463 protein-coding genes, 2 tRNA genes and 2 pseudogenes (2 of these 467 running past the window's edge) are annotated in these 456,221 nt (G+C 55.1%); 232 read left to right on the forward strand and 235 right to left on the reverse strand.

Translation table 11 applies throughout. From position 1 onward, the window contains the following. Positions 1-199: the 3' end of an Lrp/AsnC family transcriptional regulator gene (locus tag G523_RS0103335; protein ID WP_022693610.1), read on the forward strand. Its footprint begins 269 nt before the window's first position; 199 of the gene's 468 nt are visible here — the last part of the coding sequence; its start codon lies beyond the left edge, outside the window; it ends in the stop codon at positions 197-199. 39 nt (positions 200-238) lie between these two features. Here G523_RS0103335 and G523_RS0103340 read toward each other — a convergent pair. Continuing rightward, positions 239-328 (reverse strand) — tRNA-Ser (locus G523_RS0103340). A gap of 142 nt (positions 329-470) precedes the next feature. On the opposite strand from G523_RS0103340, the gene msrA reads away from it, so the two are divergent. Next, on the forward strand, positions 471-1,118 hold the full coding sequence (gene msrA / locus G523_RS0103345; protein ID WP_022693611.1) for a peptide-methionine (S)-S-oxide reductase MsrA: 648 nt from the start codon (positions 471-473) through the stop codon (positions 1,116-1,118). A gap of 6 nt (positions 1,119-1,124) precedes the next feature. Here the strand turns inward: msrA and G523_RS0103350 are convergent, their stop codons facing one another. Next, positions 1,125-2,216 (reverse strand): hypothetical protein, encoded by a 1,092-nt coding sequence (locus G523_RS0103350; protein WP_022693612.1) that lies wholly within the window; start codon positions 2,214-2,216, stop codon positions 1,125-1,127. Positions 2,217-2,363: 147 nt separating this feature from the next. Here G523_RS0103350 and G523_RS17755 point away from each other — a divergent pair, with 147 nt between their 5' ends. Then, a complete protein-coding gene (locus G523_RS17755; protein WP_022693613.1) occupies positions 2,364-2,927 on the forward strand; it encodes a carboxymuconolactone decarboxylase family protein in 564 nt (187 codons plus the stop codon). A 140-nt stretch (positions 2,928-3,067) separates the two neighbouring features. Further along, positions 3,068-3,229 (forward strand): hypothetical protein, encoded by a 162-nt coding sequence (locus G523_RS20815; protein WP_022693614.1) that lies wholly within the window; start codon positions 3,068-3,070, stop codon positions 3,227-3,229. A gap of 142 nt (positions 3,230-3,371) precedes the next feature. Here the strand turns inward: G523_RS20815 and G523_RS0103365 are convergent, their stop codons facing one another. Further along, positions 3,372-3,776 (reverse strand): hypothetical protein, encoded by a 405-nt coding sequence (locus G523_RS0103365; RefSeq protein ID WP_022693615.1) that lies wholly within the window; start codon positions 3,774-3,776, stop codon positions 3,372-3,374. Between the two features lie 279 nt (positions 3,777-4,055). Between G523_RS0103365 and G523_RS0103370 the strand changes: the two genes are divergently transcribed. Next, entirely contained in the window at positions 4,056-5,132 is a 1,077-nt protein-coding gene (locus G523_RS0103370; protein WP_022693616.1) for a pepsin/retropepsin-like aspartic protease family protein, read from the forward strand. 138 nt (positions 5,133-5,270) lie between these two features. Beyond that, positions 5,271-6,428, forward strand: coding sequence for an MFS transporter (locus tag G523_RS0103375; RefSeq protein ID WP_022693617.1), 1,158 nt, complete (start codon positions 5,271-5,273; stop codon positions 6,426-6,428). Between the two features lie 48 nt (positions 6,429-6,476). On the opposite strand, the gene G523_RS0103380 is transcribed toward G523_RS0103375, so the two are convergent. From G523_RS0103380 to lepA, 6 genes are all read right to left on the reverse strand, one after another. Further along, entirely contained in the window at positions 6,477-6,650 is a 174-nt protein-coding gene (locus tag G523_RS0103380; RefSeq protein WP_155802575.1) for a hypothetical protein, read from the reverse strand. 124 nt (positions 6,651-6,774) lie between these two features. Continuing rightward, complete coding sequence (locus G523_RS0103385) at positions 6,775-7,833, reverse strand: hypothetical protein (protein WP_022693619.1); 1,059 nt, start codon at positions 7,831-7,833, stop codon at positions 6,775-6,777. 286 nt (positions 7,834-8,119) lie between these two features. Further along, the gene (locus tag G523_RS17760) at positions 8,120-9,121 is read right to left on the reverse strand and encodes a hypothetical protein (RefSeq protein ID WP_033232290.1); all 1,002 of its coding nucleotides are present in this window, start codon (positions 9,119-9,121) and stop codon (positions 8,120-8,122) included. Between the two features lie 199 nt (positions 9,122-9,320). Next, the gene (locus G523_RS0103400; RefSeq protein ID WP_022693622.1) at positions 9,321-9,608 is read right to left on the reverse strand and encodes a GIY-YIG nuclease family protein; all 288 of its coding nucleotides are present in this window, start codon (positions 9,606-9,608) and stop codon (positions 9,321-9,323) included. A gap of 235 nt (positions 9,609-9,843) precedes the next feature. Continuing rightward, positions 9,844-10,737, reverse strand: a complete 894-nt coding sequence (locus G523_RS0103405; RefSeq protein WP_155802576.1) for a hypothetical protein — start codon at positions 10,735-10,737, stop codon at positions 9,844-9,846. 3 nt (positions 10,738-10,740) lie between these two features. Continuing rightward, complete coding sequence (gene lepA, locus G523_RS0103410; RefSeq protein WP_022693624.1) at positions 10,741-12,546, reverse strand: translation elongation factor 4; 1,806 nt, start codon at positions 12,544-12,546, stop codon at positions 10,741-10,743. A 135-nt stretch (positions 12,547-12,681) separates the two neighbouring features. On the opposite strand from lepA, the gene G523_RS0103415 reads away from it, so the two are divergent. Beyond that, positions 12,682-13,542 (forward strand): hypothetical protein, encoded by an 861-nt coding sequence (locus tag G523_RS0103415; protein ID WP_022693625.1) that lies wholly within the window; start codon positions 12,682-12,684, stop codon positions 13,540-13,542. Here G523_RS0103415 and G523_RS0103420 read toward each other — a convergent pair. From G523_RS0103420 to pheS, 6 genes are all read right to left on the reverse strand, one after another. Next, complete coding sequence (locus G523_RS0103420) at positions 13,539-14,153, reverse strand: LysE family translocator (protein WP_022693626.1); 615 nt, start codon at positions 14,151-14,153, stop codon at positions 13,539-13,541. The genes G523_RS0103415 and G523_RS0103420 overlap by 4 nt on opposite strands. Before the next feature lie 17 nt (positions 14,154-14,170). Further along, positions 14,171-15,007, reverse strand: coding sequence for an ion transporter (locus G523_RS17765; RefSeq protein WP_022693627.1), 837 nt, complete (start codon positions 15,005-15,007; stop codon positions 14,171-14,173). A 67-nt stretch (positions 15,008-15,074) separates the two neighbouring features. Then, on the reverse strand, positions 15,075-17,468 hold the full coding sequence (gene pheT / locus G523_RS0103430) for a phenylalanine--tRNA ligase subunit beta (protein WP_022693628.1): 2,394 nt from the start codon (positions 17,466-17,468) through the stop codon (positions 15,075-15,077). Beyond that, entirely contained in the window at positions 17,465-18,112 is a 648-nt protein-coding gene (locus tag G523_RS0103435; RefSeq protein WP_022693629.1) for a hypothetical protein, read from the reverse strand. The genes pheT and G523_RS0103435 overlap by 4 nt, the downstream gene beginning before the upstream one ends. Before the next feature lie 9 nt (positions 18,113-18,121). Further along, the gene (locus G523_RS17770) at positions 18,122-18,571 is read right to left on the reverse strand and encodes an ASCH domain-containing protein (protein WP_022693630.1); all 450 of its coding nucleotides are present in this window, start codon (positions 18,569-18,571) and stop codon (positions 18,122-18,124) included. Next, positions 18,568-19,641, reverse strand: coding sequence for a phenylalanine--tRNA ligase subunit alpha (gene pheS, locus G523_RS0103445; protein WP_022693631.1), 1,074 nt, complete (start codon positions 19,639-19,641; stop codon positions 18,568-18,570). Before pheS ends, G523_RS17770 begins: the two co-directional genes overlap by 4 nt. A 132-nt stretch (positions 19,642-19,773) precedes the next feature. Between pheS and G523_RS20065 the strand changes: the two genes are divergently transcribed. After that, positions 19,774-20,289 (forward strand): hypothetical protein, encoded by a 516-nt coding sequence (locus G523_RS20065; RefSeq protein WP_199285719.1) that lies wholly within the window; start codon positions 19,774-19,776, stop codon positions 20,287-20,289. An 83-nt stretch (positions 20,290-20,372) separates the two neighbouring features. Here the strand turns inward: G523_RS20065 and rplT are convergent, their stop codons facing one another. The 5 genes and pseudogenes from rplT to G523_RS17780 form a co-directional block, all read right to left on the reverse strand. After that, positions 20,373-20,738 carry a 50S ribosomal protein L20 gene (gene rplT, locus G523_RS0103455; protein WP_022693633.1) on the reverse strand — a complete coding sequence of 122 codons (366 nt, stop codon included), beginning with the start codon at positions 20,736-20,738 and terminating at the stop codon, positions 20,373-20,375. Between the two features lie 27 nt (positions 20,739-20,765). After that, positions 20,766-20,969 carry a 50S ribosomal protein L35 gene (gene rpmI / locus G523_RS0103460; protein ID WP_027441417.1) on the reverse strand — a complete coding sequence of 68 codons (204 nt, stop codon included), beginning with the start codon at positions 20,967-20,969 and terminating at the stop codon, positions 20,766-20,768. A 132-nt stretch (positions 20,970-21,101) separates the two neighbouring features. After that, positions 21,102-21,833: pseudogene (locus G523_RS0103465) on the reverse strand (acyl-homoserine-lactone synthase); the annotation flags it as partial. Positions 21,834-22,099: 266 nt separating this feature from the next. Beyond that, positions 22,100-22,864, reverse strand: coding sequence for an SDR family NAD(P)-dependent oxidoreductase (locus tag G523_RS0103475; protein WP_022693637.1), 765 nt, complete (start codon positions 22,862-22,864; stop codon positions 22,100-22,102). Between the two features lie 113 nt (positions 22,865-22,977). Continuing rightward, positions 22,978-23,154, reverse strand: coding sequence for a YdcH family protein (locus G523_RS17780; RefSeq protein WP_022693638.1), 177 nt, complete (start codon positions 23,152-23,154; stop codon positions 22,978-22,980). Between the two features lie 178 nt (positions 23,155-23,332). Here G523_RS17780 and G523_RS0103485 point away from each other — a divergent pair, with 178 nt between their 5' ends. Then, positions 23,333-23,554 carry a YdcH family protein gene (locus G523_RS0103485; protein WP_027441420.1) on the forward strand — a complete coding sequence of 74 codons (222 nt, stop codon included), beginning with the start codon at positions 23,333-23,335 and terminating at the stop codon, positions 23,552-23,554. Positions 23,555-23,796: 242 nt separating this feature from the next. Beyond that, positions 23,797-25,524 carry a coiled-coil domain-containing protein gene (locus tag G523_RS0103490; RefSeq protein WP_022693640.1) on the forward strand — a complete coding sequence of 576 codons (1,728 nt, stop codon included), beginning with the start codon at positions 23,797-23,799 and terminating at the stop codon, positions 25,522-25,524. Between the two features lie 14 nt (positions 25,525-25,538). Here G523_RS0103490 and G523_RS0103495 read toward each other — a convergent pair whose 3' ends face one another. The 7 genes from G523_RS0103495 to G523_RS0103525 form a co-directional block, all read right to left on the reverse strand. Beyond that, positions 25,539-26,810 carry an aromatic amino acid lyase gene (locus G523_RS0103495; protein ID WP_162141021.1) on the reverse strand — a complete coding sequence of 424 codons (1,272 nt, stop codon included), beginning with the start codon at positions 26,808-26,810 and terminating at the stop codon, positions 25,539-25,541. Between the two features lie 55 nt (positions 26,811-26,865). After that, a complete protein-coding gene (locus tag G523_RS0103500) occupies positions 26,866-28,218 on the reverse strand; it encodes a hypothetical protein (protein ID WP_022693642.1) in 1,353 nt (450 codons plus the stop codon). 88 nt (positions 28,219-28,306) lie between these two features. After that, positions 28,307-28,381, reverse strand: a tRNA-Gly gene (locus G523_RS0103505). A gap of 88 nt (positions 28,382-28,469) precedes the next feature. After that, complete coding sequence (gene holA / locus G523_RS0103510) at positions 28,470-29,525, reverse strand: DNA polymerase III subunit delta (protein WP_162141022.1); 1,056 nt, start codon at positions 29,523-29,525, stop codon at positions 28,470-28,472. 1 nt (position 29,526) lies between these two features. Continuing rightward, complete coding sequence (locus tag G523_RS17785) at positions 29,527-30,030, reverse strand: hypothetical protein (protein WP_022693644.1); 504 nt, start codon at positions 30,028-30,030, stop codon at positions 29,527-29,529. Continuing rightward, positions 30,030-32,621, reverse strand: coding sequence for a leucine--tRNA ligase (gene leuS, locus G523_RS0103520; protein WP_022693645.1), 2,592 nt, complete (start codon positions 32,619-32,621; stop codon positions 30,030-30,032). The genes G523_RS17785 and leuS overlap by 1 nt, the downstream gene beginning before the upstream one ends. 34 nt (positions 32,622-32,655) lie before the next feature. Next, complete coding sequence (locus tag G523_RS0103525) at positions 32,656-33,081, reverse strand: DUF3576 domain-containing protein (protein WP_022693646.1); 426 nt, start codon at positions 33,079-33,081, stop codon at positions 32,656-32,658. Positions 33,082-33,191: 110 nt separating this feature from the next. Here G523_RS0103525 and G523_RS0103530 point away from each other — a divergent pair, with 110 nt between their 5' ends. Together G523_RS0103530 and G523_RS20070 are read left to right on the forward strand one after the other, a co-directional pair. After that, on the forward strand, positions 33,192-34,373 hold the full coding sequence (locus G523_RS0103530) for a porin (RefSeq protein WP_022693647.1): 1,182 nt from the start codon (positions 33,192-33,194) through the stop codon (positions 34,371-34,373). A 73-nt stretch (positions 34,374-34,446) separates the two neighbouring features. Further along, positions 34,447-34,872 carry an NtrZ family periplasmic regulatory protein gene (locus G523_RS20070; protein ID WP_022693648.1) on the forward strand — a complete coding sequence of 142 codons (426 nt, stop codon included), beginning with the start codon at positions 34,447-34,449 and terminating at the stop codon, positions 34,870-34,872. 9 nt (positions 34,873-34,881) lie between these two features. Here the strand turns inward: G523_RS20070 and G523_RS0103540 are convergent, their stop codons facing one another. From G523_RS0103540 to rpsO, 4 genes are all read right to left on the reverse strand, one after another. Then, entirely contained in the window at positions 34,882-35,631 is a 750-nt protein-coding gene (locus G523_RS0103540) for a nucleoside/nucleotide kinase family protein (RefSeq protein WP_022693649.1), read from the reverse strand. After that, entirely contained in the window at positions 35,612-36,541 is a 930-nt protein-coding gene (locus G523_RS20075) for a CAP domain-containing protein (RefSeq protein WP_022693650.1), read from the reverse strand. Before G523_RS20075 ends, G523_RS0103540 begins: the two co-directional genes overlap by 20 nt. A 24-nt stretch (positions 36,542-36,565) precedes the next feature. After that, positions 36,566-38,689, reverse strand: a complete 2,124-nt coding sequence (gene pnp, locus G523_RS0103550) for a polyribonucleotide nucleotidyltransferase (RefSeq protein WP_022693651.1) — start codon at positions 38,687-38,689, stop codon at positions 36,566-36,568. 70 nt (positions 38,690-38,759) lie between these two features. Next, positions 38,760-39,029: a 30S ribosomal protein S15 gene (gene rpsO, locus G523_RS0103555; RefSeq protein WP_022693652.1), complete on the reverse strand. Its 270-nt coding sequence runs from the start codon at positions 39,027-39,029 to the stop codon at positions 38,760-38,762. Between the two features lie 293 nt (positions 39,030-39,322). Here rpsO and G523_RS20080 point away from each other — a divergent pair, with 293 nt between their 5' ends. Both G523_RS20080 and G523_RS20820 read left to right on the forward strand, forming a co-directional pair. After that, positions 39,323-41,113 carry an ATP-binding protein gene (locus G523_RS20080; protein ID WP_022693653.1) on the forward strand — a complete coding sequence of 597 codons (1,791 nt, stop codon included), beginning with the start codon at positions 39,323-39,325 and terminating at the stop codon, positions 41,111-41,113. A 274-nt stretch (positions 41,114-41,387) separates the two neighbouring features. Beyond that, entirely contained in the window at positions 41,388-41,558 is a 171-nt protein-coding gene (locus G523_RS20820) for a hypothetical protein (RefSeq protein WP_022693654.1), read from the forward strand. 109 nt (positions 41,559-41,667) lie between these two features. On the opposite strand, the gene truB is transcribed toward G523_RS20820, so the two are convergent. The 11 genes from truB to G523_RS0103620 form a co-directional block, all read right to left on the reverse strand. Next, a complete protein-coding gene (gene truB, locus G523_RS0103570) occupies positions 41,668-42,621 on the reverse strand; it encodes a tRNA pseudouridine(55) synthase TruB (RefSeq protein WP_022693655.1) in 954 nt (317 codons plus the stop codon). Between the two features lie 114 nt (positions 42,622-42,735). Then, entirely contained in the window at positions 42,736-43,125 is a 390-nt protein-coding gene (locus G523_RS0103575) for a PAN/Apple domain-containing protein (protein WP_022693656.1), read from the reverse strand. 12 nt (positions 43,126-43,137) lie between these two features. Next, the gene (locus G523_RS0103580; protein ID WP_022693657.1) at positions 43,138-44,190 is read right to left on the reverse strand and encodes a glycerophosphodiester phosphodiesterase family protein; all 1,053 of its coding nucleotides are present in this window, start codon (positions 44,188-44,190) and stop codon (positions 43,138-43,140) included. A 1-nt stretch (position 44,191) separates the two neighbouring features. Further along, positions 44,192-44,605 carry a 30S ribosome-binding factor RbfA gene (rbfA, locus tag G523_RS0103585; RefSeq protein WP_022693658.1) on the reverse strand — a complete coding sequence of 138 codons (414 nt, stop codon included), beginning with the start codon at positions 44,603-44,605 and terminating at the stop codon, positions 44,192-44,194. A 45-nt stretch (positions 44,606-44,650) separates the two neighbouring features. Next, positions 44,651-45,325: an SOS response-associated peptidase gene (locus G523_RS0103590; protein WP_022693659.1), complete on the reverse strand. Its 675-nt coding sequence runs from the start codon at positions 45,323-45,325 to the stop codon at positions 44,651-44,653. 54 nt (positions 45,326-45,379) lie between these two features. Continuing rightward, on the reverse strand, positions 45,380-45,991 hold the full coding sequence (locus G523_RS0103595; RefSeq protein WP_022693660.1) for a YcxB family protein: 612 nt from the start codon (positions 45,989-45,991) through the stop codon (positions 45,380-45,382). A 72-nt stretch (positions 45,992-46,063) separates the two neighbouring features. Continuing rightward, the gene (gene infB, locus G523_RS0103600) at positions 46,064-48,673 is read right to left on the reverse strand and encodes a translation initiation factor IF-2 (RefSeq protein ID WP_022693661.1); all 2,610 of its coding nucleotides are present in this window, start codon (positions 48,671-48,673) and stop codon (positions 46,064-46,066) included. A gap of 58 nt (positions 48,674-48,731) precedes the next feature. Further along, entirely contained in the window at positions 48,732-49,427 is a 696-nt protein-coding gene (locus G523_RS17805) for an RNA-binding protein (RefSeq protein ID WP_022693662.1), read from the reverse strand. Further along, on the reverse strand, positions 49,405-51,183 hold the full coding sequence (gene nusA / locus G523_RS0103610; protein ID WP_022693663.1) for a transcription termination factor NusA: 1,779 nt from the start codon (positions 51,181-51,183) through the stop codon (positions 49,405-49,407). Before nusA ends, G523_RS17805 begins: the two co-directional genes overlap by 23 nt. After that, the gene (rimP, locus tag G523_RS0103615; RefSeq protein ID WP_022693664.1) at positions 51,180-51,761 is read right to left on the reverse strand and encodes a ribosome maturation factor RimP; all 582 of its coding nucleotides are present in this window, start codon (positions 51,759-51,761) and stop codon (positions 51,180-51,182) included. The genes nusA and rimP overlap by 4 nt, the downstream gene beginning before the upstream one ends. A gap of 214 nt (positions 51,762-51,975) precedes the next feature. Then, entirely contained in the window at positions 51,976-52,320 is a 345-nt protein-coding gene (locus G523_RS0103620) for an endonuclease domain-containing protein (protein ID WP_022693665.1), read from the reverse strand. Between the two features lie 188 nt (positions 52,321-52,508). Between G523_RS0103620 and G523_RS0103625 the strand changes: the two genes are divergently transcribed. The 3 genes from G523_RS0103625 to G523_RS0103635 all read left to right on the forward strand — a co-directional run bounded on the left by G523_RS0103625 (position 52,509) and on the right by G523_RS0103635 (position 55,689). Next, entirely contained in the window at positions 52,509-53,276 is a 768-nt protein-coding gene (locus G523_RS0103625; protein WP_022693666.1) for a Bax inhibitor-1/YccA family protein, read from the forward strand. 134 nt (positions 53,277-53,410) lie between these two features. Next, on the forward strand, positions 53,411-53,971 hold the full coding sequence (locus G523_RS0103630; protein WP_022693667.1) for a LemA family protein: 561 nt from the start codon (positions 53,411-53,413) through the stop codon (positions 53,969-53,971). A gap of 5 nt (positions 53,972-53,976) precedes the next feature. Next, positions 53,977-55,689, forward strand: coding sequence for a DUF2207 domain-containing protein (locus G523_RS0103635; RefSeq protein ID WP_022693668.1), 1,713 nt, complete (start codon positions 53,977-53,979; stop codon positions 55,687-55,689). Between the two features lie 70 nt (positions 55,690-55,759). Here the strand turns inward: G523_RS0103635 and G523_RS0103640 are convergent, their stop codons facing one another. Beyond that, the gene (locus G523_RS0103640; RefSeq protein ID WP_022693669.1) at positions 55,760-57,133 is read right to left on the reverse strand and encodes a leucyl aminopeptidase family protein; all 1,374 of its coding nucleotides are present in this window, start codon (positions 57,131-57,133) and stop codon (positions 55,760-55,762) included. Between the two features lie 151 nt (positions 57,134-57,284). Between G523_RS0103640 and G523_RS0103645 the strand changes: the two genes are divergently transcribed. After that, positions 57,285-58,100, forward strand: coding sequence for a tetratricopeptide repeat protein (locus G523_RS0103645; RefSeq protein ID WP_022693670.1), 816 nt, complete (start codon positions 57,285-57,287; stop codon positions 58,098-58,100). 3 nt (positions 58,101-58,103) lie between these two features. Here G523_RS0103645 and G523_RS0103650 read toward each other — a convergent pair whose 3' ends face one another. The 10 genes from G523_RS0103650 to G523_RS20595 all read right to left on the reverse strand — a co-directional run bounded on the left by G523_RS0103650 (position 58,104) and on the right by G523_RS20595 (position 67,751). Beyond that, on the reverse strand, positions 58,104-58,526 hold the full coding sequence (locus tag G523_RS0103650) for a hypothetical protein (protein ID WP_022693671.1): 423 nt from the start codon (positions 58,524-58,526) through the stop codon (positions 58,104-58,106). A gap of 129 nt (positions 58,527-58,655) precedes the next feature. Beyond that, positions 58,656-59,630 (reverse strand): type II secretion system F family protein, encoded by a 975-nt coding sequence (locus G523_RS0103655; protein ID WP_022693672.1) that lies wholly within the window; start codon positions 59,628-59,630, stop codon positions 58,656-58,658. A 12-nt stretch (positions 59,631-59,642) separates the two neighbouring features. Beyond that, a complete protein-coding gene (locus G523_RS0103660) occupies positions 59,643-60,659 on the reverse strand; it encodes a type II secretion system F family protein (protein ID WP_022693673.1) in 1,017 nt (338 codons plus the stop codon). A 2-nt stretch (positions 60,660-60,661) separates the two neighbouring features. Further along, the gene (locus G523_RS0103665) at positions 60,662-62,149 is read right to left on the reverse strand and encodes a CpaF family protein (RefSeq protein ID WP_022693674.1); all 1,488 of its coding nucleotides are present in this window, start codon (positions 62,147-62,149) and stop codon (positions 60,662-60,664) included. A gap of 9 nt (positions 62,150-62,158) precedes the next feature. After that, a complete protein-coding gene (locus G523_RS0103670; protein ID WP_022693675.1) occupies positions 62,159-63,598 on the reverse strand; it encodes an AAA family ATPase in 1,440 nt (479 codons plus the stop codon). Between the two features lie 21 nt (positions 63,599-63,619). Continuing rightward, the gene (locus G523_RS17810; protein WP_022693676.1) at positions 63,620-64,306 is read right to left on the reverse strand and encodes a CpaD family pilus assembly protein; all 687 of its coding nucleotides are present in this window, start codon (positions 64,304-64,306) and stop codon (positions 63,620-63,622) included. Between the two features lie 14 nt (positions 64,307-64,320). Beyond that, entirely contained in the window at positions 64,321-65,964 is a 1,644-nt protein-coding gene (locus tag G523_RS0103680) for a type II and III secretion system protein family protein (RefSeq protein WP_022693677.1), read from the reverse strand. Then, on the reverse strand, positions 65,961-66,800 hold the full coding sequence (cpaB, locus tag G523_RS0103685) for a Flp pilus assembly protein CpaB (RefSeq protein ID WP_022693678.1): 840 nt from the start codon (positions 66,798-66,800) through the stop codon (positions 65,961-65,963). Before cpaB ends, G523_RS0103680 begins: the two co-directional genes overlap by 4 nt. A gap of 67 nt (positions 66,801-66,867) precedes the next feature. Continuing rightward, positions 66,868-67,395, reverse strand: a complete 528-nt coding sequence (locus G523_RS17815) for an A24 family peptidase (protein ID WP_022693679.1) — start codon at positions 67,393-67,395, stop codon at positions 66,868-66,870. A gap of 194 nt (positions 67,396-67,589) precedes the next feature. Beyond that, positions 67,590-67,751: a Flp family type IVb pilin gene (locus G523_RS20595; protein WP_022693680.1), complete on the reverse strand. Its 162-nt coding sequence runs from the start codon at positions 67,749-67,751 to the stop codon at positions 67,590-67,592. A 249-nt stretch (positions 67,752-68,000) separates the two neighbouring features. On the opposite strand from G523_RS20595, the gene G523_RS0103700 reads away from it, so the two are divergent. The 3 genes from G523_RS0103700 (at position 68,001) to G523_RS0103710 (ending at position 69,680) form a co-directional block, all read left to right on the forward strand. Continuing rightward, complete coding sequence (locus G523_RS0103700; protein WP_022693681.1) at positions 68,001-68,468, forward strand: pilus assembly protein N-terminal domain-containing protein; 468 nt, start codon at positions 68,001-68,003, stop codon at positions 68,466-68,468. Positions 68,469-68,618: 150 nt separating this feature from the next. Continuing rightward, on the forward strand, positions 68,619-69,131 hold the full coding sequence (locus tag G523_RS0103705; protein WP_022693682.1) for a TadE/TadG family type IV pilus assembly protein: 513 nt from the start codon (positions 68,619-68,621) through the stop codon (positions 69,129-69,131). Between the two features lie 3 nt (positions 69,132-69,134). Then, entirely contained in the window at positions 69,135-69,680 is a 546-nt protein-coding gene (locus G523_RS0103710; protein ID WP_022693683.1) for a TadE/TadG family type IV pilus assembly protein, read from the forward strand. Between the two features lie 3 nt (positions 69,681-69,683). On the opposite strand, the gene G523_RS17820 is transcribed toward G523_RS0103710, so the two are convergent. From G523_RS17820 to dnaK, 9 genes are all read right to left on the reverse strand, one after another. Further along, complete coding sequence (locus tag G523_RS17820) at positions 69,684-71,195, reverse strand: MFS transporter (protein ID WP_022693684.1); 1,512 nt, start codon at positions 71,193-71,195, stop codon at positions 69,684-69,686. A gap of 85 nt (positions 71,196-71,280) precedes the next feature. Next, positions 71,281-72,057 carry a tyrosine-protein phosphatase gene (locus G523_RS0103720; RefSeq protein ID WP_022693685.1) on the reverse strand — a complete coding sequence of 259 codons (777 nt, stop codon included), beginning with the start codon at positions 72,055-72,057 and terminating at the stop codon, positions 71,281-71,283. A gap of 24 nt (positions 72,058-72,081) precedes the next feature. Beyond that, positions 72,082-73,542: an amidase family protein gene (locus tag G523_RS20085; protein WP_022693686.1), complete on the reverse strand. Its 1,461-nt coding sequence runs from the start codon at positions 73,540-73,542 to the stop codon at positions 72,082-72,084. Next, entirely contained in the window at positions 73,539-74,357 is an 819-nt protein-coding gene (gene dapB, locus G523_RS0103730; protein ID WP_022693687.1) for a 4-hydroxy-tetrahydrodipicolinate reductase, read from the reverse strand. The genes G523_RS20085 and dapB overlap by 4 nt, the downstream gene beginning before the upstream one ends. 46 nt (positions 74,358-74,403) lie before the next feature. Continuing rightward, a complete protein-coding gene (locus G523_RS0103735; protein WP_022693688.1) occupies positions 74,404-74,898 on the reverse strand; it encodes a tellurite resistance TerB family protein in 495 nt (164 codons plus the stop codon). A gap of 120 nt (positions 74,899-75,018) precedes the next feature. After that, positions 75,019-75,963, reverse strand: coding sequence for an MBL fold metallo-hydrolase (locus G523_RS0103740; protein ID WP_027441427.1), 945 nt, complete (start codon positions 75,961-75,963; stop codon positions 75,019-75,021). Between the two features lie 136 nt (positions 75,964-76,099). Continuing rightward, positions 76,100-77,239 (reverse strand): molecular chaperone DnaJ, encoded by a 1,140-nt coding sequence (gene dnaJ, locus G523_RS0103745; protein ID WP_022693689.1) that lies wholly within the window; start codon positions 77,237-77,239, stop codon positions 76,100-76,102. Between the two features lie 29 nt (positions 77,240-77,268). After that, positions 77,269-77,616 (reverse strand): hypothetical protein, encoded by a 348-nt coding sequence (locus G523_RS0103750; RefSeq protein ID WP_022693690.1) that lies wholly within the window; start codon positions 77,614-77,616, stop codon positions 77,269-77,271. Positions 77,617-77,649: 33 nt separating this feature from the next. Beyond that, complete coding sequence (gene dnaK / locus G523_RS0103755; protein ID WP_022693691.1) at positions 77,650-79,566, reverse strand: molecular chaperone DnaK; 1,917 nt, start codon at positions 79,564-79,566, stop codon at positions 77,650-77,652. A 243-nt stretch (positions 79,567-79,809) separates the two neighbouring features. Between dnaK and G523_RS0103760 the strand changes: the two genes are divergently transcribed. The 3 genes from G523_RS0103760 (at position 79,810) to G523_RS20090 (ending at position 81,387) form a co-directional block, all read left to right on the forward strand. Further along, complete coding sequence (locus G523_RS0103760) at positions 79,810-80,415, forward strand: alpha-ketoglutarate-dependent dioxygenase AlkB (protein ID WP_022693692.1); 606 nt, start codon at positions 79,810-79,812, stop codon at positions 80,413-80,415. An 84-nt stretch (positions 80,416-80,499) separates the two neighbouring features. Then, positions 80,500-80,712: a DUF2061 domain-containing protein gene (locus G523_RS17830; protein WP_022693693.1), complete on the forward strand. Its 213-nt coding sequence runs from the start codon at positions 80,500-80,502 to the stop codon at positions 80,710-80,712. Positions 80,713-80,766: 54 nt separating this feature from the next. Beyond that, the gene (locus G523_RS20090; RefSeq protein ID WP_022693694.1) at positions 80,767-81,387 is read left to right on the forward strand and encodes a VanZ family protein; all 621 of its coding nucleotides are present in this window, start codon (positions 80,767-80,769) and stop codon (positions 81,385-81,387) included. On the opposite strand, the gene G523_RS0103775 is transcribed toward G523_RS20090, so the two are convergent. From G523_RS0103775 to hrcA, 5 genes are all read right to left on the reverse strand, one after another. Further along, positions 81,384-82,190: a DODA-type extradiol aromatic ring-opening family dioxygenase gene (locus G523_RS0103775; protein WP_022693695.1), complete on the reverse strand. Its 807-nt coding sequence runs from the start codon at positions 82,188-82,190 to the stop codon at positions 81,384-81,386. The genes G523_RS20090 and G523_RS0103775 overlap by 4 nt on opposite strands. Positions 82,191-82,268: 78 nt before the next feature. Beyond that, positions 82,269-83,621 (reverse strand): Na+/H+ antiporter NhaC family protein, encoded by a 1,353-nt coding sequence (locus tag G523_RS0103780; protein WP_022693696.1) that lies wholly within the window; start codon positions 83,619-83,621, stop codon positions 82,269-82,271. A 106-nt stretch (positions 83,622-83,727) separates the two neighbouring features. Then, positions 83,728-84,117: a VOC family protein gene (locus G523_RS0103785; protein WP_022693697.1), complete on the reverse strand. Its 390-nt coding sequence runs from the start codon at positions 84,115-84,117 to the stop codon at positions 83,728-83,730. 126 nt (positions 84,118-84,243) lie between these two features. Then, positions 84,244-84,849 (reverse strand): nucleotide exchange factor GrpE, encoded by a 606-nt coding sequence (locus G523_RS0103790; RefSeq protein WP_022693698.1) that lies wholly within the window; start codon positions 84,847-84,849, stop codon positions 84,244-84,246. Beyond that, positions 84,850-85,917, reverse strand: coding sequence for a heat-inducible transcriptional repressor HrcA (hrcA, locus tag G523_RS0103795; RefSeq protein WP_022693699.1), 1,068 nt, complete (start codon positions 85,915-85,917; stop codon positions 84,850-84,852). Between the two features lie 146 nt (positions 85,918-86,063). Here hrcA and rph point away from each other — a divergent pair, with 146 nt between their 5' ends. Then, on the forward strand, positions 86,064-86,777 hold the full coding sequence (gene rph, locus G523_RS0103800; RefSeq protein ID WP_022693700.1) for a ribonuclease PH: 714 nt from the start codon (positions 86,064-86,066) through the stop codon (positions 86,775-86,777). 74 nt (positions 86,778-86,851) lie between these two features. Here the strand turns inward: rph and G523_RS0103805 are convergent, their stop codons facing one another. Further along, positions 86,852-89,371, reverse strand: coding sequence for a TonB-dependent receptor (locus G523_RS0103805; RefSeq protein ID WP_022693701.1), 2,520 nt, complete (start codon positions 89,369-89,371; stop codon positions 86,852-86,854). Positions 89,372-89,556: 185 nt separating this feature from the next. On the opposite strand from G523_RS0103805, the gene G523_RS0103810 reads away from it, so the two are divergent. Further along, the gene (locus G523_RS0103810) at positions 89,557-91,113 is read left to right on the forward strand and encodes a tetratricopeptide repeat-containing sulfotransferase family protein (protein ID WP_027441428.1); all 1,557 of its coding nucleotides are present in this window, start codon (positions 89,557-89,559) and stop codon (positions 91,111-91,113) included. A gap of 3 nt (positions 91,114-91,116) precedes the next feature. Here the strand turns inward: G523_RS0103810 and G523_RS0103815 are convergent, their stop codons facing one another. The 3 genes from G523_RS0103815 to G523_RS0103825 form a co-directional block, all read right to left on the reverse strand. Continuing rightward, positions 91,117-91,614 carry an asparaginase domain-containing protein gene (locus G523_RS0103815; protein ID WP_022693703.1) on the reverse strand — a complete coding sequence of 166 codons (498 nt, stop codon included), beginning with the start codon at positions 91,612-91,614 and terminating at the stop codon, positions 91,117-91,119. A gap of 121 nt (positions 91,615-91,735) precedes the next feature. Continuing rightward, positions 91,736-91,975, reverse strand: a complete 240-nt coding sequence (locus tag G523_RS0103820; protein ID WP_022693704.1) for a helix-turn-helix domain-containing protein — start codon at positions 91,973-91,975, stop codon at positions 91,736-91,738. Between the two features lie 6 nt (positions 91,976-91,981). After that, positions 91,982-92,452, reverse strand: coding sequence for a DUF2975 domain-containing protein (locus tag G523_RS0103825; RefSeq protein WP_162141023.1), 471 nt, complete (start codon positions 92,450-92,452; stop codon positions 91,982-91,984). Positions 92,453-92,866: 414 nt separating this feature from the next. Between G523_RS0103825 and rdgB the strand changes: the two genes are divergently transcribed. Further along, the gene (gene rdgB, locus G523_RS0103830; RefSeq protein ID WP_022693706.1) at positions 92,867-93,469 is read left to right on the forward strand and encodes an RdgB/HAM1 family non-canonical purine NTP pyrophosphatase; all 603 of its coding nucleotides are present in this window, start codon (positions 92,867-92,869) and stop codon (positions 93,467-93,469) included. Continuing rightward, on the forward strand, positions 93,469-94,632 hold the full coding sequence (gene hemW / locus G523_RS0103835; RefSeq protein WP_022693707.1) for a radical SAM family heme chaperone HemW: 1,164 nt from the start codon (positions 93,469-93,471) through the stop codon (positions 94,630-94,632). Before rdgB ends, hemW begins: the two co-directional genes overlap by 1 nt. A 2-nt stretch (positions 94,633-94,634) precedes the next feature. Here the strand turns inward: hemW and G523_RS0103840 are convergent, their stop codons facing one another. Beyond that, positions 94,635-95,942 (reverse strand): penicillin-binding protein activator, encoded by a 1,308-nt coding sequence (locus G523_RS0103840; protein ID WP_027441430.1) that lies wholly within the window; start codon positions 95,940-95,942, stop codon positions 94,635-94,637. Between the two features lie 67 nt (positions 95,943-96,009). Between G523_RS0103840 and rsmI the strand changes: the two genes are divergently transcribed. The 7 genes from rsmI (at position 96,010) to gshB (ending at position 101,134) form a co-directional block, all read left to right on the forward strand. Continuing rightward, positions 96,010-96,891, forward strand: coding sequence for a 16S rRNA (cytidine(1402)-2'-O)-methyltransferase (gene rsmI, locus G523_RS0103845; protein WP_233347256.1), 882 nt, complete (start codon positions 96,010-96,012; stop codon positions 96,889-96,891). Continuing rightward, positions 96,891-97,274 (forward strand): YraN family protein, encoded by a 384-nt coding sequence (locus G523_RS0103850; RefSeq protein ID WP_022693710.1) that lies wholly within the window; start codon positions 96,891-96,893, stop codon positions 97,272-97,274. The genes rsmI and G523_RS0103850 overlap by 1 nt, the downstream gene beginning before the upstream one ends. A gap of 43 nt (positions 97,275-97,317) precedes the next feature. Next, positions 97,318-97,977: a BON domain-containing protein gene (locus G523_RS17840; RefSeq protein WP_022693711.1), complete on the forward strand. Its 660-nt coding sequence runs from the start codon at positions 97,318-97,320 to the stop codon at positions 97,975-97,977. A gap of 97 nt (positions 97,978-98,074) precedes the next feature. Continuing rightward, a complete protein-coding gene (locus G523_RS0103860; protein WP_022693712.1) occupies positions 98,075-98,371 on the forward strand; it encodes a hypothetical protein in 297 nt (98 codons plus the stop codon). A gap of 251 nt (positions 98,372-98,622) precedes the next feature. After that, on the forward strand, positions 98,623-99,030 hold the full coding sequence (locus tag G523_RS0103865) for a hypothetical protein (RefSeq protein WP_022693713.1): 408 nt from the start codon (positions 98,623-98,625) through the stop codon (positions 99,028-99,030). A gap of 12 nt (positions 99,031-99,042) precedes the next feature. Then, complete coding sequence (locus G523_RS0103870; protein ID WP_022693714.1) at positions 99,043-100,080, forward strand: endonuclease/exonuclease/phosphatase family protein; 1,038 nt, start codon at positions 99,043-99,045, stop codon at positions 100,078-100,080. A gap of 100 nt (positions 100,081-100,180) precedes the next feature. Then, complete coding sequence (gene gshB / locus G523_RS0103875; RefSeq protein WP_027441432.1) at positions 100,181-101,134, forward strand: glutathione synthase; 954 nt, start codon at positions 100,181-100,183, stop codon at positions 101,132-101,134. On the opposite strand, the gene G523_RS0103880 is transcribed toward gshB, so the two are convergent. Beyond that, on the reverse strand, positions 101,119-102,558 hold the full coding sequence (locus tag G523_RS0103880; RefSeq protein ID WP_022693716.1) for a pilus assembly protein TadG-related protein: 1,440 nt from the start codon (positions 102,556-102,558) through the stop codon (positions 101,119-101,121). The genes gshB and G523_RS0103880 overlap by 16 nt on opposite strands. Further along, positions 102,555-102,968 carry a TadE/TadG family type IV pilus assembly protein gene (locus G523_RS0103885; protein ID WP_022693717.1) on the reverse strand — a complete coding sequence of 138 codons (414 nt, stop codon included), beginning with the start codon at positions 102,966-102,968 and terminating at the stop codon, positions 102,555-102,557. The genes G523_RS0103880 and G523_RS0103885 overlap by 4 nt, the downstream gene beginning before the upstream one ends. 422 nt (positions 102,969-103,390) lie before the next feature. On the opposite strand from G523_RS0103885, the pseudogene G523_RS17845 reads away from it, so the two are divergent. Together G523_RS17845 and G523_RS0103895 are read left to right on the forward strand one after the other, a co-directional pair. Beyond that, a pseudogene (locus G523_RS17845) lies at positions 103,391-104,302 on the forward strand (YifB family Mg chelatase-like AAA ATPase); the annotation flags it as partial. Between the two features lie 128 nt (positions 104,303-104,430). Beyond that, entirely contained in the window at positions 104,431-104,652 is a 222-nt protein-coding gene (locus tag G523_RS0103895) for a hypothetical protein (protein ID WP_022693719.1), read from the forward strand. 389 nt (positions 104,653-105,041) lie between these two features. Here G523_RS0103895 and G523_RS0103900 read toward each other — a convergent pair whose 3' ends face one another. Both G523_RS0103900 and G523_RS17850 read right to left on the reverse strand, forming a co-directional pair. Next, a complete protein-coding gene (locus G523_RS0103900) occupies positions 105,042-105,344 on the reverse strand; it encodes a hypothetical protein (RefSeq protein ID WP_022693720.1) in 303 nt (100 codons plus the stop codon). A 131-nt stretch (positions 105,345-105,475) separates the two neighbouring features. After that, positions 105,476-105,754, reverse strand: a complete 279-nt coding sequence (locus tag G523_RS17850) for a DUF6471 domain-containing protein (RefSeq protein ID WP_022693721.1) — start codon at positions 105,752-105,754, stop codon at positions 105,476-105,478. Positions 105,755-105,847: 93 nt separating this feature from the next. On the opposite strand from G523_RS17850, the gene G523_RS0103910 reads away from it, so the two are divergent. Then, positions 105,848-106,798 carry an IS1595 family transposase gene (locus G523_RS0103910; protein WP_027441433.1) on the forward strand — a complete coding sequence of 317 codons (951 nt, stop codon included), beginning with the start codon at positions 105,848-105,850 and terminating at the stop codon, positions 106,796-106,798. A 36-nt stretch (positions 106,799-106,834) separates the two neighbouring features. Here the strand turns inward: G523_RS0103910 and G523_RS0103915 are convergent, their stop codons facing one another. After that, the gene (locus tag G523_RS0103915; protein ID WP_155802578.1) at positions 106,835-107,146 is read right to left on the reverse strand and encodes a hypothetical protein; all 312 of its coding nucleotides are present in this window, start codon (positions 107,144-107,146) and stop codon (positions 106,835-106,837) included. Between the two features lie 341 nt (positions 107,147-107,487). Between G523_RS0103915 and G523_RS0103920 the strand changes: the two genes are divergently transcribed. Beyond that, positions 107,488-108,378 (forward strand): hypothetical protein, encoded by an 891-nt coding sequence (locus G523_RS0103920; protein ID WP_022693724.1) that lies wholly within the window; start codon positions 107,488-107,490, stop codon positions 108,376-108,378. Here the strand turns inward: G523_RS0103920 and G523_RS0103925 are convergent. After that, positions 108,375-108,836 carry a hypothetical protein gene (locus tag G523_RS0103925; protein WP_022693725.1) on the reverse strand — a complete coding sequence of 154 codons (462 nt, stop codon included), beginning with the start codon at positions 108,834-108,836 and terminating at the stop codon, positions 108,375-108,377. The two genes, G523_RS0103920 and G523_RS0103925, sit on opposite strands and share 4 nt — an antisense overlap. A 62-nt stretch (positions 108,837-108,898) precedes the next feature. Between G523_RS0103925 and G523_RS17855 the strand changes: the two genes are divergently transcribed. Genes G523_RS17855 through G523_RS17865 form a run of 3 tightly spaced genes read left to right on the forward strand, consistent with a single transcriptional unit; the run spans position 108,899 to position 112,491 of the window. Beyond that, positions 108,899-109,528, forward strand: a complete 630-nt coding sequence (locus G523_RS17855) for an ATP-binding protein (protein ID WP_022693726.1) — start codon at positions 108,899-108,901, stop codon at positions 109,526-109,528. A 54-nt stretch (positions 109,529-109,582) separates the two neighbouring features. Continuing rightward, on the forward strand, positions 109,583-111,052 hold the full coding sequence (locus G523_RS17860) for a response regulator (RefSeq protein ID WP_022693727.1): 1,470 nt from the start codon (positions 109,583-109,585) through the stop codon (positions 111,050-111,052). Continuing rightward, positions 111,049-112,491, forward strand: a complete 1,443-nt coding sequence (locus G523_RS17865; RefSeq protein WP_022693728.1) for an AmpG family muropeptide MFS transporter — start codon at positions 111,049-111,051, stop codon at positions 112,489-112,491. The genes G523_RS17860 and G523_RS17865 overlap by 4 nt, the downstream gene beginning before the upstream one ends. Before the next feature lie 52 nt (positions 112,492-112,543). On the opposite strand, the gene G523_RS0103945 is transcribed toward G523_RS17865, so the two are convergent. Further along, a complete protein-coding gene (locus G523_RS0103945) occupies positions 112,544-114,841 on the reverse strand; it encodes an NADP-dependent malic enzyme (RefSeq protein ID WP_022693729.1) in 2,298 nt (765 codons plus the stop codon). 146 nt (positions 114,842-114,987) lie between these two features. Between G523_RS0103945 and mutS the strand changes: the two genes are divergently transcribed. From mutS to G523_RS17905, 20 genes are all read left to right on the forward strand, one after another. Further along, on the forward strand, positions 114,988-117,672 hold the full coding sequence (gene mutS, locus G523_RS0103950; protein ID WP_022693730.1) for a DNA mismatch repair protein MutS: 2,685 nt from the start codon (positions 114,988-114,990) through the stop codon (positions 117,670-117,672). A gap of 49 nt (positions 117,673-117,721) precedes the next feature. Beyond that, a complete protein-coding gene (locus G523_RS0103955) occupies positions 117,722-120,577 on the forward strand; it encodes a [protein-PII] uridylyltransferase (protein ID WP_022693731.1) in 2,856 nt (951 codons plus the stop codon). A 32-nt stretch (positions 120,578-120,609) separates the two neighbouring features. Further along, a complete protein-coding gene (gene murJ, locus G523_RS0103960; protein ID WP_022693732.1) occupies positions 120,610-122,178 on the forward strand; it encodes a murein biosynthesis integral membrane protein MurJ in 1,569 nt (522 codons plus the stop codon). A 10-nt stretch (positions 122,179-122,188) separates the two neighbouring features. Then, the gene (gene trpS / locus G523_RS0103965) at positions 122,189-123,223 is read left to right on the forward strand and encodes a tryptophan--tRNA ligase (RefSeq protein ID WP_022693733.1); all 1,035 of its coding nucleotides are present in this window, start codon (positions 122,189-122,191) and stop codon (positions 123,221-123,223) included. A 51-nt stretch (positions 123,224-123,274) separates the two neighbouring features. Continuing rightward, on the forward strand, positions 123,275-123,742 hold the full coding sequence (locus G523_RS17870; protein ID WP_022693734.1) for a copper chaperone PCu(A)C: 468 nt from the start codon (positions 123,275-123,277) through the stop codon (positions 123,740-123,742). Positions 123,743-123,854: 112 nt separating this feature from the next. After that, positions 123,855-124,760 (forward strand): hypothetical protein, encoded by a 906-nt coding sequence (locus G523_RS0103975; protein ID WP_022693735.1) that lies wholly within the window; start codon positions 123,855-123,857, stop codon positions 124,758-124,760. Positions 124,761-124,807: 47 nt separating this feature from the next. Further along, positions 124,808-125,383: a NifU family protein gene (locus tag G523_RS0103980; RefSeq protein WP_022693736.1), complete on the forward strand. Its 576-nt coding sequence runs from the start codon at positions 124,808-124,810 to the stop codon at positions 125,381-125,383. A 14-nt stretch (positions 125,384-125,397) separates the two neighbouring features. Continuing rightward, complete coding sequence (locus G523_RS0103985) at positions 125,398-126,000, forward strand: malonic semialdehyde reductase (RefSeq protein WP_022693737.1); 603 nt, start codon at positions 125,398-125,400, stop codon at positions 125,998-126,000. 6 nt (positions 126,001-126,006) lie between these two features. Beyond that, positions 126,007-126,660: a tRNA (adenosine(37)-N6)-threonylcarbamoyltransferase complex dimerization subunit type 1 TsaB gene (tsaB, locus tag G523_RS20095; RefSeq protein ID WP_022693738.1), complete on the forward strand. Its 654-nt coding sequence runs from the start codon at positions 126,007-126,009 to the stop codon at positions 126,658-126,660. Further along, a complete protein-coding gene (locus G523_RS20100; RefSeq protein ID WP_022693739.1) occupies positions 126,629-127,102 on the forward strand; it encodes a GNAT family N-acetyltransferase in 474 nt (157 codons plus the stop codon). Before tsaB ends, G523_RS20100 begins: the two co-directional genes overlap by 32 nt. A 63-nt stretch (positions 127,103-127,165) precedes the next feature. Continuing rightward, positions 127,166-127,585 carry a Fur family transcriptional regulator gene (locus G523_RS0104000; protein WP_022693740.1) on the forward strand — a complete coding sequence of 140 codons (420 nt, stop codon included), beginning with the start codon at positions 127,166-127,168 and terminating at the stop codon, positions 127,583-127,585. Between the two features lie 14 nt (positions 127,586-127,599). After that, complete coding sequence (miaB, locus tag G523_RS0104005) at positions 127,600-128,961, forward strand: tRNA (N6-isopentenyl adenosine(37)-C2)-methylthiotransferase MiaB (protein ID WP_022693741.1); 1,362 nt, start codon at positions 127,600-127,602, stop codon at positions 128,959-128,961. A 2-nt stretch (positions 128,962-128,963) separates the two neighbouring features. Then, positions 128,964-129,965 carry a PhoH family protein gene (locus tag G523_RS17885; protein ID WP_407674747.1) on the forward strand — a complete coding sequence of 334 codons (1,002 nt, stop codon included), beginning with the start codon at positions 128,964-128,966 and terminating at the stop codon, positions 129,963-129,965. Beyond that, on the forward strand, positions 129,955-130,437 hold the full coding sequence (gene ybeY, locus G523_RS0104015) for an rRNA maturation RNase YbeY (protein WP_022693743.1): 483 nt from the start codon (positions 129,955-129,957) through the stop codon (positions 130,435-130,437). The genes G523_RS17885 and ybeY overlap by 11 nt, the downstream gene beginning before the upstream one ends. Before the next feature lie 13 nt (positions 130,438-130,450). Next, complete coding sequence (locus G523_RS17890) at positions 130,451-131,338, forward strand: hemolysin family protein (protein ID WP_022693744.1); 888 nt, start codon at positions 130,451-130,453, stop codon at positions 131,336-131,338. A 23-nt stretch (positions 131,339-131,361) separates the two neighbouring features. Beyond that, the gene (gene lnt, locus G523_RS17895) at positions 131,362-133,032 is read left to right on the forward strand and encodes an apolipoprotein N-acyltransferase (protein ID WP_022693745.1); all 1,671 of its coding nucleotides are present in this window, start codon (positions 131,362-131,364) and stop codon (positions 133,030-133,032) included. Positions 133,033-133,122: 90 nt separating this feature from the next. Then, positions 133,123-133,575: a helix-turn-helix domain-containing protein gene (locus G523_RS17900; protein WP_022693746.1), complete on the forward strand. Its 453-nt coding sequence runs from the start codon at positions 133,123-133,125 to the stop codon at positions 133,573-133,575. A gap of 86 nt (positions 133,576-133,661) precedes the next feature. Continuing rightward, on the forward strand, positions 133,662-134,834 hold the full coding sequence (metK, locus tag G523_RS0104035; protein ID WP_022693747.1) for a methionine adenosyltransferase: 1,173 nt from the start codon (positions 133,662-133,664) through the stop codon (positions 134,832-134,834). A gap of 16 nt (positions 134,835-134,850) precedes the next feature. Next, on the forward strand, positions 134,851-135,543 hold the full coding sequence (gene trmB, locus G523_RS0104040; RefSeq protein WP_022693748.1) for a tRNA (guanosine(46)-N7)-methyltransferase TrmB: 693 nt from the start codon (positions 134,851-134,853) through the stop codon (positions 135,541-135,543). 36 nt (positions 135,544-135,579) lie between these two features. Further along, positions 135,580-136,005, forward strand: a complete 426-nt coding sequence (locus G523_RS17905) for a hypothetical protein (RefSeq protein ID WP_022693749.1) — start codon at positions 135,580-135,582, stop codon at positions 136,003-136,005. A gap of 3 nt (positions 136,006-136,008) precedes the next feature. On the opposite strand, the gene G523_RS0104050 is transcribed toward G523_RS17905, so the two are convergent. Next, positions 136,009-136,791 carry a 3-hydroxybutyrate dehydrogenase gene (locus G523_RS0104050; protein WP_022693750.1) on the reverse strand — a complete coding sequence of 261 codons (783 nt, stop codon included), beginning with the start codon at positions 136,789-136,791 and terminating at the stop codon, positions 136,009-136,011. Between the two features lie 86 nt (positions 136,792-136,877). Here G523_RS0104050 and G523_RS0104055 point away from each other — a divergent pair, with 86 nt between their 5' ends. The 6 genes from G523_RS0104055 to G523_RS0104080 all read left to right on the forward strand — a co-directional run bounded on the left by G523_RS0104055 (position 136,878) and on the right by G523_RS0104080 (position 141,120). Then, positions 136,878-137,312 (forward strand): DUF350 domain-containing protein, encoded by a 435-nt coding sequence (locus tag G523_RS0104055; protein WP_022693751.1) that lies wholly within the window; start codon positions 136,878-136,880, stop codon positions 137,310-137,312. A gap of 11 nt (positions 137,313-137,323) precedes the next feature. Next, positions 137,324-138,151 carry a S1 family peptidase gene (locus G523_RS0104060; protein WP_022693752.1) on the forward strand — a complete coding sequence of 276 codons (828 nt, stop codon included), beginning with the start codon at positions 137,324-137,326 and terminating at the stop codon, positions 138,149-138,151. Between the two features lies 1 nt (position 138,152). Further along, positions 138,153-139,043, forward strand: a complete 891-nt coding sequence (gene pyrF / locus G523_RS0104065; RefSeq protein ID WP_022693753.1) for an orotidine-5'-phosphate decarboxylase — start codon at positions 138,153-138,155, stop codon at positions 139,041-139,043. A gap of 36 nt (positions 139,044-139,079) precedes the next feature. Continuing rightward, a complete protein-coding gene (locus tag G523_RS0104070) occupies positions 139,080-139,610 on the forward strand; it encodes a TerB family tellurite resistance protein (protein WP_022693754.1) in 531 nt (176 codons plus the stop codon). 139 nt (positions 139,611-139,749) lie between these two features. Then, entirely contained in the window at positions 139,750-140,229 is a 480-nt protein-coding gene (locus G523_RS0104075) for a hypothetical protein (protein WP_022693755.1), read from the forward strand. 72 nt (positions 140,230-140,301) lie between these two features. Continuing rightward, entirely contained in the window at positions 140,302-141,120 is an 819-nt protein-coding gene (locus tag G523_RS0104080; RefSeq protein WP_022693756.1) for a sulfotransferase domain-containing protein, read from the forward strand. Here G523_RS0104080 and G523_RS0104085 read toward each other — a convergent pair. Genes G523_RS0104085 through G523_RS0104105 form a run of 5 tightly spaced genes read right to left on the reverse strand, consistent with a single transcriptional unit; the run spans position 141,117 to position 143,854 of the window. Further along, complete coding sequence (locus G523_RS0104085; RefSeq protein WP_022693757.1) at positions 141,117-141,401, reverse strand: YciI family protein; 285 nt, start codon at positions 141,399-141,401, stop codon at positions 141,117-141,119. The genes G523_RS0104080 and G523_RS0104085 overlap by 4 nt on opposite strands. Then, complete coding sequence (locus G523_RS0104090; protein ID WP_027441436.1) at positions 141,401-141,865, reverse strand: VOC family protein; 465 nt, start codon at positions 141,863-141,865, stop codon at positions 141,401-141,403. The genes G523_RS0104085 and G523_RS0104090 overlap by 1 nt, the downstream gene beginning before the upstream one ends. 2 nt (positions 141,866-141,867) lie before the next feature. Further along, entirely contained in the window at positions 141,868-142,362 is a 495-nt protein-coding gene (locus G523_RS0104095) for a hypothetical protein (RefSeq protein WP_022693759.1), read from the reverse strand. Positions 142,363-142,388: 26 nt separating this feature from the next. Continuing rightward, a complete protein-coding gene (locus tag G523_RS0104100) occupies positions 142,389-143,315 on the reverse strand; it encodes a methylated-DNA--[protein]-cysteine S-methyltransferase (RefSeq protein WP_233347257.1) in 927 nt (308 codons plus the stop codon). Positions 143,316-143,350: 35 nt separating this feature from the next. Beyond that, a complete protein-coding gene (locus G523_RS0104105) occupies positions 143,351-143,854 on the reverse strand; it encodes a DUF2244 domain-containing protein (protein ID WP_022693761.1) in 504 nt (167 codons plus the stop codon). 126 nt (positions 143,855-143,980) lie between these two features. Here G523_RS0104105 and nth point away from each other — a divergent pair, with 126 nt between their 5' ends. Further along, a complete protein-coding gene (gene nth / locus G523_RS0104110; RefSeq protein ID WP_022693762.1) occupies positions 143,981-144,664 on the forward strand; it encodes an endonuclease III in 684 nt (227 codons plus the stop codon). On the opposite strand, the gene G523_RS0104115 is transcribed toward nth, so the two are convergent. The 3 genes from G523_RS0104115 to G523_RS0104125 are packed head-to-tail and all read right to left on the reverse strand — an operon-like array spanning position 144,661 to position 148,691. Next, on the reverse strand, positions 144,661-147,240 hold the full coding sequence (locus G523_RS0104115) for an HWE histidine kinase domain-containing protein (protein ID WP_022693763.1): 2,580 nt from the start codon (positions 147,238-147,240) through the stop codon (positions 144,661-144,663). The genes nth and G523_RS0104115 overlap by 4 nt on opposite strands. After that, the gene (locus G523_RS0104120) at positions 147,233-147,799 is read right to left on the reverse strand and encodes a heme oxygenase-like domain-containing protein (protein ID WP_022693764.1); all 567 of its coding nucleotides are present in this window, start codon (positions 147,797-147,799) and stop codon (positions 147,233-147,235) included. Before G523_RS0104120 ends, G523_RS0104115 begins: the two co-directional genes overlap by 8 nt. 19 nt (positions 147,800-147,818) lie before the next feature. After that, positions 147,819-148,691: a hypothetical protein gene (locus G523_RS0104125; RefSeq protein ID WP_027441438.1), complete on the reverse strand. Its 873-nt coding sequence runs from the start codon at positions 148,689-148,691 to the stop codon at positions 147,819-147,821. A 74-nt stretch (positions 148,692-148,765) separates the two neighbouring features. On the opposite strand from G523_RS0104125, the gene G523_RS0104130 reads away from it, so the two are divergent. After that, positions 148,766-149,761, forward strand: coding sequence for an adenosine kinase (locus G523_RS0104130; RefSeq protein WP_022693766.1), 996 nt, complete (start codon positions 148,766-148,768; stop codon positions 149,759-149,761). Here G523_RS0104130 and G523_RS0104135 read toward each other — a convergent pair. Next, complete coding sequence (locus tag G523_RS0104135; protein ID WP_022693767.1) at positions 149,758-150,360, reverse strand: 2-hydroxychromene-2-carboxylate isomerase; 603 nt, start codon at positions 150,358-150,360, stop codon at positions 149,758-149,760. The two genes, G523_RS0104130 and G523_RS0104135, sit on opposite strands and share 4 nt — an antisense overlap. A gap of 123 nt (positions 150,361-150,483) precedes the next feature. Between G523_RS0104135 and G523_RS0104140 the strand changes: the two genes are divergently transcribed. Next, positions 150,484-150,942, forward strand: a complete 459-nt coding sequence (locus G523_RS0104140) for a MarR family winged helix-turn-helix transcriptional regulator (RefSeq protein WP_022693768.1) — start codon at positions 150,484-150,486, stop codon at positions 150,940-150,942. A gap of 365 nt (positions 150,943-151,307) precedes the next feature. Beyond that, complete coding sequence (locus tag G523_RS0104145; RefSeq protein ID WP_022693769.1) at positions 151,308-152,474, forward strand: PepSY-associated TM helix domain-containing protein; 1,167 nt, start codon at positions 151,308-151,310, stop codon at positions 152,472-152,474. Here the strand turns inward: G523_RS0104145 and hslU are convergent, their stop codons facing one another. The 4 genes from hslU to G523_RS20105 all read right to left on the reverse strand — a co-directional run bounded on the left by hslU (position 152,475) and on the right by G523_RS20105 (position 157,760). Then, on the reverse strand, positions 152,475-153,779 hold the full coding sequence (hslU, locus tag G523_RS0104150) for an ATP-dependent protease ATPase subunit HslU (protein ID WP_022693770.1): 1,305 nt from the start codon (positions 153,777-153,779) through the stop codon (positions 152,475-152,477). Positions 153,780-153,902: 123 nt separating this feature from the next. Then, positions 153,903-154,997 (reverse strand): hypothetical protein, encoded by a 1,095-nt coding sequence (locus tag G523_RS0104155; RefSeq protein ID WP_022693771.1) that lies wholly within the window; start codon positions 154,995-154,997, stop codon positions 153,903-153,905. 1 nt (position 154,998) lies between these two features. Continuing rightward, complete coding sequence (gene hslV, locus G523_RS0104160) at positions 154,999-155,559, reverse strand: ATP-dependent protease subunit HslV (RefSeq protein WP_027441440.1); 561 nt, start codon at positions 155,557-155,559, stop codon at positions 154,999-155,001. Positions 155,560-155,636: 77 nt separating this feature from the next. Then, positions 155,637-157,760: a putative bifunctional diguanylate cyclase/phosphodiesterase gene (locus G523_RS20105; protein ID WP_022693773.1), complete on the reverse strand. Its 2,124-nt coding sequence runs from the start codon at positions 157,758-157,760 to the stop codon at positions 155,637-155,639. Between the two features lie 135 nt (positions 157,761-157,895). Here G523_RS20105 and hisB point away from each other — a divergent pair, with 135 nt between their 5' ends. Genes hisB through G523_RS0104190 form a run of 5 tightly spaced genes read left to right on the forward strand, consistent with a single transcriptional unit; the run spans position 157,896 to position 161,008 of the window. Further along, the gene (gene hisB, locus G523_RS0104170; protein WP_027441441.1) at positions 157,896-158,486 is read left to right on the forward strand and encodes an imidazoleglycerol-phosphate dehydratase HisB; all 591 of its coding nucleotides are present in this window, start codon (positions 157,896-157,898) and stop codon (positions 158,484-158,486) included. 26 nt (positions 158,487-158,512) lie between these two features. After that, positions 158,513-159,154: an imidazole glycerol phosphate synthase subunit HisH gene (gene hisH, locus G523_RS0104175; RefSeq protein WP_022693775.1), complete on the forward strand. Its 642-nt coding sequence runs from the start codon at positions 158,513-158,515 to the stop codon at positions 159,152-159,154. Continuing rightward, complete coding sequence (gene hisA, locus G523_RS0104180) at positions 159,151-159,882, forward strand: 1-(5-phosphoribosyl)-5-[(5-phosphoribosylamino)methylideneamino]imidazole-4-carboxamide isomerase (RefSeq protein ID WP_027441442.1); 732 nt, start codon at positions 159,151-159,153, stop codon at positions 159,880-159,882. Before hisH ends, hisA begins: the two co-directional genes overlap by 4 nt. After that, complete coding sequence (hisF, locus tag G523_RS0104185; RefSeq protein ID WP_022693777.1) at positions 159,876-160,643, forward strand: imidazole glycerol phosphate synthase subunit HisF; 768 nt, start codon at positions 159,876-159,878, stop codon at positions 160,641-160,643. Before hisA ends, hisF begins: the two co-directional genes overlap by 7 nt. A 2-nt stretch (positions 160,644-160,645) precedes the next feature. Beyond that, entirely contained in the window at positions 160,646-161,008 is a 363-nt protein-coding gene (locus tag G523_RS0104190; RefSeq protein ID WP_022693778.1) for a phosphoribosyl-ATP diphosphatase, read from the forward strand. Here the strand turns inward: G523_RS0104190 and G523_RS20110 are convergent. The 8 genes from G523_RS20110 to G523_RS0104230 all read right to left on the reverse strand — a co-directional run bounded on the left by G523_RS20110 (position 161,005) and on the right by G523_RS0104230 (position 167,197). Further along, positions 161,005-161,613 carry a Smr/MutS family protein gene (locus tag G523_RS20110; protein WP_022693779.1) on the reverse strand — a complete coding sequence of 203 codons (609 nt, stop codon included), beginning with the start codon at positions 161,611-161,613 and terminating at the stop codon, positions 161,005-161,007. The genes G523_RS0104190 and G523_RS20110 overlap by 4 nt on opposite strands. Further along, entirely contained in the window at positions 161,610-162,839 is a 1,230-nt protein-coding gene (gene mltA, locus G523_RS17920) for a murein transglycosylase A (RefSeq protein WP_051134744.1), read from the reverse strand. Before mltA ends, G523_RS20110 begins: the two co-directional genes overlap by 4 nt. Further along, on the reverse strand, positions 162,809-163,396 hold the full coding sequence (locus G523_RS0104205; RefSeq protein ID WP_027441444.1) for a Tim44/TimA family putative adaptor protein: 588 nt from the start codon (positions 163,394-163,396) through the stop codon (positions 162,809-162,811). Before G523_RS0104205 ends, mltA begins: the two co-directional genes overlap by 31 nt. Positions 163,397-163,533: 137 nt before the next feature. Next, positions 163,534-164,253, reverse strand: a complete 720-nt coding sequence (gene dnaQ, locus G523_RS0104210; RefSeq protein ID WP_027441445.1) for a DNA polymerase III subunit epsilon — start codon at positions 164,251-164,253, stop codon at positions 163,534-163,536. Between the two features lie 2 nt (positions 164,254-164,255). After that, entirely contained in the window at positions 164,256-164,858 is a 603-nt protein-coding gene (gene coaE / locus G523_RS0104215) for a dephospho-CoA kinase (protein WP_022693782.1), read from the reverse strand. Positions 164,859-164,918: 60 nt separating this feature from the next. Further along, a complete protein-coding gene (locus G523_RS17925; protein WP_022693783.1) occupies positions 164,919-165,758 on the reverse strand; it encodes a shikimate dehydrogenase family protein in 840 nt (279 codons plus the stop codon). Next, positions 165,755-166,351 carry a Maf family nucleotide pyrophosphatase gene (locus G523_RS0104225; protein ID WP_022693784.1) on the reverse strand — a complete coding sequence of 199 codons (597 nt, stop codon included), beginning with the start codon at positions 166,349-166,351 and terminating at the stop codon, positions 165,755-165,757. The genes G523_RS17925 and G523_RS0104225 overlap by 4 nt, the downstream gene beginning before the upstream one ends. Before the next feature lie 3 nt (positions 166,352-166,354). Continuing rightward, positions 166,355-167,197 (reverse strand): pyruvate, water dikinase regulatory protein, encoded by an 843-nt coding sequence (locus tag G523_RS0104230; protein WP_022693785.1) that lies wholly within the window; start codon positions 167,195-167,197, stop codon positions 166,355-166,357. A 325-nt stretch (positions 167,198-167,522) separates the two neighbouring features. On the opposite strand from G523_RS0104230, the gene hemE reads away from it, so the two are divergent. The 8 genes from hemE (at position 167,523) to G523_RS0104270 (ending at position 176,037) form a co-directional block, all read left to right on the forward strand. Continuing rightward, positions 167,523-168,569 (forward strand): uroporphyrinogen decarboxylase, encoded by a 1,047-nt coding sequence (gene hemE, locus G523_RS0104235; RefSeq protein ID WP_022693786.1) that lies wholly within the window; start codon positions 167,523-167,525, stop codon positions 168,567-168,569. A 9-nt stretch (positions 168,570-168,578) separates the two neighbouring features. Continuing rightward, positions 168,579-169,007: a CopD family protein gene (locus G523_RS0104240; RefSeq protein ID WP_022693787.1), complete on the forward strand. Its 429-nt coding sequence runs from the start codon at positions 168,579-168,581 to the stop codon at positions 169,005-169,007. A 123-nt stretch (positions 169,008-169,130) separates the two neighbouring features. Next, complete coding sequence (rho, locus tag G523_RS0104245; RefSeq protein WP_022693788.1) at positions 169,131-170,417, forward strand: transcription termination factor Rho; 1,287 nt, start codon at positions 169,131-169,133, stop codon at positions 170,415-170,417. Between the two features lie 48 nt (positions 170,418-170,465). After that, on the forward strand, positions 170,466-171,803 hold the full coding sequence (mnmE, locus tag G523_RS0104250) for a tRNA uridine-5-carboxymethylaminomethyl(34) synthesis GTPase MnmE (RefSeq protein ID WP_022693789.1): 1,338 nt from the start codon (positions 170,466-170,468) through the stop codon (positions 171,801-171,803). A 21-nt stretch (positions 171,804-171,824) separates the two neighbouring features. After that, positions 171,825-173,729: a tRNA uridine-5-carboxymethylaminomethyl(34) synthesis enzyme MnmG gene (gene mnmG, locus G523_RS0104255; protein ID WP_022693790.1), complete on the forward strand. Its 1,905-nt coding sequence runs from the start codon at positions 171,825-171,827 to the stop codon at positions 173,727-173,729. Then, positions 173,729-174,346, forward strand: coding sequence for a 16S rRNA (guanine(527)-N(7))-methyltransferase RsmG (gene rsmG / locus G523_RS0104260; RefSeq protein WP_022693791.1), 618 nt, complete (start codon positions 173,729-173,731; stop codon positions 174,344-174,346). Before mnmG ends, rsmG begins: the two co-directional genes overlap by 1 nt. Continuing rightward, entirely contained in the window at positions 174,339-175,145 is an 807-nt protein-coding gene (locus tag G523_RS0104265; RefSeq protein WP_022693792.1) for a ParA family protein, read from the forward strand. Before rsmG ends, G523_RS0104265 begins: the two co-directional genes overlap by 8 nt. Before the next feature lies 1 nt (position 175,146). Then, a complete protein-coding gene (locus G523_RS0104270; protein ID WP_027441447.1) occupies positions 175,147-176,037 on the forward strand; it encodes a ParB/RepB/Spo0J family partition protein in 891 nt (296 codons plus the stop codon). 11 nt (positions 176,038-176,048) lie between these two features. Here G523_RS0104270 and G523_RS0104275 read toward each other — a convergent pair whose 3' ends face one another. Further along, the gene (locus G523_RS0104275) at positions 176,049-176,612 is read right to left on the reverse strand and encodes a GNAT family N-acetyltransferase (protein ID WP_022693794.1); all 564 of its coding nucleotides are present in this window, start codon (positions 176,610-176,612) and stop codon (positions 176,049-176,051) included. 2 nt (positions 176,613-176,614) lie between these two features. Beyond that, positions 176,615-181,486, reverse strand: a complete 4,872-nt coding sequence (locus tag G523_RS17930) for an NAD-glutamate dehydrogenase (protein WP_022693795.1) — start codon at positions 181,484-181,486, stop codon at positions 176,615-176,617. A 544-nt stretch (positions 181,487-182,030) separates the two neighbouring features. On the opposite strand from G523_RS17930, the gene G523_RS0104290 reads away from it, so the two are divergent. Beyond that, positions 182,031-183,539 (forward strand): helicase HerA-like domain-containing protein, encoded by a 1,509-nt coding sequence (locus G523_RS0104290; protein ID WP_022693797.1) that lies wholly within the window; start codon positions 182,031-182,033, stop codon positions 183,537-183,539. Here the strand turns inward: G523_RS0104290 and G523_RS0104295 are convergent. Both G523_RS0104295 and G523_RS0104300 read right to left on the reverse strand, forming a co-directional pair. After that, complete coding sequence (locus tag G523_RS0104295; RefSeq protein WP_022693798.1) at positions 183,493-184,380, reverse strand: YihY/virulence factor BrkB family protein; 888 nt, start codon at positions 184,378-184,380, stop codon at positions 183,493-183,495. The two genes, G523_RS0104290 and G523_RS0104295, sit on opposite strands and share 47 nt — an antisense overlap. A gap of 174 nt (positions 184,381-184,554) precedes the next feature. Then, the gene (locus G523_RS0104300; protein ID WP_022693799.1) at positions 184,555-185,292 is read right to left on the reverse strand and encodes a vWA domain-containing protein; all 738 of its coding nucleotides are present in this window, start codon (positions 185,290-185,292) and stop codon (positions 184,555-184,557) included. Between the two features lie 166 nt (positions 185,293-185,458). Between G523_RS0104300 and G523_RS0104305 the strand changes: the two genes are divergently transcribed. The 6 genes from G523_RS0104305 to mnmD all read left to right on the forward strand — a co-directional run bounded on the left by G523_RS0104305 (position 185,459) and on the right by mnmD (position 191,366). Continuing rightward, positions 185,459-186,685, forward strand: a complete 1,227-nt coding sequence (locus tag G523_RS0104305; RefSeq protein ID WP_022693800.1) for an argininosuccinate synthase — start codon at positions 185,459-185,461, stop codon at positions 186,683-186,685. Between the two features lie 8 nt (positions 186,686-186,693). Then, positions 186,694-187,308 (forward strand): trimeric intracellular cation channel family protein, encoded by a 615-nt coding sequence (locus G523_RS0104310; protein WP_022693801.1) that lies wholly within the window; start codon positions 186,694-186,696, stop codon positions 187,306-187,308. A 166-nt stretch (positions 187,309-187,474) separates the two neighbouring features. Beyond that, the gene (gene ppa, locus G523_RS0104315) at positions 187,475-188,008 is read left to right on the forward strand and encodes an inorganic diphosphatase (protein ID WP_022693802.1); all 534 of its coding nucleotides are present in this window, start codon (positions 187,475-187,477) and stop codon (positions 188,006-188,008) included. A gap of 23 nt (positions 188,009-188,031) precedes the next feature. Further along, the gene (locus tag G523_RS0104320) at positions 188,032-188,688 is read left to right on the forward strand and encodes a LysE family translocator (RefSeq protein ID WP_022693803.1); all 657 of its coding nucleotides are present in this window, start codon (positions 188,032-188,034) and stop codon (positions 188,686-188,688) included. Positions 188,689-188,827: 139 nt separating this feature from the next. After that, on the forward strand, positions 188,828-189,433 hold the full coding sequence (locus G523_RS0104325; protein ID WP_022693804.1) for a TetR/AcrR family transcriptional regulator: 606 nt from the start codon (positions 188,828-188,830) through the stop codon (positions 189,431-189,433). A 43-nt stretch (positions 189,434-189,476) separates the two neighbouring features. Continuing rightward, positions 189,477-191,366 carry a tRNA (5-methylaminomethyl-2-thiouridine)(34)-methyltransferase MnmD gene (gene mnmD, locus G523_RS0104330; protein WP_022693805.1) on the forward strand — a complete coding sequence of 630 codons (1,890 nt, stop codon included), beginning with the start codon at positions 189,477-189,479 and terminating at the stop codon, positions 191,364-191,366. Here mnmD and G523_RS0104335 read toward each other — a convergent pair. Genes G523_RS0104335 through G523_RS21130 form a run of 6 tightly spaced genes read right to left on the reverse strand, consistent with a single transcriptional unit; the run spans position 191,363 to position 193,390 of the window. Next, positions 191,363-191,602 carry a hypothetical protein gene (locus G523_RS0104335; protein WP_155802580.1) on the reverse strand — a complete coding sequence of 80 codons (240 nt, stop codon included), beginning with the start codon at positions 191,600-191,602 and terminating at the stop codon, positions 191,363-191,365. The genes mnmD and G523_RS0104335 overlap by 4 nt on opposite strands. 36 nt (positions 191,603-191,638) lie before the next feature. Further along, positions 191,639-192,124: an envelope stress response membrane protein PspC gene (gene pspC / locus G523_RS17935; RefSeq protein WP_022693807.1), complete on the reverse strand. Its 486-nt coding sequence runs from the start codon at positions 192,122-192,124 to the stop codon at positions 191,639-191,641. After that, positions 192,124-192,384, reverse strand: coding sequence for an envelope stress response membrane protein PspB (pspB, locus tag G523_RS0104345; protein ID WP_022693808.1), 261 nt, complete (start codon positions 192,382-192,384; stop codon positions 192,124-192,126). Before pspB ends, pspC begins: the two co-directional genes overlap by 1 nt. Then, a complete protein-coding gene (locus G523_RS21265; RefSeq protein ID WP_022693809.1) occupies positions 192,377-192,508 on the reverse strand; it encodes a hypothetical protein in 132 nt (43 codons plus the stop codon). Before G523_RS21265 ends, pspB begins: the two co-directional genes overlap by 8 nt. Before the next feature lie 5 nt (positions 192,509-192,513). Beyond that, positions 192,514-193,215 (reverse strand): phage shock protein PspA, encoded by a 702-nt coding sequence (gene pspA, locus G523_RS0104355; protein ID WP_022693810.1) that lies wholly within the window; start codon positions 193,213-193,215, stop codon positions 192,514-192,516. Between the two features lie 25 nt (positions 193,216-193,240). After that, positions 193,241-193,390, reverse strand: coding sequence for a hypothetical protein (locus G523_RS21130; protein ID WP_022693811.1), 150 nt, complete (start codon positions 193,388-193,390; stop codon positions 193,241-193,243). A gap of 201 nt (positions 193,391-193,591) precedes the next feature. On the opposite strand from G523_RS21130, the gene pspF reads away from it, so the two are divergent. Together pspF and G523_RS0104370 are read left to right on the forward strand one after the other, a co-directional pair. Further along, positions 193,592-194,677, forward strand: coding sequence for a phage shock protein operon transcriptional activator (pspF, locus tag G523_RS0104365; RefSeq protein ID WP_022693812.1), 1,086 nt, complete (start codon positions 193,592-193,594; stop codon positions 194,675-194,677). A gap of 84 nt (positions 194,678-194,761) precedes the next feature. Next, positions 194,762-195,538, forward strand: coding sequence for a WecB/TagA/CpsF family glycosyltransferase (locus G523_RS0104370; protein ID WP_027441450.1), 777 nt, complete (start codon positions 194,762-194,764; stop codon positions 195,536-195,538). A 48-nt stretch (positions 195,539-195,586) separates the two neighbouring features. Here the strand turns inward: G523_RS0104370 and G523_RS0104375 are convergent, their stop codons facing one another. The 3 genes from G523_RS0104375 to hrpB form a co-directional block, all read right to left on the reverse strand. Then, on the reverse strand, positions 195,587-195,919 hold the full coding sequence (locus G523_RS0104375; RefSeq protein WP_022693814.1) for a DUF2853 family protein: 333 nt from the start codon (positions 195,917-195,919) through the stop codon (positions 195,587-195,589). Between the two features lie 96 nt (positions 195,920-196,015). Then, the gene (locus tag G523_RS0104380; RefSeq protein WP_022693815.1) at positions 196,016-197,059 is read right to left on the reverse strand and encodes an aldo/keto reductase; all 1,044 of its coding nucleotides are present in this window, start codon (positions 197,057-197,059) and stop codon (positions 196,016-196,018) included. Positions 197,060-197,112: 53 nt separating this feature from the next. Further along, complete coding sequence (gene hrpB / locus G523_RS0104385) at positions 197,113-199,566, reverse strand: ATP-dependent helicase HrpB (protein WP_022693816.1); 2,454 nt, start codon at positions 199,564-199,566, stop codon at positions 197,113-197,115. A gap of 119 nt (positions 199,567-199,685) precedes the next feature. On the opposite strand from hrpB, the gene G523_RS0104390 reads away from it, so the two are divergent. Further along, complete coding sequence (locus G523_RS0104390; protein ID WP_022693817.1) at positions 199,686-200,000, forward strand: hypothetical protein; 315 nt, start codon at positions 199,686-199,688, stop codon at positions 199,998-200,000. On the opposite strand, the gene G523_RS0104395 is transcribed toward G523_RS0104390, so the two are convergent. Further along, entirely contained in the window at positions 199,969-200,889 is a 921-nt protein-coding gene (locus G523_RS0104395) for a hydrogen peroxide-inducible genes activator (protein WP_022693818.1), read from the reverse strand. The genes G523_RS0104390 and G523_RS0104395 overlap by 32 nt on opposite strands. A 307-nt stretch (positions 200,890-201,196) precedes the next feature. Between G523_RS0104395 and ahpC the strand changes: the two genes are divergently transcribed. The 4 genes from ahpC (at position 201,197) to G523_RS0104415 (ending at position 205,845) form a co-directional block, all read left to right on the forward strand. Further along, positions 201,197-201,760, forward strand: a complete 564-nt coding sequence (gene ahpC, locus G523_RS0104400; protein ID WP_022693819.1) for an alkyl hydroperoxide reductase subunit C — start codon at positions 201,197-201,199, stop codon at positions 201,758-201,760. 176 nt (positions 201,761-201,936) lie between these two features. Then, positions 201,937-203,532, forward strand: coding sequence for an alkyl hydroperoxide reductase subunit F (gene ahpF, locus G523_RS0104405; protein ID WP_022693820.1), 1,596 nt, complete (start codon positions 201,937-201,939; stop codon positions 203,530-203,532). Positions 203,533-203,588: 56 nt separating this feature from the next. Further along, positions 203,589-204,188 (forward strand): GNAT family N-acetyltransferase, encoded by a 600-nt coding sequence (locus tag G523_RS0104410; RefSeq protein WP_022693821.1) that lies wholly within the window; start codon positions 203,589-203,591, stop codon positions 204,186-204,188. Positions 204,189-204,435: 247 nt separating this feature from the next. Continuing rightward, on the forward strand, positions 204,436-205,845 hold the full coding sequence (locus G523_RS0104415) for a hypothetical protein (RefSeq protein ID WP_022693822.1): 1,410 nt from the start codon (positions 204,436-204,438) through the stop codon (positions 205,843-205,845). 117 nt (positions 205,846-205,962) lie between these two features. On the opposite strand, the gene G523_RS0104420 is transcribed toward G523_RS0104415, so the two are convergent. Continuing rightward, positions 205,963-206,250 carry a hypothetical protein gene (locus G523_RS0104420; protein ID WP_022693823.1) on the reverse strand — a complete coding sequence of 96 codons (288 nt, stop codon included), beginning with the start codon at positions 206,248-206,250 and terminating at the stop codon, positions 205,963-205,965. Between G523_RS0104420 and G523_RS0104425 the strand changes: the two genes are divergently transcribed. Beyond that, positions 206,249-207,172 carry a DMT family transporter gene (locus G523_RS0104425; protein ID WP_022693824.1) on the forward strand — a complete coding sequence of 308 codons (924 nt, stop codon included), beginning with the start codon at positions 206,249-206,251 and terminating at the stop codon, positions 207,170-207,172. The two genes, G523_RS0104420 and G523_RS0104425, sit on opposite strands and share 2 nt — an antisense overlap. Here G523_RS0104425 and G523_RS0104430 read toward each other — a convergent pair. Next, positions 207,109-207,729: a TetR/AcrR family transcriptional regulator gene (locus G523_RS0104430; protein ID WP_022693825.1), complete on the reverse strand. Its 621-nt coding sequence runs from the start codon at positions 207,727-207,729 to the stop codon at positions 207,109-207,111. The two genes, G523_RS0104425 and G523_RS0104430, sit on opposite strands and share 64 nt — an antisense overlap. A gap of 233 nt (positions 207,730-207,962) precedes the next feature. Between G523_RS0104430 and G523_RS0104435 the strand changes: the two genes are divergently transcribed. Continuing rightward, positions 207,963-208,733, forward strand: coding sequence for a DUF2189 domain-containing protein (locus G523_RS0104435; RefSeq protein ID WP_033232687.1), 771 nt, complete (start codon positions 207,963-207,965; stop codon positions 208,731-208,733). Here G523_RS0104435 and G523_RS20600 read toward each other — a convergent pair. Then, entirely contained in the window at positions 208,700-209,134 is a 435-nt protein-coding gene (locus G523_RS20600; protein ID WP_081648697.1) for a YkvA family protein, read from the reverse strand. The two genes, G523_RS0104435 and G523_RS20600, sit on opposite strands and share 34 nt — an antisense overlap. 53 nt (positions 209,135-209,187) lie before the next feature. On the opposite strand from G523_RS20600, the gene G523_RS0104445 reads away from it, so the two are divergent. Further along, positions 209,188-209,967 carry an SDR family NAD(P)-dependent oxidoreductase gene (locus tag G523_RS0104445; protein ID WP_022693828.1) on the forward strand — a complete coding sequence of 260 codons (780 nt, stop codon included), beginning with the start codon at positions 209,188-209,190 and terminating at the stop codon, positions 209,965-209,967. Positions 209,968-210,046: 79 nt separating this feature from the next. On the opposite strand, the gene G523_RS0104450 is transcribed toward G523_RS0104445, so the two are convergent. Then, positions 210,047-210,562 carry a CC0125/CC1285 family lipoprotein gene (locus G523_RS0104450; RefSeq protein WP_022693829.1) on the reverse strand — a complete coding sequence of 172 codons (516 nt, stop codon included), beginning with the start codon at positions 210,560-210,562 and terminating at the stop codon, positions 210,047-210,049. 150 nt (positions 210,563-210,712) lie between these two features. Further along, positions 210,713-212,134 carry an aldehyde dehydrogenase family protein gene (locus tag G523_RS0104460; protein WP_022693830.1) on the reverse strand — a complete coding sequence of 474 codons (1,422 nt, stop codon included), beginning with the start codon at positions 212,132-212,134 and terminating at the stop codon, positions 210,713-210,715. 508 nt (positions 212,135-212,642) lie between these two features. Between G523_RS0104460 and G523_RS0104465 the strand changes: the two genes are divergently transcribed. The 3 genes from G523_RS0104465 to G523_RS0104475 all read left to right on the forward strand — a co-directional run bounded on the left by G523_RS0104465 (position 212,643) and on the right by G523_RS0104475 (position 215,445). Next, the gene (locus tag G523_RS0104465) at positions 212,643-213,854 is read left to right on the forward strand and encodes an RtcB family protein (protein ID WP_022693831.1); all 1,212 of its coding nucleotides are present in this window, start codon (positions 212,643-212,645) and stop codon (positions 213,852-213,854) included. 203 nt (positions 213,855-214,057) lie between these two features. Then, on the forward strand, positions 214,058-214,621 hold the full coding sequence (locus tag G523_RS0104470) for a carboxymuconolactone decarboxylase family protein (RefSeq protein ID WP_022693832.1): 564 nt from the start codon (positions 214,058-214,060) through the stop codon (positions 214,619-214,621). After that, positions 214,618-215,445: an SDR family NAD(P)-dependent oxidoreductase gene (locus G523_RS0104475; protein ID WP_022693833.1), complete on the forward strand. Its 828-nt coding sequence runs from the start codon at positions 214,618-214,620 to the stop codon at positions 215,443-215,445. Before G523_RS0104470 ends, G523_RS0104475 begins: the two co-directional genes overlap by 4 nt. Positions 215,446-215,495: 50 nt before the next feature. On the opposite strand, the gene G523_RS17940 is transcribed toward G523_RS0104475, so the two are convergent. Then, positions 215,496-216,398, reverse strand: coding sequence for a DUF3108 domain-containing protein (locus tag G523_RS17940; RefSeq protein WP_022693834.1), 903 nt, complete (start codon positions 216,396-216,398; stop codon positions 215,496-215,498). Between the two features lie 237 nt (positions 216,399-216,635). On the opposite strand from G523_RS17940, the gene rpmB reads away from it, so the two are divergent. Further along, entirely contained in the window at positions 216,636-216,929 is a 294-nt protein-coding gene (gene rpmB, locus G523_RS0104485; RefSeq protein ID WP_022693835.1) for a 50S ribosomal protein L28, read from the forward strand. Between the two features lie 94 nt (positions 216,930-217,023). Further along, a complete protein-coding gene (locus G523_RS0104490) occupies positions 217,024-218,676 on the forward strand; it encodes an amidohydrolase (protein ID WP_022693836.1) in 1,653 nt (550 codons plus the stop codon). Between the two features lie 12 nt (positions 218,677-218,688). Here G523_RS0104490 and G523_RS0104495 read toward each other — a convergent pair whose 3' ends face one another. Together G523_RS0104495 and cobT are read right to left on the reverse strand one after the other, a co-directional pair. Further along, positions 218,689-219,783, reverse strand: a complete 1,095-nt coding sequence (locus tag G523_RS0104495; protein ID WP_162141024.1) for an esterase-like activity of phytase family protein — start codon at positions 219,781-219,783, stop codon at positions 218,689-218,691. After that, positions 219,755-221,695 (reverse strand): cobaltochelatase subunit CobT, encoded by a 1,941-nt coding sequence (gene cobT / locus G523_RS0104500; protein WP_022693838.1) that lies wholly within the window; start codon positions 221,693-221,695, stop codon positions 219,755-219,757. The genes G523_RS0104495 and cobT overlap by 29 nt, the downstream gene beginning before the upstream one ends. Before the next feature lie 130 nt (positions 221,696-221,825). Between cobT and G523_RS0104505 the strand changes: the two genes are divergently transcribed. Beyond that, positions 221,826-222,881, forward strand: coding sequence for an acyltransferase family protein (locus G523_RS0104505; RefSeq protein ID WP_022693839.1), 1,056 nt, complete (start codon positions 221,826-221,828; stop codon positions 222,879-222,881). Here the strand turns inward: G523_RS0104505 and G523_RS0104510 are convergent. From G523_RS0104510 to G523_RS0104520, 3 genes are all read right to left on the reverse strand, one after another. Then, on the reverse strand, positions 222,878-223,702 hold the full coding sequence (locus tag G523_RS0104510) for an enoyl-CoA hydratase-related protein (protein WP_022693840.1): 825 nt from the start codon (positions 223,700-223,702) through the stop codon (positions 222,878-222,880). The two genes, G523_RS0104505 and G523_RS0104510, sit on opposite strands and share 4 nt — an antisense overlap. Before the next feature lie 133 nt (positions 223,703-223,835). Continuing rightward, a complete protein-coding gene (cobS, locus tag G523_RS0104515; RefSeq protein WP_022693841.1) occupies positions 223,836-224,819 on the reverse strand; it encodes a cobaltochelatase subunit CobS in 984 nt (327 codons plus the stop codon). A gap of 120 nt (positions 224,820-224,939) precedes the next feature. Next, complete coding sequence (locus G523_RS0104520) at positions 224,940-225,569, reverse strand: J domain-containing protein (protein ID WP_022693842.1); 630 nt, start codon at positions 225,567-225,569, stop codon at positions 224,940-224,942. Positions 225,570-225,607: 38 nt separating this feature from the next. Here G523_RS0104520 and G523_RS0104525 point away from each other — a divergent pair, with 38 nt between their 5' ends. Continuing rightward, on the forward strand, positions 225,608-225,871 hold the full coding sequence (locus tag G523_RS0104525; protein ID WP_022693843.1) for a BolA family protein: 264 nt from the start codon (positions 225,608-225,610) through the stop codon (positions 225,869-225,871). A gap of 3 nt (positions 225,872-225,874) precedes the next feature. On the opposite strand, the gene G523_RS0104530 is transcribed toward G523_RS0104525, so the two are convergent. The 4 genes from G523_RS0104530 to G523_RS0104545 all read right to left on the reverse strand — a co-directional run bounded on the left by G523_RS0104530 (position 225,875) and on the right by G523_RS0104545 (position 230,215). Beyond that, entirely contained in the window at positions 225,875-227,134 is a 1,260-nt protein-coding gene (locus G523_RS0104530) for a dipeptidase (protein WP_051134745.1), read from the reverse strand. 131 nt (positions 227,135-227,265) lie between these two features. Further along, positions 227,266-228,525, reverse strand: a complete 1,260-nt coding sequence (locus G523_RS0104535; protein WP_022693845.1) for an HlyC/CorC family transporter — start codon at positions 228,523-228,525, stop codon at positions 227,266-227,268. After that, complete coding sequence (aroB, locus tag G523_RS0104540; RefSeq protein ID WP_022693846.1) at positions 228,525-229,643, reverse strand: 3-dehydroquinate synthase; 1,119 nt, start codon at positions 229,641-229,643, stop codon at positions 228,525-228,527. Before aroB ends, G523_RS0104535 begins: the two co-directional genes overlap by 1 nt. Continuing rightward, positions 229,643-230,215: a shikimate kinase gene (locus G523_RS0104545; RefSeq protein WP_022693847.1), complete on the reverse strand. Its 573-nt coding sequence runs from the start codon at positions 230,213-230,215 to the stop codon at positions 229,643-229,645. The genes aroB and G523_RS0104545 overlap by 1 nt, the downstream gene beginning before the upstream one ends. 83 nt (positions 230,216-230,298) lie before the next feature. On the opposite strand from G523_RS0104545, the gene G523_RS21270 reads away from it, so the two are divergent. From G523_RS21270 to G523_RS0104565, 4 genes are all read left to right on the forward strand, one after another. Then, positions 230,299-230,433: a hypothetical protein gene (locus G523_RS21270; RefSeq protein WP_022693848.1), complete on the forward strand. Its 135-nt coding sequence runs from the start codon at positions 230,299-230,301 to the stop codon at positions 230,431-230,433. Further along, a complete protein-coding gene (locus tag G523_RS0104555; RefSeq protein ID WP_022693849.1) occupies positions 230,426-232,135 on the forward strand; it encodes a hypothetical protein in 1,710 nt (569 codons plus the stop codon). The genes G523_RS21270 and G523_RS0104555 overlap by 8 nt, the downstream gene beginning before the upstream one ends. 1 nt (position 232,136) lies before the next feature. Then, complete coding sequence (locus tag G523_RS0104560) at positions 232,137-233,069, forward strand: site-specific tyrosine recombinase XerD (RefSeq protein WP_233347260.1); 933 nt, start codon at positions 232,137-232,139, stop codon at positions 233,067-233,069. 114 nt (positions 233,070-233,183) lie between these two features. Beyond that, positions 233,184-234,239, forward strand: a complete 1,056-nt coding sequence (locus tag G523_RS0104565; protein ID WP_022693851.1) for an HpcH/HpaI aldolase/citrate lyase family protein — start codon at positions 233,184-233,186, stop codon at positions 234,237-234,239. Positions 234,240-234,273: 34 nt separating this feature from the next. On the opposite strand, the gene G523_RS20115 is transcribed toward G523_RS0104565, so the two are convergent. Next, positions 234,274-235,194, reverse strand: coding sequence for a helix-turn-helix domain-containing protein (locus G523_RS20115; RefSeq protein WP_162141025.1), 921 nt, complete (start codon positions 235,192-235,194; stop codon positions 234,274-234,276). Between G523_RS20115 and G523_RS0104575 the strand changes: the two genes are divergently transcribed. From G523_RS0104575 to G523_RS0104585, 3 genes are all read left to right on the forward strand, one after another. Then, positions 235,172-236,206 carry a LamG domain-containing protein gene (locus G523_RS0104575; protein WP_022693853.1) on the forward strand — a complete coding sequence of 345 codons (1,035 nt, stop codon included), beginning with the start codon at positions 235,172-235,174 and terminating at the stop codon, positions 236,204-236,206. The two genes, G523_RS20115 and G523_RS0104575, sit on opposite strands and share 23 nt — an antisense overlap. Positions 236,207-236,277: 71 nt before the next feature. After that, positions 236,278-237,135 (forward strand): acyl-CoA thioesterase, encoded by an 858-nt coding sequence (locus G523_RS0104580; RefSeq protein WP_022693854.1) that lies wholly within the window; start codon positions 236,278-236,280, stop codon positions 237,133-237,135. Positions 237,136-237,318: 183 nt separating this feature from the next. Further along, positions 237,319-238,167: a hypothetical protein gene (locus tag G523_RS0104585; protein ID WP_155802582.1), complete on the forward strand. Its 849-nt coding sequence runs from the start codon at positions 237,319-237,321 to the stop codon at positions 238,165-238,167. A 68-nt stretch (positions 238,168-238,235) separates the two neighbouring features. On the opposite strand, the gene G523_RS0104590 is transcribed toward G523_RS0104585, so the two are convergent. From G523_RS0104590 to G523_RS0104600, 3 genes are all read right to left on the reverse strand, one after another. Then, positions 238,236-238,604 carry a bleomycin resistance protein gene (locus G523_RS0104590; protein WP_022693856.1) on the reverse strand — a complete coding sequence of 123 codons (369 nt, stop codon included), beginning with the start codon at positions 238,602-238,604 and terminating at the stop codon, positions 238,236-238,238. Between the two features lie 5 nt (positions 238,605-238,609). Further along, a complete protein-coding gene (gene rlmN, locus G523_RS0104595; RefSeq protein ID WP_022693857.1) occupies positions 238,610-239,797 on the reverse strand; it encodes a 23S rRNA (adenine(2503)-C(2))-methyltransferase RlmN in 1,188 nt (395 codons plus the stop codon). Between the two features lie 83 nt (positions 239,798-239,880). Next, a complete protein-coding gene (locus G523_RS0104600; RefSeq protein WP_022693858.1) occupies positions 239,881-240,369 on the reverse strand; it encodes an invasion associated locus B family protein in 489 nt (162 codons plus the stop codon). A 159-nt stretch (positions 240,370-240,528) separates the two neighbouring features. Here G523_RS0104600 and G523_RS0104605 point away from each other — a divergent pair, with 159 nt between their 5' ends. The 3 genes from G523_RS0104605 to G523_RS0104615 all read left to right on the forward strand — a co-directional run bounded on the left by G523_RS0104605 (position 240,529) and on the right by G523_RS0104615 (position 242,277). Then, positions 240,529-241,116 (forward strand): sigma-70 family RNA polymerase sigma factor, encoded by a 588-nt coding sequence (locus G523_RS0104605; RefSeq protein ID WP_022693859.1) that lies wholly within the window; start codon positions 240,529-240,531, stop codon positions 241,114-241,116. A gap of 73 nt (positions 241,117-241,189) precedes the next feature. Next, on the forward strand, positions 241,190-241,852 hold the full coding sequence (locus G523_RS20120; RefSeq protein WP_051134746.1) for a cupin domain-containing protein: 663 nt from the start codon (positions 241,190-241,192) through the stop codon (positions 241,850-241,852). A gap of 35 nt (positions 241,853-241,887) precedes the next feature. Beyond that, the gene (locus tag G523_RS0104615) at positions 241,888-242,277 is read left to right on the forward strand and encodes a VOC family protein (RefSeq protein WP_022693860.1); all 390 of its coding nucleotides are present in this window, start codon (positions 241,888-241,890) and stop codon (positions 242,275-242,277) included. A 3-nt stretch (positions 242,278-242,280) separates the two neighbouring features. Here the strand turns inward: G523_RS0104615 and G523_RS0104620 are convergent, their stop codons facing one another. Together G523_RS0104620 and G523_RS0104625 are read right to left on the reverse strand one after the other, a co-directional pair. Beyond that, the gene (locus tag G523_RS0104620) at positions 242,281-242,802 is read right to left on the reverse strand and encodes an RNA methyltransferase (protein WP_022693861.1); all 522 of its coding nucleotides are present in this window, start codon (positions 242,800-242,802) and stop codon (positions 242,281-242,283) included. 2 nt (positions 242,803-242,804) lie between these two features. After that, entirely contained in the window at positions 242,805-243,674 is an 870-nt protein-coding gene (locus G523_RS0104625) for an isoaspartyl peptidase/L-asparaginase family protein (RefSeq protein WP_022693862.1), read from the reverse strand. 113 nt (positions 243,675-243,787) lie between these two features. Here G523_RS0104625 and G523_RS0104630 point away from each other — a divergent pair, with 113 nt between their 5' ends. The 3 genes from G523_RS0104630 (at position 243,788) to G523_RS17960 (ending at position 246,426) form a co-directional block, all read left to right on the forward strand. Then, positions 243,788-244,780, forward strand: coding sequence for an NADPH:quinone oxidoreductase family protein (locus tag G523_RS0104630; protein WP_022693863.1), 993 nt, complete (start codon positions 243,788-243,790; stop codon positions 244,778-244,780). A gap of 88 nt (positions 244,781-244,868) precedes the next feature. Continuing rightward, entirely contained in the window at positions 244,869-245,717 is an 849-nt protein-coding gene (locus G523_RS17955) for an SDR family NAD(P)-dependent oxidoreductase (protein WP_022693864.1), read from the forward strand. A gap of 58 nt (positions 245,718-245,775) precedes the next feature. Next, positions 245,776-246,426, forward strand: a complete 651-nt coding sequence (locus G523_RS17960) for a YceI family protein (RefSeq protein ID WP_022693865.1) — start codon at positions 245,776-245,778, stop codon at positions 246,424-246,426. Here the strand turns inward: G523_RS17960 and G523_RS0104645 are convergent. After that, complete coding sequence (locus tag G523_RS0104645) at positions 246,423-247,055, reverse strand: hypothetical protein (protein ID WP_022693866.1); 633 nt, start codon at positions 247,053-247,055, stop codon at positions 246,423-246,425. The genes G523_RS17960 and G523_RS0104645 overlap by 4 nt on opposite strands. 237 nt (positions 247,056-247,292) lie before the next feature. Between G523_RS0104645 and ffh the strand changes: the two genes are divergently transcribed. From ffh to G523_RS0104715, 14 genes are all read left to right on the forward strand, one after another. Further along, a complete protein-coding gene (gene ffh, locus G523_RS0104650; protein ID WP_022693867.1) occupies positions 247,293-248,804 on the forward strand; it encodes a signal recognition particle protein in 1,512 nt (503 codons plus the stop codon). Then, the gene (locus tag G523_RS0104655; protein ID WP_022693868.1) at positions 248,801-249,007 is read left to right on the forward strand and encodes a hypothetical protein; all 207 of its coding nucleotides are present in this window, start codon (positions 248,801-248,803) and stop codon (positions 249,005-249,007) included. Before ffh ends, G523_RS0104655 begins: the two co-directional genes overlap by 4 nt. Then, positions 249,004-249,594 (forward strand): DUF7010 family protein, encoded by a 591-nt coding sequence (locus G523_RS0104660; protein WP_022693869.1) that lies wholly within the window; start codon positions 249,004-249,006, stop codon positions 249,592-249,594. Before G523_RS0104655 ends, G523_RS0104660 begins: the two co-directional genes overlap by 4 nt. After that, positions 249,591-249,887, forward strand: coding sequence for a chorismate mutase (locus tag G523_RS0104665; protein ID WP_022693870.1), 297 nt, complete (start codon positions 249,591-249,593; stop codon positions 249,885-249,887). Before G523_RS0104660 ends, G523_RS0104665 begins: the two co-directional genes overlap by 4 nt. A gap of 74 nt (positions 249,888-249,961) precedes the next feature. Beyond that, a complete protein-coding gene (rpsP, locus tag G523_RS21325) occupies positions 249,962-250,381 on the forward strand; it encodes a 30S ribosomal protein S16 (protein WP_022693871.1) in 420 nt (139 codons plus the stop codon). A 134-nt stretch (positions 250,382-250,515) separates the two neighbouring features. Beyond that, positions 250,516-251,682 (forward strand): beta/gamma crystallin-related protein, encoded by a 1,167-nt coding sequence (locus G523_RS20125; RefSeq protein WP_022693872.1) that lies wholly within the window; start codon positions 250,516-250,518, stop codon positions 251,680-251,682. A gap of 98 nt (positions 251,683-251,780) precedes the next feature. Beyond that, entirely contained in the window at positions 251,781-252,500 is a 720-nt protein-coding gene (locus G523_RS21095; RefSeq protein ID WP_233347261.1) for a beta/gamma crystallin-related protein, read from the forward strand. Positions 252,501-252,641: 141 nt separating this feature from the next. Further along, positions 252,642-254,558: a beta/gamma crystallin-related protein gene (locus G523_RS20135; protein WP_022693874.1), complete on the forward strand. Its 1,917-nt coding sequence runs from the start codon at positions 252,642-252,644 to the stop codon at positions 254,556-254,558. A gap of 88 nt (positions 254,559-254,646) precedes the next feature. After that, the gene (gene rimM / locus G523_RS0104690; RefSeq protein ID WP_022693875.1) at positions 254,647-255,201 is read left to right on the forward strand and encodes a ribosome maturation factor RimM; all 555 of its coding nucleotides are present in this window, start codon (positions 254,647-254,649) and stop codon (positions 255,199-255,201) included. A 14-nt stretch (positions 255,202-255,215) separates the two neighbouring features. Then, positions 255,216-255,773 (forward strand): GNAT family N-acetyltransferase, encoded by a 558-nt coding sequence (locus tag G523_RS17995; RefSeq protein WP_022693876.1) that lies wholly within the window; start codon positions 255,216-255,218, stop codon positions 255,771-255,773. Positions 255,774-255,861: 88 nt separating this feature from the next. Then, complete coding sequence (locus tag G523_RS18000) at positions 255,862-257,373, forward strand: acetyl-CoA acetyltransferase (protein WP_022693877.1); 1,512 nt, start codon at positions 255,862-255,864, stop codon at positions 257,371-257,373. A gap of 123 nt (positions 257,374-257,496) precedes the next feature. Next, positions 257,497-258,417, forward strand: a complete 921-nt coding sequence (cysK, locus tag G523_RS0104705) for a cysteine synthase A (protein WP_022693878.1) — start codon at positions 257,497-257,499, stop codon at positions 258,415-258,417. Between the two features lie 107 nt (positions 258,418-258,524). Beyond that, entirely contained in the window at positions 258,525-259,505 is a 981-nt protein-coding gene (locus tag G523_RS0104710; RefSeq protein ID WP_022693879.1) for a hypothetical protein, read from the forward strand. Between the two features lie 52 nt (positions 259,506-259,557). Further along, a complete protein-coding gene (locus tag G523_RS0104715) occupies positions 259,558-260,559 on the forward strand; it encodes an LLM class flavin-dependent oxidoreductase (protein ID WP_022693880.1) in 1,002 nt (333 codons plus the stop codon). Between the two features lie 20 nt (positions 260,560-260,579). Here the strand turns inward: G523_RS0104715 and G523_RS0104720 are convergent, their stop codons facing one another. The 3 genes from G523_RS0104720 to G523_RS0104730 form a co-directional block, all read right to left on the reverse strand. Further along, positions 260,580-261,458, reverse strand: a complete 879-nt coding sequence (locus G523_RS0104720; protein ID WP_022693881.1) for a dienelactone hydrolase family protein — start codon at positions 261,456-261,458, stop codon at positions 260,580-260,582. 84 nt (positions 261,459-261,542) lie between these two features. Continuing rightward, complete coding sequence (locus G523_RS0104725; RefSeq protein WP_022693882.1) at positions 261,543-262,217, reverse strand: O-methyltransferase; 675 nt, start codon at positions 262,215-262,217, stop codon at positions 261,543-261,545. 9 nt (positions 262,218-262,226) lie between these two features. Next, entirely contained in the window at positions 262,227-262,988 is a 762-nt protein-coding gene (locus tag G523_RS0104730) for a sulfite exporter TauE/SafE family protein (RefSeq protein WP_022693883.1), read from the reverse strand. Between the two features lie 203 nt (positions 262,989-263,191). On the opposite strand from G523_RS0104730, the gene G523_RS0104735 reads away from it, so the two are divergent. From G523_RS0104735 to G523_RS0104745, 3 genes are read left to right on the forward strand one after another with little or no spacing between them, the layout of a single operon-like run. After that, positions 263,192-263,653 carry a (2Fe-2S)-binding protein gene (locus tag G523_RS0104735; protein WP_022693884.1) on the forward strand — a complete coding sequence of 154 codons (462 nt, stop codon included), beginning with the start codon at positions 263,192-263,194 and terminating at the stop codon, positions 263,651-263,653. A 3-nt stretch (positions 263,654-263,656) separates the two neighbouring features. Then, entirely contained in the window at positions 263,657-265,894 is a 2,238-nt protein-coding gene (locus tag G523_RS0104740; RefSeq protein WP_022693885.1) for a xanthine dehydrogenase family protein molybdopterin-binding subunit, read from the forward strand. Between the two features lie 12 nt (positions 265,895-265,906). Further along, complete coding sequence (locus G523_RS0104745; protein ID WP_022693886.1) at positions 265,907-266,227, forward strand: hypothetical protein; 321 nt, start codon at positions 265,907-265,909, stop codon at positions 266,225-266,227. Positions 266,228-266,240: 13 nt separating this feature from the next. On the opposite strand, the gene G523_RS0104750 is transcribed toward G523_RS0104745, so the two are convergent. The 6 genes from G523_RS0104750 to G523_RS0104775 all read right to left on the reverse strand — a co-directional run bounded on the left by G523_RS0104750 (position 266,241) and on the right by G523_RS0104775 (position 273,901). Next, positions 266,241-266,876: a response regulator gene (locus tag G523_RS0104750; protein ID WP_022693887.1), complete on the reverse strand. Its 636-nt coding sequence runs from the start codon at positions 266,874-266,876 to the stop codon at positions 266,241-266,243. Continuing rightward, positions 266,873-268,750: a two-component sensor histidine kinase gene (locus tag G523_RS18005; protein WP_022693888.1), complete on the reverse strand. Its 1,878-nt coding sequence runs from the start codon at positions 268,748-268,750 to the stop codon at positions 266,873-266,875. Before G523_RS18005 ends, G523_RS0104750 begins: the two co-directional genes overlap by 4 nt. A 299-nt stretch (positions 268,751-269,049) precedes the next feature. Further along, positions 269,050-269,757, reverse strand: coding sequence for an HAD family acid phosphatase (locus G523_RS20140; RefSeq protein WP_022693889.1), 708 nt, complete (start codon positions 269,755-269,757; stop codon positions 269,050-269,052). Positions 269,758-269,844: 87 nt separating this feature from the next. Further along, positions 269,845-270,333 (reverse strand): VOC family protein, encoded by a 489-nt coding sequence (locus G523_RS0104765; protein ID WP_022693890.1) that lies wholly within the window; start codon positions 270,331-270,333, stop codon positions 269,845-269,847. A 107-nt stretch (positions 270,334-270,440) separates the two neighbouring features. Beyond that, positions 270,441-272,813, reverse strand: a complete 2,373-nt coding sequence (locus tag G523_RS0104770) for a 1-deoxy-D-xylulose-5-phosphate synthase N-terminal domain-containing protein (RefSeq protein ID WP_022693891.1) — start codon at positions 272,811-272,813, stop codon at positions 270,441-270,443. A gap of 170 nt (positions 272,814-272,983) precedes the next feature. Beyond that, the gene (locus G523_RS0104775) at positions 272,984-273,901 is read right to left on the reverse strand and encodes an FIG domain-containing protein (RefSeq protein WP_022693892.1); all 918 of its coding nucleotides are present in this window, start codon (positions 273,899-273,901) and stop codon (positions 272,984-272,986) included. 179 nt (positions 273,902-274,080) lie between these two features. On the opposite strand from G523_RS0104775, the gene G523_RS21330 reads away from it, so the two are divergent. Next, positions 274,081-274,314 carry an Ada metal-binding domain-containing protein gene (locus G523_RS21330; RefSeq protein WP_081648788.1) on the forward strand — a complete coding sequence of 78 codons (234 nt, stop codon included), beginning with the start codon at positions 274,081-274,083 and terminating at the stop codon, positions 274,312-274,314. Between the two features lie 151 nt (positions 274,315-274,465). Here G523_RS21330 and G523_RS0104780 read toward each other — a convergent pair whose 3' ends face one another. Further along, on the reverse strand, positions 274,466-275,098 hold the full coding sequence (locus G523_RS0104780) for a class I SAM-dependent methyltransferase (protein ID WP_022693893.1): 633 nt from the start codon (positions 275,096-275,098) through the stop codon (positions 274,466-274,468). A gap of 100 nt (positions 275,099-275,198) precedes the next feature. On the opposite strand from G523_RS0104780, the gene G523_RS0104785 reads away from it, so the two are divergent. Then, positions 275,199-276,083 carry a LysR family transcriptional regulator gene (locus G523_RS0104785; protein ID WP_022693894.1) on the forward strand — a complete coding sequence of 295 codons (885 nt, stop codon included), beginning with the start codon at positions 275,199-275,201 and terminating at the stop codon, positions 276,081-276,083. Here G523_RS0104785 and G523_RS0104790 read toward each other — a convergent pair. Continuing rightward, on the reverse strand, positions 276,076-277,869 hold the full coding sequence (locus G523_RS0104790) for an acyl-CoA dehydrogenase (RefSeq protein WP_022693895.1): 1,794 nt from the start codon (positions 277,867-277,869) through the stop codon (positions 276,076-276,078). The genes G523_RS0104785 and G523_RS0104790 overlap by 8 nt on opposite strands. Before the next feature lie 305 nt (positions 277,870-278,174). Between G523_RS0104790 and G523_RS0104795 the strand changes: the two genes are divergently transcribed. After that, positions 278,175-278,813, forward strand: coding sequence for an RpiB/LacA/LacB family sugar-phosphate isomerase (locus tag G523_RS0104795; RefSeq protein WP_022693896.1), 639 nt, complete (start codon positions 278,175-278,177; stop codon positions 278,811-278,813). A 75-nt stretch (positions 278,814-278,888) separates the two neighbouring features. Here the strand turns inward: G523_RS0104795 and rpiB are convergent, their stop codons facing one another. From rpiB to G523_RS18020, 9 genes are all read right to left on the reverse strand, one after another. Beyond that, entirely contained in the window at positions 278,889-279,329 is a 441-nt protein-coding gene (gene rpiB, locus G523_RS0104800; RefSeq protein WP_169447704.1) for a ribose 5-phosphate isomerase B, read from the reverse strand. Positions 279,330-279,407: 78 nt separating this feature from the next. Next, positions 279,408-280,331 (reverse strand): alpha/beta hydrolase fold domain-containing protein, encoded by a 924-nt coding sequence (locus G523_RS20145; RefSeq protein ID WP_051134747.1) that lies wholly within the window; start codon positions 280,329-280,331, stop codon positions 279,408-279,410. Positions 280,332-280,343: 12 nt separating this feature from the next. Beyond that, a complete protein-coding gene (locus G523_RS0104810; RefSeq protein ID WP_022693899.1) occupies positions 280,344-282,527 on the reverse strand; it encodes a TonB-dependent receptor in 2,184 nt (727 codons plus the stop codon). Between the two features lie 104 nt (positions 282,528-282,631). After that, positions 282,632-283,015 carry a helix-turn-helix domain-containing protein gene (locus tag G523_RS0104815; protein WP_022693900.1) on the reverse strand — a complete coding sequence of 128 codons (384 nt, stop codon included), beginning with the start codon at positions 283,013-283,015 and terminating at the stop codon, positions 282,632-282,634. A 150-nt stretch (positions 283,016-283,165) separates the two neighbouring features. Next, a complete protein-coding gene (locus G523_RS0104820; protein WP_022693901.1) occupies positions 283,166-284,218 on the reverse strand; it encodes a phytase in 1,053 nt (350 codons plus the stop codon). A gap of 79 nt (positions 284,219-284,297) precedes the next feature. Continuing rightward, positions 284,298-287,132, reverse strand: coding sequence for a TonB-dependent receptor (locus G523_RS0104825; protein ID WP_022693902.1), 2,835 nt, complete (start codon positions 287,130-287,132; stop codon positions 284,298-284,300). A 147-nt stretch (positions 287,133-287,279) separates the two neighbouring features. Next, positions 287,280-288,836 carry a glutamine-hydrolyzing GMP synthase gene (gene guaA / locus G523_RS0104830; protein WP_022693903.1) on the reverse strand — a complete coding sequence of 519 codons (1,557 nt, stop codon included), beginning with the start codon at positions 288,834-288,836 and terminating at the stop codon, positions 287,280-287,282. A gap of 89 nt (positions 288,837-288,925) precedes the next feature. Beyond that, positions 288,926-289,789: an NAD(P)-dependent oxidoreductase gene (locus G523_RS0104835; RefSeq protein WP_022693904.1), complete on the reverse strand. Its 864-nt coding sequence runs from the start codon at positions 289,787-289,789 to the stop codon at positions 288,926-288,928. 9 nt (positions 289,790-289,798) lie between these two features. Continuing rightward, positions 289,799-290,449, reverse strand: a complete 651-nt coding sequence (locus tag G523_RS18020) for an FMN-dependent NADH-azoreductase (RefSeq protein WP_022693905.1) — start codon at positions 290,447-290,449, stop codon at positions 289,799-289,801. Positions 290,450-290,550: 101 nt separating this feature from the next. Here G523_RS18020 and G523_RS0104845 point away from each other — a divergent pair, with 101 nt between their 5' ends. Continuing rightward, positions 290,551-291,441 (forward strand): LysR family transcriptional regulator, encoded by an 891-nt coding sequence (locus tag G523_RS0104845; protein WP_022693906.1) that lies wholly within the window; start codon positions 290,551-290,553, stop codon positions 291,439-291,441. Here the strand turns inward: G523_RS0104845 and G523_RS0104850 are convergent, their stop codons facing one another. Next, positions 291,442-291,921: a hypothetical protein gene (locus G523_RS0104850; RefSeq protein ID WP_022693907.1), complete on the reverse strand. Its 480-nt coding sequence runs from the start codon at positions 291,919-291,921 to the stop codon at positions 291,442-291,444. A 186-nt stretch (positions 291,922-292,107) separates the two neighbouring features. On the opposite strand from G523_RS0104850, the gene G523_RS0104855 reads away from it, so the two are divergent. Then, the gene (locus tag G523_RS0104855; RefSeq protein WP_155802583.1) at positions 292,108-292,779 is read left to right on the forward strand and encodes a hypothetical protein; all 672 of its coding nucleotides are present in this window, start codon (positions 292,108-292,110) and stop codon (positions 292,777-292,779) included. Between the two features lie 12 nt (positions 292,780-292,791). On the opposite strand, the gene G523_RS0104860 is transcribed toward G523_RS0104855, so the two are convergent. Then, positions 292,792-294,099 carry an RsmB/NOP family class I SAM-dependent RNA methyltransferase gene (locus G523_RS0104860; protein WP_022693909.1) on the reverse strand — a complete coding sequence of 436 codons (1,308 nt, stop codon included), beginning with the start codon at positions 294,097-294,099 and terminating at the stop codon, positions 292,792-292,794. Positions 294,100-294,343: 244 nt separating this feature from the next. Between G523_RS0104860 and G523_RS0104865 the strand changes: the two genes are divergently transcribed. After that, on the forward strand, positions 294,344-294,574 hold the full coding sequence (locus G523_RS0104865; protein ID WP_155802584.1) for a hypothetical protein: 231 nt from the start codon (positions 294,344-294,346) through the stop codon (positions 294,572-294,574). Between the two features lies 1 nt (position 294,575). On the opposite strand, the gene G523_RS18025 is transcribed toward G523_RS0104865, so the two are convergent. Beyond that, positions 294,576-295,145 carry an RNA polymerase sigma factor gene (locus tag G523_RS18025; RefSeq protein WP_022693911.1) on the reverse strand — a complete coding sequence of 190 codons (570 nt, stop codon included), beginning with the start codon at positions 295,143-295,145 and terminating at the stop codon, positions 294,576-294,578. Positions 295,146-295,378: 233 nt separating this feature from the next. Here G523_RS18025 and G523_RS0104875 point away from each other — a divergent pair, with 233 nt between their 5' ends. Together G523_RS0104875 and G523_RS0104880 are read left to right on the forward strand one after the other, a co-directional pair. Then, positions 295,379-297,133 (forward strand): YadA-like family protein, encoded by a 1,755-nt coding sequence (locus G523_RS0104875; RefSeq protein ID WP_022693912.1) that lies wholly within the window; start codon positions 295,379-295,381, stop codon positions 297,131-297,133. A 136-nt stretch (positions 297,134-297,269) separates the two neighbouring features. Continuing rightward, complete coding sequence (locus G523_RS0104880) at positions 297,270-297,719, forward strand: hypothetical protein (RefSeq protein ID WP_155802585.1); 450 nt, start codon at positions 297,270-297,272, stop codon at positions 297,717-297,719. A 63-nt stretch (positions 297,720-297,782) separates the two neighbouring features. Here the strand turns inward: G523_RS0104880 and G523_RS0104885 are convergent, their stop codons facing one another. Next, entirely contained in the window at positions 297,783-298,952 is a 1,170-nt protein-coding gene (locus tag G523_RS0104885; protein ID WP_027441464.1) for a saccharopine dehydrogenase family protein, read from the reverse strand. A 155-nt stretch (positions 298,953-299,107) separates the two neighbouring features. Between G523_RS0104885 and G523_RS20150 the strand changes: the two genes are divergently transcribed. Then, positions 299,108-299,716 carry a GNAT family N-acetyltransferase gene (locus tag G523_RS20150; protein WP_022693915.1) on the forward strand — a complete coding sequence of 203 codons (609 nt, stop codon included), beginning with the start codon at positions 299,108-299,110 and terminating at the stop codon, positions 299,714-299,716. Positions 299,717-299,785: 69 nt separating this feature from the next. Next, entirely contained in the window at positions 299,786-300,679 is an 894-nt protein-coding gene (locus tag G523_RS18035) for a TauD/TfdA dioxygenase family protein (RefSeq protein WP_022693916.1), read from the forward strand. A gap of 1 nt (position 300,680) precedes the next feature. Here G523_RS18035 and guaB read toward each other — a convergent pair whose 3' ends face one another. Next, a complete protein-coding gene (gene guaB / locus G523_RS0104900; protein ID WP_022693917.1) occupies positions 300,681-302,153 on the reverse strand; it encodes an IMP dehydrogenase in 1,473 nt (490 codons plus the stop codon). A 232-nt stretch (positions 302,154-302,385) separates the two neighbouring features. On the opposite strand from guaB, the gene G523_RS0104905 reads away from it, so the two are divergent. Further along, positions 302,386-303,462 carry a DUF2855 family protein gene (locus G523_RS0104905; protein ID WP_022693918.1) on the forward strand — a complete coding sequence of 359 codons (1,077 nt, stop codon included), beginning with the start codon at positions 302,386-302,388 and terminating at the stop codon, positions 303,460-303,462. 22 nt (positions 303,463-303,484) lie between these two features. On the opposite strand, the gene G523_RS0104910 is transcribed toward G523_RS0104905, so the two are convergent. The 3 genes from G523_RS0104910 to G523_RS0104920 form a co-directional block, all read right to left on the reverse strand. Beyond that, positions 303,485-303,796, reverse strand: coding sequence for a hypothetical protein (locus G523_RS0104910; protein WP_022693919.1), 312 nt, complete (start codon positions 303,794-303,796; stop codon positions 303,485-303,487). 19 nt (positions 303,797-303,815) lie between these two features. Then, complete coding sequence (locus G523_RS0104915) at positions 303,816-304,139, reverse strand: DUF2834 domain-containing protein (protein WP_022693920.1); 324 nt, start codon at positions 304,137-304,139, stop codon at positions 303,816-303,818. A gap of 71 nt (positions 304,140-304,210) precedes the next feature. Next, positions 304,211-306,409: a prolyl oligopeptidase family serine peptidase gene (locus G523_RS0104920; RefSeq protein WP_022693921.1), complete on the reverse strand. Its 2,199-nt coding sequence runs from the start codon at positions 306,407-306,409 to the stop codon at positions 304,211-304,213. A gap of 201 nt (positions 306,410-306,610) precedes the next feature. Here G523_RS0104920 and G523_RS0104925 point away from each other — a divergent pair, with 201 nt between their 5' ends. Continuing rightward, entirely contained in the window at positions 306,611-307,117 is a 507-nt protein-coding gene (locus G523_RS0104925; protein WP_022693922.1) for an arsenate reductase ArsC, read from the forward strand. Positions 307,118-307,123: 6 nt separating this feature from the next. Here G523_RS0104925 and arsB read toward each other — a convergent pair whose 3' ends face one another. Continuing rightward, on the reverse strand, positions 307,124-308,146 hold the full coding sequence (gene arsB / locus G523_RS0104930) for an ACR3 family arsenite efflux transporter (protein ID WP_022693923.1): 1,023 nt from the start codon (positions 308,144-308,146) through the stop codon (positions 307,124-307,126). A gap of 180 nt (positions 308,147-308,326) precedes the next feature. Here arsB and dapF point away from each other — a divergent pair, with 180 nt between their 5' ends. From dapF to G523_RS0104950, 4 genes are read left to right on the forward strand one after another with little or no spacing between them, the layout of a single operon-like run. After that, positions 308,327-309,151, forward strand: coding sequence for a diaminopimelate epimerase (gene dapF, locus G523_RS0104935; protein ID WP_022693924.1), 825 nt, complete (start codon positions 308,327-308,329; stop codon positions 309,149-309,151). A gap of 51 nt (positions 309,152-309,202) precedes the next feature. After that, positions 309,203-310,483 (forward strand): tRNA (N(6)-L-threonylcarbamoyladenosine(37)-C(2))-methylthiotransferase MtaB, encoded by a 1,281-nt coding sequence (mtaB, locus tag G523_RS0104940; protein WP_022693925.1) that lies wholly within the window; start codon positions 309,203-309,205, stop codon positions 310,481-310,483. After that, positions 310,480-311,754 carry a signal recognition particle-docking protein FtsY gene (gene ftsY / locus G523_RS0104945; protein WP_027441465.1) on the forward strand — a complete coding sequence of 425 codons (1,275 nt, stop codon included), beginning with the start codon at positions 310,480-310,482 and terminating at the stop codon, positions 311,752-311,754. Before mtaB ends, ftsY begins: the two co-directional genes overlap by 4 nt. Beyond that, positions 311,751-312,611 carry a DMT family transporter gene (locus G523_RS0104950; protein ID WP_022693926.1) on the forward strand — a complete coding sequence of 287 codons (861 nt, stop codon included), beginning with the start codon at positions 311,751-311,753 and terminating at the stop codon, positions 312,609-312,611. Before ftsY ends, G523_RS0104950 begins: the two co-directional genes overlap by 4 nt. Here the strand turns inward: G523_RS0104950 and G523_RS0104955 are convergent. Continuing rightward, positions 312,608-313,192 (reverse strand): flavodoxin family protein, encoded by a 585-nt coding sequence (locus G523_RS0104955; RefSeq protein WP_022693927.1) that lies wholly within the window; start codon positions 313,190-313,192, stop codon positions 312,608-312,610. The genes G523_RS0104950 and G523_RS0104955 overlap by 4 nt on opposite strands. A gap of 109 nt (positions 313,193-313,301) precedes the next feature. Between G523_RS0104955 and G523_RS0104960 the strand changes: the two genes are divergently transcribed. The 5 genes from G523_RS0104960 (at position 313,302) to G523_RS0104980 (ending at position 317,129) form a co-directional block, all read left to right on the forward strand. Beyond that, on the forward strand, positions 313,302-313,700 hold the full coding sequence (locus tag G523_RS0104960) for a winged helix-turn-helix transcriptional regulator (RefSeq protein WP_022693928.1): 399 nt from the start codon (positions 313,302-313,304) through the stop codon (positions 313,698-313,700). 52 nt (positions 313,701-313,752) lie between these two features. Next, on the forward strand, positions 313,753-315,225 hold the full coding sequence (locus G523_RS0104965; RefSeq protein ID WP_022693929.1) for a lipopolysaccharide biosynthesis protein: 1,473 nt from the start codon (positions 313,753-313,755) through the stop codon (positions 315,223-315,225). Positions 315,226-315,343: 118 nt separating this feature from the next. Beyond that, positions 315,344-315,784, forward strand: coding sequence for a hypothetical protein (locus tag G523_RS0104970; RefSeq protein WP_155802587.1), 441 nt, complete (start codon positions 315,344-315,346; stop codon positions 315,782-315,784). Between the two features lie 3 nt (positions 315,785-315,787). Beyond that, a complete protein-coding gene (locus G523_RS0104975) occupies positions 315,788-316,336 on the forward strand; it encodes a hypothetical protein (protein ID WP_022693931.1) in 549 nt (182 codons plus the stop codon). Between the two features lie 61 nt (positions 316,337-316,397). After that, positions 316,398-317,129: an inner membrane-spanning protein YciB gene (locus tag G523_RS0104980; protein ID WP_022693932.1), complete on the forward strand. Its 732-nt coding sequence runs from the start codon at positions 316,398-316,400 to the stop codon at positions 317,127-317,129. Positions 317,130-317,132: 3 nt separating this feature from the next. Here G523_RS0104980 and G523_RS0104985 read toward each other — a convergent pair whose 3' ends face one another. After that, positions 317,133-317,672: an NUDIX hydrolase gene (locus tag G523_RS0104985; RefSeq protein WP_027441466.1), complete on the reverse strand. Its 540-nt coding sequence runs from the start codon at positions 317,670-317,672 to the stop codon at positions 317,133-317,135. 151 nt (positions 317,673-317,823) lie between these two features. On the opposite strand from G523_RS0104985, the gene G523_RS0104990 reads away from it, so the two are divergent. Further along, entirely contained in the window at positions 317,824-318,390 is a 567-nt protein-coding gene (locus tag G523_RS0104990) for a MarR family winged helix-turn-helix transcriptional regulator (RefSeq protein WP_022693934.1), read from the forward strand. A gap of 10 nt (positions 318,391-318,400) precedes the next feature. Here G523_RS0104990 and ccmD read toward each other — a convergent pair whose 3' ends face one another. Genes ccmD through ccmA form a run of 4 tightly spaced genes read right to left on the reverse strand, consistent with a single transcriptional unit; the run spans position 318,401 to position 320,598 of the window. After that, positions 318,401-318,574, reverse strand: a complete 174-nt coding sequence (gene ccmD / locus G523_RS20615; protein WP_022693935.1) for a heme exporter protein CcmD — start codon at positions 318,572-318,574, stop codon at positions 318,401-318,403. Further along, positions 318,571-319,299 carry a heme ABC transporter permease CcmC gene (gene ccmC, locus G523_RS0105000; RefSeq protein ID WP_022693936.1) on the reverse strand — a complete coding sequence of 243 codons (729 nt, stop codon included), beginning with the start codon at positions 319,297-319,299 and terminating at the stop codon, positions 318,571-318,573. The genes ccmD and ccmC overlap by 4 nt, the downstream gene beginning before the upstream one ends. A gap of 10 nt (positions 319,300-319,309) precedes the next feature. Further along, positions 319,310-319,966, reverse strand: a complete 657-nt coding sequence (gene ccmB / locus G523_RS0105005; RefSeq protein WP_022693937.1) for a heme exporter protein CcmB — start codon at positions 319,964-319,966, stop codon at positions 319,310-319,312. Continuing rightward, entirely contained in the window at positions 319,963-320,598 is a 636-nt protein-coding gene (ccmA, locus tag G523_RS0105010; RefSeq protein WP_324603001.1) for a heme ABC exporter ATP-binding protein CcmA, read from the reverse strand. Before ccmA ends, ccmB begins: the two co-directional genes overlap by 4 nt. A 116-nt stretch (positions 320,599-320,714) precedes the next feature. On the opposite strand from ccmA, the gene acnA reads away from it, so the two are divergent. Together acnA and G523_RS0105020 are read left to right on the forward strand one after the other, a co-directional pair. Then, entirely contained in the window at positions 320,715-323,399 is a 2,685-nt protein-coding gene (acnA, locus tag G523_RS0105015; protein ID WP_022693939.1) for an aconitate hydratase AcnA, read from the forward strand. Between the two features lie 180 nt (positions 323,400-323,579). Further along, positions 323,580-324,257: a DUF1223 domain-containing protein gene (locus tag G523_RS0105020; protein ID WP_033232315.1), complete on the forward strand. Its 678-nt coding sequence runs from the start codon at positions 323,580-323,582 to the stop codon at positions 324,255-324,257. Here G523_RS0105020 and G523_RS0105025 read toward each other — a convergent pair. Genes G523_RS0105025 through G523_RS18040 form a run of 3 tightly spaced genes read right to left on the reverse strand, consistent with a single transcriptional unit; the run spans position 324,254 to position 328,436 of the window. After that, positions 324,254-325,180: a DUF4340 domain-containing protein gene (locus G523_RS0105025; protein ID WP_022693941.1), complete on the reverse strand. Its 927-nt coding sequence runs from the start codon at positions 325,178-325,180 to the stop codon at positions 324,254-324,256. The two genes, G523_RS0105020 and G523_RS0105025, sit on opposite strands and share 4 nt — an antisense overlap. Further along, complete coding sequence (locus tag G523_RS0105030) at positions 325,177-327,711, reverse strand: Gldg family protein (RefSeq protein WP_022693942.1); 2,535 nt, start codon at positions 327,709-327,711, stop codon at positions 325,177-325,179. Before G523_RS0105030 ends, G523_RS0105025 begins: the two co-directional genes overlap by 4 nt. Then, on the reverse strand, positions 327,708-328,436 hold the full coding sequence (locus tag G523_RS18040; protein WP_022693943.1) for an ABC transporter ATP-binding protein: 729 nt from the start codon (positions 328,434-328,436) through the stop codon (positions 327,708-327,710). Before G523_RS18040 ends, G523_RS0105030 begins: the two co-directional genes overlap by 4 nt. Before the next feature lie 323 nt (positions 328,437-328,759). Here G523_RS18040 and G523_RS18045 point away from each other — a divergent pair, with 323 nt between their 5' ends. Beyond that, positions 328,760-329,098 carry a DUF2794 domain-containing protein gene (locus G523_RS18045; RefSeq protein WP_022693944.1) on the forward strand — a complete coding sequence of 113 codons (339 nt, stop codon included), beginning with the start codon at positions 328,760-328,762 and terminating at the stop codon, positions 329,096-329,098. 6 nt (positions 329,099-329,104) lie between these two features. On the opposite strand, the gene G523_RS0105050 is transcribed toward G523_RS18045, so the two are convergent. Both G523_RS0105050 and flgK read right to left on the reverse strand, forming a co-directional pair. Continuing rightward, entirely contained in the window at positions 329,105-330,028 is a 924-nt protein-coding gene (locus G523_RS0105050) for a flagellin (protein ID WP_022693945.1), read from the reverse strand. Between the two features lie 13 nt (positions 330,029-330,041). After that, positions 330,042-332,156, reverse strand: coding sequence for a flagellar hook-associated protein FlgK (gene flgK, locus G523_RS0105055; protein ID WP_022693946.1), 2,115 nt, complete (start codon positions 332,154-332,156; stop codon positions 330,042-330,044). 85 nt (positions 332,157-332,241) lie between these two features. Between flgK and G523_RS21370 the strand changes: the two genes are divergently transcribed. From G523_RS21370 to G523_RS18050, 13 genes are all read left to right on the forward strand, one after another. Continuing rightward, positions 332,242-332,433 (forward strand): hypothetical protein, encoded by a 192-nt coding sequence (locus tag G523_RS21370; protein WP_155802588.1) that lies wholly within the window; start codon positions 332,242-332,244, stop codon positions 332,431-332,433. 84 nt (positions 332,434-332,517) lie between these two features. Continuing rightward, the gene (locus G523_RS0105060) at positions 332,518-333,972 is read left to right on the forward strand and encodes a flagellar hook-length control protein FliK (protein ID WP_022693947.1); all 1,455 of its coding nucleotides are present in this window, start codon (positions 332,518-332,520) and stop codon (positions 333,970-333,972) included. Between the two features lie 12 nt (positions 333,973-333,984). After that, positions 333,985-334,644 carry a flagellar hook assembly protein FlgD gene (locus G523_RS0105065; protein WP_022693948.1) on the forward strand — a complete coding sequence of 220 codons (660 nt, stop codon included), beginning with the start codon at positions 333,985-333,987 and terminating at the stop codon, positions 334,642-334,644. A 118-nt stretch (positions 334,645-334,762) separates the two neighbouring features. Then, a complete protein-coding gene (locus G523_RS0105070) occupies positions 334,763-336,145 on the forward strand; it encodes a flagellar hook protein FlgE (protein ID WP_022693949.1) in 1,383 nt (460 codons plus the stop codon). 200 nt (positions 336,146-336,345) lie between these two features. Continuing rightward, on the forward strand, positions 336,346-336,621 hold the full coding sequence (gene sciP, locus G523_RS0105075; protein ID WP_022693950.1) for a CtrA inhibitor SciP: 276 nt from the start codon (positions 336,346-336,348) through the stop codon (positions 336,619-336,621). 102 nt (positions 336,622-336,723) lie between these two features. Further along, positions 336,724-338,406, forward strand: a complete 1,683-nt coding sequence (gene fliF / locus G523_RS0105080; protein WP_022693951.1) for a flagellar basal-body MS-ring/collar protein FliF — start codon at positions 336,724-336,726, stop codon at positions 338,404-338,406. Between the two features lie 107 nt (positions 338,407-338,513). Continuing rightward, complete coding sequence (gene fliG / locus G523_RS0105085; RefSeq protein ID WP_033232726.1) at positions 338,514-339,500, forward strand: flagellar motor switch protein FliG; 987 nt, start codon at positions 338,514-338,516, stop codon at positions 339,498-339,500. Further along, positions 339,484-340,122, forward strand: coding sequence for a FliH/SctL family protein (locus G523_RS0105090; protein WP_155802589.1), 639 nt, complete (start codon positions 339,484-339,486; stop codon positions 340,120-340,122). Before fliG ends, G523_RS0105090 begins: the two co-directional genes overlap by 17 nt. Positions 340,123-340,138: 16 nt before the next feature. Then, a complete protein-coding gene (fliN, locus tag G523_RS0105095; RefSeq protein ID WP_022693954.1) occupies positions 340,139-340,480 on the forward strand; it encodes a flagellar motor switch protein FliN in 342 nt (113 codons plus the stop codon). 55 nt (positions 340,481-340,535) lie between these two features. Further along, positions 340,536-341,918 (forward strand): sigma-54-dependent transcriptional regulator FlbD, encoded by a 1,383-nt coding sequence (flbD, locus tag G523_RS0105100; RefSeq protein ID WP_022693955.1) that lies wholly within the window; start codon positions 340,536-340,538, stop codon positions 341,916-341,918. Between the two features lie 24 nt (positions 341,919-341,942). Continuing rightward, positions 341,943-344,087: a flagellar biosynthesis protein FlhA gene (gene flhA, locus G523_RS0105105; RefSeq protein ID WP_022693956.1), complete on the forward strand. Its 2,145-nt coding sequence runs from the start codon at positions 341,943-341,945 to the stop codon at positions 344,085-344,087. Positions 344,088-344,101: 14 nt separating this feature from the next. Next, on the forward strand, positions 344,102-345,097 hold the full coding sequence (locus tag G523_RS0105110) for a flagellar biosynthesis protein FlhF (protein ID WP_022693957.1): 996 nt from the start codon (positions 344,102-344,104) through the stop codon (positions 345,095-345,097). Then, positions 345,097-345,945: a nucleotide-binding protein gene (locus G523_RS18050; RefSeq protein ID WP_022693958.1), complete on the forward strand. Its 849-nt coding sequence runs from the start codon at positions 345,097-345,099 to the stop codon at positions 345,943-345,945. The genes G523_RS0105110 and G523_RS18050 overlap by 1 nt, the downstream gene beginning before the upstream one ends. A gap of 15 nt (positions 345,946-345,960) precedes the next feature. Here the strand turns inward: G523_RS18050 and G523_RS0105120 are convergent, their stop codons facing one another. Next, positions 345,961-347,334: a hypothetical protein gene (locus G523_RS0105120; protein ID WP_022693959.1), complete on the reverse strand. Its 1,374-nt coding sequence runs from the start codon at positions 347,332-347,334 to the stop codon at positions 345,961-345,963. A gap of 161 nt (positions 347,335-347,495) precedes the next feature. On the opposite strand from G523_RS0105120, the gene G523_RS18055 reads away from it, so the two are divergent. Then, positions 347,496-348,653, forward strand: coding sequence for a serine hydrolase domain-containing protein (locus G523_RS18055; protein ID WP_022693960.1), 1,158 nt, complete (start codon positions 347,496-347,498; stop codon positions 348,651-348,653). Positions 348,654-348,679: 26 nt separating this feature from the next. Here the strand turns inward: G523_RS18055 and motA are convergent, their stop codons facing one another. Further along, on the reverse strand, positions 348,680-349,549 hold the full coding sequence (gene motA, locus G523_RS0105130; protein ID WP_022693961.1) for a flagellar motor stator protein MotA: 870 nt from the start codon (positions 349,547-349,549) through the stop codon (positions 348,680-348,682). A 163-nt stretch (positions 349,550-349,712) separates the two neighbouring features. Between motA and G523_RS18060 the strand changes: the two genes are divergently transcribed. Continuing rightward, positions 349,713-351,014, forward strand: a complete 1,302-nt coding sequence (locus G523_RS18060) for an MFS transporter (protein WP_022693962.1) — start codon at positions 349,713-349,715, stop codon at positions 351,012-351,014. Here G523_RS18060 and G523_RS0105140 read toward each other — a convergent pair. Then, positions 351,011-352,306, reverse strand: coding sequence for a lytic murein transglycosylase (locus tag G523_RS0105140; RefSeq protein ID WP_022693963.1), 1,296 nt, complete (start codon positions 352,304-352,306; stop codon positions 351,011-351,013). The genes G523_RS18060 and G523_RS0105140 overlap by 4 nt on opposite strands. Before the next feature lie 161 nt (positions 352,307-352,467). Here G523_RS0105140 and ykgO point away from each other — a divergent pair, with 161 nt between their 5' ends. From ykgO to G523_RS0105160, 4 genes are all read left to right on the forward strand, one after another. Beyond that, complete coding sequence (gene ykgO / locus G523_RS20620; RefSeq protein WP_081648711.1) at positions 352,468-352,593, forward strand: type B 50S ribosomal protein L36; 126 nt, start codon at positions 352,468-352,470, stop codon at positions 352,591-352,593. 248 nt (positions 352,594-352,841) lie between these two features. After that, complete coding sequence (locus G523_RS18065) at positions 352,842-353,375, forward strand: tetratricopeptide repeat protein (protein WP_022693965.1); 534 nt, start codon at positions 352,842-352,844, stop codon at positions 353,373-353,375. Between the two features lie 4 nt (positions 353,376-353,379). Continuing rightward, complete coding sequence (locus G523_RS18070; protein WP_022693966.1) at positions 353,380-354,360, forward strand: alpha/beta fold hydrolase; 981 nt, start codon at positions 353,380-353,382, stop codon at positions 354,358-354,360. Between the two features lie 3 nt (positions 354,361-354,363). After that, positions 354,364-354,639 (forward strand): DUF2312 domain-containing protein, encoded by a 276-nt coding sequence (locus G523_RS0105160; protein WP_022693967.1) that lies wholly within the window; start codon positions 354,364-354,366, stop codon positions 354,637-354,639. Between the two features lie 67 nt (positions 354,640-354,706). Here G523_RS0105160 and G523_RS0105165 read toward each other — a convergent pair whose 3' ends face one another. Then, positions 354,707-355,024, reverse strand: coding sequence for a hypothetical protein (locus G523_RS0105165; protein ID WP_022693968.1), 318 nt, complete (start codon positions 355,022-355,024; stop codon positions 354,707-354,709). 219 nt (positions 355,025-355,243) lie between these two features. Between G523_RS0105165 and G523_RS0105170 the strand changes: the two genes are divergently transcribed. From G523_RS0105170 to G523_RS0105185, 4 genes are all read left to right on the forward strand, one after another. Beyond that, on the forward strand, positions 355,244-355,777 hold the full coding sequence (locus tag G523_RS0105170; protein ID WP_022693969.1) for a hypothetical protein: 534 nt from the start codon (positions 355,244-355,246) through the stop codon (positions 355,775-355,777). 81 nt (positions 355,778-355,858) lie between these two features. Then, entirely contained in the window at positions 355,859-356,728 is an 870-nt protein-coding gene (locus G523_RS0105175) for an SDR family oxidoreductase (RefSeq protein ID WP_022693970.1), read from the forward strand. Positions 356,729-356,804: 76 nt separating this feature from the next. After that, complete coding sequence (locus tag G523_RS0105180; RefSeq protein ID WP_022693971.1) at positions 356,805-357,269, forward strand: hypothetical protein; 465 nt, start codon at positions 356,805-356,807, stop codon at positions 357,267-357,269. 64 nt (positions 357,270-357,333) lie between these two features. Continuing rightward, positions 357,334-358,635 (forward strand): hypothetical protein, encoded by a 1,302-nt coding sequence (locus G523_RS0105185; protein WP_155802591.1) that lies wholly within the window; start codon positions 357,334-357,336, stop codon positions 358,633-358,635. On the opposite strand, the gene G523_RS0105190 is transcribed toward G523_RS0105185, so the two are convergent. Beyond that, positions 358,632-359,981, reverse strand: coding sequence for an ABC1 kinase family protein (locus G523_RS0105190; protein WP_033232739.1), 1,350 nt, complete (start codon positions 359,979-359,981; stop codon positions 358,632-358,634). The two genes, G523_RS0105185 and G523_RS0105190, sit on opposite strands and share 4 nt — an antisense overlap. Before the next feature lie 90 nt (positions 359,982-360,071). On the opposite strand from G523_RS0105190, the gene G523_RS0105195 reads away from it, so the two are divergent. Next, positions 360,072-360,734: a peptidoglycan DD-metalloendopeptidase family protein gene (locus tag G523_RS0105195; protein ID WP_022693974.1), complete on the forward strand. Its 663-nt coding sequence runs from the start codon at positions 360,072-360,074 to the stop codon at positions 360,732-360,734. 56 nt (positions 360,735-360,790) lie between these two features. Here G523_RS0105195 and G523_RS0105200 read toward each other — a convergent pair whose 3' ends face one another. Further along, the gene (locus G523_RS0105200) at positions 360,791-361,114 is read right to left on the reverse strand and encodes a UrcA family protein (protein ID WP_022693975.1); all 324 of its coding nucleotides are present in this window, start codon (positions 361,112-361,114) and stop codon (positions 360,791-360,793) included. 357 nt (positions 361,115-361,471) lie between these two features. Between G523_RS0105200 and G523_RS0105205 the strand changes: the two genes are divergently transcribed. Next, positions 361,472-362,956 carry a sigma-54-dependent transcriptional regulator gene (locus G523_RS0105205; protein ID WP_022693976.1) on the forward strand — a complete coding sequence of 495 codons (1,485 nt, stop codon included), beginning with the start codon at positions 361,472-361,474 and terminating at the stop codon, positions 362,954-362,956. Between the two features lie 4 nt (positions 362,957-362,960). Here G523_RS0105205 and G523_RS18075 read toward each other — a convergent pair whose 3' ends face one another. Continuing rightward, the gene (locus tag G523_RS18075) at positions 362,961-363,452 is read right to left on the reverse strand and encodes a hypothetical protein (protein WP_155802592.1); all 492 of its coding nucleotides are present in this window, start codon (positions 363,450-363,452) and stop codon (positions 362,961-362,963) included. Positions 363,453-363,541: 89 nt separating this feature from the next. After that, entirely contained in the window at positions 363,542-363,826 is a 285-nt protein-coding gene (locus G523_RS0105215; protein ID WP_022693978.1) for a hypothetical protein, read from the reverse strand. A gap of 105 nt (positions 363,827-363,931) precedes the next feature. Between G523_RS0105215 and G523_RS0105220 the strand changes: the two genes are divergently transcribed. The 6 genes from G523_RS0105220 (at position 363,932) to G523_RS0105245 (ending at position 369,315) form a co-directional block, all read left to right on the forward strand. Further along, entirely contained in the window at positions 363,932-364,504 is a 573-nt protein-coding gene (locus G523_RS0105220) for a hypothetical protein (RefSeq protein WP_022693979.1), read from the forward strand. A gap of 17 nt (positions 364,505-364,521) precedes the next feature. Continuing rightward, on the forward strand, positions 364,522-365,055 hold the full coding sequence (gene thpR, locus G523_RS0105225) for an RNA 2',3'-cyclic phosphodiesterase (protein ID WP_022693980.1): 534 nt from the start codon (positions 364,522-364,524) through the stop codon (positions 365,053-365,055). A gap of 104 nt (positions 365,056-365,159) precedes the next feature. After that, the gene (locus tag G523_RS0105230) at positions 365,160-366,137 is read left to right on the forward strand and encodes an alpha/beta fold hydrolase (protein ID WP_022693981.1); all 978 of its coding nucleotides are present in this window, start codon (positions 365,160-365,162) and stop codon (positions 366,135-366,137) included. A gap of 106 nt (positions 366,138-366,243) precedes the next feature. After that, a complete protein-coding gene (locus G523_RS0105235; protein WP_022693982.1) occupies positions 366,244-366,540 on the forward strand; it encodes an aa3-type cytochrome c oxidase subunit IV in 297 nt (98 codons plus the stop codon). 389 nt (positions 366,541-366,929) lie between these two features. Next, complete coding sequence (locus G523_RS0105240; RefSeq protein WP_022693983.1) at positions 366,930-367,889, forward strand: ABC transporter ATP-binding protein; 960 nt, start codon at positions 366,930-366,932, stop codon at positions 367,887-367,889. Continuing rightward, on the forward strand, positions 367,882-369,315 hold the full coding sequence (locus G523_RS0105245; RefSeq protein ID WP_022693984.1) for an ABC transporter permease: 1,434 nt from the start codon (positions 367,882-367,884) through the stop codon (positions 369,313-369,315). Before G523_RS0105240 ends, G523_RS0105245 begins: the two co-directional genes overlap by 8 nt. A gap of 93 nt (positions 369,316-369,408) precedes the next feature. Here G523_RS0105245 and rpsU read toward each other — a convergent pair whose 3' ends face one another. Next, on the reverse strand, positions 369,409-369,657 hold the full coding sequence (gene rpsU, locus G523_RS0105250) for a 30S ribosomal protein S21 (RefSeq protein ID WP_027441472.1): 249 nt from the start codon (positions 369,655-369,657) through the stop codon (positions 369,409-369,411). Between the two features lie 78 nt (positions 369,658-369,735). Between rpsU and G523_RS18080 the strand changes: the two genes are divergently transcribed. Beyond that, positions 369,736-370,356, forward strand: coding sequence for a COQ9 family protein (locus tag G523_RS18080; protein WP_022693985.1), 621 nt, complete (start codon positions 369,736-369,738; stop codon positions 370,354-370,356). A gap of 3 nt (positions 370,357-370,359) precedes the next feature. Here the strand turns inward: G523_RS18080 and G523_RS0105260 are convergent, their stop codons facing one another. Genes G523_RS0105260 through G523_RS0105280 form a run of 5 tightly spaced genes read right to left on the reverse strand, consistent with a single transcriptional unit; the run spans position 370,360 to position 374,291 of the window. Then, positions 370,360-371,352 (reverse strand): DUF2125 domain-containing protein, encoded by a 993-nt coding sequence (locus tag G523_RS0105260; RefSeq protein ID WP_022693986.1) that lies wholly within the window; start codon positions 371,350-371,352, stop codon positions 370,360-370,362. Continuing rightward, the gene (locus tag G523_RS0105265; RefSeq protein ID WP_081648712.1) at positions 371,349-372,149 is read right to left on the reverse strand and encodes a lysophospholipid acyltransferase family protein; all 801 of its coding nucleotides are present in this window, start codon (positions 372,147-372,149) and stop codon (positions 371,349-371,351) included. The genes G523_RS0105260 and G523_RS0105265 overlap by 4 nt, the downstream gene beginning before the upstream one ends. Further along, positions 372,104-372,679, reverse strand: a complete 576-nt coding sequence (locus tag G523_RS18085) for a YdcF family protein (protein WP_022693988.1) — start codon at positions 372,677-372,679, stop codon at positions 372,104-372,106. Before G523_RS18085 ends, G523_RS0105265 begins: the two co-directional genes overlap by 46 nt. A gap of 15 nt (positions 372,680-372,694) precedes the next feature. Next, the gene (locus G523_RS0105275) at positions 372,695-373,567 is read right to left on the reverse strand and encodes a cell division protein FtsX (RefSeq protein ID WP_022693989.1); all 873 of its coding nucleotides are present in this window, start codon (positions 373,565-373,567) and stop codon (positions 372,695-372,697) included. Then, a complete protein-coding gene (locus tag G523_RS0105280; RefSeq protein WP_022693990.1) occupies positions 373,560-374,291 on the reverse strand; it encodes a cell division ATP-binding protein FtsE in 732 nt (243 codons plus the stop codon). Before G523_RS0105280 ends, G523_RS0105275 begins: the two co-directional genes overlap by 8 nt. A gap of 81 nt (positions 374,292-374,372) precedes the next feature. On the opposite strand from G523_RS0105280, the gene G523_RS0105285 reads away from it, so the two are divergent. Next, on the forward strand, positions 374,373-375,275 hold the full coding sequence (locus G523_RS0105285; RefSeq protein WP_022693991.1) for an MJ0042-type zinc finger domain-containing protein: 903 nt from the start codon (positions 374,373-374,375) through the stop codon (positions 375,273-375,275). Between the two features lie 8 nt (positions 375,276-375,283). After that, a complete protein-coding gene (locus G523_RS0105290) occupies positions 375,284-375,817 on the forward strand; it encodes a phosphoribosyltransferase (protein ID WP_022693992.1) in 534 nt (177 codons plus the stop codon). A 3-nt stretch (positions 375,818-375,820) separates the two neighbouring features. On the opposite strand, the gene G523_RS0105295 is transcribed toward G523_RS0105290, so the two are convergent. Genes G523_RS0105295 through argH form a run of 4 tightly spaced genes read right to left on the reverse strand, consistent with a single transcriptional unit; the run spans position 375,821 to position 381,474 of the window. Beyond that, positions 375,821-378,511: a DUF4175 domain-containing protein gene (locus tag G523_RS0105295; protein ID WP_022693993.1), complete on the reverse strand. Its 2,691-nt coding sequence runs from the start codon at positions 378,509-378,511 to the stop codon at positions 375,821-375,823. Continuing rightward, positions 378,496-379,761 (reverse strand): diaminopimelate decarboxylase, encoded by a 1,266-nt coding sequence (gene lysA / locus G523_RS0105300; RefSeq protein ID WP_022693994.1) that lies wholly within the window; start codon positions 379,759-379,761, stop codon positions 378,496-378,498. The genes G523_RS0105295 and lysA overlap by 16 nt, the downstream gene beginning before the upstream one ends. Before the next feature lie 10 nt (positions 379,762-379,771). Next, the gene (gene lptM, locus G523_RS20155) at positions 379,772-380,080 is read right to left on the reverse strand and encodes an LPS translocon maturation chaperone LptM (RefSeq protein WP_022693995.1); all 309 of its coding nucleotides are present in this window, start codon (positions 380,078-380,080) and stop codon (positions 379,772-379,774) included. Next, positions 380,077-381,474, reverse strand: coding sequence for an argininosuccinate lyase (argH, locus tag G523_RS0105310; RefSeq protein WP_022693996.1), 1,398 nt, complete (start codon positions 381,472-381,474; stop codon positions 380,077-380,079). The genes lptM and argH overlap by 4 nt, the downstream gene beginning before the upstream one ends. A gap of 38 nt (positions 381,475-381,512) precedes the next feature. Between argH and G523_RS18095 the strand changes: the two genes are divergently transcribed. Next, positions 381,513-382,097: a TlpA family protein disulfide reductase gene (locus G523_RS18095; RefSeq protein ID WP_162141028.1), complete on the forward strand. Its 585-nt coding sequence runs from the start codon at positions 381,513-381,515 to the stop codon at positions 382,095-382,097. Here the strand turns inward: G523_RS18095 and G523_RS0105320 are convergent, their stop codons facing one another. Next, the gene (locus tag G523_RS0105320; RefSeq protein ID WP_022693998.1) at positions 382,098-383,807 is read right to left on the reverse strand and encodes a hypothetical protein; all 1,710 of its coding nucleotides are present in this window, start codon (positions 383,805-383,807) and stop codon (positions 382,098-382,100) included. It lies immediately after the preceding gene. A gap of 141 nt (positions 383,808-383,948) precedes the next feature. On the opposite strand from G523_RS0105320, the gene G523_RS0105325 reads away from it, so the two are divergent. From G523_RS0105325 to G523_RS0105340, 4 genes are all read left to right on the forward strand, one after another. Further along, a complete protein-coding gene (locus G523_RS0105325) occupies positions 383,949-384,638 on the forward strand; it encodes a response regulator transcription factor (RefSeq protein ID WP_022693999.1) in 690 nt (229 codons plus the stop codon). Between the two features lie 31 nt (positions 384,639-384,669). Then, the gene (locus G523_RS0105330; protein ID WP_022694000.1) at positions 384,670-386,244 is read left to right on the forward strand and encodes a stimulus-sensing domain-containing protein; all 1,575 of its coding nucleotides are present in this window, start codon (positions 384,670-384,672) and stop codon (positions 386,242-386,244) included. Between the two features lie 158 nt (positions 386,245-386,402). Then, positions 386,403-386,807, forward strand: a complete 405-nt coding sequence (locus tag G523_RS0105335) for a PTS sugar transporter subunit IIA (RefSeq protein ID WP_022694001.1) — start codon at positions 386,403-386,405, stop codon at positions 386,805-386,807. Between the two features lie 8 nt (positions 386,808-386,815). Further along, positions 386,816-387,088 carry an HPr family phosphocarrier protein gene (locus G523_RS0105340; RefSeq protein WP_022694002.1) on the forward strand — a complete coding sequence of 91 codons (273 nt, stop codon included), beginning with the start codon at positions 386,816-386,818 and terminating at the stop codon, positions 387,086-387,088. A 9-nt stretch (positions 387,089-387,097) separates the two neighbouring features. Here G523_RS0105340 and G523_RS0105345 read toward each other — a convergent pair whose 3' ends face one another. Then, a complete protein-coding gene (locus G523_RS0105345) occupies positions 387,098-387,661 on the reverse strand; it encodes a hypothetical protein (protein WP_022694003.1) in 564 nt (187 codons plus the stop codon). 185 nt (positions 387,662-387,846) lie between these two features. Here G523_RS0105345 and ahcY point away from each other — a divergent pair, with 185 nt between their 5' ends. Beyond that, positions 387,847-389,241, forward strand: coding sequence for an adenosylhomocysteinase (gene ahcY, locus G523_RS0105350; RefSeq protein WP_022694004.1), 1,395 nt, complete (start codon positions 387,847-387,849; stop codon positions 389,239-389,241). Positions 389,242-389,296: 55 nt separating this feature from the next. Here ahcY and G523_RS0105355 read toward each other — a convergent pair whose 3' ends face one another. Further along, positions 389,297-390,712 carry a pyridoxal phosphate-dependent decarboxylase family protein gene (locus G523_RS0105355; RefSeq protein WP_022694005.1) on the reverse strand — a complete coding sequence of 472 codons (1,416 nt, stop codon included), beginning with the start codon at positions 390,710-390,712 and terminating at the stop codon, positions 389,297-389,299. A 140-nt stretch (positions 390,713-390,852) separates the two neighbouring features. Here G523_RS0105355 and G523_RS0105360 point away from each other — a divergent pair, with 140 nt between their 5' ends. Beyond that, a complete protein-coding gene (locus G523_RS0105360; RefSeq protein ID WP_022694006.1) occupies positions 390,853-391,440 on the forward strand; it encodes an NUDIX domain-containing protein in 588 nt (195 codons plus the stop codon). Between the two features lie 6 nt (positions 391,441-391,446). On the opposite strand, the gene G523_RS0105365 is transcribed toward G523_RS0105360, so the two are convergent. Both G523_RS0105365 and G523_RS0105370 read right to left on the reverse strand, forming a co-directional pair. Beyond that, the gene (locus tag G523_RS0105365) at positions 391,447-391,914 is read right to left on the reverse strand and encodes a GyrI-like domain-containing protein (RefSeq protein WP_022694007.1); all 468 of its coding nucleotides are present in this window, start codon (positions 391,912-391,914) and stop codon (positions 391,447-391,449) included. A 65-nt stretch (positions 391,915-391,979) separates the two neighbouring features. Beyond that, complete coding sequence (locus G523_RS0105370) at positions 391,980-392,747, reverse strand: hypothetical protein (RefSeq protein WP_022694008.1); 768 nt, start codon at positions 392,745-392,747, stop codon at positions 391,980-391,982. Between the two features lie 264 nt (positions 392,748-393,011). Here G523_RS0105370 and trmD point away from each other — a divergent pair, with 264 nt between their 5' ends. The 3 genes from trmD to mscL all read left to right on the forward strand — a co-directional run bounded on the left by trmD (position 393,012) and on the right by mscL (position 394,878). Next, positions 393,012-393,713, forward strand: a complete 702-nt coding sequence (trmD, locus tag G523_RS0105375; protein ID WP_022694009.1) for a tRNA (guanosine(37)-N1)-methyltransferase TrmD — start codon at positions 393,012-393,014, stop codon at positions 393,711-393,713. Positions 393,714-393,745: 32 nt separating this feature from the next. Next, entirely contained in the window at positions 393,746-394,291 is a 546-nt protein-coding gene (rplS, locus tag G523_RS21335; RefSeq protein WP_022694010.1) for a 50S ribosomal protein L19, read from the forward strand. Positions 394,292-394,455: 164 nt separating this feature from the next. After that, entirely contained in the window at positions 394,456-394,878 is a 423-nt protein-coding gene (gene mscL, locus G523_RS0105385; RefSeq protein ID WP_022694011.1) for a large-conductance mechanosensitive channel protein MscL, read from the forward strand. Positions 394,879-394,952: 74 nt separating this feature from the next. On the opposite strand, the gene G523_RS0105390 is transcribed toward mscL, so the two are convergent. Continuing rightward, a complete protein-coding gene (locus G523_RS0105390; RefSeq protein ID WP_022694012.1) occupies positions 394,953-395,726 on the reverse strand; it encodes a methyltransferase domain-containing protein in 774 nt (257 codons plus the stop codon). Between the two features lie 88 nt (positions 395,727-395,814). Next, positions 395,815-396,582, reverse strand: a complete 768-nt coding sequence (locus tag G523_RS0105395) for a methyltransferase domain-containing protein (protein ID WP_022694013.1) — start codon at positions 396,580-396,582, stop codon at positions 395,815-395,817. 213 nt (positions 396,583-396,795) lie between these two features. Between G523_RS0105395 and G523_RS18100 the strand changes: the two genes are divergently transcribed. After that, complete coding sequence (locus G523_RS18100; RefSeq protein ID WP_051134751.1) at positions 396,796-399,210, forward strand: zinc-dependent metalloprotease; 2,415 nt, start codon at positions 396,796-396,798, stop codon at positions 399,208-399,210. 3 nt (positions 399,211-399,213) lie between these two features. Here G523_RS18100 and G523_RS0105405 read toward each other — a convergent pair whose 3' ends face one another. Beyond that, positions 399,214-400,065, reverse strand: a complete 852-nt coding sequence (locus G523_RS0105405; RefSeq protein WP_022694014.1) for an inositol monophosphatase family protein — start codon at positions 400,063-400,065, stop codon at positions 399,214-399,216. A gap of 32 nt (positions 400,066-400,097) precedes the next feature. Then, positions 400,098-400,490, reverse strand: coding sequence for a helix-turn-helix domain-containing protein (locus G523_RS0105410; RefSeq protein ID WP_022694015.1), 393 nt, complete (start codon positions 400,488-400,490; stop codon positions 400,098-400,100). Between the two features lie 423 nt (positions 400,491-400,913). On the opposite strand from G523_RS0105410, the gene G523_RS0105425 reads away from it, so the two are divergent. Then, a complete protein-coding gene (locus G523_RS0105425; protein WP_155802593.1) occupies positions 400,914-401,327 on the forward strand; it encodes a hypothetical protein in 414 nt (137 codons plus the stop codon). Here G523_RS0105425 and G523_RS18105 read toward each other — a convergent pair. Further along, entirely contained in the window at positions 401,324-402,226 is a 903-nt protein-coding gene (locus G523_RS18105; protein WP_022694019.1) for an N-formylglutamate amidohydrolase, read from the reverse strand. The genes G523_RS0105425 and G523_RS18105 overlap by 4 nt on opposite strands. A 111-nt stretch (positions 402,227-402,337) precedes the next feature. Here G523_RS18105 and cpdR point away from each other — a divergent pair, with 111 nt between their 5' ends. Next, positions 402,338-402,697 carry a cell cycle two-component system response regulator CpdR gene (gene cpdR, locus G523_RS0105435; protein WP_022694020.1) on the forward strand — a complete coding sequence of 120 codons (360 nt, stop codon included), beginning with the start codon at positions 402,338-402,340 and terminating at the stop codon, positions 402,695-402,697. Between the two features lie 28 nt (positions 402,698-402,725). Here cpdR and G523_RS0105440 read toward each other — a convergent pair whose 3' ends face one another. Together G523_RS0105440 and G523_RS0105445 are read right to left on the reverse strand one after the other, a co-directional pair. After that, on the reverse strand, positions 402,726-403,631 hold the full coding sequence (locus G523_RS0105440; RefSeq protein ID WP_022694021.1) for a mechanosensitive ion channel family protein: 906 nt from the start codon (positions 403,629-403,631) through the stop codon (positions 402,726-402,728). Positions 403,632-403,681: 50 nt separating this feature from the next. Further along, on the reverse strand, positions 403,682-404,059 hold the full coding sequence (locus G523_RS0105445) for a VOC family protein (protein ID WP_022694022.1): 378 nt from the start codon (positions 404,057-404,059) through the stop codon (positions 403,682-403,684). A gap of 168 nt (positions 404,060-404,227) precedes the next feature. On the opposite strand from G523_RS0105445, the gene G523_RS20835 reads away from it, so the two are divergent. After that, complete coding sequence (locus G523_RS20835) at positions 404,228-404,392, forward strand: hypothetical protein (protein ID WP_022694023.1); 165 nt, start codon at positions 404,228-404,230, stop codon at positions 404,390-404,392. Here G523_RS20835 and G523_RS0105455 read toward each other — a convergent pair. Continuing rightward, positions 404,389-404,745, reverse strand: a complete 357-nt coding sequence (locus tag G523_RS0105455) for a YrdB family protein (protein WP_022694024.1) — start codon at positions 404,743-404,745, stop codon at positions 404,389-404,391. The two genes, G523_RS20835 and G523_RS0105455, sit on opposite strands and share 4 nt — an antisense overlap. Before the next feature lie 72 nt (positions 404,746-404,817). Beyond that, positions 404,818-405,924 (reverse strand): S-(hydroxymethyl)glutathione dehydrogenase/class III alcohol dehydrogenase, encoded by a 1,107-nt coding sequence (locus G523_RS0105460; protein ID WP_022694025.1) that lies wholly within the window; start codon positions 405,922-405,924, stop codon positions 404,818-404,820. 97 nt (positions 405,925-406,021) lie between these two features. Here G523_RS0105460 and G523_RS0105465 point away from each other — a divergent pair, with 97 nt between their 5' ends. Then, positions 406,022-406,921, forward strand: coding sequence for a LysR family transcriptional regulator (locus tag G523_RS0105465; protein WP_022694026.1), 900 nt, complete (start codon positions 406,022-406,024; stop codon positions 406,919-406,921). A 13-nt stretch (positions 406,922-406,934) separates the two neighbouring features. Further along, positions 406,935-407,780, forward strand: a complete 846-nt coding sequence (gene fghA, locus G523_RS0105470) for an S-formylglutathione hydrolase (protein WP_022694027.1) — start codon at positions 406,935-406,937, stop codon at positions 407,778-407,780. Here the strand turns inward: fghA and G523_RS20160 are convergent, their stop codons facing one another. Further along, entirely contained in the window at positions 407,781-408,713 is a 933-nt protein-coding gene (locus tag G523_RS20160; protein WP_022694028.1) for an alpha/beta hydrolase, read from the reverse strand. A gap of 110 nt (positions 408,714-408,823) precedes the next feature. Here G523_RS20160 and G523_RS0105480 point away from each other — a divergent pair, with 110 nt between their 5' ends. Further along, entirely contained in the window at positions 408,824-410,044 is a 1,221-nt protein-coding gene (locus G523_RS0105480) for a CaiB/BaiF CoA transferase family protein (RefSeq protein ID WP_022694029.1), read from the forward strand. Between the two features lie 86 nt (positions 410,045-410,130). Then, complete coding sequence (locus G523_RS20165) at positions 410,131-411,654, forward strand: bifunctional helix-turn-helix transcriptional regulator/GNAT family N-acetyltransferase (RefSeq protein WP_022694030.1); 1,524 nt, start codon at positions 410,131-410,133, stop codon at positions 411,652-411,654. A gap of 7 nt (positions 411,655-411,661) precedes the next feature. Here the strand turns inward: G523_RS20165 and G523_RS20170 are convergent, their stop codons facing one another. From G523_RS20170 to gloB, 7 genes are all read right to left on the reverse strand, one after another. After that, positions 411,662-412,810 carry an alpha/beta hydrolase family protein gene (locus G523_RS20170; protein WP_051134752.1) on the reverse strand — a complete coding sequence of 383 codons (1,149 nt, stop codon included), beginning with the start codon at positions 412,808-412,810 and terminating at the stop codon, positions 411,662-411,664. Between the two features lie 70 nt (positions 412,811-412,880). Next, a complete protein-coding gene (locus tag G523_RS0105495) occupies positions 412,881-413,327 on the reverse strand; it encodes a GNAT family N-acetyltransferase (RefSeq protein ID WP_022694032.1) in 447 nt (148 codons plus the stop codon). A 74-nt stretch (positions 413,328-413,401) separates the two neighbouring features. After that, positions 413,402-414,763: a mechanosensitive ion channel family protein gene (locus G523_RS18125; RefSeq protein WP_022694033.1), complete on the reverse strand. Its 1,362-nt coding sequence runs from the start codon at positions 414,761-414,763 to the stop codon at positions 413,402-413,404. Positions 414,764-414,856: 93 nt separating this feature from the next. Beyond that, positions 414,857-417,298: a PAS domain-containing sensor histidine kinase gene (locus tag G523_RS0105505; RefSeq protein ID WP_022694034.1), complete on the reverse strand. Its 2,442-nt coding sequence runs from the start codon at positions 417,296-417,298 to the stop codon at positions 414,857-414,859. Positions 417,299-417,401: 103 nt separating this feature from the next. Beyond that, positions 417,402-419,978, reverse strand: a complete 2,577-nt coding sequence (locus tag G523_RS20175) for an ATP-binding protein (RefSeq protein ID WP_022694035.1) — start codon at positions 419,976-419,978, stop codon at positions 417,402-417,404. Positions 419,979-420,084: 106 nt separating this feature from the next. Next, positions 420,085-420,531, reverse strand: a complete 447-nt coding sequence (locus tag G523_RS0105515; protein ID WP_022694036.1) for a cupin domain-containing protein — start codon at positions 420,529-420,531, stop codon at positions 420,085-420,087. Position 420,532: 1 nt separating this feature from the next. Then, positions 420,533-421,300: a hydroxyacylglutathione hydrolase gene (gene gloB, locus G523_RS0105520; RefSeq protein ID WP_022694037.1), complete on the reverse strand. Its 768-nt coding sequence runs from the start codon at positions 421,298-421,300 to the stop codon at positions 420,533-420,535. A gap of 67 nt (positions 421,301-421,367) precedes the next feature. Here gloB and G523_RS18135 point away from each other — a divergent pair, with 67 nt between their 5' ends. Both G523_RS18135 and G523_RS0105530 read left to right on the forward strand, forming a co-directional pair. Continuing rightward, positions 421,368-422,159 (forward strand): class I SAM-dependent methyltransferase, encoded by a 792-nt coding sequence (locus tag G523_RS18135; RefSeq protein ID WP_022694038.1) that lies wholly within the window; start codon positions 421,368-421,370, stop codon positions 422,157-422,159. After that, positions 422,156-422,500 carry a P-II family nitrogen regulator gene (locus tag G523_RS0105530; RefSeq protein ID WP_022694039.1) on the forward strand — a complete coding sequence of 115 codons (345 nt, stop codon included), beginning with the start codon at positions 422,156-422,158 and terminating at the stop codon, positions 422,498-422,500. Before G523_RS18135 ends, G523_RS0105530 begins: the two co-directional genes overlap by 4 nt. A gap of 154 nt (positions 422,501-422,654) precedes the next feature. Here the strand turns inward: G523_RS0105530 and G523_RS21100 are convergent, their stop codons facing one another. Next, positions 422,655-423,884, reverse strand: a complete 1,230-nt coding sequence (locus G523_RS21100) for a hypothetical protein (RefSeq protein WP_022694040.1) — start codon at positions 423,882-423,884, stop codon at positions 422,655-422,657. Between the two features lie 96 nt (positions 423,885-423,980). Then, positions 423,981-424,196, reverse strand: coding sequence for a DUF1674 domain-containing protein (locus G523_RS0105540; RefSeq protein WP_022694041.1), 216 nt, complete (start codon positions 424,194-424,196; stop codon positions 423,981-423,983). 137 nt (positions 424,197-424,333) lie between these two features. Between G523_RS0105540 and G523_RS0105545 the strand changes: the two genes are divergently transcribed. The 5 genes from G523_RS0105545 to G523_RS0105565 all read left to right on the forward strand — a co-directional run bounded on the left by G523_RS0105545 (position 424,334) and on the right by G523_RS0105565 (position 429,509). Continuing rightward, complete coding sequence (locus tag G523_RS0105545; protein ID WP_162141029.1) at positions 424,334-425,152, forward strand: M48 family metalloprotease; 819 nt, start codon at positions 424,334-424,336, stop codon at positions 425,150-425,152. Positions 425,153-425,183: 31 nt separating this feature from the next. Next, positions 425,184-426,473 (forward strand): RsmB/NOP family class I SAM-dependent RNA methyltransferase, encoded by a 1,290-nt coding sequence (locus G523_RS0105550; protein ID WP_022694043.1) that lies wholly within the window; start codon positions 425,184-425,186, stop codon positions 426,471-426,473. Between the two features lie 121 nt (positions 426,474-426,594). Next, positions 426,595-427,080 carry an outer membrane lipoprotein gene (locus tag G523_RS18145; RefSeq protein ID WP_022694044.1) on the forward strand — a complete coding sequence of 162 codons (486 nt, stop codon included), beginning with the start codon at positions 426,595-426,597 and terminating at the stop codon, positions 427,078-427,080. 63 nt (positions 427,081-427,143) lie between these two features. Further along, positions 427,144-427,806 (forward strand): ribulose-phosphate 3-epimerase, encoded by a 663-nt coding sequence (gene rpe / locus G523_RS0105560; protein ID WP_022694045.1) that lies wholly within the window; start codon positions 427,144-427,146, stop codon positions 427,804-427,806. A 5-nt stretch (positions 427,807-427,811) separates the two neighbouring features. Then, on the forward strand, positions 427,812-429,509 hold the full coding sequence (locus tag G523_RS0105565; protein WP_022694046.1) for a heparinase II/III family protein: 1,698 nt from the start codon (positions 427,812-427,814) through the stop codon (positions 429,507-429,509). 18 nt (positions 429,510-429,527) lie between these two features. Here the strand turns inward: G523_RS0105565 and G523_RS18150 are convergent, their stop codons facing one another. After that, positions 429,528-429,983: a hypothetical protein gene (locus G523_RS18150; RefSeq protein WP_022694047.1), complete on the reverse strand. Its 456-nt coding sequence runs from the start codon at positions 429,981-429,983 to the stop codon at positions 429,528-429,530. A gap of 201 nt (positions 429,984-430,184) precedes the next feature. Here G523_RS18150 and purH point away from each other — a divergent pair, with 201 nt between their 5' ends. Continuing rightward, complete coding sequence (purH, locus tag G523_RS0105575; protein ID WP_022694048.1) at positions 430,185-431,771, forward strand: bifunctional phosphoribosylaminoimidazolecarboxamide formyltransferase/IMP cyclohydrolase; 1,587 nt, start codon at positions 430,185-430,187, stop codon at positions 431,769-431,771. A gap of 88 nt (positions 431,772-431,859) precedes the next feature. On the opposite strand, the gene G523_RS0105580 is transcribed toward purH, so the two are convergent. Next, entirely contained in the window at positions 431,860-432,519 is a 660-nt protein-coding gene (locus G523_RS0105580) for a winged helix-turn-helix domain-containing protein (RefSeq protein WP_022694049.1), read from the reverse strand. Between the two features lie 282 nt (positions 432,520-432,801). On the opposite strand from G523_RS0105580, the gene G523_RS0105585 reads away from it, so the two are divergent. Beyond that, positions 432,802-434,874, forward strand: coding sequence for a hypothetical protein (locus tag G523_RS0105585; RefSeq protein WP_155802594.1), 2,073 nt, complete (start codon positions 432,802-432,804; stop codon positions 434,872-434,874). A gap of 67 nt (positions 434,875-434,941) precedes the next feature. Here the strand turns inward: G523_RS0105585 and G523_RS20845 are convergent, their stop codons facing one another. The 6 genes from G523_RS20845 to G523_RS0105615 all read right to left on the reverse strand — a co-directional run bounded on the left by G523_RS20845 (position 434,942) and on the right by G523_RS0105615 (position 441,744). Then, positions 434,942-435,862: a prephenate/arogenate dehydrogenase family protein gene (locus G523_RS20845; RefSeq protein WP_022694051.1), complete on the reverse strand. Its 921-nt coding sequence runs from the start codon at positions 435,860-435,862 to the stop codon at positions 434,942-434,944. Then, entirely contained in the window at positions 435,863-436,942 is a 1,080-nt protein-coding gene (gene hisC, locus G523_RS20850) for a histidinol-phosphate transaminase (RefSeq protein ID WP_022694052.1), read from the reverse strand. Positions 436,943-437,039: 97 nt separating this feature from the next. Next, the gene (locus tag G523_RS0105600) at positions 437,040-437,849 is read right to left on the reverse strand and encodes a hypothetical protein (protein WP_022694053.1); all 810 of its coding nucleotides are present in this window, start codon (positions 437,847-437,849) and stop codon (positions 437,040-437,042) included. A gap of 184 nt (positions 437,850-438,033) precedes the next feature. Beyond that, positions 438,034-438,912 (reverse strand): 3-hydroxybutyryl-CoA dehydrogenase, encoded by an 879-nt coding sequence (locus G523_RS0105605; protein ID WP_022694054.1) that lies wholly within the window; start codon positions 438,910-438,912, stop codon positions 438,034-438,036. A gap of 161 nt (positions 438,913-439,073) precedes the next feature. After that, positions 439,074-440,042: a hypothetical protein gene (locus G523_RS0105610; protein WP_022694055.1), complete on the reverse strand. Its 969-nt coding sequence runs from the start codon at positions 440,040-440,042 to the stop codon at positions 439,074-439,076. After that, on the reverse strand, positions 440,032-441,744 hold the full coding sequence (locus G523_RS0105615; RefSeq protein ID WP_022694056.1) for a molecular chaperone HscC: 1,713 nt from the start codon (positions 441,742-441,744) through the stop codon (positions 440,032-440,034). Before G523_RS0105615 ends, G523_RS0105610 begins: the two co-directional genes overlap by 11 nt. A gap of 345 nt (positions 441,745-442,089) precedes the next feature. On the opposite strand from G523_RS0105615, the gene G523_RS18155 reads away from it, so the two are divergent. The 3 genes from G523_RS18155 to G523_RS18160 all read left to right on the forward strand — a co-directional run bounded on the left by G523_RS18155 (position 442,090) and on the right by G523_RS18160 (position 444,385). Beyond that, on the forward strand, positions 442,090-443,034 hold the full coding sequence (locus G523_RS18155) for an SPFH domain-containing protein (protein WP_022694057.1): 945 nt from the start codon (positions 442,090-442,092) through the stop codon (positions 443,032-443,034). Further along, complete coding sequence (locus G523_RS0105625) at positions 443,034-443,504, forward strand: NfeD family protein (protein ID WP_022694058.1); 471 nt, start codon at positions 443,034-443,036, stop codon at positions 443,502-443,504. Before G523_RS18155 ends, G523_RS0105625 begins: the two co-directional genes overlap by 1 nt. Positions 443,505-443,605: 101 nt before the next feature. After that, entirely contained in the window at positions 443,606-444,385 is a 780-nt protein-coding gene (locus G523_RS18160; protein WP_022694059.1) for a DUF4272 domain-containing protein, read from the forward strand. Here the strand turns inward: G523_RS18160 and G523_RS0105635 are convergent. Continuing rightward, positions 444,352-445,107: a TMEM175 family protein gene (locus G523_RS0105635; RefSeq protein WP_022694060.1), complete on the reverse strand. Its 756-nt coding sequence runs from the start codon at positions 445,105-445,107 to the stop codon at positions 444,352-444,354. The genes G523_RS18160 and G523_RS0105635 overlap by 34 nt on opposite strands. Positions 445,108-445,221: 114 nt before the next feature. On the opposite strand from G523_RS0105635, the gene G523_RS0105640 reads away from it, so the two are divergent. Next, positions 445,222-447,393 carry an FdhF/YdeP family oxidoreductase gene (locus G523_RS0105640; protein ID WP_022694061.1) on the forward strand — a complete coding sequence of 724 codons (2,172 nt, stop codon included), beginning with the start codon at positions 445,222-445,224 and terminating at the stop codon, positions 447,391-447,393. On the opposite strand, the gene G523_RS0105645 is transcribed toward G523_RS0105640, so the two are convergent. Next, on the reverse strand, positions 447,390-448,622 hold the full coding sequence (locus G523_RS0105645; RefSeq protein WP_022694062.1) for an aminotransferase class V-fold PLP-dependent enzyme: 1,233 nt from the start codon (positions 448,620-448,622) through the stop codon (positions 447,390-447,392). The genes G523_RS0105640 and G523_RS0105645 overlap by 4 nt on opposite strands. A gap of 148 nt (positions 448,623-448,770) precedes the next feature. Between G523_RS0105645 and G523_RS0105650 the strand changes: the two genes are divergently transcribed. Further along, complete coding sequence (locus G523_RS0105650) at positions 448,771-449,622, forward strand: alpha/beta hydrolase (protein ID WP_456107075.1); 852 nt, start codon at positions 448,771-448,773, stop codon at positions 449,620-449,622. On the opposite strand, the gene G523_RS0105655 is transcribed toward G523_RS0105650, so the two are convergent. The 3 genes from G523_RS0105655 to G523_RS0105665 all read right to left on the reverse strand — a co-directional run bounded on the left by G523_RS0105655 (position 449,619) and on the right by G523_RS0105665 (position 453,348). Further along, positions 449,619-450,383: a thioesterase family protein gene (locus G523_RS0105655; protein WP_022694064.1), complete on the reverse strand. Its 765-nt coding sequence runs from the start codon at positions 450,381-450,383 to the stop codon at positions 449,619-449,621. The genes G523_RS0105650 and G523_RS0105655 overlap by 4 nt on opposite strands. Positions 450,384-450,534: 151 nt before the next feature. Further along, positions 450,535-452,709: a catalase/peroxidase HPI gene (gene katG / locus G523_RS0105660; protein WP_022694065.1), complete on the reverse strand. Its 2,175-nt coding sequence runs from the start codon at positions 452,707-452,709 to the stop codon at positions 450,535-450,537. Between the two features lie 141 nt (positions 452,710-452,850). After that, positions 452,851-453,348, reverse strand: coding sequence for a winged helix-turn-helix transcriptional regulator (locus G523_RS0105665; protein WP_022694066.1), 498 nt, complete (start codon positions 453,346-453,348; stop codon positions 452,851-452,853). 103 nt (positions 453,349-453,451) lie between these two features. Between G523_RS0105665 and G523_RS0105670 the strand changes: the two genes are divergently transcribed. Together G523_RS0105670 and G523_RS0105675 are read left to right on the forward strand one after the other, a co-directional pair. After that, a complete protein-coding gene (locus G523_RS0105670; protein ID WP_022694067.1) occupies positions 453,452-454,189 on the forward strand; it encodes an SDR family oxidoreductase in 738 nt (245 codons plus the stop codon). 9 nt (positions 454,190-454,198) lie between these two features. Further along, positions 454,199-454,801 (forward strand): 2-hydroxychromene-2-carboxylate isomerase, encoded by a 603-nt coding sequence (locus G523_RS0105675; RefSeq protein ID WP_022694068.1) that lies wholly within the window; start codon positions 454,199-454,201, stop codon positions 454,799-454,801. Between the two features lie 15 nt (positions 454,802-454,816). On the opposite strand, the gene G523_RS0105680 is transcribed toward G523_RS0105675, so the two are convergent. The 3 genes in view from G523_RS0105680 to G523_RS0105690 are tightly spaced (at most 10 nt apart) and all read right to left on the reverse strand, a layout consistent with a single transcriptional unit that may run on beyond the window. Next, positions 454,817-455,308 carry an anthrone oxygenase family protein gene (locus tag G523_RS0105680; RefSeq protein ID WP_022694069.1) on the reverse strand — a complete coding sequence of 164 codons (492 nt, stop codon included), beginning with the start codon at positions 455,306-455,308 and terminating at the stop codon, positions 454,817-454,819. A 10-nt stretch (positions 455,309-455,318) separates the two neighbouring features. Beyond that, complete coding sequence (locus G523_RS18165) at positions 455,319-455,720, reverse strand: DUF4345 domain-containing protein (protein WP_022694070.1); 402 nt, start codon at positions 455,718-455,720, stop codon at positions 455,319-455,321. After that, positions 455,717-456,221 carry the 3' portion of an NAD(P)H-binding protein gene (locus G523_RS0105690; RefSeq protein ID WP_022694071.1) on the reverse strand. It continues 353 nt past the right edge of the window, so 505 of the gene's 858 nt are visible here — the last part of the coding sequence; its start codon lies off the right edge, out of view; it ends in the stop codon at positions 455,717-455,719. The genes G523_RS18165 and G523_RS0105690 overlap by 4 nt, the downstream gene beginning before the upstream one ends.

Genomic DNA, 456,221 nt, shown 5'->3' on the forward strand with positions numbered 1-456,221 from the left:
ACCGGAAATCATGGAATGCTATTCAGTGACAGGCGCGCATGATTATTCGTTGAAGGTACGGGTCGAGAGCGTGGCCGATTTTGAAAAGCTCCTGATGGAACAAATCCTCGCTCATAAGAGTGTGGCATCAGCGACGTCACAGATTGCGCTTCGCCAGCACAAATACTCTACAGAACTGCCAATCAGGGCGAATGACTGATTAGTTTCGCTGGGTTCAGATATCAGAGAAAAAACTCTCTGGCGGTGAGACAGGGATTCGAACCCTGGAGACAGTTTCCCGCCTACACGCGTTCCAGGCGTGCGCCTTCGACCACTCGGCCACCTCACCGGTCAGAGGTAAGCGCCGGAATATAGTCGGCAATTTCGCAGGCGCAAGTGTTGTTTTGCTTAAAACAACGTGATTTCGCACACCCCTGTTTTTTCGGCCCGAAAGCCCCTATTTTACGGGTCAGCAATTTAGGTGAAACTCCATGTTCCTTTCCAAGCGTCCGACAACGCTGCCAACGCGCGACGAAGCCCTGCAGGGCCGCGCAGAGCCGCTGCCGACAGCCGACAAACACTTCGTCACGGGCGAGCCGATCAAAGGCCCGTATCCTGACGGATTTGAAACCGCTATTTTTGCTCTGGGCTGCTATTGGGGCGCTGAGCGCCGCTTCTGGCAGACACCCGGCGTCTGGGTCACAGCCGTAGGCAATGCGGGCGGCTTTACCGAAAACCCGACCTATGAAGAGGTCTGCTCCGGCAAGACTGGCCACGCCGAAAGCGTGCTGGTTGTCTATAATCCCGATATCATAGGCTATGATGTTCTGCTGAAAGTATTCTGGGAAGCTCACGACCCGACACAAGGCATGCGTCAGGGCAATGATCAGGGGACACAATACCGATCTGCCATTTTCACGACCAATGACGAACAGGCCGAGATCGCTAAGGCGTCACGTGATGCCTATCAAAAAGGTCTCGACGAGGCCGGATACGGTAAAATTACCACGACAATCGAACCGTTGGATGAATTCTACTTCGCAGAAGAATACCACCAGCAATATCTGGCGAAAAACCCGAACGGTTATTGCGGCATTGGCGGCACAGGCGTGTCCTGCCCGGTCGGCCTCAACGTATAGAGCGCCTTAAGCGTTCCAGCGAATGGAGAAGCGCCGGCGGCTCTCAAGGATCTGCTCGGCGCGCTTCATGGCTGCAACGCCCATTTCAGCCTGTGCGCGGCCCTCACCGGCCTGACTCGCGTTCACGCCATCACGAATATGCGCCATGGCTTCCTGCAGTTTGGCAGATTCAAACTTCTGTTCGCACTGATAGCACATGGCCCGGCCAAGATCGATTTTTGCGCGCGCCCAGTGCATCAGATTGTCTTCCGGACTGAGCTTGGAAAGAGCGGTCGCAAGACGGGCAACCGACTTATCGAGCCAGTCGGTATCTTTAAACTGTTCACCCAGATGCAGCGCGCCTGCCGTGTAATCACTTTCAATCTCTGCAAGCGCCTGCCCGGTCAGGACGCTGTCGGCGAGGAGAATTTTTTCCATCGCTTCAACAATTGGCGTCAGACGGTCTGCACGAAAATCTGCCGGACGGCCAAGCGACGGACGCAGACGACGACCGGCAACATAAGCAATCGCGCGCATTTCGCTTTCGGCCCATTCAGACGGTTTACCGGTCATGGTGAGCGTAAAGAATCCCTTTGGATTGCCGCCCGCCAGCATGTCGCGTGTGCAGAAGCAGATACGCTGCAGCTTTTCTTTCACATCAGCGGAGCCCCAGACGATGAGGTCCGCGCCGGATGTCGCAAAAATCTGCTCGAGGTTTTGGAAGTCTGCACGCGTGAGGGCGAAATCGGACGCTTCAATCTCAGTCGCAGAATAGCCAAGGTAAAAGGGCGACCCGAAATTGAACTCCGGCAGATAATGCTCCAGCGCATTGGTAACAGCGTGGCGCGTCGCACGGCCATTGGCGCCGCGAAAACGCACCATCATGATTTTATTGCCCGGCGTCGTATCTGCCGCCATCGCACGGGCCGCCGATACCTGATTGAGATGCTTCGATGTGATCAGAAGGCCGCGCACAATCAGCACAAGAACAACAAGGCCCAGCAAGACCAGAGCGACAGCGCCCATTGCCGCGAAGAGATCGCGGTCTGGCAGCGAGGCAGCAAATTCTGAGATTGCTGTACCAAACGCGCCTGAAGCTGAATTCACTGACTGAGCCATGGATTAATCCATCCAAAAATATCTAATGTGCTGGCGAGGCCCTGATTTGGCCCGTTATCATTTGGGTTGCAAGCCCATTTCACTCGACGCGCGAACAGAAACGCCTTTTCATGTCGCAATCAGAGTTTTCACAAAGCGGAATCTACCATGTCAGTTTTCCCATCCCTGCCAGACCGGGCAACACTGGAGCATCTTTTCTCTGCCTTTCCAGCTGGCGCGCAATCGCTGATGAAGCTTCATGACGACCTGCTTCGCACGGATGGCCCTTTGACGGTTGGGCAGAGAGAACTCATCGCCGCCTATGTCTCATCTCTCAATGGCTGCGAGTACTGTTTCGGTGCGCACCGGACAATGGCGCTCGCCTTTGGTGTGGATGCCGATCTCATCGATGCACTGATCCAGGATTTCGACGCGGCTCCGCTCGAACCGCTCATGCGGGCCATTCTGAGTTATGCGCGCAAAGTCACTGTGAGAGACTCGGTGCTGCCCTCGGATATCCGCGCCATCACTGAGGCAGGCGGCACAGAAGAAATGGCGAATCAGGCGCTCATGGTGACTGCATTATATAACTTCATGAATCGGCTGGTGGATGGCGCAGGTCTTTCCGCAAAACTCTCTTACACCGCGCCCACACACGCCGATCTGGAGAGAAGACGTAGCGGCACGTATACTGGTTGGGGAATCGATGCCGGTTTCATCGGCGAAGATTGATGAACACTGATAGATTATTAGTCAAAGCGGTCTTTTCAAACCGAATGAGCATGCTAGCTTTGCCAAACATGATCTCGGAAAAGAGACTGTTTCAAGTGCTCGCCTAGTAGCACATCTTTCGGGTAGAAGAGTGGTGTACAGTGTTTAACAATGAGAACAATGACGCGATCGCGTCATCTGAACTGAGCAATTCAGGTCTCAAAGAGCGCGCAATTTTCATTGCAAAGACAGGCTTTCTGGTGATGACAGGTTTTCTGGCCATCCAGATTTTCATGAAGGCCGTCTATTTCGCGCATCTTTAAGCAGATCAATTCTGCAGGTTGAAAGCGGGCGGGTTTTCCAAAATTTCAAAACAAATATGCGCGCGGCGCAGAGGCCAGCGCGCATTGTTTTTGGCTGATACAAATATAAGCCCGGCACATAAGCGTCGGGCTTTTTTTGATGCTATTGGTCGCTGAGAACCGCTGAACAAAGAATGTCCAGCTTCTCAGTCGCGCCGCCAGACAGGCGATAATGGATCGTTTCCAGACACTCACGCACGGATGATTGCGTGGTGTATTCAGAGATGGTCTTCCCTATTACAGATTTCACTTTATCGCGCTGTGTGATCAGGCTGTGCGGCGTAATCGCGCCGGTGTTTTCTGGAATCGTAATGCCCGCAACATTAATCTTTCGCTCTTCCAGAGCAGATTCGAGGGCACAGCTCATATTGCGCGTTTCGGCGTGGAGTTCACCGAAAATATCCCGCTCAACGCGGTGGATACTATTCTGCACAAGAGCGATTGCATTCTCGTGTTGCTTCAACAGACCAAATGCCTCTTCAAGCGATGCGGTACGGGCTACGGTCATAGCGACTTCCTTTCCAGTTACGCTAACAGCCAGTCTGGCCTTGTGTTCCTTAATGAAAACACTAACGCCAGCATATCGTTCCGAATTCGACTGAAAGAGGGCAATATGTGTGCAGTTCAATGACCCAAGGTGACGATTTTGTGCATCGCAGCATTTTTGCGCAGATCACGAAATTGTTTCACCATTTGGCAAGCGAATCTGTGATCTGGCCTCTTTACCGGTCTGGCAATCTGATAAACTCTAAAGTCAGTACCTGCCCGTTCTGACCGGAAACTCTGAATGATTGCCCGCCTTTTATGCCTGCTCGCTTGTCTGACAGCCCCGCTGGTTTCAGCAGAAGACCGCATTCTGAACACCGAAATGTGCGGCACATACTTCTTTATTAAAGTCGTTCTCGATCGCGATGACGGCCGCAGCGAAGAAGAGCGCACTCTGCGGATGCTGTATGACACTGGGGCATCCTCCAACTTTGTAGACCAGGCGGCCCTGGCGCGCGCGTCAGGAGTTCACGTCGCCACAGGCGAGATGGCCCGTATTCACGAAGCAGATGCAGGAGATATCCACTTCAACTTTATTCGCGCCCGCGTGCGTGATCTCAGCCATCTGACAACCTCACTCGGCTATCCGATAGATGGCATTTTCTCCCATGACGTGTTCGAGGATTTCACCATTGTCCTCGATTATCAGGCAGAGGCCATCACGTTGACACAACTCGACCTTCCCCGTCCGGATGGCGAGTGGATCTTCAACACACGCCGCGGTGACGAGCGCCCCTGGCTGGACATGCGCTTTAATGGCCGCCGACAGCGCGTACTGGTCGATACAGGCTCGGGCACCACACTCGCCATGAACCGGCTCGGCCGATATGAGACCATGACCGAGCCGGTCAATAGCGGGTATGCGGCGCGTTTTGACCGGATGGAGCCACGCCGTGCCGCACGCCTCGACGGAAATGTCACTTTAGGGGACATCACCTTCAGACAGCCCATGCTTACCGAAACACCGTCCAACCAACTCTTCGGTGGCGCGCTCCTCAGCCAATTCCGGATCAGCTATGACCCAAGCGAAGAGCGCATGATGTTCGAACCCTACGAAGACGGCCCGATCACAACGCCGCCCTATCGGTCGATCGGTGTTGCCTTTGCCCCACAAGAAAGCCTGTTAGAGGTAGTCGCACGTCTGACCGATGCAGCACCCGACCTGATTGAGGGCGATCTTATTACCCATATCGACGGCGCATCTGTCGGGACACACGGATGTCGTCCGAGAACCGACACCAGCCCGCGCGAGATCACCCGCCTGCGCGACGGCGTCAGCGAAACGCTGACCGTGCCGATTATAGATCTCGTGCCATAAAGGTTTGAGGCTTTCCGTTTACGGAAACGGCGTTATGCTACTCTCATAAACTGGGAGACAATCATTTCTGGCACTGAAGACGAGCCGTCCGCCGAAGCAGCGGACGCGCCAAAGCCGCTATCGGAAACCGGCCTTTTAATGTTCGCGCTCGCTTCGGCGGCTGTGACAGCGAACGCGTATTATATCCACCCGATCATCGCGACGGTCGCAGATCATTTCGGCATTTCCGATGCCATGATTGGCATGGTGCCCAGCTTCAACCAGTTGGCGCTGGCAGTCGGCGTCTTTTTGCTTCTTCCGCTGGGTGACCGGTTTTCCAATCGCACGCTGATCCTGATCTTCGTCGCCTTTCAGGTTCTAAGCCTGCTCGCTATGGCCGTCTCCAGTGAGTACTGGATGTTCCTGACGGCCTCGACCGTGCTGGGCTTTTTCACCATCGCGCCCTATCTCCTGCCCGCCTATGTTTCCAAGCGCGTGGCAGCAAACCGGCTGGGACACTCCAACGCCATTCTGACCGCCGGGATTATGTTCGGCATTCTGATCGCCCGGGCTGGCGCAGGCGTGATTGCCGAATGGCTGAACTGGCGCGTCGTCTACTTCATCGCCGCCGGTTTCATGCTGGCCGTCACATTGCTGCTTCTGGCCATTATGGAGAACCGCGCGGAAGAAAAGAGCGAAGCTTCGCATCTGCCCTATCCAAAGCTTCTGGCGTCCATTTTTCCGATCATTCGCAAAAACCCCGATATCCTGATTGCGGGCTCTATTCAGGGGTTGGGCTTTGGTATTTTCCTCGCCATCTGGATGGGGATTGGCCTGCACCTCACCAGCCCTGAAATGGGCTATGGCACAGACACAGTCGGCTATCTCGCCATTCTGACGATCTCCAATCTGATGCTCACACCGTATCTTGGCAGGCTGGCAGACCGGATGGGCGCACGCCGGGCGCGGTTCTATTTCTCCATCCTCTACGTGTTCGGCATGTCTCTTTTCAGCCTCACCGGGCACTCGCTCTGGCTGATGATCATACCGATCTTCCTGACCAACACATTCGGACCGGTCATGGACATCACCAACCGGATGACCTTTCTCACTGCGCCGCCAGCAGAACGCACACGCCTGATGACAGTCTATATCATTTTCATGTTTGTCGGCGGCGGCATAGCCAGCTGGGCCGGCACAGCCGTTTATGATTTTGCAGGCTGGTTCGGCACATCCATGCTGGCACTTGGCATGGCTCTGGTTCTGTTTGCGCTGACCTTTATCGGCTGGCGCTGGAAGGGCGATGGCGCCCAATAGAAAAGGCGACCGAAGCCGCCTTTTCCTGCCCGTATAACTTGTCGTTATTTAAGCTGAGACTACACCGCGATACAGCGTTTGCTGGGTGCCGGATTTACGGCAACGCACCATGCGATCTGTGGGCACGAAGGTTACACCACGATAAATTCGCGGCGACTTATCCTGTTTGCCCGTCTTCTTGTCAGCGATGACGTCAAATCCACGATAAATAATCTTCTGCATAATGCCCTCCATCTGCATGCTGCACCCCGCGCGCAGCCTTTCTTCTCCCTATTCCTGAATGCAAGTTACACTACATGTGTAACTTTGTCAAATGTATTAAGTATACGCCTTTGGTCGGGCATGCTTACCAGCGGGTCTCGACGAGCGGCACAATGCTTTCCAGCTCCGCCTTCGGCACGAAGTGAATGTCGCCGCCATTGTGGAGCGTATGGAGCACAACATCATCCAGGCGTTCCGCACCGTCCTGCTTCACACGGCGCAGGCTGAGATGCTCGTCGGTTGCACCTTCGTCGGCTATTTCCAGAAGGTCGGATCCGTTCGACATATAAATGCTGGCAATTCGGCCCTGCTTTGCGGCCTCTGAGAGGTCATCGGAATTCATCGGCGTAAGCTGCTGGTCATCTGGCAGGGCGCTTGTCTCGCCAAACACGCTCGTCAGATCGAGACCCGCGATACCATTGCCCGCCTGATGCTGGACGACATTCCAGTCTTCGCGCGGGCTAAGCTTGGCAAAATGGCCGACCGTGCCGCGTTCGCCAACGATATGAACATTCTGAGACTGGGCCGGAATGACATGCTGTAGCGCCGACCAGACATCGCGGTAATAGGCTTCTTCTGTCCGGTCTTCTTCTTCGCTCTTGTCAGTGCCCAGCGAGTGAAATTTGGACTGGCCCGCACCGCCGCGCGATGCCGAGTGAAAGAAGACATCATCCATAATCTCGCGGCGCTCGATCACCTCTTCAAATTCGGGCGCGTTCAGACGCTCTGAAAGATCGTGCAGGTTCTGGCCATCATGGAAGAAGAGGCCCGGCGCTTCGCGGTTAATCTCGACAATCCAGCCCTGCGCCTTGTTATCAATGTCGGCAATCAGCGGCGATACAAATGCCGCGTCCGGACCGGCAATCATTGCTTTCGGGCGGGCATTCAGGTCAGCGGTACGCAACGTATCGTCTTTCTGGAATGCGGCCTTACCAAGCCCCAGAAAGTCAGACAGTTCCAGCCCTTCAAGCCAGGCTTCAATTCGGTCAGTCCGGCCCTCAAATTCAGCGAGCTGTTGCTGAAGATTCTTCTTCAGAATGCGCCATTTTTCACCGTTGGCTTCAATTGCCGGGCGCGGCACATAGAGGCTCACAACGTCTTTATCGAATTCGGTGCTCAGCTTTTTAATGTCCGCAAGGGCCATGTCAGTCTATCTCCCAGTCTTGTGTTTCAGTTGAACAGAAACAACGGACTGGACCGGCGGCATGTTCCGAAACTGTTCGGAAACGCGCAGATACCTGCACCAGCGCCGTCGCTTGTGCGGGCAACACACGAGCAACGCGAAGGCGGGCTTGTCAGATATGCTCGGGTGCGTCGTTCGCTATGCTCACCACCCTGCGCCTGCGCCGTCGCCTGTGGAGGAGAAACCACGAGCAACGCGAAGGCGCAGCACCGCCGAGACGAAGTCGAGGCACAGGTGCGAGCAGAAACTAAAGAGACCTCACTCTAGGCGGATCAGGCGGATCAACGCAGGACAAGTCCGGCAGGCCCGCATAAGGATCCGGCCTGATGCCATAGCCGATCTCTTCCAGCTTTGCGGCAGCCATATAGTGGATGAAGTTCACATCGCGCCGCTCCACCTCATCATGGGCAGACGCCCATAGGTCTTCAGGCGGGCAGAAGTGAGCGAGCGGTTCGAAATATAGGGGATTAGTAAGCCCTTCTCCCTCAGGGAGAAGGGTTTGGGATGAGGGTGAAACCCGGGCGTTTTCCATCCCCTCACCCCCAGCCCCTCTCCCCAATGGGAGAGGGGGACGCAAAGCCCGCGCGGCGAGTGACATCGCCATTCTATCCACGCGCGTGAGCACAGATGACAGCCGATTAAACCGCGCCAGCAGATGGCCCGCATCCACCAGCCGCAGACTATCTGGCAGGAAGGTGTAGCTCCGCGCGCAAGACCGGCCACGCCCCTTGCCCTCAATCACCGGCGTCAGAACAGAAAAGCTGTTGAGCCGTGGCAGGTCTCGCAGCTGATCGCGCAGCGTCTCATCCTGCTTCTGGACGAGTGATTTTTCTGCTGGTTTCGCACGCGTGCGCGGCACTGACGCCGTCACGCGGCCAAGCGCAATCAACTCGCCCGCAAGAAACAGAATGAAACAGCGCAGCACATATTCCAGTCGCTTCACATGTTCCATCATGGCGGTGTGATAGCGGTGCTGGATCATTTTGGTTTGTTCTCGTGATCCTCCGGGATCACATAGAACGCGCTCAGGGCTGCTTGCCCCTTCACTATAACCTACGTTCTGGGTGTTTTCTGTTTGACCACCCGCTTCTCCCCTGACGAGGTCCGGGGCTTCGCGATGGGTCGCGCTCTGGGCTGGTTCTTCAAAATGGTCTTCCGCCAGAGACGCCGCGCGGCAGATATACGCCTTCAGCCGCTGCGCAATATCGCACGGCCCGTAAGACTGAATTTCGGTAGCGGTCTCTGACATGCTGTCAGGATAACGTCAGGCAGAGCGAGTTGGATTAAAAATGTCATTCCGGCCCGTGCGGCGCTACGACGGGAAACATCCGCCTTATCTCCGCAGACACCAGCGCAGGCTGGTGTCCACACCAGAGCGTCGGATGCGCGCACTTTGGCGATTCTCAGGCTTGGATCCCAACCTCCGTTGGGATCGCCGGATTGCGTAGCTACATATTCAGTTGAAGATACAGGTCATTCCAATGCGGATTTGTCTCCTCAATCAGCCTGATCTTCCAATCCCGCTTCCAAGCCTTGATCTGATACTCTCTCGTTTTAGCCGCCTCACGTGTGGTGTGTAATTCATACCAAACAAGACGCGTCACATTATACTTTCTCGTAAATGCCGCACCTCGCCCGTCCTTGTGGCTCCAAACACGAAAAGCGATGTCGTCAGTACTCCCGCAATAGAGCGTACCATTCTTCTTGCTTGCCAGAAGATAAACGTAAAAGGCCACAACCCATCTTTAGATTGAGATGTTTGAACTCACAACGCCGTGTGCGTTTAAGGGCACCCTCTCAACACCGCAGGTTCCAGCGGCGGCTGGAACCCATGCCTGAGTGATAAAGACGTGCACCTGGCCAGCGCTCAGACTTGGATCCCAACCTCCGTTGGGATCGTCGGAGAGGTCGGCCCCTCGAATATAAAGTACAGGCGCCTTTATACGTCCGACTTGCCCCGGCGAAAACGCTTCAACCGATGTAATTGTTGATCACTTCCGACAGAAGCACATCAAGTTCGCGCCTAACGTCTACTTGAATTCTATTCGGCAATGATATCTTCTTTTTTATATGTTCATGCAGAAAATTATCCGAAATGTGCCTCATTGACTTCTGCAAATGATCCATCGAGCCCTTGAAAGACTTTCCGCCGTGTTGTGCTGCTAATTGGCCGAATGACGACTGTCCAAAAACTGGAGGAAGATGGTCCATTATTGCTCGCACCAACATTCCGACAGAAAAATAGTTTTGGTTCTGAAAGGCACCATTCAGTTCTTCACAAAGTCTAATCAGCTTACTCAAATCCCATTGAGGTGAATGCACTTCACGAAGTTGTTCAATCCTCTCGACGCTAACATAGACATTGTCTGCGTCAGTGGTGCTAAGTGCCTTAGCAATAGCGTGAGGCTGGCGCGCCAATAGCTCTGCGCTATTAGAAACAAGCTTGCTTATTTTCATGACGCAGTTGAGAGAAGGGCCACCCATCATCCCGCCGACGTCTTCATTATACGCTGCGACTATTCTGCTCCTGAACAAATTAATGTCCTGTCGCTCCGAGGACAACAATGCAATCGTCGTCGTAAATAGGGCTTCGAAATCAGACGCATCTTCCGACTTTAAAAAGAGACCTGAAAAGGAACCTCCTTCCACAAACTTTGTTTGAAGGGCCGCGAATCTTTCAGACAGCTCAAAAAGCTCATCTGCGATAGCAGCTCCGGACATGACGTCGGCTAACCACATTTCTACGACAGGTTTTTTGCGCTCTCCGAACTTTCCAGTTGAAAGCCGATATTGAACCTCCTGCACACCCATTCGCGAAAGAGTTTTGCGAAACTCTCGTCGTTTATGTGGGTCATCGAGTTCCAATACCTAATCCCCGTCCATCCGAAGCGCCGCAACAAACGCTTCCTGTGGGATTTCCACCTTACCGAACTGGCGCATGCGCTGTTTACCGGCTTTCTGCTTGTCCAGAAGCTTACGCTTACGGGTCGCATCACCGCCATAACACTTCGCCGTCACGTCTTTGCGGACCGCAGAGATGGTTTCTCGGGCAATGACCTTCGCGCCAATCGCCGCCTGAATCGGAATTTTGAACTGCTGGCGCGGAATAAGCTCTTTCAGGCGTTCGCACATCTGACGGCCACGGCCTTCAGCGCGGTCACGGTGAACCAGCATGGCAAGCGCGTCGACCGGCTCGTCATTCACCAGAATGTTCATTTTCACGAGGTTCTCAGCGCGGTGTTCGACAATTTCATAGTCGAAGCTCGCATAGCCGCGTGAGATGGATTTCAGGCGATCATAAAAGTCGAACACCACTTCATTGAGCGGGAGTTCGTATTTGATCATAGCGCGCCCGCCCACATAGGTGAGCTCTGTCTGAATACCGCGGCGGTCCTGACACAGTTTCAGGATAGCGCCCAGATACTCATCCGGCGTGTAAATGGTCGCGTTGATCCATGGTTCGCGCACTTCCTTGATCTTCGTCACCTCCGGCATGTCTGCCGGGTTGTGAAGCTCATAATCGGTGCCGTCCGTCATGGTCAGCTCATAGACCACGCTTGGCGCTGTCGCGATAAGATCGAGGTCAAACTCGCGGGAGAGACGTTCCTGAATGATCTCAAGGTGTAGAAGACCGAGGAAGCCACACCGGAAGCCCATGCCGAGCGCGGCTGAGGTTTCCATTTCCCATGTGAAGGAAGCATCGTTCAGGCGAAGCTTGCCCATCGCGGCGCGCAAATCGTCAAAGTCGCCAGCATCCACAGGGAAGAGACCACAGAAGACCACGGGCTGAACGTCTTTATAGCCTTTCAGCGCGGTCGTTGTCGGGTTTTTCTCGGTGGTGATCGTGTCACCAATCGCGCAGTCGGCCACCTCTTTGATCGAGGCGATCATGAAGCCGACTTCGCCCGGGCCGAGCTCGTCTACGTAGGTTGGCTTAGGCGCAAACACGCCGACATTATCAAGCTCGTATGTTGCGCCGGTGCGCATCATTTTGACTTTTTGCTTCTTCTTCATCACGCCATCAATGATGCGCACGATGACCACGACGCCGAGATACGGGTCGTAATAGGCATCAACGAGAGACGCTTTGAGCGGCTTGTCACGATCGCCCTCATGCGGGGCAGGCAGGCGTGTGACGATGGCTTCAAGCACATCTTCAATGCCGATACCGGTTTTTGCAGAAATCTGGACCGCATCAGAGGCATCAATGCCGATCACGTCTTCGATCTGTTCGGAGACGCGCTCGATATCGGCAGCGGGCAGGTCGATCTTGTTGAGGACGGGAACGATCTCATGGTCCTGATCAATCGCCTGATAAACGTTCGCCAGCGTCTGCGCTTCCACGCCCTGAGACGCATCAACCACCAGAAGCGAGCCTTCGCATGCCGCAAGACAGCGTGAGACTTCATAGGCGAAGTCGACATGGCCCGGCGTGTCCATCAGGTTCAGAACGTAATCCTCGCCATCCTTGGCGGTATAGTTCAGGCGAACCGTCTGCGCTTTAATGGTAATGCCACGCTCGCGCTCGATATCCATGGAGTCGAGCACCTGCTCTTTCATCTCACGGTCTGTGAGGCCGCCACACTTCTGAATGAGGCGATCGGCCAGGGTAGATTTACCGTGGTCAATGTGAGCGATGATGGAAAAATTACGGATGTGGGATTTGTCTGTCATTTGAGCGATCTACCACTGGCGAACACAACCGCCAAGCGGCTATACCTGCGAATACGAAAATACAATCTTGAAGATTGTCATACACGGCCAAAATTCAATGTTATGACAGCTTCAGATGACTTCAGGATGGGACATATGACAAAGCTATTCCGACGCGCCGCTCTGGCCAGTGCTTTCGGCCTTACTTTTATGGCTTTGCCAGCCTTTGCGCAGGATGATGCCGACGCGCATGCCGCTGAAGACGTGATGCATGAAGCTGAAGCGCATGAAGAAGCCCCTGTCCCGGAGGCCGAGACGGCTGAAGACGAGATTTCAGTCGCGGGTCAGGCAGAACTGACCGCCCTCATCTTTGAACATATGTCACGCGGCGTGCTGGCCATGGATGGTGACCGCGACACAGCAGAGCTGCGCCGTGATGTCTCTGTCTGGCTCAATCGTCTGGCAGGCAAGCTTGAAGGCGATGTGAGCGGCGTTCTGCGCAGTGAGGCCGCGCTGGCGACGGCGATTGCGCGCGATGCTGAGGCCCGCGCTGAAATGCGCAGCGAACTCGCGGCAACGCTCTCAGAAGCTCTGGAAGACCTCGCGGCGGTTCGCGCCGAAGGTGTGCCGGATGAAATGGCGCTGCGCCTTGAAGAGGTTGAAGACCTTCTGGATGCTCTGGAAGAAGCCTCAGCTGATACCGTTCAGATGCGTGAGCTGATCATTGATCTGCATTTCGAAGACCCGCTGGAAGAAGATGTGCGCCTTGCGCTGGTTGAACGTCTGATCGCGTTCCAGACCGCGCATGGCGTTGTGCTCGACTTTGATGGCACAGACCTCTCGCAGAATATCCATCTGGAAGGCGAGGCACCGGTTACGCTCTCCACGCTGGAGCTGCGCACAGCGCTCAATTCCATCTATGATGAAAATATGGACGTGCTGACGCCGGAAGGTGAAGAGGCAGAACCTATGGTCGATGTGCCGACACCGACATTCATCGGCATCACGCTGAACTAATGCACTGACAGATCGGCCAGTAACAGGCCGATCACCGTCAGCACGAGCAAGCCTGCCATAACGAGGCTGAAAATCCGAAAGCGCAGCGGGGTCGACAGAAACCGCTGTATCCCCACGCCGAACAAAACCCAGCCATGTGAGCTCAGCATGCCTGCGGCGAGGATCACCAGCGAGATGATCAGCGGCGGATACCAGAACGGCTCCTGTTCGGGCAGCTGCCCCGCGAACGAAATTGCCATGATCCACGCTTTCGGGTTCACCCACTGAAAGGCTGCCGCCTGAAAAAAGCCCCAGGGCTTGGAGGTTTTCACCTCATGCGGCGGCTCGAACTTCGATGTGCCGATTTTCCATGACAGCCATAACAGGATCGCTGCACCGACCCAGCGGAGCACCTCACGCAGAAGCGGGAATTGGGCGAACACGCTGCCAAGGCCAAGGCAGATGGTGAACACCATGAACGCGAAGCCAATATTCACGCCCATAGAGTGCGGCAGCGTACGCACCAGCCCGTGACGCGCGCCCGAATTGGCAAGCAACGTATTGTTCGGGCCCGGCGTCCAGACCAGCGTGGATGCCAGCAGGAACATGCCCAGCAGGAATTCGGTTGTCATGTGTCAGAAGCTTTCAGTCAGGCCGGCGTATTGTCATCGTCATCTTCAAGACCAGTGAGCTTTTCGCGAGCCTTTTCTTCGGCGCGCTTCTCACTTTCCTCGCGAATGACGTCTGAAAAAGCACTGGCGAACACGCCTGCAGGCAGCGCGACGAGGCCTATACCCGCCAGGGCGATACACGAGGCAGCGACACGGCCGAGCGGCGTAATCGGGTAGACATCGCCATAGCCGACGGTCGTCAGCGTCGCGATGGCCCACCAGATCGCCCGTGGAATAGATCCGAACGCCTCAGGCTGGATCTTGCCCTCAATCAGATAGAGCGCGACAGCCGACACATAGACGAGCACCAGCGCCAGAAACAAGCTGGTGAGCAGCTGGCTTCCAGCCTTGCGCAAGGCATCGCCAAGCAGGTTGAAGGCGGGAATAAAGCGGGCGAGTTTAAACAGGCGGAACAGGCGGAAGGCTTTCAGAACCGCCAATACCTGCGGGTTCACCTTGTCGGCCGCGAAAATCATCAGAAGCAGCTCTGGCAGAAAAGCCGCGAGGTCTGCCACCGCATAAAGCGTCGAGGCGTATTTCAGCCGCCCCATCAGCCCGCGATATTCAGGGTTTTCACCGGCCACCCACAGGCGCAGCCCATATTCTATAGCGAATATAACGACGATAGTGACATTCAGAATGCGCAGAAATGACTGGGTCTGGCCTTCAATATCCGGCTCGGTTTCCAGAGCCAGAAGCACAAGGCTGGTCAGCACCAGCACCACGAGGATGCGGTTAATCGTGGAAAGCTTTTCCTTCCCACTACTGCCTTTTTCCATCGCCCTGTAGAGACGCGCCCGCACTGCGTTCACCATCTGCCCTACCTCCGTGAAAAGAGGTTAGAGCAGATTGATCCCGTTTGTCAGTCCCCAAATGCGGGGCCTAACCGCGCAGCGTGCCGCCAAGCTTTTCGATGTTTGCGATGATCTTTTTGGAGATCGCATCGATTTCAGCGTCTGTGAGCGTTTTCTCGCCCGGCTGGATGGTCACTTCCAGCGCGATGGACTTATGCCCCTCTTCAACGCCTTTGCCGACATAGACGTCGAAGACGTTCACGCCCGTGATCATCTTCTTATCAGCGCCTTGCGCGCCCTTGATGAGATCACCGGCAGCAACTTCGTCTTTCACGACGAATGCAAAGTCGCGGCGGATTGGGGTGAGGGCCTGCTTTTCAAGGACAGGCTTGGTTTTCACGCCGACCTTTTTAGGCAGAGGCAGCGCGTCTACATTCACCTCAAAGCCGACCATATTGCTGTCCACGCCAAGCGCTTTCAGAGCACGCGGGTGAAGCTCACCGAACTCGGCGACGACGTTCTTCGGCCCGAGACGCAGCGTTGCAGAGCGGCCCGGGTGCCAGTGATCCGACACAGGCTCCATAACCATCAGCTTGCTCGCATCATGACCGAGCGCATCGATCAGCGCCATTACGTCAGCTTTTGCCGCGTAAATGTCATAAGGCTCGGCCTTTCCGACCCAGTTACGAACCGTTTCAGGACGCGCGATTGCAGAGATATAGCGGCGCTGGTCTTTCGGGCCGTCACCCAGATAGACAGGACCAGCTTCAAACAGGCGGATATCGCGCTGGCTGAAGTCTGCGTTTTTCTGCGCGGCTTTGATCAGGTTCGGCAGAATGCTTGGACGCATGCAATCAAGCTCGGACGCGACAGGGTTGTCGACAACCATCTCTTTCGCCCCTCCGCCAAAGGCAGTGGCTTCGGCTTTAGAAACAAAGCTCCATGTCACGGCCTCGAAGAAACCACGTGCAGCCATTACGCGGCGACCTGTACGCATACGGCGTTGAGGCTCTGTTAGCACCTGACGCACACCGCCTTCCGGCTGCGGCATGGATGTGAGTGGAAGCGCGTCATAGCCTTTAATACGGATGATTTCCTCAACCATATCAGCAGACTGTTCCAGATCACGGCGCCAGCTTGGCGGCGCCACATACCAGGCTTCACCCGCATCTTCGATGTCGCCGCCAAGGTCTTTAATGATCTGGCGGATTTCAGCGGTTTTAAGCTCAACGCCCGTGAGGCGCTTCACATCATTCAGATAGAACTGAACCGGCTTTTGCGGTTTCGGGTTTGCGCCCGCAATGGTCACGTCAGATGCTTCGCCGCCGCATGTCTCCAGAATGAGCATGGTTGCAAGCTCAAGACCTTCAAGACAGCTTTGCGTATCAACACCGCGTTCGAAACGGTAGCGCGCATCAGAGATAATGCCCGTCGCGCGGCCTGTGCGTGCTGTACGGAGCGGGTCGAACCATGCGGACTCAATGAACACATCAACGGTCTCATCTGAGACGCCAGTAGACGCGCCGCCCATAACGCCGCCAAAGCCCACTACACCGCTATCGTCAGCAATCACGCATATGTCTTCGGTGGCTGTATATTCCTTGCCATCGAGGGCGAGGAAGGTTTCGCCTTCGCGGCCGAGACGTGCCGTCAAACCGCCCTGAAGCTTGGCAACGTCATAGACATGCAGCGGGCGGCATCGATCGAGCGAGATGTAGTTCGTCACATCGACGAGCATGTTCTTCGGCAAGATGCCAACCGCTTTCAGGCGCGCCTGCATCCAATCCGGTGATGGACCATTCTTCACGCCTTTGATCACGCGGCCTGCGAATACAGGGCAGGCTTCGGGCGCTTCGGTTGTCACCGTTACCGGACAAGGGTGCGTGCCGTTTACCGGCTTCACCTGCATCGGCGCAAACTTGCCGAGACCGGTTGCGGCCAGATCACGCGCAATACCCAGAACGCCCAACCAGTCCGGACGGTTAGGCGTCACTTCGAAATCAATGACTGGATCGTCAAGCTCAAGCGCTTCAGCCAGCGGCATGCCAACCTTCACCTTGCCCTGAAGGTCCATAATGCCTTCATTGGCCTCACCCACGCCAAGCTCTTTGGCAGAACACATCATGCCATAGCTTTCTACACCGCGGATTTTGCGAGGCTTTTTATCAAGAGAGAAATCAACGCCCGGAATATACGCGCCGAGCGGTGCGTAAACCGCAAACATGCCCTGACGCACATTTGGCGCGCCGCAGACAATCTGCTTCTCGCCATCAACCGTGTCGACCGTGCAGACATTCAGCTTGTCCGCATCAGGGTGTTTCTCGAAAGATTTGATCTGCGCCACGGTAAATGTCGACAGCGCCTCAGCCGGGTTCTCAACGCTTTCGACCTCAAGGCCGGCGCGCGTCATCGCCGCAAGGATCTCGTCCGTGCTGGCTTTAGTGTGAAGATGGTCCTGGAGCCAGGAAACAGTGAACTTCATGATTGAGACTCTTCGGTCGATGGTGAAATGGGTGTGTGTGGTACGATCTGGTCAACGATGTCTGGCAGAGCTTCGCAGCTGTTTACCTCAATCGGGCGGAGTGCGTGGCCTGCGCTGGTAGAGACCCAGCAATCATCCAGAATGGAACAATAGCAGACGAAAACCTCGGCCGGCTGGCGCGTTCCGTCCAGAAAGCTTTGTACCGCGCTCAGAAAATCACGCTCAAGGCCCTCAGCGCCCGGCCATTCCGCGCCAATGGTGCGAACACTATCGCCCTGACGGATGACACGGCCGCGCAGTGCCTGATTGGAATAGGCCGGTAGTCCGTATGTTTCTTCCAGACTGTCCGTGATGAAATAGCGGACCATCTCATCAAATGAGCGAGTGTCTTCGCGGCCCGGAATACGGATCAGATAATCTTCGATCAGCGCGGGGCCGACGCCCGCGTTCTGCACGTCGAATTCATAAAGCGCGCCGCCAGCAGGCGTAGAGGTATTGTGCTGAAGCTGCAGGATCGGCCAGACGTCGGCCTTCTCCTGAGAGCGCATGACACGCGCCTGATCCCACGCAATGAACACCGCCGCAATCGACGATATCACCGCACAAATGGCGATCAGCATTTCAGCCTTATTACCCTTGCCCATTGCCGCCACCTAAACCGTTTCGCCCGCGCGTTCGCGGCGGAGATGATCTGCAGCGCCAGCGGCAAAGTCATCATCCAGAATAGAGAGAACACGGAAGGTCTCAAACACGACCTCCATATCCTCGGCGAATGTACCCTCACGGGTGAAGTAGTCTTTGTGGGCGTCCTGCCAGTATTTGAGCGACAGATCGCCCTCGCCTTCCAGCGCGGCCATTTCCTGCGTCATCTCATTATAGCGCAGATGCGTCACGGTTTCTGTTTCAAGCACGGCAACAGGGCGGTCCGCCCCGTCGACCAGAACGCCGCGTTCGCCCGGATGGCTCCACTCATTGTGGACCCTGGCAGAGCACGTACCGGTTTTGACACCCGCCACAATCAATGCAGCGAGCCTGTCTGCCAGTTCAGGGCTATCCCCGAACGGCCAACGCGGCAGCGTCTCGATATTCTGGCTTGCTCTCAAGAAAGCCCTCCGGAGAGGCTCGGCAGGAGCCATGGGGTGAAGCCATAATGTGAGAGCCAGCGCACATCGCTTTCAAAATACGGGCGCAGGTCCGGCATGCCATATTTCAGCATCGCCAGACGGTCGACGCCCATACCAAAGGCGAAGCCCTGATATTCGTTCGGGTCGAGGCCGCAATTGCGCAGCACATTCGGGTGCACCATGCCGGAGCCAAGCACCTCAAGCCAGTCTTCGCCCTGACCAACCTTCACCGTACCGCCTGAGCGGTCGCATTTCACGTCCATCTCAGCGGATGGCTCTGTGAACGGGAAGAAGTGCGGGCGGAAACGGGTTTCAACTTCGTCGACCTCGAAGAAGGCGCGCGCAAAGTCGGTGAGGCAGCCTTTGAGGTGACCCATATGGCTGACCTTATCAATGACGAGACCTTCGACCTGGTGGAACATTGGTGTGTGGGTCGCATCCCAGTCATTACGGTAGACGCGACCCGGAATGATCACACGGATTGGCGGCTCCTGGCTCATCATCGTGCGGATCTGAACCGGCGATGTGTGCGTGCGCAGAACTTTGCGCTCGCCTTCTGCGTCCGGTGTCATAAAGAATGTGTCGTGATCTTCGCGCGCTGGGTGGCCAATCGGGAAGTTCAGCGCCGTGAAGTTATGAAAGTCATCTTCGATGTCCGGGCCTTCAGCCACAGCAAAGCCCATTGCGCCGAAGATTTCCTCGATTTCTTCAAACACCTGCATGACGGGGTGAAGCGTACCGGTGCGGTAAGGACGCGGCGGCAGGGTGAGATCAGCTTTCTCGCTGGCGAGGCGCGCATCGAGCTCGGCATCTTCGAGCGTCGTCTTGCGGGCATCAATCGCGTCACCGAGACGATTTTTCAGCGCGTTGAGCTTCGGCCCCATCTCTTTACGCTCTTCCGGGTCCATGCCGCCGAGCGTTTTCATAAGGCCGGAAACGCGGCCCTTTTTGCCAAGCTCTGCAACGCGAATGCCGTCCAGCGCGGCCAGATCGCCTGCGCCATTGATGGCTGTGAGAACTTCGGCTTCAATGTTTTCAATGTCGGACATGTGACTTCGAGACTTTCAACGCGATGATTTTAGTTTGGGCCTATTTACCAATCTAACAGTATAAAGCTAGCCAGAGCTTTTCTTCACTCAGCTTCTTTGTAAATCTGTTCGATATCAGACAGGAGTTTCGGTGTGATAGCGACGAGAGAAAGTTGGAAGTCCGAGCCATTCACACCGAATGGAAGTCTTCCATATATGGAAACTTTCTCGATCGATGAATTTGAGAAAATATCGACAGGCGTCATTCCAGTACAAATGGAAGACAAGTGGTTCATATTCATGGAAGGCACTCGCTTATTCTTTCATCGAAGCTGGACAGGTCAGGCCGTCTATTGTGTGACCTTCATTCGTCACGGTGACTCCGTAAGCGTCGAAAGTGCTATGATTTCCGATGCTATCAAACAGCCTGTCGACCTTAATTATCACTCAAAATTGCTCCATTGGCTGATTGGCGTTCTTTTACTTGATCAACCTCTAAAGTTTCCCGTGCCATCGAAAATTTCTACCAAGCAAGTTTCGGCGTATCAGCACCATATTGCCGGAACAGGGTTTGAAGCAGATAAACCTGAGGAGGTGTCGTCTGGCACAGGCGGACTTAAACAAAGCGGACCCAAAAAGCTGAAACGTTGGTGGAAATTCTGGAACTAACCAATGGAAGTTCGCCAATACGAAAACGACCGCTGCTGAAAGGCAACGGTCGCTTTGTTGGAACAGTCCTGTGCGCGGTCTGATTAAGCAGCCAGCGCAGCCTTGGCCTGTTCCATTACAGCTTTAAACGCAGCAGGTTCGTTGATCGCGAGATCAGAAAGAACCTTACGGTCCATGTCGATGCCAGCCTTGTGAACACCGTCGATGAAACGAGAGTATGTCATCGTGTCGTCGAGTTCACGAACAGCAGCGTTCAGACGCTGGATCCAGAGAGAGCGGAAAGTACGCTTCTTCTGCTTACGGCCAACATATGCGTACTGACCAGCCTTCTGGACGGCAGCATTTGCTGTGCGGAAAGTGTTTTTACGGCGGCCATAATAGCCTTTTGCCGCTTTGATAATTTTCTTGTGCCGAGCGTGCGCGGGCACCTTGTTACGGGAGCGTGCCATGTGTCTAAATCCTTCTCAGCTTACGCGTTATTTCGTGCCGTATGGCAGCCAGCTCTTCACACGAGCCTCGTCTGCTTTTGCAGCAACAGATGTGCCGCGGTTCTGGCGGATATATTTCGCGTTGTGGCTGATCAGGCGGTGACGCTTACCAGCAACACCATGCTTGAGCTTGCCCGTAGCAGTGATCTTGAACCGCTTTGCAGCGGCCTTTTTGGTTTTCATCTTCGGCATTTTCATCTCCTTGCGCAAAGCGCATCTGATAGTTTCTCCGTGAGGCAATGCCTGGCGCCTCTTTGGAGCAAACAGCGCTTATACGCAAAAAGAGGGGAAATTCAAGTCCGGAATCGGCCCTGTTTCCCGCTTTTACGAGGCCTGGCGGTCTGCCGCATCTTCCCGAACCGGAATGAGGGTTTTGGTGAAGGCCTCAATCGCAGAGATGGAGGCATCCACATTGCCGGTTTCTTTTACCGAATTCAGCTCGTTGACGAGCATATCGGCCGCAGTACGCATACGGTCAAGTTCGATCTGGTTCATCGGTTGCTCCTTACGCATCGCAGCTGCGCGACGCTTCTTCTCGAGTTCGGTCAGCGGAAGTGGTGGTTCGATTTCGAACAGAACCTGTTCGTAAATCCCCATCTTGTTTCGGGTATCGATCAGCACGTGCGGGCCCGCCTCGATCATCACGGCGACAGCATCACCATCGCCATCATCAAAGTGCTGTGGATCGCCCAGATATTCGACGGGCCAGACCTTCGCCATACGGTCGACAAAGACCGTATCCATCAGACAGGTGAAGTCAGTAATGCCGCGATCGACGGCGAATTCCATAATCCCGCACAGCAGCGTTTTCTGTGCATCAGCGATCACACCCTCATGACGACGGCGCGCATGTGGCGCAATCATCCAGCGGGTGAGGTCCCAGATCGCTTCATCACGCGGCGGCTCACCGTTGATATACTCGGTCAGCTTATCGCCCATAAGGTATGGCGTATCTGTCGGATTGAGGCGAAAAGTCGCCAGAATCTTCCCATGCCGGTCAAGGTTCATGAGATAGACCGCATGTTCGTTATCGAACTCGTCCGTCTCACGACCATCTGCAGAGGTGAGATTGGTCCAGCCACGTTGTTTTACATAAAACTAGTGGCGCATGCGGAACATCTCATCGAGCTGCTTGGCATAGAGGTGTTGGTTTCTGATTGTTACGACGTGTATCACGTGCGACCCCCATCATTTCCTGTAGGGATAGAACGACACAAAACGAGAACATCTGAAATGATGGAAATCCACCAATTGGACCATCAATCGATCAAAAAAGTTCAATTTTAAGAGTGATCAAGCTAGCTTTTACAGCTTCAACGCGCCTAGCTGGACGGCATGGTTCCGTTCAACACACTGCGCCCGCCATCAAGTTCAAGCGCGTGTCCATTCACGTAGGCGCCTTCCGAAGACGCCAGATAATAAGCCGCTTCGGCAATCTCCGAAGCACGCGCGGCACGCTTCAGCGGGGTACGCTCTTTCAGCCAGCTCTCGGTTTCCTCACTGTGAGGACGAACGGCAACAATCGCGTTAGAGCGGATTTTGCAAGGTGCATACTCCAGTGCCAGAGCCTTCATGACTGAAAGCACAGAGCCCTGCGTCACCGTGTTGAGCGCACTGCCCGGATTACCTGCGATCGCCGCACGGCTGAGAAGTTGTATGAAAGACTTTTTATAAGGCACGCGCTCTGCATTATCTTCGTGCGCGCGAAGCTCAGCCACCATTTCACGGCCGAACACCTGTCCGGCCATCAGCGCCGTTGTCGTGGTTTGCTTGAGTTCCTGTGTCACCCGCTCAAGGGTGAGGTCATCCATATCAATCGGATCAGACAATGGCGGAATATTGAGAACAACATCAACGCCGTCAAACTGTTCGAGCATACCCGACAGGGCGTTTTTCAGCCCGAGCCGGGTAGACTGGTTTTCAGAGAGATAGCTGGCCAGATCTCCAAGATCATCCTTAGCGCGAGCCAATGCCTTTTGGTCGTCCTCCACAATCATGACGGACCAACCGGATTCAGCAAACTTACGCGCACAGCTTGCGCCAACGCCTTTTCCAAGGCCCAGAATAACAATTGCCGGCGCGCGCATCTCTATGCCTTCCGTTTCCAGCTGAGTTCAATCGGCATTCCATGCCACGCTCAGGCGGTCAAGCCAAAGCAGGCCGCCTGACGGTTATGGTCTCTGCCGGACCCGGAGTATTTTTAACTGTTGAGATCACCTCGAAGAGACTGGATCTCTTCCTTCAGTTTCAGCTTCTCTCGTTTCATGCGCGACATTTTGAGAGAGTCAGAGGAAGGTCTTTTCGACTCTTCCTGCAGTGCATCGTCAATCTTCTTATGACGGGTGGAAAGTTCCTGCAGATGATTTTCTAAACTCATCGCTTCGAGCCTCCTTTGCTGAGCAATACATCAAAGCATGAAGTCACAAACTCGTCACGTATTGACTCTCCGAAAAAGTGCATCTGCGAGACGTTTTTTCGCGCGTCGGTAAATGTTTCACTTTTATCCACAGCCAAAATTTGTTAATGGAACGGCCTCTTTCTTAAAGGTTACGGCCATGGACGGCACACATTTCGATTTTGATGAGACAACGCGTCAGTTGCAGGCGCGCCTTGATCAGCTCGAAGCCGAGCACCGCCTGCTTGATGAACAGGTCACGGCGCAGCAACTGGCTGGCGCGGACATGATCACTCTTCAGCGCCTGAAGCGCGAAAAGCTGCGCCTGAAAGACGAGATTTCCCGTGTACGGGGCCTGATCCGCCCGGATATCATCGCCTGATCGAAGGCCGCTAAGCGCCGAACATAGCCATAACCGTACCAAACGCCCGCAAAAGCAGTGCTTTTGCACACTCTGCCATATTCTCGACATGCTGCCCGTTTTTACAGAAGCGGTCTGTTTCATTTGATGTTTCGGGCGGCTGACCATTCTGAGAGCAGAAGCTGACCTGCTCACAGGGCTAATGACCACAAACTGGCACACAGAATGCACAGCCGGAGCTGTATTCAAAACCGGGTGAAAAAATGAGCCACTCTAACTACACACCGCGCCAATCTCTGGGCTTTCGAAGCGCCGTTATTGCGAGCCTTGTGCTGTCGGTCGTCTCATTTCTGACAACCTGGAGCGGCCTTCGCGCGGCTGACCCGATCCAGCAGCTCATGACATCAGGCGGTAGCCTTGAAGGCATTTCCTGGTGGGACCGGGCTGAAAGCCTTGCCATCACGCTCGGCCTCGCTTTCGGCATTCAGGCTCTGATGCTGGCGCTTGCATGGATTGCGAGCCGCCTGCTCATGGTCGAGGACCGTAAACGCTGGGGCCTGATTTCCGCGATCCTCGTCGGCTATCTCGCCGCGACAACCATTTCTGTCACCTTCTCTTATATTGACCTGTTCGACCGTATGTTCAGCGCCCAGAAGTCTGACTGGTCTGCCGAAACCATTCGCGAGCGCGGTGATGTGATCGTCGAAGAGCTTATCGAAGCGCTGGAAGATGAAGTGCGCGATGCCCGCGGAGATTTCTCTACACAGCAGGCCGAATTTCAGGCCCAGATTAACGTACTCGCCTCTGCGTCGAACGAGCAGCGCCAGTCCATTCTTACAGAACTGGACGAGCGCCGCACCGAACTTGCAGATTATCGCCGTCAGGTCGGCAACGCGCAGGCTGAAGCCCGCAGCGCCGCGGTAAGCCGTCAGGCACGTGCCGCAGAACTCGAAACAACGGTCGCAGACTTTGAACGTCAGGTGCGCCAGCTCACGCCGGAACAGGATGAATGGGAAGCAGAAACCGCACGGCTTCTGGCCCAGTCTCAGGCGCTGTCTGATCAGAAACTGCTGGAAGAGCGCGGCGCGCAGGAAAGCGGCCAGGTCGGTCGTGGCCCGCGCTGGCGTGAACTCGATCGCCAGCACGATATTGTGCGCGCGAACCTCGAAGTCGCGCAAAACCGCCTGAGCTCCGTCACGCGGGAACTCGATAATGCAGAAGAGGCGCTTCTCTCCAGCCGTCAGCAGCTCGCTATCGTACAGAGCGGCGGCGATGCACAGGATGTCGAAAACGCGCTGAATGCCGGAAATGACGTTCGCATCGGTTTCCTTGAAGCAGAGATTTCTGCGCTCACAGCACAATCGGATGCACTGGAAATTCCGCAGATCGATTTCTCGTCAGAAGAGATCAGCGAAGATGAAGTCGATCAGATCCTGACCGCCTGCACGACTATCAAATCAGAGCTGATCGCAGCGCAGGCGACGTCATTTGATGAAGACACGCTTGCTGACTTTGATCCGTCCAGTATCGACTGCACATCCGGCGGCGCGTTCGAGGCGGCTCGTACACTATCAGAGCTGCAGTCCAGCCTGCGCATGGTTGAAGAAAATTGCCGCGCGACCTCTTCAGAGGCCTATGCCGGTGCACGCGGTTCAGAGCTTCTTCAGTATATCCGCAATGAGTGCGTCAACAGCTCAGCGCTGCGTGCCAGCGTGAAGTCTAACTTCATGGAAGATCTGCGCCGCGTGGCCCGTACGCGTGATCCGGAAGCGGCCCCGATCGCATATTCCTTCGTTGCGCTTCAGGACCGTGAGCCGCAGGCTATTTTCGCTCTGACACTCGCGCTTGCAGCTGACCTGCTCATCCTTCTGGTGAGCCTGTTTGGCAATGCCGGTCACCATCATGTCTACGGCTCTGGTGCTGGCAATGGCGCGGCACCGCCAAGCCGTCAGATCGGCCGCCGCGAACCTGCCCTCTTCGAAGACGAATAGGGCAAGCCTTTTAACTAGGTCGCAATCAGGGCCTCAGGCATTCCGGAAACCAGCGACTCCAGATCTGTTTGCGCTGCAATCAAATCAATGCTCTCCGGCGTTTTGAAATAGGATAAAACCGCGAATTCCAGACATAAAATGTCAGTTAAAACCTCCAGAGCGTCCAGAAGATTTTCATTTATTAAGACGCCGCGCGTCCAGAAGTCCTCAACGCCATAAGACGTGGCACCACCCGACGAAAACACGCGTGCACCGAACCTCGACCGCAAACCCTCAAGTTTGGCAGTCATGAGCTTAGGCCATTGAATCAAACCAAGCGGCGCACTCAGCGTACTCGCATCAAGCGGAACACCTGAGACCTTTCCACTAAGAAAAAACTCTGTACGGCGGACAATGTGCCATCCGAGCATTAAGAGGCCGTCCAATACTGCCCCACCCGCCAAAGCAACACTGGGCACGACAAACGACCCGCTTGACGAAATCCGGTACGCACCGTTTTTTGACTTACGGATTTGGGGGTTGCCGCTCGGCTTAAACAGATAATAGCCGATCTCTTTCGCAAATTGCCCCGACGTTGAGAGAAAGCCGTCCATGATTTGAGGCGTCGACCGTATAGACACATAGGGTTGCGGCTGTTGCTCAGTTGGCAGGCGCGCGTTCTTAGTAACAAATTCCACCGCCCTGATGGTTTGAGACCGGCTATCGCAGTGAGGAAAATCAAACATGTTTTGATCGACACTCACCTGCGTGAACAGCTTCTGCGTACTTGCGAGAAACATTCTCCAAAACCTGTTCAACTGCGCAACGACGTAAGCCGAAGTTCCAAGATGAACGAATGCACCATTGATTAGCGCCATACCCTCACCGGGCTTCAACTGATACCCCGTAGTTGAAAGAATTTGCGACACCCAGTGGGATGCTGGTATCACGTCACCGGACGAATAACTGCTGTTTCGCGGCACGTTGATCGTGACGCTGTTATCTTCAAACACGTCGTACAGGACCTGAAATGCTTCAGGCGAAACCAGCGAGTCACCTGCAGCGACACTGTAACATTTCGCGAGCGTTACATACTTCCCCACCTCATCCGGAAATGATTTGTCATAAGGAAGACAGTGGTTTCGGACGATCTTGCCCGAAAGGTCCGCCGCTTCGTCAAGTGACAAATGAACATTGTCACGATGACCGGGCTGCGTGTTCACGCCATAAATGTTCGACAGCTGTCCTTCACTCAAAGATCGCTGAAACCATTCATACGCCTGAGCGGTGTTTTCAACAGCGCTCAAGACGCGCTGAGGCATTTCTCTATGCTCACAAGCCGCGATGAATTCATTGAGAACGCTACTGACGTCGGAATGATGCATACAGAGCACCCGCAATAATAAGAACTGAAAGGATGTTGAACGTGACGTTCACGTCTAACCACTGGAATAATTCCACAACGCCAGGAATCATTCTCTGGCTTTTATCTCCCAGAAACATGAAAAGGTCGATCAACAGACCGACAACCTGCGTCGCACCAAGCAGAAACAACCAGAATTGCAGTATTTTTCTATCCGTACGTTGAATCTCGTACGTTTTCCTTTCTAGGCGGGATTCTACGATCCTGTCCCGTCGCTGCAACACACCGAGCAATTTTTCCGTACCAAACACGTCGGACAAGGACGCAAAATAGCGCCGCCTCGCGCTCTGAAGAGAAATCTCGACATCACTCATCTCATTGAACACGTATTCAATGAAGTTTTCCATCTTGTGGTATTTGACGATGATACCTGAGACCGCAGACCGTTTTTGGGTTGCCGAAAGCTCACGGTATATCCGGTTCTGACCCTCGTTCAGGATATCAAAAATGCAATAGAACATCTGCGCGATAGAGCAAGCCGACAGGAAATCCTGAAACAAGCTTGATCGTTCCACGACGCTGGTCCCGACATAAAACCTGACGCCATCATCGTCGGCTTTGCCATGAGTCTCTATCTCATCGAGTCGTAACAGCTCACGGATCGCTTCGGCTTTGGTATTAATATCACTGAGCGAATAGACGCGGTGGGCCCAAAAAAAAGGAGATACGTCATCATCCCATTCAGGAAATGGGTGATGATTGAGATCATTGAACACCAGATAATTGCGTGGGGGCCGAACGAAGCTATCCTGATTACGCTTTCGATCTGAAAAATCCATCAGCGCCTTCAGAACGGGAGCGAGAATGGCATTATTGACAGGCGACACAAATGCTTCTGCGAAATCCGACAGAAAGCGCTCAAAATCTGGTGCTCTCCATGATACCGGCACGCACGAGAGATCTAGCGACCCCGTAAGGCTCGCAACCGCCAAAGTGTTGTCATAAAACTCGACATTCGCGGAAACTGACATGGATTGTATGAGGTTTTGTAGTTCGGGTTCGCGCGTATCCAGGAACCGGTGTTTTACGAATTCTGTGTAGTTCGAAGAAAAGCAAACGGTTGCGAGCGCCTTGCTAAACCATGGCCTGATATCCTGAGAGAGATCCTTGAGGCCGCTTTTTCCAATAGGATTTTCACAGGAAACAACAGCAACACTCTCTACGAAATCCGTGCTGTCTATTGCCGCAAATGCGCTGACCAAGGCCGCTGACGTTTTCTCACGCCGTAGAGCTACAACTTCCGACTCGAGATTCAAAAGTGTCCGAAACGGAATCGAGAGCGCAAAATCCATCAAATACCCCGAACAATGCCAAACCTCGACAACCAAACAGGTTTCTCAAGCTCTGAAAAGAACAAAGCGGATGACTTTTTCGGAGAAATGGAGCGGGCGATGAGATTCGAACTCACGACATCAACCTTGGCAAGGTTGCGCTCTACCCCTGAGCTACGCCCGCTCACAATGGGTAGTCCGGCAGCGCCGGAAGCGGTGATAAAGCGCATCTCTGCTTCGGATGCAAGAGGAAAATTGCTAAAAAATGCACTTCATGCTCGACGACGTCCGGCATGGCTCGCAACCTGCGCCACATCTAGCAGAAGCTTGCCCACCAGAGCCTCTTGCGGACTGCCTGCTGTACGACATTGCGCGTCTGCCTGCGCGACCAGAGTCATGAGGGTGAGGATGCGATCTGGCGGCCATTTCTGCATGCGACGCTCGAATGCAGGCCATTGGCGATCAAACACGCGCGGGCTGAGCCGCTCGCCGATTTTTGGCCCGTGAATGCCCTCGCCAGACACTTCATGCGCACGGTTAAGCCGCTTGAGCTGGTTCATCAGCCCGATCAGAACCGGAATGGCGCCAGAGCCTTCTTTGAGCTGATCGCCCATGAGACCGGCCAGATCACTGAGCTTCCCATCAAGGGCCAGATCAACAAGATCAAAGCCGGTCGACTGATCTTCCAGAATGATAAGGTCGCGAATGTCCTGCTCAGTCAGCGGACGATCCAGATCAACGGCATAGAGGGCGAGTTTTTCAATCTCGCCTGGTGCGAGTGACTGATCTTCAAGAAGTGTCCGTAAAAGCAGGATCTCGGCATCCGGCTCCAGGCGTAGCCCGCTGGCGGAGAGCTGATCTCGCACCCAGTTTTCAAAGTCCCGTTCGGAACGTTCGAAAATCTGAAGCGCCATCGCTGACTTATGGTCTTCGAAGGTTTTTCGTAGTTTAGACCGCGGCGTCAGATCGCCTGCCACAATCAGAAGCTTGCCATTTGGCGGCTCTGACATGTTTTCGATTTCTGTCAGGGCGTCGAGAAAAGGCCGCGCCTCTGTTTCGCGCGCAATGCTGACTTGCAGCAGGCTCGCGCCACCGAAAAGGCTTTCAGAACAGAGCGCATCCAGGATGCCGCCAGGGTCCTGTTTCGCTTCTTCTGGTGACATGCGTCGCCGGTCGAGCGCAGGCTGGGCACCTTTGATCCAGTGCTTTGCGAGGTCTTCGGAGAGTTCTGAAACAGGCGCGCCAGTTTTACCGAACACCAGTGCCGCAAACACACCGGATGTCGGGTCAGAACAGAAGCTTTCTGCCTGACGCCCCGTCTTCTTCACTTTAGTTGCTGCCCGCCGGCTGGCGATAAGCGCTTTCATCTTGCGCGTGGAGCTGAAGCTGTTCTGCGATCAGATTAGCAGCTTCCATAGCAGCGCGTGCGGACATATCGCGGCGAACCGCAATGTCGTCATATGCAAGATCGCCCGGCGCTGAACTAACCGAGCTGTTCACAACACCAGACAGAATACCACGCGGCGTTTCGAGACGATACTGAGCCTCTCCCTGAACATTCACGCGCGCAGACTGACCGGCAGCCAGAATGGCAAAATCATTCACATCTTCTTCGTACGCGATGGACAGAGCGCCGCTTTCAACGCCCGGAAGCCCCGGGCGCAGAAGCATGAGCAGCTCGCGGCGCAGAATATGCCCCGCATAGCCATCAATCTGAGCAATCTGGATAGAGCCCTGCGCGACATCAGACTGGGTGGAATAGACCGGCGAGAACCCGCAAGCCGAAAGGCCAAGAGCAGACGCTGCTAGGAAAAGGCTGGTCAGTTTTTTCATTATCCCACCACAATGTTTACGATGCGTCCCGGTACTACAATCACTTTTCGTACCGTTTTGCCAGATGTATGGGCCGTTACCTGCTCATTCGAGAGGGCAATTGCCTCAATGTCATCCTTGGATGCATCAGCCGCTACCTGAATTTCAGCGCGCTTCTTACCATTTACCTGAACAGGCATGGAAATTGTGTCATCCTTGAGGAGGCTGTCCTCAACAACCGGCCATGTGCCCGCAGAGACGAGACCTGTGCCGCCAATACGCGCCCAGCATTCTTCTGCAAGGTGCGGCATGAACGGCACAAGCGCATGAGCGAGGAATCCGGCCGCTTCGACGCGCGCAGCCAGAACTGCAGGTGTCCCCTCAAGGCTTTCAGCCTTGCGAAGCGCGTTCACCCATTCATGCACGGTCGCAATCGCAGAGTTAAAGCGGAAGCTTTCGATCGCGTCTTCAATCGCCTGAAGTGCACGGTGCGATGCCTTACGGATTTCAGTCGCAGCGTCGTCCATGTCTGGCAGAGCGACGCCATAAGCAGGCGCGCCTTCCGGAAGTTCGTCAACAACGGCCCAGACCTTCTGAGCAAAGCGCCAGGAGCCTTCGACACCGGACTGCGTCCATTCAACGTCTCGTTCTGGCGGCGAGTCAGACAGAACGAACCAGCGGGCAACGTCTGCGCCGAAATCAGAAATGATCTCGGTCGGGTCGACGGTGTTCTTCTTCGACTTGGACATTTTCTCAATCGGACCAACCGCAACAGGCTTGCCTGTCGTGATTTCGATGAGCGCATTGTCCTTCTGCTCGATCTCTTCGGGCGAGAGCCATTTGTCGTCAGCAGACTTATACGTCTCGTGCGTCACCATGCCTTGCGTGAAGAGCGCCGCAAATGGTTCGCCGCTTTGCAGAGGTACCAGATCGCAGTCACGCATCGCACGCATGAAGAAGCGCGAATAAAGGAGGTGGAGCACCGCGTGCTCTACACCGCCGATATACTGGTCGACCGGCAGCCAGTAGGCCGCGAGATCAGCATCAACCGGCTTATCGTCGGATGGCGCTGCGAAACGCGCAAAATACCATGAAGAGTCGGCAAATGTATCGAGTGTGTCCGTCTCACGAAGCGCTTCACCGCCGCAGACTGGACAGTTTGTGTGCTTCCATGTCGGGTGACGTTCCAGCGGGTTACCCGGCACATCGAATGTCACATCGTCCGGCAGGCGCACAGGAAGCTGATCGTCCGGCACAGGGTTTGTGCCACACTTTTCACACTTCACAACAGGGATAGGGCAACCCCAATAGCGCTGTCGGGAAACACCCCAGTCGCGCAGACGGTAGGTAGTTGCGCCTTCGCCGAGCTTCAGCTCTTCCAGCTTTTCGATCGCCGCGTTGATCGCGTCTTTCGTGGAAAGGCCGTTCAGGAAGTCGGAATTATAAATCGTGCCAGGGCCGGTATAGGCCTCAGTGTCGATAGCATGGGTTTCAGCGTCCGCATCTGGCGGCAGAACCACCGGATTGACCGGAAGACCGTATTTGCGCGCAAAATCGAGGTCGCGTTGGTCGCCCGCAGGTGAACCGAATACCGCGCCAGAGCCGTAAGCCGACAGAACGAAGTTTGCTGCGAATACCGGAATTTCCCAGTCAGGGTCGAACGGGTGACGCACCTTGATACCCAGATCAATACCGAGCTTAGGCGCTTTCTCGATCGCCTCTTCAGACGTACCGAGCTTCGCACACTCTTTCTGGAAGGCTGCAATTTCTGGATTATCAGCTGCCAGCGCCTTGGTGATCGCATGATCTGGCGCAATCGCAAGGAAGCTTGCGCCGTAGAGCGTATCCGGACGGGTGGTGAAGACTTCAATCGCTTCGCCATGCGTCGCAGCCGCATCGCCGACGATTGGCCAGCGAATGGTCGCGCCGCGTGACTTGCCGATCCAGTTTGCCTGCATCAGGCGCACTTTTTCAGGCCAGTTCTCCAGCTTGAGAACTTCGTCCAGCAGATCGTCTGCGTATTCGGTGATCTTGAAGAACCACTGTTCCAGCTCGCGGGTTTCAACTTCCGCGCCAGACCGCCAGCCCTTGCCGTCGACAACCTGCTCGTTCGCCAGAACCGTCATATCGACAGGGTCCCAGTTCACTTTGGAAGTTTTGCGATAGACCAGCCCCTTCTGCATCATCGCGATGAAAATACGCTGCTGCTGGGCATAGTATTCAGGGTCACAGGTCGCGAACTCGCGCGACCAGTCGAGCGACAGCCCCAGCAGTTCAAACTGCTGTTTCATCGCTGCGATATTGTCATAGGTCCAACCTTTAGGATGGACACCTCGCTGCATGGCAGCGTTCTCAGCCGGCATACCAAACGCATCCCACCCCATCGGGTGAAGCACGTTGAACCCTTTCAGCATTTTATAGCGGGCTACAACATCGCCCATGGCGTAGTTGCGCACATGCCCCATGTGGAGACGCCCCGAAGGATACGGAAACATCTCAAGCACAAAGGACTTTGGCCGGTCATCCGGCTCGCCTGCTTCAAAAATACGGGCTTCAGACCACGCAGCGCGCCATTTGGGCTCCGTGGTCCGATGATTATAGCGAGACGCCATGAGGCGCCCTCCTTCCGGATCTGAGTTTTAAAACTTAGCTGAAATCGCCGACGCGCAGTTCACGTGCGCGAGTCAGGATCGCATTTTCGAGCTGAATTTCTGTGTCCGGGCTGACCGCTGCGTCTTCCCATCCAGTTGCGCCGCGAACCTGACGGAACGCAGACACGTTCACACCGTCAGCGCGAAGGCGTGTATCAAGGATATAAACAGTCAGCTTGAAACGCTCATCAGGCGTTTCCGGTGTAGAATACCAGTCAGTGATGATCACGCCGCCCTGTGGGTCAGCGCTTGCCAGCGGCATGAAATCAACCGTGTCGAGCGTTGCACGCCAGAGAAATGCGTTTACACCAACGATAGTCGCCTGCGTATCTGCCTCTGACTCACGGCTGGAGGAGCTACATCCGGCAACCGTCAGTGCGCATGCCCCAAGAACAGCTGCTAAAGCTCTAAATTTACTCATGATCACTCCCGGCATTCACGCCAAACTGTGTCTTCAAAACGTTTTCCGCTTCGGTGTATAGCATGCACATCGTAAGCTGAAAGTCCCGATCAGCAATCAACAGGTCGAAAATGCGTATCTTCTTTTTAATGTTCCTCGCAGGTATGCCGCTGGCAAGCGCCGCTATCGCAGAAACTGAGTATGATTTCGACACGGATCTGACCCTTGTGGCGTCCATTCTTTCGGACGAAAGCGAGGGTGTTGAAACCGAAGGTCTGATGGGAGAATTGTCCTTTGGCGGCTCTGCCAGTCAGGTTCTGGAGAACGGGGTAGAGGTCAGCGGAAACTTTGCCTTTCGCCTGCAGTCAGATCACCCCAACCGCGCAGGCTTTTCGGGGCACATAATAGAGTGCCCGCCCGCATTTGCAGGCTGCCCGAGCCTTAACGGACAAGGCATTCGCGGCGCGTTTTCTCGCATTTCTACACTTTCTTTTACCGACGAAGCCGGGCCGCGCGGCAGCCTTGAGCGGGCCTATATTGAGATTGATGGCGGCTGGGGCGCGCTGGGCATTGGCATTGATGAGGGCGTGGGCGCTCGCTTTTACGAAGGCGGCCCGACCGTCTTCACGCTTGCGCGCGATCATGACCCGATCCTCGACCCGACCGGTATAAACGGTGTGCGCGTTCGCAATGATATCTCCTCCATCGGGGCGAAGGTCAGCTATGTCACCCCGCGCATTCTGGGTCTGCGCGCTGGTCTCTCTTATACGCCGGATGCAGGCACACGCGGGCTGGACCTCGATACAGACAGACGCGCACCCGGCGTAATCGAGCCAGAACTTGATGATGTCATCGAAGTGGGGCTTCAATTTTCTCGTCTGCTCCGTAGCGCAGACCTTCGCGTTCGCAGCTCGCTGACCTGGTCACAAGCCAATAGCGCCTCTTCTTTTTATAGCGATACATCGACCACCAGCTTCGGGCTGGAATTTGAACGCCGCGATGTTTTCCGCGTCGGCTTCAGCCTTTTATCCTCGGACAATGGCGGTTTTGGCGACTATTCGGCCCTCAGCGCGGGTGGTGAATGGTATGTCGATGGCTGGGCGATTGGCGTAAACGGGGTACACGCCGAAGACGACACAATCGGCTTTACCTCGCAATCAGTGACTGTTGGCGCCTCTCACGAGATCAACGACATGATCGATTTCACCATCGGCTATCGTGATAGCGAAACGGACTTCGACCTCGTTAACTTTTCTGCACAGAATTCAGCCACTCACAGCGGAGTGTTGCTCGAAGTCCGCATTCAAAAATAATTCAAGATTCATATGCTAGGCTGACCTTTCAATTAACCTGAAAGTCGGCATAAATATCATTATGAAAACGCATATGCTCATCTGTGCAGGGATTACCCTGATATTCTGTGGCTCCGCCGCAGCTCAGAACGCGTCTGCAATTTCACCTGACGAGTCCAGCTATCTGACACCGAACAGCTGGACACGTAATTTCACCCTGTCCGACACGACACCTAGCCCGAGCGATCCGGTCCCGAGCGTTACGCTTCAGGAGCGGTCTCAGGATTTCCAGATTATCGGAACCAGCCGCTGGGCCATGAACCTCAACGTCACCACACGTTCGGAAGATTCTCCGCTACCACGCGAAGAATACCGTGCGGGCGCGACCTATCAGTTCACGCCGCGCTTCAGCTTTGGTGGTTCTGTGAGCGTTGGTGCTGACGAGCTGGACGATGTGTCCCGCTGGCAGGAACAGGAAGTTGAAGCAGGCGTTCGTCTCGAAACGACCTTCCGCTTTTAGGCTTTCCCTTTAATTCGTATCATCCGGATAGCGTGAGAAATCGTCTGACTTAACGATTCCGTGGTCCTCAAGCCAGTTGCGAACCGGCGCGAGCATACGCATGACGGCATGGCGGGTCGGGCGCGATGTTGTAAAGGCTGGCAGCCCCTCGTCGGCGATCACCAGATCCGCAATGTATTTATGAGGGCCGGTCACGCGGTGATGGGTCGGGCGCACAAAATTCAGGTACTGGGAAATCACGCGGTCGACGCTACGGCCCCGCCCGCCCTGATCTTCGGGCGCGGTATCACGCAGAATACGGCGCGCAAGACGCAGATCATCGGGCGTATCGACATAGACTTTCAGGTCGAAAAGCTCGGCAATCGCCGGGTCAGACAGCACGTGGATGCCTTCAACAATCGTAACGCGCTTCGGAACGACAGTTTCAAATTCGCCTTTTTTGCGGTCATGCGCAGCAAAGTCATACACCGGCTGGTCGATGGTTTCGCCACGTTTCAAAGCTGCGATATCGCGATACATCATTGCCATGTCTTTGGAGCGGACATCATCAAAGTTGATGGTCGCTTCGACTTCTGCTGCCGGCATGCCGACAATGCCATTCTCTTCGCGGGTTTTGTAGTAATTGTCCTCACCCAGCACTACGCACAGCTCTTCACCCAGTACGCAGGCGATGGCTTCAGAAAGTGTGGATTTACCGGAACCCGATCCGCCGGAGACAGCGATCAGGCAAACAGTCTGTTCAGGGGGCGTGTGTGGCAAGGTCTGACACCGGTCCGTTCAGCATGAGAAAATGTGAGCGGCTTGCCTGCACGAGAACGACAAGACGGACAAGCCCTTCGCCATCAACTTCTGGCACTATGACGCGGTTTGTACGTCCGCGCGCGAGCATCTCGCCATTTTTACGCTCGAGAATCCAGCCACCCACCGGACGTCCGTTGAGTTCAGTCGGCAGGTCAAATGTCAGGCCCGGAAAAATGCGCGACGGCCAGTTCTCATCAAGATAACCTTCGGCCGAGAGAAACACCTGCACGCCGACATAGGTATTGCCATGGCGAACAATCGCAGCGCCGGCATGGGAGTAATCAGCATTGATCATCACATCGAAGTGGCGCGGGCTGAGCTCTAACTGCTCCTGCAACAGGCCCGGATTATAGGTCTCGGGCCAGCCATCGCGGTACCAGGCAAGGTTCTCACCGGCATAGCCGAAAATCTCATTCCGGCGCAGGCGGCGCAGACGGTCATCATTGCGGAGACCTTCCAGAGACTGGTGAGAGAAATAGTCCCGCCGCAACATATCAATGCCATGCAGACGCGCGACTTCAGCAGCGCCCGGATGCCAGACAACCGGCGGAAGGCCCTGCGCTACGCGAACTTCATTGAGGCGGTGAAACATGACCAGCACATCACCATCCAGCATCTGCATTTCGGGTGCATTCTCGCCAAGACAGCGGGCCGCATATTGCAAATAGGAGGAGACATCGGTCGGGAGGGTCTGCGTATGCGCACAGCGCTCTGCAGCCGTCGTATAGGAAATGTCCACCGGAGCAGGCACCAATTCATCAGCCCCTAAGGACCGGTTAGGCATCTGCTCCAGCAGGATAAAAACGCACAGGAATGTTACGCAGAAATTCAGGGCTCCTGAGAGACTATCCCATCGAGAACCAGGCATTCAGAAGCCCCTGTTACACTGCGATCACTCTTCGGAATCAGAGGCTTTCTCTTTACCGGTTTCCTGATCAACGACCTTCATAGACAGGCGTACTTTGCCACGATCGTCGAAGCCAAGCAACTTGACCCATACAGTATCACCTTCAGAAACAACGTCCTTCGGGTGTTTTACGCGCTCTTCAGCCATCTGGCTGACATGCACGAGACCGTCTTTAGGGCCAAAGAAGTTCACGAAAGCACCGAAGTCTTTGACGGCAACAACCTTGCCTTCATAAACTTCGCCGACTTCCGGTTCAGCAACGATAGAGTGGATCCACTTGCGAGCCGCATCGATGGACGCCTTATCGAGCGCAGACAGGGTAACCTTGCCGTCGTCTTCGATATTGACCTTCGCACCTGTGGTCTCAACGATCTCACGGATGACCTTGCCGCCAGAACCGATAACTTCACGGATCTTGTCGGAAGGAATCTGCATGCTTTCCATTTGTGGCGCGTTTGCAGACAGCTCACCGCGGCTTTCGCCGAGCGCTTTGTTCATCTCGCCAAGGATGTGCATGCGACCGCCGCTCGCCTGAGCGAGAGCCGTTTTCATGATGTCCTCAGTGATACCAGCGATTTTGATGTCCATCTGCAGAGAGGTGATACCTTCAGATGTACCCGCCACTTTGAAGTCCATGTCGCCGAGGTGATCTTCGTCGCCCAGGATGTCAGACAGAACAGCAACGCCGTCTTCGTCTTTGATCAGACCCATAGCGATACCGGAAACCGGACGCTTGATCGGAACACCAGCATCCATAAGCGCCAGAGATGTACCGCAAACAGTCGCCATGGAAGACGAACCGTTAGACTCGGTGATCTCGGAAACAACGCGCAGAACGTAAGGGAATTCGTCCTTCGTAGGCAGAACTGCCTTCGTTGCACGCCATGCCAGCTTACCGTGACCGATTTCACGACGACCCGCACCGCCCATACGACCTGTCTCGCCGACAGAATATGGTGGGAAGTTGTAGTGCAGCATGAACGATTCTTTGTAGAGACCGTCCAGACCGTCAATCATCTGCTCGTCGTCAGCTGTACCGAGTGTCGCCACACAGATCGCCTGAGTTTCACCGCGGGTGAACAAGGCAGAACCGTGAGTACGTGGCAGAATGCCAACTTCGGAAACAATCGGGCGAACCTGATCAAGCGCACGGCCGTCAATACGAACGCCGGTCTTGATGATGTCGCCGCGAACGACTTTCGCTTCAGCTTTCTTGAACACGTCTTTGAAGACGAGAGCATCCATGCCCTCTTTCTCTTCAGTCGCAACCAGAGCTTCAGCCGCTTTCGCGCGCGCTTCGCCTACAGCTGCCTGACGCTCAGCCTTGTCCTTGATCTTGTAAGCAGCAGACAGGTCTGCGCCAACGAGGTCCTGAACCTGCTTGAGTTCTGCAGAGCGATCTTCCGGCTCATAGTCCCAAGGCTCTTTCGCAGCGCGTTCGCCAAGGTCGATGATCAGGTCGATAACTTCCTGGATCGCTTTGTGGCCAGCCATTACAGCGCCCAGCATAACGTCTTCGGAAAGTTCTTTCGCTTCGGACTCAACCATCATGACCGCGTCCTGAGTACCCGCAACGCAGAGGTCGAGGTCGCTCTCAGGAAGCGCCTGAATAGTCGGGTTGATGATGTACTCACCATCTTTATAGCCAACGCGGCAACCGCCGATCGGGCCCATGAACGGTACACCTGAAATGGTGAGCGCCGCAGATGCAGCAACCATAGCAACCATGTCAGGATCGTTTTCACCGTCATAAGACAGTGCAGTCAGAACGACTTGAACTTCGTTTTTGAAGCCATCAACGAAAAGCGGACGGATCGGACGGTCAATGAGACGTGATGTCAGCGTTTCTTTTTCGGTCGGGCGACCTTCGCGCTTGAAGAAACCGCCTGGAATGCGGCCAGCAGCGTAGTATTTTTCCTGGTAGTTTACGGTCAGCGGGAAAAAGTCCTGACCTGGTTTAGCCTCTTTCTGGGCTACGACAGTCGCGAGAACCGTTGTCTCGCCATAGGTTGCCAGCACGGCACCGTCGGCCTGACGCGCTACGCGTCCAGTCTCCAGCACAAGCGGACGACCCGCCCATTCTGTCGACACTACATGTTTATCGAACATATATCTCTCTTTTCATACAAAAACCCGCCAGTAGCCGGATTGCCGCTGGCGGGTATTTTCTCGGTTTGCCTTAGCGGCGGAGACCGAGCTCTCCAATGAGCGCCTGATAACGCTCTTCATCACGGGACTTTACATAGTCCAGCAGCTTCCGGCGTGTTGCGACCATTTTCAGGAGGCCACGACGGGAGTGATTGTCTTTTTTGTTGTCTTTGAAGTGCTCTGTGAGGTTTGAAATGCGCTCTGTGAGGATCGCAACCTGTACTTCAGGTGAACCTGTGTCACCTTCTGAACGAGCAAATTTCTTGACCAGCTCTTGTTTCTTTTCAGCCGTAATCGACATCGCAATACTTTCTTTCTTCGCCCGCTTTGGGGAGGGCGTGTGTTATAGCCAGATTGGCATTGGAAACAGGTCGCTTGCCTCAGTTCAGCGCATGCCGAGATGTCGTCCAGCAAGGCTAAGTGCGACACAGGTCGACCCGTGGCGCGCTTATGACAGAAAATGCCCTGAAAGGAAAGACCTGTCGGGCCGTGGCGCGCGCCCCTGCGCATTACCTTCGAATTATTTTGTGCGGTTAATCTGCGGTTAAGGTCTTCATAACGTCCGTTAACCGATACGGGCGTAGCTTTCACGCCATGCTCAAGATTTCGCGCCGCGCCCTACGCTTCTATTTTATCGGTATCGCGCTGATCGCTCTGATGACGACAGCCGGTCATATGCTGATCACCCGCGTTGTGGGTGATCAGCAAGCCTATGCGTCCGTCATCAACCTGTCGGGTCGCCAGCGTATGCTCTCCCAGCGGATCGCACTCAATGCGCAAGGTTTGCTGCTGACGAATATGCAACGCGACTATGATGCGTTGAGCCAGTCTCTCGATGAATTCGAATCCGCGCACACAGCTCTGATGACCGGGTCACCTCATCCGCGCCTCACATGGAATGCACCGGTTAACGCCTCTACAGAGGTTATCTATCGCGGCGAAACCAATCTTGATGAGCAGGTGCAGACGTATATCCGTCAGGGACGTATGATGCTGACGGACGAGACACGCACGCAAAGTGTGGCCGATGCGCTTCGTGACCAAAGCGCGGGCGAGCTGATCAACGGCCTTGAGCTTGCCGTTAGAGAATACCAGAGAGAAGCGGAAATCGCCAGCGACCGCGCCATTCAGATTGGCACTGTCCTCTGGGTCGCGACCCTCATCATGCTCATCATAGAATGGGTGTTTATCTTCAAGCCGCAGAATGACAGGCTATATCGCCTGATCAGAATGCTCGTAAAGCAAAAGCGCCGTATTGGTCGGGCTCGAGAGCGGTTTTTGCTCGCGGCAACATCCGTGCGCTTCGGCATCTGGGACAGACCAGACACGTCTGAAACCCGAATAGTGTTCACAGAATCATTCCTGCGCGCGATGAGCATTCGAAATGCTTCCGATATCAAGCAATGCTGTGATGGATTTCTGGATCTCGTCCACCCGGACCACAAAGAAGACACTCGCAATCGCCTGTTCTCGGACGCGGCTTACCGGGAAAAGGATGCGACAATGGTGCATCTTCTTCGGATTGCGCCTGACGAATATCGATGGTTTCAGACCAAGCTCCGCAATCTGGACTATGACAAGAACGGCATTCCGCGCCGCCAGGTCGCTTTCGTATTAGATATCCACCGCCAAAAACTGGCCGAACAGATCAAGAGCGAATTCGTCTCGACAATGAACCACGAGCTGCGCACCCCGCTCACCTCGATAAAAGGCTCACTTCAGCTCTTATCGTCTGGCAAGCTAATGGAGCTGAACCCGTCAGCGGGTCATCTGGTCGGCATGGCGATGACGAACACAGAGCGGCTGTCCGCGCTGGTTGAGGGTATTCTCGATCTTGAGCGCCTTGATGCGGGCCGTATGCCTGCTTCGCCGGAAACTCTGCCGCTGAAAGAGGTGCTTGGCCAATGCGTCGAGAATGCCGAAGGCTATGCCAGCGCCCACGGCATTGAGATCGTCAGAGGCTGCTGCACGGGTGCAGAAGCACTTATACATGTCGACCCGGCACATCTGGCCCGCGTCATGGACAATCTTTTATCAAACGCCATCAAGTTTTCCGGTGACTCCAAACAGATCACCGTCTCCTGCAAAGCCAACGAAGATCACGTGTCCTTCTCTGTAGCCGATCAGGGTATCGGTATTGATCCGGATTTTCGTCAGCGCATGTTTGATCGCTTTACCCAATTCGATGGCAGCTCCACCCGTAGTCATCAGGGCTCCGGCCTTGGTCTGGCGATTGTTCGGGAACTGGTGACGCTTATGAATGGGGAGGTGAGCTGCACATCTGTTCTGAGCGAAGGCTCTTCGTTCACAGTCACCCTGCCCCGCGCGCACACCGTCACAAATACACAGATGATCGATCTGCCTTCGCAGATAACGGCAGCCTGAACCGTACCGCATATGGCGGATAAAGGGCAGCTAACAGCGCAATTCCCGCACGAAAATGCTGTGACATTATCTGAAAAAAGTTTTGCATCCTGACGCCCTCGCACCGGTCGAGGGCATTTTTTGTTTTAGAAATCAGAGCTAAGGCGCGAGATTCAGGGGTTTCTGAATTATTAGAATAAGAATGTTGACAAACTTACACACCTTGCATATATTTATCTCAATAAAGGAACACAAACGGCGCCTCCCCAGACGCCGAAACAGAAAGGAGCTTATTATGAAAAAGCTTGTTTATCGTGGTTACGAAGTTCGCGCTGCTAACGACAATGCAGCTCCGAAAAAAGACGCAAAACTCTTTTATCGCGGCGCGCCAGTCGCTGCAAAAGCAAACGCGTCTGAACGTAAGAACACCGCACGCCTCATCTATCGCGGCAGTGCCGCTGCATAATTAGATAATTAGAGGCGAACCTGGACTGCCCCCCAATCTTTCCAGGTTTTCTGAAGGGCTGCCCGCCCCCAATTTCCCGGCAGCCCTTTTTTCTTGCCTGAAGTTTGGGTCAGATCTGGAAAACGCGGAACGGCTTGAAAAAGCCCGCGCGGATTTCACCGAGCGCCAGCGCCGTACCGTCAGCCATAGCGAGCGCGACCCGATCATCAGAGTCTTCACCCTGCAATTCGGCCCGTAGCGTCTGGAACTTGCTCATTTCATGCGGCAGCAGGCGGAACTCATTGCCATTGCGCAGCTTCATCTCTCCCTCAGAAGAAATCTCGATCGCCGGAATGTCGTCCAGCGCAGCCTCGATAGGCACGAGAAGGCGCCTGCGAGTTTCAAGGTCGCTGACGGCTTCGAGAAGTTCTGGCGAATTACCTTCAGAGATTTCAAAATTGCCGACGCGCGTACGTTTCAGCGCGGAGACATGCCCTTCAAGGTCAAGCTTTGCTGCAAGGTCACGTACGAGCGAGCGAATATAGAAGCCTTTGCCGCAGGTGACATGAATAATTGCCTTATCACGGGTTGAGGCCTCATCAAGGCGCGCTTCATAGAGGGTCACCTGACGTGATTGCAGCTCAACCTCTTCACCGTCGCGCGCGAGATCATAGGCGCGCTCGCCATTCACCTTGATGGCGGAGAATTTTGGCGGGACTTGCTCGATATCACCGACAAAGGTTTCGAGCGCAGCAGAAATCTCTTCCATGTTGGCGCGCGCGTCTGATTGCGCGACCACATCGCCTTCACGGTCCTGCGTGGTCGTGGATGAGCCCCATGCAATCGTGAACGTGTAGTCCTTATCCGCATCCATGGCGTAGGCAGACGTTTTGGTTGCTTCACCGAACGCAATCGGAAGCACGCCGTCAGCCAGCGGGTCGAGCGTGCCACCATGACCGGCTTTCTGGGCATTGAACAATCGCTTTACGAGGCCAACGGCCTGCGTGGATGTCATCTCCACCGGCTTGTTGAAATTGAGCCAGCCATGGACCGGATCGCCCTTACGGTTCTTCTTGCGTGCCAAAACACATACCTCTCAGATCATCGCCGGATCGGACGGCGTATGATCGCTGCAGACCTGAACAGGAACGGGATGTTCCAATTTAGAATTTGATGATTGGGGCGTCTCTCTAGCCCGTCAGTTATGGGGCGTAAACCCGAAATCCGGCGCTTCTTTTATATAGAGGTGGCTGTGGCTATCGACCATTCGGCCATCATATCCCGATAGCATGCGGCAGACAGGGGCCTCTCCGAACAGCTGCGGCTCTGTATAGGTGAAGGCCACGCAGCCGAGAAACACTTCGCAGGCAATGGCGCAGTCCAGAGGCGTCTCAACCGCCCATTCCTCATTGCCATCCCGCAGCACCGTGACCTCCTCCAGATCGGATACATTCACGCCGGCATTCCAGCTGAAATTCTCGATCCGGCGCGCAGGCTGATAGTCTTCACCATCAGGCGAGACAGATTGCGCCATGGCCGGCAGAGCGCAGAGAGCACTAAGGCAGAAAAGAGCGATCCGAAATGTCATCAGAAACGATCTTTAGTCTGATGCCCATTCATCTGCAACGGCGCGGCCTGTATCCGGAAAATCGGTGAAGAAGCCTGTTACGCCCGCATCAAGAATGGCGCGGATTTCATCTTCAATGGTTTCAAAACCGGGCGCGATATCATCATCGCGGAACGTCCATGCGTGAACTTCAAGACCAAGCTCGCGGGCGCGTTGCGCATAGCCGGTTGGCTCTTGCGTCCGATAATCGAGAACCAGAGTTTTGAACGGGCCAACGCCATCAGCGTATTCGGCGATATCTTCCAACTCATAGCTCGGTGCGCCATCCAGCGCATAACCTTCAGGATAAACCAGCTGAACAAGCGGAATGTTATCGAAAGCGCGCCTGTCATTCAGGTCGCGCAGGATACCGTCCTCGAAAGACTGCACGTAGATGGGCAGGTCGCAGTTATAATCTTTCAGCGCAGCAAACAGCGTAGTTTCTAACGCTCCGGCCATATTGAGGCCGCGCGCCGCATGGTGTTCAGGCCATTTTGTTTCCGGATAGACGCCGAACGCCGCATAGCTTCCCTGATTAATGTCTGCGCTATCGTATGGGCGGCAACTACGCATGGCGAGCGCCAGAACGCTGTCAAACCGCGGTATTGGCAGAATATCATTATGCGTATGGTCGCGGCCCGGACGAACCTGCCGGGCGCGCAGCGTGCTCAGCTCTTCATAGGTAAAATCCCAGACAAACCAGTCGGTAAGCTCTGTCCCGTCCGGGCCAGTAACTGTGGTCTGGCGATCTGCAAATTCAGGATGGTCGGCAATATCTGTCGAGTCCGACAGCCACGGGTCATGGCGCGCGACCAGAACGCCGTCAGAGGTCATGACGAGATCGGGTTCGATAAAGTCAGCGCCCATATCAATAGCGAGCTGATAAGCGTCCAGCGTATGCTCCGGCAGATAGCCGCTCGCCCCGCGATGGGCGATCACCGTGATATCGCTGCGATCAACAACCGTTTCAGCGACTGGCGAAGGTATTGCCGAGCAAGACGCCAGAACACCGGCCAGCCCAGCGGAAACGATTGAAAGATTACGCATTTTATTCTTCTTCGCCGTCTTCGAAGCCTTCGCGTTCGGCAACTTTGTTGAGCAGTTTGTCCATCGCAGATGCTTCGTCATAGCTTTCGTCGGCGAGGAAGCGCAGCTGCGGCGTAAATTTCATATCGATATTCCGGCCGAGCTTGCCACGAATGAAGGCTGATGCGCGGTTCAGCGCGTCAGCAACCGCTTTAGCGTCATTGCTGCCAACGAGCGGCGAACAGAAAACCGTCGCGTGCTTCAGGTCTGGCGAAGTACGCACTTCGCCTACCGTGACGGATACGCCCTGAAGCGCGGGATCACGAAACTCCTCGCGCGCGAGAATATCAACAAGCGCGTGGCGCACAAGTTCTCCAGCACGGAGCTGGCGCTGGGATGGCCCCATCGGGCCGGTAGATTTGTGTTTCTTATTCATGGCGGCCTCTCTATCAGAGAAATGAGGCAATGTGCAGACAGAAGATCACACTTCTTCGATGAGCTCCGGTCCCTGATTGCGGACGTTTCCAACTTTCGGATCGACCACCCAGGCATGCATCTCATCAGTCGGGTATGGCTCGAACAGATCGTCCATCTTCCGGTAATCGCCATCAATCCAGCGCGCATAATTATCCGGATGAATAATCACCGGCATGCGCGTGTGAATACCCGCCATCAGATCATTCGGCTGGGTTGTCAGAATGGTGAAAGTATTCAGCTCGGAACCATCGATATGCGCGCAATCCCAGAGGCCTGCAAAACAGAACCAGCGCCGGTTACGTAGCCCGATCGCAAAAGGGATTTTGGAATTACCCTGACGCGACCATTCATAAAACCCGCTTACCGGAATCAGACAGCGCTTATGGCGGAATGCGCCTCGATAACTCGCCGCTTCATGAGCGGTTTCCACGCGAGCATTGAAGGTCGAAAACTTCTTCTCAGACAGTGGCTTATTCCACCAGCTCGGCACCAGCCCCCAGAGGGAAGGAAACATTTCCATCTCGTGCGTATCAAGGTTTCGACGCACGACCGGGCTGATCGTCATTGGCGCAATATTGTATTTTGCTTCTGGTGGTTCGACGTTCTCAGGCGGAATGATGCCAAGGCTGTCGCGATATTCTTCCCAGCTCACACCATGTCTGAAAAATCTGCCGCACATAGACTCGCCTCCTATCAGGGCGCGAGTGTAGCGGGGATCGGAAGAAAGAACAGATCAGGCAGTCATATCCGTGGCGTCGCCGGACGCGCGGTCACGATATTCCTGAAGCACAGCGATCGCAGTTTTACGATCTTTACGCTGCTCAAACCAATTCGTCGGAATGAGCACGTCGTCGCCATCCACCACGTGAACACGAATGAAATTGCTGTCGGCGGTGATGTCGCTAATGCCATCCCACACGATACGGGTGCGGATATGGCCTCGCGTCCAGAAAATACCGGCCTCATCGACTTCAACATCGGTGTGTTTGCCGACCTCGGATGTGCGCCCATAGCTATGGCGATACGACCAGCGCATGAAAATGAGATACCAGGTGATACCGGCCATGGCCGCAACAAGGCTGGCGCTGAGAAGTGTCCAGTAAGGATCAACGCCTGCACGCTCCAGTGAGGCAGATACAATAGTCGACATGCCGGCCGCAATCGCTGGTGCGGTGACACCGGCATAATAGACCGATGTCGGCCCGACACGTCCGGAACGAACCCGGCGCGCAAGTTTCTTCATCTGTTTTTGGGAAACGGTCCCGCCAATCCGCAGAGTTGGCAGTTCAGATGCATCCAAAGAATTGGCATCTGCAAGATTGGACTGAAGCAGTGTTGCGGTCATACCATACAGGTTAACCGCAACACCTGTTTCTGTAGTAATTCAAAAGCGTGAAATTTCACGCTTCTGCAAATTTTATACGTTCACTTCGAGTTCGCGCTCGATCATTTCGACCTGGAAGCACTCGATAAGGTCGCCAACGCGCATGTCTTCATAACGCTCGAACGCCATACCGCACTCAATGCCTTCTTTGACTTCAGGCACTTCGTCTTTGAAGCGCTTGAGCGTAGAGAGCATGCCTTCGTGGATGACCACATCGTCACGCAGAAGTCGCACACCGCAACCACGTTTCACAACGCCTTCGGTTACGCGGCAACCAGCAACCTTGCCGACCTTGGAAATGTTGAACACTTCGAGGATCTGAGCATAGCCGATGAATGTTTCGCGTTTTTCCGGAGCAAGCATACCAGAAAGCGTGTCGCGGACATCGTTGATCAGGTCGTAGATCACTGAGTAATAGCGAATTTCAACGCCTTCTTTCTCAGCAAGCTCACGCGCCTGTTTGTTCGCACGCGTGTTGAACGCGATGATCGGCGCACCTGAAGACTGAGCCAGAAGTACGTCGCTTTCGGAAATACCGCCCACAGCGCCATAGATGACACGTGCGCGAACTTCTTCGTTCGACATTTTCTCGACGGCCTGCGTGATCGCCTCAACAGAGCCCTGCACATCGCCTTTAACAACGAGCGGCGCTTCCTGAGTTTCAGCCGAACCGTCTTTGAGGCGGCTGAGCATCTGCTCAAGGGAGGCTTTCGCTGTAGACGTACCGCGAGCCTGTTTCTTCATGCGGATACGGTAGTCGGTAATTTCACGAGCACGCGCTTCGGAATCGACCACAACAAACGGATCGCCCGGATCCGGCGCACCGTCGAGGCCAAGCACCTCAGCAGGCACAGTCGGACCAGCCGTCTTCAGCTGTTGGCCGCGTTCGTTGGTAAGTGCACGGACTTTACCCCACTGAGAGCCGGCAACAACAATGTCACCACGCTTCAGAGTACCGCGCTTGACGAGAACAGTTGCGACAGGACCACGGCCCTTATCGAGCTGGCTCTCTACAACGACGCCGTCAGCGTCACGGTCAGGGTTCGCCTGAAGCTCAAGGATTTCCGCCTGAAGCGTGATCGCCTCAGTCAGCTCGTCCAGACCCATTTTCTCTTTCGCAGAGACTTCGATTGCCTGAACTTCACCGCCCATAGCTTCGACCTGAATGTCGTATTGAAGAAGCTCTGTCAGCACCTTGTTCGCATCGGCATCCGGCTTGTCGATCTTGTTGACCGCAATGATAATCGGCACGCCAGCAGCTTTTGCGTGGCTGATCGCCTCTTTCGTTTGCGGCATCACGCCATCGTCGGCTGCAACAACGATAATACAGATGTCTGTAATATCGGCGCCGCGTGCACGCATAGCAGAGAACGCCGCGTGACCCGGAGTATCTAGGAAGGTGATCTTGTCGCCGGATTTCAGCTGAACCTGGTAGGCACCGATGTGCTGCGTAATGCCGCCGGCCTCACCAGACACAACGTCAGTTGAACGCAGCGCATCGAGCAGAGACGTCTTACCATGGTCTACGTGGCCCATAATGGTCACGACCGGTGGACGGCCTTTCAGATCAACTTCATCATCGTCCGGTCCTTCAAGACCGATCTCAACATCCGCTTCAGATACACGTTTCACAGTGTGGCCGAACTCTTCAACGATGAGTTCTGCCGTATCAGCGTCAAGCACGTCATTCGCGCGCATCATCTCGCCCTGCTTCATCATGTATTTCACGACGTCCGCAACCCGCTCTTTCATACGGTTTGCGAGGTCTGAAAGCGTGATGGTTTCAGGTACGATAACTTCACGAGTTGATTTCTCGGACTTGTCGCTGCCGCCCATACGACGTTCGCGTTCGCGTTCACGCGCACGGCGAACAGACGCGAGTGAACGTTGACGATCCTCGTCACCATCGAGCGCAGCTGCGATCGTCAGCTTACCCTGACGGCGCTTAGGCTCGCCGCGTGTCTGACGGGCAGGCTTGGCCGGCTCGATTTTCGGCTTCTTGCTCTTAACACGACCACCAAGTTCGCCGAGTGCACCAGCACCAGAAACTTCCTTCGGCGGTTCAGGACGACGAGGGCCTTCTCTCGGCGCACGTGCCTCGACAGGCTCTTCAGCTTTTGCCGGTGGCTTCTTGGTCTTGTTGGCTTTGGCTTCCTGCGCAGCAATAGCAGCGGCTTCTTCAGCCTGTTTGCGTGCTTCTTCCTCAGCCTTCTTACGGGCTTCCGCTTCTTCACGCTCCTGCTCTTCGCGCTGGAGACGATCCTGCTCTTCTTTCAGGCGGCGTTGCGCATCCTGTTTCGCAGCATCTTCAGCCTGACGCTTCTGCACGTCTTCTTCGCGCTTTTTCAGCGCGGCCTGACGTGCACGCAGCTCGGCTTCGGTAATACCAAGTTTCTTGGCAAGCTCGGCAGCTTTCGACGGACCAGCGGATTTGGCCTTTGCCGTTGAGCTTGCATCAGCACCAGATTTCGTTGCCTTGGTCGGAGCCGCAGAAATACGCTTCTTCTTTTTCTGCACGACGACCTGCTTGGAACGTCCGTGTGAGAAGCTCTGCTTGACTACGCCCGTGTCTTTCCCACGCCCGAGGGAAAGCTGCTTACGGCTACCATCTGAATCTGACTTTGTTTTATCTGTATCGCTCATCGACCACCAAATCTAAAATACATTCTCGCTTCGCACCGGGGACCAGCACGAAATCTCTCTACTCGACCGCCCCAGAATACCATACGTCGCCAGAGATCTGGCGAAACTCGTACAGCCTACGATAGTCACTTGTCCACATGTCTGCGAACCGACCGGTTTTCAGCAGACCATGTATCACATTGTCACGGCCTAAGGCCATGCCCAATTCCGAAGAAGACAGCCCTGAGGCGACGCGCACCTTTTCCCATAAGCCTGCAGCGAGGCCCATGATCTTGCGTCGGCCATCTGATGCGCCATCTGACGCCTCCAGAAGCCAGCCCGGAGCTCGCGCTTCGAGCGCGCCGCGGACCTGATCAAATCCTAAGATAAGTGCGCCCGAGCGTTTTGCCAGCCCCAGAGTGGACTGACAGCGCTGCAAGAGCTGGTTTTCGACCTGATCGATCAGATCTTCAGGCAGCTTTACCTGACGCTTGAAGCCGCGCGCAAAGCCGCCTTTGGAGCCGACGAGCTCTTTAAGCGCATCGCGGTCGCAACGTACCCAGACACCACGGCCCGGCAGTTTTCCAGCAATATCCAGCACGACCTCGCCATCCGGCGACAGCACGAAGCGGATCATGCGCGACGCAGGAAGTTTTTCCCGTGTCGCGAGGCACATGCGGAAGGGTGACCCGGCTTTCTTTGCCGGGCCAGCATCCATAAGGTCCTGATTATCGTCTACGCCAGGATCGGACTCATTGAGGATCTGCGTCTTCATCGGCGCCCTCCTCACCGCTCTCTTCTGAGAAGTCAGACTCATCAAGGTCTGCCAGCTCTTCCAGAGCGTCATTGCCGATATCATCAAGCGCCATGAGTGCGCGCTCTTCTTCGGTCAGTCCAAATTCGTTCACAGCGCCTTCTTCAGCTTCGTCTTCATCAACGAACTGTGCTTCCAGCTCTGCAAGTTGTTCATCGTCGATCCAGCCAACCTGATGACGCGCACGCATCACGAACAGCTCAGCTTCGTCAGCAGACATGTCGCCTTTAGGCAGAAGACCCGCCTGGAAGACAGGCTTGCCATCCGGGCCCGGCTCACGCCAGCCAGTCAGATCGTCCGGCACGAGGCCCGCAACGTCTTCAACTGTCTTGATGTCGTTCTCGCCAAAGATCACAGCCAGTTGCAGTGATACGCCGTCCATTTCGAGAACCGCATCATCAACGCCAAGCTCGAGACGTTTTGCATTCAGCTCTTCGTTCTGACGCTCGAGGAACTCGCGGGCACGTGTCTGAAGCTCTTCAGCGATCTCGTCGTTAAAGCCTTCAATGCTCGCCAGATCGTCATGCTCGACAAAGGCAATCTCTTCGACAGACTCAAAGCCTTCTGTTGCCAGAAGCTGCGCCAGTGTCTCGTCCGCATCGAGCGCTTTCATGAAGAGCGCTGTACGTTCCTGGAACTCACGCTGGTAACGCTCGGAGTCCTGAGTTTCTGTCATCAGGTCAATCTGCCAGCCTGAAAGCTGTGTCGCCAGACGCACATTCTGACCACGACGGCCAATCGCGAGCGGGAATTGCGCATCCGCAACAACCACTTCGACGCGCTGCTCGTCCTCGTCCAGAACAACCTTGGTGACTTCCGCAGGCTGAAGCGCGTTGACGATGAATGTCGCCGGATCTTCAGACCATGGGATAATGTCGATCTTCTCGCCGCCCAGTTCGCCTACAACAGCCTGCACGCGCGCGCCGCGCATACCCACACACGCACCGACAGGATCGATAGAGGAGTCGTTGGACCAGACACCGATCTTCGCACGTGAACCCGGGTCACGGGCACAGGATTTGATTTCGATCACGCCTTCGTAAACTTCAGGTACTTCCTGCGCGAACAGGGCAACCATGAAGTCAGGGTGCGCGCGAGACAGGAAGATTTGCGGACCTTTAACCTCGCGGCTCACCTTATACAGGTAAGCGCGAACACGGTCGCCATTCTGATAGTTCTCACGCGGGATAGAGTCGCCGCGGCGGATAATGCCTTCTGCGCGACCAAGGTCGACAATGATGTGACCATGCTCGACGCGCTTAACGATGCCGTTAATGACTTCACCGACGCGGTCTTTATATTCGTCATACTGACGGTCGCGCTCAGCGTCGCGGACCTTCTGCATAATAACCTGTTTCGCAGTCTGCGCACCGACACGACCGAACTCGAACGGAGGAAGCTCTTCTCGAATCTCGCCACCGATTTCGATTTCCGGATCGATTTCGCGCGCCTGATCGAGCGTCAGCTGCTGGACTTCATCTTCCAACTCTTCGTCGGCAACAACCGTCTGAACACGCCAGAGTTTCTGCTCACCCGTTTTCGGGTCGATCTTCGCACGAATGTCGTGCTCCTGACCGTAACGCGAGCGGGCAGCTTTCTGGATCGCCTCTTCCATCGCCTCAATGACGATCATGCGGTCGATATTTTTCTCAGCTGCAACTGCGTTAGCAATCTGCAGGATTTCAAGCCGGTTCGCTGAAACGCCGATAGCGCTCATGACTGGTTTTCCTCTTCCGTATCGGGCGCGTCGCCCTCTTCTTCAATTTCGTCGAAGCTGCCGTCTTCCACATCCGTCAGCTCGCCCTGAGCCTGAGCAAGATCGATCAGCTCGTCTGTAAGCACGAGGCTCGCTTTGCTCATGTCGGCAACGTTTGCTTCCAGCTCGGTATCATCATCGAGCTGAAGCTTCACAACGCCGTCAGCCTCTTCCGTGATCACGCCCTGAAAACGGCGACGACCATCGATTGGCATGGAAAGTTCAACTTTTGCCAGATGACCTGCCCAGCGCGCAAAATCCTTCGCGCGCGTCAGAGGGCGATCAATGCCCGGTGTTGAGACTTCAAGGTGGTATTTATTGTCAATGAAGTCATGCACGTCGAGCGCGGGAGAAATGGCGCGTGAGAACTTTGCGCAGTCTTCAACGTCCGTTCCGCCATTGGTTTTCTCGACCATGATCTGCAGCGTAGGCGTACGCCCGCCCATCATACGAATGCGCACCACCTCAAGCCCCAGAGCCTCAGCTTCAGGTTCGATGGATTTCAGAATGCGCTCTTCAATGCCTTTGATGGTAATCAAGATTGACTGACTTTCAGGAACGAAAAACGGCGACCCGGTTTTCCCCGAGCCGCCGCCAACTATTTAGCGATTTGAAGCTCTTATAACGCTTAACGATGATCTTGTCGAGCATTTGTGTGAGGCGGCGTAAAACGCCTCTGTTTTCCATGCAAAAGTAATGTCGATGCACAGATAAGCCCTTCTCCCTGTTAGGGAGAAGGGTTTGGGATGAGGGTTAATCCAAATCCTGTAGCGCTGAAGTCACTAGCTGGTGAAGGTGTTCTGGATGAAACGCTTGATCATTGGGGATGCGCAAAATTCGCCACCCTCGTTCCTTCAAATCCGCTTCACGTGTCTCATCTTTCGCTTTATCGGCGGGCAAGCTGCGAATACCCCCGTCAAGCTCGATTGCCAGCCGAACAGACGTTATGGCGAAATCGACGATAAAGTCTCCAATCGGATGCTGGCGGCGCACCGGATATCCAATCTTTCTAAAATGCCGGAGCTTCTGCCAGGCAGCATCCTCTGCCGAGGTTGAAGCCTTTCGCAGTTTTCGCGCCCTTTTCGTCGGTTCACTCATCCCCTCACCCTAAATCCCTCTCCCAAAGGGGCGAGGGACTTTGCAGACCAGAGCTTTACGCCGTAAGACCAACACTCAAGGTCGGTTATTCGACGTGTCGCATGCCGGTTTTTCTTGCAAAACGATATGCTGGCTTCCATATTATCGGCAATCCGCAATAGTGCGGGCTGACCTAATAAGGTGGAATTATGAACGATTTCAATTTCGCTCGTGCAGGCCAGATGCCCGCCGGCACAATGGACGCGTCGGTTGATGTAGGCCTGCGCAAGTTCATGCTTGGCGTGTTCAACAAAATGGGACTGGGCCTCGCATGGACGGCTATTCTCGCTTTTGTTGTTGCGAACACTTCACTGATCAACATGTTCTTCGCGACGAACGCTGCTGGTGACATCACAGGCCTTTCGATCCTGTATTACATCGTAGCTTTCGGCCCGATCGCCATTCTCTTTGGCTCGGCTTTCGTCATGAAGAACCCGTCTCCGGTTGGCGCAAGCGTCATCTACTGGTCGGTCGTTTCTCTGATCGGTACTGGCATGGGCCTTCTTGTCTGGGTGTACGCAGGTATTCCAGACGGCATGGCGACTATGGCTAAAGCCTTCCTGACAACTGCGATTGCATTCGGCGGCATGTCTCTCTGGGGCTACACAACGAAGCGTGACCTCACGCCAATTGGTAACTTCCTGATGATGGCCGTGTTTGGCCTGATCGCAGCGATGATCATCAACATGTTCATCGCAAGCTCTATGATGAGCTTCTTCATCTCAATTGGTGGTGTGCTGATCTTTGCTGGTCTGACCGCGTTCGACACGCAGCGCCTCAAATTCCAGTATTACGAACTGGGCGGCAATGAGCGCGCAATGTCAGTTGCAACGACTTACGGTGCACTGAGCCTCTACATCAACTTCATCAACATGTTCCAGTTCATTCTGGCGCTGATGAGTGGTGGCGACGACTAAACTCAGGGCAAAAGCCTGAAACATCAAACCCCGGCTACGGCCGGGGTTTTTTGTTGCGCGCAAGACACTGCTTGTCGGCACGCCTCACTCCGCGTTAGATTCAAATCCGGTATGGGGCGAGAACGGGACGAAACATGATTTCCTACATTTTTATTGGCCTGGCGGCGCTTTGCGTGACGATCACCGTCATCATCTACAACACGCTGACGGCCAAAAAGCTGATGGTCGACAATGGCTGGTCTGACATTGATGTTCAGCTGAAACGCCGCGCCGATCTCATCCCGAACCTTGTCGAGGTGGTGAAAGGCTATGCCGAGCATGAACGCGGCACGCTGGAAGAGATTATCGAGACACGCAACCGTGTCCTCACCGCTCCGGACGAACCAACCGCAGAACGTCAGGCCGGCGAGAGCGAGATCAGTCAGGGACTGACTCGCCTGTTTGCGCTGGCGGAGGCCTATCCGGACCTGAAAGCCAATGAACAGTTCCTCTCTCTACAAAAAGAGCTTTCTAAAACCGAGGACGAGATTTCCTATGCCCGTCGATTCTTCAACGGTGCAGTGCGTGACTATAACACGGCGCGCGAAAGCTTCCCGTCCAACATTTTCGCAGGCATTTTCAACTTCGGCCCACGTGAGTTCTTCGAGATCGAAGAGGTCGACCGCCTGAACCCGAATATCTCTCTGAACGGATAAGCCCTATGGTCCGCGCCTTTCTGATCAGCCTTACCGCGCTGTTTTTCACGCTTCCGGGCTTCGCGCAGGAACGGATCCACGATTTTGACGTAGATATCGAAGTCCGTACAGATGGCGATTTTGTTGTCTCCGAAAGCATTGCGGTTACTGCGATGGGCCAGTCCATCCAGCGCGGTATCTTCCGCGCCCTGCCGCGCTATTTCGGCGATGAGGAAAATCACCGGTTCGAGTATCGCTATGATGTCATGTCGGTCACGCGAAACGGCCGGGAAGAGCCCTACGAAACTTACAGCGAAGACAATGCCTATTACATCCGCATAGGCGATCCGGATGTTTATCTGCCGCGCGGTGTGACGCATACTTACGAAATTCGTTATCTCGTCAGAAATCAAGTCCGCTATAATGAAAGCTTTGACGAGCTATACTGGAACGTCACCGGCTCTTACTGGGATTTCCCGATTGATAAGGCGAGCGTGACCGCACGCTTTCCGGACGGGGTAAGCTTTCAGGATGTCAGCCTTTATACAGGTCGGCTTGGATCGACACAGAGCGATGCCCGCGCAGAAATTCTGGACAACACGGTTGAGGCGCGCATTACCCGCGCTCTGCGTCGTCAGGAAGGCTTCACCATATCGGTATCCTTCGACAAAGGCCTGATCGATCCGCCATCGGCGGCAGACAAGTTTGACCTCTGGCAGCAGCTCTGGCTTGGCCTCGTGCTTCTGGCCGCGTCTCTTTTCGGGGTGGTCTTTTTCTATTATCAATCCTGGCAGCGTGTCGGACGAGATGCGTCCCGCCTGCCGGTCTTCCCGCATTACCACCCGCCAAAAGGCATTTCTCCCGCCGCCGCACACTACGTTTATCACCGCAGCTTTAAGGGCAATAAAGCCTTCACCGCGAGCCTGATGGACCTGGGCGGAAAAGGCTATCTGGAGATCGATTCCGACAAAAAAGAAGTGACGTTCACGCGCAAGGATGCAGACGCTGAAGGTCCTCTGCCAGACATAGCGCCTTACCAGCGCGGGCTTCTCAATAAGCTGATGGGCACGTCTGGCAGCAAGACCATTGGCAAGGAATATGACTCCGGTTTTGCGACCGCGTATCAGGACTTCAAAACCACCGTGTCAAAGGATTACGGCAATCCGTATTTCAAATGGAACACCGGTTATGTGCTGTTTTCCATGGTGGCCAGCCTTGTCGCGATTGGCATCGCGCTCGCGGTCACGATCAATTGGACCATCTGGCATGCAGTAGCAATTGCCGGCCTGATTATCGTCAATCTGGTCTTCATGTATCTCATGCCCGCCCAGACAAGAAAGGGTGAGAAAGCACGTTCTGAAATCGCCGGTCTGAAGCTCTATATGGAGAAGGCTGAAAAGGCGCAGATGAACTCTGTCGACCCGCATGGCGACCGTCTGCCGCCCATGTCCAAAGCCCGCTATGAAGAGCTATTGCCCTATGCCATCGCGCTTGATGTCGAAAAGCCATGGACGAAATACTTTGAAGACGTACTGCCGGAAGAAGCCCGGAATTATAATCCAGGTTGGTATACCGGCCACATGATGGGTCACTCACTCCATTCCATGAACCGGGCCATGGAAAGCTCGATCAGTTCAGGCGTCGCAACTGCATCCGTTCAACCATCCTCCAGCTCTGGCGGTGGTGGTGGCGGGTTTTCCGGCGGCGGCGGCGGTGGTGGCGGCGGAGGCGGCTGGTAAGCCATTCGCTCCCGTTCGTCTTTGATGACGAACTCGGGACGAACTCAAGGCCGCCACAGCCACCCAAAGATCAGCTATAGCGCGTCTTCAAAACCTCGAACATGGCGCGAAGGCCTTGCGCCGCAGCGCCTTCCGGATTGCCGAACTTAGCGTGACGCCATGCCCAGACATCCCAATGCACCCAGCTTGGCGCATCCACGAATTTCTTCAGGAACAGGCCAGCTGTGATGGAGCCGCCCATCGGGCCTTTGGCAGAGTTCTGGCAGTCGGCAATATCGCTTGATAGCATGCTCTCATACGGCATCCAGAGCGGCATACGCCATGCAGGGTCTGCCACCGCTGAGGAGGCATCAGCAATGCTGGCAGCCAGCGCATCATCATCTGTGTAGAATGGTGCAACTTCAGGGCCCATCGCGACGCGCGCAGCGCCTGTGAGCGTTGCAAAGTCGATCAGCAGGTCAGGTTCGCCCTCTTCCTGCGCACGGGTGAGCGCATCGGCCAGAACGAGGCGACCTTCCGCGTCAGTATTGTCGATCTCTACGGTCAGACCTTTACGTGAATCCAGCACGTCGCCCGGACGGAAGGCGCCGGCACCAATCGCGTTTTCAGCAGCCGGAATACAGAGCTTCAGATTGACCGGCAGGCCGTGCGCCATAACCAGACGCGCAAGTGCAATCGCATGCGCAGAGCCGCCCATATCTTTTTTCATGAGGCGCATATAGCCGCCGGTTTTCAGATCGAGACCGCCGGTATCAAACGTGATGCCCTTACCAACGATTGCCAGCTTCGGCTTGGACGCATCACCCCATGTCAGCTCCATAAAACGCGGCTCATCATCGGCGGCGCGGCCGACCGCATGGATCATCGGATAATTCTGCTCCAGAAGCTCGTCACCGACCACAGATTTAAGCTCGGCGCCAAACTCTTCTGCAAGGCTCGCGATCTCGGCCTGAAGAATAGACGGCGACAGATCCTGCGCCGGTGTGTTCACCAGATTACGAAGCAGCTCGATGCTGTCTGCAAATTTCACGGCTGAATCCAGTTCACCGGCATCCGGAATGACCAGCACGGGCGCGTCAGCCGAACGGGCTTTGTAGCGATCGAATTTATACGCGCCATCTGCCCAGCCGACATGAAGCACGGATTTTTCAAGACCATCAGCGATGAAGTCGAACCGGTATGTGCCACCTTTCAGAGCCGAAGAAAGCGCCGCCACACCCAGAGGCGCCTTACCATCGCCCATGCCGAAGGCGATGCGGGAGAGATTGCCGGTCATATCAGGCAGGCGAACCAGACTGCCCGCTGCAGCCTTAAACCCTTCAGCGTTCAGAACCGCGCGCGCATATTCAGACTGCGCCGACAGATAATCTTCCAGAATGTCACTCGTCACGAGATCGACAGGGATCGGGGCGGCGTGTGAGGTGGTGAAGTAAGCTGTCGGCATAAATGGCTCCCTTGATTCTCACTCAATCTAAGGGGCGCCGCGCCCTCTTCCAATCCGTGAGGCCGGGAAAGAGCGCAGAAATCAACAGGTCTTAACCAATCCTTGACGCAAATCGTCGATTTTTACGGAATTAGATTCCCTGGAGTCCGCTATGTTTGCCGTAAAGAACTCACGTGCAGTCCTCTCTCTTCTCTGCGCCACCGCACTTGCCGCCTGTGCGCACGGTCCGACCGACGAAGAGCTCGCCTATCGCGAGTCCGTTGCCAATGAGAGCCTTCTGCCGGCAACAGCCGAAGAGCGTGACGCCATCCGCAATCAGGACCCGATCACTCAAGCGACATTCTGGGGCATGGAGTTTGAGCGCAGCCCTGGCGATATGGAAGCGGCTGTTGAATTTGTCGGCGCGCTTCGCGCTATTGGCAGCGAACAGCGCGCGCAGGAAGTCGCCTCTCAGGCGCTCGCTATGGCGCCGAACAATGCAGAGCTTCTGTCTCATCTGGGTAAATCGCTTCTGACCAGCGGCGATGCCAACGGCTCGGTGAACATTCTGCGCCGCGCTATGGTTGCCGCGCCGGATGATCTCTCCATTCCGGTCGCGTTAGGCGTTGCCTATGACCAGACAGGCCGCCACCGTGAAGCACAAAACACCTATCGCCGCGTTCTGGAACGTGATCCGAATTCGGCTGCTGCTTTGTCTAACCTGGGGCTGTCACTCGCGCTGACAGGCAATCCCGAAGAAGCTGAAATCTATCTGCGCCGCGCGGTTGTTCAGCCGGAGGCCGGTGCGCGCGAACGCCAGAATTTGGCACTTGTTCTGAGTATTCAGGGTAAATTCGATGAGGCCCGCGATGTCGGTGCTGCAGATTTGCCGGACGAACTGGTCGACGCCAATATCGATTATTTCCGCGCCATGCTCACACCGCGCCAACGCAACTATTCTACACTTCGCGGCACGACGGACGAATAAGCTCTAAATGACGCTTTCAGGCAGTCTGCGGTCTTTTCGAAAGAAGCGACCGACAGGCGGAATCGTGATCGCCAGCACAACCATCGGAATAATGACATAAGTCACGAACGGTCCGCGAATTGTCGGATCTGAAAACGGGATTTGCAGGTCGTAATACATGTTACGGATCAGCCAGTTAAAGCTGGTATATGGCGCAAGCGCCGCAAAAGAGGCCACCATGGAAATCAGGCTCGCCATCGCAACGCGCTCAAACCTTGAACAGGCGTAAAGCGCTGCAGAAACGGTAAGTGCGGTCAGACCAATCATGAAGGTACGATCCCCCAGCCAGAGGCTATGACTGTAGGCAGCCGCCTGCAGAAAGATAGCCATCACGCCGGTCGCGAAAATCCCGTACACAGCACGAAGGTGGGAAGTGAATTTTTCCAAGTATGCGCCCTTCCAGCAATTTGCATTGCAGACCGTTGCTGAAAATAAAGGAAAAACGCGGACAAACCTTTATAGCACAGGTTCAAATTTTAACCGGCGTCTTTACCAAAACAGTAAGGGCGTAGAGCCCTACTGCTCCATTTCGGTGAATTTGATGTAGGCGGGGCCGAGGATTACAAGGAAGAGCACCGGCAGGAAGAAAACGATCATCGGAACCGTCAGCTTGGCTGGAAGCGCCGCCGCTTTCTTTTCTGCTTCAGCGATACGCAGATCGCGGTTTTCTTTCGCCATGACTCGCAGGGACGAACCGAGCGGCGTACCGTAGCGTTCAGCCTGAGCGAGCGCCATACACACGGCTTTCACCCCCGGATGGTTCGTCCGTTTGGCAAGGTTGTCATAGGCCTCACGGCGATCAGCCAGATAGGAAAGCTCTGCGTTCGTCAGCTTCAGCTCTTCGGCAAGCTCGGTCGATGCCGCACCGATTTCACCACCCACACGGTCAAACGCCATCTCAATGGACATACCCGCTTCCACGCAGATCAGCATCATATCGAGCGCATCCGGAAAGGCGCGCATAATGGAAGCCTGACGCTTCTTGGCAAGATTGGAAAGGTAAAGGTTTGGCGCGTAGAAGCCCGCAGCAGCCGCAAACACGACAATCGCGATACGCATTTGCGGCGCGGCCTGAACCATACCGAGCACAAACACATAGAAGAAAGCTGCACCGGCAAATGCAAATGGCAGCGCAAAGCGGAAGAAGTAGAAGGTTGCGAGCGGACCACCGCCACGCAGACCCGCCTGAACCATTTTATCCTTAACGTTCGGGTCTTCGAGAAGCTTTTGAAGGTCCAGCTTGTCCACTGTATCCTTCATGAAGCCCGAGCCCTGATTCTGCTTCAGACCTTTTTGTTCGAGCTGCGCACGGCTCTGACGTCTTAACTGTTCGCGTCGGTTCGTAACTGCCTGCAAACGTGTTTCCAACTTGTCACTCTGAAAGGCAGGCAGGGCAATCGTCAGGATCGTGGCAAAACATGCAACGGCTGCGAACACCGCGGCCAGCATGCCCGGGTCTGTGACGTATTCTGCAATGTCGGTCAGTTCCATAACGCCGGCCTTTTAGAAGTCGAAGTTGATCATGCGCTTCATGACGTAAATGCCGAGCCCCATCAGGCCAACGCCGATCAGAAGGATCAGGTTACCCATAGGCTTCAGGAACAATTCCATCATGTAAGCTGGTGTTGTAATGTAGACGAGTACCATCACGGCAATCGGAAGACAGCCAATGATCATCGCGGAGGCTTTCGCCTCGGATGAGAGGGCCTTAATCTTCTCACGCAGCATTTTACGCGAGCGGATTACTACGGAGAGGTTGTTCAGCGCTTCCGACAAGTTACCACCCGTCTGCGCCTGAATGCCCAGAACGATGTTAAAGAAGTTGACTTCCTGCAGCGGGACGCGGCGGTAAAACTTATCGAGCGCCTGAGAGATAGACTGACCCATGGAGAGGCCATCTGTGATCTGTTTGAATTCAGACCGCAGCGGCTCAGGACTTTCTACGGCAATAATGCGCAGACACTCATTGAGCGGCAGACCGGATTTCACACCACGAACGATGATATCAAGCGCGTCAGCAAACTGGTTGGTGATCTTCTTGTGGCGACCGGCGATCATGAAGCCGAGCACCCAGCGCGGCAGACCAAGAAAGCCTGCAAAACCGAACAGCGCGGCGATCAGAACACGCGCGCCTTCACCCAGAAATGTCGTGGTGACGCTGGCAGGTGCGAGAATGAAACCGAGTGCACCCAGACCTACTCCGACACCCAGAGAACCGAGATAGAATGTCGTCGCATTCATATCGAGGCCAGCCTGTTTCAGGCGGGAACCAATATCCTGCGGAACGAGAGATTTCTTTTTCTTCTGCTCGCCTTCACGCAGGTTTTTGAGCATGTCCTGCGTCTGGCGACGACGCGCGGCGAGAGGGTCATTGGCTTTGCCATCCACACGGCCGGTCGACGCAATCGCTTTCGCGCGTTTGCTTGCCTTGCCGGAATCCTGTCCGCCGGAGAAGGCAAAGCCGACGCCTGCAATGGCGAAAAAGGCGAGCGCCGCGATGATGATGGTTTGTGTATCCATGATCAGCTGCCCTCAAGCGCATCAAGTGCGTCTGCCAGTTCGCGCTCCATGTTGTAATAACGCGCACGATCCCAGAAGCGTGGGCGACCAACACCAAGACCACGGTGAGCCCCTTTGATCTTGCCGTCAGCATCTTCGCCATCAACTTCGAACTTCATGATGTCCTGAGTCACGATAACCTCGCCCTCAAGGCCCATGACTTCAGTGATGGAGATGATTTTACGTGAACCGTCGCGCAGACGGGACGCCTGAACCACAACGTCAATCGAACCGACAATCATCTCACGAATGGTTTTCGCAGGCAGCGAGAAGCCACCCATCGTAATCATGGATTCCACACGAGACAGCGCCTCACGCGGGGTGTTGGCGTGGAGCGTACCCATTGAACCGTCGTGACCTGTGTTCATGGCTTGCAGGAGGTCAAACGCCTCCGGGCCACGCACCTCGCCCACAATGATGCGGTCAGGACGCATACGCAGACAGTTCTTTACCAGATCGCGCATGGTAACAGCGCCTGTACCTTCAAGGTTTGGCGGACGTGTCTCGAGACGCACCACGTGCGGCTGCTGAAGCTGAAGCTCGGCCGCGTCCTCACAGGTGATTACGCGCTCGCCCGGCTCGATAAACGCCGTGAGTGAGTTGAGAAGCGTCGTCTTACCAGAACCGGTACCGCCCGAGATCAGGACGTTACAGCGGCAAGCGCCGATAATACGCAGGATTTCAGCACCAGCTTCAGAGACCGACCCGAAATTAACCAGGTTCTCGAGCTTGAGCTTGTCCTTCTTGAACTTACGAATGGTGAGCGTAGGGCCATCCAGCGCCAGTGGCGGGGCGATAACGTTCACACGCGAGCCGTCCAGAAGACGCGCGTCACAAATCGGGGAGCTTTCGTCGACGCGGCGGCCGACCTGGGAAACGATACGCTGACAGATATTCATCAGCTGGGCGTTATCGCGGAAGCGGATATTTGTGCGCTCGATACGGCCGTCGACCTCGATATAGGTCGTGCCGGCACCGTTCACCATAATATCGGCAATATCATCACGCGCGAGCAGAGGCTCGAGCGGACCATAACCCAGAACATCGTTACAAATGTCTTCGAGCAGGCTTTCCTGCTCGGCAATCGACATAACGACATTCTTGATAGAAATGATCTCGACGACGATGTCACGAATTTCTTCGCGCGCGCTGTCTGCATCCAGCTGGGCGAGCTGCGCGAGATCGATTGTGTCGATCAGCGCGTTAAACACCATGGTTTTGACGCGGTAATACTCGTCAGAGCGGTCATCAATCTTGGCGACCGCTTCTTTGGTTTTTTTAGGCTTTTGCTTCGGTTCGGGCTTTGGCGCTGCTTTAGTCTCGACGCGCTGTTTGGCACGCGGCGGCTCAGGCGCCTTGGCAACCGGCTTCACCTTTTCAGGTGGCGGAGGTGCGACTGGCGCCGCAGCCGGTTTTGCCTTTGTTGGTCCGTCAGTGCGTTTCCCGAACATTCAGTCCGCCTATTTTCCAAGCTTGATGAGTTTTTTGAGCAGGCTGACCTGCTGTTCCACGACCGTACGGCCAGTGAGAAGACCCGCCAGATGGTCGATGCCAACAGACGATTTCGATGTCGGGTCCGTCTCGGAGATCATCTGACCGTTATTGGACGCCTGACCGAACAGGTTAGGCTCAAACGGCAGAACGAGGCTTGGCTCGACACCAATCGCAGCGGCAAAATCCTTCACCGGAATTTCCGGACGCTTCGGTACGCCAACCATGTTGAGAACAACTTTTGGCGGCGCATCATTGCTGCGTGCGTTTTTCAGGAAGTCGACAATGTTCTTACCATTGCGCAGCGATGCGAGGTCCGGCTGGCAGACCACGACAACGTCATCTGCGTTCGTCATGGTCGAACGGCTCCAGTCAGACCAGATATGTGGCATGTCGAGCACGACGAACGGCACATTGCGGCGAACGCGGTCGATCACCTCATCATATGCCTCTTCGTCGAAATCGAAGTCCGAATTGAGAGAAGACGGCGCGGTGAAGAGAGAAAGTCGCTCTGTCGCTTTTGTCAGCAGGCGGTCGAGAACCGTGTCATCGACGCGGTCAGGGTCGCCAAGCGCATCGACAATCGTCTGATTGCCTTCCTGGTTGAAGTCGAGCGCTGTCGTGCCCCAAGAAAGATCGAGGTCAACAAGTGACGTGTTGATCTGGATGTTCTCTGAAATCGACCATGCAAGATTGTGTGCGATGGTAGAAGAGCCAACGCCGCCTTTTGCGCCGACAACCGCAACCGAGCGGCCCATGAACGGACGCTCCGGATCGACATACAGCGCAGAAATCGACTGGATCAGCTGTGTTGGCTGGAATGGCGGGACGAGATATTCGCTCACGCCGCGCGCAACAAGCTGGCGATAAAGCTGAACATCATTCATCGCGCCGATTACGAGCACGCGAATATTCGGATCGCAAAGCTCTGCAAGCGCATCGATCTGGGCCAGCATCTCACGGGCTGGAAGGCTGGATTCTACGATCAGAAGGTCAGGCGTAGACTGTTCCTGATAGACCTGAATTGCGCGCGCGAGGCCGCCGTCTTCAACTTCGAGATGGACTTTCGCAAGGCGGCGGTCACGAGAGGCTGCATCAATCGTTTTGGCAGTACCGGCACGTTCGCAGAAGGCATGGATCGAGATGCGGGGAACTGTGATGTTCCCAGTCAGGCCTTCATCAGTAAATGTAGATGGCCCGGTGTCGACAGAAACTGTCGCGCGATACTCGTCGTCATCAGACGCTGGCGCCGGAGACGCAGAAGCAGGCTCAAAGCCCATATCGTCGCCACCGAAGTCATCGCCGAAGTCGGAGCTTCCACCATAGCTCTTATCCGGGACGAAGCTGTCATCAGCGCCGAAATCATCGTCAAAGTCAAAATCGTCGATAAGATTGCTTTTGTTAGACATCAACCGATCCTCACCTAAACCCTATTCCACAGCCGTGCTGACAGCGCCGCTTTCGCTATCAGACCGCTCTGTTGCCGTGCTCTGGCCAGCACGATAAAGATCCAGCACCTCAATCCGGCGCAGCGTATCTGCCGGATCGGACCGGCGCGCACCGAGAAGGTCTGCCGGATCAGAAACCATTGCCGCGAGATTTGCCCGCATAGAGCAGCCAAATGACGGGTGCGGATCATTCGAACTCGTCGCCGCAAGGTTCAGCGTTGCAAGTGAAGGACAATCCGGCGCAATCGCACGGTACGCGGTGAACGCGAGCACCATTGGCGCTTCCGGAGACCCGTTGGAATTGTAGTCGCTGCGCTCAATGTCGCGGATATTGTACTCAGCCGCGAGATTCAGCATCTGGTTCACGCTCGCCTCATAGCTTGATGCATGCGGGCTGCCCTGCGGCACGGATACGACCAGCGGGCCATGACGGCGACCGCGGCGCGCATATTCAGACAGGAAATAGCGAACATCGCCCTGACGGTATTGCGGAATGCCATGCTGGCCGGAATAGGCCTGAAGCTCGAGCACTTCAGTGTCCTCGACCACTTCAATATCATGGTTATAGCGGCCGTTCGTGCCGGAAACCGTAACGATCGGGTCATACGTCGCACATCCAGCGAGTGCGGAGAGGGCGGCAGCGCCGATGAGATAATGTGAAAATCGCATCTTTATGTCTCCAATCACTCGATGATGAACCCGACCGGCGCGTCGAAGTTTTCACCTTCAACAGAAGCGCCAGGGACGGAGTAAACGTCGTTAAGTCGGCCAAGGAAGAAGCCCGCAGCCGGACCAGCCGTTGAATAACCTTCATCAGGCGTACGCAAGCGGTTCGGATCAGTCGGGTCGACCAGATAAGGCGTCACGATCACGACCAGTTCGGTCTCGTCATTCTGGAAGTCGCGCGAACGGAAGAGCGCGCCGAGAACCGGAATGTTGTTAATGCCAGGAAGCGAGTCCATGGACTGCTTGGTTTCTTCCTGAATGAGGCCCGCAATCACGGTTGAGCCACCGGATGGAAGCTCGACAGTTGTTTCCGCGCGGCGAACGCTAAGCGCTGGAATGTTGATCGTCTGGACTGTTGTGACATTGCCGTTCGCATCCGTACCGGCGACAGATTGCGGCGCAAACGCACCTTCCTGTGTCAGCTCAGAAACTTCTGTAGAAATGCGAAGCGAAATACGGCCCTCGGAGAGGACAACCGGTGTGAAGGCGAGGCCAACACCGAACGGTTTGAATTCGAGCTGTACGTTACCTGTTTCGTCCTGACCAACCGGAACCGGATACTCACCACCCGCAAGGAAGCGTGCAGATTCGCCGGAAATCGCAGTCAGGTTCGGCTCTGCCAGCGTACGCACGAGGCCAATACGCTCAAGCGCCTGAATGTTTGCACCAATAGAGTTCTGCAGAACTTCGGAGCCACGCGGGCCAACAAAATTTGCAAGGCTACCCGCCATCGCTAGACCGCCAAGCGCGCGACCGGCCACGTTAAACGCGTTGCTGGTAGAGGTAGACGAACCACCGGTGAAATAGCCGTCATAGACAGTATCGCCGATCGGGTTGCCTGCCGTATCAAGAATGAGATTGCCACTGCTATCGCGCAGCCATGTCTGAACCGGATCAACATAGTCGCCATAATTGTGCGTGCTGTTGAGGTTCACACCGATCTGGCGGGTCAGCGTGCGCTGCATCTCGACAATGCGGACCTGCAGCATAACCTGATCATTGGCGTCGATGTTAAGAAGGTTGATGACCTGGCCGCCGGTGTCACCAGACGACATCATCATGCCGCCCTCACCGCCTGCAGCCGCTGCACCGCCCGCTGGCGACTGAACGATAAAGTTCTGCGCAAGCTCAACAGCGCGCTGCGCCTCAGACAGGCTTGATACGCGGCCGGTCAGAATGATCGCGCCATTAGAGGCTTCAGCGGTGATCGCAGCGTTCGGAAGCAGTCGCGCATAAAGGTCAGCAAGACCGGAGAGGTCCTGCTCGACGCGGATTTGCAGGTCCAGAAGCTGGTTACCGTGAATATCAAAGAAGAAGGCGTTCGTTTCGCCTGTACTCACGCCGCGGAAAATCACACGCTGCGGTGTGCGCACCACTGCGTCAGCAATATCCGGATTTGTGATGATGACATCAGCGGCAGGGATGGACAGTTCCACAACAGACGATTTGTTCATCGGCAGGAGGAGATCACGCGTTACCGGATTAGCACCAGACTGCGAGATGTTTACCTGAACGACGTTTTGTGCCGCAGCGGGCGGCACAAGTGGAAGGCTGATGGCGATGAGGCCCGCGAGTGCAGGCCAGATAGACTTCCCGATCATTGAGAGCCCCCGATATTCATGTGCTCGGTATTGCCGCTTCGGTATATTCGGACACTGCCGGAGGCGTCCTCTGCGGCTTCGATATTACTGGTCGCGACCACGGTCTGGCCTGATCGCTGTGCTTCAGCGACACCGCGAAGGGTGAGCGAGATATCGCCCATACGGGTTGCCAGCATGAGGACCTCGGCGTGGCGCGGTTCAAGTTCGAGCGTTGCCGTCGTGCCGACCACAACGCTTTCATCTTCGGTTTCAGCAAAGTTCTGGTCGATCGCGAGGACGCGTACGTTCTGAAGAACAGTCTGCGTGGATGGGCGCTCTATAAGAATATCGCCTTCGGCGACCTCAATGTCGTAAGTCAGAATGACATCAACACGGTCATTCGGAAGAATAAAGCCACCGGCAGCTGTCTCGACCGAAATCTCAACAGCAACAGCGCGCATACCATCATTCAGGATCGCAGCCATAAAACCATTTTCACCCGGCCGAACGATTTTGCGCTCGATCATCGGCTCACCGGAGTAAATCGGTGTGCGCACTATAGAGCCTGCTAGCTCTGTAATTGCATCCGGCGACATTTCAGCGACGAAATATGTGTCGTTTAGGTGTGCTTCCGGCCAGTCCTGCCAGGTCAGATCGTTAGGTGCGATACGATGACCGAGTGGCATGTCACGTGATGCGATCAGGATTTGTGTCAGCGGAATTTGTGGCTCAGGCTCTGCCAGCTGTTCGACAACCTGCACAATCTGAGGCGGAGCTTCCTGCTGTCCCATCCCACGAACGAGCATTGCAGCGACGAGCGCAGCGCCGCCTGCCACAACCAAAATCAGAATTCGCATTAAGGACACAGAGACCACTCCTTACGGGCAATTTCCCGAAAACTTCACCAAAAAGAACACAATGCAGCTAAAGCATGGTTAACGAATTGAGCGCCGAGGCACTGAAAATTTGAAACAGAACCGGGCTGGCCGGGATTGCCCAGACGCCGCCGAATGCAATAGCTACGGCATATGGAATGCCAGGACCTTCGACGACGGACCGCTGCAGAAAGCCTGGAACCGCGTGAGACGGTACAAAACGGCGCGACATAAGAATCAGAATTGCAAGCAGACCGCCCGTGAGCGCGAGCCCATAGACAAAGGCCATAGCACCAGCCGGTCCGACCCAGACCATCACTGCGGGGATGAGTTTCGCGTCACCCCCACCGAACACACCGATCGAAAACAGGCCAAAGCAGATGAGGAGAGCAATAAAACCGGCAAGTATATGCCAGCCAATTGTTACCAGAGGCACGCCGAGAATTAACGATCCCACCGGAAAAAGAACTGCAAAAGCAATTGAGAGCCAGTTTGGAATGGTCATGTTCGCTACATCGTGCAGCGCACCAAAGATAAGTCCCGCAAGAAAAAGCGCGATTAATACCGAAGCCAACATGTCCTATCCCTGTCGTTTCAAAGAATAAGGTGACAAGAATTACTGAATGAATTGTTGAGGCTTTCATTCGAGTTCGCTGCGCCTCTTAGCCATGTTCAGTTTGGGCGGAATTGCGCGCAGCAAAAAACCGCCGGGCGAGATGCCCGACGGTTTCCTGTAAACCTGCGATACTCGCAAATTTGACTGGTTGGCTATTAAGCCATTTCAGCAGCAACTGTGCTGAATGTTGTACCAGCGTTTGTACCGAGAGCGGTAACGCCAGAAATAACAGCAACAGCGATGAGCGCAGCGATCAGGCCATACTCAATTGCAGTTGCACCAGATTTGTCTTTAAGAAAACGTACGATGTTTTTCATTTCTATCTCCCACATAGGCAAGGATGGCCCGTCAACGTGTTCGTCCCCGGGTCGAAAATCAGACTATGCGATTGAGATGAAAACCAAGTTCACCAGACCAGAAAGTTTAGAGGGGTCCGTTAAGCTTTTGGTTTACCATAAAAACGAGATGCCGAATGACCGCCTTTGCGATGCATCCCACTCATTCTGTTAGTATTCGGTCAATGCTCTCCGTTTATTCTCGCACGCGTGTAATGGGAGCAGTGCGTTATGAAGCACATTCTGATGACGATTTTACTCGGTGTTGCAGCGCCTCTGGCAATTGCAGGTGAAGGCGGCCCTGTTCAGCAGGTTATCGAAGCACCCCGACAGGAAGTCGGGCCGGTTATCGTTCAGCTTGAAGAATCCATTCCCCTGATCATGTCAGACAATATCGCTGGCATCTCCATCGGCACATCCCGCATTGCAGACGTGATCGTCCACGACCAGAACACACTGTTTGTCACAGGCAAGGCGTATGGTTCGACCAGCCTGCATGTCATCGATACGCTTGGTAATGTCGTTGTCGACACCACCATCCATGTTGTTGATGCCTCCCCGACACGCCTTCGCGTGAACCGCGCGGGTAGCGATTTCTCCATGGATTGCACCCCGAATTGTCAGGCCGCGCCAAACATTGGCGACAACGCTGATTACTATCAGTCGATCATCTCTCAGGCGCGCGACTCAAGTCAGTAATTTCGGGCTTTCCCGTAAATTTCATCAATCGACGAAACCCGGCGCAAAACAAGTTTTGCTAGGCTGAACGCTCAACGCCAGGAGGACGTTCAGTTGCGCGTAAGCGGGATACTTTCAAAGACAGGATCTAAAAGACTGGCGAATAGCACATTGCTACGCCGGTTTGCAGGTGATCGCTCAGGCGCGAACGCAGTCGAGTTCGCGCTCGTCGCCGCGCCATTCTTCGTGCTTCTCATCGGTCTGTTTGAAATCTGCATGATCTTCATCGCCATGACGACACTTGAGCATGGCGCAGCCGAAGCCGCGCGCCGCATCCGTACAGGTGAACTTCAACAATCCGGCGCAAGCGCGGACTCGTTCAAAGCACTCGTCTGCGACTCCACGTTTGGCATTCTCGATTGTGACGACCGCCTGAAAGTGGACGTGCGCGTGTTTGATGATTTCGGCGCAGCGCAAGGCAATGACCCGCTTCAGGATGGCGACGTGAATGACGATGATCTTCAGTTCGACGCCGGTCAGGGCAATGACATCGTGCTCGCCCGCGTCTTCTATGAATGGCAGATCATCACGCCGGTCATCGGCGCGCCTTTATCCAACATGGATGGTGACCGCCGCCTGCTTCAGGCCAGCGTCGCCTTCCGCAATGAGCCGTTCGGAGACTAGCCCATGAAAACGACCGGTTTCCTTTCCCGTCTGCGTAATTTCTGCCGCAATCGCGATGGTGTATCCGCTGTCGAGTTCGCGCTTATCCTGCCTGTCTTTGCGACGCTCTATTTCGGATCCATCGAGGTTTCATTCCTGATGGCCGTCGATCGCAAGGTGACGCATACAGCAAGTGCGCTTGGCGATCTGACTGCACGCGGTACAGTTCTCACACGCACAGAGGTGAACGATATCTTCGCCGCCTCACGTGCCCTCTTCCAGCCATATGACGGCACACAAGCACAAATGCGTGTGACCAGCATTCAGCGCATTAATGGCAAGAATGAAGTCATCTGGTCAGAAGCACAAAACATGACGGCTTATGCGCCAGGAACGAATGTCGATGTACCGAACAATCTTCTGCAGAACGGCGACAGCATCGTTATGGCCGAAGTGGCCTATAATTATAACTCGACACTCGGTTACTTCCTGCCATCGGCGCAGAACCTGAACGAGACGTTCTATCTGCGTCCGCGCCGTACGGATGTCGTCGAACTGGACGACGACTAGGCCTTAATCGTTCTGCTGGCCCTTCTTGTATTTCACGGTCAGCATGACGACGATACCAAACAGGAAAAGCACGCTGATCGTCGCCATGCCAATGCGCTGGGAATTAAACATGCGTGTAAAGGTTTCCACCAGAAGCGGGCCGAGCCAGACGGTGATCGTTCCCGCAATCGCGTAAAGTCCGAAAAATTCCCCGATCATCTTCTTCGGCGCCATAGCGACCAGCATGGAGCGCGAGGACGAGATACAGGCTGTTGCGAACACAGCAAGGAAACCGGCAACGCCAAGATATGCCCAGTCATGCAGATGTGAATATACTGGCCAGTCAACGATCTGACGGGACTCCATCAGGCCAAAGAAGATTGACTCTTCCGTAATGGAAATAAGACCGACCAGAATGATCACCAACGCGACGAGCTCGATCAGAAGGGCCTTTTTGACGCCAAGCAGACGATCCATCATGCCCCCCAAGAAGCCACCAAACGTGCCGAAAATGGATAACCAGATCGCATAACCGACCAGCTCCTGAAAATTCCAGTGCAGAGCACCGGCGACATAAACGGCGCCAAGCGCCAGAAGTGCTGCCATACCGTCTGCATAGATCATGCGGGCAATTAGAAACTTCATCGTCTCTTTGTAATGGCTTGCCCGTTTCAGCGTCTGAAACAGTCCCGCAAGGCCTTCTTTGGCGGCCTTTGACCAGCTCGCGCCCTTAGTGCCAGCATCTGGTGACCAGAGGAAAAACGGCATGACAAAGACGACAAGCCAGACTGCTGCCAGCGGGCCTGCAATACGGAACTGGTGCTGTTCAGACACATCAAAGCCGAAGATTGGCGCAGAAAACGGCCAGCCGAACTCACCCGGCATAGCGATCAGGAATACGATAAGCATCATGGCAATCGTGCCACCCAGATTGCCAAGCGCCAGACCATTGCCAGACACATTCGGAAGCAGCTCCGGACGCGCTGCGTCCTTCAGCATCGCGTTATGGGTGACCTCTGAATAGGTATAGCTGACGGCAGCCACGATCAGCGCCAGACCAACCGCCCAGTATGGCAGACCGGCCTCACCTGGCATTGTCCACCACAGGCTGAAGGACATGAGCGCCAATAGGCCCAGAAACACCATCATGATCGGCTTGCGACGCCCGCCCCGATCCAGCGTTGCGCCAAGAATAGGCGCTGTAATCGCCGCGGCAAATCCCGCCCATTTGGTAACGCCTGCCACAAAGGCCTGACCATATGCACTGGCCGCTTCGCCGGTCTGCGAGGTATCAAGACCGGCAAATTCACCGCGTGCAACGGCATCGGCCGCGACAATACCCGCAAGATAGGGTGCGAAAATGTAAATAATGACGAGAAGATAATAAGGATTGCGGGCAAACTCGAAGATGACCCAGCCCAGCGCAGGCTTATCCCAGACACCACCGCGATCTTCCGGCGCGACCGAACTTGGCAAATCGCCATCCACGGCAGCCGCCATTGCAGGGCGGACGCCCTCCTCTTTCATCTCGGTCATGTCTTCTCCCTCGGTAGCGGTTTTCCGCTTTTCGACAAGGAGACTACAAATTGTAAGGGATGACCAGAACTATATCGCTGTCCGATCAGGCCTCTATGTATTTGCGGCGGATCGTATCTGCCCGTTCTTCATTCACACCCAGAACTTCGGTCATGTAATTGCGCGGCGAGCCATGCGCATCGCTCATCACTTCCAGCGCATTCTCAAGGTAGACATTGCGCACCCCCATGAATGGCCGGAACACATCCGTTTCGTGATTGGTTCCAAGCATTTTGTTGAAGCGCTCGCTGGCCAGAGGCAGAAATTTCTCAATATCGACGGCGCGATTGGTGAGGTCATAATCCTCAAACATGTCGCGCTCGTTTACGCCGAACAGAATGTGGGTGAGCGCGCAGATAATGCCGGTCCGGTCCTTACCGGCTGCGCAATGAACCACTGACGCGCCATCAGCTTTTTCAATCCCGTCAAACCATTGTCGGAAGAGCTCGATATGATGATCCTTGAACGGCGCCTCACGATAATAGTTCGTCATATAGGTTTCGATGGAATCAGGCGTCACATTCTCCTGCGTAAGCGCAGCAACATGGGCCGGTGTTTCCTGACGTCCGCCTTCAGATGCAATCTGGATAACATGTTCAGCTGGCCATTTATTTGGCTGGCGGTCCCGCTCGTCCGGGCGTCGGAGATCTACGTGAAACCCCACATTCAGCCCGTTCAGAAAGGCAAGATCGTCATCAGTTGCTTCATTATAATGGCCTGAGCGAAACAGCAGACCGGAACGCACACGCCCTGTCGGGGTGTCATACCCGCCAAAGTCACGAAAATTGCGAACACCTTCGAGCGGCTTTACACGGTCCTGCATGATCTCTCCCCTGATCTGTCGTTTCTAATAGACACCTAGATCAGTCGTGGGCCTTCGGTAACCCCCAAGAAGACCTTCAATTGCTTCGGCGATGTCCAGAAGACGCGCATCAGAGTTTTGCGGGCCAATAATCTGAATGCCGACAGGCAGTCCTGACGGTGTGCGACCTGCCGGAATCGAAACAGCCGGAAGGTGGAGCGCCGACGCGAGCGAAATCCAGTTCAGATGCGTCGCATAAGGATGCGACTTCCCATCAAAAGTGATGAAGCGCTCCAGAACCGTGCCCCGGGTATTGTGCGGAATAGCAGGCGTTGCTGAAATCGGCATGATGAGCGCGTCATAGGTTTTAAAGAAATCGCGCAAGATACGCTTCAGTGCTGCACGGCGACCATCAATCTGCATCCACTCATGATGGGACAGCGTGGCTTTGACCGCCCAGTTGCCATCTGTGAAGGGCGATTTCTCATACTTCTGGAGGCGTTTCAGGATCGGGCGAAGCAGCTTCAGGCCCACCGAACGAAGTTGAGGCATATCCATCGCGACAACCGGAATGAGCAGCCCAAGGTAAACATCCATCAGCTCTTTAGGGTCCACGTCAGGCTTCACGCGCACAACTTCGGCCTCAGAGGCTTCAAGCTCGCGGACCGCGCTGGAAATCACCTCCTGCACCGCAGTCGATAGCGGCCATTCTTCCTGCTCAGCCCAGACGGCGAGGCGCTTGTTTTCAAGCGATAGCGCAAATCCGCTCTGCGTGGCAGTGGCCCCTGCCTGAATAACAGAGCGCATAATTTTCAGGTCGCGTACCGTGCGCGCCATCGGCCCGACGACATTGAGGTCCACCTCACCTGCATATTCAGGCGAAGGCGGCACATGGCCATGCTGGGACACGAGGCCGAATGTCGGCTTTAATGCGCAAACACCGGTAAAGTGAGACGGGATGCGCAACGATCCGCCAATGTCAGAACCAATCTCGATAGGGGTGATACCAGCAGCCAGCGCGGCAGCAGATCCGCCAGATGACCCGCCTGGTGTTACATCCAGATTGTAGGGATTGTTCGTCTGCCCAAAGAGCCGGTTAAACGACTGCCACTCGCCGGCAAGATACGGCACGTTCGTCTTGCCCCAGATCAGGCCGCCAGACGCTTTGACCCGCATAACGACATTTGCGTCTTCAACAGGGCGTGCTCGGTTTGCAAATTCGGGTGCACCGGCGGTCGCCGGCATGTTATCGACATCAAACGTGTCTTTGATCGTCATCGGCAGGCCGTGCAGAGGGCCCAGAATTTTGCCGTCCGCACGCATCCGGTCCAGAGCATTGGCGTGCTGACGCGCGCGTTCCAGATCGGTCTTGATGACAGCGTTGATGGTTTTGTTAACGCGATTGAACTGATCAACATGCAGATTAAGGAGCTCGACGCTCGTAATCGTACCGAGGTTCAGCGCCTCCATCTGGCGCCATGCCGGCTGGAAGCAGATATCACTCACAGGCCGAGAACATCTTTCATGGAATACCAGCCTGCCGGTTGGTCCGCGCCCCATTTAGCAGCTTTCAGTGCGCCGCGGGCAAAGACATTCCGGTTCAGCGCAGAGTGGGCCAGCGTAAGCGTTTCTTCTTCAGAGCCGAAGCTTACTTCATGCTCGCCAATCACGCCGCCCGAACGGCGCACAGAAAAGCCGATCCTCCCTACAGGACGCTCGCCAGTAATGCCGTCATAAGGCGCAAGGCGCACATCTTTCAGATCAACATCGCGGCCATCAGCAGCCGCTTCGCCGAGCAGAAGCGCAGTTCCGGACGGCGCATCAACCTTGTGACGGTGATGGGTTTCGAGAATTTCAATATCCCAGTCTTCACCGAGAGATTTCGCCGCGCGCTCGACAAGCGCTGCGAGCATATTCACGCCAAGCGAATAATTCCCCGAATAGATGATAGCGTAGCGATCAGAATACCCCTGTAAGGCGGTAATTTCCTCATCCGACATGCCGGTTGTGCCAACGACGACACAACGGACACAAGTGCCCTTAAGCGCTTCCATCGCGGCAAGTGTCGCTTTCGGGCGGGTGAAATCGATAAAACAGCTGGCATCGCCTGCGGCCGCATTCACGTCAGTTGTCAACGCAACGCCGGTTTTGCCCTTGCCCAGAAGCTCACCAATATCCACACCAAGATCGTGGAATGCAGGCGCTTCGGTCGCACCAACCAGCTTCAGAGACGGATCATCAATCGTAAGCGTAGAAAGCGCGCGGCCCATGCGGCCAGCGGCGCCAGATACAGCGATATGTACAGGGGCAATTTCAGACATGGCGCTATAGAAGCCCAGCCTCAGCGCAAGTCAATCAGACGTTTGATCAAAACAGCTTCGTCTCGAAGGCACGCTTCAGTGAGCCGAACAAACCGTACTGGCTCGCCCACGCTTTGATTTCAGCAGATTCTTTCTTGCGCAGGCGTTCTTGCTCTTCGGAAAAGCTCTCAAGGTCAGCCGTTACCGAGCGGATATCAATGCTCGCCAGATGTTTGGTCTGGAAGCGCTCGATGAGGTCACGTTCAGCGTCGGAAAAGTCGTTATCCTGCTGGAAGATAACATTCGACATATCAATCAGGCGGGCACGGTCCTGCGGATCGGTAATGTCCGGCCAGACGCTCGATAGCTCGACCGGCTGATCGACTTCACTGTGGAGCAGAGTGCGATCTTCAACGCTCAGGCCCTGATGATTGTCGATGATTTCATGGAGTGTGGATTTCTCATCCGGATGCAGCTCGTGATCAGCCCATGCCAGCGCGATCAGGCCCCGATAAAGTGCCAGCTTGCTCGTGTTTTGGTTCTGAATAGCAGTATCAGCCACGGTCCCACTCCTGATGTCTGGTCAGGATTTTAGGCTGAGAAACTTAATGTCCGGAGAATCGGACTGATGGAAATGACCGGATCGGCAGTCCCATCAGCCCTAAATTCAAGCCTTCAGGGCTTAGTCTTCTACGAAGACAAAGCCATCATCGCTCGTTTCAATGTGGCCAATGCCCGGGAACGGGAAGTGATAGGCGAAAATGGTTTCACCGGTCTCGGCCAGCTCTGCGAGCAGCGCCTCACGGCTTTCACGCGCAACCGGTTCGTTCATATCAAACGCAATCGTCCACCCCGGGTGGCCAACGGACAGCACGAAATGGTGCATGGAATCGCCAACATAGAGTAGCGTTTCGTCACCGGACGCAATGCGGAAACCGGAATGGCCCGGTGTGTGGCCATGCGTATCGAGCGAGGTAATGCCCGGCAGAATGTCTACTGTGCCTGCCTCGAAGGTTTCAACCATCGGAGACACCGCCGCAACAATTGCCGCCTGTTCTTCATTCGTCTGCATGAAGTTCCACTCTTCGACAGACATACGAACTGTCGCGTTCGGGAAGGCTGGCTCCCCCTCTGAGGTGATCAGACCGCCGACATGGTCAAAGTGCGAGTGAGAGATGAAAATATCTGTGATATCAGCTGGATCGACGCCGGACTCAGAAAGCGACGTCATCAGACCGCCAGCTGGCGGACCACCAGTACCCGTGTCAAACAGGATTGTGCCATCAAGCAGCATTGGATGGAGAGAGAGACTAAGCGTATCGCTTTCAAGGCCAGCATCATCGAGCGCTTCAACCACATCTTCCAGAGGCTGCGCGCCGAATGGCGACTGATCGACCGGCATTGTGAACTGACCGTCTGTCAGCGCGAGCGCATTGATCTCGCCAATATCAAACGCGAGCACGTCCTCTGGCATGACCTCCGGCGCTTCTGCGTCTGCCGCTGCTGGCTCGGCAGCAGGTTCAGCTGCAACAACGGCTTCCGGCGCAGCTGGCGCCGTCTCTTCGCCTGCACACGCCACAACGGAAAGTGCCAGCGCGCTGACAGATAGTTTGGAGAGAAGGTTCATCTGATGCCCCCTTAGGCTTTGAACGACGTAGAAATCTAGTCAGACAAACGCCTCAACGCCAAGCGGGTTCATTTGAATTTTTCGCGAATGCAAAACGAAAGGGCAGCGCAAAACGGCTGCCCTCCTGGCTGACATTCTAACGGGCTTCGTCAGCGTCCGTAAGATCGTCCCAGAACCGTTTGACCTTGCCGAGGAAGCCATTGCTCTCAGGGTTACAGTCTTCACCGGATTCATCGCAGAACTCGCGCATGAGTTCTTTCTGACGCGATGTCAGCTTTTGCGGTGTTTCCACGAACAGCTCGACGTAGAGGTCACCGCGCGGGCCACCACGTAGTGAAGTCATGCCCTTACCGCGCAGGCGCATACGGCGGCCTGTCTGGGCGCCTTCCGGGATGGTGATGCGTGTCCGGCCACCCTCCACGGTCGGGATTTCAATATCGCCGCCAAGCGCCGCAGTGACCATTGTCACCGGTGCGCGGCAATAAAGGTTCGGTCCGTCACGTTCGAAGATTTCATGGTCAAGCACTTCTACAAAGATGTAGAGATCGCCCGGCACGAGGCCCGGTCCACCCGGATCACCCTCGCCGGAGAGGCGGATACGCTGACCGCTTTCAATTCCGGCTGGAATGTTGATGGAAAGCGTCCGCTCTGTCTGAACATAACCCTGGCCTGCACATTGGCGGCACGGATCTTTAATCACTGTGCCACGGCCTGCACATTTCGGGCAGCCACGTTCCATTGTGAAAAAGCCTTGCTGCACACGGACGCGGCCACGTCCATGACAGGTCGTGCAGGTTTCAGGCTGTGTACCCGGCTCTGCGCCTTGGCCGTCACAACGGTCACACGCTTCCTTGCCCGGCAACGTAATTTCCATATCTCGGCCGTTAAAGGCATCTTCCAATAAAATTTCAAGATCGTAGCGTAGGTCCTGCCCACGCGCCTGAGCACGTCCGCCGCCGCGGCTACCGCCGAAGAATTCAGAGAAAATATCACCGAAAATGTCGCCCGGATCGACACCCTGACCAAACGGGTTGCCACCGCCGCCGCCCTGTTCAAAGGCAGCTTTACCATAACGGTCATAGGCTGCGCGCTTATCGCCATCAGACAAGATGGAATAAGCTTCGCCCGCCTCCTTGAACTTCGCTTCAGCTTCAGGATCATCCGGATTGCGGTCCGGGTGATATTTCATGGCCAGCTTGCGATAGGCGCTCTTGATCTGCTTTTCGTCGGCATCCTTGGCTACGCCGAGAATGTCATAATAACTCCGGTCAGACATTGGTCATTCCCTGATGGAAACGAGGCCGATCAGTCGGTACGGCTCGTATCGTAATAAGTCTCACATCCCTCGACGACCGTACGAAATTGCGTGTCGCCGGAGTCGCGCGCTTCTGTCAGCGCTGCGATGTAGAGTTCGAGTTGATTCTCGAAATAAATCTCATTTGCCGCGATACCCTGCGTCTGAAACCAGTCCGAAGCCTGAACATATTTCGCGTGCTGCGAAATCATCATGCCGGGCCAGCCGCGCGCGAGATCGAGGGCCGCCGAACACAGGGCGGCATCATCTGCGTCCAGCGATCGCTGAGCCATCGCTGGCTGGAAAAATGACAAGGCCAGCACCGGAACAATGAAGGTCATATGTTTCAGGCTGGCCATGTCGTTTTCCTATTTAGCGTCAGCTAAGGCAGGTTAGGCAGACTTCTTGTCGTCGCCGACATCTTCGAAGTCAGCGTCGATGACATCGTCATCTGCCGCATCGCTTGCTGCGTCTGCAGCCGCTGCCGCTTCACCCTCAGACTGTTGCTGAGCGTAAATCGCTTCACCGAGCTTCATGCTTGCCTGCATCAGCGCCTGAGTTTTAGCCTGGATGTCTTCCAGATCTTCGCTCTCAGCAGCTTTCGTCAGGTCGGCCATAGCGGCTTCGATGTCGCTCTTAATAGACGCGTCTACCTTATCGCCATGCTCAGCGAGCTGCTTCTCGGTAGAGTGGACCATCGCTTCAGCGTTGTTTTTCGCTTCGACGAGTTCACGACGTTGCTTGTCCGCGTCAGCGTTTGCTTCCGCGTCCTTCATCATCTGGTTGATCTCGTCGTCAGAGAGGCCGCCATTCGCCTGAATGGTGATCTTCTGCTCTTTGTTGGTCGCTTTGTCCTTCGCAGACACGTTCACGATGCCGTTGGCGTCAATGTCGAACGTAACCTCGATCTGTGGCATACCGCGCGGTGCTGGCGGGATACCTTCAAGGTTGAACTGGCCGAGCATTTTGTTGTCGGCAGCCATTTCACGCTCCCCCTGGAAGACGCGGATCGTCACAGCTGGCTGGTTGTCGTCGGCTGTAGAGAAGACCTGAGACTTCTTCGTCGGGATTGTCGTGTTACGGTCGATCAGACGTGTGAAGACACCGCCGAGTGTTTCGATACCGAGAGACAGAGGTGTAACGTCGAGAAGAACAACGTCTTTCACATCGCCCTGCAGAACGCCCGCCTGAATTGCCGCACCAAGCGCAACAACTTCGTCCGGGTTCACACCTTTGTGCGGCTCGCGACCGAAGAATTTCTTCACCGCTTCCTGAACCGCAGGCATACGCGTCATACCGCCAACGAGAACCACATCGTCGATTTCGCCAGCAGATTTGCCTGCGTCCGCAAGCGCTTTCTTACATGGCTCGATCGTGCGCTTCACGAGGTCTTCAACCAGGCTCTCAAACTTCGCGCGGGAGAGTTTGATGTTGAGGTGCTTAGGACCTGTTGCGTCAGCCGTGATGAACGGAAGGTTCACTTCATACTGAGACGCAGAAGACAGCTCTTTTTTGGCTTTCTCAGCTTCGTCTTTCAGACGCTGGAGCGCCATTTTGTCAGCTTTCAGGTCGATGCCGTTCTCTTTTTTGAACTCATCAGCCAGATAGTCGACGATACGAATGTCGAAGTCTTCACCGCCAAGGAAGGTGTCGCCGTTTGTAGACAGAACTTCAAACACGCCGTCACCGATCTCGAGGATGGATACGTCGAATGTACCACCACCAAGGTCATAAACTGCAATCGTTTTGTTTTCAGACGCTTTGTCGAGGCCGTAAGCCAGCGCAGCGGCTGTCGGCTCGTTGATGATGCGCAGAACTTCAAGACCGGCAATTTTACCAGCGTCTTTCGTCGCCTGACGCTGAGCGTCATTAAAGTAAGCAGGAACCGTGATCACGGCCTGCGTAACTTTCTCACCGAGATAAGCTTCTGCTGTCTCTTTCATCTTTGTCAGAATGAAAGACGACACTTCCTGCGGGGAGTAGTCTTTGTCGCGACCTTTAACCCATGCGTCGCCGCTTGGGCCTTTTGTGATCTCGTAAGGAACGAGCTTTTTGTCTTTCTCAACAGTCGGATCGCCGTATGCACGACCGATCAGACGTTTGATCGCAAAGAAGGTCTGCTCAGGGTTGGTGACGGCCTGGCGCCGTGCAGGCATGCCGATCAGACGTTCACCACCTTCAGCGAAAGCAACAACGGATGGCGTTGTGCGTGCACCTTCAGCGTTTTCGATTACCTTGGCATCCTTGCCGTCCATAACGGCGACACAGGAGTTTGTCGTACCAAGGTCGATACCAATAATTTTTCCCATTATACAATCCTCTGGTTAGCCGTCATCCGGCCTGTTGGATGGCCTGCAAGCAGCGCCTAAGCCCGATGACTCTACGGATACGTGAAGAGCGAACTCCTCAGGCTTCTGGCTGGATATGGGAAAAGATTCGAAAGGCTCAAGGCGTCAATGCATTTTGACCTCGCGAAATTGTGAAATTTCCGAGTGACGGCTCGGTAGAGCGCTCTATCTTTATGAATAGCGATAAAAATCAGCGGAAAATCCATGGAAATCCGGCCAAACGGAACACAATTTTTTTCACAACACGTGAGCACAGAGGATCAGAATCTGCTGCTGGAAGACATCCGTGCCCGGATTCCTGAAGCCCCGCTTTACACACCTACAATGCCTCGTACGGGAAAATCCATGTCTGTGCGCATGACAAATTTCGGCGCTGCAGGCTGGATGAGTGACACCAAAGGCTATCGCTATCAGCCCACCCACCCTGAAACCGGCAGTCCATGGCCGGATATTCCGCAAAGCATTCTTGATATCTGGACAGGCTTGTTACCCGATGCCCCCCTGCCAGATGTTTGCCTCTGCAATTATTATCCGGCGGACGCCAAAATGGGTCTGCATCAGGACAGAGACGAACAGGACCTGACAATTCCGGTCCTGTCTATCTCTCTGGGAGACACCGCCCTCTTCCGCCTTGGCCAGACAACGCGCGGCGGCAAAACACAGTCCTTCAAGCTACGCTCCGGCGATGTGATGATCCTTCGAGGGTCAGATCGCCTCGCCTATCATGGCATAGACCGGATTTACCCCGGCACCTCGTCGCTTCTTAAGCAGGGCGGGCGGATCAATCTCACACTAAGAAAAGCTTTATAGCTGGTATCGCAATTATCACTTTGAGAATTATTCTCAACTAACCCACATTCAGTTCGTTGCTTTACCATGCATGGACGAACCAGAATGTTGAAAACAATTACTTATGGCCTGATGCACTTGATCGTTGCCATCGCCGTTGCCTTTGCATTGACCCGCAACTGGCATGCAGCCTTAGCCATCGGCCTGATCGAACCTTTCGTGCAGACCTTTGCTTACACCGTGCATGAAAAACTCTGGTCGCGCGCAAAAGACCGGCGTGAAACGCATTCCAATCATCATCTGATCCCTACGCCTTGATCGCGCCTCAAATCCCATTCAGATATCCATACGAACGCGCACGGCAGGATGTCTTTGAGGCTTTATTTCTACATTTTTCTCACAGGTTTGATCGCAGCATCACTGATTATGTTCGCAATTGCTGTTGCGTGGCGCGTCCTTCCTCAACATCGCGACCGCGCAGAGCCTTACCTGCGCAGGCTCGCCTGGGCCGGATTGGTTGTAACGTTATGTATGGTGATCTTTGTCACCCATTTTCCAATGCCCGACGATTTTGGAGCGTATTGTGAAGCGCATTGGCGGGCTAGGCCAAACTTAGACCCGTTATTCAGTTGGCACGAGCTAATTTGGCACGTCGAACGTCGTGGCAAGATTGATCTTATACCCATCATAACCTCCGGCACGGCGGTCCAATTCGGGCTCAACCTTTTCATGCTGGCCCCATGCTCATTTTTCCTGCGTGCAGGCTGGCGTCATGGACTATGGACTGCGCTGGCGATCGGCTTTGGGACATCACTTGCGATCGAAACGAGCCAGCTCACAGGCGTTTTCGGGATCATGCCATGCGCCTATCGCACCTTCGCAACCGAAGACCTTTGGGCGAACACACTCAGCGCTGTGATGGGATGGTTTGCGTTCCATCACATTGTCTCCCCACTTTTGAAGCGAGAAAACAAAGAGGACGCGGCCAGCTAGCCGAAGCGATAACCGGACACGGCTTTGCCGAGCACGATGTCAGAATATATCTGCTCACCTTGGTCGCCCGTCGCAGCGCCTGCGGCAATCATCATAGGCAAAAGGTGTTCAGAAGTCGGGTGAACTGCGCGCGCTGTTGGCACTTTCAGCCATTGCGCCAGCTTGTCATTACGACCGTCCGTATCGGTTGCTGCATCTGTCAGCCACTCATCGAATGCAACTGAAGCCGGGTTTGTCACCAGCGGCTGGTGATAGAGCTGACGCAGATTGTGATAACTGAGGCCTGAGCCGATGATCTGAACGCCCTCATCACGAAGCTTTGCCAGCGCCTGACCGTAACGGATCTGCTCTGCCGCATTATCCGTGTTCAGCATGGAAAGCTGTAGGATCGGCATGTCAGCATCCGGATAGATCAGCTTGAACGGCACGAACACGCCATGGTCGAGGCCGCGCTCTGTCTCTTCAGCTACGCGGTATCCGGCATCGTTTAAGAGTTCTTTTGTACGGGCTGCCAGCCAGCCTGACGTCTTCGCAGGCCATGTCAGCTCATATGTCTGCGGCGGAAAGCCGTAATAATCAAAATAGAGCTCTGGCGCTTCGGTTGTGATCATTGTCGGCACATCTGTCAGCCAGTGCGCTGAGATGATCAGAACAGCCTTTGGCGGCTCTGGCAGGTCTTCCGGCAGCTTCTTCAGGAAGTCTGCCATACGGTCCCAGGTGTCCACAGGCGTGCCCGGAAACGGGTCCATAAAGAAACACGGACCACCGCCATGCGGGATAAAATATGTTGGCATACGGGTCATGTTGTATCTCCGTTTCGTTACGTGAGATCAGAAATGACCTCTCACGCACCAGGACGCAAGTACACACCTTTTGGTAACCTATACCGCAGCCAGACCCGCCACAAGATAGAGCACACACGCTATGCCTGCTGTCGTCAGTGCATACGGCAACTGAGTTCGCACGTGTGACAGGTGTTCAGAGCCGGAGGCGACACTCGCAATCAACGACGTATCCGAAATCGGAGAGCAGTGATCGCCAAATACGCCGCCGCCGAGTACGGCGGCGAGCGCCAGTGATGGCGGAATGCCAAGCGCGGCGGCCAGCGGCATGGCGATTGGCACCAGAATGCCATAGGTGCCCCAGCTCGTGCCCGTCATGAAACTGGTGAGCGCCGCGGCGATGAACATCACCACAGGCACGGTGAATGCCGGAATGGATTCAGCTGCAATCGACGCTATATAGGCGCCTGTTCCAAGCTCCCGTAGGGAGCCGCCAAGCGCAATCGAGAACCAGAGTACAGCGACCATCGGCACCATTTCGCCGACGCCCTTAAAGGCTTTCTCCTGAAGCTCTGAGCCGGAATAAACCTTGTTGAAGAAGAGCAGGCCTGCGGCAACGATGATCGCAAGGCAGATCGCCCAGAGGATAGAACGCGCGCCATCGCCATCGGTGATATTACCATTGCCGGTCCACGCCATGAAGCCAAGCGCCGCGCCAACCATTATCACCAGAGGCAGCCACATATAGAGTGCCTTTGTCGGCTCAGGCCCCGCCTCGGTAATGGCACTTACCTTCTGGTCTGCGGTTTTCATCGGTCCGAAAACCTTGCCCGAAATCGCGGTGAAATAGACGCCGATCAGGGTCAGAATTGCATAGAAATTCCACGGGATAGAGCCGAGCACCACATCAAGCGGGCGGTCGAACCCGTAATCGGCGACAAGGCTCAACGCATACGCGCCCCAGCCATTGAGAAGGATAATCACGCTCACCGGCGCAGAGGTGGAGTCGATAATATAAGCAAGCCGCTCACGCGAGAGCTTATGCGCATCATAGAGCGGTCGGCCGAGCACGCCGGAAGAGAGCAGGCTTACATTTGTCTCAATGAACACGACCGTACCCGTCGCGGCGACAGCGAGTTCTGCCTTGCGGCGACTACCAGCGACACCCGAGCGGATCAGCATATGCGCCATGGCAGAGACGCCGCCGGAATCCCTCATATAAGCGATCAATGCGCCAATCAGCAGACAGAAGACCAGAATGTGCGCATTATAGCTGGAGGCGAAGACCTCCATATTCCGGTCTGCAACACCCAGAAGCCCCATGCCCGGGTTAAATGCCGCAATCAGGGTTTCAGACAGAAACAAAGCGGTCAGCAGCGCCGCATACACATTGCGCCAGACAACGGCGACGATAATCGCCGCAACCGGTGGAATGATTGTCAGAATGTCCATGCGCCTGCCCCGCTTCGATACCGGCTGAATCTGTGACAGAAACAGATGGAAAGCCAGACCTGCGATTAAAAATCACTATTTGGTCAGCGCGGTGAGACGAAACCGGTCACATGTCGCCAGCACTCTGCAGCCGCCAGGCCGGAAAGCCTCGGTTTTGCCCCGCATGAAACAGACAAAGTTCATTGCCGGACGGGTCTTTAAACCGCGCTTCTCGCCAGCCCCAGACTTCATCGCGCGGCGCATTCAGAAATTCGACGCGCCGGGCGCACAAAGCTTTATAGCGTGCATCCACATCATCGCATTCGAAATAGATCACCACGCCCGGCGGCATGGCGTGATCTGCCACGTGTAGAGAGAGCGTCGAGCTACCAGACGGAAGCTCAAAACGGGCATAGCGTCCTTGCGAATACACAATCGGCTTGAGGCCGATCTGCCCGTAAAACTGATAGGCGGTTTCAAAGTCCGTGACCGGTAAAGTCACCTGATTGAGGTCCATGTCTCATCCTTTCATGACGAAAGGAGAGGTTATGGAATCTCAAGCGCAGTTGAGATCAAGCCAGAAAGCGCAAAAAAGCCGGACGCATGGCCCGGCTCTTTCAAAATTAAAGATTTCAGAAGAGGATCAGCCCGCGCTAACGGCCACCATAGCGGCGCGAAGCGTGCGGTTACCAATCTTCCAACCTGTCTGGAACGTCGCGGCGACTTTGCCTGATGGATGCTCGGACGGCATCTGGCTGACGGCCTGATGCAGGTTCGGGTCAAAATCAGAGCCCGGTTCTGCGTGGATCGCCGTAACGCCGTGACGGGCAAACGTCGCGTGCAGCTCTTTCTGGATCGCTTCTACACCAACGAGCAGGTTTTTACCCGCATCGGAAAGGCCATCACGTTCGCCTTCAGGCAGCGCATCAAGCGCGCGCGCGAAGTTGTCAGACACAGGCAGAAGATCGCCAGCGAATTTCTCAACGGCATAAACGCGTGTGTCAGCTACCTGACGCTCGGCACGCTTACGAATGTTGTCCATCTCGGCATGTGCGCGCAGCACCTGATCTTTCAGCTTCGCGTTCTCGTCGGCCAGCATCTGGAAGCGTTGCTCCATAGAGATTTCGTCGTCAGCCTGCTTGCCGTCCATCTCGTTAGCCGCCGCTTCCATAGCGTCAGCCATTTCCTGTGCAGCTTCGCTCAGCTCCACATCGTCCTGGATTTCTGATGGGTCTCTGCCGTCACTCATTTACTGTCCATCCCGTTTTTGGCGGCCATCCAGTATCTGGCCTACCACTTTGGCTGTATAGTTTACCATAGGTATCACCCGGGCATAATTCAGACTCGTTGGTCCGATCACGCCCAGAGCGCCTACAACTTTTCGGTCGCTGTTCATATAGGAAGAGACGATCATGCTGGAACCCGAAAGTGAAAAGAGAGAGTTCTCAGAGCCGATAAAAATGCGCGCTCCGGCAGCATCTCTAGTAGAATCAAGCACTTCCAGCATGCTTTTTTTCCGTTCCAGCTCATCGAAAAGATGGCCGATCCGGTCAAGATCTTCCTTTGCGCTGGCCGTTTCAAGCAGATTTGCACGCCCGCGCACGATCAAAGACCGTCCGCGATCCGGTTCTTCACCAGACCATTCAACAACGCCAAGGCGGATAAGATTGGCCGCCGCGGCATCGAGCTGAGCGCGTTTTTCGCTGAGTTCGCGTTCAATCTCCATGCGCGCTTCTGACAGGCGACGCCCGCGCATCCGCGCCGTGAGATAGTTCGACGCTTCCATCAGCGTGGTTGGGCCGATCTCCGGTCCGAAATCAATGATGCGGTTTTCAACATCGCCGCCATCAGAGACGAGAATACATAGCGCGCGCGCCGGCCCGAGCGGAATAAACTCTACCTGACGGACCGGATCATCGCTCTTCGGAGATGACACCAGACTCGCTCCGCCTGTCAGGCCGGACAAAACCTCGGACGCTTCATTCAGAAGCTCATCCATATCCCTGCTGACGGCAGCAAGACGCGATTCGATCTGGTCGCGATCGTCCTCACCCACTTCACCGACTTCCAGAAGGCTATCGACAAAAAAGCGAAGGCCCGCATGGCTCGGCCTGCGACCGGCACTGATATGGGGCGCGTCAAGAAGCCCGAGCGAGACAAGGTCCGCCATCACATTGCGAATAGACGCAGGCGACAGGTCCACACCGCGCTTGGAAATCGTGCGCGAGCCAACCGGCTCGCCTGTTTCAAGGTAAGCCTCTACAATCGTCTTAAATATTTCCCGCGATCTACGGTCGAGCGCTTGCAGGCTGGTCATAACTGAAGGGTCCGAGCGTTTGAGGTCTTTCGCGCCTCAAGATTTGAGGTCATTGCCAGAAAATACAAGTCTTTCCTGCAGGCCATGATAGACGAACCGTCCGGTGATGATTAGACCGGCACCCAATTTCATCTGGAGATAATATCATGCGCCCATCCGGACGGCAGGCAGACCAGCTTCGAACCATTTCACTCGAAACCAATGTGAACGCGTATGCGGAAGGCTCATGCCTTGCCAAATTCGGCAATACGCATGTGCTCTGCACAGCAAGCTGGGAGCCACGGGTTCCAGGCTGGATGAAGGGCAAAGGCGAAGGTTGGGTCACGGGCGAGTATGGCATGCTGCCACGCGCGACACACACACGCGGACGCCGTGAAGCTGCCGCTGGCAAACAGTCCGGCCGTACGCAGGAAATCCAGCGTCTGATCGGTCGTTCGCTTCGCGCAATCACAGACCTGAAGGCGCTTGGCGAAAACCAGATCACCATTGACTGCGACGTCATTCAGGCAGACGGCGGCACACGTACAGCCTCTATCACCGGCGGTTATGTGGCGCTGGCTCTGGCGTGCAAATACCTCGTCAAAGAAGGCGTGATCGACAGCTTCCCGCTGACAGCGCAGGCAGCAGCCATTTCTTGCGGCGTCTATAAAGACGTACCGGTTCTGGACCTTGATTATCCGGAAGATTCAGAAGGCGAAGTCGATGCGAACTTCGTGATGACCTCTGACGGCAACATCATCGAAATTCAGGGCACAGGCGAGGAGCGTAGCTTCACGCCGAACGAATTCGCTGAGCTGATGCGTCTGGCGCAAAAAGGCTGCGGCGAACTTTTCGAGGCGCAGCGCGCCGCGATTGGGTAGCACGTTCCAGCATTGGACAACAAAAAAAACGCCGCCTCGAAGGGCGGCGTTTCTATTCAGGCCGTATGAGCGACTTATTCGCCGATGAAGTAACGGAAGCGTACGCCAACCGTACGCGGCGCGCCGATGGTTGCGTATGGATTACGAACCGTAACCGGGTCACCATTGATGTCAGAAGCGACCTGCGCTGACAGCGGCGTGCCAACATAGCCGGTGATCACATACTCATCGAACAGGTTTTTCACGTAGAGAGACGCATCCCAGTTATCTGCCGCATAAGTGACGGATGCATTGGCCAAGCCAACGTCTGGAACCGTCAGAGATGAACCACGCCCGCCCGTACGAGTGAGAATGTCCCCCTGCCAGTTGTACCCACCGCGAACCGTAACTTCATTGCCGCTGGCAAGCGGCATGACGTATTCACCGAAAATTGCGAACTGGTTTTCAGGAGAGCCCGGCAGACGATCGCCAGCCTGACCATCTTCAAACGCAGTACCAAACCCCGGAGGCGTAATCGTGCGAATGAGGAATGGCACATCTTCTGTCAGCTCCGTTGCAGCGTGAGAGAATGAACCGCGCAGGCTGAACTGGTCGTTAACCTGCCATGACCCCTGAAGTTCAAGACCTTTGGACTCTGCGCCCGCAGCGTTGACCGTGATCGGAATATTCGCGTTTACCGTCGCAGAAGATACCTGTGGATCCGTCCACTCAACGAAGAAGATCGCACCGTTCAGGATCAAATCGCCATCGAGCCATGCGGTCTTTGCACCAATCTCATAGCTCGTTGTCTGGTCAGGACCATATGCGCGCTCGTCAAACTGAGCGACATCACCCGGGTTCGGGCCATATTGCTGACCTGGCGCCAACGCACATGCGCCCTGCGTAGCGTTTGGATCGTAAGCCGCACACGTGCCAAGTCCGTTGGAATTACCAATGCGATACCCCTCAGCCACTGTGAAGTAACCCAGAATATCGTCAGTGAATTGGTAAGACGTATTGAACTTGTAGAGGAAGCCATCATCAGATTGACCGAGTGTCGGGTCAAACGAGTTCGCGCGAATCTGGTCGAGAGTCTGTTCATTGAACGTCTGGTCAAACAACGGGAAATCAACCGCGCTGAATTCTTTCAGCTCATAATCATAATATCGACCACCGATGGTAACAGACCAACGGTCTGTAATGTCATAGCCGATTTCACCGAAGAAGGCGGACTCTGTAAGCTCAATAAGACTCTGTGAGAAGTACTCAAGGTCATTCGGATGATCTTCCAGGAAGGTGAAGCCCAGTGTGTTGATAGCATATGTATCGTAGTTCGGCGTGTATTCAGCGGAGAATGCTGCGCTTTCCGAGTTAGAATAAAATGCACCGACGATCCAGTTGAACGGTCCGTCTGTAGTTGAGACGAGGCGAAGTTCCTGAGTGAAGGTATCTGTCTCACCAACTTCGTGTGTCATAGAACCGAACGCAGGGAACAACTCGTAAGAATACTCCAGAGTAATCAGAAGATTGTTCTGGTCGCGGTTACCATCATCAGCGAACTCTGAATAACCCGTCGCAGATGTCAGCTCTGCAAACCCGAGGTCAGCCGTGAATTCAAGCGCGAGAAGCTCGTTTGTGATAGAGTTTGGCTCAAGAATACGGCTCGCACTTTCGAACTCACCTGCAGAGAAAAGCTGCTGAGTACCGTTATAGTTCGGGTAGGTCGTCATGCCATGAGAGATGCGGCGGCCACCAACGTCAACGTCCTGGAAATAGTATGTCAGCGTACCATCGAGCCAGTCCGTTGGTGTCCAGCGCGCGGCGATACGACCTGAAATCGCATCCTCTGAGTCGACATCTTCCATGCTCGTCAGATTCGCTGCAACATCAGCCGGGTTACCAAAATCAGGATCAGGGTTGGAAACACCGAGCGTCTGGACCAGGAATGGCTGGTCTACGAAACCAGAATCGCGCAAAACATCGACAGAGCCACGGATCGCAAATGTGTCAGAGATCGTCTGGTTAAACGTAATGCCAACGTCCTGAGACATGGAAGACGCTTCAGAGTACTGATAAAGATCAGCGCGCATCTCAAAAGTGTTTTCGCCAATTTGCGGGCGAACCGGAATATAGCGGATTGCACCAGCAAGCGTGCCCGCACCATACAGTGTGCCCTGTGGACCAAGCAGAACCTCGACCCGTTCCATGTCATTCAGTTTCAGGTCGATGAAAAGCGGAACTTCACCGAGATAGGTTGCAACAGTGCCGCCACCGCTATTATCGCCATCGCCCGAGTTGATCGGGTCAGCGTTGATACCGCGCACAATGATCGGGTTACCCTGACGACCGCCACGGTCGACAATGTTTATCCCCGGTACCGATGCGATCAGGTCTGCAAGCTCTTCAATGCCCTGCTCTTCGATCTGCTCAGCACCAATAGCTGCGATATTAAGAGGTACTGTCTGTACAGTGCCCTCGCGGCGAGTTGCCGTCACAAGAACTGTATCCTGACGTGAAACTGCGTCTTCCGCACCCGGAGCATCCTGCGCAATCGCAGGCATTGCGAGCGAAGCGACCGCGAGCGCACTCGACGTCATAAGAAGTGAAAGTTTCATCTTTTATTCCTTGATTGAACGCTACAAACCAACCAGAATTGTCTGGAAAAAAGCTATTCAGTATGGAAGCCCCTTGCGGACAACTCTCCCAAAATTAGTCCTTTACTGTGGACATTTGCATCTTATTGGCGACGTCGAAAGCAAAAAATAGGCATTTCACCCACCATGAACGAAAAGACTATTCTGTGTTAAAAATAGCACGCCAACTTTTGGCGGAGAAAAAATACAAGGAAGCTCACGCGCTCTGTATTCGGTCTCTGCAGAACAATCCGTCAGACGGAGAAGCCTATTTCCTTCTCGGGCAGCTCACTGCAGATCATAACAATTTTGCAAAAGCACTCGATATCTACGGACGCGCGCGCACTTCTGGTTATAGTGAGGCGGAGACATGTGCCCAGATTTCCCGCTGCCTGATCGCGCTTAATCGCCGCGATGAAGCAGTCAGCATGGTGAGACATGCAATCAGCGCGGGCCCAGTCGATGCGCTGACACTGGACACGATCGGTGTTGTCCTGAGTCGGGCTGGCCTGCACGATGAAGCTGTCGCGTTTTATCAGAAAGCCTGCGCCAGAAATCCGAACATCGCCGATTATCAATACAATCTCGGAGCGGCGTTGCAATTTGTGGGACGCTTCAAAGAAGCTGGCGACGCCTTTCAAGCCTGTCTTGCGCTCGCACCTCGCAATACCCGTGCACGAGTTGCCTTGGTGTCAATAACCACCCAATCAGAGCAGGATAATTCACTGCGCGAACTTAAAGCCGACTGGGATCAGCGAGCTGTATCTGACACTGATGCCAAATTGCAGCTTGCGCATGCGATCGCTAAAACCCAAGAGGATATGGGCGATCAACAGGAAGCCATGACATGGCTGGCGCAGGGCAAGGCCATTAAATTGGCAACGCTGAAACCGCGTGAAGATGAAGACCGCGCTTGCTTTGACGCAGCCAGACACCTCGCAGCTACACTGAATATTTCACCCAACGATACAGCAAATGGTCCAATATTTATCGTCGGGATGCCCAGAACGGGCACGACACTCGTCGACCGGATTGTGTCTTCACATTCGTCCGTAACCTCCGGAGGCGAACTCGGTGATTTCTCAATCGCGCTGAAACGCCAGGCTGCCACAAAAAGCCCGCTGGTTCTGGATGAGGAAACGCTGCGCGCCACTGAAACGCTGGATATGAAAGCGCTCGGTCAGCGCTATCTGAAATCTGTTGAAGCCACGCTGCAACTAACCGGGCGCTTCACGGATAAAATGCCACTCAATTTCTTTTACGTACCTGCTATTCTATCCGCCATTCCAAATGCACGTGTAATCTGTGTGCGGAGAAATCCTGCAGACACTGTGCTCAGCAATTACAGACAACTATTCGCGACAGCATTTTCCTTCTACACCTACGCCTACGACCTGAAACTTGCCGCACGCTATGTGGTAGAGTTCAATAAGCTTATGGACGCTTTTTCCGAGCGCATACCCGAAAAAGCCTTCACATCGGTGCATTACGAACAGCTCGTTACTCACACTGAAGAGGAGGTGCGCAGGCTTCTCGCGTTTTGCGATCTGCCGTTTGAAGAGGCCTGCATGCGATTCCATGAGAGCAAGGCCGCCGTTGCGACAGCGAGTGCCACTCAGGTTCGCAAGCCCGTCTACACAAGTTCAGTCGGTCGTTGGCAGAAATGTGAAGACGCTATGCAGCCCGCTCTGGAAATACTGCGCGACGCAAATCTGGAGTTCTGATCCCTAAACATCAAACCGGCCCGATTTGGCGTCCTTCGAAACCTCATCAGCCGTGAAGATGCGGCCATTCATAACCGCGTACACGCCAACCGGCAGAGCCTGGGCTGCAACCACTGCACCGCCCACATTAAAACCAGCATCCGACTTTCCGAGCGCGAACGGGCGAAGCGCACCTGTCAGCACAACCGTCTTGTCGCCAGTCTTTCCATCAAGAAACCGAGCTGTTTCACCCATCGTACTGGTGCCGTGCGTGATGACGATATGCGTTTCAGGTACAATCTTCACGGCACTTAGAATGTGCGCGCGGTGGTCTTCTGTCATATCAGCGCTATCAAGGCTCATAATGGGCTGCACACGCGGAAAATGCGTTTTCCCGACCCGCAACAGTTCCGGCACATTGGTCACGTTCTCAGTGTTGAGAACCAGACTCTCGGTGAAGGTGTCATGATCCTTATCGAGCGTTCCGCCTGTGGTGAGGATAACGAGTTTTTCCATAGACATAGCGTGGTGCCGTCCTGCCAGGTGTCAGACATAAAAAGAACGCGGGAACAGGTTTTCCGCGCGTCGCTTGATTGAAGAAATATCAGAAATGGTCATGTCCGGACAGAGTCCGGGCGTGAATTCACTCGGCCGCGGCTTGCTGGCCGTCCTCATCCTCTTCATCATCAAACACAAGAAGATCTGCCGGCTGACAGTGCAGCTCGCGGCAAAGCGCTTCCAGCGTTGAGAACCGGACGGCTTTCGCCTTACCGGTTTTGAGAATAGACAGGTTGGCGAGTGTCACACCGACCCTATCACTGAGCTCCGTCAGTGACATGCGGCGGTCCAGAAGGACGCGATCTAGGGTAACGCGAATCGGCATATATTATCAGATTGTCATTTTTTCTTCTTCGCGCAAGCGCGTGCCTTCGGCAAACACCTGGCTCAGGACCATAAGAGTGATCACCGCGACCCATGCGGCGAGGTTAACAGAGAAGTTCACTGATGTATTCACCAGGAACATTTTAGCTGCAAAACCAATGGCGTGGCGACAAAGTTCCATTCCCGCGACAATCAGCGCAAGCCGTGTAAGTCGGCGCGCGTTTTCCGGGACGAATGGATCGCCATCAATAAGAGTTTTGAGAATACGCTTGAGCTGGCCGGCCATAAGAATGAATCCGACCAGGATAACGATGAGACTTGCAAAGCCGATCAGATAGGTCGGCGTATCAACGGAGATATTGCCTTCAAGCACAGGCAATTGCAGTGCGCCGCCGGAGAGATCAGTGGCCATTGCGATCACAAGAACCGTGACGCAGATACCCAGAACCAGCCAGCCAAGGCTGGTGATAACGCTCATCAGCACATGCAGTGCCGAAGCGATTGATCCTTTTCCTAAAGCCTTCAGCGGCATTGTGTCGTCAGCTCCAGTTGTTCGTTGCAAGGGTGGAGGCCATATGCTCACCACCCTGCCTAAACCGCAACTACTATACGCTCAAGGGCGAAAGTGCGGTGAGGTAACCGGTTAGTACTACCATGGGCGCGCCAAAATAAACCAGCCCGATCATGAGACCCGTTACGCCGGATTTGAGAGTACGCATTTTAAAAAAGTCCTTCTTGCTCTAGTTAGAAAGCCGTTCAACGAACCGTGACACTATGTCGGGAGGAAAGTGGCTCGCCTCGACTTGTCCATAAACAATAATGATTTATCGAAAAACAATCAAGCATAAATTTATCGAAAAACATAAAATCGACGTGATGAAGGTGTGATCTGATGACCAGAAAGCTTGCTCCCGGCAACCTGATTGCCGCCACCCACAACTCCGGAAAAGTCAAAGAATTGAAGGCACTATTTGAGCCTTTGGGGTTCCAGGTACGCTCTGCGATCGAACTTGATCTTGCAGAGCCGGAAGAGACCGAAAAAACTTTTACGGGCAATGCCGCTTTGAAGGCTTTGGCAGCCGCAAGGACCACTGGCGAGCCTGCTTTGTCAGATGATTCAGGCCTTGAAGTGTTCGCTCTGGATGGTCAGCCAGGCATTTATTCAGCGCGCTGGGCCGGTGAGCCGCGCAGCTTTGAAAATGCCATGAAGAAAGTTCAGACCGCTCTGGTAGAAAAGAATGCCGACGATTATTCGGCGCGATTCGTCTGCGCCCTCGCCATTGGCTGGCCGGATGGCCATACCGAAATCTTTGAAGGCGAAGTTCGTGGCCATCTGGAATTCCCAGCCCGCGGCGATAAAGGCTTTGGCTATGATCCTATTTTCGTCGCTGAGGGCGAAACCATCACATTCGGCGAAATGGATCCTGACCGGAAACATGCCATGAGTCACCGCGCCGATGCTTTTGTGAAGCTGAAGGCTGCGCTGGAGATTTAATGTCGGGCTCGCCGCGCCTTCCTGATGAGCTGTTCGGCATATACGTCCACTGGCCGTATTGCGCGAAGATTTGTCCTTATTGCGATTTCAACGTCTATGCGGCGAAATCGCGGGACACTTCAGCTCTGGAAGCAGCGATCCTGAAAGATATTGAAGGATATGCGGCCGGCCTGACGGGCCGCACACTCACATCTTTATACTTTGGCGGTGGTACGCCCTCTTTGTGTGCCCCGTCATTTCTATCCGAGGTGATAGAAACGTCCGCCGTTCAATTTGAGCCGGATGGCGATATCGAGATCACTCTGGAAGCCAATCCTGAAGACATCACGCCCGAACGCCTGAAAGCGTGGAAGGCCGCAGGCGTAAACCGGCTTTCACTCGGCGTGCAGGCTTTGAATGACGATGCGCTTCGCTTTCTTGGGCGCAATCACACCAGCGACGAAGCCCGCAAGGCGATTGATGCAGCGCTAAATGTTTTTCCGAACACATCGATTGATCTGATTTATGCGCGGCCGGGCCAGAGCATTCATGCTTGGCTGGAGGAGCTCGATAGCGCGCTTTCAAAGGGCACGCCGCATTTGTCACTCTATGAACTGACAATCAAAGAGAAGACCGCGTTTGCCAAACAGGTCGAGCGCGAGCAATTCATACCTCTGGGCGAAGATGAGCAGGCGGACCTTTATATAGAGACGCTGAAGCTAACTGCTAAGCGGGGCCTGCCCGCGTATGAAGTCTCCAACCATGCGCGTTCTGAAGACTATTGCTCGCGACATAACCTCACCTATTGGCTGAACGGCGAATGGCTTGGCATCGGCCCCGGCGCAGAAGGTAAGCTGGAATTACCGGACGGGCGCACGACGACAATCGCTGAACAACGCGTTCCGGATTATATCAGCGCCGTCGAAGAGCGAGGCACCGGCTCGGCTGAGACTTTCTCCCTCACTGGCATTGAAGCGGCTGAAGAAGCGGTCATTCTGGGCCTGCGTTCAAAGCGAGGTGTGGATCGCGCCAGTGTCGAGGCCCGCCTTGGCGCACCGCTCAACGCCCGCAAGCTTGAGAGCTTCACAGAAAACGGCCAGCTCCTTGAAGAAGCTGGCCGCATATCATTGACCGAAAAAGGCTGGTTGCTGGCTGATTATATTGCCGGCGAAATCCTGCCCTGAGCCTAGCTGCCGCCGACCACAAAACTGTCTGGCGCGTCTTCGACCAGCACCGGACCGCTCGGGCGGATCGACATGATAGACAGACCGCGCTCGATTGTACCGTCTTCACGAAAACGGAAGAGACCATTCACACCGCGAAAGCCGTCAGCTTCGAGAAGTTCATCTTCTGAAACGCGGCCATCGGTGAGGAAAGATATAGAGAGCGCCGCAGCATCATAACCAAGGCTGGCAAGCGAGGCAGGTTCGCTATTGTAAACGCCCTGAAACGCATTGCTGAAATATTCAGTGTCCTGCGGATCAGGCATCGCGAAGATGGCGTTCTCCAGAACCGGCTCACGCCAGATTTGCGGATCGTTCCAGATGGATGTACCGATATACTGAAGCTGGCGCAGATTTACTTCATAGTATGGAAGCAGCGGAGCGACTGCGCGAAGCTGAACGCCATTATCCGGGATCATCACTGCAACGCGCTCAGTCCGGTTCATAAGTGAACTATTGATACGCCCAGCAAGACGGCGCGCCTCATCCACCGGCGCCTGATTGTCTGGTGCGTAGAATTCGGACGCGATGACAATGCCGCCGCGACGGGCTGCTTCAAAACGCAGAGCCGTTTCCACGCGGCGCGAATAGGTAGACGCTGGCCCCATAAAGGCAAACTTGCGAATGCCCTGAGCCATTGTGTGATCCACAATGCGCGCGACTTCTTCTTCCGGCGGGAAGCTCATCAAATAAGCGCCGCCACCCGCCGCAGACCGGTCATTCGAAAAGGCAATGATTGGAATGTCTACGGCTCGCGCCGTTGTCGCAACCGACTGAACACTCGTCGCAAACAGCGGACCGATAATGACGTCAGCGCCTTCATTGATCACTTCAGTGGCTGCAGCAGCAGACTGGCGCGCATCACCGGCAGTGTCCTTCGGAATAATCAGAATGTCTGTGCCAGCCTGATCGAACAGAGCCATCTCGATAGCGGCAAGAAGACCTGAGGCTTGCGAACGCACGCCCGCGCGCGAGTGAGAGAAAGGCAGAAGTACGCCAACACGGCGGATCTGGCGGCCTTCCATGAATTCAGGTGTGAGGAAGAGGCGCGCATCCGGACCGGTTTCTTCAGGCTCTTCCGGCAGAACCTCTTCAGGCTCAGGCAGCTCATCGGTTGGCGGAGGCGGCGGCTCAGGCTCTGTACGCGGCTCACCTGTAGAGATCGGTACAGGCGGGCGCGCAGGTGCAGTTGCACAGGATGCCGCAAGCAATCCCGCCAGAAGCAGGCTTGGCACCACAGAAAACTGCCTTAAAGCTAGAACCGGTTTCATCGTCTACTCTCCCAGGTCCCCGAAGATCGGACCGTCATACCTTATGGACGCTATCGAGGTAATGCCCGTGACACAACTTATTCGCTCAGTCGATTTGTCATCGGCTTTGTATGTGGTGGCAACACCAATTGGCAATCTCCGGGACATAACTTTACGCGCGCTCGATACGCTTACCGCCGTGGATGTGATTTACGCAGAAGACACCCGGCAGACACGGCGCCTGCTGGATGCCTATGGAATTAAAACTACCCTACGCACCTACCATGACCATAATGGGGCGCAGATGCGGCCTGTTATCATTGAGGCGCTGGAAAAAGGCGAACGCCTCGCCCTTGTTTCGGATGCGGGCACGCCGCTCATTTCAGACCCGGGCTTTAAACTGGTCCGCGATGTGCGCGAGGCAGGCTTTGATGTCATCCCCATTCCAGGCCCGTCCGCTTTAACCGCAGCCCTGAGCGCGGGTGGCCTACCCACCGACACCTTCACCTTTGCAGGCTTTCTGCCGGTGAAAACCGGTCAGCGCCTTGAGCGCCTCAAATCCTTTGCGGACCAGAAAACGACTTTGGTTCTCTATGAAAGCGGCAACCGGCTCGATGACACGGTTGCGGCAATCATCGAGGTGTTTGGCGCCGAAACCGAACTCGTTATGGCACGCGAGCTGACCAAAATGTTCGAAACCATAATTCATTCAGAGGCTGGTGCCTTTCTCAGTCAGCTCCAGGAAGACGGCCCGCCTAAAGGTGAGATCGTCCTGATGGTATCACTCACCGGTGAAGGGCAGGTGGAGGTCAGCGAAGAGGATATCGACGCTTATCTGATCGACCGTATGGCCAATCTTGGTGCTAAGGGCGCTGCCGCCGAAGCGTCAAAAAAGTTTGATCGTCCCAAGCGCGAACTTTACGCTCGCGCCGTATCCCTTCAGCACAAAGCGCGCGGTGACAACGGGTAATGGCGCAGAATAAGCGGCAGAAAGCAGAAGCTGCAGGCCGCTGGGCCGAACGCTATGCCTGTCTCATGCTCACGCTAAAGGGCTATAAAATCCTCGCAACACGGCAAAAGCTAGCAACCGGAGAGCTCGACATTGTCTGCCGAAAAGGCGGTCTTGTCGTCATTATCGAAGTGAAGAAGCGCGCCCGCCTCGATGATGCAAAAGAGGCCGTATCCATGCAAAACTGGGTCAGAATTGGCCGAGCCGCAGACCTCTGGCTGTCGCGCCATGGCGATCTTTACAATGCAGACCGGCGCTATGATCTGTTCGCAATCGCGCCCAGTTTAACCTTTTGCCACATTCGCGACGCATGGAGACCCGATTTTCCCCTAACTCATGGTTAAGAGACAATGAGTAAGTTGGAGTAGATTACTCAGGGAGACACACATGTCCGTTCGCGCCTTACTACTGGTTGCCTGCATACTGCCGCTCAGCGGATGTGTTGCCGGTGTTGTTGGCGCAGCTGGTGCCGTCGGGGTCGCAGCCGTTCAGGATCGCACGCTCGGTCAGAGCCTTGATGACGCAAACGCATCAAATGAATTGAAAGCCCGGCTGCTGGCCGCTGGCCCACGTCGCTATAACGAAGTCGATGTTGAAGTCGCCGGACGCGTGGCACTTCTGACAGGCCGCGTTGAAACCATAGAAGACCGCATGGAAGTCGAGCGCATCGCCTGGACCGTCGGTCTGATCGAAGATGTGGCTAATGAGATTCAGGTCCGTGAAGCCGGTGGCGTCCGCCAGAACCTCAATGATGAATGGATTACGGCTCGCGTCCGCACGCGCCTTTTCACCGATCAGGAAGTCAAAAGCGTCAACATCAATATCGAGACCTATGACGGCGTCGTTTATCTGATGGGCATTGCGCGGTCTTCTGACGAACTGCGCCAGATTGCAGAGCATGCAAGCGTTGTGAACGGCGTGCGTGAAGTGGTGTCTTATATCCAGATTCGCGAGCCGAATTCTGCCAGCCCGAACCGGGAGCAGAATTCCGGAAACAATGATCGATATGATCCGGACTCAGGGTTACTTGGAGGCCCGTCCAGCTAGGACCGTCCCGCCCGCTCAAGCAAACTTGCCAGCCTCAACCAGTAAAAGTACGCTGCGTTGAAAACGTGGCACTTTATGGCGGCGTTCGGGGGCGGGTATGATCATATTCATTTGTTTTCTGATGGCGTCTGTATCCGCAATCCTCGCCTATTGGATCGCTGGCCCGATCTGGATACGTGAACACGGCATCCGCGTTCAGGCCGGCGCCATCGATATCCGCCTGAGCGGCGAGATCGTGCTGATCGGTGCTGCGGCGCTTTTGTTGTATCTGATCGATTTCGTTTCAGATAAATCCAGCATCGCCGATCTGTTCAGTGAATATGGCCCGCTGCTCTGGCGAGTGTCGCCGTCGTCAGCGGAATCGTCATTCTCTACGGCATTTATACCGCCCTGACGGCGCCTGCTGGTAAAAAACGCCCGCTATTCTTCACCTATCTGGTCTATAACGCCTATTCGATCATCTTCTTTGTTGGAGGTCTTCTACTCGCGCTGATCATCGTCCAGCAGACGTATCGAGACGGTCAGAGCTTCGAAACCCGCGGCGCCGAAATCCTGTCATTCTTCGCACAGAACCCGAATTCTCCACGCGCACTTGAACTATCCTTTATCGATCTTCAAATCCTGCTTGGAAGGGTGGAGCTCTATATGGTGCCTGCCTTCATCTTCATGGCCGGTATTTTCGTGATCAATATCGTCATCCGCTACACCCCGATTTATGGCGTCTTCCGCGAAAGCGCCCGAAACATCACGCACGCGACCACGGCAGTTGGCGTGTTGACGGTGCTCGGCGTAGCAGGCTGGGTTTATGTTGACCAGTATGCCCGTCTGATCGATGATTTTCTCGCGCAGATGTATGTCATGCGAGAAGGCGTATTACCCGAAGACCCTGATTTTCTGGAACGCTATGGTACGATCTACCTTACGCTGGACGATCAAAAATCCATTCTGGGGTATATTGGCAGGCTCGCGAATGAATGGGGTGGACTTGCCGCTATACTTGGCGTCATGCAGTGGGTTGGACGCAAGATGATCAGCAAGAAATCGAAAACTTAAAGGACAGCGCGTATGAAAATGATGATATACGGCGTGCTGATCGTTCTTCTGCTGATCGTGCTTTATCTCGCGGTCGCGATTGGCAGCACCTACTTCAACCGCTCGATCAAGACGGTGTTCCGTAAATCCGATACTGCGCCTCAAACTCTGGCCTCGGCTGAACTCACCGTCATGACCTGGAATCTCGGCTATGCGGGGCTTGGCGAGGAATCCGACTTTAAAGCAGACGGCGGCGACATGCTTTTGCCGCCATCAGTGTCTGTAGTTGAGAAAAACCTTGCCGGCATTCAGGCAACGCTGACTGCCAATCCGGTAGATGTCTATCTGCTTCAGGAGACCGCAGCAGCCGGGCTTTTGACACGTGGCGTTGATGTACGCGCTGCTGTGGCAGACACGCTTTCGGACTGGACGATGTTTTTCTCCTCCGATATCGGCTCGCGCATGTTGCCAGAGCCTTTGCGTCTGGAACATGGGCCGTCCATGTTCACACGCCTCACCGATCAGCAACCAGAACTGGTACGCCTGCCGAGTGAACCTGAACCTATTATGGGCTTCATTCCGCGCCATTATCACATGCAGGTTTCTGAAGTTGAGGTCGCAGGCACGCCGTGGGCGGTCATCAATCTGCATCTGGCAGCCTTCGATGAGGGCGGGGACACACGAAACGAACAGCTACGCGCTGTGATCGACTTCGCCGAGCAGCTCCATGCAGAAGGCAAAAGCATCGTCATCGGCGGTGACTGGAATATGCGCCTGACGCAGACAGACTTCCCGTCCACATCGACTGAAGACGCACTATTCTGGATTCATGACTTCCCGCAGGAAGAACTTCCCGAAAGCTGGCATCTCGCCTTTGATGCGAACGTTCCGACCGTGCGCACAAATGAACGCCCGTTTCAGCCGGATGAGAACTACCGCACGATTATTGACGGCCTGCTCCTATCGCCCGACGTAGAACTGGTCGATGTTCGCGGTATTGATCTGGCATTTGAATATACAGACCATCAGCCCGCCGTTTATCGACTGCGTCGGCGCACCAATAGTGAATAACAAAACACCTGACAGATAAACTCACCATGAAGTGAGGCGTCTACTCTGGTGAAATGCCAGAGAAATACATATGTCTGTCGGCAGTTATGGAGACGCACCTATGAGCCTCAGAATTGCCATTCAGATGGACCCGATGGAAACCGTGGATATCAATGCAGATACCACTTTTGCCATGGCTGAGGCCGCAGAAAGCAGAGGCTATCAGGTCTGGACCTATCATCCGAACGACCTCTCCTGTCTGGACGGTCGCCTCTATGCAAAGGCACGCCGCACCAAGGTCCAGCGCGTTCCCGGCACGCCGGCTCTGTTTGAAGACTATGAACGCCTCGATCTGGAAGACGACGTCGATGTGGTTCTCATGCGTCAGGACCCGCCTTTCGATATGGCCTACATTACGGCGGCCCATCTTCTTGAGCTTCTCAAAGGCAAGACGCTCGTCCTGAACGACCCTGAATGGGTCCGCTCATCGCCTGAAAAACTCTTCCCGCTTCTGTTCCCGGGCCTGCTGCCGGAAACGCTGATCACCCGTAATCCGGACGAGATCGCAGCCTTCCGCGAAAAGCATGGCGATGTGATTATGAAGCCGCTTTACGGCAATGGAGGCGCGGGCGTTTTCAAAGTGAATGCGAAAGATTCCAATTATGGCTCCCTTCTGGAAATGTTCACCGAACGCAACCGCGAACCTTTCATCGTTCAGGCCTTCCTGAAGGACGTTTCAAAAGGTGATAAGCGCGTCATTCTGATTGATGGCGAACCGGCGGGCGCAATCAACCGCGTCCCAAAAGAAGGTGAAGCGCGGTCCAATCTGCACGTTGGCGGCACGGCGCATCCGGTGGACCTCACTGAAACCGATCTTGAAATTTGTCGCCGCATCGGACCGGCCCTCAAAGAGCGCGGACTTGTGCTCGTCGGCATCGATGTCATTGGAGATAAGCTAACCGAGATCAACGTTACCTCCCCGACAGGTGTTCAGGAGATGAAGCGGTTTACTGGCATTGATGCCGCGCAGCTCTTCTGGGATGCGGTGGATCGCAGACTTCAGTCGACCAGATAAGGCAGACGGCAGCTGGCATCGGTCACACGCAGGTCAGCTTCGCCAACATATATGCCGAGCTCTTCCAGAATATCGTTCACCAGAATGACCAGTGGGCGATAAAGAAGCGGCGTGCGGTTCAGATTGACGCCCAGTCCAGAGGATACTGTCTTCGTAGTACCAGCTTCGATTTCAGCTGCGGAAAACTCCACCTCGACAGTGTCGCCACCTGACAGATCGATCGTAATATCCCGGAGGTTTAACGGATTGAGAGTCAGAGTGGTTGGCGACGATTCCGCCTCTACGGTTACGGTTTGAACACTTCTTCGTGCATCACATTGAACGTCAGTTATACGTGCTGAGGCCGATCCAAGTTGCAATGACGTGTTGAGAAGATTCAGCCCGCTTCCAATATCCAGCTCGATATCAATCTGGCTGGACTCCATCTCGTCAAAACCGTCAGCGCCATGGTCCCAGTGAAGAAAACGGCCCGGATCACCAATATCAACACGCGCAGCAACGAAATCACCCAGAACCTCAAGGTCCGCTTCAGCCTGACTATCTCCGTTCGCGAGCGCCGCGGAAGCAAACAGCAATTCACCTGCTGAAATCATGAAGGCGCGTGTGGACGGAAGCTCTCCAATATCCAGTCCACCAGAACGGCCCAGATCCAGGATCTCGCTCAGCAAAAGGGTTCGTCTTGCCGCGCGCCCTGGTGGCTGAAGATTGAACGGGAGCGTTCCCGACAAATCAGAATACCGGATGGCAGATGTCACATCGCCCAGAGTTATCTCCGCTCCGAGAACCTCATTATATGTGAGCGCATCGAGATCCAGGTCGGTATTTATGATCTCCAGCGCCTGAAAAATATCGAGTTCGATATCCAGAAGCTGCTCATAATCGGCAACCGTAATCCGGCCATTATATCCGACTAGTGAATCCAGAAGCGCCGCAGGCAGACCGCCCTCAAGACGCAGAAGACGTGACCCCATCCAGAGTGATGCGCTACGCCTGAGCGTGGCCGTTGAATGAACCTGCAATGAGTTATCGTTCTGTACGAGCCCGCCCATAATGCGTTCTTCGATCGGGAAGGTGATTTCTACCCGAACGGCATTCCAGTTCACTTCGGATTCTTCAAACCTCTGATTGTGAGGAATTGTTTCGTCCTCGCGATAAATGCCAGTGACGAGACGCGCCTCAACACCCTCATCATCAAATCCCTGAAGATCGAGATGCGCCTGCAGCGCCGACACTTGTGGATTGGCGCTTTCAGACAACCTGAGCGCGGCCACGTCCGACGCAGACTGGTATTTTCGCTTATCCAGATAGGCGAGTCCAAGATTGGCCCCTACCGCAACAAGAACGCAGATAGCGCCCAGAAAGAGCGCTGTCAGGATGAGGGATGTTCCCCTGGTATCTCGCGAATACTCCCGGAATGACCTCATGTGGTCCGTTCCGAGATACTCTGGCGCACAGTGAATGTGTTCGCAGGCATAGGTATCAAGCCGCTAAACAGCTCTACCGGATGACCTGTGATATCGTAATTGATTTCAACAACCGTCGTTTCCGTGTCAGCATCATATGTTACATCGACAGCGACCTGATTGTTATCGATGAGGACATACTCTCTGCGAGCAACGGCCAGGTGCTCGGCGGCGAGCTCCTGCTTCTCGGAAGCAGAAAACCCGCCGATCGTCGCGCGCGTCACGTCCGCGCCGAGCTGCTGAAGACTTATCGCAGTTAGAAAGACCATGCCGTAACCGACAATTGCCGCGAGTATGAACATCAACACCGGGGCCACTAAGGCAAATTCAACCGCAGATGCCCCTTTTTTGTCATAAATGAAATGTCTCATAAAAAGTCACTTATAAAATAGCTCGATAATTACGCGCTAATGACTGAAAACATGACATAGGGCCGTAGCCAAACCGTTAACAAAACAGCCCGGATTTTTTGGATTTATCCACAGCTGATAACTTTTAGTTATTGTAATTATTTGTAATAGAAATGCCGAAATTTCATTTCTGCCAAGAATGCCGCTGATTTTATTCGTTTATTTTTGAACGCGTTCAAAAAAAGGTCAGTTTTATCTGACACTTGGCTTGTGTATTTCCGAGTCGCAACGTGGGACTAATCGTTAACAGCTTTGACGCGACAGCTTGTTCTGTTTCGGAACTAATTTGTTAATGGAAAATCCATTCGCGTTAACGATTCACTTTTGTTCTTGTATTGTTCGCGCATTCCTGTCTATCTTCAGTTGCAAGACAGGAGATCAGAATGGTCAGCCGGATTACTACTTTTGCATTTGATGGAATCGAAGCGCGACCAGTGGATGTTCAGGTGCAGCTCCTCGGAGGGCAGCCTCACTTCTCCATTGTAGGCCTTCCAGACAAGACGGTTGCCGAAAGCCGTGAACGCGTGCGCGCGGCATTTTCTTCTATCGGTCTCGCCCTTCCTCCCAAAAGAATTATTGTAAATCTGGCTCCAGCGGACCTTCCAAAGGAAGGAAGTCATTATGATCTGGCTATCGCTTTAGCTCTTTTAGTCTCCATCAACGCCGTTCCATCTGATGCCCTGGAGCGTATGGCTGCGATCGGCGAGCTGTCCCTGGACGGGCATTTGCAGCCGACCTATGGCGCGCTTCCAGCCGCAATCGGCGCTGAGGCTATGGGGCTTTCTTTGATATGTCCGGAGCTTTCCGGCGCAGAGGCGGCCTGGGGCGGCGGAAATGTGATCGCAATTGAAAGCCTTATGGCCTTCATCAATCACTGCGCAGGGCGCCTTCAGCTAAAACCACCCGAAGCCGGAAACACGAAAGCGCTGCCACCTCCGCCCGACCTTCGCGATGTGAAAGGTCAGGAAGGCGCAAAGCGCGCGCTGGAGATCGCGGCAGCAGGAGGGCACAATCTGGTTTTCTGCGGTCCGCCGGGATCGGGCAAGTCCATGCTTGCAACGCGCCTGCCGGGCTTATTGCCGGATCTCTCCCCGAAAGAGCTGTTAGAGATCAGCCAGATCCAATCCATCGCGGGCCTTTTAGAGCGCGGCGAGCTGTCCCGTCGCAGGCCGTATCGCGCACCGCACCATTCTGCCTCAATGGCCGCATTAGTCGGCGGCGGCGCCCGCGCGCGCCCGGGAGAGGTGTCTCTTGCGCACCACGGCGTTCTGTTTCTTGATGAATTGCCGGAATTTCCCGGCATTATGGAGCAAACTCACCAAATTTGGTGATTAGGCCAAAGCCGGTCAATTCTAAATAATTTCAACGGTATCATTAACCATCTGCTCAAATCCTGAAACCTCCAGCAATAGGAGGTAAAGAATTGAAACCAACAGATGCAATTGAAGCCCGCGTCGAAGCTCTGGAATGTCTGCTGACGATCCTGCTAACCAGACAGGCTATGATTGATGGAATTCCATCAACAGAGGCCGCACTGCTATTCAAAGCGGCCTACAGTGTCGCGGAAAAGAAGAGATCAGATAATGCCCTTCACGGTCTCGATAGGATGTTCGAGATCGTTATGAACTTCATCAAGGGCGACTAGCAGGAAACAGACCTAGCCAAACGTCAAAGACGAGCCAGCAAGCCACTGGCAAGGCCAGAACAGCCACTATGGCTAATATCCAGCGAAGGTCTTTCCATGACCATTGTGGAGTATAATCGGGCGCATCATTCCAGCCCATTATACTTTCGGCTTTCCATCGAACGGAGAATTCCATTTCAGCCTGCGATCTAAGTAATCAACCATAGATGGCGTGAGGAATTCAGTTTGTCCCATTGGTACAATCACGTACCCATTTGGAGATGTAATTTCTATGAAGGGCGTAAAGTCACAGACACCACTTTGACAAACAAATCCTTGTTTGGCGGCCTCGGCCATATACTGGCCTAGTGTGGGGTGACCGCCAAAGGGAAATGCCATTCAATCTAACCTTATGCAGCGGAAGCCATTTCTACCGCTAATTCAGGCAGCTTGAATCTGTCAATGGGGTGATCATTCTCAAGGCTCATCCACAAGTCGAAATATTCTTGTGGTGCAGCATCGATACCGCTTAAAGGGGTATCGTCTTGGCGACCATGACTTTTCTCAAGTTCCAACATCACGACGCACTCAAAGCGTTTCTTCAGGGTGTCGAAGTCGTTCGCTTGAACGCATATGTCGCGCTCAATAGCTTGCGCAACAAACACGTCACCTTCTTTAAAGGTCAGAACACGAAGTCCAAGTTGTGTTTGCATTATGCTCTCCCGTTTCACAGCGTGCGCTGATGCGCACAATTTCCACGAGTGTCAACTCATCCTGTGGAAATTATATTAACGAGAGAAGCACGTAAATGTTTCTTATGGCAAGCAAGAGTCACACTTTTGGTTTAAGATTCTTCACCTGAGTCAAGCATGGAGTCTGCCAATAAATCCAAACATTGCAGCATAAACGCAGCTGAAAATGTCCCGCGTGCTATTTTGTTTTCAAGGCCACGAGCCGTTATGTCAATTCCCGCGTCATTTAGCTTTTCGGAAAGCGTCGCATATTCTGTTCCAATGGCGTCGCGAAGCATTGCTTTCGCTTTCTCCTGATACTTAGCCTCAAGCTGTACCCGTTCCGCCTGACGCTCCTTACGGATTGGCGGCGCGCTTTTCGTCAGTGTCATGCTCACCTCTAAAAATCATCATTTATGGTGATATAACACTTGACCGGCCTATCTCAAAGCCTCATATTTAAATCACCAAAAACGGTGATTATGATGGCTCAACACTTTCTTCTCTCTCCAGCGGCTAAAACGCTCTCACTCGTTCAGGTTCTTCGTATGTCAGAAGAGGCCGCCCGTGAGGCGTTCCGTAAAGTTCGCTGGCCTGAGACAAATGGCGAGCCAGTTTGCCCTGCATGTGGTTGTGTCGATCACTACGACCTTAAAACCCGTAAAGTCTGGAAGTGCAAAGCCTGCTCTAAGCAGTTCTCTGAAACATCTGGCACAGTCTTCCATAGCCGCAAACTACAAATCCGCGATATTCTGGGCGCTATCGCAGTCTTTATAAATGGCGCTAAGGGCTACAGCGCTCTCCAGCTTTCCCGTGATCTTTGCGTCGATTACAAAACGGCTTTCGTGCTTCTGCATAAAGTCCGTGAAGCGATAGCTCAAGCCCGTGACGCTGGCGCTCTTAAGGGTGACGTAGAAATTGATGGCGCATATTTCGGCGGCTACGTTAAGCCTGCGAATAAACGTGAAGATCGCAAGGACCGTCGCAAGAAGATCAACCAGTCTGGCAAGCGTCAGGTTGTTATTGCGATCCGTGAACGTGGTGGCCGTACACTCACATTCGTTCGTAAGTCGGAAGCAGAGGGCGTTGCTCTGGCGTCGCAAACGATTGCGAAAGGCTCAACTGTACACGCTGATGAAGCTGCTCACTGGGACAAGCTCGCTGCTCGCTTTCCTACTAAGCGTATCAATCACCAGATTGCGTACAGCATGGAAGGCGCTTGCACGAACCAAGCGGAAAGCTTCTTCTCCCGCCTCCGTCGCGCCGAGATCGGCACGCATCACCATGTATCTGGCGATTACCTCGGCCTGTACGCGGAAGAAATGGCTTGGCGTGAAGACGCTCGCCGCAATTCAAACGGTGATCAGTACGCTATGGCTCTCAGTGCTGTCGGCATAGCTGGCAAGTCAGAGCGCATGTGTGGATACTGGCAATAAGAAAAGAGGCGAACGCCGTTCGCCTCTTTGTGATTACTAAATCAGATAAGAGCGCAAATGATCGCGCCCACGATCGGTGATGGCCAAGCCATCAGGAATGGACTTCAAGAACCCCTTCCTGATGAGGCTTGATGGGCCATTCCGGTGGCAATTAATGTTGCGAACACGTTGCTCCCACATCAATTCCATTGGCCTTGTTTGCGAGGGTTCGTAGTCCCGCGTTGTCAATCGAATCTGATTTGGGATTACATCAATCAATTCTCGATAAGTCGCCGCGCCATGTGGCAGTTCATCCAGAATTCGAAGAGTAGTTTGCGCAAGTTCGCGCTCGGTCGTAACCGTTTTCATACTTTCCCCTTGCATTAAGGGGGCAGAGGTGATTCTATCACCCCTGCCGGTTTATAGGTTGATCTAAAAGCCCGCATTAAGGCCGCGTCTCGTATCAGGAGCGCGGTCTTCGTCGTTTTAAGCTCGTCACGTGCTGCGCAGCATCACAACGCTAGAGCTAATCCGGTATCGTCATAACTACTCCTTTCTGCCTGAGGCGAATCTTGCCTCGAAAGTATCATTGCGAGGCATTGAGCAATGAGTCAAGCGCTTCTTGCTTGCATTTTGAGCAACTGAAGAAGTAAGTGTTGCATTTTTTGATAAACGGACATAAGAAGAACAAGCCTTTCCGGAGATTCTTTATGTCAAATTCACTTGAGGCCGAAAAATCCACTCGGCAATCCAGCCCAAGATTTCCGTTCATTTCGCTTGCAAAGGCAATCGAGAGACTCGAAGAGCTGCGACAAGCTGCAAATTTCGGCTATGCGCCGGTTGCTGAAGTTCGCAAGGTATGGGGATATGCACCTAAAAGTAGCGGCGGCGATCAAACTCATGCGGCGCTTCGCTATTACGGATTGATCGAAGAAACGGGCACTGGCGCTGCCCGAAGGGTTAAAATTTCCGACTTGGGGGCAAAATACCTCAGGGATGAACGTCCAGACGTCCAAGAAGAGTTGCGGCGGCAGATGGTTCAAATGCCAACGGCCATGAAAAAGCTCTGGGAATTGTGGAAGAAAGACATTCCTAGTGATGCTATTGCGCGCAGTATCTTGAAGAACGATCTTGGATACTCGGATACCGCAGCTAACCAAATATTATCTGTTTATCGTGACAATTTGGTGTATTTCTCGTCCCCATCTTCTGCTAAACTTCATCCTCAAAAGCAACCCATTGAGGAGCAACCCAATGACTTTAATGAACCGTTTACGCTTGACGTCAAGGTGGGGGATTGGGTCCAATACGCACCGGGTGGCGTTCTCCAGTTTGATAAGCCAAAAAAAGTCAGCTGGGTTGGTGACGGTTACTGCCGAGTGGAGGGCAGTATGACGGGACTTCCTCTTGCCGACATCGAGTCGGCCAAGCAATCTGTTAATGAGCTAAATGAGGAGCCAAAATCAGAAGATCCACCTTGGGAGGTTCTTCTGAGCGGCAAGCGCTTGCAGATTACAGCAGATGTAGACCGAAAAAGCCTGCAAAAACTCAAGCAAGTTCTTAACAAGTACGAAGAGATTTTGGACCTGATGGGAGATTAATCCGCCACTCGCCACAGCTTATAAGGCCCGTTAGCGTCGTGATTTGTGGTCTGGCCGCACCCTTCAATCAGGCCTTGATTGACGCAAGTCTTTATACAGGCACCGATACGCTTCCTTATTGTATTGAGCGTTGCTTCATCGGCAGACAGGCCACGATCCTTTACCCACAGTTCGGTAATCTGGCGCGAGGTCATAGGCTCTGGCGACTCCCTCAGAGTGTTCAGCACAAAGCGTTTCACTGAACCCTTCTCGGCCCTGTGCTTGGTCACGTACTGCTTTATTTGGTACGTGTCCGCGTTTGGATCAAAGAGCCGGATAGCAGCGTCGAGGTGGTCTATATCGCACGTGAGTTTCTTGATCTCCGCTTTGTATTTTTCGCGAAGGTCCATAAGCTCTTTGTGTTTGGCGACTAGGCCAGATACCGTGTTAGGGCGTTCGTATTTAGTATCATTTTGCATGGGGCGATTATCACCAAAAACGGTGATAAATCAATCACCAAATTTGGTGAGTTTGCTCCATAATGCCGGAATTTCCAACACAGGTTCTGGAGGCGCTACGCCAACCACTCGAAACCGGCGATGCGGTGATTTCCCGCGCCAACCGTCACGTCAGATACCCGGCCCGCTTCCAGTTGATCGGCGCGATGAATCCGTGCCGGTGCGGCGGCGGTCCGGCAGAAGGCAATTGCCGTAAAAAGCCGAAATGCCTGCAGGATTATCAGGGGCGGTTATCAGGCCCCTTCCTCGACAGGATTGATCTCTTCTGTGACGTTCCACCTGTTACCGTCGCCGATCTTAATCTGCCACCACCTGTAGAGGGCACTAAAGAAGTAGCAGCCCGTGTTCTAAAAGCACGCCGCATTCAGGCTGAACGGTTTGCAGACATGGAGCATGACACCCGCGCGGTAAATGCCGACCTCTCCTCAAAGCAGATTGAAGAGGTTTGTGTTCTGGATGATGCCAGCCGGAAACTTCTAACCGATGCAGCTGAGCGGTTCTCCCTGTCCGCCCGCGCGTATCACCGCGTTCTGAAACTTGCCCGCACGATTACTGATCTTGATGGCGAACGAAATATTGCCCGCCATCATCTGGCTGAGGCACTGACCTATAGATGGCGTGATCCTGCTGTTTCGTCGCTTTTAACGGCGTAATCATATCTCTGTGCGAGAACCTGTTTCGGGATATCCGATCGGGACAAGAGAGATATGAGCGAAGCTGAAACGCAACCAATCGAGCAGCGCTTTCTGGCATCAGTCAGCCACGAAATCAGAACGCCTCTGAACGGTATTCTGGGCATGGCCTCTCTTCTGGCCGAGACCGAGCTCACGCCTGCGCAAGCTGATTATGTCTCTGCCATTCGCCGAAGCGGCGCGCGTCTGCTCGATCTCCTCAATAATGTGCTCGACTATGCGCGCATGGATGCAGCGGGCGTTGAGCTTGAAACAGCTGAAACCGATATTCGCGGTCTGGCGCAGGATGTGGTGGAGCTTCTCAGCCCGCGCGCGCACGAAAAGGGCATTGATGTCTGCGTCCGCGGGGCAGGCGATCTTCCTGAGAAGGTGGTTCTGGATGATGGCCGTGTCCGGCAGATCCTGTTCAACATTGTCGGCAACGCGATCAAATTTACCGAAAAGGGCGGCGTACTCGTTGATCTTTCAACGCTGAAAGACAAAGAACTCTGCATCGATATCATTGATTCTGGTCCCGGCCTGACCGATGAAGCGCAGGCGCGCCTGTTCAATGCGTTCGAACAGGCAGAAGCTGGCCATCGCGGCATTGATGGCGGCGTGGGCCTTGGTCTCACCATTGTGAACCACCTGGTCGAAGCCATGAATGGCAGCGTGACGATTACCAGCGCGCCGGGCATTGGCGCCCGTTTCAGAATTCTTCTGCCGCTCAACATTGCTGCCGAGGCCAGACCGGCCGAACGCGCAGGCCAGCCAAAGCGCATCGGCCTTGCAGGCATGTCCACGCCGCTAATGCTGTCTCTTGCTTCGATGGCGGATGCCGCGGGCCACACCATTCTTACCGAAGCAGACGGCAACGAGGTTGATATCTGGCTGGCTGATGCCCGCCTTCCACCAAGTGAACTGAAACGCCTCGGAAACTCGGCACCTGTCATTGCCCTGATCCGCCCGGAAGACCGCGATCACATTGAAAACCTTCGCGCCAATGGATGCGCGGGGTATCTGATGCGTCCGGTGCGTGAGACTTCGCTTATGGAACGCCTCGCGGTTTCAGGCAGCGCCGCAGAGCAAGAGGCCACCGAACAAACAAGCCAGTTCGAGACAGGCCGGATCCTGATCGCTGACGACAATGCGGTGAACGCGCTTCTGGCGACGCGAGTTCTTGAAAAAGCAGGCCATGCCTGTACGACGGCCGCCACCGGCGCCGAAGCGCTCGAAGCGGTCCAGTTCTCTCATTTTGATGTCATTCTCATGGACCTTCGTATGCCCGTCATGGACGGTTATGAAGCAATGAGACAAATCAGAGCCCTGCCCGGCGCTGAAAAAAATAACACTCCGATCATTGCGATTTCTGCTGAAATCAATCCAGATGTTGAAAAAGCCGCGAAAGCCGCGGGTGCAGATGCCGTCGCGGCCAAACCGCTCGACGCCCATACGCTCCGCTCGATCGTGGACCGCTGGACTGACAGGCAGAAGGCGCAGACATGAGCGATTCCATCACACGCAAGCAAAGCTTTCGCGAGAATATTCGCATCTATATGAAGCCGAAAATGCTGGCCATGCTTGCACTCGGGTTTGCCTCTGGATTGCCATTGATGATGGTGTTCCAGAAGTTATCTTTCTGGCTTCGTGAGGTCGGCATTGACCGGTCTACCATTACATTCATGTACTGGATCACCATTGCCTACACGCTGAAATGGCTCTGGTCTCCTGTTGTTGACCGGATCACACTTCCGGTTATCGGCAAGGCGATGGGCCAACGTCGCTCATGGATGATTGTCGCCATTGCAGGCACGATTGTTGGCCTGATGACGATTGGCCAGTCCAACCCTGTCGATGCCCTCTGGGTGACATTGGTGGGCGCGACTATTCTGGCCTATTCCGGCGCCACGCTTGATATCGCGATTGATGCCTGGCGTATCGAAATAGGCGAAACCTCCGAGCAGGGCCACCTGGCCGCCGTGTATCAGCTCGGATACCGGTTTGCGATCATGTTTTCAGGCGCAGGTCTGGCGATTGCGGAATACTATCCATGGTCCGTCTCCTTTGCTGTGATGGCAGGCGCCATGGCGGTTTCAGGCATGATCGTGATCTTTTTCATTGCAGAACCACATCATGCGGCCCGCATTAAACGTGAAGCCAAAGCGCTGCACCGTGCCGTTGCAGATGCGATTGTCGAACCATTCAGCCAACTGGTTAAACGCCTTGGCTGGTGGATTTTGCCCGTCGCAGCTCTCGTAGCCCTCTATCGTCTGCCAGACTTCACCATGGGCGTCATGGCCAGCCCGCTTTATGCCGATCTTGGCTATTCAAAGGTCGTTGTTGGCGGGTTTCAGAGCGGTGTCGGACCTTGGCTCCTCATCGCAGGCGCATTCCTCGGTGGATTCTCTGTAGCGGCATTCGGAACAATGCGAACACTGCTCATTGGCGCGCCGCTGACATTCATCACGACCGCCGCTTACGCGGGCCTTGCAAGCCTTGGCGCGCCGGACATGGCCGATGTTATCCGTGAAGCCAATAATGGTGAGCTGATAGGTGTTACACCGCCGCCAAATATCTATCTGATACTGGCGATCGGAGCGGATAACATTGCGGGCGGCTTTGTTGGAACGGCCTTCATTGCCTATCTGTCAAACCTCACAGATCCGAAGAATGCGGCAACCCAGTATGCGTGTCTCAGCTCGCTTTATGCTTTTTTCTGTAAATTTATTGCAGGGTTTTCCGGCACGATTTCGGAAGCCATCGGATATGCGGGCGTCTTCCTGTTATCAGCAGCTTATGCCATTCCGGCCGCAGCACTGATCATCTTCATTCTCTGGCGCGGTACGATTGCCGCGAAAGGCGAGCAGTCCTTTGATGAGAACACAGTGGATGATGATCCCGAAGCACTCGCGACCGAACCGGCTTCCAAACCCGCCGCTACATAAGAAAAAAGCCCGGCCATAAAGCCGGGCTTTCTTTTATCTGTGAGGTAAACGCTTACTGGGCTTTCAGCGCCGCGTGAGCGTCTTTCTCGTTCACATCATAGGCAGAAATCGTCGCCATGTTCACAATGTCGGAGACGGTAGCGCCGAGCGAACAGATCTGAATAGACTCTTTCAGGCCCATGAGCATCGGACCAAGAACCGTCGCGCCGCCAATACTGCCGAGCAGGGACGTTGCGATGCTGGCCGAGTGAATAGCTGGCATAACAAGCACGTTTGCAGGGCCCGTCAGGCGCATGAACGGATAAGAACGCTTCGCCATAGGGTTCAGCGCAACACCGGCTTGCATTTCGCCTTCATATTCGAAGTCGATGTCGTCGCGTGCATCAAGCAGAGCCACAGCTTCACGGACTTTCTCAGCGCGTTCGCCGAGCGGGCTGCCGAATGTGGAGTAAGAGAGGAACGCGACACGCGGCGTCGCACCAAGACGACGTGCTGCGTGCGCTGCTTCTACAGCAATGTCAGCAAGCTGCTGCGCATCCGGAAGTTCGACAATGTTTGTGTCGGCGATGAAGAGCGTCTGACCTTTGCTGACAACCACTGACATACCCATCACCGGATCATGTTCGACTTTGTCGATCACCAGACGCACATCTGACAGAGCTGACTCATAGCTACGGGTCACACCCGTCACCATGCCGTCTGCATCACCAAGCGCGACCATACATGAGCCGAATACGTTACGATCATTGTTGACGAGACGTTGAACGTCACGCTGCAGATAGCCTTTACGCTTCAGGCGCTCATACAGGTAATCGAAATAGTCCGGGTTACGGTCAGAAAGCGCCGCATTGACGATTTCGAGCGCGTCTTCCGGAACACCAACCTGTTTCATAGTGCGGCGAACACGTTCTTCGCGACCGATAAGGATCGCCTTACCGAGTTCCTGATTTTCAAAGCTGAAGGCCGCACGAATAACCGCTGGCTCTTCACCCTCTGCGAACACGATACGCTTTGGTTCTTCTGTACGAACCGCGCCCTGAATGCGCTGCAGGAAGGATGCTGTCGGGTCCAGGCGACGCGCAAGCTCTTCCTTGTAAGCGTCCATGTCTTCAATATTCTTGCGCGCAACGCCTGTATCCATCGCAGCCTGTGCAACGAATGGCGGAATGTAAGAGATAAGACGCGGGTCAAACGGAACCGGAATAATGTATTCAGGGCCGAATGTCGGGCGCGCACCGTGATAGGCCGCAGCAACCTCGTCAGGCACATCTTCACGTGCAAGCTGAGCAAGCGCGCGCGCGCAAGCGACTTTCATTTCCTCATTGATCGTGCGAGCACGCACATCGAGCGCGCCGCGGAAGATGTAAGGGAAACCGAGCACGTTATTGACCTGGTTGGGATAGTCCGAACGACCGGTCGCAACAATCGCGTCGCCGCGCACTTCGCGAATTTCTTCCGGGCGGATTTCCGGATCAGGGTTCGCCATAGCGAAGATGATCGGGTTTGCCGCCATGGACTTGATCATGTCTTTGTTGACCGCACCCTTAACAGAGAGACCCAGGAGACAATCGGCGCCTTCCATGGCTTCAGTCAGTGTGCGCTTGTCAGTCTCAACCGCAAAGCCGGACTTGAACTGGTCCATGCCTTCCTGACGGCCCTTGTAGATCACGCCGTTACGGTCGCACATCAGAATGTTCTCAGCCTTCACGCCAAGATGGCGTATAAGACCTGCGCAGGACAGGCCCGCCGCGCCTGCACCCGAAATCGCGACCTTGACGTCTTCAAGTTTGCGGCCTGTGATCTCACACGCATTGATCAGACCGGCTGCGGCGATAATCGCTGTACCGTGCTGGTCATCGTGGAAAACGGGAATGTCGAGCTCTTCGCGAAGACGGGACTCAATGATGAAACATTCCGGGGACGCGATGTCCTCCAGATTGATGCCACCAAATGTCGGGCCGATATTGCGGACCGTTGTGATAAACTCTTCGATCTCTTTCGTCGTCACTTCCACGTCGATGGAGTCAACGTCAGCAAAGCGCTTGAAGAGAACCGACTTACCTTCCATCACCGGCTTGGAGGCCATCGGGCCAAGATCACCCAGACCGAGGATAGCCGTACCGTTGGAAATCACGGCGACCATATTGCCTTTGGCGGTGTAATCATATGCGAGGTCTTCATCTTCTGCGATCGCCAGAACCGGCACCGCAACACCCGGCGAATACGCAAGCGAAAGATCGCGCTGTGTGGCCATTGGTTTCGTCGCGATGACGGACAATTTTCCTGGCACCGGGTATTTGTGAAACGCTAAGGCTTCTTCGTCGGTGAAGGACGGACGTTGATTACTCATTTGAATGGCGTTCCCTGCTCGCACTATATTATGAATTGTGTGTAGAACTCTGCGTAGGCGGTAACAACTCCCTACTTTGGTATTTCAGGCCTACACGTTCAGATTTTTTGACTTGATGCGCGAATTTTCTCATGTGACGTCAGATCATGTCCAACGCCGTAACGCCTTTCATGGCGCAATACCTCGAAATCAAATCCCGAAACCCGGATACAATGCTGTTTTTTCGGATGGGGGACTTTTACGAACTCTTCTTCGAAGACGCAGAGCTTGCGGCTGACGTGCTGGACATTACGCTGACCAAACGTGGCCAGCACAATGGCGATCCGATCCCGATGGCGGGTGTTCCTCATCACTCTGCAGAACCCTATCTTGCCCGTCTGATCCGCGCCGGACATCGCGTTGCTATTTGCGAACAGACAGAAACACCTGCTGAAGCAAAAAAGCGCGGCTCAAAAGCCGTCGTGAACCGGGACATTGTACGAATAGTCACCCCGGGCACACTGACAGAAGACACGCTGCTCGAAGCGCGCTCAGGAAACTTCCTGGCAGCGATTTGCGCTGACGAAACGCTGGGAACCTGCGGCGTCGCGCTGTGCGATATTTCCACCGGCCAGTTCATTCTGTTCAAAGTCTCGACGGCTGAGCTCATTGCGCGCCTTTCCGGCTATCGCCCGAACGAACTTGTCATGAGCGAGGCGCTTAAATATTCGCCTGAAATGACCGCCGCGCTTGAAGCCGCGCCAGTGCCGGTCACAACGTTCCAGACCCGCTCGGCAAGCGCCAAAGGCGGGGCTGAAGCTCTGAAAGAAGCCTTTAACCTGTCTTCAGTTGATGGGCTTGGCCAGTTTGAAGACCTGCATTTGTCTGCTGCGGGGCTTCTCCTTGGTTATATCGAGCTGACACAGGCTGGCCTTCCACCTGAGCTTGACTATCCCGTGCTCGCGAGCGGCGATGTCCATCTCATGCTGGACGAGACAACACGCCATGCGCTGGAAATCGACCGCACCCAGACCGGCGCGCGAAAAGGCTCGCTTCTTCATACAATTGACCGCACGCTGTCAGCAGGCGGCGCACGTCTTCTGGCGGATCAGGTCTCGCGGCCACTCACCGCACACACCGCCATTGAAGCGCGCCTTGATGGCATTCAGCTGCTTCTGGAAAATAGTGAACTTCGTGAAGATCTGCGCGAAGAGATGAAAGGCCTGCCCGATCTGGAGCGGGCACGTTCACGCCTGCGTCTTGGCCGCGCGACACCCGTTGATCTGAAATCCATTCGCATCGGCCTTGAAACCTCAGCGCGCGTGCTTTCTCTTCTCGAAGAGACCGACCTGTCTGCAGCACCAATCATCGCCAGTGCGGCAAGCGACCTCGCCGGGACGCTGGCTTCGGGCCTGACGGTGCTTGGCGCGCAGATTTCCTCCATTCTTGTCGATGATCCTCCGGCTATAATGTCTGATGGCGGGTTTGTGCGATCTGGCGCGAATGAAGACCTCGACCGACTGCGTACGCTGCGCGATGACAGCCGTAAAATCATTGCTGGGCTTGAAGCAAAATATCAGCAGGACACTGGCATTTCGGCCATCCGTATCAAGTTCAATGCAATGCTGGGCTATTTCCTCGAAGTCCCGGCAAAACATGTCGAACCTTTTGAGGCGCTGGAAAATGCCAGCCTATTCCACCGTCGCCAGGGCCTGGCCAACGCCACGCGCTATTCGACCGAAGAACTGGCTAATATCGCCCGAGAGATCGATAGCGCCACCACCGATGCCAAAGCGCTGGAACTTAAGCTGTTTGCTGAGCTTGTGAACGCCGTGCTTAAACAATCTGACGCAATCCGTCAGGCCGCCATCGCATTGTCGCAACTGGATGTTTCAGCCGCGGGCGCTGAATGGGCGGATGAGTTTTCTGCCTGCCGACCACAGATTTTTGACGATAAACGCCTTCATGTAACGGATGGCCGCCACCCTGTTGTTGAAGCGGCGCTCCGCAAAACCGGAAACGGATTTGTCTCAAACTCGCTCAATCTCGGAAACGGCGCAGACAAAGACACACGCCTTCAGATCATCACCGGCCCGAACATGGCCGGTAAATCAACCTTTCTTCGCCAGACCGCTCTTCTGGTCATTCTGGCCCAGGCCGGCTGGTATGTGCCTGCCCGCGAAATGCAGATCGGCATTGTTGATCGCGTCTTTTCCCGCGTTGGCGCGTCTGATGATCTCGCCCGCGGCAAGTCGACCTTCATGGTGGAAATGCTGGAAACTGCGAGCATCCTCAATCAGGCCAGTGACCGTGCACTGGTCATTCTGGACGAGGTCGGCCGTGGCACGTCTACTTATGACGGCCTCGCCATCGCGTGGTCCTGTGTGGAGTATCTTCACGATACTGTTCGTTGCAGAGGCCTGTTCGCGACCCATTATCACGAGCTGACAAAGCTCGCGACACGCCTGCCATTTGCCGGAAACCTGTCGCTGCGCGCCCGCGAATGGCGCGGCGATCTCATTTTTCTGCATGAAGTTCAGGATGGGCCGGCAGACAAGTCTTATGGCGTTCAGGTTGCCCGCCTTGCTGGCCTGCCAAAGCTTGCGGTTCAGCGTGCTAAACAGGTACTCGATCAGTTGGAAACGGTTCAGGAACGCGGCGTTCCGTCCGATGACCTTCCGCTTTTTAGCTTCTCCGAGGAAGGTCCCGCAGCCATAGCGGACACACCGTCCGACGAAAATGCGCCCGAGAGTGACGCCATGAACGCGCTCGCCGAAATCGATCCGGACGAGATGAGCCCGAAAGAGGCGCTCGATGCTCTATATCATTTGAAGGGTCTTATGCGGCAGTAATCTTCTAAAGCGCTGGCAAAACACCCTGAAATCGCGATAGAAGCACCTCATGCCGACACTTCCTCTCAGTAAGACCGAAATTGCAAACCAGTCCAAGCCTTTCGGAGGCGCGCCAAAACCCTGGCGGATCGACTCGGTCATCGAAACACGCAAGCTCAAAGTCCAGCTGGAAGCTGCCGCGCTCGATCATCTGCCGCAGGATAAAGAACTGCGTGACCGCGCGATGGACCTTCTGCACGGCGCATTGTTCCGCGGACGCATGATTGCTCAGGAACGCCTGAATGCCGGTATTGATGGCCTTGACGTGGCGCGCATGCTGGCCGCCGTTCAGAATGAAGTGATCGCCACGCTCTACTGGTTTACCACCACAATTGTTTACGGCGACTCCAACCGCACAGAAGGCGAAAAGCTCGCTGTGCTGGCCGTTGGCGGTTATGGCCGCAACGTGCTTGCGCCATCATCTGACATCGACCTCCTCTTCCTGCGAAATTACAAGCAGACGCCATGGGCTGAGAGCGTCATCGAGTACATGCTTTACATGATGTGGGATATGGGCCTGAAAGTCGGCAATGCCTTCCGCAATGTAGATGAATGCATCCGTCTCGCCAAAGAAGACCTCAACACAGAAACCGCCCTTCTTGACGCCCGCTATATTTGCGGCGACGAGCAGATTTATGAGAATCTGCGCAAGCGTTATCATGATGATCTGATCAAAGGCCGTGCAAGCCAATTCATTGCTGCCAAACTGGATGAGCGCGATAAACGCCACAAAAAGCAAGGTGATAGCCGTTACGTCGTGGAGCCAAATGTCAAAGAAGGCAAAGGCGGACTGCGTGATCTGCAAACCCTGTTCTGGCTGGTACGCCATGCCTATGGCGGTTCAACACTGGAAGACATTCTGGCCCAGCGCGAGGTCTTCACCGAAGACGAAGCCCAGGCTTTCCGCGATGCCGGTCGTTTCCTGTGGACCGTGCGCTGCCACATCCACTATCTGACAGGCCGTCCGGAAGAACGCCTCAGTTTTGACCTTCAGCCTGAAATTGCCTCACGCATGGGGTTTGAAGACGAAGGTGAGCGCATGGGCGTCGAGCGCTTCATGAAGCGTTATTTCCTTGAGGCAAAAACAGTTGGGTCCCTTACCCGCATTCTGTGTGCGCGCCTTGAAGCCGACCAGCAAAAAGCAAAACCGAACCTTTTGCACTTCCTGCCCTTCACACAAGGGCCGAAAATCTCCGAAGACGGGTTCGTCATGGATGCCGGTCGCCTCAACGTCGAGGACGAAACCTTTTTCCAGCAAAAACCGGTCGAAATGCTTCGCCTTTTCAAGCTGGCCGAGGACAATAATGTCGACATTCACCCGCGTGCGCTGTCGGCTGTTACGCGTTCGCTTGAATGCTTTAACGAAACACACCGGACCGATCCTGAGGCGGCTCAGCTTTTCATCGACCTGCTGATTAATACGTCAGACCCTGGCCCGATCATGCGAATGATGAACGAAGCCGATGTTCTGGGCACTATGGTACCGGAATTTGGCGATATCGTCGCGCAAACCCAGTTCAATATGTATCACCACTTCACCGTGGACGAGCATACACTGCGCGCCATTGATGCGCTGGCAGAAATGGAACGCGGCGACGATAAAGGCCTCTTCCCGCTCGGTCATGAACTCTTCCCGCTCCTGAAACATAAGCGCGCGCTTTACCTCGCCATGTTGCTGCATGACACAGGCAAAGGCCTTGGAGACCAGCAGGTTGAAGGCGAAAAGACAGCTATGGCGGCCTCCAAACGTCTTGGCGTGGGTGAATCCGAGTGTGAGCTGATTGGCTGGCTGGTACGCAACCACCTTGAAATGAGCGATTGCGCGCAGAAACGTGATATTTCTGACCCGCGAACCGTGACTCAGTTTGCAGAGCGTGTTGGCTCTCTTGAACGCCTGCGTCTTCTGCTCATTCTGACGGTTGCCGATATTCGCGCGGTTGGCCCTGATGTCTGGAATGGCTGGAAAGGCCAGCTCCTCAAGGAACTTTACGAACTAACGGAAGCTGCACTCGGTCAGGACGATGTGGAAGAGACCCATGTCGTATCCGATCTCAACGCACGAGCGGAAAAGGCGCGCAAAGCACTCATTTCCCGCAAGGGCGAGCTACCAGAGCTCATGTCCCAGATGGAAGCTGGCTACTGGACCAGCCAGATACCGGACGAACTCGACTGGCAGCATGACCTTCTAACAAATGCGGGTGCTGAAACCATTGTGGAGTGCAAAGTCACACCGCAAACATCCAGCGTGGAGCTGATGGTCGCGACAACCGACCGGACCGGTCTGTTTTCTGATATTGTCGGCGCACTTGTAAACGAAGAAGCCCACATTGCTGCGGCGCAGATTTACACTGGCAGTGAGGGCGGCGTGCTCGACCTCTTTGTCCTGCAGGATGAAGATGGGCGCATGTTCGGCCTTGGCGAAAGCCCACGTCTGAAACGGTTGCAGAAGAAAGTTATGGACGCGGTCCTCAAGGGTGTCAGCGATGTCCGTGAGCGCAAATCCATAAATGCCCGCCGCGAAGCCGCCTTTGTCGTTGAACCGGACGTCATTTTCGACAACTCCGGCTCCGCCGAATACACAATTATCGAAGTCACCGGCAAAGAACGTGCGGCACTTCTGTACGATCTGGCACGGACGCTGGCGAATAAAGAGCTGAAGCTCCATTCTGCCCACGCAGGGGCTTATGGCGAACGTATTCACGACACGTTTTATGTGCAGACTGCCGCAGGCGATAAGCTGACCGAACAAACACTGGTCGACGCGCTCGCAACGGATCTTCTGGATGTACTCGGCGCAGACGAACAGAACGCGCCGCGCACACCGGCACATACACTGGCGCAGGCTCGTTCAGCAGACAGTTTCTGATACAGCCATTAGCTTGGCTCACGGGGGATTATTTGAGTCTGGTTCGTAACACGCTCGTACAATCGAGCCTGACACTGGTGAGCCGTGCGCTCGGCTTCACGCGGGACGTGCTTCTTGCCGCCAGAATTGGTGCGGGTCCAATCGGTGATGCGTGGACAACCGCGTTGATGTTCCCGAACCTGTTCCGCCGTATTTTTGCTGAAGGCGCGTTTGCGTCAGCTTTTGTTCCATCCTATTCGCGCACACTTGAGGCTGAAGGGCCGGAGGCTGCTGCCAAAGTGGCTGAAGAGGCGATGCGCGTACTTTTCGCGATTACCGCAGCACTTACCATTCTGGCCCAGTTCGCAATGCCGTGGCTCCTGCTTCTGGTGCATGGCGGACAGGCAGACGATACTGAGAATTTCAATCTGGCGATCCTCTTAACGCGCATCACCATGCCGTATCTGACCTGCATGTCGATTGCGGCGCTTCTCTCAGGCGTTCTGAACTCAAGCGGCCGGTTTTTCCTTTCGGCCTTTGTACCCACACTTTTGAATATCTGCCTTATCGGCGCAGCTTTTGTCAGCACGTCTCCGGATGTGACGGCGAAAGCGGCAGCGGTGGCGACCCTGCTCGCCGGTATCCTGCAAATGCTGCTCCTCTATTGGGGTGTACGCCGCCAGAATGTGCGCCTGTCTATGATTGGCCTTCCGCGCATTACGCCCGGCGTCAAAAAGGTCATGGCACTGGCCCTGCCCGGGACGATTGCGGCGAGCGGCACACAGATCAACATTATCGTCAGCCAGTCTCTGGCGAGCTTTGAGGTCGGCGCGAAGACATGGCTTTACTACGCTGACCGTCTCTACCAGCTGCCTCTTGGTTTGGTGGGTGTAGCTGTCGGCGTTGCGATCCTGCCGCGCCTGTCACGTGCTGCCCGTTCCGAAGACACAAAAACGAGCCGCGCGACAATGGATGAAGGCATTGGTCTTGCGCTCGCGCTCACGCTCCCCGCTGCAGCAGCGCTCGGCGTTGCTCCGGGCTTCCTGATTGAAGGCTTCTTTACACGCGGCGCCTTCCTGACCTCAGATGCCAATAATGCAGGCCTCGCGCTTATGCATTATGCCTGGGGCGTTCCGGCGTTTGTTCTGATCAAAGTGCTAGCCCCTGCCTATTTCGCGCACGAAGATACCAAAACGCCGATGGCATTCGCGCTCTGGTCAGTCGTGATTAACACCGTGCTGGGCGCTGGCCTTTTCTTCTGGCTGCAATCAAACGGCGCTTATGGTTTCCCGGGCCTTGCAATCGCCACCAGTGTTGCAGCCTGGATCAATGTGATCTTCCTGTTCAGCGGACTGATCAAGCGCAGCTGGTACACGCCCGGCCCGCGTCTGGTATCGCGCCTCGTGCGCGCCCTGCTGGCAACAATGATGATGGCTGTCGTGCTCGTTGCCGTGCTTCATTATCGCGCGCTGATCGAAACGCACATTTACGATAGCAAACTCGTCGTCACCATGATCTTCATTCTGTTTGGCATGATGACTTACGCAATTTCAGCAATAATCACAGGCGCAGTTCGTATCTCTGACCTAAAAGGGCTGGTGCGACGCCGCGCTGTCGAGTAGATGACCCGCCATGACTGATACCACATCGACATATTCCGGACCGGAGCTCGTATTCTCCGGCGTTCAGCCAACAGGTAATCTCCACCTCGGAAACTACCTTGGTGCATTGGTGAAGTTCGTCCGTCTGCAGGAAACACATAACTGCGTTTTCAGCGTGGTCGATCTTCATGCCATGACGATCCCGCAGGAACCGGGCGCACTGAAAGCCAACACACGTCAGATCGCAGCCGCTTTTCTTGCGGCAGGCGTTGACCCTGACAAAGCTGTTATTTTCGCTCAATCCGCCGTTCCGGCACATGTCGAGCTTTGCTGGTATTTCAACTGTGTCGCCCGTATGGGCTGGCTGGAACGCATGACGCAGTTCAAGGAAAAAGCCGGCAAGGACAAGGAACGCGCCAGTGTAGGCCTGTTCGACTATCCGGTTCTGCAAGCCGCTGACATTCTGGCCTATAAGGCAACCCACGTGCCTGTAGGCGAAGACCAGAAACAGCACCTTGAATTGTCACGCGACATCGCCGACCGGTTTAACCGCGAATACGACGTGCCGGATTTCTTCCCGCAGCCAGAACCCCTCATTCAAGGGCCGGGCGCGCGCATTATGAGCCTGAAAGACGGCACAAAGAAAATGTCGAAGTCCGATCCATCCGATCTATCACGCATCAACCTTACCGATGATGCAGACACGATGGCGCGCAAGATCAAGAAAGCAAAGACAGACCCTGAACCTCTGCCGGATACGGTTGATGGCCTGAAGGGTCGCCCTGAAGCAGAAAACCTGGTTGGCATTTATGCGGCGCTGGCAAATTGCACTTCAGAGGATGTGATCAACCAGTTTGGTGGTCAGGGGTTTGGTGCCTTTAAGCCTGCTCTGGCTGAAGTGGTGGTCGAAGGTCTCTCGCCGGTCACAAAATCCTTTAATGAGTGGCTGGCTGATCCGACTGCGATCGATGCCGTACTCGCGGCGGGCGCAGAAAAGGCGTCAGCGATTGCGCAACCGGTTATGGAAGAGGTCCGCGACATTATAGGCTTATGGAAAAAAGGCTGATTCACGTTATGAAGGCGGAAAGTCACCGCCTTCATAAAAGGATCTCCTCCCATGCTCCGCAAAGTATTCCTCGCGACAGCCATTCTTGGCCTTTCAGCATGCGGCAACTCAACACCGTCCGAAACCACGCAGGAAGCGACCGGCCCGGCATTCGTTGTAACTGACGCATTTGTCCGCGCACCTGCCGGAGGACGCAATGTCACCGGCGCTTACCTCACGGTGACATCAAACTCATCTGAGGACGCGGAGATTGTAGCGGCATCGGCAGACCGTGCGGGCACAGCGGAACTTCACACCCATCTAATGGATGAAGGCGTCATGCGCATGCGTCCGGTCGAAGCCGTCGCGCTGCCAGCTGGCGGAACGGCAGAATTTGCGCCGCTGCACGATCACATCATGCTGTTCGACGTAGAAGAGGGCCTCACTGAGGGCGACACCGTCACGCTCACACTGGAAATCCAGTATGGCGACTCGGTTGAATTCGTTTCAACTGAAGCTGAAGTACGCCTGCGCAACTAGCGCCCGCGCTCAACGTCGCAAGAATAGCAGCCTCCGGCCTTGCGCCCGCCGCGCGAGAAATTCATTCTGCACCTCAATGTCTCGAGACGGGCGAAAAAGGCTGGGAAGCAGCATGTTTGGATGGTTGCGCCATTGGAAACCGATAGGCGGCGGGATGATCATCATCGCGCTATTTGGCTCCTATCCGGCAACCATGGTGCTCTCTCACACATTGCCGGACCAGATAGCTTCCAATGGCCGCGCCGAAGTCTGGGCCGATCAACAGGTTGGTGCCGCCATCGAGCTCATCCAGACGGAGTTCGAGGTCAGGCACTGGTCCGACGCGCTTCCCGAATGGCATCCGCAAAATCAATTGATCGCGGTTCCGGCGTTTCAGGACGGGTTGAGAGAAACGCTGGCGCTGTTTGCAGATCTTCGCGCCAACACCTCACGGGCGGGCAGCACACGCAATGAAGATCTGTCAATCGCCGCCACGTTGATCCTGAATGCGACAGGCGAGGGCTCGGAAGACCAGCTATCTGCCGCCGTGCAGGCATTGCGCCGGTTTGATGGTCTTATCGCACGCTCGGTTCTCGACAATGACGCTACGGCAAACCTCATGCGAGCCGAGGCTGCCCTCTATGCGGACATTCTATCGGAAAGCGTTTCGGACCTTCGCCGTTCCATTCAATCTGATGACCATAAAATCTTCAATCGGGCGCGAACGGACCGCTATTACCGCAGTGTGGGCAAGATTTACGCCGTCGGGACGCTGCTGAATGCGGTGCAATCTCATGACATTGTCCAACCCGGTTTCCGCCATGCCCATGAAAAAGCCCGAGACGCGTTAACGCGCGCCTTTACGCCGCGTCCGCTCATTGTCTCAAATCCGGAACCTGGCGACTTTTCTCTGGGCGGAAATGATATGATCACGCTCGCCTATCTGATGGAAGATGCCATCTTCGCACTGCGCGAGCTGGAAGCGGTTCTGGAAGAAAATCACCTTGCCAGCGCAACAGATATCCGTGACAGGAGTTGATTTGGAGCCAATAGACCTCCATTTCATGGCTCGATAAGGAGTCTCAAATGTTCATTCAGACTGAAGCCACCCCGAATCCGGACACGCTGAAATTTCTACCGGGAAAAACCGTGCTGGAAGACGGCGTGCGTGACTTCGCAAATGCTGAGGAAGGTGAGGTCTCACCGCTCGCGACACGCCTGTTCGACGTTCAGGGCGTCGCGCGCGTCTTTCTTGGCGCAGATTTTGTGTCGGTCACCAAGACCGCCGAATCCGACTGGCGCCATGTGAAAACCATGACACTCGCCGCGATCATGGACCATTTCATGTCCGGCATGCCCGTAATCGATGAAGCAGCCGACCAGGCCGCCGTCAGCGAAGAGATCGTCTATGAAGGCGACACGGCAGAGATTGTGGAGGAAATCAAACAACTGATCGAAACACGTGTTCGCCCTGCTGTTGCTCAGGATGGCGGTGACATCGTGTTTGATCGTTTCGATCCGGACACCGGTGTTGTAACCCTTCACATGCGTGGCGCATGCGCCGGCTGCCCGTCATCTACAATGACCCTCAAACAGGGCATTGAGAATATGATGCGCCACTATGTTCCGGAAGTAACTGCCGTCGAGCAGACCCTCGGTTAAATAGGAAATCCTACATGTCGTCTCAACTCCCTGCGGAAAGTCTGGATCAGATCTTCCGCGACGCTCGCACACATAATGACTGGACCGACAAAGACGTCGAAGAAGCACTGATCCGTGGCACATACGATCTTATGAAGTTCGGCCCGACCAGTGCAAATTGCTGTCCGGCACGTTTTGTCTTCATCCGTTCCGAAGAAGCCAAGCAGCGCCTCGCTCCTTTCATGAGCGAAGGTAACCGCGAGAAAACGCTGAAAGCGCCATGGACCGTGATCATCGCGCACGATCTGAACTTCCCAGAGAAGATTCCAGAGCTTTTCCCGCACAATCCGGGCGCAAAGGACTGGTTCAAAGACCCGCAAAACCGCGCTGAAACGGCGTTCCGCAATGGCACGCTGCAAGGCGCCTACTTCATGCTCGCGGCTCGCTCTATGGGTCTTGATTGCGGACCAATGTCCGGCTTCGATCGCAGCGGCGTTGATAAAGAATTCTTCCAGTCCAATCCGGAAACGGAACAATGGACGGCGAACTTCATCTGTAGTCTTGGCTATGGCAATGAAGATGCACTCTTCCCGCGCTCTCCGCGTCTGGCGTTTGAAGACGCCTGTCAGATTCTCTGACCCTCAATGAGCCTTAGCCTCGGCATACATACGGCTGGTCCGTTCTGCGGCGTAGCACTTCTCGATGACGACACGCTTCTGGCGTTCCGCGAAGAAAAGATGCGCCGCGGCCATGATCAGTTTCTGCCGGGGCTGGTTCAATCGGTTCTTGATGAAACCGGAATTGTCATGGGCGCGATTGACCGGTTTTCGGTTTGCGTCGGCCCAGGCAGCTTTACCGGCATTCGCATCGGTGTTGCCTTTGCGCGCGGTCTCGCGCTCGCAAATGGAACACAGACCTTCGGCATTACGAGCCTTGAAGCCTTGGTGAGCAAACCTCCGGACCGGCCGGTTCTGGCGCTTATCCCCGCCAAACTAAGACCTCCGGATCAGACCTTCTGGGCCCAACGCCTCCAGGGAACAGAGCGTTCCGAACCGTTCGAACTGAGCGCAAACGATCTTACGGACTATGTCAGTTCAGATATTTCGGTTGTCTGCACACCGGATGCTGTCAACACCATTCGGAACTTTTTGCCGGACCCGTCTCTGGATGTACGCGAGATTACGGCTAAAGGTGTTCCGTGCTGGGCTAACTTTATCCGTCCTGATGACATCCGCGCACCAAGCCCGCTTTATGTAAGAGATCCGGATGCCATTCCCGCCAAGTCTCCGCTTCTCTGAACTTAAAACGCTATCTGCGGCAGAGCTATCGAAGCTCGCAAACCTGCAGACCGAGAGTCTGGACGAAGCATGGTCGAGCGAAACTCTGACCTCAATGATACAATCCCAGTCGGCATTCGGGCTCTGCGTGTTTGATGGCGAAAACTGCGTCGGTTTTGCGGTCTATCTGCCCTGCGTTGATGATTGCGAACTTCTATCTATTGCGACAGCGCTCGCTCTACGCGGCAAAGGGCTGGCAAAACATATGCTCGATGAAGGCGAAAAGACCGCGCGCGCAGCAGGCTTTGACCGAATTCTTCTTGAAGTCGCCGACGACAATCTGGCTGCGCACGCTCTATATGAGCAGCACGGCTTTTCAGAAGATGGCCGTCGCAAAGGCTATTATACCCGCGTGGATACACCGGCCCGAGACGCAATTCTCATGTCAAAGCCTATCAAATAGGTCAGGATACTGGACCTCGCGCACCAATATGGTCATAAGAGATTTACTATCAGGAAGGTGACTATGAGCAGGATCGAAAAACTCTGCCAGGAAAACGGGCTCAGACTTACAGAACAGCGCCGCGTTATTGCGCGCATTCTGTCAGAAGCTGATGACCACCCCGATGCGGAGGAACTTCACCGCCGCGCTGCCGGCGTGGACCGGAACATCTCGCTTGCCACTGTCTACCGTACTGTGAAGCTGTTTGAAGAAGCTGGCATAATTGAGCGCCATGACTTCCGCGACGGCCGTTCGCGCTTCGAAGAAGCCACTGATGATCACCATGACCATTTGATCGATGTACGCACCGGCGACGTGATCGAATTCGTCAATGAAGAGATTGAGCGGCTGCAAGTTGAGATCGCACGTAAACTGGGGTACAAGCTCGTCGACCACCGTCTGGAACTTTACGGAGTTCCGCTGGACGACTCCGAAAAATCCTGACTGAACGAGCGAAAATGAACGCGGCGACCAAACGCCTCTTTATCAAAACCTATGGCTGCCAGATGAACGTCTATGATTCCGAACGGATGAAAGACGTGCTTGCACCATTGGGCTATGTGACCACCGAAACAGCAGACGATGCCGATCTGGTGCTTCTGAACACGTGTCACATCCGTGAAAAGGCAACCGAAAAGGTTTTCTCCGAACTTGGCCAGCTAAAGCGCCTGAAGCAGAAGTCTGGCGGCAAAATGCTGCTAGGCGTGACAGGCTGCGTCGCTCAGGCTGAGGGCGAAGAGATTATGCGTCGCCAGCCTGCTGTCGATCTCGTGCTCGGCCCGCAAGCCTATCACAAGCTCCCAGAAATGATTGCGCGGGTTCACCGCGCAGCAAACGAGCGTCTTGAGACCGACTTTGACGTCGAAGAAAAGTTCGATGCGCTACCGCTGGATCGACAGGTCGACGGACCATCAGCGTTCCTCTCTGTTCAGGAAGGTTGCGATAAATTCTGTACATTCTGCGTTGTGCCATACACACGCGGCGCGGAATTTTCACGCAATGTCGACGCAATCGTCGCCGAGGCACGTGCGCTCGTGCACAAAGGTGTGCGCGAAATCAATCTGCTTGGCCAGAATGTCAACGCGTATCACGGCGATGCGCCTGTCCTCGAGGGCGGCGACAGCTGGACACTCGGAAAGCTCATCCGACATCTTGCCAAAATTGACGGGCTGGATCGTATCCGTTTCACCACGTCTCACCCGCGCGATATGGATGATGACCTGATCGAAGCGTTTGGCGACACAGAAAAGCTGATGCCTTACCTGCATCTTCCAATTCAGGCTGGCTCTGATGCCATTTTGAAAGCGATGAACCGCGGCCATACGGCTGAGCGCTATGTCGAGATCATTGATCGTCTGCGGGAAATCCGCCCTGATATGGCGATTACGTCCGACTTCATCGTGGGCTTCCCGGGTGAGCGAGACGAAGATTTCGAAGACACGATGAAACTGGTTGAGCGCATTGATTATGCGGCGGCCTATTCCTTCAAATATTCGCGCCGTCCGGGCACGCCAGCCGCTGACATGTTCAGCCAGGTGCCGGAAGAGGTGAAAGACGAACGTCTGCAGCGCCTTCAGGCTCTGCTTCGCGAGCAACAGACACGGTTCAACCAGTCCCAGATTGGTAAAACGCTTCCGGTTCTCGTCACAGGCAAAGCCCGCAATGAGGGTCAGATGGCAGGACGTACGCCTTATCTTCAGGCCACACACTTTGAATGTTCTGAAGACCTGACCGGCCAGATTGTGAATGTGACCATGGATGCAGCAACGCTGAACTCTGTTGGCGGACATCTGGCATCCAAAGTGGAGCCAGTCGCTTGAGCCTGCCTCCGCGCTCGCCCGCATCTCCGATAAGTCGGATTTTCGCGGTCTCAGACACAGAAACCCTGCAAACGCTTTGCGGACCACACCACCGTAATCTGGAACGGCTTGAACAGCGTCTGGAAGACTATCAGCTTCGCGCGGAAAGTCAGGGCGGTGGCGTAATGCTGTTTGGCCTCGCTGAAGGCGTCTCCATCGCTGAATTTGCGCTGGGCGCATACCTTCAGAAAGTTACATCCGGCACAGCACCGGGCGAGCTGGAATTTGATGGCGCGATCAATGGCGCGCTTTCCCGCCTGATGCAGTCGGCTGGCCCGATCAAAGGTCTGAAGGTAAAAGTGCAGGCGCAAACCGCCGGCCAGACAGCCTATCTCTCTGCCCTGCAGAATGAAGAGGCTGGTCTCGTGTTCGGCGTTGGCCCTGCTGGTACAGGTAAGACCTTCCTTGCCGTGGCTATTGGTGCAGCTGAACTGGCAACTGGTCGACGCGACCGCCTGATCGTCGCGCGCCCTGCTGTCGAAGCAGGTGAAAAGCTTGGCTTCCTTCCTGGTGATCTGGAAGACAAAGTCGACCCTTACATGCTGCCGATCTGGGATTCACTGCGTGAGCTTTTCGGGCAGGAACAACTCGACCGTCGCCGCCTTCGCGGTGAAATCGAAGTCGCACCACTCGCCTTCATGCGTGGTCGTACGCTCAAAAACGCGTTTGTCATTATCGACGAAGCGCAGAACGCGACCATTCCGCAGATGAAAATGGTGCTGACCCGCCTTGGCCGTAATTCACGCATGGTGGTAACAGGCGATCCATCTCAAGTCGACCTGCCAAGCAAGCAGCCATCCGGTCTTCGCCACGCGCTGAATATTCTCAAAGGCGTGGATGGCGTGCGTCAGATGTATCTGTCGCGCAGCGATGTCGTACGTCACGACCTCGTTTCACGCATTGTTGATGCCTATGATAAGGCCGAGAAACAGTCACCTCCGGACGAGCAGGCAAATGACCGCTGATCTTCCGGAGATCGATCTGCGCATCGACGCAGACAACTGGTTATCCGACGGCGATGAAGCCCGGCTTCTTTCACTTGCACAATTCGCTATGGCAGCCGCCGCAAAGCACACACGTGGCGGGCGCGTTGACCTTCTGCTGACCGATGACAACGCCATGCAGGTTCTAAACCGTGACTGGCGCCAAAAGGACAAACCGACTGATGTTTTGTCCTTCCCGTCTGACGATGACGCATTTGAAGGCGGATTTTTAGGTGACATCGCCCTTGGATACGGGGTGGTGCATGCCGATATGGACAAACTCGAACGCCCATTTGACGCGCATTACAGTCATCTTCTTATTCATGGATATCTCCACTTGCTGGGATTTGATCATGAAACCGAAGACGATGCTGCAGAAATGGAACCGCTCGAAACCAAAATTCTTGCAGAGCTGGGTTATCCTGACCCATACTGCCTGAACACCGAAACTTGAGGATATCGTCCAAGTGGACACGTCAGAACCATCGCCCAGTCAGGGTTTGATTTCTAAACTCGCTACGGCCCTGTCTCGAAACTCCGCGCCAGCGCATGAGGTTGCCACCTCATCCGAGACGACTTCTACGCCATCCCCTGCTGAAATCCGCCTGCGCCTCGCTGAATTCGAGCGTATGCGCATTGATGACGTTATGATCCCGCGCGCAGAGATTGTTGCCGTGGAAGAGCAGACGACTTTACCGGATCTCGTCCGCTTATTTGCTGACACCACGCACTCCCGTCTGCCGGTTTATCGCGAAACGCTGGATGACCCGATAGGTCTTGTTCACATCAAGGACCTTGTTTCTGTTCTGGCGGACCAGTCAGACGGTGAGGAAACAGATGCCTTGCGCCCGCTGACCGGTCTGCGCCGTGAAATTCTCTATGTTCCACCGAGCATGCGTCTTCGTGACCTGCTGGTGAAAATGCAGTCCACCCGCATTCACCTTGCTCTCGTTGTAGATGAATACGGTGGCACCGATGGTCTCGTGTCTCTTGAAGATCTCGTTGAACAGATTGTTGGCGAGATTGAAGACGAGCACGATGATGACGCGCCGCTGATCACAGCAAAAGGCCGCGGTATCTTCGAAGCAGATGCCCGCGCCGAAATCGACGACTTCCTGGAAGATTCCGGTTTCGATATGTCTCTGTCTGAATACGAAGACGAAATCGACACGCTGGGCGGTGTTGTGTTCGCGATCGCAGGCCGAGTGCCTCAGCGCGGTGAGATCATTCGCCACCCGAATGGGGTGGATTTGGAAATCATCGATGCAGACACGCGCAGAATTCGTCGTATCCGTGTGCGTTGCCCTGTTGATACCGCGCCCAAATCGGGCAATTCAATCGGTTACGATATCTAACGCCACGCGCCGGAGACCAGCTTTTGGACCGCTCTGAATCCTTTTCTGTTGGAACACTCCACGCGGCAATTGCAGGTCTCTCTCCCCTAAAAGCTTTCATGCTCTCGCTCGTCTGCGGGATTCTGACTGTTTTTGCGTTTGCGCCGTTTTATTTCTGGCCCGTTTTCATTCTGGTGATCAGCCTGCTGATCTGGCTGGTTGATGGCGCTCGTTCACGCGAGAAGTGGGGTAAGGCCGTCTTCATGCGCGGTTGGGCGTACGGCATCGGCTTTACGCTCGCCAGCATGCACTGGACCGCTCAGCCTTTTCTAGTGAACCCTGAGCAGCATCTGGCCTTTATCTGGATGCCGCTGATACTGCTTCCAGCTGGCTTGGGGCTTTTCTTCGGTCTTGGAACACTTTTGGCAGGTCGGTTCTGGAGCCGCACACCAGCGCGCGTCTTTGCGTTTGCGACAGCGCTTGCCTTCACTGAACTTCTTCGCGGAACTGTGTTTGGCGGTTTTCCGTGGAACTGGTCCGGCATGATCTGGGAGCCGGGCTCACCCGTCTCTCAAATGGCGTCATTGTTTGGTCTCTGGGGCCTGTCTGCCCTCACCTTCCTGCTGGCTGCCGCACCTGCTGCCATGGCCGACTATCGCCGAGAAGGAAGTGATTTTAATCGCATTCTCCCACTCATGGTCAGCGCGGTCATTTTCGCGTCCGGTTGGGCGTGGGGGACCGGACGGATTATGGCCATGCCACCCACCGAGGGCGCAGCCGTGCGAATCGTCGACGTCGAAGTCAGACAGGACGATAAATATCCGACCGACCCTGAAGGGCGACCAGTAGTCACACAACAACTTCGCGATCAGGCCGCAACAAATATTCTGCGCGCCTACCTCATCGGAACCGGCGACGACTTTCAGGATGAACCACGTCTGGTTGTATGGCCGGAAGCTGCCCTGCCACTTCCATTGCTTCAGGACCCGAATGCGCTGGATGCTGTTGCGCTGAGGCTCGGCGAAAGATCACTCATTGCAGGAACAGCCCGCGTCGATCGCTATGCCGAACCGCAACCGGAATGGTACAACAGCCTCGCCATCATAGACGCCCGAAGCCGGATGCGCGGTGCAAATGCTATCTACGACAAGAACCGTCTGGTACCATTCGGTGAACTTTCAGCAGCCGACATCATACCCTTCGGACATTCGATCAGCGGAATTCTACCCGGCGCACTTCAGCAAATGGCGACCGCCGGTTTCACACCCGGACCGGAAGGTAGCCCTCTGGAGCTGAATGACGGTCGCAGCTTCCTCCCTCTGATCTGTTACGAAGCCCTGTTTCCGGGACTGGTTCAACGGACATTGGGCGAGGCAGATTTTCTCGTGAATATATCGATCGACAGCTGGTTTGGTACGGGTATTGGCCCTGAGCAGCACTATTCTCAGGCACGCTACCGTGCAATCGAGACCGGGCGTCCACTCGTTCGTGCAGCAAACCTTGGGTATTCAGGGGTAGTTGACGTATACGGAAGGGAAGTGCAGTCGAATATTAGCGCTAACATGGTTGAAGACCTCCCAGTAAAGGTCATCGACACTATAGTTCCCGACTATACGATTAAAACCCTTTTCAATCAGTGGTCATCGTACTGGACTTGGTTAATGCTGGTTTTGATGAACATGGTCACGTTCTTTTATTACAGAATCAGCGCTTGACAGGGCATGTTAGGCGTAACAAAGAAGTGTGCATACAAAGTGTGATAAAGAAAAAAACAACCCCAATAACTGAGCGAAAATAAAAACATAATGAGCGAAAATAAGCTTCCAAATCTGATCGACAAACATGTCGGTCGTCGTATCCGGTGGCGTCGGCGCGAGCTGAAGCTGAGCCAGGAACGTCTTGGCGAGATGCTGGGACTCACATTTCAACAAGTCCAGAAGTACGAGAAGGGTGTAAACCGTATCTCCGCTGGTCGTCTATTTGACGTGTCTAAGGTTCTCGAAGTCACCATCAATTATTTTTATCAGGGCGTAGATGAAGTCGGTGACCTGGCTGCACTTGGCGTCGCCGAAGACGGTGACGAAGGGGATCTGGCTGGCATGATCGACGCAAACGCGATCGACCTTGTGACTGCATATCAGTCCATTCCTGATCCACGTCTTCGCAAATCCCTGCTCGACGCAGTTAAAGCAGCAGCTGAATCTTTCAGTCGTAATGCAACGTTCCGCGCCGAAGACGAGAACGAAAAATCCGATTAACCACGGGTAGACGTTCGGGCTATAAACAAATAAAGAACGCCCCGTGTTGCGGGGCGTTTTTTGTTATCTGCTGATGGAGACTTTGGGTGATCCGAAAATCTTACAATTTCACAAGTGAAAGTGTTTCTGAGGGACACCCGGACAAAGTCTGCGACCGGATCTCGGACTCTATTGTCGACTTGTTCATTGGTCGCTTTCCTGAAGCGCGCGTAGCGTGTGAAACGCTGACGACTACAAATCTGATCGTGCTGGCTGGCGAAATGCGCATGCCGGAAGATCTGATGCCATCTCTGGAAGAGATGGAGCACACGGCCCGTCAGGCAGTGAAAGATATCGGCTACCACCAGAAAGGCTTCCACTGGCGCACGGCCGAGCTGATCAACCGTCTGCACGGCCAGTCCAATGACATCGCGATGGGCGTTGACGAAGGCACTGACAAGGAAGAAGGCGCGGGCGACCAGGGCATTATGTTTGGTTATGCGACAAATGAGACGCCAGAGCTGATGCCTGCGCCGATCATCTATTCCCACCAGATCCTGAAGCGTATGGCAGAGCTCCGTAAATCAGGTGAGCAGCCTGAATTCGAGCCGGACGCAAAATCTCAGGTGACGCTGCGCTATGAAAATGGCCGCCCGGTCGGCGTCGAAAGCGTTGTTGTCTCCACACAGCACAAATACGGTTTCACGCCGGACGATATCCGCGAACTGGTTCGCCCGATCGTGACAGAAGTTCTGCCTGAGGGTTGGTTCCCACCGGAAGAAGAATTCTACGTGAACCCGACCGGTAACTTCGTCATTGGTGGTCCGGATGGTGACGCAGGCCTGACAGGCCGCAAAATCATCGTCGACACCTACGGCGGCGCAGCCCCACACGGCGGCGGTGCGTTCTCCGGTAAGGACCCGACCAAAGTTGACCGTTCAGCAGCTTACGCCTGCCGTTACCTCGCAAAGAACGTGGTCGCTGCCGGTCTTGCTGACCGTTGCACCATTCAGGTCTCTTACGCGATCGGCGTTGCAAAACCTCTGTCGGTTTATGTGAACTGCGATGGCACAGAGAAAGTCGATCCAGAAAAAATCGAAAACGCACTGCGTGATCTGATGGATTTGTCCCCTAAGGGTATCCGTACCCACCTGCAGCTCAACCGTCCGATCTATGCGCGCACGGCAGCTTACGGTCACTTCGGTCGCACGCCTGAAGCAGATGGCGGCTTCTCCTGGGAGAAAACCGACATTGCTGACCAGTTGAAGGGCCTCCTTTAGAGGTTAGACCCGACAGATGACACAGGACGACCGTCCTCTGCGAGAGATCAGAACATTCGGGCGCCGCGATGGGCGCCCGCTCTCAAAGAAGCAAAAGCATCTTTATCAGACGCTGTTTCCCGAGATTGAAGTTCCAAAAGAAGGCCCGCTCACCAGCGAAGGCCTTTTTGGTGACGCGCGCCCGCTCTGGCTGGAAATCGGCTTTGGCGGCGCCGAACATCTCATCCGCCGGGGCCGTCTGAACCCTGATGTCGGTCTCATTGGCGCCGAACCGTTTCACGACGGCGTCGCAAAAGCGCTCACCGGCATTGCCGACAATGATCTTAAAAACATCCGTCTGCATGACGATGACGTCCGCCTTGTCCTGCCAAATTTCGGTGAAGCGGCATTCGAGCGGTGCTTTATCCTGTTCCCAGACCCATGGCCGAAGCGTCGCCAACAAAAACGCCGTCTAATTCAGCCAACCTTTCTGGACGAACTTGCCTATGCTCTGAAGCCGGGCGCCCAGGTGCGGTTTGCCACCGACGTTATGAGCTATGCCGATGAAGCGCTCTGGCGTTTCCTTCAACATGGGGCATTCGAATGGCATGCCGAACGCGCTGATGACTGGCGTAACCAGCCGGAAGACCATGAACCAACACGCTATCAGCTGAAAAAGCTGGGCGATTGCGAACCGGTCTGGCTCGAGTTCACCCGCCGCGAAAATTAAGGCATAGCTGGACCTGAAAAGGTCGGGGGCTTAGCCGTGCTGGATAATCTTCGAAACATTCTGACAAGTTTTGCCGCTTTGTTATGTGGCTTTGCTGTTGGCGGCACATGGATCGGCGTCGTGGTCGTGCCCAATGAATCCTTCGACCATATGGATCACACGCGGGCGGACCGGAGTGTCCGCGAAACACTGGTTGCCGCTTCTACACCGATAGCCATCATGCTGCTGGCTGCATCCGTTCTTGCTGTGCTGGGCGGCGCTTTAGGTGCAGGCATTGTCGCTGCTGTCTCAGCATTTGGCTATTTCACCAACCGCTGGACGCTTGCGCCTCGCAAACCGCGATCAGCCCCGCCGGGAGCCCGCCAGCGCAAAAAGACACAGCGCGTCGTTGCCGTCGCGCTGTCTCTCATATTCGGATTGGGATCCATCGCGGCCGGTGTCATGGCCGCGCTACAAATCTGAACGTTACTGGGCGACCCAGCCGCCATCCATTTGCATCATTGTGCCATTGATCTGGTCTGCCGCTGGCGAGCAGAGGAAGTAGGCCATTTCGGCAACCTGCTCAGAGGTTACAAACTCTTTGGTCGGCTGCGCCGCGAGAAGCACATTCTCTTTGACCTCCTGCTCGGAAATACCGCGCGCTTTGGCCGTGTCTGCGATCTGGTTCTCTACCAGCGGCGTGTAGACATAACCCGGGCAGATTGCGTTACAGCGAACGCCTTTCGTTGCGCCCTCAAGCGCGATCACCTTCGTGAGACCCGCAATGCCATGTTTCGCCGCGACATAGGCAGACTTGAAAGGCGACGCGACGAGCGCGTGTGCCGAAGCCGTGTTAATGATGCGGCCCCAGCCTTTTTCTTTCATGTAAGGCAGGGTCAGGCGGGTCGTGTGAAAGCTGGATGTCAGGTTCAGACCGATGATCAGATCCCATTTTTCGACCGGAAACTCCTCGATCGGCGCGACGTGCTGAACGCCCGCATTGTTTACCAGAATATCGACACCGCCAAACGCCTCATTGGCTTCGGAGATCATCGCTTCAATCTGGTCAAGTTTGGTCAGGTCCGCACCCGAATACAAAGCCTTAATGCCGTACTCGTTTTCTAGTGATTGGCGAAAGTCTTCGATCTCTTTCGCGTCTCCGAACCCGTTGACTACGACATTTGCTCCGGCTTGTGCGAATCTGGTCGCAATTGCCTGGCCAATTCCGCTCGTCGAGCCTGTAATCAGAGCGGTTTTTGCTTGAAGCATGGCGCAATCTCCTAAATTGTTGCTACAACCAATCTGAACGTGACAGTCCACCGGTTGGTTCACGTGTATCTTCTAAGGGGAGTCAAATGGACGCGGCAATCCAGTCCTTCGCTCACGGTTTTGATAACTTTCTGATCAGCACGCTCACTGCGGGCGCAATGTTACTCGTGAGCTGCGTAATTTATGTTCTGCTTACCCCGATGAAAGAGCTCGAACTTCTGCGTAATGGCAATGCGTCAGCTGGTCTCGGCCTTGCTGGTGTAATCATCGGTCTGGCTATCCCAATTGCCTCCGCTCTCGCAACAAGTGTTTCGCTTTTTGACCTGTTAATCTGGGGTGTCGTCGCACTTTTGATTCAACTTCTGGCGTTCCGCTTTGTTGACCTGATCCTGAAAGACCTCCCGCAGCGAATCCAGAATGATGAAGCCGGTGCGGCGATCCTTCTGATTGCCGTCAAAATCTCCTCAGCCATGATCATTGGCGCAGCGCTCTGGGTGCCTGCTCCAACACCGCTTGGATAAGGTCATTTCTGGTGAAGCTGCCTGACTGGTTCATATATACAGTAGCCCTGGCCGCCGTGCTCTACACGCTCTTCGCTAACTCGGAGAGCAATGACGCACCGCCAGCGGTGCCTGAAGACATCCAGCTTCCTGATGTCACGCTCCCACTGCCCTCCATTTTCGATGAAGAAGTGCTGGTCGAGCTGGAAGAAACCGACAGTCCGAGCATTGGCACGGCCTTTTCCGTAGGCCGCGCGGGCATGTGGCTGACGGCGCGCCATGTTGTTGATGGCTGTTCGGATCTCGCCGTGCAGGTCGGCAGTAGCCGTATTGTACCGGTCACCCGGTATGAAACCGCTGCAAGCGCCGACCTCGCCCTCCTCTACACGGAAGGCGGACCGGAACCGACTGTACTCGATCTTGAAGAGGAACTCCGTGTTGGCCAGCAAGGCTATCATATTGGCTATCCGCAGGGGCGTGCCGGTGAAGTCAGCTCCCGCCTTCTCTCAAGATCGGTTCTGCGCACGACAGGCCGCTATCAGTCATCTGAACCTGTTATCGCCTGGGCTGAATCAGGGCGCACCAGAAACCTGATCGGTACACTGGGCGGAATGAGCGGCGGCCCGCTCTTCAATGAAAATGGCGAGGTGATTGGCGTCACAGTGGCCGAGAGCCCGCGCCGTGGCCGGATTTACACCGCCGCGCCGACCTCTTTGCAGGCTTTCCTGAACACCCAGGCAGATTTAATGCTGGACGGGGAGCAGACACGCAGCCTCAGCCCCGATAACTATGGCGGCGAAGGCGACCGTCTGCGTCGCAATCTGACCATTGTTAAAGTCCTTTGCAGAGCCAGAGATTGATATGACCCGACCATTTGCTGACAGGCTGATTGAGAAAACTCGTGAGTTTGGCCCTCTCTGTGTCGGCATTGATCCTCACCCGCATATGTTTCCGAAACTATTCGGCAATCCGAGCGCAGGCAGTATCGCCGTCTGGGCGGACGGCATTATCGAAGCGGCCGCTGGCAAAGTGGCCTGCATCAAACCGCAAGCGGCCTTCTTTGAAATCTGGGGCAGCCCGGGCGTGGCCGCGATGGAGCATATCTGTAAGACAGCGCGCAATGCGGGCCTTCTTGTGATCATGGATGCCAAACGCGGAGATATCGGCTCGACCGCGCAGGGCTATGCCACTGCCTATCTGGGTGAGAATGCGTCATGTGCGTGCGATGCACTTACCGTGAACCCGTATATGGGCCTTGAGACGCTCGACCCGTTCGTCAATACGGCTGCAGAAAACGGCCGAGGCATTGCCGTGCTCACGCGTACATCCAATCCAGGCGCCGCAGACATTCAGGAAAAGTTCGTTGATGGCGAACCGGTCTTCATGCGTATGGCCAAAGCCTTCCATGAAAAGGGCCAGAAGCTGAAGGGCAACTCGACAGACTGGTCAGGCATGATGCTGGTGGCCGGCGCAACCGCTCCGGAAGAAGCGCGGCAAATCCGTGACGCTGCGCCTGACAATCTGTTACTCGTTCCGGGCTATGGCGCACAGGGCGCTGGCGCTGCCGAAGCCGTCGCAGGTTTTGTGCCTGTAAACGGCACGCTTGAAGGCGGCGTTGTGAACGCCTCGCGCTCAGTTACCTTCCCCGAGGCGGCCCAAAAGGCCGGTACCGTCGAGGAATGGCAGCACGCGATTTCCGAAGCGATTAAATTTGCGCAAGATGATCTGTTAAAAGCTACCCAGAATTGCTAAACAGTTTCCTTTCCTGATTGGGGGAGGGAAACTCACATGCATATTCTTCTTGCCGTGCTTGGCGGACTTAGCGCGCTCGGTGTTCTGCTCTGGCGGATTCAGTCGGGCATGCATGCAGCCCGTGAAATCAAGGACTTTGCAGAAGGTGCGATCAACCTTCCCCGAAAGCTCGCCTTTCGCAGAAAATCCGGCAAATCAGGCTCCCGTCTCGTTGAGGACCCGCGCGAAGCCGCGACGATCCTGATGCTGGAAGTTGCGCGCGCCGGCGGAGACGTGACGCGCACTCAGAAAGACGTGATTGAGCGCCTTGTGTCAGATAATTTCGGCTTTTCTGCCAGTGACGCAGAGGAAGTTATCGTTCAGGCGGCGTGGGTCAGCGAAAAAGAAGCCCGGACCGATGCCCTGCTGCGCCGTATGGCACGGGTTGTGTCTAACACAGTGTCCCGCCAGGAACTTATTGAGCTGAAGGATATGATGGCTGAGGTGAGCGCAGCGGACGGTGGACCGAGCCAGAACCAGCTCGATACCATCACGGAATATCAAACTCTCGTTGGACTGACCCGCTAGGCCTTAATGTCTGCTTTTCCTTTCGAAGCGCCTGTCCTACATTGGAAGGATTAGAGGCCGGATCGAAGCTGGATATGATGAAGCACACAGTCACTTCATATTTGAAGTATTCTGCATCACAAGACTGGTGCGACGTCTGATGCAGGTCTGGTTCGCCATTATCGCCATCGTTGCGTTTGCCTTCCTCATCGCCCGCGCTATGCGCGAAAAGGCTGAGAAACAACGCATTGAATCCTCTCATGAGAGCGAAGTGACCCATCACATTACAGAGCCCCTAATGGGCATTCTCGGCTTTATGATGGCAATAATCTGGGCCGATGGCGAACCTGATAACACGCAGATTGATGCGACATTCGCCATGCTGAAAAGCCGGTTCCGCCTTGATGATGACGAAGCGCCACAAGCCATGGGCGCAGCATCCGGCTTGCTACATTCGGCCAAAGATAAAGATGCCCTGCTCCGTGATCTGGGCCGCCTGATCCGTCGGAACTATTCTGACCGTGAAATTATCGATTTTGACGAAGTGCTGGTTGAGCTGACCGAGGTGAAAAGCGAACCAACGCGTGCCCAGTTGCGCATTCTACAGGTGTTCCGCACTCAGACAGGTGTGACCGTTTAGTCGGGCCTTCCCTAAAGTGACGCCATGTTCTAATCGAAGGCATCCGATCTTAGAGCAAGCAAGCGTAATTTCATGTCTGATCCCTATAATTCCCGCGTCTGGAAAGATAACTGGCTGAACGGATCAGTCTTCCGTCATGGTCGCCTGCAAGGGTGTCTGGTGACGTCGAAAAATTCCGGAACGCACTGGATCAAATACATGCTGAGCGTTGCGCTGGCCGAAACGTATGGCGTGGAACCTCCGCCATACTTCTCAGAAGCTGCGACCCAGCCCTATATCGGTAATCCGAAGAACGTATCACCGTTCAAAGAGCTGCCGGCACTCGCTTTCGCCCACACGATTCCACACGCGCTGATGGATCAGAAATGGTCACACAGCCTGTTCAACCTGCCGCCATATGTTCTGCAGGTCCGTCACCCGATGCAAATTCTCGCTTCCCACTTCACCAAGTGGAATTACGAGCTGCAAACCGACTGGCTGACCTATCTGAAGGGCGATCCGTCAGGTGAAATGTATCGCTGCGATCTGTTCTGGCTTGCGCGCTTCTGGAACCGCTGGGGCGATCTGAAACAGCGCTTCCCGGAAAAGATTTTACGCGTGCGTTATGAAGAGGTTCAGGCCGATACGCGCGGCCGCCTGCAAGCGATCTCCGACCATTGGAAGATCAACCTCACACCGGCGTCTATAGACATGGCAATTGAAGCAGGCACGAAAGAGGCGATGGCTAAAAAGGTCGACCCAAGCGCAGAAAAGAACGTGCTTCAGAAGCGCAAAGACGATCTGAACGAGCTCTTCACCGGCGAAGCGCTCGCTATCTATCAGGATATTGTTGGCGAATATTTCCGCCATGACCTTGGATATGACCTTCTGGCCATTCCGCAGAAAAGCTAGTTCGAAATGACCAGCTTGAACGGGCGGATATCCACTGTCTGGAAGAGGCCGGCCTTCACATAAGGGTCTTCAGCCTGAAACGCTTTCAGCGCCTCTTCGCTTTCCGCCTCAATCAGAAACACCGAACCGATAAAGCTCTCACCGTCATCAGCCAGCAGCGGGCCCGCCATGCGGACGGTCTCGCCAGCGGCTTTGGCCCACTCAAGGTGAGCGGCGCGGTTTTCGAGTCGGAGATCCAGCGCGTCCGGCTTATCGAGCGCGATCACATGAAACAGTGCCATTACCAGCTCCCGATATTCTCTGCGCTTGCCCAGGGCTCTTTAGGCGCCTGCGGTTTGCCCTTCTGGAGAAGTTCAACGGAGATACCATCCGGAGAGCGGACAAACGCCATATAACCATCGCGCGGTGGGCGGTTGATCGTTACGCCCATAGCGGACAGGCGCTCTACGACTTCGTAAACATCACCGACCTGATAGGCCAGATGCCCGAAATTTCGGCCGCCTGAATACTCTTCAGGGTCCCAGTTATGGGTCAGCTCGACCATTGGAATACCCTCTTTGAGCGGCGTACCAGAGGCATCGAATTTCGCGCGGTCCAGGTCTTCAGGTGCAGCCAGAAACACCAGCGTGAAGCGACCTGCCTCATTATCGACCCGGCGGACTTCCTTCAGTCCGAGCCCCTCACAGAAGAATTTCAGCGTTTCATCCAGATTGGTCACGCGAACCATGGTGTGAAGATACTCAATGCTCATTGTTCGGAAACTCCCCAGGAATTCAATGTTGCGGGATCGGGCGCTTTTTCCTGCGCCCATTCCACGTCAAAATTTGCCGGACGGCCTTTATGATAACGGTGCGCATAAATACCTGCGACCAGCACAAGCGACGCCATCGTCGTTACCGCCAGATAGAAGGAATGGATCAGCGTTCCTTCGGCGAACACATCGTTCGCGCCGTTAAAGTAATAAAGCTTCACCCAGATTGAACTGAACAGCCAGACGGCCAGCGGCATGACAATGGTCGCCGTCAGACAGGCGAGCCAGCGATAAATCGAGACACGCAAAACGCTGGTGCGGATATGCGCTTTTTCGAAAGGCTCATAAGGTTCGTCCGCAGGAAACTCGCCGCGCTGACGGGCGGCGTCATACACAATGCGCGCCTCTTTCTTGATGCCGGTAAAGCTCCACGCGATGAACGCAGCCCAGACGGCATAAAAGCCGATGATGCCAAGGATAATCCAGGTCAATAAACGCTACTCCTGATCGGGCTCGGTCAGGAAAGCGCTTCTGCCTCCCGATAACCGGCTTCCATCGCCAACATGGCGCGTTTTCGTCTTACGCCCCAATGATAATTATGTAACCGACCATCAGAAGCCAAGGCCCGGTGACAGGGAATAAACCAGGAAATCGGATTTGCGCCCACGGCCGTGCCGGTTGCGCGGGCTGCGCCTCCCCTGCCTGCAGTGCGTGCAACCTCGCCATAAGTACGTGTCTCACCTACCGGAATTTCAAGCAAAGCCCGCCAGATTTGCCTTCGGAATGGCGTACCATATAACGCCAGCGGCACACGCGCGCCCGGTGCAAAAATGCGATCTGAGAATTCAGTCGCCTTCATATCGTCCCGGCGAATGTCTGCCTTCGGATAGCGGGACGCCAGATCAGCAAACGCGGCCTCTTCCGGCCTGCCGACATGCTCACCTGCCCGGCCGGCTGTTTCTGGTTGGTCATCTATGAAGCCAAGGCCGCTCAATCCGCGATCTGAGAACAGTAAAACGCCAGTCCCGAACGGTGTCGGCCCCTTGCCGATTGTCAGCGTTACATCGCGGCCTCCAGAGCCCGCCTCACCCGGGGTCAGAGCCTCATGCGCGATGAATAGATCATGCAGGCGTGATGGGCCGGACGCTTCAACCTCATAACTTGCTTCCAGAACGCTCGCGCCCTGCCTGAGCAGATCTCCCGCTTCCGCATGTGCGAGGGACGCCATGTACTGTTTCGGAGAAATGCCGGCCCAGCGCGTAAACTCTTTCTGGAAATGCGCCGGAGACAAACCAAACTGCGTGGCAATTTCATCAAGGCCCGGTCGCGCCTTCCAGTTTTCACCCAGATAAACGAGCGCATCAGCCATGCGGTTATAGGCTTTGCAGCGGTCATCCAGGGAAAGAACGGTATCTATCGTCATGAGATCAATGTGACGCCGCAAAGTGTTCTGCGCCACCTGAATCTTGTGGTCGGGCTTTACTCCACCTCACCGGCATAACGATGTGTCCGCGCGCGCTGAATCGCATCCCGCATCGCCTCGACCAGAGATTTTCGCTCATCAACCGTCAAAAACCGGCCGATGACATAGGCCTGCCGCTGATAGGACAAGGTTACCCAGCTATTTACCGTCACCGGCTCTTTCAGCTCAACACGGGCAAACGCTGTGGGCAGCTCGATATGGGTTTCAACGCCTTTCGGATTGCGATGATCGACCCGAAGCGTCTCCGGCGAAATTCGCACGCGCGTCCACTGGGTCTGGTCTTTAAAGCAGACTTTAAAGGCCAGCCAGACAGCAAGGATATCGAGACCCAGAAAACCAATAATCGGAAACGCGCCACGCGATAAAAAGCCAATCATCGAGAACACGTTAATGGCAATGATCACGCCCATAATCACCCAGAAGCCCGAGCGTGACAAAGACGCGTTCGGCTTCATCAGCGCATCGAAATAGAGCTCTTTATTCAAATCAGCGTCAGTCATGGGCCTGTGAGGTTCTGCGACTTGTCTCTCTTTCACAGGCAAACTAATCAGTTCCTGTGAAATGAAAATGGCGCGGGTGATATTTCCTGCATTCCAAGGGGCTGACATAAACCGTCAGATCGTCAGATGGCCGAGAAAAAGAAAAGAAAATCAGCGCCAAGGCGTTTTCCGAAGGCGAAGGCCGAAGAGCTCTTTCGTATTCTGGCAGAAGACCGCCCAGACCCGCGTACAGAGCTGAACTTTGTGAATCCCTATACGCTGGTTGTCGCTGTCGCCCTGTCTGCGCAAGCCACCGATGTCGGCGTGAACAAAGCTACGAAGAAGCTTTTTGAAATCGCCGATACACCGGAAAAAATGCTGGCGCTCGGCGAAGAAGGTGTTGCTGATCATATCAAAACGATCGGCCTCTGGCGAAATAAAGCCAAGAACGTCATCGCCTTGTCAGACATGCTCATCAAGGATTTCAGCGGCGAAGTCCCTCGGACGCGCGAAGAGCTGGTGAAGCTGCCCGGAGTAGGACGTAAAACAGCGAATGTCGTTCTGAACGAGGCTTTCGGCCAGCCAACGATCGCTGTTGATACGCACATTTTCCGCGTGTCCAACCGCACCGGCCTCGCGCCCGGTAAAAACCCTGATCAGGTTGAAGAACAGCTGGAGAAAGTGGTGCCGGCTGAATACAAGCTCGGCGCGCACCACTGGCTCATTCTACATGGGCGCTATTGCTGCCTCGCTCGCACGCCGAAGTGCTGGCTTTGCCCGATCATTGATCTTTGCAAATACAAGCCGAAAACACCCGGCCCGCGCGATTAGCTCTCAGACATTTCAGCAATCGCCTTCTGAACCGCTTTCTGATCGTAAGGCTTCTGGATGAAGGTCACACGCTCAAACTGATCGGCCAGAGCTTGCGATTCTCCATATCCGGTGGCGAACACAAACGGGATTCCAGACGCCTTCACCTTGTGTGCAATTGGCTCGCTCGTTTCAGAACCGAGATTCACATCCAGAATCGCAAACGAGAAATCGTACTTCTCAATAAGCTGAAGAGCTTCTGATACAGATGACGCAATCTCTACACTGTCCGCACCAAGCGCCATCAGCATATCTTCGGCATCCAGCGCAATAATCATATTGTCTTCAACGACAAGAGCCGGTCCGCTAAGGCTTGCGCTAGCCGGTTTCGCGTCTTCTTTTGCTTCAATAGCAGCTTCAGTAGCAGTGACCTCGCGCTCGGCAAATTCCACAACCTCGGCCGGAATACGCATATTCGCTTCAAGGCCGTTCACTTCAAACCGGACGTTGGCTTCGCCTTTCAGCTCGAACGGAATGGAGCGCTCAATCACTGTGCTACCAAAGCCCGACCGGGTAGGCGCCTGAACAGCCGGACCGCCCGTTTCCTTCCAATTGAAGATGAGATCGCCATTGTCCGCTTTTTGGCCAGATAGCATCAGTACGCCCGTGTCATTCGACAGACAGCCATACTTTACCGAGTTCGTGGTCAATTCGTGGATAACGAGAGCCAGAGTTGAGAACGCAAAAGGTGTCAGCAGAACTTCTGGGCAATCGCATTGCACGCGGCCACTTTCGAGGCCGATATATGCCTCAAGCTCTGTATTCACCAGCTCGCGAAGCGGGGTTGAATCCCAGTTCTTATTTGTTAGCTGATCATGAGCCCGCGCAAGCGCATGAATCCGGCCGCCAATGATTTCCGTGAACTCCGAAATCGAGCCCGCCGACTGTTTGGATTGAGATACAAGGCTTCGAATCAGGTTCAGAATATTGCGAACACGGTGATTGAGCTCTGCAATGAGAAGCTCCTGGCGCTCCTGAGATCGAACACGCTCTCGGCTGGCCGCGTCTGAAATGCGAAGCACAACCTCCAGAAGCGTTACACGCAGAGCCTCTGCACCCGCGATCTCGCCCGCTGTCCAATCGGCTGATTTGCCAGAAACAATCTCTTTCCACGCCGCAAAGCTACCACGTGGCGTCAGGCGCACGCCGTTCGGACCCACATCCACCGGTTTTTCAGGATTGCCGGCCCATCGAACTTCCTGAACCAGCTCGCGGCGGAAGAACACGATATAATCGCGCGGCGTTCGAGACACAGGCAGCACGAGCATACCCGCAGCTTTGTCCTGAAACTGTATTGCGTCGGGATAGTCATCAGCGATGCAGTTCGTCGCGATAATCTGGCTGCTCGGATGGACATTCAGATGCCGCGCCAGGCCAGTGAACTGGTCTTTCGAAGGCGTGTGGCCAATATTGAGAAACTCGCCATCAACCCACAGGGCCGCACCATCACTTTTAATCAGGGCGCGCATAGCATCCGAGATAACCTCGAAATTCTGAGCAAGCGACTGGCCTTCGGCCAGCTGGCTCATCAGCTGATCGTGGAGAATGCGTGCACGGACCGCCTCTTCGCGTTCAATATCGTTTTCGATCCGCTCGAGCACGAAGGAGAACATCTGCGCGAACAATTCCGCCGCCGACCGGATTCCATAATTCAGAATACGCGGCTCATAATGGTGGCATGCGAACATGCCCCAGAGCTTTCCACGGATGACGATACTGATCGACATGGACGCCTTCACGCCCATATTCCGCAGATATTCGAGGTGGATCGGCGACACGGCGCGCGACGCAGACAAAGACAGGTCCAGAGGTCCGGCATTGTTTGACTGCTGAAGGATCGGAGAGACTTTGTCGTCTACGTCCGAAATAATGCGCAGAAGGTTCCTCTTATAGAGGACGCGCGCCTGTTTCGGGATATCACTCGCCGGATAACGTAGCCCCAGAAACGGATCGAGACCGGCACGTGCGGTCTCGGCAATCACTTCGCCTGAATCATCCGGCCGGAATTTATACACCATGACACGATCAAAACCGGTGAGCGACCTGACGAACCGAGATGCCTGCTGACATACCGCGTCGACAGAGTTTTCATTTTTCAAACGGCCAATTATCGGACGAACGACACTACCCTGATCGGTATTCCGGTTCAGGTCAGACTTCTGGCATTCCATAACGATTTCAGCGCCAGACCGGTGGATGGCGACATCAAATTTTTCGTCACTATCGGGCAATAGTGCGATATCAAATGCACGTTCGACAGCATCTTCATCCCACATGAGTTGCATGCGCGATCTCAGATCGTGAATAGCTTGTTCACTGAAGAATTCTGTCAGTGAGCGACCGAAGATGCTGGCCGGCTCAAGACCCAGAAAGTCTTTGGTGTTCTGGGACGCTCGGGTGATCAGCCAGTCAGATGTGACGGCGATCAGACAGGCAAAGCTCTGAACATGGCCAAGCAAATGAATCGGCTCGCGATCACAGTTCGTCAGGTCCAGGCTACCGTCATTATAGCCAGGAATCTGGGTATCTTTAGTCATTCTTTCCCGTAGTCCCCGCTATCAGTTCGGCCGACAACCCGAAAAGCAAAAACGTTTCTGCGGCAGATTTTATAGACGCAAGATTTTCCTGCCTCAAATAGCCCGCGGTTAAACTTGGTAAAATATTTTTCCAAATGTTTTTCAGGTGCGAAGACTCAAGATAGCGGTAGCATCCGTCTTCAGGCAGATCGCGAGAAGTACGCATTTTTTTCCGGATGAACTGAGATCCGAAGTGAGATCCTGACACCACATATGTCACCCCGAGAGGGTCTGTCGGGATATGAGTTTCCAGAGACACCAAAAGCGGCTGTGCGTTTAACGCTTCAAGGTCTTGTAGAATTTCACTTTCCAGATGCCGAAAATCGAGCCCGTAAACGTTCGGCTCGGCGTGGACAGATTTCATTGTCGAGAGTGAAAGCAGATGGGATCGGAGGAATCCGGTGTAACCTGCTCGTGTTGTCAGATCGAAAAGCTCAAATGCAGCTTCAGTATTGGCATGATGGCCATCTAGTTCAGATCGCAGCGCGTCGCGCAGCGATATAGTCTTACTTGTCGTCAAATATTCTGTCCGCACACAATCAACGCACCCTTTTGCACAGAGCACGGCATAATATAACGCCCAACTCGTCTGATTGTTCCGGATAAAGATACGGTTCAATCAATTCGAGCTCCATGAGCAGAAGATGCCCGTCGTTTCCACGGATCATATCCACCCGGGCATAAAGTGGCATCTCATCGAGCACTGCCAGAACCGAGTTCGCGGCAGCAAGATCGTCAGCAGATGGCACAATGGGTTCTTCGTATCCACCATAGGCTGACTGGATGCGATAGTCGCCGGTTTTAGCCCGTTTGATCAAAGCATGAGAAAGTTCACCGTCAATCATGATGAAACTAAATTCGCCTTCCTGCTGAATGGACGACATGAAAGGCTGTATCATGGCGGGATACGCATAATCTGAGAGCGGATCATCGCGGTTAATCAGAATTTGTCCGCCTGCCCCCGCGCCGACCTGTCGTTTAACCACAATTCGTTGAGAGTTAAGGGTGTCAAAAGCAGCCTCCAACTCATGCGCGGTCGGGCAATCAGCCCATATGGTCGGAATGCAGGCGATTCCCTTGTCCTCGAGCTCTCGCAGATAGGTTTTCCGGCTATTCCAGCGCACCAGAAATGATGGATTGAAAACCGGCACGCCAAGCGCCTCAATCTCCTCGAGCCGCGCCAGAAAAGCCTCACGCTTATCGGTATAATCCCATGTCGCACCGATGAGCGCAGCATCAAACTGCGCCCAGTCCACATCGGCCCTGTCCCACTGCACAACGACCAGCTCATGGCCTGCCGCCACCAGTGGCTCCGACAGGCAGGCAAACTGCAAATCATGTTCGTAAGCATCACTGCGACGGTTCGGGTTTTCCGGGAGTACCGAATACGCAGAAAGATATGCGATTTTCATGGTTTCTTGAGTCATTCCAGCCTAAGCTGCCCGTTAACGTTAATATTTTACGATTTTTAGGGCAGGCTCTCAGTATGAGTGGTGATTTGGATGTGGTTGGTGTTGGCAATGCCATCGTCGACGTTATCGCATCAGTTCCAGACGGATTTCTCACAATCCACGACATCCGCAAAGGTGGAATGACGCTTATCGATCAAATGCGCGCTACCGAACTGGCGCGCGCGTTTGGTGATAAAGGCCGCTTCGTTCCAGGCGGATCGGGTGCGAACACAATTGCTGGCATTACCAGCCTTGGCGGCCATACAGGTTATATCGGCAAGGTCGCAGAAGATGCGCTTGGCAAATTCTTCCGCAAGGAAATGAACCGCGTTCAGATCGAATTTCCGACAGCATCTCTTGTAAACGGACCGGCTACAGCGCGCTGCATGATCGCTGTGACACCGGACGGTGAACGCTCCATGAGCACTTTCCTGGGTGCGTCTACTGAATTCACGCCTGAAGACGTCGATGCCGAACTGATCAAACGCGGCAAAATCCTCTATCTGGAAGGCTATCTCTTCGACAAGGAAGAAGCAAAAGCGGCATTCGTCCACGCCGCAGAAATCGCGAAAGCCGCAAAACGCCGTGTTGCCCTGACGCTATCTGACAGCTTCTGCGTGGATCGCCACCGCTCGAGCTTCCGTCATCTGATCAAGGGCCATGTCGATCTCGTCTTCGCAAATGAAGCAGAGTTGCTCTCGCTTTATGAAACGACAGACTTCGACGCCGCCGTTCAGATGCTTCGCGCTGACGCTTATGCTGGCGCAATCACGCGGTCGTCCAAAGGGTCTGTTGTCGTGACACCTGACGAGATCATCACCATGCCAGCAGAGCCTGTGAAAAAAGTCGTCGATGCCACCGGCGCCGGCGATCAATACGCCGCCGGCTTCCTTTTCGGCTATGCGCGAAACCGTCGTATCCGTGACTGCGCCAAGCTTGGTCATATTGCAGCGGCCGAAGTGATTTCACATTACGGCCCACGTCCGGAAACCAGCTATCGTCAACTGGCTGTAAAAGCCGGTCTTCTTTAACGGATCCAGCTTTTTTCGGTCAGGGCATCTTCTACAAAGTCGATCCTGTCCTGACCGAAATACATTTCATTTCCGACGACAAATGATGGCGCGCCGAAAATGCCGTGCTCCAGAGCCATTTTGGTAAATTCGGAAATGATCTCTGCGTTTTCTGTAGCATCTGCGCGCGCCATAAACTGATCGGTGCAGAATTCTTCACCCGTCAGCACGTCGCGGAGCACCGCTTCATCGGCGAGATTCTTCGGCTCACCCCAGCTATGATGAAACATCGCTTTCATGAAAGGGATCAAAGCGCCATCCTCCAGCAAACTTGCCGTAATGTTCAGGGCTTTGCGTGAATCAAACGGAAAATGCGGATTGAACGTGAATGGCAGATCAAACCGTTTTGCATGACGAACTGTGTCGACGAAAAAATAGTTACGTTTTGCCTCAACCACACCCGGCGGGCGGTTGCCTGTGGCCTTCATCACGGCGCCCAGAAACATTGGTCGCCAGATGATTTCGCAACCGGTGCGCGCCTGTAGATCAAGGACCCGATGAAATCCGAAATAAGACATCGGACTTACATAATCGAAGTAAAACTCTACCTGGCCAGCCATATGAATCTCCTAAATTGTATATACAATATATGAACTAAGAATTCAGATATCTACCCCAAACAGCGCTCAATTTGCCGTGAAATACGACTCCATTTACATGACATATCATATTATGGAGTGACCATGACGCTTCCCAAAAGGTTCCGCGATACGATTCTGGCCGCACAACGCAGCGGTCATCGCGTGTTTGCGGACATGTTGAGACCGTTAGGCCTGACGCCAGCCTGGGCAGAGGTTCTAGCAACGCTTGAGGAGAATCGAGCTTTATCTATCAGAGAGCTCAGCCACTTTCTGATCTGTGAGGCAGATCACCCCTCCCGCCTGATCAAACGCATGGAAGAAAAAGGGCTCATCACCCGCACGCCAGATCCAAATGATAGAAGAGCGGTCAAACTGGCACTTACAGAATCTGGTCAGGTCGCAGCATACAAGGTCGCCCAGATCGAAGCGGGTTTTAATGAATGGATTGAGCAGCGCCTCAATGCTGACAACGTCAGCACAACCATCCTTACGCTCGAGCGTCTGATGAAGGGCACCCCTGAGGCCAGAAGCCTGCAAAACCGCTACGCCGACAAACAATGACGCTCCCCCTGTTGACAATCATTCTCATCTAATTCATTGGCCTTTATTGAGAATAATTATCAGTTGCATTGGAAATGTTATGTGCTGCTCTTCTTCGCGCATTCCGAACGCGCGTAGCCAGCCCGTCCATCCGTACTGCGGTCATTTGGTCGCAGATCGTATACGACGGAATGCTAAAGCCATAACGTTTATATGGTTATAAGGATCAGCTTGCAGCTATCTCAACACGTCAAAGTCGGCCCTGATATGCATGTCATGTCATATAGTTTCACCGGATCTATAGCGCATTTCAGGCGGACTGAGGCCTCAGGCAACCAACAGACGCCCATTCGCGCCGTTTAATCTGTAAAAAGGGTGAAATCCCCATGTCATTTCGTCGGATCATTTTCTGGAGCCACCTTGCAACCGGCTGCGTTGCAGGCCTGTTCGTACTTCTCATGTCGGTCACCGGCATTCTTCTGATGTATGAACACCACCTGCCGCTCGCTATTCTGGACGGCGTCGAGGTCGCAGCGCCAGAGGGTGCATCTCGCATGACTGTGGATGAGCTGGTGCAGACAGAAGCGGTTCAGGAAGCTGGTACTAATCGGGTGTCTCTGGCGTTTGACAACCGCGAAAACGCGCCCGTAATTCTTCAGGCGGGGCGCTCAGATGCCATTCTGTTAAATCCGTTCACGGGCACACCAATCGAGAACCCGGCGCTTGCAACGGAAGACTTCATGCACACGATGATGGGCATCCACCGCTGGCTTGGCGCAGAAGGTGAAGCCCGGTCTACAGCGCGCGCAGTCACCGGTGCGGCGAACCTCGCCTTTCTGTTTCTGGTGATTTCAGGCCTGTACCTATGGTTCCCAAAAGCGATGCGCTGGACCTTCTTCAAGTTGAACCTGTTCTTCCGCGGATCTTATCCGAATGCGAAAGCCCGCGACTATAACTGGCACCATGTCTTCGGCTTCTGGGCGCTTATTCCACTCTTCTTTATCGTCATCTCTGGTGTCATGATTTCATACCCGTGGGCATCCCAGCTAATCTACGCAGCATGGGGCGAAGACATGCCTCAACGCGGCGGACCACCTCCGTCAGGCGGAAACGGGCCGGACGCTGCGGAAACAGAGGAAACGGTGATAGAACTGATGAGCCTTCAGGCTGCAGTCGACGCCGCAATCGCAGAATATGACGGAGACTGGAAGCGTATGTCGATTTCGCTGCCATCAGAGCCGGATGCAAAAACAGTCAGCCTGACGCGTGATTTTGGAAACCGCATCACGCCTCAACAACGCACAAACCTGACCTTTGACCGCAGCGCGGGCGAGATTACGCAAGTTCGCGAGTATGCGGAAAACTCACCAGCCATGAAGACCCGTATGTTTCTGCGCTTTATTCATACAGGCGAGCGTTATGGCGTGATCGGGTCTACAATTGCTGGCATCGCATCCCTGGCCGCCTGCTTCCTTGTCTGGACGGGTTTGGCTCTGTCGTGGCGCCGACTGGTGCTTCCTGCATGGCGACGCCGTAAGGCAAAACAAGCCTGATCAGAGAATGTATTTTGAAAGGTCGGCGTCCTGAGCAAGGTCGCCGACTTTTGTTTTTACGTCCTCCGCCGTCAGGCGAATTGTCTCGCCTGAGCGGTCTGGCGCCGTGAAGGAAATCTCGTCCAGCAGGCGCTCCATCACCGTTTGAAGACGACGCGCGCCAATATTCTCCACGCTCTCATTCACGCGCACAGCGAGATCTGCGAGCTCATCAATGGCATCTTCGGAAAACTCGAGCGTGACGCCTTCGGCTTCCATCAGAGCTGTATACTGCTTGATGAGGCTGGCTTCCGGTTCTGTCAGAATACGGCGAAAATCGTCGCGGGTGAGGGCTTTCAGCTCAACTCGAATTGGAAGACGCCCCTGAAGCTCTGGCAGAAGATCGCTTGGCTTGGCCACGTGGAACGCGCCTGACGCGATGAACAGAATATGGTCGGTTTTTACAGCGCCGCGCTTCGTTGTGACGGTTGTGCCTTCGATAAGCGGGAGAAGGTCACGCTGCACGCCTTCGCGAGAGACATCGGCGCCGCGGCGATCACCACCGGAAGCAACCTTGTCGATCTCATCCAGAAAGACGATGCCATCCTGCTCAACAGAGCGAACAGCCTCACGGATAATGCTTTCCTCGTCGAGAAGCTTATCGCTTTCCTCATTCAGAAGAGGCTCATAGGCATCCCTAACCTTCATGCGGACCTGTTTGGTGCGACCGCCCATCGCCTTGCCGAATATGTCACCAAGATTGATCATACCCATTGAGCCACCACCGCCGGGGATATCCATCATATCCATAGGCGAAGAGGTATCGGCTATATCGATATCGACTTCGCGATCATCAAGATCGCCGTCTTTCAGCTTCTTGCGGAAGGTTTCGCGGGTGGACTGGCCTGCGTTTTCACCGACAAGCGCGCTCAGCACCCGTTCTTCGGCAGCAATCTCAGCGCGTACACGTACGTCCTGACGTTTGCGTTCCCGAGTTATGCCAATTGCAGCTTCCACGAGATCGCGAATGATCTGTTCAACATCGCGGCCGACATAGCCAACCTCAGTGAACTTCGTCGCTTCGACTTTCAGAAATGGCGCATTAGCGAGTTTCGCAAGCCGGCGAGAGATTTCTGTTTTACCGACACCGGTGGGCCCGATCATGAGAATGTTCTTCGGCGTAATTTCTTCTGCTAGTGGTGAACCGACCTGTTTACGTCTCCACCGGTTACGCAGCGCAATCGCGACTGCCCGTTTCGCGTCAGCCTGACCGACAATATACCGGTCGAGTTCAGATACGATTTCGCGGGGAGAAAACTCGGTCATAAATGCAAAGGCTCCGGATAGTTCTGGCAAAACGCGCCACTGGTCTCACTAGGAGTTAGGAAGAGAGCTGGAATCTCCAAGAAAAAATCCCAGCCCGTCTTCGGATTCTAATTTTCGAAAGCCTCAGACTTCTTTCGGAAAGATACGCCCGAGCAGCCCTGTCGATGGCACCCAGGCCAAAAGAATCTTCCGTGCGGTCTTCCAGCCTGCGCCGAGCAGAACAACGATCGCACCGATGAGAAGGAAAGGCGCAGCAAACTTCATCAGAATGGAGTCGCCGAATGCCTGAAAGAGATTCCAGATCGCCCATCCGAAAGTTACAAGGCCAGAGATAATGAGCGCGCGGCGGTTCAGAGCCAGCGAAAGAATGGTCAACACAGCAAGGACAGAGACGAGTGCGACATGGACCATGGCGCTTCCATCTGGCACGGAGCCCTCAACAATACCCCGAATGCCATAGACAAGCTGCGGAGCCGCAGCCACGTGCAGCCAGAAAGCATTATCAGACAGGCGGGAAGAGCGGTGAGGGTCGCGCGCATCGAAGAAGATGGCCAGCAAGAGCGAGACGACGCCCATAGCCACCAATGTTTCATAGCCCGGCATCAGAATGAACGCGATGAGCGACAGCGTGATCATCATCAGGAATTGGGAGAAGGGCAGGCGGAAGCGGATGTAATACGCAAGCGCCGCACCCGTCGCGACCAGAATGCCGAGAATGGCAGATGTACGCGACTGCGTTGCCAGATCTTCAAAGAAACTATCGCTCGGCTCGCTTCCCGTGAAGACAGATGACGCAATCTCGCCGCCATGCTCCTGAAACACGTTCCAGACGAGCAGGAAGTAAGCAGCAACGCCAACACAAACCGACCAGATAATCGCGAGAACAATGCTCGGCAGGAGCAATTTTCGGCGGGCGCAGAAATATTCAGAAAGCCCCCAGGCAATTGCTGCCAGCAGCCCGAAGATCACCGGTGCAAAATGTTCAAAACGAACAGTGCCGGATGTAAAAATGGAGATTGAAAGGCCGGCACCCAAGCCGACAAACAGAATGACGAGACCAATAGAGAGGAAAACGTCATTCAGATTGGAAAGAAAGCGTAACGGCTCGGATTCGGCCTCTTCACCTTCTTTTCGTGTAAACATCGCTTCAAGCCGGGCGGCCTGATCGGCAGAAATAACATCGGCTTCAATTGCCGCCTTCAGCTTGTCGCGATCCATATCATGTCTCCGATGGCAGAGATTCCAGTGTGAAGCTGGAATTTGTGTAGACACAGATATCTGCCGCGATCTCCATCGCTTTACGGGCAATCACTTCCGCGTCTGGTTCATATTCATAGAGTGCGCGCGCTGCGGAGACGGCGTAATTGCCGCCAGAGCCAATCGCCAGCACGTTATGCTCCGGTTCGATGACGTCGCCCTGTCCGGAAATGAGGAGAGTGACATCCTTGTCAGCCACGATCAGCATGGCTTCGAGTTTTTGAAGATATTTCTCGGTACGCCATTCCTTGGCGAGCTCGACAGCTGCGCGTTGAAGCTGATCCGGATAGCGTTCGAGCTTGCCCTGAAGGCGTTCGAACAACGTGAAGGCATCCGCCGTCGCGCCTGCAAATCCAGTCAGCACCTTGCCTTCGATAAGCTGGCGCACCTTCTTCGCATTGCCCTTCATAACTGTCTGGCCAAGGGAAACCTGACCATCACCGATAAGGGCGATTTTACCGTTCTTGCGCACAGCCAGAATTGTGGTTGCACGCCATTTATTGTCCTGGTGGGTATCATTCATCATGCTGGCAATGTGGCGAAGCTATCGCCAAAACGCAAGCAAAATTTCCGTTTATCGATAAATCTGATATTTCGAGGCTAAGCTGCACCGTCCAGAGAGGTAAGGAAATCCTCAGCCAGCGTCTCGCCAAAAGGACGCCAGTTTTCAAGGAACTTCATAAATTCATCCGGCGGAATCGGCTTCGCATAGAGATAGCCTTGCGCCAGTGTACAGCCGCGGCGACGCAGGAAGTCGCTCTGGGACGGTGTCTCAACGCCTTCAGCCACAGTTTCAAGACCCATGGTCTCGGCCATGGCCAGAATCATCTCGACGACAGCTGGCGCCTGAGAATCAGAATGGAGCGCACTGACGAACTGCTGGTCGATCTTGAACACGTCGAATGGCAGCTTGGTCAGTGTCACGAGGTTGGAGTGACCCGCACCGAAATCGTCAATCGCAAGACGAACGCCCATAGCACGGAGTGGGCGCATGATTTCTGATACACGATCCGTATCGGCAACGGCCATCGTCTCAGTAATCTCAAGCTCGAGACGACCAGGCGGCAGGCCAGCGTCGCGAATAGAAGACAGAACCTTCTCAGAGAAGTTAGCCTCTTCAAACTGAAGCGGGGAAACGTTCACCGCGACTTTACAGTCATGACCGGCTTTCATCCAGCGCGTGGCCTGCACACAAGCCTGCTTCAGAACGGACTCGCCAATACGGGAGATCAGGCCAAGCTGCTCGGCCATCGGAATAAAAATGCCTGGGGAAATGATATCACCATCTTCACGCTGCCAGCGCACAAGCGCCTCGGCACCGGAGATCTGACCGGTTTTGAAGTCCACCTTCGCCTGAAAGTAAGGAATGAACTCGTCTCGCTCGATACCGCGACGCAGATCAGCCTCAAGGTGAAGGCGGTCCATCGCGATTTTATTGAGCTTGGTAGAGTAAAAACGGGCTTTAGAGCGACCTGCACGGCGCGCTTCCTTCAAAGCAAGATCAGCATTTTTAACGAGGTCTTCGCCTTTCACACCATGGATTGGCGCAAGCGCGATACCACCAGACAGGCCGAGCGTGATCGCCTGACCGCCAATTTCAAGCGGCTGGCGCATGCTGGAAATCACCATCTGCATGAGACGGGTAATGTCTGACTTGGCGTCAATATTCGGAACAACGACTGCGAACTCGTCACCGCTGAGCCGCGCAACCATCGAGGGTTGCTGCTGCGCATCGGTAAGACGAACAGCCTTATCCGCCGCGACTAAAGCCTTGCGGATGCGCATGCCAATCAAAGATAGCGCTTCGTCACCTTTTTGCGGACCAAGTGTTTCATTCACCCAGCGAAAGCGATCCACATTCAGTATAATGACAGCCGTAAAGCAATCATCTGTACGGTCCTGAAGGGACTTGTTCAGAACACGCAGGAAGCGTTCGCGGTTAGGAAGGTCCGTCACGGAATCTACAAAAGCGAGCTTCTGAATATGGCGCATGGTGTTTTCCATGCGCTGCATCATCTTGTTGAAGGACTCGCCCAGAAGATCGAATTCGTTACCAGCTTTCAGATCAACGCGAGATGACAGATGACCCGCATTAATGCCCGACGTGAAATCGATAAGACGATAGAGCGGGTCGGTAACTTTGTGTACGAGCATCAGAACCAATGGAATGCACAGCGCGCAAATAAGGGCGCCAGTTGCAAGGCTCCACATCAAAGTACGCAGCCACGTATTTGGCAGTGCCGAGAACGGATACTCGATCGCGAAATAACCAACAAGCATCCCGTTTGAGAAAACAGGCTGGGCCAGAACGATTCCATTTTGACTCTGAAGAACGGTCCGTTCGTCTGAAAGTTTGGTCAGCGCAAGCGCTTCCATGATCACACGATGAGAGCTCTCTTCCTCGGTCACATCAAAAGAAATTTCGCCATTAACATCGATCACTCGCAGAGCGGAAACTGTTTCGGAAACCCGAACGAGCTCAGTGATACGTTCCTCATTCTCAACGGTCGGGCGCGGCAACATAGCCGGCATAACCGGGTTCCAAGTATTCGCACTCGCCTCAATGTTCGATGTAGCTTTGGCCGCACGTGTGAAATGATCCAGCGCGAGATTGGACAGTGCAAAGCCCAATGACGCAAGCACAACAAGCCCGATCGCGAATCCAATCAGACTCGTTCGCAGACCGTACTTTACGCTTCCGTTTGGCGTTTCCTGCCTAGCCATTTGCTCCTCAAAGCATTATGGGCAGACCTGAAATCAGGCTCCCATGAGACCTCTGTTAAGAGAATTTGTTTAGAAATCGGTGAATAAGCCCCTAAATCTTCGTAGAAACCGACAAAAAAGTCGGCAGGGAATGTGATCATGCGCACTGCAGAAGTTTATCGCGAAACAAAAGAGACCCAGATCCGCGTCAGTGTAACACTGGACGGTAAAGGAAAGTCTGAGATCCATACCGGAATCGGCTTTTTCGATCATATGCTGGAAGCTTTTTCCAAGCACAGCGCTATCGACCTGAAAGTCGAAGCCAAGGGCGATCTTCACATCGACATGCACCACACTGTTGAAGACACCGGCATTGTGATGGGTCAGGCCATCGCAAAAGCGCTCGGTGATTTCAAAGGCATCAACCGCTTCGGCCACGCTTATGTACCAATGGATGAAACGCTCAGCCGCGCGGCGATCGATATGTGCAACCGCCCGTATCTGATCTGGAATGTAAATTTTACCCGCGACAAGATTGGCGATTTCGACACCGAATTGTTCAAAGAATGGTTTCAGGCCTTCGCAATGAATTCCGGTGGTTGTGTCCACATCGAGAATCTCTACGGCGAGAACTGTCACCATATTGCCGAATCTTGCTTTAAAGCGCTTGCTCGCTCGCTTCGTCAGGCAATTTCCTACGATCCGGTATTTGCAGGTGAAGCTGTCTCTACTAAAGGGTCTCTCTAGAAACGAGACAGACCCAGTAAGGCTCTATGCAAACCGTAGCTCTGATTGACTATGGCGCAGGGAATATTCCATCTGCGCAACGCGCGCTCGAAGTTGCCGTCGAGCGCTCGGGCCTGTCCTGCGGACTGATTGTTACCGACAGTCCCGAAAAAATCGCCGCCGCTGACCGCGTCGTTATTCCAGGCGTCGGACACTTTAAAGACTGCCGCGAAGCCATGTTCGGTGTTTCAGGTCTGGTCGAGGCACTCGAAGACAGCATCCATAAAAAGGGCCGTCCGGTGCTTGGGATCTGTGTTGGCATGCAGCTTATGGCTGATCTTGGCCTTGAAGACGGTGAAACACCGGGCTTTGGCTGGATTCCGGGAAAAGTTGAACACATCCCGACAGATCCTGGTCTTCCTATTCCGCATATGGGCTGGAACGAGCTGGTCGTTCGAACCGCACACCCGGTTCTGGAAGGCATTCAGACGGGCAACCACGCCTATTTCGTCCACTCTTTTCACATGCACTGCGCAAATCCGTCCGATCTTCAGGTCGAAGTCGATTATGGCGGTCACATCACAGCAGCCATTGGGCGTGACAACGTTTTCGGTACTCAGTTCCACCCGGAACTCAGTCAGGAGACCGGCCTTCGCCTGCTCACCAACTGGATCAAATGGAACCCATGACCGCTTTTACTCTCTATCCGGCGATTGATCTGAAAGACGGCCAGTGCGTGCGTCTCATTCAAGGCGACATGGAACAGGCGACTGTGTTCAACAACACACCCGCTGATCAGGCCAAACGCTTTGAAGATATGGGTTTTGAATATCTCCATGTCGTCGATCTGAATGGCGCCTTTGCGGGTGAGAGCAAAAACCGTCAATCGGTTCAGGAGATTCTCTCAACGGTGAACATGCCCGTGCAGCTTGGGGGTGGCATTCGTACGCGCGAGCATGTCGAAAACTGGCTGGATGCTGGCATATCACGCCTGATTCTCGGCACGATTGCTGCGCGCGACCCTGATTTCGTCAAAGAGTGCGCCGCGGCTTACCCGGGCAAGATTGCGGTCGGTATCGATGCGCGCGACGGCTTTGTTGCTGTTGAAGGCTGGGCAGAGGTCTCAACTCTGCAGGCTGTCGAACTCGCCAAAGCATTCGCAGACTCCGGCGTTGCAGCCATCATCGTAACGGATATTGGCCGTGATGGGCTGAAAACAGGCGTGAATGCTGATCTGACAGCAAGTCTTGCTGACGCTGTTTCGATTCCTGTCATTGCGTCAGGCGGCGTAAAAGCCGTTGAAGATATTACCAATTTGCGTGCGTCCAGCGCGCCGATCTCCGGCTCTATTCTGGGCCGAGCGCTTTATGATGGCGATATTGATCCTGTCAAAGCTCTGGAGGCTGCACGGTGCTAAAAACCCGGATTATTCCCTGCCTCGATGTGAAAGACGGACGCACTGTTAAAGGCGTGAACTTTGTCGATCTACGCGATGCGGGTGATCCGGTTGCTCTGGCCAAAGCCTATTCAGAGCAGGGCGCTGACGAGATTTGCTTTCTGGATATCTCAGCATCCGAAGAAGGTCGCGGCACGATGCTGGATGTCGTCAACAAAACGGCCCGCAATTGTTTTACACCGCTCACAGTCGGCGGCGGTGTGCGTTCACCTGACAATGTGATCGCGCTTCTTCGCGCGGGTGCTGATAAAGTCGGTATCAACTCGGCAGCTGTTGCAGATCCGGACCTGATTGCCCGTTGCGCGGCGCGTGTTGGCCGCCAATGTGTGGTTGTCGCCATTGATGCGCGCCGGACAGGTGATGGCAAATGGGAAGTCTTCACCCATGGCGGCAAGCGCGGCACAGGTATCGATGCCGTAGAATATGCCGAGCTCGTATGCGCCAAAGGGGCAGGGGAAATCCTCCTCACCTCCATGGATAAAGACGGCACAAAATCCGGCTATGACATTGAACTGACCAGGCTGGTTGCATCCCGCGTGACAATTCCTGTCATTGCGTCTGGTGGTGCAGGGACTATTCCTCACCTGATCGAAGGTATTCAGGAAACAGGCGCGACCGCCGTGCTTGCGGCATCCATCTTCCACTTTGGCGAGATTGCCATCGAGGATGCCAAGCGAGAAATGCAGGCTGCTGGCATTCCAATGCGGATAGAGGAGAACTGATCATGAGTGACGCACCTCTCGGCTATGCCGGTTTCTTCGGAAAAGTCCTTCAGGAAGTGGCTGCCACAATCGATGAACGCGCCAAATCTGCGGACGTGGGCACAAGCTACACGGCCAAACTGCTCTCTAAAGGTCCTGAGCGCACGGCGAAGAAACTGGGTGAAGAGGCAGTCGAGCTTGTTATTGCGCTGACCTCTCAGGAAAAAGAAGAAGTGGCCGGCGAGTCTGCCGATCTTCTCTATCACTTCCTAGTCGCACTCCGCTCTCGCGGTATCAGTCTGGAAGAAGTCGCAAATGTGCTAGCTGAACGTCAGGGCATTTCAGGACTTGTTGAAAAAGCCAGCCGGGATGGTGACGGCATCTAAAGCCGTCTCAGAAATACGTAAAACGCGCCATCGCCGCCATGCTTCTGGTTGGCGCGCGCATATCCACCAATATGCATGCGAAAATCAGGTTCACCGATCCATTCCAGGAAACGCGAGCGTAAAATCCCGCGACCGCCGCGACCCTTACCGGTAATCACCAGCACAGACCGCTCACCCGTATTACGGTGCGAGACGATAAAGCGAAGCAGGTTTGAGCGCGCGCTTGCCTGCGTTTCACCATGCAAATCAAGGCTCGGACCGATATCAAACTTACCGCGCTGAATACGCTTTTCTCCGCCACGATCCGCGACGCTCGCACGCGGGGATGGCGGCGTAGGCTTCAATTGCTTTGTCAGGCGCTCATGAATGCGCGGGCCGGTATGCTCAGACAGAAGCTTTTCCAGATCCTCGCGTGAGGCTTTCGCTCTTTCATAAGATTTCGGCGCGTGATGGGTTTCACGTGAAACAGCCGGCGACGGCATTTTCGCGTCTTCTTCTGGTTTCACGTCCGGTTCCGGATGGCGACCATCCAGGCGACGGATAGATTTCGTCACTCTTTGCCACATCCGCTCTTCGCGCGGGCTCAGAGGACGTTTCCGGCTCATTCCGCGTCTCGCTCAACCGGTTGCGGCAGCATAATGAAGAACTCACCCGGCTGGTTCATAGAACCCGCAAGCGCGCCCGCCTCATCACCCGACCCGAAGAAAATATCGCCTCGGCGTACACCCTGAATGGCGCCGCCTGTATCCTGCGCAATCAGCACAAGGTTTTGGACATCGCCCTCACGACCTGGCTCAGTAGGAATAGGCGCGCGTACAAGAAAGGGCACACCCATAGGGTGATGATTGAGATCAACGGCCATACTGCCCATTGGCGTCAGCGGAATAGCTGCAGCGCCCGGCGGGCCCTCATTCGGGTTGGAGATATCTGACAGTCCAAACCAGACATAGCGCGGATTCACATTCATGGCTTCCTGTGCGCGTTCCACGCCGACGCGCTCCATCCAGTCGCGAATGCCTTCCATACCCACTTCGGAGCGCGCAATCTCGCCGGTCCGAATGAGGTGGTTGGCAAGCGAGCCGAACGGCCGGTGATTGTGCGCGGAAAAACCTGCGCGTTTTAACGTGCCATCGGGAAATCGGAGGCGTCCGGACCCTTGAATTTGCAGAAAGAACACATCGGTCGGATGCGCATAGGCGAGGGCGTTTTCATTGCGGCTCTGAATATCTTCGCGCGCATAATAGAGATTAAGCGTCTGGCCATCGACACGTCCCCAGACACGGCGCCCCTGAAGCGACGGGTCGAATTGACCGAGATCAACCTGAATCAGATCATCTGGTCTGCCGGGAATGGGCTGGGTCAACTCTCCGCGCGGACGTGTGCTAACGTCGATTTCAGGCTCGTAATAACCGGTCAGGCGGTTGGTCTCTTCCTCGGTTTCAATCGCGTAGACAAAGAAATAATCTTCAAAGAAGCGGTGGAGTTCACCGACTTCGATATATCGCGGCAGTATTTCGCAGGCTGGAAGCCAGTCACCCACCGTTCCGCCATAGCTAGCCCGCTCGGACAATGCCTCTTCAGGATCACGGGACGCTAGCCGTTCGCAGTGCGCAGTCAGGGCAGAAACTGACGGCTCTACTGGGGTGGTTCGCCAGTCTGGCACATCGGAAAAGGCAATTTGCGACAAATCAAACGCCTGAGGAGACACATCCTCAGGCGGCGGAGTTACCTCAACGGTTTCACAAACGGGGCATTCCGGTGCGGGCTGCTCGCACGAGGCAAGCAGGGCCACAACGCAGATCAGGCCGCCGAGACGTCTGCGAGTCGCCAATTCGGATCCCTGCTTTTCGTGTCGCGTTCAAAAGTCCAGATTTCGCGCGTCGACATGATGCGTTCTTCGGTTGCGAGTTCTGCAGAGAACAGAACGCTGACCTCGGCAACCGAGCCATTCAACTCACCGCCTTCGATCTGAGCATCACGGATACGCTCGAAATCAGGGGCTGCTTCGCCGGATGTCTCACGCGCCTCTATCGCCGCTTCGTAATCACCATAGACATCATCTGTGAGAAGCGAGCGGAGCGTTGCGCGATCACCCGCTTCAAACGCTTTCACGATCATCTCGTAAGCAGATTTCGCACCCGCCAGGAATTCACGCTGGTTGAAGGACGGGTCTACGCGAGCGATTTTCTCAAGACCGGATGCCTCTTCGAAATCGTCTTCCTCTTCATCGTTTGAATCTGAGTGTACGAGCACAGGCTGCGGACGTTCGCCATTTGCCTGACGGCGAAATTCTGGCGGAGGCGCACCCTTTTGTTTCCCCATGACGGAGAACAACCGCGCAAGCACGAACACCGCAACAGCTGCAAGGATCAGAATTTCCATACTCATCGTGTTATATATCCAGTCCCGATATCTATTCTTTCAAACCATATATGGTGGTTTGGCGTTTTCCCCAATCAATGTAGCAATGTCGCGGGCGCTTACAATGCGAACCCGGGCGTTCTTGCAGCATTATCGGGCCGATATCAGCCCTGATCAGCTTCAGCCGCATCCCAGGTCGACTGGAGCCAGCGTGATTTAGCGCCAAATTCGGAAATGTACGCGAAATGGGCTGCCCGTTCTTCCTCAGTGATAAGGGAAGGAAGCGGATTAGGTCGTTGCTTTGCGGGTTTTCTACGGCCACCAAATTCATCATCGCCGTCATTTGCATCAAAAGAAAAAGTCCGGTGTCGGCCGCCATTCAGTTCCAGATACACTTCGGCGAGAAGTTGGGAGTCGAGCAAAGCGCCGTGAAAGGTCCGCGCGTCGGAATTGATGTTGAAGCGTTTACACAGCGCATCAAGCGAAACCGGAGACCCTGGAAACTTTGTACGCGCCATAGCGGCGGAATCGAGCCAGCGATCATACGGGATCGGGTCATAACCGCAACGCTTCAGCTCCATATTCAGGAAGCCATGGTCGAACTTTGCGTTGTGCGCGACGATGCGGGCGTCCCCGAAAAAGGCAAGCAGCTTGTCGACAATTTCCGGATCTTCAAATCGCGGCTTACCTTCCAGCATATCGTCGGTAATACCCGTGATTTCGATCGTTTCCTTCGATACCGAACGACCCGGATCGACATAGGCCTGAAATATCTCGCCTGTCGGCATGAAATTGACGACCTCGACCGCACCGATCTCGATGATACGGTCACCCTGATCATGAAAAAGGCCAGTGGTTTCAACGTCGAACATGATTTCACGCATGATCATTTACTCCCGTGTTTGCGGCGGATTGCAGATAGTAAGGATCGTACTTGCTCGTGCGCATAGTCGATATCAATCACGGTATTGATGATGAAATCGGCCCGGGCGCGCTTTTCCGCATCCGGTGTCTGCTTAGCAAGTATAGCTTCGAGTATGCCCTCGGTCATACCGTCTCTCGCCATAACGCGTTCGCGTTGAATGTCGGCCGGAGCGGTGACAACCACCACATAATCAACGCGCTCATTACCGCCAGTCTCAAACAAAAGCGGAATATCAAGCACAGCAATGTCTGCGCCGCTTTCTTCCGCGTGTTTGCAAAATTCCTGCTGGGTTTCGCCTACAAGCGGATGAACGATGGATTCCAGTTTTTTCAGAAGATCTGCATCATCAATCACGATCTCACGGAGAGCGGCACGATTTACGCGACCATCTTCAATGGCGTGAGGAAATTCCACAGCTATCGCTTCAACAGCGCTTCCACCTGGCTCGTAAATCTGGTGAACGGCGGCATCAGCATCATATACGGGCACACCTTCATCGCGAAAAAGCTGCGCAGTTGCGCTTTTCCCCATGCCAATTGACCCGGTCAGTCCGAGATAAATCATACCTCACGCCCTTTCTGAGCCGACTATGAGACAATTTTTGTAAATGCGTCCAGCTGGTGACTAATCCAGCTGCAGAGTTTCCTGTGTACCAGTCCATTCGCGGCAGGCTTTAAGCGCTGCGATCCGGTCGGGATTGATATCGAACCAGAGTTTGAATGCATCAGCGGCCTGGCCTACCAGCATTGGTAACCCGTCGAGAACACGCCATCCGGCCTGTCTGGCATTTTCAAGCGTTGCTTCGACAGCCGCGCCATAGCTGATATCAACAAACGCCGCCCCTTCATTCTTCGGCAGGTCCAGTGACCCGCCCGAATGACCAAGACTGATCGTATTTATGACAAGCTGGCTTTCAGCGGCAAAGTCAGAAAGTGCCTCAAGCGGAAAAACGCGCGCGCGGGTCAGTTTCAGGTCTTCGGCCATTTCTACGGCCCGCTCGATAGTGCGGTTCAGAATAATCAACCGGTATCCACGTTCGTTGAGACCAGCAGCGACAGCACGCGCTGCGCCGCCAGCGCCAATTAGCACCGCTTCTTCGGTTTCAGTCGGTCCAAATTGATCAAGTGACCACAAAAACCCAGTAATATCAGTATTGTGCGCCTTCCAAAGCGCTTTCCCTGACACGCTATCATTTCGCGTCAGTGTGTTAGCAGCTCCAATTTTGCGCGCATTGGACGAAACTTCCGCAGCGCAAGCCAGAGCTTCGGTCTTGTAGGGTAGGGTAATGTTCAGACCGGAAAAGCCGGATCGTGCGAGCCCGCGCAAATCATCGATGGGGGAATCAGCCGACATTTCGAGCGCTACATAGCGCGCATCGAGCTCCAGCTGATCATACCAGAACTGGTGAAGCTTCGGAGAGATGGAGTGCTTTACAGGATTTCCGACAACACCAAAAAGTTTCATCGTGCAATCACGCTACGTTCGCGCAGATAATCGAGGACCTGCAGAAGCGGCAGGCCCAGAATAGAGAAATAATCGCCCTCAATCGACGAAAACAGCTGCACACCAAGGCCTTCAAGCTGGTAGGCGCCGACGCTTTCGAACGCCGCATCACCGATCTGATCGAGATAAGAGTTGATGAACTCATCCGAAAGCCTGCGCATGGTGAGTTTCGGGCGCGCAATATAGCGCCAGACCGCTTCGCCATTCTCGGAAATAACGGCTGCACACTCCAGATGATGGGTTTTGCCGGAAAATTCTTTCAGGCGTTCAAATGCTTCTTCCCGAGATTTCGGCTTATCAAAGCCGCGGCCTTCAAGCGACAGCATCTGATCGGCGCCAAGAACAAGGCCGCCGGTCTGCGATGAAACTTTTTCAGATTTCATCTGCGCGAGGTAATCAGCCTGATCCATCGGCGAAAGGCCTTCAGCGCGCATGGATTCCTTGAACGCGTCTTCATCGACGCGTGACGTCTGCACGCGGAATTTTACGCCCGCATTTTGAAGAATAGTCGCCCGGATTTTACTTCCGGAGGCAAGAATAATTTCGTCGGACATAATTTAGCTTTCGCGGCGCAGAAGATTGAGGATCGCTGCGGCCGTTTCTTCAACAGAGCGGCGTGACACGTCAATGGTTTTCCATTTCTGGCGCAGGAAGAGCCGGTTTGCTTCTGTCGCTTCGTGTTTTACCGCATCATCGTCAGCGTAACTAGTTGTCGATTCCTCATTGAGCGAAAGAAGACGCTGCTGGCGGATCTGAACCAATCGCTCCGGAGAGATCTTCAAGCCAATCACCATTGGCATCTTACCGTCTAACTCTAAGAGCTGGCGCGGCGGCGGAATTCCGGGAACGAGCGGAACGTTCGCCGCCTTAATCCCGCGGTTTGCCAGATACACGCAGGTTGGCGTTTTAGACGTCCGGCTAATGCCTACCAGAATAACGTCAGCATTTTTCAAACCGTCCGGACCAGCGCCATCATCATGCGCGAGCGTATAATTGATCGCTTCCATGCGCTCGAAATACTCATCATTCAGCGCATATTGAGCAGCCGTTTTATCAGACGTTCTGAGGCCAAGATGCCGGCTCAGCATATTCACGGACGCGTCCAGAACTGGTAGAGTTGGATGTCCCTGAGAGCGGCAGTGATTTTCCAGCTTCGTACGGAGCGATTCATCTGTAATCGTGAACCAGACAACGCCCGGTGCACCGTCAATTTCTTTTAAGACGCGATCGAGCTGCTTTTCAGACCGGACGAGATAATAATTGTGCTCGAGCGGCATGATGTTTTCAAACTGTGCGCAAGCCGCACGCATCACCGCGTTCAGAGTCTCACCGGTCGAGTCCGACACCAGGTGAACGTTGAAATAGATATGTAGCTTCGATTTCAGATCACTCTGCGACACGATTTACCCCTGAAACTCCACAGCCCCTGTGGAAAATATGTGGAACGAATCTTTTCCCATATTTAGTCCACAGCACAATTCACAGGCTGGCTTTTTCCTCGATTTTGTTCGCTTTTTATCCGACATCTGTGGATGAATTTGTCGATGCGACGTCTTGAAGCCTGTTACAAACGGCAAATTTCATTTTCTAAAAGGATTGCGGTCTGTGGATGAACTGTGATTAGCCGGATGAAAACCGCCGGACATGTGGAAAGTTAATAGATTGTTAACCAACCACACTGGTTAAGAAATAGTAAATAATTGAGTCTTATATAAGGATTGGGTAATGGCTGGTGCGGAAAACTCCCTTTTCATTAAAACCTTGAAGGGCGAAAGATCGCATAGGCCTCCGGTATGGTTGATGAGACAGGCGGGCCGATATCTGCCTGAGTACCGGGAGATACGTGCAACTGCGAAAGACTTTCTGGATTTTTGCTACACGCCATCTCTGTCAGTGGAAGCAACTCTGCAACCTTTGAGACGCTATCCGTTCGACGCAGCCATTCTTTTCGCAGATATTTTGCTCGTCCTTGACGCAATGGACCGTGGTTTGCGTTTTGAGGCGGGTGAGGGGCCGATTCTGAACCCTCTTGATAGGGCGAGTGATCTGGAAGCTGTTTCGCTCTCTAAGGTCATGCAGCGCGTTTCTCCGGTTATGGAGACAGTCGAGCGTCTGAAGGCGGCACTACCGGAGGGATTCCCGCTCATCGGGTTTGCCGGTTCACCCTGGACAGTGGCTGTTTACGCAATCGAGGGCCGCGGCGGCACAGACAAGAAAAATCCTAAGCTCTGGGCGTATACACGACCGGATGATCTGAAGGCAGTTCTGGACTATCTCGTTGTTGTTACAACAGAATATCTGAAAACTCAGGTCGAGGCAGGCGCGGATGCGCTGATGCTGTTCGATAGTTGGGCTGAAAATCTTCCAGATCATGTCTTTGACTGGCTGGTCATTGAGCCAACCCGAAAGCTCGTCGAAAACCTGCGTAGTGCCGGTGTGACCGTACCAATTATCGGTTTCCCACGTGGTGCAGGCGCGAAACTCGCTGATTATGTCGCTCAGACCGGTGTAAATGCCGTCGGCCTTGATACCGGTCAGGTCCCGAGCTTCGTAAATACTTCACTACCGAAGGGTTTTCCTGTCCAGGGACACCTTGATCCGTTGTCTGTGATCGCCGGTGGAAAACAAATGCTTGATCGGGCTGATCAGATCATAGAAGCTTATCGCGCTGATGGACGTCCTCACGTGTTTAATCTCGGTCATGGTATTACGCCAGATGCGAAGCCGGAACACGTAGAAACGCTCATGAAGCATATTCAGGCGATGGGATAAGACAGATCAATGCTGTACGATTGGGTCAGAGCGTTTCACATTATTTTTGCGATCGCCTGGATGGCGGGGCTGTTAATGTTGCCGCGCTTGATGGTCTATCGTCTGGAAGCGACGCCGGGCGGTGAAACCGATCTGACGATGCAGAAGGCGATTTCCCGCCTGAAAGCCATCATTCTGACCCCGTCTATGATTATTGTCTGGGTGCTTGGCCTCACAATGGCATTTATGCAGGGCCAGATTATTCTGACATTCGGCTGGTTTCATCTGAAACTTCTCACGGTCGTAGGTATTTCTGCCATGCATGGGGTGTTTATTGGTATGAATAAAAAAATCGGCACCGAAAAAGCGCCTAAGCCGAAAACACTTAGAATGATCAATGAAGTACCGTTTGTTCTGATGATTTTTGCAGTCATTGCAGTCGTCGTTCAGCCATTCTGATCTTGACGTTTTGCCGGTTTGATGTCTTTTACTCACAAGCCTCATTCGTAGGCGTGTAATAATCTTCACCTTATATCCCCGACATTGCTGGCGCATTTGCGCTGCAACTTTTGGCGTGAGTCCATGACAGAACAAATTGCTGAACAGCAACGGGTCGCTCTTCGCGATCTAAAACTCAAAAATCCGACAGAACTTCTCGAAGTCGCTGAAAAGCTCGAGATCGAGAATGCGTCGTCCCTGCGTACGCAGGAGCTCCTTTTTGCTATCCTGAAAGAATATGCCGATAACGGTACCGAGATTGTCGGCGCCGGCGTTATGGAAGTTCTTTCAGACGGCTTCGGTTTTCTCCGGTCGCCGGAATCCAACTATCTTCCAGGGCCTGACGATATCTATGTCAGCCCGCAACTGATTAAGAAATTTGGTCTACGTACGGGTGATACGGTTGAAGGTGAAATCCGATCACCACGTGATGGCGAACGTTATTTTGCGCTCGTTAAAGCGACTACGATCAACTTCGAAGATTTTGAAAAAGCAAAACACAAAATCCACTTTGACAATCTGACGCCGCTTTATCCTGAAGAGCGTCTGGTTATGTCGCCTAATGATCCGACGAGAAAGGATCGTTCTGGCCGTGTGATCGATATTGTTGCGCCAATCGGTAAAGGTCAGCGCGCGTTGATCGTTGCGCCGCCGCGTACCGGTAAAACAGTTCTTCTTCAGAATATCGCGGCGAGCATCGAAGCGAACCATCCTGAATGTTATCTCATTGTACTTCTTATCGACGAACGTCCGGAAGAAGTTACGGACATGAAACGCTCTGTGAAGGGTGAAGTTGTGTCTTCTACATTCGACGAACCAGCACAGCGCCACGTTCAGGTCGCTGAGATGGTGATCGAGAAAGCAAAGCGTCTGGCAGAACATGGCCGCGACGTTGTTATTCTGCTCGATTCGATCACGCGTCTTGGTCGTGCGTACAACACGACTGTTCCTTCCTCCGGTAAGGTCCTGACAGGTGGTGTTGATGCAAACGCGCTTCAGCGTCCAAAGCGCTTCTTCGGTGCCGCACGTAATCTGGAGCAGGGTGGATCTCTGACCATCATCGCGACAGCTCTGATCGAAACCGGCTCCCGTATGGACGAGGTCATCTTCGAGGAATTCAAAGGTACAGGTAACTCCGAGGTTGTTCTCGACCGTAAGGTTGCCGATAAGCGCGTCTTCCCTGCGATCGATATTCTCAAGTCCGGTACGCGTAAGGAAGAGCTTATTACGCCGAAAGAACACCTCACCAAGGTTTATGTTCTGCGCCGTATCCTCAACCCAATGGGTACCGCAGACGCGATCGACTTCCTGCTCGATAAACTTCGTCAGACGAAAGATAATGACGAGTTCTTCTCAAGCATGAATAACTAAACGCCCGTCAGGGATTGTTTCACGTGAAACAATGATCAGGTTAGAGCGATGACACATCAGGAAACTGACACCATCATCGCTCTATCATCCGGCCAAGGCCGCTCCGGAATCGCAGTCGTTCGTATATCCGGTCCCAAGTCCGATAAAATTCTCAAACAGCTTACGCACTTCAGATTACCGCCGCCGCGCAAAGCTGCGACGCGCTGGCTTCATGATTCTGATGGTGTTCGTTTCGATGAAGCGCTCGTTTTGAGGTTTTCAGCACCCAATAGCTTTACCGGCGAGGACTGCGCCGAGATTCACTGTCATGGCAGTCCTGCAATTGTCGAAGCCATTCTGATAGAAGCGACGCGACTGAAAAAGGTTCGGCTTGCCGAGCGAGGGGAGTTTTCCCGCCGTGCGTTTGAGAATGGTAAGCTCGATCTTTTACAGGCTGAGGGCATCGCCGATCTGATTGATGCGAATAGCATCGCGCAAATGAAACAGGCAGCGCGGTTTGTTGGCGGCGACGCGTCCGAACGTATTGAGACTTGGCGGAAAATTATTCTCGAGGCGTCTGCGTATCTGGCGGCATCTATCGACTTTTCGGATGAAGGCGATGTGGGTGAAGAGGCTCATGCGCCTGTGGTTGGCTTGATCGATGAGTTGATTTCGGAATTCAACGCTGCGCTGACAGATGCTAAGTCCGCGTCTCGAATTCGCGATGGTCTTCGTATAGCAATTCTTGGAAAGCCGAACGCCGGAAAATCTACACTGATAAATGCGCTCGCAAAGCGCGATGCGGCAATTGTCTCTGATATTCCGGGTACAACGCGGGACGTTCTAGAGACGCATATTGTTCTCAACGGTGTTCCCGTAACAGTCGCCGATACCGCGGGCCTTCGTCTAACTGAAGATCCGATCGAAGCGGAGGGTGTGAAACGGGCACGCCGATGGGCTGAAGACGCCGACATCCGGATATTTCTGACGCGCGCTGATGATGACATCGGAGATCGCCCGACTGAGCTCGGACCAAATGATATCTGGGTAATAAGTCAGGCCGACCGCGCTGACGGTGATCTTTTCCCAAATGAAGTTGATCTGTCATTGGCGGTAGCGACGGGGCAGGGGATGGACACTTTGGAGTCCACACTTCTCCAGAAAGTTGTCGGGCTCACAAGCTCCGACGAAGCCCCGACGGTTGTTCGGTTGAGGCATATTGAGAGCCTCAACGAAAGCCTTGACGCTCTGCAGCGAGCAAAAACACTTCTTATGGAAATTGGGGATGTTGATCTCGCCGCTTTTGAGTTATCAATCGCGAGAACTTCACTCGATCAGATCCTGGGCCATGTAGATGTTGAAGACATTCTTGGCGAAGTGTTCTCCGGATTTTGCGTCGGGAAATAGTGTTTCACGTGAAACATATTAATGGGAGACAGGCTCGTGACCGAGTTTGATGTCATTATTGTTGGTGGCGGGCATGCCGGAACGGAAGCTGCAGCGGCGTCTGCACGAATGGGTGCGCGCACGGCATTGGTAACCTATAAGGCCGATAAGATCGGAGAGATGTCCTGTAATCCGGCGATTGGCGGGTTGGGTAAGGGGCACCTCGTTCGCGAGGTTGATGCGCTTGATGGTATCATGGCGCGTGTAGCTGATCAGGCAGGCATTCAATATCGTCTCCTAAATCGCTCTAAGGGGCCAGCTGTGCAGGGGCCGCGATCACAAGCCGATCGGAAGCTTTATCGTGAAGCCATGCAGCGCGAGATCGAAAGCACCGAGAACCTCACAGTGATAGAAGATGGCGTGGATGACCTGATCGTAGAAGATGGACACGTAGCTGGCGTGATCTGCGCGTCGGGCCAGAAAGTTCATTCCAAAGCCGTCGTTCTGACAACAGGTACATTCCTGCGTGGTTTGATCCATCGCGGTGATGAACGCATTCCGGCGGGGCGAGTCGGTGAAGCTCCGAGCATAGAGCTCTCTAGGCGTCTTTTGGCGCTGGAGCTGCCGCTTGGTCGCCTGAAAACAGGAACGCCAGCGCGTCTCGATGGGAAAACCATTGATTGGGATAAGCTAGAAATGCAGAACGCCGACGAAGATCCGGTCGCATTTTCTTTCCTGACCGAGAAGGTCGAGGTGCCTCAGATCGCGTGTGGTATCACTTGGACCAATGGCGAGACCCATAAAGTCATTCAGGAAAACCTCTCTAAGTCGGCGGTGTATTCCGGCGCGATTGAGGGGCGGGGACCGCGATATTGCCCGAGCATTGAAGACAAGGTCCATAAGTTTGCAGACCGTGACCGCCATCAGGTTTTCCTTGAACCTGAAGGTCTCGACGATGACACAGTGTATCCGAACGGCATTTCTTCTTCTTTGCCGGCTGATGTTCAGGATGCGTTTATTCGCACTATTCCCGGCCTTGAGAATGTTCGGATCATCCAGCCTGGTTATGCCATTGAATATGATTATGTCGACCCGCGCGCACTCACACGAACTCTCGAGGTGAAAGCGCTTCCAGGTCTTTATCTGGCAGGTCAGATTAATGGCACCACCGGCTATGAAGAAGCAGCAGCTCAGGGACTAATCGCTGGGCTCAACGCCGCACGTCAATCGGCCGATCAGGGCGCAGAGCCAATCGTATTCGATAGAGCTGAGGCGTATATTGGTGTTATGATCGATGATCTTACAACACGCGGCGTTACCGAGCCCTATCGTATGTTCACATCGCGCGCGGAATACCGTCTGCATCTTCGTGCCGACAATGCGGATCAACGATTGACTAAACGAGGCCGTGAGATCGGCTGCGTGAAGGATAAGCGCTGGGATGCCTTCAGCGCAAAACGCGCGAAACTTGATAAAGCGCAGGATATGCTGTCATCTCTCGCGCTCACACCGAACGAGGCTCAAGCTATTGGCATTGAGATCAAGCTGGATGGACGCCGGCGCACGGCATTCGAGCTTCTGACCTACCAAGGCGTGACGCTGGATATGCTCTCAGCGAAATGGCCGGAGCTCAACTCTATTGAACCCAAGATACTCGAGCAGGCTGAGATTGAAGCTCGCTATGCGAGTTATTTGGAACGGCAGGCGTCGGATATTGCGTCTCTGCGCAAGGATGAGAAACGAAGCATTCCAACTAATATCGTATATGAGGAGGTTGGTTCTCTGTCGAATGAGATCCGTGAGAAGCTTAACCATATCCGACCGGAAACGATCGCCCAGGCTCAACGCATTGAAGGCATGACGCCAAGCGCCATTCTCGCCATTCTCAGTCATATGCGAAAGCGTGACAAAGCGGCTGACGTCGCTCAGCAGGCGTCGGGTAGCTGATGACTTACGAAAAGTTTTTGGATCGTATCGGCTTCGATGTTTCACGTGAAACATTCGAAAAGCTCTGCCGATACCACGACCTGCTTCTGCTCTGGAGCAAGACACACAATCTGATTGGACCGAGAGAGCGCAGCGAGTTATGGGATCGGCACTTCGTCGATTGTATTCAGGTCTGGCCGTTGGTTCGTGAAGGACGGGTCATCCTCGACATCGGAACCGGCGCGGGATTGCCTGGAATTGTAATGGCCTGCTGCGCAGACCCAGAAGTGCATGAAATCGTCCTGGTGGAGTCTTTATCGAAACGATGCGCCTTTCTCAGAACCGTTGTTCGTGAACTAGATTTGCCCGCGACCATTGAGAATTCTCGCGTTGAAGATGTTTCACGTGAAACAGTCAATTTCGTGACCGCACGCGCTGTGACCGATCTGACCGGATTGATCCAATATTCCGAGAAATGGCTTAAAAACTCGGCAGTAGGGGTGTTTCTCAAGGGGAAAAACTGGAAAACCGAATTGACCGAAGCCCAGTCTTATTGGACTTTTAAATCTGACGTTACGCCGAGCGTGAGCGATTCCGACGGCGTTATTTTTTCTGTATCGGAGGTACGCCGTGTCTAAATCCCGCATCTTGGCTGTTGTTAACCAGAAGGGTGGAGTTGGTAAGACGACGACTTCGATCAACCTTGGTACTGCTCTGGCAGCAGTTGGCCGCAAGGTCCTGATTGTCGATTTTGATGCGCAGGGCAATGCGTCTACCGGTCTTGGTGTCGGTGTGCGTGACCGTAAAATCACGTCGTATGACGTAGTTGTCGACAAGGTTCCTCTGGAAGACGCCGCTGTAAAAACGCTGGTTCCCGGCCTTGAACTGGTACCAGGCGACGAAAATCTCGCCGGTGTTGAAACAGCGCTTGCACACGACCCGAAACGATCTTTCCGTTTGCGTGATGCGCTTCGTAGCTATCGTGAACGGGCAGGGGCTGACGGCTATGACATTATTCTGATTGATTGCCCGCCATCCCTCTCATCACTGACGATCAATGCAATGACAGCAAGCGACTCCCTGCTCGTGCCACTGCAGTGCGAATTTTATGCGATGGAAGGCCTGTCGCAATTGCTGCGCACCGTTCAGATCGTGAAGAGTGGCCTTAATCCAGATCTCGACATTCAGGGCATCATCCTGACCATGTTCGATAAGCGAAACAAACTTTCTGGCGAAGTCGAACAGGAAGCACGTGAAAAGCTCGGCGGTAAGGTCTATATCTACGACACAGTTATTCCGCGTAACGTGAAACTCTCGGAAGCGCCAGGCTATGGTAAGCCGGCACTTCTTTATGATTATAAGTGTTCCGGCAGTGAGGCATATATCCGTCTTGCGTCTGAATTACTTCACCGTGAACGAGCATTGGTGGCAGCCTGAAATGAGCGAAGAGCGCAAAAATAGTCGACTTGGCAAGGGGTTATCGGCTCTTATTGGTGAATACGACACCTTTGAAGCACCTGAAGGCGCGTCCGATTCTGTCAAAGAAATTCAAATGTTGCGCATGGCACAGGTTCGCGCGAACCCGCAGCAGCCACGTAAGAAATTCGACGAAAGAAAGCTTGCAGAACTGACGGCATCTGTGAAAGCGCATGGCGTTCTCACGCCTATTCTTGTACGCGAAGTCGATCACGCCGATTACAAATTCCAGATCATCGCGGGCGAGCGTCGTTTTCGTGCGTCCAAAGCGGCTGAACTTGAAGAGATTCCGGCGCGCATTCTGAAAACGAACGATCTCCAACTACTGGAGATTGGTCTGATCGAGAACGTTCAGCGTGAAGACCTCAACGCGATGGAAGAAGCTGAAGGTTATCAGGCTTTGATGTCGCGTTTCGGTAAAACTCAAGAAACTGTAGCAGAATCAGTCGGTAAGAGCCGGGCGCATGTCGCGAATATGCTTCGTCTTCTGAATCTGCCAGAATCTGTGCGCGATCACTTGCGGGCAGGGGATATTACTGCAGGTCACGCACGTGCGGCGCTTGCATCCGATGACCCTGATGCTGTTGTCGAACAGGTTATGGCCAGAAAATTGTCTGTCCGTGAGACTGAAGCGCTTGTTCGCAAGATGGCCGCCGGCGATCTGAACGGTAAGGGCGGCGCAAAAGCCATCGAAGAAAAAGATGTCGATACCGAAGCGTTGGAAGCTGATCTGTCACGTGCTCTTGGATTAGTCGTCGATATCAAAGCCAAAGCGAATGGCGGTGAGATCAAGATCAAATATCGCGATCTGGAACAGCTCGACGATATCTGCCGCCGCCTCAGCCGAAATTAATTTTCTGAAAATCAAGCGCTTAGCTTGGATTTAGCTTCGGCCTGTAGAGGGAGCGTCATCATAACCTCTTCGTCACGGGCCGCGCCGACATCAATTTCATGAGTGCCGCACGCGCGGAAGCCGCGGCTCTCATAAACTTTGATTGCACGCTTATTATTTGACGACACGCCGAGGCAGATTTCATCGGCGCCGCGTTCTTTAGCGCGCTCGATTGCCCAGCTGAGAAGAATGCCGCCCACACCCACACCCTGGCGTGCACCGCGAACATAAAGGCGGTGCAGTTGGAGGCGGGTAGGGTCAGGTTCCGCTAGTGGCAGGGTGGCCGGACCGATTTTAGCATAACCGACGAGTGTGTTTCCCGCTGCGGCGATACGATAATCGAAATCAGGAACCTGAAGATCCCTGCGGACCTTTTCGACCGAGAAATAGCGATCCATGTAAAGATCGAGATCAGAGCGCTTGAACTGGCTTCCAAAATGTTCGGCAAAAGTCTGGCGGCCCAAGTCGGCAATGCGTTCCGCATCATCAACCGTGCCATCCCGAAACCGAAGATTTATGTTAAGCGCCTGAACCACTACTAAGCCTTCACTTCTGTTTCTTCTATAAAGCTACGCATTGCGTTCTGATAGAGAACAAGTTTCGCGAATGTCCATGCACCAGACTGATCGAGTTCAGCAAGGTTAATCTGAAGTCTATCATGAATATCTGTATGCATAGAAACAAATTCATCAACTCTGTTTTTCGCGGAGTCAAAACTGCTCCAATCCGAAAGCTCTGAATTTGCTGAAATACGCTCAGCGAGTACTATTTGCTGGCTCAAAAGAGATTCAACAAGGCCGCGAACCGCCAGTCGATCCCAGTGTTGATCCAGATCAAGATTTAAAGCGGTATGCCTTAATCTATCGTAACCGAAGGCTGTGCCGATCGCGTTGAACAGCGTAGCCATTTGCTTCACATCACGTTTAGTTCGGTGCGCCAGGTCAACGATGTCTGTGGCCGTCGTCATCGATAGCACCGTGGCTACCTTGTCTGCGACCTCACTTGGCGCGCCGAGATCGCGATACTCAGCATCTCTGCTGTTGAGAAGATCACATTCGTAAGGCGAAAGTGTGTCTTTGCCCGCGGTAATGAGCTCTGTGACGCCGTCTTTATACGTGTTTACGAGCGTTTCGATTTTGCCATCCAGTGATCGGGTTCGTGCAAGCCAGAATACAAGGCGTCGCATTGCGTTGATCAGATCAACGCGCAGACGGATCTGAACATCGGTCGGCACCAGATTATCAAGCTGGTCGATGCGCTTAAGCAGCGGTTTCAATGAAAAGATTGCCAGAGCGGCTGTAAAGGCGCGAACAATCTCTTCGGTTTCCACGCCCGCGCGTTCTTTCACCCGATGGACGAATGTAATACCGCCAAGATTGATGACGTCATTGGCGAGCTGGGTCGCGATAATTTCGCGCTTCAGCCTGTGATCCTGCATCGCATCATCAAACTCTCGAAGCGGATCCGGAAAGTAATTACGGAATTGCTCGGTCAGATATGGATCATCAGGAACATTACTTGCCACGAGTTCGTCGAAGAGCGTGATTTTGGCGTAAGCCAGAAGAACCGAGAGTTCAGGACGTGTGAGACCCTGATGTGTTTCATGGAGTGCGCGGACATCTTCTGGCTTTGGAAGGCCTTCAACAGAGCGGTTCAAGAGGCCGGCGGACTCAAGTCGCTCCATCATGCGTTCATGGGAATCAAGATCGTCTGCTGCCGAAGCCAGCGCTACACTTAGTGCACCTGTCTGATCATAGTTATGCACCAGAACCTTTTGAGCCACCTCGTCCGTCATTGATGCAAGAAGATCGTTGCGGTCCTCAGATTTAAGTGCGCCGGAATCGATGGCGTTTCGCAGAAGGATTTTGATGTTCACTTCGTGGTCGGAGCTATCGACGCCGGCCGAGTTATCAACCGCGTCGGTGTTGATACGTCCACCATTGCGGGCAAATTCGATGCGGCCAGCCTGTGTCACGCCAAGGTTAGCGCCTTCACCGACAACGCGGACGTTAAGTTCGTCAGCGCTGACGCGAATGGCATCATTGGCGCGGTCGCCAACCTGTAAATCCGTCTCCGACTGGCTTTTGACGTAAGTTCCGATACCGCCGAACCAGAGGAGATCAGCCTCAGCCTTCAGAATAGCGGTGATCAGTTCATTCGGTGTCATGATGTCTTTGTCAGACCCGATGAACTCTTTGATCTGCGGTGTCAGCTCGATACGTTTGGCAGACCGTGAGAAAACACCACCGCCTTCGGAAATGATGGAGGCGTCATAATCCTCCCAGCTGGACCGCGGCAGTTCGAAGATACGTTTGCGTTCTTCCCAGTTGCGTTCCGTGTCTTCCGGGTTCGGGTCCAGGAAGATATGCATGTGATTAAATGCGGCTTTAAGCTGGATAGTCTTCGACAGCAGCATGCCATTGCCGAACACGTCTCCCGACATATCGCCAACACCGATGACTGAAAATTCCTCGGACTGAATATCCATATCAAGTTCACGGAAGTGGCGCTGTACAGCAACCCAGGCGCCGCGTGCAGTGATGCCCATTTTCTTGTGGTCATACCCAGCAGAGCCACCCGATGCAAAGGCATCGCCCAGCCAGAAGTCGTATGACTCACTTATTTCATTCGCAATATCAGAGAATGTTGCCGTGCCTTTGTCGGCCGCCACAACCAGATATGGATCAGGTTCATCCCAGATCACGGTGTTCTTCGGTTGCTGCACATCGCCATCTACTAGATTGTCTGTGAGCGAGAGAAGCGAGCGGATAAACGTCTTATAAGAGCGAATTCCCTCATTCATGAAGGCTTCCCGGCCACCGTCTTTCGGGAGCTGTTTCGGGTAGAAACCACCTTTTGAACCAACAGGTACAATAACCGAGTTTTTGACCTGCTGAGCCTTCACCAGACCTAATACTTCAGTTCTGAAGTCATCGCGTCTATCCGACCAGCGAAGTCCGCCGCGCGCGACCGCGCCAAAGCGCAAATGGACGCCTTCAACATGTGGCGCGCACATGAAAATCTCTCGGAACGGCTTTGGCTCCGGGATGTGCTCCAGTTCGCGGCTCGCAATTTTGATCGCGATATAGCTGTGCGGCTGATTGTTCTCATCAAGCTGATAGAAGGATGTACGTTTCACTGCGCTGACGAGTTCTGTCAGGCGCTGCAGGACGCGATCTTCATCAAGGCTCTGAACGTCTTCAAGTTCAGTACCAATTTGTTGAATGATTTCAGAGAGTTTTTCGCCTCGTTCGTCCATGGAAAGCTCCAGAGACGGAGAAAACTTCACTTTAAAAGCTTCTAGCAGAAGCGATGCGATTTTCGGGTTATTGGCCAGCGCATTGATCTGTGTGGATTGCGCCAGATCCATGCCGGTTTGTTTGCGATAGCGGCAGAGGGTGCGGAAAAGAGCGGCTACACGCCAGCTCGCCCCGATTGCCAGAACCAGCCGGTTGAAGCCGTCATTTTCTGTCTGGCTGGTCCAGACCGCTTCAAACGCAGCCTCGAAGTGATCTTTCACATCATCAAGGGCGATAGGGCAGCCATCAGCCGCGCGCATTTTGAAATCATGAACCCAGAAGACGTCATCATCTTCGGAGCCCAGCTCGACCGGATAGCCGATCTCCGTGATCACATAGAGGCCCATATTTTCGAAGACCGGCACGCAGGCTGAGAGCTGAACCGGATTGGTGCGTGTATAAATCTTGGTCCGCAGAACATTCTCTGCGTCATCGAGATCGCGGGATACGCGGCTGGTGACAACATAATCTTCGTTTAGCGAGGCAATGTATTCTAGGTCATCCATCGCCTCTGAAGGCGTGAAAGCTTCTTTATAGCCGGCAGGAAAGGCACCCGCGATGGATTGGAAGTCGAGCTTTTTCGGAATGCGGTGGCGCTGGGATCGCGCAAGCGTGCGCAATTCGTCATTCCAGCTTTGCGCAAGCCGTGTGATTTCAGCGTGAAGCTTGTCGAGATCAGGCTCTTTATGACCCTGATTGAGATCCATCAGGAAGTGAATGCGCGCGAGGGGGGCCTCACCATATTGCGGATAGAAAGCCGTTTGCTTTGCGTCGAATGCGCGCTCGATTGCGCGGCCGATCTTGCGGCGCAGTTCTGAATGAAAGGCTTCTTTCGGAATATAAACGAGCGCTGACATATAGCGGTCAAAGCGGTCTTTCCGAATGAAGATGCGTGTTTCCATACGGTTCTGCAGTTGCAGAATGGAATTGGCATGTTCCAGCAGCTCTTCATCAGAAATCTGAAAAAGCTCGTCGCGAGGATAAGTCTCGAGGATGTGACGCAGCGCATTTGAATCATGGCTGTTTGGTCGCTTGCCGGCAGCGATCAGGACGCGGCGGACCTTTTCACGGATCAGCGGTACGTCCTTGGTCATGGAGTTGTAGGCATCCGCGGTGAAGAGGCCGACAAAACGGATTTCGCCAACAACCTGACCTTTATCGTCATACTGTTTTACGCCGATATAGTCGGCGCGAACACGGCGGTGGACGCGTGACTTGAGCGTTGCTTTTGCGATGATCAGGGGATCGGCTTCGTTCAGGAAGTCTGAGATCTGGTTGGTGACAATGGTCGGTTCGCTGCCACGTTTCAGAATATAGCGCGTTTCATCGCGCAGAATGCCGAGGCTGGAGCCCGGAATGATCTCCGGCTCTTCAGCGGCCAGGGTTCCGTCTTCGTTTCGTGCGAATGTATAACGGCGGCTTCCAAGGAAGGTAAAATGGTCATTGGCGAGCCAGCGAAGGAAATCTTCGGCTTCTTTTGTGCGCTGGCTGTTCATATGGGCGTTCATGCCCACCGTGCCTGCGGCGTCTCTCATGCGGGTTTGCATGGTTGCAAAATCAGCAACGCAGCTTCGCACTTCGCCGAGTGTTTTCTGGATTTCTTTGACAAGCTTATCGGCAGAGTCCGCGTCGATCTCTTCCATATAGATCTGGATGTAGGAATCGCGTGTTTCACCCGGCGACAATACACGTTTGCCATTGCTATCGCGGCCATGCTCCAGAATAGGGTGGATCACCATATCGGCGTGCAAATTGGCATCGCGGCAGGCGCCCAGAATGGACCCGACGAGGAAAGGCATATCCTCGCCAATCACTTCCAGAACTGTGAAACAGTCATCGCGATTATCGGTTGGATCTATGAGCCGGGTACGGACAAGGCTGGTTTTGTCTTTGCGGGTTTCCCCCCAGAGCCAGAAATCTTTCAGAAGGGTCGCAAGCAAGTCGGGAGAAATGCGTGCGAGCAGGTCGCCGTCCAGAGCAGAATGGCTCTGCGTCAGAAATTGAGTGATCAAGGGTTCTGATGTTGGCGTCGGGCCTCCCCAGTCCAGGCCATTTGCTTGATCCACCAGCTCAGCAAGGGAAATGTTTGTCGATTTGGATTGCGCAATCATTATTACGGGCTTCTACGAAAAAGAATTTCAAAACAGACCCATTATGTAGGCAGAGTCTGCTTAATTTCTTGGAAATTTTTGTGAAGACTTTGTGAGGTGCGGACCCGTCAGACGGGGACGTGTCTGACGGGTCCTTTGGACCTCAATCCGCAGGCTGGGTGGGGGACGCACGCGGAGGCCCATTCTGTATTCTGTAACATGTCTGTCACAGACGCAAAGCCCTATATGGAATTCAAATTAAGGTTTGCCAAGTGAATTTAGCAGGCTCTCACGATCAATCTGAGTAAGCGTGTGATTTTACTGGGGAAAACAACTTTAGTTTGAGCCGACTATTTGGATTATGCTGTTTGCTTCCCTCTCTAAGCGAGTATTTACAGTCAATTTCTCTCAAATTGAAATATTTGATGCTGGCGAAACCGGTGTGATGACAAATGTCAGCGTCTAAACTTGTTTATATTAAGGCAATCAAAGGTGTGTGACGTATAAGCCGATTTGCAATCCACGCAGCTCAGGCTAACACTTCGCAATCCGGAGGAGGGCAGGTATGAGCGATTCAATCTTCATTGGTGGTGGTGGTGAAACGCAGGACGAACCGCAGACGCTTCTTTTAAACCGAGCCAATCGCCACGGACTGATTGCGGGCGCGACCGGCACGGGCAAAACGGTAACCCTGCAAATTCTGGCACAAGGCTTCTCCGATGCGGGTGTTCCTGTGTTCTGCGCCGATGTGAAGGGCGATCTTTCCGGCATCTCCCAAGCAGGCAGCGAGACACATAAGCTGCATGAAGCGCTCCGTAAGCGAGCGGGCACGATCGGCCTTGAGCCTTATGACTATTACAGCGCGCCGACTGTGTTCTGGGACGTGTATGGCGAGCAGGGCCATCCGGTTCGCACAACGATCTCTGAGATGGGGCCTGTTCTGCTGTCCCGCCTGATGGAACTCAATGAAACACAGGAAGGCGTTCTGACGATCGCGTTTGAATACGCGGACAATAACAATCTCCTGCTGCTTGATCTGAAAGACCTGCGCAAACTGCTGATCCACCTCTCCGAAATACGTGCTGAGATTGGCCGCGAGTACGGTAATGTCTCGCCAGCCAGTATTGGTGCAATCCAGCGACGTCTTCTGGTTCTGGAGCGAGAAGGTGCCGACAAGTTTTTCGGCGAGCCGGCGCTGAAACTGTCAGATCTTTTGCGTACCGATCTGAATGGCAAAGGCTATGTGAACCTTCTGGACTCGACAAAGCTGATCAACAGCCCGCGTCTTTATTGCACTTTCCTGCTCTGGCTCCTGTCAGAGCTGTTTGAAGAGCTTCCGGAAGTTGGCGATCCTGACAAACCAAAGCTCGTTTTCTTCTTCGATGAAGCGCATTTGCTGTTCGATAGCGCCCCGAAAGCGTTGCTCAGTAAGATCGAACAGGTGGTGAAGCTGATCCGTTCTAAGGGCGTTGGCGTCTTCTTCGTCACACAGAATCCGCGGGATATCCCTGACAGCGTTCTCGCCCAGCTGGGTAACCGCGTGCAGCACGCCTTGCGCGCCTACACGCCCGCTGAACGCAAGGCCGTGAAAGCTGCCGCTGAAAGCTTCCGCGAAAATGATCAGTTCGACACCGAAGAGGTCATTACCGATCTGGGCGTAGGCGAGGCGCTTGTATCCACGCTGGATCGAAAAGGCGTTCCCAGCGTGGTCGCACGGACGCTTATTCGTCCACCATCATCGCGACTAGGCCCTGCGACTGACGCCGAACGTGAGGCTGTAAAATCAGCCAGCCCTGTCGGCGCCCAGTATGACGAGGCTATCGACCGCGAGTCGGCTTACGAAATCCTGCTCGAGCGTGAAGAAGAGGCAGCCGAGGCTGCTGAACGTGAAGCCGAACGCCTCGAAAAAGAAAAAGAGCGCGAGCGCAAAGAGAAAGAACGATCTTCGTCGCGACGTCGCCGTTCTACACGCCAGTCTCCGGGTGAGGCTGCATTGAAATCAGGGCTTCGAACTCTTGCGAACGAAGTTACGCGTTATCTGGTTCGAGGGATTCTTGGCGGTCGACGCAGGTAGGTCCAGCTTGTCTGCAGTGTAAAACAGCATTGATCTGCGCACCCAGTAACAGACACGCCGCGCAGGCATAGAACCATAACAGCACATTGATCAGAAAGCCCGGTGACCCGTACCATTCGCGGTTTACCGGGTTGATCTGAAAATATAGCGACAAGCCTATGGTCACGACAGAGATCATGGCTGCCGCGATGCTTGCACCCAGCCACCCGTGAATTGGTAAATTTTGACGCCCGATCAGACCCGACGCATAAACACCGTTCAAAAATCCGATAAGCACCACCGTTACAAGCAGCCAGAGCAGAGGCGTCACTAGCCAGCCAGACTGGATAATCCCTGTCAGCGTAATCACGACATAACTGATCACTGCGACGAGGAATGATGCAATAAAGACGAAGAACAGGACGGGGATAACAAACGCAATCGACCGCCAGGCGATCGCGAACACGCCGATCACGGCATCCGCGCGCGAGATTTCCCGAAAGCTGAACATCATGGAGCGAAGGGCTGCGCCCGCGCTCAGCATCACCAGAAACAAATGAAACGCCGCAAGCCATGCGGACTCCGCGCCCGATAGCTCAAGCCGGTGATTCACCTCGTCATAAATCAGCTCGACAAAGTCATGCGGCAGGAAGGTCGAAAACTGCAACACCATGTCTTTTGCAGAATAGGTGCTACCCGCAAATGTGCTCACCCAGACGAGCAGGGCAACGAACGGGAACACCGACAGGATTGAATAGAAAGAGAGAGCTGCCGCGCGCGTCGGAATGTCATTTTCGCCAAAGGCGACCACAACATCTTCGGCAAACGAGCCGTGATAAACCTCTTTCAGACGATCCAGCATAATCAAATTCCGTGTCCCCGCCTGAACATGCGGTGCACCTTGTCATTTGTCATCTGCAAACTGGTCAGGTGGAGAGGGTTTCATCCTTGCTGAAACAGAAACGGGCGAAGCCTTAAAGGCTCCGCCCGTTTCCCGACGTCGCGTCCCAGTTCGGGCCGGACCACTTTCAGCCCGTCACTGCGTCCCCCGACGCTGAATGACGTCGTCTTCCTGCGCTAGCGCGCGGTCTTCTTCATCGAATTCCACGCCGTCTGAGCGCCCTTGCGCGTAAGCGCGATTATGTTGAGCGAGATTTTCCATGGTCGCGCCCAGCCGTTCACTTGAAACGGCCATCTGGTTGGTGCGGGCAACACCTGCGGCATCGGCGTCTCCGAAGCTTGCAAACTCCGCTCCCAGAAACACAACGGCCCAGCCGCGCTTCTCAACTCGGTCCAGCACTTCGCGAATATTGTCTCGGCTGAACTCGCGGCTGGCATTCTCGTGGCCGTCCGTCATGATGACGATCACGGCTTTGTCCGGATTATCCTCTTCGGCGAGGGCGACCATCCGGCCAATGGCATCAAACAAGGGTGTCATGCCGCGCGGTTGCACTTCGTCAGATGTGATTGTCTGCCAGTCCTCACCTGTCACGTTACGCCGGAGCGTTTCGAACTGGAGGCCGTCCTGTGCATCGAATACAGAGAAGGTGATGTCATTAGCGACATCCGGTCCGTCATCCGGTGTAATGACGCTATCAACATAGGCATTCACCGAGCCGAGCGCCTCGTCCCAGATGGAGTTCATCGAGCCCGTCCGGTCGAGCAGAATGTAGGAGTTGAGTTGAACACTCTCATCTGAAGCGGGTGAGGCATGCACCTGCGCTGCTGTACTGACGGCTAAAGTCGCGCCAAAAAGGTATTTCAGGATGTTCATTCGGCCCTCCATGCCGCTTAGACTGCGGTGGCGAACACGTTCAGCGAAAAATAAGGCGCTAAATGGCCGCTAAAGGGGCAATTTACTTGCGTGATTGTGGCCGATGGATATTGTGCGCGCAAAATTTTGGCGTGATCGCCATAATCCAACTTAGAAGTAGGAAATAATGTCTAACCGCACCGTCCCGAAAAAAGTCGTCCTCGCCTATTCCGGTGGTCTCGATACGTCGATCATTCTGAAATGGCTTCAGACAGAGTTCGGTTGTGAGGTCGTAACCTTCACAGCAGACCTTGGTCAGGGTGAAGAGCTCGGTCCGGCACGAGACAAAGCCCAGCTTCTCGGCATTAAGGACGAGAACATCTATATCGAAGATGTGCGCGAAGAGTTTGTTCGCGATTTCGTCTTCCCGATGTTCCGCGCGAACGCTGTTTATGAAGGCACATATCTGCTGGGAACATCTATTGCGCGCCCGCTGATCACGAAGCGTCTTGTTGAGATCGCAGAAGAAACGGGCGCTGACGCAATTGCACACGGCGCGACTGGTAAAGGTAATGACCAGGTTCGTTTCGAGCTTTCGGCTTACGCGCTGAACCCGGATATTCGCGTTGTTGCACCATGGCGTGAATGGGCTTTCAAAAGCCGTGAAGCGCTTCTGGAATTTGCTGAACAGCACCAGATTCCGATTGCGAAAGACAAGCGCGGCGAAGCGCCGTTCTCAGTTGATGCGAACCTGCTTCACTCGTCTTCTGAAGGTAAAGTTCTGGAAGATCCGTGGGAAGCAGCGCCTGAATACGTCCACCAGCGATCTCTGTCGCCAATGGATGCGCCTGACGAACCGACTGAAATTGTCATCGGGTTTGAAAAAGGCGACGCAATAACGCTCAACGGCAAAGAGCTGTCGCCAGCTGAAATGCTGACTGCGCTGAACAAGCTCGGCCATGATAATGGCATTGGCCGCATCGATCTCGTTGAGAATCGTTTCGTGGGCATGAAATCCCGCGGCGTGTACGAGACTCCGGGTGGCACAATTCTGCTGCAGGCACACCGTGCTATGGAATCCATCACGCTCGACCGCAATGCAGGCCATTTGAAAGACGAGCTGATGCCGCGCTATGCAGAGCTCATCTATAATGGTTTCTGGTTCGCGCCGGAACGTGAAATGCTTCAGGCCCTGATCGACAAGAGCCAGGAAAAAGTGGCCGGTGAAGTCCGCCTCGTTCTCTATAAGGGCAATGTCATCGTGTCTGGTCGTCGCTCACCATACTCTCTGTACGACGATCTGCTCGTTACATTCGAAGACGATGGAGGCGCATACGACCAGAAAGACGCTGAGGGCTTTATCCGCCTGAACGCGCTTCGTCTGCGTACACTTGCAGCGCGCAACCGTCGCTAGGCAGCACAATGGATGTGTCTCCTGATCTGATCCTCACCTTTGCGGACCGGATCGGCGTATTTGTATTCGCTGTCTCAGGAGGCATAGCCGCGGTCCGTAAGGATATGGACCTTTTCGGTGTTATCACGCTCGCATTTCTGCCCGCTGTCGGGGGTGGAACCCTGCGTGATCTCATCCTCGACGCGCCGGTATTCTGGCTTGAAGATACGCTGTCGCTCTGGCTTGCTATGGCAGGCGGACTGGCAGCGTTTTTCTTTGCCAATGCGCTGGAAGGCTTCAAGCCGCTCAGATGGGCGGATGCTGTGGGTCTCGCACTATTTGCGGTAACGGGCGCGGCTAAAGCCGCCGACCTTGGCCATGATTATCTGATCATTCTGATTATGGGTGTGATGACGGCATCTGCTGGTGGTCTCATTCGTGATGTCGTGGCAAACCGTGATCCTCTGCTTCTGAAGGAAGACATCTACGCGACAGCAGGGCTTCTCGGGGCAATGGTGTTTGCTGCGCTGATCTACTTCAATGTGAATGAGAGCATTGCATTTGCCGCTGGATTTGCGGCGGCATTCACGCTTCGCGCACTCGCCATCATTTTCAAATTATCTTTGCCGAAGCCGCGGCTTTAAGTCCGGTGTATCGGAGGCGTTAACCAGCTAGGGTGCATCAACTGGCGCAGAATTTAGACAAAGCCTGAATAAACTTCCCTCTACGCCTTTTGTTGCGCTTGCGCACGACCTGCTGCGCGGCTAGAGGGAAGCCATATAGACAAGACGCGTAAAAGAGGGACGCATTATGGATCTTTCCAAGATTTCCAGCGGGGAAAACCCACCAAAAGACGTAAACGTGGTGATTGAGGTTCCGCTGGGTGGTGAGCCGATCAAATACGAGATCGACAAGGATTCCGGCGCGATGTTCGTCGATCGCTATCTCTACACCTCTATGCGTTACCCGTGTAACTACGGTTTCGTACCACACACGCTGAGCCTCGACGGCGATCCGATCGACGTCATGTGCTATGGCAGCCGCGCTCTGGTTCCAGGTTCCGTTCTGCGCGTGCGCCCGATTGGCGTTCTTCTGATGGAAGACGATGGCGGTCCAGACGAGAAAATTCTTGCAGTTCCACACGCAAAACTGACCCGTCTCTATGACAAGGTTCACGAAAAAGAAGATCTGCCAGATGTCATTCTCGAGCGCATCACGCACTTCTTCGAGCACTATAAAGACCTTGAGCCAAACAAATGGGTGAAGGTTGATTGCTGGGACGGCCGTGAGAAAGCTGAAGAGCTGATCGCGCAATCCATCGCGCGTTACGCGGAAACCAAATAAGCTCTGATACCTGAGGGGCTGACATGGAATTCGGCCTCTGGGCATCCATGATTGTATTGTTTGCGGCCGGCGGGTTAACACCTGGTCCGGCCGTAATGCTTGTTATCGCAGCGTCGCTTCGTTACGGCTTCTGGCTATCTCTGGTGAGCGGGCTCGGTATTTGCGCTGCGAATGTCGTATGGATTACGCTCGCAGCCTCTGGTGCCGGTGCGCTGGCTGAACAATTTCCAAACGGATTTTTTGTTCTAAAGCTTGTCGGGCTGGGCTTTGTGCTCTGGCTTGCCTGGTCGACGGCAACGCAACCCGTCGATACAAACTTCGAAGATGAAGTAACTGATGTGTTCAAGCCGAAGGGCCAGAACTTCATCAAAACGGGCCGCATCACCGGCCTGTTCCTGCGTGGCTTTGGGCTACAGCTAGCCAATCCGAATGCATTGGTCTTTTTCGGCGGTCTGCTGCCGGCATTTTTCAATGTTGATGCCCCGATCATTCCGCAAGTAATTATTATGGTTCTGACGGTCACAGCGACCGAGCTGTTTGGCCTGAGCATTTACGGCAGCGGCGCACGTCTGCTTTCACATAAATTCTCTGAACCGAAGTTCGCGCGCGTATTCTATGTGTGCGCCGCCACTCTGATGGCGGGTTCTGTCGTCTGGGCGCTGGTCAGTCCATATCTATAACTGCCTTGAATGAGTGCAATTTTGCCACGCCAATCCCCTGAAACGAGAATCAACTGCTGAACAGACTCAGTTAAGCGGCTGTTTGTATGATACATTGTGCAGAATGGCTTGGGGCAGGCCATACGGGGCAGGGCGCAATATGAAATCTGATGGACCTACAGAAACGACTTCCGTTCGGCGCGAAGGGCCGAAGCGTAGCGAAGCCTCTCGTCAGGCCATCTTGTCTGCTGCGCGTGAAGAGTTGATTGAGCATGGCTGGCGCGCTTTCAGCCCTGACCGGCTGTCACGCCGGGCCAAAGCCTCCAAGCAAACAGTATATCGCTGGTGGCCGTCCGTGGCCGCCATCGCAATCGATGCCGCAATCAGCATGATTGACGAGCCGGTTATCAAACCTGATGAGCCCGTTGATGTGCAGCTCGCGGCATTCATCGAGCCCTTCTCCGAGCTTGCCCGTGTTGGTGACGGCGCTCACCTTCTGCGTAGCGCGCTGCTGGCAGCATCTGATGACCCGGCCGCCGGTGAGATTTTCAGGACCTGGTTCAACAATACCATTCGTAAGCCGATGAAGAATGTGCTGGCGCAAGCTGCATCCAAAGGTCGTATCCGCAGGGATTATGACCCTGATGCTGTGTGTGAGACATTGTTTGGCGCAGTATGGCACCGGTTGATCCTTATGCGTGGGCCGTTACCGCACGTTCTTGCTATGAAATCGGCTCAGGCCGTTCTTGCGTCGCTTCGTCCTTAAACCTCATCTCCCGGTTTTCAGAATTCTCTGATAAAGGGGCGGCATGACACGCCTGCCTTCACGCCCGAATCTTGACTGGAAAGACGACGGAACCCCCGTCGCGACTGCATTCGATGACGTATATTTCTCGCGCAGTGACGGGCTGGAAGAAACTCGCGCGGTTTTCTTTCGCGCTTGCGGGTTACCAGATCGGTGGCGAGACGAAAAAAGCTTCACTATTGCAGAATTAGGCTTTGGAACCGGCCTGAACTTTCTTGCACTGGTCGATTTATGGCTCGGATCTGAGCGGCGAAGCGATGGCTGGCTCGACTTTCTGACGGTTGAGAAGCATCCGATGGCGGCTGAAGATGCGCGCAGATCACTGGCGCGTTGGCCGGAACTCAAGATCTACGCTGATCAGCTGCTTGCGAGCTGGCCTGAACAGACTATCGGCCTGCAGCGCATCGTATTTCCGCAATGGCGCATCAGCCTCAGCATTTTTATTGGCGATGCCGCTGACTGGTTCAACTTGGTTGATTTCAAGGCGGACGCCTGGTTTCTGGACGGGTTTGCCCCTGCCAAGAATGAAGCCATGTGGTCTGAAGACATTCTCAAGGGTCTCGGCGACCATGCAAAACCTGGTTGCCTCGTTGGCACTTATACGGTGGCGGGCCATGTGAGACGTGGATTGGCCGCCGCAGGTTTTGAGGTGTCTAAACAGCCGGGATTTGGCCGGAAGCGCGAACGCCTCGAGGCGATCTATCCGGACAACGCTCCGTGCGATCCCCAGCCGGATATATTCTTGCGGCATGTGCCGAAACGCGAGATTGAACGCGTCATTGTCATGGGTGCGGGAATTGGCGGCGCCTCGGTCGCGCGCCAGTTTGCAGAGGCCGGTTTATCGGTAACGGTCATCGACAGAGCTGAGGGACCTGCCTCCGGCGCCAGCGGTAATCCATATGGTCTTGTGATGCCGCGCCTTGATGCGGCAGACACGCCGCAGGCCCGCTTTCTCATTCAGAGTTATCTCTATGCGCTATCCTTTTATGCGCAATATGCGCCGGACTTTGCGCACGAAGTCAGTGTTACGCAGGTGCCTCAGAGCGACGCGGAAATTAAACGCTTTTCAAAGCTTGCAGAAGATCCGCCGCTGAATGACGGACGCCTGTCATTCAGTGATGAAGAACCTGTATCGCTGATCCATCATGGCGCTGCATTGGTGGAGCCAGCAAAGCTGGTGGCTGCATTGCTTGATCATCCCAGTATTGATTGTCGCTGGAATCAGTCTGTTGAAACGCTCGAGGCGATCTGTGGCAAATCTGACGAAAAGACGTTGATTGTCATTTCGGCGGGACACCTGATTTCTGGTCTGTTGCCGGAAATGGCTGAATGGATTGCCGGAAAAACCGGGCAGGTGGAGCTCGCTGAATCTGTATCTGAAGACAAAGAAGCACTGGCAATTGCATCCGGCAGCTATGCGCTAAGGAAAGGTGGCGATCTGCTATTCGGCGCGACGTTTGAGGGCTTTGAGGGTGATGCGCCAGCAGTAACTGGTGAGGCACGCACTCATAATATCGAAGCGCTTGGCTCGCTTGCGCCTGATTGGGCTGGCACTCTTGTCGAGGCACAGCTCGTCTCGCGCGCATCGGTTCGGGCGACAACGCCGGACCGTTTTCCAATTGCGGGGTGCTGGTTTGACCGGTCTGAAACGCTCTTAAATCTTGCGCCGCTTCAGCATGGCGCACCCGTTAAGGGGGGAGCTGTTTCTGATGGTGACGTGTATGTGATCGCAGGGCTCGGTGCCCGCGGCTTCACATTTGCGCCCCTTCTGGCGGACCTGATTGTATCTCAGGCGCTGGGGCGGCCGCTTCCTCTCGCCCGGTCAGAGCAGGAGATTGTCTCTCCTGTTCGTTTCCTGGTCCGGGCGATCCGGAAGGGGCAGATAACTGACTAGCCGCGTGTTGCGAGCGACCAGTCGAATGCGAACGCTGGGCAATCAGCACCCGGGCAATCGAGCCCGTCAATCTGGACTACGAAGCCGCGGTCTATATGTGTGCCCATTGTTACGTCCAGTCCGGCAGCCTGAACATGGAAACGTCCTGAGAGTACGGCTGCGGCGGTGAGAACGATGGCGGCGCCCATTACGAACATGCCCGTCATTGTTCCGTTTGATGATCTTCCCGTAAACATTGTTTGCCCCTTCGATACAAACGGTGGTGAGTTAGGTTACTGACCTTTTTCGAGGTCACGGAACTGGCGGCGAAGACGCCACTCGTCCGAGGTAACTGCGCGCTCCATGGATTGAAGGCGATCTTCGAGATCCATGAATTTGTAGCGCAGGTTGGAGAATGTGATCGTTGGTCGATCCGAAACGCCGCGCCAGAATGTTTCTTCATCCGGGCTGAGTGATGGTGCATTCCTTGGTGGTGTCGGCAGGATAACCCACATCACCATATAGGCGATGATGATCAGCGGTCCTGCGAACAGGAAAAAGGAAAGGACAGTGGCGATACGGACCAGGGATGGTTCCCAGCCGAACCGGTCAGCAATGCCGCCACAGACACCGCCAATGACCTTGTCACGAACAGACCGGTAGAGGCGTTTCGGGTTAGGTGACCCGTTGTAGTCGTAAGGCTCATCACGTTCCGGACCACGGTGGAAAGTGTTTCTCCACTTTCCATAGTCGTCATCATGTCGTCTGCGATGTGGCATTAGTTCTTCCTGTAAATGTCATCGCGGAGATTGTCGGAGCGGTTGTTAGTCCGCTCCACTTCACCGTCGATAATGGCTTCGAGGCTTTCAATGCGGCGCTCCATGGCGCGCGCTGATCGCCAGAGATCTTCAAGCATTCGCTCATCGTCCGGTTGGAGCGTCTTCTGCTTCCGCCAGATCGTGATGTAATGAAACAGCACGGCCGGGAAACCTATGAAGAGCATGCCGACGATGGCGATTGCGATAAATTCCTCAGGCATTGAGTTCGCCCTTTTCGGTGGTTACTGCAGTCCGCTCACGGCGGTCCTTCAGATAGTTAGCGATGAGACCAGGTGCTGTCAGCACTGTCATGATCCCGGTGAGGACAAGAAACGGCATTGCCATAATGATTACTCCTCAGAGTCTTTTTTAGTTGTCTCAGGCGTCGCAGTTGTCTGAACACCTTTACGGCGTTTCAGCTCAGCGAGCTCTTTTTCGACTTCGTCAGATTGTGCGAGGTCGGCGAATTCCTGCTCGAGCGAAGGCTCATAGCCTTTGATCGTGTCAGCATAGGCTTCCATCTCGTCGACTTTACGCTCTACGGCAGAGTAACGTGCCAGCGCGTCATCAACGCGGGAGTCATATGTGCGCGAACGGGCGCGGATGCGATGTTCGGCAGCTTCACGACGCATCATAAGTGCGCGATGTTTGGCTTTAGCTTCATCAAGCTTGGCCTGAAGCTTTTCGAGATCGGAAGAGCGCTTTGCGAAAGCTTCCTCTGCAGCAGCAAGGCCTTCCTTGCGCGCAGCAATCTCTGAAGCAGCTTTCTGTTTCGCTTGCAGCGCGCCACGAGCCAGATCTTCACGACCTTTATCAATAGCGAGTTCTGCTTTGGCTTCCCATTCAGCGGCAACCGTTTCGAAATGCGCGATTTCGCGTTCCATTTCTTTCTTGTCTGCCATAGCGCGGGCAGCACCAGTACGAACCTCGATCAGCGTGTCTTCCATTTCCTGGATCATCAGACGCGCGATTTTTTCAGGATCTTCCGCCTTGTCGAGCATGGCGTTGATGTTTGAGTTTACGATGTCTCCGAAGCGGGAAAACAGTCCCATAGTCGGTCTCCTTGATAAATTACGTTTAGAAGAGAATGCGTGCGACGATCACACCGGCGATAAAGAAGCCCCAGCTTTCCATCGGACGACGTGACAACCAGCCTGTGAAACGGCTGAAGCGATCTTGCAGCGTGTCATCCCGTCGGGATTGGCTGTTTGCTTCATAGTCTCTCATGTCTCTCTTCCTTTTCTTGCGGCCCCCTTAGCCGCTGAGCTGTCCTACAATTTGCAAAGGGCGTGCCAGTTTTGAATTAATGTTATAGACCACTGTTTTTATTATATAAAAAATTTCTCTAGTACGTTTCGTTATACAAATTTAGTAATATCGACGAAATAAAATTAGCTATTTAGCGAATAATTATGGTAGTTTTGACGAATGATTGAGCCTGTTTCACCAATTGGCGAAAGCCCTGAATGGTTGGAGGCGCTGGAAAAAGCGTCATTCATTGCCCCGCTGGACCGATCAATCCTGATTATCGGGGAGCGAGGTACGGGTAAGGAGCTGATTGGCGAGCGCGTTCACTTCCTGTCGAAGCGCTGGAACGGACCGTTTATTAAAGTGAACTGTGCTGCGCTTTCTGATGAGTTGCTGGATTCAGAACTGTTCGGGCATGAGCAGGGCGCGTTTACAGGGGCCAGTTCCAGAAGGATTGGCCGGTTCGAACAGGCTGATGGCGGCACGATCTTTCTGGATGAGATCGCCACGGCATCTGATCGTGTGCAGGAAAAGCTGTTGCGCGTCGTCGAGTATGGCGAGTTTCAACGCCTTGGCGGCGAGCATGTGCTCAAATGCGATGTCAGAGTGACTGCAGCGACGAATATCGACCTTCCAGCGGCGGTGGAGGCCGGTAAGTTTCGCGCCGACCTTCTCGACCGCCTTGCCTTTGATGTGATCACCTTGCCCCCTTTACGGGTCCGGATAGAGGACATCTCGCTTCTCGCTGACCATTTCGGCAGCCAGATGGCTCGCGAAATGGGGCTTCCGTTTACGGGCTTTTCTCCATCTGCAATTTTGCAGCTGGAAGCGCATGATTGGCCGGGCAATGTGAGGGAGCTTAAAAATGTCGCCGAGCGGATCACGCACCGTTCGCTCCATATGGATCCTGAAAGCTATATCGAGTTTTCAGAAGATGCGATTGACCCGTTTTCATCGCCCTTTCGCCCACAAGCCAGGCAAGCGTCTGCCAAACCGGTTCAATCAGGCCCGGTTCAAGACCTGCGTCTCGATGTTCCGCCCGTGGAGGACGGCCTCGATTTTGAAACCGAGATCCGGCTATATGAAGTGCGTCTGGTAGAGGCTGCGCTAAAGGCGAGTGAGGGACACCAGGGTAAAGCTGCCGACTATCTTGGGCTCACCTATCACCAGTTCCGCGGCCTTCTTCGTAAGCATGGCATGGACAATAAGAAGAAGCGCGGCGAGGTGGATGAACCTCAGGAACGTCAGCCTATTCGGGGCATGTAATGCGGAGGAAAACTCTCCGAATTTTATGTAAATTCTCCGACTACCCGAAACGCTAATTTCCTTGTTTTCTGCCATGACGTCAGTATGGAACTAACTTCTGCAACTGCCGCTGATTTTGCTGTCGACCCTGAACGGATAGAGTTTATGGGTCTTATCTTCGATCCCTTGGATACCGAAGGCACGGTAAACGAGATTGTGCGCCGCGCGGATCGCGGTTGCGACTTCACTTATCTGGTCACACCGAATGTCGATCATATGGTTCGCCTCGATGCGGAGCCTGATCTTCGTCCGCTCTATACAGACGCAGGCATGCTGGTGTGTGATAGCCGCATCCTTGAGCTGTTCGCCAAGTTTGAAAGTAAGGAGCTTCCTGCTGCGCCGGGCGCAGACATTGTTGAAGCGCTGATCCGTGATCACATTAATTCCGATGAGAAGATCGTTGTGATTGGCGGCGATGAAGGGATTATTGAATCGCTGGCGCGAGACTATGGCATCGCAAATGTTGCCTGGCACAATCCGCCTATGGGTCTTCGCAATAAGTCGGATGAAGTCCGCAAGGCCGCAGAGTTTCTTGCCAGCGAAAACGAACGTTTCGCCTTTCTGTGTGTCGGGTCCCCGCAACAGGAGATGGTCGCCCGTGAGGCGCTGCGTCTTGGTCGCGGTAAAGGTGTGGCCCTGTGTTGTGGCGCAAGCCTTGAGTTCCTGGCAGGCCGGGTCGAGCGTGCGCCGCTCTGGATGCGCAATGCGCGTCTTGAATGGCTTCATCGCCTGCTGAGCGAGCCGAAGCGCATGTGGAAGCGCTATCTCGTTGACGGGCCGCGTATCTTTGCGATCTGGCGAAAACATAAATCAGAACAATAAAAAACCCCCGCGTTGGCAGGGGTTTTCTTTGATCAATGCTATGCAAGCCTAGCCAGCGAGCATGTCGATTTTGCCGTATTTCTCAGCGAGAATGTAGTAGAATGTGACGCGGGACTTATTGCCCTTCTCGTCCTTCATCACTGTGCAGACTTCCTGAATTGCAGCGTCCAGATCAGCGTCAGAGTCAGTCAGTTCAAACTTCTTCTTCAGCCACTTTTCGCGCACACGTTCCAGCTCGGACGGATCAGAGCAGGAAACCAGAGACGAGTCGCGGTTGCGAAGTGCAATACCGAGATGGTTTACAATCTTCTGCAGTGCAGTTTCGTTATATGCTTTCGCATACTTTTTCACGTTGTCTACGTAAGGTGCAATATCGGCCATTTGGATCACTCCCCGTCTAGCCCGTACCAAGTTGAGCGATTGCCCAATCACCACCTTATCCAGCATTAGAAAGTCGGCAAGTAGGTAGGCTGCGATTTATGGACACGGATTTGGCTGGCGCGCGTGCAGTTCGTTCACGCTGTTTTCCAGATCGTCAGTCCATTCAAGATCAAACGCATCAATACACGTCTTCAATTGTTCCATTGTCGTGGCGCCGATAATCGTTGAGGCCATGAAAAGCCTTGTGTCGCAGAACCGTATCGCCAGCTGGCCCGGATCAATGCCCTTCTCTGCCGCCAGATCGACGTAGGAATTGATCGCGTCTTCTGCGTGCGGCTTCTCATAACGGCTAAGACGTTGGAACAAGGCTTTGCGTGAGCCTTCAGGCAAAGCGCCGTTACGATATTTGCCAGTCAGATAACCCTGCCCTAATGGCGAGTATGACAGGAGCCCGACATCCTCATGCATGCAGACTTCTTCAAGCCCCTCTTCAAAGGTGCGGTTCACCAGATTATAGGCGTTCTGGATGGATTGAACGCGTGGCAGGCCGCGCTTTTCGCTTTCGGCAATAAAGCGCATCACGCCGAATGGTGTCTCGTTCGATAGACCTATATGGCGGATATTGCCCTTCTTCACGTGGGCATCGAGCGCTTCGAGAATGTCTTCAAATGGCTCGTATGAAATATTGTAGTGCTTGGCTTTCAGTTTGCCGCCGAAAATCGGCGCGACACGGTCAGGCCAATGAAGTTGATAGAGATCAATATAATCGGTCTGTAGACGCTTAAGGCTCTTCTCAACGGCTTCGTCGATTTGCGCCTTGTTGATACGGCACATGTCTACGTCGTCGCGATACCAGGTGTTTTCAGACCGGCCGACAATTTTGGTAGCGAGAATGACTTTGTCGCGATTGCCGCGCGCTTTCATCCAGCTCCCGACAATGCGCTCTGTCGAGCCTTGCGTTTCCGGTTTTGGCGGAATGGCATAAAGCTCGGCTGTATCGAAGAAATTCACGCCGCGCTCGACAGCGTAATCCATTTGCTCGTGACCTTCGGCCTCAGTATTCTGTTCGCCATAAGTCATTGTTCCGAGGCAGCACGCGCTGACCATCAGGTCTGTACGACCAAGTTTGCGTTTTTCCATTTTTGTCTCCCAATCCGGACAGGCTGACGTGGTCCGAGCGCAGACTCAAGCCGTTATTTTCGGTTGCGCGGCGGTGGTGGTGTGGCGCTTGCCGGATCTTCCGGCCAGTTATGCTTCGGATATCTGCCTTTCATATCCTTACGCATGTCGGAATAGCTGCCAGACCAGAAGCCCGGCAAATCCTTTGTGATGGCGACAGGTCGCTGTGCCGGAGACAGAAGGCTCAAAGTCATCGGCACGCGCCCGTCACAAATCGTTGGATGCGTTTTAAGGCCATAAAGGTCCTGAACCCGAACCGAGACGAGCGGCGCTTTCTCATCCGCGTAATCAATAGCAACGTTGCGACCTGACGGCGCCTGCCATTTGGCGGGTAGCGCTGTTTGCAGCGCCTGGCGGAGTTCCCAATCGATTGTGTCATCCAGATAGCGTCGAAGCGAGCCCGCCTCGATACCTTTCAGGCCATGCGTTTCAATATGTGGCACCAGCCAGTCCGACGCCGACGATATAAGCTCTGCTTCTAACGCCTCGGGCGTGCCTCCAGTCTTCGGGGCTTTCTCGGGAAATGCGGAATAGAAGAAGCCCAGTCTGGAAACGTGATCCTTGATGGTGTCATATCCGGGAAGTGAGGAGAGGCCATTCTCTTCCACCGCCCTGAGCAACGCCTCTGCGATCGTCGTATTATCCGGTTGGGACAGTGGCGTTTCGGACATTACGATTTCGCCAAGCGTTTTCTGGCGCCGTGCCTTCACCTTGCCGGACTTCGGATCAAACTCGGCAAAGTCGCGCTCGGCTTCGGTGAGAACGCTGCGCACCAACCGCTCATCGAGCGCGCCCGCTAGACGGACTATGCTTTCACTTCCGCTTTGGCCGCCCGTTTCGCAGACGACAATCCATTCACTTCCTTCAAGCGTGAAGTTATCCGGAAGTTTGACGCCCCCTCCTCCCGCAAGCTGGTAGCGTTTCGGATCGCTTTTGCGACGCCTGGCAATCCGGTCCGGCCAGGCTTTCGCGATAATGTCTGCGGCATTTCCGGATGGGATGGCTTTGACGCCTGCCCAGCGCTTTGCCTGTTCTTTTAGAGAGTTGGCGCGTTTGGAACTATCTCGCTGAAAAGACGAGACCCTCGAAGACAAATCATCAGATCGCCCGCCTGCGCCCTGTTCTGAAAGCATGGCGGCGACCTGGGCGGCGAGCGCTTTTTCTCCGTCGCCTTCTGCTGCCAGAATGACCGAAGACAGACGCGGATGAAGCGGCATTCCGGAGGCTTTCTGGCCCTTCGGTGTCAGCCTGTTCGGGTCATCTGCGTCGATGAACTCCAGCCGCTTCAGCATATCGAGGGCCGCCGCAAAATGCCCGCGCGGTGGATAGTCCAGAAGGTTGAGGTCATAAAGGTTGTGGTCGCCCCACTCGATCAGACGCAATAATGCTGAGCTGAGATCGGCATTGAGGAGTTCCGGCGTGGGTGCCTTTGGCAGACCGCGATTTTCTTCTTCGTGCCACAGCCTGTAGCACACACCCGCCTCGGTCCGGCCGGCGCGTCCGCGTCGCTGGTCAACATTCGCGATGGAGGCTTTCACCGTGGAGAGCATCGCGCCGAGGCTATTGGGTGAATAGACCGGTACACGGGCAAATCCGCTATCAACAACCACCCTCACCCCCTCAATGGTGAGCGAGCTCTCTGCGATATCAGTCGAGAGAACGACTTTGCGCTTGCCGCTGGGGGGCGGCTTGATGGCGTCATCCTGCTCTTTGGGAGGTAGCGCGCCATAAAGCCGGCAGATCATGATGTCGTCTGAAAGGCCACCAAGACGCTCAGCCGTCCGGTTGATCTCCGCAGCGCCCGGAAGGAATGCGAGAATTGATCCTGTTTCAGCAGCCAGCGCTTTGCGAATGGCCTTAGCCATCTGGTCTTCCAGCCTGTCCTGCGTACGCCCGAGATATTTCGTTTCAACCGGATAAGCCCTGCCCTCGGACTGGACGACTGGTGCCTTCAAAACGCTAGCGACCTTTTCAGTGTCGAGCGTCGCGGACATGACGACGATCCGCAAATCCTCGTTCAGATAGTCCTGACTTTGTTGCGTGAGGGCGAGGCCGATATCTGCGTCCAGAGAGCGTTCGTGAAATTCGTCGAACAGAACAGCGCCATAGTTACTGAGTTCAGCATCGCGTGTGACGAGATTGGTGAACACACCCTCGGTGACGACTTCAATCTTTGTCTTTGGTCCAACTCTCGTATCGAGGCGTGATCGCACACCAACCGTTTCACCGACCCGTTCTCCAAGCATGTTGGCCATACGCTCGGCGGCGCGCCGCGCGGCGATCCTGCGTGGCTCAAGCATAATGATTTTCCTGTTGCCGAGCCAGTCAGAGCCAAGAAGATGTAGTGGAACTTTTGTCGTTTTACCGGCGCCTGGCGGCGCAGCGAGTACGAGCCGGTTGCCGGTTTTCAGCGCAGCGGAAATATCATCCAGCACATCATCAATGGGAAGTTGGAATGCGTCCGCCACGGCCAGTCTTTCGGTTCAAACAGGCTAAAACCGCTAGCTTTCTTTGATGCGGGCTTCAAGGGCTGAACCGATCAGCGCGTTGAAGCGTAAACAGACGTAACGGTTAAAGGATGCCTCAAATGACGCTGCTGAGAATTGCGATTGCCGGCCTTGGTATTGCCCTCGCCCTGATGTGTGTCTGGGCGGGTACAAACGGCCATTTCCTTAATGAGTTTGGCATTGTCGGTGGTCTGGCATGGGGCAAGGTCAGCCTTGCGGACCTCTATATCGGTTTTGCGCTTCTTGCCGTGCCTATCGCACTGACGGAAAAAGTAAAACTGTCAGCGCCAATTATTATTGCCTTGTTCCTATTAGGAAATATTGTCGGCGCGTTTTGGCTCGCCTGGCGTTTGCCTAAGCTGGTCAGGCTGCTGAAGCAGGATAAGCCGGCGTAAACAGAGAGCGGATTTCTTCCGCAACAATGCGCGCATCGGATTCTCGCGAAGACCCTGCGCGCCATGCCACACCGATGGATCGGCCGATCGCTGGCGGCGAGAATGGACGGATGTTGACATCAAGCCCATTTCCAATGCCGGCATCGGCGGCAATCTTTGGAATAAGTGATACGCCCAGCCCACCATCTACCATCTGGATGAGTGTATGCAGGCTGGTAGCGCTCACCTCCCCGCCATCGCGTACAGTTGGCATCTGACAGACAGATAGCGCGTGGTCACGCAGGCAGTGGCCGTCTTCCAGAAGCAGTACATCATGGGGCGCGAGGTCTTCGGGCTGCAGCGCGCCGTCTTTTCCGAGCGGATGCCCCTTTGGAGCAGCCAGCAGGAATTCATCATCAAAAACAGGAATGGAATCGATGCCCGTGGCATCATATGGCAGCGCGATCAACGCGGCATCGAGACGTCGTGCGCGCAGATCATCCAGCAAACGTGCGGTTTGTTCTTCGCGCAGATAGAGTGTCAGATGATCAAACTTGGATTTCAGATGCTTCATCACGCGCGGTAGCATGAAGGGCGCGATTGTCGGGATCGCGCCAAGGCGGAACGTACCATAAAGCGGCTCGCCTGCCCCTTTGGCCGCAATCACAAGATCTTCGGCGTCTGAAAGAAGACTACGCGCCCGATCTACGACTTCTGCGCCGGTGGCGGTCAGTGTCGCGCCGCGCGCTTCGCGCTCGACGAGCTGTACCCCCAGAATACCCTCAAGCTCGCGGATCGCCGTTGAGAGCGTTGGCTGGGTGACATGCATGCTTTCGGCGGCACGTGAGAAGGAGCGCTCTCTTGCGAGCGCATCAAGAAACTGGAGCTGTCTGAGTGATGGAAGAATCATAGAAAAAATTTATGGCATCTGGAGAAATAATCAAGAATGCTGCATTGCCGCGAAGTGGAATGTATTTCAATAATTTTTGAATAGTCGGATATTTCCAATATTTGGCGATATGCAGAATATCCTTTCGCTGCGCCGCGATATACCGAGAATAATTCCAGACTATCCCGAGTTTATTACTCAGGCGCTGCCTCTACGGCATCTGCGATAAAGACAACCTATCGCAAGTATAAATATTATAAATTTGTGTGATGCAGCAAGCTCGACCATATAGCATTCTGTATCCAGCCAACCGAGAAAGGATCACTTCATGGCTCTCATCAACACAGAGATTAAACCATTCAACGCGACAGCATTCAAAGAAGGTCAGTTCGTCGACATTTCAGACGCTGACGTGCGTGGCAAATGGGCGATCTTCTTCTTCTACCCAGCTGACTTCACATTCGTATGCCCAACCGAGCTCGAAGACCTCGCAAACCTTTATGGCGAATTCCAGAACCTCGGCGTCGAGATCTTCTCTGTTTCTACAGACACACACTTCTCGCACAAAGCATGGCACGACACATCGCCAGCGATCGGCAAAATCAACTACTACATGGTTGGTGACCAGTCCGGCACAATCACAAACAACTTCGACGTAATGCGCCCACGCGTTGGCCTTGCTGACCGTGCGACATTCCTCGTCGATCCGGATGGCATCATACAGTTCATGGAAATCACATCTGAAGGTGTTGGCCGTAACGCTGCTGAGCTTCTGCGTAAGACAAAAGCTGCTCAGTACGTTCGCAACAACCCAGGCGAAGTTTGCCCAGCTAAGTGGGAAGAAGGCGAAACAACGCTTGCTCCTTCACTGGACCTCGTCGGCAAAATCTAAGCCGTCGATACCAATGGCGCTGGCACAACGTCCCCCCACCCCTTCCCGGTGTGCCAGTTGCCATTGGCCTGACATCAGGCCCCTCATCGCAGGGGCCTGATCTTCGGCCAATGGCCTGAGACTTTCTTTAGGATGGCCTTTTCGGTCGTCCCCGACCCATCACATGGAGACCCATCATGCTTGATGCTGGAATGAAGACGCAGCTGAAAACCTATCTGGAAAACCTGCGTACCCCGATTGAACTGATCGCTTATGCGGATGCGCAGCCAAAATCTTCCGAGATGAAAGGCCTGCTCGCAGATATCGCGGAAGCTTCAGATAAAGTAACGCTGACCGATGGCACGCCGTCCGCTGACAAGCGCACGCCGTCTTTCGAGATCGTACGCAAGGATGACCCTGGCGTCGCTGTCACTTTCGCTGGCCTGCCAATGGGCCACGAGTTTACATCTCTCGTTCTTGCGCTTCTTCAGGTTGGTGGTCACCCGCCGCGAGTCGAACAGGACGTGATCGATCAGGTGAAAGCGCTCAAACCAGCGCAGCCTTTGCATTTCGAGACGTATTTCTCTCTGTCATGTCAAAACTGCCCTGACGTTGTTCAGGCTCTGAACCTGATGAGCGTTCTGAACCCCAATATTACGCACACATCTATTGATGGCGCATTGTTTAAAGATGAAGTCGAAGCTCGCAAAGTTATGGCGGTGCCAACAGTTCTTCTGAATGGTGAGGAATTTGCGCAGGGCCGTATGAGCCTTGAAGAAATTCTGGGCAAAATCGACACGGGCGCTGCGGCGCGCGAAGCTGAGAAGATTGCTGAAAAGTCTGCCTTTGACGTTCTGGTTGTCGGTGGTGGCCCGGCTGGTGCCGCGTCCGCAGTCTACGCCGCGCGTAAAGGTATTCGCACGGGCGTTGTCGCTGAGCGTTTCGGCGGTCAGGTGCTTGATACTATGGGCATCGAGAACTTCATCTCCGTACCACACACAGAAGGTCCGAAGCTCGCAGCTGCCCTTGAGCAGCACGTGAAGGATTATGATGTCGACATTATGAACCTTCAGAAAGCGACAGAGCTTGTGCCGGCGGCCGAGCCGGGCGGCCTGATCGAGGTTAAACTTGAGAATGGCGCGTCGGTGAAATCCCGTACCATCGTGCTTTCTACCGGTGCGCGCTGGCGCCAGATGGGCGTGCCAGGCGAGGACGAGTATAAGAATAAAGGTGTGGCCTACTGCCCGCACTGTGATGGCCCGCTCTTCAAAGGTAAGCGTGTGGCAGTCATTGGCGGCGGCAACTCCGGCGTTGAGGCAGCAATTGACCTCGCTGGCGTCGTTGCCGAAGTCACTCTGATCGAGTTCATGAGCGAACTTCGCGCCGATGCGGTTCTGCAGCGTAAGCTCTTCTCTCTGCCGAATGTGAAAGTCATCACGAATGCGCAGACAACAGAAGTTCTGGGCGACGGTACGAAGGTCACGGCTCTCACTTATAAAGACCGTGTCAAAAATACCGATCATCAGATCGATCTGGAAGGCATCTTCGTTCAGATTGGCCTCGTGCCAAACACGGAGTGGCTGAAAGGCGTCGTTGAGCTCTCTCCTCGCGGTGAGATCGAGGTGAATGCACGCGGCGAAACCAATGTTCCGGGCATTATGGCGGCCGGTGATTGTACCACGACACCTTATAAGCAGATCGTCATTGCAATGGGTGAAGGCTCTAAAGCTTCTCTCTCAGCCTTTGACTTCCTGATCCGCAACAGCGTGGAAGCAGACGTTAACGCGGCTTAATCATTTCTGGACATTGCCCGTCCTCTCGTGTTTTTCCTCCCGAACGGGGGTGGGCAATGACAAAACTGTCCAACAGTATGGAGAATGATGTGGTCCGCCTCGAACGGCTGACCGCAGACCATAAAGACGCGCTTTTGCGCCCGGCGACGGAAGACGCGCTGTGGAGCTGGATGCCCTATCGGCCGTCCGGAACTCGTCTGGAAACCTATTTCGACACATATCTGGCAGAAGCGCACGAAGACCATTTTGTGCCATTTGCGGTCATTGACCGTGCCACAGATGCACTTGTGGGCGTCACGGCATTTCTGTCGATATCACGCCATCACCGCCGATTAGAGATCGGACACACCTGGTATTTACCATCTTCACGCGGAACAGCGATCAACCCATCGGCGAAACTTCTCCTTCTGGGACGTGCCTTCGACTGGGGTGCACTGCGCGTTGAGTTCAAAACTGACATTGCGAACACCGCATCACGTGCCGCAATCCGTAAATTGGGGGCGCGGGAAGAGGGGATTTTCCGGTCTTATGTGCGGATGCTGGACGGAACACGCCGTGATATCGCGTGTTTTTCGATTCTGAAGGATGAATGGCCATCTGTGCGTGCCAGGCTGCAGGAACGGCTCGAAATGCATGCAGATGACTCAAAAAACTAGAGTTTTTTTCTCTCTATGCTTTCTTTCTTGGCTAAAATTTCGTTAATCTGAAGGAAAGCTGAGGTATTATACTCCAGTCAAAACTCTCCAATTGGGGGAAAGCTTTTGGATGAGGGCGAGGGCTGTTCTAAAAATAAAAATGTAAAGGGGCACGAGACCTGCAACGGGGGTTTCGTCTGGGCCAGTTTGGCACAGTTGAGCAAATTTAGTGATGGCATGGCCTGACGAGGGTCAAAGGGGAATAGAAATGAAACTAGCAAATGGTCTGATGATCGCAGGCATGCTTGCTATGACCGCTATCCCGGCTTGGGCCGGAAACGATGGCGGCGTAGGCGGCGTAGATTATGACGCACTGAGTGGCGAAGCCCGCGTTCTAACTGAACAAGAAATTCTTGATCTTCTCGCACGGTCCGGTCAGGCCAGCGCTCAGATCAACCCGAACGACGTAGACATCCAGTATATGGGCGCTGAAAGCGAAATCGCTGTTTCCAGCGAGCTCTGCTGTGAGAACGTCAATGAAGTCGTGACAGAGCGCACACAGGTTCAGGAAACTGAAACCTTCATCGACGCTGTAACATCACGCGAAATCATCCAGCCGGTTGAGCGCACACTCATCCAGCCGGTTACCCGTCAGGTTATCGATGGCCGCACGGTCACTGAAACTGCACCGGTCCAGTATGAAGAAGAAGTTCTTCCGGTGATCGTCGATGAAGACACTGTTCCAGCAATCACAGAAGAAGTGATCCCGCAGGAAACATTCGAAACACGCGAAGAAATCACTGAGCGTTACGAAGATGCAGTCGCGCGCCGCGACGTCATCCAGCCTGTCGTTCGTACAACTGTTGTACCAGTTCAGCGCCGCATCGACCGTCCGGTTGTTGTTGAAGAAACTGCACCAACTCAGTACCAGACCCGTACAGCGCCAGTTCGTGTCATTCCGGCACCAAACCCGACTGTAGACGAATTCACGACTGTTGATGTGACTGAGACTGTTGTTGAAGAGTATACTGACGAAGTGATCGACGTTGTAACTCAGCGTGATATCATTCAGCCAGTTGAGCGCACAATCGTTCAGCCGATCGAGCGTCGTATCCTTCGCCCACAAACTGAAACTGTTACAGCGCCAGTTGAGTACCGTGAGCAGTACCTGCAAGGCCGTACAGAATATGGCCCACGTCCAGAGGTTCAGGAAAACGTTATTCCTCAGTACCAGGACCGCACAGTTCTCGAAGTCAGCGACGTTTATGTTGACCGCGTAACCCGTAACATCGTTCAGCCAGTTGAAGTCACAGTTGTTCAGCCGGTAGAGCGTCAGGTTATCCGTGGCCGTTCAGAAACAGTAACTGCGCCAACAGTGTACGAAACTGAGTACCTGCCAGGCCGTGTGATCGAAGCTCAGATCCCACAAACCCGCGTGAACTACATTCCGCAGGTTAACGAGGTTCGCCGCGAAGATTACCGCGAAACATACTTCAACGCAGTAACACGCCGTGAGATCGTTCAGCCGATCGTCACAACACGCGTCCAGCCAATCGAAGTTGTTCGCTACAACCCGGTAACAGAAACAGTAACAGCACCAACTCAGTACGAAACAATCCGTGCTAATCAGGTTGTCCTGAATGTTGGTGGTGGCTGCGTCTGCTCAACCGGCTACTAAGACAAGTCTAACCAGACTTTCTATTCCACCCGGAGGCGTCTCATATCGAGACGCCTTTTGGTGCTTTTTGCGATTCAGGGCGCAAAACAGCCTGACCGGCAAATATTCGATGTGCGATTAGTCGAATGGAAGCGGATCGTTGATGCCTGGTACGGCATCTACATTGAGAAGCAGGTCTTCAAGAGACGGGGCTTTCGCAACGATCCGGCGCTTTTCATCATAAATGTAATAAGCCGTGCGGGATTTGCAGAGCGTAAAGCGCCGCCAGTTCGCCTTGTTGCGGAAAATCCAGACCTCATCATCGCAATTGCCCGGAAACGCCCAGCCGGTCCAGACATGGTCTATCGGGCAGGCGCGCCACAGAGCATCTATCTGCTCTAGTTCAGATGGGGTAAAGACGATCATGTTCTCATCACCATTCACTTTCCTGCGGCGTACATCAAGCCAGTATGAAGCTGCGCTCTGGATGTTTCTCTCGGGAATTCTCTTTACCGCCCATGTCGCGCTCGGGAAATTATTGAGTGGAAGTTATGAGCCGGGCCTTCTGGCCTTCTACCGTTCGGTGATCGCCCTGGTCTGGGTTGCGCCTCTTTTGATGCGCATGCCGCTTTCCAAGTTTAAGACAAAGCATGCAGGGCTCATTGTTATCAGGAGCTTGTTTGGAACGGCGGGTTTTCTGCTGGCGTTCTATGCCTATTCGCAGGAGTTTGGCATCCCGCTCTCCCAGTTCAATGCGATCTCGTTCTCACGATCTCTATTCATTGTAATTCTTGCCTATTTTCTTCTGAAAGAGCAGGTCGGGCCGCGCCGGTGGATGGCGACGGCGATCGGCTTCATAGGCGTTCTCATCATGGTGCGGCCGAGCGCGGATATGGAGATTGGCTCTATTCTGGCGCTTGGCTCTGCGCTTTGCTTTGGTGGCGCGATTATTCTGGTGAAGACTTTATCGCGGTTTCACTCGCCGCTGGTCCTGCTGACCTATGCCAATCTGCTCTCCGCTATTCTGACGCTGCCAGTGGCGATCATGCAGTGGGAAAACCCTCATAATCTTGCTGATGTCGGGCTGATCGGCCTGATGGCGCTTGCGGGGCTTCTTGCGCAGAGCTGCTATATCACCGGCATGAGCAAGGGTGATGCGTCATTCCTGTCGACGATTGATTATCTTCGCTTGCCGATGACTGCCGTCGTCGACTGGCTGATCTTTCAGGAGTTTCCGGGCCCGCTTATCTGGCTCGGCGCGGCAATCATTGTTGCTTCAACGCTCTACATTACGATCCGTGAGGCGGCGTCATCACCGAAACCGGCATCCACCGTCCCCTCGGACTGACCGCGCGGGGTCACCTTGTTGAGTATCAGCGCAATAAACTCATCGAGATCATCGCTGAACTCGTTCTGGCTGGACACCATAGACATAAGGCCGGCCGAAGAAGAGATGATTATGCGCGCTGCAACCTTCGCAGACTGAGCCGATACGCCGCCCCGGAACATGTGCCTGCGTAGCATCACCTGATAGTCTTCCTGCGCGGCCTCAAACGCTTTGGCGATATCTGAATTGCCCGTGTTCAGATACCATGGGATCTGGCCCGCAGAGAGGAGTTGTTCCAGATAGAGACCGTCGCGTGCCATGATGGCGCGCTTTAGCTGCTCCGACAGTGGACCGTCATATGCGAGCGCCGTTTCGACCTGTTCCTGCACGCGCATTTGAAACCGCGTCAGAGCTGCGGTGATGAGCGCACTTTTCGAGCTGAAATATTGATAAACAGCCGGGCGGGACAGCCCCACGGCTTCTGCCACATCGTCCATCGTGACCCGGCGCAGACCATAGCGCGTTAAAAGTGCCTCGGCCGCATCCAGTATTTGTGTCTCGCGCGTTTCCTGGATCATGTGTGCCCCCTCTGCCAATCCCACCCGAAGGAAGGATTTTGATAAATCAGGTCGAGCTATGCAAGCGCCACGCCAGAAAGGACAAGATTTACAAGGAAGTTGATTAACGCCCGAACCGTTTTTGCAAACTTGTCTGCTACACTATGGTTGTCTGAATGCGGCTTTATTATTCCCCGTAAGTGAATTATCCTTAATTCAAATAAGACTAATAGGGGGAAGTCATGGAGGCTCAAATGGCCACTGGGAATAAACTACCTGATGTGAATGAAATCAGCTTTTCGGCACCGCTGGGCTGGCTTGCGGGTGGATTATCGGATTTCCAGAAAGTTATGGGCCCGGCACTGGTCTACGGGATTGGGCTTGCGGCGGTGAGTGCCATCTTCGCGCTCGGTATTCTGTTTTCCGGTCAGGCAAGTTGGCTGATGGTGTTTGCTGGCGGATTTATCTTTCTCGCGCCGATGATCGCCATGGGGCTCTATGAAGCCGGTCGTCAGCTGGAGCAGGGAAAGACCGCCACTTTGCATGAAATGCTTTTCGTCAAAACCGCTTCGGCGCGCAATCTGGCTTATCTGGGGCTTGCACTGCTGGTGGTGTACTTTTTCTGGACGCGGATGGCGCAGCTTATCTACGCGCTTTCCACCTTCACGCTACATGAGACTGTGCCAGAGTTCCTGACCTTTATGGTCGCGACACCTGAAGGGCACGCCATGGCGATGACGGGCACTGTCGTCGGCGCCTTGATTGGTGTGATCGCCTTCAGCCTGGTTGTGGTGTCGGCGCCGATGCTTCTGGATCAGAAGTCAGATGTTTTCATTGCCACGGTCACGAGTGTGCGGACCGTCGCGAAAAACCCTGCACCAATGCTTTTATGGGCTGCGATCATTGCCGCTCTGACAGCGCTTGGAATTGCGACTGCGTTTCTGGGCCTGATTATCGTCTTTCCGGTGATCGGACTTGCCAGCTGGCGTGCTTACAGAGAGTTGGTGGTCTCACCTTCTGAGTAAGCGGTTTCCGGTTCGGGCAATCTTAGTAGCCGGCGTGCAGCCCGTCTGTGCGCCGGTTTTACATTGCTGCCAACCACGCTGAACGCCGTCGCGATCACCGTCGCGTCATCGCCAAAGCCGATACCTGCAACGAAGTCGGGTATGAGATCGGCAGGAATGACGAAATAGGCGACGGCGGCGAACAGCACGGCTTTCACATGCATATCGGTTTGTGGATCGCGCGCGCAAAACCAGGCGGCGGCGATATCATTTGCGAATGGAATTTTGCCCGCGAACCTTAGAAGCTTCGGCACAAGCCGTGTTCGGGAGATGCGTTGGGTCTGTTCTACGGCCATAGGCAGGTTATCGGGCTTCTCGCCGCGAATAATTCCCAGAAGTGACCTTACGTCAGTGATTGGCATAGCGAACTCTTTCGTCCAGTCTCCGTTCAAAATCTTATATGGGAAGAGCGATCATGGAACTCAAATCAGGTATTTCAGCGGTTGTAACGGGCGGCGCGTCCGGCCTCGGTGAAGCGACAGCACGCGCACTGGCGGCTCAGGGCGTTAAAGTCGGTATTTTCGACCTTAACGAAGAACGCGGCGAAGCACTGGCCAAAGAGCTTGGCGGCTCGTTTGCGAAAGTGAATGTAACATCTGAAGAAGATGTCGATGCAGGCTTTGCCAAAGTGCGCAGCGAAATTGGGCAGGAGCGCATTCTCGTGAACTGCGCAGGCACCGGCAACGCGTTCAAAACGGCGTCCCGCGACAAGCAGACTGGCGAGATCAAGCACTTTCCACTTAAAGCCTTCGACCTCATCATTCAGATCAACCTAGTTGGCACATTCCGCTGCCTTGCAAAATCTGCAGCGGGCATGATGACGCTTGATCCGATCAATGGTGAGCGCGGCGCTATCGTGAATACAGCGTCTGTTGCGGCTGAGGACGGTCAGATGGGTCAGGCGGCGTATTCAGCCTCCAAGGGCGGCGTTGTCGGCATGACGCTTCCTATCGCGCGTGACCTCTCTCGCGAGCTGATCCGCGTGAACACCATTCTGCCAGGCATCTTCAACACGCCGCTGATGAATGGCGCGCCGGAGAATGTGAAACAGGCTCTCGCTGCGTCTGTTCCTAACCCTGCACGTCTTGGTAATCCGGAAGAGTATGCATCGCTCGCGCTCGAGATGATCCGCAACGCTTACTTCAATGGCGAGGACGTACGCCTTGATGGTGCTATCCGCATGGGTATGCGCTAACGGTTTCTGTCAATATGTCAGATCATTGAAAAAGCCGGGGTTTTGCCCCGGCTTTTTTGTTTTTGAATGACCCTGCGGTTTAGAGTTCCGGATTTCGAACAATCTGGGGTGCGAGATTCATCAGAACGTCTTCTGCATTATAAGCATTCACGTCATTCGGCTTCGGGCCATTACCCATGACGATTTCTGAAATTGCCTGATAGCGGCTGACTTCGCGCATATCGAAATTGTTGAAATACGGGTCGTTGCGATAACGCCAGCCCCACATCGGATGGTAATACTGCATGGCAAATCGTTGGTCGAAGCCAGTACCGCGATACGATGAGTCTTCATCCGTCTGACGGTTCACCATGATGAAATAATCATAGCCGTTCTGATTTGTGAGCTCAGCTGCACGGTAAAGCAGATAGCGCTCGACGGTCTCAAGGTCGGTCAGAGCATTGCCAGAAAACGTAACCTGAAAGCGATTGCTCTCAATTCGGGATTCAGAAAACCCGTACTGGCTTTCGGATGCCGGCGCATAACCGGTTTCTGTGGCACAGGCACCAAGCGCGAGCGCGCCCGCAATACCTGCAAGAGTGAGTTTCAGATTCACTGGGTCTCTCCTGCGTTCTTATCCTCAATGTAAGCCATAGTCCTGATTATGAAACGCCCGAAAGCAGTAAGCTGCGTGAATTTTATGTGAGGCGTAAAAAAGGCCGCACCCAACGGGTACGACCTGATCTTTGAAATCGCTTGAATAAACTTAGGCGCCAGCGCCCATCATAGCTTTCAGCTCGAGGAATTCCTCAAACGCGACAGGGCCCCACTCACGTCCAATGCCAGACTGCTTATAGCCGCCAAATGGCGCCATAAGGTCAGGGCCCGCACCGTTGAGGTGAACCATACCAGTGCGAAGCTTCTTGGCGACTTCGGTGGCCTTCTCGACGCTACCTGCGCTCACATAGCCGGACAGTCCATAAACCGTGTCGTTTGCGATGCGAACGGCTTCATCTTCATCAGAGTAAGGGATGATTGTGAGAACGGGGCCAAAAATCTCTTCCTGTGCGATGGTCATGTCATTGGAAACATTTGCAAACACGGTCGGGCGAACATAATAGCCGCGGTTGAGGCCTTCCGGACGACCAACGCCGCCAGCCACGAGTGTCGCGCCTTCGTCGATACCCTTCTGGATGAGATCCTGAACCTTGTTGTACTGGTTCGCGTTTGAAATCGGACCGAGAGATTTTTTCTCTCCTGTGCCGACTTGAATAGATTCAGCGACAACCTTCGCGATTTCCGCGGCCTGATCATGCTGGTCCTTGTGGACGAGCATACGGGATGGCGCGTTACAGGATTGTCCTGTGTTGTTCATCATGCCGATCACGCCGCCTTTGACGGCTGATTCCAGGTCAGCGTCAGGCAGGATGATGTTTGGAGACTTACCGCCAAGCTCAAGCGCAACACGTTTCACAGTTGGCGCAGCCGCCTGAGAAACGAGAACGCCAGCGCGTGTCGAACCGGTAAACGACATCATGTCGACGTCAGGGTGAGACGACATAGCCTGACCAACGCCGGGGCCGTCACCGTTTACAAGGTTAAACACGCCCGCTGGTACACCAGCTTCGTGCATAACTTCCGCGAGGATCATCGCGTCGAGTGGCGCGATCTCGGATGGTTTGAGAACCATTGTACAGCCGGTCGCAATCGCTGGCGCGACTTTGCAGGCAATCTGGTTTGCAGGCCAGTTCCACGGCGTGATGAATCCGCAAACGCCGATAGGCTCTTTGCGAATCATCGTGGTGCCCTTCATTTCTTCAAACTCGTAAGAGCGAAGAACTTTAGCAGCCGTAGCGAAGTGACCGAGACCTGTAGGCGCCTGAACAGCCTGAGCCAGCCAGGTTGGCGCGCCCATTTCGTTTTCAATCGCCTGACCGATTTCAGCCATGCGGGCCTTGTAGCCAGCTGAAATCTTGTCGAGCAGATCAGCGCGGTACTCGACCGATGTCTGGGAGAAGGTTTCAAATGCAGCTTTTGCAGCGGCAACAGCTTTATCTACATCGGCTTTAGAGCCGAGAGAGATGCGCGCAAAAGGCTCTTCGGTCGCCGGGTTTTCGACCTCAATCGCGCGCGGTTCAACAGGGTCGACCCACTCGCCGTTGATATAGAATTTCAGGTAATCCTGCATTTGGTTTCTCCCTCGAATTTTTTAGAGCTTTCCATATAGGCGCTGGCGGCCGGTTTGTCGCGGGGTAACGTTGCGGGAAGTCTTCAGAATGGCAATAGTCTACTTACACGAAGTATAATGTGGCTCCTCGAAAGAGGCTGGTATTTCCGTATGGATGGCCGGAACGTTACGAATGCCCGAGTTGGTCGCGAGAAAAATTTTGCGCAATGTTCATTTACAGTACATGATTTTTCCATCATAAGGCGCATTCGTCTAACGCGGAGATTATCCCATGGCATATCGCCAGAAAAATTTCCTGAATGTGATCCCTCGAGCATGGCTCGGATGGGATGGCATGCCTCATGGAGGACGTTGGACGTAGTGCATATGCACGAATGACGGAGTAGTCCGTCAGGTCTCAACCCTCCGCGCAACGGAGGGTTTTTTTGTGGCTGGCGCCACCACAAAGCCACCTTTCGTTGTCCGGATTTGAAGAAACGAAAGGAAGGTCATTCAGACCTGTAGAAAAATGAGCACTTTTGAAGTGATCGAGACGTCTCGTGGCGGAACGATCAAAGCGTGGGTTAAAGGCGTACCTGTAGAGCCGAAAGCCCGCGAACAGCTTGAGAATGTAGCCGGGCTTCCGTTTATCCATTCTCACCTTGCAGTCATGCCGGACGTGCATTTCGGGCGCGGAGCGACAGTTGGATCTGTCATCCCGACGAAAGGCGCGATCATTCCTGCTGCTGTGGGTGTGGACATCGGATGCGGGATGATGGCCGTCCGCACGAGCCTTAAAGGCAAGAATCTGCCGGATAATCTCGCTCGGGTTCGCGACGAGATTGAACGCAAGGTTCCGGCCGGCAATGGCAAGCGCGGGGATCATCAGATCACACCTGCGGGCGTGGAAGGCAAACTGCGTAATTCCGGACTTGTTGAACGGCTTGAGGCCATTACCGACAAGCACGGCAAGATTACGCCGAGCAGTTTCTCCCGTCAGCTTGGGACACTGGGTGGCGGCAACCACTTTATCGAGCTTTGTCTCGATGAGGATGACCGTGTCTGGGTCATGCTGCATTCCGGGTCACGGGGCACGGGTAACCGTATCGGAACATACTTTATTCAGGAGGCGCGCGCCGCACTGGAAAAGCGTGTTCTCGGCTATCACGTGCCTGATCGCGATCTGGCATTCTTTGTCGAAGGGGAAGAGCTCTTCGATGATTACACGAATGCCGTCTCATGGGCGCAGGATTATGCACGGTTGAACCGCGAGGCGATGATGGAGCGCACTTTGCTGGCGCTACGCGAAACGCTGCGTGAGTTCTCGATCGATAAGCAGGCGGTGAACTGCCACCACAATTATGTGGAGCGGGAAAACCACTTTGGCGAAAATGTCTGGGTGACCCGTAAAGGGGCCGTTCGGGCAGGTGAGGGCGAGCTTGGCATTATTCCGGGCTCAATGGGGGCAAAGTCCTTCATTGTGCGCGGGAAAGGCAATCTCGACAGCTTCTGTTCCTGTTCTCACGGAGCGGGGCGGAAGATGAGCCGTACGGCAGCGAAACAAAAGTTCACGCTGTCTGACCACATCGCCGCAACGGAAGGCGTTGAATGCCGGAAGGACAAAGGAGTGATCGATGAAACTCCAATGGCCTACAAGGATATCGACGCTGTTATCGCTGCGCAGACCGACCTCATTGAGGTTGTACACACGCTGAAACAGGTTGTGTGTGTGAAGGGCTGACCGGTGATCCGCTTTCGCGGACCGGACGTGCCAGTGGCACGTCCGGAACCGGTCAGTACGCAGCTTTGCGCACCGAATGCTTTAGCAGAGCGATGGCAGTCGATCGGTGTGCCGCGAGCCTTAAGCCCCAAACACCCAAAGAGATTGCGCATTCACGCCGGTCGGCTAACCTGACCTCTACATAAAATTGAGGGAGGACGACGATGCGCCTTAAGGCTCCGCGAATTTTGCCGCTGCGTGACGAGGAAATGGACGCGGAAACGCGCGAAACTCTGAAAGACCGATTTGAAACCGGTGCCGTCTTCAATATTTTCAGAACACTCGCGCGCGCGCCAAAAGGGTTCAAACGCTTCAGGCTCTGGGGCGGATACATCCTCTCTGAACATAATGATTTACCCCCGCGCGAGCGTGAGCTGGTCATCCTGCGAACCGGATATAACTGGAAAGCCGGCTATGAATGGGCTCAGCATGAACGTATCGGCCTGACTAGCGGCCTTACGCCTGACGAGGTTGAACGCATCAAAGTCGGGCCGGATGCGCCGGGCTGGGGCGCACTCGATGCAGCACTCCTGAAAGCTACAGACGAGCTGACATCAGATTCCTTCATTACTGAAGAGACATGGGCAAAGCTCGATGTTCTGACTGAAACGCAGAAGATGAATCTGGTTTTCACCGTCGGCCAGTACACGCAGGTCTGCATGATGCTGAATACGTTCGGCGTACAGCTTGATGATGATCTCACCCTGGATGAGGATCTGACCAAATGATCAGCCCTGACCATGGAAGTGCGCCGGTCACAGACCGCCTGAAAGGTAAGGTCGCCATTGTGTGCGGGTCAGGCCAGACCCCCGGCTCTACGATTGGCAATGGCAAAGCCATGGCGCTTCTGTTTGGTATGGCTGGAGCGAAAATTCTGTGCGTCGACCGTGATGAAGACCGGGCACGGGACACGGTGAATACCGTGTTGAACGAAGGTCAGCGTGCAATCGCCTGTCAGGCCGACATCACGAATCCCGAAGACGTCGCCCGCCTGGTGGCGACTGCGAATGACGCCTGGGGCCAGATAGACATTCTGGTCAATAATGTTGGGGTAGGCGGCCGTGATGCGCCAGTTGAGCATTTAGACCCTGATGCTTTCGATAAGATCATGAATGTGAATCTACGCGGTGCATTTCTGACAACGAAAGCCGTGATCCCGCACATGAAAGAGCGCCAGACCGGCTCTATCATCAATATATCATCGCTTGCCTCGCTCGCAGGCCATCAAATGCTGTCTTATGAAGTGTCCAAGGCCGCAATGAACCGTATGACGACGGCGACGGCCTTATCTGTCGCGAAGCATAATGTGCGCTGTAATGCCATTCTGCCGGGTCTGATGGATACCCCTATGGCGATTTCGGGTATTTCAAAGCGAACCGGCACACCTGAGGATGAGTTACGCGCTCAGCGGGCCGCGCGCGTACCTATGGGCCATATGGGCAATGGCTGGGACACAGCCTATGCCGCACTATTCCTCGCATCTGATGAAAGCCGGTTTATCAATGGCGTTTGCCTGTCGGTTGATGGCGGGCAGGGCGCGCGCATTGGCTGACAAGAAAAAAGCCGCCCGGTCAGGGGCGGCTTCTTTATTAAGATATTTCGTTAGCCGTTAGTCGGTCCAGCATTCGCCTCTTCGACTTCTACATCCTGAAGCTCAAGACGACGCGTCTGAAGTGTCACGCGGCCAATATCTTCAGAGTCTACTTCGATGCGGACCGGGATCATCATGCCCTCAATCGCTTCGGCGAAGAAAATCTTCATCGGGCCATCAATGCCGGACAGGTTAGAGCCCGTCTCACCTTCATTATATCCCGCAACGCGGTTCAGCGTGACGTGACACTCAATGCCGCGGCCACGCCATGCGTGTGTGCGGATATTTGTCTCGCGGACATATTCCAGACTTAGCTCGGTCAGCTGACGGCCATCAAACGTAGTGATCGGTCCACCACAAGGTTCTTCCGGGTCACGCGGCTGGAAGGACACGTTGATCAGCGCCGTAATCGGGTCGAGCGCCGCCAGAGCCTGTTCTGTGGTTGCTGGCGGGAAGCCCAGATCACCAAAGGCAGGTGTCGCGACCATATCGAACGAGTCCGGATGGTAGGTCATCTCAACGCGGCGGTCTTTTTTACCGTCATAGTTCTGAGAGATGTAATTATAGGTGTAGAGACCATTGTCTCTGACATAGCCGCTTGCTGCCAGATGCATGTCATAGTCGACGAAAATATCTGCCACGCCCGTCGTGCGAACGCGGGATGTCATATTATACGTGTCGCCATTCAGCATCACATCGAAGCTTGCGCGCGCCGTGATCGGAATGAAGAGCAGATACGCGGATGCTTCGAGCTCGTAGATGAACCGGCGCGGATTGCCATCGCGCACATCCGTCAGGATCGGGTTTGTATCCGGGCCGAAGGAAACCAGTTGAGCATCTTCCTGACCCATCACCGGAGGAACAGCCAGCGCTGACGCTGCGAGCGCAAATCCCGCTAAAAGTTTCGCTTTCATGTTTGCATTTACCTTCGCAAAAAAAACTCTACGCCCACCCCGAGCAAACCGATTTAACACAACCATTTCGTCTCGAATATGAACAGCCCTATCACAGAATCTCCATATTTTGGGGCGTATATCCCACCCCAACGCGTGAGATTCGCAGTTGGTTGCCGAATCGGTGTTGACCTTTCCAACTTAAATGCGTAAAGCCCCGCTTCCAGTTTTCTTACACGATGATCAAGAGGCGCTGCCATGTCGCGCGAATGTGAACTTTCAGGCAAATCCCCAATGGTTGGTAACCGGGTTAGCCACTCTCAAATCAAGACCAAGCGTCGGTTCCTGCCGAACCTGGTGCGCGTAACACTGCGCTCCGACATTCTCGGTCGCGATTTCAAAATGCGTATCGCTGCATCTACGCTGCGTACAGTCGATAAGCACGGCGGCCTCGACGGCTACCTGCAGAAGACAAAAAAATCAGCGCTGAACGAACCAGCTCTGAAAATTCTGTCTGATATCGAAAAAAAGCAGGCTGAAGCTGCTGCATAACTGGTCTTTGACCCGTTAATTTGAAAAGAGCGCCTTGCGAGGCGCTTTTTTTGTGCGCAATCCTGTCCCTGAGCATCAGTAAAAGGGGTCTGATATGCGCCGCGCCATCCTTCTGTCTACCAGTCTGGTCCTTCTGGCTGCCTGTAATCGCGAAGTGCCGATCCGCGCTGACGTGATCTATACCGGCGGCACAATCTATACCGGCGTGGAAGCGGGCGAGACTGTTGAGGCGGTCGCGGTAGGTGATGGCCTGATCGTTTACACCGGCCCTATGGACGGCGCGATCACCTCGGCATCTTCCGGCGCCAATATTGTTCGCCTGCCAGATGATGCGGTCATGTTCCCGGGCTTTACCGATTCCCACGTGCACCTTTCAGGTGTCGGCCAGCGCGAGCTGACGCTGAACCTTGATCAGGTGCGCTCCGTTGCGGCACTTCAGGCGGCGCTGACGGCCTATCGTGAAGCTAATCCGGATGTAGACCGCATTCGCGGCAGAGGATGGATTGAGACCCACTGGCCTGAAGGCCGTTTCCCTATGGCATCTGATATTGATGAGGTGATCGCCGACATTCCTGTCGTGCTCACCCGTGCAGATGGTCATGCCGCTGTGGCCAATACAGCTGCGCTGAACGCTGCGGATATTACGCCGGCAACCGAAGCGCCTGCAGGCGGCGAAATCCTCTATACAGACGCTGGCGAGCCGTCCGGCATGCTGATCGATAATGCGATGGAGCTAGTCTCGGGCCTCTTCACCGCGCCGACCATCGAAGACATGTCGCGTTTTGTCTCGACCGGATATGACGTTTACGCCTCTCGCGGCTGGACCGGCCTGCACAATATGTCTGTCGGCGGACTGGAGCTGGAAGCCCTGACAGAACTGGCAATCGACGGCACGGTGCCGCTTCGCACATATAATGCCGTTGTGCCGGAACAGTTCGAGGCGGCTGCTAACCGCTCGCCAACTGGCGATCGCATGACCACGCGCGCGGTTAAAATCTATATGGATGGCGCGCTCGGCTCTCGCGGCGCGTTGCTATTCCAGCCTTATTCTGACGCACCGGACACGGTTGGCCTCGCCCTTCGTGAGGAAGAGGAAACCGTCGAGTTTTTCCAGCGCGCGGTTGATGCTGATGTGCAGCTCGCAATCCACGCGATTGGCGACCTTGCCAACCACCGCGCTCTCATCTGGATGGAAGATGTCTTCGGTGAAGAGGTGCCTGAGCATCGCTGGCGCGTAGAACACGCCCAGATCGTTCAGGATGAAGATCAGCTCCGCTTCGCTGAGCTTGGCACCGTCGCCAGCATGCAGCCGTCTCACGCCATTGGTGACCTCCACTTTGCGCCGTCACGTCTCGGCATGGCCCGCCTTGGCGATGCCTATGCCTGGCAGGATCTGATGGATAAGGGCGTTGTCATTGCTGGTGGCTCTGACGCGCCTGTTGAAGTGGGCGATCCGATCATCGAGTTTTACGCCGCAACGGTCCGCCGGGATCTTGAAGGCTTTGCCACAGACGGCTGGCACCGTGAGCAGGCGCTCTCACGTTTTGATGCGCTGCGTATCTTTACGCAAAACGCCGCCTATGCAGCCTTTCAGGAAGACGAGTTGGGCACGATTGAAATTGGCAATCTGGCTGACTTCTCAGTCTTCAATCAGGATCTGATGACGATTGAAGACGAAGAGATTTTGGCGACCGAACCGGTCATGACGATTGTTGGCGGTGAGATTGTCTGGCGGGCGGCTGAATAGGCCGTCCCGGAATTATTCTGAATGGGTGTAATCCAGCACCATCAGAAGCGTCTTCTGGCGGGCCGAAAAATTATTATCTGAAACGATGACGATGCGGTCCGTCGTCGGCGATACGGGCTGAACCGCAATACCCTCAAAATTATCGACTGTGACGTCTGAGCCGATCATGGCGAGGCGTTCCATCTCACCAATGGTGCCGTCCTCGGTGACCGCGCTTACGCCAATCGCGATACGGTTGCCGCGGATCGGATCGTAAGACCGGAAGAGTGAATAAAGCCGGTCTGTTTCTCCGCTGATATAGTCCGCGCCGACAAGAAGCGTGAGTTCCGGTGCAGCGAGGCGCTGGGATACGCTACCATCAATCCCGTTGAAGATACCAATCGGCGCGCCATCTAGTTGACGGGCTTCAACACCAATAACGAGTTCACCCGTTTCGCGGATGGCCAGAGCTTCCATGCCCTGATTTTCGTCGACCGTGCCGATCTCGCCAAAATCGCCTGACCAGAAATCAGTGACGAGTGCGCCGCGCGCATTTGCGCCGCAGCCTTCAATATCATAGCCGAGCACGCGATGGCCGCGTTCAAAGCTGATGAAGAGGGTTTCACCATTCCAGGCGACACCTTCAGAATCTGCATAGGTTTTACCATCCAGAGGCTGACCGTCCGCGCCGCGAAGGCTCGTCATATAGGCGTGGTCAGCTGGCTGGAGCATATCGCCTGTTACATCAATCCAGATGAGAGACCCGTCATCGCTGACAATGATCAGCGTGTCATCATCCAGAAAATCCATGCCGGAGAGGCCGCCAAAGCGTGGATCATCGCTATTCAGTTCATAAAGGGCGACAGGCGCGAGCGGCGCATAATAGCTCGATACATCTTCGGACGGATCTTCTGTCCAGCTATGCGTCGTGACTGTCAGTCCGATCCGTTCCGGTAAGACAAACGGCACATCATCAGGGCAGGAAACTGCGCTGACATTGCTCATGAGCGTGAGTGGGCCGAGCGCGTCCGGTTGCTGCGGCGGTTCGCTGGATACGCAGCCAGCAGCGATGATCGCTGCGCCGGAGACGAGAAGCCGGTTAACCGCGCGCACTGCGGGCAACCTCACGCAGATCAGCTGAACGAAGGCCGGTTCCAGGCTTGTTCTTGGGAGCCTTTGGAGCCTGATCCTGATTAGCGCGGCCACCATCTTCATCAAAGAGAGAGGCAAGCTGCTCGGTCATAGCGCCGCCAAGCTGTTCGGCATCCACGATTGTCACAGCGCGCTTGTAATAGCGGGTGACATCGTGGCCGATACCGATTGCGATCAGCTCCACGTCGGACTTGTTCTCGATATGGTCGATCACTTCGCGCAGATGGCGTTCCAGATAATTGCCGACATTCACTGACAGCGTGGAATCATCAACCGGCGCGCCGTCAGAGATAACCATCATGATACGGCGTTGCTCCGGGCGACCGAGCAGGCGCTCATGTGCCCAGATCAGCGCTTCGCCGTCGATATTCTCTTTCAGCAGGCCTTCGCGCATCATCAGGCCAAGATTGCGTCGTGCACGGCGAAGCGGCACGTCAGCAGCCTTGTAGACGATGTGGCGCAGATCATTAAGGCGACCCGGGCCCGGCGGTTTTCCAGCATTCACCCAGTCCTCGCGGGAGAGGCCGCCTTTCCAAGCGCGTGTCGTGAAGCCGAGAATTTCGACTTTCACGCCGCAGCGTTCCAGTGTGCGGGCAAGGATATCGGCGCAAAGCGCGGCAACCATGATCGGGCGACCACGCATGGAGCCTGAATTATCCATCAGCAGCGTCACGACCGTATCGCGGAAATTGGAATCGTCTTCCTGTTTGAATGACAAAGGCGAGGTCGGGTCGGTGATCACGCGTGTCAGCCGGGCTGTATCCAGAACGCCTTCTTCCAGATCGAACGTCCAGCTGCGGTTCTGCTGCGCCATCAGGCGACGCTGAAGCTTGTTTGCCAGACGCGATACCGCGCCCTGAAGACCGGAAAGCTGCTGATCGAGATAAGCCCGCAGGCGGGTCAGTTCTTCCGGATCGCACAGCGTGTCGGCATGAACTGTCTCGTCATGCTCGGTTGTGAAGACCTTATAGCGTGCCTCATCGCGGCCGTCTGATTGCTGGAAGTTCGGACGCATTGGCTGGGTGCCATCGTCTACGTCTTCCGGCTCGTCACCGGATTCGGCATCAACTTCGGTTTCCAGAGTGACATTGGCGTCCTCTTCAGAATCCATATCCGCTTCTGTGGAATCGACAGACTCCATAGACGTGCCCATGCTCTCTTCAGACTGGTCGCCGTCATCCTCACCCTGCTGAGTGGTGGAGTCTTCTTCTTCGGTGCTCTCTTCGTCTTCAGAGTCGAACTCTTCGCCGTCTGTCATGTCTGCGGCGGTCAGATCGCGGATCATTTGTTTGACGATTTTCGCAAACGCATCCTGATCGCCGAGGGCATCCGTCAGTGCTTCGAAATTGTTTCCGGCGGCAGATTCGACATCCGCGCGGTAAAGATCAGCAATGGCTTTGGCATTGGGCGGAAGCTCACGGCCTGTCAGCTTCTCGCGGAGCAGAAACTCAACAGCATCCGATATTGGCGCCATTTCACGGCTGGTGAGGCGTGTATAGCCAGCGCGTTCGCAGCGATCGACCAGCTTGGCATCAAGATTTCGCGCAACACCGGCCATATGGGCCGCGCCGATGGATTCCACACGAGCGCGTTCTGCTGCCTCAAACAGGGAGCGCGCTTCAGTGGTTTTCGGTGCATTGCGCATATGCGCGTCTTCATCATGGTGAGCGAGGCGTAGTGCTTCGGCGTCTGCTTCACCGCGAATACGCGCGGCGACTTCCGGATCAATCGATCGCGGAGGCGTCTTGATCAGGATTTTCTTACCGTTCGTCGACGTGCCATCAGGCGTGAAGTTCACCTCGACTTCATCGGTCGCGCTCATCGCCTTTGTGGTGATGCCCAGCGCTTCTTTGAAGAGCTCGTCCGGTTTGATTTTATCGCGTGCCATAGGGGAGATATAGACCCCTTGGTCCGGCTTGCGAAGCTTTGATTGAACACCGTGCTGGCCAGATTCCACGTTTTATAGTGAATTGAAGCCGAAGGCAGGAATCAGCCGCGGCTTTTTTTGGGGGAACACAGTGCGTCAGACCAATCGATATGACCTTTTAAGGTTTGTTTTTGCTGCGATTGTTTTTGGCTGCCATGTGATCGTTCTGCCCGGCTTCGGCATCTCGCCAGAGATGGAGTATTTCTTCCTTGAGACGCTTGGCCGCGTCGCGATTCAGGGCTTTTTCGTGATTTCCGGCGCGCTGGTTCTGGGGTCGTTAGAGCGTAGCTCGTCTGTCGCCAGCTATGCTGCCAAACGCACGCGGCGCCTCTATCCGGCGTATTTCGTGATTGTGATGACCTGCGCGATTGCCGCGCTCATCCTGGTGCCGGCAGCCCGCGAAGACCTTGCGACGACGGCGAAATATATCGGGTACAATCTCATCTTCCTGAATTTCCTTCAGCCGGACCTGCCGGGTGTGTTTGAAGGTCAGCGTTTCACCGCAGTGAATGGCGCGCTCTGGACGGTGAAGATCGAGGTCATGTTCTACATGGTATTGCCGATCCTCGTCTGGATGTTGAACCGTCTCGGCAAATTCCGATTTGTTCTGCTCGGCCTGATCTACATCGCCTCTGAAGTCTGGCGTATCGGGCTGGAGCATTATGGCATGACGAATGGATCTGGCATTATTGTCCAGTTGAGCCGTCAGCTTCCGGGGCAGATGAGCTTTTTCGTTGCCGGGATGCTGCTCTGGGAATTCAGAGATATTGCGCGCAAACGCTGGGCAATCGTTGCGCTCATTGGCGTTGTTGGCCTCGTTGCATCCTATCTGCCCGCGCTTGAGCCGATCCGCGCGCTGACGCTGGCATGCCTGATTGCGGCGATTGCCTTGTCACCGGGGCCTGAGCTTAATGCAGCCCGTTTCGGTGACTTTTCTTACGGCATGTATGGCGCGCATTTCCCGGTCACGCAGACGGTTATCGCGCTAGGCCTGTTCCAGACGTCTATGGCGCTTGGCTATGTCGTCTCAGCGATTGCGACGATGATAGCCGCCATCCTTCTCTGGAACTTTGTTGAGAAGCCATTCCTGCATAAGGGGAACTGGTATCTCAAAAAGTCCAAAGAGGATGAGCAGACCGCCAGTTAGCGGCCTTTGAACTCGGGTTTGCGCTTTTCAAGGAACGCGCGAATGCCTTCGACATAGTCTTCAGTCGCGGCGAGTTTTGGCTGGACTTCAGCTTCCATGTCTAGCTGGGCGTGAATGTCCTGCGTAGATGCAGCGTCAAACAGGCGGCGCACTTCCGGATAAGCTTTGGTCGGGCCGTTTGCGAGACGGGTAGCCACGGCCGAGACTTCTGTATCGAGCGCGTCATCGGCAACGCATTTCCAGATCAGGCCTTCTTTTTCCGCATCTTCCGCACTCATCTTGTCGCCGAAAAAGGCCGCAGCCATAGCTTTGGCCCGGCCCATAGCGCGTGGGGCATGCCAGCTTGCGCCGACATCCGGTACAAGACCCAGCTGGTTGGTGAAGACGAGAATGAATTTGGCGCTTTCGGCTGCGATGGTGAGGTCTGCTGCCAGAGCGAGCCCATAGCCTGCACCCGCAGCGACGCCATTTACGCGCGCAACGGTCGGGAAAGGCAGGTTCATCAGGCGCTTGGCCACCAGGTTGAAGCCGTTATGCATGTTCTGGCGGGTAAACTCGCCGCGCTCTGCTGGCGTTTTAGGGGTGCGCGCACCCGGTTTAGGGGAAAGGTCAGCGCCAGAACAAAAACCCCTGCCTGCGCCGGTGAGGATCAGCACGCGAATATCCGGATTAAGCGCTGCGTCATTCAGATGCGCATTCAGCTCTTCTAGCATTTGCGGGCTGAGGGCGTTTAGAGTTTTCGGGTTGTTCAGCGTGAGCGTCGCAATGCCTGCATCATCGACTGAAAATAGCGTCTGCGGTTCTTTTCCTACATCGCTCATGGCGTGCCTCCCTTGTATTTTCAGGAAGTGAAACACGCAGATTTTAGAGCGACAATCCGTGACGTAGCGTCGCCCGGCGAGGTTTTTTTGTTCGCCGGTGCGTTAGAAATGACAGTTCTGGAAAGGATCGCGCTTAAGCGACCTGAATCATAACTGCGCTCTCCGGCAGTTCCTGATCGAAGCAGCGCTGGTAGAATTCAGCAACAGTCGGGCGCTCGAGCTCGTCACACTTATTGAGGAAGCTCACGCGGAAAGCCTGACCGATATCACCGAAGATTTCAGCGTTTTCAGCCCATGTGATCACAGTACGCGGGCTCATAACGGTCGACAGATCGCCGTTCATGAAGGCGTTACGTGTGAGGTCCGCAAGGCGAACCATCTTATCGAGCTCTTCCTTGCTGAAGTTTGGCAGTTTGGAGCTGACAATCTCAACTTCGGCATCGTGATCGAGATAATTGAGCGTGGTCACAATAGACCAGCGGTCCATCTGACCCTGGTTGAGCTGTTGTGTGCCGTGATAGAGGCCCGTCGTGTCACCCAGACCGACAGTGTTCGTGGTGGCAAACAGGCGGAAGAACGGGTTCGGCGCGATGACGCGGTTCTGGTCGAGCAGGGTCAGGCGGCCTGAAGCCTCCAGAATACGCTGGATCACGAACATAACGTCCGGACGGCCTGCGTCATATTCGTCGAACACGATTGCGACAGGGCGTTGAAGCGCCCACGGCAGAATGCCTTCGCGGAATTCGGTCACCTGTTGACCGTCTTTCAGAACGATTGCGTCCTTGCCAACAAGGTCGATACGGGAGACGTGGCTGTCGAGGTTTACGCGGATAAGTGGCCAGTTCAGGCGCGCAGCGACTTGCTCGATGTGCGTAGATTTACCCGTACCGTGATAGCCCTGAACCATGACGCGGCGGTTATGCTGGAAACCAGCCAGAATCGCCATCGTGGTTTGCGGGTCGAACCGGTAATTCGGATCTTCTTCCGGCACATATTCCGTTCTGGTGGAGAAGGCGTCGACCACGAGGTCTGAATCAATGCCGAACACATCGCGCACGCTGACCTTCCGGTCAGGTGTGAGTGTTTCCAGTTCAGGCGCGTCAGTGATCACAGACATACAGCAGTTTCCTCAGATTTTCTGAAAGCAGTTCTAGCCCGCAAAGTCGGAAAGTCCATTCCCCAGCGAGGAAAATGGGCGCTATGTCTCACCGGATGAATGCGGGAAAGGGGGAAACCCTTAGTCGCTGCCAGTCAGGCCAGCAGCTTTCAGGGTTTTGAAGGCTTTGATCACGCGCGCAAGCTTATGCTCGGACGAGCGGTCACCGCCATTGGCATCCGGGTGGAATTTTTTGACATATTCGGAATAGCGCTCGCGAATTTCTGTCGGCCCTGCTGTTTCCGGCAGATCGAGATCTGCAAGAGCACGGACCTGGAGACGCGTACGGCCTGTCTGCTTACGCGATGCCTTCAGTGCATTTTCATCAATGCCCTGGCTGGCCGCCCACATGCGCGGATCACCGGAACGGAGCTTGGTCTGTGCGCCATTCGGACCGGTGCCGAATTTCCACGTTTTACGGTGACCGTAAGCGGCTTTCTCCGAGAAGGCTTTTGCCTGTGACTCGGTCATGCCGTCAAAGAAGTTCCACTTTTTATTATATTCTGCCGCGTGACGCTGACAGAAATTGTGGTGGCCACCGCCATGCTTGGGCGATTTGAAATCGCCGGTAGCATCGCAGCCCTTGTGTTCGCAGGTAACAGCTTCTGCTTCCGGCTCGGATTCAGCTGTACCAGACTTTCCTCGACGTTTCTTGGAAGCGCCGATAGAGATGTCTTTGAACTTTGGGCGGTATTCATACGCAGATGTCATAAAGCGATAATGCTCCGATACGCGAAAAGAGGCAAGAATTGACAAGCAGACAAAATCGAATAGAGGTGCGCCTTCGTGCCGATTTTAACCCTTCTGATCTGAAGGTGGTCGATGAATCCCATACGCATGCTGGTCATGCCGGCGCAGGGGATGAGGGCGAATCTCATTTCTATGTGGAAATTGTGTCTGAGGCCTTCGCTGGCAAGAGCCGCGTTGAAGCTCAGCGCATGATAAATGAAGCCCTGCGCGAGGAATTCGACACAGGGCTTCATGCATTACGTATGAAAACGAAAGCCGCTTAGGCGTTATTCGGTTGTCGCTGCGGCCGCCAGTTCGGCCGCATGCGCTTCAGCAGCTTCCAGAACGCGAAGCGAGTTGCCGCCCATAATATTTCCGATGTCTTCCCAGCTATAGCCTTCGTCCAGAAGGCGTTGCGTGATGGCCGGATAATCAGAGACATCTTCCAGGCCAATCACGCCGCCGCCGCCATCCCAGTCCGGGCCAATGCCGACATGTTCAGGCCCGATGACGCGAAGCGCGTGGAGGAGCTGCTCCATGAAGTCTTCAAAGTCCGCGCGCTCTGGCGGGAACTGGGCGTCGACTTCGTTCCGGCGGGCGATGTAAACTTCATATTCCTCTTCCGTCATGTCTGCAGGAGAGGTTGAGAACTCGGCGCGCATGGCACGCATGGCCGCGTCACGTTCCGGGTTTTCAGGGAATTGCTTCAGATAGCTGCCAAGCGCGTTGATCTGAATAACACCGCCATGTTCTGCCAGCGTGCGCAGGCGCTCATCATCAATGTTGCGCGGGTGCATATAGATCGCGCTTGTTCCGGAGTGCGACAGGATAATCGGCGCGCCGGACAGCTCAATCAGATCGTCGAATACGTCATCAGCTGCGTGTGATCCGTCCAGCACCATGCCGAGACGGTTGGCTTCGCGAACGAGTTCTTCACCCAGTGGAGAAAGCCCGCCATAGGCCTGCTGGATGTCTGTGCCAGAATCGGCAAACTGGTTGTTGCGGAAGTGAACCGGACCAACCATGCGCACGCCGAGATTATAGAATGTCTCAAGCAGGGAGACGTCTGTGCCCAGCGGATAGCTGTTTTCAATGCTCATCATCACGACTTTCTTGCCTTCATTGGCAATGCGTCGCGCGTCTGCGGCTGTGTCAGCCATCTCGAATTCGTCAGGGTTTGCCGCAACCATTTCACGTACGGCAACGGCGCGCATGATCGCGACATCGCGCGTCAGTTGGTAAGAGCGCTCATCCAGCGGGCCTTGCGGCGTGTAGAGCACCCACCAGCCACCGTCGAGCCCGCCTTCTTCCATACGCGGCCAGTCTACCTGAGAGTAATCCAGCGCCGCATCATGGCGCTCCATGATATCAAAGCCCGGCTGGACGAGGTTAGCAGGCGTATCAAGGTGAGTATCAAGGATGATCAGTCCCTGATGCTGTTCCATGAAATCTGGTTCTGCGGCTGGTTCCTGGCTTGTCGCTGTCTGGCAAGCCGCGAGGGCGCCTGCCGCCAGTGCGATCATAGATACTCTCAGTTTAACACCCATCAACTCTCTCCCGAACTGTTGAGTAGGGGAGATTAGAGAGATTGCGTGGCGCGTCCAGAGACGCGCAACACAATTGCGTGTGATGTGCGATTAGCGGGCTGGATTTAGCAATCCTGCCAAGCACTGAAGCATTAAACACTTTCGTCCTGTTTCACGCGCAGGGCCGTAATCTGGTTACGGGATTTGCGCAGGATATCGAACTGATAGCCATGGAAGGAGAAACGCTGGCCAGGTTCCGGAATGGTCTGTGCCTCATGGATGACGAGGCCGGCAATCGTGACGGCTTCTTCGTCTGGCAGATTCCAGCCGAGAGCCCGGTTGATATCGCGGATGGTAACAACACCATCGACATTGACCGAGCCATCCGGTTGCTGGCGAACACCCTGAACCGGAATATCGTGCTCGTCCCGGATATCGCCGACAATCTCTTCCAGAATGTCTTCCAGCGTGATCAGGCCTTCAAGCGCGCCATACTCATCCACCACGAGGGCGAAGTGGTTACGCTTTTTCAGGAAGGCATCGAGCTGTTCCTGAACGGTCAGCGTTTCCGGTACGAACCATGGTTCACGCATAATGCCTGCAATATCGAGCCCTGACAGGTCGCCATGCATAGGGGCAACGGCGCGAAGCAGGTCCTTTGCGTGCAGAATACCGACAACTTCGTCTGGATTGCCGCGATAGAGCGGGATACGCGTGTGCTGGCTGGAAAGCGCTTCCATCACGATCTCACGCACCGGCGCATCGGCATCAATCATATTGATGCTTTTACGGTGGATCATCAGATCGCCGACAACGAGGTCTTTGAGGTCCAGCGCGCCGACAAGCATGTGACGGTCAGCTGTCTCCACGCCGCCTTCGGAGTGGTGCAGGTCGATCGCGCCGCGAATTTCTTCTTCCGCAGAGACCATGCCTTCATCGGTACGAATGCCGAAAATGCGCAGCGTCACGCCGACAATTGCCTGAATGACAGCAACGATCCATCCGAGCGACTTCACGAGGAAGGTCACCGGGCCGGATACGCCCATCGCCATATTGTCCGAGTTCGAAATCGCGTATGTCTTCGGCAGAACCTCTGCGAAAACGAGTACGAGCACCGTCATTACGGCGGTGGCGATTGGAACGCCCGCGTCACCGAACATCTCAAGGAAGAGAGCCGTTGCAATGGCGGATGCCAGAATGTTGACGAGGTTATTGCCCAGAAGAATGGCGCCAATCAGGCTTTCGCGATTGGCGAGCAGGCGGTTCACCCGCGCAGCGCGTGGGTCGCCATCTTTTTCAAGGCCATGCATGCGTGCACGCGACGCAGCGGTGAGTGCAGTCTCAGAGCCAGAAAAAAAGCCCGAAAGACACAGCAGGAAAATAACGGCAGCGAATGGCCACAGTGTGGTCATCAGAGTTTCGTCTCAGCCTCCAAGAACGCGCGGAGCGGCGCAATTTCTGCTCCTTTTTGCACAAAGGACTTACCAATCCCTTCCGCAAGGATCAAAGTTAGTGATCCCGATTCTACTTTTTTATCCTGGAACATGTGTTCCAGAAGCTCTTCAGCCTCGAAGCTGCCCGTATTGAGGGCGCTGAGGGTCGGCGCGAGGCCGGATGTCTCGAAAAGGCGTTCGGCGCGCACAACATCTTGTCCCGGGCAGATGCCCAGCTCGCGGGAATAGCGGTATGCCATACACATGCCGGTTGCAACGGCTTCGCCATGCAGAACGCTTCCGTCAAATCCGCGCGCTTTTTCAATCGCGTGCCCGAATGTGTGACCAAGGTTCAAAAGCGCCCGTCGGCCGCGCTCGGTTTCATCCGCCGATACAACATCAGCTTTGGATTCGCAGGAGACTTTCACGGCATTCGCCAGCGCGTTTACGTCGCCAGACAGAATATCCGGTGTGGCAATTTCCAGATGCTCGAAGAAGTCCGGGCGGTCGATCAGGCCGTATTTGATGACTTCGGCATATCCTGCGCGCCATTCGCGTGGTGGCAGGGTTTTCAGAAGCGAGATATCGGCCAGCACCAGAGCGGGCTGGTTGAACAGGCCGATAAGGTTTTTACCAAAGCTGGAATTGATTGCGGTTTTGCCGCCAACCGAGCTGTCTACCTGCGAAAGCAGCGTTGTCGGCACCTGCACAAATGGCATGCCGCGCTTCATCAGACCTGCTGCCAGACCGGCCAGATCGCCGATCACACCGCCGCCAAAGGCGATCAGCACGTCATTGCGCTCCGCCTCATGGCTGATCATCCATTCGAGAACCGACTGGAGATTGGCAAAAGATTTCGTCGCCTCACCAGCAGGCAGAATATTGGCAATCGCTTCAATGCCGCCGGTCGCAAGGTGAGATTTCAGAGCGTCGCCATGGTTGTCCCAGACATTCTCGTCCGTCAGAACGAAAACGCGGCGCGCACCATTTTTTACAATGCCGGAAAGGCGCGTGGCGATGGAGGATAAAACCTCGCCGCCAATCACAATATCATAGGAGCGATCTGCCAGATCGACACGAACCAGAGTTTCAGACATCAGCTTTGCGTATAATCCTCAAGCGCTTTCAGGATCGCATTGACTGCTGTCGAATGCGGTCCTTCGCGGCTGTCTACCACGATATCGGCCTCTGCATAGACAGGGTTTCGTGTTTCCAGCAGATCAGCGAGACGCTGTTTCGGGTTTTCGGTCTTCAGAAGCGGGCGTCCGTCTTTCCGGCTGACACGTTTCCAGAGCGTTTCAAGGTCGGCGCGCAGCCAGATTGTGACGGCATGCTGTTTCAATGCCGCGCGAATATCCGGGTTCATGAAAGCACCACCACCGGTGGCCAGAATATGCTGCGGGCCTTCTAAAAGGCGCTCAATCACGCGCTGTTCGCCGCGGCGAAACTCGGTTTCGCCATGTACTGAGAAAATATCAGTGACAGACAGGCCTGCAGCCAGCTCGATCTGTTCGTCGCTGTCATAAAAGGGGAGGTCCAGCGTATCGGCAAGGCGTCGACCAACGGACGACTTACCCGCACCCATCAGACCGATGAGTGCAATTGTTTTGCCGTTTGCCACTTTCTGGGCAGATTCTTCAGTATCAGTAGGCACTTCACTTATGCGCATCTGATTTTGCGCCTCCACAAAACTCGCGATTATACATAAAGGTGAGGTGCAGCAAATATGATGCAAGGCGATAAAGGTTTGAAATGCGAGCTTTCCTGATCATTCTCGTTCTGGCGGTTGTCCTGATTGGCGGCGCTATCTTCTGGCTGGCTGACAGTGCGGTGAAAAATCCACCGTCGAATGGCGAGCAGCGTATTGAGGTGGAACTCGATGTTTAAACAGAGCCTGACGGCCATTGCCGCCGTGCTGGCGGTAAGCGCTGTGCCGGTGACGGCTTCGGCGCAGAGTTTTCTTGAGAGTACCGGACTCGGTGATATCGACCCGTGGGGTGTCGGCACAATTTCCCGTGCTGACGGCGCTCTGCCACTCACTATGTGGGAAGGCAGCACGACCGAAGATCTTCTGCCGCTCTTTGCGCGCCTCAACCCACGCGGCCTGACGCCAACCATGAACACCTTCCTGCGCCGCGTGCTCTTATCGCCGTCACGCGCGCCTGAAGGGGCCGGTGCGGATCAGCTTCTTGCCCAGCGTATGCGCCTGATCTGGAGCCTTGGCGAACTTGAGGCCTATGAAGAGATTGCGCGTCAGCTGCCAGACGCAGATGGTATTTTGTCAGCGCGTGAAGCGCGGATCGAAATGCAATTCCTGCGCGGTAACCTCGCGTCTGCCTGCTCAAACGTTCGCGCGTCCACTGAGGCAAACGCCTATCTCTATGCGGCACGTGCTGGCTGTTTTGCGTTGGAAGGCAATTATTCGTCCGCCAATCTCGCGCTGGAGCTTGCTGCAGAACTTGGAACGCCTGATCCGTGGATCACCACAGCAATCGGCGCGATGCAAACCATGCCAGCCGAGCCTACAGAGCGTGATATTGAGCGCCTGCCTGCCGCAAGTTTTGCCTCCGGCCTGACAACGGCATTGTCGCTTGCGGGCAATTTCCCTGTCCGCGACGAAAGCTTTCAGGGGCTGAACCCTGGCTTTGCTCGCGAAATTTCTGGCCGTAACGACATTTCCCGCGCGCTTCGCATCCAGATGGCGGATGTCGCGACGTTTGCTGGCCTGATGACAACGCAGGAGCGGTCTTCTGCGTATCGCCTCGAGCCGGTTCCGGCGCCTCCATTGCCGGTCGCGGGTGAAGCACCGGCCGAAACTGAAGAGACGGATGCGCCAGACATTAATGCGCCTGTAAACGCGCTTGATGAGGCGCTTCAACTGGCCGCCGATCGCGGTACAGAAGAAGCTGATCTGGTTGTCGCGATCCGCCGCGCGCTCGCGCAATCGGGGTCAAATACGGTTCATTTCTCAGAGAACGCCAGACTGCTTCTGCCGGTCATGACGCGTCTTCGTGATCTTGATGCGCTCGATCAGAATGGCGAATACTTCGCTATTGCAGCTTTTGCTGCGGGTGATCAGCGTCAGGCGACCCGTTTCCAACGCGTGTCAGAGATTGAAGGCGGTCCGGAGCCGGACCTCTTCCTGAAAGCCTGGGTGGATGGTCTTCGTGTTCTGTCCGGAACCGACCGGTCTCCGGCGTCTGCGCGTCTTGCTTCGACCCAGCTTGCGCAAGCTGCCAGCGGTGATGGCCAGACGGCTGCCGCAGCAGAGCTTCTCTATTCGCTTTTGATGGTGGACGGCGTGCTGTCACATGAAGCGCGTGATTTCCTGTCTGGATCGGCAGGCGATACGCTTTCAGAAGGTGACCAGCTGGATATCCAGACGCAAATCCTCCTCACATCCGGTCTTCGTGGCGGTTCAACGGGTGAGGGACTTCTGCGTCTCGTCAGTGCGCTGGGCCGTCGCCCGGATACATATGCGCCGGAAGATATTGTCGACGTGATCGAGCTGTTGCGGGCAACCGGTTACACGACCGAGGCGCGCGCGCTCGCGGTTGAGGCGCTTGGCTTCCACCAGATCAGGAATTGATGTGACACCGGACGATCGCTCCCGGATTGATGCCTATCTTGAAATGCAGGCGGTCGAACGGGCCGCCTCGGAAAATACGCTGGCGGCCTATCGGCGCGATCTGAAAGATGCGGCCGCCTTTCTCGCTACGCAGGGCACAGACCTTGCCAGCGCCGACCGCGAAGATCTGACCGCCTATCAAAGGGCGCTGTCTGATGAGGGCTTCTCGGCGGCAACCATTGCACGGCGTATTTCTGCGCTTCGCCAGTTCTACCGGTTTGAAGTGGAAGACGGCTTGCGCGATACCAATCCCGCGCAAGGCTTGTCGTCTCCGGATGCAACACGGCATGTCCCGAAGGTTCTCTCCCGCGATGACGTGGCCGCTTTGCTGGCCGCCTGTGAAGGCGAGGATAGCAAGAATGTCCGCGATCTTTGCATTCTGGAACTTGTCTATTCGGCAGGCCTGCGCGCCTCAGAAGTCTGCGCACTGCCTATGGCGGCGCTTCACACTGTGCGTGACGGCTATATTCGGGTGCTGGGTAAAGGTCAGAAAGAGCGGCTTTGCCCTGTCGGCGGCCCCGCGCAGCGCGCGCTGGACGAGTGGCTGATCGAGCGTCCCGCGCATCTGCCTAAAAAGAACCGGGAAGCGGCAGAGCGGTTCGTCTTCCCATCAGGCGGTGCGGACGGGCATATCTCGCGGCGCACACTGCAGAATATTATCCGCGACCGGTCTTTGAAAGCGGGGCTCAACGCGGCTGATATCTCCCCGCATACGCTGCGCCATGCGTTTGCCACTCATATGCTGCAGGGCGGGGCGGACCTTCGAACCGTGCAGGTGCTGCTTGGCCATGCCGATATCTCAACCACCCAGATTTACACCCATCTTCTGACCGAAGATCTGGCAGACATGCTTGCTGCAGCGCACCCGCTGGCGCAGTCATCCCGCAAGAAATAACCCATAAAGGCGCGGTGTTTCCGGTGATCTGGAAATTTTCCCTTCACATTGCAGTGCAGCAGACATAGTTTCCCCCTCAAATACAAAACATCTTCAAATCTCGGGGAACACAGTATGTCAGCGACGAAACCGCCACAGCAATTCTACAAAGCACTCGCTATTGGTGCGCCAGCGCCGCTTCGTGAGCAGCCGGTGAATGTAGAGCGCATGATCCACTTTGTGCCGCCGCATCTCGATAAAGTGCGCGCCAAGGTTCCGGATATGGCGAAGAAGGTCGATGTGATCCTCGCAAACCTTGAAGACGCGATCCCGGCAGATGCGAAAGACGCTGCGCGCGCTGGCGCAGTTGAAATGGGTAAAACCGTTGATTTCAAAGCTTCCAACACAGGCTTCTGGTCCCGCGTAAACTGCCTGAACTCGCCATGGTTTCTGGAAGACGTGACCACGCTTCTGGCGGAAGTCGGCGATGCGCTGGACGTTCTGATGATTCCGAAGGTTGAAGGCCCGTGGGATATTCACTTCGTTGACCAGCTTCTGGCGCAGCTCGAAGCCAAGCACGGCATTAAAAAGCCGATTGGCATTCACGCGATTCTGGAAACAGCCGAAGGCGTGAAAAACGTTGAGCAGATCGCGCTCGCGTCTCCGCGTATGCACGGCATCTGCCTTGGCCCGGCTGACCTTGCAGCCTCCCGCAAGATGAAGACGACCCGCGTTGGCGGCGGTCACCCATTCTACCGCGTGATTGAAGATCCGGTCGAAGGCCGCGAGCGCATGAATGCGCAGCAGGACCCTTGGCACTACACCATCGCGCGTATGGTTGATGCCTGCGCGTCTGCCGGTATCAAGGCGATGTATGGTCCGTTCGGCGATATCTCCGACCTTGAAGCTTGCGAACAGCAATTCCGCAATGCCTTCCTGCTCGGCTGTGACGGTGCATGGTCACTTCACCCGAACCAGATCGACATTGCGAAAAAGGTCTTCTCACCAGACCCTGATGAAGTGAAATTTGCGGCACGTATCCTCGAAGCTATGCCGGATGGCACGGGCGTTGTGATGCTCGACGGTAAAATGCAGGACGATGCGACCTGGAAGCAGGCGAAAGTCATCGTCGATCTGGCGAAACTCGTCGCCCAGAAAGACCCTGAATACAAAGAAGCCTACGGGTTTTAATTTAGCAGAAACGTACAACAGAAGCCCCGCCGGATCAGGCGGGGCTTTTTTGTTTGTGCTGAACGCCAGTCCTCTGCCTGTGCAGGGCGGCAGGTGTAAGGCCGGACATGGCTTTCACATCGCGCGCCATATGTGCTTGATCTGAAAACCCGAAGTCATAGGCAAGGCCCGCCCAGTCAGGCGTTTTGAAGCGCATCGCGGTCTGGACGAGTCTCTGATGACGCACATAACGCGCATAAGCTTTGGGCGAGAGGCCGATCCGGTCTGCGCTGACCCGCCTCAGCGTTCGCCCTGACATATCTGCAAATTCTGTCAGTGCGTTGATCTCCATTTGCCCGTTATGCTCACGAATGGCCTGTAGCGCCGCAAACATGCCGCTCATTGCCGGTGCAAGTGTCTCGATCTGACGGGAAATGAGGCGTAGCAATGCCTCTGCAATTGTCTCTGCCGCTGCGCCGCTCTCAGCCAGCTTGCGCAAATGACTGCACGCACGCACTAAATGCTGCGGCCAGTCCGGATTGGTATCTGAAATCTCCGATGGCCTGAGGCTCAGCAGAGGGATCGCATATTCCGGGAAAAGCCGTGCGGCGATAATCTCCAGCCCGTGTGGCGTGTCCTGAGAGACTGGCTCCGTTACCGGCCCGAGCACGCGAAGCGAGACATCGTCCACCGTGCCGTCAGCGCCAAACCGGCGGAACACTGCAAGGCAGGTTTTCCAGTGGCCGGTGAGTGTCTGGCGCGACAGCGTTCGGCCCGCCCCGCCATAAATCCATAGGCTTTCCACGCCGCGCGGCAGGTCTTCGGGCCTGTCATTCCAGCGATACTCGCCCAGTGGGTCGCAAAACGGCAGGCAAACCGAGCCGTGGCCGAAATCTTCAATACGCGCCGCACCGAACATGCGAGCGAGCCTCTCTAACGAAGGAGAGACCGACATGCTGTATCGACTGGCCTGCATTATCTGCGCCTCGTGTATTGCCCTGAGCGCGCCTGCACTTGCTGAAACCGGCGCGCATGAAGAGCTGATCATAACCGAAAACGGCATCACATGGCTCGACCTTCCAGATCACAAAAACGGCACTACGAGTTTCGAGCTCTGGATGTCGCCGGGGCGGGCCTTTACCGGATTTCTGTTCCGCGCGCCGGACGCGCAAAACGGTGAAATCCTCTATCTGCGCCATCACCAGCAGGGCAATCCGGACGCGTGGCAGTATCACCCGCGCTATAACGGGCATCAGGCGTATCAGATCTATCAGGGTGAAGGTTTTGCGGGTGTGACGAACGTCACCATGGGGGAATGGGTGAGCGGAGAGCTGGTCGTGTCCGATGATCGGGCTATTTTGCGCGTGAATGGCGAGGTCGTCGCGGCAGTGGGCGACCTCATCCGTGACCCTGAGTCCGGACAGATTGGCGTCTGGGCGCTGCGTGGTGAGCGTCGCTTTCGCAATCTGAGCTTCTCATCTGAGGTCGAAGACATTTCAGCGCTCGTGCCGCCCCCGCAAGAGCAGGTCTCGTCAGAAGGCCTCATCGCAGACTGGTCATTCAGCGCGTCAGTGTCTGCAGAGGTGGCGGTTAGTCCCGAAGGTGTTGTCTATGAAAACGCGCTGTCTGCAGGCCATAGAGGGCTTGTGGATATGAACCAGCTTACGCCGCTCTCATCAGAGGCGAACACCATCTTCGCCTCCGTCACGGTGACGTCGCCGGAGCCGCAAATGGTGCTGCTCGATCTGGCATTCTCCGATAAGGCCAGCGTTTTCCTGAATGGCGAGCTTTTATACTCCGGAACGGATGTTTTCCTCACGCGGGACTACCGCTTTCTCGGCACGGCGGGCTTTAACGATACCGTGCCGCTCTACCTGAATGCAGGCGACAACCAGCTTGAAATCGCCGTCACAGAACAGGAAGGCGGCTGGACAATTGGCGGTACTTTGCGCGGCGGTGAGGGCGTGACGACGCGTCTTCGCGACTAGCGGCCCAATCGACCGGCAATTCCCTAAGGAGAGGCTTGCGCGGTGCGGGTTAAGCTGACTATCTCCAGCTCATGACGACTACATCTGATACGACCCGTTTCTTTGATCTCGACCCGACTGATGACCCGAACAAATGGACGCTTGATGTCTCCATGGGTATTTCGGTTGGCCCGCCAAAGCATAAATTCCTGTTTGGCGGTGTCGGCCTTGCCTCTGCGATCCGCGCGCTGGAGCTCACCCATGAGCGCCCGCTGATCTGGGCGACGGCGCAATATCTCTCCTTCGCCCAGCCTGGCGAGACGGTGAATGTGGATGTACGCGCAGCGACAGAGGGCAAGAATATCACGCAGGCGCGCGTGCTGGGCCATGTGGGTGACCGCGAGATTTATACCGTCAATGCCGCTGTCGGTTCGCGCGGCAAAGAGCTTGATCACCAATGGCTGGAGATGCCGGATGTTGCCCCGCCAATGGACTGTGAGGCGCTGCCGCGCTTCCGCCCCAAGGTGGATGACGAGCCGGATGATCTGCAGCAACGCCTGCATACCCGCGTTGCCCATGGCCGTTATGGCAAGAAGCGCAATGAGGGCGGCCTGTCAGAAGATGGCCGCGCCGTGCTCTGGTCTCGCCCGATGGACCCGAACACGCCGATTGATGCGACGATGCTGGCTGTGATCGCGGACTTTGTGCCGGGCGCAACCGGCAATGCTCTGGGCCTGCAGGCGGGCGCAAACTCGCTTGATAACACCATTCGTATCCGCAAGATTGTACCAACCGAATGGGTGTGCGCAGACCTGCATATTCAGGGCATTCATGATGGCTTTGTGCATGGCGAGGCGCGCTTGTTTGCTGAAGATGGCACGCTCATGGCCGTCGCCTCACAGTCCGGCATTGTCCGCATCTGGGATGAGAACGGTAAGCGCTTTAAGTGAGCGGGTGAAACCCGCTCATCCCTGCGAAGGCAGGGATCTCGTCAACACAAGCACCGAAGATGCCCATGCAGGTGGGTATCCAGTCTTAGGCCTCAACATCTAAGCATGGGTTCCCGTTTTCATGGGAACCTGCGTGTCAAAAACCTTATCCAACCCTGGCTCCCCGACGCCATAATCGGCCTCATGACAGAAGAGGCCTACACCCTGCATCGCGTGACCGCGCCAGCCACTGACCCATCCGGGCCAGCGGCGTTTGCAGAGGACATAAAGGCGCTTCACACCCGCGCTGCCGCGCATCTGGATGCGCATCTTCATCCCAATCCACCCGAAACCTATAACGAGCCATGGACGCAGATGGAGCATATTTATGCGCGGGGGCTTCGCCAGTTCATCGCGCTGGCTGAGTATGCGCTGCGCTGTTTTATTCTGGTTCTGGCTGGCGAGCTTCTTGGCACTGAGAACGGGCGCAAAGAGGTAGAAGCCTATCTTGACCGGCCAGAGCGCGAGCCGCCGCGTAAACGCCCCTATTCCATCTTTGCCGAACATCAGGAAAAACGCCCCGCACAGGGCAGCTTCACTGCATTTGCGCCGCGCGCCTCAGCGCCGCGCAGGGGTAAGCGTAGCCCGCGCCCGTTTGAGCCCTATGACTGGCAGGTCGTTGATTGTTCGCGCCTTATGCGGCGGCTGGAGCGCTTGCCGGATGCCATCGCAAACGCAGAGGCGCATGCCGCCCGACTTGCGGCGCATATTCTCTCTGGTGCCTTCGTGCTGAGCGAAGAGGAGCTTACCGCCCCGCGCATCAGTGTCATCACAAGCGAACGCGCAGGCGCAGGCCTTCGAACCGCAGGTGACAAACGGGGCCGGGCACAAACAAGACACCCTACCTATCCCGGCTTCTTCCGGTGTCTGCAGCATTGGTATCCGCCGCCCGATGTGATGGAGCGCGCCGATGACAGCGCGCGCAGCACACTTCTCTCCCTGCACTATAAAGCAACAGAATCCCTAGAAATTCTGCACACCCGATTGGCCTGAGGCCTTTCGGGGCAAGGACGATTCGGCGAATTCGCTGAGAAGGTATTTTTAGAGAGGGTCGCGGTATCTTACGGCTGATACGATTCATCGATACAGCGGATGAGGCTGCTATCCGGATCGGTCATGTAAAACAGTCTGATACCATGAGGTTCTGTACGAATTTCACTCAGGCGTAGCCCCGCGCGCTGGGCATCGTCAAACGGCGCGGCTGAAAATTCAGAATGCATCGCGTCGAGTTCTGTCGTGCGAAAACAGACGCTGAACCAGCTCTCCTTGGGATCAATGCCCATTGGAAAAAACTCGACGATCAGTGCGTCGCGTTTGAGGATCATCCAGCCCTTGTCGCGATAACTTCGTTTGAAACCGAGCGCGCCATAAAACGCTTCCGTGCGGTCAAAATCTGCGCTCGGAAGGTTAGGGGTCGCGATCTCAGGCATGTTGGCTATTCCGCTGCTGTGCCTTCAGCTGCAGTTTTCGCTGCCAGTTCCGCTTTACGGCGATCTGAGGCTTTCTGCTTGACGCTCTCAGAACGCAGCTGACCACAGGCAGCGAGAATATCGCGGCCACGCGGCGTGCGGATTGGCGATGAATAGCCTGCACGGTTCAGAACTTCGGCAAAGTTCTCAATCGTCTCCCAGTCAGAGCACTCATATTGAGAGCCCGGCCATGGGTTGAACGGGATCAGGTTGATCTTTGCCGGTGTGCCACGCAGCAGGCGCAGAAGGTCTTTCGCCTCGGCAACAGAATCGTTCACGCCTTTGAGCATGACGTATTCGAATGTCACTTTCTTGGAGTTGCCGAGATCCGGATATTCACGGATCGCCTCGAAAAGCTCTTTCAGCGGGTATTTCTTGTTGATCGGCACCAGTTCGTTGCGCAGATCGTCATTCGTCGCGTGAAGCGAAATGGCGAGCATCGCGTTTGTGCGGCGGCCAAGCTCTGGAATGAGCGGCGCGACACCGGCTGTAGAGACGGTGATACGGCGACGACCGAAGGAAATGCCCTCATTATGGCTGATCGTGTCGATCGCTTCAGCGACATTGTCGAGGTTATAGAGCGGCTCGCCCATGCCCATGAAGACGATGTTGGTCAGCTTGCGGTTCTCGTTCGAGGTCGGCCATTCTTCCAGCGCGTCACGTGCAACCATGACCTGACGGACGATCTCTGCCGCGGTCAGGTTACGAACGAGCTTCTGCGTGCCGGTATGACAGAAAGAACAATTCAGCGTGCAGCCAACCTGAGAGGAGACGCAAAGCGCGCCTGCACGGCCGACATCCGGAATGAAGACGGTTTCAGCCTCGGTGTTGGGGCCATATTCGATCAGCCATTTGCGCGTGCCATCAACAGAAACCAGCGCCTCTGTGATTTCAGGGCGTTTCAGCTCGAACCAGTCTTCGAACTCTGCGCGCTGCGCTTTGGCAATATCGGTCATGCCGGAGAAATCGCGGACACCGTAATGATACACCCAGCGCCAGAGCTGGCGTGCGCGCATGTTGACCTTTTTCGGCTCAATGCCGCGGTCTTCAAGCGTCTTTTTAAGCGCGTCAAAACCAATCCCTGCGAGGTTTTCTTTAACGCAGGAAGCACGGTCGGCGTTTGCCGCGTGTGAAATGTCGAGGCTCTGGGTCAATGTATCAATCTCCGGAAGACCGGCCTGATATCATAAAAGGCCGGACCGGCCAAATCCCGAGTTCACAGATCAGCTATGAGTGATCAGCTACACAGAGACCGGGCGCGGTCGATTGCGCCGGATGAACCGGCCAGAGAGAAATGGTAAGCCACTTCAGTGTCGCGTTCGGATACGGCTTCAAGGCGAAGTTCGGAGCCACGTTTGATAGCGTCTTCAATGGCGCGCTCGTCTGAATTGTTCGCGAAGATTTCGTTGCGGGCCGTGTACATCATCCATGAACGACCGCCGACTTCAGCTGTCGCGGGCAGGTCTTCACGGAAATTGAAGTTAGCGCGCAGGCTGGCCTGTGGCAGCTGGGAATTTCGGAAATAGGTCACGAAGAAGACCACGTCGCCATGCTCCACATTGCGCGGCGCAAGGTCTTCGGCGCGCGTGGCGGCAAAGCAAACGGACTCGCCGTTTACAATGTCCTGATAGACGGTCCAGTCGCGAAAAGCGCCTACATATTCAAAGGCCTGCGCTGGCAGTACTGTGGATGCGAGCAGGGTGAAAGCTGCGACAAACCGCTTCATTCTGAAATCATTCCCTCTTTAGTCGTTAAAGACTAGCGTAAACTTGTGACGTAGTCGTTAATATGATCTGTACGCAACAAGGTTCCAACCTATCTGTGCAGTGGCGATCTTTCTGTTAAGGTCGAAAACGCGGTTTAGTAAGTTTCTGGGAGGTATGTCTTGCTCGATCCGGTTCCGAACAAGCCAGGATTGGGTAAGAGCGAGCGCGAGGCCTTTGCGCTTGCGTTGCGCGATATTGCCGAGAGCAAATCCAAAGGCGCCTTCCGTCTTCTGTTTGATTATTATGCGCCCCGCCTTAAGAGCTTCCTCATGCGTCTGGGTGCCGACGATATGCAGGCCGAGGAGATCGTGCAGGAGGTCATGGTCACTGTCTGGCGTAAGGCTGAACAGTATGATCCAGCACAGGCTTCGCCGACGACCTGGATTTTCCGCATCGCCCGTAACCGGCATATTGATGCCTTTCGTCGTCAGCGACATCTGGACGCCCAGCCTGACGAACCCATGCTTTCTCCGGCTGAATTGCCCGAGCCTGAAGAAAGCTACCAACTCCTCGAGATCGAGGAGAATGTACGAGAGGCGTTAAAGACGCTTCCGGACGAACAGGTGGAACTTGTCAGGGCGTCTTTCTATGAAGGTTTGTCCCATTCGGAGATCGCTGAACGCAAGCAACTGCCATTAGGTACAGTAAAATCACGAATCCGACTCGCCTTTGAAAGACTTCGATCCACATTGAGTAGGGAATTATAGAAAAAAGGCCGAACAAGGCTGAAACTACGGGCATTCCGGCTGACGTCGGACACGAAATTGTTGGAGAAAAGACGTGGAAGAAACAGATCTGGGACAGGAATTCTACAGCGCATATGCCGCTGGGACTCTTGATCCGGCTTTGCGCCTTCTGATCGACACGCGCAAGGCGTTGACAGAAAATCAGACAATCCAGCCAGAGCTGGAAGACGTGATTGCAGGCGAATTTCTTGAACGCGAAGCACCGGCGCCGATGTCGTTTCAGGCGACTGACCGTGCGCTCGCGAAAATCGACGAGCTGGGTCTCAGCAATGAGACATCACACCAGGCGGCGCGCTCTGCTGCGACGATGATTAACGAGCTGGTGAACCTGCCAGATCCGCTTCAGGACATCGTTCTGGAATCCTCAGTTCATTCAGGTTGGAAGTTTGGCGGACCGGGTATCCGGGTCATGCCGCTTGAAGTCAGCCCTGATGTGACAACAGAGCTGATCCGTTTTGAGCCGGGTCATGGCGCGCCGAAGCACACACACTCCGGCTTTGAATATACGCTGGTTGTGTCCGGTGGCTTCAGCGATGAGGCTGGCTCTTATGGCCCGGGCGATCTGGCTGTGTCCGGCGAAGGCCGCGAGCACCGTCCTGTCGCGGACGAAGATGGTGTCTGCATCGCGCTCATCGTGCGTGATGGCGGCCTGAAATTCTCTGGCTTTATGGGTGTGCTTCAGAAAATCTTCGGTTAGAACCGGGCAGTAAGTTTTTACTGCCGGGGTCTGACATGCACGTTTCCACTTATCTGATGTTCACCGGCGACGCAGAAGCGGCGCTGAATTTCTATCGTCAGGTCTTTCCTGACATGGAGGTTTCAGAGGTGAACCGTTATCCCGAAGAATCCGGTGAGTTGGCAGGCAAGCTTCTGCCAACGCGCGTCGTGATTGGTGACCACAACATCATGCTCACGGACAGCCCGAACGTGCACCAGTTCTCGTTCACGCCGTCCATGTCGATCTTTATCAATTTCGAGACCGAAGAAGAGCTTGTCGCCGTGCACGACCGTCTGTGCGCGGAAGGAGAGCCGCTTATGCCGCTCGATGATTATGATTTCAGTCGGATGTTCGCCTGGATTCAGGACAAGTTTGGCGTGAGCTGGCAGCTAAACCTGCCTTGAGGCTTAAACGCGGCGGCCGCGCTGGATCGCATCAAGCTCGCGCTTGGTCATTGGCCCGCCCGGTTTGATCGGGCGTTCGGCGTGGCGACCCATGGAAATCATGCGGTCATACATGACAAGCGCCGCAGCGACGGACACGTTCACGCAGAATTTGGTCGGGATCTTTACCGTGAAGGCGCACTTCTCGATCATTTCAGGGCTCAGACTGCCACGTTCGCGGCCCAACACATAGGCGGCAGCCGTCGGGTGGCGAAAGCTTGGCAGATCAACGGCATCGTCGGTGAGCTCGACGCCGACCAGCGTGCAGCCACGTGGCAGCGCCATATCGTCGATAGTGTCCCATTGATAATACGGCACATGCTCAAAGCTTTTCGACGTATCGGCTTTATAGACAGTTCGGATCTTATCTGCGGCGTCTACTGAAAACGCGAAGTTCGCGCCAAAGGCATGTGCTGTGCGCATGATCGCGCCAAGATTCATGGGCTTGGAAATGCCTTCCGCCCCGATTGCAAAATAGCCACGCACGATCAGAATACCTTTACGTCAAACTCGTCACGCCAGGTCGCAAATCCGCGCTTCATAATGCTGGTGTTGAAGGGCATAGCGACACGACCGAGCCGATCAATCGCAATCAGGCCGCCTTGTCCACCCAGAAGTGAGATTTCTTCCAGTACGCAGGCCGTGGCATTTTCCAGATCAGACCGTGTATAGCGGATGCGGGCCGATACATCAGAGGCAGCATTCACGCGCATGAAATACTCGCCCTGACCGGTACAGGATACGGCAACGCGTTCGTCAGCCCATGTGCCGGATCCGATCTGTGCTGAATCGCTGATTCGGCCCGGCGGCTTGTTGGTCAGGCCGCCAGTGGAGGTCGCCGCAGCGAGGCGTCCCTCACTGTCGAGAGCTACGGCTCCGACGGTGCCGTGCGTGCCGTCATCATAAGATGCATCGCTGATGATCGGGCGATAATAGCCGTGCGGATTGCCGATAGTTTTCAGGTCGCGCTTCTTCAGGAATTTTTCCGCGCCTTTGCCTGAAAGCAAGATATGCTGGGAGTGTTCCATCACGGCGCGTGCGCAATCGACCGGATTTTTATATCCCTGAATGGCCGCGACGGCGCCTGCGCGGCGGTTCGAGCCATCCATAATGGCGGCGTCTTGTTCCCATTTGCCTTTAGTGTTCGGGCTAGAGCCGCGACCGGCAATGTGAAGCCCTGAATCTTCCAGCTCGTGTACGGCTTCCTGCACAACATCCAGTGCGCTTGCGCCTTTGCGAAGATCGCGCCGTGCGGCTTCGAGAATCTTCTTCATCGACGAAGACACATCAGAGTAGTCGTCTTTATAGCTGGGGCCGGAGCCTCCGTGGATTGCAATGGCCCAGACCGGGTCAGACATAATAGACTCTATTACAATTATGCATCTTGCGACGACTTCACAGATGAAAGGCAGTCAGCTACCGTCCGCGCCATAAGAAATACAACATTTTTGTGTCATGCGGAGAATAAAAAATGAAGGCTGTGGTTTCTACACAACCCGGTGGCCCTGAAACACTTGAAATCGTTGATCTGGACTCTCCTGAGCCGGGTCCAAAACAGGTTGTACTTGAAGTCAAAGCCATTGGCGTGAACTTCCCTGACTCTCTGATCATTGAAGACCGCTACCAGTTCAAACCGGAACGTCCATTTTCTCCGGGCGGTGAAGTCTCTGGCATTGTGACGAAGGTCGGCGCGGAAGTGACGTCCCTGAAAGAAGGCCAGCGCGTGATCGGGTCATGCGGCTGGGGTGGCTTCCGTGAGGAGCTGGAAATCGACGCAAACCGCTGCATTCCAATTCCTGACGAAATGCCGTTTGATGAAGCGTCTGCTTTCATCCTTACATACGGCACATCCTATTATGGCCTGAAGCGCCGCGGCGATCCAAAGCCGGGCGAAACGCTGTTCATTCTTGGCGCAGCGGGCGGCGTCGGCGTTGCGGCGATCGAACTTGGTAAAGCGATGGGCCTTAAAGTCATTGCGGCGTGCTCAACGCAGGAAAAAGTCGATTTTTGCCTGTCTAAAGGTGCTGATGTTGGCCTCATCTACCCGACCGGCGAGCTGGATCGTGGCCAACAGAAAGAGCTTTCCAACCAGATCAAGGAAATCTCCGGCGGCGGCGTAGATATCGTCTATGACGCGGTTGGCGGCGACTATGCAGAACCAACGCTTCGTGCGCTGAACTGGGAAGGTCGCTACCTTGTCATCGGGTTCCCTGCGGGTATCCCGAAGATTCCACTAAACCTCACGCTTCTGAAATCCTGCGATATTCGCGGCGTGTTCTGGGGCGCATGGGTGCGTCAGTTCCCTGATCAGTACGAGACCGACGTGAAAGAGCTGTTCGACTTCTACAAGGAGGGCAAGATCAAGCCGCATGTCTCAAAAACCTTCCCGCTCGATCAGGCGGGTGATGCGATCAAGCATCTGTCAGACCGTAAGGCGACAGGTAAAGTCGTCGTTCTGACCTAGCAAACTTCAAGCCCGGTGATACGTTCACCGGGCTTTTTACATCCGGACCGGTCCGAAAAAGACGATCGGCCATCAAAGGGAGAGAAACATGACCCTAAGTCTTGAGGGTAAAGTCGCTGTTGTAACCGGCGGCGCGAGTGGGATTGGCCTCGGCACCGTAGAATGTCTGATCGAGTATGGCGCGAAAGTCGTTGCAGGTGATCTGCAGGACGAGAAGCGCGCGTCACTTGTTGCCCGTTTCGGCGAAGACAAAGTCGCCTACCGCCATTGCGATGTGACTGACGCTGACCAGCTGAAAGCGCTTATCCAGGCCGCTGAAGACGAGTTTGGCGGGCTCGATATCCTCTTTAACAATGCCGGTATTGGCGGGCCGCGTGAAGGCATTGAAGAGCTCGATTTCGACGACTACGACAAGATAATGAACTTGCTTTTGAAGTCGGTCTTCATGGGCACGCAATATGCGATCCCGCTCATGAAAAAGCGCGGCGGCGGTTCGATTATCAACACATCCTCGGTCTCTGCGATTTCCGCTGGTTATGCGCCGCTGACTTATTCGGTCGCCAAGGCAGGCGTTGCGCATTTTTCTAAAATGGCAGCTGCCGAGCTTGGGAAATACAAAATTCGGGTGAATGCGATCCGTCCGGGCCTGATCGCGACGTCCATTTTTGGCGCAACGCTGGGCCTCCCACGTGAGCAGGCTGATCAGCTGGCGGCGCTAATCTCGCAAACGGCTGCAGGCATTCAACCTGCCGGTCGGGCGGGGCAGGCGCGTGACATCGCTGAAATGGTGGCCTTCCTTGCTTCTGATGCTTCGGGCTTCATTACCGGCGAGAGCATCACTGTGGATGGCGGCATCACGGTTGGACCGCCTCATTCCTGGAAAGAGGATGCGCCAAGCCCGATGGATGCCATTATGAACATCACTGAAGGCGCCTAGGGGCTGACTAGTCCAATGCCGGATCGATCTATGTTATATAAGAGATAGGGAGATCGGCATGTGGCATTGGAAACAGGTTCGATATTTTGCTCTTGGCGGTGCAGCGCTCGTTTCGGCCTGCGCGTCACTGCCGGACTTTCCCGACCTGTCGTCACTGGCGCTGTCGGAGGTTCGTAACGGCCCTGACGCGCTACGTCCCGGTTCATATGAGCTCGATCCGCAGCATGCGCATCTCTATTTTGCGATCAACCATATGGGGCTTTCGCTCCTCTATGGGCGCTTTGATACGTTTGATGCGAATTTCTCGGTGGATGATAGCCTGACGGGAGCCTCCGACTTCGAGATGGTGATCGATGTGAACTCTCTGTTCGTGTCGACCGAAGCGTTTTCTGAAACCTTGCGTGGCGATGGCTGGTTTAACGCTGAAGCACACCCGCAAGCTCTGTTCAGGGCGCGCGAGATCACCCGCATGGACGAACGAACGGGTGTTTTGTCAGGCGATCTGACACTGAACGGGCGAACGCAGCCCGTTGAGATCAGGTTGATCTTTAATGGCGGAGCCTTCGTCGCGCTCACAGGCAAATATACCGTCGGGTTTAATGCTGAAGGCAGTTTCAACCGGAGTGATTTCGGGCTGGGCCAATATGCAGGCCTTGTCGGCGATGAAGTCCAGCTGAGGTTCTCAGGTGAGTTCCAGAGAGTGAATTAGACCGCCGGACCAGCAAATTGTGCCGCGTGGAAGTGCGATGACGCACCGACCATATGTGCGATTTCGCTCTGGTCACCATTTGGCGCAGCGCTCACCGTCGAGATGAAGTAGTCGCCAGCGCGTTGCAGGCTGATCACCCAGACGGAGCTATCATCTGCTTCCAGAACAAGGCAGCGCAGATCATCTTCTACCTGATAGTCGCGGAAGCTGGCTGTGAGTGAGGCGATGGACGAGCCGCCCGCTGCGACAGATGCCATATTGGCTTCACAGCCAACGCTGTAAGTCATGCTGGCGATAGCGCCATTGTCTTCGAAATGGGCAAGCGTGCGTACCAGCTCTTCTTCGGTGTCATGCGGACCGGCAGCATAGAATTGTACGGTAAAATCAGTAGCGTCCGTGATTGCCTGATAGGCGCAGAAGCCACCTTCGCTATAAGCGGCGGTTTCGACGCGGGTGAAATCGTCAACAGATGTCGGGCAGACAACGCCGGACATTTCCTCAATCATGCTGCCGTCATCGCGGGTCAGCCATGTGTCAGCGTACGCGCCAGCAGACTGGGCGCTCGCAAGCGGTGCGAGGCAGGCGATAGATACGGCGGCGAGTGCGGATGTTACGAGTGACTTGGTCATGAGTATTCCCTTCACCGGTTGTTAACTTCCGTCGGTGGGGTTGGTTCCTGATCGGACGGACAGAATTTTTGACTCAGATGTGATTTTACACTAAAGCCAGCGGAAATTACTGGTTTCGCGCATTCCCGATCTTGCGGGCGTGCACCCCGCCCAGCGAAGTCTCGCCCGGCGGGGCTTTTTGCTTTAAGTGCTGCACCCATATGTGAGGGATCACGGGAACAGCTAAGAGGAAGTCGCATGTTTGATGCTTTGACAGATCGATTGACGGGTGTGTTTGAAGGCCTGACGGGTCGCGGCGCGCTGTCAGAGAAAGATGTCAGCAATGCAATGCGTGAAATCCGCGTCGCTCTTCTTGAAGCCGACGTCGCGCTGCCAGTTGTAAAAGACTTTATCGCCAAGGTTCGCGAAGAAGCCGTTGGCGAAGCGGTGATCAAATCGGTCACGCCGGGCCAGATGGTCATCAAAATCGTCCATGATGCTCTTGTTGAGATGCTGGGCGGTGAAGATGAAGAAGGCGCAGCGGCTAAGCTGAAAATCGACAGCCCGCCAGCTGTCATCATGATGGCCGGTCTGCAGGGCTCTGGTAAGACGACCACAACCGGTAAGCTTGCCAAGCGCCTGAAGGAAAAAGAGCGTAAGAAAGTTCTTCTCGCCTCGCTCGACGTGCGCCGTCCGGCGGCGATGCAGCAGCTCGCTATTCTGGCCGAGCAGGTCGGCGTGTCTTCGCTGCCAATCGTTGAAGGCCAGCTTCCGGCAGATATTACCAAGCGCGCGCTTCAGTCCGCCAAGCTTCAGGGCTTTGATGTTGTCATCCTCGATACGGCGGGTCGTACGACCCTCGACGAGCAGATGATGAACGAGGCCGACGATGTCGCTAAAATCGCCAAGCCTCAGGAAACACTCCTCGTTGCTGACGCGCTGACAGGTCAGGACGCCGTTGAAACAGCCAAGCGCTTCCATGAGCGTCTCCCGCTGACCGGTCTTGTTCTTACTCGTATGGATGGTGACGGCCGCGGTGGTGCAGCGCTCTCCATGCGCGCAGTCACTGGTCTGCCAATCAAATTTCTCGGTGTCGGCGAGAAACTGGACGGCCTTGAAGTCTTCGCGGCCAAACGCGTTGCGGGCCGTATTCTCGGTCGTGGTGACATTGTCTCGCTGGTTGAAAAAGCCGGCGAGCAGATGGACGCCGAAAAGGCCGAACGTCTCGCTAAGAAAATGGCGAAAGGTCAGTTCGATCTTGATGATCTGGCAGAACAGCTTCGCCAGCTTCAGCGCATGGGCGGCCTTGGCGGTATCGCAGGCATGCTTCCGGGCGCGAAAAAAGCCAAACAGGCGCTTGCTGGCGCCAATATGGATGACAGTGTCATCAAACGTCAGGAAGCAATCATCTCTTCCATGACGAAGAAAGAACGCGCCAAGCCTGCGCTTCTCAATGCGTCTCGCCGTAAGCGTATCGCTGCGGGTGCGGGCGTAGAGGTGTCGGACGTCAACAAAGTGCTGAAAATGCACAAGCAGATGTCCGACATGATGAAGAAAATGGGCAAGGGCGGCATGAAGGGCCTTATGGGCGCTATGGGCGGCATGGGCGTGTCTCAGGGTGACCTTGCTAAAATGGCTGCGCGTAATGGCGGTATGGGCGGCGGTATGCCGGGCCTTGGTGGTCCGGGCGCGCCAGGCGGCCTTCCGGGCCTTGGCGGCGGCGCACTTCCGGGCGGTCTGCCGGGTCTTCCGGGAGCGAAGAAGAAATGAGCGATAAGTCAGAGACTTTTATTCTTTCGGCGGACAGATTTCGTATTGTCCGCGCGATTGGGGCCATTTTTATTGCTGTTGGTCTATTAGCTGTTTTCGTGGATCTTGCGTTCATTAGCGACCATAAAAACGAATTGATGTTTTTTGGATTTGGCTGGGTCCTTGCGACGCTGGTCCTTGATCCTAAGCAAGGTGCTAAATGACCACGCTCGAAGATCTGAAAGCCGCGCACCTTAAAGAGCGTCAGGCCGCTTATGGACGCCTGCGCGGTGGTTTCCCGATTCCAATGTCCGGAACGGTTTACTGGCTTGTGATTGCGGCTATGTCGCAAATGTTCGCACCAGCGCAGCAGCTCTTTTACAGCTTCGTCGCAAGTGGCGCGATCTTCCCGATGGCGCTTCTGTTTGCGGCGCTGTTCAAGAACGACTTCATGAAAGACAAGGGCGTCGCGACAAGCGTGCTCGTGCCAGCTTTCATTTCCATGCTCTTGTTCTGGCCTATGGTCGTCGTCGCGGTCGCTGAAGGCAGTGCAGATATTGCGCTTGTTATTCTGGCGATCGGCCTGTCCATCCACTGGCCGGTGATTGGCTGGAGCTATGGGCGCACCCCAATTTTCTGCGCCCATTCCATTATTCGCGCGGTTCTGGTGCTTGCGCTTTATTTCCTTTTCCCGGAACAGCGCTTCCTTTTCATCCCGTTGGCAGTTGCATTTGTGTATGCAGTGACTGTATTAGCGCTGATCCTGGATTCAGGACGTTTTGCCAAGGCCAAAGCGGAGGGCGCTGAATGAGCTCACCAATGGACGAACTTCTGCGCTTGCGCGCCAGCATTGATAACCTCGATGCCGTGCTGCTGCATACGCTGGCTGAACGTTTCAAGCTGACCAAACAGGTCGGTGTACTGAAAGCCGAAAACGCGCTTCCACCGTCTGATAAACAGCGTGAAGCCGAACAAATTTACCGCTTGCGCAAGCTGGCCGATGACGCAGGTCTCGACCCGGCTTTTGCCGAGCAGTTCCTCAACTTCATTGTGGCGGAAGTGATCCGGCACCATGAGAAAATCCGGTCAGAGGGTACGGACTAAACCTCTCTATTGTTGGGCCTTTCAATGTGACTGGCCTGAAATGAAGCGCCATAAGATACTTAAGGAGATACACCATGGCTCTTAAAATTCGCCTCGCTCGCGGCGGCTCTAAAAAACGCCCGTTCTACCGCGTTGTTGTTGCTGACTCCCGTTCACCACGTGACGGCCGTTTCATCGAGAAAATCGGTAACTATGACCCGCGTCTTCCAAAAGACTCCGAGAGCCGCGTAAACATCGACGCTGAAAAAGCTGCAGCGTGGATCGCGAAAGGCGCACAGCCAACTGACCGTGTTGCTCGCTTCCTGAGCCAGATCGAAGTTGACGGTAAGCCGGTTTACACATGGACAGCGTCCAACAACCCGAACAAAGGCGAGCCAGGCACAAAAGCTAAAGAGCGCGCTCAAGAGAAAGCTGACAAAGCTGCTGCTGCGGCTGAAGCGGCTGCAGAAGCTGAAGCTGCACCAGCTGAAGAAGAAGCTGCTGCTGAAGAGTAAGCTTTACGCTGAATCTGATTTTGAGCCCTTCGCCTCTGGCGGGGGGCTTTTTTTATGCGTCCATCCGTAAAGTTGTCAGGCGTTCAGCTTTGCTCGTATAATTTCACCATATCGAGGTCGAGGGGACGCATAACATGACTGGTTTCAAGACGCTTTTTAAGTCCGCATTGATTGCTGCGGGGCTGATTTTGCCCGCGCAGGCACAGTATGGCTCTGGCGAGCTTCAATTGTTCAGCCTGGATTATTTCGGCGGGCAGACGGCCAGCATAAGGCAGGAAACCTCGCAAATGAGGTTCTCTCAGCTTGGCGATGACACGCGTTCCATTCGTGTGCGCGGGGGTGACTGGATCGCCTGCCGCGATGCCTATTATGCAGGTCCATGTCTTTATATCAGTCAGGATGTGCAATCGCTCGGTGAGTTTGGCATGGCGGACACGATTTCCTCCATCATGCCTGCACCATATGATCTGGAGCTGAAGCACGGCTCTATTTTTGCCCGTAATCCTGCAGGTGGCTTCACCTTCTTCCGCCGCGAGAACAACAACACGGTCATTCCGTTCGAAGCGACGGGTACTGTGGGTTATGGCTCATCCGGTTCTGGCAATTACGGCAGCGGCTATAACAATAACGGGTCCGGCTATAATCAGGGCGGCTCCTACGGCAATAACAATAATTCAGGTTATCCGCCGCCGGATGAGCCACCTTATACTGGCCCACGTAATCCGGCTTTGATCGTCTATGACGAAACCGATTATGGCGGCGAAGCGATTGGGACGAACCGCGATATCGCACGTCTCTGGGATTATGACTTCGACAACCGGATCAGCTCGGTCGAGATTATTCGCGGCGAGTGGGAGTTTTGCGAGGGTTCAAATTTCCGCGGCGATTGCGTCATTCTGACGGCGGATGAAACCCGTCTTTATGCGATCCAGCTGGACAATCGCATTTCCTCTATTCGCGAAGTGCCGGTCGGTACGCTTGCCCAGCGCGAGGAAGAGGAGCGTCTGCGCCGGGAAGAAGAGGCTCGTCTGCTGCGTGAGGCGCTCGCACGGGCCGATGTGGTTGTGTACCAGCATTCAAACTTTGAGGGTCGTCCATATCCCGTGGAGAACGATATTTCAGGTCTCGGCAATACGGGCATGAATGATGAAATCAGCTCTATTCAGGTCCGCCGTGGCACCTGGGAGATCTGTTCGGACGGTAATTATCGCGGTCGCTGCGAGACAATTTCTGCGGACATGCCGCGTCTCAACGGCATTCGGATGAATGACAATATCTCGTCCATCCGCCGCGTGAACTGAGCGGGTTTCTGAACAAAACCTGCAAGAAGCAGTTGTCTCTCATTCAGATAGGTTCCGGTAACCTTGTTTCATCGGGACCTTCAAACATGGAGAGACACGTGAAACTTAAAACAATTCTGACGACACTTTTAGCGGGTTCTGCCTGCGCCCTGATGGCTGCGGCACCTGCGAGTGCTGATCGATACGACCAACGCCGCGGCCCGGCGACAGGCGATGTTGTGCTTTTTGAACATTCAAACTTTGAAGGTCAGGCCGTCGAGATTACCGGCGCCGTACCTTTTCTGAATGAGGCCCGCTTTAATGATCGCACAAGCTCTATCGCGATCCGACGCGGCGCCTGGGAAGTCTGCACAGACGCGAACTTCCGTGGTCGCTGTGAGGTGATCCAGGGTAATGTGGATCGTCTCAACTACCTGCAGCTCAACGATAATATTTCGTCCATCCGTCCGGTGAGTGGCCGTTTCGGCTTCAACCATCGCGGCAATGACGGGCGCTATGGAAATCGTGGTTACGGAAACGACCGCTACGGCGATAACCGCTGGGGCTATAATGACGGTCCTGCCAGCCGCGCCGACATTGTTCTGTTTGAAGACAGCTATTTTTCCGGTCGCGCTCTGGCGGTGAATGGCGATCTGCCTGATTTTGCGGATACAGGCCTTAATGACCGTGTGTCATCTATTCAGGTGAACCGTGGTGCATGGGAAATCTGCGTCGACTCTGTTTTCCGTGGCCGTTGTACGGTTGTGACGCGGTCTTCTGATGCGCTGAACGACATCCGGATGAACGACAACATCTCATCGATCCGCCGAATTGGCTGATCAGACTGTGAGCGCAGACCCTGAACCCTCGCTCTGGCGGGGGTTTTTGCGTTTTTGGCTTGGTTAAACATCTGTTGCCGAGCGTTCAGGGTCGTTCAGCTAAGTTATCAACATGTACGGGGCTAACTTGAGGAACAGGCTATGAAAAATACAAAATCCGTTCTGAAGCTTATAGGTGGAGCAGCGGCGGCGCTCGGTTTTGCAGCGACGGCTCATGCCAATCATGGCGAACTCGTTTTGTTTGATGGCGCCAATTTCAACGGCGAAGCGCGGGCGATTAACGGACCGATTGATACGCTTGTTGATCTGCGCTTCAACGACCGCGCCGCGAGCATTGATTTTCAGGGACCAGGTTGGCTCCTGTGTAAGGATTCTTTTTACGAAGGTCCGTGTCTGGTTGCGCGTCAGCCGATTGCCGATCTCGACAGATTTGGCATGGGCGACGAAATTACATCGGCTTATCCAATCGACCCTCAGAACCCGTATCCGCACGGAACGGTTTTTGGTGTGAACTGGGCGGGTGATCTCGTGTTTTACGAAGCGGACCTGTTCGGCAATCTTTCCGAGCTGAGCCCGTATGATACCTGGGGCTATTACGCCTATGACTATGGGTATGGTGCCGGCACTTACACGGGCGCTTACGGCGAATTTGGCCGGTATGGTCAGTACAACCCGTACTACCCGCGGTATGACTATAATCAGGCGAGTTGGACCGGTTATCGTGGTCCGCGCAATGCTGACATCGTCCTGTATCGCGACTCCAATTTCCGTGGCTCGGCCTATGGCCTGAACCGGAGCGCGTGGAGCCTAAGCAATCTCTACTTCAATGATGAAGTAAGCTCGATTGAGGTGCGTCGTGGTACATGGGAAGTCTGCACAGATGCGAACTTCCAGGGCACGTGTCGGATCATAGACAACAGCCAGGGACGCCTCAATAACATTCGTCTGAACGACAATATTTCATCCATCCGACGTGTCGGACGCGGCTCAGGTAACAATAATGGCCGCTATGGTGGTGGACGTGGAAACCATGGTGGTCGCGATGGCGGCTATAATGGTGGCCGGAATCATGGTGACGGAGACCGCGGCGGACGTCGCGGTGGTAACCGTGGCGGCAATTATGGCAATGCCGATGCGATCCTGTTCGAACACGCCAATTATGGCGGCCGTAGCATTCCGGTCAGCCGGAGCATTGGAAACCTTGGAACGATTGGCCTTAATGATGCTGCCAGCTCTATCCGTATTCGTTCGGGTACATGGGAAGTCTGTGAGCATCCGAACTTTCAGGGCCGCTGTCAGGTTGTCACGGTCGATACGAACACGCTCGGTGGCTATCGCCTGAACGACAATATCTCGTCCATTCGCCGCGTGAATGGCGGTGGTGGCCGGAACAACGGAAACGTTGGTGGCGGGCGTCGCGGCGGTGATGACAACGCACGTGATCGCAACCGTGACCATGATAATAACGCCCGCGACAGGAACCGTGATCGAGACCGGGATGGTGCGAGAGACCGTAACCGCGATGGAAACCGTGACCGCACGAACCGGAACACGCCGCCGAACACTGATGTGTTGGTGGGTGGCCGGAATGGCAATGACCGGATCAACCGAGACCGCAATAGCCGCCGCGATCAGCCTGTAGATCAGGTGCGCAATGGCCGTGGTGGTCAGGATGGAGGTTGGAACCGTAACCGTGACGGACGCAGTGGTGATCGGGCGAACAATCGCAACCGTGATAGTGACCGCGCGAACCGTGGACGTCGCGGTGGCCGCGTAGAGGGCAACCCGTATGCGGGTGCTGAGCCACGTGCAAACCGCGGTAACCGGAATGAAGGTCGTCGCAATGAGGTGAACAATAACCGTCGCAGCAACCAGCCGGTTTCTCAGCCGCAGCGTCCGCCGCGCGTTCAGTCTCCTCCTCCGCCGCCACCTCCGGCGCCGCGTCCACAGGCGTCACCGCCACCACCACCTCCGCCGCCTGCGCCACCACCGCGGACGAATAACCGGAACACAGACAATCTGCCTCCGGGTCTTCGCCGGGTGATGCGCGACAACTAAGGCCATTCCTCTTGCCAGTCGGCAGGGTGTATGAGTAATCCGTCTGCGGCGCTCTTTATCGGGCGCCGCAGATTTTGTTTGGAATGCTATGGCAGTCGATAAGTCTCTTGTTTGTGTAGGTGCGATTGGCGGCGCGCATGGTGTGCGCGGTGAAGTGCGCGTACGAAGCTTCACGCTCTATCCTGAAGATGTGTTCGCCTACGGGCCGCTTCTGAACGAGACCGGATCTGTCATGCTGACGGCCAAAACGGCACGTCCTTCAAAGAACCATTTCGTAGTTGAAGCCGAAGAGACGAAAACCCGTGAAGAATGGGAAGCGCTCAAGGGCGAGAAGCTCTATGTCCATCGCGACATGCTGCCAGAGCCTGAAGACGATGAATTTTATTATGATGATCTTCTCGGCCTCACCGTTACCCATATGGACGGGCGCGCGCTGGGTAAGGTGAAGTCGGTCCAGAATTTTGGCGCGGATGACCTGTTGGAAGTCGTCGCACCGGATAATCGGACGGCTTATTTTCTGCCTTTTACCAAGGCAGTGATCCCCGTTATCCGAATGGCTGAAAAAGAACTTCTTGCAGAGCCGGATGAAAGCTATTTGCCTGAGCAATTACAGACCGGCGAGGGAGAGTCCGCCGGCGAATAGTTTCAGGAGCGGTCATGTCCGGCGCAAAATACGTCTTTCGCCATCGTCTGGCGCAGGAAAGCGATATTCCTGCGATCATGGACCTGATGGGCGCTGCGATCACCGTGAATATGCGTGAATTTCTGAGCGATGAAGAGATCGTTGCAGCGCGCGAATCCATGGGCGTCGACCGCTCGCTTATCGCTGACCAGACCTATTTCATGATCGAGACCGAGGTGGACGGTAAAACCGTGCTGGTTGCCTGCGGGGGGTGGGGAAAGCGTAAAACTCTGTTCGGCGGTGATGCGACGGCAGGCCGTGATGACAGCCTCTCTGACCCTGAAAGGGACGCCGCCCGTATTCGGGCGATGTACACGCATCCGGACTGGATCCGTAAGGGGCTCGGTACGCTGCTGCTTGATCTTGGCGAAGGCGCGGCGCGCGATGCCGGCTTTAAGGCGATTGAGCTCGGGTCCACCGTGCCGGGGCTGCCGCTTTATGAGGCGCGGGGCTATGAAGCTTTCCATACCGAGGTGCGTACCAGCGCCAACGGGCTGACCAACACCATTATCCATATGCGTAAGGCGCTCTGAAAAACTTCTCCTGCTGCCGCAACGTGAAGGATTGCGGCGCGATCATTCCTGCCTCTAGGCTCTCGCCAAATATGAGGGAGAGAGCGATATGAGCGTGCCAGAGTCCAGAATTCCGGTAATTGTCGGCGTCGGGCAGATCAATGACCGCCCAGAAGTGCCTCATGAAGGACTGGATTCGCTCGGCCTGATGGTTGAAGCGCTCAAGCGCGCGGACGCAGATGCTGGCGCGGGCTGGCTGGAAGGTCTATCTACCATTCTTACGGTTGACCAGATTTCTTTCCCGAAGCTCGGTGATTGTTCTCCGCAAGTCGCGTCAGCGGTTGGCGCGACTGACGCAACGTGTCGTCAGACGCCATATCCGATGGGCGATGGCCCGATCCGGCTTCTCAATGAAGCGGCCAACATGATCGCCAAGGGCGAGGCGACCAGTGTTGCGATTACAGGCGGCGAGGCGCTTCGCACAGCAGGCGCGCGCAAAAAGCTGGAAGCTGCCGGAAAAACATCCGACCCGCTGCGCGCGAGTGCTAGTGTCCGCAAGAAACGCTATTCCGACCTCTTCCTGCTCACCACGCCCACGGATGTTTACCCGCTTTATGAAAATGCCTGCCGTGCAAAATGGGGCCAGAGCCTTGAAGAGGCGCAGGCTGAGAGCGGCATGATCTGGTCGAATTTCTCAGAGGTCGCGAATGAGACCGAAGGCGCCTGGATACACAGCCCGAAAACGCCGGAAGAGATTACAACGGCCGATGAGAATAACCGTCCGATCTCCTTTCCCTATACCAAGCTGATGGTTGCTAATTCCTCGGTGAATCAGGGTGCAGCTTTCATCGTGACGAGCCTTGAAGCCGCGCTGGCCCGCGGCGTGCCGGAAGACAAGCTCGTCTATGTCGGCCTTGGTGCGCATGCTGAGGAAGTGGGGAATATTCTCGCACGTGACACATATGCAGATTCTGTCAGCATGTCGGAAACGCTCAATAAAGCGCTGGAATTCAATGGCCTGAGCGTCAGTGATCTGGACGCCGCCGAGCTTTATTCCTGCTTTCCATGCGTGCCGAAACTGGCGCGCCGCGTCATTGGATGGCCTGTTGAGCGCCCGATGACGGTGTTTGGTGGCCTGACCTTCGGCGGCGGACCTATTGCCAATTATATGAGCCATGCCGTCGTCGAGATGGTGCATGAACTGCGCGCGCAGGGCCGCTATGGCCTTCTGTTCGCGAATGGCGGCTATGCGACTTACAACCATACGATTGTTGTGGGCCGGGACCGGGCTCTCGCCGAAAGATATCCGCAGGCGTTCGATGTGCAGGGAGGGGCAGAAGCTCGCCGTGGTGAGGTTCCGGAATTCGTCGAAGCCTATGAGGGTGAAGGCGAGATCGAGACCTATACCGTCCACTATAAGCGCGATGGCAGCGTTCGTTTTGGCGTTGTGGTCGGGCGTACGCTCGAAGGAAAAAAACGCTTCCTTGCGAAAATTCCGGCATCTGATGAAGCGGGCATCGAATTCCTGATTTCAGGCAATGAAGAGCCCGTCGGAACCAAGGGCGCCGCGGTCGCTGCTGACGAGGCTTCTGACGGCATTATGTACTGGAAGCGCGGCTGATATTGCGTGGGTCTGATCAAGCAGAATTTACGACCCGTTAGAAAATCTAACAAATTGCGGACTTGAAACTCTGCGCTCCGATCCGCACTAGTACAGGTAAGACTGACGCGGGAGGAAACCCCTATGAAAGTGAACTCACTACTCGAAACAATTGGCGGCACACCGCACGTTCGTATGAACCGGCTGTTCGGTGACCGTGAGGTCTGGATCAAATCGGAGCGCTCCAATCCGGGCGGCTCGATTAAAGACCGCATCGCCCTCTCAATGGTTGAGGAGGCTGAACAGTCCGGAAAACTGAAGCCGGGCGGTGTGATCATCGAGCCGACAAGCGGCAATACAGGCGTTGGCCTCGCGCTGGTCGCAGCGGTGAAGGGCTATCGTCTTATTCTTGTTATGCCGGAAAGCATGTCGATCGAGCGTCGCCGCCTTATGCTGGCCTATGGCGCGGAGTTCGTCCTGACACCAAAAGAAAAAGGCATGAAGGGCGCTATCGCGAAAGCAGAAGAGCTGATTGCTGCAACGCCGGGCTCATGGATGCCGCAGCAATTCGAAAACCCTGCCAATATCGATGCGCACGTTCAGGCGACAGCGCAGGAGATTATTGTGGACTTCAAAGTGACGCCTCCTGATGTTCTGATCACAGGTGTTGGTACGGGTGGTCACATCACGGGCTGTGCGCGCGAGCTGAAGAAGGTCTGGCCGAACCTGCAGGTGTTTGCGGTTGAACCAACTGCCTCTCCGGTGATTTCGGGCGGCGATCCGGGCCCGCACCCAATTCAGGGTATCGGCGCAGGCTTTATTCCGAAAAACCTCGATACATCGCTTCTGACAGGCGCAATCCAGGTCGATCCGGAAGATGCGAAACGCTATGCGCGTGATGCTGCACGCCTCGAAGGCATGCTGGTTGGTATTTCGTCTGGCGCGACGCTTGCGGCGATCGCTAAAAAGCTCGAAGAACTGCCAGCAGATGCGCGCGTGATCGGCTTCAACTACGATACAGGTGAGCGGTATTTCTCTGTACCGGATTTCCTGCCCGAAGCGTAGACTCTTTCAGGTAAGAGGCGGCCTGAGGTCGCCTCTTAACCTTATGCTCGCTTCCCCGAGAGCTATCGGTTATAGTGTAGAAAACTATAATAAATGGGGAGGAACGCATGGCTGATGGTAATCAGGACATGGTTCTGCGTCCGGCAGAAATGTTGGCTAAACCGGTCCGGTTGGACCCGGCTTTTTCTAATCCTGAAAAAGTGCTCGATCTGTGCCGAATTTCGGCGCCGTATAGTCTGGCGGCCAAAGTTCATAAGCGCGCGCAAACCGGTAAGGACGTGCCATGGTTTCGCGTGATGTGGGCTTATGGCGGAAAGGTTGTCGAGCCGCGCTCTGAATTCATCTTTCGCTCTGAGAACTTTATTGAAGGCGCGAAGCAGAGCTTTGACGCGAAGGTTATCGTACCGCAGGCGCTGATGAACAACATCAACATGCCGATGGCGGCGGGGCCGCCCCACCTCGATCTTCCGAAATTCCGCGGCGGCGACCGTATGCCGTTCGATCTTCTAGTTGCGATGGCTTATTCCGGCCTTTTCCATGATTGGGCCGTGCCGCAAGCCTCTACGATTTCATGGTTCTATCGCGGCCGTGGCGGAGATTTCGACTACTGGCCGGATGGTCCTGACGGGGAACGTCAAAGCGTTGAAGCGCCCGTCTGGAATGTCGGTTATGTCTCCGACAACGAATATATGTGGCACCGCGTTGGTGCTATTGGCCCGACGGCGAACCATATGGAGCCGGGCACGATTTCCCGCGACGCGCAGTTGCACGCGCATTCCCATGATAAGGGATGGGCGATTGTTGATGGTGAAAACCGCTGGGAGTTCACCGAAGCCGAGACGCGTATTTCTATCCTCTGGAAGGCGTTTGCCTTCGAGAATGAGCGCGAATATCAGCGTTATCTCAACAAAGAGCATGACCTTACAATTCCGAAGGTGGTTGAGGTTCTGAACCGAGATCTGGATGCACGCGGCCTCGGGCGGTTGCCCGAAGATTGCGATTTCTCGGATGAAGAGACGCGTAACTTCGTGCTGCGTGCCTATCGTCCGCGCCCCGTAAATGACGATTACCGGCCGGTGATCGAATAGTCCGGTTTAAACTGAATTCTGACGGGCCATATACTCCGCCAGGAGATTGTTCATGGTAAAACTATCCATTCTGGAACTCGGTCGCGTTCGCGAAGGCAGTGATATGCGCGCAGCGCTCGATCTGGCGCGTGATCTGGCTGTACATGCCGAACGCTGCGGATACGAGCGGTTCTGGGTTGCCGAACACCATAATATGCGCGGTGTCAGCACGGCGGCGACACCAGTTGTGATCTCGCACATTGCGAGCGCCACCTCGCGTATTCGCGTTGGCGCTGGCGGTGTGATGCTGCCTAACCACACGCCTTATGTGATCGCCGAGCAGTTTGGCACTCTGGCGACGCTTTACAATGGACGGATTGATCTGGGGCTTGGCCGTGCGCCTGGCACCGATCAGATGACCATGCGGGCTCTGCGTGTGGACCCGATGAAAGCCGAACGCTTCCCGCAGGATGTGATCGAGCTGCAAGGCTGGCTTGATGAGGCCGAAGAGGGACAGAAGATTGTTGCCTCGCCAGGTGTCGGTACGAAAGTGCCGCTCTGGATTCTGGGTTCCAGCCTATTCGGGGCGCAGCTCGCCTCACAGCTGGGTCTGCCATATGGCTTTGCCTCCCATTTTGCACCACAGGCGCTGGATGTGGCGCTGAAGCTCTATCGTGAGCGGTTCCAGCCGTCTGAAGCGCTGGAGAAACCCTATGCGCTGGTGGGCGTGAATGTCATTGCGGCCGAAACTGATGAAGAGGCCAAGCGCCTCGCGACGTCCCAGCAAATGTCATTTGCCAATCTGGTGCGTGGTGCGCGCCGCTATCTGATGCCGCCAATAGATGACATCGACACATACTGGACGCCGGCCGAGAAGGCGCAGGCGGCGGGTATGCTGGAGTGTACGATCATTGGCGGTCCGGAGACGGTGAAGAAAGGCCTTGATGCCTTTATCGAGCGTACACAGGCCGACGAGCTGATGATCGTCTCTGACATGTATGATCCGGCCAAGCGTTTCGGCTCTGTCGAGATCATTTCAGAGGTCATGGGCGCGAAAGAAAAAGCCCCGGCCTGAACCGGGGCTGATCTGATCAATTATGCCAGATGGCGGTCGAACAGCATGAGTAGACGGCTCCACGCCCGCTCGGCCTGTTCTTCGTTATAGACCTGCGAGTCCGGCGGGCACCAACCGTGCATGGCGTCCTCATAGACCTCGACTTCCGCAAACAGCATGTTTTCGTCGAATGTGTTGGCGAGAACCGTTCTGGCTTCCGGGTCCTGCTGGTCGTCATTATCCGCGATGGCGATCAGGAAAGCCGCGTTCATCTCTGGAACAAGATTATGCGGGCTGCCGTCCTCGTCAGTGACGAGGCCGCCACCATGGAAGCTTGCGCCTGCACCGATCCGGCTAGGCAGAGCTGCGGCGGTGCGGAAGGTCATCGGGCCGCCCATGCAATAGCCCATTGTGCCAATCGGGCGTGAGGTCGCGACTGCATCCTGCGCATCAAGCCATGCTGCGAAGGCACGTGCGTCAGTGACGTTGGTTTCAGCCGAGAGTGAGCGGTAATTCTGGATCAGGCGCGGGCGGACTTCCGGATCAGAGAAGCTTTCACCCGGCTGGATCACTGGCGCGGTCGCCGTGCGATAATACGGGTTCACCACCAGCACCGAATAGCCGGATTCAGCGAGGCGCTTGCCCATCATGCGGAAGGCAGGGCGAAGGCCCATAATGTCTGGCCAGATGATAACGGCTGCGTGTGAGCCCTCTGCCGGATGGACGAAATAGCAGTCTGCCTCGCCATCAGGCGTGGTGATGGTGACGTCCTGCTCCATTACGTTCAGCGCGTCTGCCGCGGCTGGTAAAGCGGCGATGAAAGCGGCCCCAAGGCCGAGCTTTGCAAAGTCACGACGGCTGAGAAGACCTTTCCTCTTCAGCCATTCGATATTCTGTTCAGCGGTTCTGTCGTTGCACATGAAAGCCTCCCTCGTCCTTTGGACTTAGGCCAATTTGGCAGCGAGAACAGAGCTGGTGTCAAGGGAGGCTTGAACACGTTTATGCTATCTGACGTACATCATCGCAAAGCCGTCATAGCCCTTGCAGCCCATGGTCTGCAGCGCGGTGCAGTCGAGTTGCGGGTGGTCTTTCAGCATGTCGAGAAAGGTTCTGACGCCGCGAATGGACGGGTCTTTGCCACTATCGTCGAGAATGCGTCCGTTACGAATGACATTGTCTGCAATGATCAACGTGCCGGGGCGTGACAACATGAGAATCTGGTCGAGATAAGTCGGGTAGCGGATCTTGTCAGCGTCGAGGAAGATAAAGTCGAACGGTTTAACGCCATCGTTAATGAGGATGTTGAGGGACTTTTCCGCGGGGCCGCGCCGGATTTCGATGCGGTCTGCAAGGCCTGCATCATCAAAGTTGCGCTGGGAGAGATCGGCATTCACATCCTGAAGTTCCAGCGTGATCACCTTGCCGCCTTCCGGCAGGGCGCGTGCCAGCCAGATGGTTGAGTAACCTGCAAAGGTGCCAAGCTCCAGAATGCGCTTTGCGCCAATCGACTTTGCTAGAATGTTCAGAAATGCGCCCTGAAGCGGAGAGACCGCCATGGGTGGCAGACCAGCCTCATCCTGCCGTTTGAGCGTCAGCTCAAGCGTCTCATCGGGCGGCGTCAGCCGTTCTTCCAGATATGCATCCACATTATCGAAGACCGGATTTTCGTTTTCATACATGAGAAGAGCTCAGGCGAAGGACTGGTATAAAAGGCGTGCTGCGACCACCAGAATTAGGATGGCGGTAATGCCTTTGACAAGCCGTTCAGGAAAGACGCCCAGCATGAATTTATGTCCGATAAAGCTGCCAATAATGACCGCCGGTATAAGCGGCCAGAAGTCATAGAAAATGCCGCGATCAATCACCATCGGGTTGGAAATGATTTTCCCGATCAGGCCAGCGGCTGAGTTGGCCGCGATATAGGCGCTGGCGATTGCTGCAATCTTGCGCGGACTGGACCAGTCTACAAAGTGGAGAACGGGCGCGAGAAAAATGCCGCCGCCAATGCCGACGACGCCGGAGAGATAGCCAACACCCATGCCGATAAGCGGCGCGGCAAACCCCGGAAGTTTGCGTTTGACCGCCGCATCCGGATTGCGCACGGAAAGCGTTGTCCAGCCAAGTTGCAGGCCAGCGATTAAAAGCGCAAATCCGAGCAGTAAAACCAGCATTTCGCGGGAGACAGGTGTAAGCCCGCCGAGGAAGGCCGCTGGCACCGATACGGCTAGAATGGGCAAAACACCCGAGCCTTCGTAAAGGCCTGATTTCCAGGACTTCCATACGCCAGACGAGGTGACCGTGAGGTTGCAGAAGAGCGAAATGATCGGAACAAAGTAAATCTCAAGGCCTGAAAAGACCAGCATGGCCGTATAGGTCGACCCACCGCCAAAACCAACGCTTGAGTAAATCAGCGCGACGATCGCAAATCCGATGATCAGGAAAAATGACAATGAATGCGGTCCACAGCTAAGGAGTGTCAGGTCGTTTCCTGAGTATAGCTCGCCACATTAAATGCCAAGACACGAGAATGAGAGCCTGATTGCCCAGCGGTTATCCACGCTCTCCCCAGTGGGTGACAGCAAGAAAGATTGAGCTAAGTCACTGGATAGCCTAGCATCCGAAATGGTTAATGCGCTGGCATCAGGAACGGTCTATGCAACTGAATGTAAACGGAACCGCATACGAGGTGGATGTCGAGCCGGATATGCCGCTTCTCTGGGTGCTGCGCGATGAGCTTGGCATTACCGGCCCGAAATATGGATGCGGCGTCGCCTTTTGTGGCGCTTGTACTGTCTGGGTAGACGGAATGGTCGTGCGCTCCTGTTCTTATCCGGCCTCTGCTGCCGAAGGCGCGCAAGTCACGACAATTGAGGGCATTGGCAATCCTGATGCGCTTCACGCCGTGCAGGCCGCATGGGTCGAAGAACAAGTCGCCCAGTGCGGTTATTGCCAGTCGGGTCAAATCATGACGGCTGCCGCCTTCCTTCAGGAGAATAGCAATCCGAGCGATGCCGAGATTGATGACGCCATGTCGGCCAATCTCTGCCGGTGCGGTACGTATCCGAAAATTCGCGCGGCAATCAAACGGGCTGCGACCAGCCTTCAGGGAGAATAGCCGATGGGTATTGTCTCTAAGATTACGCGTCGCACTCTGCTCGTTGGCTCTATGGCTGTCGCGGGTGGCGTAGCGTTCGGCATTTACGCGTATAAAAGCCCGCAGGATAATCCACTGCTTGATGATCTGACTGAAGGTGAAGCTGCGCTGACGCCCTATATTGTGATCACCGCAGCAGGTGTGACCCTGATCACGCCGCGTGCGGACAAAGGGCAGGGCGCTTACTCGGTGCAGGCGGCGCTGATTGCGGAAGAACTTGATGTTGATCTCGATCAGGTGAGCGTCGATCCGGGCCCGCCAAGTGCTGTCTATTACAATACGGCGCTCGCCAATGAAGCGTTGCCGTTCTCGCCGGCAGATCAGTCCAATGTAGCAAACGCCGCCCGCGCGGTTGCCGACGCGGCGATGAAGTTTATCGGCATGCAGATTACGGGCGGGTCGACCACGGTGGCAGATGGCTTCACCAAACTGCGTGCGGCCGGCGCAATTGCACGTGAAACATTGAAAGCTGCGGCGGCGCAGGAAAGCGGGCATGATGCCTCGCAAATGCGAACTGAGCGCGGTGAGGTCATTCTACCAAATGGCGAACGCATTAGCTATGCGCGTCTTGCCCCAACAGCTGCAAAAATGCGTCTGCCAGAGAATGTAGGCCTGCGTGATCCGTCCAGCTGGCGCCTTATCGGCAAGCCCATGCAAAGGGTTGATATCGTTGCCAAATCTACCGGAACACAAACTTACGGCATTGATCTGCGCTTTGATGACATGTTGCACGCGACTGTGCGGCGCAACCCTGCAAATGGCGGCGGAATGGCGAGCTATGATGCCAGTGCGGCTGAGGGCATGCGCGGCGTAGAGAAAATTGTTGAACTGCCCGGCGGCGTCGGGGTTATCGCGGACAATACCTGGCGGGCGTTTCAGGCGGCAAATGCGGTAGAGATTGAATGGGCCGACCCGCCATTTCCGGCTGAAATGGATGCGCACTGGGCAACGCTTTCGCGCTCATTCGCGGCTGAAAACCTCAATAGCCGCCCGCTGGATGCAGGAAATGTCGAGGCCGTTCTCTCTGATGAAACAATCGAGCTTGAATACCGCGCGCCCTATCTTGCGCATGCGCCGCTGGAGCCGGTCAGCGCTGTTGTTCAGGTTGGCGATGGCCGGATCGATATCTGGACGGGGACGCAGGTGCCGCGTTTCATTCAGGCTAATATCGCGGAACTCACCGGCCTGAAGCCTGACGACATTCACGTGCATGTGCAGATGATGGGTGGCAGCTTTGGCCACCGTCTTGAGGACGACTATGTTCTGCACGCTGTGCGCCTCGCGATGGAAGTGTCCGGCCGTCCGGTGAAGATGACCTATTCCCGCGAAGAGGACATGGCGCATGATTATCTGCGTCAGATCGCGATGGCACGCGTGCGCGGCACGGCGCGAAACGGTCAGGTCCACGCATTTGATTTATCGATCGCTATGCCATCTGTTTCTGAATCCCAGATGGGGCGTCAGGGGCTCTCTCTTGGTGAGACGGACCCGATTATTGTGACGGGCGCAGGCGACCAGCCATACTCTATCCCGAACTATCGCGTGACCGGTTACAAAGCGCCCCAGCTTGCGCCGCTCAGCTCATGGCGCTCGGTAGGCGCATCCACCAATGCTTTCTTCCATGAGAGCTTTCTGGACGAGCTTATCCATGCGGCGGGTGCCGACCCGCTAGAAGAACGTCTCCGCCTGCTGAACGATGCAACTGCGCGCGGTGTGCTTGAAGCAGTTGGCGACATGTCGAACTGGGGCACTCCAATGGAGCGTGGTCGTGGCCGCGGCGTTGCTTTCTCCCGTTCGTTTGGCACGCCCGTCGCCGAAGTTGTTGAGGTGACCGACACCGGAAACGGCATTCGTATAGATAAAGTCTATGTCGCGGCGGATGTCGGGCGCGTCGTCGATCCGGTGAACTTCGATAACATGATGAAGGGCGGGGTTATCTTCGGGCTTGGCCATGCGATGAATTGTGAGATCACCTTCGCGAATGGCCGCATCGAGCAGGAAAACTTCTACGCTTTTGAAGGCATGAAGCTCTATCAATGTCCGGACATCGAGGTGAGAGCGCTTGAAAGCGGACCGGCCGTAACCGGAATTGGTGAGCCGCCCGTCCCGCCCGCTGCCCCGGCATTGGCGAACGCCATCTATGCGGCGACGCGTCAACGTTTACGCGAAATGCCTTTCAGTAAATTCGTGACGTTTGTGTGAGGAGCTGAGCGGATGAAACTACCGATTATTCTCACTGCTGTTGCCGTATCGCTTATTTTGGGCGTTGTGCTGGAAAGCGCTTCCGTAATCGCGATGATCGGCTTTCTCGCAACGGGCATTTGTGCGGGTGTTCTGGCGCAGAACCTGCCGCGCGGCGCTGAACGTCCATACTGGATCTTTGTTGGCGTCATCCTGCTTTTGATGATTGTCAGCTTTTTTGGAGCAGACCTCTCAAGGCTCTGGTTCATCCTGCCGATCGTCTTCGTGATCAGCTATTTTAGTGCCCGTTTCGCTCAAAAAATTCTGCGCTGGCTATCCAGCGACCTGCCTTGAATGTCCGGTCGGTCTATTTCGTGAGGCCGAGGCGGGCTGCCTGCAGTGCGGCCTCGGCGCGCGATGAAATGCCCAGCTTCATATAGATCGACTTGATGTGGCTCGCGATGGTGCTTTCTGTGAGGCCCAGCGCTTTGGCGGCATCCGCGTTGCGTAGTCCGCGCCCGATCAGCCCGAGCACATCGCGTTCGCGTGGAGTAAGATTGGCGTCTGGTTGTTCCGGTTCTGCTGTCGTGCGGAAATGGTCGAGAATTCGACGCGCAATGGAAGGTGACAGCGCCGGAATGCCTTGTTCGATCTGACGAAGCTGGCGCTCGAACACATCTGGCGGAGAATCTTTGAGAAGATAGCCATTCGCACCTGCCGAGATCGCCCCGACAACCGAGGCATCGTCCCCCATGACGGTGGCGACGATGATCATCACATCGTGCTCGCAGGCGGCCAGTTTCTGAACAACATCGATACCCGACCCGTCCGGCAGGCCAAGGTCTACCAGCGCGAGATCAAAATCATGGCCTTTGATCGAGAAAAGCGCTTCGCGAACATTTTTGGTCTCGTAAACGTCGCACCCTTCGAAACAGTTTTCTGTGACTTCGCGTAGCCATTTACGGGTCTCGGTGACGTCTTCGACGATGAGGGCTTTCTTCATGATGTGACGGTCTCCCTTGGAAGAATTGCAATCAGGCTGACGCCCGGTGAGTGGGTACGCATTGAAAACTGGCCACCAAGTCCTTCGACGCGGGCTTTCATATTCCCAAGCCCCTGTCCGAGCGTGACGGTATCGATGTCGAACCCTGTGCCGTTATCGCTGATGACGAGATGAAGCTCTTCCGGTTGAACATCGATCTTCACGGTTAGCGCATCTGCGTTTGAGTGTTTGATAACATTGCTCGCCGCCTCGCGAATGAAAGAACGGAGCGCATGGACTTTACCCGGCATGAGCGTGTCGTCCGCCGTTGCATCGAGCGTCCAGTCGAGCGTGATATTATGAGGCTCCAGCCTGTCAGCAGTTTCAGCGCGCAGGTCTGCGAGCACATCATCCAGAGGCAGGGCCTGACTTTGGGCATTGTTGATGACATCGCGCAGATCAGCCAGCGTTTCCCGGATCATTGTGTCTTTGCGATCAGAACGTTCTGAATGAAGTGCACGCATGAGCTGCGCACCGATATTGTCATGAATATCGCGGGCAATGCGTGTGCGTTCCTCGGCGACGCCGCGGTCATAGGCATCACGGCTTTCGCCGGCATATTGCATGAGCTGAACAATATGGCGCGCAAAGGCGACATCATCGGGTGAGAAGAGCGCACGTCCGTTTTGCGGATAGTCAATTTGCAGGGCTGTCGCGTCTCTTACGGGTGGAATGTAGAGCGATAATCCTTCCGAGCCGATCTCGACATCATGTACGGTTGTTTCAACCGGAGTGACTTCCAGTGCATGGAAATGGTTCTTCAGAAGAGTTTGCCAATTCTCCGCCCGGCGTTTGCTATTTGCTTCGAGCGCAGCGTCGAGAACACGGGAGAAGACCTGCATATCGGTTTGTGATTGCCCGGCGACGAACTTACGCCAGATGAAATCGCGAAGTGGCAGGTAAACAAGCGCCGTGATCAGCAGAGACATGCCAATCGCTTCGGCAGAATCAAACGAGAGAAAGCTCACCAGCGCTATATCGATCACGATCATCAGAACGGCGGCGGAGACGTAAAAGCCCAGACGGTAGGCCCAGACGCCAAGGTCAAACAGGCGATACCGCATCAATCCGACGGCAAGGCCAAAATAGATCAGCAGGAAAAACGCAAAAGCGTAGGGCGCGGGGATGAGCGCTGGCAGACCGATAGAGCTCGGCGCGGCAACCGTGAAGATGAACCCGCCCGAGCCGAGGATGGTCGCAACGCCAAGCCAGACTGCAATCGCCCGCTGTCGCGGGTCATGTCTTGCCGCCCAGACCTGCCAGATCACAGCGACAATGATCAGGATCATTTCGCACAGCGTGATCAGCTGAACGTTAGAATAGTCCTTGAAAGGGCCGAACATACTGGCGAGTGTCCAGCCACCAAAAACGAGCACAGCTGCGGCGGTGAGAAAACGCCAGGCCGGTAGTCTGGAGGGATAGATCAGGAACAGGCAGATCATTACAATGCCGAACCCTGATGCGCCCGCCATGTTCAGATAGGCGAAAAACCAGAATGTGCTCTCAGAAATTGGGATCGCGACCTGACTTGCCGTCGCTGCAAAGCAGAAGACAAGCGTCATCAGCCCGCTGGCTGCAAACAGGCAGGCAGATGGATGTGTTGGCTTAAGTGACCACACCCATGCCGAGATCATATATGCGATGAGGCCGGTCAGAAGTTCTGACCACATATACCCGCTGATCATTGTGAGCGGACGCCATTGAGAGACATTCCACGTCCAGCCATCAGATGGCTGAAGCCCAAAAATCAGAAATCCGAAGAAGGCGATTGCGCCGATGACGACGAGCGCAATCAGATGCAGAAACGGCGGAATATAGGTTCTTGAACTGGCCATTGCGCCCCACACACAACTCAATAGGGGGCCAGCATACGTCGTAATTTTAGAAAATACCTCCCCTTTTCAGGTGAGACGACAATTCTCCTGTTTTGCGGCTATCCCCCATTCAGGGGATGGTGGCGCTTCGGGCAGCATGGCAATTTGCGTTCTGGATGCTTTGCAGGTGAAGGGACGCACGCGCAGACATTCATGCCCGGAGGTTAATTGCCCAACTGACCTCCGGGCTTATTTTACATTTTCTTCCCCAAACCATCAGCGCAGCTTGCCGAATTTTCGGTGGCCTGCGCTGACTGCTGTTACTGATCCGGGCCCGGAATTGCTGCGCACGGGTCGCCATACATTGCGCCCTGATCAATACAGAAAAAGGTCCATGCGCCGTCGGTTTCCGGTTTGTCGCCGACATTATCGCCGAGATATGCGATCACTTCGACGTCCGGATAACCTTGTGCAGCAAGCATAGGGGTTACCAGCGCATAGCGTTCGTCTTTTGCGCTGACGCCGTTCGGGCGCGCACGGGTCATCAGAATCTGAAAATCATCACCGCGAACAAGGCCAAGATCTGCCAGATTGTTTTCGGTCGCGAGCTGCTCCCGGTCTGACCTATTCGTGACGAAAGCAACGTGTCCGCCAAGTGTGTTCACCGTTTCGAGGAACGCTTCGACCCCGGGTACAAGCGTTGCGGCTTCTTCCTGTGTCCATTCATACCAGCTATCAGGCGTGTAGCCGAGACCGAGGCGCTCCCGGCGCAGCTGGTATTCGACATTGTTCATGACGGTTTCGTCGAGATCGAGAATGACTGCCCAGCCTGCATCCGGGTTTGCGTCTGCGTAGGACTGCACGAAAGAGGTCGCTTCGGCGTAAACGGCCTCTGCTTCTGCATCCCAGCCATCATCAAACGCGACCCATGCAGTTCCGGCCGAATAGGCAAAGTCATCTGCGGCGGGTCCGGTTGTTGTGCAAGCTGCCAGCACCAGCATGAGAGATGGAAGTAGGAGAGCGCGCATGGTGAAACCTCGATTTAGTTGTCGGGCCGACATTGAAGCTAAACCGGGCATTCTGTCCATGCGGCGCAATAAGTAAAAGCGGCGTTCCTAGCGCTGAATGAATTCCAGCGTATTGCCATCACCGTCATGACCAATCGCAATGATGAGCGACATGCCTTCGCGGACCGGAATAGCTTCGCGTTCGACTTCAAAACCCGCAGCGCGGATTGCGTCGATCATGCCAGCGGCGTCCTCAGTGTAGAAAACGATCCGCGACGGTCCGATGGACGCTTCACCTTCGGTCACTTGAATCAGGGCAAGCTTGGTGCCTTCGGCATCTGCTGTAGAGAGTATTGCCTCTACATAACCCGGGCCTGATGAATTTCGCACGACGCTCATTCCAAGACCCTGCGTGTAAAACGCAGTCGCAGCGTCTAAATCGGATACAGAGATAGCTGCAGCGGCTATGGACGCAGGGGCAGTCACTGCATGTTCTACGTGCTCAGCTTCTTCATGGTGATTTGCGATAGCGGGTGCTGCAGCCATGCTCACGATGAGCGCTGCTGCAAGTGCGCAGCGGATACCTGTGTACGTCAATTAGTCCTCCCTATGTCTGACTCATGGGTCAGTCGTTCATACAATCTCACTAATAGTGGAGATCGGGGCGGGAAGAAAGGAAAGAATACAGAAATCCTTATCGGGGCCTAGCGAAGGTGAATGCGTCGCCCCGCGGATAGATAGTTTGCGGCATTTACAATCGCGTCTGCGTCGATCTGGAAATGTTTGTAGAGATCAGAGATCGTGCCTGTCTGGCCGAAATGCTCAACGCCAAGCGGCGCTGTCATATGGCCTGCAACCGAGCCGATCCATGCGAGTGTCGCGGGATGACCGTCGGTCACCGTGATGAGCGTTGCATCGCGTGAGACGTCGCCCATCAGACGTTCGATCTGACTGACCGCATCCTTATGGCCACGTGCGCGTGCGCGGCGGGCAGCCGTCCAGCCGGAGTTCAGACGGTCAGCAGAGGTGACAGCCAGAACACCAATGTCGCGGCGGTCATTACCGATGCGGCCCGCAGCTTCAATGGCTTCGGGGCCGACAACGCCCTGATAGGCAATCACAAGCTCGCAGTTCGGGCCCGGCTTGCGCAGCCAGTAAGCGCCATCAACAACGCCGCGGCGGAACTCCTCATCATCGCGGCTGGACAAGCCAAGCTGCTCAATCGGACGCGTGGAGAGGCGCAGATAGACTGAGCCGCCGGTTTCATCACGCAGCCATGTGCGCTCGTCCGGATCATTCTCGCCTGAGCGCTGAAGGTAATCGAACGACCAGTCCATAATGATGGAAAGCTCATCCAGATAGGCAGGTTCGAAGGAGACGAGGCCATCCTGACTCATACCCACAAGCTGGGTGCCGATCGATTGGTGCGCGCCGCCTTCCGGTGCCAGCGTAATACCTGATGGCGTGCCGACAATGATGAATCGGGCGTCCTGATAGCAGGCATAGTTCAGTGCATCGAGACCGCGATTGATGAACGGGTCATAGACCGTACCAATCGGGATGAGGCGTTCACCGAAATGACTGTGTGACAGGCCAAGCGAGCCGAGCATAAGCATGAGGTTCATCTCTGCAATGCCCAGTTCGAAATGCTGGCCCTCAGGTGAGAACTGCCATTTCTGAGTCGAAGGGATAGACTGTTCGCGGAAGGTGTCGCTGACCTCATTGCGCGCAAACAGATTGCGGCGGTTCACCCACGGGCCGAGATTGGTCGAGACGGTGACGTCTGGCGATGTGGTGACAATGCGCTCGGTCAGCTGGTCGTCGCGTTTGGCGATGCCATCAAGGATTTTACCGAACCCGGCCTGCGTGGAGAGAATACGGTCGTCTAGGAAAACCGGGCCGGCGCTTTCAACTTTCGGGGCGGTAAAGCGACGTGTGCCTTCTGAAAAGAATGGCACGTCTTTGAGGAAGGCTTCAACGTCAGCTTTGTTCTCAACGGTCGCCAGCGGCTCCCATTCCTCGCCTTCGGTAACACCCATATGGGCCTGAAACTCAGCCATCTGGGCCTTGTTCATCAAGCCAGCATGATTGTCCTTGTGACCTGCGAGCGGAGTTTGCCAGCCTTTGATCGTATAGGCGAGAAAGACAGTCGGTTTGTCATCTTTGATGGCGTCAAAGGCGTCGGTGAGCGTTGAAAGACACTGGCCGCCTAGGTTGTTCATGAGCGTGTTCAGCTCTTCATCCGAACGCTTGTTCAGGAGCTTAGACACATCACCCTGATCGCCGATGTCGTCCATCAGGCGTTTGCGCCATGCCGCGCCGCCTTTGAAAGTTAAGGCAGAATAATCAGGGTTGGGGCAGTCCTGAATCCACTTCTTCAGAATATCGCCGCCCGGTTCTTCAAACGCTGCGCGTTGTAATACGCCGTGGCGCAGAACGACCGTACGCCAGCCAAAGGCTGTGAAGATGGCTTCGATCTTTTCCCAGAGGCCTTCGCGCACAACACCGTCCAAACTCTGGCGGTTATAGTCGATCACCCACCATGTATTGCGAAGGTCATGCTTCCAGCCTTCCTGGAGGCATTCATAGACATTGCCTTCATCAAGCTCGGCATCGCCGACGAGCGCCACCATGCGGCCAAGCGGGCGATCCTTCGCCCACGACTTTGCGGCGAGATAATCCTGAACGAGGGAGGAGAAGGCTGTCGCCGCAACGCCGAGACCGACGGAGCCCGTTGAGAAGTCGACATCATCAATGTCTTTAGTGCGGCTTGGATAAGATTGCGTGCCGCCCCAGCCGCGAAAATTCTGCATTTTTTCAAGCGTTTGATTGCCCATAATGTACTGCATGGCATGAAAGACGGGAGAGGCATGCGGCTTTACCGCGACACGGTCTTCAGGGCGCAGCGTATGATAGTAGAGCGCCGTCATGATGGAGACCATGCTCGCGCAGCTTGCCTGGTGGCCGCCAACCTTCACATCGCCGTCTTCCTTGGCGCGCAGATGGTTCGCATTGTGCACGATCCATGCAGACAGCCAGAGAAGGCGCTGTTCGATGGTTTTAAGATGGTCGGTCATGGGGCCTTTCCTCCTCGCAGGCGGGCATTGCCGTGCGCGAAGATATATACTGCAAAACGGGCGATATCGAGGGAGGATATGCCTCTTTTGCGTATAAGGCCGCAAGCCCTTCTCTTGAATCAGCCGAAGAAGGGCGTTGGATTTTCGTTTGATCGGGTGAGGCTGGGCTATCAGCCTTTAGCGGCGTAGCTTTCCAGAGACTCGATCTTCGCCTTGTCGCCGATGAAGACAGGCACTTTCTGGTGGAGCTTGTCGACCGGCATTTTCAGGAGAGACATCTCGCCATTCGTGGATGAGCCGCCAAGTGCGTGGATTAGGAATGCCATTGGAATGGCTTCATAAACGAGGCGCAGCTTGCCTGTTTCATAGCCTTTGAAGTCAGCGCCCGGATACGCAAACAGGCCGCCCTGCAGCACCATGCGCTTCATGTCGGAGACCATGGAGGCAAACCAGCGCATATTGTATGGCTTTTTGCCGCCGGTCGCTTGCAGATTGTCAGAGACATAATTCTGCAGCCATGTTGGCCAGACTTTCTGCATCTGACCGTTGATTGCCAGAATGTCAGCAGACGGCATGGCGCCTTCGAATGGAAGGAGCGTCCATTCACCGGACGCATCGTCGAACTGGCCCTTATAGGCCTTGTCGCCATCTGCGAAGTAAACTTCCAGATTCATGCCGAATACGAAAAAGCCACCAGAAAGAATGTTGCCGCCGTGAAAGTCTTTGGCTTCGTCAGCATTTTCCCAGACGCCAAAAATTGCGCCGGATGGGATGCCAATCAGCGCAGACTTGGAGCCGTCCAGAGGGTCCAGCGCGACGCTGTATGGGCCATCAGACGTTTTCACCATGTCCGGGCGTTCTTCTGAGACGACATAGCGAACGAACGGGTCTTTGCTGAGTGTTTCAAAGAAGGCTTCGTCCGCGATAACGTCGAGCTCGATCTGGTCATCGCCGGACTCGTTCGAAGAGGTCGCAAATTTCAGGCCTTCACCCTTTTTCAGGACGCCATAGATTTTCTCTGCGGCGGCGAACAGCGCTGAATACACGCCATCCATATTTTCCAGCTGGCTTTTGAAATTCAAAGACATGTTCTGATGGTCCCCCAAACCGAAACTACTAAACGCGCTTTCCTTGGACCAAAACGCCAGAATTTGGAACGTTTGGAACGTGAATTTTTCATTTTCAGAGGATGAATGACAGGAATCGGAATGCCAGAGACGCGAAACTGATCGATTTTCGTGACTATGTTCAACCGGGGATATCGACCATGAGCCACACAGACACTGATGACGCCCGATACAATGCCATAGTCAACAGGGACAAGGACAGTGACGGGCTGTTTTTCTATGCTGTTCGAACGACGGGTGTGTATTGTCGCCCGTCCTGTGCCGCGCGGCCTCCATTACGAAAGAATGTCGAGTTCTTTGTATCCTCAATTTTGGCAAGAAGTGCGGGATATCGCGCTTGCAGGCGATGCTGTCCGGACGACGCCAGAACTTAAGACAATCGAATGCGGGTCAGGACTGGCAGATCTGGTTCCGGGCGCGCTGCGTGTGATTGTGCACGCCGCCACACCCAGAGGGACAGTGGAGGCCAGTATTATCGACTTAACCAATATATTGAAACGCATCGTTAGATATCTTGCTGATCTTTCAAATCTTCTGGGCAACCAGAAAAAGAGCCGCGTCTTTGCTGGGTTGCCATTGATGTACAATCTGAAAGCCAGCGCGCGTGTGTGCTTCGATCAGGTCGTTCTGCGAAAAGAAGGATATGAAAGGTGCTTTTCCGATTGCGCGCATAAGCGGTAAAAGCATGCGCCAATGTATCTGCCCGTCGCCGAGGCATGTCGTGCTGGTTACAAAAACGCCCCCAGGTTTCAACATGGTGTGCACGCGCTGCAGTACTGCGTCACGATCATGCATCAGGTGCAGTATTGATAGCCCGAACACTGCGTCGTAACGGCCAGTTTCAAGGCTTGGATCTTCTATGTCTCCCTCACGAAACGTCACATTCGGAACATTGCCGGCGTCGGCCTTGCGTTGCGCGATAGCGATCATTTCTGATGAGACGTCGATCGCATCTATGTGTGCCACATAAGGTGCATGGCGCAGAGCGGTTGAGCCAGTACCGCATCCGAACTCCAGCACACAATCTTCGGGACTGAGATATTCCCGCGTAATGGAGAGTTTGATTTCATAAGCTTCTTCGTCGGCAATCGGCTTGCGCGAATAGCTATCCGCGATGTTGTCCCAGAAGCGAGCGTCTTTCAGCGTTGCTGTCGTCATGTCTGTCACCTCAAATCGGTATTGTTCGGTGAGGGAAAGATACTGCGGCGTAATCCATACGAAAATTGCTGAAATTTTTTGATCTGCTATACAATAATGTATGAATTGGGATGCTGCCGACTTTGACTGGAATCAGGCGCGCGCCTTTTTGGCCACCGCTGAAGAGGGCTCGCTTTCAGCGGCTGCGCGTGCACTGAACGTGACCCAGCCGACACTTAGCCGACAGGTCAGCGCCCTTGAAGAAAAGCTTGGTGTGACTTTGTTCGAACGCGGTACGCGCGTGATGACGCTTACCGTGGCGGGCATTGAGCTGCAGCAACATGTTCGGGCCATGCATGATGCCGCCATGCGGGTTTCGCTCTCGGCATCGGGTCAGTCTCAGACGATCGCGGGTACGGTTCGCATTGCGTCCACGCACAATATGGCCTGCTATCATTTGCCGAAAGTGCTCGTAAAGATCAGACGGACTGCGCCGGATATTCAGTTGGAGGTGACTACGGCCAATGAACTGACCGACCTCATGCAGCGAGAGGCGGATATTTCAATCCGGCATGCCCGCCCGACCCAGCCCGAGCTGATCGCCAAACTGATCCGCACGACCACCGCGACGTTGATGGCATCAAAAGCTTATCTTGACCGTGTCGGCCGCCCGAAAACGCTCGACGATCTGAACAAGCTCGATTTTCTGGGTTTTCTGAGTACGGACACACTTTTGCCAGCTCTCAATGGGAATGGCTTGAGACTTACACCATCCAATTTTCCAGTGATTTCGGATAGCGGGCCAGTGAGTCTTGAACTCGCCCGCCATAGTTTGGGTGTCGGTTTACTCTTGCCAGATGACGCAGCTTGCTTTCCAGAGCTGGAGCCGGTCTGGCCTGCCTTTCCGCCGATAGAGATTCCCATCTGGCTGGTCACTCATAGAGAGCTTCACACCAGTAAGCGGATAAGGCTGGTCTTCGACCTGATCGCTGAAGGCCTTAGCTGACGCCGAAGAAGTCCGCGCTCGCAAGTTCGCACGTGTCATCAAGGCTCGCGACAAGTTCGAACGTGTTGAACACTTTGGAAAGCTCATAGCGGAAGAAGTACTGGGCGGCGGCAATCTTGCTTTTGTAGAACGTCTCTTCGCTCGAGCCAGCTTCTGGTGATGCCTGTTTTGCGACGCTTGCCTGCCAGAGCCATAGCCAGGCGACGACAACTGTACCGAACGCATCGAGGAACAGGGTTGCATTCGCCAGGCTGAGATTTTCTTCTTCGCAGCTGCGTACTACTTCGATGGCTTTTTCAGCGGAGGCAAGTGCCTTTTCCAGCTGATCGCACTCTGCGTTCAGGCCCTGAGCGCGTGCTGTCTCAATAGTTGAAGAAATCTGGTTGCGCAGCGGGGTAAGTGCGGAAACACCGGCACGCAGTTTGCGGCCCAAAAGGTCGCGTCCCTGAATGCCGAATGTACCCTCGTGAATATGGTTGAGGCGGTTATCGCGATAATGGCGTTCAACCGGATAATCACGCGTATAGCCGTATCCGCCGAGGATCTGGATCGCCCACTTATTGGCTTCGAGGCAGTGTTCGGACGGCCAGCTTTTCGCGACTGGCGTCAGAAGGCCCAGAAGATCGTCATACTCGGCTCGTTCTTCTGCTGTTTCTGCCGTCTTTTGCTTGTCGACGAGCAAAGAGCAATAAGATGTGAGAGAAAGTCCGCCTTCAACCGCGGCTTTCTGCGCCATCAGCATGCGACGGACATCGGTATGTTCAATAATCGAAACCTGAGGCGTGCTTTGATCTTTAACGCCAGCCGGGCGGCCTTGTGGACGTTCACGCGCGTAATCAACCGCATGGAGGTATCCTGCCAGTGCAGACATGACCGAAGCCTGGCCGACACCGACGCGTGCCTCGTTCATCATATGGAACATGCAGGCGAGACCTTTATTCTCTTCGCCCAGCAGATAGCCGACAGTTTCGCCGCTCTCTCCAAAGTTCAGAAGGCAGTTTGTCGTGCCGCGCTGGCCCATTTTATGATTGAGACCGGCAAGCGCGATATGATTCCATTCGCCGCGTTCGCCAGCCTCGTTGAGGCGGTAGCGCGGAACAATGAAGAGCGAGATGCCTCGTGTGCCAACCGGTGCGCCTTCAATGCGGGCCAGCACCATATGGATAATATTGTCGGACAGTTCGTGATCGCCGCCGGAAATCCACATCTTGCTGCCGGAGAGAGAGAATGTGCCGTCATCCTTGCGCACCGCTTTGGTTTTGATGTCCGCAAGCGACGAGCCAGCTTGAGGTTCTGACAGGCACATTGTGCCAAACCATTTGCCCGCCAGCATGTTCGGCAGATACGCGTCTTTTTGCTCATCTGTGCCGAAGGCGTTCAGCATGTTGGCTGCGCCGACGGTGAGGAAGGCATAGTTGGCGACAGAGAGGTTTGCCGCGGTGAAAATGCCGTTGATGTTCGTCGTCACGACCCATGGCAGCTGAAGCCCGCCAATAGCTTCGTCAAATCCGGCGGCGAACAGCCCTGCCTCGCCAAGGACTGATAGCGCTTCACCGACTTCAGGAATGATCTCGACTTTGCCGTCCACAAATTTCGGCTCGTTTGCATCGAGCTTTGCCGCGAATGGCAGGAAGTTTGTTTCAGCAATACCTTCAACCACGTCCAGCATCGCAGTGATGGATTCACGGTCATGCTCTTCATAGCGCGGCGTTGTCAGAAGCGTATCAAGGTCCAGCATTTCAAACAGGACGAAATCAAGATTTCGACGGTCGACGAATTCAGACATCAGGGTTTCTTTCCTCGAGACATATTTTTGTGCGTTTTATAGAGTTTTATTTCTGCATTTAGCCAGTTCGAGCCAGTGAATTTATGGCATATTGCCAATTCATCACGTGGAAATTGATCACCTGATCTACGGAAATTTCTCAAACTTCACTTGAAATCCGGCGTCAGAAATGTTGTTGTCGGCGCGAATTGACACCGGTGTCATAATAGTTTGGCCGAACCGATCTATGCAGCGCCGATGAAACAGATAATCCGGAGCATCTGACCTGAATGATATGCTCCGCCAATGAAACTAAGGGAAGACAGATGAAAATCGCTCTGATCAATGAGAACAGCCAGGCGGCTAAAAACGAGATCATCCACACAGCGCTGACAAATGTTGTCGAGCCTATGGGCCATGAAGTCTTCAATTACGGCATGTACTCAGCCGAAGATGCAGCGCAGATCACATATCCGATGATCGGCCTTCTGACAGGTATTCTTCTGAACTCTAAAGCGGCTGATTTCGTCGTTACCGGTTGTGGTACAGGCATGGGCTCCATGCTCGCTGCGAACTCTATGCCGGGCGTTTTCTGTGGTCTGGTTATCGACCCGACAGATGCGTTCCTCTTCTCACAGATCAACGCCGGTAATGCGATGTCTATGCCTTACGCCAAAGGCTTTGGCTGGGCGGCTGAGCTGAACCTCGAAGATTGCTATCGCAAGCTGTTTGAAGGCAAGCCGGGCGAAGGCTATCCGAAAGAGCGCGCAGCGATCATGGCAAAGAACCGCAACGTTCTGGCTGATCTGAAAGGCGCAAGCTGCAAGGACATGCTGTCCGTTCTGAAAGACGTCGATCAGGAGCTTCTGAAGTCTGCGATCTCTGGCGAGAAATTCTCCGAGCATTTCTTCGCAAACTCTCAGGACGAAGAGATCAGCGCCTACCTGAAAGGCCTTCTCGGCTAAACGGCAACGCCAACGATAAAGAAAAAGGGGAAGCTTCGCGCTCCCCCTTTTTTTGTTGTGCTTTTCAGATGAAGCCTAGCCTTCAATCGCCGTGATCATGTCGACGCGCGTACCGTGACGACCGCCTTCAAATTCGGCCTCAAGAAACGCATCAACGATATCGAGCGCCAGGCCCTCGCCGATCACACGCGCGCCCATGGACAGCATATTCGCGTTGTTGTGCTGACGGATCATACGCGCGGAAAATGTGTCCGAGCAGACGCCGCAGCGAATGCCTTTCACCTTGTTCGCAGCCATCATAATGCCCTGACCCGTACCGCAAACGAGAATGCCAAGATCAGCCTCGCCGGAGGCGACCTTGCGCGCTGCTTCTTCGCCATGCTTCGGGTAATGCGTGCTCTCAGACGTCATCGGGCCGATATCTTCGACTTCAAACCCTTTAGACGCGACGTGAGCGGCGATGGTTTTGCGCAGCTCGATATCAGCGTGGTCGCTGGAGATTACGATGCGAGTCATGATGGAAACTCCTTCTGAAGGCTCCATCGCCCTAATGAAGGTTCAGTTCAAGTCTAAACCCGCGAAATGGGGATGACTTCAGCTGAAATGCTGGTTCAGCGCCTCGCAGAGCAGTTTCATGCAGCGGTCCGCCTCTGGAATACGGCCCGTAAACGAGGCGCAGCCATGAATTGTGCGCTTTGCAATGATCACTTCCGATTTCACGCCATTCGATCCGAGCAGATCGGCGTATTCCTGGCCTTCATCACGTAAAGGATCGAGTTCCGGCAAAACGTGCCAGCTTGGGGGTGTTCGGGAGAAATCGGTTTCTAAAAGCGGTGTCATGAGTGGAGACGCGGGATCTTGTGCGGCGCCACAATACTGCACAGCAGCGCCGATAATCGCAGGCTCGGTCAGAAAATGCTTCCCTTTGCCAAAGGCTTTTCGTGATTGGTAGCTCGCGTCAGGCCGAAGATCGATCACTGGATACAGCAGAACCTGCGCACCGATATCGACACCCTCCGGAGGTTGATTGGACAATACCGCCGTCAGATTTCCGCCCGCAGAATCACCCATAAGCACCAGCTTGCTTTTGAAGCGGTCAGTCGCCCAGACAAGGAGGCCGGACAGAGCTTTCAGAGCTGCGGGTGCTTCTTCTTCAGGTGCTTGCGGAAAGTCTGGTACGAGCACGCGCATATTCAGTTTGCCGGAGAGCCAGCGTGCCAGCGGTGCATAGGCCTGAGCGGTCCCGAGCGACCAGCCGCCGCCATGAATGAAGATAAGGCTCGGCCGATCCGCATCAGGCTCTACCGGTTCTACAATCAGGCAGCGGCGAGCCTCCCCCAATGCCTCTATGGCGACCCAGGTTTCATTCGTTGGCTGCAAGGCAGGTGCGCACCATGCGGCGAACACTTTGTCATAGGCCGCACGGATATCTGAAAGTTCAAAGCCCGGAACATTGAGTTCCTTCACGTCTGAAAGGTCTTTCAGGACAGCTTTTGTCGACGGGTCGGGAGAAGACACAATCAAACTCCCTTAGTAAACGACTGAAGCCGTCAGGGTGAATGTGCGCGGCGCACCATAATAGCCGAGCTGGTATCCAAGACTATCGGACAGGTCGAAACCTTGCGTGCGGTACTCTTCGCCAGACAGGTTTCGGCCCGACAGGGTCAACGCATATTTTCCGTTCTCAAATTCAAGGCGGGCCGATGCATCATAAAGAGTGTAAGAGCTTTGACGGAGCACTTCGCTTGAGCTGACTGTCGGATAGACATCGCCGCGATAGGAGGCGGCACCTGAAAGTATAAGATCAATCGAGCTCGAAAGCTGCGTGCTGTATTCAGCAGCCAGACGGCCTGTCCAGTCAGGTGCGTTGGCTGGCGTTAGCTGATCTGACACATCCTGACCGTTCTGTCCGATAAAGGTGTCATACTCGGCATCCAGATAGCCAAGCGCGTAGTCAAAACGCAGCGCGCTGCTCGCCTGCCAGCTACCTTCAACTTCGAACCCGGCGATTGAGGCTTCTGCGGCATTTGTGAAGATCGCAGCAAACGCACCGTTTTGCTGGGTAAAGCTGGAGACTTGCAGATCTTCATACTGGTTGAGGAAAACAGCGGCACTAAGAGAGACGGTATTCTCAAGGAAGTCACCCTTCAGGCCCGCTTCCCATGCGGTAAGCGTTTCAGCATCGAACGGCTGAGCCTCAAGGCCGGAGTTCGAGCGCCCGTCAAAGCCACCGCTTTTGAAGCCGCGCGAGTAGGACGCATAGGTCGTCACATCGTCTGTGAGATCATAGCTGATTGAGAATTTCGGAGATGTGTTGGAGAAGGTCTCTGATACATCAATATCGGTCACGCGTGCGCCTTGCCCCAAGACGGGAACCATTGGCGTGGTCGCACTGAAAAATTCCTGAATGCGCGCAAAGTCTTTTTCTTCTTCGGTGAAGCGAATACCCGCGCTGATGCTGAGGCGATCAGAAAGATCAAAGCTGGCATCGGCGTAGGCCGCGTACGCCGTGGTGGTCTGATCGTTCAGCGAATTGGAAACGAATGCGATATCAGGTCCGAAAACACCGGATTCGGTGACATCCTCTTCTTTGAAATAATAGAGCCCTGACACAAGCGACCAGCTATCTGCGTCATAGGTTAGCTGGAGTTCCTGGCTGAACTGGTTCTGTTCTTCGAAAACGAAGACGCCGAACAGAGAGGCGCCAGTCGCATCGAGATCCAGATTGGCGTCATACTCCATTTCCCGATAGGCGGTGGTGGAGCGCAGCTGCCAGTCATCTGCGAAGCTCCAGGTGGCCCGCCCGGAAATGCCATAAACGCTCAGATCGTTCAGGCCATTGAAATTCGCATCGATTTCAAACGGGTCTTCATTGGGAGGAAACAGGCCGAAGACCGATGTTTCGCGGACGGGCGTTCTGGATGTATCCGGCGTGTCGCTTGATCCATCGACTGTGAGCAGAAACTCAAAATCATCAGTGAAGTTGGCAAGCAGGGAGCCACGCCATGCCAGTGTGTTGCGGTCACCATCGCTTTCGCCGTCAACAGAGTTGTCGGCGTAGCCGTCCCGGTGAAGATAGGCGATAGCCGCCTTGCCCAGAAGGCGATCACCGGCAATCGGACCTGACACGCCAACGCTGAGATCGGTTTGTTCATAGGAGCCGATGCTGGCAGACACGCGGAGTTCAGGATCAGTCGTTGGCTCACGGGAGACGAATTTGATCGCGCCGCCTATTGTGTTGCGTCCGTAGAGCGTGCCCTGCGGGCCACGCAGAACTTCAATACGCTCGACATCAAAAACATCGAGGAAAGAACCTTGCGCACGGCCGAGATACACATCGTCCAGATAGATGCCTACACCCGGGTCCGCAAAGGCCAGACTGTCTAACTGTCCGACCCCCCGAATGTAGGCAACCGTGTTTTGCGCATCCCCCTCATGCAGCACAACGTTTGGAATACTGGACTGTACATCGCCGATCTCGGTCGCGTTGAAAGCCGCCAGAGCATCGCCGCCAATTGCCGTGACTGAACCGGGTACATCTTTCAGGGATTCTTCGCGGCGGCGTGCTGTAACGACGACCGTATTCAGCGAGCGAACGCTTTCCTGCTCTTCAGGACGGTCTTCGACCTGCGCGCCAGCTGGCAGGAAGAATGAGAGGGCGCAGACAGATGCGCCAGCGAGCCCGAGCGAGCGGATGGTTTTGTTGAGAGCCAACTTTGCTTCCTCCAAATTTATATTTTGGAGTAGGGTGAAGCAGTGGGCTGATTTTAAAAGTGTTTTGTTTTCGGAAAATATACCCGCAGATTCTGCGTATATTTTCAGGCGCCCGTTTTCGGAAATTTCGACATCACCTGTTCCAGCGTGCGCTGCAAATGACCGGTTACGAGGCTCTCAAGTTCAGGTGTCGGAATAACCACTGTTGCGCGGCCATCTTTGGCGTCTTTAGCTTTTTCCAGATAGCCGTCATCCACCGCTTTCTTGATCCGTTCTTCGCGAGTGCGATTGGAGCCTGATTTCATGGTATGCGCGAGTTGGCTGACCGTGAGCGGATTGCCAGCCCAGTGCGCGCGCACACAGCCGACTAGCATGTACCAGAATTCCTGTGTGAAATACGCAGACCGGCTGCCGAAGGTTTCATCCCAGTCCCGCGCATAGAATTCTAGCGCATCCATCCAGTCGATGAGAGGCTGGCGATCTTCCATGGAAAAAACTCTCGTTGGCTAAGCTACGCAGCTAGAATCTTACAACGAAGTTTCATGTTCAGGGAAGAGACCTGTTTGGGCGCGGCCTCAGACCATGCTTGCACTTAGTCTGAGGCCGACACGGAATTTATCGATAGGATTTGTCTGAGCTTAGTTCGCTGACAGACCAAGCGCAGCTTCAATCGCCGTCCAGTCGACGACTTTGAAGTTCTGGTCGACTTCTGATGTCGGGTTAGCGTCGTCCTGTACGATCAGCACGCCGCGTGGATATCCCGGCAAAGGCGTTGAGTTCACATCAAGACCATCGGTGTGGGTTACCGCATCCACACTACCATCAGCATTCGCCGTGACGGTGAAGATGCCGCGAGCCGCGTGAGGCGCCTGAAGGTCGTAAACAACGAACCGGTTTGCAGCCTGCGCAGACACGACGAGATAGCCCTCGCCATTCTCGCCTTCCCAGATATCCATACCTTCAACATCCGCGACGAGACCGTTTGCAGCGGCAATCGTGTCGATGGTAACCGGTGCAACGGACAGATCATTGAGGTCGAGCTTCCAGACGCCGTGTTCTTCTTCGCCAACAAAAATCTGGCCGTTCGTCTCGTCAAATACGCAACCTTCAAGCTGAAGCTGGCCAAACTGACCGACCTGAATTTCAGCGATGAGTTCCGGGGCAAGTGTCGGCAGGCTGCTCATATCCTGCGCCCAGATTTGTGCTTTGCCGTCCTTATAGGTCGGCATGGCGTAATAGGTGGAGCCGACGAGACCGGCACAAATGCCATATGGTTCGTCTTTCTGGGTTGGTGTGTCGCCCAGATGGATCACGCTGGCTGTTTCAGCATCAATGCTGAACCAGCTGATCGAACGTGTCTCATCATTTGATGCGACGGCGATATTTGCGCGTACATCCACGTTGTTGACGGCGCCGACATCAAGAAACTGGGTTTCCGCGCCAGAAAGGTCGTAAACGTGAAGACCTTCATCCTTATTGGTGCCGAGGATCAGGCTGTTGCTGATATTGGTCGGGTTTGCCCAAAGCGCCGGGTCATCGGCGCGATCGCCAAAGCCAACCATCGGGGCTGTTTCGAAGCTGGCAGCTACGGGCGTTGCGGGAATACCGTCATCTACCCATACGTCGTCCGTTGCACAGGCTGCGAGCAGAAGCGCTGAAGTAGTTGAGAGCGCGAGCGTCGAGAACTTCATTGAATTAGTCCTGTCGTGAAGAGAAAAGGGCCGGATACGATATGTCGTACCGGCCCAATATTAAGAGTTAAACCGGCGATTAGTAAGTCAGGCGCGCGCCGAAGACGACGGTTGTTCCAAACTCGTCATACTGCGACAGACGGCTCTCATCACCGAAGTAATAGTGCTCAGGCTCGTCTGTGAGGTTCTTACCTTCCAGATAAATCTGGAGGTTGTCGTTCACCCGATACTTCGCCGACGCTTCAATAAGCAGACGATCATTCGTCATACGGTCAAGGTTTTCGTCTTCCAGCTCATCCAGATAGTCGCCGCGATAGTTTGCAGAGACACGAAGATCCCAAGGGCCATTGTCATAGCCGATCGCCACGTTCCATATGGTGTCGGATTGCTTCAGGAACGGCACTTCGCGGCCATCTGGCAGCGTCGCTTCACTTTCGGTCAGCGTCAGGTTGCCTGAAACAAGGAAGCCATCCAGAGCGGAGTTCAAATCGCCGAGGTTCTGAACATAGTTGAACTCGATGCCATAGATTTCGCTGGATGCGACATTGATGAAGGTCGAAACCTCTTCAATCTCGCCGCCATCTGTATCAACGCCGTTCAGGAGTTCGGCCGGGATGCCGGAAAGGTCCACATTAGACGGAACATCTGCGGTATCGAACGTCGCCGGGAAGATCGCGTTGGAGATATCCTTATAGAAGATACCGGCTGAGAGAACTGACAGCGTCGTTGGATAAAACTCGATGCTCAGATCGAAGTTGTCCGCTTCCAGTGGATCAAGGTTCGGGTTACCGATTTCGGCTTCATCGCGGTCATCATTGATGAAGAAGAATGGCGCCATTTCGCCAAAGGCAGGGCGGACAACGGCAGCGTAATATGCCGCGCGGCCGATAAGTCGGTCGCTGAAGTCGTAACGAGCGTTCACGCTTGGCAGGACGTTTGTATAGTCGTTGCTGTAACGTGTTGTTGTTGCCGTCAGTTCGTCTTCAAGAACAACCCGGCCTTCCAGATCAACATTTGATTGCTCAACGCGAACACCTGCAACGAGCGTAAGCGCGCCGATGTCAAAGGTCCCCATGCCGTATCCGGCAAGGATTTGCTCATCGATCTTATAGTCTTCGCCATTCGAGTCGAAGAAGCTGCCTTCCTCGTCGAGGTCACCTGCACCGAAAGCACCACGCAGAGAGCGTGTCAGGCCCGGGTCCGGCCATGCAGGCTGTGCATTACCAAGGCGCCAGCCTGAAATAAGGTCGTTATTTACAAAGCCCGCAAGATTAATGCTGTCGTCTTCATAGATCAGAACATTCACATCACGGATTTTTTCGCGGTCACGAATTTTCAGGCCAGCCTGCCAGGTTACTGGCATTTCGCCGAATACGCTTTCGCGCGAGATATTGAACTGAGCCGCGTATTCTGTGTCTTCGTTGGCAGTAAATTCCCGCTCGAATTCGTCGAGGAAGTAGTTTGACGGGTCATAAACCGCGTCCAGTACTGTGCCCTCGCTGAAGCGGATGATTTCCGGGTTGGAATAATCGATGGTCACATTGCCAGGGAAGTTATCCTGAATGTCTTCAAAGCGGAATTTGACGTCATGGTTGTCGCTATCATCTTCTTCAGCGTAGGCGTAGGACACTTCATAGTCGGTTTCCCAACCATCCCACGTCGTCTCACCGCCAACCGCAATCGTCTGGATTGTACGCACTTCGCGGCGAACGCGGACTTCGGCTTGCGTTTCGTTCAGCGGGAAGGTCGCAGACGTATCCGTCAGCGATGAGCCCGCAGCGATGATGTCATCACCATTGGCATCTTCATCGATGATATCGTCGAGATCACGGAACTGTAGAACGTTGCGGACTTCGTCGTCTTCATAATTGTTGAAGAGCGTACGCAGGTAGAGGTCTGTATTGTCAGACAGACGCCAGTCGAAGTTGGCAACAAGGCCGAGGCGCTCACGGTTGAGGCCGTACCAGCGATGCTCATAGCCATCATTCATGTAAGCGAGACCGTTGATGAAGTCCCACTCATCGGCTTCGTTATTGTGGGTTTCGATGCGCAGATCCTGATAGTTTACAGAAAGCGCAACGCCCAGCCGGTCGCCAAATACGTCTGAATAGGTCAGCGTCGCTTTTGGCGAGAACTCTTCGGTAATCTCGTTATAGGCGCCTTCAATCTTCGCGCGGATAAAGCGACCGTCGCGGTCGAAGGCGGAAATGGTCTGCAGATTGATCACGCCGCCAAGGCTGTCGGCATCGACGTTCGGTGTCAGGGATTTTTGAACTTCAATGCCATCCAGCAGGTCGGATGGAACACCATCCAGAAGTACGCCGCGGCGATCTTCCGGCGACGGTGTGCGCACGCCGTTAATAGAGGCAGAGATCAGGTCTGTGTTGATGCCGCGGATCGAAACATAGCGGCCTTCGCCCTGGTCGGTTTCAATCGAAAGGCCCGGCACACGTGCCAGAGAGTCCGCGACTGTCGTGTCAGGGAAGTTGCCGAGGCCGTCAGAGTCGATGACGCTGATGATTGCGTTGGACGCGCGCTGTTGGTTGATCGCGCCAGCTTGTGCTGCCGCTGAGCCGACGACGAGCACGTTATCAAGATAGCGGACATCTGCGCCAAGGCGGAAATCCAGCGTGGACTCGCCAGAAACTGCGATAGACTGAGTGACAGGATCAGCGCCGATATAGGACACGGTGACGTCATACTCGCCAGCCGGAATGCCGGAGAACCGGAAGTCGCCGAAGCGGCCTGTGCTTGTGGTCCGGTCCAGCTCTTCGATTGTGACCAGCGCGCCTTCGAGCGCACCTTCGCCAGAGCCGTCTGTTACTGTGCCTTGCAGAATATCTGCGGCTGCAATTTGCGCAAAACCAAGGCTGACAACGCTTACCGCGGCCAGCTTCCCAAGTTTGAACTTCATGGAATTCACCCCTCTCAAAAGTAAGGGGCGGGTAACAGACCTACGTGATGGTTTTGCGTCGGATTGGTTTCAGTTCGACGACAAAAAAACTGCGGTTTTGTAACATGGCCTCGCAGTCTCATTAACCTGCGAGGCTGTTCTGAACTGCTATTCCCACTCAATCGTGCCAGGTGGTTTCGACGTAATGTCGTAGACCACGCGGTTCACGCCTTTGACCTCATTGATTATGCGCGTTGCAACACGTCCAAGGAAATCATGCGGGTACGGATAATAATCAGCTGTCATGCCATCTGTTGATGTGACGGCACGAAGGGCGAGAACTGCTTCATAAGTACGCAAATCACCCATCACACCCACAGTGTTCACCGGTAGGAGTACAGAGAAAGCCTGCCAGATTTCATCATAAAGACCGGCATTTTTGATCTCTTCGATATAGATCGCGTCGGCTTTGCGCAGCGTGTCGGCTTTCTCACGCGTGATCTCGCCGGGAATACGAATCGCGAGGCCGGGGCCCGGGAAAGGATGGCGACCGATAAAGGCCTCCGGCAGACCAAGTTCGCGGCCAAGGGCGCGCACTTCGTCTTTGAACAGCTCACGCAGAGGCTCGACCAGTTGCATATTCATGCGCTCTGGCAGACCGCCGACATTGTGGTGAGATTTGATGGTGACGGATGGGCCGCCAAGCGCCGAAACGCTCTCGATAACGTCCGGATAGAGCGTGCCCTGCGCGAGGAAGTCAGCGCCGCCGACTTTTTTCGCTTCTTCTTCGAACACGTCGATAAAGAGGCCGCCGATAATTTTGCGCTTCTTCTCCGGATCAGAGACGCCTTCCAGCTTGCCGAGGAAGAGATCGGACGCGTCTACATCCACGAGCGGGATGTTGTAATGGTCGCGGAACAGGTTCACCACCTGCTCGGATTCGCCAAGGCGCATCAGGCCGTGATCGACGTAAACACAGGTAAGCTGGTCGCCAATCGCCTCGTGGATCAGAACAGCTGCAACGGAAGAATCCACGCCGCCAGAGAGGCCGCAAATCACTTTCTTATCGCCAACCTGCGCGCGGATTTTTTCAATCGCTTCGGCGCGGTAGGCGGCCATAGACCAGTCGCCTTTGAAGCCTGCCACATTGTGGGTGAAGTTCTTCAGAAGCTGGCGGCCATGAACCGTGTGGACGACTTCCGGGTGGAATTGTGAGCCATAATAGCCGCGTTCCGGATCAGAGATAACTGCGAACGGCGCACCCGGAGAACGCGCGACCACGCCGAAGCCCGGCGCCATTTCGGCGACGTGGTCGCCATGGCTCATCCAGACTTCTTCTTTGTCGCCATTAGAGAACATGCTCTCAAACAGCGGGTCGTCAGAAACCTTCTCGATAAAGGCGCGGCCAAATTCGCGGCTCGTGCCACCTTCAATCTTCCCGCCCAGCATGTGAACCATGGCTTGCTGGCCATAACAGATGCCGAAGACAGGGATTCCAAGTTCGAAGACTTTTGGGTCTGGCAGTGGGGCATCTTCCCAGTACACACTTGATGGACCGCCCGAGAGGATGATCGCCTTAGGTGCATAGCTTTCAAGGAAAGCTGCATCCACTTTGTTATAAGGATGGATCTCACAATAGACGCCGCTTTCGCGTACGCGTCGCGCGATCAGCTGAGTGACCTGAGAGCCAAAATCGATGATGAGAAGATGTTCATGTGCCGTCATGGCGCTCTATAGACAGGAATCGACACGAAGTTCAATCTGTGAAGGGCCGGAAGTCACCTCCGGCCCTCGATTTTGTTCAGATTGTGAGCCTAAAGATAGAGCTGGGCCACGCCGGTGATATTATCTCCGGCAAAGCCTTGTTCCTTAGCCTTTGCGTAAACGCTCCGGGTCGCTGCTGAGAGCGGAAGTGACGCGCCCAGCGTTTCACCATCCTGTGCGAGAAGACCAAAATCCTTTTCGACAAGATCAATCGGGAACATGGGCGCGAAGCCGCCTGCCTGCATCGCGCCCATGGCGAGTTTTACGGCAGGGCTGCAAACGGGTGTCGCTCCAATGGCTTCACTCGCGCCAGCGACGTCAATACCTGAGGCTTTGGCAAAGCCGAGCAACTCGGCTGCGACCGCCAGCTGTACACCAAACAGGCCGTTCACCATCAGTTTGACGATAGAGCCAGCTCCGGTGCCGCCGACATGATGCGTAGCGCTTCCCATAATGGAGAAGAGCGGACCGAGTGCCTCGACGTTGGCCGTCTCTCCGCCCACGAGGAAGATAAGCTGTCCTTGCTCGGCCTGAGGACGGGATCCGGCAAGTGGTGCGTCGACCAGCTTACGGCCCGCAGCGTCAAATGCGTCGCTGAGTTTTTTGATATGCCCGTGCGATACGGTCGAACATTCCACGGCGATGGCACGTTCAGGCAGTGCGTTGAGGGCGCCGGTTTCGGGTGACAGCCAGACATCAGAAGATGCCGCATCGTCACGGACCATAGAGAAGACGATTTCGGCGTCCTTCACGGCATCGGCAGGGTCTCTGGCAAGCTTTGCGCCGTGTGAGACGAGAGGTGACGCAACGTCGGGGCTGCGGTTCCAGATGGTTAGATCGTGTCCTGCAGAGAGCAGACGAGCGGCCATACGCTGGCCCATGGCGCCGAGGCCAAGAAAAGCAATTTTTGTCATTTGAAATCCTTAAGCGGCAAAGAGTTCGTCGATGTCTGCACGGGCTCGTGTCAGCGTTGCTTCCACATGGGCTGCATCGCCGGTCATGCCTTCGGCGGAGATGAATCGGATGGATTCAGCACCCATGAATCCGAACAGAAATTCCAGATATGGCTGCAGGAAGTTCGCAGATTTCATGGCGTTCGCGTCGAGATAGCCGCTTGCGCCATAAGCGCAGATGATGACGACGTCTTTCACTTGCAGCAGGCCGCCGAAATTCTCGCCATCAAATGAGAATGTGTGGCCGATGCGCATGATCTGGTCGATCCACGCCTTCAGGCTGGAAGGTAAAGAGAAATTGTAGAGCGGGGTCGTGATGAGAAGCGTATCCGCCGCCTGCAGCTCCGCAATGAGTTCATCTGACATCGCTGTCGCGGCGTAGAGGTCTGGCGTGAAGCCGTCAGGCGGTGTGTAGAAGCCGGCAATCGTCGAGTTTGCGATGTGGCTAATCGGACGTGCAGCAAGATCGCGGCGGACAATCTCGTTCTTTGGCGTTTTGGATAGAAAGCGCCGCGTGATCGGGTTGGCTGTTTCCCAGGCCGTTTCGAAATAGTCGCCGAGAGCGCGCGAATGGGACTCTTCAATGCGAGCGCTGGCATCAATGCGAAGTAAGTGAGCCATGTGGCTGATCCTTCCTGATTTCTTGGAGGGCCAGCATTACTCACGGCTAAGAGCGCAATAAATTAGTTGAATTGCAGCATTATCATGCGTTTAGTGCATGAATGGATGTGAAGCAGCTTCAGCTATTTGTTGAGACGGTGAAGCTCGGCAGCTTTGCCGCGGTTGCGCGCGGAGAGGGTGTCGATCCGTCCTCAGTGTCCCGGCAGATTGCATCACTGGAAGAGCGGCTGGGCGTGCGCCTGTTCCAGCGCACAACGCGCAGTCTGTCTCTGACGGAAGAAGGTGAAGCCTATTGGCGGCGCGTTGAGCCTTTGCTCGAAGAGCTCGCCCGTGCAGAAGATGCCGTTCAGATGCAAGACGGGCAGCCAAGAGGTCGGCTGCGTTTAACCACATCAGTGGCATTTGGTCAGACAAAGATCGTGCCTCTGCTCGGGGCCTTCAAAACGCGATATCCCGAATTGCAGGTCGAACTACATATGACCGATGCCAACGTTGATCTGATTGCAGATCGCATGGATCTGGCAGTGCGGCTCAGCGCGCATCTTGAAGGTGATCTCATTGCAACGCGTTTGATGACGACGCGATATCGTGTGTGCGCGAGCCCTGATTACCTGCAACGTGCAGGTAAACCGTCTCTACCGGCGGATCTCGCTAGTCATGATTGTCTTCTGTTCACGCTCGCAGCGTTTCGTAACACCTGGAAGTTCCAGACTAACGAAGGCCGGCTGGAAGAAGTGCCCATTGACGGTCATTTCAGTTTTTCAAGCGCTCTAGCGGTAAAATCCGCGGCCCTGCAGGGGATGGGACCTGCGCTATTGGCTGACTGGATGACAGACGAGGACGTCAGGGCAGGGCGTCTGATCGACCTGTTTCCCCGGTATCAGGTGACCGCGACCAATTTTGAAACGGCTGCCTGGCTGATTTATCCCAGCCGGTCGTTCTTGCCTTTGAAAACCCGTGTCATGATCGACTTTCTGAAGGCCGAAGTTTAGCTATCTTGACGCTTTTAGTGTCTCAAGCGCCCGCGCGCGGAATGCGTTGAGCATGTCTTCCAGCTCTTCAGGCTTCTGGCCATACATTTCGGGAAGATAGGTTTGCGTCCGGCCTGCAGACGGATCGCCCGGCGGATGAAATGAAAAGAGGATGCGGTCACCGACAGTGATGAAGCTGACCGTCATGGCTTCTGTTTTGAAGTCTGACACATCCAGCCAGGAAAAGGACTGTTTATGGCCAAGATGGCTATATTCCAGTCGGTCCAGTGTCAGCTTTAGCCAGCTGATCTGCAGAAATACCTGCAACGCACTTCCCAGCATCCCCAGACCGAAAACAGCGCCTATCAGGAACTGTAGAACTGCAGGCATGGGCAGGGCCAGCAGAGCAATCAGCAGCAGAGCGGCGATGATGAAGACGCTAGCCCATTTGGCTTTTGAGGGAAAATAGGTGCGATCGTCTGGCAAGGTGTGAGTAGACATTGTGCCAGCCTATTTCGTCTTCTGCTAAACTAAAAGGCCCGGGTGAGATGCATTAAATTTCATTGATGAAATTAACTCTCTGTTTATAAGAAGATTTACTAAAAATTTTTGAAAATACAACGTTTTGTGGAAAACAAAGGCGAGTATTTCCAAGATATAATGGTTCTCAAAATAAATGGGGAAACCATGTCTATCGCAGTCCAGACCAGCTATTCAGCAAACCTGAAATTTGTCGACCGCACATCGACGACCAGCAATGTACAGAAGTCGAGCGCTTCCACGACGAGTGCTTCGACACGCGCCGCTCAACTGCCGAGCCTGGAAGAGACGCTGGGCCCTGACAATTTCAAACAATTGGAAAATCTGCGAGCACGTAAAGAGGCACTCATGGGGCGCTTGCCGGATTTGCAGTCGCGCTTTGACACGGCTGAAAAGTCGTTCGGTACCAATCTGAAAGACGATATCGACGAGATCGTTGATATCGGGCGCACGGTTTTTCGCACGGCCCTTCAACTGAAGAACATTGAGTCTAAAATCAGCAAACTGCTTGGTGACGTCGATCCCTCAAGCGTTTCAGGGATCGCCGAAGGCAAAGGTAACCAAAAAATAGACGCCTCTACCCTTGCGAAGGACCGCGCGTTTGGAGAGCAGTTTAAGTCTTTCACTGAGAGACTTTTCGGCGCGTATGAAACAACCAAGGATTCAGCTCAACAGGCACATGACCGTGATGCTCTGAAATCCCATTCGATGAAGCTTGCGGACAAACATGGCCGCAAACTGGTCAATCTGGTCAGCCATTATCAGTCAAACTTCGCGAAGGCGTCGGTGCAGTCTTCGTCTCTGTCGCTGATCGTCTGAGCGGGTTTGCGTTCAGGCTTTCTTTTCAAGAACCGCAAAGAAGAAGCCATCAGTGCCTGCTTTGCGCGGCGTAAGACGTACCGCACCGCCTGGAATCTGGTTGCGACGCACGATATCAATGCCAGCATCCGTGAGCTGACCGGACTCGATTACGCTTTGAACGGCGTCAAGCTGACGGAATGCGTCGTTGCGTTCAAGGAAGGCTGTGACCTGATCTTCGTCTTCTTCCGCAAGGAATGAGCATGTCGCATAGAGGAGACGCCCGCCCGGTTTTACAAACTCGGACGCCTTATCAAGGATCATGGCCTGCTCTTCATTACGCTTTGCGAGCGCAGATTCTTTCAGTCGCCATTTCGTGTCTGGCTTGCGGCGCCACGTGCCGGTGCCCGTGCATGGGGCATCAACGAAAACGAGGTCCATCTTGCCAGTAAGGGCTTCCAGAGCTTCAGGCTCTTTGGGATGGCAGAGCTGTACATTGTGCGCGCCGGAGCGTTTGAGGCGCGGAATGAGCGCTGAGAGGCGTCGTCCGTCAATGTCGTAAGCAAAGACCTGACCCTTGCCTTCCATCATAGCGGCCAGCGCCAGTGTTTTGCCGCCGCCACCTGCGCAATAATCGAGAACACTGTCGCCCGGCTTCGCATTACCCGCGGCTGCGGCGATCTGAGAGCCTGCATCCTGAACTTCCACCCAGCCTTTGGAATAGGCAGGAATGGACTGAAGGCTGGTTTCACGTTGGGACGGGTCGGGTGCTGGAATATGATAGCCGTTCACCAGAAGCTCGGATGGTTTGCCACCCGCAGTTTTGACGGCTTTGCCTGCTTTTTCCGGGTCAGCCTTGAGCGTGTTTATACGCAGATCGACCGGCGCGCGGACTGACATTTCCTGCGTTTCAATCACGGTGTCTTCCCCGAAAACGCGCGTCAGGTGAGGCGTCAGCCATTCCGGGAAATCTCCGCGCACATGCGGCGGCGCAGACGGGTCCGGCGCAAGCAGAAGGCCTTCACGTTCTTCGCCTGTTAGCGCTGCAGGGGCGTGTTCGTCTTTCAACGCGCTCTCAATATCCTTGAGGTCCCAATCCCAGACATGGCGCAGCGCGCCAATTACCAGCACGCGCGGGGCTTCAGACTGCATGGCATAGGCAAGCGAGTTGCGGTGGCGCAGCGCATCAAGCACGAGGCCAGAGACCCAAGCGCGGTCTTTGGCGCCAGCATAGCGCGCCCGCTTGCCCCAGTCGCGCATGGCGGATTTAACCGGCTGGTGCCGGTTCATAACGTCATCAAGAACCTGAATTGCGGCTTCGATCCGCCCGCCATTTTTCATTGTGTCATTCCCGGATATCTGTGCGCGAGCCGTCAGGACGGCATAAGGGCGCTTTGGCCACCTCATAGCGTCATGACAATTTTGATGGAAGCCCTATCCGGAATAAGTGCTCAATTGCCTGTCTTTCGACAAATATTTTATGATTTTCGTTATTTTGGGTTGTTATCACGCGGACGGGTGCTCAGGTATACACTGTATCTGTCCTGTCTAAGTTTGTTTCGACTGGATGAACCAGGATGATGGTGTGACCCGCAAAAGCTCTGATGAACTGATAATCCGTGTGCTGCAGGATGACTGCACGCCCGAAGAGCGCACGGAGTTCGACCAGTTGTCAGTGAGTGATCAGAACTTTGCCCGGAAAGTCGCAGCCGTGAAAACGTGGCTGGATCCTTTATCGGATGAAGAGGCCAGTCAGGCTCCGGATGAAACCCTGCTGGATGATATCTTTAAGGAAATCGACGCGCCGGACCGCTAGGTCAGTTTATGAACGCGGCGACCTGAGCCGTTTCGAAAGGCAATGCGTGACGCAGGCGCTCAAGCCCGCGGCGCAACCATGAGCGGATCGTGTTCATAGAGATCGAGAGCTCTTTGGAGATTTCTGCCACGGTCTGGTTTTTCAGAAAATATAGTCGGATTACGTTTGCCATACGTTCCGGAAGTCGGGATAACTCGGTCTCCAGAAGTCCTCTGATGATCGACCGGTCAGTGCATTCGTCAGGTAGGGGCGCTGAATCGTGGAGCGTCTCTTCGATGGTTTCGTCGGAGTAATGTCGACGTAGACGACGCCATTCATCAATCGATGCATTGCGAACGATCACGAGCATCCATGTCATCGGACTGCCACGGAGAGCGTCGAAGGTTGAGGCTCTCTTCCAGATGGTTACATAAGCGTTTTGCAGGACATCCCGTGCGACGTCCTCATCGCGAATAATACGACGTGTCAGCGCAAGCAAACGAGCATATGTGCAACGATAAAGTTCCGAAAATGCGGAACGGTCGTCTGATGCACAGCGCTCTATCAAATTTTCTAATTTAATATCTTTCATAAGTGCGCCCCACCCTTTCAGTATAAAAGCGGTACGCGACTCCAACTAGATTGTTCCCCTTCGCTGTCCAAGAATGACTCACTAAAAGAATAGGAATTTTCAGGTTAGCGCTACAGTGCCCTGTATTTGTTTGGAATAATAACGAAATATTTTTTGCACAGAATCTCGGGTTTCTTCCGTAACTCTCCTTAGAAGCGCTTCAGCTTCGCGTGATTTCACCAAGGAGGACACCTATGACGCATACTCTCAAAACCGTGTTGAGCGGAAAAACGGCCCTGGCTGGCGCATTCTTTTTATTGGCGGCAGCACCGGGCGCTTATGCTCAGGTAGTAGATGGCGTCGGTGCCAATGCGTCGGCTGATGCGGCTGTAGCAATTGGCGATGGTGCATCTGCAGATGGCGACGGCGCTGTCGCAATCGGTGATGACGCGACTGCGACAGGCGCGGACGCGACAGTCGTTGGTACTGATTCAACAGCGACCGGGCCGTCAACGACAGTGATCGGTGGCGAGTCGACAGCGACTGGCCCTGGCGCGACGGCACTTGGCTGGCGTGCATCTGCAAGCGCGGAACGGGCAACGGCGATCGGCCACCTCGCAACGGCGCAGGGCATTCGTTCTACAGCCATCGGCGAAAACGCTGATGCGCAAACCGACTTCTCGACCGCAATCGGTAATGAGAGCATTGCAAACGGTATTGATGCGCTCGCAATTGGCGATACGGCTTTTGCCAACGGTAACTCAACGACAGCTATTGGCGGCGAATCCATCGCGACAACGCCGGGTGCGACCGCAATCGGTTGGCAGGCTGCTGCGACAGGTGCGATGGGTACGGCTGTCGGTCACCAGAGCACAGCATCCGGCGATCAGAGCTTTGCAGGTGGTGAAGACTCAGTTGCCAGCGGTTCAAACTCGATTGCTATCGGTAATACAGCTGAAGCCAGCGGTGGCGACTCTATCGCGATCGGCGGTAATCGTGACGGCGCAGCCGGAATTCAGACGGTAGCGTCCGGACCTTCCACAACGGTTGTTGGTGGTCAGGCCCTGGCAATGGGGCCGGGTGCAACAGCATTCGGCTGGCGTTCAGCAGCGACGGCGGAACGGGCAACGGCGCTCGGTCACCTTGCAACGGCGCAAGGTATCCGCTCCACTGCTATCGGTGAAAACGCCGACGCGCAGACGGATTTCGCTACCGCTATCGGTAATGAGAGCATTGCGAACGGCATTGATGCCCTCGCAGTCGGTGACACGTCGGTAGCAACCGGTAACTCCACAACAGCGGTTGGCGGTGAGTCCTTCGCATCCGGTCCGGGCGCGACAGCTTATGGCTGGCAGTCCAGCGCTGGTGCTGAACGCGCGACGGCTCTTGGTCACCTCGCGAATGCATCCGGCGTGCGTGCTGTGGCTGTAGGTGAAGCGGCTGTCGCAAGCGGTGCTGGTTCAATTGCGATGGGTAATCAGGCATCCGCAACCGGCGTGAACTCAGTTGCCATTGGTAATGGCGCTGTTGCGACACAGGATAACTCTGTTGTCGTGGGCGGTGCGAACTCCACCTATCAGATGGCTGGCCTCAGCTCGACGGCAAGCACATCTGCGCAATCTGGCCCTATCGGTCTCGTGACGACAGACCAGAATGGTAACCTCGCCGCTGATTATACGTTCTCCAGCTCTCTGTCTGCAAATGCCGGTGCGATTGCGATGAACACAAATATGATCTCAATCAACTCTGACCTGATTGCCCGCAATAGCGAGCTCATTCAGGATAACCAGGCTGGTATCGCAGCGGCTATGGCACTCGATATGCCATACATTCCTGCAGGTCGCACATTTGGTCTGTCAGGTGGTTTCGGCTTCTATGGCGACGAGACAGCGCTCTCTGCGGCAGGTGCATACCGTATGAACGAGCACTGGCAGTTTAACGCTGGTGTGGCTGCGGGCATGGATCGCGGTGAAACCGGTGGCCGTGTAGGCTTCTCTGCTAGCTGGTAAGTGTCGACGGTCCGGCTAGCCCCCCCATACATGCCGGATCAGAGAGGGCCGCTCCGAAAGGAGGGGCCTTTTCAATTTTATCTGTTCCCGAAGACATCAGTTAAGGCTGCTGAGCTAAATTGTTGGTATGTGGGACATGATCAGCCATTTTTTCAGTATGCTCTTTGGCGTCTGCTTTGCTGGCGGCCTGCTTGTATTTATCTATAGCCGCCATTCAGAAATGTGGCGCGAGATCGCCTTTGCTTATCCGGGGCCATTGGGTATATCCGGACCACGAACCCATCTCGACAGCGTGTATTTCTATCTGGGTAATGCACGCTATTTCAGCCACAAGGCCTTTATAACGGTGACGCGCGGTGAAGACGGTGTGCATTTGTCGACTTTCTGGCCCGCCTCTTTGCTACATCCGCCAATTTTCCTGCCTTATGACCATATCCGGATGTATCGGGGTGAATGGGGCTTGATGCGGAATGTCTGCCGGCTTGAGATTGAGGGCTTTGAAGGCGTCAGAATGGCGATTACCAGCCCGGGCGGAGACAAGCTTTTAGAAGAGGCTGAAAGCGCCGTTATTCTCGGCCGGGCCTGATGCATTCAATAAAAAACCAGCTGCCCGTAAAGACAGCTGGTTCTGATTGGAAACAGGCCGAAACTAGCTTTCGACTTCGAAGGTCAGGCCTGCGTTCTCGATGAGGCGTTTGCGCAGCTTGGCGCCCATAGCTGCGGCTGGCGTATAGATGCCGCCTCCAAGGTCAGGACAATCCATGACGATGCAGACAGCAGACTCGCTGAGCATTTTTGAAGTTGATCCATAGCCCGGATCTTTATCACCCTTCACAGCAATCCGGAGTTCCTGCCCCTCGGTCGTCGTGCCAATGGCGAGGAAGTCGTAAAAGCCGTTCTCACGTTCTTCTTTAGACGGGCCTTCTCCGGGTTTAGGCGCGTCCTTGCCACCGATTTCCATGCCGGCAACCGCGTCGGCCATGGCTTTTCCTTTTTCACCCGGACCTGTCATCATCATCTCGTCATAGACAAAATCTTCGCCGTAAGCGTGGCCGAGAAGTTTGTTGGAGCGGTGCACATTCTTGGTGTTGATTGTCGCCATGACGAACGGAGCAACCCAGATGCCATCTTCTTCGAGGACCTTATTGCCCGGAGGCTGTGCCGGGCCGGCAAAGCCTTCAGAAAGAGAGAACGGGTTGATCAGGTCATTCAGCAATGTCGGATTGGCCTGAACCGCTGCCATTGTCGCTGCGCCCGATGCGGCTGTGCCACCAGAGAATGTGCCCTGCATTGCGCGCATACGGCCACGCACTCGCTGGCATGGTTTGCCGAAACGGGATTGGGCTTCTTCCTGCAGGAACTGCACACCAAGATCGAACGGTATGGAGTCAAAGCCGCAGGAATGGACGATGCGCGCGCCGGAGGCTTTTGCAGCCGCCGAATGGCGTTCGATCATGTCTTTCATCCAGAGCACTTCGCCGGACAGGTCGACATAGTCGGTGCCAGCTTTTGCGCAGGCCGCGACGAGGGCTTCACCGTAATGCGTGTAAGGGCCCACAGTTGTCAGCACGCATTCAGTGCGAGCGACCATGCTGGCAAGGCTTTCGTCTGATGAGGCATCTGCCACGATCAGCGTGATGTCAGCCGGAATGCCCATCTCGTCGCGAACGGCTTTCAGCTTGTCTTCGGAACGGCCTGCCATAGCCCAGCTGACGCCGGAGCCTTCAGGGTATTGCTTTGCCATATATTCGGCGACCAGCTTTCCGGTGAAGCCGGTGGCGCCGTAAACTACGACGTCAAATTCTTTTGTAGTGCTCATCATGTCTCTCCCAGACTGTTTTGCACGCTAGGTATAGAAGCTGGCGCAGGTGGGGAAAGGGTGACGTTGCGGCAAGCAGGCCGGCACTTGGTCGCTCACATTGTAAAACAAGTTTGGCCATGCTCATTTGCCCGGATATATCTGGGGGGTGGCGAATGCAAATCGACTTACGAGACGGCGCTCGCGTGGCGCGTCGTAACGACTGGAAGCAGCTGGGCGGTATTCTGGGTGAGGCCTTTCGCGATGATCCCATCAATCGCTGGCTATTCGGCAATCCGCGCGCCATCACATCACTTTTCAGGATCATGGCTGACGACGTTTATACACAACACGGATTTTGCCATCTGATCGCAGATGAAGCCGCTGCAATGTGGCTGCCCGCAGGCGTGACATCAGATCTGACGGCGTTCGGATTGTGGAGGCTGATCGCGGGGCAGGTGCGTTGGGGAACGAAGGGCGCGATGAAGCGCGCTATGCGAGCCGGCGCGGTCATGGAGGCCCATCATCCTGAAGTGCCCCACCTTTATCTATTTGCGATTGGCACGCGAGAGTTTGCACGGGGTAAGGGATTAGGCAAAGCGCTGCTGCGTCCGGTTCTCGACGCGGCGGATCGCGATGGCCTCTCGATTTATCTGGAAAATTCCAATCCTGTGAATTCCGGATTTTACGAGGCGCATGGATTTGAAACCATGACGTCGCCTTTCAGCATTGGCGAGAATTCACCTGTGATGGAGCCTATGTGGCGCTCGCCCGCCACACGCTGACCGAGACTGGCGTATTCCCGAAACGCTGATACGCTCTTCCCAAAATATAAAAATCTGGGAGGAGATGAAGTGAGCATTTCATCAAACTGGACGGTGCGCCGGCTTTCGGGCGCATTGGGCGCGGAGGTGACGGGCGTTGATGTAACCGCGCCCACGCCAGAACTTATTGACGGTATTCGCGCCTTACTGAACGAGCATCAGGTTATATTTCTGCCTGGCCAGTCGCCTTCGCCAGACGCGCACGTCGCATTCGGCCGCCATTTTGGCAAATTGGAGGGGCACCCTAATCTGGAGGCTGATAGCAGTCTTCCGCCGGAAATCTTCCAACTCAAAGCGAGCCGTGGCGGTGTTGCGGATGAGTGGCACACCGATCTCACCTTTCAGGAACAGCCCTCGATAATGTCGATCCTGCACATGGTGACCTGCCCGGATGTTGGCGGCGATACCATGTGGACCAGCCTTTATGAGGCCTATGACGGTTTGTCGGAGCCGATGAAGGATATGCTGGAAGGACTGACAGCATTGCACGATGCTCTGCCGCATAATCGTCCGGAGCAGATGGCCGTTCACCCGGTTGTGCGCGTACATCCGGACACGGGCCAAAAAGCGCTCTATGTGAACGAGCATTTCACCCGCCGGATTGTCGAACTGAATGCAGAAGAAAGCGAAGCTTTGCTACGTCATCTCACCAACTGGGTGAAACATCCGAGATTCACAGTGAGGTATAAGTGGACGCTCGGAACGATTGGCATCTGGGACAATCGCTGCACGCAGCATTTCGTGCTGAATGACTTCGAAGGTGAGCGGATAATCCAGCGTGTCACGGTTATGGGCGACGAGGTTGCGGGAGCGCGACCTGCACAATGGAAACCCTGGGTGCGTGAAGGTCGGCTCTCGGCCACGAGCCGGCATGATCGCCAGCTCTATTTTTATCTGAAGAGCAAAAACAAGCTCGGTTCGTAATCTAGCTGCGCGGGATCGAATAGTTCGGCGCTTCGCGGGTCATGGTCACGTCATGGACGTGGGACTCACGAAGACCTGCGCCTGTGATCTGAACGAAGCGAGCCTTCTCGTGCATTTCCGGAATAGTCTTCGCACCGACATAGCCCATCGCCGCGCGAAGGCCGCCAACAAACTGGTGGATGATCGGGCTGATCGGACCTTTGAACGGGACCTGACCTTCAATGCCTTCCGGAACGAGTTTCTCCTGAGAGACCTCTTTCTGGAAGTAGCGGTCAGCAGAGCCGCGCGCCATTGCGCCCAGTGAACCCATGCCGCGATACGCTTTGTAAGAACGGCCCTGATAGAGGAAGACTTCGCCCGGCGCTTCTTCTGTGCCTGCAAAGGCAGAACCCATCATGGCAGTTGATGCGCCAGCTGCGATGGCTTTTGCGAAGTCGCCAGAGAATTTGATGCCGCCATCTGCGATGATCGGAGTGCCGGAGTCTTTCGCCGCGCGTGCCGCTTCGGAAACAGCGGTCAGCTGAGGAACGCCAACACCTGCAACAATACGGGTTGTACAGATAGAGCCAGGGCCGATGCCAACTTTGATCGCATCTGCGCCAGCGTCTATCAGCGCGCGCGTGCCGTCAAATGTCGCAACATTGCCTGCAATGACCTGAACCTTGCTGGAAAGGCTCTTCACGCGGGCTACAGCATCGAGAACTGACTGCGAATGTCCGTGGGCAGTATCGATAACAAGCACGTCCACGCCGGCATCAAGCAGGCGCTCGGATCGTTCAAAGCCTGCGTCACCGACCGTAGAGGCTGCGGCAACAAGCAGACGGCCTTGCGCGTCTTTGGCTGCATTTGGGTTGGCGACTGCTTTTTCCATGTCTTTCACGGTCAGCAGACCAACGCAGCGATTGTCGCTGTCTACAACAACAAGACGCTCGATCTTGTGTTCGTGAAGCAGACGGCTGGCTTCAGCCTCAGTGATACCTTCGCGGCAGGTCACAACCTCTTTTGTCATCAGCGCAGATACCGGCTGGTCGAGGTTTTCCGCAAAGCGCACGTCACGGTTTGTGATGATGCCAACAACTTTACCTGGCTTGCCCGGCTCGTCAGCTTCAATCACCGGATAGCCAGAAAAGCCTGTGCTCTCTTTCAGTTTGCGAAGATCGCGCAGCGTTGTCTGAGGGGTCACGGTCGCCGGGTTGATCACAACGCCGCTTTCAAACTTCTTCACCTGACGGACCTGCTTGGCCTGTTCTTTCATGGTGAGATTGCGGTGAAGCACGCCAATGCCGCCGCTTTGCGCCATTGCGATGGCAAGCTTGGCTTCGGTCACTGTATCCATCGCAGAAGATGCGAGCGGAATATTGATCGCGATTGTGTTGGTCAGGCGAGTGCGAACGTCCGTCTGGGCGGGCATAACCTCGGAAGGGCCGGGCTCTAGAAGTACGTCATCGAAAGTGAAAGCGGAGCGAATCTGCATTGGGTCTGCATCCTTTTTGGCCTCTTAATGGGATGTGCGGCCTCCTGCAAGAGGGAAAAGTGCGACTCTTTGATGACGAAACGCATAGCTCGTTCCGGGATGCGCGACGCGGTTGGAATTTTTTTGCGGCGATAACATTTCGCGTGACCAGACCAGCCTCCGCTTGCCTCACGGGTCTCAGACGCGCCAAATAGATACCAACACAACGATATAAATTCTTCGGGGAGAGATCATGCAGGAATTTCAGGTTCAGAAGACCGATCTGCACAAAACAAAAATCGTAGACGTCGATAGCGCGCCGCTCAAAGACGGTGAGGTGCGCGCGAAGGTAGACCTGTTCTCCTTCACTGCGAACAATATCACTTATGGTGTGGCCGGTGATCAGATTGGCTATTGGCAGTTCTTTCCGGCCCATGGCGCGGAAGGTCAGGGCTTGCTGCCTGTCTGGGGGTTTGCCGACATCTCTGAAAGCAAGCATGCGGACGTGCCGGTCGGCGAGCGGCTGTACGGATATTTCCCGCCCGCCGAAGAGCTTGTGCTGTCACCTGTCGGTATGCGTGCGGGACAATTTATCGATGGCGCAGAGCACCGCTCGGCGCTTCCGCAAGGCTATAACGTCTATCGGCGGGTCAATGCAGAGCCGGGCTATAACGGGGCTTTTGACGAGGCGCGCGCGCTTCTCTTCCCGCTACACGTCACGTCTTTCTGTCTCTGGGACTGTATGAAGGATAATGACTGGTATGGCGCTGAGCAGGTGATTGTCGTCAGCGCGTCCAGCAAGACGAGTATCGGTCTGGGCTTTGCGCTGCATGAAGATGCTGATGCACCAATTTCTATCGGTCTGACGTCCGGCCGGAATGCCAGTTTTGTAAAGTCGCTTGGATATTACGACCAGACGGCCACTTATGATGACCTCTCATCAATTGATATCAGCAAGCCGACAGTTATCGTCGATATGTCAGGGAATGGTGATGTTCTGGGCGCGCTTCATGCGAGCCTTGGTGCAAATATGAAACATTGCCTGAATGTCGGCCTCACCCATTGGGAAGAGGGCGCAGCCAATAAGAATATCATAAAGGAACGTAGCGAATTCTTCTTTGCGCCCGGCCACATTCAGAAACGGATTGGCGATTGGGGCGCAGAGGGTTTTACCGAGAAATCAAATGACTTCCTGATGAAGTCCATGATCGCCAGTAAAGGCTGGATGAAGGTCAGAGAGGCCAATGGCCTTGAGGGGCTGAGCGAGCATTATCAGGCCGTGTGCGATGGCAAGTTTGCGCCGGATGAAGGCCTGATCGTGCGCTTTTGATGCTATCTCGTAGGGGCTGGAGTTATTCCAGCTCCTGCGCGCATTCCAAAAGTTGAAGCGTTACAGGCAGAACCGACATCTGTTGCTGCGGAGGAAGGGTCGAGATCGCCTCGATTGGGTCAGCTGCGCCGTCGCGGATAGCCTCTGCGATATTGGCGAGAACCTCGTCAGACAGGCTGGCTTCCATTTTATCATAGGTGCAGGCGCAATAGGCCTCATTGAGAGACTCATCTGCTTCCAGGCAAGATGTCACGATAACCTGTTCGTCTGATTTGGCGCAGCCCGTGATAAACGCAGCAGCACAAAGAGCGATCATGATTGTGGTTCGTTTCATCTTATCAGTCCTCTTGAGATCAGGCGCCTAGAGGCTTAACGCGTTCGCCCTCTCTGAGCCAGAGATAAAGCGGCAGCGCGAGCGACAGACCCACCATAAAATTTGCGGGCAGCACCACCCACCAGTGTCTGATATCCATCTTGCGGGCATCCAGAAATGACCAGAGTAAAAATGTCACCGAAGAGATAATTACGTCGGCGGTGAAAGCTGATGCGACAGAATTGGCGAACGCCGCCGCGATAAAGCCCTGTGGTGCGAGGCCGAACCCGGCGAACCAGTCAGCGAATAGAAGCCACGGAACAAGAGTGCCAATGATGGCGAGGGCGAGATAAGTCAGGCGCATAACTGGCCTCCATATAAAAACAGCCCCTGATTGCTCAGGGGCTGTATTAAAAGTCACGACGAAATCGCCGCCTAGTCCATCAGACGTTCTGATAGATACGTCACTTCCAGCGCAACGCGGCGCGCTGCTTCCTGAAGGTTGGCCGCTGCTGAGTGACCGCCATCAATATTCTCATAATAATAGAACGGCATGTCAGCCTGATCGAACAAGTACGCCATCTTGCGAGCGTGACCCGGATGGACGCGGTCGTCCTTTGTTGAGGTCATGAAGAATGGCGTCGGGTAATCCGCATCCTGATCGAAGTTGTGGTACGGCGACATTTGTTCCAGCCATTCACGCTCTTCAGGAATGTCCGGAGAACCGTACTCATCTACCCATGATGCGCCCGCCAGAAGCAGGTGATAGCGCAGCATGTCGAGAAGCGGCACCTGAACAATAACTGCATCCCACAGGTCCGGACGCTGGGTCAGCATAACGCCCATAAGCAGGCCGCCATTAGAGCCACCCTGAATGCCGAGATGGTCGGAGTTCGTGACGCCGCGATCGATCAGGTCTTCGGCAACCGCAATGAAATCATCATAGACGATCTGGCGTTCGGTCTTGAGACCTGCCTGGTGCCATGCAGGACCAAACTCGCCGCCGCCACGAATGTTCGCAAGAACATAGGCGCCGCCGCGTTCCAGCCAGAGCTTGCCTCGAAGCGCTGAATAGCTTGGCGTCATGGAGATCTGGAAACCACCATAGCCGTAAAGAAGCGTAGGCGTTGTACCATCAAGCGGAATGTCTTCGCGGTGCACGATGAAGTAAGGGATCATCGTACCGTCCGTGGATTCCGCTTCGAACTGCTCGACCACGAGGCCTTCTGTATCGAAACGGCCCGGCAGGCTTTTCAGCTCTGTGATCTCGCCGTCAGCCGCATTGTAAGACATCAGTGTGTCCGGCGTGAGGAAGCCTTCATAATTGATGAAGACCGTGTCCTCATGCTGGTTAGCGAACACAATGCCGAGCGCGCCATTCTCTGGCAGGTCAAGTGGACGGGTTGTCCACTCGCCTGTGAAACGGTCCGGAATAGCCGTCAGGATCTGACCGCTGACATTGTCGTTTATAGCGATCAGAAGCGCTTCATTCGCGAGCGCTACGGATTCAATGGACTGACGCTCGTTTGGTGCGAACACCTCCCAGACATAACCCAGCTCACCATCTTCCAGCATCGCTGCGTTGATCGCGACGAGGCTGCCGGACGAGAAGTTCAGCTCTTCGCCTTCATGCTCGACGGTCCAGTCTTCCTGAAGCGTCACAAAGACGAGGTCCCATTGTGCGCCGACAATCGATGACTTCGCAGGAAGCGGCAGTTCAAGTGCTTCTGTGCCGCCATTCGGGAACACGAAATACTTCGATGTAAAGAAGGTATCTGCTTCGGTTACGCCTTCCAGCTGGGTTCCATCGGCGAGTTCCAGCGTGAATGGCCAGATGCCAACGTCAGTGCGGTCACCGGTGAAAATGGTTTCGGCTTCTTCCAGAGGCGTGCCGCGTGTCCAGCGACGCACTTCGGTCGGGTAACCTGACTCTGTGAGTGTCGAACCGTCGCCGCCCCAGTCAGTCGCGATCAGCATGGTGTCATAGTCGACCCAGGCTGTGCCGGATTTTGCTTCTGGGATGTAGAAACCGTCTTCCACCCAGGTCAGGGTTGTGAGGTCGAATTCACGCATTTCTGCAGCGTCTTTACCGCCATCAGAAAGAGAGACCATGCAGGTCCAGCGTTCGCTCTCGCCGTCATTGTGGCAACTGGCGCCTTTATAGACCCAGTTTGCGTCTTCTTCGGCCGCGAGTTCATCAAAGTTGATGATGGTTTCCCATTCAGGTTCTTCGGTGGCGTAGCTCTCAAGAGAGGTACGGCGCCACAGACCGCGTACATTGTCCGCGTCCTGCCAGAAATTATAGACCATGCCGTCGCGAACGGAGCCGTAAGGAATACGCTCGCTCGCGTTTACGATCGCCTCGGCTTCAGCTTGCAGCTCGTTATACAGGTCGGTCGCCTGAAGATGACCAAGTGTGCGGTCATTCTGCGCGCGAACCCAATCGAGCGCACGTTCGCCTTCAACCTCTTCCAGCCAGATATTCGGGTCTTCACCGTTAGGATCGACCTCCACATTTACGCTGGTTTCAGTGTCCGCTGTGTCGCTTTCAGGTGCCACGGGGTCTCCTTCAGAGCAGGCTGAAACAGCGAGAAGCGCTGCAGCAGCAAGCGAGGTAAAAAGTTTCTGGGCCAATGTGTATCCTCCGAAATCTTGCGCACTTTTCGCGCGAAGACGCGTGAGATCAAGTAGGGTTGGAAAACTTTATGAAAAGTCTTGCCCTGATGATGCGGTGCCGGGCAGTAAAATCTGAAACAACCTCGCTCAGGTTTCACATAAGTATTACAAAATCCGGTAGAAGGTTGCTGTGGTCCTATGTCAGAGGGGAAAGACGCCATGTCGGATGCCTATAATGTACTCGTTCTCTGCACCGGAAACTCGGCGCGCAGCCTGATCGTTGAAACGCTTATCCGTGAGCTGGGCGCTGATGCCGGGTTTGCCGCCTATTCTGCGGGAAGCATGCCGAAGGGCGAGCCGCACCCGGTCGCGCTACAGGTGCTGGCCACGAACGGACATGACACATCAGGCCTGTCTTCAAAGTCATGGGACGTTTATGCGCGCGATGATGCGCCGGAAATGAACCTTGTGATTACGGTTTGCGGAAACGCGGCCGGTGAAGTCTGTCCGATCTGGCCGGGACACCCGCTGCAGGTGCACTGGGGCGTGCCTGATCCGGCTGCTATTGAAGGGGATGGCGCTCTTGTGGCGTTTGAAACGGCCTACCGGTCCTTGCGTATGCGCGTGGAACAGCTCGTGGCGCTGGATCTGAAAGGCATGAGCACCGACGAAGTGCGCACTGCGCTGCAGGAGATTCACGCGACAGTGCCGGGTGCGGAAGACTAAGCGGGCTTAGTCGGCCTTAAAGCCGGTCCGCGTCCGGTTTGCAAAAGCCACGAGCGACAGCATAACCGGCACTTCGACGAGAACACCGACCACAGTCGCCAGCGCTGCACCTGAGTTCAGCCCGTACAGGCTGATGGCTACGGCGACCGCCAGTTCAAAGAAGTTCGACGTTCCGATCATGGCGCATGGCGCAGCGATTTTGTGTGGGACTTTCAGCAGGTATGCAGCCCCGTAAGCGAGGGCGAAAATGCCGTAAGATTGGAGCAGGATGGGAACGGCAATCAGCGCAATCAGCATCGGGCTTGAAACAATAACCTGCCCCTGAAAGCCGAATAGCAGCACGATTGTTGTCAGAAGCCCAATCACTGAGAACGGCTTCACGCGGCCAAGAAAAGCCTTAACGGCCGGTTCGCCGCCAGAGGCTTTCAGCGTTTGTCGAGTGACGATGCCCGCGCCCAGAGGCAGAATGACATAAAGCGCGACAGACAGGAGCAAGGTTTCCCATGGAATAGTGATGTCCGTGACGCCCAGCAAAAACGCGACGATTGGCGCGAACGCGAAAACCATGATGGCATCGTTCAGGCTCACCTGAACCAGCGTGTAGGTTGCATCACCCTTTGTGAGTTGTGACCAGACAAATACCATCGCGGTACACGGCGCAGCACCTAGTAGAATGAGGCCGGCAATATAGCTTTCTGCGTCATCTGTCGGGATGAAATCTGCAAACACGTATCGGAAGAATAAGACACCCAGCGCCGCCATTGAGAACGGTTTGATCAGCCAGTTCACAACCAGCGTAATCATAATGCCTCGAGGTTTTGAGCCAATCTGGCGCAGACTGGTGAAATCGACATCCACCATCATCGGGAACACCATTGCCCAGATGAGTACTGCAACGGGGAAATTCACCTTCGCGTATTCAAGACTTGCGAGAAACTCGAAAACACCCGGAACAAGCAAGCCGAGCACAATCCCGCAAGCAATAGCGAGACCAACCCATACCGACAAAAGACGCTCGAAAAGACCCATTATGACCCCCGATCAGAGCTCTCCTCTTAGGCAATCAGTGTGACGGATTTTTTACATCACTCATCGCGTTTTCGACTGGTGGCGCCTATTTAAGGCTTGCGGCTTTAAAAGCCGAGTGACCTTCGCGCCTCTTATCGTTATGCTAACAGCCAGATTTTTGAGTTTTCGGATCAGTACGTCATGCACATGTTTCACATGAATGGTTGCGGTAATCGTTTCGTCGTTTTCGACGGGCGCGCCCGCCCATGGCGTAAAACGGCGGAGGAAATTCGTCAGATCGCCCATCCGAATGGAAAGCAGGCGTTTGATCAGATCATCGGTATGGAATCTACGCCGAATGGCGACGTGTTTATGCGTATCTGGAACGCCGACGGTTCACAGGTTTCAGCCTGCGGAAACGCCACGCGTTGTGTCGGCTGGCTTGTCCAACGGGAAACTGGTCAGGAAGAAATTCTGATCGAGACCGAAGCCGGTCTTCTGACGGCGCGTGCGGCTGGTGACGATATGATCACGGTTGATATGGGCGAGCCGCGTCTTGATTGGGAAGAGATCCCTCTGGCTGAAAAAATGGATACCCGTTTCGTGGATATCAAAATCGGCCCGATGGACAATCCGGTCCTGTCGCGCCCGTCATGTGTGAATATGGGTAATCCGCATGCTGTGTTTTTCGTGGGCGATGTGAATGCCTATGACATTCCCGCTGTTGGTCCACTGGCCGAGTGGCACCCGCTTTTTCCGGAAGGTGTAAATGTCGGCTTTGCGCAGGTGGTTGACCGCCAGACGATACGCCTTCGTGTGTGGGAACGCGGCGCCGGCCTGACGCTCGCATGTGGTACGGGCGCATGTGCTGCGGCTGTTGCTGCGGCGCGTTTGGGGCGCACGGAACGCAAGGTCAAAATGATCCTTGATGGTGGCGAGCTTCACATTGAATGGCGCGAATCCGACAATCACGTACTGATGACCGGCCCCGTCGAACTGGAAGGCGAGCTTCAGATCGCAAGCTGATTTCAGTGAATCTGACTTGATCATAAGCCGCTTCGGCGTCATCTAGCCTCCATGACGGACCGCACCCCGACTTCAGACAAACTCCAGATCATTACGCATGGCTGTCGCCTGAACAGCTATGAGAGCGAAGTCATGCGAGATCACGCCGAGGCTGCGGGCCTTTCTGATGCGGTTATAATCAATACCTGCGCGGTGACAGCAGAGGCTGTTCGCCAGGCGCGCCAGTCCATCCGTCGTGCACACCGGGACAATCCGGATGCGCCGATCATTGTAACGGGCTGTGCTGCGCAGATTGATCCGACGCAATTTGCTGAAATGCCCGAAGTCACACGCGTGATTGGCAATCATGAAAAGATGAAGGCTGAAACCTTTACCTCTGCTCATTTGATGGATGCGCCTGAGAAAGTCAGCGTTGATGACATTATGACGGTGCGCGAGACGGCGGGACATCTGGTGGATGGCCTCGATGGACGCGCGCGTGCCTTTGTCCATGTCCAGAACGGCTGTGATCATCGCTGCACGTTTTGTATCATTCCTTATGGTCGCGGAAATTCACGCTCCGTACCTGCTGGTGAAGTGGTCGATCAGGTGAAGCGCCTCGTCGCGCGCGGTCATAAAGAGGTCGTGCTGACAGGTGTCGACCTTACAAGCTGGGGCGGCGATCTGCCGAATACGCCGCCGCTTGGAAATCTTGTGGCCCGTATTTTGAAGCTGGTGCCCGACCTGCCGCTTCTGCGGCTTTCTTCCATCGACGCGATCGAGATGGACGAAGCCCTGTTCGAACTCGCAGCCAGTGAGCCGCGTTTTGCGCCCTATCTTCACATCTCGCTTCAGCATGGCGACCCGATGATTTTGAAGCGGATGAAACGCCGGCACTCACGGGAGGACGCAATTGAGCTGACATCAAAACTGAAAACCGCACGGCCAGACATCGCGTTCGGTGCTGATCTCATCGCCGGTTTCCCGACCGAGACCGAAGAGATGTTTGAAAATTCGGTCAGCCTGATCGAGGCATGCGATCTCTCATTTGTGCATGTGTTTCCATACAGCTCGCGCGAGCGTACGCCGGCAGCGAAAATGCCTCAGCTGGAGCGTAAGATCGTGAAGGAACGCGCGGCGCGTCTGCGCGAGGCTGCAAATGCGGCTTTGGAACGTCACCTCAAAAAGCACGTTGGTGAAATCCGACGCGTGCTTGTAGAGGCTGGCGGGCAGGGGCGTCTGGCTGACTTTACACCGGTGACGGGCCTTCCTGATGCGCTGCCTCATGGCGAGTTTGCAGATATCCGCATTACAGGGCACACAGATGGCCGGTTAACAGGAGTAATTCAGTGATCCTCTGGTTCGGCAAAAAGAAGAAGAAGAAGCTCGAAGACGCAGCCGAACAGGCGGCGCTCGATGCCGCAACTGCGCGGGATCCTGAAACCGAGGCCCTGAAGGCGCAGCTTGAAGATGCTGCAATGTTTCAGGAAGCGACCGGACACGAAGACCGCGCCGAGGCCATTGAAGAAGAAATCGAGAAGATTGAGGAAGAAGGTGTTGAGGCCTTCTCCGCACCCATTCAGGCTGCTCCGCCAGAGCCAGAGCCAGAGCCAGAGCCAGAGCCAGAGCCAGAGCCAGAGCCAGAGCCAGAGCCAGAGCCAGAGCCAGAGCCAGAGCCAGAGCCAGAGCCAGAGCCAGAAGTTAAAACAGGCTTTTTCAAGCGTCTGACATCCGGCCTCTCACGCTCATCCAATAAGCTGACTGAGGGTCTGACAGGGGTCTTCACCAAGAAGCGCCTGGACGATGAAACGCTCGAAGACCTCGAAGATATTCTGATCACGTCGGACATGGGCGCGAAGGTGGCTTCGCGTATTACGACGAACCTCGCCAAAGATCGTTTCGATAAGGAAATAACCGACGACGAAATTCGCGGTGCACTGGCTGACGAGATTGAAGACATTCTGTCTCCGCGCGAAGTGCATGTCGATTTTGCAGATGGTCCGACGCCGCGTATTGTTCTGTTTGTTGGCGTAAACGGCTCGGGCAAGACGACGACCATCGGCAAGATCGCCTCAAAGCTGAAAGCTCAGGGTGCAAAGGCGCTTCTGGTCGCGGGTGATACGTTCCGCGCCGCTGCGATTGAGCAGCTGACCGTCTGGGGTGAGCGCGCTGGCATTCCCGTCATGGCAAAAGCGCCGGGCGCTGATGCCGCAGGTCTTGTTTATGAGGCTGTCGAAAAAGCCAAGGCAGATAATCTGGACCTTGTTCTGGTCGATACCGCAGGACGTCTGCAGAATCGAAAAGAGCTGATGGAAGAGCTTTCAAAAATCCTGCGCGTTGTTCGAAAGCTTGATCCGGACGCGCCGCATGATGTCTTCCTGGTGCTGGACGCAACAGTTGGTCAGAATGCGATCTCTCAGGTTGAAGCCTTCACCGAGACGGCGAATGTTACCGGCCTCGTCATGACCAAACTTGATGGAACGGCGAAAGGTGGTGTGCTTGTCGCCATCGCTGAAGCTTATGATCTGCCAATTCACTTTGTTGGTGTGGGCGAAAGCGCTGAAGATCTTCAGCCGTTCTCTGCGCGTAGCTTCTCCCGGGCACTTGTGGGCCTTGAGGGGTGACGCCTGACGTCATCGCCATCGGGTTAGGGCTGGTTTCAGCTCTGACGCTGGCGTTTGCAAACCTCGTCGTTAAAGCAACGAATGATATTCTGGTTACCCGCGCAGTCCTGTCTTCGGCCTGCGCGATAATTGTCTCGCCGGTAGCCTTTTTTGTACCTACGCCGACACCTGAATTGTGGGCGGCGATTGCGATCTCTATCCCCACCCATTTCTTCTATCAGATGAGCATGATCCGCGCTTTGCATCGCGGGGATCTGTCGCTCGTGTTCCCCGTTATGCGCGGCCTTGCGCCTCTGCTCGTGGCGATTGGTGCATTCTTCTTCCTGAATGAAACATTATCGCCGCTCGCATTGCTGGGCCTGCTCATTGCGACCGTCGCGGTGATCGCTTTCGGATTTCTGCGCGGCAAGGTGAGTTCAGATGGAAAGCCGGTCAGCTGGTCTGCGCTATTCTGGGCAGGCATGACCGCGCTTGGTGTCATGGCATATAACGTCGCTGATGCGCGCGGCGTTCGCATTGCCGAAGAACCCCTGACTTTTGTGGTCTGGCTCTTCATGCTCGACTGGATTGGAACGGTCGTTGTGGCGGTGATTGCACGCAAGGAACGGTTCGTTCCGGCATTAAAGCCGGTCCTGAAAAACGGGATAGCGGGCGGCGCGCTCTCCGTTGTGTCGTATGGGGCTGCGTTGTTTGCGCTCGATATGATCGAAGCGGCCCGTGTGACGGCAATCCGTGAGACTGCCGTCGTGTTCGGGGCGCTAATGGGCTGGCTCATCCTGAAAGAGGGCATAGGACCGAGACGGATTATCGCCTCGGTCGTGCTCGTGGCAGGCCTTGCCCTGATGCAGGTCGGCTAAGCGCCTTTCATCCAGCGTGTCGCAGCTTTAGCGACGCGTTCGCCAAGCTTGCGACCTGTTTCCAGCTCCGGCTCGTGAGGAAATTCTTCCGGCGCTGAGTCGGATGGAGCAAAAGCGCCGACACCGAGATAAAAGCCGTTGCGGTTCTCTGCGCTGTCATAGTCGTCGCCTTTCGCGTGATAGCCTTTTGCGACTGCTGGCGTGATCCATAGCATTGAATGCTGTGATGCGAGTGTCGCGAGACGTGACAGCGTCTCTGCTTTGTCGCCAGATGCGGACGCAGAAATCGTAAAGCCCGCGGCCAGCTTGTCTTTCCAGAGCTGGTTGAACCAGATTTTTGAGGAGGCTTCAGCGAATTGCTGAAACACGGCCGTCGCGGTGCCCATATAGGTTGGTGAGCCGAAGATGATCGCATCTGCTTCTTGTAGAACGTCCCAAGGGCCTTCATCAGGTTTGGTCAGGTCGTCGGCTTTCAGAAGGGAAACTTCTGCGCCGCCGCGCGTTACGCCTTCAGCGATTGCTTCGGCCAGCTTTGCGGTGTGTCCGTAACCGGAGTGATAAACGATTGCTACTTTTGTCATGACTGTCTCCCGGAAAAAGTAAGTTGCCCGACAGACCTAATAGGTGGTATGTTTTTAGCTAGTACATACCTAATGGTAACTATGAAGATTCTTTCGAAAGAGGCCGCAAATGCTGAAAGCTCCTGAACAGACACCACTGGAAATCATGGAAGTTCACGCCTGCCCGTCCCGTCAGGTTATGGAAATGCTGGCCGATAAATGGAAGCTTCTGGTGTTTCATTCCCTCCGCCAGCGCGATGTCATGCGCAATGGTGAGCTGATGCGCGCGCTGAACGGGGTGAGCCAGAAAATGTTGACCCAGACCCTCCGTGCGCTTGAGCGCGATGGTTTGATCTTTCGTCGTGATTATCAGGAAGTGCCGCCGCGTGTGGAATATGGCCTTACAGAGCTTGGCCGCTCTCTGTCAGAGCCGATCCTGCAGATTTCTGATTGGGGACAATCGAACATGACCGCTGTTGAGGCAGCCCGCGAAATCTACGATCGCAGCGAATCTGAACAACACGGTTAATCCGGTTTTTATGGCTTTGGCTTAAGACTGCGCGTCAGGAGAGGCGCGCAATTTGCCAAAACTGATCAAACACCTGTTCGGCTATCTGCCTGTGAACCTCGTGTCGGCGCTGGTTGCGTTCGGCGGGGTGTTTGTATTTACGCGCCTTCTTGGCCCGGAAGAATACGGCCGCTATGCGCTTGCGCTGTCCACCATGCACCTGATGCATACCTTTACCCTTACATGGGTGGAGGCTGCCGGTTACCGGTTTAACGGTGAAGCCGAGGCAAATGGAACTTTGTCTGCGCATTATCGCACGGCGCTAACGCTTTGCCTCGTCTCGCTTGTGCCGGCGTTTCTGGTGCTCTCCATCGTCTGGTTTATGGTCGCCAATGCGCCAGAGTTTCAGGCGATACTGCCCTGGCTGATCATTCTGCTTCCTGTGTCCGTGCTCGCAAACCTGGCGCTACAGACGCACCGCGCCAGTCAACGTATTCGCCGCTTTTCGGCGGTTGAGATTGGCCGCACACTTGGCGGTTTTATCGTCGGCGTCGGTCTTGCGCTCATGGGCGGGTTTGGCGCGGCGGCCCCGCTTATCGGTTTGACGGTTTCATTTGCGGTGGCGGGCGTGACGGAAGGCTACTGGCTTTGGAAGAACTCACGTGGTGGACGTCTCGTGCCAGAGAACGCCAAACGCTATCTGCGCTATGGCGTACCAATTTCTGCCGCCCTCGTTTTGGACCTTATTCTCTCTGCTTCAGACCGTTTCCTGATTGCGTTCTTCCTCGATGAGGCGGCCGTCGGCGCCTATGCTGCCGGTTATGGCGTGGCGGATAAAACTGTTCTTATGCTGTGCGCCTGGGCTGGTATGGCTGCGTCCCCGCTCGTGATGGAAGCGTTTGAAACCGAAGGGCGGCAAGCCGCAGAGCGCGAAGCGCGCACTATGGCGCAATCTATTATGTTGATCGCCATTCCCGCGGCTGCTGGCATTGCGCTGACGGCGACGCCCCTTGCCAATGTGATGATTGGTGAAGAGCTTCGCGAGCAGGCCAGACATATCATTCCATGGATTGCGATTGCCGGCCTCTTCAATGGCACGCTGATCCACTATTTCTCTGAAAGTTTCCAGCTCGCGCATAAGACCGCAGAGCGGGCCATGATCATGACGATACCGGCGATTGCGAATGTTATTCTGAATATCATTCTGCTGCCGCGCATCGGCCTTATGGGCGCTGTTTATGCGACTGTGGGATGCTACTTCCTCGGCATGGTGCTGCTCGGCCTGTCCGGCCGACGCCATGTTGTTTTGCCGGTGCCTTTGCTGGATTTAGTCAAAGTGCTCGTGTCCTGCGCAGCTATGGCGGGCGTGGTTCGTCTCATGCCGGACCTTGAGTGGGATCTGGTCGAACTTATGCTGAAGGCTGGCTTTGGTGCGTCAGCTTATGCGCTCTGCGTGGCATCGCTGGATGCGGCTGGCGCGCGCGGTATGGCGCTCAAGATCATATCTAAGGTCCGCGGAAAGCTCTCAGCGTCGAGCGCGACTTGAATTTCCTTGCGTGCGCATCGTCGGCTGCTAACGTTGCCAAATGCAAGATCAGGTAGAAATCAAGCCGCCTCGCGGCTCCGCAATACCATACTGGCGGGAGCCATTCGCGGTGATTTTCATGACCGCATATTTTGCGGGAGGTGAGCTTCTTCCATTTGAGTCCATCTGGCGCTGGGCTTGGGCTCTGGTGATAGGCGTGATCTGGGTGTCGATACCTGCCATTCAGGCGGTTTTCGACAAACGCCCGATACCCTGGCGAAAGACGATCCGAAACGTATTGCTGGTTCCCGTGATGATGGCGGCTGGTTTGGGAATCGTTCTGGTAATTATGTCAGATTGGTTTCAGGCGCTGATCTCATGGTTACCACAGATACCTTCGGGAGTTATCGAGACTTTTAGCTCGATTGCATTCGGCGTCGCCGTTATTGGCTTTCTCGTTCACATGTTCATTGCTGAAGAAATTGGGAAACAATTAAGAAATCCGCTTAACCTCGCCTTCATTGCCGCCGCCTTAATATTGCTTGCAGGACTCTTCTTCATAGCAAGGGCGATTGTTTAGAAGATGGAACACGCAGGCACGCTGGACACGCAAGCCACTCCGAAGGCGAGTGATATGTTCCCATCCCATCTTGTTTGGGTGGAATCCTTCTGTCTCTTTGCCAGCGCGGTTCTGGTGTTGTTTGCGCCGCCTTCTGTTCTCAATATTGTTTTATTTTCTGGTCTGGCTCTTCTCTGGCTGTCGATTAGCCGTTCTATTGCCGAGTACCGAAATACAAAGCAAATCTCTCGTCAGAAACTTGCGCTCAAACTGACCGCCTGGGGCTATCCTCTGGTGTTTCTGATCGGCTGGGGTCTGAAGAGCCTTGTCGATTTGCCCTCGCTTTCCGATGGAATGTTCTGGATTGCGTTTCTGGCGCTGGCCGTAGCCGCCGTTATGCCGCGTCGCTTTGTGGTCAGCCGTTTTGGTGATGATGAAAAGCAGGTTCTCAACCATTTCCAGACCGCAGCGAAAGAGCGCTATCGCGGTTGGGTGCCAATCTATGCAATCGGCGCCGCCGTAATGGGCTGTATGTGGGTGGTTCTGTCCGCGACAGCTTTCATCTCGGCATAATTTCCCGCTACCCGCGCGAATGTGATTGAACTCTTTGGCGGAATAGTGCGTAAACAGAGCCATGACTGACGCACAAGATACTGCTGACAAGCAACAGAGCAAAAGCCCGACAAGCCTTTGGGCAGAGCTCGGACCTACTATCGCTTTCATCCTGACGTACACGCTGATGGGACGCGTTCCCGATCAGGATGGCATGTTTTCCGGAGATAAGGCGATCTTCTGGGCAACTGGCGCGCTGATGCTGTCTACGGCAATTGTGATTGGCCTGAAGCTGTCGCGGAAAGAAAAAGTCCCGCCAATGCTGATCCTTTCGGGCAGTGTTGTCGGCTTTTTTGGTGTGCTGACGATCGCGCTTCAGCAGGAAGCCTTCGCTTACATTAAGCCGACGATTATCAACCTCCTGTTTGCGGCGGTGATCCTTGGCGGTCTTGCAGCGGGTAAAAACCTCTGGAAGCTGATGCTGGAGCATGCTTTCGAGCTGCCGGACAATGCGTGGAACACGCTCGCCTTCCGCTGGGGGCTGTTCTTTATCTTTCTGGCCGTGCTCAATGAGTGCATCTGGCGCTATTTCTGCCCGGCACCGGAAACACCGCTGACTTTCCTCGGCCTGACGCTGGTGCCATCAGAACCCTACACCCTGTTCGGTATCGAGCTTGGCTCGCGTGATCAGGAAGGTGTCTGGGCCTGGATGAAGCTTGTAAACTTCCCGATCGTGATCGGCTTCATGCTTCTGAACCTGCCTTATGTCATGAAGTACTGGTCGCCGGATAAGAAAGACGAGGCGGAAAGCTAAGCGCTATCCGCGTGTCATATGCTCCGTGCCTTCCGGATTTCCGAAAGGTGGGTGGACCGTTTCGCCGTTAAGACTGTGCCATTGTTTGAGCGCCCAGACGGCTGACGGAAATGCCATCTCCTTCCATGGAATTTCATCCCAGGTGACCAGCATCACATCCTGACTTTCCGGCCCCGCAGCAATGTCTGGCGAGCGAAGCTTTGCTTTGAACATGATCTGGACCTGCGAGATGCGCGGAATGGAATAAACCGCCAACAGGCGTTCAATCTCGATATCGGCGCAGGCTTCCTCGCGAGCCTCGCGCGCAGCCCCTTCTTCAATGCTCTCGCCATTTTCCATAAAGCCTGCAGGCAGGGTCCAGAAACCGAGCCGCGGTTCGATGGCACGTTTGCAGATGAGGATTTTATCTTCCCACGTCACAACCGAGCCAACGACAATTTTGGGGTTTACATAATCGATGAAATCACAGCGCTGGCACATGCGGCGTTCGCGATCATCACTTTCCGGAATTCCGATTTTAAAGTCTGCTGGCGCGCGTGACATGCTTCCCCCTTTATCTTTTTCTGGTCGAATAATGCCCGATTTCGGAAAAATCATCCGCACACGATCAAGTTTCACGTGACTGAAACAATTGCGTATTATGCTTATCAGTGAAGCCACGCTGTCAACATGTAACAAATCGGGGGTGCACGCCGTGGAAAATATCGATCAGGACAAACCATTCAGCCTTGATAAGTCGGCAAGTCACCTGCTTCACCGCGCGCAGCAATTTGCGTCCGAGCAGTTTGATGGGATGAGTGACGCGGACATTACACTTCGTCAGTTTGCGGTACTTGCGGCCGTAAATGAAAACGAAGGCTGCTCTCAGTCTGACCTTGTGAAAACGACCGGCATTGACCGCTCTACCCTGGCGGACATGGTGGCGCGCATGGAAAAGCGTGGCCTGCTTGAGCGCCGTCAGGCCAAGCTGGATGCACGCGCTAAATCGGTACATATGGCGCCAGACGGAACGGCGGCACTGAATACGGTTCTGCCAATTGTTCAGCGTGCAGATGATGCCATTCTCAACATGATCCCGCGCAACCGACGCCGTGCTTTTGTCGGTATTCTGGGTCTGCTGGCCAATGTGGACTGGGCAGACTTCGAGGAGCTGGATTCTCCGGTAGATGTGAAGGCGAAGAAGAAAACGAACGACGCCAAGACCGAAGAGAAAAAGAAGAAAGAGAAGAAGAAAAAGAAGAAGGACAAAAAGGGCAAATAGCCCTTCAGCATCAGTCTTTTTCAGAAGCGCTCGCCTGCTCCAGCATGGCGAGCTTTTTCTTTGCGCTCGTCATGCGGATAATGGTCCAGAGCGCGACCCCACCCAGCGTAATCGCTGAGATCACATAGCTTGCCCATATGAAGACATCGCCGGAATTGACCTGACCGGTAAGTGCTTCGTTCATGATCCGCTCCTGTTGAGGCGTGCGAGCTTCGCTTCATACTGGCGATTCTGAATGTCGGCGCGCATCGCCGCCATGAGAAGAGCGCCGAACACGAACATCATCGCGAAGAGATTATAAAGCAGTGGCCAGAAGAACTCGCCCGCAAGGCTGGAGCCGCTCATCGTGATGAAACCCGCCGGTTGGTGAAGCGTATTCCACCAGTCGACAGAGAATTTGATGATTGGCAGGTTCACTGCTCCCACAAGGCAGAGAATGGCGCCAGCGCGGGCCGCGTCCTGCTCACGCTGGAACGCTGAACGCAGAGCCATATAGCCAAGAATGAGGAAGAGCTGGAACAGCATGCTGGTCAGGCGCGCATCCCAGATCCAATAAGTGCCCCAGGTCGGACGGCCCCAGAGTGCACCCGTAATGAGGCAGATGAAGGATAGCGCGGCAGCCGTCGGCGCGGCGCTCTTGGCGGCGACATCGGCCAGCGTGTGCTTGAGTGTCAGATAGAGAAGGCTGCCGACAGCCATCGTGGCGTAAGCGGCCATGGAAACCATCGCGGCTGGCACGTGAATATACATAATCCGCGCGGTCGCGCCCTGATACTGTTCCTCCGGCACGAAGAAAATCGCCCAGATCCAGCCGGTCGCAAGCATGATAATGCCAAGCCCTGCAAACACAGGCAGAAGCCATTTTGACAACGCCATAAAGCGGTGTGGATTTGCGAAAGTCGAAAACATGCGCGTGTCTCTATTCCAGTTTGAGTGCAAGTGACATTGCAAATGGTGAGATGGCAAGTGCGGCAAGGCTGTTTGCGGCAAGAAGGCTCAGGCCGGCACCGAAGGTCTCTCCAGTGAGGAGGTGGTTAAGCTCCTCTGCACCGAAGATCACAACCGGGACGAAGAGCGGCAATACAAGAAGCGCAACAAGTGGTCCGCTGCGTCGGAGGCCGGCTGTCAGGGCTGCGCCAACGCCGCCCCACAGGAAAATCGTGATGCTGCCAAGCAGCACGGGCAGGATGGTGGCCGCGCTGACTGTCTCGGCGCGCATCATAACGGCGGCAATCGGTGTGAGAAGCGCGATCGGCAGACCGGAAACCAGCCAGTGTGCGGCGACCTTTACGAGGGTGACCAGTTCCATGGAGAGGCCTGCAAGACGCTGATGGTCCAGAGCCCCCGTCTCAAGGTCAGCCTGAAAAATGCGCTCAAGCGTGGTGAGCGAGGCAAGGCAAAGCGCTACAAAAATCAGGCCCGGACCAAGCGCAGACAGAAGGCGCGGCTCCGTGCCGACGCCAAGTGGGGCAAGGAAAATCGTTCCAGCAAAGAAGGCGGCAGGAAGGAACAAACCTGAGCCGCCCGCCCATGCCAGCACCAGTTCGCGGCGGAAAACGGCGAGTACACCCCTCATTTTGCATACTCCCCGAGGTCCAGAACCGTGTCTGGCTGGAGTTCCAGCGGATCATGCAGCGCGGCGAGGATTGAACCTCCCGAGCCCAGATGCTCACGCATCAGATCGCATAAGAGCGCCTGACCGTGCACATCGAGCGCAGAAGCGGGTTCATCCAGAAGCCATAGCTTACGCGGAGCGACGAGAGCGCGTGCGAGCGCCACGCGTTTTTTCTGTCCGGCGGACAGAGAATAGGCGGGAACATTCTGACGAATGGTAAGTCCAACACGCTCAATTGCCGCGCTAATCCTGTCGCGCGGGGCGAAGTGCATGTCGGCCCAATCCTTCAAATGTGAGAGCGGCGTTTCGCTGGCGCGAAGCCCGTGTTCATGGCCGAGAAAAAATGGACCCTGATCGCGGAACTCTTCAGCGCGGGATACGTTCCCTGTTTCAGGTTCGATAAAGCCCGCAATAATTCGCAAAAGCGTTGTCTTACCTGTCCCGTTCGGCCCTTTAAGAGCAGCAAAGCAGCCACTAGATAAGATGAAGTCCAGACCAGAGAACAGTAAGCTATACCCTCTGACGGCTGTAAGGTTGCTGATTTGCAAGGCAAATTCGGAATTTAACGGGTCTTCAGACAAACTAGCTTCCAAACATGGCGACAGACGAATTGCAGGTGGCGGGCTGTGGCGATAAAAAATCGTTCAACGGACCTCCACACTGACCATGTGTAGCCAGTTTGCATATACGCAGGAAGGAAGAAAAGCCCATGGCATCTCTCGACAGCTTCAAGTCCAAGAAAACACTTACCGTAGGCGACAAGACTTATACCTATTTCAGTCTCGAAGCAGCTGCGGCGAATGGCCTTGGTGATGTAACCAGTCTCCCGGCCTCTCTCAAAGTGCTTCTTGAGAACATGTTGAGGTTCGAGGATGGCACGACAGTCACCGCAGACGATATCAAAGCGTTCGCGGCATGGCTGACCGATAAAGGCTCTGCCCAGCATGAAATTGCTTATCGTCCGGCGCGCGTCCTCATGCAGGATTTCACCGGCGTTCCCGCCGTCGTTGACCTTGCTGCCATGCGTGACGCTGCTAAGGCGCTGGGCGCTGACCCGAAGGCGATTAATCCGCAAGTGCCTGTTGATCTGGTCATCGACCACTCGGTCATGGTGGACTATTTCGGCCATGCAGACTCGTTTGAAAAGAACGTGGCGCGCGAGTACGAACGTAACGCTGAGCGTTATGAGTTCCTGAAATGGGGCCAGACCGCCTTTGAAAACTTCCGCGCTGTGCCGCCGGGCACTGGTATCTGCCACCAGGTAAACCTTGAATATCTGGCCCGCACTGTCTGGACCAAGGAAGAGGGCGGCGAAATGATCGCCTACCCGGATACCTGTGTTGGTACGGACTCTCACACCACAATGGTGAATGGCCTGTCGGTCCTCGGCTGGGGTGTGGGCGGTATTGAAGCGGAGGCGGCTATGCTCGGCCAGCCGGTCTCAATGCTGATCCCTGAAGTCATCGGCTTCAAACTCACCGGCAAGCTGGCCGAGGGCGTTACAGCGACTGACCTCGTTCTGGTTGTCGTCGACCTGCTTCGTGAGAAAGGCGTGGTTGGTAAGTTCGTTGAATTCTACGGCCCGGGTCTTGCCAATCTGTCTCTTGAAGACGAGGCAACAATTTCAAACATGGCGCCGGAATATGGCGCAACGTGTGGCTTCTTCCCGGTCGATGACGAAACGCTGGATTATCTGAAAACAACCGGCCGTTCTGAAGAGCAGATCGAACTCGTCAAAGCCTATGCGAAAGCGCAGGGTATGTGGCGCGCTGATATGGGAGACCCTGTCTATACCGACACACTCGAGCTTGATATTTCTACAGTCCGCCCGAGCATTGCCGGCCCGAAACGCCCGCAAGACCGTATTATTCTGGATGATGCTGCCGACGCCTTTGCAACAACGCTGGGCACTGAATTCAACAAGCTCGATGAAGCGACTAAGCGTGCTAAAGTCGATGGTGAAGAGTATTCTATCGGCCATGGCGATGTTGTCATCGCGGCGATCACATCCTGTACAAATACATCCAACCCGTCTGTCATGATTGCAGCCGGCCTTGTTGCCAAGAAGGCAGTCGAGCGCGGTCTTACAGTGAAACCATGGGTGAAGACGTCGCTCGCACCAGGCTCTCAGGTCGTAACCGATTATCTGGCGAAAGCTGGTCTTCAGGATGACCTCGACAAGCTTGGTTTCGATCTGGTCGGTTATGGTTGTACGACCTGTATCGGTAACTCTGGTCCGCTGCCTGAGAAAATCTCCAAAGCGATCAGCGAGGCTGACCTCGTTGCGACGTCAGTTCTCTCCGGTAACCGGAACTTTGAGGGCCGCGTAAACCCTGACGTTCGCGCCAACTATCTGGCGAGCCCGCCACTGGTTGTCGCTTACGCGCTGGCAGGCTCTATGAACATCAATCTCACGCAGGATCCGATCGGATATGATGATGAGAATGAGCCGGTATACCTCTCAGACGTCTGGCCATCGAACGAAGAGATTACGGCTGTTGTTCGTGAATGCGTGACACCTGAAATGTTCGACACGCGTTACGGCGACGTGTTCAAAGGTGACGAGCACTGGCAAAAAATTGAGGTGAAAGGCGGCGAGACATATGGCTGGCCTGAATCCACATACGTGGCGAACCCACCATATTTCGCAGGCATGACGATGGAGCCAGATGCGATCAACGACATCGAGAAAGCCAATATTCTCGGCCTGTTCGCTGAATCAATCACGACGGACCACATCTCGCCTGCGGGTAATATCAAAGCCGATAGTCCTGCGGGCCGCTGGCTGGCGGAGAATGGTGTGCCGGTCTCCGAGTTCAACTCTTACGGCTCACGACGCGGTAATCATGAGGTCATGATGCGCGGTACGTTTGCCAATATCCGCATCAAGAACCAGATGGTTCCGGGTACTGAGGGCGGCGTGACCAAGCTCTGGCCTCAGGGCGACGTCATGTCGATCTATGATGCGGCGATGAAGTACAAAGATGTCGGAAGAGAGCTCGTTGTGTTTGCTGGCGAGCAATACGGTACAGGCTCATCGCGTGACTGGGCGGCGAAAGGTACTAACCTTCTTGGTGTGCGCGCTGTTCTCGCAGACAGTTTCGAGCGTATTCACCGCTCCAACCTGATCGGTATGGGTGTGGTTCCGCTTCAACTGCCGGAAGGCAAAGGCTGGCACGACCTTGGTATGAAGGGCGATGAGATCGTCACGATCAAGGGCATTGCTGATCTGAAGCCGCGTCAGGATGTTGAAGTCCTGATCGAGTTCCCGAGCGGTGAGCACGATATCGTTCTGGCGAAGCTGCGCATCGATACGCAAAACGAGCTGGATTACTTCAATAATGGCGGCATCCTGCACTATGTGCTGCGCAATCTGGCGAGTGAAGCAGGCTAAAACCTGCCCAAAGTATGCGAAAAAGCCCCGTAGCCATGTGCCGCGGGGCTTTTTTCATGGGAACTGCTATTTGTACTATTGGTCACAGCCAGTTGATTGGTAAGTGTGCGTCAGCTTAGCTAATTTGGTCCCATGAGAAAAACTGATTTCAGATCCCTGTTTTTATTGAGCGCTGGTGTGATGTGCCTGAATGGCCTGTCTGCACAGGCCGACTCTGTGACCTCACGTCCGATACTGGTTGAGCTGTTTTCGAGCCAGAGCTGCGTCGCATGCCCGACAGCAAACGAAATTCTGATCAATCTGACAGAAGAAGATCAGCATATTTTCCCGATCGTATGGTCCGTACCTTACTGGGAATATATGGGCGTCGAAGAGCCATACGCCGAGCCTGAGTTTCTTGTTCGCCAGCGCAATTATGCAGAAGCGTTTGACCTTCGCGGTCCGTATACGCCGCAGGTTGTTGTCGATGGCTGCACGCAGAATTCGGGCGTATCCGAATCCAATATTGTAGAGCGTATCCATCATGTGGATCACGAGGCCGATCCGGGAACGCGTGTGCATGTGACGGATTCGCTTGTTGAAATTTCAACGCCTCAGCCTGTTGCGCCGTCAGATATCTGGCTTGTCGGCTATCGTCCGGGCATCACAGTTCTCAGCCCTGATCGCGGCGGTAATTCCGGCACGGATCTTCCGCATATGAATATTGCAACCGGGCTAGACAAAATCGGCACCTGGGATGGCACGTCCGGCGCGAGCTTCACATTTGAGTGCGAGCACGAAGCCTGCCTGGTTATTCTGCAGGAGCAGGACTCTTACGAAATTCTCGATTTCGGCACAGTCCCATTGGTGACGGGTTAAAGTTCCAGCGCGAGATCGAGCGCGGATAGTTCGTCGATTTTGAACTCCCGTCCCGCATATAGCTGCATGTCGTCGCCAAATCCCTCAAAGCGGAAGCGTGCCCAGACGGCATCATTGTCCTGCAGGAGTTCTATTGCCTGCATGCGGTCACCGGCATAGTCGAAATAGATAGTGTAATAGGCCCGTGTCAGGCCTTCGCGGCGCACATCTTCAAATTCCAGAAATCGGGAGGTGAAGATCGCGGCATCGATTGTCTCTTCCGGAATAACCTCGCCCTGATCGGTGACCCAGTTTTCACCATTTCGCAGAATGGCTGCCGTTTGCCCGCCGCCCCGAATGCTTATGGCGGTCACGTCATCTTGCGGGCGCGGAAGCGTGTTGTTTCCGAGTGAAATCCAGCGCAGCGCGTTGTAAAGCGGGGGCAGGACTTCGTTCAGGCGCCAGGTCTGATCATCGCCGCGGAGGCGACCGTATTGAGCGGCGTCTTTTCGTCCAAAAATGAATACGTCGTCCTGATCATCGAGTCTGATGGCCGCGCCATACCCGCCTTCGTCCGGGTCTGTAAGGCCGATGCTGGCATGACGCTCTGCCAGAGCCGTAGAACGGGCTGCGGGCGCCAAAACCTGAAGCGCGCTCAAAAGTTCAGAGACACTTTCCTGCCGGGCAGGGAAGTCGGCTTTCTCGCGTAGGGTCCACGCATCGCCCGATCTGACGAGCGTGTACATCGCTTCAGAGGTGGTGATCTCAATCTCCTGCGCGCTGGAAATCGCGTCGCTTGAATAAAGCGGGCGGGTATCAACAGAGCTGTTCTGCGGCACTGAGGTCAGGATGCTATGCACCAGAAGGAACAGACAAAGCGTCAGGACAAACAACGTTACGATAACGAAACGAGTTTTAGCAGGCATTTTCTCGACGAAAGTCATCGAGCAAACCTCCTGACCCAAAGCCTGATGGTCGCGCTGAGCAGGAATGCGAGCAGTGCCGGAAACCAGATTGTCCACCAGCGAAGCCATGCTTCCAGACCGTCGATCTTTTGTCTGAACTGACGCTGAAGATCGCGTAAGGCTTCGCGGGCTTGAAGGTATTCCGTTTGTAGACGGACGTTATCTGCTTCGCTTGAGGCTTCAATCTCTGCTTCGAGTCCAAATAGCCGGTCTTCGATTGCGGTCTGTTCAGCGAGATATAACGTTTCGGCTTCGTTACGAAGCTCTGTAACCCGTGTCATTGGGCGAATTGCAGGTGGGCGAGCGCGGAGCCGGGCAAGTTCAGGATTTCCCGCGAACTGGTCAATCGCCGTCATCAGGAAGGCACGGTTGTCCGCAATCGTCGTGCCGTCCTGAGGATTTATATAGAACGCATCGAACAGAATATCCGTATCCGGAATAAACAGGATATTGGCCTGCTGTCCCTGACTTATAAAACCGGTGTTTGAGTTCACTTCGCTTGCAGCGAGGCGCGCCAGTACAGGGTCATCCGGCAGGTCCGGCTGCGGAGCGGCCGTAAAGAATGATGGGAATGAGCCACTCAGCCGCGCGGCAAGCGTGATGGCCCCTTCATGCGGTTGCATCACATTTCGGGCCGTCGTTGGCGTAAGAGACACATTGCTCCGTGCGTCTGCGGATATGAGAGCAGGTGTATCGCTGGTGGACACGAGCGGTGTCAGGCTGACCGCATCACTATCGTCAAATACCAGATATCCCGCGGCCCCGAAGTTTATCGGTTGCCTGAGATTGGCGGTCAGAAAATCTTCCCGATCAAACAGAGCCGGTCCGGGCGCAGGGAATATTGGCTGGCTGACTGTACGGTTTCCGGAGGCTGATTGCACCGTCACAGGCAGGCCGAGGCTTTCGTCGGCGACGATATCGCTCGTCAGCGTAAGCCCCCAGCCTGTCATCCAGCCCCGCAAGGGCTCTGCGATCTGGCGGGTTTGATGCATCACCGGCTCAGGGTCTGCCAGCACAATCAGATTGCCACCAGAGAGGAGATACTGATCGAGAAGATAAAGCGTATAAGTGCTGAGATGCTCCGGCTGGGCTATGATAATCGCTTCAAGACCGTCTGGCAGAGAGTACATATCACCCGTCAGCCAGCTCACCTGATACTGATCTTCTATCGCGCGCTGGATCGCCGATCTCTGAGTGCCGGTGATCACGTCGTCGAGCGCTGGAATGTCTGACAATATTCCGAGACGGGATCGCGTCACACTATCCAGTTGAGAAATCATTCGCGCGACTTCAAACTCCAGGCGATGATCCTGCTCGGGTGCAAGGAATGGAATAGCTTTCTGATCATCAACCAGATTTCTACCACTCAGGCCGAAATAGAGCGGGTCGATCCCCTCGGTTGGAACAGCGGAGATGCCTTGCGTAATCGCGAGATCTTCACCGGAAGAGAAGGGGGCGGGATTGACCATCCGAATACGGATATTGCCATTCGAAGCGACGGCAAAGGCGTTCAGGAGCGCTTCTACCCTGTCTGCGTGCGCGCGGATGTTCGGGTATTCTGCTCCAATGTCTTCACTGTAGAACAGTGTGAGATCAATCGGTTCTTCTACGGATGCCGCAAGCGCTCGTGCGCCGGGAGAGAGCGTATTGAGTTGGTATCCTGTGACATCAATCCGCACTTGCCCGATGGTGAGATCGAGCGTTGCCCGCAGTGCAGGAAAGCCCAGAAATAGAACGGCAAGTGTTGCGCCTGTCCAGCTTCGCCAGACTGGATGCCCAGGTCTCCGGCGCGCATCGAGAAGCGTGACGCCCGCAATGCAGAACAGGGCCATCAGGCTGAGATAAATCAGTGGATCAGAAAGCCTTAAAACGCCGCGCTGAGCATTTGTCAGCAGCGAGAATAGCCCGAAACTATCAAGCCAGCCCGTTAAAAGGCGCGCGGGCAGGTTTCCGGCAATATCGGTGACAATGTTCAGTCCTGCGACCAGCAGAATGAGATTGACGGTTACACCAAGCACAAGCGCAACGACTTGCTGGCGTGTCACGGCAGAGAAGGTCATTGAAATTATCAGAAAAAGCGCGCTGATCAGTATCAGATGCAGATAATTGAGCGCGATCAGCCCATGGTCCGGCGCACCTAGATAGCTGACCACAATCCAGTAGGGGAGCGTTGCAGCCAGAGCGGCGATCAGCACTGTGAGGCCTGCAAGCGCTTTAGCCAGATGAATCTTTATGAGCGGGACGGGTGCGGTGAAATAGATATCCGACGAGCGGCTTTTAAGGTCTTCACTCCAGAGCCGCATGCCGATGGCTGGCGCAAGGATCGCCAGAAACCAGGGCTGGAACTGGAAGAGCGGATCAAGATCGACCCGTGCCGTATCAAAGAGGCGGGCAATATTCCACGTGGCGAGACCGGAGAGTAACAGATACACGCCAATGAATACGTAAGCGAGCGGGCTTGCGAAGAACGCACGAAGTTCACGTTTGCAGACAGACTTGAAAGGGCTCACGATTGTGCCTCCGCGTCCTGAAGAAGGTCTGCGAAGGCTGTTTTCAGCGTGCCGTCGCGTGCGCGTGCCGCAAGCGCAATAGTGCGGTCATCAAATACCTTCTTACCGGCACTCAGGACGATTATCCGGTCACAGATCGCGCCAACGTCTTCTAGGCTATGGGTGGAGATCAGAAGGGTTTGCTCGTCTCTGTGACTTGCAAGGCTTTCAAGCACGTTGTCTTTCTGGAACGGATCGAGCCCGTCAGTCGGCTCGTCGAGAAACAGGATTTTCGGGTTGCCGAGAAAGGCACCAGCGAGCGCGGTTCTGCGCTTATAGCCTTTAGACAAGGTTTCAATCGTCTTGGTACGGACATTTTCAAGATTGAAGCGCTTTATCGCGCTTGAGACATCGCCCTCGGTGATACCAATGCGGAGCCCGGCGAGGGTTTTGAGATGTGCTTCAACCGTCAGGTCTTCAAACAGAGGCGCGCCTTCAGGCAGAAAGCCGAAACAGGCCTGCGCGGCGCGAAGGTCTGATGAAAGATCATGGCCGAGAATACTGACATGCCCCTCATCGGGTAGTAGCCTTCCTGTGAGAAGTGACAGCGTTGTGGATTTGCCAGCACCATTGAGACCAAGCAGGCCAACAATTTCGCCCTTATGTAATTCGAAGCTGACGCCATCCAGCGCGGTATGAGCGCGATACCGTTTGGTTAGTTTCGATGCCGTTACAATCGTGTCCACACTGCCACTCCCGTCCACGGGGAACATGCCACAGATTTGGTTACCAAAAAACGCGTTACCAGAGGCAACGCGTTTTGATTGGGGAGTTTCATCATGTGTCCCGTTTGAACGGGTGTCGGGTACCGGCATTAGCGAACGCCCAGGGGGCTGGGGGGCTGATGGGTCTGGAGCGAACACCTGCCAGCGCCCGACCCTTTCAATATTGGGTATCGTGATAGGCAAAGAAGGGGGTGATTTGCGGCAAGTTTGTGTTTTTGATTAAATCTTCTTCACAAACAGACCCTCACTCTGGTCTAGTGAGTGTGGAAGCGCATGGTATCTGAATGAACGTTCAAACTCGTACGAATAACGCGAAAACTCACGAGCCGGTTTTCTTTCATCGGCTCGAACTTGATCAGATAATGGGCGTGTATGGCCGTATGGTTGCCGCCGGCGAGTGGCGGGACTACGCGCTCAACATGCATAAAGACCGCGCCGTCTTTTCCATATTCAAGCGCGCCGCTGAAATGCCGATATATCGTGTCGAAAAACAGCCCGCACTGGCAAGGCGCCAGGGTGCATTTTCTATTGTTTCCGCGGAAGGCGTAATTTTGAAACGCGGACATGAGTTGAAGAGCGTTTTGGCCTTTTTCGACCGCAAACGCTTCAACGTGATCGGCTGACCCGAACTATCGCAGCAGGTTGACCAGAGACAGGTCCTGAATGGTGTTAAACACCGAAGCTGTCGCCTGATATTGAAGCTGTGCCTGATTGAGTTGCACTGCGACTTCCGCGAGATCTACATCTGTTATGTTCGCGGACAGAGATTCCAGAAGGTCACGTTCAGAGGTGTGGCGTTCAATCGCCGCATCAGTCTCATTGAGCACGCGGCCGTTTTTTCCTTGTGCCTCAATCAAGCCCTCATAAACAGATTTCATCTGCGACAGAGCTGATTTGATTGCGTCTTGCTGGGCTTGCGTCGGGTTCTCGGAGAACGGGCCGTCCACGCTTTCAGCGAATATCTGAAGGTCACGCAGAATGGTCAGAGACTCTTGGGAAATCTCATGTGCGAGAGGCGCTTCGTCTACGAGGCGGGATTTGTCGATACGTACCTGAACGGCGCTCGCATCTGAGTTCACAGCATCTGCGAGCGGATTATTGGCGAGATCGCTGATTGAATCGGTGACGATGGGCGCTTCGGTCGGGAGATTGCCTCCGAACATGTATTTGCCGTTCAGCGTCGCGTTGAAAGAGGACTTGAGGTCGGAAAACGCGGCAGAAATATCGCTACCGACGGAAGAGAGATCGCCAAGAGCCAGCGCGTTAGTCAGCTTTTCGCGGAGCGTGCCGACAACGTCAGCCGCGCGGCCGATATGTGCATCCTGTAAATCAAGGCGTGTGGTCAGTTCTTCGGCTGACGCTTTATAGGCTTCGGCCTGCGCGCGCATGCGATCAAGGCTGACGACAGTGCGGGCATCCGAACCATAGCCTTTCAGGTCTTCGGCTTCGCGCTGGGTGGCGGTCTTGCGCTGCGCGTCAAACAGTTCGCGCTGTGCGCGCTGCAAATCGGTCAGCGCGTTTGAATTGATCATGCTGGAGGCGATGCGTGTCATGCGAATTCAGGTCCTACACCATGTTTAGCAGCGTATCGTACATGTCCTTCGACGCCTGAATGAGGCGCGAAGCTGCCGAATAGCTTTGTTGGAAGACAGTCATATTGACCATTTCTTCGTCCAGATTGACGCCCTCTGCAGATGCGCGGCGAAGCTTGGCTTCTTCTCTCAGCGCCTCTGAAGCCTCGGCTCTGTTCAGAAGCGTTGTCGCCTTGGAGCCTGCGTCGGACGCGATTTGCGCTGCCGCATCGGTGAGCGATAGGTTGAGATATTCCGCGCCCTGCATGGTGCGTAGATTTACAGCGCTGCCGAGTGCGCCCTGAAGCGCGAGTGCGCCGTCATTGCTGCCAGCAGCCACGCCAACGGAACCTACCGCAGTTGCAGTCGTGTCAAACTTCGACGTCGCCAGAAGGCTTGGGCTGAGGCTTAATTCGTCTTTGAGCGAAAGGCCGCGCGCGCGCTCGGCAGGGCCTTCAATACCAAGGCCGAAAATGGCGCTGAGTGAAGTCCCGGTTGTGCCGCGAAGTGTGGTGTCTGAAATGACATCGATAACGGCAACACTGCCGGCTGTGTTTGGCGAGATTGTCAGGCTGCCATTGGCGTCGAGCGACGCCGTTGCGAAACTTCCCAGAACACCAGCGCCATTCAGATCGTTGATAATGTCATCAAATGTTGTGCCGCCGGGAGTGTAGGTAATCGACTGTATCAGATCACCATTTCCGTTCCGGATGCCAAAGGTGATGTCACCGCTCGTGATACCATGAGTGTCAGTCCCGCTGAGGCCGGTCTGATAGAAGACCGGACGTGATGTCGTCACGACATCATTGAGTCCGAAGAACGCAGATACACCGCGGCCACCACGATCAGATGGGTTGGTTGGGTCCTGCGCAATGGCTACTCCATTTGTGCCGGTGGCGCTCAGGCTCATCACGCCGTCTGTAAAGCTGACTGTGGCAGACCCGCCAAACGCCGAGTTCAGCGCCGATGTGAAACCCGTAATCGTGCCGCCCATTGCGGTCACGCCGCCAGCGGAGGTCGTCAGGGTTCCAGCATCAAAATCGACCTGCACAGACTCGATAGTGCGGCCGGAAGAATCAACAACGGCGAATGTCGCTGCGCCCGTAAAGTTTAGAGCGTCCGTGCCAAGCAAGCCCGTTTCTCGTCCGGTCAGGCTGGTTGGCGCCGGAACAGCGGTTCCTTCATTGTGTGCCTGATTGAGTTGGTCTGCGAGCGCGGAGGCATATTCACCCAGAGAGTAGGCAAGATCAGGCAGGTCTGAATCACGGGCTGTTAGCAGGCCGCGAATTTCGCCGGATTGAATCTGGCGCGTTACATCGAGCTCGGCATCGGACCCTGCGGGTGAAATGGAGACGCCAGGATAACGTGCACCATCCGTGCTCTGATTAACGGCTAGCTCCGCTGCACGGTGGTCGACGAGCAGAAGCCCTGACGTTGTACGCAGTTCTACACCGCCCAGCTCTCGCTGGGTCACTTTGAAGTCGATATAACCGGCCAGTTGGTCCATGAGCTGGCTTTGCTGGGTTTCTGCGCCAGATGCGTCAGCACCAGCCATTCTGAACTTCTGAATTTCGGCGTTAAGAACAGAAATCTGGCTCAAAATCTGGTTGGTGTCTGAAACTGCGACTGTCAGCTTCTGGTGCGCTTCGTCGCGTAATCCATCAATGGTTTCAAAGGTCGCCTGAATGTCCTGGAAGGTCGCATTCACGGATGACACAAAGTCAGTTTTGCGCAGCGAGGACGAGGCATCGCTCGCAAGTGCGGCTGCATCAGACATAAGATTGTCTACTGCCGCGAACATGGATGTCGAACTGGTCGGGTCGCCGAAACCGGCCTGCGCGCGATCGAGAAGCCCCGCGGTAGCCTGATACTGCCCGGCATTGGAAATGCCTGAGAGATGCGCTGCGGCGAGAAACCTGTCTGCTGCGCGCTGAACAATAAGTTCGACGCCAGTGCCCTGACCGTTAAGGACGGTCTGAGCTGTGCGAGCATCCTGACGCACATAGCCTTCAGTATTGACGTTGGCGATATTGTTAGAGGTGACGCGCAGCGCTGACTGGTTCGCCAGAAGTGCGCTCAGTCCTGTATTCATGATACTGTTTACGCTCATCGGATCACCCGCTGAATTTAAGTCTGCTCTTTCGCTAAGGCGCTCTTTGCCCGCGCGCGCATGTACTCATACAGGGGTAGATTTTATGGAGCGGACATTTCGCAATCCTTTACAAGGTGCAAAAAATATTCCCGCGAGAAATCAACTATTTGGAAGGAATGCTTACCTGCGCAGAGGGCAGTTTTTACCGTTCTACCCGGCAAAAAATGTTGTCGTGATTGATGTAAATAGAGGGGTGATTTCCGCAGGTCTAAATAGTGTGCTGTTTTTATTATAATTTAAATCGTTAAAATCGGTCAATAAATGTGGCCAGCCGATTGCTTTTAATCTCTTAGGCGCGACAGGCGCTCTGGAGATGTAAATGAATATTGTGCCATTTGGCCTTTCTGTTGCGAAAACTGTTACCGATGATCCGTCGCGCGCTTTCGATGGCGACGCTGGTGAATTTGCGATGCTGCTTGAGCAGGGCAATAACTCGCAAAAGGCTGTTGGTACGTCCTATACTGATAGTTTCGTGTCTCCCGAAGTTCAGGCTTTATTCGCTGCATCTGCAGCGCAGGCGCTTCCTTCACAATCCTCCGGGCCTCTCACCGGCGTGGCGCCTCCGCAGCCGTCCGAATTGGTGATCAATGCTGATGGTTCCAAAATCAGAACCGATACAGCGCTGAGTAATCCTATATATAAAGACTCGATTTTTGCCGGCGGTTGGGCGCGACCTCATATTGACGGTCAGGCTGCAAACCAGCTTGCAGGAGACGCCGGAAATTCTGCCGATGCCACAGCGCCTGCTAAAGCGGGTGGATCAGCACTTGATGCGCTGACGCAGAATGGAAATGGCGCTCGCCCTGCCATAGCAACTGGACGGGTGCCGGTTGAAATTGCCGGTCAGGGCCAGGCAGCAGGTCAAACTCTGAAATCAGCTGCTCCAGCCAGCATGTCGATTCCTTTGAACGGCCTCACGTCACAGGGCGCCGAAACGGCATTGAAGCAAGCACTGCCTGAAAGCAATTCCTTCGCTGCGGCTGCTTCTTCTGCCTCTCAGGGCGGAGAGGGGAAAGTGACATCCGGTACTGCGCAGACCGGAGGCGCAGCTACGTCTTCGGCGGGAGTTCAGGATGGAGCTTCATCGCAGAACGGGTCCTCAACATCTTCAGGGCAGGGAAATGGCCAGCAAGGCCAGTCAGGACCACAGACGCAGGCAGCCACCCAGGCCGTTTCATCTTCTAAGGAGCTGGCTGCGTCTGAACTTCTGCCCGAAGATTTTGTACAGGAAATGGACCTCGCTGAGGCCGATGCTGGTGATGTGCAGATGACCGAGGCGCAACGCAGCGCTGCGCGCGCCGATGCGGCGCTTCCGGCTCATCTTCGCGGGGCGGCTGCGACACAAGCCGCGGTTCTGGCGCAAGTCAGCCAGAAAATGCTGCAAAAGTTTGATGGCAAGACATCACGCTTTGAAATCCGTCTCGATCCGGCAGAGCTTGGCAAAGTGGATGTGCGTATTGAGGTTGATCGTGATGGCAGGGTGCAGGCTGTTCTGGCTGCTAAAGAGGCCGTCGCAGCGGATGCGCTTACACGTGGTCTTCGTTCACTTGAGAACGCTCTTACCCAGGCGGGCTTCGATCTTGGGGATAAAGGCGTTCAGGTAGAGCTGGATCAGAACAATAGTAAGAAATCGTTCACTCACTCAGGTGATAGTAGTGACCAGACGGAGCTGCAGCAAGCGGCATCCGACACCGAGCAGCAACCGGCAGAAGCGCGGACTGTGACACCTCAGATTCAGGCATGGTCGAGACAGCGTCTCGATGTGAAAGCCTAGGAGCCAGTTTAAATGGTTGATGTGGTATCAACAGTCAGTGGAATTCAAAGCCAGGCATCGAGCGCGTCCGCGTCTCTGTCTGCCAACTTTGATACCTTCCTCAATCTTCTGACAGCGCAGCTTCAGAATCAGGACCCTCTGGAGCCTGTGGACTCAAGCGAGTTCACAAATCAGCTCGTTCAGTTTTCTGGCGTAGAACAACAAATTCAGACGAACCAGAATATGGCGCAGCTGATTCAGCTGACGAATAATTCTACGGTCGCAGGTCTGTCCGGTTATCTGGGACAGATTGTCGAGATCGACTCGCTTGTTGGTGAACTGGGCGCTGATGGAATTGAATGGCGTTACGACATGCCGGAAGGCGTTAAGGGGGCTAAGGTTTCCATTCAGGACCAGCGCGGGAACATTGTCTATTCGCAGGAGCTTAGCACGACTGAGGGAACAGCGAGCTTTGAATGGAACGGTGAAACCACGAGCGGCGATGTACGTGAAGACGGTTTTTATCAGATGATTATTCAGGCCACGGATTCTAGCGGAGAGGCCGTAAACGTACCAGTCCGCGTCCGGGCCGAGGTTTCAGGCGTTGATCTGACGACGGACCAGACGGCGATCTCGACGACCGCCGGTGCTTTCTATTTCGATCAGGTGCTCAGACTGGCGGCGGCTAGCTGAGCCCGAACTTGAATTATAAGGCGGGTTAAAATGACCGGCCACGCTAATGCGAAACGGACCACGAAGGGTCGACACATGAACAATGTGATGATGGGATCTTTCAAGGAGTAACTCAGTTATGAGTATCAACACAGCTCTTCTGGCCGGCACATCCGGCCTGCGCGCGAACGCGTCTGCACTCGCTGTAACATCTGACAATATCGCGAATGCGAACACGGTTGGCTTCAAGCGCCAGCGTTCCGATTTTACTGCTCTGCTTCTGCAACAGGATCAGTTCTCCAGCTATAATGCGGGCGGTGTGATCGCTTCGAACCGTACAATGGTTGAAGAGCAGGGCGCGCTGGAAAGCAGCTCTTTCTCTACGCACCTCGCGATTGCTGGCGACGGTATGTTCGTCACGCGCCAGAAAGCGGCGAACGCGACTACATCCGACGGATACTTCTTTACCCGTGCAGGTCAGTTCGAACCTGACAGTGAAGGTTATCTTGCAAATACCTCCGGCTATTACCTCTATGGCTGGCCGGTTGATGAAACCAACCCGATCCCGACTGGACCTACCGATCTGTCTGTTCTTGAACCGGTTCGCGTGTCCAATATTGGCGGTGCGGCTCAGGCAACGGAAAATATTTCCTTCTCGGCAAACCTTGAAGCATCCCAGGCAATCAATCCTGCCGCGAGCACATATGACCTTGCTGCCAATCCGAATGTGAGCATGGCGTCAGGTGACTTCACACCAGACTTCCAAAGCACGGTTCAAATTTATGATTCGCTCGGTGGCATTCGCACACTGGCTATGTCGTTCATGAAATCCCCAACCGCGAATGAGTGGTTCGCGGAAGTTCATGTTGTACCAGCGTCAGATGTTCAGGCAACTGGTCGTCCAGATGGACTTCTGGCGAGCGGTGTTGTGGCGTTTACGTCTGATGGCCAGCTTGATCTCGCAAACTCGACTCTTCCGAGCACGATCGATATTCTGGCGTCTAACGCTACAGCGACAGATCCGCAAATCGGTTGGGCCACAGCTTCCGGTCTCGCTGCGCAAACACTCAACCTTGACATTGGCGGTGCGCTTACGGCTGGCGGCCTTACGCAATATGACACGCCGAACGAGTTGGTCGAATCCACAGTCGATGGCCGTGCATATGGTGTTCTGTCGTCGGTAGAGGTCGATAAGGATGGTTATGTGAACGCGCTTTTCACAAACGGTCTGTCTCGCTCTATTTATCAGCTTCCGCTCGCGACCTTCCCGAACATGTCTGGCCTCAACCTGGAGCCGGGCGGTGCATTCTCCGCGTCCCCTGATTCGGGGCAGCTGAACATGAAAGCTGCCAGAGAAGGCGGAGCAGGCGCGGTGCAATCTCGCGCGCTTGAAGCGTCTACTGTGGATCTCGCAGAAGAATTTACAACGCTCATCGTGACACAACGGGCTTACTCGGCAAGTTCTAAAATTGTTACAACTGCCGACGAGATGCTGGATGAGCTAATTCGTATCAAGCGATAGTAAGTCTTAAATCTGCGATTTAACCGCAGAACAAAAAACGCTTTAAAACCGGGGGCTTAGGCTCCCGGTTTATGGTTTATAGGCGCATGAAATTTGCCGGAAGTTTCCATTAATTCCAAACGCGCGCTCAAGTCTGACCTTAAAACTCTGCCTGTATAACCAGACCATCGACAAACCGAGCCACAAAAAGAAGGGCTTTGATGATGGTGCATGAATCGCAGGTGATCACATCAGTTCCGGGACCAGACGGAAAGCAGATCACACTTAAGGATCTTCCAGAACCCACGATTCGTCGTTGGGTAACTCGCCGTAAAGCGGAAGTTGTTGCCGCCGTGCGTGGTGGGCTTCTGACGCTCAAGGAAGCGTGCGAGCGTTACAATCTCAGCGAGGAAGAATTTTCCGGCTGGCAGAAACTTTATGACCGCCATGGGTCGAAAGGACTGCGAGTTACACGCGTACAACAGTACCGCGGCTGATAAAAAACATTCTGTCTTAACGACTTTGTTAAGCCCTCCTTTACGGTGAGGTGGGAAATTCCTGCCTAGCACTTCGTAAAAAACGGGTTTGGCTAGGCATTTATGGCTGAGACAGAATCAAAAAAATCCGGATTTTCCATCGCCGGCATAGGGCAGACCCGAATCATTGCGGGTCTGATCGTCCTTGCTATTGTCGGCGGTGTTATGTCTTCGCTGTTCCTGCGGACGGGTTCAGCGCAACAGGCACTGCTCTATTCCGGTCTGGAACTCGCTGAGGCGTCCCAGATCGCAGAGCGCCTCGACCAGGCCAACATTCGATATGATATGCGCGGCGATGGGTCTTCCATCTTTGTGGCTCGCGATCAGGTCATGGACGCGCGCATGATGCTGTCCAGCGAAGGTCTGCCGTCCCGCGGCTCTGTCGGCTATGAAATCTTTGACCAGCAGGATGCGCTCGGAGCGACGACGTTCGTTCAGAACGTAAACCGGGTTCGTGCGCTTGAGGGCGAGCTTGCCCGTACGATTACCAATCTGGATAACGTCCGCTCTGCGCGGGTTCACCTCGTTCTGCCAGAGCGACGTCTGTTTGAGCGCGACGCCTCGGCAACAACTGCCTCTATCGTTGTGGACATTGTCGGCCGGTCTCTGGACGGTGCGCAGATTCGTGCGATTCGAAATCTTGCAGCGGGCGCGGTTCCAGGCCTTGAGCCTGATCATGTGACGCTTCTTGACGGTCAGGGCCGTCTTCTTGCGGCGGCAGCCAGTGATGCAAATGGGTCGATTGGCGGTATGACGTCAGACGAACGCCGCGCCATGATCGAAGAAGAGCTTCGCCGGAAAGTACTCGATCAGCTCGAGCCCGTTGTGGGTGCAGGCGCTGCACGGGTTCAAATCAGCGCCGACGTCGACTTTAACCGCGTCACGCGTTCATCTGAGTTGTTTGATCCGGAAGGACGCGTCGTTCGATCGACACAGACTGTAGAAGAATCATCTGCAGACCGTATTCGTGGCCGTCAGGAAGCGACAACGGTCGAGCAAAACCTGCCAGATGCTGAAGACACAGGCGCGGACGGTCCGACTGAAGACCGGTCTACATCCCGCACTGAAGAAACGATCAACTACGAAATCTCGCGCACAACGCAGACCGAAGTCGTTGAAGGCGGCGCGATTAATCGTCTGTCTATCGCTGTTGCAATCGACAATATGCGGACCGTTACTGCCGGAGAAGATGGTGCAGAGATTGTGAACTTCGCACCGCGTTCCGAGGCTGATATGGCGCAGATTGCTGCGCTGGTTCGCTCCGCTGTCGGCTATAACGAGACACGCGGCGACGTTGTTGAAGTTGTGAATATTCAGTTCGCTCAGCCAGACCTCACACTTGGTACCGCAGCAAGCTCTGGTGGCTTCCTCGATTTCACCAAGAATGACATCATGCGCGCCGTTGAACTCATCGCGCTGTTCATTGGTGGTCTGGCGGTTGTGTTCTTTGTTTTGCGTCCACTGATTTCGGGTCTTTTGAGCGGTCCATCCTCGTCGCCGAACCGGTCACCGGGTGGTGAGCGAATCACAGCTGAAGGGTATTCGGCAGGCGCACTGCCAGCACCTTCAGACGCAGGTGGGTCTGCGGCCAGTGAGCTCGAGCACTCCATTGATGTTGCGAACGTAACCGGTCAGGTGAAAGCATCTTCCATGAAGAAGATTGCTGAGATGATCGACCAGCATCCAGATGAGTCTGTCTCCATTCTCCGGACCTGGCTAAACGAATCTGATCAGAGGGCCTTCTGATGTCGAAGGAAACAGAAGCCCTCGCCGAACTCGTTACAGCCAATATCGCCGGTAATAATCCGTCGAATGCGGGCACCAGCCTCAAAATCCGCAACCGGATTCAGGGTATGACGGGCGCTGAGAAGTCTGCCGTTATCCTGATGGCGCTTGGTGAAAACATGGCGCCGGTCTGGGAAAAGCTCGGCGAAGACGAGATTCGTGAAATCTCACACGCCATGTCCGGACTTGGTGTCGTAGAAGCAGAACTTGTTGAGAGTCTGATCTCTGACTTCGTCTCCAAGATGACTAATCAGGGCAATATCATGGGGTCCTATGAGCAGACGCAAAAGCTGCTCATGAACTTCCTGCCGCCTGAAAAGGTGGACGCTCTGATGGAAGAGATTCGCGGTCCTGCGGGTCGGACCATGTGGGACAAGCTCGGCAATGTGAACGAGGTCGTTCTCGCGAATTATCTGAAGAATGAGTACCCGCAGACTGTTGCGGTGGTTCTCTCCAAAGTTAAGGCCGACCATGCCGCGCGCGTGCTGGCGGCGCTGCCGGAAGAATTCGCAATCGAGTGCGTTCAGCGTATGTTGCGCATGGAGCCGGTGCAGCGCGAGATTCTCGATAAAATCGAGAATACGCTGCGCTCGGAGTTTATGTCCAACCTCGCACGCACATCGAAACGCGACAGCCACGAGTTGATGGCGGAAATCTTCAACAGCTTTGACCGTCAGACGGAAGGTCGCTTCCTCAACAGTCTCGAAGAACGCAACCGCGAAAGCTCGGACAAAATCCGCGCGCTCATGTTTGTCTTCGAAGACCTTTCGAAACTCGATCCGGGCGGCATCCAGACCCTTCTGCGCAGCGTCGAGAAAGACAAGCTTGCGCTGGCGCTCAAAGGCGCATCCGACGATCTTCGCGATCTGTTCCTGTCCAACATGTCCGAGCGCGCTGCGAAGCTGCTTAAGGACGACATGCAGGCGCTCGGCCCTGTACGTCTGAAGGATGTCGATCAGGCACAAACTGAAATGGTATTTACGGCGAAAGACCTCGCGGCACGCGGCGAGATCATGCTGTCAGAAGGTGGAGGCGATGATGAGCTCATCTACTAAAGCTGACGCATTCTCTTTTGATACAGAGTTCGGCGCGGATGGCACCGTCCTTCAGGAGGGCGGTCGTTTCAAGCGCTACACTCAGGCCGAAATGGATGCAGCCGTCGAGGCCGCACGTCAGGAAGCCATGGCGTCTTCCGAGGCGCAGATGCATCGTCAGGTGGAGGCATCTGTTCAGGCGCTGGTTCAACATGTCAGCCCGACCTTGCCATTCGCCATGTCGATTGCAGATGACTTGCGCAAACAGGCCTCTGAACTGGCGCTTATGATGGGGCGTAAACTTGCTGCTGAAGCTATTGCAGCCTTTCCGCAGGAAGCCGTACAGGCCGCGCTCGCCGAAGCCGTTTCCGATCTGCCGATGAACGCAGTCGTTACGCTGAAAATTTCGCCTGATCTGGAGGCGCTTGTTGCGCCGGTTGTCGAGGCCAGAACGCCTCCGGGCACAGATATCAGACTTGTTGCAGATCCGATGGCAGCTCCGGGTGCATGGACGCTTGAATGGGCGTCCGGCGCGGTGAGCCAGGACCCGGAAATGCTCGCAGAGAAGCTGGAACAAATCGTTCGCGGCCATCTGACACAACCCCTTGAGCCACAGGGCGACCTGTTCGCCACCGTGGCATGATTGAAGAGAGTGTATCTTGAGTAACGACGACGCTTTAAACCTGCCGGAACTTGAAAACACCGGAGCCCCGGCTTCCACGCCGTCTCAGCGCGCGGAAGAGAAGGCTGCTGCCGATCTGGAACCCGTCTTTGACGTTCCGGTCAATATTCAGGCCGTGCTCGGTCGCACTCAGATGGAAGTGTCAGAACTTCTACGCCTCGCGCCCGGCTCGCTTCTCGAGCTTGATCGCCGCGTCGGTGAAGCCATCGATATTTACGTCAATAACCGGCTCGTTGCCCGCGGTGAGATTGTTCTCGTCGATGATCGCCTCGGTGTCACGATGACGGAAATCATCAAGGATGGGGAGGGCGTAAACTAATGACCCGTCTCGCCTCTTCCCTCTCTGTAAAAGTATCTGTTGAAGGAGCCCGCCCATGCGCGTGATGATGATCGGAAATCTGGGAGGTCAGCTTTCGGTCGCTTCGAAGATCGCGTTCGATCGCGGGGCGAAAGTCACTCATTTCGACCAGATCGAGCAGGCGCTTTCGGCTCTGCGGGCCGGTCGTGGTGCTGACCTGATCATGGCGGACTACAATCTGGACCTCGCCAGCCTCACATCTGCACTTGATGCAGAACGGATCGCCGTCCCCGTGGTCGCTTGCGGTGTTGAAGCTGATGCGACGGGCGCTGCGAACGCGATCCGCGCTGGTGCGCGCGAATTCATCCCGCTTCCGCCAGATCCAGACATGATCGCCGCCGTGCTGGAGGCGGTCGCTGATGACGAGCGTCCGATGATTGTATCCGATCCGGCAATGCAGCGCGTTATACAGCTTGCTGACCAGATTGCAGGTAGTGAAGCCAGCGTGCTCATCACAGGTGAGAGCGGTGTCGGTAAAGAAGTCATGGCGCGCTATGTGCACAAGCAGTCACGCCGCGCCTCGAAGCCGTTCATTTCAGTGAACTGCGCGGCCATTCCTGAAAACCTGCTGGAATCAGAACTTTTCGGGCACGAGAAGGGTGCATTCACGGGCGCTGTCACACGCCGTATCGGTAAGTTTGAAGAGGCTGATGGCGGCACGCTTCTGCTGGACGAGATTTCCGAGATGGATGCGCGTCTTCAGGCCAAACTCCTGCGCGCTATTCAGGAACGCGAGATTGACCGTGTTGGCGGCTCCAAGCCGATTAAGGTCAATATCCGTATCCTTGCGACGTCTAACCGGAACCTTGCAGACGCTGTAAAGGAAGGCATCTTTCGCGAAGACCTTCTTTATCGCCTGAATGTTGTAAATCTGCGTATCCCTCCACTACGCGAGCGAAAACTCGATGCAGTTGAGCTTGCTAATTACTTCGTCGAAAAATATGCGGCGGCCAACGGCCTTCCGGGCAAACGCCTTTCAGACGAAGCCCGCGAATGCGTTCAGGCGCATGACTGGCCGGGCAATGTTCGTGAACTTGAAAACGCAATGCACCGCGCGGTGCTTCTGTCTGTCGGCGATGTCATCGATGCCGAAGCGATCCGCTCGCCGGATGGTCTTGAGCCAGTTGCAGCGTCCAGCCACCCAATGCCGACGGGTAATCCTGTTGTTGATGCGGCGACGCAGTCAGCATCTGCGCTCAACACATCTCTGGTTGGCCGTACAGTTGCCGATGTCGAGCAGGATCTGATCCTTGATACGCTCAGCCATTGTCTTGGTAACCGTACACACGCCGCGAACATTCTCGGCATTTCGATCCGCACGCTTCGCAACAAGCTGAAAGCCTATTCGGAAGCGGGCGTAGACGTGCCGCAACCGGGCGAAGTTCGCGAAGCAATCTAGGCGTCATTAGAGTAGGTAACGGGTTTGGCTGATACGACGTCATCTCAGGGTCTTTCAGAGGGCAACGCAGCCGGAGGCGGTTTGCGTATTGGTGGATTTGACGTCCAGGCCTTTCTGACATCCGGTCTCAAGAGCGAAGTGGCCATGGGGGTCGGGGTGCTTGCCCTGATCATCATGCTGATTATGCCTATGCCGAGCATTCTGCTCGACATGATGCTGGCCGTTTCCATTACCTTCTCTGTTCTGGTGCTGATGACAGCGCTTCTGATTAAGAAGCCGCTCGAGTTCAGCGCCTTTCCGGCTGTCCTGTTGATCGCAACGTTATTGCGACTTGGCCTCAACATGGCCTCAACCCGCCTTATCCTTTCAAACGGCGCTCAGGGACCTGACGCGGCCGGTGATGTCATCAAGGCGTTCGGTTCGTTCGTGATGGGCGGTAATTACGTCATTGGCGTCATTATCTTCATCATTCTGGTGATCGTGAACTTCGTCGTGATCTCCAAAGGTTCTGGCCGTATCGCGGAAGTCGCAGCCCGCTTCACCCTTGATGCGATGCCCGGCAAACAGATGGCAATCGACGCTGATCTGTCTGCAGGTCTCATCAATGAAGAAGAGGCCCGCGAGCGCCGTAAAACGGTTGAAGGCGAAAGCAATTTCTTCGGTGCCATGGATGGTGCGTCGAAATTCGTTCGCGGTGACGCGGTTGCCGGTCTTCTGATCACAGCGATCAATATTATTGGCGGTATTATTATCGGCGTGGCGCAGGAAGGCCTGCCGTTTGAAACGGCGGCTGATACCTATACGCGTCTGACAATCGGTGACGGCCTTGTCAGCCAGATCCCAGCACTGATCATTTCCATTGCCGCGGGCCTTCTGGTCTCCAAAGCCGGTCTCGACGGCGCTGCGGATAAAGCATTCGGCAAGCAGCTGATGAGCAATCCGCTTGGACTTTATATGGTTTCGGGCGCCGCGCTCTTTGCCGGTTTGCTGCCGGGAATGCCCATAATTCCGTTCTTTGCGCTCGCAGGTTCGCTTGGATACATGGCTTATCGTGTCGACAAGCAGCGGAAAGAAGCGGCTGAACAAGACAAGATTGCCGAGGCGATCAAGACTGAAAAAGCAGCGGAGCCAAAAGAAGCGCCAATCTCTGATTCGCTTGCGGTTGATGATCTCAAGATCGAACTCGGCTTCGGACTGGTGGCGCTTATCAATGAGACCAAGGGCCGTAAGCTGACAGATCAGGTTAAGGCAGTCCGTCGCCAGATTGCAGCTGAATTCGGCTTTGTTGCGCCGTCTGTGCGCATCGTCGACAATCTCGAACTACCGTCTGAATCCTACCATATCTGCGTTAAGGAAATCGTGGCCGGTGATGGCCGACTTAAGCTCAATCACCATCTCGCAATGGATGCGATGGGTAATGCCTCACCGATCTCAGGTGAACGCGTAACAGAGCCTGTTTTTGGGCTTCCTGCGATCTGGGTAGACGAAGCGCGCAAGGAAGATGCGGCGATTAACGGCTATACGGTCGTCGATCCGGCAACTGTACTTACGACGCATTTTACCGAAATTGTTAAGGAAAATATGGCTGAATTGCTTTCATTCGCCGCAGTGAAGTCCCTTCTGGATGACCTGCCGCAGGAGCAGAAAGCCTTGGTCGCAGATATTGTACCAAATCAGATCAGTACTTCAGGCATTCAGCGCGTTCTTCAGAACCTGCTACGCGAATTTGTGTCTATCCGCGATCTGCCGACAATTCTGGAGGGAATTGCCGAAGCAGCATCTGCCAATAAGGATATGACCTTTATTACAGAGCATGTGAGGTCACGTCTTGGCCGCCAGCTCTGCCATGTGAATTCCGATGAAACCGGGCAGCTTCCGGTCATCACAATGTCTCCGGGGTGGGAACAGACCTTCGCAAACGCCATTGTCGGGCAGGGTTCAGAGCGCCAGCTTGCGCTTGAGCCGTCCCGTCTTCACGCGTTTGCCGGTGAGGTCCGACAGGCCTTTGACAAGGCCAGCCAGCAGGGCATGACGCCCGTGCTTCTGACGAGTGCTGCGATCCGGCCGTTTGTGCAGTCGCTGATTGATCGCTTCCGTCCGAAGACACCAGTCCTGTCTCAGAATGAAATTCATCCCAAAGCGCGCTTGCGCGCTGCCGGGACGGTTTAGGGGGAGTAGCGGCCATGAAGATGAAGCTTTATTCGGCAGATACCAGGGAAGAAGCGGTGGCTCTCGCTTTCGCCGATATGGGGCAGGATGCAGTTATTCTGTCCGAATGGGAGGCTGAAACAGGTTATGAGGTCCGCGCCGGGGTGGAGCGGGCAACGCAACGTGTGGCGCCGAAATTTGAACTGAAGGCTGAGCCAAGACCATCGCCGGTTCTGCAGCTCAACAGGTATCGCGAGCAGCTCAAAGATATTCTCTCATGGCATGGTGCGCCGGACGGGTTCTCTGATGTGCTGGCAACGACGGGCGCTCGTCTCGTTGATGCAAACACGGATCTTTCAAACGGTTTCGTTTATGCGCTGGAAGGCATGGTTGGCTATTCTCCGATCACGCCGGGTCTTGAGCGACCAATCATGCTGGTAGGCCCGCCGGGTTCGGGCAAAACATCTACCGCTGCAAAGTTTGTCCGCCGGTCACAGGCTGCAAATTGTGAGGCCGTTCCGATTGTCGCTGACTTTGATGCGACGTCTGGCTCGTCCCAGCTCGCAGCTTATCTGCAGCGCGATGTCGGCAAGGTGCCAACGTCGCTCACGCCTGACCAGCTGCTGAAAAGTTATGACCGGATTCGCGCGCTTGGCCGCGGAATGGTCATTGATACCCCCCCGATCAACCCGACAGATTCAGAGGACCTGGATCGACTTCGCGACCTCATTACCCTCGTCGATGCGGAGCCGGTTCTAGTTATTTCTGCAGAAGGCCATCCACTGGATCTGGAAGATAATGTAAAAGCCTTTGCAGAACTCGGTATTCGACGTTGCATCATTACCAAACTCGATGTTGTAAAGCGCCGCGGGAGCGTTTTGTACGCTATCGCGAACGCCAGACTTAATATCTCGCATCTCTCACTGACCCCATTTATCGGCGGGGGCTTAATCCCTGCCACGTCTAATCGTCTCGCCCGCATTCTCCTCGAGCATGCGCCAGGTGCAGAATCCCTGAAAGGAGCCGCGTAATGAGTTTCGGCTTTCGTAGACAAAAAGAAACGGCAGGGCCGCAATCTCGCGTTCAGCCGGCATCAATCATCGCTGTAGCGTCCGGTAAGGGCGGGGTCGGGAAGACCTTCCTGTCTACCGCACTGGCAGGTGCGCTGGCTAAGGCCGGGAGACGAACGCTTCTGGTAGATGGTGACCTGGGTCTGGCGAACGTAGACGTTCACCTTGGCATTGCACCTGAAACCGATCTTGCGGCTGTAATTGCCGGATGGGTTGAACTCGAACACGCGGTCACGCCGGTTTCTGGCGGTGTTGCCGAAGGTGGTTTCGATGTTCTTCCGGGCCGTTCCGGTTCAGGTGCGATGGCCGCGCTGCCTCAGGAAGAGGTTGCCCGTCTCGCAGCTGGTCTGACAGCGCTCGCACTTCAGTATGATCATGTGCTCGTCGACCTTGCCGCTGGCCTTGAAACCAACGTTATGCGTCTTGCCCGTTCCGCCGACCGCACACTGGTCGTAGTGACTGATGACCCGGCATCCATGACGGACGCGTATGCCTTCATCAAGGTCATGAAAGGCTATGCGCCATCCGTGCAGCCGATCATCGTGATTAACCAGGCTGATAACCGTCAACGTGGCCGCCAGACGTATGAAGCGATTGCCAAGGCGTGCCAGACCTTCCTTGGTTTCCGCCCGCCGCTGGCTGGTATCGTCACGCGTGATCCGAATGTACGTGAAGCCCTGCGCAATCAGATTCCGATCATGGAGCGCTGGTCTACAACACGTGCAGCGGTTGATGCCGCTCAGATCGCAGAATCTCTCATCCGTGGATGGGAACTTCCAACCAGCGACGAGGACCGTCCACGCGCCTGATCAACGCGCGCAATATTAAGCGCGTTGATCCTTCATCGGCTGTACCGGCACAATCCCCTGAGGCGTGTCCATCCGGTAGCCGGATTCATCACTGGAGCTTTGGCTCTGGCTCGTATCATTCGTAAGGCTGTTCATCAGCCAGAGAATGCCCGCAGCCAGAATGAGCGCCGTGAGCAGTGTCACGAACAAATTCGGAAATGCCAGAAAGGCGCGGTGGGTTACCTGCCGCCCGGTCGACCAGAGTGCGCGCTCGCCAGAGGCTTGCGCGCCTTCAGGCGGATCATACAGATATCCACTCGTGTAGGGACTGAACTCACGTGTCTTGAACGCGATATCGCCCCAGCCGGTGGCGAAGGTGTGCGGTGACGCGTCATCAATCTCCCGAAAATAGCCTGTTGGCTCCTTCAGAATGATCGTCTGGTCAATCTGCGTCGGAAGCTGCATTGTGCGACCATCATTCAGTGATATTTCCAGAAACCGGATATTCTGAGAGATCGCATAAGCGGGAGCCGCTTGAACATATCTGTAGTGCCCGGACTTTCTATTGGCCTGTTCCTGTTTTTGTAGGCGTGTTGTCACGCGCCGGCTTTCGGCGGTGTCGAGGCGCCGGTTTACGAGCCAATCATCCAGTATGCGGCCCGGAAGCGGCAAGGTACGATGAGTGGATCGGAAATCTGATGATGCAATCTCCTGTTTGGGAATACGTTTTACGCGGCTCTGCAGCGTTCCGGCCAGGCTGTTGCACACGGCTTCGCCTACAACGTAATGCGTGTCGGTGATAAAAAGGCAGACAAGGTAAAACGGCGTGTACAGGCCTTCAAAATCGGCATTGTCAGCCAGCTTGTGATCTGGGGACGGTCCATAGGCGACGTCCCGTCCATAGGGTGTGACCGCGCGAAGTGATTGATGCCTGACGGGCCCCAGAAACGTGTCGAGATCATCCTCATCAAAGAGCAGGCGCTCAAGTTGCGATGCCCCCGCGGTTCTGACTGGCAACATATCTGACGGGCGCAAACCGGAGGCCTTCAGTATGGCACGTAGTGCGCGTTTGTAATCTTCCCGCAGGATATTGCGCGCCTTCAAAGCCAGCGCGTGTCTGTTCTGGTTGCGCCGTATGCGGGCGAGTATTTTGAACAGGTTAAGCAGTAGGAAGATAATGCAAGCCGAAGCCGCCATGATCGCCAGTGCGACAAGCGCGGCATCCATATAGATCAGCCCGAAAATGGCTTCTCTTTCAGGACGGTCCCATTCGAGCGCCCACGCAAAGCCATAGCCCATTACGGCGAGCTGGAGCAGAAATAGCAATACGGCAAAGCCCGGGCGTTCGATAATGTCATCGAATTGGAAGAACGCATGAAGTTCTTCCCGGCCTGCTGGCTTTACCGGCATTATTATGCCCCCGCCCGCGGAGCTGTATTGTTAAGTTGACGTCCCATTAGGATTTTCTTTAGCAGACGGTCTGAAGTTTGCATGCTCAATCCAACTAATAAGCGAGTCCTGTTCGGCGCATTCGCGGTATGAGCGGCACGGTCCTTCCGGAGAGATCTTGAATGAAATTGGCTATGCAGTGGTTTTCGGGTCTGTTCATGGCGCTCTGTCTCGGCACGACGGCGCAGGCACAATCGATTGATTACGGCTATCTGGATGCTCGAATCCGCCTGCTGATGCAGCGCGACGACATGATGGGTCTCGCTGTCGCGGTCGTCGAAAACGGCGATATCCGGTTTGTGCGTGGCTATGGCCTCACTGAAGAGGGCGGCAGCCCGGTAAACACTGACACACGCTTCCGGTGGGCATCTGTTTCCAAAGGACTTGCGGGCACGATTGCAGCAGAACTCGATCATCAGGGCATTCTGTCTCTGGATGATACAGTGTCCGAATATCAGACAACTTTGCGTCTTCCGGGTTTTGGTGAAAACACCGCGACGCTTCGTGATGTTCTGTCTCACCGCCTTGGTCTTGTTTCCAACGCGTATGACAACATTCTTGAAAGTGGCCGTGAGCCGTCTACCATTCGCGGCATGCTGGGTGATCTCGATCTGATCTGCCCTGTCGGTCAGTGCCATGGATATCAGAACGTCGCGTTCGATACGATTGAAGAGGTGTTCTACGACACAACGGGCGACGACTTCGATACGATTGTCTCAGAACGTGTTTTCCGTCCGCTCGGCATGAGGAATGCGGCCTCCACTTATGAAGGCTTCGTAGATGGTGGCAATTATGCGCGCCCTTATAACTATCGCGGTGGCCGTATGGTCGCGGATCGCATCACGCCGCCTTACTTCCGTGTCGCTGCAGCAGGCGGTATCAGCTCGTCAGCGGATGATATGGCGCGCTATCTTCAGGCGCAGATGGGGCTTCGTCCTGCGGTTTTCTCTCAGGAAGCGCTGACCGAGGCGCACACGCCCATCGTTGAAACTCTTCGCGAAGCGCGCGGCATGGGCCGCCGTTATGACCGTATTCAGGATGCTGATTATGGCCTTGGCTGGCGCATTTATGATTATGAAGGCCACACCGTGGTTGGGCACCGCGGTGCGGTGCGCGGCTATCGCGCTCTGATCATGTTCGATCCGGAGCGTCAGACAGGCATTGCAGCGATGTGGAATTCAAATATCTCGCGCCCGACGGGTCTGCAGTTCGAGCTTATGGATATGGTCTACGGTCTTGAGCACCGTGACTGGATGCGCCTTATGTCGGGGGACAGCTAAGGCGCATCTGATTTCGTTTCGGAAAGTTAAGCCGCTTCAGGAACGTTGTTGAGCGCTTCTTCAAGCTGCGCGAAAGTCGGCTGCGCGGTGCTCGGAATATTGCCGCGACCGATCTCGACAGAAATCTGCGCTGCGTTGCCGTGCAAGTGCGCCACCAGAACGTCTTTGATGATCTGATAGAATTTGCCTTCTTCGTCGATCACTTCGCCCAGGCGTGCTGCGAACGGCCCAACCAGACCGTAAGCGAGAAAAACGCCGAGGAATGTACCTACGAGCGCCGAACCGATCAGCTTACCGAGATATTCAGGCGGCTGGTTGATCGCGCCCATGGTTTTGATGATACCCAGAACCGCCGCAACAATGCCAAGAGCTGGAAGTGCGTCTGCCATGCCCTGAAGCGCATGAGCCGGAGCGTGCGCTTCATGGTGGTGCTTTTCGATCTGTTTCTCGATGGCGTCTTCCACCTGATGCGGATCTTCCATGTTCATCGTCATCATGCGGAGCGTGTCGCAGATCAGATCGAGCGCGAAATGGTCCTTCATAATCTTCGGATATTCCTGGAAAATGCGGGATTCTTTCGGGTTCTCGATATGCGCCTCAATGGCGACCACCCCTTTGGTCTTCATCGTCTTCGTTAAGACAAATAAGACCGATAACAAGTCGGTATAGTCTTTAGGCTTCCATTTCGGTCCGGCCATGGCCTTACCAAAACCGCTCAAGACACCGAGCACAGTTTTGAAAGAGTTGCCGATCAATAGCGCACCAACGGCGGCACCACCAATCATCATCATTTCAAAAGGTGCAGCTTTGATGATAACGTCAAAGTGTCCGCCGGCGAGCATGAAGCCCCCGAACACCATGCCGAAAACGACCACGATTCCAATGATCTGAAACATCGAACCCAACTTTTCTGTTGTTATATTGGGTAACGTCATAGCCCATTAGGCTTAACGCACGGTTTCTGCGGGGGCGGAATTAACGATAAGTCCGTCAATCGAATTTCATGAGCCGTACGACGTAAAGACAGTTGTTGACCGTCGCAAAAGCGAGGCGCAAAAGATGGCCATGACAACTGAGGCAGCTTGCACGACACCCCCAGAAAGACGCGGCGCATTCCGCCTGCTCTTCTTTGCGCTGATGGCTGTTGGCGCGGGCAACACTATGCTCATCACCTCGGTCTTGCCTCTGCTTGTGCGCCGCCTGGAGTTGCCGGCCTGGACAGCGGGCGCGATCTTCTCGCTCTCTGCGTTTCTTTGGGTGGTGACCAGCCCGTATTGGGGAAAGAAGTCCAACCGGTGGGGACGCAGGCCGGTCGCCGCGCTAGGCATGGCGGGCTTTGCCCTGTCGATGATTTTGTTCGGAACGGTGGGCGCGCTCAGCCTTGGCGGCTTTATCACCTTCTGGCCGCTCATCTTCGTACTCCTTATCTCTGGGCGGTCATTGTTCGGTATTTTCGGATCGGGTACGAACCCGGCCGCTCAGGCTTATGTGGCTGACCGGACCTCTTCCAAGAAACGGACTGAAGAAATCGCTTCGCTGACTTCGGGCTTCACCTTTGGGACGGCGATCGGGCCAAGCCTTGCCGGTGTTCTGATCAAACAGGTCCATCTTCTCGCGCCGGTCTATGTCATTGCCATTATCGCAAGTGTGATCGGCCTTTTGATCTGGTTCCGTCTGCCGGAAAATCGCCCGCCGCAGATCGAAGAGGTTGAGACCAATGAAGGGAAAGGGCTGTGGCGAGAGCCGGGGGTTCGGCCCTTCCTGATCTACGGCATCGGCCTCTCGCTTGTGTCCGGCGTGATGCTACAGACCTTCCCGTATTTTATGCTGGATCGTCTGTATGAGGCAGGGCTTCTGCCAGATGCCTCGCCGACGAATGAAAATCCGGGGGCTGGCGAGCTGAGTATCGTGATGACACTTGGCGCGCTTGCTACGCTCACAGCGCAACTTGCGCTGATCCCGAGATTGAAGCTCTCACCCAAAGCGCTCATGATTTCGGGCTCTGTGCTTTTGATCATGTCAGCGTTTCTGACCATTTCCATTCCGACGCTGGAAATCTTTGGCCTCGCGCAAATTCTCTACGGAATCGGGCAGGGCTTTTCACGGCCGGGTTTTACCTCGGGCGCATCGCTTGCCGTTGGTACGACGCTGCAGGGCAATGTGGCAGGTCTGGTGACGGCAGCAAACGGCATGGGGTTTGTCGCCTCACCTATATTTGGGCTGTGGGCGTATGAGAACATACACCCGGCTTTCCCGTTTATCTTTTCAGCAGTGGTTCTGAGCTTTATGGGGCTGTTCGCCTATTTCCGCGCGACAGCCTCATATGCAGATGAAGACGAAGCAGAAACGCCTGACGTCTAGCTCGCGGCAAGCACTGCGGCGAGCGCAGTACGTGTCGGAAAGCCGTCCGCCATCATGCCGCGATCAATCTGGAAGCGCTGTAGCGCTCCGCGTGTGCCGCGTCCGGCAATGCCGTCTGCAGGGCCTGCATTATATCCAAGGCGGTTCAGCGCAACCTGAAGCTGTTCGATTTCAGAAATGCTGAGGCGATCAATACCACGCGGCCATGCGCCGGTTGGTGCGCCGCGCCCGCTCACGCCTTCAGCAATCAGGCTGACAGAGAGCGCGTAGGAGTCTGCGCGGTTGTAAGTCTTGATGACGTCGAAGTTCGGGTAGAGCAGGAAGGCTGGGCCCGTTGCGCCAGCAGGAAGCCAGAGCTCTGCCTCGCCGACGCCAGCCGGGTCGAGGTTCAGGCGGTTTGCCGGAACGATCCCGATTTGCTGCCAGAACTGGGTTGGACGATCGACACCGTTCGCGAGGGCGTAATCGAAATTCTGAGGCAGAACGACTTCAACCAGAGACGGTTCGCCCGGGCGCCAGCCTGAAGCGCTCAGATAATTACCCGCAGACGCCAGCGCGTCTGCGCGCGCCCGCCAGACGTCTTTTGTGCCATCACCTGTCCAGTCGACGGCATAGGCGACGTAAGTTGTCGGCATGAATTGGGTCTGGCCCATAGCGCCGGCCCAACCGGCGATCAGTTCGTGGCGATAGGCGTCACCATTTTCCAGAATGGTCATCAGGGCGAGGAGTTCACGTTCCGCAAAGCTGCGACGACGACCTTCAGCGGCCATGGAGGCGAGTGCGGATGGCGCATCGAAATCGCCAATATAGCCGCCATAGCTGGTTTCCATGCCCCAAATGGCGACAAGGTATTCGCGCTGCACGCCATAAGTCGTCTCAAGTGCACCGAACAGGCTGGAGTCGGCGGCGAGACGTTCGCGGCCGTTCGTCAGGCGTCGCTGGCTGACCGTATCGTCTACATATTCCCAGATCGGCTTTGAGAACTCGGCCTGATCCACGGCTTCGGAGCTACGCTCCAGAAACACGCTCATAGGCTCGATGCCCTCTAGAATCGACCGGATTGTCTCGATCTGGTGACCCGCATTTCGGGCCCGAACAGCGAATTCATCGCGCCAGGCATCAAGGCCTGCATGGCCAGAGCTGGCAAACGCGCCAATCGAGGATGATACGCTTGGTGGGACGGGTGTTACAGCGCTCGGACCGGAGATATCAGCCGATTGAGGTGAGCTTTCGCAGGCAGCAAGTGCGACAGTTGCGGACAGCAGGAAAGTGCGCAGCATAAGGCTCGTCATCGGTCGTAATCCCTAAAATATCCCCCGCGAAATGGATAACTGTAATTGTATTCTTTGCCAAACCCTGTTTCGCAGCATTTCAGGGCAACTCTCCGGTTGACTCTGTCGCGGCAAGCCTGTAGTTCCCGCGCTTCGTTTCACCAACCGACGGCAGAGAAACCATGAAAGTTAAGTCATCCCTCAAAGCCCTTAAAGAGCGTCACCGGGATTGCAAAGTGGTGCGTCGCCGTGGTCGCGTTTACGTGATCAACAAAACTGATCCACGTTTCAAGGCTAAGCAAGGCTAAACAGCTGCCCCTCGGGCGCTTGTTTGACTGGCTGAGCATTGTGGACACGACCACTGCTCTGAAACCACATGCTCCGGAAATTGCAGGTGACGAAGCCATGAGCTTCGTCACCTTTCGCATGTCTGGAGTTCTGTACGAAACGCGTGCACGACGTGTTCAAAGGCAGCCTGCTGTCCAAATGGTCTATTGACCGGCACGGTCGGCTCTACAATGTTAGGTGAAGCCGCAACGGGGATAGAACGCGTTTCATGTTACCAACCTTAGTCTCAGCTTTTGCCGGACTTGTTCTGGTGGCCACGTCAGGTGGGCCCTCTGATGAGATGTTTGAGGCATTGAGACGAGCGCCCGAAGGCCCGAGCGCCGAACAGCTTGAAGCTGATGTATCGGCGGCGCTCCGTGAATCAGGGTCTGCAACGGCCGATATTCTTCTCGAACGCGCGATGGTCGCTCAGACAATGCAGGACTTTGACCTGTCTCGCGAATTTCTGGATCGGGCGATTGCCGTTGAACCGGATTTTGCTGAGGCCTGGTTCCAGCGTGCAATGCTCTTCATTGTCGATGAAGCCTACGACCAGGCAATCCTCGACCTGAATGAAGCGCTGACCCACGAGCCGCGTCATTTCAATGCGTGGCTGATGCTGGGCAATGTGTTCGAGCAGCTGGGTCAGAATCGCGAAGCTGTCGAAGCGTACCGGGAAGTGTTGGCGATCCATCCAAACCATGAGCGCGCTCGTACACAGGTCAGGCGTCTGGAACCATTAGTGTTTGGCCGCGCTATCTGAGGTTATGACCGCTTTTCGATTTTCTCTCGCGCTTATGGCGCTCCTGTCACTTTCAGCCTGCATCACTTCGCCCATGTATACGTCTCGCGTTGAAGCCCGTTATCCGCCCGCCGGAGAGTTCGTCTCGTTTGAAGGCGAAGAGTTACATGTCGTACGTCGCGGAGAGGGGCGACCGGTTCTGATGATCCATGGTGCGAGCGGCAATTTGCGCGAGTTCAGCTTCACGCTTGCTCCACATCTGGAAGATGCTCCTGTAGAGCTCATTATGGTCGACCGGCCCGGACATGGTTATTCAGGGCGGTTTGGAGACGCTTACGAACTTGGTGAACAGGCGCGAGCTATGGCCGCCGCTGTTCAGGCGGGAGGCGGCGAGCCTGTGGTTGTCGTTGGGCACTCATTTGGCGGCGCTGTGGCGCTTCGGTTTGCACTGGATTATCCCGAGCTGACGCGAGGTATCGTCCTTTCGGCGCCGGTAACCCATGACTGGGGCAGTGGCGGTGTCACCTGGTACAATAAGATCGCATCTATTCCGGCTATCGGTCATGCTTTCTCTCAGTTTGCGCCGCTCGTCGGGCCAGATATTGCGCGCTCCAGCCTTGAGAGCCTGTTTTCGCCTGCGCCGGTGCCGGAAGGCTATGCTGAAAACCTCGGTGTGGATCTCTTGTTTCGCCCACCGAATTTTCGCGCGAACGCGCACGACCTGATCAATCTGCGCGATGAGCTAAGCGTGCAGGAGGCGCGGTATGCGCGCGAGCTGAATGTGCCCGTGGTTTTGTTCTCGGGAACGTATGACACGGTCATCAAGCCGAGCCTTCACGCTGCGCGGCTAAGACGCGATTCACCAGACCATGTTGTGCTTGTCCCGCTGGAGGATGAAGGGCATATGCCTCACCACGCGAAAGCAGCGCTTATCGCAGAGACAATCGCTCGACTCGCACGCGGCGAATCGGTGCAGACATCGGATTTTCTGAACGTAACGGGGTAAGTCATGTCAGACGAAGAGTATTCCAACGTATCCATGCAATCGCTGAACGAAGCGACGAAGGAAAAGCTTCGCCAGACGGTCGCCCGTATCGAGCGGCTGGAAGAAGAGAAAACGGAAGTCGCTCAGCAGATCAAAGACGTTTATGCGGAAGCCAAGGCTTTTGGTTTTGATGTGAAGGCGCTTCGCCAGATCATCAAAATCCGTAAAACAGACCGTCAGGAACGTGAAGAGCAGGAAATGGTTCTGGAAACCTATCTGCTCGCGCTTGGCGAGATCTGATTTTCAGGCAATAAAAAATGGCGCGATCATTCGCGCCATTTTTGTTTAAGTTGCGATGTGGTGCAGCTTATTCGAATTCAGTGCCAACAAGCGCAGCTTCGTTGGTGAATGCTGCGAGGTTCATTTCGCGGCCTTGCTGAACAGCAGCTTCATAAGAGCGACGGACGCATGCGCGCTCTGCAGCAGCTCGGCTGCGCACAGCTGAGAATTCAAAATCAGTTTCCGCGCAGATCGTACGTGCAGCTTCAAGAACCAGCTGGTGTGCTTCTACGATTTCAGCGGCAGACTGAGGCTCAACAGCGACTTTCACGTCGATAGAGTCCTGCGCATATGCGCCGCCAGCGATGAGGGTGAAGAGTGAAGCCCAAGCGAATGCTTTTTTCATAACAGAGTGTCCTTACAGAGGTTGATCCCGGAAACTCCCTAAAAGAACACCGGACTTGAACGCCGGATTAAAGGCATAATACAATACAGCTACTATTCCTAAAGCCTATAATTGGGCATTGGTGGTATGCTGTTGCGCATAGATAATCTATGCAGGACTGCCCTCTGGAATGTTTCTTTAAAGGCGTTAAATTTGTCCGCGCTGAAAGGGTGAAGCTTCGTGCCGCGCGATACTGACGAAAAGAAAACACGCAAAGCGCTGCGAAAGCTGCGCAAGGCTGCTGAACGCGCGGAAGCTGAGGGTATCGAGTTATCTGAATGGGAACAGGAGTTCGTTGAGGGAATTGACGAGCGCCTCAACAAATACGGGTCAGCTTTTAATGACCCCAACCTCGGTGCCTCTGATGAGGCTTTGTCCCGGGCTCAGACCGAAATTCTCCGTCAGCTTGATAAGAAGAGCCGCGGCAAGGGCGGAAGCAGTTTTAAACAGCGAAAGCCGCTAAAGGCGAAGAAAAGCGGCAAAACCTTCACGCCTAATGTTCGTGATCTCAATGATGACGTTGAGCCACCGGCTGATGCGCCTGTCGCGCCAAAAAAACCGGAGCTTTCGGTAATTAAAGCGGTCGATCTCGGCAAGAAGCCGGAATCTACCCGCGCGAAGGCGACGGATGTAAAAGACGGAACGAAACGTACTCCTTATAAGGTGTCGCCTTTTCGCGTCATTGAGGGCGGAAAGTCAGAAAGCGAAAGCTGATGTGCGGGGCTGCTCACGATTTAGTGACAGAGAACTGCGCTTGAGAATGAACCATACAGGGACCCGCCGCGTAGATACTGCATGCAAAATCAATCTGAAGAGCCGACAGTCTTAGTCACCGGAGCATCCTCCGGCATTGGATTTTCAATCGCAGAAGGCCTCGCCGGTGCAGGTTGGAAGGTCTTCGCCGGCGTGCGCGGAGATGATGACGCACGAAAGCTGCAAGCGGCGCACGAGAACATTCGTGCGGTTCGTCTCGATGTGACGAGCAATGACAGCATCACGTCTGTGGAAGCTATTTTACGTGAAGCGCTCTCCGGTCGAACGCTCAATGGTCTGGTGAACAATGCAGGTATCGCGAAAATGGGCCCGCTTGCGCTTCAGCCTATGGATGAAATCCGCGCTCATTTTGAAGTGAATGCATTCGGTTTGATGGCAGTTACCAAAGCGATGTTGCCACTGCTTGGCACTGATGAGACCCGTACAGGCCCGAAAGGCCGTATCGTCAATATTACCAGCGTAGGCGGTGAAGTCTCCGCGCCCTTCCTTGGCGCTTACTGTGCCACCAAGCATGCGGTTGAAAGCTTCACTGACTCGCTGCGCCGCGAACTGGTCATCTATGATATCGATGCAATTGCCGTAGGCCCGGGATCTGTGAAGACGCCGATCTGGGGTAAGGCGGAAGATGCCAATAAAGACTCGCGCTATGAAAGCTCGCGCTGGGGACTCGCGCTCAGCATTTTTGCAGATGTGATGCTTCAGGGGGGCAAGGATGGTCTGCCGCCGGAAAAAGTTGCGGAGATTGTCGAAACGGCGCTGACGGCGAAAAAGCCGAAAGCTCGCTATGCGCCGGTACCAGACAAGCTGACCAACTGGATTTTGCCGAGATTGCTTCCCAAGCGCGTTGTCGATGGCTTTATGGCAAAACGTTACGGTCTCAAAATGAAATAGGCGCTTGCCTGGCTGTCTGGTTAATTCTTGAATTAACGTCCGTTTTGCATAGGCTCACCCGATAAGGGAGGGAGCCATGCTTCCAGAACATGTCGATCCGGTCGTGTTTGCGATCATCTGCCTTTTTGCGGTGGTGTTTTCCATCGCCGGGCTCGTAATGCTGTATCTGGTTTTGCGCGTGCCCCGTCAGGGAGACAGGGCGAAACTGAGAATCGTTGATTTTGAAATTCATGTCGGCGGTGAGGGCGAGGCCTATCCGCCTGTATATGAGGTTCTGGATGGGCCGCGAGCCGGAGCGATCGTTCGGTCTTATAATTTCAGCTCCAAATCTTCTTCGACAGTTCGCACAACAAGTTATCCGAACAAGAAAACGGAGAAGCTAAAGCTTCGCGTTGGCCGTGAAACGGCTGGTTGGGTTCATCGCGTGGACGATAAGGGACTCAGCACGAAGGATTTTGTGTTTCAGATGCTCTTCGCTATGCCCTTCTTGCTGGTTGGCATTGGTGCCATTGTGCTCGCCGTGAGAATGTATTTCCGATGATGTGCTCAGGCAGAACATTTTATGACCTTCGGTCCTGTACGCTTCTCTTCAGGACAAAACAGCTGTGATCAGACAAAGACTAACAGTGCTCCGTGATCTTCCGGACGATGAGACTCTGGTGCGAGAGGCGCGGGAGACCTTCCGCATTTTTCGGTCGCAGTCTAACGGCCTTTATTTTGTAGATAGTGAGGCTGAACGTGAGTCTCCAAACCCTGTATTCGGCGCACACTATGACAGCCTGTTTCGGGGGGCTGACGATCCAGTGCCGGAGATCATCGAGGCATTCGCAGCAGAAAGCTCAGACCGCATCGGCGAGTTTCAATACTGGCCGGAGATGATCTCTGAAGCCATCGCGCTGAGCCGAACCTTCCAGACGCGCGTTTTGTCCTATTATGGTGACGACGAAGGTGCTGATTTCGCTGCGGTTGCGGAGAATGGAGAGCTTTTGCGGCTACGGTTTCAGGGCGAGAGGGAAGAGATAAGAAAGCTCTCAGATGATGAGGCTCACGCGGTAGAAACTGAAATCCACGCCGAGCGCATTTCGCCCGAAGATGAGGGCGGCGTGGATGTGTTCGAATTTGCAGCTTTAGAGGCGTTTTACACCGGCAATGGTAAGCCTGAGTGGAAACGGTATTGGAAGTATATCGAAGGTGAAATCGGTCGCCGCGTCGTGTTCCGGTCCTTATGGCATGTGTCGTCAGAGTTTCCGTCCGACGGCATGTTCCGCAATGCCTATGTCGAGTTCAAAGAGGCTTTCGGGCATGATCTGAAAGATCCCTATTACGAGCCTGAGGACTATGAACTCGTCACGGAAGTGAAGGTCAAAAAGCCACGAGCCCCGATCTGGCCTCCGCTTCGCAGACGCCTCCTTCGTTTCGTGAAACGCCATCCATTGTCGATTGGCTTTGTGTGTCTTGTGATCGTCGCAGGTTTGTTTGCGGACCGAACAAAAGAGACGTCGACGGGCAATAGCTTTGAAGAAAATTGCGAGATTGTTGGCGGGGAGTACCGGAGCGTCCGGGCGGCAAATACCGTATCACAGGGCTCGGGCAACCGTTGTGAGATTGGTGGCGAACTCTACACTCGCTACGAGCTCCCATTCACGGGTGAAACGCCTGAACCTGTCGCAGCTTATCTGAGTACAGTTTCATGTGAGGCGGGAGGGGCCGAGCTGTGCCCCGCACTGGATGGCCAAGTCTTCACCGGGGAGATTGAGGGCTTTACCTTTGAGCCAGGCCAAAACCAGATCCTGGTGCTCGGGCGACGCGCTCTGTGTGAACAGACCTCGCCTGGCAGGTGCGCTGATGGCTCACCTGCTTTTGAATACTCGCTCCGACAGGCGATCCCGATCGGAAATGAAGACTAGCTCAAACCGACCTGCGCGAGTGCCTCTGCCTGACGCGTTGCAAGTGCAGTGGCATCAAAGCCCTGAATGCTTTCTTCGAAGAGCTGGTAATAGTTCAGCTCTGCGCCCAGTCTCAGATACGCTGCGCCAAGGCCAATAGCGGCCCGGTCCATGAAGACAAACTCTGCAGGTATGGTGACGGGGCCGCGTTCTTTCAGAAGGCGGCGGACTTCAAACGCTTCCTTACGGCCATATTCGCCCGGCTTTACACCGTCCGCGATCTGGCGAACCCGGTCGTCGAGAATTGGTCCGTAAATGAAGTTTGCCCAGACGTTCAGGACCTCTCCCAGCTCGCGGTTCAGGTTCTTAAAGCCCCAAATGTCATAGGCTTCCATACAGCCGTTAAAATCATCGGCGCGGATGGCTTCGCGCAAGCGGACAACGCCTTCAACAAAGCTTGCCGGGAAAATTCGTATGCAGCCGAAATCAAGAAGGTTGATGCCAGTGCCTTCGCCGGTGATCTGGTAATTGCCCAGATGCGGGTCGCCATGGATGACGCCATAGCCATTCATCGGGCCCCACCAGGTCCAGAACAGCATTTCGGCAATCCGGTTTCGTACCTGTTGTGGTGCGTCTTCAAAATCCTGAAGCGGCTTGCCGCTGACCCAGCTCATGGTGAGCAGGCGGGACGTTGAAAGCTCGTCTACCGGGTCGGGCACACAGACGAAATCCTTGTCCGCCAGCATCAGCTCGTAAAGCTTCATAGCTTTACGCTCACGCTCATAATCAAGCTCTTCGCGCAGGCGGGAGGAAATCTCATCGACGATTTCGGACGCATCAATCGAGCCGTCCATTCGGCGGAACAGACCCATCATGTTCTTAAGCTGGCCAACATCGCTTTCAACGGCGCTGGCCATGTCCGGATACTGAAGTTTACAGGCAATCTTGCGCCCGTCATGCGTCATGGCTTCATGGACCTGTCCGAGCGATGCGGCGTGTGCGGCTTCCTTGCCGAAATCGGCAAATTTGGATTGCCAGTCCGGCCCGAGCTCGGCGCGCATACGGCGCTTCACGAATGGCCAGCCCATGGCTGGTGCGTGCGCCTGAAGCTGGGAAAGTTCTTTGGCGTATTCCGGCGGAAGGAAATCCGGAATGGTGGAGAGCATCTGGGCCACTTTCATAAGTGGGCCCTTTGTATTCCCTAGCGCAGAGGCAAGTGCCGCAGCGATCTTGTCATCTGATCCGCCAAACACCTGGCTGGCGCCGAATTTCAGCGCGGCGCCGGAGAGGTTCGTGCCGACCTTCATGGTCCGGCCTATACGGGCGGAAAATCTGTTGCGTTCGGGATCTTCAGTCACTTTGGTCAGTCTCCTTGATGAAAGAGATAGTCTATGACTTACATCTGCCAATGTGACGCTTTGGCGTTCGCATCATGATTTTTACCGATTGGAGCCCTTATGACCACGCAGGAACGCTTTCAAAGCTGGTTGAAGTCTGACCGTCCGGCACCTGCCGAAATGATGGAAGGGCTGCATGGCGATGTGAAACACCTTCGGCTGGATAAAGCGGGGCTTGAAGCGCGCGGCTGGAAAGATGTCCCTAAAGACTGGTCGCCTGAAGACGGCGAGCTCTGGGCCGGCGGATATATGGAAGACCGCTCCATCTATGACAGCGATGTGTTCACCGGAGATGGTGAGCCGCGCACGGTCCATTTGGGTGTCGATGTCTTTGCGCCGGCCGGAACGCCGGTCTTTGCGCCAATTGAAGGTTTTCTGCATAGCGCGCAGGTAAACGCGGGTGAGCTTGATTACGGCCCGACCATTATTCTTCAGCACGAAATGCCCGGTGGTCTGATTTTCTGGACGCTCTATGGTCACCTCTCAGAGGAATCCATGTTTGGTCTCGAAGAGGGCGATCTGATTACGGCGGGAGAGGTCTTGGGTGAACTTGGCGGGGCCGAAATCAATGGGGGCTGGTCACCGCATGTGCATTTTCAGGTCATGCTCGATTTGAAAGGTAAGAGCGGCGATTTTCCGGGCGTTTGCAAAAAGTCTGAAGCCGATAGCTGGGCTGCAATCTGCCCGTCACCGTATGAAATCCTCGGTCTCAAACTCACATAAAAAAGCACCGCCATCTCGTAAGATGGCGGCTTTGGAGTTGGGCGAAAATTCCGATGTTAGCCAACAGCTTCACCTGTCTCAGTCTCGTAAACTGCATTCATGTGACGCGAGTTGAGACTTTGGACCGCGCTTCGTGTGGTTTCTTCGATACAAGCGCGCTCAAAGCGGCGGCTTTCCATATCACGTACGCCGACTGAGACGTCACAGGCTTCTTCGATTTCATCCTGAAGGCGGTCGTAGAGTGCTTGTGCACCTTCTTCCGTGATCAGTTCAGTACGATCATAAGAAAATTCGATCGCAAATTCTTCCTGTGCGAGTGCAGCTGGTGCCGCCAGTCCAATGCCCATGACTGATGCTGCTGCGATAAGTACGTTTTTCATTTTCAGTGTCCTTCCTAAAGTCCGGCCCTGTGCCGGTTTGTTCTGGATCACTGCTCCCTACAAACACGTTTATATCGAAAAACAACATGAACTGCAAGTGAAATTATCGTAATTCAATAAATTTTGCAAGATAGTTCAGATTAGCCTGAAATTGCTGCCTACCCCTATATATAGAGAATCCTATTCCGGGGGGCGTGTTTGTCCCGACATATTCATTTCACTGACGGGTTTTGTCGGGACGGCCAGAAATGCGCGTCCGGCACAAAATTGCGTGGTCTGCATTAAGGCTAATTTTAAACCAGTGTGCCATCTTGGCACCCTGTGACACGCCATAAGGCGGGACGAGGGTGATGTATTATGGCTAAGACGGTTCTCGTCGTAGATGACGATCCGACACAACGTCGTTTGCTTCAAGCGGCTGTAGAACGCGCAGGGTTTGCCTGCCGCGTTGCACCAGATGGTGAAAGCGGTCTTGAAATGGCGCGTAATCCTTCTGATGGCGTAGACGTCATGCTGCTGGATCTGGTTATGCCAGGCCTGTCGGGCATGGAGGTTCTGGAACGCCTGCAGGAAGTTCGCCCTGAACTCCCCGTTATGGTTCTGACGGCGTCCGGTTCGATTGATACGGTTGTTCAGGCCATGCGCGCCGGAGCTATCGACTTCTTCGTTAAGCCGGCCTCGCCTGAACGTGTTGTTGTTTCTATCCGCAACGCGCTACAGATGACGGAATTGCGCGGCGAGGTGAAACGCCTCAAGAAAACAGCCAGCGGAGAATTGTCGTTTGATGACATGATCGCCGCAGCGCCGCCTATGCGTCAGGTGGTTCGCCTCGGTCAGCGTGCCGCGTCCTCGAATATTCCAATCCTTATCCTTGGCGAAAGCGGTGTCGGTAAGGAAGTCATTGCGCGCTGTATTCAGGGTGCATCCGAGCGCGCAGGTCGTCCATTCGTGACGGTGAACTGCGGCGCGATTCCTGAAAATCTTGTCGAGAGCATTCTGTTCGGTCACGAGAAAGGCGCGTTTACAGGCGCTGTTTCCAAATCGCCCGGTAAATTCGTGGAAGCCGATGGCGGTACGCTCTTCCTCGATGAGGTTGGCGAGCTGCCGCTGGATATGCAGGTAAAGCTTTTGCGTGCGTTGCAGGAAGGTGAGGTCGACGCGGTCGGCTCACGTCGCCCGACTAAAGTTGACGTACGGATTATCTCCGCGACCAACAAAGATCTTTCCCAGCTCGTCGCTGAGGGCCGCTTCCGTGAAGACCTTTACTATCGTCTGAACGTATTCCCGGTCGATATGCCGTCTCTTCGTGAGCGTAAAGAAGATATCGCGGCACTGACTGCCCACTTTATTCGCCGCTTCAACGCGTCGGAAGGCACGAAGGTTACTGGCGCAAGCGCGGCAACTCTCGCACTTCTGAACGCCTATGATTGGCCGGGCAACGTCCGCCAGCTTGAGAATATGATTTTCCGGGCTGTTGTACTTTGTGAAGGTGACGAGCTCGAGCCTCAGGACTTCCCGCAGCTAAGTGGCCTTGTCGGTGAACTATCAGACCTCGACCAGCTAGCTGCCGAAGGACCATCTGTATCTGCTTCTACGCCAACAAGTGCGACGGTGGAAGCGTTCAGCGAAGCCTTCGATCATCCGGTTCGTATCACAGACACAACCGGCGAGCTTCGCCCGCTTGAAGAGGTCGAGCGTGACCTGATCCAGTATGCGATCGACTTCTACGCCGGTCATATGTCTGAAGTGTCCCGCAAGCTCGGGATTGGCCGGTCTACGCTCTATCGCAAGGTGCGCGAGCATGATCTGCGTGTGACGCCAGAAGACAAAGCTGCGAGCTAAACGCTCAGCCGCCGGCTTGCATGCGGACCAGAGGCTCGATGGTCTCAGCGTAAAAGAGCGCTTCCGGCACATCGCGGCGAACGCCTGCATTTGCATTCGTGTGCAGGTCTACATCTGTCGATTGGACGTCGGCTTCACCGTGCAGCGCCGTCATACTAGCTTCCAGATTCGGAATATCGCCACTTTCGACAAGGACCCACACCATAGCCAGTTCGTCATTCAGAAACACGAACTCAGCGAGACGTGGGGCACCAAAATAGTCAAATCCTTCACAATCGATCTGGCTACGCGATGTGATGCCTGGCACGGGCGGTGGATCAAGTTCTCGGAAGGTCTGGGCTGAGCAAAGCGGGCTCAGATTGTCGGTCATGACTTCAGCATTAGTCCCGAAAGAGATGACATCCGGTTGTGAAGCGTCGGTTGCGCTGGCGCTTGCGCAAAGTGAAGCGGCAAGGCCGGTGCAAATGGCCAATGAACGAAAGGCTGAGGTAATCACGACCGTTTTCTCCTGAATCAATAATCTGATCAGGAGAAAACACATTTATTGAAAAACAACAACACATTTTTGTTTTTCGAGGTGAAAAATCAGCCTTCGCGCCATTTTTCCATAGCGAGTGAGATCTGGAAGGTCTCACGATATTTAGGGCTGTCTGACGGACGCGGCGGCTTTGCAGCTGTCATGGCCATGATTTCAGCGAGCTTGTTGTGCGCTGAACCGGATTGGCCTGCGCCAATATAGGCGTGAAGCTCTACCAGAGCAGAAGACAGCGGGTCGCGCGCGCGGATTACGAAATACGGCTCGTCATCTGGAAGGTCTTTATACACTTCAAACTTGGAAGGGTTGGCTTTGGAGCCGAGTGGTGCACTCATGGGATCACCTTTCTGGAGCGTCGAATCATTTGCCTAAAGGTCCGCGATATCGCGCCATTCCGCAAGTGAACCGTCCGTCGCATGTACGTGGATATCGGGGGATAAATGAGCCGTTCGACCCTTTGGATACGTGTGTTTGTCGTGATCTTTATCGCGGTGTGGTTCGTCGTGTCCGAAAGCTTTCTGCGTGGTGCGTCGCGACTTGGCGTGGAGCCGGACTGGCTGGCGCAGTTGTTCGTCTGGCTTCAGGGGGTGATTGGAGGTCCATATTATGGTGGGCCGATGAGTTATATCGAGACCAATCCGCTGGCCGCGCCAGTTCATGTTTATCCGCCCTGGTATGCCTATCCAGTGATTGCGATCTGGACGTCATTCCGGCTGGAGTTCTTCGGTGAAGCGCGTGATGAAATCGCGGTGGGACTGACCTATCTGACAATATTGCTGCCGTTATCGTTCGTTTTTGCGCCGGCAGACCGGTTGAAACTGGTTGGCATCAATATTCTGATATGGCTGCTGTTTCCGATATTGGCGCTTGGATATGCCGGCTACAATAAAGCCGATCTGGAGCCGGACTTTTTCAGTCTGGCGGTGCTCATCGCCTATTATTTCGAATTCGTGGTGTTCATCCCGGTCATCATGTTTATCGTAAGGATGCAGAAACCTGAAAACGAGTTCTGAGCGGGGAGGCCATTGAAATGTATCGTCTCTTTGCAGGCATAGAAATTCCGCGCGAAATTGGAGAAGAGCTTCAGGCGATCTCAAAAAAGGTGACTGGTGCGAGCTGGCGACCAATCGAGAACTATCACATCACGCTGCGCTTCATGGGGGAAGTCGACCGCAATACGGCTGAAGATCTTGACCATGAGCTGTCTCTGATTGAGGCGAAGCAAATGCAGCTCACACTGAGCGGGGCAGGCTGGTTCGGCTCATCTGAACCTACTGCGCTCTGGGCGAGTGTTGAGGCCGATGAGGACCTCACGCGTCTTGCCGAACGCTGTGACCGCGCCGCAAAGCGTGTCGGGCTCTCTCTGGATAAGCGCAAATTCCGTCCCCACGTGACACTGGCCTATTGTAAGGGGACGCCTTTGCAGGAGGCTGCTGCCTTTGCAGAAAAATATGGTTTTCTGAAACTTGGTCCGTTCTGGGCCGACCGGTTTCACCTCTATTCGAGCTGGTCTGGCAAGGGGCCGTCACGTTACGTTTCAGAGGCAGAATACCCGCTGACATGATTGTCGCGTGAAAGCGAATTTACCCTATAGCAACCAAAGCATTTGTCTTTAGTATAAGAAATTCGGAATTTGCTTAGCCCGATGCGGGGCGCACGAGTGATTTGATGAGTGATGAAATAGAAAAACATACTCCGGCTGAACCGGGGCCACTCTCTCAGTATATGGGCGATATACCGCCTTCTCCTGAATGGTTCACCCGCGCCATCGCAACGGGTTATGATACGCGCTTTGTGCGGGTAAATGGCGCGCGCATTCATTATCAGAGCTGGTCCAGCCCTAAAAAGCCGGGGCTTCTTCTGGTGCACGGTAACGGGGCGCATTCGCACTGGTATGATTTCATCGCGCCCTATTTTGCCCAGCACTATAACGTCGTTGCCATGACATTCTCCGGGATGGGCGAGTCCGACTGGCGTGATACTTATGACATGGAGACCTTCGCTGAGGAGCAGATCGCTGTCTGCGAAGCGACGGGCATGTTCGACCACGCGATCAAGCCGACCATCGTGGCGCACTCTTTCGGCGGGTTCGTTACCATCCTTACGGGTGCAAAATACGGGGATCGCCTGACAGGCACCGTGATTGTGGACAGCCCGGTCAATCCGCCCGAGCGGGATATCTCCACACGCCCGCGGCAGGCGCGCGGAAACCGCGTCTATCCGGACCTGAATACGGCGCTTGGTCGTTTCCGCCTCGCGCCGGTCCAGCCATGCGATAATCATTACATTATGGACTATATCGCGCGCTGGAGCCTGAAGCAGGTCGATAATGAGCGCGGCAAAGGCTGGGCCTGGCGTTTTGATCCGGACATCTGGCAGCGTTTTGAATTCGGCAAACCGGCTTCAACTCTGCTGAAGGAAACGGCCTGCCGTATTGCGCTCTTCCGCGGTGAGGAGTCTGAGCTCATGCCGGATGAGGTGAAAGACTATATGGAGCAGATTCTGGATCGTAAGGTTCCGTTTGTGTCCATCCCGCATGCACGCCACCATGTCTTGCTAGATCAGCCGCTCGCCTTCATCGCGGCACTCAGAGCATTGCTGGCTGACTGGGACCATTCAGAGCCAAACCGGACGATCAGCATCTAAATCGCGGCAAATTGGCAGGTTTTCCTGTGACAGGTCTTGCCGAAATGGCTGCTTCAATCTATCCGAATAAAAAATTCACGAGCTTTTTGACTGAAAGGGCTTTCGCATGAGCGATTATGTTCGCGGTGAAATGGATATCACTGCTCAGGAGAATACCTGGAAAGGTTTCATGGCTGCGTTTACGTGGTCCAGCTTCCTCATCGTTCTCGTCCTTGCTTACGCAGTCTTCACGATCACAATGGGCATGAACTGGCTCGTTGCGATGGGCATTCTTGCAATTGCCGGCATCGTTGGCGGTCTGGTGATGAGCATGGGTAGTGCCTGGATCGTGACTGTGGTTGGTCTCTGCGTCTTTGGCGTGTTCCTGCAGATCATCATCTCGCTGGCTCAAGCCGTACTCTAGAGCGTTATGTGGGGCGGCACGCCCCGCAGCTGACGATTGAGGGGTCTTTATCCAGCTCCTCAATCGAAATGGCGTCATTACAGATGACGCAATAGCCATATTCGCCGCTTTCCATGCGGGCGAGGGCTAACTCCACTTTGAAAAGAATGTTTGCACGCGACGGCGGTGATGTATCCGTCGGTGGCGTTTGCCAGGTGTAACCGCTCTTTGAAGACAGAGCGTCCGGCGCTCTGGGCTCCCCCGAATTGCATCCCCGGCGAGAAGGTAATGTCTTACTCACCCTTTCATGCTGCGCTTGAAATATTCTCGGGGCAAGCGAATTTTTTGATTCCTTTAACAGGCCAATTAGCCCATCCTGTCGTTCAACAGCGTTGAAACTGGGACAGAACATGGCTGCACCTCCACTTAGATTTGAAAGCGTTACAAAGCGCTTTAGCGACTTTGACGCCGTAAAAGATGTAAGTTTTCAGCTCGGTGCGGGTGAAGTGATCGGCTTTCTTGGGCCGAACGGTGCTGGTAAATCCACCAGTCTGCGTATGGCGCTTGGCATTATGTCGCCGGACGAAGGTGCGGCCGAATTATTTGGCGGGCCGCCGACGCTGTCCAATCTCCGCCGCGTCGGTTTTCTACCCGAAGAGCGCGGCCTCTATAAGAAAATGTCCGCCCGCAATGTGATTGCCTATTTCGGTCAGCTGAAGGGAATGAAGCGATCGGATGCGTTATCACGTGCAGATGAGCTGCTGGAAAGTTTCGGTCTGGGCGAGTTTCGTAAAACCCGTATCTCGCGGTTATCCAAGGGCATGGCGCAGAAGGTTCAGATCCTCTCCACCTTCGTGCACAGTCCTGAATTTCTGATCCTGGATGAACCCTTTTCCGGTCTCGACCCCGTCAATCAGGCAGACCTTGAGCGCCTGATTGCAGACCAGAACGCCAAAGGGACGACGATCCTCTTCTCGACCCATGTGATGGAGCATGCAGAGCGTCTATGTGACCGTCTGGTGCTGATCGCGTGTGGGCGTAAAATGTTCGATGGCACGCTGAAAGAAGCCTTTGCGACGCAGGCCCATCAGGTACGCCTCGCCACTGTCGCGGACCGAGATCTGTCAGCTGATTTTGTCGATACACCATTTGATACGCGAGCACTGCCGCCCGTTGAGGGCGAAGATGACCGCATCTGGTGGGAGATATCCCTGCCTCAGGGCGCAACCAGTCAGGATGTCCTGAAGCGGGCCATCGATCGGGGCATAGCGATTGAAGGCTTCGAGCCGGCCGAACCACGTCTGCGGGACGTGTTTGTCTCGCTGGTATCAGAAGCAGATGAAAAATACGGAGCGCTGCGTCATGGGTAGAGCCTTTCTCGTCGCGCGCCGCGAATACCTTGCCTATATCACCGCCTGGGGGTTCTGGGTCGGTCTGCTGATCACGCCCGTTGCGCTTTCGCTCGGTATGTTTCTGCCATCCCTTATCGAGAACTCACAGCCGGTTCGCTATTACTCTGTTATCGAAAGCGGCGACAGCTTTGCCCGTGAGCTGGACGGATATATGGGCGAACGCGATGAAGACATTGCGCGGGACCTGATCAGCCAGCAGGCAAACTTTGACCCGACATTCGATCCGGATGCCGCATTGGCAGAGTTTGAACGTCAGCTGGCAGAGGGGCGCAGTACTGCAGAGGCGCTGGAAAGCGTCGTACCCATGGGGTCTATGGCGCTGTCAGATGATGACTATATCCGTGTGCCACCTCCCGCCCGGACTCTGGAAGAATTGAGGCCGTACCTTTCCGGAGATCTCGAAATCGATGGCCCGATTGGTCCAAGACCGCTTTATGCGGTCTTCGTTCTCGACGGTGACGACATTGTCTACTGGAGCGAGGATGTCGTAAATGACACGCTGGTCAACCGAGCCAATCTGGTGCTGGAGCGTTTGGCCCGTATCCGCACCTTTGAGGCGGAGAATGTGCCATTGGAAATTCTCGACCGCGTTCGCGAAAACACGCCATTGCTTCTGGTGCGTAGCCCGACCGCAGTTGACCAGTCCGGTGAGGTCTCGTTCGCAGATCAGGCGCCGTTCTTCATCTCTATCGGCTTCTCATTCCTGCTCTGGCTTTTGATCTTCTCCGTGGTGAATTATTTGCTCACTGGCACGATTGAGGAGCGGTCGAACAAGATTTTCGACTCGCTTCTGACCTCGGTTTCCTTGCCTCAGCTGTTAACGGGAAAGCTGGTCGGCGTGTTGATGTTGTCGCTAACGCTCATTTCCATCTGGGCCTTGATTGGTACAGGGATGTTGATCGCTGCCGGAGACAATATTCCGCCTGATATCGCAGAGGGGCTCCGTCAGGTTGTCAGCCCGAACCTTCTGGTCCCGACGCTGATCAGCTTCCTGCTTGGATATCTTATGTTCGGGTCCATCTTCCTCGCGCTGGGGTCGCTATGCGATACGATTCAGGAAGCGCAATCGCTTCTGTCGCCGGTTATCATCGTGATGATGATCCCGCTTCTGCTGCTGCCGGTATCTATTTCCAATCCTGAAAGTCCGATCCTTCACGCGGCCACATGGGTGCCATTGCTGACACCGTTCCTCGTGATTGTACGCGTGCCGACCGAGCCGCCGCTTTGGGAACTTATCGCGCAAATCGTCTGGATGGGTGTTTTCACAGCGTTGATCATCTGGGCCGCTACGAAGGTCTATCGCGCTGGCGCTGTGCATGGTGCCGGCATGAATGAGGCGCGAGCCTGGTTCATGGGGCTATTCGGAAAGAAGGCTCAGGCTTAGAGCCAGTCTTCAGTCTGCCTTAGAAACTGGAAACACAAAAACCCCTCACACGCGCACGTGGAGGGGTTTTTGAATAATCCTGAAAAGGAAAGCTTACTTACCCAGCAGGCCTTCGCGCTGAGCGCGTTTGCGAGCGAGCTTGCGCGCGCGGCGAACAGCTTCTGCACGCTCACGAGCTTTTTTCTCGGAAGGCTTTTCGAAATGGTTACGACGTTTCATTTCACGGAACAGGCCTTCACGCTGCATTTTCTTTTTCAGCGCTTTTAGAGCCTGGTCGACATTATTGTCGCGCACAACGATCTGTACGATGGGTCTCTCTCCATTTTCAAAGTTGTGCGACAAGGCCGCACGCTATCTTTTTTGCCCGACTTAACGGACAATATAATTCGGAAGCCGCGCTCATAACACAAGGGAACGCGTATGCCTACACCCGAAGATGCACCAACTGCGCTATTGCGACAAAAAATTCTGGCTTCGGCGCTTGAAATAGCGCCCGTTTCCGGCTGGACCGAGGAAACTTACCTCGAAGCGTGTGCCAAAAACGAGGTTTCGCCAGACGATGTTGCCTATGCTTTTCCAAGCGGGGCGGCATCTCTCATCCTCCTATATTTCGATACGCGGAAGGCAGAAATCAAGGATGAGCTTGCAGCACTCCCCCTCGATGAGATGCGTATCCGCGATAAAGTCACTCAGGGTGTGGCGCTCTGGTTTGAAGCGCTGTCACGTCATCATGCGGCAAGTGTGAAGGCGTTGGACTGGTCTCTGGCCCGCCCGACTGGTCCGTTATCCATGCCGGAGCTGCTCTGGGGTGTCGCCGATACAATCTGGCGCGGCATTGGTGACACGTCTGACGGGTTTACCTACTACTCCAAGCGGACAACGCTGTCTGCCGTGCTCGGCTCGACGCTGGCGGCATGGCGCGGTGCGGAGGGCAACGAGCCAGCCTGGCGCGAATTTCTGGACCGCCGGATCGAGAACGTGATGTCGTTCGAGAAATTCAAAGCTCAGGTGAAACTGCCTGAGGTCAAACTTCCGTTCTGACGGTTAGTATTCTGCGAGTGTTTGCCCGAAGAGACGAATGCTGCGCTCTTTGACCTGCACGGTGAGCGGTGTGCCGTTTGAACTCGCCTGAGCAACTGCGTTGATGATGGCTTCGCCTTGTGGATCGATGCTACCAGCTTCGCGCAGGGCAGAGATCAAATCTTCTGAACGTTCCAGAAACAGGCTCACTGTGCCGTCCGGATCATTGTTGCGGTCAAGCTTCACGTTCGCGCGCATGGAAAGATCGAGAGGCCCCATATCGAGGTCGCCGCGGACGAGCTCAATGCGGTTTTCGTCTAGCTTCCACTCTGTAACTGTCAGACCGTCCTCAATAACGCTGAAGAAATTTTCGATCTCGCCCCAGATCACCAGTTCACTCACCTCGCGACCGAGCCATTCTGCGCCTTCAGGCGCTTCTGGCAGTGACAGGTTACTGAATGAAACAGCCAGCTGTAGATTGCGTGGTTCGTCGGGCATTGGACGAAGGCCGATTGAGCCATTGGTCAGCGTGTAGCGTTCGCTCTCGTTCAGCATTGCATCCAGCGTGGGAAGCTCGAAGCCCACACGGCGTAAATTCCCGTCTTCCCAGACGAAACTCGCCGCAGAGCTATCATCAGCAGAAAAACTGAACGTCTGTCCGTCGGGGAGATCAAAGTTATTTTGCCCGGGTGCGCGGGCAATGACGTGATTGAAGTTCCAGGCCATCGCGACAAGCTGAAGCTTTTCGCCTTCCCAGCGTGCCTGCATGTCTGGTGCATCAATAACAGGATCATCGGCCTGCAGGACAAAGCGGTACGGATAGCCGCTGACATTCAGCGCGGAGTACTCAACCGAGCGGCCCATTGCCTGCTGATCCTCAATCCATTCGCGCGCGCCCTGACGCACCACACCTGCGCCATAAAACCAGTAGACGGTCCAGATGGCGAGGCAGCCAAGTGCCAGCAGGCCGAGAAGAACGGGTAGGGTGAAAAAGCCTTTATTACGGGTCTCGCTCATGCGTTTGCTGCCTCCGCCGCCTCTGTCGTTGAAACATTCACGCCAGCGTCTTCTGCCAGAGCGAGTGAGCGGGTTTCGATGCGGTCGTGCAGCGTATTCATGAAAGCCTTTCGTGACAGCCCCGGCTCAATACGTGGCAAAAACTCCACCACCATCGTGCCCGGATATCGCATAATACCTTTGGCCGGCCAGCATGTGCCTGTATTGAGCGCGACCGGAAGGCATTCAATGTCCAGTTCTTTATATAGCAGTGCGATGCCCGGTTTGTACTCTGCATCGATACCCGGCCTGGTGCGCGTGCCTTCAGGGAAAATGAGAAGCGAACGCCCGTCGTCACGCGCCAGCTTTGCCTTGCGCGTCATTTCTTTCAGGGTTTTCATCGCGCCGGACCGGTCAATTGCGATCTGGCCCGTTTTCAGGGCGTAGAACCCGAAGAGCGGATACCAGAGAAGCTCGCGTTTCAGGATAATGCACGGGTCTTTCAGGTAGAGGAATGGCAACACCGTATCGAGCGTGCTCTGGTGTTTTGACGCTACGAGAAATGGTTCTTCGCCGATATTCTCAAGGCCGCGCACTTCGGTCTTTGCATTGCAGATAACCCGCATGCCCCAGACAGCAGCACGCGCCCAGCAACGAATGCCAACCGTTGCTGCCTGACGTGGTAACAGCATCGTCGGGAGAAACAGAAGGCCGATGAATACCAGCGATCCATACAGCCAGATTACAAACAGGACGGAGCGAAGTGCAGCCATCAGACAAATGCTTTCATTACCGCGGTGACCCGATACTTCAGCCATTCCAGCACCAGCCCGCGAAATGAGCGCCAGGAACGCCACCAGCGCCGTGGCTGGAGGTTAGACTGGATGGGATAAGGGATAAGCTCGACTTCTTCAAATCCTTCTGTGAACCAAAGAAGCGTTCTGGGCATATGATAATCTGATGTGACAATTATGAGCGAGTTATAGTCATGGTCAGCAAGCCAGCCTGCTGCTTCGAGGGCATTGCCCTCGGTAGACCTGGCCTGACGACCAATATCAATGCAGCAATCATAAAGCGCCTGTGAGCCGCCCGCAGAACGGATTAGCGTATCAATGTCGACGCTCTCATTCACACCGCTTACTAGCAGCCTGTGGCCAGCGCCGTCTTCCAGAAGGTCGATTGCGGCCTCAATGCGCAGGCCTGACCCGCCCGTCAGCGCGACAATGGCGTCGGCACTCGGCGGTGTATCGGTTTCCAGCGACGCGACACGGTTCACGAACCGATGAAAGTCCGCAAAGGCGATCACTGCTGTGAATGCAATCAAAAACAGGATCAGTTTGCGAAACACGTCAGGCAGACCTTTTTAATAAAGCTCGTTGAGCGCCCGGGTCACAGTAATACGGGCCGCAATCATGGCAACAAGCGCGGCAATCAAAGGCGTCAAAACTAACACGATAAAGGTGCCGATATCCGGCGACATTTGTGGAAGCAGCCAGCTGCGGTCACCGGATTGCTTCGCCGCAAAGAAGAGCAGCATGGCGCCGAGCAGCGCGAATAATGCGCCGAGGCCACCCGCCCTGAGGCCGAGACCAAAGAAGCGGTGCTCGAACAAGCGGGAGATAAACCGGTCAGATGCCCCGCATGTATGGAGCACAATAACAACTTCGCGCCGCGCCAGTAGTGCCGCGTGCGTCGCAAAAGCGATGACCGAGAGCACGATCGTCAGAAGCAGAACAAGCGCGACAATGCCCACCATACGTAAAATTCCGAGGCTGCGTTCGACATCGTTGGCCCATTGCTGGTGGCTCTCGACCTCAATCTGAAAGCCTGCGCCTTCGGCGGTTTCGCTGATCTCACCTGTAAGGTCACCAGCTTCGGGAACCGTGCTTACGGCGAGATAGCGCGAAATCGGCAGATCTTCCGGCAGATTTGTGCCAAGCCATGGCTCGAGCAGGCTTTCTGTGACTTCGCGGTCTTCCGGTGTGGCGCGCCTTACGCCGGAAAGGCCCTCGAGAAGCGCGGCCAGATCGTCGGCGTCTTCGGCGCTGCCTTCCAGCAGTCGAACTGTGACTTCTCCCTGAATCTGACCAGCCCAGCTTTCCGCAGCGCCATATGCTGCACGCGTTGCGAGTCCTGTCAGAGCGGCAAGAAAACAAAGGGCCGCGACAACAAAGAAGAGCGCAGCTTCACGGGCATCTTCGCGCGGAAGCAGGGGAGAGCGTTTTGTATCATACATGATGGCCACCTCCCGCGCCGACATCTCCGCGCTGATGTACCAGAAGTCCGTTCTCAAGCCTGACAACTGGCGCGCCGAGCCGGTCAACCAGCGCAATATCGTGAGTGGCGATCAGGACCGTGGTTGAAAGACGCCGGTTCAGTTCAAGGATAAGCCGCATCAGCCGCTCACCCATTTCCGGGTCGACGTTTCCTGTCGGCTCGTCGGCAATAAGAAGGTCCGGCTTGTTGACGAGCGCGCGGGCGATCGCGACGCGCTGCTGTTCGCCGCCAGACAGAGTTGTCGGCTTCGCGGTGATCCGATCGCCAAGCCCAACCCAGTTCAGAAGGTCGATGACATCGTCGCGATATTCACGCTCATGCTTGCCCGTAACGCGCAGAGGAAGCGCAGCGTTTTCATAGGCGGTCAGATGGTTCAACAGGCGGAAGTCCTGATAGACGACGCCGATTCGTCGCCGCAGGCGGGTTAACGTTTTCCGCGTGGCGTTGCTTGTATCCACACCAAACAGCGAAACCTTGCCGTTACGGGGTTTCTGGGCTGCGTAAAGCAGCTGTAAAAGCGTGGTTTTTCCCGATCCGGACGGGCCCGTGAGAAACGTAAAAGAGCCGGAGTTTAACTCGATATTAAGGTCGCCTAACACATTCTCGCCAGAGATATACCCATGGTTAACGCCATCAACTCGGATGGTGGGCTCATCAAGAGAAATATCGGGCTCGTAATTCATGTCTCGTTTCAGTCCTTTCGGGACTGCTGAAGGGCGAATTCCAGGCACAGAATCGTGCCTAACGGAGTGGAGAGAACTGCAGTGATCCTCACATGTCCATCCTGTAGCGCACAATATTTTGCCGATGATAAGGCAATCGGTGCGAATGGTCGTACAGTTCGCTGTGCGGCATGCGCCCATTCATGGTTTGCCCAGCCGGAACTCTCTCTTGAAGAAAAGCTCGAGGCAGCCTCCCTTTCGCGTGAAAAGGTCGAGCGCCAGCGTCAGGAGCATTCTCCGGCAGCGCCGTCTGTCGCGCCGCATCTGGCGTTTCGTGAAAAAGAATTCTCTCGCAAGGCAAGCGGTTCGCGCCTTGCTGCGCTCACTGCGTGGGGCGGTACAGCGGCTGTCTTCTTTGCGCTTGGTATCGGCGCGGTTGTGAAGCGCGAGGACGTCGTGCGCATGTTCCCGGAAGCGTCCAGCGCCTATGCGATAGCTGGCCTTGAAGTGAACCCTTTCGGGCTGGAATTTGCCGATGTCGCAGCAGACCGGCGCCTTGAAGGCACCGTGCCTGTACTCACTGTCAGTGGCACAATTCTGAATGTATCAGACCGTCCACAAGCTGTACCAAATGTGCGTGTAGATCTGCGCGATGATGCAGGCTTTGAAGTCGAGAGCATTCTTGTGACGCCCGAAGCGCTGAGCGTTGGTCCGGGCGGAGAAGTATCGTTTTCGTCGCGTCTCGATTCTCCGTCGCTCGCAGCGTATGACCTTGAAGTGACGTTCGTGCCGCCGACTGAAAATGTGCGTCTGGCTGCCGGCGTCCCGTCCCAGCCGCATCATGAGCCTGAGAGCCATGCACTTGCGTCTCATGAAACGGGACATGCGGCGGACGATCACAGCGAAGATGCACATCATGACGCGCCTGCTGCTGTTGACCATCACGAAGCACCAGCAGATGATCATCATGAACCTGCCTCTAACGGGCATGACGAACATCACTGAGCAGAGCTTTGACCTGTCCCGAATTTGACGTCCTGCTGGACGAAACCGAGCTTCAATCGCGTATTGAAAAACTCGCCGCTGAACTCGCGCCGCGAATGCAGAGCGATGACTGGACGGCTGTAACCATTCTACTGGGTGCATCTCCGTTTACGACCGATCTGATGCGTCACCTGACCAAGCACGACGTGCACCCACAGCTGGATGCGATCTGGCTGGAAAGCTATCGCGATGAACGCGAAAGTTCGGGCCGCGTCAAAGTGCGCGCTGATCTGCAGCGTAGCGTCAAAGGGCGCGGCGTTCTTATCATTGATGATGTCTATGACACCGGTCGCACGCTTGATTTTGCGCGCCACCATTTGATGGCGCAGGGCGCGCGCGAAGTCATGACCTGCGTTTTTGCCCGCAAGCAGCTGGCAACGGGGGAAGGGCTGGATGCCTGGGCCTATGACGCGCCAGACCGATACCTTGTCGGTTACGGTATGGATGATGCCGGTCTTTACCGCGGTCTGCCTTATCTTGGCGCTGTGCCGCAGGGCGGCTGACGCCTAAAATCTGTCGAGCAGGCGTTCCAGATATTCACGTTCTTCCGGATCGGTTGAACGGTTCAGACGTTCACGCAGTTCATCCAGAATATCGCGCGCACGCTGGCGCTCGACCTCATCAGGAATGTCTATGCCGAAGCCGTTATTTTGCTGGCCAGTGCTGCCCGCGCGGCCAAGCGGATCACGTTCGCCGCCCTGTCCCTGATCGCCAAGGCGTTCGCGGCGCATGTCATCAAGGCTTTCTGACAATTGACCGGCTGCATCGCGCATTTCGCGGATTGCGCGGTCCTGATAGCGCTGGGCACCGCGAAGGTCGCCATCACGCAGAGCGTCTTCAGCCAGTTCGAGCGCCTGACGGGCGATGTCGAGATTATTGTCGCCGTCATCTGTCGTCCCAAGGCTGTCATTAGTGTCTTCCATATCCCTGAATGCACGCAGCTGGCTTGCAATGTCTTCCTGACGATCAGAGAGATCACCCTCAGTGCTGCCAAATTGCTGCCCGCCGCCGCTTTCAGTATCGCCGTCTCCGCCCTGACCTGTGCCGTCCTGCGTTTCTGCGCTGCCGGAGGATGTCTCACCGTCTTCGCCAATGCCGGACTGCCCGTCTGTATTGCCTTGCTGGTTACCGCTCTGACCGTTCTGAGGGTCCGAGCCGAACTGCTCTTGCAGTGTTTCGTCGTTCAGGCGGCGCTGTTCTTCAAGGATCTCGGCAAGGCGTTCCAGCGTGCGCTCAAGGCGCTGTTCGTTTTCCGGTGGCGGGTCATCATTGGCTTCGCCTTCCGAGCCTTCGCCAAACATATCGCCAGACCCTGAGCCACCACCCTGAAAGTTCAGATTGTTGAGCAGGTTTGTGACGTCAGACAGGAGCTGACGGGCCGCATCTGTTGCGCCGGTTTCTGTAAGGTCCTGAAGCGCGTCCAGCATATCTGCCAGATCATTGCCGCCCAGCATTTCCTGACCGGGAGGTGCGCCCTGACCGCCGTCCGGATTGCCATTCATGATCGCTTCGGCCATGCGCGCGGCGATGTAATCCTCAGCGGCCTGACGGAAGGCTTCCATAAGGCGGCGGATTTCATCTTCGGATGCCCCGTCGCGAAGTGCACGTTCCAGAGCGGCGCGTGCGGCATTCAGGCGGCGCTCAGCATCGGCCACGGTGCCATACTCGGCGCGCAAAGCCGCAGCCCAGAGAAGGTCGTCCAGAGGTTCAGCGTCGGAGGTTTCATTGGCATAGCGAAGCAATTGGTGAGCGCGGCGCAGCGCGAAATAGACGGTCAGATCGGAGAAATAGCTTTCCGGGCGATAAGTCACGGCATCAAGCATCAAAGCAGCGTGTTGCAATCCGTCTGGAGCATATTCAAGGCGATCACCAAGTCCTAGGTCTTCGCCTTCCAATACGGGCAGCATATTCTCGATCGGCGTCGTGTACTGTTCGTCCTCACGCAGCACGACGAGCCGGATTTCCTGGCTCGCACGTGCGAGCGGTTCCAGGAAAAGCTTCTCGGGCAATTCCATGATCACCGGCTCGCTATAGCCAGTCTGGCCAATGGCATCTGTCGCTGCGAGCGTTAGCTCAACTTCGGCGCCGGCCCATTTATGGCGGGTGAGGTCAATATCCGCCTGGTCATTGCCGACGCGGAAATTGGAAGACGGGATTTCCACCGGAGCCGTTTCAGATTCACTTGTGTCGAGGCCGGACGCTTCTGTTGGCGTGATGATCAGCTGAAGTTCAACGACGCCGTATTCGTCTTCTGCGCCCCAGAGAAAGCTTAGTTCATCATTGTTGCCGATTGTTGGGTCTGATGCAAAGCGCACAGTCGGTGGCTGGTCCGGCGTCGCGGAAAAATTCCAGCCTGCGCGTTCGCCCCAATAATCCAGCCGGACGGATTGGGAGGTGTTAAGTTCGACCTGTGTTTCCCACGTGCCATCGGACGCACGTTCCAGCGATGGACGCTCACCTGCAAGGGGTGCTTCGCCTAGAGGGCTTCTCTGCAGGGATGGTCGGCCGCCGCCTTGCGCGCGAAGGGTCAGGCGTGAGCCTTCTGGTACCTCGACATCCCGATCTGCGGAATTGAGGAAGATTGGAGCTGCGCTGGTATAATCCGGCGGTGTCACCCATGCTGTGACGGTCATGCTGTCTGCGCCGAAGAGCGCGCCGATATCCGTACCCATGGCAGATGAAAGTCGCCCCATCGCCGTGTTGGAGTTCGCTGCGATAATAACTATGAGTGCGAGTGGCGTAATGACCCGTAGATAGAGCGGGTCAGTTTTGCGCCATTCTTCGCTCAGCGCCGGAGGTTCCATCTCTGCGATAATGCGGGCAAGACGGGCCTTGTGCTTTACCCAATAGGGGCGGGATTCTGCGGTGATGCGCGCCGGCTGGTCATAATAGGCCTCAGCAGGGCTGTCAGGATGCGATGCATCAAGCCGGGCGCTGCCTTCAGCAAGGTCGGGTGTCTTGTATTTTCTAAAGCCCCGAACGAGCGCGATGATGAAAAATGGAAAGAAGGCGAGGTAAAGGAGGGCTTGCGCAGGCGGTGCAAAGCGCTCGAACGCGCCGGTAAAAACCAGAGCCAGTGCCGCAAACAAAAGCGCGCCCGGCAGAGCAAAAGCTTCGAAAAGCCTTACCCGCACGAGGCGTACCCGTGTCCGCTCGATCTTGCGGCGGAGAATGGTTGGGATCAGGTTTTCAGCCACTCCGGTACAGTTTCACTCGCTATTATCTCTTCAAATGTCGGTGGGGTGCGGATCAGCGCCACATTGTCCCCGTTCACCAGCACTTCAGCACACATTGGGCGTGTGTTGTACTGATTTGACATTACAGCTCCGTAAGCGCCGGCAGACATGAAGGCGACGAGGTCTCCCTCATTCATTTCCTGCGCCGGGTAGTTCTTTGCGAAACGGTCTGTACTCTCACAAATGGGCCCGACAATGTCATAGTCCAGTGTAGCGCGCCCTTCAGAGCGAACAACAGGTTTCATTTCGTGAACGGCCTGATAGAGCGCAGGGCGCATCAAATCGTTCATGCCCGCGTCCAGAATGGCGAAGCGCCGCCCATCGCGTTCTTTGATATATTCGACACGGGAGACGAAAATGCCCGCATTACCGGCAATCATCCGGCCCGGTTCAAGAATGACTTCTACATCGAGATCACCGAGCACTTCACGTACCATCGCCGCATATTCTGCAGGTGTGGCCGGCTCGTCCCCGTCGCGATAGGGAATGCCAAGACCGCCGCCAAGATCCATGCGTGTGATCGGTACGCCGGCTTCACGAAGATCGCGTACGAGGCCCACAACTTTCTCAAACGCGGCGCGCAGCGGATCGAGATTTGTGATCTGGCTGCCAATATGTACGTCTACGCCGCAGACATTAATGCCCGGCAGTGACTGGGCCAGCGTGTAAAAGTCTTTGCCTTCATGCCATGCAATGCCGAATTTGTGTTCAGCGCCACCTGTCGAGATATTGGCGTGACCGCCCGCTTCGACGTGCGGATTGATACGAAACGCGATATCTGCCGTGTAGCCATTCGCGTTCGCCAGCTCTGAAATACGGTGGAGCTCCGGCAGGGATTCCACGTTGAACTGATGGATGCCTGCTTCAAGCGCATCGAGAATATCCGTGCGGGATTTGGCAACACCGGAGAAGACGATCTTATTTGCTGGAATACCTACGGCCATTGCGCGTTTCATCTCGCCGCCGGACACAACGTCAGCGCCTGAACCGAGCGCTGCAAGCGTCGCCAGAACAGCCTGATTGCTATTGGCTTTCATCGCATAGGCGATGAGGCATGGCTGGTCTTTAAACGCATCAGCCAACACTTTGTAGTGCCGGGTCAGCGTCGCGGACGAGTAAATGTAAACTGGTGTGCCAAAGCGTTCTGCGATGTCAGACACGGAAATGTCTTCACAGTGCAGAACACTGTCGCGGTATTCAAAATGGTGCATTTGGGATCAGCTATTCTGCTAGAGGCGGAAGCTCTTCTTCCTGAATCGTGGTCGTTGGTGACGCAAGCGGTGCATAGCCGCCGCCTTCGTTTTCAACCCAGATTGTGCGGCCGGTTTCGGGGTCCACATATGAAGTACCAGCCAGACGCTGTGGCTCTTCATTGCGCGGGCGCAGTTCCGGTTCGGCGCTTGCTTCTTCTTGAGTTGTCGCTTCCGGTTCGCCCCAAAGCGGATCCGGACGTTCCAGATCGCCGCGCAGGCCGCAGGCAGACAGGCCCGCAAGAGCAATAAAAGCAGGGATCAGGGCGATGCGTTTCATGAGAGAAGCTCCTTCCAGCGGCTGACCTGTTCGCGTACACGAACAGGCGATGTTCCGCCATAACTCTGGCGCGAATTGACTGATGCCTCAACAGTCAGAACCGAATATACGGCATCAGTAAGGCGCGGCTCAATCGATTTGAGATCATCAATTGAAAGCTCAGCCAGATCACAGCCTTTGTCTTCAGCCAGTTTTACGGTCGCGCCGGTTACGTGGTGCGCCTCACGGAACGGGAGACCAAGCTCGCGGACGAGGTAGTCTGCAAGGTCTGTCGCCGTAGAAAAGCCGTGCGCCGCCGCAGCCCGCATGGCTGACTTATCTACCGTCCAGCTGGAAACCATGCCGGTCATGGAGGCAAGGCAAAGGTCCAGTGCGTCAAAAGCAAGGAAGGTCAGTTCCTTATCTTCCTGCATGTCTTTGGAATAGGCGAGTGGCAGGCCTTTCAGGACCGTCAGCAGTGCCTGAAGCGCACCATAAATTCGACCGGTTTTTGCGCGCACAAGCTCGGCTGCGTCCGGATTGCGCTTTTGCGGCATTATGGATGAGCCTGTGGACCAGGCGTCAGACAGGCGCACGAAGTGGAACTGTGCAGACGCCCAGATCACAATCTCTTCTGCAAGGCGGGAGAGATGCATGGCGCAGATCGAGCAGGCAGAGACAGCTTCGACAGCAAAGTCGCGCGCAGATACGGCGTCGAGAGAGTTTGCCATTGGCGCTTTGAAGCCGAGGTCGGCAGCTGTTTTCTGGCGGTCGATAGGGAAGCCCGTGCCAGCGAGAGCTGCTGCGCCAAGCGGGCTTTCATTCATCCGGTCCTGACAATCCAGAAAACGAGATCGGTCGCGCGAGAACATCTCGACATAAGCCATAAGGTGGTGGCCAAAGGTGACCGGCTGCGCCGTCTGAAGGTGGGTGAAACCCGGCATGACGGTATCAGCGTGAAGGTCAGCCTGTTCAAGCAAAGCTTCCATGAGGCCGCGTGTCTGGTCGGCGCGGGTTTGCAGCGCCTGACGTGTCCAGAGACGAAAATCCGTTGCGACCTGATCATTACGCGAACGCGCCGTGTGAAGGCGTCCGGCTGGTTCGCCGATAATTTCCTTCAGGCGTGCCTCGATATTCATGTGAATATCTTCAAGGTCTTTGCGGAACGGGAAGTCGCCGCCGACAATTTCCTGTTCAACCTGATCGAGGCCTTCAAGTATTGCGTCGCGGTCTGTCTCAGAGACGATGTTGCTATCAGCCAGCATCCGCACATGGGCGCGTGAGCCCTGAATGTCTTCAGCGGCCATGCGCTTGTCGACATCAATGCTCGCATTGATCGCTTCCATCACTTCATCGGGCTTCGCGGCGAAACGTCCGCCCCACATTTCCTGACCGGAGGCTGGCTTTTTGGCCATAATTACTATCTCTTACGTTGCAACGAATGAGGCCTGTAATGACAAAACTCACACGTATAGGAATTCCGCTAATGCTTTTGATCGGGCTTGGCGCATTTGTCTATGCCTGGTTTTCCGCAGCATCCCCGAGTGTTACGCGCGAAGGCATCCAGTCTTACGCGGTCGGAGAGATGTCCCGCCTTCAATTCCAACGCGCCGGCGAGCCGATCTCGACGGCCGAGTTCCAGGCGCCTGACGGAACTACAGCAACGCTGGCAGACTATACCGGGCGTATTCTGGTTGTGAACTTCTGGGGTACGACCTGCGCGCCTTGCGTTCTTGAAATGCCAACGCTTGCCGCCCTGCAGAACGAATTCGACGAGAGCGATCTCCTTGTGATGCCTCTGTCTTTCGACCGCGTCGGTGACTATCCGATGGCACGCGAGCGCCTTGATGAGCTGACCGACGGCGCACTCGATTTCTACGGCGATGCCGAGCGCGGCGTTATGTTCGACTCTTACATTGGCGGATTTCCAAGCACGGTCATTTACGACCGGAATGGACGGGAAGTCGCCCGTTTTGAGGGCGACACGGACTGGGCATCAGAAGAAGCTCTGGAACTTTTCCGGGCGCTGGTCGGCTGATCAGCCTTCAGAGGCTTTAGGCAGTTCTGTAGCAGCGCGGGCTGCCTGAGACAGATCGCGTAGCATCCGGCTGAGATCAGGATTGGTTTTCAGCGCTTCGCGTGCGTCCTGCTCTTTCAGCATTTTAGTTGCGGACATCGCCGCTAGTGTCGAGCTCTGCCCCTTCGGAAGCGCCTCGGCGGCAAGGCGGAATAGCGCAACGGCTGCCAGAGCTGGTGAGCCAGCCTTGCGGGCGACCGACGGGAACAGCTTGGCATTCGAAATCAGGCGGACGCCGAGCGCGTCGAGATCCTGCGCGCCGTGAATGCGCTCTGCCTCAGGCAGGTCAGATTTCAAAAGCGCGGCTTGTGTCGCGCGTAGCGTCATCAGCACCTGCACGTGCCGACCTTCATTGTTCATCACCGCTTCTTCAAAGCGGGGCTGACCGATCATACCCCGGAGCAGAGTGATCATTTTGGTGCGGGCGTCATAGCCAACCAGATTGTCCTGCAATTTGAGAAGCTGCATCGGACGATCCAGAATTTCAAACCGCTCCAGATAGCCATCGACCGTGTCCGTCGACATGAGGCGTTTGGAGCGCGCGCAGAAGGAGTCATACATTTCTGCGTGGCGATTGGACTTCATGATTTTGACGAGCCGGTCACCGAAGTCCTTCAACATCTTGAATTCGGTCAGCAGGCATTTCTCGTAAAGGCGATGGTTCGACCCGATATGCTCAAAAATGCGCGATACGATTGTCTGTGATGCCGTTGGCAAAAGACCCAGTTGTACTGCTTCTGCCAAAGCTTGCGCGTGAGGCAGGTCATGCAGCGGATCACGCGTATTGCGTCTGTCAGGGCGGGGTTCGAGCACACCGATGAGCCGGTCGACGACTTCGCCGGTGTTTTGTGTTTCGCCCAGAATGGCGCTGACTGCACCCGGTGTGTCGATCCACTCGGAGAAATAATCGGTCAGGACTTCGTTGACGAATTTTCGATCGGCTTCCTCAAGCGTTTCAGCTTCTTTCCAGATTTCGACAAGTCCGGTCAGCTTTTTGGGCCAGCTCGTCTCACGCATCAGCCGGTCAGCCAGAGCCGACTTGAACGCTGTTAGAAGGTTCGGCTTCTGACGACATTTTTTGACGACGTCGTCGAGCGTGCCTTCGTATTTCACAAAGCGCCCAGCTTTTTTCTCTTTGAAGATGCTGTTGACGCCCTGATTAACCAACTCGTGCAATTGACGTGCAATCGCGTGCAGACTTTCTTCGCCGGCCCGCGCGATTGCAACGCGCTGAATGGCCTGTGTGATTTCCGAGCCGGAACTTTCAAGAATTTCCAGAAGGTCTGTTCGATATATAAGTTCGCCCGGCAGTACGCGGTGTCGTTCGAGAAAGCGTGGAATGACTTCCAGATAGGTTTTACGTGCTGAAACTTTCCGAAGGTCGCCCGCAGAGACACAAGAAGATGTCTGTTGCGGAATAAAGGTGCGAGATGGACGTTTGCGCGGCTCTTCGCAGTCGCCAAGCGCGGCAACCAGAATGGCAATATAATCACCATTCGCGCCTTTGCGCTCTTCCTTCATAACCTTCACGCCACCTTGCGGATGGCTCTTCAGAAATGCGTTTGCGCGCTCAATGGCCTTCTGGCGATTCGGAATCGCATCGACCAATGCCCAGCTCGCTTTGGGCGATTTTCTCAGAAAAAGTTCGAAATGTGTTTCGCGACCGCCCATAACCCACCTGCTTTTTAAGGGATTATCATACTCCTGTCCGCTTAAGGTCACATGAAAGTCGCCTTTAAAGGTTGTAGTTTCCCCGTTATGGTCTTGTTAAAGAACGACGAGCGCCTGGGACGGCATAGAGAAGGAGCTGGGATGGCTACGCTGGCATTAGTGGACGATGACGAGAACATCGTTGAATCCCTCAAAATGTTTTTTGAGGCGGAAGGGTATAAGGTCCGTACATATCATGACGGGCAGACGGCGTTGACGGCTCTGACCGAGACACCGCCTGATCTGGTTGTTCTGGATGTGAAAATGCCAAAGATGGACGGCATGGAAGTTCTGCGCCGTCTGCGTCAGACTTCCGACATTCCTGTAATTTTTCTGACGTCGAAAGATGAGGAAATCGACGAGGTGATCGGTTTCAACATCGGTGCTGACGACTTCGTGCGTAAGCCTTGCTCCAACCGTCTCCTGTCCGAACGTGTAAAAGCTGTTCTTCGTCGTTCACGCGGCGCGGTTGAGGTTGAAGGCGATCAGAAGCCGATTGTTCGTGGCCGTCTCGTGCTTGATCCGAACCGCCATGTCTGTTCATGGGATGGTGAGCCGGTTCGCCTGACGGTGACTGAATTTCTTATTCTCCTCGCCCTCGCTCAACGTCCGGGCTTTGTTAAAAATCGCGACCAGCTCATGGACGCGGCGTATGACGACCAGATCTATGTCGATGACCGAACAATCGACAGCCATATCAAACGCCTACGGAAGAAATTCCGTGAAGTAGACGGCGAGTTCGACGCAATCGAAACCCTCTATGGCGTCGGATATCGCTATAAGGAGAGCTAGCCTGTCGGTTCAGCGAAAATCGCGGACTTTTGTGAACTCGCGGATTGCGAGGCTGATTTTTGCCTCCAATCTCGCGGGTCTGCTCGTTCTGATCATCGGCGCACTCGTGCTGAACGAGATGCGTGTGGGTCTTGTGCAGGCGCGGATAGACAGCCTCAATACACAGGGTGACCTGATCGTCTCGGTTCTGGCTGAAGGCGCCACTGTTGGCGATCCGGAGCCGGAACTGATTGAAGTGAATGCACGACGCATTCTGAAGCGTCTGGAGCTACCGTCCACTATTCAGGCCCGGATATACAATGCAGATAGCGAGATGGTCGGCGATTATAACCTGCTCTCGGACCGGGTGGATGAATTCGCGCTCGGTGCGCTGGACGAGCCCAATATGTTTGAGAGTTTTGTCGGCGGTGTATCCGGTTTCATGGATAGTATCGGGCGCTGGCTTCAATCGAGCGCGCGCGAGTCGCTCCTGCAGCCGGGCACTTTTGAAGACGAGCTGAATGAGGCTTTGTCTGGTGAGCGTGTGTCAGGCGAGCGCATCACGGATGACGGGCAGCGTGTTGTTTCTGTATCTCTGCCTATCCAGCACGTGTCAGCAGTCGTCGGGGTTCTGACGATTGAAGCCAGTGATGTAGATACGATTGTGCGCCGTGAACGCGCTGCGCTTCTGCCCTTTATTGCCGTTGCGATCATCGTGTCGCTTCTTTCCTCTGCGCTGCTCGCGATCATGATTGCACGCCCGCTCAGGCGTCTCGCGCTGGCTGCTGACCGGGTAGGGTCTGGCGCAGCAGAAAAAATCGAGCTGCCAGCACTCACTAGCCGTAAAGACGAGATTGGCGAGCTGGCGGATTCTCTCGAAGGGATGACGGCTGCGCTGTTTGACCGGATCGTAGCCAACGAGGCGTTTGCTGCAGACGTGGCGCACGAACTTAAAAATCCGCTGACCTCTATCCGGAGCGCGGTGGAAACCTCCGAACGTGTGACGGATCCGGAAGCGCGTGAGAAACTACGCAAAGTCATTGCTTCGGATGTGCGCCGTCTGGATCGTCTGATTACTGACATTTCCAATGCGACGCGCCTTGAGGCGGAAACGGCGAGACTTCCGAACACCTCGGTCGATCTTGGCCAACTTCTGACCGATCTCACAGAAACTTATGATGCGATCCGGAATGAAGGCGACCCACGTGTGCGTTTCGAGCGGGATGAAGATAGCGGCGATCTGATTGTCCTCGGACGTGATGGCGCGCTCGGCCAGGTGTTCAGAAACCTGATTGAGAATGCGCGGTCTTTCTCTCCTGAAGACGGGCAGGTCGTTGTTCGCGGTCGCACAATGGCGGTACGTGGACGCGCATCTGTCGAAATCAGTGTTGAGGATGAAGGCCCGGGTATTCCGGACGGCAAGCTCGAGAAGATTTTCGAACGCTTTTATACTGACCGGCCCGCGGGTACGAAATTTGGCCTGAATTCAGGGCTTGGCCTGTCTATCGTCGCGCAGATCGTAGAAAGCCACCGCGGGACAGTGGAAGCCGAAAACCGTGAGGATGCAGACGGCAATGTGCTTGGCGCTCGCTTCGTCGTTGTGCTGCCAGCTCAGCTTCAGAGCTGACGGGACGATCCCATGTCGCAATTTCGACACATGTTGAAAAAACTGGCCACACAATTTGCCGGATTTTCTGATTAACGATGCTGCAATTGCAAAAACCCCCTTGCCAAGTGGAAACGTCTGACCTCACTCTTGTAGTTTAGTCGGTTGAAAGGTTTCCCATGATCGGTGTCGTGGTGGTCAGTCACGGAAAACTCGCACGTGAGCTTGTTGCAGCAACAGAGCACGTCGTGGGTGAGCAGCGTCGGTTCCGGTCGATTTCAATCGAGCCAGATGACGATATGGATGCACGTCGCACCCAGATTCTGGAGACAGCCGAAGCCTGCGATGATGGCGACGGCGTTATTCTTCTGACAGACATGTTCGGTGGCACGCCGTCCAATCTTGCCATTTCCGTTATGGGGCAGGGCAAGATTGAAGTGATTGCCGGTGTGAACCTGCCAATGCTGATCAAGCTGGCTGAAGTTCGCGAACGTATGTCCATGCAGGAAGCGGCTGAGGCGGCTCAGGAAGCGGCCCGCAAATATATTTCCATCGCATCGAAGGTGTTAGTCCGATCCCAGTAGAGTTTGAAATGTCCTGTACGCGTGTTGTTGAGATATGTAACCAGAAGGGCCTGCATGCACGGGCCTCGGCGGCATTCTCTCGAACAGCGCAGGAATTTACTTCAAGCATTCAGGTCTCGCGCGCCGGTATGGAAGCGGATGGAAAATCCATCATAGAGCTGCTCTCGCTTGGCGCGGGTAAGGGCTATGAGATTGAAATTTCTGCCACTGGCGAAGACGCCGAAGCCGCTGTTCAGGCTCTCATTGATCTCGTGAATAATCGCTTTGGGGAAGAGTGCTAGGCTGAATCCTTAGCGGTTCGCGCCGCTACGGTCTGCGATATTCGGACGAAGCAGACGATCTGCGCCGCCATTTTCCCGATCACCGCGTTCACGACCCGGCCCGAGGGTCAGGGTTTCAAACATGATGCGGCTTTCATCATTCTCAAAGCGCTGCGACAGGGTGAGCATGCCCTGAACAAACTCGTCTTCGGTTACCTGATTGGGCGTCGCAGCAGGAAACAGGCGCGGATTGGCAATGACATCATTTTCGCCAGCAAAGCGCGCTGCCCAGTTGCGTTGCTCGATAGGTGTCAGAACTTCATTTCCGTCCTGATCGGCATTGCGAAAGGCAAGGCGTGCGCCTGCTTCGATCTCGTCATGCGTAATTTCGAGGTCGAGATTGCGGTCGAAGGCAATAAAGATCATCGCGCCAGACTTCAGGAATGTCGCGCCGGCGCGGTCTTCGTTCAGGCCGTTTCCGCCACGCACGGGCAGACGCTCCTGGGCAAATGACGTCCCGATGAGAGACAGGCAGAGCCCGGCTCCGGCCGCCGTGATCATGGCTTTGAACGCGCTGTTTGCTGAAGCTTTCACTCATCGTCTCCGTCTGGTTCGCGGTGAGACTATGCTCACATTTCTCCCGCGCAAAGCATTTTGTCCGTGGCTGACTGAATTGTCATCTTCAAAAAACATATAAAGGAATATTTATATGGTTTGGTGATTATGGTCGTCTCTGGTATATGCGACCCAGAAATTTTCCCCTTTGAAAGGCTAAACCCATGTCCAACGATTATCAGGTTGCCGATATTTCCCTCGCTGACTTCGGTCGCAAGGAGATCGAAATTGCTGAAACAGAAATGCCGGGCCTGATGGCTGCGCGCGAGGAGTTTGGCGCGAGCCAGCCTCTTAAAGGCGCGCGCATTGCCGGATCTCTGCACATGACGATCCAGACGGCTGTTCTCATCCAGACGCTTGAGGCGCTGGGCGCAGAAGTGCGTTGGGCAAGCTGCAATATCTACTCCACGCAGGATCACGCTGCTGCGGCGATCGCTGCTAATGGCACGCCTGTCTTCGCGCACAAGGGTGAGACCCTCGAAGAATATTGGGATTTTGCTGACAAAATCTTCTTCTGGCCGAATGGCGAGCTTGCCAACATGATCCTCGACGATGGCGGCGATGCGACGATGTATATTCTGCTCGGCGCGCGCGCTGAGGCAGGTGAAGACGTTCTCTCCAATCCGGGCTCTGAAGAAGAGGAAGTTCTCTTCGCCCAGATCAAAAAGCGCCTTGCGGCAAGCCCGGGTTTCTTCACGAAACAACGCGACGCTATTCAGGGCGTGACAGAAGAAACAACGACAGGCGTGAACCGTCTCTATCAACTCGTTGAAAAAGGCATGCTGCCTTTCCCTGCGATCAACGTGAATGATAGTGTCACCAAGTCCAAGTTTGATAACAAATACGGTTGTAAAGAGAGCCTTGTAGACGCGATCCGCCGCGGCACAGACGTTATGATGGCAGGTAAAGTCGCATTCGTTGCAGGCTATGGCGATGTGGGCAAAGGGTCTGCTGCGTCTCTTGCTGGTGCTGGTGCACGTATCATCGTTTCAGAAGCTGATCCGATCTGTGCGCTTCAGGCTGCAATGGATGGCTTTGAAGTGAAAACGCTGGAAGGGTCACTTCCCCGCGCTGACATTTTCGTCACCTGTACGGGTAACCGCGACATCATCACGATCGACCATATGCGTGAGATGAAGGATATGGCGATCGTTTGTAACATCGGTCACTTCGACAACGAGATTCAGGTCGAAGCTCTTCGGAACTATAAGTGGACGAATATCAAGCCGCAGGTCGACATGATCGAATTCCCTGATGGCAAGCGTATCATCCTTCTCTCTGAAGGCCGCCTTGTGAATCTTGGCAACGCCACGGGTCACCCGTCTTTCGTTATGTCCGCGTCGTTCACTAACCAGACGCTCGCGCAGATCGAACTCTGGACCAAAGGCGACCAGTACGAGAACAAGGTCTACACCCTGCCGAAAACACTGGACGAGAAAGTGGCTGCGCTTCACCTCGACAAGCTTGGCGTGGAACTGACCCAACTGAACCCGGTTCAGGCGTCTTATATTGGTGTGAAGCCTGAAGGCCCGTTCAAGCCGGAACACTACCGCTACTAGGCGGACGCAAAATCAGACGAAGAGAGCGCTGGGCATCACCGGCGCTCTTTTTGTTTCAACTGAGCTTTTTGCCGATTTCGATCACGGCATCAATCAGCAGGTCGAGATCAGAAAGCTGCGTCCGGTGATTGGTGATGTTTACCCGTATAGCCAGATGCCCGTTAATGCGGGTGGTAGATGGCGCAGCTATGCCGTCTTCCTGCAGTCGGATGACGAGTTCCTGGTTCAGCGTATCCAGTGCCGCTTCGTCCAGACCCTCTGCAACATAGCGGAAACAGCAAATATTGAGTCCCATATAGCTGAGCAGGTCTAGCTCTGGTTCTGTCTCGATCTTGCTGGCCAGATATCCGGCCTGTTCGATATTCTCATCGACGACTTGGCCCAGTTTTTCCGGGCCATGCTCGATGAGTTGGGTCCACACTTTCAGGGCGCGAAAGCCCCTTGAGAGTTCGGGGCCAAGATCGACCGGCCATGGCAGGTCCGAACCGATGCCCCGTCCGGCATCGGCCAGATAATCAGGGCGGTCGGAAAATGCGCGCAACTGATGTTCGCGGTCACGTATGAGCACGCAACCCGCATCGTAATTCACCTGCATCCATTTATGGAAATCAAAGCCGATAGAATCGGCGAGCTCGATACCATTGAGCTTCCCGCGATGGCGATCGCTGAGTTGAAGCGCCGCCGCAAAAGCCGCATCGATGTGGTACCAGAGGCCTTCGCGCTTTGCGATTTCACCAACCGCGCGAAGATCATCAATCGCGCCGCGATTGACCGTGCCCGCTGTCGCGCAGACAACGAATGGTTGCCGGCCGGCCTCGCGATCCTCTGCGATAGCCGCTTTAAGTGCATCAGCGCGAATGCGCCCCATTTCGTCCTGCGGCAGTTTGCGAAGGCTGGCTTTGCCAAGCCCCAGCATATCGAAGGCACGCTCAAAACAGGCGTGAACGCCCTGCGAGGCATAGCCGATGAGTTCTGGCCCGCTGCGAACGCCGTCAGCGCCGATGGTGAAAGCAGTCGCGACGTCGCGCGCCGTTTTCAGGCCGATCAGCGTTGCCATGCTCGTGCCGGTTGTAATAAGACCGGAGCCGGTTTCCGGCAGGCCGAAAAGCTCCAGACACCAATCAATGACTGCCCGTTCAACGCGGATTGCTGCGTGATTGCGCCCGCCGCAGTTTGCGTTGAGCGTCGAGGCGACCATATCCGCCAACAGGCCAGATGGCGTTCCCGCGCCATGCACCCATCCAAAAAAGCGAGGATGGGAATTGCCAACGCCAAAGGGCAGAAGAGATTTCAGAGCAGTATCGGGCGTGCTTCCGCCTTTACCGGAAATCTGAGGCAGTTCCAGATCGTCCGGATGACGCCAGACCGGCCCCTCCCGATACGACTCCATCTCATCGAGCACGGTTTCCAGCATGTCGCGGGCTCTGGCGCGAAAGGCCTGCCAGTCGTCCGGATCGAGAGTGTGCGTCATGAATGTGCCTGTGAGGTGACTTCGTCGAAACCGCTGTCTAGCGTTCACATATCCGTGAAGACAACAGCTGAGTGCCAAACTAAGTCGCCTTGCTCCGCCGGAAAGACGTGATCTACTCAGGTTTGAGTGAGGAGACCTGCATGGACGACTTCAAACGCTGGACGATAACGCGCCGTGATACCGAATACGAAAATCCGTGGATTCGGGTAGACCATAGCGAGGTGATCGCCCCAACCGGCGCTGACGGCATTTACGGCACTGTTCACTTCAAAAATCTGGCAATCGGGATATTCCCGATTGATCAAGACGGCTTCACCTGGATTGTCGGCCAGACCCGTTTTGTCTTTGATGCCTATAGCTGGGAACTGCCACAAGGCGGCGGGCCACGCGGTGAGCCGCCGGTAGACACGGCGCAGCGTGAGCTATCTGAGGAGTGTAATCTGGCCGCGGAAGACTTCATTCCGCTATTTGAAAATCTTCAGGTCTCCAACTGTATTACAGACGAAATCGGCCATGCCTTTATTGCACATGGTTTGTCGGCGAGGTCCGGAACGCCGGATGATACCGAAGAGCTTACGGTGCGTCGTATCCCTGTTTGCCGACTGATCGAGATGATCGAGGCAGGCGAGATCAGGGACATGTTTACTGTCATGATGGTCGCGCGGGCCTGTCAGCTTGCCGCGATGGGCAAGCTTCCAGAAGACATTGCGCGCCATTTCCGGTTCTAGGAGCGGCTATTTTACCGCGTGATAAACCTCTGTGCGGCAAGTTTCCGGATCAACAGTTGTCGGATCATCAACATAGATTTCCCAGACCGGCATTGCCTTGGTCAGGCCCTCTTTTTCAGTCGCGTCCCAGATGTCTTTATGGGTCTGGTTCAGGTTGGCGTAAGAGCCGACATGGGTTGCCATCATCACATCGCAAACCGGGATTACGCCCACCTTGATGCTGCCCGTGGCTTTCGAGGCGTCTTCTGAGTTGATCAGAAAACCAGCGCGAAACGGCATGGTGTCGCCCGTTGGCATCTCTGCATAGAGAGACATCGGCATGCTGGCGGGTGCGATATTGTTCTGGCCGAGGAAGGTGTAGACCTCGCCAAAGCCCGTCGCCATCGCGTTTGAAATCTCTTCCGGAGAAAACTCCGGCGCGCGTTCGACATACAGATATGTCTGCGCGGGCAGCGTTTTGCGTTTGATCTCCATATCGTCCCTCCCAACAGAGACGGAAGTAAAATGCCAGAAAGCGATCTTGGCAAGTTTGACGGAATTCAGCGCATGCGACCGCACAGGGCGGCAATGCCCTCTGCGGCGTTGTATGCGGCCCAGTGAAGGGTGATCAGATCTTCCGTCTCATTAGGCGGGGCGCCTTGCGTGGTTTCGGGTGGTGGTCGCCAGTCTTTCAGCGGCAGAAACAGGTTCGCCGGTCTTGTGATAACTGGCGTGGCGCGAACAGCTTTTTGCCGCGATACGATCATCCCTGCCCAGATCGCGGCGAGCTTGTCCGCGCGGTCATCGATTTCGGCTCTGATGATTTTGAGCCTCTCAATGCGCGCCAGAAGGATATCGCAGGAAAGTACGTCGTCATTCCTTGCGCGCCGTTGCGGCGTTCGCGTTACCTTCAGGGATGGTGTAGCTTTGGCTGGTCCTGCTTCGCTCGGCATGGATACGGAGAATCCGGGCGGCGCGGGATCGCGCTTTTGTATGCCACGCAGTGCCGCAAACGGATGAAGGGGTGGTTCGGGTGTCCGGCTGGTTCGCGCAGGCGCGCCATTCAGGCCAAATGGGCGCGGGGTAATTTCGCCCTGTCGCAGGCGTTCGAAGACCGCCAGAATGATCGCGCACCGCAAAAAGTGTTCGGCCCGTACAACCATGCTGGTCAGTCTTCTGACGTCATAGCGAAACAGGCGCGGTGTACCGTCCTCATCAAAAATGCCCCAGTCGTCGGCGAAACAGGCTGCCAGCTGAATATAATGGCTGATGCGCAATTTTAGCGCGGAGAGCGTTTCGCTCGCATATCTGATCGGCCCGGTAAGCATGGCCAGAGGTTAAGGGTGGAAATGGTGGGGTGGGATTGTTTCAGAGATGCGATGCTCGTGTCAGGTAATTAAAAGTGCCTGCGGCTCAGGTCACTTGCGCCTGAACAGTCGCCTATGATGGTTGTTTCTTTATGTGTGCTCGGCTAAGAGGTTCGCCATTCGGCTCGCCCCGCCTGCGCCCAGCCCAGTCGGGCTGTTGGAGCCTCTGCACGAGCACCGCGAAGGCGCAGAACGCCCGAGTGAAACGAGGAACAGCGTTCGAGCATGACTTACAAAACCTCCATACTCACGCTCTTTCCGGAGGCCTTTCCGGGCATACTCGGCACGTCTATTATCGGTCGGGCGCTGGAAAATGACATTTGGTCGCTAGAAACACTGGACATTCGCGCATTTTCTGATCATAAGCACCGTTCCGTTGACGACACCCCTGCCGGGGGCGGTGCTGGTATGGTACTGCGGCCCGATGTGGTGGCGGCAACAATTGATGCGGTTGATCGAGAAGACCGACCGCTCATTTATCTGAGCCCGAGAGGTAAAACGCTTACTCAGGCCCGGGTGCGAGAGTTATCTCAGTCCCCGGGAGTTATACTGATTTGCGGACGCTTTGAAGGCCTGGATGAGCGCGTGATCGAAGCGCGCGGCATTGAGGAAGTCAGTATCGGGGATTATATCCTCGCTGGCGGTGAGGTGGCAGCCATGGTCCTTCTTGAGGCGGCTGTCAGGCTTCTTCCGGGTGTCGCGGGAAATGATCTCTCGCTCGAAGAGGAAAGTTTCGAGTCCGGCTTGCTCGAATATCCTCACTATACGCGACCGCGCGTGTGGGAGGATCGGGCAATTCCGGACGTATTGCTGTCGGGTAATCATGGCGCTGTTGAGAAATGGCGACGCGAAAAAGCCGAAGAGCTGACAAAGGTTCGCCGACCAGATCTCTGGAAGGCACACATGGAACGTAAAGAGCAAGGCTGAGAAGCCTGGTTTGAAAGGCCGGAGTAAAGAAGATGACGAACATCATCGCAGAGCTTGAAGCAGAAGAGATTGCCCGCGTTGCTGGCGACAAAGAGATCCCGCACTTTTCTCCGGGTGACACGCTGACAGTAAACGTACGCATCAAAGAGGGCGAGCGTGAGCGCGTTCAGCGTTACGAAGGCGTTTGCATTGCACGTTCCGGCGGTGGCCTGAACGAGAGCTTCACAGTTCGCAAGATTTCTTTCGGTGAAGGCGTTGAGCGTGTATTCCCGCTTTACTCCCCGAACATTGAAAGCATCGAAGTGAAGCGTAAGGGTAAAGTTCGCCGTGCGAAGCTTTACTACCTGCGTGACCGTCGCGGTAAATCTGCTCGTATCGCTGAGCGTACATCTGGCCACGGCATTGAAGTTCGCGAAAACATCCTCGGCAAAACCGAGCGTAAGCGTAAGAACGAAGCAGCTAAAGCTGAGCGTAAAGCAGCAGCAGCTGAAGCACGTGCAGCAGCGGCTAAAGCTAAAGCGGCTGAAGAAGCAGCGGCAGCAGCAGCGGCTGAAAACACTGAGGGCGGCGAAGAGTAGATCTTTCGCATCGCGTCAGTGAGAATTTGAAAGGGCGGTCCTAACGGGCCGCCTTTTTTGTTTGAATTCAATGCTGTTCGGGCTGCCAATTATGGTTGACGTGGCGGCAACCATGAATTCACATAGCGATATGCCAAAGGGGCATATGCATATGGGGCATTAAAATGGGCATTATGAAAGAATTCAAAGAATTCGCGATGAAGGGTAATGTTGTCGACATGGCTGTCGGTTTCATTCTCGGCGGCGCGTTTTCTACAATCGTAAAGTCTCTGGTCAACGACGTTATCATGCCGCCAATCGGACTGGCGCTTGGTGGTGTTGATTTCGCGAACCTGAAAGTCGTTCTGAAAGAGGCTGTGATGAACGGCGAGGAAGTCGTGACAGAGGCGGTTTCTATCAATTACGGCATGTTCATCAACAATGTGATTTCCTTCATCATTGTTGCAGCATGTCTGTTCTTCATCATCAAAGCGATGAACTCACTGAAGAAAAAAGAAGAAGAAGCGCCAGCAGAGCCTGAAGCGCCGCCGCCACCACCGCGTGAGCAGGTTCTGCTTGAAGAGATCCGCGATCTTCTGAAGAAGTAAGCGCAACGTCTCACGACAAACAAAAAACGCGGCCTTTTGCAGGCCGCGTTTTCTTTTGGATGCTCTCTCGTGGGCTATTTCACATACTCGACGAAGAACTGGTCCGTATTGCCGCGAATATTTGGCGCAAACACGTTGGTCGTGCCGTTATCGAGCGGATTTGCGAACATGTCAGAGCTTTCGCCGAGCCGAAGACCCGCAGATGTTGCCATCTCATAGATAATGTTCGGATCGATGCGGTGGGTATCGCCGCCGGTAGATGGGGGTGCGCCAGCGGGCGCGACATGGTCAATCACATAGAGCCGGCCACCCGGTGCCAGAATGCGGTAGATTTCAGCGAATGAACCGGACGGATCGCCCAGCCCGTCAGGCGCATTGTCCGGCGTGTACCAGAGCTCGTGTGGTCCCTGAAACCAGGTGACGACGTCAACGGAGCCCGACGGCACGTCGCGCATCGCATCAAAATCTGATTCCAGATAGGTGACATTGGCTGGTAGTGAGGTAAAGCGAGGTGGCAGGTCGCCTTCCCAATAAGCAGAAAACGGTGCTGGGTTTTGCATGTAGACCTGACCCTCAGGGCCAACTACGCTCGCGAGGAATGGTGTAAAGTAACCACCGCCTGCTTCCATCTCGACGACTGTGTCGCCGATCTTCAATTCCATAAATGAGAGCGTTTCAACCGGCTTGCGGATGGCGTCACGCTCTAGGTCGGCTTCAAGGCGGCCCTGCGCGGCGAGTGCGGCCGTATAGACAGCCTGATAGTCAATCGGCGGCGGTGGTGGCTCGGATGTTGCGCAAGCGGCAACGGCAAGCGCGCTCGCGGCGGTCAGCAGAGTAGTAAGTTTCATCGATGTCCCTCCAGCTAGTCAGCGAAGTTTAGCATGACACAGCTGGAGCATATCTCACATAGGCGTGAAAGGCCGGAACGGAGAATTCTTACGGCTTCTCATATCGGATGAGGAACTGATCTGTCCGTCCACGGATTTCAGGCGTGAACACATTGAGTGTCCTGTCGTCGTCCGGATTGGAGAAGAGATCGGATCGGGCGACTTCCACAAATCCTGCAGTCTCGGCAAAGCCATCGACGAGTGCAGATGCAATTCGGTGTGTGTCTCCGCCGGTTGTAGCAGGTGCGCCTTCAGGCGCTTCGTGATCCAGCAGGATGAGGCTTCCGCTAGGCCGCATGACGCGGAAAATCTCGGCAAAGGTTTCGTCCGGATCGCCAAAGCCTTCCGGGCGATCATCCGGTGTAAACCAGAGCTCGTGTGGGCCGAGCATCCATGTGACCACATCGACCGAGTCGCTCGGCACGGCGCTCATATCGTAGAAGTCGGCAATGAGCAGCTCAACCTGATCTGGCAGGCTGTTATTGGCCATTCGCGGATGGGTGTCCGTGTCCCAGAATTGGATGAAGTTGGCAGGCGCCTGCAGATAAACATGCCCGTCTTCGCCAACGACATGGGCGATCATCGTGGTGAAATAACCGTTTCCGGCTTCCATTTCGAGAACGGTGTCGCCGGGCTGAATGCCAGTGAATTCCAGCACCTCAACCGGTTTGCGCATCGGGTCGCGTATGCGGTCTTCATCGGTTCGGTTCTCAAGGTTCAGTACGTCTGAATAGGGAAATGGCGCGCTCTCCCCGGCAGCAAAAGCCGCGCCTGAAAGAGCGGTAGCGCCCGCTATAGCGATGATAAGTGATTTCATGTCCAGCCCTCCGGTATATTGCGTCAGCCTAAACCGAGGGTGCGCTGCGCCGCTGTACACAAGCGCGTGACGTTCCTTACTTCTGCGTAGGAAACCTTACGGGCTGCCGCTTCAGCAGGCAGCGGCCGCGCGCTCAATCACATGGGCGTAACAAGGCTCGACAGGGTGAATGGCCTCTGTCTAACTTCCGGCATGATCGTCTGGGGAGTGACTATGCATCTGAAATTTATTGCCGCCTGCGCCGCTGTGTTCTGTAGTTTCATGCCTGCAATGGCCGAGGCGCCTGATTTCTCAGAAGCACGGTTTGAAGAGCGGGACGGCTTTTTCACGCTGCAGGTCGATACCGAAGGCAATAAGATTTACGCACAGCTGCCTGCAGCCGGCGAGGATGGCGTCGTCCTGCGTATGATCCATACCGCAGGGCTGACAGGCGGGCTTGGGTCTAACCCTGTCGGTCTGGATCGCGGCTGGTGGCGCGACGGCGAGATTATGGCCTTCCGCCGCATCGGTGACCGGCTCATTCTGGAGATCGAGAACCTCAATTACCGCGCCAGCGCGGATAATCCTCTGGAAGCGCGTGCCGTACGCGAGAGCTTTGCGACTTCTTTCATCGCCAGCATGGAGATCCTGTCTGATGAGGATGGTCTCGTTGTCGATATGACCGATTTCCTCACCGCGGACACGCTTGGGCTGGTTCAGTATCTGGCAGATGCGGGGCAGGGGCGGTTTACGGTCGCCGGTGACCGCTCGCTTGTCGATACCGCGAACGCTTTTGCCTTCCCCGACAATATCGAGATCGACGCCTATCTGACGCTTCGCAGCGCTGATCCGGGCCGCGAGGTTTCCACGACTGCGGCGAATGGCACAGATGTTACCCTGATCCAGCACCATTCTTTCGTGCGCCTGCCGGAAGAAGGCTATACGCCGCTTGAGGCTGACCCGCGCACGGGCGCTGTCACCATGACCCATTATGACTATTCAGCCTCGCTGACAGACCCGATCGAGACACGTTATGCGCGCCGCTATCGCCTGCAGCGTGATGAAAACGGCGAAACCATCAACCCGATTGTGTTCTATATCGACCCGGGCGCGCCAGAGCCGATCCGCTCAGCGCTTCTCGATGGTGCCCGCTGGTGGAGCGACGCGTTCGCTACGGCAGGTTTCCCTGATGGCTACCGCGTGGAGCTTTTGCCGGAAGACGCGCACCCGCTCGATATCCGCTATAACGTGGTTCAATGGGTGCATCGTCAGACGCGCGGCTGGTCTTATGGCGGCGGCATTGCAGACCCGCGCACCGGCGAAATGCTGAAAGGTCATGTCATTCTCGGCTCGCTTCGCGTGCGGCAGGACCGGATGATTTTTGAAGGCCTTGCAGGCACGCAGAATGTGGGCACAGGCGCGCCGGATGATCCGGTAGAGCTAGCGCTCTCGCGCATTCGTCAACTGTCGGCGCATGAGATTGGTCACTCGCTCGGCTTTGCGCACAACTTTGCGGCCAGCACGTATGATAAAGGCTCGGTGATGGACTATCCCGCGCCGGACATTCGGGTGAGCGGCGGCGCGCTTGATTTCTCGAACGCTTACGGTGTCGGCGTTGGCGCGTGGGACGAGTTCGCGGCGACCTGGCTTTATGGCGAGCTGACGGATGACGCGCGTGAAGCGCTTGTCCGTGAGGCGGTCGCTAATGGGCTCGTCTTCGTTGATGATGGCCATGCGCGCGGTATTGGCACCGGCCATCCGCTCGGAAATATCTGGGATAACGGGGCGGACCCGCTCTGGGGTCTGGAGCAGGCGATGGGCGTGCGCGCCATTGCGCTTGAAAATTTCGGCGTAGACCGTGTGGCTGAGGGGCGACCTGTCTCTGATCTCAATGCGGTGATTGTGCCGATCTACCTCTTCCATCGTTATCAGACGGCAGCAGCCGGTAAGCTGATTGGCGGCATGACGTTTAATTACAGCGTGCGCGGGGATGGCCAACCGGCGGCGCAAATGGTGCCCGCCGCCGACCAGCGTGACGCGGTCGATGCGATCCTTGAGACCATCACGCCGGAGTTTCTGGATCTCTCTGATGACGTTCTGAACCTTCTCACGCCAAGCATTGATGCCTATCTGGCGGCTGCGCCAACGCGGGAATTGTTCGCGCGTAGCGCATATCCGGCATTCGATCTCACCTCTGCGGCGGATACCTCAGCGCAGATGACATTCGATGTGCTTCTACATCCGCAACGCGTTGCGCGTCTGATCGAGTTTTCTCGTCGGGACCGTTACCAGATGAGCGCGGTTGAGCTGTTTGATGCCATTCGTATTCAGGTCATGGTCCAGCCGCGTGAGCCGCGTCTTGCGGGCATCGCAGAAACCGTGCGCGCCCGTTATGCCTTTGCCTTGATGGATCTGGTGGATGCCGAGACATCATCTGCGGTGGAGGCTGCGGCGTCTGCTGCGCTGGGTGAGCTGAAGAGCGATGTTTCCGGTCTTGATACGGCTCATGGCGACTGGCTGGCCGAACAGATTGCGGCGTTTGAAACCCGTCCGCGTGAGGCTGCGCCTGCGGTTGTAGACGCGCGGGGGCTGCCGCCGGGCGGCCCGATTGGCATGGACGCTTACGAAACCTGCTGGTTCTGCGAGTAAGCGTTAATCAATCCCGATGCGGGATTTTCTGCCTGCTGAACGGCGCAGAGAGATGACGGCCTGATCCATAATCTCCTGTGTGGCTGCGCAGGCAAGCTGCGGGCCGAGCATGGCTGGCGCGCCTGTCCATTCACAGGCGAGACCGCCTGCGCCGCGCACAACCGGAATGAGGGCGGCAATATCGTGCGGTTGAAGGCCGGTTTCAGTTACCAGCTGGATGTCACCTGCAGACAGACGTGCATAGGCGTAGGCATCAAGGCCATAGCGGGTGAGGCGGGCTGTCTGGCGCAAATGTTCGAACGCGCCGCGTTCTGAGGGTGTCAGAATGAACGGGTCGGTCGTTGAGAGGATCGCATTGGTGAGGCGGGTTTCATCTGAAACTTTCAGCGGGGTGACTGCGCCGCGCACATTAATTTCAGCGCCGTTTGTCCAGCCGGTATAGCGTTCACCCAGATAGGGCTGGTCGATAATGCCGATTTCAGGGGAGCCGTCCCTGACAAGGCCGATCAGCGTCGTCCATGACGGCAGGCCTGCAATAAAGGCGCGTGTGCCATCAACCGGATCCAGATACCAGGTCCAGCCGGATGTGCCTTCGGTCACGCCGAATTCTTCGCCATTAATGGCGTCATCGGGGACTTCGCGGGTGAGAATTTCCCGCATAACGGCTTCTGCGTCCCGATCTGCCTTCGTGACAGGATCGAAATCGCCTTCGCCAAGCTTATTGTCCGTTTCGCCGTGCCGGCGGAACAGGGCAAGCGTTACATCACGCGCCGCATCGGCCAGCTTGTGAGCCAGCGCAAGGCGCGATTGCATGTCAGCTGACAGCGCGGAGGAAGCAGTAGAAGGCGTGTTCATACACCTTCCACTGCCTCAACATGGCTGTTCAATCAAGCAACGTCTGAAGAGGTGGACTCCAAAGACTTTGCAAGTTCGAGAAGGCGGCGGCGTGGGCGCTCTTCCAGACGGTAGTATGCGCGGACGAGTTCGAGCGTTTCTTTCTGGGAAAGAATGTCGCCTTCGAGCTTTTCTGCGTCATTGGCTGGTGTCACGTCATTCTCATAGGCTTCGAGGCCATCAAAGAAGTACTGAACTTTTACGTTGAGCGCTTTTGCGAGCTCATAGATGCGGCCGGATGTGATGCGGTTCGCGCCACACTCGTATTTCTGGATTTGCTGGAAGCGTACGCCAACTTGTGAAGCAAGTTCCTGCTGGGTCAGTCCGAGCAGGCGGCGACGCCAGCGAAGTCGTTTGCCGACGTGTAGGTCAATATCAGTAGCCATGTGTCTCTCCGAAACAATCGTCCCGTTTGGGGACGGTTCAGAGGGGAATGAGCAAGCCGCATGCCGACTGACAGGCGAGTAGGGGTTCGGTTTTTGTGCGCTGCACAATAAAAACATGTCCGATTGGTCATTCTGTGACAAAAATCTCACGAAAGATTACCGTATATGCGAAATTGTCGCAGAAAAGGGGCTTGCATTTTTTGCGGTGCAGCGTATTTTGATTTCACAACGTCTGACGTTGTCGCCCTGATTTGGGGCGTTTCCTCCCTATGACTTTACAACCGCGCTCTAACCAGCGCGGTTTTTTTTGTCTTTTTTCAGTCCATAGCAGCTGCTGTGACTGCGCGTTCCTATCGAATTGGTAGACTTACAGGGGCGTGTTCAGCCAAAGTGAACGCGAATTGATTTTCTGGATGATGAAGCATGCATTCTCGGGCATGGACGTTTTCAATTTCCGCAGCGATCGCCACGTGCTGTCTGGTTTCCTGCTCGGGCTCACTTGCCAGGCACGCTCGCCAACCTGATTCAGCGATGACACTTTGCTCTCTAAGAGCGATTGCTTCAGATGTTGAGCAAACGGTGACGGTAGAAGCATTTGTTCGAGACGAGATTCGATTGCTTCGTGACGGGAATTGTCCGGACTTTGCCGTACCATATGAGGTGTCTAGGGCGGAAACAAACGGCGGACTGCAGTTTGAACAAATGGTCAACGCCTCAGATTATTACGCCTCTGATGTGCAAGCAGTTTTCACTGGACGACTGGTGAAGTTAGACGAGCATTTAGTTTTGTTTGAGCTAACGGATGTTCGCGACCCGACCTTTGTGCCGTTAGATTAAGTTCGTTGTGAATTTAACATGCGCGTGCCCTCTGCCCAGTTCATGATGGAAAGTCCAAGGGCCTTCATGTCTGATTGCAGCTTATAGAAGCCGGGTTTCAAGCGCACCGTGTCTTCATCCATATAAAGACGGCGGTTGATTTCTATCTGCAGGGCATGACGGTCTTCCAGCGGGCGCCCGTGATGCTGGGTGCAGTATCCACCTGCATAGGGAATGTTTCGAGCGACTTTATATCCGAGCGCGAGGAAATGGTTTTCCACTGTGCGCGCCAGACCCTCATCGCAGGAGGCGCCATGGCGCGTGCCGATAATAATGTCTGTGCGGATGCGCCGTCCCGCAACGAGCGACGGCATGGAGTGGCAGTCGATCAGAACCGACCGGCCGCAACGCCGTTTGATCAGGTTCAGCCAGTTGGTGAGCGCGCGGTGATAGGGGCGATAGGCTTCCTGCAGGCGCGCTTCAGCTTCGTCCCGGCTGAGCTTTCTAACGTGAATGTCCTGACCTGAGGCGGCAATGCGCGGAATACAGCCAAGCCCCGCCTCAACACGCGGGCTTCTTTCACCTGCAGGCGTTGGCGCGCCGTCTGAAAACATGCGCGAGTCGAGTTCCGTCTCAGACCGGTTGAGGTCCACGTAGGAGCGGGCAAAAACGGCGCTCAGCGTGCCAATGCCCAGCTCGGACACCGGAGAAATCATCTGATCGATAAAGGCGTCTTCTACACGGCGTAAATCCATAAGCGGTACGCGCAGGAGAGACTGGAATTCGTCAGGATAATGCCGCCCGCTATGCGGGGATGCGAACATAACCGCACAATCATCCTGAGGCGCTGACAGCTGGAATGCTGCCTTTTGCGCCTCATCTTTGGATGAGTTGAGCTGAAATGTATTCACTTGCGTCATTTCGTTTAGGGTTTAACCTGAAAATATCCTGCAGTCTTCGACAGACGTTCACCGTCAGTTTACAATGGTTGAGGATACTCCAAAAGGGTTCGGTGGAATACAGGTCTCGTAATGACAAAAATCCTACTTGCTGAAGATGATGACTCCCTGCGCAGCTTTCTGACTGCGGCGCTGCGCCGTGCCGGTCATGAAGTGCAGGCGTTTGAGGATGGCGACACCGCGCTGACCGCGCTTGAGCGTGAAGTCTTCGATCTGCTTCTCACCGATATTCAGATGCCTGGCATTGACGGTATAGAGCTGGCGCGCCGCGGCGCGGAACTCGATCCGGCTATGAAGATTGTCTTCATTACGGGCTTTGCGGCTGTCGCACTGTCTAACAAGGCAAACACACCTGCAGGCGCGAAAATCCTCTCCAAGCCATTCCACCTTCGCGAGCTTGTCGACGAAGTGGAACGTGTGATGGCGGCCTGAGCCGCCACCAGGTCTTCTCCAAAATTTATTAGTCTGCCGGTTGGTCGCGGCCTTCGCGGTTCGCAATGCGTACCGGCCATGCTTCCTCGCGGAACGATAGCGTGGACTGCGGGAACGGGATGGTAACGCCCGCTTCATCAAGCGCGTCCTTCACGGCGAATGCGACTTCATCATAGGTGTTGCGCTGTTTGGCAGGCTGGCTGTCTGCCCACCAGAGCAGTTTGAAATCAATACTCGAACCACCAAAGCCGACACACTTCACCTCGGTATCCTTCGTGCGATCGACCGTCTCACAGCCATCCAATGCTCTCTGCAAAGTATCGCGCACCTGACGCATGTCAGCGTCATAATCGACACCCACGACGAGATCCTGTCGGCGTAGGGGCTGGTCTGTCTGCACTTCCACAGGGTTTTTGAACAAGTGGGCATTTGGAACAATGATCAGCTCGCCAGATGTGTCGCGAACATGCGTTTCTCGGATCTGAATGTCTTCGACGCGTCCGAATACGTCGTCGACTTCAATCACGTCGCCAATACGCATTTTCTTACGCGCCAGAATGATGACGCCAGCGAGGAAGTTCTCGAAAATATCCTTGAACGCAAAACCGATAGCGACAGTCGTCAGACCGAGACCCGCAATCAGGTTAGCTGGCGTAATGGATGGGAAAACAATCGTTACAGCAACAGCAATCGCGATGATCCACGATGCGATAACAATCAGATTACCTGCAAGCCTTATGAGGGCGCTCCGCGTGCGTGCGCGCTTCATGATTGATGTGATGACTTTGCGGATGATTGTCGCTGCCACCAGAATGGCAACCAGCGTGATCAGTGCGAGGCCGATCTGCGGCAGGCGGGAGATCAGGCCCTGATATAGCGAAAGAATTGTGCCCCAGATAAGGGCGAGCGGTTCAAATTCTGCAGAGTTTTCCATGCATGACTAATGCAGGAATCTGCGCAGGGTTCCGAACCGCCCGAAACCTGTTAGCCGCGGCAGAGCGCGCAGAGCTTGTTGCCGTCAGGGTCGCGCAGATAAGCGAGGTAAAGCTTCATACCGCCGCCTTCGCGCCAGCCTGGCGGGTCTTCAATCGGTGTGCCGCCCGCTTTTTCGCCGGCCGCGTGCCATGCGTCGGCAGCTTCGGTTGTCTCCATAGCAAAGCCGACCGTAGACCCGTTGCCGATTGTCGCCGGATTGCCGTCAATTGGCTTGGTGACGAGGAAAACGGCTCCATTGTGGGCATAGACCAGACGGCCTTTCGGATCGAGAATGCCCGGCTTACCGCCCTGAGACTCAAAAAGTGCGTCGTAGAATACCTTGGCTTTATCGAGGTCGTTGGACCCGACCATCATATGGCTGAACATAGTCTCTCCCTATACTGACAGGCCCATACAGGCCTGTTCCAACGTTGATATTCGCGAGTGCGGTGTGATTGTCCAGCCATACCGTGAGGTGAAGGGGCATTGTTTCCGGTGAACCCATTGCGGCGGAAGGCGTTGGTAGATCGAAACCAGATCTAACGGAGCGACCTCATGCAACTGATCGAAAGCAAAAAGAAGAAAGCAGTTATGTACACTGTTGGTGTGCTGGGCATTGTGATGATTGCGCTTGGCCTGGCGCCAATGCCGAACGTCATGCTGCCACCTCTGGTAACAGGCATAGGCTTCCTTGCGCTGGCCTGGGGTATGAAGGCTTAGCCCTGCTTTAGCAGCCCGCGAAGCCGCTCAGCTGAAAGGGCGTAATGCAGCGCGATCAGCGCAGCATGGGAAAGAGCTATCCATGCATGTCCGGCAAGATGGAAGGACAGTGATCCGCCAAGCAGGATTGTAAGTTCTATGGCCAGTCGAACCGGGCCGGAGACGCGCACTGGTGCCTTGCCAGACCGGCTTGGATCATCTGGAACATTGAAAACGCCCCACACTATGGCCGCGAGGAGTACAGCGGCGATAGCATACGCGTAGCCAATCATTCCTTCGCCTGCCTGAAAGGCGGCTAAGCCGATACCGGCAAGAGCCGCAAGCTCAAGGCAGAAGCGTAGAAGAAGATTCATAGTGTCCCCCGCAAAAAAGCCGCACACTTCTCAGTATGCGGCTTCCTTTAAACTAATCCGACCGCGCGTGACTTAGAAAGTCACAACAGAGCGGATCGACTTGCCTTCATGCATCAGATCGAACGCGTCGTTTATTTTCTCGAGCGGCATGACGTGTGTGATCATCGGGTCAATCTGGATCTTGCCCTGCATGTACCAGTCGACGATTTTCGGAACGTCTGTGCGGCCTTTCGCGCCGCCAAACGCCGTGCCGCGCCAGTTACGACCCGTCACCAGCTGGAATGGACGTGTCGCGATTTCCTTGCCAGCTTCTGCAACGCCGATAATGACGCTTGTGCCCCAGCCGCGGTGGCAGCATTCAAGCGCCTGACGCATCACGTCTGTATTGCCTGTGCAATCGAAGGAATAATCTGCGCCGCCATCTGTCAGTTCAACGATGTGCGCGACAACGTCTGAGACGTCTTTCGGATTGACGAAGTGCGTCATACCGAATTTCTCGCCCCATTCTTTTTTCGCATTATTGAGGTCAACGCCGACAATCTTGTCCGCGCCAGCCATTTTCGCGCCCTGAATGACGTTGAGGCCAATGCCGCCAAGGCCGAAGACGACGACATTGTCGCCGACCTGAACTTTGGCCGTGTTGGTCACCGCGCCAACGCCCGTTGTGACGCCGCAGCCGACATAGCAGGCTTTGTCGAAAGGCGCGTCTTCACGGATTTTCGCAACTGCGATTTCCGGCAGGACTGTGAAGTTGGAGAAGGTCGAGCAGCCCATATAGTGATAAATGGTCTGGCCTTTGTAAGAAAAGCGGGATGTGCCATCCGGCATCAGGCCTTTGCCTTGTGTCGCGCGAATGGCCGTGCACAGATTAGTTTTGCCGGAGAGGCAGGATTTGCACTGGCGGCACTCTGGCGTGTAAAGCGGAATCACGTGGTCGCCCGGCTTCACACTTGTGACGCCCGCGCCAACTTCACGAACAATACCTGCGCCTTCATGGCCCAGAACACTCGGGAAAATACCTTCCGAATCAAGTCCGTCCAGTGTGTACGCGTCTGTGTGACAGATGCCGGTTGCCATAATTTCAACCAGAACTTCACCGGCTTTTGGACCTTCCAGATCCAGCTCAACAATTTCGAGTGGCTTTTTCGCTTCAAAGGCGACTGCAGCGCGGGTTTTCATGTTTGCACTCCGTAATTTTGCTGGTAACCGTTTAATCAATGCTCCAGATGAAATAAAGAGCTAAATTAAATATGCATAATTGCAAGGACGGGATAGTTTGAGTCAGTGGGATGGTATTGAAGAGTTTGTCGCCGTGGCCCAGCAGGGCAGTTTCAAGCGCGCGGCCGAGGTTCTAGGCCTCTCCTCTTCACATGTGAGCCGGGCGGTAATGCGCCTTGAAGAGCGCCTTCAGTCTACCTTGTTTTTCCGTACAACACGTCAGGTGTCGCTGACGGATACGGGCCGGTCTCTCTTTCAGCATTGCGAGCAATTGGTTCAGGACCGCGACGAGGCCTTTGCGCTAATCGGTGGTGACAGAGAACCGGTTGGGGAACTGCGCGTTACATGTGCTGTGTCACTGGGTGAGCGCTTTGTTGCGCCAATCGTCCGTTCACTGATGCAGGACTATCCGCGCCTGTCCGTGACCGTGGATCTTTCAAACCAGCGCCGCGATCTGGTCGCTGACGGATTCGATATGGCAATCCGAACGGGTGTTATGGATGACCCGCGATACATTCAGACACTAATTGCGCGCCGCAACTGGCAGGTCTGTGCATCTCACACTTATCTGGCGCAGCATAAAAAGCCGAAAACGGTAGAAGATCTGGCGAGCCATGAATGCGTTATGGGCTCGTCTGAGACCTGGAAGTTTGAAGTTGATGGTGAGCCGGTCATGTTCCGCCCGAAAGGGCGTTTCAAATGCAACTCAGGTTCGGCTGTCGTTGAAGCGGTGAAGGCAGGGCTCGGTATATGCCAGCTGCCGGACTTTTACCTGCGCGATGGCATTGCCTTCGGCGAACTCGTGCCATTGTTGAAGAAAAGCCTGCCACCTGCAGAGCCTGTCTGGGCGGTCTATCCGCAGCGCAGGCACCTTATGCCGAAAGTTCAAAAACTCGTCGAACGTTTGCGCGCCGAGCTTGGCCCTGCCATGGGCGGCGCGCCACTCGAAACAGAATAAAGGACAGGATGATATGACGATCGAAACAGTCTCCACCAATAAAGCCTTTGGCGGTACGCAGGGCGTATACAAGCATCGTTCCAGCGCGACAGGCACGGATATGGCCTTCTCGGTTTATGTGCCGCCCCATGCGCCGGGTACGAAACTTCCGGTGGTCTGGTATCTGTCCGGGCTGACCTGCACGCATGCGAACGTCACCGAAAAAGGTGAGTTTCGCGTAGCGTGTGCGGAGCTTGGTCTCATCTTCGTGGCGCCGGATACATCACCTCGTGGTGAAGGTGTGCCGGATGACGCTGAAGGCGCATATGACTTCGGTCTTGGCGCCGGCTTCTATGTCAACGCGACAGAAGATCCGTTTACGGAGCATTATAAGATGCGCGACTATATTGAGAGCGAGCTGCCTTCGGTTATCGCTGCAAACTTTCCAGCGGATATGGAGCGCCAAGGTATTACCGGCCACTCAATGGGCGGGCATGGCGCGCTGACGATTGGCCTTAGAAATCCCTCTGTTTACAAGTCTGTGTCGGCTTTCGCGCCAATCGTTTCGCCTCTGCAATGTCCTTGGGGTGAAAAGGCGCTGACCGGCTATATCGGCGCAGATAAAGCTAAATGGCGTGAATACGATGCTGTAGCACTTATTGAAGATGGTGCGCGCGTTGAAACCGGCCTGCTGGTCGATCAGGGCACGGGCGACAACTTCCTTGCAGGCCAGCTGAAGACCCATCTTCTGGCGGAAGCCTGTTCGGCAGCCGGGCAGGCTGCCGAGATCCGGATGCAGGATGGTTATGACCACTCATACTATTTCATTTCGACCTTTATGGCCGAACATTTGAAATGGCATGCCGAACGCCTCGGCTAATTAGTCAGCAAGCTGACGATCAATGAAGCTGGTGATCGCCGACAACATGTCTTCGGTATTTTCTGATGGGTAATGTCCGAAGGCATGCGGCGCACCGGGATAGAAGGCATAGTCTACCTTGCCGCTGCGCGCCTGCCAGGCCTGCAGAAGATCAAATGTCATATCCTGCGGGATGTTTGAATCCATTCCAGGCTGAATGACGAGGATAGGCGGCAAATCTTCTGCCTCACCTGCCTGAACAATGCGCGGGATCGAGGCGTCCCACATGGCATCCTCACCAGAAAAATATCGTTCCGTTAGCGTTACGAGCTGGTCGATGCCTGCGCGCTGGGCATAGCGATAGCGTGTAATCGGCGATGAGACCGGCCACATGGCGACGACATAGTCGACGCTCGCATCAATCTCGTCATGTGGTGAGAAGCCGTCATCCGCGCCCGCAATAGGCGTGCCGAGATGGGCTTCGTTGTTCGGGCGCACCGCAGCCAGCAGGGCGAGGTGACCGCCAGAGGATGAGCCAATCAGGCCGATCTGTTCCGGATCAGCATCGAGTGCCTCTGCGTTGAGGCGCACCCAGCGAACGGCCGCGGTCACATCGGCTGATCCGGCGGGGTGCTGATAGTCGGGTGATTGGCGAAAATCGATTGCCACGACCAGATAGCCGGCATCAGCAAGCGCCTGATCATAAACCCGGCCTGATGTGCGATCATACGCGCCCCACGCACCGCCATGTACTGAAATGACTACAGGTAGCGGGCCTGCGGTACTTTGCGGGCGATAAATCCGCGCGAGCAGGTCAAGCCCTTCAGGGTTGGCGTAGGTCACGTCTTCCCATGAGGCTGTTTCTGCCGCGACCGCATCGGCCTGTGCGTGCGCTGCTAAAGGTGCAGCGCTGATCGCCAATCCAAGTGCAAAGGCTGAAATCAGGTGACGCAAAATAATCCTCCCATCCGCTTGGCGGAATTTCTGTTTGGGTCAAACTAGTTCGCTATCGCAGTCACGACAATCTCATTGTCAGGGTAAATCGCGGCGCTAAAGTGCCGTGCATGACTGAACAAACCGTCTCTGTGACCGAAGCCACCGGCCCGCTTAAAGGCCTGCGCGTAATCGAACTTGGTGTTCTGCTGGCAGGGCCGTTCTGTGGGCAATTACTGGGTGATCTCGGCGCCGAGGTGATCAAGGTGGAGCCGCCGGGCCAGCCAGACCCTCTGCGTGACTGGGGGCAGGCCAAGCCGGACGGAAAATCGCTCTGGTTTCCTGTGGTCGGGCGCAACAAGAAGACGGTCACGCTGAACCTTCGCGAAGCCAAAGGGCAGGCCATGCTGAAAGAGCTGGTCGCCAAATCGGATATACTCGTCGAAAACTTCCGGCCCGGTACGATGGAGAAATGGGGGCTCGGTTATGATGTGCTGTCAGAGATCAATTCGGCACTGATCATGGTGAGAGTGTCCGGGTACGGACAAACAGGACCGCATTCTAAAAAAGCAGGCTATGCGAGCGTCGGCGAAGCTTTTGGCGGACTTCGCTATGTGATGGGTGAGCCAGATCGCATGCCGAGTCGCGCGGGCATTTCTCTGGGCGATAGCCTCGCGGCGACCTTCGGTGCTCTCGGTGCGCTGGCGGCGCTGCATCATCGCCATGTCACAGGGCGGGGGCAGATCGTTGACTCTGCGATTTACGAGGCGTGCCTTGCCATGATGGAGAGCCTTGTTCCGGAAGCTGGCGTTGCTGGTTATGTGCGTGAACGTACAGGCAGCTATCTGCCCGGCGTCGCGCCGTCCAACATCTATCCGACATCGGATGGTATGGTCATTATCGGTGCCAATCAGGACACGGTCTGGCGGCGTCTTGCTGCGGCCATGGGTGAAGCTGAACTGGCAGACGATCCGCGCTATAAGGATCACTATGCACGCGGCGAACATCAACAGGAGCTTGATCAGCACATTTCCCGCTGGAGCGTGAAGCTGACTTCGCAAGAGGTCATGGATGCGTGCGAGGAACATGGCGTGCCGTGCGGGCCGATCTATCGCGGGCCTGAAATGTTGGCGGATGCACATTATGCGGCGCGCGAGGCGATTACAAAGGTTGCTCACCCGTATTTCGGTGACATCCCGATGCAGAATGTCTTCCCGAAATTCTCTGACACACCCGGCAATGTGCGCTGGTCTGCGCCGGAGCCTGGCGCATTCAATGAGGCGATCTATTGCGGGCTCCTCGGGCGGGACGAGCGCGAACTTGAACGGCTTGAAGCCGAAGGCATCATCTAAACTGAAATCACTGGACGTATAATTTCTGCTTGCGCTCTCAGATTCATAACGATAACGCATTATATAACATGATATAGGAATGCGTTATGCTGGATGTCCTCTCGCAAAAGAATTATCTGTTTCTTGGCAGCCGTATGAAGCGGCTGGCCGAGCGTATGCAGGCTGATGCGACGAAAATCTTCGAAGCCAACGGACACGGTAAGCTCCTGCCTGCATTCAATACGGTGCTGGCGGCGTTGGATCTGCGTGGTGACGCAACAATTGGCCAGCTTGTTGAGCTGATCGGCATTTCGCAGCCCGCAATCACGCGGACTGTGGCGGGTATGGCCGACAAAGGGCTCGTACGCCTGACGGCAGATGATGACGATCAGCGTGTCCGTAATGTTGCTCTTACAGAGGATGGCATCTGCCTTGTGGCGCATTTGAAGTCCACGGCCTGGCTGCAGATCGAGTGCGCAGCGAAGAATATAACACGTAATGTATCTGGTGATGTCATCGACCAGCTGACTGAGATTGAACGCCGCCTCGAAGAGTGCCCGCTGACAGAGCGTATTCATCCTGAAAGCGGGCTGGAGATCGTGCCGTATTCAGAAGAGCTTGCGCCTGACTTTTATCGCCTGAATGCCGAGTGGATCGAGGACATGTTTGTCCTTGAATCATCGGATATTGAAGTAATGAAAGATCCGCAGAGCCATATCATAGATAAGGGCGGTGATATTCTGTTCGTCCGAAATGCGAGCGGCGATATCATCGGCACTGGCGCGCTGCAGCCGGTTGGCGACGATGGCGCGTTCGAATTCACGAAAATGGGCGTGTCATCGACAAAGCGGGGAGAGAAGGCGGGTGAATTCCTGCTGGTCGCGCTAATCAATCGGGCGCGTGAAATGGGCGTTCAAAAGCTGCACCTGCTCACGAATAAGAAATGCGAAGCCGCGATCCATCTCTATGAGAAATTCGGGTTTCGCCATGACGCCATTATCATGGAGAAGTATGCCGCCAAGTATGAGCGGGCTAACGTCGCGATGCGCTATCCGATGAATACCCAGTCGGTGAAGGCGGCTGCGCCTGTTGAGGTCGTTCCAGCGGAAGCGCCTGCTCCGGAGCCGGTCCTCGAGCCCGTCGCAGAGACGCCGTCGCAGCGTTTTGCAATCAGTTTTTCACCGGAAATGGATGCACCGTTATCGCTTGCGCGTGGCTACCGGTCTGACATCCTGAAGCGCGCGGAGCTGCGCGAAGCCTGCAATCAGGATGTTTGCTTCATGACCTTTGTGGCGGATGGCATAGAGCTTGCGCATTCGGCGGATACCGTCATTGAGCATCTTCAAAGCCTCGACGGCGAACTGAAAAAGCTCCGCCATGATGGTGAGCATCTTATCCGGTTTGTCGGGGACGCTGTCGGGCTTGCTGAGGTACGCGGCGAGAAGATCACTTTGAGCGTTGTCGCGCCATCAGATGAGATTGTGGGAAAGACTGTCCAGCTTCGCTATACAGATCAGGGCATTCGCCTCGGGGAGATAGGCGTGTTCCCGAAAAAGCTCGTCATTGACGAGTTCGAGGCATCTATAACGCGCGTTCGCGCCGAGATTATGCGGGTCTACCGCGCGCTATAGGATGCATTTAACGCCTGGCTGGCAGATAGGTCAGCTCGGGGAAGTCGTTTTCAAGCGTCTCGGTGACGAAGACTTCATTCTCGCTGCGGGTCTCCTCGGTTTCTGCAAAGACCGATTCCAGAAGCGCATGAATAGCGAGTTTGGCGATCATTTGCTGGCGTCCCGCGCTGATGGCCTCGCCCAGTTCGAATGAACAGGCCGGTACAAATTCATCGGGAGATATCAGGCCGAGTTCCGGCCCGCCAAACATGCCATCGAACGGGTGGCTGCCCGTACCGAACTCTGCGACGGAGCAAACCAGCTCATCCGGATTTCCGAAGAGGCGGGGAATGCCTGACATGAGGTCCGCGAAGCCTGCATGCGTGCCGCCTTCAATTTCCAGAAGCCCGCCAGATGAGAGTTTGTCCGGCATTGGCGCGGCATTCGTGCGGTGGGGAACGATCGCATCCTCAGTGCCGGAGATCACCAGATACGCGGCATCGGTGGTGGTGAAAAAGTCAGGGCCGAAAACATCCGCCGGACCGGCCATAGAGACAGCGGCCTTAATCCGAGCATCGCGCCATTCTGGATGAAAAGTGGTGAGCGTGGTTGTGAGCCCGCCAAGCGAGAGACCGACAGCGCCGATACGATCGGCGTCCAGCATGGCGCTGAAGGGTTTCTCGTCACCCGAAAGAGCGAGCATCTGGTCTATGACAAAACTGACATCGCCCGGCTGGCTCGGCACATCTGAAATGGTCGCGCCGCCTGGCGCCATGCCATTGGAAAGCGGGAAACGCGGCGCGGCGACGACATAGCCATGGCTTGCCAGATATTCGGCGATATAGGCCCCGCCTACATTATTGGACCGGAAGCCATGGCTGTAGATGACAAGCGGCGCAGAGCCGTCTGCGCCTTCTGGATACCAGATGCGCGTTGGCAGCATGCGATCGGGTGCGCCTTCGAACTCTCCGTTTGGCGGGGTGGAGCGCGTCGTATCAACCCAGATGTATTCATTGGTTGCAACCTCATATGGCCCATCAGCCAACCGCGCCGCGCTTTCTGAATTCTCAGGCGGGGGCGCAGGGCGTGTGACGAAAAGGCCAATGGAAACCGCGGCGATAACAGCAACCAGCACGATCAGGATGATGATCCCGATCCACTTCAACACCTTCAACATCTTTCTTCTCCCCCGAGTTTTCTGAACTGTCGGGCGATTAGGAGAAACTGGCAAGAGAGGATCGGCCAGCTCAGCGCTGGTATTTGATGAACTTTGTCTGTTTGGCCATGCGGTCATAAAGCTTCATGGCCGTGTGATTGTCGTTCTCGGTCATCCAGTAGACAGTCGGGCAACCCATCGCGTCGCCCGCGTCATAAACCGCCTGAATGAGCGCGCGGCCCGCGCCGGTTCCGCGTGCGTCCGGATTTACATAGAGGTCCTGCAGGTAAATGACGTCTTCAGGGCGCCAGCAATGGCGCTGGCGCATAAAGTGGGTGAGGCCGATTGTCGTGTCGCCCTGCCAGGCGATCAGACCATGCGGGTCATAAAGCTCGTCTGTGAGGAGACGGGCAAATGTCGCGTCATAGACCGATTGCGGAAGCTCGGATTTGTAGAAGATCAGATAGTCGGTCCACAGTTTCTCCCAGACGGGTTTGTCCTCGGCGCCTACTGGTCGAATATCCAACTGGCTCATCATTAGCTAACCCTCTTGTCTCGTTCCGAATATTGCTAATGCGGACGGGATGAGTTGGCGTCAAGCTGGACGAAAGATCAGAGCTCGCTTGCGCCGCCATTGCCCAGAAGGTCGTCCTCACCTTTGGCGCGGCGCTCTGCGTCGACACGTTCCTGTAGCGAGGTATCGGGCGAGGTATCCGGCACATCCGGTGCCTTGTCCGGCGCAGTTGTTTCCTCCGACGTGTCCATTTCTTCCACGACAGCTGAAACAGGCTGGGTCGGAAGGGCGGCGCCGCCTTTAATGGAGATACGATAGCTCGGGTCCGGCAGGCTGAAGCCAGCAGCTTCGAGCGCGGTTTTGACCGCAGAAATCGCAGCCGAACGCGCTTTATTGAAGTCGGTGTTTCGTTGGTCGACCCAGCCGCTGAAGGACAGGTCTGTTGTCGATGCGCCAAGCTCTTTGATCAGGCCGACTGCAGGCGGATCGCCGAGCACAAAATCCAGCTTTTCAAGAGTTGCCTGCCCCAGCGAGGCGGCTTCCATTTCGTCCTGTTCAGGATCAATGCCGAGCATGAAGCTGAAGCGCCGGTCCGGATTGCGCGAATAATTCAGAATGACGCCTTTGAAGACATTGGCGTTCGGAATCCGAAGATGATTTCCGTCCAGCGTCATCAGGATAGTGGCGCGCGATGTCAGGCGGATGACACGGCCTTCTTCGCCATTGATCACGACGTGGTCATTCGGCTGGAAGGGCTGGCGAATAGACAGCATGACCGATGCAGTGAAGTTCTCGATCGTATCTTTGACGGCAAAACCGATGGCGAGGCCCACCACGCCCGCTGCGCCGAGCAGCGTGCCGAGAAAGGCCGTCGCGCCAATCAGGCTTAGCGCCGAAATCATGGCGATGATGAAGGCGAGTGTGAATACAAAGGTGGAAATCAGATCGGCTACAAACCGGTTGGGCGAAATAGTGCGCCAGATGAATTGCGCGCGCGATAGAAGCCAGCCGCCCATAAGAATAAGTGCGAATAAGCCGAGTGCCAGCGCGTAAAGCGGAATATAGCGGATGAAGGCTTCAATCTGGCCGCGCGCGGCGTCCATGGCTGGGGTGACGCGGTTCGTCACCGAAGCATCACGGGTGATCTGGTTCTGAACGGCAACGACGCCCTCAACGCGGGATGAGAGTGTTTCAGCAAGCTCTATCGCATCGGCATTCGTTGTTGTGCCTGAAAGCGTCACCACGCCTGACTGAACGCTCGCTTCAATGCCTTGAAGCGATTCAAGCTGGGCGAAAATGTCGTCAATTCGTTCGAGAATAGCTGCATCGTCGGGGACGCCTTCTTCAAGCGAAATGGGCGCATCTGTCTGTGAGGCGTCCTGCGCCTGCAGCGACAACGGGCTGAGAAAGCTCAGAAAGAGTGTGAGAAGCCCAAGGCGAAACAGGGATGCAGATGTCATGGGAAAGAAACTTGCGCCCTCTCTGACGGTTCCGCAAGCGACAATAAAAAAGCCGCCCTTTCGAGCGGCTTTGATGGGTAGGTGTCAGCGAGGCTACGCAGCTGAGCGGATTTCGTCGTCATCGCCTTGTGGCACCGCGCCGGAGGCATCGGCTGGCATCATGCAGATAACGCGCGTGCCTTCTCCCGGTGCCGACTGCATCATGACCTGACCGCCATGCAGCTCCACGAAAGAGCGGACCAGTGCAAGGCCGAGGCCTGCGCCGCGGCGGTCGCCGGATGCAAAGCTGTCAAACACGGAGGCCTGCTGGTCGTATTCGATGCCAGCACCCGTATCTGAGACAGAAAGCCAGACCATATCGTCCTGCTTGTGCGCTTCGATAGTGATCTTGCCGCCAGAGTCTGTGAAGCGCATTGCATTCGTCATCAGATTGAACAGGATCTGACGCAGACGGCGTTCGTCGGCCATCATCGTGCCAAGGTCAGGCTGCAGCTCGCAGACAACTTCGACCTCTGTGTCCTCGGCGTTCGAAACCATCATGTTGATGCTGTCGTTCACGACCTCTTTCAGGTCGACAGACGAAATGTCGAGGTCAAGACGGCGCGCTTCAATCATGGCCAGATCGAGAATATCGTCGATCAGCTTGGAAAGGTTGTTAGAGGCTGTCAGGATTGAATCCACAAAGCCTGATTGCTGTTCGTTCAGCTCGCCAACCTGGCCACTCTCAAGGAACTGCGTGTAGCCAAGAATAGTCGTCAGCGGTGAGCGCAGCTGATAGCTGACATTGCGCACAAACTCTGTGCGCAGCTTGTCGGCCGCTTCGAAGGCTTCGGCGCGCTCACGGAGCGCTTCTTCCACGCGGCGAGCTGCGGTCATGTCAACAAATGCGACCAGAGTCGCGCCATCTGGCAGAGGCTGGGTGAGATAGGTCACCACGCTGCCGTCAGAGCGTTTCATCTCGCCGGTTGTTTCGCGGCGCGCTTCGGAAGACGGGTTGGTGATGTGGCCTTTAATATTGGCCCATGTGTCCTGATCGTGGAACAGCTTGGTGCAAAGACCTGAGAGATGGTTGTAATCCACCTCGCCCTCAAGATCTTTAGCATCCAGCTCCCACAGGCGCATGAAGGCTTCATTATGCAGGCGCAGGCGGCCATCCGGGCCGAACACGGTGACAGCCTCGTGCAGATTGTTGAGCGTTGCTGTCTGCGTCTTGATGAGCATTTTGTATTTGCTCTCAAGTGCCAGCTCGTCCGTCATATCTTTGAATAGGATAAGCAGTCCGCCCAGCGGGTGATGCTGGCGGGTCACTTTCAGCGTGCGGCCGTCCGGCAGACGCCAGATGTCCTCGGCTGTTGAAGATTTCATCTGGTAATGGGCCAGCTCTTCAGCGCGCCATTCACCAAAATTGGCACGGGCTGGCAGTTTGCGACCAGCGCGAAGCTCATCGAGCACCTGTCCATGGCTCGGCTTTTCGATGAGGAAGCTGTCTTTCAAATCCCACATTTTTGAGAAGGCGCGGTTGAAATAAACGAGGCGGCGGTCGCCGCCAAAAATCGCCACACCTTCATCGATATGGTTCAGCGTTTCATCGTGTGCGCGGACGTGACGGGTCAACGTCTCCTGCGCATCGACTTCGTCTGTGACGTCGAACGCCATCGCGCCAGCACCGCCGGAGAGCGGGAAGGTGAGCACGCGCATGGAACGGCGCTCGCCATTTACTGAAATCTGACGTGTCTCGGAAATTTCCGAATTGCTTTCCAGCGTGGATTTGACCTGATCATTCACCTGCGAGTCGAGGTGGATCTGCTTCTCGAGCGCGGAGTCGAGGTTACGCGCTTCAACCGCGGTCAGATATGCGCTGTTCGCCCATTGAAGTCGCCCCGTGCCGGAAAGACGCCAGGCCGGGAAAGGGGCTTTGGATAGCATGTCGAGGAAGGCTGTCGGATCGCGTGCAACGACCTGACGGGCTTCTTCAATGCGGAAGCGTGCAGAGCTTTCTTCGAGGCCTTTGATCGTGGAGTCCGTCAGCCACATGACGGCGCGCGCACCAGCGGTGCGGCCATCAGCTTCGAGGAAACGGCCAGACGGGCCGATCAGCGTCAGCGAGAATGGTGACCCCGAGAGGCGAAGTTCGCGCAGGCGCTGGCGAAGTGTTGTGTCTTTACCGGATGCGTCACGCGCTTCCAGATCGGCAAGGCCTTCGACAATCCGGATGGCCGGATCGTTTGAGAGCGAGTCATCTGTAAACCGGAGCAGGCCGGCAAGAGCGACAGGTGATCCGTAAACGACAGGGGAGCCGACCTCGTCGCCGTCCAGGGCGTCATCTTCCCATACGAGGATAATGCCCGGATGGGCGTCGAAAATACTTTCGGCACGAATGAGTTGTTCTTCGGATGTATCTGCGCGCTGGCGGAATTTACGCGCCGCGCCGCGATGGCCGTCTGTAACGCGTAGCGACCAAAGCATGGAAGACAGCGCCAGAGCTGAAGCTCCGACAGCCACCATGACTGGTATCTGATCTGCACTAAACGCCATAAAGCCGCTCCGTCTCGAACAAGTCGCCGAATCTTTTCAGATTCCGCCACTTTAACGAAATGACCGGTTTCAGTTAATGTCCCGTTAATGAATGTTTACGGTTTCAGGCGCGCTGGGAGCTCGACTGTTCGCTGGCATCGCTACCTTCGGCTTTTAATTCCAGGGCTTCGCGAACTGCATCAATCAGGCGCTCCGGTGTTAATGGTTTGCCGATATGCATATCAGCCCCGGCCATCATGGACTGATCGCAGTGCTCTGGCATGGCATTCGCGCTGAGAACCAGAATTGGGGTATGGCCGCGGTTTTCATTGCTTTCAATGTCGCGGATCTGGCGAGTGGCTTCCAGACCGTCCATGACCGGCATACGCATGTCCATCAGAATAACGTCGTAACTGCCATCCTTATAGGCTTCGACGGCGTCCTGACCGTTCTCGACAATTTCAACGCTGACACCCAGCGGTCTAAGGATGAGCTGCACGACGCGCTGGTTCACCGGGTGGTCTTCAGCAAGCAGGACGCGCGTGGATGACAAATGGTCGGCCAGCGCCTCAGCTTCCTCTGATACGGGCGTCAGCGAAGGGTTTTGTGTCTGGCATCGAACCAGCGGGATTTCGAACGCGAATGCGCTGCCATGTCCCGGACGGGACCGCGCGATGATCTCGCCTTCCATCAGCTCGACGAGAGATTTCGAGATGGTCAGGCCGAGACCCGTGCCACGGTTTGGCTCGGCAACGTTTTTCGTCGGCTGTGCGTATGGTTCGAAAATCTGTGCAAGGCTTTCTGCGTTCATGCCAATGCCGGTATCAGTGACTTTGAAGCTGACCATCTGCCGGGTGACGTCAAGATACTCGCCGCCGCTGACATCAATCGTGACAGAGCCTTCGCTGGTGAATTTGATCGCGTTGGTAATGATATTGTTCAGCACCTGTCGGATGCGGACTTCATCGGCGAGGAAATATCCATGCGCCGAGACATCAAAATTCAAAATCAGGTCCAGACCACGCTCTTTCGCTGAGTGACGATGGAAATCACATAGCTCCGTCACGCAGGATGCGAGGTTTGTCGGGTTCCTGATGAGCTCAAGTTTGCCGGCTTCCACTTTGGATACATCCAGAATATCTGACAGCTGCCGCTCCAGCATTTGCGTAGACTGCTGGATGAGTTCGACCATTTCAGACTGTTCTGATGTAAGGTCAGTACGATTGAGCGCGCCTGAAACGCCGAGAATGCCATTCATCGGCGTGCGCAGCTCATGGCTCATTGTCGCGAGGAATGTCGTCTTAGCCTCGCTGACGCGACGCAGTTTCTCGGTACGCTGAGCAACGGTGTCTTCTAGTTTGGACGTATAAGCTTCAGTGCGATTTCGAAAGTCCGCCAGTGTGTTTGCAAGCTGGCCAATCTCGTCACTGCGTTCCGTGAGTTCATCAATCTGATGATCCAGTTTGCCGGTTGAACCTGCAGGCGCGTCGAGTGATCGCGTCAGAATGCCAAGCGGTTTCAATGCGACGCGGCGCACAAAGATTGTCATGCCGATAATGACACAGGCACCAACCGTAAGCGACATGATGAAGATCGGTACGAGCTGGTTGAGCGACGCATAAAGCAGGGTTTGTTCCGGTATCGAAATGACCAGATACCAGTCTGGAATTTCGAGGTGATAAAATGCGATCGCTTCGGAGGAAAAATGCTCGGGGTTACGGAAGAAGACGCCGCTGCCTGAACGGGTGTTCTGAAACGTCTCCAGAAGCTGTTCAGGTTCGATGAGCTCTTCCATTGCGTTCATCAGCGCGGGGCGAACATCAGTCGTCTCATCAATATCATGGTGTGCGATCAACTGCCCTTCAGCTGAAATGAAGTAGATATCGGAGTCCATGTTCGGAAGAGAATCGAATGCGGCCTGGAATACCTCGTTGACGAACATGGTCGTACCGAAGATACTGACCTGTCCACCGCCGAACTGGCGAAGCGGGGTCTGGCAGCCTGTGACAAGAGTTTCGCCGGTCTGGTCGTAAGCCGCGCTCATGAGAGGCGTGCAGCGTGTGCGGCCTTCCGGATTCACCTCAGGCTCTGACACGTCGCCAATGCCGATGCTTGTCGCGCTGAAATCATGAGGCGCTTCGTGGCGGTAATATTCCAGTCGGTCAGGACGGTTGGGTGCAAAAATGATGAGATCGTCCAGCGGCGACAGGAACCAGAGGCTTTCATGAGTATCGTTCATTGAAACGCCATGACGGGCGATTGTCAGGAAGGCCGAGTAGAACGTACGCTCGCGCGCAGGCGTCCATTCATGCGTAGAGCTGCCGAGCGCGGCGATGCCATAAACACGGCCATAGCCCGGGACAAAAACGCCTTCGAACAGCTCATCTGTACCCCGGCGGGCGCCATTTTCCTGCAGCGGGAAATAGGTGTTGAGTCCGGTCTGGATTTCTGCGTCGGTCAGGCCTTCAACATACTCGGTGAAGGTTTGCATTGCGGCGTTCTGGGATTCGGCGATGGTGTTGAAGAACGCATCTTCTCTGAGGCCGCGCTCGGACATGTAGTCCGCCAGCGCGCTGCTTTGCTGGTGGCGCACGTGCCAGTTGACGCTGACGGCAGCGGCAAATGCGGTTGCAAGAATGGCAAGCACTGTCGACGCTATCAGGAATTGCGTGAAGCGCTTCTCGAGACTCATCGTTATCATTGTTCTGATCCTCAGGCCGAAGCCCGGAACCCCTTAATCATCACCTGTGTGACATTAACAATGATTATCCTTTAAATATGAATAACACCGCGGATTGGTTGGTTTTCTAACGCAAAATCCAGTCTTCCGGCGCCATTTCGAAACCTGCAAATTCAAAGCCCGGCGCGACTGTGCAGCCAACCAGCGTCCATGCGCCAAGGGATACGGCCGTCTGCCAGTAATGACGCGGAATGGTGTGCTGTGGTCTCTGGCCCGTCCTGAGATCAGGGCCGAGTGTCATAGTGCCAGCGTTCTCTTTCGTGCCATCTGAGGACCAAGTGAGAGACAGCGGGCCTCCGGCATACCAGTGCCAGGTCTCATCGGCATCCACCCGGTGCCAGTGAGAATGGTCTTCGGCTTCCAGCAGATAGTAAATCGCTGTTCCGGCTGCCCGCTCGCCCGCATCTGTGTCGCTACGGAAGGTTTCTGCATACCAGCCGCCTTCCGGATGTTTCTGCATATTCAGCATGCGGATAATTTCGCGTACGCCAAGGTCGCCGGACCGTGCAAACATGTCAGAAATTGTCCTTTCGCTTGCGGATTTCAGCGAAAGTTGCGACCGGGTCCCCCGAATGACCCATAGCGTCCTGCAGCTCGGGAGCATCAGCGCGCAGGAACGGGTTTGCGGCGAGTTCGGCAGAAAGCGTCGTTGGAACAGTCGGCTTATTTTGACTGCGGAGCTCGGTGACGCGTTCGCTATAGGCGGCAAGATCTTTATTATTTGGTTCGATCGTTACTGCGAATTTGGCATTCGCTGCAGTGTATTCATGAGCGCAGTAAATCGTCGTATCTTCAGGCAGGGCTTTCAGCTTGGACAGGCTATCCCACATCTGCTCTGCAGAACCTTCAAACAAACGCCCGCAGCCGAGCGCAAAAAGCGTATCGCCGACGAATGCCAGACCATCATCTTCCATAGAATAGGCGCAATGGCCCAGAGTATGGCCAGGAAGGTCCAGTACGCGGGCCGTGTGCGTGCCAAGATTAACGAGCGAGCCCTCGGTTACCGCGCGATCAAGACCCGGAATTTTCTCTTCTTCGCCGGCCGGCCCGATGATCACGCAGCCGGTCTCGTCTTTGATTTTCAGGTTCCCACCCGTGTGATCCGGGTGCCAGTGCGTGTTCCAGATCTGGGTGATGGTCCAGCCTTTGGACTTCGCTTCTGTGAGAATGCGGTCGGCGTCCGGCGTATCGATAACAGCCGTCTCGCCAGAAACCGGGTCGTGCACCAGATAGCCATAATTGTCTGACAGACATGGAAACTGATGAATTTCTAATGCTGACATGGCGGAACTTTCCTCTTTGGATATCTTTGTATGATAAACCCTAACAGTGTTAGGCGCGTGAGACGAGATGAGACTGGACGTAACTGAACTCCTTAATTTTTACGAGACGCCGCTGGGTGCGTGTGCGCTTCGTGCCATTGTGGAGCGCGTGAACGGCCTCTGGGGTAATCTGTCCGGTCTGGATATTCTCGGTGTCGGCTATGCCGCGCCATATCTACAATCGCTTGAAGGTGAGCCGCGTCGGCTTGTCAGCCTGATGCCTGCAAGTCAGGGTGGACATGCCTGGACGCCCACAGATCGCGGATCGGCGAGCGTGGTCGCTGCCGAAAGAGAATTGCCGTTCCCTGACGCTGTGTTCGATCGCATTCTGATTGTTCACGCTCTGGAGGAAACAGGCAATTACACCCGCTTCCTGCGCGAAATCTGGCGGGTGGCTGCACCCGAAGCCCATATTCTGGTTGTCGTGCCGAACCGCTCCGGCGCGTGGTCGCTTTCCGATAATACGCCGTTTGGACACGGACGACCGTTTTCCCGCCGTCAGACAAAGCGCCTTCTACGGGACGCGCTTATCGAGCCATCAGCCTGGACACGTGCATTGTATACACCACCTGTTGACTGGAAAATGTTCACTTCCGCCAGTGAAGGCTGGGAACGGGTAGGTGAACTGTTTCTCCCGAATATTGGTGGGGTTAACCTTGTTGAGGGAGTGAAACGGGTCAGGATCGATCCCTCGACTCCTTCAAAGGTGCGGGTTGTGGCGCCATCAAACATGAGGCCCGCAATGATCACAAAAAAGCAGTTGCGTGAGCAATCTGCATATGTTACACACCTAACACAGCGCAAGGAGACGACGCCATGAAATTTGTAACTGCAGTATTTAAACCATCGAAACTCGATGCTGTTCTTGATGCCCTCACAGAGCTGGGCGTAACCGGCCTTACGGTTACTGAAGTACGCGGTTACGGCCGTCAGCAAGGCAAGACCGAAGTTTACCGCGGCACGGAATATGAAGTCCGCCTGCTGCCAAAAGTGAAAGTAGAGATCGCGTGTGCAGCTGAAGCTGTCGACAAAATCGTTTCTGCAATCTCTGAAACAGCGAACACAGGCAAAATCGGCGACGGCAAAATCTTCGTCACTGGTCTGGAAAGCGCTATGCGTATCCGTACGGGCGAGCGCGACGCACAGGCGATCGAAGCTTAAGTCCGATTTCGGATAACTACAGAATTAAACCCCCATGGCCTCGGCTGTGGGGGTTTTCTTCTGTCTACTGCTCTGAAACCACATGCGAAAAACCCCGGGCGTGTGCCCGGGGTTTTGCGTAAAATACTCTAATCTACTGAAACTTGTGTCGGGGTTAGCAACCGCCGCCGCAGCTACCACCGCCACCGCCATGGTTTCCGCCATTATGGCCGCCACCGCGACCTCCGCGGCCACCGCCATGATAGCCGCCACCATTGTGACCGCCGCCGCCATGGTAGCCACCACCGCCATTGTGTCCGCCACCGTGGTGTCCACCACCACCGCCACCATCGTGACCACAGCCGCCACCGCAAGGTGGGTTATGAGGCGGATTGCTCGGTGGGTTGTGCTCACGCGTGCGACGACGGAACGTGTAGTTTGAAGCTGCGTGGTTCAGAACGCCCGAATAGGTTGCGCCGCCTTCAATATAGGTGCCGCCGCCGCCATAGTATTCGCCGTGAACGCCGGAACCGACGCCGCCAAACATCGCAAACACCGTGCCGTCAGTCAGACGCACTGATACGGGTGCAGGTGCTGGTGCCGGCTCGTAATAAACTGGCGTGTTGCACGGAGGAATATGGCCGGAAACGGTTGTGATGACCTGACCGCAAGGTGTGACCCACACTTCCTGCTGTCCGTGATGGTAAGATCCGGACTGGTGGTGAGGCGTATAAGTCTGCCTGTAACCTGACGCGTAAGACGAGCTGGAAGCGCTTGCATGGGAAGAGCCCTGATAACTTGCGCCGGTGTGGGCGTAGCTTGTCTGGCCATAGCCTGAGGCATAGCTGCCATCATACATGTAATCGACAGCCGGACCGCCGCGATAAGGTGGGAGCGCATCGGCAATAGAGCTCATGCCCTGCGCACGCAGCGCTTCGGCAAGGCCTGGAATTGCGTCACAAGGAACTTCTTCGCCATGCAGGGTGCAGATGATTTCATCGCTGTAAATGTCGACAGGGCCAGCGGTGTTCATCACATAGTTCGGGCCGCCATGAGTGGCGCCTGTGTAACCATAGCCCGCGCCATAAGATGAGCCGGCAGAGCTGTAAGAACTGTGGGAGCTAGCACTCGCACTTGAATAGGCGCTGGACGAAGAGCCATAGGCGGATGCTGATGCAGAAGCCCGTGCGTGGCTGGATGCTGATGTCTGAACTGAACCATGTGTCCGGTAGGTTGGCGCTTGCGCGCTGCCGTAAAGGACATGGCCCGTCTGGGCACCATATTGAGATGACGCATGGCCCGGATGGGTGCGTGATCCTGTATAGCCGGGTTCACCGGCATAAGCTGTTGCTGCGAATGTAGACGCGAGAAGCGTCGCAGCGAGGAAAGTGTTCAGTTTTGGCATGGCCTCAGCTCCCTGACATAGCCGAAATGCAGTTTCGACAGTCATGTGCAAGGCATGGGCCAACTGGGTTTTGTTTACCAGTTGCTTCCCCGAACACTAGAAATCGTAAGCAATTCCTTTGCGTTCCCAATCGCCATTTCGGGTCGGTTCAAGACCACGCGGGCCATTGAATTCTTTCTCTTTTGCAGCCTCTTGGGCGGCTTTCTCTGCGGCGCGACGACGGTCTGCGGCCTCTTCTAACGCGCGAATCGCGTCAGGCGGGAGCACTTTGTCTTTCGCTGCGCCTTCTGGGAGATCAGGTGTGTCAGTCATGGAATTTACGCCTTGAGAAAATGTGACGAATTTTTATCGCTCACTAAAGAATTGCACAGGGTTTGTTAAGCATTGGCTGTACATTCTAGATCGAAATCTGAACAAAACCCGTCAAAACATAAATGAAGGAGGACGCCTTGGCACTTCTCAAGGTCAACCTTTTCGCCGCTTTTCTCTCCGCAGGCCTTGGCTGGCTGATCGGCGGACCCGTAATTGCAGGGCTTTTGGCAGTTCTGGCAGTGCTTGTTGTGCTGATCTGGTACAATGCTGCGCCTGAGTTTGTTTTGAAACATCTTAAAGCTCATACGCTCACCGAAGCCTCGGCTGGAAATATGATGCACAGATTGTTTGTGGGTGACACGAACCGGCTCTGCATGTCTGCAGGCATGTCGCGCACGCGTTTTTCTATCATTGATACGCCTTTGCCTATGGCATTCTCGATGGGCGCTTCTGGCTCAAGCGGGCGGGTCATCGTCACGACCGGTCTTTTCAAAACACTGACACGCCTTGAGATCGCTGCGGTCACCGCGCACGAACTCGGCCACATCAAAGCTGGTGAGCGTGTGACGACCGCAATGTCGCTGGGCATGTCCATCATTGCAACGAAACTCGGCCTGCGTAGCCTTTTGCGCTTTGTGAGCATGGGCCGGTTGTTCGGCGATGCTGAGAGCCAGCTCACCCGTCTCAGTAAGAAGGTGTTGCGCCCGGATTGCCGCGCTGATGCTTTCGCTGCCCAGCTTTGCAAGGACAGCGCGATCATGACATCAGCACTTCAGAAGCTTGAGCAGGGTGTGCGGTCGTCCAATCTGTCTGCCATTGAAGGTGTCCCGATGATTGCGCGTCTCGCGACCGTCAATCCTCGTGACGCGATCTACGCGTCGTCTCATCCGGAAAAGTCACCAATGGCGCATCGCGTGGCAGAGCTTAAGCGGCTTTCCTTTGCAAAGGCGGCCTGACAGGCTTGATGCTGTGTGCTAGTGGGCCGCGATGAAAAAGCATTGCCCTCGTATTGCAGCTGTTTCGCTGCTCACCCGTATTCTCGATCACCGCCAGACCCTGGACGAAGCACTCTCCCAGGATCAGCGGTTTTCTGCGCTTGAAGGTCCGGACCGCGGCTTTGCGCGCGCTATTGTGTCAGCGGCGCTCCGCCAGCTCGGACAAATGGATATGGTGCTGGCGTCCAAGGTGACAGGGCGCAACTTCGAACAGCTCGACCCTGACGTACGAAATGTTCTTCGCGTGGGCGCGGCGCAAATTATGGCGCTGAAAACGCCGCTGCATGCGGCAGTGTCCGAAACGGTGGAGGCAGCACGTGGCGTCGAAGGCGCGCGTAAAGCGGGCGGCCTCATCAATGCGGTGCTGCGCAAGCTGCGCGAAGATGATCTTGATGTGTACGACGAAGACCCGATGAGTGTCTGGCCAGCAGATTTTCAGAATATGATGGTGAAGGCGCTCGGCGAAGAGGGCGCAGCGCAAATGGCGCGCGCGGAACGCTATCAGCCGCCGCTTGATCTTACTGTGCCGAAGGATCGCAAACTCTATGCAGAGCGTATGGGAGGCGAGCCTGTCGGGCCGACTTCGCTTCGCCTCGCGGAAGGTATCGTAGAAAATCTCATGGGCTACGAAGCGGGCGCCTGGTGGGTGCAGGATGTCGCCGCCACTCTGCCTGTTCACATCCTGTCACCGAAAAAGGGTGAAGCTGTGCTGGATATGTGCGCGGCCCCTGGCGGTAAGACCATGCAGATTGCGGCAAGCGGGGCAGAGACCACTGCTGTTGATCGCGCGGCCAAGCGGATGCGTCTGGTCGAACAGAATTTGAAACGTACGCGCCTCACGGCGAAATGCATCGCAGCTGACGCGACCAAATGGGAAGCACCAGCGCCGTTCGATGCCGTGCTTCTGGATGCGCCATGCTCGGCGCTCGGAACGCTGCGTCGCCACCCTGAAGGCCCATGGATTAAAACCGAAGACGATCTGGCGCGTTTCCCGCAGATTCAGGCCCGCCTGATTGAGGCCGCGTCAAAGCTCGTTAAGCCGGGCGGTCGTATGGTCTATTGTGTGTGCACCCCATTGCCGCGTGAAGGTGTTGAGGTTGTCGAGGCATTTTTGGCCGAGCACGAAGACTGGTCGCGCGCGCCGATCTCGGGTGACGATGTGCCGGATTTTGTCAGCTCTATAACGGAAAAGGGTGATGTCCTTACCCTTCCGGAGACAACAGACATTCCTGACGGGTGTGACGTATTTTACATCGCGAGGCTGGAGCGCCGTCAGGGCTGAAATTTGAGGAATCTCTCGTAAATTTCATCAACTAACATTTTTGCGCCACGATCAGTTCATATACAGTTCATTCAACGAGTCTCAGAATTGAGGCACGGGAATTTTTTGTGGAGCTGATGTTATGCCCATTCTGAGTAAATCTTATCGTTCACTCGCTATCGCAACCGGTATCGGGTGTCTTGTGGCTCTTGGCGGCTGTGCAAACAGCTATAGCGGTTCAGAGCGTACGGCGTCCGGCGTTGGCGTAACAGCCACCATCCGCGAAGGTGTTGTCATCGGCGTTCAGCCTGTCACCATCCGTCCGGACCGCAATTATCTGGGCGCGGCGACTGGCGCGATTCTCGGTGGTATTGCCGGCTCGAACGTTGGCGGCGGTGATGACGAGCGCGCAGCTGGCGCGGTTGCCGGTGCTGTTCTTGGCGGTGTGATTGGTAATGAAGTCGGTGAAGCGGCGAATACACGCCCTGGCTATGCCTATACAATCGATTTCGGCAACGGTCAGATCCAGGAAATCGTTCAGGGCGTTGAGCCAGCCATTGCGGTCGGTACACCGGTCTATGTTTCCTTCGGCGAAGACGCTGTCCGCGTGACACCGAAACCATACTAAAAACCATCTCTGGGGCGCGTTCTTCGCCTTGTGATGAAGAACGCACCTTGGTATTCAGGGGGAATGAGCTCAGTCCTTATTTCCCCCTCTATTCTCTCTGCTGATTTTTCCAAGCTGGGAGAAGAAGTGCGCGCCATTGATGAAGCTGGCGCTGACATGATCCACGTCGATGTGATGGATGGCCATTTTGTGCCGAACCTCACTTTCGGCCCACCTGTCATCAAGTCTCTGCGTTCGCACTCGAAAAAGCCTTTCGACGTGCATTTGATGATCGCGCCGGTTGATCAGTTTATCGCTGATTTTGCCGATGCTGGGGCAGATATTCTGACAGTTCACCCGGAAGCGGGGCCTCATCTGCACCGCACGCTGCAGTCTATTCGTTCGCACGGTATGAAGCCGGGTGTTGCGATGAACCCTGCAACCCCTGTCGAAGTGCTCGATTATGTGATGGATGATATCGACATGATCCTCGTTATGTCTGTGAACCCGGGCTTTGGCGGACAGAGCTTTATCGACAGTCAGCTGCGCAAAATCGAAGCCCTTCGCAAAATGATCGAGGCCACAGGCCGCGATATCATTCTGGAAGTCGATGGCGGTGTGAAGCCGGACAACGCTCAGGCGGTGATCTCAGCCGGTGCGAATGCACTTGTTGCAGGTTCAGCTGTCTTTAAAGGCGGCCCTGATGCTTATGCGACGAATATCGCAGCGCTAAGACCCGGAGCCTGATCGGAGTGGTTGATAGCTCATCTGCCGAACGCGATTTGTCTGAATGGCGTCATTTTCTCGGCCGCCTTGGTGAGGATGCGCGCGCGACATCGGTTTACAAGATGAAGCTTTCGGGGCCCGCGCCCCACAAACTCAGCCTCTATCCGCAAAGCCTTCGTTATGGTGATCCGGCGATTGGTGAGGATATTCTTGCCGGCGTCTGGCATATCGGACAGAGCGAACTAAAACTCGCGCCGGATGCATCCCCGTGGAGTGTTCCAAACCCATCCCGCCATTTTGCAGACCGTCTTCATCGCTTTGAGTGGATGCGTCATTTGATGGCTGTCGGCCCGAAAGGGCATCGCCGTGCCAGAGAGCTGCTGACGGACTGGGTTGCAGATTTCGGCAAGTGGAACGGCTTTGTCTGGCGTCTGCCGGTGACGACAGAGCGTGTCTGGAACTGGCTGGTCGCAGGGCCGATACTTCTGGAAAATCATGGGGCTGATAGCGAGGTGATGAACTCGCTCATGCGCCAGATGCGCCACCTTCAGCATTCGACGGGTGAGTATCCGGAACCGATCGCGGTACTGAAGTCCCTCTTCACCCAGCTTGCTATGGCGTTCGCGGCAGATGAAGGCGAGCGCCGGATCGCGTCTCTGGAAGCCCAGCTTGAGTTTACACTGAACGACCAGATCCTCGCTGATGGCGGCCATATCAGCCGTAATCCGGAGATGGTTCTTAACGTACTTCTCGATTTGCAGACGATAGATGATCTCTATCTGCGGACGGGGCGTCCGACACTGAGTTTCGTCGCCAAGATGATGCCGCGTATCGCGGGCATGCTGAAATTTCTGCGTTTGTCTGATGGCGGCTTGCCAATCATGAATGGCAGTAGTGAAGGCAATCGCGAAGACATTAAAAACGCGCTTTATCCCTATTCAGATACACGCGCTTTCTCGTTCGCGACCAAAACAGGCATTCACAAGCTGGAAGCTGAAGGTACGCGCATGACGCTCGATGCCGGCCACGCGCCGCCGGGTGAGTTCGGGACAGGCGCACATGCTGGCTGTCTTGCGCTGGAGCTTGAGGATCAGGGCGAACGCATCATCACCAATTGCGGCAGCCATGTTGATGTCCCGCCTGTCTGGAGCGGTGCAACGCGTCGTACGAGCGGACATTCGACGCTCGCCGTGACCGGATTTGACGCGTCTCAATTTGTGCCCGTTCGTTCCATGGGGCTTCAGGCGCCCGTCGGCCCGACGGGTGTGTCTGCCAAGCGTATGGAAGAGAAAGACACGATCTGGATTGATAGCCAGCATAGCGGCTGGAAGGATACCCATGGCCTTGTCTATCGTCGCCGTCTCTACATGGACGGAGATGGTCGCCGTCTCACGGGTGAGGACACGCTGTTCCGGCCTTTGTCGGCTGGCCTGACAGAAGATACAGAAGCGATTCCATACGACATCCGCTTCCATATGCATCCGTCTGTGACCCTGCGGCCGGAAGAGCCGGACGGGCACCATATCCGCATCATTCTGCCGAGCGGCGCTGCCTGGGTTTTCAAGACCAAGCATGAGCGTAAATCGATCGAACGAACCGTGTATCTGGCGCGCGGCAAGGTCGAGAAAAGCTGGCAGCTTGTCCTCTCAGGCGATGCCGATCCGAATGGTGACGCGAGCAATCCGGCAAATATCGTTCAATGGGCCTTCGTGAAGGTCGTCTAGTTATCCGGACGCCAGAGGTTACGGATTGACGATGGTAAAGCCTGGCACCGCTTCCGTTTCTACATATCCGCGGTGATACATATCCATAATGACGGTTGCTTCCGACGGGCTGCCACCTTCGCAGCTCAGCTCGTAGATATCGATAATTGAGCCGTATGCGCCAGCGCCGCCGCTGCCTGCGCGTCGATAGGTTGGTGCGTTTCCATCAGAGCACCTCAGACGGCGCAGATAGGCATGTTGGCCGCGCGGCATATCGGTTCGCACCGGATTCTGGCGGGTTCCAAGCGGATATGAGCCAGCCTGCTGAATACGAGAATCCAGAGCCGACTGATCGGCATTCGATCGACCTTGTAAAAGTGTCTGCATCAGCTCGTCATCGCTGGCAGCCGAACTCTGCGAAGCCGGTTGTGACGCACATGCTGAGACGAGAAGCGCGATAGCGGCAACTGACAGGCTGTATAGGATTGGTTTCATTACTGTTCCCCCGACTTTGAAGGCAGCTTGCCCCAGTTTCGTTCTAGCGTGCAACGTGAAAAACAAGTGCACGCAATTCTGGGGCGTTGTTGTAATCATGTCTGCTTGCGTAAATTGGCGTTTCTCGCGACTGGATTTTCGTCCGGAAACCGCCTATGCCACGCGCAATTCACGACTTCAGCCAAGAAAGCTCATTCACAAATGTCTGATCTTCCAATTAAACGCGCGCTCATTTCTGTTTCCGACAAAACCGGCCTGATTGACCGCGCTAAGAAGCTCAGCGAGCTGGGCGTAGAGCTCCTCTCCACCGGCGGCACGAAGAAAGCCATTGCCGATGCAGGCATTCCGGTAAAAGACGTTTCTGAAGTCACAAACTTTCCGGAAATGATGGATGGCCGCGTGAAGACGCTGCACCCTGTCGTTCATGGCGGTCTTCTGCATCTGCGTGACAATCCGGAACACGTGGAGCAGGCCAAGGCGCATGGCATTGAAGGCATCGATCTTCTCTATGTGAACCTCTACCCGTTTGAAGAGACAGTCGCCAAAGGCGCCGACTTCCATACTTGCATCGAGAACATCGATATTGGCGGTCCGGCCATGCTGCGCGCAGCGGCTAAAAACTATGCCTTCGTATCTGTATGCACAGATGGCGATGACGTGGACGCTGTGATCGCGGATATGGAAGCCAATGACGGCGCAACAACGCTCTCGACACGTAAGAAACTGTGCGCGAAAACATATGCGCGTACTGGCGCGTATGATGCGGCGATTTCAAACTGGTATTTCGAGCAGCTCGGCGAAGAGAGCCCTGAATGGCGCGCATTCGGCGGCAAGCGTATTTCTGTCATGCGCTATGGTGAAAATCCGCACCAGAAAGCAGCTTTCTACAAAACCCCGGAAATCCGTACGGGCGTTGCGACAGCAGAACTCGTTCAGGGCAAGGCGCTTTCCTACAACAACATCAACGATACGGACGCCGCGTTTGAACTCGTCAGCGAGTTCCCAAGTGACGAGCAGGCAGCCGTCGCGATCATCAAGCACGCAAACCCTTGTGGCGTTGCGCTGGGTGAGACAACGCTCGACGCTTACATCAAAGCCTATGACTGTGACCGCACCTCTGCCTTTGGCGGTATTGTTGCGCTGAACCGTCCTCTGACTGGTGAGACAGCTGCGAAAATCACTGAAATCTTCACCGAAGTCGTCATCGCGCCGGGCGCAGACGAAGAAGCAAAAGAGATCTTCCGAAAGAAGAAAAACCTTCGTCTCCTTCTGACTGACGGTCTCGCAGACCCGAAAGCGCCGGGCGTCTTCATGAAGGCGGTTGCAGGCGGTCTTCTGGTTCAGGATCAGGACCGTGGTTTCGTCGCCCGCGGCGACATGAAAGTCGTCACCAAGAAACAGCCAACCGAAGCGGAATGGGCGGATCTTTTCTTCGCATGGCGTGTCGCAAAACACGTCAAATCCAACACAATCGTCTACGCAAAAGACGGCTCTACTGCAGGCGTTGGCGCAGGCCAGATGAACCGTCTGGATTCAGCGCGCATCGCGACGCGTAAAGCTGAAGATGCGGCCGAGATTGCTGGCTGGTCCGTGCCGCGCACAAAAGGCTGCGTCGCGGCGTCTGATGCCTTCTTCCCATTCCCTGATGGTCTGCTACAGACCGCTGAAGCGGGCGCGACCTGCGTTATCCAGCCAGGTGGTTCAATCAAGGATCAGGACGTGATCGACGCAGCTGACGAAGCAGGCCTTGCTATGGTCTTCACCGGCATGCGCCACTTCCGTCACTAGGCTTGTTGAATTGCACGCCAGCTGCCCCGGATTTTCATCCGGGGTATGCGATGAGGATAGCGCAGTGATGCTGCTGTCGAAAGACGCGTTACTCTTCCGGCATGATCCGGGCGTAATGGTCGTATGACTGCGGCAATTCATAGTCGGTTTTCAGGCCGCCAATGCTTTCGGCGGTTTCTTCGGACAGATCGCAGGCGTTTTCCAGATTATAGTAATCGAACGACCGGCAGACGAAGTCGGTTTGTTTCAGACACAGGCGCATGCAGTCATGGCGCGAGACATAGAAAAAGCGTTTATTGTTAAAGCCGGATATCGCTGCGTCAGGGGTAAGCATGAACTCAGCTTCAAGAGCCCGTTCTTCCGAGCTCTTCACCGCATACCAGATTCCAGCCGCGCTCAGGGCGCATGTTATCAGTGCGCCAGCTGCATAAGCGCCATATCTTCTGATCTGTTGTATGATCCCGCTGGGTATTGAGACTTTGCGAGCGGTGACTTCGCCCACGAAGCGAAGGCCGGTATTCGGAATGGTTTTGATGAGCCGCTGTTCGGATCCATTGTCTCCAACCGCGATGCGGGCGGAACGCAAACGACTGGTAAGCGCGGCGTCAGAAACATGTCGGCCTTCCCATATTTTGGCATTGATTTCATCACGTGTCACAATTCGGGAATGGTTTTCCACGAGCAGAAGAAGAAGCCGAAACACCTGCGGCTCTAGCCTCACCTGCTCGCCGTCCTGCATCAGGGACATGCGACTGGGGTCTAGTTCGAACGAATCAAACTGGTAGATTACCCTGATCGACAAAAAAACCTTTCCGGATCGTTGCGTACCGCACCCGCTTTTTCAGGGCGCCGGCCCAGAGAATTGTATCTGATTTAAGTTATCAGGGCTTTCGGCAGGAATTGTAACCCTCTGGATTCAAACATCTTCATATTTCTTCAACCCACTCATTGTGTTTCTGCACTTGAGAAGTGATCTGCCTGCTCCTTAGGCTTAGCTCGCATCGTGTGGGGATGCAGGCGGAGGATGATCATGGGAAATAAAACCGGAGTAAAGTCTGTCGTCGCAGCGAGTGTGCTGCTGGTCACCGGGACCATAGCCGCACCGGCGTCAGGGCAGGGAGCGGATGAAATGAGTCCTTCGGTTTCGGATGTCCGTTATCAACTGGCACAAATGCAGGGCCGCCATGCCACTCTGGTCGATACCGAAATAGAAGATCTGGTTGACGATTACAGCGCTGGCATGGGCTCTGGCGACCACATTCAGGGCATAACGATAACTGGATCGGGCCGGATAGTCCTGTCCATTTCCAGAACCGAAACGGATCCGTCTACCAGTTGCGATGGCCTGATCACCTTTTCCAGTCCATTTGATTCAGCCGATCCAGATGCGGAACTTGACTGGTTTTTCTACTGCCCGTCGCAGGCAGACTCACCGGAGGGGCATCCGAGCAATATCCAGGCTACCGGAGAAGTGATTATCGTTGGTACGGATAACGGATCGCGCTTCTACCACATAGGCGAGGATAACGTAGTCGAGTATCTTGATCACCTCGATATGGAATTTTTCTTCGATAACGACAATGATGGCGTTCTGGAGGGCGGGCGGGATGCATCCGGTGTTGTTTATAATCAGAACGACAATCGGTTTTACGCGATCAATGCAGCAGGAACGGTGGTTCCCGATGTTGTGATGGCGGAGTTGTGCCGAACCGATGCCAATGTGTCACTTCTGGATGACACGACATCTTTCGGCGAATGTACCGAGTTTCAGGCATCGATTTCTGGACAGGGGTCCAACCTGATCATGCAGGATGACGGGACCATGTTTCTTGTCTCGGCGTTCTCATCGGATGAATTCTGGCCAGATGACTCTGATGACAGCCAGACATCAAAGGCTATTGCCTACGGTATAGCGTGCCTCGAACAGGGTGCGTCGGTTCCGCTGGAAGGCGGCTGGGACATGGAAGTAGAATATGAAGACATTCTGCATGTTTCCGAGATCGATTATTCTACGTTCAATCAAAGTTCGGCAAACCTGATTTCTGATGTGAACCTTGGTCGGACCCAGTACCTCCAGGCCTGTGTTCACCATCGTCCTGCGTTTCGCTTTTCCGGCGGTGTTTCAGTGCTGAATGACGGTATGTTGCTAGGTCTTTGGTCCGGCCGACAAAATCCGCCAGTCAACACGCAAACGGACAGCTTCGAGTTTGCATTTCAGTCGCTCGAAGCTGCCGGATCGCAATCCCTCGCGTTCTCTGTTGCGATCGACTGCTCGACGGAGAATATTAGCAATGACGGCACCGAAGCCACGATCACTGCGACTTTTTTTGACCACGCATGGCGTCAGGTGGGTGAGGCAAGCAGGGACGACCTTTCAAATTCGACCTGCGTGTTTGGTAACCCGGAGATTGAGGCTGTCACCGATGCGGAAGCCGAATATGTCCGGTTGAGCACAGATGGGTCGGATGCCTTCATGATCGATCGATTGATCATGTATCGCGAAGGCGATGAGGTCCGCACTTCAGGTGCGAATAATGATCGGGGCTGGTGTCTTTCAACTGATCCCGGAGATGGAACAGGGAGCTGGGAATATGCCGCTAATGGGGTGTGTACATCTGAGCATACCTGGAGCTACTCACGCCATCCGGTAGATAACCCGCGCGATGGGATACTGGCCAGAAGAGGTGATACCAGGACTCATCGCTATGCGCTCGATATCGACTGTGATGTCGACGACATTGAGAATGAAGGCACAGCCAGTAAACTGACAGCAATTTATCTCGATGCAGACCGAAATGAAATTGGGCGAAGCTCCTTCCAGGAAGACACCAACGCGCCAATATTGCCAATTTGCCGGGATATGGAGTGGGAGACCGTCGTTCAAGGCGAAGCCCGCTACCTCCAGATCCATACAGATGGTGGCGATGGTGCTATGCTCGATCAGATATTCGTAGAGCTCGATGGTGAGGAGATTAAAGTGCTCGGTGCCAGTAATGATTCAGGCTGGTGTCTATCTACTCAGGAAAGCGACGCTCATGGCAGCTGGCAAGGCTACGCCTATCAAAATACCTGCCAGACGTCCTGGGAGTTTGATCTCCGGTAACTGCCCAATCTTGCCAGAGAATCCCCATGGGGCGTCGGGTTTCGATCCGGCGCCCTTTTTTGTGCGCTCAGCCTTTTGGTGAGTGGCTTCTGCCGAAGTCGTCCGCGTCTGTATCCTGACCGGCGTCGACGATAGATTTGCGAATGCCGCGGGAGCGTTCAAAGAACTTCTCCAGCTGCTCGCCTTCGCCCCAGCGAATGGCACGCTGAAGGGCTGCGAGGTCTTCGTTGAACCGACCCAGCATCTCCAGAACGGCTTCCTTGTTGTAGAGGAAAACATCGCGCCACATGATCGGATCAGAGGCCGCAATACGCGTAAAGTCACGGAAACCACCAGCGGAAAATTTAACGACCTCGCCTTCGGTCACGCTCTCAAGGTCATTGGCCGTGCCCACGATATTGAATGCGATGAGGTGGGGCAGGTGAGACGTAATCGCCAGAACGCGGTCATGACGCGAAACGCTCATGATCTCGACTGTGGACCCCAGCGCTTCCCAGAAGCGGGTGAGGGTATCGAGGCTGGCGGCATCTTTATGTGCATCCGGTGGTGTAATGATGCACCAGCGGCCTTCAAACAGGGTCGCAAAGCCTGCATCCGGGCCGGATTTCTCAGTACCGGAAATCGGGTGACCCGGAATGAAGGATACGCCTGACGGGATATGAGGTGCGACGGCCTCCAGAACGGCCGACTTCACAGAGCCAACGTCAGAGACGATCGCGCCTTGTTTCAGGTGCGGCGCCATATCTTCGGCAATATGGCCCATCACACCTACGGGCGTGCAAAGGATAACGAGGTCCGCATCCTTCACGCAGTCTTCAAGCGTGTCTGCGATCTCGCCAAGATCAATTTCCCCAGCGCGTTTGCGCACGCTCGTTGACGCATCATAAAGCGTCACAGAGCCTGCTGCATCATGAGCGATAGCCGCGCGCGCAATGGATGAGCCGATCAGGCCGATCCCGACAATGGCAAGTCGATCGATAGCCGGCATTTACCGCCCAGACATGAAGGTGGTGAGGACGGAGATCAACTGGTCATTAGCCTCTTTGACGCCGATGGACATGCGCAGGCAATTTGGCAGGCCGTAAGAGGTCACATCGCGCACGATGAGGCCATTTTCACGCAGCACCGCATTTGCATTCGCTGCTGTGTACTGGCCTTCAGGGAAGAACTCGACGAGCACGAAGTTTGCAACGCTCGGATAAACCGTAAGGCCGGTTGCGCCGATGGCCTCGGAGACGCGCGCGAGTTCACGTTGATTGAACTCAGCAGACTTCTCTTCAAACGCTTTGTCTTCCAGCGCGGCAATGCCTGCAATCTGAGAGAGGCTGCCCACATTAAACGGTCCGCGTACGCGGTTCAGCGCATCAATGATGGAGGCGGCACCATATGCCCAGCCAAGACGCAGCGCGGCGAGGCCATGAATTTTGGAGAATGTGCGCGTCATCAACACGTTGTCTGCGCTGCCCGCCAGTTCCATGCCGGAACCATAATCATTCTTCTTCACATACTCGGCGTAAGCGGCATCCAGGACCAGAAGCACATCGCTCGGCAGGGCTTCATGCAGGCGCTTAACCTCGTCAAAACTGACATAAGTACCTGTCGGGTTGTTCGGGTTGGCGAGGAAGACAATTTTTGTGCGTTCGGTGACCGCTGCGATAATGCCATCAATATTCGCGGTCATGTCGATGTCCGGAACGGAAATCGTTGTGGCGCCGCATTGCTTGGCAACCAGTTGGTACACGAGGAAGCCGAACTGGGTCTGGATGATCTCATCACCCGGCTGCAAGTAAGCATGGCCGAGCATCTGGAAGATTTCATCCGAACCCGCACCGCAGATAATGCGGTCAGCATTCAGGCCGTAACGGTCGGCAATTGCTGCGCGCAGCTTGTTCGCGCCGCCATCAGGATAAAGCTCCATATGATCGAGACTCTGCGCCAGAGCTTCACGAACCACAGGAGAATATCCGAGCGGGTTTTCGTTGGATGAGAGCTTGTAACCGGACTCTGCGGAGAGGCCAGGAACGTACGGCGTGATTTCGAGCACATTTGCGAGCGGCTTAGGAGCCATGGAGCGTCACCATTCAGTCTGAAAAACGTGTTGAAGCGTCTCTAGACCAATCTGCGCGCGTATTGAAGCCGTGTTTGTCCGGAAAGAGACAGGCTGATCAGGCTGTGCCGCTTTCCTTGACGTTCGGAGCAGGCAGGCTGCCGACAACGCGAAGGCCTTCAAGGCCCGCATTTCGCGCGGCAGCAAGTCGTGGGTCGCTCTCTGAGACCGGGAAACCGATCTCAAACAGAACCAGCGTTCTAGCGCGTGAAATCTCGGTCACTTCGAGCCCGACTTCGGCAAAAATCTTCTGTAGGCGGTGGTGGTCATCATGCGCAATCAGAAGCGTGCGGTGGTCAGACAGCTCTGCCAAAGGCCCTTTAGCGATCAGGGCCGCCTGAGGGGTATCATCGCTGAATGATGGCCATGAACCGACAATGCGCATATCGTGATAGCGCGTCTCGTTCAGCATCGGCCACCACTGGCCCGCGCCCGGCCCCATAACCCAGCCCATAAAGCCGATTGTGCCTTCTTTATCCATGCACATGGTCAGGCATTCGCGCTGGTCTTTATTGTACTGCAGGGACGCGGCATAGCCGAACATGTTCCGCGCCTGTTCCATAATGCGGTGCTGTTCGGCGCCGGAGACAATTACATTCTGCAGGCCCGCATCAAACATATCGAGCGGGAATTCTACGTGCCAGCGCAGCATGAGTTCAGCAAGATCCAGCTTGGCAGACTGACGCTTCAGACGTTCCAGACATGTCATGACGGCCATCGCCAGCGCATCGCCCTGACTGCGCAGAGCCGTACGCATGTGCGCACCAGCACGCGCACGCTTTTGAATAGCGGCCACGAGCTCTCTTTCTGCTTCGCGCAGTCGTGTCTCGAGCATGTCCAGACTTACGCGCGGTTGGTCGTCACTCATTTGGTTTACCTTTGTGGCCCCTGTCTTAGCGCAGGTGGATCCGAACGGGAATCATTTGGGACGGGATATGGTCGCAAAGTTTCCCTGTACACTCAATTTTTTGTTGCGCTTTCAGGCGAAAACAAAAAAACGCCGTGACTTAATCGCGACGCTTTTGTGTTTTGTCGATATCGAACTGCCGGATTTAGCGAGTCGGGATCGGCGCGTCACCGCGATAATCGTAGAAGCCGCGACCTGTTTTACGGCCAAGCCATCCTGCTTCGACGTATTTTACGAGCAGAGGGCATGGGCGGTACTTAGTATCCGCGAGGCCGTCATGCAGGACCTGCATGATAGACAGACAGGTATCGAGGCCAATGAAGTCAGCCAGTTGCAGCGGGCCCATTGGGTGGTTCGCGCCGAGTTTCATCGCTGTATCAATGCCTTCAACCGTGCCGACGCCTTCATACAGCGTGTAGACGGCTTCGTTGATCATAGGCATCAGAACGCGGTTTACGATGAAGGCCGGGAAGTCTTCTGCGTTTGCAACGGTTTTATGCAGGCTTTCGGCAAAACCGAGCGCCATGTCATACGTTTCCTGATCGGTTGCGAGGCCGCGAATAACCTCGATCAGCTGCATGACAGGAACAGGGTTCATGAAGTGCAGGCCGATAAAGCGCTCCGGGCGGTCGGTCGTAGACGCGAGACGCGTAATCGAGATGGAAGATGTGTTGGATGCCAGCCAGGCGGTTTTCGGAACCGATTTTACCAACGACTCAAAAATCTGGACCTTGATCGCTTCTTTCTCTGTTGCAGCTTCGATTGCGAGATCGACGTCAGACAATGAAGACATGTTGGTTGAGAAGGTGATCCGGCCCATGGCGATGTCCATCTCTTCCTGAGAGATAACTTCGCGGCTGACCTGACGGGCCATGTTCTTTCGGATCGTGGCGTCGGCTTTTTTGAGGGATTCGTCGGCAATATCGTTGATAGCGACGTCGTATCCTGACAGCGCACACACATGCGCAATGCCGTTACCCATCTGACCGGCGCCTACGACACCGATCTTGCGAAGTTCAGTCATGACCAGCTTTTACCCTGCATATTTGGTATTCTATTTTTTCGCGACGCTATCACGGACGTGCTGCGCTGCAACACTTGTTTGCTGTAGCGGCGATACTTTTTTCCTAAGGGCTCGATACTTTTTGGATAGACGTGTCCTGCCCATCGCGTGTCTGGCGGGCATTATTCCCGCAGCAGGTATCCTATGAAATTGATCAACACGAGGATGAGAGCAATACGGGCAACGATCCATGCTATCGCGACCATACGCTCTGTCTTCTTAGAGAAACGCGAAGGCTTTCCGCCTTCAGCCTGAGCTTTCAATTCGCGTTGGGCTTTTTCCCACGGCGTGATGCTCTGACGCCCAGTGGCAATGGCAGCTGTTTCAACAAGGCGGCTGATCCAGAGGTTCTCATTTCGTGTGACCCAGTCAGTGCCTGTCTGCTTGGACCAGCCGAAGCGGTCATCGAGATGAAGCAGAATAGTAGGACTGATACGGTCTGAAACCCTCGCTACAGTGCGGCCTTCTTCAGGGCTCGTTTCCTGACAGACCAAGTTGCGCAGCCGGTAGGACAGCATTTGGAAGGTATCGATCCCTTCAAGATGCTCGTTATCCAGAATGGCAAGCCAAGCGCTCCATTTCTGGCGACGCTCTGCATCATCCATCAAAGTGCGGATCTGCTCTACGGCGTTCTTTACCAGTGTCTGGTCATCCGGTGTGAAGCCCCAGGGCTGTGAGGCCGGTTCTGGCGGAGGTGGCGTGTCCGCCCCGAACGGATCTGCATCATCTTCGGACCATTCGGCGCCTGCAGGAGGCGGCGGTACAGTCTCGGGTGCCACGCCAGGTGTTTGTGCAAGCTCGGGTTCTGCGCTTACCGGAGGCAAGGGCGGATTATCAGCGAACGCATTGTCTGCGTCGTTGTCTTCTTCCTCGTCCTCATATGTATCGTCATAACCGTTGGCGCGGTCTTCATCGCGCCATTTGATCGAATTGAGGGCGCTCTCGAAGTTCTTGCGCAGGCGCATAAATTCGGCCGGATCATCGTCCGGCCGCGTCACTTTCAGTCGTTTGGCGTAAGCGCGTTTAACATCCGCGGCTGTCGCGTCTTTCCGGCTCAGCTCGAAATAACGAAACGGATCTTCAAAAGACATCTTTGTTTTCCAGTCGGGTGACCGGTTCTTCAAGGCGCTGGCGGCAGTCTGCGATGATGCGCGCATCTTGTGAGTGAAGCGCGCCTTCGAATTCGCGAATGATTTCGCGCACCATTTCGCGTTCGCCGCCTAACAGGCTTTCATAAAGCGCTGAGAGGCGGGCCATGAATGCCGTGTTTTCCTGCTGGTCGCGCGGATGGATTTTCAGCCCCTCCAGCGCTTTCAGGCGGGCGTCTATTTCAGCCTGGCTGAGTGTGCCTGGATTGCCTTCAATAACGAGACGGGTTTCCTTGCCGGTAGAGATGACTTTGGTCAGAACCTCCAGAATACCGGAGGCGTCATAGGTGAAGCGCACATCGACGGCCTCATAGTCCTTTGTGTTACGCGGGATTGAGACTGACAGGCTACCGATTTTGACATTGTCTTTCACGAAAGGCGCTTCGCCCTGATAAATCCGGAAGAGGATTTCCGTCTGGCCCTTCTGAAGCGGGTAGGTGACGTGAGAGCGGCTGACAGGCACCACTGTGTTGCGCTCGATCAGCGGTGAGAAATGCCCATGCTCGAAGACGTTCGGGCTGATCTCGGTTGACGTTTCATAGCCGAGCGTGAACGGCGCAACGTCCGTCATCACCATATCGTCCAGCGCTTCATGGCGGGAGGCGAGGCCAGCCTGAACGCCTGCGCCGAGGGCTACGACATGGTCCGGATTGATGTCGTGCTCCGGAAAGCGCTTGAACAGCCGCGTGATCAGGCCGCGCACGCAATCCATTCGAGTTGCGCCGCCGACAAGAAGAATACGGTCGATATTTTCAGCCTTGAGGCCTGCGTCTGATATCGCGCGTTGGATTGGCAGGCGAATGCGCTTGGTCAGTGGCTCCGTGATCTCGTCAAATGTCGTACGGCTGATGGTCAGCGGGACATCTTTGCCTTTCAGAACAAAGTTGGCGCTTGCTTCATGACCTTCGGTCAGCCGGTGCTTAAGCGTATCAACAACGGCGCGAAGACGTGAGGTTTCTTCAGCGGCTAGCTTATCGAGCGTGAGATCGGCCTTCTCGGCGAGATGCGCCATCATCGTGTCGGTGAAGTCCTCTCCGCCCAGAAAGGCGTCGCCAGAGGACGCGCGCACTTCCATGACGCCTGAAAACATCTCCAGAATGGAGACGTCAAACGTGCCGCCGCCAAGGTCCACCACAAGGAAGGTGGTTTCGGCATCCCGGTTCTGAAGGCCATAGGCGAGCGCCGCCGCCGTTGGCTCGTTAATCAGGCGCTCGACTTTCAGCCCCGCCATTTCGGCTGCTGCTTTTGTTGCCTTACGCTGAACATCGTTGAAATAGGCCGGAACCGAAATGATGGCGCGCGTGACCGCATGGCCGAGATGAGCTTCGGCGTCGTCTTTCAGAGATCGCAGGATGAGCGCGGAAAGTTCTTCGGCGCGATATTTCTTCTTGCCAAGCATCGCTTCATGGTTGGTGCCCATATACCGCTTAAAGCGAGCCGTTGTGAGCTTCGGGTGCGTGACCAGCCTGTCCTTGGCGGCCTGACCGATCAGAAGCGTCCCATCTTCGGAATAGCCGACGGCTGACGGCGTCATGAAACTGCCAAGCGCGTTTTTGATCAGAACAGGGCCATCTTCGGTGAAGACGCTCACCAGAGAATTGGTCGTTCCCAGATCAATCCCAATAATGGTGTCCTCTGCGCTCACGCAAATCTCCCGCCAGTTGTTTCCCTTCTATGATTTGGGACGGAACTGGGCCAGAGAGCAAGGGGGAAATGTAGAGTAAATTCACAACTTGCAGTAATTCGCGGCTGCCGCGAAAGTGTCATCAGCGCGGTATAGCTTTCAGCTGAGCGGGAGCGTTGTGCGCGGTTCTAATGGGGCTGAAACGCCGTGATACGGTTGATGGATAATTTCTGTCAGAATGGGTGGAGTTGAGGTGTTTGGGACGGAGTTCGCCTGAATTTGCGCGAAAAACAACCAATATTTATTGAAAAACATAAATCCCAACATTACATTCTGTACATAAACAACACAATAAGGGGAATGCTTATGGAAAATCTTGTTTTCATTCTGATTGCGATTGTGGTCGGCCTGATTGCCGTCAGGACCGCCGTCAAATTTGTACCCCAGGGCTATAACTGGACGGTTGAACGCTTCGGAAAATATACCAAGACACTTGGACCGGGCATGCACGTGATTATCCCTGTCATGGACGGCATCGGTAAGAAAATGAACATGATGGAGACGGTGCTCGACGTTCCGCAACAGGAAGTCATTACGCGCGACAACGCGATGGTTTCCTGTGACGCCGTTGTCTTTATTCAGGTCGTGGATGCCGTGGCTGCTGCGTATGAGGTGAATGATCTCACGCGCGCGATCGAAAACCTGTCTCTGACGAATATCCGTACGGTCGTCGGCTCCATGGATCTCGACGAAGTTCTGTCGAACCGCGATGACATTAATGCGCGTCTATTGTCGGTCATTGATGCTGCGACCAATCCGTGGGGCGTAAAAGTCACGCGTATAGAGATCGCAGACCTCTCACCGCCTGCTGACATCACCGAAGCCATGGCGCGTCAGATGAAGGCGGAGCGCATGAAGCGTGCGGAAATTCTGGAGGCGGAAGGCAAAAAGCAATCCCAGATCTTGCGCGCCGAAGGTGAGAAACAGTCTGCCATTCTGGAAGCTGAAGGTCGCCGTGAGGCTGCGTTCCGTGACGCCGAAGCGCGTGAGCGTGAAGGTGAGGCGGAAGCCAAAGCGACAGCGTTTGTTTCTGAAGCTATCGCAAATGGTGACGTCAACGCGATCAACTACTTCCTTGGTCAACGCTACGTCGAAGCGTTCGAGAAGCTTGCGAATTCTCCGAACCAGAAAACGGTCATCATTCCGGCAGAGTTCTCATCCATCCTTGGCACGCTGGAAGGTATTAAAGCGCTCGGCAATGGCGGCGCGCTTCCAAACGCTCCAAAGGGCCCGTGGGGAGACCCTAAATAATGGAGATCATCTTCTCTCTCTTTGAGGTGATCACCCCCTGGCACTGGCTGGGGCTGGCCCTCGTCCTGATCGGCCTTGAGATGATGTTCGGCACGTACGACCTTCTCTGGTTATCCGGTGCGGCTTTCCTGACAGCGCTATTCAGCCTGTTCGCACCGGAAGGGTTGAATGGATGGCAGTCTCACCTCGTAGTGTTTGCCATCGCCGGTATCGGATTGGTCATTCTGGGGCGGACGGCTTTCGCCGATCTGCGGAAACCAAACTCAGATCGTCCGCATCTGAACGAACGCAGTGCGTCGCTGATCGGGAAGAAGGCTATCGCAACGGCTGATTTTATCAGCGGTGAAGGCCGGGTTAAGGTCGGTGATACCACCTGGATGGCCCGTGTTTGTGACGGTTCTGTCATAAGTGGTGACATGGAAGTCACAGTGGATCAGGTCGATGGCACAGTGCTGATTGTGCGCGCTTGAATTCCCCCAAAACCCAGATACTGCAAACGCGCCGGTGAGCTTCATCGGCGCGATTCTTTTTGTCCGGCTCCTTTGGGGGCGATCAGCGCGAGACGTGCCCGATGTCGAAACTGTCATGGATTGCAGGACTGGCTTTCATGTGTGCCGGTCTGGTTCCCGCTGCGCAGGCGCAGACCCATACACTCGCCGGACCAGAGCAGCCACGCACCCAGACGATTGCCGCGCTCGCGAATAACGCTGACCGCGAAGCCGTTGCACGCCGCGAACGGTCCAATGACTGGCTGCGCGCAAATGGCATTCCGGTAAACGACAATCTGCCAGCGCGCAGCATTGCTGACGAGACAGTCCGTCGCGACAGCGATGCCGTCATCGACCGTCTTCTGGCGCTCGCCGTTGTTGCGGTTCATGCAAGTGAGATGGATCGTGGTCTCACCGACAGCATGATTTACAATTTCGATGTTGCTGACGTTTTTACACCTGAGGAAATGGCTTTCCTGCAGAATGAAGCCCCGACACGTGACGAACGTGCTAAATATAGCTGGGCATTCGAGAACGTAGAAGTTCTGCTCTGGGCCGTTGGTCTGCGCGAAGAGCTCGGCCATCCGGGCGAGGTTTGCGATATTGATGCGATTGCAGACACGCTGCTTTCAAATGGTTCGTTCGGCCTTCGTCGCCGCGCAGAGCTGCGTTCTCAGGAAGAGATTATGGATCAGGCTGATCTGATCTACCGCATGCACTGGGCCCTGCGTCAGGCGCTGATTGAAGGCGACGCGCCACCAGCCGGTATGGTCTGGGATGTCGTATTCGAACGCCACTACGCGCTGAACTGGCTGATCGGCTATATGGATCAGCCCTGGGATGAAGTTTCTACAGACACCTGATCTCCATCATCCGCTTTCGGTAACGGAAACCGCAAGCGAAGCCAGAATGCACTTGCGCCTGAAAGACTCAAGAGACAGGCGGAGAAGGGGCCCAGCGGCGTAAATACAGCGCAAATAGCGACTAACAATCCCAGGGGCACATCAATCCAGTAATGCCAGACAGACCGCCGCGTCAAAGCGAGTTCGGTGGCGTTCAGACCCAGCGTGTCTTTCCGCTTCAGCGCGTGGCCATACATCAGTGCTATGACGAGAAATACCGTAGCATATCCGATCGAGAATATTGCGATGATATGGCTCGACTGGCTGAACCCCATCCCAGTTTCTGCCATGCGTGACCAGTCGCCCGCAAAGGCGCCTAGCAAATAGCCAAACAGGCCATCGAAAATGAAGCGCAGCGGATAGGCGATAAACAGAACCAGTAGCAAAAGCGCAGCATTCAGCACCACCACTGTTGCATCCGTCAGTCCGTACCTGCGGAAAAACACATAGTGCGCATTCCAGATCAGCACGAGAATGCTGAAGCCAGCAATAACAGGCAGGATCAGCCATAAATGCGTCAGCAGTTCGCTGTACGTTGTGGGCGGTGTGCTCGCAGACACCAGCATGCCAAAGGCGAGCGCGAACACGATATCTGACAGGTTTTCGATCCGCGTGACGTTTTCACCGCGCCAATGAAAATGCGGGTCCTGATCGGTTTGCCGGGCAATGTGATCTCGAAGCATAGTGTCCCCCAACTGACGCTTAATGGAACGGGATAATATTGCGCCTGTAAAGCGGCTTGCCGTGTATGCCTTCGCTACAATACCCTGAGGTGAGTTCTGAAAAGGTGAGACGCGATGCCCGTTGCACAGGCCGGAGGCGGCGCTAAGAAAATTCTCTACACGCTGGCGACGGTAAACCGGATCGGCGTTGCCAAAGCTGCCAAGGCGCTGACAGCTCACAATACCTGCAAGGCCTGCGCACTCGGCATGGGCGGCCAGCTTGGCGGCATGACGAACGAGCTGGGCGAGTTTCCAGCTGTCTGCAACAAGTCCGTTCAGGCGCAATCGACCGATATTCAGGATGAAATTCCGGTTGAGGTGTTTGATCATCCGGTCGCTGATTTTCTGGACCTTACACCGCGTGAAACGGAGCGGCTTGGCCGGCTCGGCTTCCCTGTGCTGAAGCTCAAGGGCGAGGACCGATACCAGCGGGTAAGCTGGGATGATGCTCTGGCATTTGCGGCAGAGAAGTTTCTCGCCACGGCGCCAGACCGGACCTTTTTCTATTCGTCGGGTCGTTCGTCTAACGAGGCAGGGTTTATCCTTCAGCTTCTGGCGCGACTATACGGCACCAATAACGTCAATAACTGCTCATACTACTGCCATCAGGCGACGGGTGTGGCGCTTGGCTCTACAATCGGCACGGGCACCAGCACGGTCGAACTGGAAGACCTGACGCGTTGTGATCTGATCTTCGTGATCGGCGCGAACCCGTCCTCCAATCATCCGCGCTTTATTCATCAGCTTGCGGCCTGTCGCGCCCGCGGTGGTAAGGTCGTGGTGATCAACCCGGCTAAAGAGCCGGGCCTTCAGAAGTTTGCTTTGCCGAAAAGCCCGAAATCTCTTCTGAAAGGCGGCAGTGAGATCGCCTCTCACTATGTCCAGCCGAAAATCGGTGAAGACATGGCCCTCATGAAGGGCATCGCAAAGGCCGTACTAGAAAAGGGCGCTTTGGACGAGGCTTTCATCGCGCAGCACACAGACGGTTTCGAGGCGTATAAAACGGCAATCGAGGCGCTCGAATGGGATGAGATACTCTCCCGCTGCGGTGTGTCGCGAGACGAGATCGAAACTATCGCTGACGTCTATATGGTGAGCGAGAATGCCGTCTTTGCCTGGGGTATGGGCATGACCCATCACCTGCACGGGGTTCAGAATATCGAAGAGATTGCCGCGCTTTCGCTCCTTCGCGGTATGATTGGTCGTCCGGGCGCCGGACTTCTTCCTCTGCGCGGGCATTCTAACGTGCAGGGTATTGGAACGATTGGCGTGAAGCCTGTGCTGGCTGAGGATGTGGTTCAACGCATCGAGGCGCGGTTCAATGTGAAGCTACCTGAAGCCGCCGGTATGGATACTATGTCCTGTATGCAGGCAGCGCATGCGGGCGACGTGGACGCCGCGCTCATCATGGGCGGCAATCTGTTTGCGGCGAACCCTAACTCGCAGTTTGCGCGTGAGGCGCTTTCAAAAATCGGGTTCAAACTCTTTCTTACAACGACGCTCAATCAGGGGCATTTTGAAGGCGTCGACGAAAACGGTGATGTGCTCATCCTTCCGGTTACCGCCCGCGATGAAGAATGGGAGCCGACGACACAGGAGAGCATGTTCAACTATGTGCGCCTGTCTGATGGAGGCATTAAGCGCTTTGAACATGTGCGCCCTGAAAGTGTGATCCTCTCAGACCTCGGTGCGCTGATCCTGAAAGACCTGCCCTTCGATTTTAAAGCCTTCGGTCGTCATGCATCGGTGCGCGATGCGATTGGAGATGTTCTGCCTGAACTAGACGGTCTGAAAGACATCGAAGTCGCAAAGCGCGAGTTCCATATCAAAGGGCGGCTCGTTCACACGCCGCACTTCAAGACGCCAAATGGCCGCGCAAAGTTTCAGGTAAACGGGCTTCCTCCGCGCGCGGAGGCGAGACCTTTCACGCTTGCTACGCTTCGTTCAGAGGGGCAGTTCAACTCGATCATCTACGAAGAGAAAGACAGCTATCGCGGCACGCCGCATCGCTGGCTTGTCATGATGAACCCTGCTGACATCGCAAAGCTAGGCAAAACGGCTGGCGATAAGGTTGATCTGGTGTCTGATGCAGGGCGTATGGAGGCGGTTGAGCTCTATCCGTTCGATGTGCCGGAAGGTGATCTGCTCGCGTATTATCCGGAAGCCAATGTGCTTGTGAACACGGATGTTGACCCGCTCAGTAAGACGCCAGCTTTCAAAGCCGTGAAGGTAAGCATTGAGGCTTAGGTGACGGTGGCGCGGACCTGATATTTCGGGTCGCGCCAGGTCTCGCGGGCGAGGATGTCCTTGAACGTGTCGAGTGCTGTCCAGACTTCGCCATAGCTCAGATAGAGTGGTGACAGGCCAAAGCGGATCGTATCCGGCGGGCGATAGTCCGTCTTGATGCCCTGATCGGCGAGCGCGCGGGAAATGGCATAGCCTTCAGGATGACATACGCTGACATGGCCACCGCGTGGACTGCCTGTCTGTGGTGAGGTTGAAGCCAGGCCGAGTTCCTCGAAAACATGCAGACACATATCGCCAAGCCTGTTCGCTTTGACCTGCAGGTCTGTCTGATTGACGCCATCAAAGGTATCCAGCGCAGCATTCAGCGTGGCTAGAGAGAGGATTGGTGGCGTTCCCGAGACAAAGCGTTTCAGTCCATCTGCCGGTGTATACTCGTCTTCAAAGGCGAAGGCGTTTGCATGACCGAGCCAGCCGGGCAGAGGCGTTGAAAGCTCGTTTTGTTTATCGCGCGATACATAAATGAAGCCCGGCGCGCCCGGTCCGCCATTCAGGTATTTATACGTGCAGCCAACGGCATAGCTCGCGCCCCAATCAGCCAGTCGCAGGTTAAGCACGCCCGTTGCATGGCTCAAATCCCAGATGATCGCGCCGCCTGATGCTCGCGCGGCCTCTTCATGCGCGCTGAGGTCAGCAATGTGTCCGGTACGGAAATCAACAAGGCTTTTGACCAGAACACCGCCGTCTTTAAGTGCGGCCTGTCCGCTGCCAGTGGCCGTATGCACGTGTTCTGCGCTAACGAGGCTTGCAAGCTTTGCCATCATATACTGATCGGTCGGAAACTCCTCGCGCTCGACGATGAGGCGGCGCTTAAGCTTGCCCGTTTCAAGAAGCGCCGAGGCGAGCTTGAAGAGATTGAGCGAAACACTGTCGCAGACGACTACTTCATCGGGCGCGACACCAAGGAGTGGGGCAATCTTCGCGCCTGTCGTCTGGGGCAGGTTAATCCAGTCTGCCGAATTCCATGAGCCCACAATATCGCAGGCCCAGTCGGTCCCCGCTGTTTTGCTAGCCTGCTTCAACGCTTTAACCGGCGCCGCGCCGAGCGAATGACCTACCAGATAGGTGACGCCCTCCGGCATGGAGAAGGCTTCGCGATGCGCCGCCAGTGGATCTGCCGCGTCAAAAGCGTGAGCGTCTTCAAGGCTTTTCGGAAAACCGGTGGTGGACATTTATCGGGCCTCGGGCGTTACTGGCGTCACGTATTTTTTAAGATCGCAGTCTGAGAGATAGGCGGGTTAAATGCAATTTCGAACGAGCGTCATGGCTTTTTTCGCCTGTGTGTCTTTTGCGGCTTGTAGCGCAAATGAGGTGAGCCCTGTGGAAACGTCCCCGCCTGAGTTGATGACATGGCCAGACCTTCTCTCTCGTGACCGTCCGGAACCACAAATGAGCTTGTCTTATGGCCCACTGGATCAGCAGGTTGTCGACCTCTGGCAGCCTGAAGGTGACGGGCCGCATCCGGTGGTTCTGATGGTGCATGGTGGTTGCTGGCAGAAGGCGATCGCTGACCGGACGCTCATGAATTATGCCGCAGAAGACCTGCGCCAACGTGGGCTCGCCGTCTGGAACATTGAATATCGCGGCGTCGATGAAGATGGCGGCGGATATCCGGGTACTTATCTCGATGTGACGGCGGCAACTGAGGCACTGTTTGAGCGCGGTGGTGAGTTCGGCCTCGATACAAGTCGTGTGGCAGGCATGGGCCATTCAGCAGGCGGGCACCTTGTGACCTGGCTGGCAGCACGCGGCCAGTTACCGGCAGAGAGCGCCGTCTATGGAGGCGGGCAGACGTTTGAATTTCGCAGCGTTGTAAATTCTGGTGGTCTCTCAGACCTTGAGGCCTCCAGTCCTGTTACGCTGGATACATGCCTTGCCGCGATTGAGAGCCAGCTGACCGGCGAGGCGACGCCTGAACGGCCGGATGTTTACGAGGATACGTCGTCAAGCCGTTTACAGCCTTCCCCAAGTGAACAGGTCAGCGTAAATGGTCAGTATGACCGGATTGCGCCATCCGCTCTGGGTGAGGGCTTCACAGCGCAAGTCATCGCGGCTGGTGGTTCAGCGCGTTTTGTCGAAGTCGCCGATACCGGCCATGTCGAATTGATTGCGCCGGGTACAGACGCCTGGAATGTGCAGGCCGCTCTCTTGGAAGAGGCGCTCGCCGACTAACGCTTGCCGATCACCAGAGACTGCACGGCGCGGCCGAAAAAGCCTTTTTCGTCGGCAAGTTCGCCATAGCCAAGGCCGGAGCCATTGTCTGACATCCATGCGCTGGCCGTCAGCATGATCCATTCGCCGACAGGCTTGCGCGCAAAGTGTAGGGTGAGGTCGGCGTTGATAAAGGTCCATTTGGTGAAATCGAGGCCGCCGCCAAACCCGTTGCAATAATCGCCCGTAGAGGCAGCGCGCATCAGGGCAGTTGTCTCAGTATGGCCGAAATACGGGCGCGGGATGTGGAACCATGCCGCGCGCTTCATATGCGTTGGATGGCTCGTTGCTTCCTGAATGGTGATGTGCTCGTTAAAGCCTGCAAACCGGTTCAGCGGCATGTCTTCACCACTTCGTGGGTAATCAGCTGGTGGAGGGTTCACAGTGTCTGGAAGGTCGCCAAATTCCGTCTCGCGGATGCGTAGAACCGAAGCGCGGCAGACTTCCTTGTCGCCATACGTGAGGGAAATATCGGCTGCCTGAATATTGCGGCCCTGACGGTTGATGTCGATCTTGTAGCCAAGTTCGCCCATCGGTACGGGGCGCTTCAGATCGATGGTCAGGCGTGACACCTGCATCGGTACTTCGGATGGAAGCGTATCTGCCAGATGTGCGATGAGGGCTGAAACTGCGCCGCCATGCTGCATGCTCGGGTCCCATGGGCCGGCGCAATGCTCGGACGCGATGACCTTGTTTTCCTGCAGCTCAAAATAAGGTTTCATCGTATAGTTTCCTCACATCATCTTGTTTTATGCGCGTCAGATCAGAGATGACGCGAGGGGAGTCAAGTAGATGGTTTGCAGAGTTTTGCTTTTACAAAGAAAAAGCGCCGACCCGAGGGTCGGCGCTCTGACACACTACACCGAGAAAGGGTTAGCGTTGTGTGTCGAACCGGTCTGCTTCCATGACCTTTGTCCATGCCGCGACGAAGTCGTGAACGAGCTTCTCTTTTGAGTCGTCCTGAGCATAGACCTCGGCATAGGAGCGGAGAATGGAATTGGAGCCGAAGACAAGGTCAACGCGTGTTGCGGTGAACTTGGTCGCGCCTGTCTTGCGGTCGCGGATCTCATAGAGATTCTCGCCGACTGGCTCCCATGTATTGCCCATATCCGTCAGGTTGACGAAGAAGTCGTTCGTCAGCGCGCCGACACGGTCAGTGAAGACACCATGCTTGGTGCCGCCATGGTTTGCGCCGATGACACGCATGCCGCCAACCAGAATTGTCATTTCAGGTGCGGTGAGACCAAGAAGCTGAGTGCGATCCAGCATCATTTCTTCCGGCGTTACGGCGTAGTCCTGCTTCAGCCAGTTACGGTAGCCGTCAGCCAGAGGTTCAAGCGGCTCGAAGGACTCAGCGTCTGTCATCTCGTCAGTCGCATCACCGCGGCCCGGTGTGAACGGAACGGTGACGTCTACGCCCGCGGCTTTTGCAGCTTGCTCGACGCCGACACTACCTGCCAGCACGATTGTGTCCGCAATGCTCGCGCCAGTTTGTTCGGCAATCGCTTCCAGAACGCCGAGGACTTTTGCCAGACGATCCGGTTCATTGCCTGCCCAGTGCTTTTGCGGTTCAAGGCGAATGCGTGCGCCGTTTGCGCCGCCACGCATGTCAGACCCGCGATATGTGCGCGCCGAATCCCAGGCGGTGGAGACCATTTCGGAAACCGTCAGACCGCTTGAGGCAATCTTCGCTTTGACGGCGTTCACGTCATAGCCGGTAGAGCCAGCTGGAACCGGGTCCTGCCAGATCAGGTCTTCAGAAGGCACCCAAGGACCGAGATAACGGGCTTTCGGGCCCATATCGCGGTGGGTCAGCTTGAACCATGCGCGTGCGAAACAATCGGAGAAGTATTCGTGATCATTGCGGAATTTCTCCATGATCTCACGATAGATCGGGTCGACCTTCATCGCCATGTCCGCATCAGTCATGAGGGGCATGGTTTTAATGGATGGGTCTTCAACATCTGCCGGCATGTGCTCTTCTGAGATGTTCACTGGCTTCCATTGTTGAGCGCCAGCCGGTGATTTCGTCAGCTCCCACTCATAGTCGAGCAGCATTTCGAAATAGCCGCCATCCCATTTGGTCGGGTTCGATGTCCACGCACCTTCCGGGCCACCTGTCAGCGTATCGCGGCCAACGCCGCGGCCTTTGGTGTTCAGCCAACCCATGCCCATGGATTCCAGCTCGCCGCCTTCCGGCTCCGGGCTGAGGTTTTCTGCCGCGCCGTTACCGTGTGCTTTACCGATTGTGTGACCACCGGCTGTCAGTGCAGCTGTTTCCTCGTCATTCATCGCCATGCGTTTGAATGTTTCGCGGACGTCCTTTGCGGTGCGTGCCGGATCAGGTTTGCCGTTCACGCCTTCAGGGTTCACATAGATGAGGCCCATGACAACAGCCGCCAGCGGGTTCTCGAGAGACGAACGGTCTTCGTCTTCAGGATAGCGCTCTTCGTTTGCGGTCAGCCATTCACGCTCTGAACCCCAATACGTGTCTTTCTCAGGGTGGTAGATGTCTTCACGACCGAATGCGAAGCCGTATGTCTTCAGACCAGTGCTTTCATAGCCGATTGTGCCGGAGAGAACGATCAGGTCAGCCCATGAGAGCTTGTTGCCGTACTTCTTCTTGATTGGCCAAAGGAGGCGACGCGCCTTGTCGAGGTTGGCGTTGTCCGGCCATGAGTTGAGCGGTGCGAAACGGATATTGCCTGTGCCGCCGCCACCGCGACCATCTGCGAGACGGTAAGAGCCTGCTGCGTGCCATGCCAGACGCCCGAACAGGCCGGCATAAGTGCCCCAATCGGCTGGCCACCATTCCTTGCTGTCATGCATCAGCTCAAGCATGTCTTTCTTGAGCTCGTCGAAATCGATCTTCTGCACTTCTTCAGCGTAGTTGAAGTCGTCGCCGAGCGGGTTCGTCTTGCTGTCGTGTTGGTGAAGAATGTCGAGGTTCAGCGTCTTCGGCCACCAGCTTGTGACGGTCGTTTCGGAACTTGTCATTCCACCGTGCATAACCGGGCATTTGCCACGAGATGAATTGTTCGGGTCCATTCTTTCCTCTCCTTCTCAGTCGTCCGCGCTATCGGATAGACGCGCAGTTTGTTGAACTGGAGAGACGGTAACCCAAAACGGTCTAAAAGTATAATTGATTGTTTGAGTTGTAAGTATAAAGAATTTTTATATTTAACTTGTTTACTCCGCGAACGGATGGCTTTTTGCCTTGGATATCCGGCTGAGAGTGCGCCCGTCGCCGCCCGGACCGGCTTCAATCACAATGTTCTGACGCGCGATAATCTGGCCGTCTGATGTGACCGGTTCGATGCGGCGGATAATCTCTCCGGACGCTTCGTCTCGCGCCAGAACCGGCTCTTTGCCGTCTCCGTAGAGATAGCTGTTCCCCCATTCGGTCAGCGCCATCACAACGGTATCGAGTGCGCGCCCTTTTGCTGTCAGGGCATAGGCATGGCTCGTGCCACGGTCTGCAAATGGTGTGCGCTCCAGTATGTCGGCTTCGACCAGCTGCGAGAGGCGCTCGGTGAGCAGGTTTCGTGAAATTCCCGTGTTGGTCAGAAACTCCCCGAAGCGCGTCGCGCCGTAAAACGCTTCACGAATAATGAGAAGCGTCCAGCGATCCCCGAGAATATTCAGGGCTTCGGCAATAGCGCATGGGTGATCGTGCTTACGTGACATGTTCCGGCTCGTTTCGTGATGCAGCCTGAGTTTGCAAACTTAATAGTTGCATTTCAAGACTAATGATTCAATAGTCCTGAAAAAAGACCATTAGGAGGAGAAGATGGCTGACAAAAACGGTGTATGCCTCGTTATTGGCGCCGGTGATGATACGGGCGCAGCAATCGCGAAGGCTTTTGCGCGTGAAGGTCTCACCGCCTGCCTTGTAAGACGCCCCCGTCATGTCGATGCGTTGGAGTCTCTTGCTCAATCCATCCGCGATGATGGCGGCAAGGCCGAGGCGTGCCCGTGCGATGCGCGCGATGAAGAGGCCATGATTGCGCTGTTTGAGCGCATCGAAAATGAGATTGGCCCTATCGAAGTCGCGGTGTTCAATATTGGCGCGAATGTCCGCTTTTCAATTACAGATACGACAGAGCGGGTCTTCCGGAAGGTCTGGGAGATGGCGTGTCTTTCAGGTTTCCTGATGGGCCGCGAAGCAGCGGCGCGCATGAAAACGCGTGGTCGCGGCACAATCCTCTTTACGGGGGCAACAGCCAGTGTGCGCGGCGCGAACGGGTTTTCCGCCTTTTCTGCCGCCAAGCACGGCCTACGAGCACTCGCGCAATCCATGGCGCGAGAGCTTGGCCCTCAGAACATCCATGTTGCGCATGTCATTGTTGATGGGGCCATCGATTCCAACTTCATCCGCGAGAATGTGCCGGACGTGGATCAGAAGCGCGAAGATGATGCCATTCTGAACCCGGACCATATCGCGGCGAATTATGTGATGCTGCACAAACAACCACGAACAGCGTGGACGCATGAGCTTGATCTGCGCCCATGGAAAGAGACCTGGTAGGGGGAGAGTATGACCAAGACTGTTGATTTCATTTTCGATTTCGGAAGCCCGAATGCGTATCTGGCCTATAGAGTGCTGCCATCCATTCTGGAGCGCACCGGCGCGAAGATGAAGCTCATCCCGTCTCTTCTCGGCGGCATATTCAAGGCGACGAATAATCAGTCGCCAATGATGGCGTTTGGCGGCGTGAAGGGGAAGCTCGAGTATGAAAATCTCGAAACGCGCCGCTTCATCAAAAAGCATGGCCTGACAGCCTTCAAAATGAACCCGCATTTTCCGGTGAACACGCTGACGCTCATGCGCGGTGCGATACATGCCGAGCGTGAAGGGATTCTGGATGCTTATGTCGAGGCCGGGCTCAAAGCCATGTGGGAAGATGGCCAGAAGATGGATGATGCTGAGGTTTTTGTCTCGGTGATGAATGAAGCGGGTCTGGATGGCGCAGCCATTCTTGCAGGAACGCAGGAGCCGGATGTGAAGGCGGGCCTTATCGCCAATACGGAGGCGGCCGTGGGCCGCGGCGTGTTCGGTATTCCGACCTTCTTTGTAGGTGATGAGATGTTTTTCGGAAAGAACACGCTCGGTGATGTGGAAGAGGCGCTGGGCATTTAGGGGGCAAGCACACTGTCAGGACTGCAATGTGATCGCAGCCAGGATATAAATCGCTCCTGCTGCAGCTGAACCAAGCGTGCGCACATGGTTCCAGCCTGTCCACTCGCGCAGATAGACGGCCCAATAGTCGCGGCCTTCATTGCTGTAGGCGGCCATTTTATCGAGACGTTCATTGCGCGGCACGTTCGCCGCGGCCGTTACGAGAAAGACCGCAGGAATGTATATCACTGCCGCGCTGATCGTCAGGGCGCGTGAGCTTCCCTCCATGTTAAACGCCGCATACAGCGCCAGCGCAGCTGACAGAGGCGCTATGGCAAGCAGACTGACCAGAAACACGGATTTGAAAACCGTCCGGTTGATGTGCTGCATCACCTCTGCGCCAGCTGAGGGGCAGGCCCGCTTCAGCCCCGCCATGACAAAGTCAGAGAAGGCCTGAAACACGCCTGCAACAAGAAGCGTGAAAAAGCCGAGAGCGAACAGGGCAACAAGTTCCATTTGATCAGGCATGTTTGCCCCCCTAGAGTAAAACAGGTTGGTTACGGGCCGCGAAAAGCAGCGCCACGCTCGTCAGAGCGACAACCACCTCAATGCCGGTTGCGTGAACCAGTGCATCGGATGGGATGCCATCAATCGCCATACTGACGAGACGTCCGAGCGCGTAGGCTCCGAAGATCAGCGCGTTCAACCGGAGTGCGGTGCGTGTATACCGGAGAAAAATTGCCCCTGCTATCAGGCACAAGGCAGAGACAAAGAGCAGTCCCGCCGCGGCTTTCAGCTCAGACATCAGGTTGGTGCCAGCACTCAGTTCAATGCTGCTCGAGGCATAAAACTGCGCCGGTGCGAATAAGATCATTGCCGAGATCACCAGCAGGATAAGGGCCGAGAGGCCAAGCGTGGCACGTGAAAACGGACGTTTCATTGTGCAGCCTCCCACAAACCTGTCGCCGCGGCCTTGCGGGCAAAGTCGGAGAAGTCTGTAGCCGGACGCCCGAGGGCTTCGGGCACACCTAGTATAACAGCGACATTGCGCCCGTCCATGACGGTGGCAAACAGATAGTCGACCAGCCAGATGACATCCTTAGGCGCGCCTGATGCGCGAATGCCGTCGATAAACTGCTCATGTGAAAGCGGAATGTAGGTAACGGGCCGCTGCGTAGCTTTGGCGAGTTCGTCTGCCACCTGTGCGAAGGTCATCGCGCGCGGGCCTGTCACTTCGTAAAGACGGCCTTCATGACCGGGCTTTGTGAGCGCTGCAATCGCAATGTCCGCGATGTCATCGACATCCACGAAGGGTTCGGGCGTATCGCTTTCCGGCAGAGTGAGTTGGCCCGAGCGGACCATGTCCAAAAACATGCCTTCGGAAAAGTTCTGAAAGAACCAGCTCGCGCGGATGATCGTCCAGGAGAGGCCGCTATTCTGA

The organism is Ponticaulis koreensis DSM 19734 (genome assembly GCF_000420665.1).
Lineage (GTDB): Bacteria > Pseudomonadota > Alphaproteobacteria > Caulobacterales > Hyphomonadaceae > Ponticaulis > Ponticaulis koreensis.

Coding starts and splice junctions, on each gene's coding strand:
- msrA (WP_022693611.1), top strand. CDS start 471: ATGTTCCTTTCCAAGCGTCCGACAACGCTGCCAACGCGCGACGAAGCC.
- G523_RS0103350 (WP_022693612.1), bottom strand. CDS start 2,216: ATGGCTCAGTCAGTGAATTCAGCTTCAGGCGCGTTTGGTACAGCAATC.
- G523_RS17755 (WP_022693613.1), top strand. CDS start 2,364: ATGTCAGTTTTCCCATCCCTGCCAGACCGGGCAACACTGGAGCATCTT.
- G523_RS0103365 (WP_022693615.1), bottom strand. CDS start 3,776: ATGACCGTAGCCCGTACCGCATCGCTTGAAGAGGCATTTGGTCTGTTG.
- G523_RS0103370 (WP_022693616.1), top strand. CDS start 4,056: ATGATTGCCCGCCTTTTATGCCTGCTCGCTTGTCTGACAGCCCCGCTG.
- G523_RS0103375 (WP_022693617.1), top strand. CDS start 5,271: ATGTTCGCGCTCGCTTCGGCGGCTGTGACAGCGAACGCGTATTATATC.
- G523_RS0103380 (WP_155802575.1), bottom strand. CDS start 6,650: ATGCAGAAGATTATTTATCGTGGATTTGACGTCATCGCTGACAAGAAG.
- G523_RS0103385 (WP_022693619.1), bottom strand. CDS start 7,833: ATGGCCCTTGCGGACATTAAAAAGCTGAGCACCGAATTCGATAAAGAC.
- G523_RS17760 (WP_033232290.1), bottom strand. CDS start 9,121: ATGTCAGAGACCGCTACCGAAATTCAGTCTTACGGGCCGTGCGATATT.
- lepA (WP_022693624.1), bottom strand. CDS start 12,546: ATGACAGACAAATCCCACATCCGTAATTTTTCCATCATCGCTCACATT.
- G523_RS0103415 (WP_022693625.1), top strand. CDS start 12,682: ATGACAAAGCTATTCCGACGCGCCGCTCTGGCCAGTGCTTTCGGCCTT.
- G523_RS0103420 (WP_022693626.1), bottom strand. CDS start 14,153: ATGACAACCGAATTCCTGCTGGGCATGTTCCTGCTGGCATCCACGCTG.
- G523_RS17765 (WP_022693627.1), bottom strand. CDS start 15,007: ATGGTGAACGCAGTGCGGGCGCGTCTCTACAGGGCGATGGAAAAAGGC.
- pheT (WP_022693628.1), bottom strand. CDS start 17,468: ATGAAGTTCACTGTTTCCTGGCTCCAGGACCATCTTCACACTAAAGCC.
- G523_RS0103435 (WP_022693629.1), bottom strand. CDS start 18,112: ATGGGCAAGGGTAATAAGGCTGAAATGCTGATCGCCATTTGTGCGGTG.
- pheS (WP_022693631.1), bottom strand. CDS start 19,641: ATGTCCGACATTGAAAACATTGAAGCCGAAGTTCTCACAGCCATCAAT.
- rplT (WP_022693633.1), bottom strand. CDS start 20,738: ATGGCACGCTCCCGTAACAAGGTGCCCGCGCACGCTCGGCACAAGAAA.
- rpmI (WP_027441417.1), bottom strand. CDS start 20,969: ATGCCGAAGATGAAAACCAAAAAGGCCGCTGCAAAGCGGTTCAAGATC.
- G523_RS0103475 (WP_022693637.1), bottom strand. CDS start 22,864: ATGCGCGCGCCGGCAATTGTTATTCTGGGCCTTGGAAAAGGCGTTGGC.
- G523_RS17780 (WP_022693638.1), bottom strand. CDS start 23,154: ATGAGTTTAGAAAATCATCTGCAGGAACTTTCCACCCGTCATAAGAAG.
- G523_RS0103485 (WP_027441420.1), top strand. CDS start 23,333: ATGGACGGCACACATTTCGATTTTGATGAGACAACGCGTCAGTTGCAG.
- G523_RS0103490 (WP_022693640.1), top strand. CDS start 23,797: ATGAGCCACTCTAACTACACACCGCGCCAATCTCTGGGCTTTCGAAGC.
- G523_RS0103500 (WP_022693642.1), bottom strand. CDS start 28,218: ATGGATTTTGCGCTCTCGATTCCGTTTCGGACACTTTTGAATCTCGAG.
- G523_RS17785 (WP_022693644.1), bottom strand. CDS start 30,030: ATGAAAAAACTGACCAGCCTTTTCCTAGCAGCGTCTGCTCTTGGCCTT.
- leuS (WP_022693645.1), bottom strand. CDS start 32,621: ATGGCGTCTCGCTATAATCATCGGACCACGGAGCCCAAATGGCGCGCT.
- G523_RS0103525 (WP_022693646.1), bottom strand. CDS start 33,081: ATGAGTAAATTTAGAGCTTTAGCAGCTGTTCTTGGGGCATGCGCACTG.
- G523_RS0103530 (WP_022693647.1), top strand. CDS start 33,192: ATGCGTATCTTCTTTTTAATGTTCCTCGCAGGTATGCCGCTGGCAAGC.
- G523_RS20070 (WP_022693648.1), top strand. CDS start 34,447: ATGCTCATCTGTGCAGGGATTACCCTGATATTCTGTGGCTCCGCCGCA.
- G523_RS20075 (WP_022693650.1), bottom strand. CDS start 36,541: ATGCCTGGTTCTCGATGGGATAGTCTCTCAGGAGCCCTGAATTTCTGC.
- pnp (WP_022693651.1), bottom strand. CDS start 38,689: ATGTTCGATAAACATGTAGTGTCGACAGAATGGGCGGGTCGTCCGCTT.
- rpsO (WP_022693652.1), bottom strand. CDS start 39,029: ATGTCGATTACGGCTGAAAAGAAACAAGAGCTGGTCAAGAAATTTGCT.
- G523_RS20080 (WP_022693653.1), top strand. CDS start 39,323: ATGCTCAAGATTTCGCGCCGCGCCCTACGCTTCTATTTTATCGGTATC.
- G523_RS20820 (WP_022693654.1), top strand. CDS start 41,388: ATGAAAAAGCTTGTTTATCGTGGTTACGAAGTTCGCGCTGCTAACGAC.
- G523_RS0103575 (WP_022693656.1), bottom strand. CDS start 43,125: ATGACATTTCGGATCGCTCTTTTCTGCCTTAGTGCTCTCTGCGCTCTG.
- G523_RS0103580 (WP_022693657.1), bottom strand. CDS start 44,190: ATGCGTAATCTTTCAATCGTTTCCGCTGGGCTGGCCGGTGTTCTGGCG.
- rbfA (WP_022693658.1), bottom strand. CDS start 44,605: ATGAATAAGAAACACAAATCTACCGGCCCGATGGGGCCATCCCAGCGC.
- G523_RS0103590 (WP_022693659.1), bottom strand. CDS start 45,325: ATGTGCGGCAGATTTTTCAGACATGGTGTGAGCTGGGAAGAATATCGC.
- G523_RS0103595 (WP_022693660.1), bottom strand. CDS start 45,991: ATGACCGCAACACTGCTTCAGTCCAATCTTGCAGATGCCAATTCTTTG.
- infB (WP_022693661.1), bottom strand. CDS start 48,673: ATGAGCGATACAGATAAAACAAAGTCAGATTCAGATGGTAGCCGTAAG.
- G523_RS17805 (WP_022693662.1), bottom strand. CDS start 49,427: ATGAAGACGCAGATCCTCAATGAGTCCGATCCTGGCGTAGACGATAAT.
- nusA (WP_022693663.1), bottom strand. CDS start 51,183: ATGAGCGCTATCGGCGTTTCAGCGAACCGGCTTGAAATCCTGCAGATT.
- G523_RS0103620 (WP_022693665.1), bottom strand. CDS start 52,320: ATGAGTGAACCGACGAAAAGGGCGCGAAAACTGCGAAAGGCTTCAACC.
- G523_RS0103625 (WP_022693666.1), top strand. CDS start 52,509: ATGAACGATTTCAATTTCGCTCGTGCAGGCCAGATGCCCGCCGGCACA.
- G523_RS0103630 (WP_022693667.1), top strand. CDS start 53,411: ATGATTTCCTACATTTTTATTGGCCTGGCGGCGCTTTGCGTGACGATC.
- G523_RS0103635 (WP_022693668.1), top strand. CDS start 53,977: ATGGTCCGCGCCTTTCTGATCAGCCTTACCGCGCTGTTTTTCACGCTT.
- G523_RS0103640 (WP_022693669.1), bottom strand. CDS start 57,133: ATGCCGACAGCTTACTTCACCACCTCACACGCCGCCCCGATCCCTGTC.
- G523_RS0103645 (WP_022693670.1), top strand. CDS start 57,285: ATGTTTGCCGTAAAGAACTCACGTGCAGTCCTCTCTCTTCTCTGCGCC.
- G523_RS0103655 (WP_022693672.1), bottom strand. CDS start 59,630: ATGGAACTGACCGACATTGCAGAATACGTCACAGACCCGGGCATGCTG.
- G523_RS0103660 (WP_022693673.1), bottom strand. CDS start 60,659: ATGGATACACAAACCATCATCATCGCGGCGCTCGCCTTTTTCGCCATT.
- G523_RS0103665 (WP_022693674.1), bottom strand. CDS start 62,149: ATGTTCGGGAAACGCACTGACGGACCAACAAAGGCAAAACCGGCTGCG.
- G523_RS0103670 (WP_022693675.1), bottom strand. CDS start 63,598: ATGTCTAACAAAAGCAATCTTATCGACGATTTTGACTTTGACGATGAT.
- G523_RS17810 (WP_022693676.1), bottom strand. CDS start 64,306: ATGCGATTTTCACATTATCTCATCGGCGCTGCCGCCCTCTCCGCACTC.
- G523_RS0103680 (WP_022693677.1), bottom strand. CDS start 65,964: ATGATCGGGAAGTCTATCTGGCCTGCACTCGCGGGCCTCATCGCCATC.
- cpaB (WP_022693678.1), bottom strand. CDS start 66,800: ATGCGAATTCTGATTTTGGTTGTGGCAGGCGGCGCTGCGCTCGTCGCT.
- G523_RS17815 (WP_022693679.1), bottom strand. CDS start 67,395: ATGTTGGCTTCGGTATTAATCGCGCTTTTTCTTGCGGGACTTATCTTT.
- G523_RS20595 (WP_022693680.1), bottom strand. CDS start 67,751: ATGAAAAACATCGTACGTTTTCTTAAAGACAAATCTGGTGCAACTGCA.
- G523_RS0103700 (WP_022693681.1), top strand. CDS start 68,001: ATGAAGCACATTCTGATGACGATTTTACTCGGTGTTGCAGCGCCTCTG.
- G523_RS0103710 (WP_022693683.1), top strand. CDS start 69,135: ATGAAAACGACCGGTTTCCTTTCCCGTCTGCGTAATTTCTGCCGCAAT.
- G523_RS17820 (WP_022693684.1), bottom strand. CDS start 71,195: ATGACCGAGATGAAAGAGGAGGGCGTCCGCCCTGCAATGGCGGCTGCC.
- G523_RS0103720 (WP_022693685.1), bottom strand. CDS start 72,057: ATGCAGGACCGTGTAAAGCCGCTCGAAGGTGTTCGCAATTTTCGTGAC.
- dapB (WP_022693687.1), bottom strand. CDS start 74,357: ATGTCTGAAATTGCCCCTGTACATATCGCTGTATCTGGCGCCGCTGGC.
- G523_RS0103740 (WP_027441427.1), bottom strand. CDS start 75,963: ATGAACCTTCTCTCCAAACTATCTGTCAGCGCGCTGGCACTTTCCGTT.
- dnaJ (WP_022693689.1), bottom strand. CDS start 77,239: ATGTCTGACCGGAGTTATTATGACATTCTCGGCGTAGCCAAGGATGCC.
- G523_RS0103750 (WP_022693690.1), bottom strand. CDS start 77,616: ATGGCCAGCCTGAAACATATGACCTTCATTGTTCCGGTGCTGGCCTTG.
- dnaK (WP_022693691.1), bottom strand. CDS start 79,566: ATGGGAAAAATTATTGGTATCGACCTTGGTACGACAAACTCCTGTGTC.
- G523_RS0103760 (WP_022693692.1), top strand. CDS start 79,810: ATGGAAATCCGGCCAAACGGAACACAATTTTTTTCACAACACGTGAGC.
- G523_RS17830 (WP_022693693.1), top strand. CDS start 80,500: ATGTTGAAAACAATTACTTATGGCCTGATGCACTTGATCGTTGCCATC.
- G523_RS0103775 (WP_022693695.1), bottom strand. CDS start 82,190: ATGACCCGTATGCCAACATATTTTATCCCGCATGGCGGTGGTCCGTGT.
- G523_RS0103780 (WP_022693696.1), bottom strand. CDS start 83,621: ATGGACATTCTGACAATCATTCCACCGGTTGCGGCGATTATCGTCGCC.
- G523_RS0103785 (WP_022693697.1), bottom strand. CDS start 84,117: ATGGACCTCAATCAGGTGACTTTACCGGTCACGGACTTTGAAACCGCC.
- G523_RS0103790 (WP_022693698.1), bottom strand. CDS start 84,849: ATGAGTGACGGCAGAGACCCATCAGAAATCCAGGACGATGTGGAGCTG.
- hrcA (WP_022693699.1), bottom strand. CDS start 85,917: ATGACCAGCCTGCAAGCGCTCGACCGTAGATCGCGGGAAATATTTAAG.
- rph (WP_022693700.1), top strand. CDS start 86,064: ATGCGCCCATCCGGACGGCAGGCAGACCAGCTTCGAACCATTTCACTC.
- G523_RS0103805 (WP_022693701.1), bottom strand. CDS start 89,371: ATGAAACTTTCACTTCTTATGACGTCGAGTGCGCTCGCGGTCGCTTCG.
- G523_RS0103815 (WP_022693703.1), bottom strand. CDS start 91,614: ATGTCTATGGAAAAACTCGTTATCCTCACCACAGGCGGAACGCTCGAT.
- G523_RS0103820 (WP_022693704.1), bottom strand. CDS start 91,975: ATGCCGATTCGCGTTACCCTAGATCGCGTCCTTCTGGACCGCCGCATG.
- G523_RS0103825 (WP_162141023.1), bottom strand. CDS start 92,452: ATGAGCGTTATCACCAGCCTTGGCTGGCTGGTTCTGGGTATCTGCGTC.
- rdgB (WP_022693706.1), top strand. CDS start 92,867: ATGACCAGAAAGCTTGCTCCCGGCAACCTGATTGCCGCCACCCACAAC.
- hemW (WP_022693707.1), top strand. CDS start 93,469: ATGTCGGGCTCGCCGCGCCTTCCTGATGAGCTGTTCGGCATATACGTC.
- G523_RS0103840 (WP_027441430.1), bottom strand. CDS start 95,942: ATGAAACCGGTTCTAGCTTTAAGGCAGTTTTCTGTGGTGCCAAGCCTG.
- G523_RS0103850 (WP_022693710.1), top strand. CDS start 96,891: ATGGCGCAGAATAAGCGGCAGAAAGCAGAAGCTGCAGGCCGCTGGGCC.
- G523_RS17840 (WP_022693711.1), top strand. CDS start 97,318: ATGTCCGTTCGCGCCTTACTACTGGTTGCCTGCATACTGCCGCTCAGC.
- G523_RS0103860 (WP_022693712.1), top strand. CDS start 98,075: ATGATCATATTCATTTGTTTTCTGATGGCGTCTGTATCCGCAATCCTC.
- G523_RS0103865 (WP_022693713.1), top strand. CDS start 98,623: ATGGTGCCTGCCTTCATCTTCATGGCCGGTATTTTCGTGATCAATATC.
- G523_RS0103870 (WP_022693714.1), top strand. CDS start 99,043: ATGAAAATGATGATATACGGCGTGCTGATCGTTCTTCTGCTGATCGTG.
- gshB (WP_027441432.1), top strand. CDS start 100,181: ATGAGCCTCAGAATTGCCATTCAGATGGACCCGATGGAAACCGTGGAT.
- G523_RS0103880 (WP_022693716.1), bottom strand. CDS start 102,558: ATGAGGTCATTCCGGGAGTATTCGCGAGATACCAGGGGAACATCCCTC.
- G523_RS0103885 (WP_022693717.1), bottom strand. CDS start 102,968: ATGAGACATTTCATTTATGACAAAAAAGGGGCATCTGCGGTTGAATTT.
- G523_RS0103900 (WP_022693720.1), bottom strand. CDS start 105,344: ATGCAAACACAACTTGGACTTCGTGTTCTGACCTTTAAAGAAGGTGAC.
- G523_RS17850 (WP_022693721.1), bottom strand. CDS start 105,754: ATGACACTGACGAAAAGCGCGCCGCCAATCCGTAAGGAGCGTCAGGCG.
- G523_RS0103910 (WP_027441433.1), top strand. CDS start 105,848: ATGGCTCAACACTTTCTTCTCTCTCCAGCGGCTAAAACGCTCTCACTC.
- G523_RS0103915 (WP_155802578.1), bottom strand. CDS start 107,146: ATGAAAACGGTTACGACCGAGCGCGAACTTGCGCAAACTACTCTTCGA.
- G523_RS0103920 (WP_022693724.1), top strand. CDS start 107,488: ATGTCAAATTCACTTGAGGCCGAAAAATCCACTCGGCAATCCAGCCCA.
- G523_RS0103925 (WP_022693725.1), bottom strand. CDS start 108,836: ATGCAAAATGATACTAAATACGAACGCCCTAACACGGTATCTGGCCTA.
- G523_RS17855 (WP_022693726.1), top strand. CDS start 108,899: ATGCCGGAATTTCCAACACAGGTTCTGGAGGCGCTACGCCAACCACTC.
- G523_RS17860 (WP_022693727.1), top strand. CDS start 109,583: ATGAGCGAAGCTGAAACGCAACCAATCGAGCAGCGCTTTCTGGCATCA.
- G523_RS17865 (WP_022693728.1), top strand. CDS start 111,049: ATGAGCGATTCCATCACACGCAAGCAAAGCTTTCGCGAGAATATTCGC.
- G523_RS0103945 (WP_022693729.1), bottom strand. CDS start 114,841: ATGAGTAATCAACGTCCGTCCTTCACCGACGAAGAAGCCTTAGCGTTT.
- mutS (WP_022693730.1), top strand. CDS start 114,988: ATGTCCAACGCCGTAACGCCTTTCATGGCGCAATACCTCGAAATCAAA.
- G523_RS0103955 (WP_022693731.1), top strand. CDS start 117,722: ATGCCGACACTTCCTCTCAGTAAGACCGAAATTGCAAACCAGTCCAAG.
- trpS (WP_022693733.1), top strand. CDS start 122,189: ATGACTGATACCACATCGACATATTCCGGACCGGAGCTCGTATTCTCC.
- G523_RS17870 (WP_022693734.1), top strand. CDS start 123,275: ATGCTCCGCAAAGTATTCCTCGCGACAGCCATTCTTGGCCTTTCAGCA.
- G523_RS0103975 (WP_022693735.1), top strand. CDS start 123,855: ATGTTTGGATGGTTGCGCCATTGGAAACCGATAGGCGGCGGGATGATC.
- G523_RS0103980 (WP_022693736.1), top strand. CDS start 124,808: ATGTTCATTCAGACTGAAGCCACCCCGAATCCGGACACGCTGAAATTT.
- G523_RS0103985 (WP_022693737.1), top strand. CDS start 125,398: ATGTCGTCTCAACTCCCTGCGGAAAGTCTGGATCAGATCTTCCGCGAC.
- tsaB (WP_022693738.1), top strand. CDS start 126,007: ATGAGCCTTAGCCTCGGCATACATACGGCTGGTCCGTTCTGCGGCGTA.
- G523_RS20100 (WP_022693739.1), top strand. CDS start 126,629: ATGCCATTCCCGCCAAGTCTCCGCTTCTCTGAACTTAAAACGCTATCT.
- G523_RS0104000 (WP_022693740.1), top strand. CDS start 127,166: ATGAGCAGGATCGAAAAACTCTGCCAGGAAAACGGGCTCAGACTTACA.
- miaB (WP_022693741.1), top strand. CDS start 127,600: ATGAACGCGGCGACCAAACGCCTCTTTATCAAAACCTATGGCTGCCAG.
- ybeY (WP_022693743.1), top strand. CDS start 129,955: ATGACCGCTGATCTTCCGGAGATCGATCTGCGCATCGACGCAGACAAC.
- G523_RS17900 (WP_022693746.1), top strand. CDS start 133,123: ATGAGCGAAAATAAGCTTCCAAATCTGATCGACAAACATGTCGGTCGT.
- trmB (WP_022693748.1), top strand. CDS start 134,851: ATGACACAGGACGACCGTCCTCTGCGAGAGATCAGAACATTCGGGCGC.
- G523_RS0104050 (WP_022693750.1), bottom strand. CDS start 136,791: ATGCTTCAAGCAAAAACCGCTCTGATTACAGGCTCGACGAGCGGAATT.
- G523_RS0104055 (WP_022693751.1), top strand. CDS start 136,878: ATGGACGCGGCAATCCAGTCCTTCGCTCACGGTTTTGATAACTTTCTG.
- pyrF (WP_022693753.1), top strand. CDS start 138,153: ATGACCCGACCATTTGCTGACAGGCTGATTGAGAAAACTCGTGAGTTT.
- G523_RS0104070 (WP_022693754.1), top strand. CDS start 139,080: ATGCATATTCTTCTTGCCGTGCTTGGCGGACTTAGCGCGCTCGGTGTT.
- G523_RS0104075 (WP_022693755.1), top strand. CDS start 139,750: ATGCAGGTCTGGTTCGCCATTATCGCCATCGTTGCGTTTGCCTTCCTC.
- G523_RS0104080 (WP_022693756.1), top strand. CDS start 140,302: ATGTCTGATCCCTATAATTCCCGCGTCTGGAAAGATAACTGGCTGAAC.
- G523_RS0104085 (WP_022693757.1), bottom strand. CDS start 141,401: ATGGCACTGTTTCATGTGATCGCGCTCGATAAGCCGGACGCGCTGGAT.
- G523_RS0104105 (WP_022693761.1), bottom strand. CDS start 143,854: ATGACTGACGCTGATTTGAATAAAGAGCTCTATTTCGATGCGCTGATG.
- nth (WP_022693762.1), top strand. CDS start 143,981: ATGGCCGAGAAAAAGAAAAGAAAATCAGCGCCAAGGCGTTTTCCGAAG.
- G523_RS0104115 (WP_022693763.1), bottom strand. CDS start 147,240: ATGACTAAAGATACCCAGATTCCTGGCTATAATGACGGTAGCCTGGAC.
- G523_RS0104125 (WP_027441438.1), bottom strand. CDS start 148,691: ATGAAAATCGCATATCTTTCTGCGTATTCGGTACTCCCGGAAAACCCG.
- G523_RS0104130 (WP_022693766.1), top strand. CDS start 148,766: ATGAGTGGTGATTTGGATGTGGTTGGTGTTGGCAATGCCATCGTCGAC.
- G523_RS0104135 (WP_022693767.1), bottom strand. CDS start 150,360: ATGGCTGGCCAGGTAGAGTTTTACTTCGATTATGTAAGTCCGATGTCT.
- G523_RS0104140 (WP_022693768.1), top strand. CDS start 150,484: ATGACGCTTCCCAAAAGGTTCCGCGATACGATTCTGGCCGCACAACGC.
- G523_RS0104145 (WP_022693769.1), top strand. CDS start 151,308: ATGTCATTTCGTCGGATCATTTTCTGGAGCCACCTTGCAACCGGCTGC.
- hslU (WP_022693770.1), bottom strand. CDS start 153,779: ATGACCGAGTTTTCTCCCCGCGAAATCGTATCTGAACTCGACCGGTAT.
- G523_RS0104155 (WP_022693771.1), bottom strand. CDS start 154,997: ATGGATCGCGACAAGCTGAAGGCGGCAATTGAAGCCGATGTTATTTCT.
- hslV (WP_027441440.1), bottom strand. CDS start 155,559: ATGAATGATACCCACCAGGACAATAAATGGCGTGCAACCACAATTCTG.
- G523_RS20105 (WP_022693773.1), bottom strand. CDS start 157,760: ATGGCTAGGCAGGAAACGCCAAACGGAAGCGTAAAGTACGGTCTGCGA.
- hisH (WP_022693775.1), top strand. CDS start 158,513: ATGCAAACCGTAGCTCTGATTGACTATGGCGCAGGGAATATTCCATCT.
- hisA (WP_027441442.1), top strand. CDS start 159,151: ATGACCGCTTTTACTCTCTATCCGGCGATTGATCTGAAAGACGGCCAG.
- G523_RS0104190 (WP_022693778.1), top strand. CDS start 160,646: ATGAGTGACGCACCTCTCGGCTATGCCGGTTTCTTCGGAAAAGTCCTT.
- G523_RS20110 (WP_022693779.1), bottom strand. CDS start 161,613: ATGAGCCGGAAACGTCCTCTGAGCCCGCGCGAAGAGCGGATGTGGCAA.
- G523_RS0104205 (WP_027441444.1), bottom strand. CDS start 163,396: ATGAGTATGGAAATTCTGATCCTTGCAGCTGTTGCGGTGTTCGTGCTT.
- dnaQ (WP_027441445.1), bottom strand. CDS start 164,253: ATGCGTGAAATCATGTTCGACGTTGAAACCACTGGCCTTTTTCATGAT.
- coaE (WP_022693782.1), bottom strand. CDS start 164,858: ATGATTTATCTCGGACTGACCGGGTCAATTGGCATGGGGAAAAGCGCA.
- G523_RS17925 (WP_022693783.1), bottom strand. CDS start 165,758: ATGAAACTTTTTGGTGTTGTCGGAAATCCTGTAAAGCACTCCATCTCT.
- G523_RS0104225 (WP_022693784.1), bottom strand. CDS start 166,351: ATGTCCGACGAAATTATTCTTGCCTCCGGAAGTAAAATCCGGGCGACT.
- hemE (WP_022693786.1), top strand. CDS start 167,523: ATGGCTGGTGCGGAAAACTCCCTTTTCATTAAAACCTTGAAGGGCGAA.
- G523_RS0104240 (WP_022693787.1), top strand. CDS start 168,579: ATGCTGTACGATTGGGTCAGAGCGTTTCACATTATTTTTGCGATCGCC.
- rho (WP_022693788.1), top strand. CDS start 169,131: ATGACAGAACAAATTGCTGAACAGCAACGGGTCGCTCTTCGCGATCTA.
- mnmE (WP_022693789.1), top strand. CDS start 170,466: ATGACACATCAGGAAACTGACACCATCATCGCTCTATCATCCGGCCAA.
- mnmG (WP_022693790.1), top strand. CDS start 171,825: ATGGGAGACAGGCTCGTGACCGAGTTTGATGTCATTATTGTTGGTGGC.
- rsmG (WP_022693791.1), top strand. CDS start 173,729: ATGACTTACGAAAAGTTTTTGGATCGTATCGGCTTCGATGTTTCACGT.
- G523_RS0104270 (WP_027441447.1), top strand. CDS start 175,147: ATGAGCGAAGAGCGCAAAAATAGTCGACTTGGCAAGGGGTTATCGGCT.
- G523_RS17930 (WP_022693795.1), bottom strand. CDS start 181,486: ATGATTGCGCAATCCAAATCGACAAACATTTCCCTTGCTGAGCTGGTG.
- G523_RS0104290 (WP_022693797.1), top strand. CDS start 182,031: ATGAGCGATTCAATCTTCATTGGTGGTGGTGGTGAAACGCAGGACGAA.
- G523_RS0104295 (WP_022693798.1), bottom strand. CDS start 184,380: ATGCTGGATCGTCTGAAAGAGGTTTATCACGGCTCGTTTGCCGAAGAT.
- G523_RS0104300 (WP_022693799.1), bottom strand. CDS start 185,292: ATGAACATCCTGAAATACCTTTTTGGCGCGACTTTAGCCGTCAGTACA.
- G523_RS0104305 (WP_022693800.1), top strand. CDS start 185,459: ATGTCTAACCGCACCGTCCCGAAAAAAGTCGTCCTCGCCTATTCCGGT.
- G523_RS0104310 (WP_022693801.1), top strand. CDS start 186,694: ATGGATGTGTCTCCTGATCTGATCCTCACCTTTGCGGACCGGATCGGC.
- ppa (WP_022693802.1), top strand. CDS start 187,475: ATGGATCTTTCCAAGATTTCCAGCGGGGAAAACCCACCAAAAGACGTA.
- G523_RS0104320 (WP_022693803.1), top strand. CDS start 188,032: ATGGAATTCGGCCTCTGGGCATCCATGATTGTATTGTTTGCGGCCGGC.
- G523_RS0104325 (WP_022693804.1), top strand. CDS start 188,828: ATGAAATCTGATGGACCTACAGAAACGACTTCCGTTCGGCGCGAAGGG.
- mnmD (WP_022693805.1), top strand. CDS start 189,477: ATGACACGCCTGCCTTCACGCCCGAATCTTGACTGGAAAGACGACGGA.
- G523_RS0104335 (WP_155802580.1), bottom strand. CDS start 191,602: ATGTTTACGGGAAGATCATCAAACGGAACAATGACGGGCATGTTCGTA.
- pspC (WP_022693807.1), bottom strand. CDS start 192,124: ATGCCACATCGCAGACGACATGATGACGACTATGGAAAGTGGAGAAAC.
- pspB (WP_022693808.1), bottom strand. CDS start 192,384: ATGCCTGAGGAATTTATCGCAATCGCCATCGTCGGCATGCTCTTCATA.
- G523_RS21265 (WP_022693809.1), bottom strand. CDS start 192,508: ATGGCAATGCCGTTTCTTGTCCTCACCGGGATCATGACAGTGCTGACA.
- pspA (WP_022693810.1), bottom strand. CDS start 193,215: ATGGGACTGTTTTCCCGCTTCGGAGACATCGTAAACTCAAACATCAAC.
- G523_RS21130 (WP_022693811.1), bottom strand. CDS start 193,390: ATGAGAGACTATGAAGCAAACAGCCAATCCCGACGGGATGACACGCTG.
- pspF (WP_022693812.1), top strand. CDS start 193,592: ATGATTGAGCCTGTTTCACCAATTGGCGAAAGCCCTGAATGGTTGGAG.
- G523_RS0104370 (WP_027441450.1), top strand. CDS start 194,762: ATGGAACTAACTTCTGCAACTGCCGCTGATTTTGCTGTCGACCCTGAA.
- G523_RS0104375 (WP_022693814.1), bottom strand. CDS start 195,919: ATGGCCGATATTGCACCTTACGTAGACAACGTGAAAAAGTATGCGAAA.
- G523_RS0104380 (WP_022693815.1), bottom strand. CDS start 197,059: ATGGAAAAACGCAAACTTGGTCGTACAGACCTGATGGTCAGCGCGTGC.
- G523_RS0104390 (WP_022693817.1), top strand. CDS start 199,686: ATGACGCTGCTGAGAATTGCGATTGCCGGCCTTGGTATTGCCCTCGCC.
- G523_RS0104395 (WP_022693818.1), bottom strand. CDS start 200,889: ATGATTCTTCCATCACTCAGACAGCTCCAGTTTCTTGATGCGCTCGCA.
- ahpC (WP_022693819.1), top strand. CDS start 201,197: ATGGCTCTCATCAACACAGAGATTAAACCATTCAACGCGACAGCATTC.
- ahpF (WP_022693820.1), top strand. CDS start 201,937: ATGCTTGATGCTGGAATGAAGACGCAGCTGAAAACCTATCTGGAAAAC.
- G523_RS0104410 (WP_022693821.1), top strand. CDS start 203,589: ATGACAAAACTGTCCAACAGTATGGAGAATGATGTGGTCCGCCTCGAA.
- G523_RS0104415 (WP_022693822.1), top strand. CDS start 204,436: ATGAAACTAGCAAATGGTCTGATGATCGCAGGCATGCTTGCTATGACC.
- G523_RS0104425 (WP_022693824.1), top strand. CDS start 206,249: ATGTTCTCATCACCATTCACTTTCCTGCGGCGTACATCAAGCCAGTAT.
- G523_RS0104420 (WP_022693823.1), bottom strand. CDS start 206,250: ATGATCGTCTTTACCCCATCTGAACTAGAGCAGATAGATGCTCTGTGG.
- G523_RS0104430 (WP_022693825.1), bottom strand. CDS start 207,729: ATGATCCAGGAAACGCGCGAGACACAAATACTGGATGCGGCCGAGGCA.
- G523_RS0104435 (WP_033232687.1), top strand. CDS start 207,963: ATGGCCACTGGGAATAAACTACCTGATGTGAATGAAATCAGCTTTTCG.
- G523_RS20600 (WP_081648697.1), bottom strand. CDS start 209,134: ATGCCAATCACTGACGTAAGGTCACTTCTGGGAATTATTCGCGGCGAG.
- G523_RS0104445 (WP_022693828.1), top strand. CDS start 209,188: ATGGAACTCAAATCAGGTATTTCAGCGGTTGTAACGGGCGGCGCGTCC.
- G523_RS0104460 (WP_022693830.1), bottom strand. CDS start 212,134: ATGCAGGATTACCTGAAATTCTATATCAACGGCGAGTGGGTCGACCCT.
- G523_RS0104465 (WP_022693831.1), top strand. CDS start 212,643: ATGAGCACTTTTGAAGTGATCGAGACGTCTCGTGGCGGAACGATCAAA.
- G523_RS0104470 (WP_022693832.1), top strand. CDS start 214,058: ATGCGCCTTAAGGCTCCGCGAATTTTGCCGCTGCGTGACGAGGAAATG.
- G523_RS0104475 (WP_022693833.1), top strand. CDS start 214,618: ATGATCAGCCCTGACCATGGAAGTGCGCCGGTCACAGACCGCCTGAAA.
- G523_RS17940 (WP_022693834.1), bottom strand. CDS start 216,398: ATGAAAGCGAAACTTTTAGCGGGATTTGCGCTCGCAGCGTCAGCGCTG.
- rpmB (WP_022693835.1), top strand. CDS start 216,636: ATGTCGCGCGAATGTGAACTTTCAGGCAAATCCCCAATGGTTGGTAAC.
- G523_RS0104490 (WP_022693836.1), top strand. CDS start 217,024: ATGCGCCGCGCCATCCTTCTGTCTACCAGTCTGGTCCTTCTGGCTGCC.
- cobT (WP_022693838.1), bottom strand. CDS start 221,695: ATGGCACGCGATAAAATCAAACCGGACGAGCTCTTCAAAGAAGCGCTG.
- G523_RS0104510 (WP_022693840.1), bottom strand. CDS start 223,702: ATGAGCGATGTAGGAAAAGAACCGCAGACGCTATTTTCAGTCGATGAT.
- cobS (WP_022693841.1), bottom strand. CDS start 224,819: ATGTCTGTGATCACTGACGCGCCTGAACTGGAAACACTCACACCTGAC.
- G523_RS0104520 (WP_022693842.1), bottom strand. CDS start 225,569: ATGACATCTGCGTATGAATACCGCCCAAAGTTCAAAGACATCTCTATC.
- G523_RS0104530 (WP_051134745.1), bottom strand. CDS start 227,134: ATGGGTGTTAAACTGAGAGTATCTATGATCGCACTGGCGGCAGGCGCC.
- G523_RS0104535 (WP_022693845.1), bottom strand. CDS start 228,525: ATGACCACACTGTGGCCATTCGCTGCCGTTATTTTCCTGCTGTGTCTT.
- aroB (WP_022693846.1), bottom strand. CDS start 229,643: ATGTCTGAAACTCTGGTTCGTGTCGATCTGGCAGATCGCTCCTATGAT.
- G523_RS0104545 (WP_022693847.1), bottom strand. CDS start 230,215: ATGCGCATAAGTGAAGTGCCTACTGATACTGAAGAATCTGCCCAGAAA.
- G523_RS21270 (WP_022693848.1), top strand. CDS start 230,299: ATGCGAGCTTTCCTGATCATTCTCGTTCTGGCGGTTGTCCTGATTGGC.
- G523_RS0104555 (WP_022693849.1), top strand. CDS start 230,426: ATGTTTAAACAGAGCCTGACGGCCATTGCCGCCGTGCTGGCGGTAAGC.
- G523_RS0104565 (WP_022693851.1), top strand. CDS start 233,184: ATGTCAGCGACGAAACCGCCACAGCAATTCTACAAAGCACTCGCTATT.
- G523_RS0104575 (WP_022693853.1), top strand. CDS start 235,172: ATGCTGTATCGACTGGCCTGCATTATCTGCGCCTCGTGTATTGCCCTG.
- G523_RS20115 (WP_162141025.1), bottom strand. CDS start 235,194: ATGCAGGCCAGTCGATACAGCATGTCGGTCTCTCCTTCGTTAGAGAGG.
- G523_RS0104580 (WP_022693854.1), top strand. CDS start 236,278: ATGACGACTACATCTGATACGACCCGTTTCTTTGATCTCGACCCGACT.
- G523_RS0104585 (WP_155802582.1), top strand. CDS start 237,319: ATGACAGAAGAGGCCTACACCCTGCATCGCGTGACCGCGCCAGCCACT.
- G523_RS0104590 (WP_022693856.1), bottom strand. CDS start 238,604: ATGCCTGAGATCGCGACCCCTAACCTTCCGAGCGCAGATTTTGACCGC.
- G523_RS0104600 (WP_022693858.1), bottom strand. CDS start 240,369: ATGAAGCGGTTTGTCGCAGCTTTCACCCTGCTCGCATCCACAGTACTG.
- G523_RS0104615 (WP_022693860.1), top strand. CDS start 241,888: ATGCACGTTTCCACTTATCTGATGTTCACCGGCGACGCAGAAGCGGCG.
- G523_RS0104625 (WP_022693862.1), bottom strand. CDS start 243,674: ATGTCTGACCCGGTCTGGGCCATTGCAATCCACGGAGGCTCCGGCCCC.
- G523_RS0104630 (WP_022693863.1), top strand. CDS start 243,788: ATGAAGGCTGTGGTTTCTACACAACCCGGTGGCCCTGAAACACTTGAA.
- G523_RS17955 (WP_022693864.1), top strand. CDS start 244,869: ATGACCCTAAGTCTTGAGGGTAAAGTCGCTGTTGTAACCGGCGGCGCG.
- G523_RS17960 (WP_022693865.1), top strand. CDS start 245,776: ATGTGGCATTGGAAACAGGTTCGATATTTTGCTCTTGGCGGTGCAGCG.
- G523_RS0104645 (WP_022693866.1), bottom strand. CDS start 247,055: ATGACCAAGTCACTCGTAACATCCGCACTCGCCGCCGTATCTATCGCC.
- ffh (WP_022693867.1), top strand. CDS start 247,293: ATGTTTGATGCTTTGACAGATCGATTGACGGGTGTGTTTGAAGGCCTG.
- G523_RS0104655 (WP_022693868.1), top strand. CDS start 248,801: ATGAGCGATAAGTCAGAGACTTTTATTCTTTCGGCGGACAGATTTCGT.
- G523_RS0104660 (WP_022693869.1), top strand. CDS start 249,004: ATGACCACGCTCGAAGATCTGAAAGCCGCGCACCTTAAAGAGCGTCAG.
- G523_RS0104665 (WP_022693870.1), top strand. CDS start 249,591: ATGAGCTCACCAATGGACGAACTTCTGCGCTTGCGCGCCAGCATTGAT.
- rpsP (WP_022693871.1), top strand. CDS start 249,962: ATGGCTCTTAAAATTCGCCTCGCTCGCGGCGGCTCTAAAAAACGCCCG.
- G523_RS20125 (WP_022693872.1), top strand. CDS start 250,516: ATGACTGGTTTCAAGACGCTTTTTAAGTCCGCATTGATTGCTGCGGGG.
- G523_RS20135 (WP_022693874.1), top strand. CDS start 252,642: ATGAAAAATACAAAATCCGTTCTGAAGCTTATAGGTGGAGCAGCGGCG.
- rimM (WP_022693875.1), top strand. CDS start 254,647: ATGGCAGTCGATAAGTCTCTTGTTTGTGTAGGTGCGATTGGCGGCGCG.
- G523_RS17995 (WP_022693876.1), top strand. CDS start 255,216: ATGTCCGGCGCAAAATACGTCTTTCGCCATCGTCTGGCGCAGGAAAGC.
- G523_RS18000 (WP_022693877.1), top strand. CDS start 255,862: ATGAGCGTGCCAGAGTCCAGAATTCCGGTAATTGTCGGCGTCGGGCAG.
- cysK (WP_022693878.1), top strand. CDS start 257,497: ATGAAAGTGAACTCACTACTCGAAACAATTGGCGGCACACCGCACGTT.
- G523_RS0104710 (WP_022693879.1), top strand. CDS start 258,525: ATGGCTGATGGTAATCAGGACATGGTTCTGCGTCCGGCAGAAATGTTG.
- G523_RS0104715 (WP_022693880.1), top strand. CDS start 259,558: ATGGTAAAACTATCCATTCTGGAACTCGGTCGCGTTCGCGAAGGCAGT.
- G523_RS0104720 (WP_022693881.1), bottom strand. CDS start 261,458: ATGTGCAACGACAGAACCGCTGAACAGAATATCGAATGGCTGAAGAGG.
- G523_RS0104725 (WP_022693882.1), bottom strand. CDS start 262,217: ATGTATGAAAACGAAAATCCGGTCTTCGATAATGTGGATGCATATCTG.
- G523_RS0104735 (WP_022693884.1), top strand. CDS start 263,192: ATGCAACTGAATGTAAACGGAACCGCATACGAGGTGGATGTCGAGCCG.
- G523_RS0104740 (WP_022693885.1), top strand. CDS start 263,657: ATGGGTATTGTCTCTAAGATTACGCGTCGCACTCTGCTCGTTGGCTCT.
- G523_RS0104745 (WP_022693886.1), top strand. CDS start 265,907: ATGAAACTACCGATTATTCTCACTGCTGTTGCCGTATCGCTTATTTTG.
- G523_RS0104750 (WP_022693887.1), bottom strand. CDS start 266,876: ATGAAGAAAGCCCTCATCGTCGAAGACGTCACCGAGACCCGTAAATGG.
- G523_RS18005 (WP_022693888.1), bottom strand. CDS start 268,750: ATGGCCAGTTCAAGAACCTATATTCCGCCGTTTCTGCATCTGATTGCG.
- G523_RS20140 (WP_022693889.1), bottom strand. CDS start 269,757: ATGCGCGCTCTCCTACTTCCATCTCTCATGCTGGTGCTGGCAGCTTGC.
- G523_RS0104770 (WP_022693891.1), bottom strand. CDS start 272,813: ATGACCGACCATCTTAAAACCATCGAACAGCGCCTTCTCTGGCTGTCT.
- G523_RS0104775 (WP_022693892.1), bottom strand. CDS start 273,901: ATGTCTTTGAATTTCAAAAGCCAGCTGGAAAATATGGATGGCGTGTAT.
- G523_RS21330 (WP_081648788.1), top strand. CDS start 274,081: ATGAGCCACACAGACACTGATGACGCCCGATACAATGCCATAGTCAAC.
- G523_RS0104780 (WP_022693893.1), bottom strand. CDS start 275,098: ATGACGACAGCAACGCTGAAAGACGCTCGCTTCTGGGACAACATCGCG.
- G523_RS0104785 (WP_022693894.1), top strand. CDS start 275,199: ATGAATTGGGATGCTGCCGACTTTGACTGGAATCAGGCGCGCGCCTTT.
- G523_RS0104790 (WP_022693895.1), bottom strand. CDS start 277,869: ATGTCTGAATTCGTCGACCGTCGAAATCTTGATTTCGTCCTGTTTGAA.
- G523_RS0104795 (WP_022693896.1), top strand. CDS start 278,175: ATGAAAATCGCTCTGATCAATGAGAACAGCCAGGCGGCTAAAAACGAG.
- rpiB (WP_169447704.1), bottom strand. CDS start 279,329: ATGACTCGCATCGTAATCTCCAGCGACCACGCTGATATCGAGCTGCGC.
- G523_RS0104815 (WP_022693900.1), bottom strand. CDS start 283,015: ATGGAAGATCGCCAGCCTCTCATCGACTGGATGGATGCGCTAGAATTC.
- G523_RS0104820 (WP_022693901.1), bottom strand. CDS start 284,218: ATGAAGTTCTCGACGCTCGCGCTCTCAACTACTTCAGCGCTTCTGCTC.
- G523_RS0104825 (WP_022693902.1), bottom strand. CDS start 287,132: ATGAAGTTCAAACTTGGGAAGCTGGCCGCGGTAAGCGTTGTCAGCCTT.
- guaA (WP_022693903.1), bottom strand. CDS start 288,836: ATGACGGCACATGAACATCTTCTCATCATCGATTTTGGCTCTCAGGTC.
- G523_RS0104835 (WP_022693904.1), bottom strand. CDS start 289,789: ATGACAAAAATTGCTTTTCTTGGCCTCGGCGCCATGGGCCAGCGTATG.
- G523_RS18020 (WP_022693905.1), bottom strand. CDS start 290,449: ATGGCTCACTTACTTCGCATTGATGCCAGCGCTCGCATTGAAGAGTCC.
- G523_RS0104845 (WP_022693906.1), top strand. CDS start 290,551: ATGGATGTGAAGCAGCTTCAGCTATTTGTTGAGACGGTGAAGCTCGGC.
- G523_RS0104850 (WP_022693907.1), bottom strand. CDS start 291,921: ATGTCTACTCACACCTTGCCAGACGATCGCACCTATTTTCCCTCAAAA.
- G523_RS0104855 (WP_155802583.1), top strand. CDS start 292,108: ATGTCTATCGCAGTCCAGACCAGCTATTCAGCAAACCTGAAATTTGTC.
- G523_RS0104860 (WP_022693909.1), bottom strand. CDS start 294,099: ATGAAAAATGGCGGGCGGATCGAAGCCGCAATTCAGGTTCTTGATGAC.
- G523_RS18025 (WP_022693911.1), bottom strand. CDS start 295,145: ATGAAAGATATTAAATTAGAAAATTTGATAGAGCGCTGTGCATCAGAC.
- G523_RS0104875 (WP_022693912.1), top strand. CDS start 295,379: ATGACGCATACTCTCAAAACCGTGTTGAGCGGAAAAACGGCCCTGGCT.
- G523_RS0104880 (WP_155802585.1), top strand. CDS start 297,270: ATGATCAGCCATTTTTTCAGTATGCTCTTTGGCGTCTGCTTTGCTGGC.
- G523_RS0104885 (WP_027441464.1), bottom strand. CDS start 298,952: ATGAGCACTACAAAAGAATTTGACGTCGTAGTTTACGGCGCCACCGGC.
- G523_RS20150 (WP_022693915.1), top strand. CDS start 299,108: ATGCAAATCGACTTACGAGACGGCGCTCGCGTGGCGCGTCGTAACGAC.
- guaB (WP_022693917.1), bottom strand. CDS start 302,153: ATGCAGATTCGCTCCGCTTTCACTTTCGATGACGTACTTCTAGAGCCC.
- G523_RS0104905 (WP_022693918.1), top strand. CDS start 302,386: ATGCAGGAATTTCAGGTTCAGAAGACCGATCTGCACAAAACAAAAATC.
- G523_RS0104910 (WP_022693919.1), bottom strand. CDS start 303,796: ATGAAACGAACCACAATCATGATCGCTCTTTGTGCTGCTGCGTTTATC.
- G523_RS0104915 (WP_022693920.1), bottom strand. CDS start 304,139: ATGCGCCTGACTTATCTCGCCCTCGCCATCATTGGCACTCTTGTTCCG.
- G523_RS0104925 (WP_022693922.1), top strand. CDS start 306,611: ATGTCGGATGCCTATAATGTACTCGTTCTCTGCACCGGAAACTCGGCG.
- arsB (WP_022693923.1), bottom strand. CDS start 308,146: ATGGGTCTTTTCGAGCGTCTTTTGTCGGTATGGGTTGGTCTCGCTATT.
- dapF (WP_022693924.1), top strand. CDS start 308,327: ATGCACATGTTTCACATGAATGGTTGCGGTAATCGTTTCGTCGTTTTC.
- mtaB (WP_022693925.1), top strand. CDS start 309,203: ATGACGGACCGCACCCCGACTTCAGACAAACTCCAGATCATTACGCAT.
- G523_RS0104955 (WP_022693927.1), bottom strand. CDS start 313,192: ATGACAAAAGTAGCAATCGTTTATCACTCCGGTTACGGACACACCGCA.
- G523_RS0104960 (WP_022693928.1), top strand. CDS start 313,302: ATGCTGAAAGCTCCTGAACAGACACCACTGGAAATCATGGAAGTTCAC.
- G523_RS0104970 (WP_155802587.1), top strand. CDS start 315,344: ATGACCGCATATTTTGCGGGAGGTGAGCTTCTTCCATTTGAGTCCATC.
- G523_RS0104975 (WP_022693931.1), top strand. CDS start 315,788: ATGGAACACGCAGGCACGCTGGACACGCAAGCCACTCCGAAGGCGAGT.
- G523_RS0104980 (WP_022693932.1), top strand. CDS start 316,398: ATGACTGACGCACAAGATACTGCTGACAAGCAACAGAGCAAAAGCCCG.
- G523_RS0104985 (WP_027441466.1), bottom strand. CDS start 317,672: ATGTCACGCGCGCCAGCAGACTTTAAAATCGGAATTCCGGAAAGTGAT.
- ccmD (WP_022693935.1), bottom strand. CDS start 318,574: ATGAACGAAGCACTTACCGGTCAGGTCAATTCCGGCGATGTCTTCATA.
- ccmC (WP_022693936.1), bottom strand. CDS start 319,299: ATGTTTTCGACTTTCGCAAATCCACACCGCTTTATGGCGTTGTCAAAA.
- ccmB (WP_022693937.1), bottom strand. CDS start 319,966: ATGAGGGGTGTACTCGCCGTTTTCCGCCGCGAACTGGTGCTGGCATGG.
- acnA (WP_022693939.1), top strand. CDS start 320,715: ATGGCATCTCTCGACAGCTTCAAGTCCAAGAAAACACTTACCGTAGGC.
- G523_RS0105020 (WP_033232315.1), top strand. CDS start 323,580: ATGTGCCTGAATGGCCTGTCTGCACAGGCCGACTCTGTGACCTCACGT.
- G523_RS0105025 (WP_022693941.1), bottom strand. CDS start 325,180: ATGACTTTCGTCGAGAAAATGCCTGCTAAAACTCGTTTCGTTATCGTA.
- G523_RS18045 (WP_022693944.1), top strand. CDS start 328,760: ATGAACGTTCAAACTCGTACGAATAACGCGAAAACTCACGAGCCGGTT.
- G523_RS0105050 (WP_022693945.1), bottom strand. CDS start 330,028: ATGACACGCATCGCCTCCAGCATGATCAATTCAAACGCGCTGACCGAT.
- flgK (WP_022693946.1), bottom strand. CDS start 332,156: ATGAGCGTAAACAGTATCATGAATACAGGACTGAGCGCACTTCTGGCG.
- G523_RS21370 (WP_155802588.1), top strand. CDS start 332,242: ATGGAGCGGACATTTCGCAATCCTTTACAAGGTGCAAAAAATATTCCC.
- G523_RS0105060 (WP_022693947.1), top strand. CDS start 332,518: ATGAATATTGTGCCATTTGGCCTTTCTGTTGCGAAAACTGTTACCGAT.
- G523_RS0105065 (WP_022693948.1), top strand. CDS start 333,985: ATGGTTGATGTGGTATCAACAGTCAGTGGAATTCAAAGCCAGGCATCG.
- G523_RS0105070 (WP_022693949.1), top strand. CDS start 334,763: ATGAGTATCAACACAGCTCTTCTGGCCGGCACATCCGGCCTGCGCGCG.
- sciP (WP_022693950.1), top strand. CDS start 336,346: ATGATGGTGCATGAATCGCAGGTGATCACATCAGTTCCGGGACCAGAC.
- fliF (WP_022693951.1), top strand. CDS start 336,724: ATGGCTGAGACAGAATCAAAAAAATCCGGATTTTCCATCGCCGGCATA.
- fliG (WP_033232726.1), top strand. CDS start 338,514: ATGACGGGCGCTGAGAAGTCTGCCGTTATCCTGATGGCGCTTGGTGAA.
- G523_RS0105090 (WP_155802589.1), top strand. CDS start 339,484: ATGAGCTCATCTACTAAAGCTGACGCATTCTCTTTTGATACAGAGTTC.
- flbD (WP_022693955.1), top strand. CDS start 340,536: ATGCGCGTGATGATGATCGGAAATCTGGGAGGTCAGCTTTCGGTCGCT.
- G523_RS0105110 (WP_022693957.1), top strand. CDS start 344,102: ATGAAGATGAAGCTTTATTCGGCAGATACCAGGGAAGAAGCGGTGGCT.
- G523_RS18050 (WP_022693958.1), top strand. CDS start 345,097: ATGAGTTTCGGCTTTCGTAGACAAAAAGAAACGGCAGGGCCGCAATCT.
- G523_RS0105120 (WP_022693959.1), bottom strand. CDS start 347,334: ATGCCGGTAAAGCCAGCAGGCCGGGAAGAACTTCATGCGTTCTTCCAA.
- G523_RS18055 (WP_022693960.1), top strand. CDS start 347,496: ATGAAATTGGCTATGCAGTGGTTTTCGGGTCTGTTCATGGCGCTCTGT.
- motA (WP_022693961.1), bottom strand. CDS start 349,549: ATGTTTCAGATCATTGGAATCGTGGTCGTTTTCGGCATGGTGTTCGGG.
- G523_RS18060 (WP_022693962.1), top strand. CDS start 349,713: ATGGCCATGACAACTGAGGCAGCTTGCACGACACCCCCAGAAAGACGC.
- G523_RS0105140 (WP_022693963.1), bottom strand. CDS start 352,306: ATGACGAGCCTTATGCTGCGCACTTTCCTGCTGTCCGCAACTGTCGCA.
- ykgO (WP_081648711.1), top strand. CDS start 352,468: ATGAAAGTTAAGTCATCCCTCAAAGCCCTTAAAGAGCGTCACCGGGAT.
- G523_RS18065 (WP_022693965.1), top strand. CDS start 352,842: ATGTTACCAACCTTAGTCTCAGCTTTTGCCGGACTTGTTCTGGTGGCC.
- G523_RS18070 (WP_022693966.1), top strand. CDS start 353,380: ATGACCGCTTTTCGATTTTCTCTCGCGCTTATGGCGCTCCTGTCACTT.
- G523_RS0105160 (WP_022693967.1), top strand. CDS start 354,364: ATGTCAGACGAAGAGTATTCCAACGTATCCATGCAATCGCTGAACGAA.
- G523_RS0105165 (WP_022693968.1), bottom strand. CDS start 355,024: ATGAAAAAAGCATTCGCTTGGGCTTCACTCTTCACCCTCATCGCTGGC.
- G523_RS0105175 (WP_022693970.1), top strand. CDS start 355,859: ATGCAAAATCAATCTGAAGAGCCGACAGTCTTAGTCACCGGAGCATCC.
- G523_RS0105180 (WP_022693971.1), top strand. CDS start 356,805: ATGCTTCCAGAACATGTCGATCCGGTCGTGTTTGCGATCATCTGCCTT.
- G523_RS0105195 (WP_022693974.1), top strand. CDS start 360,072: ATGACCACGCAGGAACGCTTTCAAAGCTGGTTGAAGTCTGACCGTCCG.
- G523_RS0105200 (WP_022693975.1), bottom strand. CDS start 361,114: ATGAAAAACGTACTTATCGCAGCAGCATCAGTCATGGGCATTGGACTG.
- G523_RS0105205 (WP_022693976.1), top strand. CDS start 361,472: ATGGCTAAGACGGTTCTCGTCGTAGATGACGATCCGACACAACGTCGT.
- G523_RS0105215 (WP_022693978.1), bottom strand. CDS start 363,826: ATGAGTGCACCACTCGGCTCCAAAGCCAACCCTTCCAAGTTTGAAGTG.
- G523_RS0105220 (WP_022693979.1), top strand. CDS start 363,932: ATGAGCCGTTCGACCCTTTGGATACGTGTGTTTGTCGTGATCTTTATC.
- thpR (WP_022693980.1), top strand. CDS start 364,522: ATGTATCGTCTCTTTGCAGGCATAGAAATTCCGCGCGAAATTGGAGAA.
- G523_RS0105230 (WP_022693981.1), top strand. CDS start 365,160: ATGAGTGATGAAATAGAAAAACATACTCCGGCTGAACCGGGGCCACTC.
- G523_RS0105235 (WP_022693982.1), top strand. CDS start 366,244: ATGAGCGATTATGTTCGCGGTGAAATGGATATCACTGCTCAGGAGAAT.
- G523_RS0105240 (WP_022693983.1), top strand. CDS start 366,930: ATGGCTGCACCTCCACTTAGATTTGAAAGCGTTACAAAGCGCTTTAGC.
- G523_RS0105245 (WP_022693984.1), top strand. CDS start 367,882: ATGGGTAGAGCCTTTCTCGTCGCGCGCCGCGAATACCTTGCCTATATC.
- G523_RS18080 (WP_022693985.1), top strand. CDS start 369,736: ATGCCTACACCCGAAGATGCACCAACTGCGCTATTGCGACAAAAAATT.
- G523_RS0105260 (WP_022693986.1), bottom strand. CDS start 371,352: ATGAGCGAGACCCGTAATAAAGGCTTTTTCACCCTACCCGTTCTTCTC.
- G523_RS0105265 (WP_081648712.1), bottom strand. CDS start 372,149: ATGGCTGAAGTATCGGGTCACCGCGGTAATGAAAGCATTTGTCTGATG.
- G523_RS0105275 (WP_022693989.1), bottom strand. CDS start 373,567: ATGTATGATACAAAACGCTCTCCCCTGCTTCCGCGCGAAGATGCCCGT.
- G523_RS0105280 (WP_022693990.1), bottom strand. CDS start 374,291: ATGAATTACGAGCCCGATATTTCTCTTGATGAGCCCACCATCCGAGTT.
- lysA (WP_022693994.1), bottom strand. CDS start 379,761: ATGCACCATTTTGAATACCGCGACAGTGTTCTGCACTGTGAAGACATT.
- lptM (WP_022693995.1), bottom strand. CDS start 380,080: ATGAAACGCATCGCCCTGATCCCTGCTTTTATTGCTCTTGCGGGCCTG.
- argH (WP_022693996.1), bottom strand. CDS start 381,474: ATGGCCAAAAAGCCAGCCTCCGGTCAGGAAATGTGGGGCGGACGTTTC.
- G523_RS18095 (WP_162141028.1), top strand. CDS start 381,513: ATGACAAAACTCACACGTATAGGAATTCCGCTAATGCTTTTGATCGGG.
- G523_RS0105320 (WP_022693998.1), bottom strand. CDS start 383,807: ATGGGCGGTCGCGAAACACATTTCGAACTTTTTCTGAGAAAATCGCCC.
- G523_RS0105325 (WP_022693999.1), top strand. CDS start 383,949: ATGGCTACGCTGGCATTAGTGGACGATGACGAGAACATCGTTGAATCC.
- G523_RS0105335 (WP_022694001.1), top strand. CDS start 386,403: ATGATCGGTGTCGTGGTGGTCAGTCACGGAAAACTCGCACGTGAGCTT.
- G523_RS0105340 (WP_022694002.1), top strand. CDS start 386,816: ATGTCCTGTACGCGTGTTGTTGAGATATGTAACCAGAAGGGCCTGCAT.
- ahcY (WP_022694004.1), top strand. CDS start 387,847: ATGTCCAACGATTATCAGGTTGCCGATATTTCCCTCGCTGACTTCGGT.
- G523_RS0105355 (WP_022694005.1), bottom strand. CDS start 390,712: ATGACGCACACTCTCGATCCGGACGACTGGCAGGCCTTTCGCGCCAGA.
- G523_RS0105360 (WP_022694006.1), top strand. CDS start 390,853: ATGGACGACTTCAAACGCTGGACGATAACGCGCCGTGATACCGAATAC.
- G523_RS0105365 (WP_022694007.1), bottom strand. CDS start 391,914: ATGGAGATCAAACGCAAAACGCTGCCCGCGCAGACATATCTGTATGTC.
- G523_RS0105370 (WP_022694008.1), bottom strand. CDS start 392,747: ATGCTTACCGGGCCGATCAGATATGCGAGCGAAACGCTCTCCGCGCTA.
- trmD (WP_022694009.1), top strand. CDS start 393,012: ATGACTTACAAAACCTCCATACTCACGCTCTTTCCGGAGGCCTTTCCG.
- rplS (WP_022694010.1), top strand. CDS start 393,746: ATGACGAACATCATCGCAGAGCTTGAAGCAGAAGAGATTGCCCGCGTT.
- mscL (WP_022694011.1), top strand. CDS start 394,456: ATGGGCATTATGAAAGAATTCAAAGAATTCGCGATGAAGGGTAATGTT.
- G523_RS0105390 (WP_022694012.1), bottom strand. CDS start 395,726: ATGAAACTTACTACTCTGCTGACCGCCGCGAGCGCGCTTGCCGTTGCC.
- G523_RS0105395 (WP_022694013.1), bottom strand. CDS start 396,582: ATGAAATCACTTATCATCGCTATAGCGGGCGCTACCGCTCTTTCAGGC.
- G523_RS18100 (WP_051134751.1), top strand. CDS start 396,796: ATGCATCTGAAATTTATTGCCGCCTGCGCCGCTGTGTTCTGTAGTTTC.
- G523_RS0105405 (WP_022694014.1), bottom strand. CDS start 400,065: ATGAACACGCCTTCTACTGCTTCCTCCGCGCTGTCAGCTGACATGCAA.
- G523_RS0105410 (WP_022694015.1), bottom strand. CDS start 400,490: ATGGCTACTGATATTGACCTACACGTCGGCAAACGACTTCGCTGGCGT.
- G523_RS0105425 (WP_155802593.1), top strand. CDS start 400,914: ATGCATTCTCGGGCATGGACGTTTTCAATTTCCGCAGCGATCGCCACG.
- G523_RS18105 (WP_022694019.1), bottom strand. CDS start 402,226: ATGACGCAAGTGAATACATTTCAGCTCAACTCATCCAAAGATGAGGCG.
- cpdR (WP_022694020.1), top strand. CDS start 402,338: ATGACAAAAATCCTACTTGCTGAAGATGATGACTCCCTGCGCAGCTTT.
- G523_RS0105440 (WP_022694021.1), bottom strand. CDS start 403,631: ATGGAAAACTCTGCAGAATTTGAACCGCTCGCCCTTATCTGGGGCACA.
- G523_RS0105445 (WP_022694022.1), bottom strand. CDS start 404,059: ATGTTCAGCCATATGATGGTCGGGTCCAACGACCTCGATAAAGCCAAG.
- G523_RS20835 (WP_022694023.1), top strand. CDS start 404,228: ATGCAACTGATCGAAAGCAAAAAGAAGAAAGCAGTTATGTACACTGTT.
- G523_RS0105455 (WP_022694024.1), bottom strand. CDS start 404,745: ATGAATCTTCTTCTACGCTTCTGCCTTGAGCTTGCGGCTCTTGCCGGT.
- G523_RS0105460 (WP_022694025.1), bottom strand. CDS start 405,924: ATGAAAACCCGCGCTGCAGTCGCCTTTGAAGCGAAAAAGCCACTCGAA.
- fghA (WP_022694027.1), top strand. CDS start 406,935: ATGACGATCGAAACAGTCTCCACCAATAAAGCCTTTGGCGGTACGCAG.
- G523_RS0105480 (WP_022694029.1), top strand. CDS start 408,824: ATGACTGAACAAACCGTCTCTGTGACCGAAGCCACCGGCCCGCTTAAA.
- G523_RS20165 (WP_022694030.1), top strand. CDS start 410,131: ATGCTGGATGTCCTCTCGCAAAAGAATTATCTGTTTCTTGGCAGCCGT.
- G523_RS20170 (WP_051134752.1), bottom strand. CDS start 412,810: ATGTTGAAGGTGTTGAAGTGGATCGGGATCATCATCCTGATCGTGCTG.
- G523_RS0105495 (WP_022694032.1), bottom strand. CDS start 413,327: ATGATGAGCCAGTTGGATATTCGACCAGTAGGCGCCGAGGACAAACCC.
- G523_RS18125 (WP_022694033.1), bottom strand. CDS start 414,763: ATGACATCTGCATCCCTGTTTCGCCTTGGGCTTCTCACACTCTTTCTG.
- G523_RS0105505 (WP_022694034.1), bottom strand. CDS start 417,298: ATGGCGTTTAGTGCAGATCAGATACCAGTCATGGTGGCTGTCGGAGCT.
- G523_RS20175 (WP_022694035.1), bottom strand. CDS start 419,978: ATGATAACGATGAGTCTCGAGAAGCGCTTCACGCAATTCCTGATAGCG.
- G523_RS0105515 (WP_022694036.1), bottom strand. CDS start 420,531: ATGTTTGCACGGTCCGGCGACCTTGGCGTACGCGAAATTATCCGCATG.
- gloB (WP_022694037.1), bottom strand. CDS start 421,300: ATGTCAGCATTAGAAATTCATCAGTTTCCATGTCTGTCAGACAATTAT.
- G523_RS18135 (WP_022694038.1), top strand. CDS start 421,368: ATGAGACTGGACGTAACTGAACTCCTTAATTTTTACGAGACGCCGCTG.
- G523_RS0105530 (WP_022694039.1), top strand. CDS start 422,156: ATGAAATTTGTAACTGCAGTATTTAAACCATCGAAACTCGATGCTGTT.
- G523_RS21100 (WP_022694040.1), bottom strand. CDS start 423,884: ATGCCAAAACTGAACACTTTCCTCGCTGCGACGCTTCTCGCGTCTACA.
- G523_RS0105540 (WP_022694041.1), bottom strand. CDS start 424,196: ATGACTGACACACCTGATCTCCCAGAAGGCGCAGCGAAAGACAAAGTG.
- G523_RS0105550 (WP_022694043.1), top strand. CDS start 425,184: ATGAAAAAGCATTGCCCTCGTATTGCAGCTGTTTCGCTGCTCACCCGT.
- G523_RS18145 (WP_022694044.1), top strand. CDS start 426,595: ATGCCCATTCTGAGTAAATCTTATCGTTCACTCGCTATCGCAACCGGT.
- rpe (WP_022694045.1), top strand. CDS start 427,144: ATGAGCTCAGTCCTTATTTCCCCCTCTATTCTCTCTGCTGATTTTTCC.
- G523_RS18150 (WP_022694047.1), bottom strand. CDS start 429,983: ATGAAACCAATCCTATACAGCCTGTCAGTTGCCGCTATCGCGCTTCTC.
- purH (WP_022694048.1), top strand. CDS start 430,185: ATGTCTGATCTTCCAATTAAACGCGCGCTCATTTCTGTTTCCGACAAA.
- G523_RS0105580 (WP_022694049.1), bottom strand. CDS start 432,519: ATGTCCCTGATGCAGGACGGCGAGCAGGTGAGGCTAGAGCCGCAGGTG.
- G523_RS0105585 (WP_155802594.1), top strand. CDS start 432,802: ATGGGAAATAAAACCGGAGTAAAGTCTGTCGTCGCAGCGAGTGTGCTG.
- G523_RS20845 (WP_022694051.1), bottom strand. CDS start 435,862: ATGCCGGCTATCGATCGACTTGCCATTGTCGGGATCGGCCTGATCGGC.
- hisC (WP_022694052.1), bottom strand. CDS start 436,942: ATGGCTCCTAAGCCGCTCGCAAATGTGCTCGAAATCACGCCGTACGTT.
- G523_RS0105600 (WP_022694053.1), bottom strand. CDS start 437,849: ATGAGTGACGACCAACCGCGCGTAAGTCTGGACATGCTCGAGACACGA.
- G523_RS0105605 (WP_022694054.1), bottom strand. CDS start 438,912: ATGACTGAACTTCGCAAGATCGGTGTCGTAGGCGCCGGTCAGATGGGT.
- G523_RS0105610 (WP_022694055.1), bottom strand. CDS start 440,042: ATGTCTTTTGAAGATCCGTTTCGTTATTTCGAGCTGAGCCGGAAAGAC.
- G523_RS18155 (WP_022694057.1), top strand. CDS start 442,090: ATGGAAAATCTTGTTTTCATTCTGATTGCGATTGTGGTCGGCCTGATT.
- G523_RS0105625 (WP_022694058.1), top strand. CDS start 443,034: ATGGAGATCATCTTCTCTCTCTTTGAGGTGATCACCCCCTGGCACTGG.
- G523_RS18160 (WP_022694059.1), top strand. CDS start 443,606: ATGTCGAAACTGTCATGGATTGCAGGACTGGCTTTCATGTGTGCCGGT.
- G523_RS0105635 (WP_022694060.1), bottom strand. CDS start 445,107: ATGCTTCGAGATCACATTGCCCGGCAAACCGATCAGGACCCGCATTTT.
- G523_RS0105640 (WP_022694061.1), top strand. CDS start 445,222: ATGCCCGTTGCACAGGCCGGAGGCGGCGCTAAGAAAATTCTCTACACG.
- G523_RS0105645 (WP_022694062.1), bottom strand. CDS start 448,622: ATGTCCACCACCGGTTTTCCGAAAAGCCTTGAAGACGCTCACGCTTTT.
- G523_RS0105655 (WP_022694064.1), bottom strand. CDS start 450,383: ATGAAACCTTATTTTGAGCTGCAGGAAAACAAGGTCATCGCGTCCGAG.
- katG (WP_022694065.1), bottom strand. CDS start 452,709: ATGGACCCGAACAATTCATCTCGTGGCAAATGCCCGGTTATGCACGGT.
- G523_RS0105665 (WP_022694066.1), bottom strand. CDS start 453,348: ATGTCACGTAAGCACGATCACCCATGCGCTATTGCCGAAGCCCTGAAT.
- G523_RS0105670 (WP_022694067.1), top strand. CDS start 453,452: ATGGCTGACAAAAACGGTGTATGCCTCGTTATTGGCGCCGGTGATGAT.
- G523_RS0105675 (WP_022694068.1), top strand. CDS start 454,199: ATGACCAAGACTGTTGATTTCATTTTCGATTTCGGAAGCCCGAATGCG.
- G523_RS0105680 (WP_022694069.1), bottom strand. CDS start 455,308: ATGCCTGATCAAATGGAACTTGTTGCCCTGTTCGCTCTCGGCTTTTTC.
- G523_RS18165 (WP_022694070.1), bottom strand. CDS start 455,720: ATGAAACGTCCGTTTTCACGTGCCACGCTTGGCCTCTCGGCCCTTATC.